General features: G+C 67.1%; 431 protein-coding genes, 5 tRNA genes, 2 pseudogenes and 2 riboswitches (2 of these 440 only partly in view). Of the genes and pseudogenes, 187 read left to right on the forward strand and 251 right to left on the reverse strand.

Annotation, left to right across the window (positions count from 1 at the left end; all coding sequences use genetic code 11):
- From ACSYHF_RS17865 to ACSYHF_RS17970, 22 genes are all read right to left on the reverse strand, one after another.
- Positions 1–1017, reverse strand: the start of a protein-coding gene (locus tag ACSYHF_RS17865) for a host specificity factor TipJ family phage tail protein (protein WP_447575871.1). Its footprint begins 3702 nt before the window's first position; 1017 of the gene's 4719 nt are visible here — the first part of the coding sequence; it begins with the start codon at positions 1015–1017; its stop codon lies off the left edge, out of view.
- Positions 1008–1400: a hypothetical protein gene (locus tag ACSYHF_RS17870; RefSeq protein ID WP_064239301.1), complete on the reverse strand. Its 393-nt coding sequence runs from the start codon at positions 1398–1400 to the stop codon at positions 1008–1010. The genes ACSYHF_RS17865 and ACSYHF_RS17870 overlap by 10 nt, the downstream gene beginning before the upstream one ends.
- On the reverse strand, positions 1400–1861 hold the full coding sequence (locus ACSYHF_RS17875) for a DUF1833 family protein (protein ID WP_180885077.1): 462 nt from the start codon (positions 1859–1861) through the stop codon (positions 1400–1402). The genes ACSYHF_RS17870 and ACSYHF_RS17875 overlap by 1 nt, the downstream gene beginning before the upstream one ends.
- Positions 1858–2214 carry a hypothetical protein gene (locus ACSYHF_RS17880; protein ID WP_064239303.1) on the reverse strand — a complete coding sequence of 119 codons (357 nt, stop codon included), beginning with the start codon at positions 2212–2214 and terminating at the stop codon, positions 1858–1860. The genes ACSYHF_RS17875 and ACSYHF_RS17880 overlap by 4 nt, the downstream gene beginning before the upstream one ends.
- Positions 2214–4985, reverse strand: coding sequence for a phage tail tape measure protein (locus ACSYHF_RS17885; protein ID WP_447575872.1), 2772 nt, complete (start codon positions 4983–4985; stop codon positions 2214–2216). The genes ACSYHF_RS17880 and ACSYHF_RS17885 overlap by 1 nt, the downstream gene beginning before the upstream one ends.
- Positions 4978–5172, reverse strand: coding sequence for a hypothetical protein (locus tag ACSYHF_RS17890; protein ID WP_447575873.1), 195 nt, complete (start codon positions 5170–5172; stop codon positions 4978–4980). The genes ACSYHF_RS17885 and ACSYHF_RS17890 overlap by 8 nt, the downstream gene beginning before the upstream one ends.
- Positions 5173–5213: 41 nt before the next feature.
- The gene (locus tag ACSYHF_RS17895) at positions 5214–5624 is read right to left on the reverse strand and encodes a hypothetical protein (RefSeq protein ID WP_447575874.1); all 411 of its coding nucleotides are present in this window, start codon (positions 5622–5624) and stop codon (positions 5214–5216) included.
- A gap of 3 nt (positions 5625–5627) precedes the next feature.
- Positions 5628–6383 (reverse strand): phage tail tube protein, encoded by a 756-nt coding sequence (locus ACSYHF_RS17900; RefSeq protein ID WP_087786502.1) that lies wholly within the window; start codon positions 6381–6383, stop codon positions 5628–5630.
- A gap of 36 nt (positions 6384–6419) precedes the next feature.
- Entirely contained in the window at positions 6420–6875 is a 456-nt protein-coding gene (locus ACSYHF_RS17905; RefSeq protein ID WP_447575875.1) for a hypothetical protein, read from the reverse strand.
- Positions 6868–7200 carry a head-tail joining protein gene (locus ACSYHF_RS17910; RefSeq protein WP_447575876.1) on the reverse strand — a complete coding sequence of 111 codons (333 nt, stop codon included), beginning with the start codon at positions 7198–7200 and terminating at the stop codon, positions 6868–6870. Before ACSYHF_RS17910 ends, ACSYHF_RS17905 begins: the two co-directional genes overlap by 8 nt.
- Entirely contained in the window at positions 7197–7955 is a 759-nt protein-coding gene (locus ACSYHF_RS17915) for a hypothetical protein (protein ID WP_447575877.1), read from the reverse strand. Before ACSYHF_RS17915 ends, ACSYHF_RS17910 begins: the two co-directional genes overlap by 4 nt.
- Positions 7956–7999: 44 nt before the next feature.
- Entirely contained in the window at positions 8000–9001 is a 1002-nt protein-coding gene (locus ACSYHF_RS17920) for a major capsid protein (protein ID WP_447575878.1), read from the reverse strand.
- 87 nt (positions 9002–9088) lie between these two features.
- Positions 9089–9778 carry a head decoration protein gene (locus tag ACSYHF_RS17925; RefSeq protein ID WP_447575879.1) on the reverse strand — a complete coding sequence of 230 codons (690 nt, stop codon included), beginning with the start codon at positions 9776–9778 and terminating at the stop codon, positions 9089–9091.
- Positions 9779–9780: 2 nt separating this feature from the next.
- Complete coding sequence (locus tag ACSYHF_RS17930; protein ID WP_447575880.1) at positions 9781–11202, reverse strand: S49 family peptidase; 1422 nt, start codon at positions 11200–11202, stop codon at positions 9781–9783.
- A complete protein-coding gene (locus tag ACSYHF_RS17935; RefSeq protein WP_447575881.1) occupies positions 11132–12613 on the reverse strand; it encodes a phage portal protein in 1482 nt (493 codons plus the stop codon). The genes ACSYHF_RS17930 and ACSYHF_RS17935 overlap by 71 nt, the downstream gene beginning before the upstream one ends.
- Positions 12606–12821, reverse strand: coding sequence for a phage head-tail joining protein (locus ACSYHF_RS17940; protein ID WP_447575882.1), 216 nt, complete (start codon positions 12819–12821; stop codon positions 12606–12608). Before ACSYHF_RS17940 ends, ACSYHF_RS17935 begins: the two co-directional genes overlap by 8 nt.
- Before the next feature lies 1 nt (position 12822).
- Positions 12823–14862, reverse strand: a complete 2040-nt coding sequence (locus ACSYHF_RS17945; protein WP_447575883.1) for a terminase gpA endonuclease subunit — start codon at positions 14860–14862, stop codon at positions 12823–12825.
- Positions 14863–14884: 22 nt separating this feature from the next.
- A complete protein-coding gene (locus tag ACSYHF_RS17950) occupies positions 14885–15325 on the reverse strand; it encodes a DUF1441 family protein (RefSeq protein ID WP_231352322.1) in 441 nt (146 codons plus the stop codon).
- Positions 15326–15581: 256 nt separating this feature from the next.
- On the reverse strand, positions 15582–15869 hold the full coding sequence (locus ACSYHF_RS17955) for a hypothetical protein (protein ID WP_447575884.1): 288 nt from the start codon (positions 15867–15869) through the stop codon (positions 15582–15584).
- Position 15870: 1 nt separating this feature from the next.
- Complete coding sequence (locus ACSYHF_RS17960; protein WP_447575885.1) at positions 15871–16353, reverse strand: hypothetical protein; 483 nt, start codon at positions 16351–16353, stop codon at positions 15871–15873.
- A complete protein-coding gene (locus ACSYHF_RS17965) occupies positions 16350–16793 on the reverse strand; it encodes a hypothetical protein (protein WP_223224762.1) in 444 nt (147 codons plus the stop codon). Before ACSYHF_RS17965 ends, ACSYHF_RS17960 begins: the two co-directional genes overlap by 4 nt.
- Positions 16794–16801: 8 nt before the next feature.
- Positions 16802–17290 (reverse strand): glycoside hydrolase family 24 protein, encoded by a 489-nt coding sequence (locus ACSYHF_RS17970; protein ID WP_447575886.1) that lies wholly within the window; start codon positions 17288–17290, stop codon positions 16802–16804.
- Positions 17291–18313: 1023 nt separating this feature from the next.
- On the opposite strand from ACSYHF_RS17970, the gene ACSYHF_RS17975 reads away from it, so the two are divergent.
- Positions 18314–18970, forward strand: a complete 657-nt coding sequence (locus tag ACSYHF_RS17975; RefSeq protein WP_447575887.1) for a hypothetical protein — start codon at positions 18314–18316, stop codon at positions 18968–18970.
- A 20-nt stretch (positions 18971–18990) separates the two neighbouring features.
- Here the strand turns inward: ACSYHF_RS17975 and ACSYHF_RS17980 are convergent, their stop codons facing one another.
- Positions 18991–19524 (reverse strand): hypothetical protein, encoded by a 534-nt coding sequence (locus tag ACSYHF_RS17980; RefSeq protein WP_447575888.1) that lies wholly within the window; start codon positions 19522–19524, stop codon positions 18991–18993.
- Positions 19525–19581: 57 nt separating this feature from the next.
- On the opposite strand from ACSYHF_RS17980, the gene ACSYHF_RS17985 reads away from it, so the two are divergent.
- Positions 19582–19779: a hypothetical protein gene (locus tag ACSYHF_RS17985; protein WP_447575889.1), complete on the forward strand. Its 198-nt coding sequence runs from the start codon at positions 19582–19584 to the stop codon at positions 19777–19779.
- Positions 19780–19930: 151 nt separating this feature from the next.
- Here ACSYHF_RS17985 and ACSYHF_RS17990 read toward each other — a convergent pair whose 3' ends face one another.
- The 12 genes from ACSYHF_RS17990 to ACSYHF_RS18045 form a co-directional block, all read right to left on the reverse strand.
- Positions 19931–21679 (reverse strand): SNF2-related protein, encoded by a 1749-nt coding sequence (locus tag ACSYHF_RS17990; RefSeq protein WP_447575890.1) that lies wholly within the window; start codon positions 21677–21679, stop codon positions 19931–19933.
- A complete protein-coding gene (locus ACSYHF_RS17995) occupies positions 21679–22110 on the reverse strand; it encodes a hypothetical protein (RefSeq protein WP_447575891.1) in 432 nt (143 codons plus the stop codon). Before ACSYHF_RS17995 ends, ACSYHF_RS17990 begins: the two co-directional genes overlap by 1 nt.
- Positions 22110–22352 carry a hypothetical protein gene (locus ACSYHF_RS18000; RefSeq protein WP_180890537.1) on the reverse strand — a complete coding sequence of 81 codons (243 nt, stop codon included), beginning with the start codon at positions 22350–22352 and terminating at the stop codon, positions 22110–22112. Before ACSYHF_RS18000 ends, ACSYHF_RS17995 begins: the two co-directional genes overlap by 1 nt.
- Positions 22345–23133, reverse strand: a complete 789-nt coding sequence (locus ACSYHF_RS18005) for a phage antirepressor KilAC domain-containing protein (RefSeq protein ID WP_447576446.1) — start codon at positions 23131–23133, stop codon at positions 22345–22347. Before ACSYHF_RS18005 ends, ACSYHF_RS18000 begins: the two co-directional genes overlap by 8 nt.
- 5 nt (positions 23134–23138) lie before the next feature.
- Entirely contained in the window at positions 23139–23651 is a 513-nt protein-coding gene (locus ACSYHF_RS18010; RefSeq protein WP_447575892.1) for a hypothetical protein, read from the reverse strand.
- Entirely contained in the window at positions 23651–24181 is a 531-nt protein-coding gene (locus tag ACSYHF_RS18015; RefSeq protein WP_447575893.1) for a hypothetical protein, read from the reverse strand. Before ACSYHF_RS18015 ends, ACSYHF_RS18010 begins: the two co-directional genes overlap by 1 nt.
- The gene (locus ACSYHF_RS18020; RefSeq protein WP_447575894.1) at positions 24168–24797 is read right to left on the reverse strand and encodes a hypothetical protein; all 630 of its coding nucleotides are present in this window, start codon (positions 24795–24797) and stop codon (positions 24168–24170) included. Before ACSYHF_RS18020 ends, ACSYHF_RS18015 begins: the two co-directional genes overlap by 14 nt.
- Positions 24745–25746: a YdaU family protein gene (locus ACSYHF_RS18025; protein WP_231352332.1), complete on the reverse strand. Its 1002-nt coding sequence runs from the start codon at positions 25744–25746 to the stop codon at positions 24745–24747. The genes ACSYHF_RS18020 and ACSYHF_RS18025 overlap by 53 nt, the downstream gene beginning before the upstream one ends.
- Entirely contained in the window at positions 25746–26036 is a 291-nt protein-coding gene (locus ACSYHF_RS18030; RefSeq protein WP_447575895.1) for a hypothetical protein, read from the reverse strand. Before ACSYHF_RS18030 ends, ACSYHF_RS18025 begins: the two co-directional genes overlap by 1 nt.
- A gap of 92 nt (positions 26037–26128) precedes the next feature.
- Complete coding sequence (locus ACSYHF_RS18035) at positions 26129–26455, reverse strand: hypothetical protein (RefSeq protein WP_197591096.1); 327 nt, start codon at positions 26453–26455, stop codon at positions 26129–26131.
- Entirely contained in the window at positions 26452–27054 is a 603-nt protein-coding gene (locus ACSYHF_RS18040) for a hypothetical protein (RefSeq protein ID WP_234413093.1), read from the reverse strand. Before ACSYHF_RS18040 ends, ACSYHF_RS18035 begins: the two co-directional genes overlap by 4 nt.
- A gap of 108 nt (positions 27055–27162) precedes the next feature.
- On the reverse strand, positions 27163–27435 hold the full coding sequence (locus ACSYHF_RS18045; protein WP_064239327.1) for a helix-turn-helix domain-containing protein: 273 nt from the start codon (positions 27433–27435) through the stop codon (positions 27163–27165).
- Positions 27436–27517: 82 nt separating this feature from the next.
- On the opposite strand from ACSYHF_RS18045, the gene ACSYHF_RS18050 reads away from it, so the two are divergent.
- The 18 genes from ACSYHF_RS18050 (at position 27518) to ACSYHF_RS18135 (ending at position 37371) form a co-directional block, all read left to right on the forward strand.
- Positions 27518–28051, forward strand: a complete 534-nt coding sequence (locus tag ACSYHF_RS18050) for a helix-turn-helix domain-containing protein (protein ID WP_080473171.1) — start codon at positions 27518–27520, stop codon at positions 28049–28051.
- Positions 27939–28343 (forward strand): hypothetical protein, encoded by a 405-nt coding sequence (locus ACSYHF_RS18055; protein ID WP_223224759.1) that lies wholly within the window; start codon positions 27939–27941, stop codon positions 28341–28343. Before ACSYHF_RS18050 ends, ACSYHF_RS18055 begins: the two co-directional genes overlap by 113 nt.
- Positions 28344–28355: 12 nt before the next feature.
- Positions 28356–28766 (forward strand): hypothetical protein, encoded by a 411-nt coding sequence (locus ACSYHF_RS18060; protein ID WP_197591095.1) that lies wholly within the window; start codon positions 28356–28358, stop codon positions 28764–28766.
- 123 nt (positions 28767–28889) lie between these two features.
- Positions 28890–29405, forward strand: coding sequence for a hypothetical protein (locus ACSYHF_RS18065; RefSeq protein ID WP_447575896.1), 516 nt, complete (start codon positions 28890–28892; stop codon positions 29403–29405).
- Positions 29402–29686 carry a winged helix-turn-helix domain-containing protein gene (locus ACSYHF_RS18070; RefSeq protein ID WP_447575897.1) on the forward strand — a complete coding sequence of 95 codons (285 nt, stop codon included), beginning with the start codon at positions 29402–29404 and terminating at the stop codon, positions 29684–29686. Before ACSYHF_RS18065 ends, ACSYHF_RS18070 begins: the two co-directional genes overlap by 4 nt.
- The gene (locus ACSYHF_RS18075) at positions 29683–29907 is read left to right on the forward strand and encodes a hypothetical protein (protein ID WP_447575898.1); all 225 of its coding nucleotides are present in this window, start codon (positions 29683–29685) and stop codon (positions 29905–29907) included. The genes ACSYHF_RS18070 and ACSYHF_RS18075 overlap by 4 nt, the downstream gene beginning before the upstream one ends.
- 190 nt (positions 29908–30097) lie before the next feature.
- The gene (locus ACSYHF_RS18080; RefSeq protein WP_049468170.1) at positions 30098–30343 is read left to right on the forward strand and encodes a hypothetical protein; all 246 of its coding nucleotides are present in this window, start codon (positions 30098–30100) and stop codon (positions 30341–30343) included.
- A gap of 19 nt (positions 30344–30362) precedes the next feature.
- Positions 30363–30569 (forward strand): hypothetical protein, encoded by a 207-nt coding sequence (locus ACSYHF_RS18085; protein WP_099498182.1) that lies wholly within the window; start codon positions 30363–30365, stop codon positions 30567–30569.
- Positions 30570–30578: 9 nt separating this feature from the next.
- The gene (locus tag ACSYHF_RS18090) at positions 30579–31031 is read left to right on the forward strand and encodes a hypothetical protein (RefSeq protein WP_447575899.1); all 453 of its coding nucleotides are present in this window, start codon (positions 30579–30581) and stop codon (positions 31029–31031) included.
- Complete coding sequence (locus tag ACSYHF_RS18095) at positions 31024–32103, forward strand: hypothetical protein (RefSeq protein ID WP_447575900.1); 1080 nt, start codon at positions 31024–31026, stop codon at positions 32101–32103. Before ACSYHF_RS18090 ends, ACSYHF_RS18095 begins: the two co-directional genes overlap by 8 nt.
- A gap of 252 nt (positions 32104–32355) precedes the next feature.
- Positions 32356–33303, forward strand: a complete 948-nt coding sequence (locus ACSYHF_RS18100) for a phosphoadenosine phosphosulfate reductase domain-containing protein (RefSeq protein ID WP_447575901.1) — start codon at positions 32356–32358, stop codon at positions 33301–33303.
- An 8-nt stretch (positions 33304–33311) separates the two neighbouring features.
- Positions 33312–33632 carry a hypothetical protein gene (locus tag ACSYHF_RS18105; RefSeq protein WP_447575902.1) on the forward strand — a complete coding sequence of 107 codons (321 nt, stop codon included), beginning with the start codon at positions 33312–33314 and terminating at the stop codon, positions 33630–33632.
- Entirely contained in the window at positions 33625–35640 is a 2016-nt protein-coding gene (locus ACSYHF_RS18110; RefSeq protein WP_447575903.1) for a DNA cytosine methyltransferase, read from the forward strand. The genes ACSYHF_RS18105 and ACSYHF_RS18110 overlap by 8 nt, the downstream gene beginning before the upstream one ends.
- The gene (locus ACSYHF_RS18115; RefSeq protein WP_447575904.1) at positions 35637–35831 is read left to right on the forward strand and encodes a hypothetical protein; all 195 of its coding nucleotides are present in this window, start codon (positions 35637–35639) and stop codon (positions 35829–35831) included. Before ACSYHF_RS18110 ends, ACSYHF_RS18115 begins: the two co-directional genes overlap by 4 nt.
- Entirely contained in the window at positions 35828–36154 is a 327-nt protein-coding gene (locus ACSYHF_RS18120) for a hypothetical protein (protein ID WP_241898948.1), read from the forward strand. Before ACSYHF_RS18115 ends, ACSYHF_RS18120 begins: the two co-directional genes overlap by 4 nt.
- Positions 36151–36723 carry a hypothetical protein gene (locus ACSYHF_RS18125; protein WP_447575905.1) on the forward strand — a complete coding sequence of 191 codons (573 nt, stop codon included), beginning with the start codon at positions 36151–36153 and terminating at the stop codon, positions 36721–36723. The genes ACSYHF_RS18120 and ACSYHF_RS18125 overlap by 4 nt, the downstream gene beginning before the upstream one ends.
- A complete protein-coding gene (locus ACSYHF_RS18130; protein WP_447575906.1) occupies positions 36720–37130 on the forward strand; it encodes a hypothetical protein in 411 nt (136 codons plus the stop codon). Before ACSYHF_RS18125 ends, ACSYHF_RS18130 begins: the two co-directional genes overlap by 4 nt.
- Positions 37117–37371: a helix-turn-helix transcriptional regulator gene (locus ACSYHF_RS18135; RefSeq protein WP_447575907.1), complete on the forward strand. Its 255-nt coding sequence runs from the start codon at positions 37117–37119 to the stop codon at positions 37369–37371. The genes ACSYHF_RS18130 and ACSYHF_RS18135 overlap by 14 nt, the downstream gene beginning before the upstream one ends.
- A 77-nt stretch (positions 37372–37448) precedes the next feature.
- On the opposite strand, the gene ACSYHF_RS18140 is transcribed toward ACSYHF_RS18135, so the two are convergent.
- The 4 genes from ACSYHF_RS18140 to dtd form a co-directional block, all read right to left on the reverse strand.
- Positions 37449–37524 (reverse strand) — tRNA-Ile (locus ACSYHF_RS18140).
- A gap of 40 nt (positions 37525–37564) precedes the next feature.
- Positions 37565–37876, reverse strand: a complete 312-nt coding sequence (locus tag ACSYHF_RS18145) for a hypothetical protein (protein ID WP_262221022.1) — start codon at positions 37874–37876, stop codon at positions 37565–37567.
- A gap of 265 nt (positions 37877–38141) precedes the next feature.
- Positions 38142–39995, reverse strand: coding sequence for an RNA polymerase sigma factor RpoD (gene rpoD, locus ACSYHF_RS18150; protein ID WP_005419586.1), 1854 nt, complete (start codon positions 39993–39995; stop codon positions 38142–38144).
- Between the two features lie 90 nt (positions 39996–40085).
- Entirely contained in the window at positions 40086–40526 is a 441-nt protein-coding gene (gene dtd, locus ACSYHF_RS18155) for a D-aminoacyl-tRNA deacylase (RefSeq protein WP_005419588.1), read from the reverse strand.
- A gap of 61 nt (positions 40527–40587) precedes the next feature.
- On the opposite strand from dtd, the gene ACSYHF_RS18160 reads away from it, so the two are divergent.
- The 4 genes from ACSYHF_RS18160 to ACSYHF_RS18175 all read left to right on the forward strand — a co-directional run bounded on the left by ACSYHF_RS18160 (position 40588) and on the right by ACSYHF_RS18175 (position 44840).
- Positions 40588–41508 carry a lauroyl acyltransferase gene (locus ACSYHF_RS18160; protein ID WP_053496997.1) on the forward strand — a complete coding sequence of 307 codons (921 nt, stop codon included), beginning with the start codon at positions 40588–40590 and terminating at the stop codon, positions 41506–41508.
- Between the two features lie 87 nt (positions 41509–41595).
- The gene (gene ribA / locus ACSYHF_RS18165) at positions 41596–42732 is read left to right on the forward strand and encodes a GTP cyclohydrolase II RibA (RefSeq protein WP_053496995.1); all 1137 of its coding nucleotides are present in this window, start codon (positions 41596–41598) and stop codon (positions 42730–42732) included.
- A 72-nt stretch (positions 42733–42804) separates the two neighbouring features.
- Positions 42805–43305 carry a PH domain-containing protein gene (locus tag ACSYHF_RS18170; protein ID WP_005419594.1) on the forward strand — a complete coding sequence of 167 codons (501 nt, stop codon included), beginning with the start codon at positions 42805–42807 and terminating at the stop codon, positions 43303–43305.
- Entirely contained in the window at positions 43302–44840 is a 1539-nt protein-coding gene (locus tag ACSYHF_RS18175; RefSeq protein WP_065186326.1) for a PH domain-containing protein, read from the forward strand. Before ACSYHF_RS18170 ends, ACSYHF_RS18175 begins: the two co-directional genes overlap by 4 nt.
- Positions 44841–44970: 130 nt before the next feature.
- Here ACSYHF_RS18175 and ACSYHF_RS18180 read toward each other — a convergent pair whose 3' ends face one another.
- The gene (locus tag ACSYHF_RS18180) at positions 44971–46029 is read right to left on the reverse strand and encodes a CDP-glycerol glycerophosphotransferase family protein (RefSeq protein WP_032954562.1); all 1059 of its coding nucleotides are present in this window, start codon (positions 46027–46029) and stop codon (positions 44971–44973) included.
- Here ACSYHF_RS18180 and ACSYHF_RS18185 point away from each other — a divergent pair.
- The gene (locus ACSYHF_RS18185; protein WP_375366815.1) at positions 46028–46834 is read left to right on the forward strand and encodes a glycosyltransferase family 2 protein; all 807 of its coding nucleotides are present in this window, start codon (positions 46028–46030) and stop codon (positions 46832–46834) included. The genes ACSYHF_RS18180 and ACSYHF_RS18185 overlap by 2 nt on opposite strands.
- 30 nt (positions 46835–46864) lie before the next feature.
- Here ACSYHF_RS18185 and ACSYHF_RS18190 read toward each other — a convergent pair whose 3' ends face one another.
- From ACSYHF_RS18190 to def, 5 genes are all read right to left on the reverse strand, one after another.
- The gene (locus tag ACSYHF_RS18190) at positions 46865–48121 is read right to left on the reverse strand and encodes an O-antigen ligase family protein (RefSeq protein ID WP_447575908.1); all 1257 of its coding nucleotides are present in this window, start codon (positions 48119–48121) and stop codon (positions 46865–46867) included.
- Positions 48122–48273: 152 nt separating this feature from the next.
- The gene (locus tag ACSYHF_RS18195; protein ID WP_414604139.1) at positions 48274–49983 is read right to left on the reverse strand and encodes an ArnT family glycosyltransferase; all 1710 of its coding nucleotides are present in this window, start codon (positions 49981–49983) and stop codon (positions 48274–48276) included.
- Between the two features lie 22 nt (positions 49984–50005).
- Positions 50006–51337 carry a 16S rRNA (cytosine(967)-C(5))-methyltransferase RsmB gene (gene rsmB / locus ACSYHF_RS18200; RefSeq protein ID WP_053496983.1) on the reverse strand — a complete coding sequence of 444 codons (1332 nt, stop codon included), beginning with the start codon at positions 51335–51337 and terminating at the stop codon, positions 50006–50008.
- A 3-nt stretch (positions 51338–51340) separates the two neighbouring features.
- Positions 51341–52264, reverse strand: coding sequence for a methionyl-tRNA formyltransferase (fmt, locus tag ACSYHF_RS18205; protein WP_005419618.1), 924 nt, complete (start codon positions 52262–52264; stop codon positions 51341–51343).
- Between the two features lie 120 nt (positions 52265–52384).
- The gene (def, locus tag ACSYHF_RS18210; protein ID WP_005419619.1) at positions 52385–52897 is read right to left on the reverse strand and encodes a peptide deformylase; all 513 of its coding nucleotides are present in this window, start codon (positions 52895–52897) and stop codon (positions 52385–52387) included.
- A 126-nt stretch (positions 52898–53023) separates the two neighbouring features.
- On the opposite strand from def, the gene ACSYHF_RS18215 reads away from it, so the two are divergent.
- From ACSYHF_RS18215 to ACSYHF_RS18255, 9 genes are all read left to right on the forward strand, one after another.
- Entirely contained in the window at positions 53024–54154 is a 1131-nt protein-coding gene (locus ACSYHF_RS18215; protein WP_072167258.1) for a LysM peptidoglycan-binding domain-containing protein, read from the forward strand.
- 110 nt (positions 54155–54264) lie between these two features.
- Positions 54265–55392, forward strand: coding sequence for a DNA-processing protein DprA (gene dprA, locus ACSYHF_RS18220; RefSeq protein ID WP_447575909.1), 1128 nt, complete (start codon positions 54265–54267; stop codon positions 55390–55392).
- Between the two features lie 43 nt (positions 55393–55435).
- Positions 55436–55909 (forward strand): DUF494 family protein, encoded by a 474-nt coding sequence (locus ACSYHF_RS18225; RefSeq protein WP_005419622.1) that lies wholly within the window; start codon positions 55436–55438, stop codon positions 55907–55909.
- 39 nt (positions 55910–55948) lie between these two features.
- Positions 55949–56707 (forward strand): pilin, encoded by a 759-nt coding sequence (locus ACSYHF_RS18230; RefSeq protein WP_053496977.1) that lies wholly within the window; start codon positions 55949–55951, stop codon positions 56705–56707.
- 49 nt (positions 56708–56756) lie between these two features.
- Entirely contained in the window at positions 56757–57686 is a 930-nt protein-coding gene (locus ACSYHF_RS18235) for an RDD family protein (RefSeq protein WP_005419625.1), read from the forward strand.
- Between the two features lie 193 nt (positions 57687–57879).
- On the forward strand, positions 57880–60363 hold the full coding sequence (locus ACSYHF_RS18240; protein WP_005419627.1) for a DNA topoisomerase I: 2484 nt from the start codon (positions 57880–57882) through the stop codon (positions 60361–60363).
- Between the two features lie 131 nt (positions 60364–60494).
- Complete coding sequence (locus tag ACSYHF_RS18245) at positions 60495–61085, forward strand: Sua5/YciO/YrdC/YwlC family protein (RefSeq protein ID WP_197598660.1); 591 nt, start codon at positions 60495–60497, stop codon at positions 61083–61085.
- Between the two features lie 43 nt (positions 61086–61128).
- A complete protein-coding gene (locus ACSYHF_RS18250; protein WP_065196854.1) occupies positions 61129–61818 on the forward strand; it encodes a hypothetical protein in 690 nt (229 codons plus the stop codon).
- Positions 61819–61852: 34 nt separating this feature from the next.
- Complete coding sequence (locus ACSYHF_RS18255) at positions 61853–62563, forward strand: hypothetical protein (protein WP_197598661.1); 711 nt, start codon at positions 61853–61855, stop codon at positions 62561–62563.
- A gap of 93 nt (positions 62564–62656) precedes the next feature.
- On the opposite strand, the gene ACSYHF_RS18260 is transcribed toward ACSYHF_RS18255, so the two are convergent.
- Positions 62657–63433, reverse strand: coding sequence for an SDR family oxidoreductase (locus tag ACSYHF_RS18260; RefSeq protein WP_005419635.1), 777 nt, complete (start codon positions 63431–63433; stop codon positions 62657–62659).
- A 111-nt stretch (positions 63434–63544) separates the two neighbouring features.
- Here ACSYHF_RS18260 and ACSYHF_RS18265 point away from each other — a divergent pair, with 111 nt between their 5' ends.
- Complete coding sequence (locus ACSYHF_RS18265) at positions 63545–63757, forward strand: hypothetical protein (protein WP_005419638.1); 213 nt, start codon at positions 63545–63547, stop codon at positions 63755–63757.
- Between the two features lie 125 nt (positions 63758–63882).
- On the opposite strand, the gene sppA is transcribed toward ACSYHF_RS18265, so the two are convergent.
- The 4 genes from sppA to ACSYHF_RS18285 all read right to left on the reverse strand — a co-directional run bounded on the left by sppA (position 63883) and on the right by ACSYHF_RS18285 (position 69070).
- Positions 63883–65805 (reverse strand): signal peptide peptidase SppA, encoded by a 1923-nt coding sequence (sppA, locus tag ACSYHF_RS18270; RefSeq protein ID WP_005419640.1) that lies wholly within the window; start codon positions 65803–65805, stop codon positions 63883–63885.
- A gap of 115 nt (positions 65806–65920) precedes the next feature.
- The gene (locus tag ACSYHF_RS18275; protein ID WP_005419642.1) at positions 65921–67285 is read right to left on the reverse strand and encodes an MATE family efflux transporter; all 1365 of its coding nucleotides are present in this window, start codon (positions 67283–67285) and stop codon (positions 65921–65923) included.
- A gap of 206 nt (positions 67286–67491) precedes the next feature.
- Positions 67492–68073 (reverse strand): DUF3106 domain-containing protein, encoded by a 582-nt coding sequence (locus ACSYHF_RS18280; protein ID WP_329845510.1) that lies wholly within the window; start codon positions 68071–68073, stop codon positions 67492–67494.
- Entirely contained in the window at positions 68066–69070 is a 1005-nt protein-coding gene (locus tag ACSYHF_RS18285; protein WP_447575910.1) for a hypothetical protein, read from the reverse strand. Before ACSYHF_RS18285 ends, ACSYHF_RS18280 begins: the two co-directional genes overlap by 8 nt.
- A 413-nt stretch (positions 69071–69483) precedes the next feature.
- Here ACSYHF_RS18285 and ACSYHF_RS18290 point away from each other — a divergent pair, with 413 nt between their 5' ends.
- Positions 69484–71661: a primosomal protein N' gene (locus ACSYHF_RS18290; protein WP_005419648.1), complete on the forward strand. Its 2178-nt coding sequence runs from the start codon at positions 69484–69486 to the stop codon at positions 71659–71661.
- 96 nt (positions 71662–71757) lie between these two features.
- Here the strand turns inward: ACSYHF_RS18290 and ACSYHF_RS18295 are convergent, their stop codons facing one another.
- Together ACSYHF_RS18295 and ACSYHF_RS18300 are read right to left on the reverse strand one after the other, a co-directional pair.
- The gene (locus ACSYHF_RS18295; protein ID WP_005419650.1) at positions 71758–72378 is read right to left on the reverse strand and encodes a glutathione S-transferase family protein; all 621 of its coding nucleotides are present in this window, start codon (positions 72376–72378) and stop codon (positions 71758–71760) included.
- A 111-nt stretch (positions 72379–72489) separates the two neighbouring features.
- The gene (locus tag ACSYHF_RS18300; RefSeq protein WP_005419652.1) at positions 72490–73269 is read right to left on the reverse strand and encodes an NYN domain-containing protein; all 780 of its coding nucleotides are present in this window, start codon (positions 73267–73269) and stop codon (positions 72490–72492) included.
- 123 nt (positions 73270–73392) lie between these two features.
- Between ACSYHF_RS18300 and ACSYHF_RS18305 the strand changes: the two genes are divergently transcribed.
- Positions 73393–74673, forward strand: coding sequence for an NAD(P)/FAD-dependent oxidoreductase (locus ACSYHF_RS18305; RefSeq protein WP_005419654.1), 1281 nt, complete (start codon positions 73393–73395; stop codon positions 74671–74673).
- Between the two features lie 80 nt (positions 74674–74753).
- On the opposite strand, the gene ACSYHF_RS18310 is transcribed toward ACSYHF_RS18305, so the two are convergent.
- The 3 genes from ACSYHF_RS18310 to ACSYHF_RS18320 all read right to left on the reverse strand — a co-directional run bounded on the left by ACSYHF_RS18310 (position 74754) and on the right by ACSYHF_RS18320 (position 75982).
- Positions 74754–75209, reverse strand: a complete 456-nt coding sequence (locus tag ACSYHF_RS18310; protein ID WP_111128769.1) for a hypothetical protein — start codon at positions 75207–75209, stop codon at positions 74754–74756.
- A 3-nt stretch (positions 75210–75212) separates the two neighbouring features.
- The gene (locus ACSYHF_RS18315; protein ID WP_032954574.1) at positions 75213–75644 is read right to left on the reverse strand and encodes a nuclear transport factor 2 family protein; all 432 of its coding nucleotides are present in this window, start codon (positions 75642–75644) and stop codon (positions 75213–75215) included.
- 71 nt (positions 75645–75715) lie between these two features.
- Positions 75716–75982 carry a GIY-YIG nuclease family protein gene (locus ACSYHF_RS18320; protein ID WP_005419660.1) on the reverse strand — a complete coding sequence of 89 codons (267 nt, stop codon included), beginning with the start codon at positions 75980–75982 and terminating at the stop codon, positions 75716–75718.
- A 40-nt stretch (positions 75983–76022) separates the two neighbouring features.
- Positions 76023–76112, forward strand: a riboswitch (glycine riboswitch).
- Between the two features lie 13 nt (positions 76113–76125).
- Positions 76126–76229: riboswitch (glycine riboswitch) on the forward strand.
- An 84-nt stretch (positions 76230–76313) separates the two neighbouring features.
- Here ACSYHF_RS18320 and ACSYHF_RS18325 point away from each other — a divergent pair.
- The gene (locus ACSYHF_RS18325) at positions 76314–76931 is read left to right on the forward strand and encodes a trimeric intracellular cation channel family protein (RefSeq protein WP_005419661.1); all 618 of its coding nucleotides are present in this window, start codon (positions 76314–76316) and stop codon (positions 76929–76931) included.
- A 28-nt stretch (positions 76932–76959) separates the two neighbouring features.
- Here ACSYHF_RS18325 and ACSYHF_RS18330 read toward each other — a convergent pair whose 3' ends face one another.
- Positions 76960–77829, reverse strand: coding sequence for a hypothetical protein (locus ACSYHF_RS18330; RefSeq protein ID WP_181357742.1), 870 nt, complete (start codon positions 77827–77829; stop codon positions 76960–76962).
- Positions 77830–77866: 37 nt separating this feature from the next.
- Between ACSYHF_RS18330 and ACSYHF_RS18335 the strand changes: the two genes are divergently transcribed.
- A complete protein-coding gene (locus tag ACSYHF_RS18335; protein ID WP_069139659.1) occupies positions 77867–78106 on the forward strand; it encodes a hypothetical protein in 240 nt (79 codons plus the stop codon).
- Between the two features lie 51 nt (positions 78107–78157).
- Here the strand turns inward: ACSYHF_RS18335 and ACSYHF_RS18340 are convergent, their stop codons facing one another.
- From ACSYHF_RS18340 to ACSYHF_RS18370, 7 genes are all read right to left on the reverse strand, one after another.
- On the reverse strand, positions 78158–79231 hold the full coding sequence (locus ACSYHF_RS18340) for a 3-deoxy-7-phosphoheptulonate synthase (RefSeq protein ID WP_065186318.1): 1074 nt from the start codon (positions 79229–79231) through the stop codon (positions 78158–78160).
- A gap of 295 nt (positions 79232–79526) precedes the next feature.
- On the reverse strand, positions 79527–79784 hold the full coding sequence (locus tag ACSYHF_RS18345; protein ID WP_005419663.1) for a hypothetical protein: 258 nt from the start codon (positions 79782–79784) through the stop codon (positions 79527–79529).
- A 90-nt stretch (positions 79785–79874) separates the two neighbouring features.
- A complete protein-coding gene (locus tag ACSYHF_RS18350) occupies positions 79875–80213 on the reverse strand; it encodes a DUF6616 family protein (RefSeq protein WP_005419664.1) in 339 nt (112 codons plus the stop codon).
- A gap of 47 nt (positions 80214–80260) precedes the next feature.
- Positions 80261–81001 (reverse strand): DNA alkylation repair protein, encoded by a 741-nt coding sequence (locus ACSYHF_RS18355; protein WP_329916136.1) that lies wholly within the window; start codon positions 80999–81001, stop codon positions 80261–80263.
- On the reverse strand, positions 80998–81498 hold the full coding sequence (locus ACSYHF_RS18360) for a MarR family winged helix-turn-helix transcriptional regulator (RefSeq protein WP_447575911.1): 501 nt from the start codon (positions 81496–81498) through the stop codon (positions 80998–81000). The genes ACSYHF_RS18355 and ACSYHF_RS18360 overlap by 4 nt, the downstream gene beginning before the upstream one ends.
- A gap of 71 nt (positions 81499–81569) precedes the next feature.
- Positions 81570–82868 carry a sensor histidine kinase gene (locus tag ACSYHF_RS18365; RefSeq protein ID WP_032954575.1) on the reverse strand — a complete coding sequence of 433 codons (1299 nt, stop codon included), beginning with the start codon at positions 82866–82868 and terminating at the stop codon, positions 81570–81572.
- A gap of 32 nt (positions 82869–82900) precedes the next feature.
- Positions 82901–83608, reverse strand: coding sequence for a response regulator (locus ACSYHF_RS18370; RefSeq protein WP_053496943.1), 708 nt, complete (start codon positions 83606–83608; stop codon positions 82901–82903).
- Between the two features lie 106 nt (positions 83609–83714).
- Between ACSYHF_RS18370 and ACSYHF_RS18375 the strand changes: the two genes are divergently transcribed.
- Both ACSYHF_RS18375 and ACSYHF_RS18380 read left to right on the forward strand, forming a co-directional pair.
- The gene (locus ACSYHF_RS18375) at positions 83715–84638 is read left to right on the forward strand and encodes an aspartyl protease family protein (protein ID WP_005419669.1); all 924 of its coding nucleotides are present in this window, start codon (positions 83715–83717) and stop codon (positions 84636–84638) included.
- A gap of 68 nt (positions 84639–84706) precedes the next feature.
- The gene (locus ACSYHF_RS18380; protein ID WP_329916134.1) at positions 84707–85867 is read left to right on the forward strand and encodes a serine hydrolase domain-containing protein; all 1161 of its coding nucleotides are present in this window, start codon (positions 84707–84709) and stop codon (positions 85865–85867) included.
- 69 nt (positions 85868–85936) lie between these two features.
- Here the strand turns inward: ACSYHF_RS18380 and ACSYHF_RS18385 are convergent, their stop codons facing one another.
- From ACSYHF_RS18385 to ACSYHF_RS18395, 3 genes are all read right to left on the reverse strand, one after another.
- A complete protein-coding gene (locus tag ACSYHF_RS18385; protein ID WP_053497029.1) occupies positions 85937–86548 on the reverse strand; it encodes a DUF6445 family protein in 612 nt (203 codons plus the stop codon).
- Positions 86549–86686: 138 nt separating this feature from the next.
- Positions 86687–88336: a chaperonin GroEL gene (gene groL, locus ACSYHF_RS18390; RefSeq protein ID WP_005411226.1), complete on the reverse strand. Its 1650-nt coding sequence runs from the start codon at positions 88334–88336 to the stop codon at positions 86687–86689.
- Positions 88337–88417: 81 nt separating this feature from the next.
- A complete protein-coding gene (locus tag ACSYHF_RS18395) occupies positions 88418–88705 on the reverse strand; it encodes a co-chaperone GroES (protein ID WP_005411227.1) in 288 nt (95 codons plus the stop codon).
- Between the two features lie 312 nt (positions 88706–89017).
- Between ACSYHF_RS18395 and ACSYHF_RS18400 the strand changes: the two genes are divergently transcribed.
- The 5 genes from ACSYHF_RS18400 (at position 89018) to ACSYHF_RS18420 (ending at position 97338) form a co-directional block, all read left to right on the forward strand.
- A complete protein-coding gene (locus ACSYHF_RS18400) occupies positions 89018–90808 on the forward strand; it encodes an endonuclease (protein ID WP_447575912.1) in 1791 nt (596 codons plus the stop codon).
- A 68-nt stretch (positions 90809–90876) separates the two neighbouring features.
- Positions 90877–91215, forward strand: a complete 339-nt coding sequence (cutA, locus tag ACSYHF_RS18405) for a divalent-cation tolerance protein CutA (RefSeq protein ID WP_005419675.1) — start codon at positions 90877–90879, stop codon at positions 91213–91215.
- Positions 91212–93593, forward strand: coding sequence for a protein-disulfide reductase DsbD domain-containing protein (locus tag ACSYHF_RS18410; protein ID WP_197598665.1), 2382 nt, complete (start codon positions 91212–91214; stop codon positions 93591–93593). Before cutA ends, ACSYHF_RS18410 begins: the two co-directional genes overlap by 4 nt.
- A complete protein-coding gene (locus ACSYHF_RS18415; RefSeq protein WP_447575913.1) occupies positions 93590–94153 on the forward strand; it encodes a TlpA family protein disulfide reductase in 564 nt (187 codons plus the stop codon). The genes ACSYHF_RS18410 and ACSYHF_RS18415 overlap by 4 nt, the downstream gene beginning before the upstream one ends.
- 662 nt (positions 94154–94815) lie before the next feature.
- Positions 94816–97338 (forward strand): PepSY domain-containing protein, encoded by a 2523-nt coding sequence (locus ACSYHF_RS18420; protein ID WP_447575914.1) that lies wholly within the window; start codon positions 94816–94818, stop codon positions 97336–97338.
- 92 nt (positions 97339–97430) lie between these two features.
- Here ACSYHF_RS18420 and ACSYHF_RS18425 read toward each other — a convergent pair whose 3' ends face one another.
- Entirely contained in the window at positions 97431–99971 is a 2541-nt protein-coding gene (locus ACSYHF_RS18425; RefSeq protein ID WP_447575915.1) for a methyl-accepting chemotaxis protein, read from the reverse strand.
- Between the two features lie 202 nt (positions 99972–100173).
- Here ACSYHF_RS18425 and ACSYHF_RS18430 point away from each other — a divergent pair, with 202 nt between their 5' ends.
- Together ACSYHF_RS18430 and ACSYHF_RS18435 are read left to right on the forward strand one after the other, a co-directional pair.
- A complete protein-coding gene (locus ACSYHF_RS18430; protein WP_171957591.1) occupies positions 100174–101013 on the forward strand; it encodes an arylamine N-acetyltransferase family protein in 840 nt (279 codons plus the stop codon).
- Positions 101014–101283: 270 nt separating this feature from the next.
- Positions 101284–102000, forward strand: coding sequence for an ABC transporter substrate-binding protein (locus tag ACSYHF_RS18435; protein WP_065178847.1), 717 nt, complete (start codon positions 101284–101286; stop codon positions 101998–102000).
- Here the strand turns inward: ACSYHF_RS18435 and ACSYHF_RS18440 are convergent.
- Entirely contained in the window at positions 101984–102895 is a 912-nt protein-coding gene (locus ACSYHF_RS18440) for a LysR substrate-binding domain-containing protein (RefSeq protein ID WP_095378189.1), read from the reverse strand. The genes ACSYHF_RS18435 and ACSYHF_RS18440 overlap by 17 nt on opposite strands.
- A 98-nt stretch (positions 102896–102993) precedes the next feature.
- On the opposite strand from ACSYHF_RS18440, the gene ACSYHF_RS18445 reads away from it, so the two are divergent.
- Positions 102994–103137: a hypothetical protein gene (locus ACSYHF_RS18445; protein WP_162911598.1), complete on the forward strand. Its 144-nt coding sequence runs from the start codon at positions 102994–102996 to the stop codon at positions 103135–103137.
- Positions 103138–103144: 7 nt separating this feature from the next.
- Here ACSYHF_RS18445 and ACSYHF_RS18450 read toward each other — a convergent pair whose 3' ends face one another.
- Positions 103145–103711 carry a GIY-YIG nuclease family protein gene (locus ACSYHF_RS18450; protein WP_005419685.1) on the reverse strand — a complete coding sequence of 189 codons (567 nt, stop codon included), beginning with the start codon at positions 103709–103711 and terminating at the stop codon, positions 103145–103147.
- Positions 103712–103844: 133 nt separating this feature from the next.
- Here ACSYHF_RS18450 and ACSYHF_RS18455 point away from each other — a divergent pair, with 133 nt between their 5' ends.
- Positions 103845–104627 carry a D-alanyl-D-alanine carboxypeptidase family protein gene (locus tag ACSYHF_RS18455; RefSeq protein WP_447575916.1) on the forward strand — a complete coding sequence of 261 codons (783 nt, stop codon included), beginning with the start codon at positions 103845–103847 and terminating at the stop codon, positions 104625–104627.
- Between the two features lie 13 nt (positions 104628–104640).
- Here ACSYHF_RS18455 and ACSYHF_RS18460 read toward each other — a convergent pair whose 3' ends face one another.
- Together ACSYHF_RS18460 and ACSYHF_RS18465 are read right to left on the reverse strand one after the other, a co-directional pair.
- Positions 104641–105234 (reverse strand): TetR/AcrR family transcriptional regulator, encoded by a 594-nt coding sequence (locus tag ACSYHF_RS18460; RefSeq protein ID WP_032954567.1) that lies wholly within the window; start codon positions 105232–105234, stop codon positions 104641–104643.
- Between the two features lie 16 nt (positions 105235–105250).
- The gene (locus ACSYHF_RS18465) at positions 105251–105847 is read right to left on the reverse strand and encodes an NAD(P)H-dependent oxidoreductase (protein ID WP_095378192.1); all 597 of its coding nucleotides are present in this window, start codon (positions 105845–105847) and stop codon (positions 105251–105253) included.
- Positions 105848–105972: 125 nt separating this feature from the next.
- Between ACSYHF_RS18465 and ACSYHF_RS18470 the strand changes: the two genes are divergently transcribed.
- Positions 105973–106506, forward strand: coding sequence for a hypothetical protein (locus tag ACSYHF_RS18470; RefSeq protein ID WP_447575917.1), 534 nt, complete (start codon positions 105973–105975; stop codon positions 106504–106506).
- Positions 106507–106539: 33 nt separating this feature from the next.
- Here the strand turns inward: ACSYHF_RS18470 and ACSYHF_RS18475 are convergent, their stop codons facing one another.
- A complete protein-coding gene (locus ACSYHF_RS18475) occupies positions 106540–107367 on the reverse strand; it encodes an isocitrate lyase/PEP mutase family protein (RefSeq protein ID WP_329887928.1) in 828 nt (275 codons plus the stop codon).
- Between the two features lie 165 nt (positions 107368–107532).
- Between ACSYHF_RS18475 and ACSYHF_RS18480 the strand changes: the two genes are divergently transcribed.
- From ACSYHF_RS18480 to accC, 4 genes are all read left to right on the forward strand, one after another.
- Positions 107533–108261, forward strand: coding sequence for a DOPA 4,5-dioxygenase family protein (locus tag ACSYHF_RS18480; RefSeq protein ID WP_447575918.1), 729 nt, complete (start codon positions 107533–107535; stop codon positions 108259–108261).
- Between the two features lie 351 nt (positions 108262–108612).
- Positions 108613–109056 carry a type II 3-dehydroquinate dehydratase gene (gene aroQ / locus ACSYHF_RS18485; protein ID WP_065186305.1) on the forward strand — a complete coding sequence of 148 codons (444 nt, stop codon included), beginning with the start codon at positions 108613–108615 and terminating at the stop codon, positions 109054–109056.
- A gap of 59 nt (positions 109057–109115) precedes the next feature.
- Positions 109116–109595 (forward strand): acetyl-CoA carboxylase biotin carboxyl carrier protein, encoded by a 480-nt coding sequence (gene accB / locus ACSYHF_RS18490; protein WP_019660824.1) that lies wholly within the window; start codon positions 109116–109118, stop codon positions 109593–109595.
- Between the two features lie 10 nt (positions 109596–109605).
- A complete protein-coding gene (gene accC / locus ACSYHF_RS18495; RefSeq protein WP_065178826.1) occupies positions 109606–110973 on the forward strand; it encodes an acetyl-CoA carboxylase biotin carboxylase subunit in 1368 nt (455 codons plus the stop codon).
- A gap of 133 nt (positions 110974–111106) precedes the next feature.
- Here the strand turns inward: accC and ACSYHF_RS18500 are convergent, their stop codons facing one another.
- Both ACSYHF_RS18500 and ACSYHF_RS18505 read right to left on the reverse strand, forming a co-directional pair.
- Positions 111107–111481, reverse strand: a complete 375-nt coding sequence (locus ACSYHF_RS18500) for a hypothetical protein (RefSeq protein WP_005419699.1) — start codon at positions 111479–111481, stop codon at positions 111107–111109.
- Positions 111478–112443: a hypothetical protein gene (locus ACSYHF_RS18505; protein ID WP_065178827.1), complete on the reverse strand. Its 966-nt coding sequence runs from the start codon at positions 112441–112443 to the stop codon at positions 111478–111480. The genes ACSYHF_RS18500 and ACSYHF_RS18505 overlap by 4 nt, the downstream gene beginning before the upstream one ends.
- 164 nt (positions 112444–112607) lie before the next feature.
- Between ACSYHF_RS18505 and prmA the strand changes: the two genes are divergently transcribed.
- From prmA to fis, 3 genes are all read left to right on the forward strand, one after another.
- Positions 112608–113528, forward strand: coding sequence for a 50S ribosomal protein L11 methyltransferase (prmA, locus tag ACSYHF_RS18510; protein WP_338167899.1), 921 nt, complete (start codon positions 112608–112610; stop codon positions 113526–113528).
- Between the two features lie 42 nt (positions 113529–113570).
- On the forward strand, positions 113571–114338 hold the full coding sequence (locus tag ACSYHF_RS18515; protein WP_338167893.1) for a DUF3426 domain-containing protein: 768 nt from the start codon (positions 113571–113573) through the stop codon (positions 114336–114338).
- A 115-nt stretch (positions 114339–114453) separates the two neighbouring features.
- Entirely contained in the window at positions 114454–114729 is a 276-nt protein-coding gene (fis, locus tag ACSYHF_RS18520; protein ID WP_005419706.1) for a DNA-binding transcriptional regulator Fis, read from the forward strand.
- Positions 114730–114913: 184 nt separating this feature from the next.
- On the opposite strand, the gene ACSYHF_RS18525 is transcribed toward fis, so the two are convergent.
- The 6 genes from ACSYHF_RS18525 to ACSYHF_RS18550 are packed head-to-tail and all read right to left on the reverse strand — an operon-like array spanning position 114914 to position 120714.
- On the reverse strand, positions 114914–115909 hold the full coding sequence (locus tag ACSYHF_RS18525; RefSeq protein ID WP_164230131.1) for a phosphatidate cytidylyltransferase: 996 nt from the start codon (positions 115907–115909) through the stop codon (positions 114914–114916).
- A complete protein-coding gene (locus ACSYHF_RS18530; protein ID WP_338167894.1) occupies positions 115906–116535 on the reverse strand; it encodes a lysophospholipid acyltransferase family protein in 630 nt (209 codons plus the stop codon). The genes ACSYHF_RS18525 and ACSYHF_RS18530 overlap by 4 nt, the downstream gene beginning before the upstream one ends.
- A 13-nt stretch (positions 116536–116548) precedes the next feature.
- Positions 116549–116986 carry a hypothetical protein gene (locus ACSYHF_RS18535; protein WP_111128645.1) on the reverse strand — a complete coding sequence of 146 codons (438 nt, stop codon included), beginning with the start codon at positions 116984–116986 and terminating at the stop codon, positions 116549–116551.
- The gene (locus ACSYHF_RS18540; RefSeq protein WP_338167895.1) at positions 116983–118311 is read right to left on the reverse strand and encodes a phosphatase PAP2/dual specificity phosphatase family protein; all 1329 of its coding nucleotides are present in this window, start codon (positions 118309–118311) and stop codon (positions 116983–116985) included. Before ACSYHF_RS18540 ends, ACSYHF_RS18535 begins: the two co-directional genes overlap by 4 nt.
- Positions 118311–120062: a bifunctional alpha/beta hydrolase/class I SAM-dependent methyltransferase gene (locus ACSYHF_RS18545; protein WP_338167896.1), complete on the reverse strand. Its 1752-nt coding sequence runs from the start codon at positions 120060–120062 to the stop codon at positions 118311–118313. The genes ACSYHF_RS18540 and ACSYHF_RS18545 overlap by 1 nt, the downstream gene beginning before the upstream one ends.
- Positions 120063–120096: 34 nt before the next feature.
- Positions 120097–120714 (reverse strand): CDP-alcohol phosphatidyltransferase family protein, encoded by a 618-nt coding sequence (locus ACSYHF_RS18550; protein ID WP_065178833.1) that lies wholly within the window; start codon positions 120712–120714, stop codon positions 120097–120099.
- A gap of 208 nt (positions 120715–120922) precedes the next feature.
- On the opposite strand from ACSYHF_RS18550, the gene purH reads away from it, so the two are divergent.
- Complete coding sequence (gene purH / locus ACSYHF_RS18555; RefSeq protein WP_134955851.1) at positions 120923–122506, forward strand: bifunctional phosphoribosylaminoimidazolecarboxamide formyltransferase/IMP cyclohydrolase; 1584 nt, start codon at positions 120923–120925, stop codon at positions 122504–122506.
- A gap of 61 nt (positions 122507–122567) precedes the next feature.
- Positions 122568–123851, forward strand: a complete 1284-nt coding sequence (gene purD, locus ACSYHF_RS18560) for a phosphoribosylamine--glycine ligase (RefSeq protein WP_197598671.1) — start codon at positions 122568–122570, stop codon at positions 123849–123851.
- Positions 123852–123985: 134 nt separating this feature from the next.
- Here the strand turns inward: purD and rpoH are convergent, their stop codons facing one another.
- The 6 genes from rpoH to rhlB all read right to left on the reverse strand — a co-directional run bounded on the left by rpoH (position 123986) and on the right by rhlB (position 130168).
- The gene (rpoH, locus tag ACSYHF_RS18565; protein WP_005411269.1) at positions 123986–124861 is read right to left on the reverse strand and encodes an RNA polymerase sigma factor RpoH; all 876 of its coding nucleotides are present in this window, start codon (positions 124859–124861) and stop codon (positions 123986–123988) included.
- A 278-nt stretch (positions 124862–125139) separates the two neighbouring features.
- Positions 125140–125853 carry a uracil-DNA glycosylase gene (gene ung / locus ACSYHF_RS18570; protein ID WP_005419723.1) on the reverse strand — a complete coding sequence of 238 codons (714 nt, stop codon included), beginning with the start codon at positions 125851–125853 and terminating at the stop codon, positions 125140–125142.
- Complete coding sequence (locus tag ACSYHF_RS18575; RefSeq protein ID WP_005411271.1) at positions 125850–126692, reverse strand: response regulator; 843 nt, start codon at positions 126690–126692, stop codon at positions 125850–125852. The genes ung and ACSYHF_RS18575 overlap by 4 nt, the downstream gene beginning before the upstream one ends.
- Before the next feature lie 7 nt (positions 126693–126699).
- A complete protein-coding gene (gene ftsX / locus ACSYHF_RS18580; protein WP_005419726.1) occupies positions 126700–127647 on the reverse strand; it encodes a permease-like cell division protein FtsX in 948 nt (315 codons plus the stop codon).
- A 3-nt stretch (positions 127648–127650) separates the two neighbouring features.
- Entirely contained in the window at positions 127651–128337 is a 687-nt protein-coding gene (ftsE, locus tag ACSYHF_RS18585) for a cell division ATP-binding protein FtsE (protein WP_005419728.1), read from the reverse strand.
- Between the two features lie 115 nt (positions 128338–128452).
- The gene (gene rhlB, locus ACSYHF_RS18590) at positions 128453–130168 is read right to left on the reverse strand and encodes an ATP-dependent RNA helicase RhlB (RefSeq protein ID WP_338168192.1); all 1716 of its coding nucleotides are present in this window, start codon (positions 130166–130168) and stop codon (positions 128453–128455) included.
- Between the two features lie 509 nt (positions 130169–130677).
- On the opposite strand from rhlB, the gene trxA reads away from it, so the two are divergent.
- The 3 genes from trxA to ACSYHF_RS18605 all read left to right on the forward strand — a co-directional run bounded on the left by trxA (position 130678) and on the right by ACSYHF_RS18605 (position 134768).
- Complete coding sequence (gene trxA, locus ACSYHF_RS18595) at positions 130678–131007, forward strand: thioredoxin (RefSeq protein ID WP_005411275.1); 330 nt, start codon at positions 130678–130680, stop codon at positions 131005–131007.
- A gap of 228 nt (positions 131008–131235) precedes the next feature.
- Complete coding sequence (rho, locus tag ACSYHF_RS18600) at positions 131236–132984, forward strand: transcription termination factor Rho (RefSeq protein ID WP_053498291.1); 1749 nt, start codon at positions 131236–131238, stop codon at positions 132982–132984.
- 209 nt (positions 132985–133193) lie between these two features.
- Complete coding sequence (locus ACSYHF_RS18605; protein ID WP_005419756.1) at positions 133194–134768, forward strand: sensor domain-containing diguanylate cyclase; 1575 nt, start codon at positions 133194–133196, stop codon at positions 134766–134768.
- A gap of 39 nt (positions 134769–134807) precedes the next feature.
- Here the strand turns inward: ACSYHF_RS18605 and ACSYHF_RS18610 are convergent, their stop codons facing one another.
- The 11 genes from ACSYHF_RS18610 to ACSYHF_RS18660 all read right to left on the reverse strand — a co-directional run bounded on the left by ACSYHF_RS18610 (position 134808) and on the right by ACSYHF_RS18660 (position 146489).
- The gene (locus ACSYHF_RS18610; protein WP_065196831.1) at positions 134808–135710 is read right to left on the reverse strand and encodes a TonB-dependent receptor; all 903 of its coding nucleotides are present in this window, start codon (positions 135708–135710) and stop codon (positions 134808–134810) included.
- 80 nt (positions 135711–135790) lie between these two features.
- Positions 135791–137521 (reverse strand): bifunctional isocitrate dehydrogenase kinase/phosphatase, encoded by a 1731-nt coding sequence (aceK, locus tag ACSYHF_RS18615; protein ID WP_338168193.1) that lies wholly within the window; start codon positions 137519–137521, stop codon positions 135791–135793.
- 146 nt (positions 137522–137667) lie between these two features.
- Positions 137668–138027 (reverse strand): hypothetical protein, encoded by a 360-nt coding sequence (locus tag ACSYHF_RS18620; RefSeq protein WP_005419760.1) that lies wholly within the window; start codon positions 138025–138027, stop codon positions 137668–137670.
- A gap of 53 nt (positions 138028–138080) precedes the next feature.
- Positions 138081–138497 carry a roadblock/LC7 domain-containing protein gene (locus ACSYHF_RS18625; protein ID WP_338167747.1) on the reverse strand — a complete coding sequence of 139 codons (417 nt, stop codon included), beginning with the start codon at positions 138495–138497 and terminating at the stop codon, positions 138081–138083.
- Positions 138490–139038 (reverse strand): GTP-binding protein, encoded by a 549-nt coding sequence (locus ACSYHF_RS18630; protein ID WP_111128664.1) that lies wholly within the window; start codon positions 139036–139038, stop codon positions 138490–138492. The genes ACSYHF_RS18625 and ACSYHF_RS18630 overlap by 8 nt, the downstream gene beginning before the upstream one ends.
- Complete coding sequence (locus ACSYHF_RS18635; RefSeq protein ID WP_447575919.1) at positions 139031–139996, reverse strand: hypothetical protein; 966 nt, start codon at positions 139994–139996, stop codon at positions 139031–139033. Before ACSYHF_RS18635 ends, ACSYHF_RS18630 begins: the two co-directional genes overlap by 8 nt.
- A gap of 308 nt (positions 139997–140304) precedes the next feature.
- Positions 140305–142527 (reverse strand): NADP-dependent isocitrate dehydrogenase, encoded by a 2223-nt coding sequence (locus ACSYHF_RS18640; protein ID WP_338167748.1) that lies wholly within the window; start codon positions 142525–142527, stop codon positions 140305–140307.
- 357 nt (positions 142528–142884) lie between these two features.
- Positions 142885–143397 (reverse strand): hypothetical protein, encoded by a 513-nt coding sequence (locus tag ACSYHF_RS18645; RefSeq protein ID WP_005419769.1) that lies wholly within the window; start codon positions 143395–143397, stop codon positions 142885–142887.
- Positions 143398–143440: 43 nt separating this feature from the next.
- On the reverse strand, positions 143441–143734 hold the full coding sequence (locus tag ACSYHF_RS18650; RefSeq protein ID WP_005419771.1) for a LysM peptidoglycan-binding domain-containing protein: 294 nt from the start codon (positions 143732–143734) through the stop codon (positions 143441–143443).
- Positions 143735–143859: 125 nt separating this feature from the next.
- Positions 143860–144678: an NADPH-dependent 7-cyano-7-deazaguanine reductase QueF gene (gene queF / locus ACSYHF_RS18655; protein WP_171956161.1), complete on the reverse strand. Its 819-nt coding sequence runs from the start codon at positions 144676–144678 to the stop codon at positions 143860–143862.
- Positions 144679–145169: 491 nt separating this feature from the next.
- Positions 145170–146489 (reverse strand): amidohydrolase, encoded by a 1320-nt coding sequence (locus tag ACSYHF_RS18660; protein WP_262220995.1) that lies wholly within the window; start codon positions 146487–146489, stop codon positions 145170–145172.
- A gap of 186 nt (positions 146490–146675) precedes the next feature.
- Here ACSYHF_RS18660 and ACSYHF_RS18665 point away from each other — a divergent pair, with 186 nt between their 5' ends.
- From ACSYHF_RS18665 to ACSYHF_RS18710, 10 genes are all read left to right on the forward strand, one after another.
- Positions 146676–147920, forward strand: coding sequence for an efflux RND transporter periplasmic adaptor subunit (locus tag ACSYHF_RS18665; protein WP_262220994.1), 1245 nt, complete (start codon positions 146676–146678; stop codon positions 147918–147920).
- A 74-nt stretch (positions 147921–147994) separates the two neighbouring features.
- The gene (locus tag ACSYHF_RS18670; RefSeq protein ID WP_334271149.1) at positions 147995–151228 is read left to right on the forward strand and encodes an efflux RND transporter permease subunit; all 3234 of its coding nucleotides are present in this window, start codon (positions 147995–147997) and stop codon (positions 151226–151228) included.
- Positions 151229–151259: 31 nt separating this feature from the next.
- A complete protein-coding gene (locus tag ACSYHF_RS18675) occupies positions 151260–154382 on the forward strand; it encodes an efflux RND transporter permease subunit (protein WP_447575920.1) in 3123 nt (1040 codons plus the stop codon).
- A 286-nt stretch (positions 154383–154668) separates the two neighbouring features.
- Positions 154669–156738 (forward strand): TonB-dependent siderophore receptor, encoded by a 2070-nt coding sequence (locus tag ACSYHF_RS18680; RefSeq protein ID WP_447575921.1) that lies wholly within the window; start codon positions 154669–154671, stop codon positions 156736–156738.
- A gap of 95 nt (positions 156739–156833) precedes the next feature.
- Positions 156834–159011: a YccS family putative transporter gene (gene yccS, locus ACSYHF_RS18685; protein WP_447575922.1), complete on the forward strand. Its 2178-nt coding sequence runs from the start codon at positions 156834–156836 to the stop codon at positions 159009–159011.
- A 141-nt stretch (positions 159012–159152) separates the two neighbouring features.
- The gene (locus ACSYHF_RS18690) at positions 159153–159947 is read left to right on the forward strand and encodes an SDR family NAD(P)-dependent oxidoreductase (protein WP_447575923.1); all 795 of its coding nucleotides are present in this window, start codon (positions 159153–159155) and stop codon (positions 159945–159947) included.
- Positions 159948–160045: 98 nt separating this feature from the next.
- The gene (locus tag ACSYHF_RS18695) at positions 160046–161935 is read left to right on the forward strand and encodes an MFS transporter (RefSeq protein ID WP_111177480.1); all 1890 of its coding nucleotides are present in this window, start codon (positions 160046–160048) and stop codon (positions 161933–161935) included.
- A gap of 229 nt (positions 161936–162164) precedes the next feature.
- Positions 162165–162452 carry a CD225/dispanin family protein gene (locus ACSYHF_RS18700; protein ID WP_005419784.1) on the forward strand — a complete coding sequence of 96 codons (288 nt, stop codon included), beginning with the start codon at positions 162165–162167 and terminating at the stop codon, positions 162450–162452.
- 34 nt (positions 162453–162486) lie between these two features.
- On the forward strand, positions 162487–162765 hold the full coding sequence (locus tag ACSYHF_RS18705; protein ID WP_005419785.1) for a CD225/dispanin family protein: 279 nt from the start codon (positions 162487–162489) through the stop codon (positions 162763–162765).
- 43 nt (positions 162766–162808) lie between these two features.
- Positions 162809–163234, forward strand: coding sequence for a DUF2752 domain-containing protein (locus tag ACSYHF_RS18710; RefSeq protein ID WP_005419786.1), 426 nt, complete (start codon positions 162809–162811; stop codon positions 163232–163234).
- A gap of 564 nt (positions 163235–163798) precedes the next feature.
- Here the strand turns inward: ACSYHF_RS18710 and ampE are convergent.
- The 5 genes from ampE to ACSYHF_RS18735 form a co-directional block, all read right to left on the reverse strand.
- Complete coding sequence (gene ampE / locus ACSYHF_RS18715) at positions 163799–164686, reverse strand: regulatory signaling modulator protein AmpE (RefSeq protein ID WP_005419787.1); 888 nt, start codon at positions 164684–164686, stop codon at positions 163799–163801.
- A gap of 146 nt (positions 164687–164832) precedes the next feature.
- A complete protein-coding gene (gene nudC / locus ACSYHF_RS18720; protein ID WP_005419788.1) occupies positions 164833–165738 on the reverse strand; it encodes an NAD(+) diphosphatase in 906 nt (301 codons plus the stop codon).
- A gap of 119 nt (positions 165739–165857) precedes the next feature.
- On the reverse strand, positions 165858–166250 hold the full coding sequence (erpA, locus tag ACSYHF_RS18725) for an iron-sulfur cluster insertion protein ErpA (RefSeq protein ID WP_005419789.1): 393 nt from the start codon (positions 166248–166250) through the stop codon (positions 165858–165860).
- A gap of 31 nt (positions 166251–166281) precedes the next feature.
- Positions 166282–166746 carry a bactofilin family protein gene (locus ACSYHF_RS18730; protein ID WP_005419790.1) on the reverse strand — a complete coding sequence of 155 codons (465 nt, stop codon included), beginning with the start codon at positions 166744–166746 and terminating at the stop codon, positions 166282–166284.
- Between the two features lie 4 nt (positions 166747–166750).
- Complete coding sequence (locus ACSYHF_RS18735) at positions 166751–167494, reverse strand: DUF6776 family protein (RefSeq protein WP_005419791.1); 744 nt, start codon at positions 167492–167494, stop codon at positions 166751–166753.
- Between the two features lie 179 nt (positions 167495–167673).
- Between ACSYHF_RS18735 and ACSYHF_RS18740 the strand changes: the two genes are divergently transcribed.
- Genes ACSYHF_RS18740 through ACSYHF_RS18750 form a run of 3 tightly spaced genes read left to right on the forward strand, consistent with a single transcriptional unit; the run spans position 167674 to position 172461 of the window.
- On the forward strand, positions 167674–168291 hold the full coding sequence (locus ACSYHF_RS18740) for a DUF4126 domain-containing protein (protein WP_053497674.1): 618 nt from the start codon (positions 167674–167676) through the stop codon (positions 168289–168291).
- A gap of 44 nt (positions 168292–168335) precedes the next feature.
- On the forward strand, positions 168336–170225 hold the full coding sequence (locus ACSYHF_RS18745) for an EAL domain-containing protein (protein WP_032954585.1): 1890 nt from the start codon (positions 168336–168338) through the stop codon (positions 170223–170225).
- A 1-nt stretch (position 170226) separates the two neighbouring features.
- Positions 170227–172461, forward strand: a complete 2235-nt coding sequence (locus ACSYHF_RS18750; protein WP_447575924.1) for an ATP-binding protein — start codon at positions 170227–170229, stop codon at positions 172459–172461.
- Position 172462: 1 nt separating this feature from the next.
- On the opposite strand, the gene bfr is transcribed toward ACSYHF_RS18750, so the two are convergent.
- The 3 genes from bfr to ACSYHF_RS18765 all read right to left on the reverse strand — a co-directional run bounded on the left by bfr (position 172463) and on the right by ACSYHF_RS18765 (position 174112).
- A complete protein-coding gene (gene bfr / locus ACSYHF_RS18755; RefSeq protein ID WP_005419804.1) occupies positions 172463–172933 on the reverse strand; it encodes a bacterioferritin in 471 nt (156 codons plus the stop codon).
- A gap of 142 nt (positions 172934–173075) precedes the next feature.
- Positions 173076–173285, reverse strand: coding sequence for a (2Fe-2S)-binding protein (locus tag ACSYHF_RS18760; RefSeq protein ID WP_065178881.1), 210 nt, complete (start codon positions 173283–173285; stop codon positions 173076–173078).
- Between the two features lie 203 nt (positions 173286–173488).
- Positions 173489–174112 carry an RNA pyrophosphohydrolase gene (locus ACSYHF_RS18765; RefSeq protein ID WP_005419809.1) on the reverse strand — a complete coding sequence of 208 codons (624 nt, stop codon included), beginning with the start codon at positions 174110–174112 and terminating at the stop codon, positions 173489–173491.
- Between the two features lie 121 nt (positions 174113–174233).
- Between ACSYHF_RS18765 and ACSYHF_RS18770 the strand changes: the two genes are divergently transcribed.
- Together ACSYHF_RS18770 and ACSYHF_RS18775 are read left to right on the forward strand one after the other, a co-directional pair.
- Positions 174234–174310, forward strand: a tRNA-Met gene (locus ACSYHF_RS18770).
- A gap of 55 nt (positions 174311–174365) precedes the next feature.
- Positions 174366–174440 (forward strand) — tRNA-Gln (locus ACSYHF_RS18775).
- A 304-nt stretch (positions 174441–174744) separates the two neighbouring features.
- On the opposite strand, the gene rpsI is transcribed toward ACSYHF_RS18775, so the two are convergent.
- Both rpsI and rplM read right to left on the reverse strand, forming a co-directional pair.
- Positions 174745–175137, reverse strand: coding sequence for a 30S ribosomal protein S9 (gene rpsI, locus ACSYHF_RS18780; RefSeq protein WP_005411311.1), 393 nt, complete (start codon positions 175135–175137; stop codon positions 174745–174747).
- A gap of 2 nt (positions 175138–175139) precedes the next feature.
- Positions 175140–175568 (reverse strand): 50S ribosomal protein L13, encoded by a 429-nt coding sequence (gene rplM, locus ACSYHF_RS18785; protein ID WP_005414692.1) that lies wholly within the window; start codon positions 175566–175568, stop codon positions 175140–175142.
- 196 nt (positions 175569–175764) lie between these two features.
- On the opposite strand from rplM, the gene coq7 reads away from it, so the two are divergent.
- Positions 175765–176409 (forward strand): 2-polyprenyl-3-methyl-6-methoxy-1,4-benzoquinone monooxygenase, encoded by a 645-nt coding sequence (gene coq7, locus ACSYHF_RS18790; protein ID WP_005419813.1) that lies wholly within the window; start codon positions 175765–175767, stop codon positions 176407–176409.
- An 83-nt stretch (positions 176410–176492) separates the two neighbouring features.
- Here coq7 and ACSYHF_RS18795 read toward each other — a convergent pair whose 3' ends face one another.
- Both ACSYHF_RS18795 and speD read right to left on the reverse strand, forming a co-directional pair.
- Positions 176493–176813, reverse strand: coding sequence for a DMT family transporter (locus ACSYHF_RS18795; RefSeq protein ID WP_134955738.1), 321 nt, complete (start codon positions 176811–176813; stop codon positions 176493–176495).
- A 168-nt stretch (positions 176814–176981) separates the two neighbouring features.
- Positions 176982–177776 carry an adenosylmethionine decarboxylase gene (gene speD / locus ACSYHF_RS18800; RefSeq protein WP_005411315.1) on the reverse strand — a complete coding sequence of 265 codons (795 nt, stop codon included), beginning with the start codon at positions 177774–177776 and terminating at the stop codon, positions 176982–176984.
- Between the two features lie 149 nt (positions 177777–177925).
- Between speD and crp the strand changes: the two genes are divergently transcribed.
- Together crp and ACSYHF_RS18810 are read left to right on the forward strand one after the other, a co-directional pair.
- Positions 177926–178615: a cAMP-activated global transcriptional regulator CRP gene (crp, locus tag ACSYHF_RS18805; protein WP_010482649.1), complete on the forward strand. Its 690-nt coding sequence runs from the start codon at positions 177926–177928 to the stop codon at positions 178613–178615.
- A 134-nt stretch (positions 178616–178749) separates the two neighbouring features.
- The gene (locus ACSYHF_RS18810) at positions 178750–179511 is read left to right on the forward strand and encodes a sulfite exporter TauE/SafE family protein (protein ID WP_134955739.1); all 762 of its coding nucleotides are present in this window, start codon (positions 178750–178752) and stop codon (positions 179509–179511) included.
- A gap of 141 nt (positions 179512–179652) precedes the next feature.
- Here ACSYHF_RS18810 and ACSYHF_RS18815 read toward each other — a convergent pair whose 3' ends face one another.
- The 10 genes from ACSYHF_RS18815 to ACSYHF_RS18860 form a co-directional block, all read right to left on the reverse strand.
- Positions 179653–180369, reverse strand: a complete 717-nt coding sequence (locus tag ACSYHF_RS18815) for a haloacid dehalogenase-like hydrolase (protein ID WP_005419826.1) — start codon at positions 180367–180369, stop codon at positions 179653–179655.
- On the reverse strand, positions 180366–181160 hold the full coding sequence (trpC, locus tag ACSYHF_RS18820) for an indole-3-glycerol phosphate synthase TrpC (RefSeq protein ID WP_005419828.1): 795 nt from the start codon (positions 181158–181160) through the stop codon (positions 180366–180368). Before trpC ends, ACSYHF_RS18815 begins: the two co-directional genes overlap by 4 nt.
- 74 nt (positions 181161–181234) lie before the next feature.
- Positions 181235–182266, reverse strand: coding sequence for an anthranilate phosphoribosyltransferase (trpD, locus tag ACSYHF_RS18825; protein ID WP_447575925.1), 1032 nt, complete (start codon positions 182264–182266; stop codon positions 181235–181237).
- Between the two features lie 16 nt (positions 182267–182282).
- Complete coding sequence (locus ACSYHF_RS18830) at positions 182283–182870, reverse strand: anthranilate synthase component II (protein ID WP_235649033.1); 588 nt, start codon at positions 182868–182870, stop codon at positions 182283–182285.
- 2 nt (positions 182871–182872) lie between these two features.
- Positions 182873–183652 (reverse strand): SIMPL domain-containing protein, encoded by a 780-nt coding sequence (locus ACSYHF_RS18835; RefSeq protein ID WP_053497688.1) that lies wholly within the window; start codon positions 183650–183652, stop codon positions 182873–182875.
- Between the two features lie 67 nt (positions 183653–183719).
- A complete protein-coding gene (gene trpE, locus ACSYHF_RS18840; RefSeq protein WP_065178876.1) occupies positions 183720–185195 on the reverse strand; it encodes an anthranilate synthase component I in 1476 nt (491 codons plus the stop codon).
- 200 nt (positions 185196–185395) lie between these two features.
- Complete coding sequence (gene yegS / locus ACSYHF_RS18845) at positions 185396–186331, reverse strand: lipid kinase YegS (RefSeq protein ID WP_111129234.1); 936 nt, start codon at positions 186329–186331, stop codon at positions 185396–185398.
- A gap of 234 nt (positions 186332–186565) precedes the next feature.
- Positions 186566–187048 (reverse strand): GNAT family N-acetyltransferase, encoded by a 483-nt coding sequence (locus ACSYHF_RS18850; protein ID WP_032954593.1) that lies wholly within the window; start codon positions 187046–187048, stop codon positions 186566–186568.
- A gap of 12 nt (positions 187049–187060) precedes the next feature.
- The gene (rpe, locus tag ACSYHF_RS18855; RefSeq protein WP_005419843.1) at positions 187061–187738 is read right to left on the reverse strand and encodes a ribulose-phosphate 3-epimerase; all 678 of its coding nucleotides are present in this window, start codon (positions 187736–187738) and stop codon (positions 187061–187063) included.
- Between the two features lie 30 nt (positions 187739–187768).
- A complete protein-coding gene (locus ACSYHF_RS18860) occupies positions 187769–188098 on the reverse strand; it encodes a J domain-containing protein (protein WP_005419845.1) in 330 nt (109 codons plus the stop codon).
- Between the two features lie 141 nt (positions 188099–188239).
- On the opposite strand from ACSYHF_RS18860, the gene ACSYHF_RS18865 reads away from it, so the two are divergent.
- The 8 genes from ACSYHF_RS18865 (at position 188240) to ACSYHF_RS18900 (ending at position 196042) form a co-directional block, all read left to right on the forward strand.
- Entirely contained in the window at positions 188240–189166 is a 927-nt protein-coding gene (locus ACSYHF_RS18865) for a phosphoribosylaminoimidazolesuccinocarboxamide synthase (protein ID WP_032954595.1), read from the forward strand.
- A 135-nt stretch (positions 189167–189301) separates the two neighbouring features.
- Positions 189302–189787 (forward strand): Mpo1 family 2-hydroxy fatty acid dioxygenase, encoded by a 486-nt coding sequence (locus tag ACSYHF_RS18870; RefSeq protein ID WP_053497697.1) that lies wholly within the window; start codon positions 189302–189304, stop codon positions 189785–189787.
- 332 nt (positions 189788–190119) lie between these two features.
- Entirely contained in the window at positions 190120–192948 is a 2829-nt protein-coding gene (locus ACSYHF_RS18875; RefSeq protein WP_053497699.1) for a monovalent cation/H+ antiporter subunit A, read from the forward strand.
- Entirely contained in the window at positions 192948–193340 is a 393-nt protein-coding gene (locus tag ACSYHF_RS18880) for a Na+/H+ antiporter subunit C (protein ID WP_005419863.1), read from the forward strand. Before ACSYHF_RS18875 ends, ACSYHF_RS18880 begins: the two co-directional genes overlap by 1 nt.
- A complete protein-coding gene (locus ACSYHF_RS18885; protein WP_095378393.1) occupies positions 193337–194872 on the forward strand; it encodes a monovalent cation/H+ antiporter subunit D in 1536 nt (511 codons plus the stop codon). Before ACSYHF_RS18880 ends, ACSYHF_RS18885 begins: the two co-directional genes overlap by 4 nt.
- Positions 194869–195375 (forward strand): Na+/H+ antiporter subunit E, encoded by a 507-nt coding sequence (locus ACSYHF_RS18890; RefSeq protein WP_005419867.1) that lies wholly within the window; start codon positions 194869–194871, stop codon positions 195373–195375. The genes ACSYHF_RS18885 and ACSYHF_RS18890 overlap by 4 nt, the downstream gene beginning before the upstream one ends.
- Complete coding sequence (locus tag ACSYHF_RS18895) at positions 195372–195656, forward strand: K+/H+ antiporter subunit F (RefSeq protein WP_005411334.1); 285 nt, start codon at positions 195372–195374, stop codon at positions 195654–195656. The genes ACSYHF_RS18890 and ACSYHF_RS18895 overlap by 4 nt, the downstream gene beginning before the upstream one ends.
- On the forward strand, positions 195653–196042 hold the full coding sequence (locus tag ACSYHF_RS18900) for a Na+/H+ antiporter subunit G (RefSeq protein WP_134955696.1): 390 nt from the start codon (positions 195653–195655) through the stop codon (positions 196040–196042). The genes ACSYHF_RS18895 and ACSYHF_RS18900 overlap by 4 nt, the downstream gene beginning before the upstream one ends.
- Before the next feature lie 135 nt (positions 196043–196177).
- Here the strand turns inward: ACSYHF_RS18900 and ACSYHF_RS18905 are convergent, their stop codons facing one another.
- Complete coding sequence (locus tag ACSYHF_RS18905; protein WP_065178872.1) at positions 196178–197143, reverse strand: sodium:calcium antiporter; 966 nt, start codon at positions 197141–197143, stop codon at positions 196178–196180.
- A gap of 72 nt (positions 197144–197215) precedes the next feature.
- The gene (locus ACSYHF_RS18910) at positions 197216–197872 is read right to left on the reverse strand and encodes a hypothetical protein (protein WP_197598691.1); all 657 of its coding nucleotides are present in this window, start codon (positions 197870–197872) and stop codon (positions 197216–197218) included.
- A 125-nt stretch (positions 197873–197997) separates the two neighbouring features.
- On the opposite strand from ACSYHF_RS18910, the gene ACSYHF_RS18915 reads away from it, so the two are divergent.
- A complete protein-coding gene (locus ACSYHF_RS18915) occupies positions 197998–198531 on the forward strand; it encodes a hypothetical protein (protein WP_065197057.1) in 534 nt (177 codons plus the stop codon).
- An 84-nt stretch (positions 198532–198615) separates the two neighbouring features.
- Here ACSYHF_RS18915 and hmgA read toward each other — a convergent pair whose 3' ends face one another.
- Positions 198616–199914, reverse strand: a complete 1299-nt coding sequence (hmgA, locus tag ACSYHF_RS18920; RefSeq protein WP_111129228.1) for a homogentisate 1,2-dioxygenase — start codon at positions 199912–199914, stop codon at positions 198616–198618.
- An 85-nt stretch (positions 199915–199999) separates the two neighbouring features.
- On the reverse strand, positions 200000–201112 hold the full coding sequence (gene hppD, locus ACSYHF_RS18925) for a 4-hydroxyphenylpyruvate dioxygenase (protein WP_181453257.1): 1113 nt from the start codon (positions 201110–201112) through the stop codon (positions 200000–200002).
- A 129-nt stretch (positions 201113–201241) separates the two neighbouring features.
- Here hppD and ACSYHF_RS18930 point away from each other — a divergent pair, with 129 nt between their 5' ends.
- Positions 201242–201733: a MarR family winged helix-turn-helix transcriptional regulator gene (locus ACSYHF_RS18930; protein WP_005419884.1), complete on the forward strand. Its 492-nt coding sequence runs from the start codon at positions 201242–201244 to the stop codon at positions 201731–201733.
- Between the two features lie 81 nt (positions 201734–201814).
- Here the strand turns inward: ACSYHF_RS18930 and ACSYHF_RS18935 are convergent, their stop codons facing one another.
- The 4 genes from ACSYHF_RS18935 to ACSYHF_RS18950 all read right to left on the reverse strand — a co-directional run bounded on the left by ACSYHF_RS18935 (position 201815) and on the right by ACSYHF_RS18950 (position 206368).
- Entirely contained in the window at positions 201815–202954 is a 1140-nt protein-coding gene (locus tag ACSYHF_RS18935) for a hypothetical protein (RefSeq protein WP_447575926.1), read from the reverse strand.
- Positions 202955–203186: 232 nt separating this feature from the next.
- The gene (locus tag ACSYHF_RS18940; protein ID WP_069138720.1) at positions 203187–203792 is read right to left on the reverse strand and encodes a thioredoxin family protein; all 606 of its coding nucleotides are present in this window, start codon (positions 203790–203792) and stop codon (positions 203187–203189) included.
- A 19-nt stretch (positions 203793–203811) separates the two neighbouring features.
- Positions 203812–205311 (reverse strand): peptide MFS transporter, encoded by a 1500-nt coding sequence (locus ACSYHF_RS18945; protein ID WP_005419890.1) that lies wholly within the window; start codon positions 205309–205311, stop codon positions 203812–203814.
- Between the two features lie 181 nt (positions 205312–205492).
- The gene (locus ACSYHF_RS18950) at positions 205493–206368 is read right to left on the reverse strand and encodes a tryptophan 2,3-dioxygenase (RefSeq protein ID WP_005419892.1); all 876 of its coding nucleotides are present in this window, start codon (positions 206366–206368) and stop codon (positions 205493–205495) included.
- A gap of 335 nt (positions 206369–206703) precedes the next feature.
- Between ACSYHF_RS18950 and pdhA the strand changes: the two genes are divergently transcribed.
- The 5 genes from pdhA (at position 206704) to ACSYHF_RS18975 (ending at position 211811) form a co-directional block, all read left to right on the forward strand.
- Positions 206704–207786, forward strand: coding sequence for a pyruvate dehydrogenase (acetyl-transferring) E1 component subunit alpha (gene pdhA / locus ACSYHF_RS18955; protein WP_134956059.1), 1083 nt, complete (start codon positions 206704–206706; stop codon positions 207784–207786).
- A complete protein-coding gene (locus tag ACSYHF_RS18960) occupies positions 207779–208846 on the forward strand; it encodes an alpha-ketoacid dehydrogenase subunit beta (RefSeq protein WP_005419896.1) in 1068 nt (355 codons plus the stop codon). Before pdhA ends, ACSYHF_RS18960 begins: the two co-directional genes overlap by 8 nt.
- A 1-nt stretch (position 208847) precedes the next feature.
- The gene (locus ACSYHF_RS18965) at positions 208848–209201 is read left to right on the forward strand and encodes an SH3 domain-containing protein (protein WP_005411349.1); all 354 of its coding nucleotides are present in this window, start codon (positions 208848–208850) and stop codon (positions 209199–209201) included.
- A complete protein-coding gene (locus tag ACSYHF_RS18970; RefSeq protein ID WP_138952243.1) occupies positions 209198–210592 on the forward strand; it encodes a dihydrolipoamide acetyltransferase family protein in 1395 nt (464 codons plus the stop codon). The genes ACSYHF_RS18965 and ACSYHF_RS18970 overlap by 4 nt, the downstream gene beginning before the upstream one ends.
- Positions 210593–210860: 268 nt before the next feature.
- Positions 210861–211811, forward strand: coding sequence for a hypothetical protein (locus ACSYHF_RS18975; RefSeq protein WP_111129222.1), 951 nt, complete (start codon positions 210861–210863; stop codon positions 211809–211811).
- Between the two features lie 36 nt (positions 211812–211847).
- On the opposite strand, the gene ACSYHF_RS18980 is transcribed toward ACSYHF_RS18975, so the two are convergent.
- A complete protein-coding gene (locus ACSYHF_RS18980) occupies positions 211848–212234 on the reverse strand; it encodes a VOC family protein (protein ID WP_111129220.1) in 387 nt (128 codons plus the stop codon).
- A gap of 339 nt (positions 212235–212573) precedes the next feature.
- Between ACSYHF_RS18980 and ACSYHF_RS18985 the strand changes: the two genes are divergently transcribed.
- Positions 212574–214046, forward strand: a complete 1473-nt coding sequence (locus tag ACSYHF_RS18985) for a S1 family peptidase (RefSeq protein ID WP_005419930.1) — start codon at positions 212574–212576, stop codon at positions 214044–214046.
- Positions 214047–214101: 55 nt separating this feature from the next.
- Here the strand turns inward: ACSYHF_RS18985 and ACSYHF_RS18990 are convergent, their stop codons facing one another.
- Together ACSYHF_RS18990 and ACSYHF_RS18995 are read right to left on the reverse strand one after the other, a co-directional pair.
- Positions 214102–214809, reverse strand: a complete 708-nt coding sequence (locus ACSYHF_RS18990; RefSeq protein ID WP_447575927.1) for a helix-turn-helix transcriptional regulator — start codon at positions 214807–214809, stop codon at positions 214102–214104.
- On the reverse strand, positions 214809–215444 hold the full coding sequence (locus tag ACSYHF_RS18995) for an NAD-dependent dehydratase (RefSeq protein WP_197598694.1): 636 nt from the start codon (positions 215442–215444) through the stop codon (positions 214809–214811). Before ACSYHF_RS18995 ends, ACSYHF_RS18990 begins: the two co-directional genes overlap by 1 nt.
- Positions 215445–215549: 105 nt before the next feature.
- On the opposite strand from ACSYHF_RS18995, the gene ACSYHF_RS19000 reads away from it, so the two are divergent.
- Positions 215550–217088, forward strand: a complete 1539-nt coding sequence (locus ACSYHF_RS19000; protein WP_447575928.1) for a diguanylate cyclase domain-containing protein — start codon at positions 215550–215552, stop codon at positions 217086–217088.
- A gap of 64 nt (positions 217089–217152) precedes the next feature.
- Here the strand turns inward: ACSYHF_RS19000 and ACSYHF_RS19005 are convergent, their stop codons facing one another.
- Complete coding sequence (locus tag ACSYHF_RS19005) at positions 217153–218079, reverse strand: DUF808 domain-containing protein (RefSeq protein WP_005419938.1); 927 nt, start codon at positions 218077–218079, stop codon at positions 217153–217155.
- A gap of 207 nt (positions 218080–218286) precedes the next feature.
- On the opposite strand from ACSYHF_RS19005, the pseudogene ACSYHF_RS19010 reads away from it, so the two are divergent.
- Both ACSYHF_RS19010 and ACSYHF_RS19015 read left to right on the forward strand, forming a co-directional pair.
- A pseudogene (locus ACSYHF_RS19010) lies at positions 218287–219933 on the forward strand (ABC1 kinase family protein); the annotation flags it as partial.
- Positions 219934–220177: 244 nt separating this feature from the next.
- On the forward strand, positions 220178–222283 hold the full coding sequence (locus ACSYHF_RS19015) for a phosphoglycerol transferase I (RefSeq protein ID WP_111129211.1): 2106 nt from the start codon (positions 220178–220180) through the stop codon (positions 222281–222283).
- 528 nt (positions 222284–222811) lie between these two features.
- On the opposite strand, the gene ACSYHF_RS19020 is transcribed toward ACSYHF_RS19015, so the two are convergent.
- Together ACSYHF_RS19020 and ACSYHF_RS19025 are read right to left on the reverse strand one after the other, a co-directional pair.
- The gene (locus tag ACSYHF_RS19020; protein WP_197598695.1) at positions 222812–225232 is read right to left on the reverse strand and encodes a DUF3772 domain-containing protein; all 2421 of its coding nucleotides are present in this window, start codon (positions 225230–225232) and stop codon (positions 222812–222814) included.
- A gap of 89 nt (positions 225233–225321) precedes the next feature.
- Entirely contained in the window at positions 225322–225570 is a 249-nt protein-coding gene (locus tag ACSYHF_RS19025; RefSeq protein WP_005419952.1) for a hypothetical protein, read from the reverse strand.
- A gap of 182 nt (positions 225571–225752) precedes the next feature.
- Here ACSYHF_RS19025 and ACSYHF_RS19030 point away from each other — a divergent pair, with 182 nt between their 5' ends.
- The 3 genes from ACSYHF_RS19030 (at position 225753) to ACSYHF_RS19040 (ending at position 228076) form a co-directional block, all read left to right on the forward strand.
- Positions 225753–226247, forward strand: coding sequence for a lipocalin family protein (locus ACSYHF_RS19030; RefSeq protein WP_005419954.1), 495 nt, complete (start codon positions 225753–225755; stop codon positions 226245–226247).
- A 12-nt stretch (positions 226248–226259) separates the two neighbouring features.
- Entirely contained in the window at positions 226260–227468 is a 1209-nt protein-coding gene (locus ACSYHF_RS19035) for an NAD(P)/FAD-dependent oxidoreductase (RefSeq protein ID WP_447575929.1), read from the forward strand.
- Between the two features lie 125 nt (positions 227469–227593).
- A complete protein-coding gene (locus tag ACSYHF_RS19040) occupies positions 227594–228076 on the forward strand; it encodes a hypothetical protein (protein WP_019661543.1) in 483 nt (160 codons plus the stop codon).
- A gap of 128 nt (positions 228077–228204) precedes the next feature.
- On the opposite strand, the gene ACSYHF_RS19045 is transcribed toward ACSYHF_RS19040, so the two are convergent.
- Positions 228205–228639, reverse strand: coding sequence for a PepSY domain-containing protein (locus tag ACSYHF_RS19045; protein ID WP_065178854.1), 435 nt, complete (start codon positions 228637–228639; stop codon positions 228205–228207).
- Between the two features lie 145 nt (positions 228640–228784).
- Here ACSYHF_RS19045 and ACSYHF_RS19050 point away from each other — a divergent pair, with 145 nt between their 5' ends.
- The 3 genes from ACSYHF_RS19050 to ACSYHF_RS19060 are packed head-to-tail and all read left to right on the forward strand — an operon-like array spanning position 228785 to position 231050.
- Positions 228785–229075 (forward strand): PepSY domain-containing protein, encoded by a 291-nt coding sequence (locus ACSYHF_RS19050; protein ID WP_053497441.1) that lies wholly within the window; start codon positions 228785–228787, stop codon positions 229073–229075.
- Positions 229075–229734, forward strand: coding sequence for a response regulator transcription factor (locus tag ACSYHF_RS19055; RefSeq protein WP_171957637.1), 660 nt, complete (start codon positions 229075–229077; stop codon positions 229732–229734). The genes ACSYHF_RS19050 and ACSYHF_RS19055 overlap by 1 nt, the downstream gene beginning before the upstream one ends.
- Positions 229731–231050 carry a sensor histidine kinase gene (locus tag ACSYHF_RS19060; protein ID WP_447575930.1) on the forward strand — a complete coding sequence of 440 codons (1320 nt, stop codon included), beginning with the start codon at positions 229731–229733 and terminating at the stop codon, positions 231048–231050. The genes ACSYHF_RS19055 and ACSYHF_RS19060 overlap by 4 nt, the downstream gene beginning before the upstream one ends.
- 162 nt (positions 231051–231212) lie before the next feature.
- Here ACSYHF_RS19060 and ACSYHF_RS19065 read toward each other — a convergent pair whose 3' ends face one another.
- Complete coding sequence (locus ACSYHF_RS19065; protein WP_134955264.1) at positions 231213–231533, reverse strand: DUF6122 family protein; 321 nt, start codon at positions 231531–231533, stop codon at positions 231213–231215.
- Positions 231534–231577: 44 nt separating this feature from the next.
- Positions 231578–233467, reverse strand: coding sequence for an arginine decarboxylase (speA, locus tag ACSYHF_RS19070; protein ID WP_061480252.1), 1890 nt, complete (start codon positions 233465–233467; stop codon positions 231578–231580).
- A 191-nt stretch (positions 233468–233658) separates the two neighbouring features.
- On the opposite strand from speA, the gene speE reads away from it, so the two are divergent.
- Positions 233659–234510, forward strand: a complete 852-nt coding sequence (gene speE, locus ACSYHF_RS19075; RefSeq protein WP_005419974.1) for a polyamine aminopropyltransferase — start codon at positions 233659–233661, stop codon at positions 234508–234510.
- 118 nt (positions 234511–234628) lie between these two features.
- Here the strand turns inward: speE and ACSYHF_RS19080 are convergent, their stop codons facing one another.
- A complete protein-coding gene (locus ACSYHF_RS19080; protein WP_032954620.1) occupies positions 234629–235534 on the reverse strand; it encodes an aspartyl/asparaginyl beta-hydroxylase domain-containing protein in 906 nt (301 codons plus the stop codon).
- Positions 235535–235970: 436 nt separating this feature from the next.
- Here ACSYHF_RS19080 and ACSYHF_RS19085 point away from each other — a divergent pair, with 436 nt between their 5' ends.
- Both ACSYHF_RS19085 and ACSYHF_RS19090 read left to right on the forward strand, forming a co-directional pair.
- Positions 235971–236630: an RIO1 family regulatory kinase/ATPase domain-containing protein gene (locus tag ACSYHF_RS19085; protein ID WP_005419978.1), complete on the forward strand. Its 660-nt coding sequence runs from the start codon at positions 235971–235973 to the stop codon at positions 236628–236630.
- A 240-nt stretch (positions 236631–236870) separates the two neighbouring features.
- Complete coding sequence (locus ACSYHF_RS19090) at positions 236871–237395, forward strand: hypothetical protein (protein ID WP_447575931.1); 525 nt, start codon at positions 236871–236873, stop codon at positions 237393–237395.
- 170 nt (positions 237396–237565) lie between these two features.
- On the opposite strand, the gene ACSYHF_RS19095 is transcribed toward ACSYHF_RS19090, so the two are convergent.
- Positions 237566–237904, reverse strand: a complete 339-nt coding sequence (locus ACSYHF_RS19095) for a P-II family nitrogen regulator (protein WP_005411374.1) — start codon at positions 237902–237904, stop codon at positions 237566–237568.
- A 153-nt stretch (positions 237905–238057) separates the two neighbouring features.
- Here ACSYHF_RS19095 and ubiK point away from each other — a divergent pair, with 153 nt between their 5' ends.
- Both ubiK and arr read left to right on the forward strand, forming a co-directional pair.
- Positions 238058–238309, forward strand: coding sequence for a ubiquinone biosynthesis accessory factor UbiK (gene ubiK / locus ACSYHF_RS19100; RefSeq protein WP_005419983.1), 252 nt, complete (start codon positions 238058–238060; stop codon positions 238307–238309).
- A gap of 128 nt (positions 238310–238437) precedes the next feature.
- On the forward strand, positions 238438–238872 hold the full coding sequence (gene arr, locus ACSYHF_RS19105) for an NAD(+)--rifampin ADP-ribosyltransferase (RefSeq protein ID WP_111129559.1): 435 nt from the start codon (positions 238438–238440) through the stop codon (positions 238870–238872).
- Here the strand turns inward: arr and ACSYHF_RS19110 are convergent.
- The 7 genes from ACSYHF_RS19110 to ACSYHF_RS19140 form a co-directional block, all read right to left on the reverse strand.
- On the reverse strand, positions 238865–239311 hold the full coding sequence (locus ACSYHF_RS19110; RefSeq protein ID WP_111129560.1) for a DUF4279 domain-containing protein: 447 nt from the start codon (positions 239309–239311) through the stop codon (positions 238865–238867). The two genes, arr and ACSYHF_RS19110, sit on opposite strands and share 8 nt — an antisense overlap.
- A 120-nt stretch (positions 239312–239431) precedes the next feature.
- A complete protein-coding gene (locus ACSYHF_RS19115) occupies positions 239432–239797 on the reverse strand; it encodes a hypothetical protein (RefSeq protein ID WP_049402756.1) in 366 nt (121 codons plus the stop codon).
- Positions 239798–239836: 39 nt separating this feature from the next.
- Positions 239837–240325 carry a hypothetical protein gene (locus ACSYHF_RS19120; RefSeq protein ID WP_080104356.1) on the reverse strand — a complete coding sequence of 163 codons (489 nt, stop codon included), beginning with the start codon at positions 240323–240325 and terminating at the stop codon, positions 239837–239839.
- Positions 240326–240603: 278 nt separating this feature from the next.
- Complete coding sequence (locus ACSYHF_RS19125) at positions 240604–241227, reverse strand: Fic family protein (protein WP_197598698.1); 624 nt, start codon at positions 241225–241227, stop codon at positions 240604–240606.
- Positions 241228–241665: 438 nt separating this feature from the next.
- Positions 241666–242277, reverse strand: coding sequence for a hypothetical protein (locus tag ACSYHF_RS19130; RefSeq protein ID WP_197598699.1), 612 nt, complete (start codon positions 242275–242277; stop codon positions 241666–241668).
- A gap of 268 nt (positions 242278–242545) precedes the next feature.
- Positions 242546–242875, reverse strand: coding sequence for a hypothetical protein (locus ACSYHF_RS19135; RefSeq protein WP_080053026.1), 330 nt, complete (start codon positions 242873–242875; stop codon positions 242546–242548).
- A gap of 96 nt (positions 242876–242971) precedes the next feature.
- Entirely contained in the window at positions 242972–243574 is a 603-nt protein-coding gene (locus ACSYHF_RS19140) for a DUF998 domain-containing protein (protein WP_088497372.1), read from the reverse strand.
- A gap of 646 nt (positions 243575–244220) precedes the next feature.
- On the opposite strand from ACSYHF_RS19140, the gene ACSYHF_RS19145 reads away from it, so the two are divergent.
- The 3 genes from ACSYHF_RS19145 to ACSYHF_RS19155 all read left to right on the forward strand — a co-directional run bounded on the left by ACSYHF_RS19145 (position 244221) and on the right by ACSYHF_RS19155 (position 247296).
- Positions 244221–244577 (forward strand): hypothetical protein, encoded by a 357-nt coding sequence (locus ACSYHF_RS19145; RefSeq protein WP_005419998.1) that lies wholly within the window; start codon positions 244221–244223, stop codon positions 244575–244577.
- A gap of 45 nt (positions 244578–244622) precedes the next feature.
- A complete protein-coding gene (locus tag ACSYHF_RS19150; protein ID WP_447575932.1) occupies positions 244623–245153 on the forward strand; it encodes a cold-shock protein in 531 nt (176 codons plus the stop codon).
- 643 nt (positions 245154–245796) lie between these two features.
- Positions 245797–247296 carry a YifB family Mg chelatase-like AAA ATPase gene (locus tag ACSYHF_RS19155; protein WP_329915439.1) on the forward strand — a complete coding sequence of 500 codons (1500 nt, stop codon included), beginning with the start codon at positions 245797–245799 and terminating at the stop codon, positions 247294–247296.
- 124 nt (positions 247297–247420) lie between these two features.
- Here the strand turns inward: ACSYHF_RS19155 and ACSYHF_RS19160 are convergent, their stop codons facing one another.
- The 4 genes from ACSYHF_RS19160 to yidA all read right to left on the reverse strand — a co-directional run bounded on the left by ACSYHF_RS19160 (position 247421) and on the right by yidA (position 251720).
- On the reverse strand, positions 247421–247807 hold the full coding sequence (locus ACSYHF_RS19160; RefSeq protein ID WP_197598702.1) for a hypothetical protein: 387 nt from the start codon (positions 247805–247807) through the stop codon (positions 247421–247423).
- Positions 247808–247985: 178 nt separating this feature from the next.
- Positions 247986–250304, reverse strand: a complete 2319-nt coding sequence (locus tag ACSYHF_RS19165) for a TonB-dependent receptor (RefSeq protein WP_447575933.1) — start codon at positions 250302–250304, stop codon at positions 247986–247988.
- 281 nt (positions 250305–250585) lie between these two features.
- A complete protein-coding gene (locus tag ACSYHF_RS19170) occupies positions 250586–250873 on the reverse strand; it encodes a colicin immunity domain-containing protein (RefSeq protein ID WP_065197195.1) in 288 nt (95 codons plus the stop codon).
- A 13-nt stretch (positions 250874–250886) separates the two neighbouring features.
- Positions 250887–251720: a sugar-phosphatase gene (yidA, locus tag ACSYHF_RS19175; RefSeq protein WP_088497378.1), complete on the reverse strand. Its 834-nt coding sequence runs from the start codon at positions 251718–251720 to the stop codon at positions 250887–250889.
- A gap of 149 nt (positions 251721–251869) precedes the next feature.
- Between yidA and ACSYHF_RS19180 the strand changes: the two genes are divergently transcribed.
- Positions 251870–252532, forward strand: a complete 663-nt coding sequence (locus tag ACSYHF_RS19180; RefSeq protein ID WP_049444347.1) for an exopolysaccharide biosynthesis protein — start codon at positions 251870–251872, stop codon at positions 252530–252532.
- Between the two features lie 87 nt (positions 252533–252619).
- On the opposite strand, the gene ACSYHF_RS19185 is transcribed toward ACSYHF_RS19180, so the two are convergent.
- The 3 genes from ACSYHF_RS19185 to ACSYHF_RS19195 form a co-directional block, all read right to left on the reverse strand.
- Complete coding sequence (locus tag ACSYHF_RS19185; RefSeq protein ID WP_447575934.1) at positions 252620–253930, reverse strand: PQQ-dependent sugar dehydrogenase; 1311 nt, start codon at positions 253928–253930, stop codon at positions 252620–252622.
- A complete protein-coding gene (locus tag ACSYHF_RS19190; RefSeq protein ID WP_111129571.1) occupies positions 253923–254363 on the reverse strand; it encodes a DUF2231 domain-containing protein in 441 nt (146 codons plus the stop codon). Before ACSYHF_RS19190 ends, ACSYHF_RS19185 begins: the two co-directional genes overlap by 8 nt.
- Positions 254364–254471: 108 nt before the next feature.
- Positions 254472–254882, reverse strand: a complete 411-nt coding sequence (locus tag ACSYHF_RS19195; protein WP_005420017.1) for a hypothetical protein — start codon at positions 254880–254882, stop codon at positions 254472–254474.
- Positions 254883–255133: 251 nt separating this feature from the next.
- Between ACSYHF_RS19195 and ACSYHF_RS19200 the strand changes: the two genes are divergently transcribed.
- Together ACSYHF_RS19200 and ACSYHF_RS19205 are read left to right on the forward strand one after the other, a co-directional pair.
- Positions 255134–256900 carry a S8 family serine peptidase gene (locus ACSYHF_RS19200; RefSeq protein WP_111129573.1) on the forward strand — a complete coding sequence of 589 codons (1767 nt, stop codon included), beginning with the start codon at positions 255134–255136 and terminating at the stop codon, positions 256898–256900.
- Positions 256900–257478, forward strand: a complete 579-nt coding sequence (locus ACSYHF_RS19205) for a DNA breaking-rejoining protein (RefSeq protein ID WP_447575935.1) — start codon at positions 256900–256902, stop codon at positions 257476–257478. The genes ACSYHF_RS19200 and ACSYHF_RS19205 overlap by 1 nt, the downstream gene beginning before the upstream one ends.
- Positions 257479–257622: 144 nt before the next feature.
- On the opposite strand, the gene ACSYHF_RS19210 is transcribed toward ACSYHF_RS19205, so the two are convergent.
- The 5 genes from ACSYHF_RS19210 to cyoA are packed head-to-tail and all read right to left on the reverse strand — an operon-like array spanning position 257623 to position 262168.
- The gene (locus ACSYHF_RS19210) at positions 257623–258303 is read right to left on the reverse strand and encodes an SCO family protein (protein ID WP_005420028.1); all 681 of its coding nucleotides are present in this window, start codon (positions 258301–258303) and stop codon (positions 257623–257625) included.
- A gap of 11 nt (positions 258304–258314) precedes the next feature.
- The gene (gene cyoD / locus ACSYHF_RS19215; protein ID WP_005420031.1) at positions 258315–258647 is read right to left on the reverse strand and encodes a cytochrome o ubiquinol oxidase subunit IV; all 333 of its coding nucleotides are present in this window, start codon (positions 258645–258647) and stop codon (positions 258315–258317) included.
- Position 258648: 1 nt separating this feature from the next.
- Entirely contained in the window at positions 258649–259284 is a 636-nt protein-coding gene (gene cyoC / locus ACSYHF_RS19220) for a cytochrome o ubiquinol oxidase subunit III (protein WP_005420033.1), read from the reverse strand.
- Entirely contained in the window at positions 259281–261257 is a 1977-nt protein-coding gene (gene cyoB / locus ACSYHF_RS19225; protein WP_065197203.1) for a cytochrome o ubiquinol oxidase subunit I, read from the reverse strand. The genes cyoC and cyoB overlap by 4 nt, the downstream gene beginning before the upstream one ends.
- A 5-nt stretch (positions 261258–261262) precedes the next feature.
- Positions 261263–262168, reverse strand: a complete 906-nt coding sequence (gene cyoA / locus ACSYHF_RS19230) for a ubiquinol oxidase subunit II (RefSeq protein WP_134735147.1) — start codon at positions 262166–262168, stop codon at positions 261263–261265.
- A gap of 183 nt (positions 262169–262351) precedes the next feature.
- On the opposite strand from cyoA, the gene ACSYHF_RS19235 reads away from it, so the two are divergent.
- From ACSYHF_RS19235 to ACSYHF_RS19250, 4 genes are read left to right on the forward strand one after another with little or no spacing between them, the layout of a single operon-like run.
- Positions 262352–263767, forward strand: a complete 1416-nt coding sequence (locus ACSYHF_RS19235; protein WP_447575936.1) for an aminotransferase-like domain-containing protein — start codon at positions 262352–262354, stop codon at positions 263765–263767.
- Between the two features lie 55 nt (positions 263768–263822).
- Positions 263823–264101 carry a hypothetical protein gene (locus ACSYHF_RS19240; RefSeq protein WP_005420041.1) on the forward strand — a complete coding sequence of 93 codons (279 nt, stop codon included), beginning with the start codon at positions 263823–263825 and terminating at the stop codon, positions 264099–264101.
- Complete coding sequence (locus ACSYHF_RS19245) at positions 264101–264700, forward strand: DUF6436 domain-containing protein (RefSeq protein WP_053497371.1); 600 nt, start codon at positions 264101–264103, stop codon at positions 264698–264700. Before ACSYHF_RS19240 ends, ACSYHF_RS19245 begins: the two co-directional genes overlap by 1 nt.
- 8 nt (positions 264701–264708) lie before the next feature.
- Positions 264709–266223 (forward strand): aminotransferase-like domain-containing protein, encoded by a 1515-nt coding sequence (locus tag ACSYHF_RS19250; protein WP_329845915.1) that lies wholly within the window; start codon positions 264709–264711, stop codon positions 266221–266223.
- A 70-nt stretch (positions 266224–266293) separates the two neighbouring features.
- Here ACSYHF_RS19250 and ACSYHF_RS19255 read toward each other — a convergent pair whose 3' ends face one another.
- Both ACSYHF_RS19255 and ACSYHF_RS19260 read right to left on the reverse strand, forming a co-directional pair.
- Positions 266294–267595, reverse strand: a complete 1302-nt coding sequence (locus tag ACSYHF_RS19255) for an aminotransferase class V-fold PLP-dependent enzyme (protein ID WP_447575937.1) — start codon at positions 267593–267595, stop codon at positions 266294–266296.
- Complete coding sequence (locus tag ACSYHF_RS19260; protein WP_447575938.1) at positions 267595–269997, reverse strand: TonB-dependent receptor plug domain-containing protein; 2403 nt, start codon at positions 269995–269997, stop codon at positions 267595–267597. Before ACSYHF_RS19260 ends, ACSYHF_RS19255 begins: the two co-directional genes overlap by 1 nt.
- Before the next feature lie 201 nt (positions 269998–270198).
- Between ACSYHF_RS19260 and ACSYHF_RS19265 the strand changes: the two genes are divergently transcribed.
- From ACSYHF_RS19265 to ACSYHF_RS19275, 3 genes are read left to right on the forward strand one after another with little or no spacing between them, the layout of a single operon-like run.
- Positions 270199–271026: an AraC family transcriptional regulator gene (locus ACSYHF_RS19265; protein ID WP_447575939.1), complete on the forward strand. Its 828-nt coding sequence runs from the start codon at positions 270199–270201 to the stop codon at positions 271024–271026.
- A 13-nt stretch (positions 271027–271039) separates the two neighbouring features.
- Entirely contained in the window at positions 271040–272119 is a 1080-nt protein-coding gene (locus tag ACSYHF_RS19270) for an alpha/beta hydrolase family protein (protein ID WP_447575940.1), read from the forward strand.
- 54 nt (positions 272120–272173) lie between these two features.
- Entirely contained in the window at positions 272174–272845 is a 672-nt protein-coding gene (locus ACSYHF_RS19275; RefSeq protein WP_262220859.1) for a VOC family protein, read from the forward strand.
- A gap of 1 nt (position 272846) precedes the next feature.
- Here ACSYHF_RS19275 and ACSYHF_RS19280 read toward each other — a convergent pair whose 3' ends face one another.
- The 4 genes from ACSYHF_RS19280 to ACSYHF_RS19295 form a co-directional block, all read right to left on the reverse strand.
- Entirely contained in the window at positions 272847–274259 is a 1413-nt protein-coding gene (locus ACSYHF_RS19280; RefSeq protein ID WP_447575941.1) for a TPM domain-containing protein, read from the reverse strand.
- A 139-nt stretch (positions 274260–274398) separates the two neighbouring features.
- Positions 274399–276123, reverse strand: a complete 1725-nt coding sequence (locus ACSYHF_RS19285; protein WP_447575942.1) for a peptidoglycan-binding protein — start codon at positions 276121–276123, stop codon at positions 274399–274401.
- A 122-nt stretch (positions 276124–276245) separates the two neighbouring features.
- Positions 276246–276818, reverse strand: coding sequence for a hypothetical protein (locus ACSYHF_RS19290; protein WP_240431560.1), 573 nt, complete (start codon positions 276816–276818; stop codon positions 276246–276248).
- A 52-nt stretch (positions 276819–276870) separates the two neighbouring features.
- Positions 276871–277395 carry a hypothetical protein gene (locus tag ACSYHF_RS19295; RefSeq protein WP_005420058.1) on the reverse strand — a complete coding sequence of 175 codons (525 nt, stop codon included), beginning with the start codon at positions 277393–277395 and terminating at the stop codon, positions 276871–276873.
- 205 nt (positions 277396–277600) lie between these two features.
- Here ACSYHF_RS19295 and ACSYHF_RS19300 point away from each other — a divergent pair, with 205 nt between their 5' ends.
- Positions 277601–278227, forward strand: coding sequence for a YiiX/YebB-like N1pC/P60 family cysteine hydrolase (locus tag ACSYHF_RS19300; protein ID WP_065186583.1), 627 nt, complete (start codon positions 277601–277603; stop codon positions 278225–278227).
- A gap of 54 nt (positions 278228–278281) precedes the next feature.
- On the opposite strand, the gene ACSYHF_RS19305 is transcribed toward ACSYHF_RS19300, so the two are convergent.
- The 3 genes from ACSYHF_RS19305 to ubiA all read right to left on the reverse strand — a co-directional run bounded on the left by ACSYHF_RS19305 (position 278282) and on the right by ubiA (position 281198).
- The gene (locus tag ACSYHF_RS19305; protein WP_005414774.1) at positions 278282–278446 is read right to left on the reverse strand and encodes a hypothetical protein; all 165 of its coding nucleotides are present in this window, start codon (positions 278444–278446) and stop codon (positions 278282–278284) included.
- Between the two features lie 272 nt (positions 278447–278718).
- The gene (locus ACSYHF_RS19310) at positions 278719–280143 is read right to left on the reverse strand and encodes a short-chain fatty acid transporter (protein WP_447575943.1); all 1425 of its coding nucleotides are present in this window, start codon (positions 280141–280143) and stop codon (positions 278719–278721) included.
- 161 nt (positions 280144–280304) lie between these two features.
- Entirely contained in the window at positions 280305–281198 is an 894-nt protein-coding gene (ubiA, locus tag ACSYHF_RS19315) for a 4-hydroxybenzoate octaprenyltransferase (protein WP_005411493.1), read from the reverse strand.
- Between the two features lie 149 nt (positions 281199–281347).
- On the opposite strand from ubiA, the gene ACSYHF_RS19320 reads away from it, so the two are divergent.
- Positions 281348–281424 (forward strand) — tRNA-Arg (locus ACSYHF_RS19320).
- A gap of 39 nt (positions 281425–281463) precedes the next feature.
- Here ACSYHF_RS19320 and ACSYHF_RS19325 read toward each other — a convergent pair.
- The 7 genes from ACSYHF_RS19325 to ACSYHF_RS19355 all read right to left on the reverse strand — a co-directional run bounded on the left by ACSYHF_RS19325 (position 281464) and on the right by ACSYHF_RS19355 (position 295985).
- Entirely contained in the window at positions 281464–281913 is a 450-nt protein-coding gene (locus tag ACSYHF_RS19325; RefSeq protein ID WP_111128146.1) for an adhesin, read from the reverse strand.
- Positions 281910–282344: a hypothetical protein gene (locus ACSYHF_RS19330; protein ID WP_005420072.1), complete on the reverse strand. Its 435-nt coding sequence runs from the start codon at positions 282342–282344 to the stop codon at positions 281910–281912. The genes ACSYHF_RS19325 and ACSYHF_RS19330 overlap by 4 nt, the downstream gene beginning before the upstream one ends.
- A gap of 302 nt (positions 282345–282646) precedes the next feature.
- Positions 282647–283066 (reverse strand): hypothetical protein, encoded by a 420-nt coding sequence (locus ACSYHF_RS19335; RefSeq protein ID WP_134955282.1) that lies wholly within the window; start codon positions 283064–283066, stop codon positions 282647–282649.
- 3 nt (positions 283067–283069) lie between these two features.
- Entirely contained in the window at positions 283070–287779 is a 4710-nt protein-coding gene (locus tag ACSYHF_RS19340) for an RHS repeat-associated core domain-containing protein (RefSeq protein WP_447575944.1), read from the reverse strand.
- A 315-nt stretch (positions 287780–288094) separates the two neighbouring features.
- Positions 288095–289450, reverse strand: a complete 1356-nt coding sequence (locus ACSYHF_RS19345; RefSeq protein ID WP_447575945.1) for a Gfo/Idh/MocA family protein — start codon at positions 289448–289450, stop codon at positions 288095–288097.
- 65 nt (positions 289451–289515) lie between these two features.
- Entirely contained in the window at positions 289516–292491 is a 2976-nt protein-coding gene (locus tag ACSYHF_RS19350; protein ID WP_447575946.1) for a TonB-dependent receptor domain-containing protein, read from the reverse strand.
- Positions 292492–292625: 134 nt separating this feature from the next.
- Positions 292626–295985, reverse strand: coding sequence for a TIM-barrel domain-containing protein (locus ACSYHF_RS19355; RefSeq protein WP_447575947.1), 3360 nt, complete (start codon positions 295983–295985; stop codon positions 292626–292628).
- Between the two features lie 322 nt (positions 295986–296307).
- Between ACSYHF_RS19355 and ACSYHF_RS19360 the strand changes: the two genes are divergently transcribed.
- The 6 genes from ACSYHF_RS19360 (at position 296308) to ACSYHF_RS19385 (ending at position 303637) form a co-directional block, all read left to right on the forward strand.
- Positions 296308–297462, forward strand: coding sequence for an SIS domain-containing protein (locus ACSYHF_RS19360; protein ID WP_329845921.1), 1155 nt, complete (start codon positions 296308–296310; stop codon positions 297460–297462).
- Positions 297455–298393, forward strand: coding sequence for an ROK family protein (locus ACSYHF_RS19365; RefSeq protein WP_061479038.1), 939 nt, complete (start codon positions 297455–297457; stop codon positions 298391–298393). Before ACSYHF_RS19360 ends, ACSYHF_RS19365 begins: the two co-directional genes overlap by 8 nt.
- A gap of 16 nt (positions 298394–298409) precedes the next feature.
- Positions 298410–299744 carry a D-tagatose-bisphosphate aldolase, class II, non-catalytic subunit gene (locus tag ACSYHF_RS19370; RefSeq protein ID WP_329845922.1) on the forward strand — a complete coding sequence of 445 codons (1335 nt, stop codon included), beginning with the start codon at positions 298410–298412 and terminating at the stop codon, positions 299742–299744.
- A gap of 33 nt (positions 299745–299777) precedes the next feature.
- Positions 299778–300554 carry a DeoR family transcriptional regulator gene (locus ACSYHF_RS19375; RefSeq protein ID WP_005420109.1) on the forward strand — a complete coding sequence of 259 codons (777 nt, stop codon included), beginning with the start codon at positions 299778–299780 and terminating at the stop codon, positions 300552–300554.
- Complete coding sequence (gene nagA, locus ACSYHF_RS19380) at positions 300551–301666, forward strand: N-acetylglucosamine-6-phosphate deacetylase (protein ID WP_095378214.1); 1116 nt, start codon at positions 300551–300553, stop codon at positions 301664–301666. Before ACSYHF_RS19375 ends, nagA begins: the two co-directional genes overlap by 4 nt.
- A 192-nt stretch (positions 301667–301858) precedes the next feature.
- The gene (locus ACSYHF_RS19385; RefSeq protein WP_329845923.1) at positions 301859–303637 is read left to right on the forward strand and encodes an MFS transporter; all 1779 of its coding nucleotides are present in this window, start codon (positions 301859–301861) and stop codon (positions 303635–303637) included.
- Positions 303638–303687: 50 nt separating this feature from the next.
- Here the strand turns inward: ACSYHF_RS19385 and ACSYHF_RS19390 are convergent, their stop codons facing one another.
- The 6 genes from ACSYHF_RS19390 to ACSYHF_RS19415 form a co-directional block, all read right to left on the reverse strand.
- Positions 303688–304116, reverse strand: a complete 429-nt coding sequence (locus tag ACSYHF_RS19390) for a SecDF P1 head subdomain-containing protein (RefSeq protein WP_138953555.1) — start codon at positions 304114–304116, stop codon at positions 303688–303690.
- 38 nt (positions 304117–304154) lie between these two features.
- Positions 304155–304706 (reverse strand): HdeD family acid-resistance protein, encoded by a 552-nt coding sequence (locus ACSYHF_RS19395; RefSeq protein ID WP_329845924.1) that lies wholly within the window; start codon positions 304704–304706, stop codon positions 304155–304157.
- A gap of 58 nt (positions 304707–304764) precedes the next feature.
- The gene (locus tag ACSYHF_RS19400; RefSeq protein ID WP_329845925.1) at positions 304765–305454 is read right to left on the reverse strand and encodes a ComF family protein; all 690 of its coding nucleotides are present in this window, start codon (positions 305452–305454) and stop codon (positions 304765–304767) included.
- Between the two features lie 89 nt (positions 305455–305543).
- Positions 305544–306713 carry an L-dopachrome tautomerase-related protein gene (locus ACSYHF_RS19405; RefSeq protein WP_329845926.1) on the reverse strand — a complete coding sequence of 390 codons (1170 nt, stop codon included), beginning with the start codon at positions 306711–306713 and terminating at the stop codon, positions 305544–305546.
- 145 nt (positions 306714–306858) lie between these two features.
- Positions 306859–308184 (reverse strand): chloride channel protein, encoded by a 1326-nt coding sequence (locus tag ACSYHF_RS19410; RefSeq protein WP_329845927.1) that lies wholly within the window; start codon positions 308182–308184, stop codon positions 306859–306861.
- A 368-nt stretch (positions 308185–308552) separates the two neighbouring features.
- Positions 308553–308861 (reverse strand): hypothetical protein, encoded by a 309-nt coding sequence (locus tag ACSYHF_RS19415; protein ID WP_005420123.1) that lies wholly within the window; start codon positions 308859–308861, stop codon positions 308553–308555.
- Positions 308862–309020: 159 nt separating this feature from the next.
- Here ACSYHF_RS19415 and bioB point away from each other — a divergent pair, with 159 nt between their 5' ends.
- From bioB to bioC, 5 genes are all read left to right on the forward strand, one after another.
- Positions 309021–310064 (forward strand): biotin synthase BioB, encoded by a 1044-nt coding sequence (gene bioB / locus ACSYHF_RS19420; protein WP_005420125.1) that lies wholly within the window; start codon positions 309021–309023, stop codon positions 310062–310064.
- A gap of 67 nt (positions 310065–310131) precedes the next feature.
- Positions 310132–311355: an 8-amino-7-oxononanoate synthase gene (gene bioF, locus ACSYHF_RS19425; protein WP_447575948.1), complete on the forward strand. Its 1224-nt coding sequence runs from the start codon at positions 310132–310134 to the stop codon at positions 311353–311355.
- A gap of 18 nt (positions 311356–311373) precedes the next feature.
- Entirely contained in the window at positions 311374–312153 is a 780-nt protein-coding gene (gene bioH / locus ACSYHF_RS19430; RefSeq protein WP_111129520.1) for a pimeloyl-ACP methyl ester esterase BioH, read from the forward strand.
- 29 nt (positions 312154–312182) lie between these two features.
- Positions 312183–312962, forward strand: a complete 780-nt coding sequence (locus ACSYHF_RS19435; RefSeq protein WP_111129522.1) for an SDR family oxidoreductase — start codon at positions 312183–312185, stop codon at positions 312960–312962.
- Between the two features lie 12 nt (positions 312963–312974).
- Positions 312975–313859, forward strand: a complete 885-nt coding sequence (gene bioC, locus ACSYHF_RS19440; RefSeq protein WP_005420131.1) for a malonyl-ACP O-methyltransferase BioC — start codon at positions 312975–312977, stop codon at positions 313857–313859.
- 222 nt (positions 313860–314081) lie between these two features.
- Here bioC and ACSYHF_RS19445 read toward each other — a convergent pair whose 3' ends face one another.
- Both ACSYHF_RS19445 and ACSYHF_RS19450 read right to left on the reverse strand, forming a co-directional pair.
- Positions 314082–314726, reverse strand: a complete 645-nt coding sequence (locus ACSYHF_RS19445) for a YdcF family protein (RefSeq protein ID WP_374083052.1) — start codon at positions 314724–314726, stop codon at positions 314082–314084.
- Complete coding sequence (locus tag ACSYHF_RS19450) at positions 314711–315673, reverse strand: pyridoxal-phosphate dependent enzyme (protein WP_447575949.1); 963 nt, start codon at positions 315671–315673, stop codon at positions 314711–314713. The genes ACSYHF_RS19445 and ACSYHF_RS19450 overlap by 16 nt, the downstream gene beginning before the upstream one ends.
- A gap of 160 nt (positions 315674–315833) precedes the next feature.
- Between ACSYHF_RS19450 and ACSYHF_RS19455 the strand changes: the two genes are divergently transcribed.
- Both ACSYHF_RS19455 and mnmG read left to right on the forward strand, forming a co-directional pair.
- Positions 315834–316325, forward strand: coding sequence for a hypothetical protein (locus ACSYHF_RS19455; protein ID WP_447575950.1), 492 nt, complete (start codon positions 315834–315836; stop codon positions 316323–316325).
- Positions 316326–316867: 542 nt separating this feature from the next.
- Positions 316868–318757, forward strand: coding sequence for a tRNA uridine-5-carboxymethylaminomethyl(34) synthesis enzyme MnmG (gene mnmG / locus ACSYHF_RS19460; RefSeq protein ID WP_005420137.1), 1890 nt, complete (start codon positions 316868–316870; stop codon positions 318755–318757).
- Between the two features lie 82 nt (positions 318758–318839).
- Here mnmG and smeC read toward each other — a convergent pair whose 3' ends face one another.
- From smeC to smeA, 3 genes are read right to left on the reverse strand one after another with little or no spacing between them, the layout of a single operon-like run.
- Positions 318840–320255 (reverse strand): multidrug efflux transporter outer membrane subunit SmeC, encoded by a 1416-nt coding sequence (smeC, locus tag ACSYHF_RS19465; RefSeq protein ID WP_447575951.1) that lies wholly within the window; start codon positions 320253–320255, stop codon positions 318840–318842.
- Positions 320252–323401, reverse strand: coding sequence for a multidrug efflux RND transporter permease subunit SmeB (smeB, locus tag ACSYHF_RS19470; protein WP_447575952.1), 3150 nt, complete (start codon positions 323399–323401; stop codon positions 320252–320254). Before smeB ends, smeC begins: the two co-directional genes overlap by 4 nt.
- Positions 323402–323413: 12 nt before the next feature.
- Positions 323414–324610, reverse strand: a complete 1197-nt coding sequence (gene smeA, locus ACSYHF_RS19475) for a multidrug efflux RND transporter periplasmic adaptor subunit SmeA (protein WP_069138792.1) — start codon at positions 324608–324610, stop codon at positions 323414–323416.
- A gap of 128 nt (positions 324611–324738) precedes the next feature.
- On the opposite strand from smeA, the gene baeS reads away from it, so the two are divergent.
- The 10 genes and pseudogenes from baeS to ACSYHF_RS19525 all read left to right on the forward strand — a co-directional run bounded on the left by baeS (position 324739) and on the right by ACSYHF_RS19525 (position 335345).
- On the forward strand, positions 324739–326130 hold the full coding sequence (gene baeS / locus ACSYHF_RS19480) for a sensor histidine kinase efflux regulator BaeS (protein ID WP_005420145.1): 1392 nt from the start codon (positions 324739–324741) through the stop codon (positions 326128–326130).
- On the forward strand, positions 326127–326816 hold the full coding sequence (locus ACSYHF_RS19485; protein ID WP_188238997.1) for a response regulator: 690 nt from the start codon (positions 326127–326129) through the stop codon (positions 326814–326816). Before baeS ends, ACSYHF_RS19485 begins: the two co-directional genes overlap by 4 nt.
- A 147-nt stretch (positions 326817–326963) precedes the next feature.
- Positions 326964–327783, forward strand: a pseudogene (locus ACSYHF_RS19490) (nucleotidyltransferase domain-containing protein).
- 164 nt (positions 327784–327947) lie between these two features.
- Positions 327948–328478 (forward strand): gamma carbonic anhydrase family protein, encoded by a 531-nt coding sequence (locus ACSYHF_RS19495; RefSeq protein WP_005420152.1) that lies wholly within the window; start codon positions 327948–327950, stop codon positions 328476–328478.
- A gap of 123 nt (positions 328479–328601) precedes the next feature.
- Positions 328602–329291, forward strand: coding sequence for an RDD family protein (locus ACSYHF_RS19500; protein ID WP_005420157.1), 690 nt, complete (start codon positions 328602–328604; stop codon positions 329289–329291).
- Complete coding sequence (locus ACSYHF_RS19505) at positions 329288–330280, forward strand: stage II sporulation protein M (RefSeq protein WP_262220829.1); 993 nt, start codon at positions 329288–329290, stop codon at positions 330278–330280. Before ACSYHF_RS19500 ends, ACSYHF_RS19505 begins: the two co-directional genes overlap by 4 nt.
- Entirely contained in the window at positions 330270–331886 is a 1617-nt protein-coding gene (locus tag ACSYHF_RS19510; protein ID WP_139727960.1) for a DUF4129 domain-containing protein, read from the forward strand. The genes ACSYHF_RS19505 and ACSYHF_RS19510 overlap by 11 nt, the downstream gene beginning before the upstream one ends.
- Positions 331883–333067 carry a DUF4350 domain-containing protein gene (locus ACSYHF_RS19515; protein ID WP_188238999.1) on the forward strand — a complete coding sequence of 395 codons (1185 nt, stop codon included), beginning with the start codon at positions 331883–331885 and terminating at the stop codon, positions 333065–333067. The genes ACSYHF_RS19510 and ACSYHF_RS19515 overlap by 4 nt, the downstream gene beginning before the upstream one ends.
- Positions 333064–334050, forward strand: a complete 987-nt coding sequence (locus tag ACSYHF_RS19520) for an AAA family ATPase (RefSeq protein ID WP_188239000.1) — start codon at positions 333064–333066, stop codon at positions 334048–334050. Before ACSYHF_RS19515 ends, ACSYHF_RS19520 begins: the two co-directional genes overlap by 4 nt.
- Positions 334047–335345 (forward strand): DUF58 domain-containing protein, encoded by a 1299-nt coding sequence (locus tag ACSYHF_RS19525; RefSeq protein WP_005420169.1) that lies wholly within the window; start codon positions 334047–334049, stop codon positions 335343–335345. Before ACSYHF_RS19520 ends, ACSYHF_RS19525 begins: the two co-directional genes overlap by 4 nt.
- Positions 335346–335430: 85 nt before the next feature.
- Here ACSYHF_RS19525 and ACSYHF_RS19530 read toward each other — a convergent pair whose 3' ends face one another.
- The 3 genes from ACSYHF_RS19530 to ACSYHF_RS19540 are packed head-to-tail and all read right to left on the reverse strand — an operon-like array spanning position 335431 to position 337836.
- Positions 335431–336078: a hypothetical protein gene (locus tag ACSYHF_RS19530; protein WP_069138797.1), complete on the reverse strand. Its 648-nt coding sequence runs from the start codon at positions 336076–336078 to the stop codon at positions 335431–335433.
- Entirely contained in the window at positions 336078–337256 is a 1179-nt protein-coding gene (locus tag ACSYHF_RS19535; protein ID WP_134955882.1) for a glutathionylspermidine synthase family protein, read from the reverse strand. The genes ACSYHF_RS19530 and ACSYHF_RS19535 overlap by 1 nt, the downstream gene beginning before the upstream one ends.
- Before the next feature lie 7 nt (positions 337257–337263).
- Complete coding sequence (locus ACSYHF_RS19540; RefSeq protein WP_005420172.1) at positions 337264–337836, reverse strand: DUF1190 domain-containing protein; 573 nt, start codon at positions 337834–337836, stop codon at positions 337264–337266.
- A gap of 408 nt (positions 337837–338244) precedes the next feature.
- On the opposite strand from ACSYHF_RS19540, the gene ilvD reads away from it, so the two are divergent.
- Entirely contained in the window at positions 338245–340083 is a 1839-nt protein-coding gene (gene ilvD / locus ACSYHF_RS19545; protein WP_065177877.1) for a dihydroxy-acid dehydratase, read from the forward strand.
- A 105-nt stretch (positions 340084–340188) separates the two neighbouring features.
- Here the strand turns inward: ilvD and dinG are convergent, their stop codons facing one another.
- The 3 genes from dinG to aroE form a co-directional block, all read right to left on the reverse strand.
- The gene (gene dinG / locus ACSYHF_RS19550) at positions 340189–342291 is read right to left on the reverse strand and encodes an ATP-dependent DNA helicase DinG (protein WP_053496799.1); all 2103 of its coding nucleotides are present in this window, start codon (positions 342289–342291) and stop codon (positions 340189–340191) included.
- A gap of 155 nt (positions 342292–342446) precedes the next feature.
- A complete protein-coding gene (locus ACSYHF_RS19555; RefSeq protein WP_005420176.1) occupies positions 342447–342800 on the reverse strand; it encodes a hypothetical protein in 354 nt (117 codons plus the stop codon).
- A 3-nt stretch (positions 342801–342803) separates the two neighbouring features.
- Positions 342804–343649 (reverse strand): shikimate dehydrogenase, encoded by an 846-nt coding sequence (gene aroE / locus ACSYHF_RS19560; protein ID WP_005420177.1) that lies wholly within the window; start codon positions 343647–343649, stop codon positions 342804–342806.
- 49 nt (positions 343650–343698) lie between these two features.
- Here aroE and ACSYHF_RS19565 point away from each other — a divergent pair, with 49 nt between their 5' ends.
- Positions 343699–344562 carry a TolB family protein gene (locus ACSYHF_RS19565; RefSeq protein ID WP_329915464.1) on the forward strand — a complete coding sequence of 288 codons (864 nt, stop codon included), beginning with the start codon at positions 343699–343701 and terminating at the stop codon, positions 344560–344562.
- Between the two features lie 82 nt (positions 344563–344644).
- Here the strand turns inward: ACSYHF_RS19565 and ACSYHF_RS19570 are convergent, their stop codons facing one another.
- From ACSYHF_RS19570 to ACSYHF_RS19585, 4 genes are all read right to left on the reverse strand, one after another.
- Positions 344645–344914 carry a hypothetical protein gene (locus ACSYHF_RS19570; protein WP_095378227.1) on the reverse strand — a complete coding sequence of 90 codons (270 nt, stop codon included), beginning with the start codon at positions 344912–344914 and terminating at the stop codon, positions 344645–344647.
- A gap of 32 nt (positions 344915–344946) precedes the next feature.
- Complete coding sequence (gene hemB / locus ACSYHF_RS19575) at positions 344947–345936, reverse strand: porphobilinogen synthase (RefSeq protein WP_005420181.1); 990 nt, start codon at positions 345934–345936, stop codon at positions 344947–344949.
- A gap of 19 nt (positions 345937–345955) precedes the next feature.
- Positions 345956–346873, reverse strand: coding sequence for a bestrophin family protein (locus tag ACSYHF_RS19580; RefSeq protein ID WP_069138806.1), 918 nt, complete (start codon positions 346871–346873; stop codon positions 345956–345958).
- Positions 346874–346996: 123 nt separating this feature from the next.
- Complete coding sequence (locus ACSYHF_RS19585) at positions 346997–347245, reverse strand: hypothetical protein (protein WP_005420185.1); 249 nt, start codon at positions 347243–347245, stop codon at positions 346997–346999.
- Between the two features lie 186 nt (positions 347246–347431).
- Between ACSYHF_RS19585 and ACSYHF_RS19590 the strand changes: the two genes are divergently transcribed.
- A complete protein-coding gene (locus tag ACSYHF_RS19590; protein ID WP_005420187.1) occupies positions 347432–347890 on the forward strand; it encodes a hypothetical protein in 459 nt (152 codons plus the stop codon).
- A gap of 90 nt (positions 347891–347980) precedes the next feature.
- Here ACSYHF_RS19590 and ACSYHF_RS19595 read toward each other — a convergent pair whose 3' ends face one another.
- The 4 genes from ACSYHF_RS19595 to ACSYHF_RS19610 form a co-directional block, all read right to left on the reverse strand.
- Positions 347981–349777 carry a DUF885 domain-containing protein gene (locus tag ACSYHF_RS19595; protein WP_005420189.1) on the reverse strand — a complete coding sequence of 599 codons (1797 nt, stop codon included), beginning with the start codon at positions 349775–349777 and terminating at the stop codon, positions 347981–347983.
- Between the two features lie 67 nt (positions 349778–349844).
- Positions 349845–350360, reverse strand: a complete 516-nt coding sequence (locus ACSYHF_RS19600; protein ID WP_262220825.1) for a cytochrome c oxidase assembly factor 1 family protein — start codon at positions 350358–350360, stop codon at positions 349845–349847.
- A gap of 25 nt (positions 350361–350385) precedes the next feature.
- On the reverse strand, positions 350386–352611 hold the full coding sequence (locus ACSYHF_RS19605; protein ID WP_065177872.1) for a S9 family peptidase: 2226 nt from the start codon (positions 352609–352611) through the stop codon (positions 350386–350388).
- Between the two features lie 160 nt (positions 352612–352771).
- Positions 352772–353461: a glutathione binding-like protein gene (locus ACSYHF_RS19610; protein ID WP_262220824.1), complete on the reverse strand. Its 690-nt coding sequence runs from the start codon at positions 353459–353461 to the stop codon at positions 352772–352774.
- 112 nt (positions 353462–353573) lie between these two features.
- Here ACSYHF_RS19610 and ACSYHF_RS19615 point away from each other — a divergent pair, with 112 nt between their 5' ends.
- Together ACSYHF_RS19615 and ACSYHF_RS19620 are read left to right on the forward strand one after the other, a co-directional pair.
- Entirely contained in the window at positions 353574–354194 is a 621-nt protein-coding gene (locus tag ACSYHF_RS19615) for a TIGR00645 family protein (RefSeq protein WP_005420197.1), read from the forward strand.
- Between the two features lie 200 nt (positions 354195–354394).
- Entirely contained in the window at positions 354395–355408 is a 1014-nt protein-coding gene (locus tag ACSYHF_RS19620; protein ID WP_061478999.1) for an energy transducer TonB, read from the forward strand.
- 82 nt (positions 355409–355490) lie between these two features.
- Here ACSYHF_RS19620 and ACSYHF_RS19625 read toward each other — a convergent pair whose 3' ends face one another.
- The gene (locus ACSYHF_RS19625; RefSeq protein ID WP_447575953.1) at positions 355491–355745 is read right to left on the reverse strand and encodes a hypothetical protein; all 255 of its coding nucleotides are present in this window, start codon (positions 355743–355745) and stop codon (positions 355491–355493) included.
- A gap of 78 nt (positions 355746–355823) precedes the next feature.
- Here ACSYHF_RS19625 and ACSYHF_RS19630 point away from each other — a divergent pair, with 78 nt between their 5' ends.
- Together ACSYHF_RS19630 and ACSYHF_RS19635 are read left to right on the forward strand one after the other, a co-directional pair.
- Positions 355824–356609, forward strand: coding sequence for an AraC family transcriptional regulator (locus tag ACSYHF_RS19630; RefSeq protein ID WP_134956260.1), 786 nt, complete (start codon positions 355824–355826; stop codon positions 356607–356609).
- 67 nt (positions 356610–356676) lie between these two features.
- On the forward strand, positions 356677–357105 hold the full coding sequence (locus ACSYHF_RS19635; protein WP_005420206.1) for a DUF7832 domain-containing protein: 429 nt from the start codon (positions 356677–356679) through the stop codon (positions 357103–357105).
- A 72-nt stretch (positions 357106–357177) separates the two neighbouring features.
- Here ACSYHF_RS19635 and ACSYHF_RS19640 read toward each other — a convergent pair whose 3' ends face one another.
- The 3 genes from ACSYHF_RS19640 to ACSYHF_RS19650 are packed head-to-tail and all read right to left on the reverse strand — an operon-like array spanning position 357178 to position 360628.
- Positions 357178–358362, reverse strand: a complete 1185-nt coding sequence (locus ACSYHF_RS19640; RefSeq protein WP_069138817.1) for an ABC transporter permease — start codon at positions 358360–358362, stop codon at positions 357178–357180.
- Entirely contained in the window at positions 358359–359105 is a 747-nt protein-coding gene (locus ACSYHF_RS19645; RefSeq protein WP_065177866.1) for an ABC transporter ATP-binding protein, read from the reverse strand. The genes ACSYHF_RS19640 and ACSYHF_RS19645 overlap by 4 nt, the downstream gene beginning before the upstream one ends.
- Entirely contained in the window at positions 359102–360628 is a 1527-nt protein-coding gene (locus ACSYHF_RS19650; RefSeq protein ID WP_053496784.1) for an alpha/beta hydrolase, read from the reverse strand. The genes ACSYHF_RS19645 and ACSYHF_RS19650 overlap by 4 nt, the downstream gene beginning before the upstream one ends.
- Positions 360629–360924: 296 nt before the next feature.
- Here ACSYHF_RS19650 and ACSYHF_RS19655 point away from each other — a divergent pair, with 296 nt between their 5' ends.
- The 4 genes from ACSYHF_RS19655 to ACSYHF_RS19670 all read left to right on the forward strand — a co-directional run bounded on the left by ACSYHF_RS19655 (position 360925) and on the right by ACSYHF_RS19670 (position 365490).
- Complete coding sequence (locus ACSYHF_RS19655; RefSeq protein ID WP_005420217.1) at positions 360925–361410, forward strand: DUF1203 domain-containing protein; 486 nt, start codon at positions 360925–360927, stop codon at positions 361408–361410.
- A gap of 233 nt (positions 361411–361643) precedes the next feature.
- On the forward strand, positions 361644–362813 hold the full coding sequence (locus ACSYHF_RS19660) for a lytic polysaccharide monooxygenase (RefSeq protein ID WP_111128517.1): 1170 nt from the start codon (positions 361644–361646) through the stop codon (positions 362811–362813).
- 175 nt (positions 362814–362988) lie between these two features.
- Positions 362989–364155, forward strand: coding sequence for a lytic polysaccharide monooxygenase (locus ACSYHF_RS19665; RefSeq protein WP_065177863.1), 1167 nt, complete (start codon positions 362989–362991; stop codon positions 364153–364155).
- 177 nt (positions 364156–364332) lie between these two features.
- Positions 364333–365490 carry a lytic polysaccharide monooxygenase gene (locus ACSYHF_RS19670; RefSeq protein ID WP_095378234.1) on the forward strand — a complete coding sequence of 386 codons (1158 nt, stop codon included), beginning with the start codon at positions 364333–364335 and terminating at the stop codon, positions 365488–365490.
- 115 nt (positions 365491–365605) lie between these two features.
- On the opposite strand, the gene ACSYHF_RS19675 is transcribed toward ACSYHF_RS19670, so the two are convergent.
- Positions 365606–366355 carry a ferredoxin--NADP reductase gene (locus tag ACSYHF_RS19675; RefSeq protein WP_072168039.1) on the reverse strand — a complete coding sequence of 250 codons (750 nt, stop codon included), beginning with the start codon at positions 366353–366355 and terminating at the stop codon, positions 365606–365608.
- 84 nt (positions 366356–366439) lie between these two features.
- Here ACSYHF_RS19675 and ACSYHF_RS19680 point away from each other — a divergent pair, with 84 nt between their 5' ends.
- The 4 genes from ACSYHF_RS19680 (at position 366440) to ACSYHF_RS19695 (ending at position 370175) form a co-directional block, all read left to right on the forward strand.
- Positions 366440–367408: an ABC transporter ATP-binding protein gene (locus ACSYHF_RS19680; RefSeq protein WP_111128519.1), complete on the forward strand. Its 969-nt coding sequence runs from the start codon at positions 366440–366442 to the stop codon at positions 367406–367408.
- Positions 367405–368196, forward strand: a complete 792-nt coding sequence (locus ACSYHF_RS19685; RefSeq protein ID WP_005420226.1) for an ABC transporter permease — start codon at positions 367405–367407, stop codon at positions 368194–368196. The genes ACSYHF_RS19680 and ACSYHF_RS19685 overlap by 4 nt, the downstream gene beginning before the upstream one ends.
- A 159-nt stretch (positions 368197–368355) precedes the next feature.
- Positions 368356–369294, forward strand: coding sequence for a 2-dehydropantoate 2-reductase (gene panE, locus ACSYHF_RS19690; RefSeq protein ID WP_111128521.1), 939 nt, complete (start codon positions 368356–368358; stop codon positions 369292–369294).
- Positions 369291–370175 carry an NAD-dependent epimerase/dehydratase family protein gene (locus ACSYHF_RS19695; RefSeq protein ID WP_095378236.1) on the forward strand — a complete coding sequence of 295 codons (885 nt, stop codon included), beginning with the start codon at positions 369291–369293 and terminating at the stop codon, positions 370173–370175. Before panE ends, ACSYHF_RS19695 begins: the two co-directional genes overlap by 4 nt.
- A gap of 56 nt (positions 370176–370231) precedes the next feature.
- Here the strand turns inward: ACSYHF_RS19695 and ACSYHF_RS19700 are convergent, their stop codons facing one another.
- On the reverse strand, positions 370232–371029 hold the full coding sequence (locus tag ACSYHF_RS19700; protein ID WP_111128584.1) for a TatD family hydrolase: 798 nt from the start codon (positions 371027–371029) through the stop codon (positions 370232–370234).
- A 67-nt stretch (positions 371030–371096) separates the two neighbouring features.
- Between ACSYHF_RS19700 and hrpB the strand changes: the two genes are divergently transcribed.
- Positions 371097–373601 (forward strand): ATP-dependent helicase HrpB, encoded by a 2505-nt coding sequence (gene hrpB / locus ACSYHF_RS19705; protein WP_262220819.1) that lies wholly within the window; start codon positions 371097–371099, stop codon positions 373599–373601.
- Between the two features lie 210 nt (positions 373602–373811).
- Positions 373812–374186 carry a hypothetical protein gene (locus tag ACSYHF_RS19710; RefSeq protein WP_005420251.1) on the forward strand — a complete coding sequence of 125 codons (375 nt, stop codon included), beginning with the start codon at positions 373812–373814 and terminating at the stop codon, positions 374184–374186.
- 90 nt (positions 374187–374276) lie between these two features.
- Here ACSYHF_RS19710 and ACSYHF_RS19715 read toward each other — a convergent pair whose 3' ends face one another.
- On the reverse strand, positions 374277–374816 hold the full coding sequence (locus tag ACSYHF_RS19715) for a pseudouridine synthase (protein ID WP_005420252.1): 540 nt from the start codon (positions 374814–374816) through the stop codon (positions 374277–374279).
- Positions 374817–375057: 241 nt separating this feature from the next.
- Positions 375058–375915, reverse strand: a complete 858-nt coding sequence (locus ACSYHF_RS19720; protein ID WP_447575954.1) for a class I SAM-dependent methyltransferase — start codon at positions 375913–375915, stop codon at positions 375058–375060.
- 169 nt (positions 375916–376084) lie between these two features.
- Between ACSYHF_RS19720 and ACSYHF_RS19725 the strand changes: the two genes are divergently transcribed.
- The 4 genes from ACSYHF_RS19725 (at position 376085) to ACSYHF_RS19740 (ending at position 380552) form a co-directional block, all read left to right on the forward strand.
- On the forward strand, positions 376085–377041 hold the full coding sequence (locus ACSYHF_RS19725; RefSeq protein WP_197598727.1) for an aldo/keto reductase: 957 nt from the start codon (positions 376085–376087) through the stop codon (positions 377039–377041).
- 682 nt (positions 377042–377723) lie between these two features.
- Positions 377724–377794, forward strand: a tRNA-Gln gene (locus tag ACSYHF_RS19730).
- Between the two features lie 356 nt (positions 377795–378150).
- The gene (locus ACSYHF_RS19735) at positions 378151–379275 is read left to right on the forward strand and encodes a slipin family protein (protein WP_111128529.1); all 1125 of its coding nucleotides are present in this window, start codon (positions 378151–378153) and stop codon (positions 379273–379275) included.
- A gap of 56 nt (positions 379276–379331) precedes the next feature.
- The gene (locus ACSYHF_RS19740; RefSeq protein ID WP_338167586.1) at positions 379332–380552 is read left to right on the forward strand and encodes an RtcB family protein; all 1221 of its coding nucleotides are present in this window, start codon (positions 379332–379334) and stop codon (positions 380550–380552) included.
- Positions 380553–380680: 128 nt separating this feature from the next.
- Here ACSYHF_RS19740 and ACSYHF_RS19745 read toward each other — a convergent pair whose 3' ends face one another.
- Together ACSYHF_RS19745 and ACSYHF_RS19750 are read right to left on the reverse strand one after the other, a co-directional pair.
- Positions 380681–381586: an NAD(P)/FAD-dependent oxidoreductase gene (locus ACSYHF_RS19745; protein WP_447575955.1), complete on the reverse strand. Its 906-nt coding sequence runs from the start codon at positions 381584–381586 to the stop codon at positions 380681–380683.
- Positions 381576–382031, reverse strand: coding sequence for an Rrf2 family transcriptional regulator (locus tag ACSYHF_RS19750; RefSeq protein ID WP_095378241.1), 456 nt, complete (start codon positions 382029–382031; stop codon positions 381576–381578). The genes ACSYHF_RS19745 and ACSYHF_RS19750 overlap by 11 nt, the downstream gene beginning before the upstream one ends.
- Before the next feature lie 183 nt (positions 382032–382214).
- Between ACSYHF_RS19750 and ACSYHF_RS19755 the strand changes: the two genes are divergently transcribed.
- The gene (locus tag ACSYHF_RS19755) at positions 382215–384335 is read left to right on the forward strand and encodes a methyl-accepting chemotaxis protein (RefSeq protein WP_447575956.1); all 2121 of its coding nucleotides are present in this window, start codon (positions 382215–382217) and stop codon (positions 384333–384335) included.
- Positions 384336–384580: 245 nt separating this feature from the next.
- The gene (gene dkgB / locus ACSYHF_RS19760; RefSeq protein ID WP_447575957.1) at positions 384581–385390 is read left to right on the forward strand and encodes a 2,5-didehydrogluconate reductase DkgB; all 810 of its coding nucleotides are present in this window, start codon (positions 384581–384583) and stop codon (positions 385388–385390) included.
- A gap of 115 nt (positions 385391–385505) precedes the next feature.
- Here the strand turns inward: dkgB and ACSYHF_RS19765 are convergent, their stop codons facing one another.
- Entirely contained in the window at positions 385506–386213 is a 708-nt protein-coding gene (locus tag ACSYHF_RS19765) for an alpha/beta fold hydrolase (protein ID WP_447575958.1), read from the reverse strand.
- Positions 386214–386352: 139 nt separating this feature from the next.
- Here ACSYHF_RS19765 and ACSYHF_RS19770 point away from each other — a divergent pair, with 139 nt between their 5' ends.
- Positions 386353–386733, forward strand: a complete 381-nt coding sequence (locus ACSYHF_RS19770) for a YbjQ family protein (RefSeq protein WP_005420270.1) — start codon at positions 386353–386355, stop codon at positions 386731–386733.
- Between the two features lie 55 nt (positions 386734–386788).
- Here ACSYHF_RS19770 and ACSYHF_RS19775 read toward each other — a convergent pair whose 3' ends face one another.
- Positions 386789–389515, reverse strand: a complete 2727-nt coding sequence (locus ACSYHF_RS19775; RefSeq protein WP_005420272.1) for a bifunctional acetate--CoA ligase family protein/GNAT family N-acetyltransferase — start codon at positions 389513–389515, stop codon at positions 386789–386791.
- A 149-nt stretch (positions 389516–389664) separates the two neighbouring features.
- Positions 389665–391035, reverse strand: coding sequence for a magnesium transporter (mgtE, locus tag ACSYHF_RS19780; RefSeq protein ID WP_447575959.1), 1371 nt, complete (start codon positions 391033–391035; stop codon positions 389665–389667).
- A gap of 343 nt (positions 391036–391378) precedes the next feature.
- On the opposite strand from mgtE, the gene ACSYHF_RS19785 reads away from it, so the two are divergent.
- Complete coding sequence (locus tag ACSYHF_RS19785; protein ID WP_447575960.1) at positions 391379–393157, forward strand: monovalent cation:proton antiporter-2 (CPA2) family protein; 1779 nt, start codon at positions 391379–391381, stop codon at positions 393155–393157.
- Positions 393158–393327: 170 nt separating this feature from the next.
- Here ACSYHF_RS19785 and ACSYHF_RS19790 read toward each other — a convergent pair whose 3' ends face one another.
- From ACSYHF_RS19790 to ACSYHF_RS19920, 27 genes are all read right to left on the reverse strand, one after another.
- Positions 393328–396666: an ankyrin repeat domain-containing protein gene (locus ACSYHF_RS19790; protein WP_005420279.1), complete on the reverse strand. Its 3339-nt coding sequence runs from the start codon at positions 396664–396666 to the stop codon at positions 393328–393330.
- Positions 396659–396919 (reverse strand): YcgL domain-containing protein, encoded by a 261-nt coding sequence (locus ACSYHF_RS19795; RefSeq protein ID WP_014648833.1) that lies wholly within the window; start codon positions 396917–396919, stop codon positions 396659–396661. The genes ACSYHF_RS19790 and ACSYHF_RS19795 overlap by 8 nt, the downstream gene beginning before the upstream one ends.
- 160 nt (positions 396920–397079) lie before the next feature.
- A complete protein-coding gene (locus tag ACSYHF_RS19800) occupies positions 397080–397520 on the reverse strand; it encodes a hypothetical protein (RefSeq protein WP_005420284.1) in 441 nt (146 codons plus the stop codon).
- Between the two features lie 59 nt (positions 397521–397579).
- Positions 397580–398818, reverse strand: a complete 1239-nt coding sequence (locus ACSYHF_RS19805; protein WP_134956204.1) for a beta-ketoacyl-ACP synthase — start codon at positions 398816–398818, stop codon at positions 397580–397582.
- Entirely contained in the window at positions 398818–399549 is a 732-nt protein-coding gene (locus ACSYHF_RS19810; RefSeq protein ID WP_049416034.1) for a 3-ketoacyl-ACP reductase FabG2, read from the reverse strand. Before ACSYHF_RS19810 ends, ACSYHF_RS19805 begins: the two co-directional genes overlap by 1 nt.
- Positions 399546–400001 (reverse strand): ApeP family dehydratase, encoded by a 456-nt coding sequence (locus ACSYHF_RS19815; protein WP_005420287.1) that lies wholly within the window; start codon positions 399999–400001, stop codon positions 399546–399548. The genes ACSYHF_RS19810 and ACSYHF_RS19815 overlap by 4 nt, the downstream gene beginning before the upstream one ends.
- A complete protein-coding gene (locus ACSYHF_RS19820; protein WP_005420288.1) occupies positions 399998–401182 on the reverse strand; it encodes a beta-ketoacyl-ACP synthase in 1185 nt (394 codons plus the stop codon). The genes ACSYHF_RS19815 and ACSYHF_RS19820 overlap by 4 nt, the downstream gene beginning before the upstream one ends.
- A complete protein-coding gene (locus tag ACSYHF_RS19825) occupies positions 401179–401736 on the reverse strand; it encodes a DUF3261 domain-containing protein (RefSeq protein ID WP_329916082.1) in 558 nt (185 codons plus the stop codon). The genes ACSYHF_RS19820 and ACSYHF_RS19825 overlap by 4 nt, the downstream gene beginning before the upstream one ends.
- Positions 401724–402974, reverse strand: coding sequence for an NAD(P)/FAD-dependent oxidoreductase (locus ACSYHF_RS19830; protein ID WP_005420291.1), 1251 nt, complete (start codon positions 402972–402974; stop codon positions 401724–401726). Before ACSYHF_RS19830 ends, ACSYHF_RS19825 begins: the two co-directional genes overlap by 13 nt.
- Positions 402975–403026: 52 nt before the next feature.
- Complete coding sequence (locus ACSYHF_RS19835) at positions 403027–405381, reverse strand: MMPL family transporter (RefSeq protein WP_329916081.1); 2355 nt, start codon at positions 405379–405381, stop codon at positions 403027–403029.
- A complete protein-coding gene (locus ACSYHF_RS19840) occupies positions 405374–405997 on the reverse strand; it encodes a LolA family protein (protein ID WP_170944939.1) in 624 nt (207 codons plus the stop codon). Before ACSYHF_RS19840 ends, ACSYHF_RS19835 begins: the two co-directional genes overlap by 8 nt.
- Before the next feature lie 2 nt (positions 405998–405999).
- On the reverse strand, positions 406000–406431 hold the full coding sequence (locus tag ACSYHF_RS19845; RefSeq protein WP_065196795.1) for an acyl-CoA thioesterase: 432 nt from the start codon (positions 406429–406431) through the stop codon (positions 406000–406002).
- Positions 406418–407968 carry an HAL/PAL/TAL family ammonia-lyase gene (locus ACSYHF_RS19850; protein ID WP_032954644.1) on the reverse strand — a complete coding sequence of 517 codons (1551 nt, stop codon included), beginning with the start codon at positions 407966–407968 and terminating at the stop codon, positions 406418–406420. The genes ACSYHF_RS19845 and ACSYHF_RS19850 overlap by 14 nt, the downstream gene beginning before the upstream one ends.
- Entirely contained in the window at positions 407958–408899 is a 942-nt protein-coding gene (locus ACSYHF_RS19855) for an LpxL/LpxP family acyltransferase (protein ID WP_065177839.1), read from the reverse strand. Before ACSYHF_RS19855 ends, ACSYHF_RS19850 begins: the two co-directional genes overlap by 11 nt.
- A gap of 1 nt (position 408900) precedes the next feature.
- A complete protein-coding gene (locus ACSYHF_RS19860) occupies positions 408901–409671 on the reverse strand; it encodes a glycosyltransferase family 2 protein (protein ID WP_065196793.1) in 771 nt (256 codons plus the stop codon).
- A complete protein-coding gene (locus tag ACSYHF_RS19865; protein ID WP_069138863.1) occupies positions 409661–411346 on the reverse strand; it encodes an AMP-binding protein in 1686 nt (561 codons plus the stop codon). Before ACSYHF_RS19865 ends, ACSYHF_RS19860 begins: the two co-directional genes overlap by 11 nt.
- Entirely contained in the window at positions 411339–411890 is a 552-nt protein-coding gene (locus ACSYHF_RS19870) for a COG4648 family protein (RefSeq protein WP_049416044.1), read from the reverse strand. The genes ACSYHF_RS19865 and ACSYHF_RS19870 overlap by 8 nt, the downstream gene beginning before the upstream one ends.
- Positions 411891–411912: 22 nt before the next feature.
- Positions 411913–412170 carry an acyl carrier protein gene (locus ACSYHF_RS19875; RefSeq protein WP_005420312.1) on the reverse strand — a complete coding sequence of 86 codons (258 nt, stop codon included), beginning with the start codon at positions 412168–412170 and terminating at the stop codon, positions 411913–411915.
- A gap of 17 nt (positions 412171–412187) precedes the next feature.
- Positions 412188–412445 carry a phosphopantetheine-binding protein gene (locus ACSYHF_RS19880; RefSeq protein ID WP_005411610.1) on the reverse strand — a complete coding sequence of 86 codons (258 nt, stop codon included), beginning with the start codon at positions 412443–412445 and terminating at the stop codon, positions 412188–412190.
- Positions 412432–413229 carry a lysophospholipid acyltransferase family protein gene (locus ACSYHF_RS19885; RefSeq protein ID WP_005420313.1) on the reverse strand — a complete coding sequence of 266 codons (798 nt, stop codon included), beginning with the start codon at positions 413227–413229 and terminating at the stop codon, positions 412432–412434. The genes ACSYHF_RS19880 and ACSYHF_RS19885 overlap by 14 nt, the downstream gene beginning before the upstream one ends.
- Complete coding sequence (locus ACSYHF_RS19890; RefSeq protein WP_005420315.1) at positions 413222–413965, reverse strand: beta-ketoacyl synthase chain length factor; 744 nt, start codon at positions 413963–413965, stop codon at positions 413222–413224. The genes ACSYHF_RS19885 and ACSYHF_RS19890 overlap by 8 nt, the downstream gene beginning before the upstream one ends.
- A 216-nt stretch (positions 413966–414181) precedes the next feature.
- Positions 414182–415195: a cytochrome d ubiquinol oxidase subunit II gene (gene cydB, locus ACSYHF_RS19895; protein ID WP_005420317.1), complete on the reverse strand. Its 1014-nt coding sequence runs from the start codon at positions 415193–415195 to the stop codon at positions 414182–414184.
- 1 nt (position 415196) lies between these two features.
- A complete protein-coding gene (locus ACSYHF_RS19900) occupies positions 415197–416594 on the reverse strand; it encodes a cytochrome ubiquinol oxidase subunit I (protein WP_065177834.1) in 1398 nt (465 codons plus the stop codon).
- A gap of 209 nt (positions 416595–416803) precedes the next feature.
- A complete protein-coding gene (locus ACSYHF_RS19905) occupies positions 416804–417019 on the reverse strand; it encodes a hypothetical protein (protein ID WP_065196790.1) in 216 nt (71 codons plus the stop codon).
- A complete protein-coding gene (locus ACSYHF_RS19910; RefSeq protein WP_005420322.1) occupies positions 417016–417660 on the reverse strand; it encodes an RNA polymerase sigma factor in 645 nt (214 codons plus the stop codon). The genes ACSYHF_RS19905 and ACSYHF_RS19910 overlap by 4 nt, the downstream gene beginning before the upstream one ends.
- A gap of 36 nt (positions 417661–417696) precedes the next feature.
- Positions 417697–418026, reverse strand: coding sequence for a hypothetical protein (locus ACSYHF_RS19915; protein ID WP_005414880.1), 330 nt, complete (start codon positions 418024–418026; stop codon positions 417697–417699).
- Positions 418027–418096: 70 nt separating this feature from the next.
- Positions 418097–418549: a hypothetical protein gene (locus ACSYHF_RS19920; RefSeq protein ID WP_262220811.1), complete on the reverse strand. Its 453-nt coding sequence runs from the start codon at positions 418547–418549 to the stop codon at positions 418097–418099.
- 161 nt (positions 418550–418710) lie between these two features.
- Here ACSYHF_RS19920 and ACSYHF_RS19925 point away from each other — a divergent pair, with 161 nt between their 5' ends.
- From ACSYHF_RS19925 to hemF, 5 genes are all read left to right on the forward strand, one after another.
- Positions 418711–421080 (forward strand): S9 family peptidase, encoded by a 2370-nt coding sequence (locus tag ACSYHF_RS19925; RefSeq protein ID WP_171957718.1) that lies wholly within the window; start codon positions 418711–418713, stop codon positions 421078–421080.
- On the forward strand, positions 421077–421496 hold the full coding sequence (locus ACSYHF_RS19930) for an NUDIX hydrolase (RefSeq protein WP_005420325.1): 420 nt from the start codon (positions 421077–421079) through the stop codon (positions 421494–421496). The genes ACSYHF_RS19925 and ACSYHF_RS19930 overlap by 4 nt, the downstream gene beginning before the upstream one ends.
- 30 nt (positions 421497–421526) lie before the next feature.
- Entirely contained in the window at positions 421527–422087 is a 561-nt protein-coding gene (locus ACSYHF_RS19935; protein ID WP_447575961.1) for a hypothetical protein, read from the forward strand.
- A 69-nt stretch (positions 422088–422156) separates the two neighbouring features.
- Positions 422157–423773, forward strand: a complete 1617-nt coding sequence (locus ACSYHF_RS19940) for a hypothetical protein (RefSeq protein WP_111128555.1) — start codon at positions 422157–422159, stop codon at positions 423771–423773.
- A gap of 54 nt (positions 423774–423827) precedes the next feature.
- On the forward strand, positions 423828–424724 hold the full coding sequence (gene hemF / locus ACSYHF_RS19945; RefSeq protein ID WP_069138869.1) for an oxygen-dependent coproporphyrinogen oxidase: 897 nt from the start codon (positions 423828–423830) through the stop codon (positions 424722–424724).
- Between the two features lie 36 nt (positions 424725–424760).
- Here the strand turns inward: hemF and ACSYHF_RS19950 are convergent, their stop codons facing one another.
- The gene (locus ACSYHF_RS19950; protein WP_053498330.1) at positions 424761–425240 is read right to left on the reverse strand and encodes a DUF421 domain-containing protein; all 480 of its coding nucleotides are present in this window, start codon (positions 425238–425240) and stop codon (positions 424761–424763) included.
- Between the two features lie 367 nt (positions 425241–425607).
- The gene (gene polA / locus ACSYHF_RS19955) at positions 425608–428382 is read right to left on the reverse strand and encodes a DNA polymerase I (protein WP_447575962.1); all 2775 of its coding nucleotides are present in this window, start codon (positions 428380–428382) and stop codon (positions 425608–425610) included.
- Between the two features lie 98 nt (positions 428383–428480).
- On the opposite strand from polA, the gene ACSYHF_RS19960 reads away from it, so the two are divergent.
- Positions 428481–428765, forward strand: coding sequence for a DUF2782 domain-containing protein (locus tag ACSYHF_RS19960; protein WP_005420332.1), 285 nt, complete (start codon positions 428481–428483; stop codon positions 428763–428765).
- 171 nt (positions 428766–428936) lie between these two features.
- Here the strand turns inward: ACSYHF_RS19960 and ACSYHF_RS19965 are convergent, their stop codons facing one another.
- The 3 genes from ACSYHF_RS19965 to ACSYHF_RS19975 all read right to left on the reverse strand — a co-directional run bounded on the left by ACSYHF_RS19965 (position 428937) and on the right by ACSYHF_RS19975 (position 430656).
- Entirely contained in the window at positions 428937–429383 is a 447-nt protein-coding gene (locus ACSYHF_RS19965; RefSeq protein WP_005420335.1) for a universal stress protein, read from the reverse strand.
- A gap of 174 nt (positions 429384–429557) precedes the next feature.
- Positions 429558–430112, reverse strand: coding sequence for a hypothetical protein (locus ACSYHF_RS19970; protein ID WP_262220809.1), 555 nt, complete (start codon positions 430110–430112; stop codon positions 429558–429560).
- Positions 430113–430329: 217 nt separating this feature from the next.
- The gene (locus ACSYHF_RS19975) at positions 430330–430656 is read right to left on the reverse strand and encodes a low molecular weight protein tyrosine phosphatase family protein (protein WP_197598738.1); all 327 of its coding nucleotides are present in this window, start codon (positions 430654–430656) and stop codon (positions 430330–430332) included.
- A 138-nt stretch (positions 430657–430794) separates the two neighbouring features.
- Between ACSYHF_RS19975 and ACSYHF_RS19980 the strand changes: the two genes are divergently transcribed.
- Positions 430795–431505 (forward strand): hypothetical protein, encoded by a 711-nt coding sequence (locus ACSYHF_RS19980; protein ID WP_242441380.1) that lies wholly within the window; start codon positions 430795–430797, stop codon positions 431503–431505.
- Positions 431506–431611: 106 nt separating this feature from the next.
- Here the strand turns inward: ACSYHF_RS19980 and uvrD are convergent, their stop codons facing one another.
- The 6 genes from uvrD to rpmB form a co-directional block, all read right to left on the reverse strand.
- Positions 431612–433804: a DNA helicase II gene (uvrD, locus tag ACSYHF_RS19985; protein WP_111128559.1), complete on the reverse strand. Its 2193-nt coding sequence runs from the start codon at positions 433802–433804 to the stop codon at positions 431612–431614.
- A 9-nt stretch (positions 433805–433813) separates the two neighbouring features.
- Positions 433814–435235: an FAD/NAD(P)-binding protein gene (locus ACSYHF_RS19990; RefSeq protein ID WP_262220808.1), complete on the reverse strand. Its 1422-nt coding sequence runs from the start codon at positions 435233–435235 to the stop codon at positions 433814–433816.
- A gap of 45 nt (positions 435236–435280) precedes the next feature.
- The gene (gene cls / locus ACSYHF_RS19995) at positions 435281–436699 is read right to left on the reverse strand and encodes a cardiolipin synthase (protein WP_262220873.1); all 1419 of its coding nucleotides are present in this window, start codon (positions 436697–436699) and stop codon (positions 435281–435283) included.
- 125 nt (positions 436700–436824) lie between these two features.
- Complete coding sequence (locus tag ACSYHF_RS20000; RefSeq protein WP_005420350.1) at positions 436825–437073, reverse strand: hypothetical protein; 249 nt, start codon at positions 437071–437073, stop codon at positions 436825–436827.
- A gap of 483 nt (positions 437074–437556) precedes the next feature.
- The gene (rpmG, locus tag ACSYHF_RS20005; RefSeq protein WP_169411268.1) at positions 437557–437724 is read right to left on the reverse strand and encodes a 50S ribosomal protein L33; all 168 of its coding nucleotides are present in this window, start codon (positions 437722–437724) and stop codon (positions 437557–437559) included.
- Positions 437725–437734: 10 nt separating this feature from the next.
- Positions 437735–437971, reverse strand: a complete 237-nt coding sequence (gene rpmB / locus ACSYHF_RS20010; protein WP_005411638.1) for a 50S ribosomal protein L28 — start codon at positions 437969–437971, stop codon at positions 437735–437737.
- A gap of 281 nt (positions 437972–438252) precedes the next feature.
- Here rpmB and ACSYHF_RS20015 point away from each other — a divergent pair, with 281 nt between their 5' ends.
- Positions 438253–439467: a nucleotide disphospho-sugar-binding domain-containing protein gene (locus ACSYHF_RS20015; protein WP_005420352.1), complete on the forward strand. Its 1215-nt coding sequence runs from the start codon at positions 438253–438255 to the stop codon at positions 439465–439467.
- Positions 439468–439480: 13 nt separating this feature from the next.
- On the opposite strand, the gene dnaQ is transcribed toward ACSYHF_RS20015, so the two are convergent.
- Positions 439481–439990: a DNA polymerase III subunit epsilon gene (gene dnaQ / locus ACSYHF_RS20020; RefSeq protein WP_005420353.1), complete on the reverse strand. Its 510-nt coding sequence runs from the start codon at positions 439988–439990 to the stop codon at positions 439481–439483.
- Positions 439991–440155: 165 nt separating this feature from the next.
- Positions 440156–441049 (reverse strand): LysR family transcriptional regulator, encoded by an 894-nt coding sequence (locus ACSYHF_RS20025; protein WP_095378552.1) that lies wholly within the window; start codon positions 441047–441049, stop codon positions 440156–440158.
- Between the two features lie 108 nt (positions 441050–441157).
- Here ACSYHF_RS20025 and ACSYHF_RS20030 point away from each other — a divergent pair, with 108 nt between their 5' ends.
- The 5 genes from ACSYHF_RS20030 to ACSYHF_RS20050 all read left to right on the forward strand — a co-directional run.
- Positions 441158–441547 carry a RidA family protein gene (locus ACSYHF_RS20030; protein WP_095378549.1) on the forward strand — a complete coding sequence of 130 codons (390 nt, stop codon included), beginning with the start codon at positions 441158–441160 and terminating at the stop codon, positions 441545–441547.
- Between the two features lie 167 nt (positions 441548–441714).
- Positions 441715–442053, forward strand: a complete 339-nt coding sequence (locus ACSYHF_RS20035) for a hypothetical protein (protein ID WP_053498807.1) — start codon at positions 441715–441717, stop codon at positions 442051–442053.
- 56 nt (positions 442054–442109) lie between these two features.
- On the forward strand, positions 442110–443363 hold the full coding sequence (locus tag ACSYHF_RS20040; RefSeq protein WP_065185918.1) for a TolC family protein: 1254 nt from the start codon (positions 442110–442112) through the stop codon (positions 443361–443363).
- Positions 443360–444565: an efflux RND transporter periplasmic adaptor subunit gene (locus ACSYHF_RS20045; RefSeq protein ID WP_171954839.1), complete on the forward strand. Its 1206-nt coding sequence runs from the start codon at positions 443360–443362 to the stop codon at positions 444563–444565. Before ACSYHF_RS20040 ends, ACSYHF_RS20045 begins: the two co-directional genes overlap by 4 nt.
- A 10-nt stretch (positions 444566–444575) precedes the next feature.
- Positions 444576–447217, forward strand: the 5' portion of a protein-coding gene (locus ACSYHF_RS20050) for an efflux RND transporter permease subunit (protein ID WP_447575963.1). The gene runs 568 nt beyond the window's last position; 2642 of the gene's 3210 nt are visible here — the first part of the coding sequence; it begins with the start codon at positions 444576–444578; its stop codon lies beyond the right edge, outside the window.

Raw genomic sequence — 447217 nt, forward strand, 5'->3', positions numbered from 1 at the left:
GTACTGCCCCTCCGGTACGTCTCGGGAGTAGCTGCGGCGCTGCTGCTTCTGCGACCGGCTGACGATCGAATAGGACCCGAAGAAGCTCCAGTTGGCGATGCCGACGGCGCGGTACTGGATCTCAATCGTCTCGCGGTTGTCCTTCGGCTTGCCCTTGCTGGTCGTGTCGAACAGCATGAAGTCCACGTCCACCTTCAGGCGGATCGTGTTCGGGCTGCTGGTGCGCTGCACCCACGGGCTGGCCTGGCCCTTCTCCGCCTCCAGCGCGCCGCCGTTGATCGTGTCGGCATTGCTGTAGAGCGGGATGTCCTCGCTGGGCATCTCGGAAAAGCCGTCGTGCCACACCGTGACGCCCTCGAAGGACGACAACAGCGCATCGCCGTTGTACAGGGCCTCCACGCGCCCCACATTGATGCCCGCCGTCAGGGTCATGGCAAGGTACTGGTCGTCGGCCTCATACCAGGTATAGGGGTTGCTGGCCACGTCCGGCGCGATGCGCAATGGCCCGCCCAGCAGCAGCGGCAGGGGCTGGTACGGGCGCGGCTGATTCCGGGCCGCGCCGATGGTGTACACCGGGCTGGCATCGCTGGCGCTGGGCTTGGGCCGCTTGGGCCCCAGCACTTTCTGGATCAGCAGCGCCCCTGCGGCGTAGATCGCGCCCTGCGCCAGGCCGGCGACGGCTGCGCTGTAGCCGGCGGCCACGATGGCTGTACCGACACCCATGGTGAAGACGGTCAGGGCGATCAGCGCAACGATCATCAGCGCGGTCTTCTTGACCACGCCTCGAACCTCGATCACCGTTCCGTCCTTCGGGCGCACGCGGTCCATGACCTCATGCGGCACGACCACCCCATTGATGCGCACCTCCCACAGGTCGCTGGAGTAGTCAGGCACCACGCGTGCCAGGAAGCCGCCCAGCCGCTCCCCCTCCTGCAACTGCGCCGCCAGGGTACGCTGGCCCTCCAGCGTCACCGGGTGCGGTGTGATGATCAGCGGAGCGTCCTTGATCAGGCCCATCTGTAGTAACCCTCAATCCTCAAGCCGAACTCCGGCAGGTCACGAACGCGGTGCAGCACGCTGCAGCCGTTCTTTTCGTTGGAATGCAGCACCCACCCCTCATGGGCCAGGTGGAAGTAGACGCCGGCGTGGCCGGCGCGCTTCTGCCCGTGCTCGACCATCAGCACCAGGTCACCGTCCGTCGGCACGGCCACCGCGGTCCCATACGGCCTCGACAGCTCGCCGATGGCGGCTTGGCCCACCACGCCTCTCGGGCGGCCGTTGGGGAGCTGAACGGCGCGCCCGAACAGTTGTCGTTGGACCAGCACCACGAAATCGGCGCAATCGCACGTGTGCTCGCAGTACGGCACGCCCACCAAGGCTTCTACGTCTGCCAGCCGCATCAGAAGATTCCCGGTAGCGTGAACGGGTTGGCGCGCAGGCGTACGGCCTGCTGCCGCATCAGGTAGTCGACACCGCATTGAGCGGTGGCGGTGGCGCCGGCCACCGACACGCTGATGATCGGCAGGTAGTAATCCCGCTCGTACAGGTTGGGGTCTGCGCGATCCGACACCATCAGCCGCGCCATCATCAGCTCGTTCGGCCCCAGCGCCTCTAGGTCCTCGGAGATGCCGCGCCCGACGTTATCCAGCACCAGCTGGGCACGCGGGGACTGACCGCGGGTGTCATCGGGCAATTTGAAGCCAAAGGGCACGCCCATGTAGGGAATGCCCTGGCTTACCCAGTCCTGGGTGTCGTTGACGATGCGCAGCGGACCCGGAAGCGACGGCGAGGTGATGGACAGGAACAGCAGCGTCCCACTGGTGTCGGTCATGCGCTGCTTACGTTCAGTGAAACTGCTCATCGCATGTACTCCACGACCACATCCATCCTGTAGTCCTCGGGCAGCTTTTCTTCGGGCACCAGGTCGCCGAGGGCACCGTTCTCGAAGCGCGCGGTGATGACTTCCCCCGTGTAGGGGTGCACAAGGGTGAACCACCCAATGCGCTTGATCTCGCCGAAGTACCAGGCATCGAAGGTGTTCACGTCCGCGATGCTGGCGAAGTAGAGCGTCATGGCCTGCTTGATCAGCACCTGGCTGTTCTCCAAGCGCTGCTTGGGCGCACCGCGTTCCATTTCGGTCCTCAGAACTGAGGGATCGAAGGTTCGTTTTTGCCCTTCGAACATGACACGTGCCACTGAAGGTAATGCTGTCATCACACCGAGTCCTTTAAGCCGAATCGGCTCCCCATTGCTGCATACGTTGATCCCTGACCACTGGCGACCTGGCCACCGATGTAGCTGTCGACCTGGCCCAGCAGAACCTCAATGTCGAAGCCGCCCTGACTGTTGCGAGACGCGCTGGCGGTGGTGCCCGCTGGCGCGTTCATCACGCGAACATTGATCGCGCCGGCGGCCATTCCGGAACCGACCGGAGTAGCCACAGCTCCGCCCGAGTCATAGCCCTTCAGCCCTTTGCGCATCGCCTCGACCACCTCAACGCCACCCGCGCGCGCCACATCCCTCTGCGACCAGACCACCTCGCCCTTATGGACCACCCCGGCCGGCTGATGAACACCACCGTCACCCGTGTATCCGCCGGTGGAGTAGCCGCCCCTCATGTTCTGGAACAGCTGGTTATTGATGCTGCTGGTGCCGGAGGTGACCGCCTGGTTGCCCGCAGCGGTGACACCGCCACCCCAGGCACTGGCGAACATGTTCACGATTCCCATTGCCGCCTGCCGCGCGGCGATGCGCGCCAGATCTGCCAGGACCGACTTGGTGAGGTCGGAGAAGCTCAGCTTCCCGGTCGTGGTGAACTTGACCCACGCGTCTTCGAAGCCACCGATGGCGCTTCCGACCACGTCGCCCATCTGCCGCGCGGCATTGCCGGCCTCCTGCTGGTAGTTCGCCCAGGCAGCGGTGGCGCCTGCCAGCCAGCTTCCCTCGGCCTGCTGCAGCTCGTCGTAGCCGTCTCGAATCATCTGCAGGCGATCGAGCGTCTTCGACAGCAGCTGCGCTCTCTCAGACTCGAATGTTTCCTGATCGATTTGCCCCGCGTTCAACTGCAGCTGGAGTTCTCGAAGCTTGTCCGCTTGGTCGGCGTAGGCGTCATTGATGCGCTGCTGGATCTCGTACTCACGATCACCCATCCCAACGCGCTGGGCCTGCGTTGAGAGCTGTCGCTGTAGTGCTTGATTGCTCGCGTCCAAGGCGTTTCCATACGCCGCGATAGCATTCAGGCGCGTTTTAACTGCGGCCGCTTCCTCTGTCGCCAGAACCTGCAGAGCGCCGGCCCCCTCGGTGCGGACCTTAGCGAGCCGTGCTTCTAGATCCCCGACCTGTCGGTTCACGCCGATGGCTTCTTTTCCCGTCACCGCCTGTCGCTGGAGGAAGGCAATCTGCCGCTCCAACGATTTCGCCTGCGCGTCAGTCCCCTTCTGAACGAGCTCCCGCATTCGACCGTAATACTCGCCCGCCGTGATTTCTCGCGCCGAGTACTGAGCACGCAGCATCTGGGTAGCGGCATTGATCTGCGCCTGCTCTGCCAGCAGATCGTCTTTGTAGCCCTGCAGTCCTGCCGCCCTCGAAGCCGATCCGCTGGATGCCTTCGGCTTCTCTGCATACTTCTTCTCGATAGCGGCGACGGCTGCGGCGCGGCGTTCCTCGATGGCACGAACCTCGTCCACGAGCCCGGCCGCTTCAGCTTTACGCCGGACGACCTCGGCCTGACCGTTGATCTGGGCAATTTCCCTCTTCTTCTTCTGCTCCTTCGTGGCCTGGGCCTCGATGATCGCGTCCTGCTGCTGCACGTAGTCCGCGCTGGCGTCCTGCGCAGCCTTTACTTCTGCATCCTTTCGCTCTTTGATCAGGTCGACGGCCAACGCCTTGATCTTCTCCGACCGGTCCTTGATCGACTTCTCCATCGCAGCCAGGGCAATGGGATTACGGGCCAACGGCAGGCCCCGCTGGGTGCCACTAGCCAGATTGTTCAGCTTCTCCAGTTCCTGCTGGTTTTCAGCCAAAAGTTGCTGCATTTGCGCTGCCGCCGGCCCGAGGCCCACGCTCGCCTGCATCGCCGACCACGCCTTCGTGGCCTCGACCCACAGGTCCTTGAATCCCCGGATCACCGGGTTCTGGCTGGCGCGGACCCGAGCGAGCGCCATGACGGTTTCATCCGCTGCTGCACGGGTGATCACAGTCACGGCGTCCTGATTCCGGCCCTGCTCCTGCAACGCCTTCACCTGCTCGTAGAGCGCCAGGGTCATGAAGTTGACCTGCTCGTTGAGCTTCTGCATTCCTTTGACCGGGTCTTCCGCCAGCTTCGCGTACATGGCGATGGTTTCATCGAGCGCCTGCCCGCTGATTTCCTTCATCGCCACGGCCGCATTGGCTACGTCCTGAAGGTTCTGCGCGGCAATCTTCCCGTTCGAGCCGACGGCCTGAGCCGCCTCGGCACCAACGCCGGCGGCAACCTGCAGCGCGTCGCTGGTCTTCTGAGCCATGGTGACGAGCGTCAGGGTCGTCGCGGCCGCCTCATTGCGCGACAGGGCAAGTGCCTTCGTGTAGGCCTGGGCCTGCTGCTCGGCGTCATACCAGGCGTAGACCACCAATCCGACAGCCGCCGCGGCCACGGTATACGGATTCACCATCCCCAGCAGCGCCGACGAGACCCCCTTCAATGCCGGCTCCACACCCCCGAAGCTGTCCTTGATCTGGCCACCCTGCTGCACCAGCACTGTGAAGAAGGGCATGCCGCCCTGCAGGCTGGTGAAGATGTCGGTGAACTGCGCCGGTAGCTGGCGCATCGCCTGCGCCGTCTGCCCTGCAGAGACCCCCAGCTCCGTGATGTTGTTCTTCGTCGGCAGCGGCCTGGCCGCCTCCGTGCGTACCTCGCGCAGCTGGCGAGTGAGCACGCCCAAGCCCTGCCGAATGTCGGCCAGGTCCGCGCTGATGCGGACGCGCAGATTTGCTGAAGGATCAGCCATCGTTCGATATTCCTTGTCGCTGCTGTGCCGGGGCCTGGCCGCTCAGAGCAGCCAGGTACATCTGCCAGTCGGCAGCCGGGGCGGCCATAGCCATGCGCGTGGCCACGGCGAATTCCGCGATGCGGTCGCGCTCAACCTGCGCAGCTGCGGCGGTGAAGGCTCGCAGCTGTGCCAGGGTGTAGGTCATCACCTCCGCGCGGGAGTGTCCGTGGGCGATGAGGTACTGGATCAGGTCGGCGAGGCCGTACTCTCTTCCGCCGGAAGCTTCGCCTGCAGCAGAAGCCGCCGCAGGCGGAGGGCGAAAAAATCCCTGTTGAGCCCGACAACCGCCTCCAGCAAGTCAGCGATCTCGTCCAGCGTTGCCCCCGCAACCCATCCCGCCTCGCGTCCGATTGCCACCCCCAAAGCCGCGGCGATCTCGTTGCTGTCCTGCTCGAGCAGGTCGAGCAGGATGGCACCGACGCCAGCACGATCGGCGCCCTCGACCACACCGGCCATCATCGCCACTCGGGCGATGATGGTGCGGCTGGCCGTGATGAACGGACCGATCTGTTCCAGGCGCAGGGGACCCACAACCACCTTCTCGCCGCGTACAAGAACCGTGCGCGTCGGCGGGGCGATCACGTCATCATCGGCCACGGCTTACTTCTCCTGCTGCCAGTAGAAGTAAGCCGACTTGTCGTTGCCCGTGGCCTTCGACGAGTCCTTGAGCAGCGCGCCGGGCACGCTTCCCGCGCCGAACTCATTGCCGATCAGGCCCATGCTCTCGATGACGCCGCCGGCCACCTTGTGCGCTACCAGGCGGACCAACTTGCCGCCGCGTGCCTCGTTGGCACCGTAGAACTGCATCTCGTAGAACTTCTGCGAGGTGACCGCAGCTTCAACGTGGCCCAGGTCCGCGTTCTTGTAGGTGACCTTGATGTTCGGGGTGCCGACCGCGGACGGTGCTGCAATCGCAGATCCTACCGGGATGAACAGCATGCCGCGCTCGAAACGATAGTCCTTCCCGGCCTCGTAGGCGGTGGTTCCGGTTGCTGGCTTCACGGCGGTCACCTCCGTGGCCAGGCGCGACAGTGGCGCGAAGCTGCCCGGCACGGCCAGCACTGGCTCATCGGTGACGGTACCCGCGGCGATGCTGCTGGCCTTGCCGCGAGTTGCCCGGGCGAAGTTCTCCGGGTTGAAGTCGTGGAACGTGTAATTGAGGTTGTAGCCGGTCACGCGATCGACACGGTTGGCCGTGCCGCCGCCGGGGTTCTGGTAGTCGGCCAGCTCGATGGTATTGGTCTGCGGCGCCACGGTATAGGCTGAGATATTGCCGATCTCCAAGAACGGATCAGCGGTGTTCCACTCACGGATCAGGACGATTCCTGCGCCCAGGTAGCTGTAGTCTTCGGCCATGATGGCTCTCCAGTTGGGTTGCCGCTGTGCGGCGGGTTATTTCTTGGGGATGTGGGTCTGGTAGGTGATCAGCACGCCGACCCAGCCGGCGCTGGCCTTCTCTGGCATCAGCGGTTCCATCCCGACGTACACCGGCACCTGGATGCCGTCGGGGAAGTTGCGGGCTACGCACCGGCTATCCATGGCCGCCTCGATATCGGTCACCAGGTCGTCCAGCGCCTGCTGGTATCCCTCGGTGTCGGTGGGAACCTTGGCGATGACGCTGACGGTGGTAAGCCGGTGCGTGTTGACTTTCGAGGGGCTCTCCGCCCGCTGCTGCTTCTCGATCACGGCCGTCAGCACAGTCTGCGTGTCCTGATCACCGGGCTTCGGCTCCAGTGTCCAACCGGCACCGGCATCGGTCAGGTAGCCGTTGTCGGTGCTGATCAGCTGCAGCGTCTTGCCCATCGCCTGCAGCAGCTGCTTCCGCGGGCCGGGGGCACGATCAGACATTGGCCACCTCCCACACCGCCGTCGATTCGTCGGCGTGGATCTTCTGGACCAGTTTGAGCCGGCGGCCAGTGCCCTCAATCCGCACCACACCGCCCGCGCGAGGGCTGATTTCGGCCAACTGGAGCGTCACCCGATCAACGATGGTCGCGATGGGCGCCACATCGTCGGGCGTGAACTGCTCCACGGCCTCGTCCAGCAGCACTGTGCACGGCACCTCAACCGTGCCGCCCGGTTCTTTGTAGTGGGCAGCATCGGCGACGCCGGCTGCGCGGAAGGCATCGAACGCGACTGCGTCGAAGGCCTGCATGAAGGCTTTCTGGTTCAAGGCAGGGGCCTCGCGGTTTCCATGGCCTTTTCCAGCTCGCGCTTCAGGAAGAACGGCATCAGCCGCTTCCAGGTGTCCTCGGCCATGCCGAAGATGTCGTAGCGCGGCGTGTAGGCGGCGGTGTTGGTGAAGATGAAGATGGATCGGACACCCGATCCGCGTCCGATTCGCTCATAGATGCCCGGGCGCAGCACGCCGCGGCGCTTGGTGATCACGAAGTACTCGCCATCACGGTTGTTGCCTTTGCCCCGTCGCCGCTTCCGGCTGACACTGGTCTCGTTCTGGTACCGGTCCCGCTGGGCGCCCAGCTGCGACAGGATCTTGGTCACCTGGCCGGCCGGAACGTTGCCGTACTGGTTTGCCTGAGCGCCCCGTCCCATCACCGCAAACTGCGTCGGCGACAGCAGGCCTCGGCTCTGCAGCAGCCGCTCGAAGCCCTTCCGGCGGCGCTGACCACCATCCACCTCGGCAAGCAGGTACTTCGCCGGCGGCGTGCCCTTGAAGGCCTCGTCCCGGACGTAGATTTCGGCGTACGGCTGGGCCTTGGTGGCCTTGCGGTACATCGCTGCGTTGACGGTCAGCGGCGTGGGCCGGTCAAACACCCGGGGCGCCTGGCGCTTCCAGCGCTCGCGGATCTGGTAGGCCACCTTGTTGGCGGCCTGCGATGCAGCGTAGGGCAGCTGGGAATGCTCCAGCGCGGTCAGCTGTCGCCCGAAGACGTTGTCGGGGTCGACCCCGATCCTGATCTGGGCCATACACCCTCCTGCCTGGCCCGCCGAGCGGGCCAGGCACTGTTGGCTTACTTCGCGCCGGCCTTCAGGCGGATCACCGCGTCCGGTCGGGTGTTGAGGTTGAGCGGGTTGGACTGGCTTTCCAGCTGGATGCCCTTGTTCATGCGCATCGGGGCGGTCTTGGTGTAGTACGGCAGGCCGATGCCGCGCACCGTTTCCAGGTAGTCCGCCGGCGCGAAGCGGGTCAGGAACATGTCCGGCACACCCAGCGGGAACGCGATCGCCTCGCCATCGGCCAGGGCCAGATCGCCGCCGGTATTGCCCTGCAGCTCTTCGAAGGTGATATCGCCGAACACGAAGCCCTTGCGGACGTCATCGCGCAGGGCGGCACCGTCCTGCCAGCGCTCGTAGGCCTTCTGCACCTCCGGGTGGTCGGTCAGGGCATCGAAGAAGCCGGCGCTGCAGAACACGTGGACGCCGGTGTACGGGATGCCACCCAGCTTGGCCTCGATCGCGCGCTTGATGGCGATGCACTTGGCGCGGACCTTGGTGTCATCCTTGTTCAGCTCCATGCCGACGACTACTTGCTTGACCCCAAACTCCTCGTAGAAGTCGATGATCACGGAGCCATCGGCATCGAGCAGCTTGCCCTGCAGCGCGCCCATGCGGTGGTACTCGATGGTGAAGTCCAGGTCGCGCTTGTGTACCACCTGGAGCGCATTGACCACGGCGGCAACATTGTTGCCTTCCGGATCGGTCGGGTCATAGACACCCAGCAGCTGGTCGGCCATGACGGTCGAGTTCTGCGGCAGGTGGGTGGTTTCCAGCAGCTTCACCTTGCCGCGCTCCAGGCCCTTGGGCTGGCCGGGCGCACCACGCGGAGCGTTCGGAACCAGCACAAGCTTGGTCCCGTTGCTGCCCACCTTGACGATGGTGGTGCCCACCAGGCCCTGTTCCTGGAACAGGCGCATATCGGCGAGGCGGGTGGAGATGCGCGGCAGGTTGTTGATGTAGGCGTTCAGGGCATCGAAGCTCAGCACGCCCAGCGCCAGGAGGGTCTGCAGATCCATGGTGTTGTCTCTCTTGAAAGGGGATACGAAAAGGCCCCGCCGAAGCGGGGCCAGGGGTCAACGGGTGAAGAGGGAGCTGCTCGGCGGTCAGCCGCCGGCAGCGGCTGCGATGGTGATGGTGTCGCTGATGGCTTCGCCCAGGTCGGTGGCCGTCACCTTGAGGGTGTAGTCGCCCGCGGCGCTCAGCGTCGCGGCATCCCAGGTGATGACGCCGCCCACTGCTGCCTTCGCGCCGCCGCCGGCCAGGTTTCCGGTGCCGCTGGCCTTGGCCAGAGTGGCGCTGACGGTGCTGCCGGTGACCAGGGCACCAAAGACGTCCTTGACGTGTACCACGATCGGGCCCAGCGCAACCCCGGCGGTGCCGGTCAGCGGTTCGGACGCGAACACCAGGTGATCGGCTGCGTTCGACGCGATCGGCTGCTGGGTCCAGCGGGTGATGATTCCCGACTCGGCCAGGCTCAGCGCGGCCAGCAACTTCTGATCGTCGGTAACGCTGTCAGCCCAGACCAGCTTTTCGCCAAAGACCTCTGCATCGCGTGCGATCGCTGCGCCCTTTACCGGCAGCTCGCCAGCGTTCGCACCGGTATCCACCGGGCCGTAGAGCACCTTCACTGCATCGGCACCGTTGGCGGCCACGGTATTGTCGGCCTTGAGCAGGGTGCCGGCGGACAGGATGCCCTGCCCGGCCGGCAGACGGATCAGTTCGCGGCTGCGCTCGCCGCCTGCTTCGGACAGCAGGAATTCGCCGGTGCGGGTGCCGGCCAGAGAGATTTCCATCGTCAGTTACCTCGGTTCTTGTAGATGTTGTTGGGGTTCAGCTGCGCCTTCATTTCGGCGGCTCGTTGATCGGCCATGGAGGCCGGGTGTGCGGTGACGACCTGAGTACTCCGGCCCTCTTCCGCCTTCATCGACAACAGCTGTGCACGCACCGTGTCGAGGTCGGTGTTCTTCTCTATGAAGCTGGCCGCGATCGTGTCATCGCCACGCAGTGCAGCCGCGCATGCATCCTGGACTGCGGTCGCGTACTCGATCGCGCTTGCCGCCTGCTCACCCTGCGGCATCGGGCGACGCAGCAAGGCCACAGCGAGCGCCGGCGGTAGATCGCTGGAAGCGACCGCGGCAGCCAGCGCGGCTGCCGGGTTCTCCAAGACGGCTGCCGGCGGCGCGAGTGCGGCCTCGGGCACCGGCGGCGTCGCCACTGCCTCCGGCTCGTCGTCCGGATCCGGGCCGCCCGGCGCGGGCGGCGGTGCCGCTTCGGCCGCGCCGAGGTGCGCGATCAGGTCGTGCCAGGTGCCGAGCCGGGTAGCAAAACCCACCGCCACAGCGGCCTGGCCGCGGTAGCAGGCCGCCTCGGTGGCGCGCACCGCTTCGGCTTCCATGTCGAGGTTGCGCGCGACGGTATCGACGAACAGCGTGTACATGTCCTCCAGATCCGCCATTGCCTCTGCGTGCGCTTCCTCGCTGAGGGGGAAGTTGGGGTTGAAGTCGACCTTGCGGGCACCTGCGAAAAGCGGGGTGACCTTCAGGCCGATCTGTGCGTTGTTGCCACTCCAGTCATGGTGGAAGCGGACCACGCCCACCGACCCGACGCCGCCGGTGCGGCTGACCCAGATCTCGTCGCACGCCGAAGCGAGGGCGAATCCGGCGGAGTACGCGTGGTCATCGACCAGTGCATACATCGGCTTCCTGCCACGCGCCTCGAAGATGTGGTCGACCAGGTCAAAGCAGCCGGACGCCATGCCGCCCGGCGTGTCCAGCCGCAGGATGATGGAGGTCACCGCATCATCGTTGAGCAGTTCATCGAAGAAGTCGCGCACCGCGGCGTAGCTCACCGGACCTGGGCCGCTGGCGCCGGGCATCGGCCGGTTGACCATTGCACCGGACAGGTTGATCACACCGATCAGTTTCTGGGCGACGCCCACCGGCTGCCCGTCGGCGCCGGACACTTCGAAGCGGTCGGCCTTCAGCGCGCTGTCGTCGCTGGTGACCTTCCCTTCAAGATAGCCGCCCACCAGTGCCTCGCCGATGGTCGGCTGCACCAGCAACGGCTGATTGAGGACCGCGGCCGCGAGCGAGGCCACCACAGGCGCACGGCTGCCACGACCCAGCATTCGGGCCAAGAGGCCAGGCTTACTCGTCATCGTCATTCCCTTCATCGTTGTTGGCGCCAGGGGCGCCGGGTTTGTCGTCCTGCCGGGCACCGGAGGCGTTCGTACGCCTCGGGTCGCTGTCGTAGCGAAGCCCGGCCGCGTCTGCGCGCTCGTTGTCCAGCGCCTGCTCAGCGTCGACCTGTTCGGGATCCTCGCCAGCGCCCAGCACCACCTTGCTGCGTGATTTGAAGCCCGCCCGCACAGCCTTGAGTTCGGACGTCACGTCCTGCACCGGGTGGCTCCACGGCCAACCCTCGGGCACCCACAGGGTTTCGGTCACGTCGTCGCGAAGGGCCGCATACCGTGGCACCTTCAACAGACCAGCCAGCACCGCCTGATCAATGAAGGCGTCGCGAACCTTCTGGCAGAACATGGGGATCATGTAGAGCCACTGGTCCTGCTCGATGACACGGCGGAACTCGTTGAGGATCAGGCGCAGCGCGCGGTCGGAGACGTTGCGCAGGTCGCCGGTGAGCACCTCGTAGGGCACGTCCTGGCTGGCGCAGATCGCCAGCAGGTGACCACGCAGGAACTCCGCATAGTCAGAGCCGGCACTGGGCGGATTGGCGAAGTCGATTTTCCGACCCGGTGGCAGCTCCTGCAGCGTGCCGGGTTCCAGGCCACCGATGGCCGCCCCATCGGCGTCCTCACCGGTGATCAGATCTCCGACGGCATCGCCCTCGTCGCCATCAACGCTGGCATCTGATGTGATGAAGCCTGCGAACAGGTTGGCCAGCGCCTGCCGTTCCAGCACAGCGTCATCGAGGCGGTCCAGGTTGAACATGCGCAGCAGAGCCGGAGCGGAGCGTGGTACGCCCCGCATCGCACCGGCGCGGCTCGGCCGGAAGAGGTGCAGCACCTGCTCCGCAGGCACACGCACCAACTCGTTGCCGTTGACTGTCTGCTGCAGATCCCCGGGATGTTCCCGGTACATCCAGTAGGCCACACGGCGCCCGACGCGATCGACCTCAATGCCTTGTCGAATCGCGTTTCCGTTGCTGGCCACGCCGTTGTAGTGCTGCGGGCACTGCTCCGATTCGATCAGCTGCACCTGCAGCGGCACCGGCAAGCCGTCCTCGGGCCGCCGGTAGCGGAGCCGGGCGAACACCTCTCCGGCTTCGTTCCACTCGCGCCAGGACAGCGCCTGCAGGCCCTCCCAGCCCAGCACGCCGTCTGCATCAGCGTACTTGCCCCAGCGGGTCCACAGCTTGGTGAGCTTCTTCTTGTGCTCCTTCGACCCCCAAACTGGCTTTGCCTGGATGCCCGTGGCGATGCCGTTGGATACGCTCTTGTTGAGCGCACTGACCATCCACGGGTCATTGCGGGCCAGATGCCGTGCCCGGGCCAGCAATGTGGACAGGCCCGTCAATGCGGCATTGGGCCCGAGCGAGGTCGGCCGGAAAGTGCGCAGGCGTCGGCCATTGCCGGCGGCGCGGTAAGGGCCTTCGGCGATATCAGACATTTCCGGTCCCCGACTGGTAGAGGCGCACGATGCGGCGACGCCGTGGCGCGCCTGCTGCTTGGCCAATCTCGTCCCGCATCTGCTTCAGCAGCCGCCGCATCGAGTCCAGGCTTTGGTAGGTCACAGTTCGGTCGGCGTAGCGGACGCTCAGGACGCCCGCCGAGATAGCTGCCTCCAGCTTCGCGACCTGTTCTTTGGTAAATGCCATATCAGCGTCCCAGGTACTTGCTTCGGATGACGCGGCGGGTTCGAGTGCGCGGCGTTGGCGCCGGCGCGACGTCGTCTGCCCTCACGTCTGGGTTGTCGTCCCACGGCGCGGCCCATGCCGGCGGCGCGGTCCAGTTGATGGCCGGAACCTTCAGCCACAGCGCCATGCCCTCGGCATAGCCGCACAGGTCGAAGGCTTCGTTGCGGCGCTTGGCCAAGTTTTCCCAGCCTCGGGCCGTCCTCGATTCGGCCGTCAGCTCCGCGTAGAACGTCTCGGGCAGCCAGTCGGGAAAGTGGTAGTAGCCCGGCCCGGGCTCGGCCCGCTTGATGTTGGCGTCCACCGTGTCCTTCAGTCGGTCCACGTTGAGCAGCAGCTGCGGCACATCGCCCTTCGACCCTGATTTGCGGTCCCGGCGCTTGCTGCTGTCCGGAAAGGTCTCCCGGAACAGCCCACCCTCGCGGCGCGCGTCGCCCTTGATCAGCCTGACCCTGGCGTGCAGCTTCCTGGCCTTGAGCGAACGCCAGAACTCCAGCGCGCGCACCGAGGTGCCCGACTTGCCGCCCCAGTCGATACCCACCGCATGCACCGGCATGCTGCGGCCGGTGGCATCGTCCAGCGGGTAGCGCCGGCTGATGACCTTTTCGACCAGGCGTTCCCAGTCTTCCAGGTACTTCGGAGGGTCCAGTGGCAGGAAGCCGCCCGAACCGTCCTCCCGCTTGGAGGTGCGCAGGGTGAAGGAATCAACCACCCAGCGCTCCAGTTGCCCGGATTCCCCGATGCCGAAGCCCAGCACCAGCACGACGAACCGGTTGGCCTGGACGTCGACCTCACCGAGCAGGAAACGCACGCCCGCCGGCACAGCACCCGCAGGCCAGACCTCGGCCCGCTCCTGCATCTCGTTCGGATCACTGGCAGAGCGCGCTGCCATCGGCACGTAGTTGATCGCGCCGTCGACGTTATGCGTCGTCTTCAGCGGCCGCTCTTCACCGGTGGTGGCGAACGTCCGCAGCGCCTGGAAGTAGCGCTCGATCAGCGATTCCCAGGACTGGTAGGCGGCTGCAACACCACCCAGCCAGTAGCTGGCGATGCGCGCTTCCGGCCTTTCACCGGTGACCGTTCCGTCGGCGTGCACGACCTGGCCCTCCGCAGCCCACACGCCGCTGCGGTTCATCCCGTCCTTCCACCGGTGCTGCAGGCCCACACCGCAGTGCGGACAGTGCAGCAGCGAGTAGTGCCGCGCCATCTTATGCACGTCGTCCAGCACGACCCGTTCGAGCAGTTCCTCCATCGGCGGTAACGCGAAGCCGTCATAGCCTGGCGCTGCCTGAAACCGCTCGCCGCACTCCGGGCATGGCCAGTACCAGCGTCGGCGGTCGCCGCGCGTGTACAGCGCAGCGATGCCGGCCGCCGGCGGGCCTTGGTGTGGGTGCAGAGGCTTCCACGCACCGTCGGCGTAGTCGGTTGCCGGGCTCGATTCGGCCACCACCATGCCGGCGGACATGTAGGTCTGCGTGCGCTTCAGGCCAAGGCCGAAGCACTCGTCGATAGTCAGGTCGCCGGTGTAGTTGTCCACGTCCGTCATCAGGACGTCGTGGATGTCCTTGCCCGACAGCACCGACACCGACGGCCAGCCCATGCGCAGCGACATTCCCGACCGGAAGAACTTCAGCAGGATGTTGTCGTCGTGGGCACGCGGGCTTAGCCGGGAGCGCAGCTCCGGGCTGGCGGCGATGCTGCGGGCGATACGGGTCTTGCTGTAGTCCTCGGCCGCATCCTTAGACATCTGCACAACCATGGCGTCGGCCGGGTTGCAGGTGATCAGGTAGGCCAAGCGCGCATCGATCAGCGAGATGGTCTTGCCAGACCGCGCCGGCCCTACGAACACCACCGCCTCGTAGTGGCGGCTACCGGTCGTGTCCAGCGGCTCGACCATGTAGGGCGTCGTGTCCGGATCCCAAGATCCGGCGGCGCCGGCGGCATTGGCCACCTGCAGCACGCGCGCTCCCTCGCTCACCCTAATGCGGCGCGGCGGCCGGATCATCTCGGCAACGCCTTGGCGCACGCTACGCGCTGTCGCGTACGTCGTCATCGGTGATGCCCTCGTACATGGATTGCCGGACGCGATCGCACTCGTCCTGCACCTTGACCACCTGCTCCGGCGTGAGCCCGGCCTTACGCTCGAGCACGTCAGGCAGCGTGTCGAAGAACTGCACGACCTTCTTCACCAGCTCGGCGTAGTCGGCCTCGACCTCTGCGGCCGGCACCAGCTGACCGATGGTCGACTCGACCTTCAGGCGCTCGTTCTCCGACTGGTAGTAGGCGCGGCGCTCCATCGGCGGCAGGTCGCGCGGATCGACCACGCCCTCCGCGCCGAACGCCGCGGCACCCGGGTTCACCAGCGCCGGTGCTGCATCGGCCAGACGATAGACGTCGTGCCCAGCGCGCTTGGTCAGCGGCGGGACGCCGGCCTCCTTCAGCCGCTTGCTGGCCGTTCGGCGGTCCATTCCGAACTCATCCGCCAGCCTGGCCACGGACCAGCCCTTGGTGAATTCGTGGATGTCGGCCATGTGCTACCCGATGCGCAACCTATTCAGCTATGAAAATTGGGTTTCTCCCGGGAAAACCCGCCACAACCGTGCCCTGTGGTGGAGCACCATAGAGGCCGAAAAACTGTCTTTGACCGGGGTCCGAATTCCCCCCGGTTGGTGTGGATAAGCCCCGGGGCCCCCGCCCGCCGTGAAACGCGCGCGTGAAACGGCGTCAGCCGCCGCCCGTGCCGTCCGCTGCCGGCTTCCCCTGTACCTGGTCGATGACGTCGAGCTGCGCCTCGTACTGCAGCAGGCAACGCTTTCGGCCGTTGCTCACTTCGAACACGGCCGAAGGCGCCGCCTCCTTCACCCACTTACAGCGCTTCCGCAGCTGGGCGTCGATCGGTACGTAGGTGGCCACCGGAACCGTGATGACGGCTGCCGGGGGCGGGTTCGGCTTGGTAGGTGCTGCCTGGCACGCGGCCAGAAGGGCAGCGGTAACAACCACGATGACGCGCATGTCAGTACCCCTTCAGTGCCGGGCAGGCGGAATCGAGCAGCTCCAGTGCTGCCTTGCAGGTGTCGGGCCGTTGCTCATAGCGACCGCGCCAGGTGGAAGCCTTCTTCTCGGAAGCCTCGACCTTTCCCGCCAAGGCCCGCAGTGCCTCAGCACTCTCGTCCCGGAGGGCTTGCAGCTTCTCGGCTTCCGCCCTCAGTGCGGCGGCGACCTCGGCCAGACGCTGATCGCGGCTGTCCACGTCGGCCTGCAGTCGAGCGGCATCGGCCTGCCAGTCCGCCCGGACCTTGATCACCTGGGCGCTGAGGTCGCGGATCTTCTGCTCCTTCTCCCAGGCAGTCAGCCCGGACACCATGCAGCCGAAGGCCAGCACCGCGCACACCAGCTTGACCTTGCTGCCGGGCTTGCTCAGCCACTGCAGCGCGTCGGCAGCGGCGCCTACGATCAGCGTCCACAGCGCGCGAAAGAAACGAATCAGTACGCTCATGGCTTATCGCCTCCGATGGCGCCTGTGGCTCGCTCCACCATGCGCACGTAACCCGGCAGCAGCCGGCGGATCAGGACGCCGGACAGGCCGGCCAGCGGCAGCTGCGGGGCGCCCGCCAGCGCCGGCCAGATGGACGCGGCAACGGCGATGACCCAAGCGGCCACGATCGCGTAGGCCACGACGGCCACAGCCAGGGCGGCCCAGCGCGCGGCGGTCTGCAGAAGACGATGACCGCGCCGGCGGCTGGCGTCAGCGGCCACCCGCTCCGCGTCCTTCTCCGGCAGCAGCAGGACACCGATCAGCGCTCCCGCCATGGCAACCAGCAGTACCGACTGCGGTACGCCGAGGATCACCCGTTCTGCCTCCCGCAGCGCGTCGGCTGTCGCCGGCGCCACAACAGCCGCGGTGAACGTCCCGACGATGGTTTTCAGTGTGCTCACGGGCTCAGTCACGGCACCACCGTCCCGCCGGCCTTGCGGTACACGGCCAACAGGTCGGCAATCTTGTGTTCGTGCTGGCCGTAACCAGCGCCCGGCAGGCTGGCCCAGATGTTGCTGACCGCCTTGATGGCTTCCCGGATCTTGCCCGCCTGGATCAGCGGCAGCGCGCGGCGCTCACGGATCTGCTGCAGCGCAATCAGATCCTGGCTCAATGGCGAAAAGTCCTTGAGGCCGAGCGTCTTCTTGTACGCGTCGTAGTAGCGGCGCAGCAGCTGGTACCGGCCGGCTGCGGTTGACTGGATCCTGAGCTTCGGCAGGTCCACCAGCACGCAAGGATGGTCGGCGTAGCCGCGAAACAAGCCACCACCGACCAGCACGTCGTAGCCGCGGTCGTTCGTGGGCTGCCTGCCGTTGTCCGTCCCTTCGGACCAGGCCAGCATGTCGAGAAAGGCCACGACGTTCACGCCGCCAGCCTGTTGGGGAGTGATCTGCGTCATTTCGGTTCCTGCACAGGTTCAGCCCCGCCGCGTAGGCGGAGCACGGTACACAGCCAGACCCGGTGCCTGGCTAGGTTGTATAGATGAGCTCGCTCCGCTGAGCGCCCACGCCGCCGCTAACGGTTCGGGCTGGGACACTGAGGCGAGTGAAGCGGTTGAACACTGCGCGCGCTCTCAGGTTAGCGGCAGGGCTTAAGCCAATGGGACGGGCCGAAACGCGCGAACTGCGGCGGTGCTTGGGTGCTTGCATGCGCCCCCATCTAGCAACCCGCCCAGAAACGACGAACCGCAGGTGACTGGACCTCCCGAGTCCAGGCCTGCGGCCGTTGAGTGGAACGGATCGGAATCTCGCCCACGGTATCGATTGCACACCAATCCTGGTTCCCGCTGCAACTGCGGTAAGGTTCCTTACCGCATTCGATCGAATGCGGTAAGTTTCGCGACGACTGCGGTAATGTTCCTGAACATCAGCCCAGTCCGCATCATGGTGTGTCACCCGCAGGCTATAACGAAATCTTAACAAAAACCTATCCGGATGGCTTAAAGTTCGCTCTCGCAGGGGGGCCATAACTTGAGCAAGAAGCACGGACCGTCTTCTCGGGAAGACTTGGTTAGGGAAAACGAACGACTGAAGGAACGTCTGAAGCAGATGCAGACGTCTAGGCTTAGCAGCAACCTGGCTGCAATCGCAAAGCAGCTAATCAAGTACGGCACTCTGTGTACAGGCGGATGGCTGTCGATCCGAGAGATAGCCGGCAAGACCACCATCCTGAACGCAGCGGTAGACCTTTGCGGCAGCTTGGGGGACGTCATTAAGGAACTTGCACCAGCTTGGTGGGTCCAAATAGTGACTCTCGCCGCATGGCCCGTCTTCATTCGTTCTAACAAGCGTCTGCGTAGAGTTATTGCCGGACATGTTCAAAGAGCATCTAGAACCACGAAGGAACGTGAGACTGAATTGGATCCGGACAGATCGAGCAGCAACCTTGGGCACGACGGAGAGACCCACGAGAGGGACAGAATATGATCACGTTAATTAGTTCAGCGTTCGTAATCGCGCTCATTCTCGCGATCTGGCACGTGATTTTTAACGTTTACCCTCATTCCGCTATCGCGCTAGCGCGCTACAACTTGTTCGAACTTCGAGATGAGCTGTTCGATATGGCCGCCGAAGGAAAGCTGGACTTCAAGAGTCCTGGCTACAGGGCATGTAGGCAGATGATTAATGGCTTCATTCGCTATGCTCACGACATGAGCCTTATGCAGATGTTCACGACGCAACTTGTCGCAAAGATAAGAGGTCAGAAGATCAGCACAAAGGAATGGGACGCAGCTTTCGAACGTTTGGCGCCTGATGAACGCAAACTGGTTGATTCGGTTATGCGTAAGGCTATGGTGCACATGGTCAGGTTGCTGATCACGAAGTCTGTGATCCTGAGTGGAATACTCACCTTGGTGCTGTCTATCGAGTACGCCTGCAAGAAGATTGCTCGTCTATCCGTTGCTTTGAGCACCGCGTTTAAGCGCAGCCCGGATCAGACGGTCAAGCTACCGGCAAGTGATGCAGTTATCCGTGAAGTGATGTCAAACTCCAGTGGGCGAAAGCTTAAGCTCGTGATGAAGAGAGAAGCCAAGCGTTACACCTCGCCAGGATTCGGCATGGAACTTTCTCCAGCCTAAAAGATCAACGAAAAAGGCCCCTAAGTGGGGCCTTTTTTTGTAGGTGCTCCAAACAGTCGTCCCTTGAACTCTTGCCGGCCATCCTCCAGAGCCTGACGTAGTGCTGCGGTCGCCAATGCGTGCACCCGCAAGTACGCCCCCTTGCGCATCTTGACTGCTTTCGCAGCTTCCTGCGCGGTGCCCTTCCGTTCGGGCCATACCAGATCGTTCACGGCATCCTGCATCACAAGGCGCATTCGCCAACGGTCTGCCGGCTCGTCCAGTCGAAGCGCGAGCTCGGCCCCATTTCGACGCTCCCACTGGATCTGTCGCATCACACGCCTAGCCAGCGCCCGCCCGAGCGAGGCTAAGGGCACGCCCTGCCCCCGTAGCGCAACCGCTACAGCTGCCTGCTTGGCAACCGGATCCCGCATCAGCCCGACGGCACCTGCGATGTCGGCGGACGTCAATGGCTGTATGGACGACCGGCCGTTCGATGGCTCGCGGAAACTGCCGCCGACGAGCATGCGTGCGATCAGCTCGAGCGGGTCACGCTGCAGGGTGGGTTCAGGCACCTGCACTCGGTCGCGCACCACCCTCGCTGCTGGTGGCGCCGGAGGCAGGTGGGGTTTGTGGCCCCATGCCTTTGCCGCCTGAGCTTCGGCATCTGCGCCGACGCACAGCTCACTCTGGGCGCTGCAGCTCGCGCAGACAACCTGCGCGGTGCGCCGGCTGCTGGCGCTGCCCCGCGCGCGCATGCGTACTTCGTCGCTGCCGCAGTTGCCGCACGGCGTCAGGGCGGCCGCGGGCGCTGGCGCGGCTACAGCTGACATCAGGCCACCTCGCAGTTGCTGACCCAGCGGGACCGGCCGTCCTGCCAGACCTCCCACAGGCTGCCGTCAACCTGGCACCTGATTGGGCCCTCCTTTCCTTCCAGGTACAGGTGGTGGCTTGCCTCGTCCAGGCTGAGGAATTTGGGAATCATCGCGAGGTCTCCATGTCTGTCACGTTCGTTGTTTCCAGGGCCACGCCCTGCTGTTGAAGGAACTGCTGGGCCAGCGCGCGCAACTGGTTCTCGCCTACGTCCAGGCGCTCCACCAGGTGTTCCCCGGGGCTGCGGACGCCTTCGATCTGTTCCCGCTTCACCCCGAGCACGTCCGACACGATCGGGTCGCTGCCGCTGTCGGAGAGCAGGAAGTACGCCATGACCGGCTCGGTCTGCCCGTCGCGGTGGACGCGGCCGATGCACTGCTCGTGGACACCTGGCGACCAGTCCAGTTCGCCGAACACCACGGTGCTGCATATGTGCTGCAGCCCGTCGATGCCCGCACCCGAGCGGAGGCTGATCAGCATCACCTGGCTATCGCCGCTGATGAATGCGTCTTTCGCTGCCTGCTTCTGGCTCGGCGACTCGCTGCCGGTGTACATGACCGGGTTGTACGCAGCCAGCTTCTCCTGCCAGATGCTATAGACCTCCCGGTGCCAGCCGAACAGCAGCACCTTCTGGCCGCTCTCCAGCAGCAACCTGACGAACTCGGCCACGTAGGGCGCCTTGGCCACGCCGGTCGCCTGCCGCAGCAGGCGGTCGAACTCGCCGGCGGCCTGCATCTTCTCGCCGCGGTACTGCTCGTTGGCCCGCAGGATGATCCGCGCCAACGCCGCAGCGTCGCCGGTGATGGCGTCCAGTGCTTTGGTGTCGGATTCCACCTCGTGCGGGATCTTCGACAGCGCCGGTAGCTCACGCCCCACTTCCTTGCGGGTGCGGCGCAGCATGATCCCCTGGCGCCGCAGGTACTGGCCGAACTGCTCTGCGTCCTGCAGCTTGGCCTTCTCCCCGGGCGCGGAGATGCACCATTCCCGGAGGAACTCGTCATAGGTGCCCAGGCAGCCCGGCAGCAGCGGGTCGACCACATGGAAGAACTCGCAGCCGTAGTTGTAGATCGGGGTGGCGGTCAGGCCCATGCGGAGCCGCGCACGGCTGGCCAGATGGCGGCAAGCGCTGTGGATGCTGCTGTCCGGGCTGCGCAGCTGCTGGCATTCCTCAAACACCACGTACTGTGCGATCTCCCCCAGCGTGTCTGCCCAGCCCCGGAGCTTGTGGTAGCTGACCAAGATCACGTCCGGCAGCGTGCCCCACAGATCCTTGATCCTCTGCTTCGGTTGGCGCACGAGCGGGTATGGCGAGCTCTTCCTGATGTGGTGCACGCGCAACTGCGGTGCAAATTCGGCCAACTTCTCCGGCCAGTGGTTCGGCAGCGCCGCCGGGTACACCACCACGGCCGGCAGGTTTCCCGGCGCGGCCATCGGGCAGATGCCGGTGACCGTCTTGCCGAGGCCAAGATCATCGGCCAGCAGCAGCCCGCCGCGGATGGACAGCTGCGCCCCCGCCACCCGCTGGTACTCCCGCGGCGGCTTGGCCAAGGTGAACTCTGGAATCTGAACGCGGCCGGCCAACAATTCGCCCAGGCTGCGCTCCATGTCCACGTGCTCGTCCGCCAGCTGCTGCAGCGCGCGCTGCGTGTCGGCATCCATCGACAGCGGGTATCGCTGGGTGAACCATTGCAGCTCCCGGCTGTTCTCCGGCGTGGCCGACAGGTCGATGTGGTCTGCGGCGTGCTGGCGCACACGGGGAAATACGCGCTTCATGCGCGCGCGCACCTGTGGCTCGCAGATCACCCGCCAGGTACTGCCGGCGGCGCTGTACAGAAGGGTTCCATAGGTCGTCTGCATTACAGTGCCTGCCTCTTCAGGCGAATGATGTTGAAGGGTTTCCCCTGCCAGGCCGGCCGGGCCACGAGCGGGCGTTCACCCCAGCGCTCGGTAGTGGCGAGCAGCACACCGCGCACCTGCGGCAGGCTGATGTAGCGCCCAACCTGCCGCAGGGCGTCGGCGAGCGAGCCCGCTACCTTCACCTCGATCACCAGGCCGTCGAGCCAGAAGTCTGCGCGGTTGCTGGCATCGAGCCGGTACTCGCGCACGTGGGCATGGCCGGCCTGGTCAAGGACGGTCGACAGAGCCTGGTGCAGCTGCACCTCAGAGCCGTAGCGATACCCGAAGCCCGCCAGCAGCCGACCAATGCCCTTCAGTTGCAGCTGCTCTTCCATGGCGGTACCCGGCTTGACCGGCGTCGCCTCCCGGCGCATGACGACTTCCCCGGCCATCAGCTCACCTCCGGCCGCTGCGCGGCCTCAATTGCTTGGCGCATGTCTCGGCGCGTCGCTTGGGCCAGACAGGCAAGGCGAGCCGCGCGGGTGAAGGCCTCGGCCAAAATCTGTTGGGCCTCATCCTTCAGGTTCCACACGACAAGGCATTCCGGATCATTGCTGCGCACGTCTCGATCCATTGCCGCAACTTCGGCCAGCGCATGCACTGCCCGGTCCGCAAGGCTCGGATGGTCAGCCATGGACCACCTCCGCAGCCAGCTGCAAACCGGTGGCCGCGTCGGCCTGAGCCCAGGTCATCTGCCCCCGGTCGATGCTCTCGGCCAGCCGTGACAGACCCTTCGCGGTCACCAGCACCTGCTCGTGTATGCGCTCCTGCTCACCGTCGGTGCGCTGGATGCACGCCTTGTGCACCAGCAAGCCCTGCTGCAGGCGGTTCTGGTACGCCAGCCAGTTCTTGCTGCCCGCGCGGCGGTAGATCCAGCCGTGCTCGGACAGCCAGGCGAACAGCTGGCGCGGCTGGACCTGCAGCATCTTGGCGGCGGTGCTGATGTTGAAGGCGCCGTCAGCCTGGGTCAGCCGCAGCAGCGCGCGGACCTGCGGCTCCTGGTACTGCACACGCGCCTCAAGGATCTCGGCCTTTTCGCTGTAAGACAGAAGCAGCGCGCGCAGCGTTGCCGGATCGGTCAGCGCCTGCATCGGGTCAGGTGCAGGCACCCCTGCCGCCAACGCGTCATAGGCGCGGATCACCTGCAGGCTGAAGCTGGGGCTGATCCACATGGCGTAGGCATAGACCAGCTCGCGCACCACGTAGCTGCCGCCGTAGCGGCCGGCCACCGAGTGCACCGGGTAAATCCGGGAATCACCGGAGTTGACCAGCTCGGCCACCAGTTCCTCGGTCTGCTTCAGTCGCTGCCAGTCGCTGGGCTGGTGGCGCTTCGCACCACCGGATGCCTGGTGCAGGTCGTTCAGGCAGAACCTCCCCACGTCGTCGCGGCGCACAGTGACCCCGCCAATCATCATTGTGTTCAAGAGAACACCTCCGTTTTCCAGCCGCCGCCTGGGGCGCGCTGGACTGCCAGGAATCGAAACGGGTACATCTCGGCGGCCACCTTCACCTTCACGCGGGCGTCTTCCTCCCAGAAGCCCTTCACCTCGTGGGCCTCCAGGTCACCAGCGGCCGTCATCACGAAGAAGTCGATGGTGAGGTGGGTCTTTTCGGCCAACTTCAGCTTCACCGACTCGAACCGGAACCATGCGATCTCGCCGGCGGCCAGCTGCAGCGCCAGATGCGCGGCATAGGCTTCTTCGGTCTTGTTCATCTCCCCGGGCACGTGCCGCGGCCTACCGCGTGCCACTTTGCCGGCGGCGTTTCCATTGCCAGAGGGCTGAACAGCAGACGGCGGGCGGTAGGCGCGCGGCGCGGCCGGTGCAGGCCCCGCTGCCGGCGCACTGGCCTGCACGAGGCGGCGCATGCCTTCCGGCATGTCCTGGACGGTTGCGTAGCGCAGGGAACGGCTGGATGTCTTCTTCGGCGGCATCAGGCAGATGCCTCCATAGCGCTCCACACGCGCATTGCTCGCTGCCGGAATGCGTCGAACTCCTGCCGGGCGCGTTGCTGCGCGGCCTGGTGCTCGCGGTCCATCTGCTCGAGCATGCAGTCAAATTCGACGTTAAGCAGTGCCATCAGCTGTTCCATGGACAACCCGCCGCGCGTGCGCTGCCCCGATGGTGGCGCGAACATTGGCATGGCCAACTGCTGCTGACCCGAGGGCGGCGCCGGCGCACGCTCTACGCGGCCGGCCTCAGTCGCAGCCCACGTCGCCACCGGCCGCCCATCGCGGCCGCTGTCGCGGTTCTCGCACCTGCGCACCAGGCCATCACCGTCCAGCTCTCGCAAAAGGCCGGCCACGGCGGCCGTGCTCAGCAGCATCACCTCGCGCGGCGCGCCTGACTCGAGCGCGGCGTTGCCCATCAGCTCCAAGGCCTCCGCTGCAGTGCTCTCGCCGTGGATGCCCAAGCAGAACAGCAGCAGCTGCCGCTGGTAGGCGCGGATTTCAGCCGGCTCCATGCGTGCCTCCGAAACCCAGATCCGCCGCGGCCTGCGCCATGGCGCTGCGGGCGGCGTCACGGTTGCGCACCACGTGCAGTTCTGGCTTGGGTGCAGGCAATGCAGCCATCGCCTCGGGCACGGCGCCGCCGTCCATGACGTGCTTCACCGCCCTCTCGTAGGCGCTGGCCAACATGCGCTGCTGCTGCGCGCCGCTCTCGGCCGTTGCGTAGGCGTGCAGGTCCAGATTCGATCGCACCAGCACGGTGAACCCGCTATGTGCCTGGCCGGGACGCATCTGGCCGTCGACCTCGGCCAACGACGGCACGCCCAGGCACATGGCTCGGAATTGCCCAGGGTTGGGCGGCCACTGCAGCGCACTGCGCAGGCAGTTGCCCATTCCGTCGGCGACCTGTCGCGGGGTGATTCCGATCAGCACCTGGAACCACAATTCACCGGCGGTGGTCAGGCTGCCCGCGTTGTTCACCGGGGCTGAGCCGTTCTCACGCACCCACTTCCCGGGAAACATGCCGGCCATCCGTTCCCACACCGTCCACAGCATGCTCACCGCGCGCTGGTCCGGCTCAGTGGTGGACGGGCTCGAACTCGACGTCGATGACATCGCCGCCCGTTCCACCAAAGCCGCCAACTCCCGCGCGCTGCTCGAATTGTCGCCGCTGCTCTGTGACCTGATCGGCAGAACCTGGCTGATGGCTTGCATTGGTGCCTCCGGTGGTATTGGGGATTGCGGGCATTGCGCCTGCCGCATGGCGGTTGCGGGCGGTCTTGATTGCCCAAGGGAACGGGTTCGTGACCGGTGGCGATCGCGCCAGCCCTTCAGCGACCGTGTGCCCCAGCGTCTCCGGCGTCACGCCCTCCTTCAGGGCGGCCAGCAGGTCGGGGTGGCTCGGGTTGGTGGAATGGCAACCGGCCTTGCGCATCAGCAGGCACGCACGCCCCGCGTCGGTCACGCCCCCCAGAGATCCTTGAGTGAGATGTGATGTATCTGGAGTAGTAATGGGGTCTGGGGTCTGGGTACCCGTGTTCACACCTGTGTTCACACCACCTGTCACACGTGACTCTGCGTGACATGTCACGCGTGACAACTGATCGAATGTCACGCGCTCGTCGCCCGTGACATGCGTGACATGGAGCGCCTTCAGCTGTGCCATCGTGACCATTCCTCCCGGCACGACGCCGACGGCGCGCAGGTCTTCGAACAGCATGGTTCTGCGTGCTCGGGTGCGTGCTTGGCGCTCGGTTTCATTGCTCTTTCGGGCATCGCGTCGACCTTGGCCCTCGGCAATACGGCCTTGCGCCTTGGCGATTTGTTCATCGCAGCGCTTGCTGTGCCGCAATCCGTCTTCTGCCACGGGGAAGTAGCGCTCGGCGACCTTCTTGACCGCAGCCTTGTCCGCCGCAGTGATTGCGCCGGCGATGATGTACAGCTCGGCCAGGCTCTCTGGCAGCGCCTGCTCTTCCGAGTAGTACGCCAGCATCAGCTTGAAGTAGACGCCGTGGTCGGTCAGGGACAGTCGGGTCGTGTCCTTGAGGTAGTCGCCCGGGAACATCTCGAAGTAGATCATCAGGGATCCCCGGCACCTTGCTTGCCGCGCGCCGCAGCACCGGAGCTGCCAATCCTGGTCAGCTCATGCTCGTTGGGCGGCAGCGTCTCCAGCCGGTATGTCTCACCCAGACTGTTGCGCCAGCGATACGCCGTGGCGCGGCTCACGCCGAAGTGCCGGACAATGGCCTCAACGGTTGGGAAATCGCTGAGCTCGACTGCCCAGCGCACGAACTCCATGACGATCCTGGTGGTGTTGTAGCCAGCAAGAGCGTGCTGCGGCGCGCTGCGCCGCGGCTTCTTTTCAGACATCGCGGTGGCTACCGGAGCTACGGCCGGCTCTCGCTCGGCCGGAGCGGCGCGGAGCGCAGGGCCACAGCGCAGACCGAGGGTCGGACTGATGTTCATCCTGTCGCCCCCGCATGACCCGATACGGGAACTTCACGCCCCATCGCGGTGCTCAGCTGCCGCAGGCTGGGAAGCCGCCGCCTGGCGGCCGCCGGATCGTTGAGGTCCTGCAGCGCTAGCTGCCAGCGATATGCCGTCGCGCGCGACAGGCCGAATTGCTTCTGGAGCACATCAACGCGCACCGGCTGCGGCTGCTCTTTGGCCCAGAGGACTACATCCACCATGGGCAGGAGCGGTACCACACTCTCGGGGATGCGACGGCCGGCACTGTCGAATTCGCTGACCACGGCGATTGCCCAGCTCACCATTGCACCGCCGCTCATCGCTGCGCACCCTGCACCGCTCGCGGCGCCAGATCCTGCAGGTGGCCCGACACGTAGCGCTTGGCCGTCACCAGTTCCGCCTCGAGCTGACCGATCTCGTCCAGCGCGCGGCGCAGCTCAGGTATGTCCTTCGGGCAGATGCGGCCGTCGGCCAGGACGTTGGTGATCGCTTCGAGCGTGTGACCGAACTCCACCGACAGGCGGGCCACAGCCAGCACGCCGGCATGCGGCTCCATCATCGGAATTCGGGCACCGAGAAAGCCATAGCGCTGGGCCAGCTCGCGCGAGCAGGCGTCGCGCCAGTGCGGCGGCAGCGCACGAACCCACGACTCTTCCAGGTCAACAGGCATCTTGACTGTGCCATTGCGGATGCGGGCAATGAGCTGGCCGTTGGACTTCAGCGCTTTTTCGGCGCTGTCGGCGTCTACACCGACATGGAAGTGCAGGATGCGCTCGGCTGGCGCTACGTCCGCCATGTACTGCTCGGCGATCGCCTGGGCAAGGCTGCTGTCGGTGTGGCCGCTGTTGCGGATGGCGTCGGTCGTGTGCCGGAACACCACCGCAGAGCGCGGCTCATGGTACTGAGGATCAGGCTTCATTTACGCACCTCGGGAGGCGATGCAAAGTGGTCGCCATGGACAGGACGACCGAAATTCATGGATTTGGTGGCTTGCGGATCGCAGCTCAGCGCTCAGGTGAGAACGCGATTACGCCGCGTCGACCGGCACGATCCGGTCAGCGTCTGGGTCGGTCTCCGAGCAGGGGAGTTCGCCGAAGATGTCAGGCCGCAATTCATGCCTCGAGACTTGGGTCATCGCCTCGATCGACAGGATGTGGTGCGCGGCAACCGGCCGACGGCCTGTGCGCCATTGCGAAACCAACGCGGGGTGAACCTTGAGCAGGCGCGCTAGTGCGCCCTGCCCTCCTACCGCGTCGATGGCCTTTTGGATCGGTACCACGGGGTGGTTGGGCTCGTTCATGCGCCAAACATAGCAGTGCTATTTACCCATGTAAATAGCATCGCTGTTCGTTTTCCTGAACACCTTCAAATAGCATCGCTATATGCCTAGGCCAGCCAACCCCAAGACCGCTGAAGGCCGCGCTATCGCGGAGGCCATCACCCGCGCCGGCCTGACCCAGGCGCTGGTTGCCGAGCGACTGGAGGTCACCCCCAGCTTCATTTCTCAGTTTTCGACTGGCTTGCGACCAGTGCCCTGGGACAAGGCAGAGGCTTTGGCCGATGTTCTCGGGCTACAGCCCCAGGAAGTAAGCGCTGAATACGCTCGTCTCATGGACAGTTTCGGCACGTCTCAGGTTGCGAGACTTAACGCCGATATCGTCGTGGCCGCCATCGCTGTGGTGCGCAAGGCTCTAGATCTGGCCACAGGCGAGACATTCGATGTCGAGCAATCGCCCGATCTGTTTGCCCAGGCGCTGCGCGTTGCACTTGCTGCGGATTTGAGGAAACAGGGGAAGCGTACAGATGGATCTCGATCAGGAGATGGACAAGCTGGCTCAGCTGATCGCGCTGCGCGCGCAGCGGAAGATGGGCGACAAGCCCAAGCTCACGGTGGTCGGAAGCGTAAAGCCGGCTGAGCTGCCGGCTACAGCACCTGATGGAGTCAGCAGGAAGATCACGCACTCGGCGGTCCGCATGGACGTCGTACTTCGTGAGTCCCACTGCCGAATGATCCGGCACTTTCAGAGACGTTGGGGCTCTCCCATGCAGCTCCTGATCGACCAGGCTTGTTTCGGTTACATGGGCATCGAACAGCTTCCGGATGATGACCTGATCCAGCTGCATAAGGACTTGGAGCGCGCCGAAGATTGCCTGCGGGACGGCGTCAGCTTTGAAGATGCCGGCTTACTCCGCAGCCGCTATGGTTAAGAGGCATGACCAATGAGGAAGTATTTTTCTGCCGCTGGGATCGTGGTGCTCGCCCTTTGTGGGTGCGTCAACGCAAGCAACCCTAGCAACGATCCTGCGCGCGCCGCGGCTGCCCGTGCTTCTGCATCGGCAGCCGAGGCTGCGACAAAAGCTCAAGAGGCCATCGACACGCTCAAGGGATCAACGGCCGAACTGTGCGAAGGCGAATCTACTGCTGCCGAGCGCATCATGAAGGCAAGGCAGATGGGCACACCGATGGCTACCGTCATGGCTACTGCAACGAAGTATGGTGAGCCGTACGTGGGCTTCGTCCACAAGGCCTATGACCTTCCTCGCTTGACCAGTGAGGCCGCCAAAGACGTGGTCACGGGGGAGTTTAGAGACGCTGCATACAGCGACTGCCTCAAGCGTTGGGAATTCTGATTTCTTAACGGATTCAGAAATTCATTGTGACAAACACGACCCGTAAACAGCATCGCTATTGTAAAGGTTAGATAGCAGCGCTATTGTTCCGTCATCGGCAGCCGCCGGAACGGAGACCTAGCAATGCCCCTGACCCTCAGCACCAAGCGCACCGCCCGCGTCGGCCTGGCCGCCCTGGCATGCTTCACTGCCCTGGGCGTGGTTGCCTGGGCCACCCCCACCGATGCACCCGCTGCGGCTACCGACGACGCGCCAGACGGCCTCGTGATCACCAGCCCCCGCATCTGCGCCGCCCTGGCTGTGTATGAACTGGCCGCCGGGGACGATTGGGCACTGCGTGCCACCGTCGCCAACACGACCCTCAACGCTTTCCGCGATGCAGACCGGGTGCCCGACTGCGCAGCCGGCGTCACTGCGGCGCTGACGCAGAACTTCGAGCCGGCGCGCTGGCAGCTTTCCCTCGACGCGGCAGATGCCGTCCTGAGCGGCTCCTATGAGATTTCCCCGGCGGCATGCGTCCGGGCCAATGCGGTTGTCCCCCTGTCGACCGCAGACGGCAAAGAGCCGAGCACCTCCCCGGTGCTGGCCCGGGCGCAGTGCGTCATGCACGAACTGGCCTTCGTGGAGGTGGCGCCGTGATCACCGGCCTCCTTACCGAACCGCGCGCCGCGATGATCGGCACACAGCGCCTGCCCCTGAGCCCCACCGAATCTAGGGTGCTGCAGCTGATCATCAACGCAGGTGACACCCCGATCAGCCGCTTCCAGATCGAGCGGGAGATCTACGGCGCCTTCGGCCGCAAGTCGAACACCGTCGAGGTGACCATCTGCCGCCTGCGCCAGAAGCTGGCCCAGCACGGCTACCGCATCAATGCCACCCGCAGCCGTGGCTACACGATCAGCCAGGCCGGTGCAGCATGATCGCCGCCATCACCTACCCCCTCGCACAGCGCGCGGCCGTCGCCGCCAAGGCAGCCGCTACGGCCGCCACTGGTATGGGCTTCGCACCGAACCTGGTCGCCGCAGCCGCTGACGTTGCCGCGCGCGCAGTGCTGGAGCGTCGCGCCAGTGCCGGCCGAGCCGTTGCCGACGTGCGCAGGAACCTTCGCCGCATGTTGCGGGCACAAGGCGGTGCCGCATGAGGGCGCCTGCGATCAAGCTCCCAGCACCCGATCTGACGTCGGACCAGCGCGCGGCCTTGGAGCGCGCGAAGCGCCCCCGCCGGCATCCCTACCGCGTGTACTGCACGCACCAGGCGAGCGCGCAGCGTCAGCGCGAGGCGGAAGAGCAGCGCCAGCGCGTCGCGCCGAACCTTCACAGGTTGGTGCGCTGATGGACGGCCTGCATCCGATCGGCGGCGGCCTGGACGCGGTGATCGTCAGCACGGCCACACCGACGCCCGAAGAGAGGCTGCAGCGCTATGCGGCGGCAGTTGCTGCCCACCCGTGCCGCTGGTTCTCGCTGCGCGTGCAGTTCGGCCAGATCCTGCAGCGCTCGCTCAAGAACGGCATCCAGGTGGGCTACGCAGCGTGGCAACGGCAGATGCCGGCTCTCTGGCCACGCACACAACTCCGCTGACGCTTCGCCGGCGGCATCCATGGACCTCCGCAACCAGCTCGACATCTTCGACCACGACCCAGCCCGCCTGGCCAAGGCCAACCGCGCCGCCGCCGAGCATGCACTGACCGATCCGTTCTTCTCCGCGAAGGTCCGACAGGACCGTCACGACTACTACATCGCCGAAGCCGAACGCCTTGAGCGCTTGGCAGCCATGGCCGAGAAGCCGGCCACCACCGCAGCCTGAGATCTCCCGATGAAACAGCCTCAGCCCAGCGACGCCAAATCTTCAACACCGATCCCCGATAGCGCGATTGAAGCGTTCCGCGCTGCCTACGCCATTCACGGTACCCAGAAGGGCTACGCCGAGGCCATCCGCGCCGGCCTCGCCGCCGCTGCGCCACTGATCAGCCATGACGCCCTGCTCTCGCTCGAGCAGGATGCGCAGGCCTACCTGGTGCGGCAGCTGGACATTGCCCTGAATGGTGAAGCCGCCGCAGCACGCGAGCCGGTGCTGGCTGATCTTCTGAGCCAGTGTCAGAACGAGGTTCGCCGCCGCAGCGGCCCAGTTTTGACCACGCTTCCGATCGGCGTGCAGCACCACCTACGGGAGGTGTTCAGGGATATGGCCGACCGCGCGCGCCTGCTGACCGACGCCGCCGTGCGTGAAGTTGTGCTGATGGGCGCTACGGAGGTGCGCTGTGGCTGACCGCCAAATGGCTACCACCCCGGCCGCCCAGCCCTCCCCGGGTGGTCAGGGGGATGCGCCGCCGTGCTGGTGGATTGACCACGGCACCTATGGGCTGATTACCCAGCGCCAGGACGAAGCGGATGCCGCTGTCAATGCTGGAAAGCGAGTGGTTTCCTATGCCGCCCGCCAGCCGGTAAGCGATCAGCACCCGGACGACCTGGCCGTGGATGCGTTTGCCGCAGCCATGAAGGCCAAGATGGCCGAAGCGCGCGCCAAGGGCCGTGGCGGTTGGGAGGATCCCACGCAGTGCAGCGCAGATGACCTGACCCGCATGCTGCGCGACCACGTGGAGAAGGGCGACCCGCGCGACGTAGCCAACTTCTGCATGATGCTGCACCAGCGCGGTGAGGCTATCGCCGCCTGCCAGGCGGTGGGGCGCAGCTTCCAGGCTGGCGTGGCCGAATGGATGGGCCAGTGCTTCCTGCCATCGCTCTACAGCAACATGACCGAGCGCGGCGACCGCCTGCTGGAGGAAGTGCTGGAGCTGCTGCAGGCCAACGGCTACGACAGCGCGCGCGTGCCCACCCTGGTCAACTACGTCTTCGGTCGCCCGGTCGGCGAGCCTGCGCAGGAAGTCGGCGGCGTCATGGTCACCTTGGCCGGCTACTGCTGGGTGGCGGGCCTGGACATGCACGCTGCAGGAGACGCGGAGCTGGCTCGCATCAACCAGCCCAAGGTAATGGCGAATATCCGTGCCAAGCAGGAGGCAAAGAACGCCCTGCACTTCGAGACGCCGCTGCCGGGTGATGCTGGCGCCGCCATTGAGGAATGGCCACGCGAGGGCGACCTGGTTCGATACGGTGATGGCTGTAGCTCGCTCGCTATCCGGCTTGGCCCGCACGCAGGCGGCTGGCATGGCTATCAGTGCTGCGGTGGCTACACCTTCTTTACCAAGGCATACAGACCCAGCCGTGCCGATATGGACACTTGGCTGGACTGCGCCAAGTACCGCGACGAGCGCACGAAGGAGGCAGACAACCGGGTCGCGCACGAAATGTACCTGCTCGACAGCCAGGCGGTGCAATCGTGAAGGCCGCTCTGCGCGATGCGTCGTTCTACGCCTGCCCGAGTGGTCACGGGCACAACCCGCGCCCGCCAAAGTGGCACGCCATCGTGGACCGCCCCGGCAACAAGTGGGGGGCAGACCGTGGTCCCGCTTGCGGTATCCCGTTCCACACCGAAGAGACGGAGGTGGACGCCGAGACCATCACTGTGCGTCAGCGGTGTCGGAAGCCGGGTTGCAAGGCCGCATTCGCTGCAATCGACAGCCAGGCGGTGGGCAATGGCTGAGCGCATACAGCACCTGGTGAATGTCTCCGGCGGCAAGGACAGCACGGCGGTGTACCTGCGTGCTATCGAGCTGGGCCGGCCCTTCCGCGCCGTGTTTGCCGACACCGGCAACGAGGATCAGCGCGTCTACGACTACGTTGCCGAGCTGGCGCACAAGACTGGCGGCCCCGAGGTCGAAACTGTCCGCGCGGACTTCACCCGGCAGCTGGCTCAGCATCGCGCTTACATTCTCGAACGCTGGCCCAGCGAAGGTATCCCTGATGAGATCGTTCGGCAGGCCGCTGCGCTGCATGAGCCCACAGGCAACCCGTTCCTGGATCTCTGCATCAGCAAGGGGCGCTTCCCTTCTCGGATGGCGCAGTTCTGCACCGAGGAACTGAAGACGATCCCGATCACCACCCAGGTGGTCGGGCCGATGCTGAAGGCTGGGCCGGTGCTGCAGTGGCTGGGCATCCGAGCGGAAGAATCCGCCAACCGCGCCAAGCAGCCGCGCTTCAATCGGCATGAATCCGGCTGCTACGTGTGGCGGCCAATCTTCGATTGGACGGTTCAGCAGGTATGGGACCAGCACCGTCGCCACGGCCTTGAGCCCAACCCGCTCTATGCCCTAGGCATGGGCCGCGTCGGCTGCATGCCCTGCATCAACTGCCGCAAGGGCGAGCTGCGGAACATCGCGGACCTGTTCCCCGATCACATTGAGCGCATCCGACAGTGGGAAGAAATCGTCGCCTCGGCCAACAAGCGCCGCAGCGCAACGTTCTTCCCGGCCGTCACCGACCCCACCGACGTGGAGCGCCCTGGCACCTACTCGCGGATCGACACGCTGGTCGAATGGAGCCGCACCAGCCGAGGCGGCCGCCAGTTTGATCTGTTCTTCCAAGCCCAGGCCGGCGGCGGCTGTACCTCTGACCTCGGCCTGTGCGAAAGGAGCGCTGCGTGACTCGTCCCATGGCTGCCCAGCTGCTCACCGCTGCAATGGTCCAAGCGGAGCCGATCCAATCAGCCTACTCCGATGGCCCCGTGTGGAATGCCTTCGGCCTGACCCGTGCCGCATACCTGGTCGTTCCTCGGCGAACGCTTCAGTCCATGCCACTGGAATGGCAGGAACGCTTCGTCGCCCTGATGGCCGAGGCGTACGAGCGCCTTCCCGACTGCGCCTTTCCCGAGTACAGCGTGCTGCGCAAGGAACACGGCCGATTCATCACTGACCCGCTCCGTGACTACCGCCACACCGGCCCCTTTGCTCCCAAGGAATCCTCCCATGGCTGACGGCTCCCACGCTTTCAACTTCCCCATGCCGCAGCGCTCCCGCCTGCGCCCCGGCGAGATCGTTGTGGATCTGTTCGCCGGCGGTGGCGGCGCCAGCGAGGGCCTCAAGCAGGCCCTCGGCATCGATCCCGCCCTGGCCTACAACCACGACGAGCTGGCCATCGGCATGCACGCCGCCAACCACCCCCTGACCCAGCACCACCGCGAGGATATCTGGCACGCAGACCCTCGCGTGGACGTGGCCGGCCGCCCTATCGGCTGGTTCCATGCCTCGCCCGACTGCACGCACTTCAGCCAGGCCAAGGGCGGCCAGCCGCGCAGCCGCAAGACCCGCGCATTGTCGTGGGTGGTGCTGAAGTGGGTTGGCCAGCTGCTGCGTGCTGATCGGCTTTACGGGACCAACACCGCGCCGCGCATCATCTCCATGGAGAACGTCTGGCAGATCCTGACCTGGGGCCCGCTGGTGGCAAAGCGCTGCAAGACCACCGGCCGCGTCATCAAGATGGACGGCACCGTTGCAGCGCGCGGCGAGCGCGTTCCGGTCGAAAACCAGCAGCTGGTGCCGGACAAGCGCCATAGCGGCCGCACCTGGCGGCAGTTCGTGGGCGCCCTGGGGGCGCTGGGCTACGCAGTCGAGTGGCGGAAGTTGGTGGCCAGCGACTACGGCGCCGGCACCAGCCGCGAACGCCTATTCCTGCTCGGCCGCCGCGACGGTCAGGCCATTGTGTGGCCAGAGCCGAGCCACGGCTCTGCTCCGGGCCAGAAGCCGCGCGTGACCGCCGCCGACTGCCTGGACTTCTCCATCCCCTGCCCGTCCATCTTCGGCCGCAAACGAGACCTGGCAGATGCGACCATGCGGCGGGTCGCGAAGGGCGTAATGCGCCATGTGCTGCAGTCCGCTGATCCGTTCCTCGTGCCGGTGCCGCCCACCTGCCGCGACAACAGCAGCGCCGCCGCTGCCTTCATCGCCGAGCACGCGAACAGCAGCCACGCCCTCGGCTCCATGCGCGCGAACGAACCGCTGCGTACGGTATGCGCCGGGGTGAAGGGGGGCCACTTCTCTGTCGTGTCTCCGACGCTTGTCCAGACGGGCTACGGCGAGCGCGAGGGCCAGGCCCCGCGTGCGCTGGACCTGCAGCAGCCGCTCGGCACGATTGTCGCGGGCGGTGTAAAGCACGCTGTGGCCGCGCCGCATCTGGTGAAGTTCCGCGGCGACAGCATCGGCACGGCGGCCACCGAGCCCGTGCCGACGATCACTTCTGGTGCTGGTGCCGCACGCCCGGCAGGCGCCGCGCATGCCCTCGGCGTGGCCGCTGCGTCACTGGTCACCCTGCGCAACAACATGGCGGGTGGCGATGCGTGCGAGCCGATAGCGACCATCGCTGCCCAAGGCAACCACCATGGGTTGGCGACCGCATTTCTGGAACAGGCCAACGGCGGGTTCTATGAGGGGGCCGGCAACGATGCTCGCGACCCGGTCAGCACCATTACTGCCAGCGGCAGCCAGCAGCGCCTGGTCGCTGCACACCTGACGGCGATGGCGCAGAACGTGGTGGGGAACGATCTGCGGGTGCCTCTTCCGACCGTGCTCGCCGGTGCTACGCGCTTCGCGGAAGTGGAATGCACCCTGAGCCCCGAACAGGAAGCAGGCGCCCTGCGCGTCGCCGCCTTCTTGGTGAAGTACTACGGCAGCGGCATCGCCGTGGGGCTCCATGACCCCGTGGACACGGTCACCACCAAGGACCGCCTGGCGCTGGTCACTGTGGTCATCAAGGGCACGCCCTACGTGATCGTGGATATCGGCCTGCGCATGCTCAAACCGCATGAGCTGTTCCGTGCGCAGGGCTTCCCGGTGACCTACATCATCGACCGCACCGCCGACGGCACCGTGCTGAAGACCACGGCCCAGGTGCGCATGTGCGGCAACAGCGTCAGTCCGCCACCCATGTTCGCGATCGCAGAGGCCAACCTTGACCGGGTGCCGGCCGACATGGCGGTGGCGGCATGATCGGCGCTGCCCTGGCCAAACACACAGCACGCGTGCTGCTGACCGAATGCCAGGCACGCCGGCACGGCCTTGGCTTCTGGTTCGCCTTCAACGCTGCACAGCGCGCGCGCATGCGCGCGGCCGCTCCCGCAGCATTGCCGGCAGCGCCGCGCGCACCGGCACTGCCGGCCCAACTGGAGCTGTTCGCATGAGCCCCGGCCGCAATGCTGCATCTATCCGCGCTGCTCTGCGCGGCGCCGCTCCCGCCCACGTCACCGCGCGGGACATGATCCGCCGTCACTGCCGGGAGCACGGCAAGCAGCTGGCATGCCTTGCGCCCGCCTGGGGCTGCCAGGTGTTCAGCGTTTGGCGCGCATTCGGCCGGACGTCCCGCCCCCTGCAGCCGCATCAGGTTGAGGGCGCGATCACAACGCTGCAGCTGGACGAGTTCGATGCGAACGAGCTACGGCTGCGTGCTGCTCGCGAAGCAGGGTGGCACATCGATCCCAAGATGCTGCTCGAGGGCGGAGCATGAGCGGCGATGCCTCGACCATCAGCACAGCACCGCCGCAGACTGCGAGTGACGCCGTGCGCGAGATGCGAGCAGCAGGCCGCGCCGGTCATGCGGTGCCGGCCGATCAGGTGAATCGATGGGCCACCACGCTGATGCGTCTGTTCGGCCAGCAGCGGGCCGTCAGGCTCGAGCAATGGGGCGGATCGTTCTGGTATCAGATCGATGAAAGGCAGTGGTACCGAGCCCTTGCAGCTGGCGAACAGGTCCGGGCTCTTTACACCCAGCCGCTGCTCCACGAGGTCCGCAGGGCCGGCAAAGATCGGGATCACATCTGGTCGGCGGATCGAACGCACTGCACCGTCTGTAACGACCCCTTCGATTGGGCCGATCCGTACTGCAACCCACCCAAGCCGCCGGTGCCGATCGCGCTGAAACCCCAGCCGTTCAATCCGTCCTGGGTTCTCCCGCTGCTAGACCGACTGGAGCGAGCGTTGAAGCGTGAAGGCAAGCGGGAAAGGGACGAGTGGGGTTTCAGGATTTCGCAGATGCGTAAGTCAATCGAAGAGCATACGAAGGAGAAATCACATTGACCGTTGAGCACATCAAGGCCGCCGCGGGCGAGCGGTCACCACTGATCCACCACCAGCGCGCGGCCATAGCGGTTGCAGCAGCGCTCGAAACCGCCCTGACCAGCACGCGCCCCGCCAGCGGCGGCGGCCGCGCATTGACCTTCACATTTGCCGGTGAGCCGCAGCTGCAGGCCGCGTGCGACGCCTGGCGCGCATATGCCCTCGCCACCATCGACACGCAGGCGCCGCTGGCGGAGACGGCGACCCAGCGGCTGACGGCCCAGATCGGCCTCGCCCTTTTCGATGACCCCACCATGGACCTGACACAGATCGCAAACCTTGTGTCCCTGGCGCGGTCGGATTCGCACACTGCGCTGCTGTTGGCGCCCACCACTGAAGTAGCGGAGGCCCGAGATGGGCGCAGCTGAGAACATCCCCGAAGTCCTGCTGAAGCTCGAGCAGGTCGAAGCCCAGACCGGGATGAAGAAGAGCTACATCTACCGCGAGATGGAGAAGGGCACTTTCCCGCCCAGGCACAAGGTCGGCGGCGGCACTCGCTGGTACCAGAGCGACATCCAGCGTTGGATCCGCGCACGCAGGAGCGCCCCGCAGTGGACGCCCGAGGATGCGGGGCGGCCAGCGGCCAACTGCGACAGCAGCAGAGCGTAAACGGTCACCGAGCGGTCACCGAGCGGTACTGGCTTGACGAAGAAGGCACTGCGGATGATCCTAAGTGCCTGATTCGATGGTGGGCCCATCAGGATTCGAACCTGAAACCAAGGGATTATGAGTCCCCTGCTCTAACCGTTGAGCTATAGGCCCTGCGCAGCGCCACAGTGTAGTGGAGGCCACGCTCGATCGGCTACCCGGCAGCAGCAAGAGCCTCAGCAACACGCCCCAACCGCTTCTCCGCCACGTCCGCAAACCACATCTGCCGCCGCAGATGTGCCTGGAACAGCGCCACCGTCCTTCTGGCCTCTTCCAGTGCCTTCTGGTTGCCGCCGTCAAAGCCCTCGACCAGTTCCGCACCAGACAGCGTCAGCAACGCATACGTCGTGCGGCGGGCAAACCCCAGCCGATCCTCACGCTCATCCTGCATCACCTCATCCCAATCAAGCAGCGACGAAAAATCAGTCTGCCGGGAATCAGACAGGTCGTGCTCCACATCATTCATGGCGTTACTCCGGATGCATGGCAAATCAGTGCCGCAGGCCGCATGTGATGTACGTGACCTGCTGCGCGCTTGCATCAGCGCCGATGGAGACCGGCCTGCCTACGCGATGTGTTGAGCATCTGCACGGTCAGCGTGCGGCCACCGCAGGAAGTAATCAAATGGCAGACGCGACATCGTCAGGATCCGAGCGGCATGGCCGGGAACGACCAAAGAAAAACCCCGCACCAGGCGGGGTTTCTCTCAACACTTCAACAGCCGCTGGAAATCAATCGATATCCAGGAAGCTGCGCAGCTGCTCCGAACGGCTCGGGTGACGCAGCTTGCGCAGGGCCTTCGCTTCGATCTGGCGGATGCGCTCGCGGGTCACGTCGAACTGCTTGCCGACCTCTTCCAGCGTGTGGTCGGTGTTCATGTCGATGCCGAAGCGCATGCGCAGCACCTTGGCTTCCCTCGGGGTGAGGCCGGCCAGCACGTCGCGAACGGTTTCGGACAAGTTGATGTTGGTGGTGTTCTCGATCGGGGACTCCACGTTGGTGTCCTCGATGAAGTCGCCCAGATGGGAATCCTCGTCGTCGCCGATCGGGGTTTCCATCGAGATCGGCTCCTTGGCGATCTTCATCACCTTGCGGATCTTGTCTTCCGGCATGTCCATTTCCTTGGCCAGCTCCTCCGGCGTAGCCTCGCGGCCGTACTGCTGGAGCATCTGGCGGGAAATGCGGTTCAACTTGTTGATCGTCTCGATCATGTGCACCGGGATACGGATGGTGCGCGCCTGGTCGGCGATCGAGCGGGTGATCGCCTGGCGGATCCACCAGGTGGCGTAGGTCGAGAACTTGTAGCCGCGGCGGTACTCGAACTTGTCCACGGCCTTCATCAGGCCGATGTTGCCTTCCTGGATCAGGTCGAGGAACTGCAGGCCACGGTTGGTGTACTTCTTGGCAATCGAGATCACCAGGCGCAGGTTGGCCTCGACCATTTCCTTCTTGGCCTTGCGCGCCTTGGCTTCACCGTAGGCCATGGCACGGCTGATTTCCTTCAGCTCTTCCAGGTCCAGCTGGGTCAGCTTCTCGATGTCGATCGTCGCCTGCTGTTCGGCGATGATCTGGTCCTTCACTTCGCGCAGGGCCGACGACCACTTCTGCTTGCGCTTCAGTGCGTCTTCCACCCACTCCAGGTTGGTCTGGTTGCCTTCCCAGGAACGGATGAAGTCCTTGCGCGGCATGCGCGCGGTGACGGTGGCCAGGTTCAGCACACGGCGCTCATGCGACTTGATGTCGGCCATGGTGTCGCGCAGCTGCTTGGTCAGCACGTCGGTCAGCGGCAGCGGCAGCTTCAGGGTGACGAACACCGCCGACATCTCTTCGCGCAGGCGCGGCAGGTTCTTCTTGTCGCCCTTGGTTGCGGCCTTCTTGAAAGCGTTGAAGGCATCGCTCAGTGCCTGCATGCGCGCGGCGACTTCCTCCGGATCCGGACCGGTCGGTGCGGCTTCTTCATCGCCACCGTCGACATCGTCGTCCTCGTCCTCGTCGCCTTCGGCGTCCGCATCGGCGCTGTCATCGGCAACGACCGCCGGCGGTGCCGGCTCTTCGTCGACCAGGTCGTTGAAGCCGACGATCACTTCGGCCAGGCGCTTCTTGCCTTCCTTGTGGGCTTCGTAGTCGTTCAGCAGCGACTCGACCGAAACCGGGAACTGGCCCAGGGCCGCCTGGACCTGCGAAAGGCCTTCCTCGATGCGCTTGGCGATGGCGATTTCGCCTTCGCGGGTCAGCAGCTCGACGGTGCCCATTTCGCGCATGTACATGCGCACCGGGTCGGTGGTACGGCCACCTTCGGTGTCGAGCGCGCTCAGCGCGGCGGCAGCTTCTTCAGCCGCGGTGTCATCGACTTCGCGGTTGCCGGTGTTGCCATCGTTGAGAAGCAGGGTTTCCACATCCGGCGCAACTTCATGGACATCGATGCCCATGCCGTTGATCATGCCGATGATGTCTTCGATCTGTTCCGGGTCGACCATGTCGTCCGGCAGATGGTCATTGACTTCGGCGTAGGTCAGGTAGCCCTGTTCCAGGCCCTTGCTGATCAGTTGCTTGATTTCGGATTGGGCAGGACGTTCGTTGGCCATGTAGTGCTCGCGCCACCGGCTAGGGAGAAATAGGGAACGTAGCATTATACCAGCCCGGGGCCCCGCCTGCCGGGCGGTGGTCCCGCAGGCTCAGGGCCTGAGAAGGAAGGTCACGGGACCGTCATTGACCAGGCTGACGACCATATGGGCACCAAATCGGCCCGTTTCCACCCCGGGCGCGTGATTTTCACGACAGATCTCGACAAATCGATTGAACCCGCGTTCAGCCTCGTCCGGCGGTGCGGCGGTCGTGAAACTGGGGCGCATGCCCGAACGGGTATCGGCGGCCAGGGTGAACTGGCTGACCAGCAGCAGGCCGCCGCCGGTGTCGCGCAGCGACCGGTTCATCTTCCCGGCCTCGTCGGCGAACACCCGGTAGCCCAGCAGGCGCTCGGCCATCCGTCGCAACTGGGCCTCGGTATCGCCCGGTTCCATGCCGACCAGGGCCAGCAGGCCGGGGCCGATCTGCCCCACCACTTCCTGGTCGACATGGACGGCGGCCTGGCTGACGCGCTGGATCAGGACGAGCATCGTGGGCTTCCAATGAACAGGGCCGGCCACGATAGCAGCGCCCTTGGCTAAACTGGCGCCGATGAATCCGCAACGCAAAGCCCGGCTGGTCTACCGCGCCACCACCCTGTTCGCCCGCCTGCCCTGGCCACTGTTGCGGGCGTTCGCGCATGCCCTGGCGTGGACGTGGGTCCGTCTCAACGCTCGCGAGAGCCGCGTCACCCGGCGCAACCTGGAACTGGCCTACCCGGAACTGGACGGTCCGGCGCGCGACCGCCTGCACCGCGAGCTGCTGCGCTCCACCGCCCTGCAGGCCATCGAGACGCTGCGGCTCTGGAGCCAGAGGCCGGCCGACAACCTGCGCCTGCACCTGAAGCAGCGCCACGGCGAATCCCTGTACGACGCGGCCCTGGCCAGCGGCAAGGGCGTGATCGTGGCCGCACCCCACTTCGGCAACTGGGAGCTGCTGAACCAGTGGCTGGCCTCGCGCGGGCACATCGCCATCGTCTACAAGCCACCGGAGGACGAGGCCAGCGACGCCTTCCTGCAGCTGGTGCGGGGCGGCCAGAACGTGCAGCAGGTACGCGCCGAGGGCCCCGCCGTGCGCCAGCTGTTCAAGGTGCTCAAGGACGGCGGTGCCACCGGCATCCTGCCCGACCAGCAACCCAAGGCCGGCGACGGCGTGTTCGTGCCGTTCTTCGGCGTGCAGGCACTGACCATGACCCTGGTCAACCGGCTGGCCGAGCGCACCGGCGCCACCGTGCTGTATGGCTGGTGCGAGCGCGTTGGGCCGGACATGGAATTCGCCCTGCACATCGAGCCGACCGACCCGGCCGTGGCCGACCCGGACCCGCAGGTGGCGGCCACCGCGCTCAACGCCGGCATCGAGCGCATCGCCCGCCGCGACCCGACGCAGTACCAATGGACCTACAAGCGCTATACGCTGCGGCCACCGGGCAGCGGCGAGGAAGACCCGTACGCGACCGAAGAGCATCCGCACTGACGGTCGCACCACGCGGGCCCGTCCGGCCCCTGCGACCGGCGGCCGCACCACGTTGAATACGACGCCGTCGCCCCCATAGAGACTGCGATGTCCGCCTCCCCCGGTCCTGCCATGCCTGCTGCCTCTTCCCTGTTCGGCGATCCCGCCGCGATCCGCTGCGAACGCGCGGTGGCCGAACTGCGTGCCGGTCGCCCGGTACTGCTCCACGATGGCCAGGGCCAGCGCCTGGCGGTGATTGCACTGGACAGCGCCACTGCCAGCAGCTTCGCCACGTTCGCCGGTGCCGCGCGCGAGCGCCACTACCTGTTCCTGACCGCCACCCGCGCCCGCGTGCTCGGCGTGGAAGCGCCGGAAGGCGCGCGCCTGCCGCTGGCCGGCATTGCCTTCGATACCCTGCCCTCGCTGGGTTACCTGCGCGAGCCCGGTCCGATGCCCGACGGCTGGGCAGCCGGCGACGCCTTCGATGCCGGCGCGGTGGAGCTGGCCCGCCTGGGCCTGCTGCTGCCGGCGATGGTCGCGGTGCGCCTGGACGTGGATGACCACACTTTCGACGGTGCCGCCGAGGTGGCCCTGTGCGACCTGGCCGAAGGCGCAGCACATGCGGCCCACGACTACGAACTGGTGGCGCGTTCGCCGGTACCGCTGCGCGACGTCGGCATGACCACCTTCGCGGTGTTCCGCGGCGGCGTGGCCCAGCGCGACCAGGTCGCGATCATCGTCGGCGAACCGGACCTGTCGTCGGTGGTACCGGTACGCGTGCACTCCTCGTGCCTGACCGGCGACCTGTTCGGCTCGCTCAAGTGCGACTGCGGCGACCAGCTGCGGCGCGGGCTGCGCAAGCTGAAGGAACTGGGCGGCGGCGTGCTGCTGTACCTGGACCAGGAAGGCCGCGGCACCGGTATCGCCGCCAAGATGCGCGCCTATGGCTACCAGCACGACGGCCTGGATACCATCGACGCCGATGCACAGCTGGGCTTCGGTGCCGACGAACGCCGCTACGGCAGTGCGGTGGCGATGCTGCATGGCCTGGGCATTTCGCGCGTAGCTCTGCTCAGCAACAACCCGACCAAGGCACAGCGCCTGCGCAATGCCGGCATCGAGGTGCTGGACTGCATTCCGGTCACCGGCGAGATCACCGCGGAAAACGAACACTACCTGCGCACCAAGGCCGATCGTGCTGGCCACCTGCTGGATGTCGATGCGCTGATCCAGGCTGCCCAGTAACGCAGCCGACCTGCTACCGTCTGCGCGGTGCGGCCACCGCCGCCGCTCGCCCTGCCACCTGACGGAGCCCGCGTGACCGACGTCGCCCCTATCGCCCCGACCACCGAAGCCTGGCAATCGCTGCCGCAACGTGCCGCCCGCCTGGCCGCACTGGAAGGCGCCTTCGGCGGACTGTTCGTACCGGGTCTGCCACTGGCCGCAGCTGCCTGGTTCTTCGATCTGCCCGGCGGCCTGTGGACTGCCGCCCTGGGGCTGCTGATCGGCATCCTCTTCGGCGCCTGGCTCGGCCGCCGGCGACTGACCCGCACCCGCTGGCGCCTGGATGACCAGGGCCTGGGCCTGCGCCGCGACCTGATGTGGCAGCTGGAAACCCGCATTCCCATATCGCGCGTACAACACCTGGACCTGCGCCGGGGCCCGTTGGAGCGCCGCGCCGGCCTGGCCACGCTGATCGTGCACACTGCCGGTACCCGCATGAGCGCGGTCACCGTCAACGGCCTGGATGAAGCCGACGCCGAGCGCCTGCGCGACACCCTCTCGCACCAGCTCGACCAGGACGCCGACGCCCTGTGAGCCTGCCGCCGCCCCTGCCCGCATCGCTGCCTGCCGGTGGCGAGGACCATCGCCTGCACCCGTGGTCGTGGCTGTTCGTACTGCTGATGCAGCTGCGTCACTACTTCCTGCCGCTGGTCGCGCTGCTGGTGTTCGGCCAGCGTGGCGAGCGCGACCCGATGTGGGCGCAGTTGATTCCACTGTCGGCGATCGCGGCACTGGTGCTGGTCTCGGTGCTGCAGTACCTCAGCTACCGCTACCGCATCGGCAGCGATGCCATCACCGTGCGCAGCGGGCTGCTGGCGCGCAACCGCCGCGAGATCCCGTTCGCCCGCATCCACAACGTGGAAGTGCGGCAGAACCCGCTGCACCGGCTGTTCGGTGTGGCCGAGCTGCGCCTGGAATCGGCCGGCGGCGTGCGGCCGGAAGCCGAGATGCGGGTACTGAGGCTGGACCAGGCGCTGGCGCTGGAACTGCTGGTGCGCCAGCGTGGGCAGGCACCGCAGCCCGCCGACATCGTCGCCACGCCCTCGATCACCGTGACCGACACCGAACAGGTGCTGCTGCGCCTGTCGAGCTGGGACGTGGTGCGCATGGGCCTGCTCTCCAACCGCGGATGGGCACTGGCGATCGCCGCCTTCGGCGTGCTGTTCCAGACCGTGCCGCGGCCGGTGATGGACGCGGCCATCCAGCGTGGTGGCAGGGAGGCCTTCGGCTACGCAAGCCACCTGCATCCCGGCGTGGCCGGCGCCTTCCTGCTGCTGGCCGCAGCCCTGCTGCTGGGCTGGCTGGCGCTGCGGGCGTTGTCGGTGGTGCTGACCCTGCTGCGCTATCACGGCTTCACTCTCAGCGAGCAGGATCGCCGGCTGACCGTCTCGGCTGGCCTGGTCAGCCGAACCCGCAGCAGTGTCGCGCGTCGCCGCATCCAGGCCTGGACGCTGCACGAAACCACCCTGCATCGCTGGTTCGGCCTGCGCCAGCTGCGCATCGACAGCGCCGCCGGCGGCCCTTCGCGGGACCAGGACCGCGCCCTGCGCGAGCTGGCACCGCTGGCCCCGGCAATGCGCTGCGAGCAGCTGGTGCAGCACCTGTTGCCTCAACTGCAGTGGCCGCCGGTGCAATGGCAGTCCATTCCGCAGCGTGGCTGGTGGCGGCTGTGCCTGGGCGCGCTGCTGCTGGTTCCCCTGCTGGCCGCCGCCGCGTGCTGGCGCTGGGGATCATGGGGCCTGATCGTGCTGGCCTGGTTGCCGCTGGCGCTGCTGGTGGCACATCGGCAGATGGCGCGCATGGGCTGGTATCTGGATGACCACTACGTCGCCGTGCGCGGCGGCTGGTGGAAGCGCTGGTGGCGCTGGGCCGAGCTGGACAAGGTGCAGAGCCTGCGCCTGCTGCGCTCGCCACTGGACAAGCTGTTGGGCACCAGCAGCCTGCAGCTGGATACCGCCGGCGCGCATGGTGATGTGGCGTTGATCCTGCACTACCTGCCGCAGGCGCAGGCGCAACAGGTGATGGATCAACTGGCGGCCGCGCTGGCGCGGCGCAAGCTGCGCTGGTAGGTAGTGCCGGCCGCTGGCCGGCAACCGCAGACATCCCAGAGGTTGCCGGCCAGCGGCCGGCACTACCGCGGCCTGGGGTCGCGCATCCACGCATGGCGTGGATCTACTTTGAGCCGAGCCCACGCTCGGCTTACTGCTGCGACGGCCCCCAATACCCCAGGTCCTTGCGGATCTGCAGGTCGCGCACCCAGCTCCCGAACGGCTTGCGCCGCAGCGCGCCCATCTCGCCGGACAGGAAATCCTCGGTGGCCGCAATCACGCGCTCGCTGGACAGGCCATCGCGGTACGGATGGATGGCATCGGCGTAGCGCACGATCTCCGCCTGCAGCGCGGCGTCGGGATGCAGCGCGCGCTGCAGCATCGCCGGCAGCTGCACCGGGTCGTCGAAGTCGATCATGTGCGGCTTGGGCACCCGGTTGCGGAAGGTCACCACCGGCTTGTGCTGGACGATGAACTCCGAAACGATCGAGGACGTATCGGACACCAGCACATCGGCGGCGCGCTGTGCGGCCATCACCTGCTCCGGCTCGATGAAGCGCGCATTGGCACCGGCCAGCGCGCGGTAGCGTTCGAACAATTCCGGTGGGCACTTCGGGTGCAGGGTCAGCAGCCAGTAGCGGTTGCCCTCGGCGATGTCGGCAGCAATCTGCGCATGCAGGTGCGGGGCTGCGCTCAGGCGTTCGGTGAAGGTCGAACCGAACAGGATCACCGGGCGTCCTCCAGCGGCGGCGCGCAGCGCGTCGCTCTCGCCACCATCGTCGCGGAACAGCGGATCCAGCTTCGGCCAGCCGGTCTCGGCCACCGCGAAGTGGCCCTGCAGGGCCGCGATCTCGCGGAACGGCCCGGTGGTGGCCGGCCCCTGCGTGCAGTACAGGTCGAACATGCCGCGCACCCGGAAGTGGCCGCGCGCACTGTCCCGCTTCTCCACGTTGAAGCCATGGAACAGCTGCACCTTGGCTCCCGAAAGGAAGGTCGGCACCCAGTTGGCGGCGCTGAACACCGCCCGCGGCCGCATTGCCAGCGCCTGCTTGAGGCCGATGTTGGGCACTCCCGGCAGCTGGCTGCCGGCCGCGCCGCCCTCGAACCAGGCTGCCACCTCCTGCCCGGAGGCGTGCAAGGCCTGCGCCAACGGGGCGAGAATAGGCAGCGCATAGCGCTCCGTCGCAAACAACAGGTACCCGGCCATCATGTCCTCCACGACCGCTCCCATCGAACGGCCTCGCATCTCGGCCTGCATTATCGCGTTCAACGAGGCCGGCCGCATCGGCGACTGCCTGGCCTCACTGGCCTTCTGCGATGAGATCGTCGTCGTGGACTCCTACTCCACCGATGCCACCGTGGCCATCGCCGAGGCCGCAGGCGCCCGCGTGCTGCAGCGCCCGTTCGACGGCTTCCGCAGCCAGAAGGCGTACTGCGTCGAGCAGGCCCGCCACGACTGGGTGCTGTGCCTGGACGCCGATGAGCGGATCAGCCCGGAACTGCGTGAGACCATCGAACAGGCCCGCGACGGTGGCTTCGCTGGCCATGCCGGCTATCGCTTCGCACGCCTGTCGGAGTACTTCGGCAAGTTCCTGCGCCATGGCAATGCCTACCCGGACCGGGTGATGCGCCTGTTCGACCGCCGCCGTGGCGGCTGGCGCGGCAAGCGCGAGATCCACGAGGCCGCCAGCGTCGATGGCAGTGTCGGTACCCTGCGCGGCGACCTGGTCCACTACCCCTACCGCTCCTTGCAGCAGCAGCTGGCCAAAACCGAGAAGTACGCGCGGATGATGGCCGAGCACGAGTTCGCGCGCGGTAAACGGGCCACGCTGGGCAAGCTGGTGCTGGCACCGGCCTGGCGGTTCTGGCGCGGCTTCGTGTTCCGTGGCGGCTTCCGCGACGGCTGGCATGGCCTGGTCTACGCCTATGTGCGCGCCAACTACGTGCGCCAGAAGACCATCATGCTGTGGATGCTGGGCAACGGCCAGGCCGTGGCCGACCCGCCGAACCCCTGATCGCCGGGCCCTGCCCGGCGCGCCGACGCCTCACGCCCCGGTGGCTGCCCGGTAGCGCGCGCCTTCGACGATCGACAGGCCGGTCAGCAGGCCGACCAGGGTCACGTAGAAGCTGGCGGTCATCTGGTGCGCGAACATCGACTGGGTCAGTCCGCACAACGCGTAGGTGATCACCAGCATGATGCCGGCTGCGGCCGGCCCACGGAAGGTTGACCGGCCACTACGGCGATGCAGGCGCACGAACAACCACAGCGGGATGCCATATACCGCCAGCAACAGCAGCAGGCCCGGTACGCCCTGGGTCGCTGCCCATTCGGCAACATCGTTGTGTGCATGCCCCAGGTGGCAACGCAACTCTTCCGGATTCTCCCGGCAGACCGGCACGCGCAGCATCGCGCTGTCGAAATGACCGATGCCAACACCCACCAGCGGGTGATCGAGGAAGGTCTCCCAAGCCACCTGCAGGCGTTCCACGCGGGCACCGGCGGAAGAATCACTGTCGCCCAGTTCCATCCGCTGCACGTCACTGTGCAGCTCGCTCAGGCGCACCTGGTGACGCAGCTCCGGCACCGACAGCACCAGGGTCGCGCCGATCGCCAGCATGCCGGCCAGCACCGACAGGCGCGCCGCACCGGTGCGCCAGCGCAGGCTCAGTGCCAGCACCACCAGCAGCGCCAGCAGGGCGGCGAACACGCCGCGGCTGCCGGTCAGCACGATGGTGCCGCAGCCGGCGGCCGTGCCGAGGATCACCAGCGACCAGCGCCGCGACGGGCGACAGAACACCAGCAGCACCATCAACACCATCACGATGTCGGCCAGCACGATGGCGTTGGTGAACAACTCTGCGCGCGGGGCGCCACCCAGCACCTGCCACAGCGACATCGCGAAGGTGGCGAGCAGGCCGGTCAATGATCCGTACCAGAGCCACCGCAGGTTGGGACGCAGCGCGCAGACCCAGAGCGCGATCCACGGGATCACCACGAATCGCGAGCGGTTGTCGACGTCACGCAGGCCCTGCTCGAACAACACCACCGACAGTACACCGAGCGCCAGCACCGCCAGCATCAGCCAGGCCAGCACTTTCACCGGCTGACCGGCCATGCCGCGCGCGCGCCACAGCAGCTCCGGCGCAAGCAGCGTGCTGAGCAGCAGCAGCAAGCCATACGGCAGCAGGTTGATCGGCACGGTCAGCACCAGTGCCGGCAGGCAGAACAGGCCCAGCTGGGCCAGCGCATGCGCGGCCCCATGGCGCCCACCGGCGGGAACGCCCAGCGGGTCGTCGGCCATGGGGTTCAGGTTGTCCGATGAAGCTGGCACGTCGGGAAGTATCACTGCAATCTGCGGGAAGAACGGGAAGGACCAACGGAGGCCGTCCCAGCCTGCTGTTTTACTGCCTTTGGGCCCGCTTGGGCAGACTGGACAAGCCGGAATCGTGGTGGCTAGTCATGTTCCTGCAAACGCCGTTCACGTTCGCGCTCCTCTGCAGTGACCACGCAGGGCACCTTCACCGCTGCTGCCGGCACCAGCCACCAGCGCCGCCGGTTGGCCACGCCGGCCAGTTCAGAACGGTTGCGGTCGACGCACGACAGCATCGCGTATTCGTGCACCAGCAACCAGCGGCGTCCGGGCGCCAGCCGCTGCCAGCGCGTGGCCGCAATCAGCTGCTCGTCCCAGTCCGTCTCGAAACCGAAGGTCGCTGCGGGGCGGTCGGCCAACAGCAGATGCTGCTCCTTCCAGGCCACCAGCCCCAATTCGGCATCCGGTCCCAGACGGTCACCAACCGTGCGCATCAGGCCGCGGGCGGAACTGGAATCGTTCAGCAGCGGATAGCCGACCAGGCTGTACAGCACCCAGACCATCGCCAGGGTCGACACCAGCGCCAGATGCCGGCGACGGCCGCAGGCCAGCAGGCTCAATCCGCCCCACACGCCCATCGCCAGGATCGTCCAGGCCAGTGCGTCGACGGCGCCGGGCGCCAACCCGCGGCTGTGGGTCAGGCGCAGCTCGAAGGCCGGCTCGCCCAGCACCGCCATCGCACCGGCCAGGGCCAGGCCCAGTGACAGCAGGCCGGTGAACACCCCCACCACGGCCTGCACATCGCGCCGCCTCAGCAATCCAGGCAACAGCGGCGCCAGCACCAGGCAGAACATCGGCAGTGCCGGCAGGATGTACACATCGCGCTTGCCGGCGGGAATCGAGAAGAACAGCACCACCATCAGCCACCAGGCCAGCGGCAGCAGGTAGCGCGGGTCGCGGCGGCGCAACCGGCGGCGCCACGCCGGAATCGCCCAGGGCAGGGCCAGGAACGCCGGGATCCACATCAGCGGCATCGTCGCCAGGAAGTACCAGGCGGGCTGGTGATGGTCCCAGGAATGGGCGTAGCGCCGCGCCGTCTGCTGGAACAGGATGTCGTCCATGTAGGCCAGGTACTCGTCCGAGCCGGTGGCAAAGCCGGCCAGCAGCATCGGCGCCAGCCACAACGACACCGCCAGCAGGAAGGCCAGCGGCGCCAGCCAGAAACGCGCGTCGCGCGCATGCAGTCCCACCCGTGGCCACTGCAACGCCGCGGCGATGGCCGCAGGCACGAGCATCAGCAGCGCCAGCATCCCCACGCCCTTGGTGATCACGCCGATGCCAGCAAAGAACCAGCCCAGCCACCACCAGCGCCAGCTTGGTCCCAGCAAAAGGTGGCGCAGCAGGCCGTAGTTGGCCAGGGTGATGAACAGCAGCAGCAGTGGGTCGATCTGCGCCTTCTTCGCCTGGAAGGTGAACTGCAGCGCGAACAGCAGCGCCCAGCCGGCGTACAGCCCCACCCGCCGCGTCCACAGGCGTCGCCCCAGGTCGACCACGCACCACAGCGTGCCCAGGGCCGCCAGCAGCGACGGCAGCAGGAAGGCCACGCGCCACTGCCCGACCAGGCTGTACAGCGTGGCCTGCCACCACATCAGCATCGGCGGCTTGTCCGAGTACAGCTCGGTGCCGCGATGCGGGAACAGCCACTGCCCGCTGTCGAACATCTGCTTGGCCACCAGCGCGAAGCGCGGTTCGTCCGACGGCCACGGATCACGAAGGCCCAGCCCGGCCCCCAGCACCAGCAGGGCCATCACCACGAACAACCACGTCTCGCGCGACGCGCGGGATTTCAGCATGGGACTCGGAACGTCAGCGGGGTCAGGCTGTTTTTAGCAGACGCGCGTAAAAGAAACCGTCAGCATCGTTGTCACCCGGCAGGCGCTGGCGCGCAATCCCCTCGCAATCGAGGCCGAATGTGTCATCCAGAGGCTGTGCCGCTGCGTCCGGATGCCACTTCAGGAAGGCTCGCACCTGATCGACGTTCTCGGCGCGCAGGATCGAACAGGTGGCGTACAGCAGCACGCCTCCCGGGCGCAGCATCGACCAGCAGGCCTCCAGCAGGCGGGCCTGCACGCCGACCAGCGCATCGATGTCCTCGGCGCGGCGGTGGAACATCACGTCCGGCTGGCGGCGGATCACGCCGGTGGCCGAGCACGGGGCATCCAGCAGGATGGCGTCGAACGGCGTGCCATCCCACCAGGCCCCGGGATCGCTGGCATCGGCCACCCGGGTCTGCGCGCCCTCACCCACACCGGTGCGGGTGTAGGTATCGCGGGCGCGCGCGAGTCGACGCGCATCGATATCGAGCGCCAGCAGGCGCAGACTGGGGTCACGTTCCAGCAGGTGCGCCGACTTGCCACCGGGTGCCGCACAGGCGTCCAGCACGCGGGCGCCGGTCGCGGGCGCCAGCGCGTCGGCTGCGCATTGCGCCGACAGGTCCTGTACCGACAGTGCACCGTCGGCAAAACCCGGCAGCTGGTTCACCGCAACGGGGGCCGCCAGGCGCAGTGCATCGGCGCAGAGCGCGCTGGGTTCGGCGGCAATGCCCGCCTCGGCCAGTGCCGCCAGTGCCTTGTCACGGCCGCCGTGCTGGCGGTTGGCACGCAGCCACAACGGTGCCGGTTGCAGGCTGGCGCTGAAGATCGCGTCGGCCTGTACCGGCCAATCGCGTTCCACCGCATCGGCCAGCCATTCCGGGAAGGCATCGCGCGCCGGCTGCTCCGGGAAACCCTCGCGTTGCGCGCGGCGCAGGATCGCATTGACCAGGCCGGCCTGGCGCTCACGGCCCAGCGCACGCGCGGCATCGACCGTGGCCGACAGCGCCGCATGCGCCGGCAGTTCCAGCACGTCCAGCTGGGCGAAGCCCACCATCAACAGGGTGCGCAGGTCGGCGTCGCGCGCCGACAGCGGCTTCTGCATCCACGACTGCAAGGCAGCGTCATAGGTACTGCGGCGACGCAGCACCGCAAAGCACAGCGCTTCCAGCAAGGCACGATCGCGGCTGTCGGCCAGCTTCGGCAGCGCCCAGGCCAGTTCGGCCTTCAATGAACGGCCACGGGTGAACACCTGTGCCAGCACACGCGCGGCCAGCATGCGCGTGGCCGCGCCCGGCGCCGCCTTGGCCACGGAGAAATCGTTCTGCTTCGACACCGCTTATGCTCCCACGCGCAGATCACGGCGGGCGTTGAGGTAGTCGGCGGCGGTGATCGCCTTGCCGCCTTCGCGCTGCAGCGTACGCAAGCGCAGTGCACCCTGGCCACAGGCGATGTCGATGCCATCGCGGCTGGCCGCCAGCACCGTGCCCGGCGCTTGGCTGTGGGCCTCATCCAGCGCCACCGCGCCATGGATGCGCACGCGTTCGCCAGCCAGCGTCGCTTCGGCGATCGGCCACGGATTGAAGGCACGCACGGTACGCGCCAGCACATCGGCGCCCTGCGCCCAGTCCAGACGGGCTTCGGCCTTGTCCAGCTTGTGCGCATAGGTCACGCCCTGCTCCGGCTGCGGCCGCGCGATCGGCTTGATGCCGGCCCGCAGCAGGCCCAGGCCGTCGGACAGGACCTGTGCACCCAGCTCGGCCAGCTTGTCATGCAGCTGGCCACCGGTATCGGTGGCAGCGATCGGCAGTTCCTGGTGCAGCAGCACCGGGCCGGTATCCAGGCCCGCTTCCATCTGCATCAGGCACACACCGGTCTTTGCGTCACCGGCCTGGATCGCGCGCTGGATCGGCGCAGCACCGCGCCAGCGTGGCAGCAGCGAGGCATGCACGTTCCAGCAGCCGTGGGTCGGGATCGCCAGTACCGCCTTGGGCAGGATCAGGCCGTAGGCCACCACCACCATCAGGTCCGGCTGCAGGTCGCGCAGCTGCTGCTGTGCAGCCTCGTCCTTCAGTGATTCGGGCTGGTAGACCGGAATGCCACGGGCCACGGCCTCGAGCTTGACCGGCGACGGTGCCAGGCCACGGCCACGCCCGGCCGGCCGGTCAGGCTGGGTATAGACGGCCACGACCTCGTGGTGGCGCGCCGCGGCGCGCAGCGACGACACCGCGAATTCCGGCGTACCGGCAAAGACAATCCTCATGGCTACCCCACTTGCAGGATGGATTCGTGCAGGAAAGAAAACGGCGCCGTCGGCCGGCGCCGTGCAGCCCGCGCGCGTCGCGCAGGCACGGGCCACCCGAAGGGCGGCCCGGATGGGCGATCACGCCACGTGCTTGCGCTGCTTGGCCAGCTTCTTGCGGACCATCTCGCGCTTGAGCGGCGACAGGTAGTCGATGAACAGCTTGCCGTCCAGGTGGTCCATCTCGTGCTGGATGCAGGTGGCCAGTACTTCACCCGCCTCCAGCTGCTGTTCCTGGCCGTTGCGGTCCAGGTACTTCACGGTGATGGTGTCGGCGCGGGTGACGTCGGCGAAGATGCCCGGGACCGACAGGCAGCCCTCCTGGTACACCCGGCCCCCGTCCCTGGCGACGATTTCCGGGTTGATGAACACATGCGGTTCATTCTTTTCTTCGCTGACATCGATGACCATGAAGCGCTTGTGCACGTCCACCTGGGTGGCCGCCAGGCCGATGCCCGGGGCGTCGTACATGGTCTGGAACATGTTGTCGATCAGTTCCTGGAAGGCCGGCGTGGTGACTTCGGCGGCGTCGATCAACGCAGCCTTGGTACGCAGGCGCGGATCGGGGAACTCGAGAATGGGGAGAAGGGCCATGGCTGTTTCCGGATAGGGGGCCGGCACGCCGGCATACGTCGCAGATTCTAGCTCCAACGCTTGCCTTGCGCCCCGGTTTCTGGACTATAGTGCGTGGACCTGTTGGGGAATCAGGGCTTCACACCTATGTTGCTTCGTTTTCGTACGGTCGTCGCCGCGGCGATGCTGACCGTGGCTGCCTATGCTACCGCCGTGGAAGTGAATGGCGGGCACCCGGACACCTATGTGGTCCGAAAAGGGGATACGTTGTGGGATATCGCCGCACGTTTCCTGCAGAAGCCTTGGCTGTGGCCGGAGATCTGGCAAGCCAATCCGCAGATCGCCAACCCGCACCTGATCTATCCAGGTGACGTGCTGAGCCTTGCCTACCTGGACCGGGTGACCGTGTCCCAGGCCGGCCCGCGCCAGGAGGCCCCGATCGACGCCATTCCGCTGGCCCAGGTCGAGCCGTTCCTGAAGCAGCTGAGCGTTGTCGACAGCATCAAGCAGCTGCCCTACGTGGTCGGCCTGGAGGACAGCCGCCTGCGCGTGTCCGGCGGTGACACCGTCTACGTGCGCCTGGCCGATGCCCAGGTGGGCCAGCGCTGGGCCGTGGTACGCCCGACCGTGCGGTACGCCCAGCCCAAGCCGACCGAAGACCTGACCGCCAATGGCGACGTGACCCCGGGCAGCGGCAACCTGTGGAAGGCCTACAACGCGCCCAACGCCCGCCGTGGCGTGCTCGGCTACGAGCTGGCCCAGGTCGCTACCGGCACCATCACCCAGATTGCCGGCGGCAAGGTCGAGGCCTCCACGCTGGTGCTGGACAAGAACGACGGCGGCCGCGAAGTGCGCGCCGGTGACCGCCTGGTGCCGGTCGAAGCCAAGCCGTACGACCTGCAGTTCATCCCTCATGTACCCGCTGCCGGTGTCGAGGGTGTGGACGTGCGCGTGCTGGCCGTCACCGACATGTTCAATGCCGGTGGCCCGCGCGACGTGATCGCGATCTCGGCCGGCCGTGCCCAGGGCGTGGACAACGGTACCGTGTTCTCGCTGTGGCGCCCGGGCCGCCATGTGGCGCACCGCATGAAGTACCCGGGCTCCTCGCGCATGGACGACTCGCTCAGCACCGGCGCGGGCCGGGTCTCGCTGCCGGACGAGTATGCCGCGCACGCGATGGTGTTCCGTACCTTCGACAACGTCAGCTACGCGCTGGTGATGCAGGGCGTGAAGCCGGTGCAGGTCGGTTACAATGCGCTGCACCCGGACGCAAAGTAACCGTTGCCGGGCGTGCCGGCCGCTGCCCGGCAGGCGTCTGCGGGAAAACCTGACGATCACATGCGAAGGCGCCCTAGGGCGCCTTTGTTGCGTGCGGCCGATAGTGGGGGATGACCACGCATGCATATGAGGCGCTGCTGCGCCTGTTGATGGCGGGAGGCGCACTGGCGCCACGACGGGCCCTGCTGCAGGCCGCGGGCGGTGCGCAAGCCGCCATCGCGCAAGGCCCGGCGAACTGGCGCGCGCACGGCTGCACGCCGGAGCAATGCGCCGCGCTGGAACGTCCCGACGCCCGGGCGTGTGCATCCGCCCTGCGCTGGCTGGAACAGGACAACCATCACCTGCTGCCCTGCACCGATCCGGCCTTTCCGCCCTCGTTGCTGGAGGTGCCCAACCCGCCGCTGGCGCTGTTCGTCGCCGGAGACCCCAGCCTGGCCTGGCGCCCGTCGGTGGCGCTGGTCGGCAGCCGTTCCCCCACCCCGGGCGGGCGCGCACTGGCCGCGCGTTTTGCCGGCTGTTTCGTCGAGGCGGGCCTGGCGGTGACCAGCGGCCTGGCCGCAGGCATCGATGCGGCTGCGCACCAGGCCACGCTCGAGGCCGGTGGCTGCACCGTGGCGGTGATCGGCACGGGCCCTGACCGCGCCTATCCGGACAGCCACGCCCAGCTGCAGGCGCGCATCGCCGCCGAGGGCGTGGTGCTCAGCGAGTACCTGCCGGGTACGGCGGCCCGCCCAGGTCACTTCCCCGCGCGCAACCGGCTGGTGGCCGGGCTGGCGCTGGCCACCGTGGTGGTCGAGGCCGCGCAGCGTTCGGGCGCGCTGATCACCGCGCGCCTGGCCGCCGAGGCAGGCCGCGAGGTCTGTGCCCTGCCCGGGTCGGTGCTCAACCCGCGCGCGGCGGGCTGCCACCGCCTGATCCGCGAGGGCGCGGCGCTGGTCGAGCGCCCCGAGGAGGTTCTGGAACTGCTCGCCCCCGCCCTTCGCCAGCAGCTGCCGGGCTTGCAATCGCGGCTGGTCACCCCCACTGAACAGGCACTGCCGGCCCTCCTGCCGGCGCGCTGGGCCGACGACCCTGACTACCAGTGCTTGTGGCGAGCCCTGGACCACAACCCAAGCGGTATGGATTCACTGATCACGCGCTGTGGATTGACGGCGCCCCAGGTGTCCTCCATGCTGCTGGCCATGGAACTGGCGGGAATCGTGGTGTGCGTACACGGCCGTTACTGTCGAACTCCCTAGTTTCTTCACCTCCACAGCGTCGCGCGACGCAGGCCGAGGGGCAATGAAAGAGAGCATCCTGGATGTACTGCTGTACCTGTTTGAACACTATTTCAGCGAAGATGCGGACCTGATCCGTGACCGCGATTCGCTGCAGAACGGCCTGATCCAGGCCGGTTTCAGCCCCACCGAGATCAACAAGGCGTTCGACTGGCTCGATGCCCTGGCCGCGCAGCGGCCGAGCGTGGCCCAGGCGCGGGTCGACGGCCCCGTGCGCATCTACCATGGCCCCGAGCTGGACAAGCTGGATGTGGAATGCCGCGGCTTCCTGCTGTACCTGGAACAGCACGGCATCCTCGACGCCGACCAGCGCGAGCTGGTGCTGGACCGGGCGATGGCCCTGGACCAGGACGAACTGGACCTGGACGACCTGAAATGGGTCGTGCTGATGGTGCTGTTCAACCAGCCCGGCTCCGAAGCGGCCTATGCCTGGATGGAGACGCAGATGTTCATGGACGAGCCAGAACCCCTTCACTGACCGTACACTTGGGGGCATAGCGCATTCAGGAGCGTCCCCGTGAGCGAGTGGTTCCATGCAGAAGGCAACCGGCAGCAAGGCCCGCTGCCGGCGGAACAGTTGGTCGAGTTGTTCCGAAACAACCAGATCTCCCTGGACACCCTGGTCTGGCGCGACGGCCTGCCGCAATGGCAGCCGTTGCGTACCGTGGTCGACGAGCTGGGCCTGATCGTGCCGGCACTGGACGTTGCTGCGCCGGCCCAGCAACCCGAGCCGGAACCGGAACCGGTGGCCCCCCCTCCGCCGCAGCCGCCTGTGCTGCCGCCGTCCACGCCCTATGCCACCCAAGCGGCAGCCGGGGTTCTGCCACCGCCGAAGAAGAAGCTCTCCGGTTGCGCCCTGACCGCGATCATCGGCGGCGGCCTGCTGCTGGTACTGGTACCGATCATGGCCATCCTCGCGGCGATCGCCCTGCCCGCATACAACGACTACACCGTGCGTGCCAGGATCGCGACCGCGGTCAATGCCCTGCAGCCGCTGAAACAGCAGGTGCAGCACTTCGCCGACGATGAAGGCCGCTGCCCCGGCGCCAACGATGCCGGTTTCCCGGCCCCGGGTGACTTCACCCAGGCCGGCCTGTCGGCGGTGAACATCGGCCGCTTCAACAACGGTCACTGTGGCATCGAAGCAACGCTGGCCGTGCCCGGCAAGAGCCTCGATGGCGACCTGCTGTGGCTGGAATATGATCGGGACAGCGGCCGCTGGGAATGCAGCGGTGAAAGCGACGACAAGTACCTGCCGACGTCGTGCCGCGGCTGAGCCACGCGCACGGCAGCACCTCCAAGGACGATCCAACAGGGAACATGCAATGACTGAGTGGTACTACGCCGTAGGACAGCAACGCCAGGGCCCGCTGTCGGTCCAGGAGATCCGCCAGCGCTTCCAGCGCGGCGAACTGAACCTGGACACCCTGGTCTGGCGCGAAGGCATGGCCCAGTGGGCTGCACTGCGCCAGGTGGTCGATGAACTGGGCCTGCAGACGCTGGCCGACGCCAGCACCGCCACTGCCAGTGGCGGCTTCGACCTGCGCAGCGACTACGCCGCCATCGACAACGGCACTGCGCCGCTGCCTGGCACGGGCGCGCTCAGCAGCTCGCCCTACAACGCCCCGGCCGCCGCCGCTGCCGGTGGCGCGCGGCCGGTGATCGGCGGCGAGGTGGTCTACGCCGGCTTCTGGAAGCGCGTCGCGGCCTACATGATCGACTACTTCGTGCTGGCCGTGCCGGGCGGCATCATCGGCGCCATCATCGGCGTGGTGCTTGGCGCCAGCATGGGCGCGGTGGGCAGTGGCGAAACCTCCATCGAAATCGTCGCGCAGCTGGCCAGCGCGCTGATCAACATGGCCATCGGCGTGGCCTACTACACCTGGTTCCATTCCTCGCAGGGCGGCGCCACGCTGGGCAAGATGGCGGTCGGCATCAAGGTCGTGCGCAGCAACGGTGACCGCCTGACCCGTGGCCGCGCCTTCGGTCGCTACTGGGCCATGCTGCTGAGCAGCTTCACCCTGGGGATCGGCTTCCTGATGGCCGCCTTCACCGAGCGCAAGCAGGGCCTGCACGACATGATCTGCGACACCCTGGTGGTCGACCGCTGGGCCTACACCGACCAGCCGCAGCTGCAGCGCCATGAGCTGGGTACGGTCACCATCGTGATCCTGGTACTGACCGGCCTGCTGACGGTCGCGGGCCTGGTGCTGCTGGTGGCTGCGGTCGGCTTCATCGCCAAGATGGCCTCATGAACGGCCATCCTCACGTCTGGCTGCTTGACAGGGGCTGGCCGGGCGTGATTCCTCTAATAAGGTGAAACCTGAACGCCCGGCACACTACCGGGCGTTCAGCGTATTGATTTGTCCGTGGCCGCTTCACTAATGCGGCCGTTTGCTCCACCCTAGCGGCCCCTTCCCTGCGGCTCGCCCCACAGACACTGCTGCCATGCCCAAGCACCTGCTCATCGTCGAATCGCCGGCCAAGGCCAAGACGATCAACAAATACCTCGGCAAGGACTACACCGTCCTGGCCTCGTATGGGCATGTGCGTGACCTGATTCCGAAGGAAGGCGCGGTCGACCCGGACAACGGGTTCGCCATGCACTACGACGTGATCGACAAGAACGAAAAGCATGTCGATGCGATCGCCAAGGCCGCCAAGGGCGCCGACGACATCCTGCTGGCAACCGACCCGGATCGCGAGGGTGAAGCGATCAGCTGGCATATCGCCGAGATCCTGAAGGAACGCGGGCTGGTCAAGGACAAGCCGATGCAGCGCGTGGTGTTCACCGAGATCACCCCGCGCGCCATCAAGGAAGCGATCAGCCAGCCGCGTGCGATCGCCAGCGACCTCGTCGACGCCCAGCAGGCCCGCCGCGCACTTGACTACCTGGTCGGCTTCAACCTGTCGCCGGTGCTGTGGCGCAAGGTGCAGCGCGGCCTGTCCGCCGGCCGCGTGCAGAGCCCGGCGCTGCGCATGATCGTCGAGCGCGAGGAAGAGATCGAAGCCTTCATCGCCCGCGAGTACTGGTCGATCGCTGCCGAGTGCGCGCACCCGTCCCAGCACTTCAATGCCAAGCTGGTCAAGCTGGACGGGCAGAAGTTCGAGCAGTTCACCGTCACCGATGGCGACACCGCTGAAGCGGCGCGCATGCGCATCCAGCAGGCCGCGCAGGGTTCGCTGCACGTCACCGACGTGGCCAGCAAGGAGCGCAAGCGCCGCCCGGCGCCGCCGTTCACCACCTCCACCCTGCAGCAGGAAGCCTCGCGCAAGCTCGGCTTCACCACCCGCAAGACCATGCAGGTGGCGCAGAAGCTGTATGAAGGCGTGGCCATCGGCGACGAAGGCACCGTCGGCCTGATTTCGTACATGCGTACCGACTCGGTGAACCTGTCGCAGGACGCGCTGGCGGAAATCCGCGACGTGATCGCCCGCGACTACGGCATCGCCTCGCTGCCGGACCAGCCCAACACCTACCAGACCAAGTCGAAGAACGCCCAGGAAGCGCACGAAGCCGTACGCCCGACCTCGGCCCTGCGCACCCCGTCGCAGGTCGCCCGGTTCCTTACCGACGACGAGCGGCGCCTGTACGAGCTGATCTGGAAGCGTGCGGTGGCCTGCCAGATGATCCCGGCCACGCTCAACACGGTCAGCGTCGACCTGTCGGCCGGCAGCGAACACGTGTTCCGCGCCAGCGGCACCACCGTGGTCGTGCCCGGCTTCCTGGCCGTGTACGAGGAAGGCAAGGACAACAAGAGCGCCGAGGACGAGGATGAGGGCCGCAAGCTGCCCGCGATGAAGCCGGGCGACCGCATCCCGCTGGAACGCATCCTGGCCGAACAGCATTTCACCCAGCCACCGCCGCGCTACACCGAAGCGGCGCTGGTGAAGGCGCTGGAAGAGTACGGCATCGGCCGTCCCTCGACCTACGCCTCGATCATCCAGACCCTGCTGTTCCGCAAGTATGTGGAAATGGAAGGCCGCAGCTTCCGCCCATCCGACGTGGGTCGCGCGGTGTCCAAGTTCCTGTCCAGCCACTTCACCCAGTACGTGGATTACGACTTCACCGCCAGGCTTGAGGACGAGCTCGATGCCGTCTCGCGCGGTGAGGAAGAATGGATCCCGCTGATGGCCCGTTTCTGGGAGCCGTTCAAGGAACTGGTCGAAGACAAGAAGGAATCGGTCGACCGCGCCGAGGCCAGTGGCGCGCGCGAGCTCGGCACCGACCCCAAGACCGGCAAGCCGGTCAGCGTGCGGCTGGGTCGCTTCGGGCCGTATGCCGCCATCGGCAGCACCGCCGAGGACGCCGAGGAAAAGCCGAAGTTCGCCTCATTGCGCCCCGGCCAGTCGATGCACACCATCTCGTTGGAAGACGCGCTGGAACTGTTCCTGATGCCGCGCGCACTGGGCGAGGACAATGGTGAGCCGGTCAGCGTCGGCATCGGCCGCTTCGGCCCGTTCGCCAAGCGCGGCAGCACCTACGCCTCGCTGAAGAAGGAAGACGACCCGTACACCATCGACCTGGCCCGCGCCGTATTCCTGATCGAAGAGAAGGAAGAGATCGCGCGCAACCGGATCATCAAGGAGTTCGAGGGCAGCGACATCCAGGTGCTGAACGGCCGCTTCGGCCCGTACATCAGCGATGGCAGGATGAACGGCAAGATCCCCAAGGATCGCGAGCCGTCATCGCTGACCCTGGCTGAAGTGCAGCAGTTGATGGAAGAAACCGGCAAGCCGGTGCGCAAGGGCTTCGGCGCCAAGAAGGCCGCTGCGAAGAAGGCACCGGCCAAGAAGGCTGCGGTGAAGAAGGAAGCAGCGCCGAAGAAGGCCGCGGCCAAGAAAGCGCCGGCCAAAAAGGCGGTGAAGAAAGCTGCCGCAAAGAAGGCACCGGCGAAGAAGGCCGTCAAGAAGACCGCCGCAAAGAAGTAGATCCACGCCATGCGCGGATGAGGGGCAGTGCCGGCCGCTGGCCGGCAACCCCTGGAAGCGTCGGATGCCGGCCAGCGGCCGGCACTACCGAGTGGGTGCGTTCCACCCCTTCTGCACGCAGCGGGGGGATAATGGAGGCCCACGCCGGGCCGGTCGCCGTCATGAAAGAACTCAACCTGAACTCTGCTGTCGCCACGCTCCGCGCCGGTGGCGTGATTGCCTATCCGACCGAGGCGGTCTGGGGCCTGGGCTGCGATCCGTCACATGAAGCCGCGGTGCACGCGGTGCTGCGGCTGAAGCAGCGCCCGATCGAAAAGGGCATGATCCTGGTCGCCGCCGAACTGTCGCAGCTGGAGGGCTGGGTCCGCCTGCAGGCATTGCCCGACGCCCGCCAGCGCGCGGTGCTGGCCAGCTGGCCGGGCGCCAACACCTGGATCCTGCCGGCCGGTCCGCACGCGCAGCCCTGGGTCACCGGCGAACACAGCGGTATCGCGGTGCGCATCAGCGCCCACCCGCTGGTCGCCGCCCTGTGCCGCGCCTGGGGTGGCCCGCTGGTCTCCACCAGCGCCAACCTGGCCGGTGAACCACCGGCCCGCAGCCGTGCCGAGCTCGATCCGCGCCTGCTGCGCCTGCTCGATGGCCTCCTCGATGGCGAGACCGGCGGCCTGGCCCAGCCAACCCCGATCCGCGACGCGCTCAGCGGCAACGTGCTGCGCTCCTGAGCGGACGATTGCACTGCCACGCACAATCACGCACCCTGCCGCCATGAACCTGCTGCGCACCGCCTTGGGCCTGTGCCTGCTGCTGCCATGGACCGCACCGGCCGCAGAGGACGTGCGCGTCTATCGCTGCGTCGCCAGCAATGGCGCCGTGGCCCTGCAGGACAGGCCCTGCAGCAGCGGCCGGCAGGAAGTGCGCGACCTGCAGCGCCCGCGCGACCCGACGCCACGGGTGGTGCGCAGCGATGCGACGCCCGCGCCTCCCGACGAGGTTCCGGTGATGCGCGATCGCGAAGTCCGCCACGTCTACATCCAGCCGCCACAGCCGTTGTACGAATGCGTGAGCGACGACGGTCGCCGCTATACCAGCGACAACAACGAGGGCAATCCGCGCTGGGTACCGTTGTGGACCAGCGTCTGGCTTCCGCACGGGCACCACGGCCCGGTCCATCCCGGCCCACGCCCGGCCTTCGGCACGCCGGTCGGCACCCCCATCGGTGAAGGAACCGGCTACCGGCCGCCCGCGGTGGGTGTCGGTGTGCAGGTTCCGGCCGGCAGCGTGCTGGTCCGCGACAGCTGCCATGCGCTGCCGCCGCAGGAAGTCTGCGCGCGCCTGCGCGACCGCCGCTGGGAACTGGACCGCCGCTACAACAGTGCGCTGCAGAGCGAGCGTACTGCCATCAGCAACGAACAGCGTGGCATCGACGCACGCCTGTCGCGGGACTGCGACCGCTGAGCGCAGCACCTGCCGTGGCATGTACGCTGTGCGCATGAAGAACCTGATCTGGCTGGCCCTGGGCCTGTTCGCCGGCAACGCAGTGGCCGACGACGGGGTGATCTACCGCTGCACCTCCAGCAACAGCGATGTGCCCACCCTGCAACGTACGCCCTGCCCTGCCGGCAGCAAGCAGCAGGTGGTGCGGATTCCGGCCGCTGCCAGTGCGCCGCCCACGCCGACCCCTGTGCCGTCGCCACCCGAACCGGCGGCGGCGGGTATGCCGCCGGCTTCCGCGCCCAGCCCCCGCCGCCCCGGCGAAGGACGCACGATCATGGAAGCCGGCATGGTCGAACGCGAAGGCGGCGATCTGATACTCGACAGTGCATCGCTGCCACGCCAGGCTGATGCCGCGCCGGACAGCAATGCGCCGCCGAAGCCGCCGCTGCCGCCCATCTTCCAGTGCACCGACAGCCAGGGCGGTGGCTACCTGCACGAATACGAAGCTGCCCCCGGCCGCTGCGAACTGATGACCGTGCAGGGCCTGGGCGGCGCCACACCGGTCAATGCTGCAGGCTGCGAAGTGGTGCGCGACCGCTGCGAGGAACTGCCGGAAGCGCAGCGCTGCAGCAGCTGGCAGCAACGCTTCCGCGACGCACGTGGCCGCGAGCGGTTCGCCTCGCCGGAGAACCGCGACAAGGCCCGCGGGGAACGCGAACGGTTGCAGGGCGTGCTGGAGGCCAGCAACTGCCCGGTACCGGGGTGACTGCCATGCGGTAGTTCCGGCCGCTGGCCGGCAACTGCAATCACCTGAAGATCCCGTGGTTGCCGGCCAGCGGCCGGCACTACCACCGCATGATCAGAAGCCGTAGCGCAGGAAACCGCCATCCACTGCGATGCATTCGCCGGTGACATAGCTGGCCGCCGGCAGGCACAGGAAGCCCACGGCTGCGGCCACTTCCTCCGGTTCACCGATGCGGCGCATCGGCGTGCGGTTGACCACTTCCTCGTAGTAGTCCGGGTCCGACAATGGACCGGACGTGCGCCGCGTGCGGATGTACCAGGGCGCCACCGCGTTGACCCGGATGCCATCCTCGGCCCACTCGACGGCCAGGTTGCGGGTCATCTGGTGCATCGCGGCCTTGGTCATGCCGTAGACCACGCCACTGCGCACGTGGGTCAGCCCGGACACGCTGCCGACATTGACGATCGACGACGACGCGTGCCGGGCCAGCAGCGGATGCGCGTAGCGCGACAGCTCGAAGGCCGAGAACAGGTTGGTCTCGAAGATCTTGCGCCACTCGTCCTCGGAATACTCCGTGGCTGCCTTGGTGACGTTGCCACCAGCGTTGTTGACCAGGATGTGCAGGCCATCACTGTGGTCTTCCACCCAGTCCAGGATCTGGCGGCGGTCCTCGTCATCGGAGACGTCCGCGGCCAGCGCATGCACCTGGTGCTGCGGATACACATCCAGCAGTTCGTCGCGCGCGGTCTCCAGCATGTCGATATCGCGGCCGACGATCATCAGATCGGCGCCGAGCCCCGCCAGTTCATGCGCGATGGCCAGGCCGATGCCGGCGCTGGCGCCGGTGATCAGGGCCGTCTGGCCGTCCAGGCGCCACCGTTGCTGGGTCATGTGTCCTCCGGGGCCGCGCCCACTGCATTTCGATGCCGCAAGGATACGCGCTCACGGCAGCGCGTTGCCGGAGATGCGACACTGCGCGAACGCCCACCGCGGAGTACCGCCATGCGCATCCTGATCCTGTTCTTGTCCCTGCTGGCCATCGTGCAGCTGGTTGCCTGCCAGCGTCCGCCGACGCCGAACCCGGAGAAGCCACCGGTACCCAAAGCGATGTCGCATGCGATGCAGGAGCCGCTGGACCGCGCCAAGGGCGCGCAGAAGGCCGTGGATGAAGCCGCCGCACGCGAGCGCAAGGCCGAGGCCGACGCGGCGCGATGACGAGTGGCCTATGGGGTCAGAGCCCTTTGCGAAGCCAAGGGATCAGACCCCATGAACGAGAACGCCCGGCCAAGGCCGGGCGTTTCGCTGTCCAGTAGTTCCACGCCCTGCGTGGATGGCTTCCGTCAGAACCCGCAGAAGCAGTAAGCAAGCGCCTTCACCGGTGCCCCGTTGCCCTTTTCGCGGGCCGCGTTCTCGACGAAGCGCAGCTGCGTGTCCACTTCCGGCATCGTGCGTGCCAGCATCATCCGCGCCATGCCCGAATCGGACAGCATCCAGGCACCGGCACGACTGCCAGCGAAACCGCTGACGAACTGCGCGAACGGCGTGGCTGCCTTCTCGATGTAGCGCACGCGATAGGCATCGGACTTGCCCAGCTTGGCGCGGCTGGCCGCATCGGCCACCGCATCCTTCAGGCCACCGAAGGCATCGACCAGGCCGCGTTCCTTGGCCTGTGCACCGCTCCACACGCGGCCGCGGGCCACCTCGTCCACGGCCTCGACCGGCTTCTTGCGCGCGTCGGCGACGCGACCGGTGAAGTCGGCGTAGCCTTTGTTGATCACCGACTGGATGACCTGTCCCACGGCCGGATCCATCGGGCGGGTGACATCGAATGCACCCGCAAAACGGGTGGTGCCGACACCGTCAGTGTGCACGCCGATCTTGTCCAGCGCGCGGCTGAAGTTCGGTACCATGCCGAAGATGCCGATCGAACCGGTGATGGTCGACGGATCGGCGTAGATGCGATCGGCATTCATGCTGATCCAGTAGCCACCGGAGGCAGCCAGGTCGCCCATCGACACCACCACCGGCTTGCCAGCGGCCTGCAGCGCCACCACTTCACGGCGGATCTGCTCGGAGGCGAACACCTCACCGCCGGGCGAATCGACGCGCAGCACCACGGCCTTCACGTTGTCGTCGTCGCGCGCGGCGCGCAACAGCGCTGAGGTCGACTCGCCGCCGATGCGGCCGGCCGGCAGGTCGCCACCGCTGATCTCGCCGGCAGCCACCACCACGGCCACCTGCGGACGCGAGTCCACCGGGTTGCGGCGGGCGTCGAGCAGGGCCAGGTAACGGCCGAAGTCGACGTTGCGGAAACCACCGTCGGCGTCTTCGTCGGCCACGCCGCGCTCGATCATCAGATCCTCGAATTCCTCGCGGGTCTTCAGCGCGGTCACCAGCTTCTGCTGCAGGGCGAACTTGGCCAGGTCACCACCGGCGGCGGCGATGCCTTCCGGCAGCGTGTCGATGCCGGCAGCCAGCTGCGCCGGATCCAGGCGGCGCGCCTTGGCGATGTCGCCCAGATAGCGCTGCCACACATCGTTCATCCAGAACAGGTCGGCTTCCTTGGAGGCCGGCGACGCGGCGTCGAGCACGTACGGTTCGGCCGCGGACTTGTACTCGCCCACCTTGAACAGGTGCACGTCCACGCCCAGCTTGTCCTGCAGGCCGGTGCGGAAGTACTGGCGGTAGCGGCCGAGGCCTTCGAGCACGACCGAACCCATCGGGTCCAGGTAGACCTCGTCGGCCTGCGCGGCCAGCAGGTACTGCGACTGGCCCATGCTCTCGCTGTAGGCCACCAGCTGCTTGCCGGAGGCACGCAGATCCTGCAGCGCGGCGGCCACTTCGCGCAGCGAAGCGAAGCCGGACGGCTGCAGCTTGTCCAGCTCCAGCACCACGCGCTCGATCTTCTTGTCGTCCTTGGCCGACTCGATCACCCGCAGCAGATCGCGCAGCTGGATCTCTTCGGCACCGTTGTCACCCACCGCCTTGGCGAGTGCGCGGCTGACCGGATCGGCACTGAACTGCTCGACCAGGCGGCCCTCCGGCGCGATCACCAGGGTGGTGCGGTCCTGCAGTGACTTGCTGGCACCGGCGCCCATGCCGGCGGCGATGACGAACATCACCAGCAGCAGGAACAGCAGGCCGAAGAACACCAGGTTGAGAATCAACCGGCGGGTGAAGTTCATGACGTCCCACAGCCCGATGAAGAAACTGGCGACGGGGTTGCGACGCGCCGGGGGCAGCGGGGGCACGGGTTGATTCATGGAACGCTCCGGATGGCTTCTTGCCGTGGTACCAGCATAGCCGGTGCCGCGTGATGCGGCATCGGACACAAGTCAGGGGATCGCCCGCCATGGGTCGGCATGGCGGGCAGAAAGATCAGGACAGCGCGGACTGCCCGATGCGCTGGCTGCTGCGGCGCAGGCGCCAGCCCATCAGGATGGCAGCGGCGGTCAGGCCGACGATCAGGCCGATCCACATGCCCTGCGGGCCCATGCCCAGCCCCAGGCCGAGCCCGGCGCCGAGCGGCATGCCCAGGCCCCAGTACGCGAACATGGCGATGAACATCGGCACGCGGGTGTCCTTGAGGCCGCGCAGCGCACCCGCCGACAGCACCTGGATGCCGTCCGGGAACTGGAAGGTGGCCGCGTACAGCAGCAGGGTCGAGGCCAGGCCGGCCACTGCCAGGTCGTTGGTGTACACACCGACGATGGCATCGTGGCCGAACAGCAGCACCGCCGCTGACAACGTCTGCGTGCCCATGATGATCGCGTAACCGGCCCACGCCGCACGCCGCACGCCGAAGCCGTCACCACGGCCGACCGCATGGCCGACGCGCACGGTGGTGGCCTCGGCCACGCCCATCGGGATCATGAAGCACAGCTGCGCGACGTTGATCGCGATCTGGTGTGCCGCCGCTTCATTGGCACCCAGGCGGCCGATCAGCAAGGCGGTGACGATGAACAGGCCGCCTTCCATCAGCACGGTGATGCCGATCGGCAGGCCGGTGCGCAGCAGCTCCCAGATCGCCTTCCAGCGCGGTCCCTCGAAGTGCGAGAACAGCTGCAGATGGGCGAAGCGCTTGGTCCGCCACAGATACAGGGCGAATGCGGTCGCCTGCAGCCACATCATCACCGCCGAAGCGATGCCGAGGCCCTCGGCCCCCAACTCCGGGAAGCCGAGCTTGCCATTGGCCAGCACGTAGCCCATCGGTGCCAGCACCAGCAGGCCACCGAAGCCGAGCAGCATGGTCGGCAGCGTCCAGTGCATGCCCTCGCTTAGATAACGCATGCAGAAGTACAGGGTCAGCGCCGGGCCACCCCAGCGCACCGCATGCAGGAACGCGGTCGCCCCGGGCACGATGTCCGGCGCGATGCCGAAGGCCGGCAGCAGCGGCGGCACCACGGTGAGGAAGGTGAACATGATCAGCCCCAGCCCCAGCGCCAGCCACAGTGCCTGGCGGAACAGCGGGCCGATCTCGCGCTCGCGGCCGGCGCCATGCAGCTGCGACACCGAGGCGGTGAGCGAGATCAGGGTGCCGATCGGAATCAGCATCGGCAGCCACAACAGCGCCGTACCGATGGTGACTGCGGCAAGGGTCGCCGTAGCGTGGTGGCCGGCAATCACGTTGTCGACGAAGGAGATCAGACCGGTGGACACATGGCCCAGCACGAGCGGCAGGGCGAGCAGACCGGTGGCGCCGACTTCCTTGCTGAAGCGCGGCGTGGAGGTTGCAGTAGACATAAGGTGCTTGACGCGAACTGCGGTTGCGCGCGAAGGGCACAGGCACCGGGTTGCGGGCGCCCATCTTACGCGGGCGGCGCCTGCATTCCCATGACATGGCGTGAATGCTGGGTTTCAGCCGCCCCAAGCAAAAAGGGGACGGAGGGGATTAAGTCGCATTCGGCACTGACTGGCCTGATACGACTTAATCCCCTCCGTCCCCTTTTCTACTGGCCGGCCTGGCGCTTTAGCCAGCTGTCGCGCTCGGCGGCGGGCACGGCGAGGAAGGCGCTGCGTACCGTGTCGCGTTCCTGCGGCGGCGTGCGCTGCGCGACCAGGGCCAGCTGGGCCAGCTGCGCCGGGTTGAGCTGGCGCAGCACGGCCAGCGCGGTCTCGCGTTGCTCCGGTGGCACGAATCCGAACAGTCCGTGCAGCTTGGGGAATTCCAGGCCCAGCTGCGGGCCCAGCCGCCATCCGGCGCGGAACGCCTGATCCTGCGCCTGGAATTGCTGCCGCATGCGCTGCTGTTGATCGGCCGGCAGCGAATTGAAGCGCGCAGCCGCCTGACGGATGCGCTCGCGCTCTGCTTCCGGCAATGCGCGCCAGGCGGCGTAGTCGGCACGGCGCTGTCGCTGCTGCTGCGCATCCAGCTGGACGAATTCGGCAGGTGCTGTTGCAGCGGCCGACGCCGGCGTGGCCGGCGAACTGCCCGGAACCGGTGGCGGCAACGGCACGCTCAACGGCTGCGGTGCGGCGGACAGCGACAGCGGCAGGGCCAGCAGCAGGCTGGCGAGCACGTACTTATTCATCGGCGGCAGCCGTTTCCAGCGTGGCACTGGCCGGCTCCGGCCGGCTCGGCTTGGCTTGCGATTCATCCACCGGCAGCGGGCCGCCCGCGGCAGTCCACGCGTACAGGTCGGCATCGGCGACCAGCGGGTAGTCGCGGTCTGCCAGCATCGCTGCGTCATCATTGGCTTGCGCCTGGCCCGCGTCCGGTGTGGCGTCCACCTTGCTCGGTGGCAGGGCTTCCACGGTCACCGGACCGGCTTCGCCCACTACGCCCTCCGGCAAGGGTGCATCGCTGCCGAACGAATGTCCCTGCAGGTGGCGCCACCCCAGCGCGGCGGCCAGCAGTACCGCCACCGTCACCAGCAGGATCAGCGGACCGCGCCAGCGCGGCCTGGCATTCGCGCGGCGGCGCTTGCCGTTGGCGGCCGCACGCTCGTCCCGCTGCGGTGCGCGCCAGCTGGAGGCCGGTGCTTCATTGAGGGCGGCGGGTGCGGCCGGCTGCTGGAGCTGCTGCAGGCGCGTGGCCGGCAGTTCACGGATACGCGCCTGCACCTGCTCGGCCAGCTGGCGCCAGGCTGCGGCGTCTGGCTGGCCATGGGCATCCCGCGGGCAGGCATCGGCCAGCAGGTGCTGGTATCCGGCCTCGTCCTGGTCGAGCACGCGCATGGCGATGCCCTCGTCCAGGCTGCCGCCCACCCGCAGCAGCAGCGCCAGTCGTGGAAGTGGCGGCATCGCGCCCAACGCGGCCAACGACGGCGCCCACTGCCCGCCCGCCGGCTCGCGCAGCGCCTGGCGCTGGCCCAGCAGGGTCCAGAAGCGGGTCGGCCATTGCGCCATCGGCAGGTCGCTGGCGACCGCTGCAAACGCGCGCATCACTGCCACCAGGGTCTGCTCGGCACGCGCGGCATCGCCGCACTGCAGTTCAGCCACCACCAGGGCGCGGCGTTCGACGCCACGCAGGAACGCCGACAGCGCGCCGGCCGCGGTCGAGGAAACAGGGGCGGGCACAGCCGTCATCGGTCACTCCAAAGGTCTGCCGGCATGATAGCGGCAGCCCATCGGCACCCGTAGGACTTGCGCCCACAGGCACTTCGTGCTGCAGGTTGTGCACAGCACCACGCTCCCCGCGCGGGAAATTGCGGCATGCCGCTGAATTCACTCTGTTTCAGCAATGTTTCACACTCAAGTTGTTGATTTTGAATGCCTTTCAAGTGTGGCGATTTTTTGACCAACCCAAGGGTGAGCTCGTCGCCATCGGCCTCCTGCGTTCCCGTCGACCGGTAACGCACAACGTTATCCACAGAACGTGTGGATAAGACTGAATCTCCAATGGACACCGATATTTAGGTGACATTTATGATTCAACGGTCGTCGCCCGGGCACGTCTGCCCCCTGCCATTCGCGCGTGCATGGCCCGTTACACTGGCCCGATGCTTTCACCCATTCCGACCCTGCAGGTCGCCCTGCCCGTCCCCCTGCCCCGCCTGTTCGACTACCTGTCGCCGGAGGGCGATGGCCCCACGGCCGCGGTCGGCTGCCGCCTGAAGGTGCCGTTCGGCAACCGCGAGCTGGTCGGCGTGGTGGCCGGCCACGGCCAGACCGACGACGGCCAGGGACTGCGCCAGGCGCTGGCCTGGTGCGACCGGCAGCCGCTGCTGCAGGGCGAACTCTGGCAGAGCCTGCAGTGGCTGGCGCGCTACACCCATGCGCCACTGGGCGAGGTGCTGAGCACCGCCCTGCCCGGCCCGCTGCGCCATGGCGAGGCCCTGCCCGACACCCACCACTGGGGTTGGCAGCTGACCACCGAAGGCCACGCCCAGCGCGAAAAGCTGCGCGCCGGAAGCCGTCCGCGGCAGCTGGCCGAGCTGCTGGCAGGAGCGATCGTGGATGAGGACGTGCTCGGCGAACGCATGGCCGACTGGCGCACCGCTGCACGCAGCCTGGCCAAGCGCGAGCTGGCCGAGCGCGTGGCGATGACGGTGGCACCGCAGCATGCGCAGCCGCTGCCCGGCCCCACGCTCAACCCGGACCAGGCCGGGGCGGTGGCTGCGATCAACGCTGCCGACGGCTTCCAGCCGTTCCTGCTGGACGGCGTGACCGGCAGCGGCAAGACCGAGGTCTACCTGCAGGCGATCATCCATTGCCTGGCGCAGGGCAGGCAGGCGCTGGTGCTGGTACCGGAAATCGGCCTGACCCCGCAGACCCTGGCACGTTTCCGCGGCCGCCTGGGCATCGCCGTGCACGCCTTGCATTCGGGGTTGAACGACAACGAGCGCGCGCGCGTCTGGGCGGCCGCCTCCCGAGGCGAAGCGCGGGTCATCGTCGGCACCCGCTCGGCGGTTTTCACGCCATTGCCGCAGGCCGGCCTGCTGATCGTCGACGAGGAACACGACGGCAGCTACAAGCAGCAGGACGGCATCCGTTACCACGCGCGCGATTTCGCTCTGGTGCGCGCCAAGGCGCTGGGCATTCCGGTGCTGCTCGGCAGCGCCACCCCTTCACTGGAAACGCTGCACAACGCCTACGCCGGGCGCTACACGCACCTGCGCCTGAAGCAGCGCGCCGGCGATGCGCGGCCACCGCGCGTGCGCATCCTCGATGTACGCAAGCGGCCGCTGCACGATGGCCTCTCGGCCGATGTGCTGGCCGGCATCGGCGAACACCTGCAGCGTGGCCAGCAGGTGCTGGTGTTCAAGAACCGCCGTGGCTACGCACCGGTGCTGCTGTGCCACGACTGCGGGTGGACCGCGCCTTGCCAGCGCTGCGATGCGCCGATGACCGTGCATGGCGGCGGCCGACGCCTGCAGTGCCACCACTGTGGCGCGCGCCAACCGGCGCCGTTGGCATGCCCGGCCTGCGGCAGCCTGGCGCTGCAGCCGCAGGGCATCGGCACCGAACGCCTGGAAGAACACCTCACCGCCGCCTTCGCCGATTTCCCGGTGGTGCGCATCGACCGTGGCACCACCTCACGCCGCGATGCGCTGGAGCAGCAGCTGGCGAAACTGGGCGACCAGCCCGGCATCCTGGTCGGCACGCAGATCCTGGCCAAGGGCCACGACCTGCCGAAGCTGACCCTGGTGGTGGTGGTCGGCATCGACGAAGGCCTGTTCTCCGCCGACTTCCGCGCCAGCGAGAAGCTGGCGCAGCAGCTGATCCAGGTGGCCGGTCGTGCAGGACGTGCGCGTGACCCCGGCGAGGTCTGGCTGCAGACCCATCACCCTGGTCACCCGCTGCTGGAAACCCTGGTGAGCGGTGGCTACCACCCGTTCGCGCAGGCCGAGTTGAACCAGCGGCAAGCCGCAGGGTTCCCCCCGTTCGCGCACCTGGCGCTGATGCGCGCCGAAGCGCAGCAGGTCGAGCACGCCAATGCGTTCCTGCTGGCTGCGCGGCAGTTGCTGGGCGAGCAGAACGTGGTGGAGGCGTACGGCCCGATGCCGGCGCCGATGCCGCGGCGCGCGGGCTACCAGCGCACACAGCTGCTGCTGTCGGCGCCGCAGCGGCCACCCTTGCATGGCGTGCTCGCGCAGCTGGTTCCGCAGCTGTATGCGCTGCCGGAAGCACGCAAGGTGCGCTGGTCGCTGGATGTGGATCCAACGGACCTGTATTGAGGGGTCAGAGCCCACCCGTCGGGTGGGATCCGACCCCGATGCCCAGGGGTCGGATCCCTTTTCGCAGAAAAGGGCTCTGACCCCGGACGCCTTCGCTTACGTCAGCGGCGACATCACGCCGCGCTGGTAGGCCGGGCGCTCACGCAGCCGCGCATACCAGTCAGCCAGATGCGGCAGCTCCGGTCGCTGGATCGGCAGCTCGTACCAGGCGTAGACCAGCGAGCCCAGCGGGATGTCGCCCATCGCGAACTTCTCGCCCGACAGCCACGGCTGCCTGGCCAGGGTAGCGTCGGCCATCGCCAGGTAGTCTCCGGCGCGCACGATGGCGGCATTGATCCGCGCTTCATCGCGGTCGGCCGGCGCGGTGCGCATGATGCCCCAGACCAGGTCGCTGTACAGCGGCGCCATCCGCGACGTGCTCCAGTCCATCCACTTCTCGGCCTGGGCGCGTTCCATCGGGTCCTCAGCGTACAGGGTGCCCAGTGCATAGCGGGCGCTCAGGTAGCGCACGATGGTGTTCGATTCCCACAGCGGCAAGCCGTGGTCTTCGATCACCGGCACCAGGCCGTTGGGATTCATCGCCTGGTACTCCGGCGTCTGCGTACCACCATGGCTGCCACCGACTTCGATGGATTCGTACGGCAGGCCGATTTCCTCGGCGCACCACAGTACCTTGCGGACGTTGCTGGAATTGCGGCGGCCCCAGATCTTCAACATGCGGGTTTTCCTTGCTGGCAATGCGAGCGGCAACGATACGCCTGATCGGGCGGAGATGTCCGTGCCGGATGCGGGATCTGGCATCCGGGCATTGCCGGCCAGCGGCAGGCACTACCTATTCTTTTTTGGCAGCGCGCGCACGTAGGACGACTTGCCATCCTTCTTCAGTTCGAACAGACCGATCGCCGCCAGCAGATCGCTGAGCTTGCCGTAGCCATAGTTGCGCGGATCGAACGAGGCCTGGTTGCCGATCTGGCTGCCGACCGGTCCGAGGTGCGACCAGCCATCCTCACCCTCGGCCGCGGACACCGCACGGCGCAGCATCTTCACCAGCCGGGTGTCACTGCGCATTTCCGCACCGCTCTTGCGCGGACGCGCATCGTCGTTGGTCACCGGCTCGTTCGAGGCCTGCTCGCTGGACGCCTGTTCGGCATCGGGCACGCTGGCATGGGTCTGGCCCAGTGCCTCCAGGTAGGTGAACTTCGAGCACGCATTGACGAATGGCTCGGGCGTCTTCTTCTCGCCGAAGCCATATACCTTCACGCCATCGGTCAGAAGGCGCATCACCATCGGGGTGAAGTCCGCATCGCTGGAAACGATGGCGAAGCCATCAAGGTTGCGCGCGTACAGCAGGTCCATGGCATCGATCACCATCGCCATGTCCGAAGCGTTCTTGCCCTTGCTGTAGGCGAACTGCTGGATCGGGCGGATCGCATACTCATGCAGCACCGCTTCCCACCCCTTCAGTCGCGGGCTCTTCCAGTTGCCGTAGGCACGGCGCACGTTGGCCACGCCGTAGCGGGCGACTTCCGCCAGGACCTCGTCGATCTTCGAGGCCGGCGCATTGTCGGCGTCGATCAACAGGGCGATGCGCTTTTCCGGTTCGCTCATGGGCTCCTCACGGGCCGTTGCCTGAACCCGAGTATCGCCGATCCGGGCAGGCGCTGACGTGACAGGTGGCCGCCGTGCGAAGATGCCAGGCGCTTCCCCCGATGCCCCCACTGGAGTGAGTCGATGAGTCGCGAGCGCGTTCCCCACCTGGTCGTTGTCGGCGGCGGTTTTGCCGGTCTCTGGGCCACCCGTGCCCTGGCCCGCGAGCGCATACGCATCACCCTGGTCGATCGCCGCAACCATCACCTGTTCCAGCCGCTGCTGTACCAGGTGGCCACCGCCGGCCTGTCCGCGCCGGATATCGCCGCACCGCTGCGCCACATCCTCGGCCACCAGCGCAATGTGGAAGTCCGCCTCGGCGAAGTGGTGGCCATCGACAAGCGGGCGCGGCAGATCCGCATGGCCGATGGCAGCACGCTGGATTACGACAGCCTGCTGCTGGCCACCGGCGCCACCCACGCCTACTTCGGCAACGATCAATGGGCCGATGATGCGCCCGGCCTGAAGACGCTGGACGATGCCATCGCGCTGCGCCGCAAGCTGCTGCTGGCGTTCGAACGCGCCGAGGCCGAACCGGACCCGGCGAAAAAGGCGGCGTGGCTGAGTTTCGCCATCGTCGGTGGTGGTCCCACCGGCGTCGAACTGGCCGGCACCCTGGCCGAGATCGCGCGCCACACGCTGCGCAACGAATTCCGCCACATCGACCCGGCCAGCGCCAGGGTGCGGCTGGTCGAGGCTGGGCCGCGCGTGCTGTCCTCGTTCCCGGATGTGCTTTCGCTGAAGGCGCGCCGCCAACTGGAAAAGCTGGGCGTGGAAGTGCTGACCGGTACCCCGGTGAGCGACATCGACAGCCAGGGCTTCAAGCTCGGCGAACAGTTCGTACCGGCGCGCACCGTGGTCTGGGCCGCCGGCGTAGCCGCTTCACCGCTGGCGCGCACGCTGGACGTGCCACTGGACCGCGCCGGACGCGTGCCGGTGCAACCGGACCTGACCCTGCCCGGTCACCCGGAGCTGTTCGTGGCCGGCGACCTGGCCGCACTGAGCCAGGCCGACGGCAAGCCGGTCCCCGGGGTGGCACCGGCCGCCAAGCAGATGGGCAAATACGTGGCCGAGGTGATCCGCGCGCGCCTGCACGGCAAGCCCGAGCCCGGCCCGTTCAAGTACGCCGACTACGGCAACCTGGCCACCATCGGCCGCATGGCCGCGATCGTGCACCTGGGCCGGCTGCAGCTTTCCGGCGTGCTGGCCTGGTGGTTCTGGCTGGCCGCGCACGTGTTCTTCCTGATCGGCTTCCGCAACCGCATCGTGGTGCTGCTGAACTGGGCGGTCGCGTACTGGAGCTACCAGCGCAGTGCGCGCATCATCTTCGGTGATGACCGCGACGACCGGCGGCCGAAGCGGTAGGGCTGCACGCAGCGGGGTCGGATCCCTTTCCGCAGGAAAGGACTCTGACCCGGTCAACACCCTCCACGCATGGCGTGGATCTACTGGTTCATCGGGCCACCGGGCACCCGCCGTTTCGACCAGGTCCGGCAGAAGTCCTCCTTCCTCGCGGTGTCGGCAATCTGCGCAGTACTCCAATGCCGGGTGATCCAGATCGTCAATGCGGTACTGCTGAGATGCCAGCGCGGCATGCCGCGCTGTGGTTGCCGCCACAGGTGGCGTCGGGCAATCCAGAAGGCCTCCCGCTCCACTTCCGGCACCTTCTTCTTCATCACGTCCTTGTCGAAGAACTGCGCGGCGAAACGCCAGGGATTCATCGGCTGGTATCCCGCGCGTGGTTCACTGCTGCACGCTGCCACACCACTGGGCGCGCGTTCGGCCGGCGTCGGCCGACCGCCTGCCAATGCCAGCCCGAGCAGGTACAGCAGGCCAGGCAGCAGCGCGATGCCGGCGACCAGCACGACGACGGAGATCCATGCTTTGCCGGCGGCACGCATCGCTCACTGTGCCTTCGGCTTTGGATACCACAACGCGTTGACGATGACCCAGCGCTGGTCGAAGCGCCCCATGTGGAAGTAATCGACGAACCACGGGGTCTCCAGCCGCACCGAGGCCGCGTTGCCGGTCACGTCCAGCACCGTGCAGCGACGATCCCATTGATCCTTCGGGGTCTTCAACGCGCCCTGCTTCGTCAGCGAGACCAGTTCTTCCTTCGACATCCGGCGCAGGCCCAGGCGTTCGTCGGGTGTATCGCCGAGCACAGCGCGCTTGGCCAGGTCCGGATGCAGGGAGCGGGCGACGCGCTGCGGGTCGGCCTCCAGCTGGCCATCGACGTAGTCGTGGCAGGTGGCTTCGATGGCCGCGATGGTGGCCGGGTCGGGGGCAGGGCTCGTTGCTGCGGAAAGAGCGAACAGCAGGGCGATCGTGGACATCCGGGTCTCCAGCTCTGGGCGCGGGGCGATCATCGCATGGGCCGGGTAGCCCATCCACGCGTGGCGTGGATCTACAGGACCGGCGCCTGCAGCCAGGCCAGCTTGCGTTCGCGGGGCTGCTGCTTGAGTTGCCACTCGGCGCGTGAGGCGGCGGCCCGGTCCGGGTATTCGCGCACGGCCAGCACTCGCAGCGGTGGCCGGGCCCGGGTGTAGCGCGCGCCCTTGCCGGCCTGGTGGGCGGCGAAACGCGCATCCACGTCGGTGCTGATGCCGGCGTAATAGCTGCCATCGCGGCATTCGAGCAGGTACAGGAACCAGGGGCGGAGGGACGGGGCCATGCCCGGATTATGCCGTGCTGCACTGCAGCGGATATACTGGCGGCCGAATGCAGGAGAGAGGCGCCGCGCTGGCGCCCGCCGAAGGCGCAGGCTCCCATGATCGCTCAGGCCGGTGGGCTGGAATCCCACCAACCATGCATTCGACTCGCCGAGCTGGAGAGAGGTCACCGGGCACGCCCGGGACGATCCGCCGAAGGGGCACGCGGCCCATGCCGCTGAACTCTCAGGCAAAAGGACAGCGGGAGCGGCACCGGTCATCGTCATCCCGTCATTGCGCAGGCAGTGGTGGCAGTTGCGCATGGCCGGCCCCACCGCGCCCGGAGCCTGTTCCATGCTGCTGTCCATCATCTACCTGGTTGCCATTTCCGCCGAAGCCATGACCGGCGCACTGTCTGCCGGCCGCCGCCGCATGGACCTGTTCGGTGTGGTCATGATCGCCTGTGTCACTGCCCTCGGTGGTGGATCACTGCGCGACATCCTGCTCGGCCACTATCCGCTGGGCTGGGTGAAGCATCCCGAGTACCTGGGGTTCACCGTATGCGCGGCGCTGATCGCCACCTGGGTGGCGCGCTGGATGCACCACTTCCGGCGCACCTTCCTGGTGCTCGATGGCCTGGGTCTGATCGCCTTCACCCTGATCGGCTGCTCGATCGCGCGCGAGGCCGGCCATGCGATGCCGATCGTGCTGATCGCCGGCATGCTGACCGGCGCGTTCGGCGGCGTGCTGCGCGACATCCTCTGCAACGAGGTGCCGCTGATCTTCCAGAAGGAGCTGTACGCGATCATCGCGCTGCTGACCGGCGCGGCGTATCTGTTGCTGCTGCACTGGGGCGTGGCCGACGCCACCGCGATCCTGTGCTGCCTGGGCGGCGGCTTCGCGCTGCGCCTGCTGGCGATCCACTATCGCTGGGAAATGCCGAAGTTCGTGTACCACGACGAAGTGCATTGAGGTTCGCACGGCGGGGCACGCGCCCGGCTCAATCGCGCAGCTTGGGACTCATGGGGCTCCTGCTCGCGATGATGCGCTGCCGGTAGGCCTCCGAAGGATAGAAGGTCCACGGGCTCTCACAGCCATCGCTGTCAGATTCGACCCGCTCAAGAAGCTCGGGATCTACCCATTCAGACAGGTAGTCAGGATCGGATCGTCTACTGAAATCCGGGCAGTGAACCGCCCCCTCAACGACGATTTCGTTCTGGACGGTGGAAAGGAACCTGGCGCGAAGATCAAGACCGACCTGCGTGTATGTGCCTATCTCGAGATACGTCTGCACGCTCATACTTCCGCCCACGGCCAGAACTCCGTCGTTGAGCGAGCACGCATGGAGATGCTCACATGCGAGATCGTCGCGCACAAAGACCCAACCGCCGCAGTCAAGATTACGGGCGCTGAGGTTACCCAGAACGATTACACACAACGTCTCGCCCAGGTCATTGAGCGCCAGCACGCCTTCGACGCTCAGATCTCCATCAACGATCAGGCAACTCGTTTCGACGTCCGAGTGCCAGTCTCCGATGAGGGATGCTGCGGGTACTATCCTGAACGATGATTCCCGCGCATCTTCACCAGGCTCTTCGTCGGTGGACGCGGCGATCATCGCTCGCGCTTTCAGCGTGGTGCGCAGAAGCGTCTGATCACCATTGCTGCGATGGATCTCGATTCTTTCATCGAGTTCAGCCAGCAGGCTCGCCGTCGCCACAGGAGACGATGGTTCGATCCAGTCCTCGATGACGGAGATCGCGTCATCGGCAATCCGGCCGCCTTTCAAGCGTAAGAGCGCCTTGGCAGCTTCACTGGAAGTCGACCGGCACGCTGAATCCAGAGAGCTGTCGTTCGGGAAAACATGCATTGGCGGGGTCCAACCAGACAAGGGCTGCAATCTTCGAATGAAGCTGCAGGAAGACTCCATGCAACTCTTCCGAAATCGTGTCGCCTGGTTTGCCAATATCCACGCATGGCGTGGATCTACTGTGGAATCCACGCATAGCGTGGATCTATCCATCAAGTCCAACGCGTTCGTCGGGATCCACACCACCCCGGCGATGTACCTGGCGCTGTCGCTCATGCGCAGCGCCAGGCGCATCGCCGGTGCAGATGGGCCGGTCTCCAACTCCGGCCGGCCCTGATCGCGGCCGCACCCCCGCAGGCGCTGGCCGCCATCCACACACGTGCCGCACTCAGGCGGCTTCAGACACCTTCACGTCGCGACGGGCGCGCACGGCCGCAGCCAGTCGCTCCAGCACCGTCACGGTGGTGTCCCAGTCGATGCAGCCATCGGTGATGCTCTGCCCGTAGACCAGCGGCTGGCCTTCCACCAGTTCCTGGCGGCCCCCGACCAGATGGCTCTCGATCATCACGCCCACGATGCGCTGTTCGCCGTCTTCCATCTGAGCGGCGATGTCGTCGATCACCTTCGGCTGGTTCTCGGGGTTCTTCAGGCTGTTGGCATGGCTGGCATCGATCATCAGGCGCGCCGGCAGCTTGGCCTTGGCCAGCACCTGGCAGGCCTCAGCCACGCTGCCAGCGTCGTAGTTCGGTTGCTTGCCACCGCGCAGGATCACATGGCAATCCGGGTTGCCGGTGGTCGACACGATGGCAGTGCCACCCTGCTTGGTGACCGACAGGAAATGATGCGGGTTGGATGCCGCACCCACCGCGTCGGCGGCGATCTTCACGTTGCCATCGGTGCCGTTCTTGAAGCCGACGGGGCACGACAGCCCCGAAGCCAGCTCGCGATGCACCTGGCTTTCGGTGGTGCGTGCGCCGATCGCGCCCCATGCCACCAGGTCGGCGATGTACTGCGGCGAGATCACATCGAGAAATTCAACACCGGCCGGCAGGCCGAGCTTGTTGATGTCGCGCAGGAGGCCACGGGCGATGCGCAGGCCCTTGTCGATCCTGAAGCTGCCGTCCAGGTCCGGGTCGTTGATCAGGCCCTTCCAGCCCACCGTGGTGCGCGGCTTCTCGAAGTACACGCGCATGACGATTTCCAGCTCGCCAGCCAGCGCGTCGCGCAGCGGCTTCAGGCGCTGGGCGTACTCGATGGCGGCCTTCGGGTCGTGGATCGAGCACGGGCCCACCACCACCGCCAGGCGGTCGTCACGGCCGTGCAGGATCTGGTGCAGGGCCGCGCGCGAGGCGCTGACGGTGTCGGAAGCTTCATCGTCACAGGGCAGCATCGCCAGCAGCTGGGCAGGCGGTGTCAGCGGTTCGATGGTGCGGATACGCAGGTCGTCGGTGTGCGGGGGCATTGCAGGAGATCTCCGGAACGTTGGGGGTCCCCAGCGTGGCGGCATGAAAAAAGCCGCCAGGTTCGCTGGCGGCTTTCGGGAATGCGTCTGAAGCTTTCTTCAGGGTGAGCGCAGTCCTTCCTCCGCCAGTGGCTTCGGAAAGTAATACCAGTAAAAGCGGGTAGCGGCTGCGTTCATGGGATCTATTGATAGCACAGCTTTTGCGCAGTGCAAAATGTTTCATCCGCAACTGGGGGCGCGGTTCAGTGATGCGCCTGACTGCGCAGCGCAGGCGGTGGCCGCTGTGCAACGTCGCTCATCTGCCATGCACTTCCACGTCCAGCAGCAGGCCTTCGTGGATGTCGGCCCAGCGCTCCAGCACGCGGTCCAGCTCCTGCCGGGCCTCGTCCAGCTGCTCGGGATTGAGCAGGGAACGGGTGGTGTAGAGATCGGACACCAGCCGGCGCAGTACCGCTTCCGGGATGGCCACCGAGGGCCCTTCCATCTGCGGCAGCTGCAGTGCCGGCGTATCGCCCTGCGGGCCGTACAGCGTTACCTGGAGCGTGCTCTGCATGATCAACTTGCCTGCGGATGGACATGGGCAATGTCCTGTTTACCGCGTCCGGGTGACAGGCGCATGTGCCATGCGCGTCCGGAGGCGCTGCTACAAGGCGGCCAGGTCGGCAAGGTGCTGCCCCATCCCATCGTCTGCGCCGACGGCATTGGTGGTGGCGAAGTACTGATGCCAACCGGTGGCGGCAATGCCTTCCAGCAGGGCGTCGGCGTCTTCCCGGCTCGCGCACCTCCATACAGCGTAGAACTGCTCGCTGCCACCGTGCGCTGCGCCCTCCGCGACACGACCCATCGCCACCGGTGCGATGCGAACCGGATCGAACTGCTGCATGCCTGCGCCGATGCGGGTGAAGAAGGCGGTGCGTTGGTCAGGCGGGAGAGCGGTCCAGGCCGGGGTGGCGGTGTAGAGCTCGATGAGGGTGTAGGACATGGAAGGTCTTCCTTGAGGTTGATGAGATTGCCGGCCGGCAGCCGGTACTACCGCAACGAGCGCAGGGCGCGTTTGCGGATGTAGGCATTGGCATCGCCAGGGTGCTGCTGTTGCCACCGCGCGCACAGCTCACGCAGCCACTGCGGTTGAGTCTTGCCGGCATCGTTGAGCCAGTTCCCGACCGAGTCCTGCACGTAGCGCGCCGGGTCGTTGGCCATTGCTTCCAGCATCGGCAATGCGAGTTCTGGATGCTGCTTGAACAGCACGATATGCGTGGACCACACGCCTCGTGGGCGCAGCGCTTCGCAGGCGAAGCGGCGCAGGTAAGGCGATGCTTCCTGCGCCCACACTTGCAGGTACTCAAGCGCCTGCAACGGTGCGGCAACGATGTCGCTGCGCAGCGCCAGCCATGCCCATTCGCGCACGCCGAAGTGCGGGTCGTCAGCCAGCGAACGCATCGCCCGCAGCTTGGCCGGCAGCGCCGCGCCGGCATCGCTGCCAATCAGGTAACAGGCCCAGCCACGCACGGTGTCTGATGCGTGTGCCTGCCAGCGCGAGGGATCACCCTGCCCGGCTTCGCGCAGCAACCGCGCCGCCAGCGCCATGCGCTGGGTGATGCCCTTGCCGGAGGCGTTGCGCATACGTTGCAGCGCTTCCTGCTCGAGCACAGGTGCCACCCCCTGTAGCAGTGCGGCGAAATCCACTGCCAGGCATTCGGCCAGATGCGTGGCAGCGGCATCACCGCTGTTGAGTGCACGCAGCCGTTCCGCGGGAATGGGCGTGCTCATGCGGAGGCTTCCCACCCGGTGTCCGTGTGCTGCCAGACCTTGCGCAGCAGCTGTGACAGCTGCTGCCGTTCATCAGCATCCAGGCCGTTGAACAGGCCGCTGATCCATTGTGTGTGCTGCTCGAACAGCGATTCGGCCAAACGCTTGCCCGGTGCGGTCAACACGATCTGCAGACGACGGCCATCCTCGCCATCGCTGCGACGCTGCAGCAGGCCTTCGCGCTGAAGGGCATCGAGCAGGCCGCTGATGGTGGCCCGGGTCACGCCAGCGCGCTCGGCCAGCGCGTGCGGCGCCAGTGCGCCGCCGGCCCCGTGCAGCAGGAACAGCACGATGAAGCGACCCTCGCTGAGCCCGTGCGGTGCCAACCGTGCAGCGCAGTCGCGATCGATCGACGAGGACAACGAGAGCAGCTGGAAGCACAGGCGCAGCTGCGCGATATTGGCGTGGCCGCGCCGCTGCGCCTCCTCCAGCAACGCCTGATGCTTGGCTTCGATCATCCTTTCCTCACAGCATGATTAGGCACCTAATCATATGGAGGAGTAGCGAGTGGAAGCAAATCGGAGTTGACTCAGGAAGTGCGTCCCAGCAGCAGCCGCGCGATCAGTCCCCCGCCCTCGCGGTGCAGCAGCTGGAGTTCGCCTGCGTGGCGCTTTGCCACGTTGGCAGCCACGGCCAGTCCAAGTCCGGCGCCCCCGGTGGCGCGGCTACGCGAGCCCTCGCTACGCTGGAACGGTTGCAGCAGGCGTGCGCGATCGATCTCGGCGATGCCAGGGCCGCGGTCCATCACGTCCAGCTGAACCCCGTCACCCGCCATGGCGACCCACAGCTCCACGGCACCCGCGTAGCGCTCGGCGTTGTCGATGAGATTGTCGACCGCGCGCCGGAGCAGCAGCGCATCGCCATGCCACGGCAACGTATCCGGGCCCTGAAGGGAAATATCGACCCCGCGCAGCAGCGCCGCCTGCACGCATTCCTCCAGCAGCGCTGAAAGATCCAGCATGCGCATCTGCAACGGCTGCAGCTCACCGCGTGCGTAGTCGAGCACCTGCTCGATCATCGTATCCATGCGCTCGATGTCCGCCACCATCCTGGCGGCCTGTGGAGCGGGAGCGAACTCCGCGCGCAGGCGCAGGCCGGTCAGGGGCGTGCGCAGGTCATGCGCCACGGCCGCCAGCATATGCGTCATGTCCCTTGCCTGGGCGCGCAGACGTTCGCGACCGGTGCTGATCGCTGTGGCCAGTACCTGCACTTCGCGTGGACCGTCATCAGGCAATGGCGTTTCAGCCTGCAGGTCGACCCGTGCGCTGGCTTCAGCCAGGCGTCGCAGCGGGCGCCCCAACCGGATCGCCGCCCACGCCGCCAGAGGTGCCAGCAGGATCGCACCGCCCAGCAGGGCGAGCATCACCTGGCGGCGCCAGGCCGCCAGGTCACTGTGGTCGCTGCCGACCACCCGCCATCGGCCATCGGCCTGCCGCATCCCCAGTTCGAATGGCGGCCACTGCATGGCGGTCAGCAACGCGGCCTGCGATTTCAGCACGCCAGCACGAGCGGAGGCGTCCAGTACCGCGCCACCCTCGATGACCTGCACATCGGGCGCCCTGCCCTGCCCCGTCCACACCAGGCGTACATTCCTGGCCGGCAGGTCCATCTGCACCGCCGCCAACTGGGTGAGCCAGTCACTGGCGCTGCCCCGGGGTGGCGCGTCCTGCGTCGACATATGCAATCCCAGTGGCGCCGGCGCCTGTTCCCCACGCAGCACCTGCATCGCATGGTCCAGCCGCATCGGTGGCGGCGCGGGCCGGGGCATCCACCCCACTACCGCAACGCTGACCAGGGTTGCCAGCAGCAGGCTGGCCAAGGCCAGCATCGCGATCCAGCGGGTGGTCGACCACCGGCTGCTCACAACACCCCTACCTCCGCGTTGAAGCGGTACCCTTCACCGCGCAGTGTCTGCACAAGGGCTTCAGCGCCGGACGCGGCCTGCCCGAGCTTGCGGCGCAGGCGGCTGATCGCAAGGTCGACGGCACGGTCCACGCTGTCACTGGCTTCTCCGCGACTCAACTGCAGCAGCTGCTCGCGCGCCAGCACCCGCCCGGGACGTTCAGCCAGTGCCAGCAGCAGGGAGAATTCACCGCGGCTCAGCGCCAGTTCGGCACCATCCGGCGCGAACAGGCGACGCTGGTCAGGCAGCAATCGCCAGCCATCAAACCGCAGCTCGCTGGCCACCTGTGCGCGCAGCTTGTCCTGCCTGCGCAGCAGCGCGCGTACCCGCGCCAACAGCTCGCGCGGGTCAAACGGCTTGGCCAGGTAGTCGTCCGCGCCCATCTCCAGGCCGATCACGCGATCCGGCGCCGCCCCCATCGCCGACAGCATCAGGATCGGGATCGCCCGCGCCTGCAGCCGGCGGCATACCGACAGGCCATCCTCACCAGGCATCATCCAGTCGAGGATGATCAGGTCAGGTCGTTCAACCTGCAGCAACACGTCCAGCGCTGTTGCATCCGCCGCCACACGCACCTGGTAGCCGTGCAGCAGCAGGTGGTCGGCGATGGCGTCACGAATGCTGGCATCGTCATCGACGACGATGACGCGGATGGGAGTGTTCATTGCCCCAGTATCCCGCACCTGTGTATCAGGACGGTATCAATGCCGATATCGCGGTGATACGCCGCTGCGCGCCAATGGTCGCCCACGATCACTGCGGAGTCTCCCCTTGCGCCTGTTCCTGCTGCCCCTGTTCGCCATCCCCTTGCCGGCGCTCGCCTCCGATGCCGCCGAGCACGTCCTGCCGATGTGGATGCAGGGCGGTCATCCGGCAGTGGCCGTCTCGCTGGACGGGCGTTCAGAGCCGCTGCGCTTCGTGGTCGACAGTGCCGCCGGGGCAACCCTGGTCGATGCACGCGTAGTGCGGCGCTACGGTTTGCAGGATGCGGAAGCGGCAGTGTCGCAGGCCCAGGGCGCGAGCGCGAAGGCGGCGCGGTTGCAGCGCATGCGCAGCACAGCGTGGCAGCTGGGCAGCTGGCAATTGAAGGCCAGCGGCATGCAGGTCGACCTGTCATCGCTGGCGAAGGGCGATGATCCGGCCATTGACGGCCTGATCGGCAACGACCTGACCGGGCGCTGGGACACCCGTTGGGACTTCGGCCGCAATCAACTGGCGCTGTGGACACCCGGCGGCTTGGACCTGGAAGGGCCGGGTTGCCAACCCAATGCGCTGCCCGGCCGCGATGACGGCCTGCGCCAGTTCGGCTTCATCACGCTTGCCTTGGGTACGCCCGGCGTGGACGCCATCGCCGTGGTCGACACTGGTGCCGCGCAGACCGTCCTCAACGCCGAAGCAGCCCGCGCACTGGGCCTGCGCACCGACGGCAGCGATGCTCGGGTGCGTGCACGTGAAGAGGGCACCGAGGGGCTGGGTGGCGGTGCACAGGCAACCTGGCTGTACACCCTGCCCGGCATGACCGGCGGCAACTGGCAGCACCCGCCGATGGAGGTCCGGATCAGCGAACTGCCGGTGTTCAGGGCGATCGGCCTGGAGGCGCGACCGGCCTTGATCCTCGGTGCCGACGCGATGCGCGGTGGCCAGGTGGACATCGGTGCGGGTGCCGCGCGGATCTGCCTGCGCCGACCCGGCTGACGTCCGGCGCATGACGGCGGGAGCTGGCAGGCGTAGCATCGCGCCACGTCCCGCCAGGAGTTCCACGCATGCGCCGTGCTGTCCTGCTGTTGCTGACGCTGCTGCCGCCGGCCGCGCTGGCCGCGCCGCCGCTACCCTCGCCCGCGCGCATCGATGCCGAAGCACAGCGGCTGATGCAGGCGGCGCATGCGCGCGGGATGGCGCTGGCGGTGATCGATGGCGGCAAGGTGGTACACGTGGCCGCCTACGGCGAACGCAACGCCGCAGGCGAGCCGCTGCGCACCGATACCGTGATGTACGCCGCCTCGCTGACCAAGATGGCGTTCGGCCACCTGGTCGCACAGCTTGCCCAGGACGCACGGATCGAGCTGGACGCCAGCATCGCCACGGCGCTGGACAAGCCGCTGCCGGACTACCCGCCGGAGCCGAAGAAGTACGCCGACTACAGCGTACTGGCCGATGATGCGCGCTGGCGCCAGCTCACTCCGCGCCTGCTGCTCAACCATTCCAGTGGCTTTGCCAACTTCGGGTTCCTGGAACCCGATGGCCGCCTGAAGTTCCACTTCGATCCGGGCAGTCGTTATGGGTATTCCGGCGAAGGGCTGATCCTGTTGCAGTTCGTGATCGAGCGTGGACGGCTTGGCCAGGACGTGGGTGCATTGATGCAGCGGCAGGTATTCGACCGCTTCGGCATGGTCCGCACCAGCATGATGTGGCGTGAGGATTTCGCCGCCAACCTGGCCGATGGCTGGACGGCGGAAGGCACGGCCGAGCCGCACGATGAACGCAGCCGCGTGCGTGCGGCCGGTTCGATGGATACCACCATCGCCGACATGGCGCGCTTCGCTGCCGGCTATGTCCGCGGCGATGGGCTGTCGCCTGCAATGCGCAGGGAACTGGTGCGGCCGCAGCTGCCGATCACCACCGCCAGCCAGTTCCCCACGTTGCAGCCGGAGCTGCCCGTGGCGCAGCAACGCAAGGATCTGGCCTCAGGCCTGGGCGTGGTGACGTTCCGCGGCCCGCAGGGCGCAGGCTTCTACAAGGGTGGCCACGACGATGCGGTCGGCAACACGCTGGTGTGCATCGAACGGTACAGACGCTGCGTGGTGATCCTGGGCAACGATGTACGGGCGGAAGCTGCGTTCCCGGCACTGGTGGCATTCGTACTGGGCGATACCGGCGTGCCGTGGCAGTGGGAGTATGGCGCGGCGAAGGTATTCGTCGAATGAGGGTGCGATGACGCCTGCATGGCGAACGCGGCCAGGGGGAGCATCCACGCCATGCGTGGATGGCACTCCTCAGCGCGCCTGCTCGAAGAACATCAGGTACACCAGCCGGCCATTCTCCGGTCGATCACCGAACGCTGGCCCGGCGGTGTGCCAGAACCAGGGCCGCAGCAGCACCAGCCGGTTGAAGCGCATCGGAATGCGCATGGTCATTTCCCACTGGCTGTCGTCGTTGCTGTCGCGCTCGATGATGTCGCGATGCATGTCGCCGCCGTTGGCGTAGCCCAATGCGGCCAGCTCCGCCGCGTCCAGGGCCATGCGCTCGGTGCCGGTACGGCGATGGCGGAAGAACTCGGTGCCGCCCTCGCAGTGCTCCGGTGCACTCAGGTAGAGAATGCCCGACCAGTGCGAGTGGTCGGCGTGTACCTTGGCGCGGCCGATGTCGCCGGCAAGGGTAAGGCGGAACTTGCCGTGCGACTGCAGCGGGTTGACCGGCCGCAGCGGTTCGTTGACCAGTCGCGAGACCGCGCCGGACAGGCCATCCAGCTCCAGCCGCTGCTGTGAATTGCGGCCGGGGAATGCGCCCTCCTGGACGGGATAGTCCAGGCCCAGTGCCGCCTGGCGCAACCCCTGCGCATCGGCGGGAGAAAGGAAGTCGTCAACGACGATGAACGAGGTAGGCATGGTCACCGAGCGTAGCGATGCACTGCGGCGACGGCAACCGGGCAACGAAAAACCCCGCCTTGCGGCGGGGTTCTTCTTTAACATCACATCGGGAAGGCGTGCCGACCGAGGCCGGCAACGACCGCCGGAGGCGTGGACTTAGAAGTCCATGCCGCCCATGCCGCCCATGCCACCCATGCCACCAGCGCCGCCCATGGCCGGCTCGTCCTTCTTCGGAGCTTCGGCAACCATGGCTTCGGTGGTGATCATCAGGCCGGCGATCGAGGCCGCGTTCTGCAGGGCCGAACGGGTCACCTTGGTCGGGTCCAGGATGCCGAACTGCAGCATGTCGCCGAACTCGCCGGTGGCCGCGTTGTAGCCGAAGCTGCCGGTGCCTTCCTTGACCTTGTTGATGATGACCGACGGCTCGTCGCCGGCGTTGGCCACGATCTCGCGCAGCGGGGCTTCCATCGCACGCAGGGCAATCTGGATGCCGTGGTTCTGGTCTTCGTTGGCACCCTTCAGGCCGGCCAGCGCGGTGATCGCGCGGACCAGGGCAACGCCGCCGCCCGGGACCACGCCTTCTTCAACGGCTGCACGGGTGGCGTGCAGGGCGTCGTCGACGCGATCCTTCTTTTCCTTCATTTCGATTTCGGTCGAGGCGCCGACCTTGATCACCGCAACGCCGCCGGCCAGCTTGGCCACGCGTTCCTGCAGCTTCTCGCGATCGTAATCCGAGGAGGTGTCCTGGATCTGGGTCTTGATCTGCGCCACGCGTGCATCAACGTTGGCCTTGTCGCCGACGCCGTCGATGATGGTGGTGTTCTCCTTGGAGACCTGCACCTTCTTGGCGCGGCCCAGGTCCTTGATGGTGGCCTTTTCCAGCGACAGGCCGACTTCTTCGGAGATCACGGTGCCGCCGGTCAGCACGGCCATGTCTTCCAGCATCGCCTTGCGACGGTCGCCGAAGCCCGGGGCCTTGACGGCCACGACCTTGACGATGCCACGGATGGTGTTGACCACCAGGGTCGCCAGCGCTTCGCCTTCAACTTCCTCGGCCACGATCAGCAGCGGCTTGCCGGCCTTGGCGACGCCTTCCAGCACCGGCAGCAGGTCACGGACGTTGGAGATCTTCTTGTCGTGCAGCAGGATGAACGGGTCATCCAGGTCAGCGGTCTGCGACTGCTGGTTGTTGATGAAGTACGGCGACAGGTAGCCGCGGTCGAACTGCATGCCCTTGACCACGTCCAGCTCGTTGTCCAGGCCCGAGCCTTCTTCAACGGTGATGACGCCTTCCTTGCCGACTTCCTTCATCGCGTCAGCAATGATCTGGCCGATCGACTCATCCGAGTTGGCCGAGATGGTACCGACCTGGGCAATCGCCTTGTCGTCGGCGGTCGGCTTGGAGATGTTCTTCAGCTCGGCGACGGCAGCCGAAACGGCCTTGTCGATACCGCGCTTGAGGTCCATCGGGTTCATGCCGGCGGCAACGGCCTTGGCGCCTTCGCGGATCAGGGCCTGGGCCAGCACGGTGGCGGTGGTGGTGCCGTCGCCGGCATCGTCGTTGGTGCGCGACGCAACTTCCTTCACCATCTGCGCGCCCATGTTCTCGAACTTGTCAGCCAGTTCGATTTCCTTGGCGACGGAGACGCCGTCCTTGGTGATGGTCGGGGCGCCGAAGCTCTTTTCCAGCACGACGTTGCGGCCCTTCGGGCCCAGGGTGGCCTTGACGGCATTGGCGAGAACATTGACGCCGCGCACCATGCGCGAACGGGCGTCTTCACCGAAACGAATATCCTTGGCAGCCATTGCATTTACCTCATTGGTAGCGCCGGACGATGCCCGGCGGCTGGGAGTTTGGGATCAGGTTGAAACAGGTCGCGCCGAGGCTCAGCCGATGACGGCGAGCACATCGTCTTCGCGCAGGACCTTGTATTCGACGCCTTCGCTCTTGTACGAGCTGCCGGCGTACTGGCCGTAGATGACCTTGTCGCCGACCTTCAGCGACGGCGCGCGCACGTTGCCGTTGTCCAGCGGCTTGCCCGGGCCGACGGCCACGACCTCACCCTTGGTGGACTTTTCCTTGGCCGAGTCGGGGATGACGATGCCACCGGCGGAGATTTCGTCGGCTTCGATCGGCTTGACCACAACGCGGTCGTGCAGCGGCTTGATGCTCATAGGAGACCTCTTAAGTGATTGATTGGTCTAAAAAAGTCCGGCGATGTTAGCACTCACCCCGGGCGAGTGCCAGAACCGCACGTGAAGAAACCCGACAACGTCGGGAGCAGGGCAGAGATGGAGCCCCGCCGTCCCCTTTCAAGGGCGGAATGAAAAAAATTTTTCCGCCCGCGCGCGTCGGCCAACGCGTCGGTCCTGGACAATTTCGGTGACAAGCGTCGCACTGTCAGATATCTGACGTTCATTTACGACAAAGTGTCACTGGATCGGCCTTAGGCTCGGTCAGGCATTCCCAATCACAAGGAGTAGTCGATGCGATTGCTGTCCCCGCTTGCCGCCGCCTGCCTGCTGGCGCTGGCCGCCGCGCCGGCCCAGGCCGAGGTCTTCATCAATGAACTGCACTACGACGACAGCACCGCCGCCGGTGACGTCGGCGAAGCGATCGAGGTCGTAGCCACTGCCGGTGAGGACCTGTCCGGCTACCGCCTGTACCTCTACAACGGCAGCAATCCGTCGGCCGCCACCGTCTATGCCAACACCCCGGTCCCGGCCGGCACCGCCGCCGGCTGCGGCAGCGCCAGTATCGCTGTGGTCAACTATCCGACCAACGGCCTCCAGAATGGTCCGAACGACGGCATCGCGCTGGTCGATGCCAGCGGCAAGGTGGTCCAGTTCCTCAGCTACGAGGGTGCCATCACCGCCTCCGGTGGCCCTGCTGCCGGCATGACCAGCCAGAACATCCCGGTGGCCGAAAGCAACAGCACCGCGCCGGGCACCTCGCTGCAGCTGACCGGCAGCGGCAGCCAGTACGCCCACTTCACCTGGGCCGAATCTGCCGGCCAGACGTTCGGCAGCTGCAACAACGGCCAGACCTTCAGCGGCGGTGGCACGCCAGGCCCCAACACGCCGCCGTCAGTCTCCACCACCACCCCGGCGCAGGGCAGCAGCACCTTCCCCGCTGCCGCCGACCTGGAAGTGGTGTTCAGCGAGACGGTGAACCTGGCCAGTGGCGCCTTCGCCCTGAGCTGCGGCACCTCCGGCAGCGTGCCGCTGACCTTCCCGGCCAACGGCCGCAGCGTGAAGCTGTCCACCAATACCGCGCTGGTGGCCGGTGAAGCCTGCCGCTTCGACATCCGCGCCGCGCGCATCACCGACCTGCAGGGCGCGCATCCGGCCGCCGACAGCCGCATCGCCTTCACCGTGGCCAGCACCGGCGGCAATCCGGACCCGGGCAACCCGGGCGTGCCGGCCGGCTACTACTCCAGGGTCAACACCAGCAGCCCCAGCCAGCTGCGCTGCTCGCTGCACGCCACCATCAAGGGCCACACCGCCTACCCGTACAGCGGCTCGGGCACCAGCACCTGGACCATCCTGGAAATCGCCGACGAGGATCCGAACAACCCGGACCGCATCCTCGATGCCTACCGCAACCGCAGCTACGCCAAGGTCAGTGATCGTGCGGGCACCGGCAGCGGCCTGACCTACAACCGCGAGCACACTTGGCCGAACTCGCTGGGCTTTGCCACCACCACGGGTGACAAGGGCCTGCCCTACGCGCCGTACACCGACACCCACATGCTGTACCTGACCGACGCGCAGTGGAACGCCGACCGTGGCAACAAGCCGTTCGCCAAGTGCGATGCCAGCTGCGGCGAGCGTGCCACCGAAGCCAACAATGGGCAGGGCGGCGGCAGCGGTGGCTACCCGGGCAATTCCAACTGGGTGCGCACGCCGGACGGCAACACCGGCACCTTCGAGGTGTGGGGCAAGCGCAAGGGCGACATGGCGCGTGCGGTGATGTACATGGCGATCCGCTATGAGGGTGGCAAGGATGCGGCCACCGGTCAGTCCGAGCCGGACCTGGAGCTGACCGACGACCGCAGCAAGATCGTCAAGACCAGCAGTTCGCCGGCCTACATGGGCCTGCTGTCGACGCTGATCGACTGGCACCTGTCCGATCCGCCGGATGATGCCGAGCGTGCCCGCAATGACGTGGTCTACAGCTTCCAGGGCAATCGCAACCCGTTCATCGATCACCCCGAGTGGGCCACCCCGGCCCTGTTCACCTCGGCCAAGCCAGCCACCTGCCAGCTGGCCAACTGACCGCGCAACGCTGCGGTCCACTGCCGCCGCCGGGCCCAGACCCGGCGGCGGCCCTATACTCGACGGTCATGCCGACCGTCGATCCCGTCCTGCTGCTGTTGACCACCTGCCCGGACCGGGCCAGTGCCGAGCGCATCGCGCACGCGCTGGTCGGCGAGCGCCTGGCCGCGTGCGTGACCCGCCTTGATGGCGCGCAGTCCACCTACCGCTGGCAGGGCGAGGTGACCACCGATGCCGAGCTGCAGCTGCTGGTAAAGACCACCGCGAGCCGCGTCGATGACGCAATCGCCCGGATCGTCGAACTGCATCCGTATGAACTCCCGGAGTGCATCGCGGTCGAAACCCGGGCCGGCCTGCCGGCATATCTGGACTGGATCCGGGCACAGACCCGGGAGGACACTGATTGAAGACTCTGTTTGCGCGTGGCGCTGCCTTGTGCGCCCTGTTGTGGCTCTCGCTGCCCGCCTTGGCCCTGGATGAGAAGGACCTGCTGCCGGTGGACCAGGCGTTCGCGCTGACCGCCACTGCCCCCGAACGGGGCCAGGTGCAACTGCAGTTCAAGATCGCACCGGGCTACTACCTGTATCGCCACCGCACCAGCGTCAAGGCGGATCCGGCCTTCAATGCCGGCACGCTGCAGATGCCCAAGGGTGACAGGCACCACGATGATTTCTTCGGCGAGGTCGAAACCTATCGCGAGCGCCTGCAGGCCACCCTGCCCGGCACGCCGACCGACGCTGCCGGCACCATCAGCCTGGAAGTCCGCTACCAGGGCTGCGCCGATGCCGGCGTCTGCTACCCGCCGCAGAAGCGCGTGGTGCAGGTCACCCTGCCGGGTGCCGGTGCGGCGGCTGCGGTGCCTGCCGCGCGTACCGGTGCCGCCAGTCCGTTCAACAACCCGCTGGCCGGTGCCGGCAACAGCGGTGGCCTGCGCCTGCCGGGCGCGGCCAACAACAGCCAGGCGCTGCCGCTGCCGTCGGAACAGGCGTTCGGCTTCGATGCCATCGCCAGCGACGGGAACACCCTGCTGCTGCGCTTCAGCCCGGCACCCGGCTACTATCTGTACCGCGACCGCACTTCGCTGAAGCTGGAAGGCAGCGCCGGCGTGCTCGCCGACAAGCCGCGCTGGCCGGCCGCGCAGTCGCATCGCGACGAGCACTTCGGCGATGTCTCGGTGTACTTCAACCAGGTGGAAGTGCCGCTGCCGCTGCGCCGCACTGTTACTGATGCGGTCGACAGCACCCTGGTGGTGACTTTCCAGGGCTGCCAGACCGATGGTATCTGCTACCCGCCGATGACCCGTCGGGTGAAGCTGTCGATTCCGGCCGGCAAGCTCAACGCCGGCGCCGGCCAGGCGCCAGTGCGCGAGGAAGCCGTCAATGCGCTGGGCGCTGCCGGTGCGCCGCGTGAATCCGCCAATGGCGTACCGCTGCGCCTGCTGCCGACCGTACCCAACGACGGCAACGCCGCTCCCGCCGCCAGCGGCAGTGAGGGCGCGCGCAATGAGTTCGCCGCCGATGCGCGCGATGGCAACGCCCTGCGCACGCGTCCGCCGGCGACCACCCCGAACCCGGACCGATCATTCGTCTGGGTGCTGCTGCTGGCGCTGGCCGGTGGCCTGGTACTGAACCTGATGCCCTGCGTGCTGCCGATCCTGTCGCTGAAGGTGCTGAGCCTGGCACAGAGTGGCGAGAGCCCCGAGCGCGCGCGCAGTCATGCCCTCTGGTACACGCTGGGCGTGCTGGTCGCGTTCGCGGGGATCGGCGCGCTGATGGTAGGCCTGCGTGCGATCGGCAACGCCGTCGGCATCGGCTTCCAGCTGCAGCACCCGGGCGTGGTGGCGGCGCTGGCCTACATCATGTTCGCGGTGGGCCTGAGCCTGTCCGGCGTATTCACCCTCGGCGGCGGCATCGGCAATCTTGGCCAGTCGCTGGCCAGCCGCAGCGGCCCGGCCGGTGACTTCTTCACCGGTGCGCTGGCCTGCGTGGTCGGCAGTGCCTGCGTCGGCCCGTTCATGGGCGGTGCGATCGCCTACGCCTTCATTGCCCCGCCGCTGAAGGCGATGACCGTGTTCCTGTTCCTTGGCCTGGGCCTGGCGCTGCCGTTCCTGCTGATCGGCTTCGTGCCAGCGCTGGCACGCCGCCTGCCCAAGCCCGGCCCGTGGATGGAAACGCTCAAGCACGTGCTGGCCTTCCCGATGTACGCCACTGCGCTGTGGCTGCTGTGGGTGCTGGGCAAGCAGCGCGGCGTGGACGGCATGGCGCTGGTGCTGGGTGGCCTGCTGCTGTTCGCGTTCGGCCTGTGGCTGTTTGAACGCAACCGCTGGACCGGCTCGCGTGCGGTGACCCTGCTCGGCGTGCTGCTGGCGATCGGTGCGCTGGTTCCGGCCTGGGGCGTGACCCAGCTTGCAGCGCCGGCGAGGGCAGCACAGGCCGCCAGCGACAACGTGGTCGAGTATTCGCCGCAGCTGCTGGACCGCCTGCGCGCCGACAACCGCGTGGTGTTCGTCAACATGACCGCCGACTGGTGCGTGAGCTGCAAGGCCAACGAACGTGCGGTGCTGTCACGGCCGGAGTTCAAGGAACTGCTCAAGCGCACCAATGCGGTGTACATGCGCGGTGACTACACCAATGTCGACCCGCAGATCACCACGTTCCTGGAAGAGCACAAGGCGGTTGGCGTTCCACTGTACGTGGTGTACGGCCCCGGCGCGCCGCCGACCGTGCTGCCGACCCTGCTGACCCAGGCGGTGGTCGAGGAAGCGCTGCTGCGCACCGCACGATGAAGTGGCAACGGCCAGCGCTGCTGTGGACAGCGGTGATGGCCGCCGGCCTCGGCCTGTGGGCCGGGCATCGTCTGTCACCCGGCACATCAGCACCTGCCGCGCCAGCAACGGCTTCCAGGGCGACGGCCGTGAAGCCCACGCTGCAGGTGGGCGATCAGTTGCCCGCGCTGACACTGCCGGACCTGGCGGGTCAGCCATTGGTCCTGCGCGATCACTTCGCCGGCCGGCCGCTGCTGATCAACGTCTGGGCCAGCTGGTGTGCGCCCTGCGTGGAAGAGATGCCCGAACTGGCGCGCTTCGCCGATGCCCAGGGCGACAACGGTGTGCAGCTGCTGGGCCTGGCGCTGGACACCACGGACGACGTGCGCGGTTTCCTGCAGCAGGTGCCGGTGGACTACCCGATCGTGATCGAGACACCGGGCCCGCGCGATGCCAGCGTGCAGCTGGGCAATACACAGGGGCTGCTGCCCTACAGCGTGCTGTTCGATGCGCAGGGGCGGCTGGTGAAGGCGAAGCTGGGGCCGTTTGCCCACGGCGAGATCGACGGCTGGGTGAAGTGAGGGTTCGGCAGGGCTGCGCCCTGCACCTGCCGAGGCCACCGCAACGGCCAGAGCCAAAGCGGATTTCCGTGGGATGGCGGGGCGGTGCGGCTGGGCAGGACACGCCGTAAACCCATCCATGGGGGCTCGATGGCGCCATCCATGGCGCCAACGGTCCTGCCCAGCCACACCGCCCCGCCTCCGACAGATTCCGGCGGCTGTTGGGTATGAATCTCCATCGAAATCAAACATTTCGAAAATTGAACGAAAAGCATCCACGCATGGCGTGGATCTACGGCAGGTCGCGAGAATCTGTCGAAGGCGGGGTGGGTCCGGTTGAGGAGACGCGAGCCGCATGGGCCCGAGGCATGCCTCGGGCGGGTTGGGCAGGACACCCAACCCCGGTCTTGCCGTGTGCGCAGGACAGCGCACACGAGCAGGCGGCGACCGAGCTACATGGACGTACTTGCAGCGTCCCTCTCAGCCGGACCCGCCCCGCCAACCCACGGAAAGCCAGCTTTTGAGGTTGACGTTGCTCCGGCTTGCAGCGGGTGCAGGGCTGCAAAGCCCTGCAACAAAACCCTCCTTGACCGTAGCCCGTCCGCCACGGAGAATTCCGCGACTAATTCTCATTTGCTGTTGCGCAGGATGCGGGCGGCAGCCTCCCGGGCCCCTCTCCTTCGATGTTCAAGAACGTCCTGTTCCAACTGCATTGGCTGCTGGGCATTACCGCCGGTGCCGTCCTGGCCGTGATGGGCCTCAGCGGCGCCGTGCTGTCCTTCGAGGACGAGCTGCTGCGCGCCGCCAATCCCGGCTTTGCCGAGATCGCCGAGCACCATGCCGACGGACAGCATCCCCTTGCACTCAGTGAACTGGTGCCGCTGCTCCAGGCCGGCAGCGAACGCCCCCTGCAACGCCTGCGTATCGATGCCACCGGACAGCGGCCGTCGGTCGCGCGCTTTGCCGGCGGCAAGGACCACTGGGTGTACTTCGACCCGTACAGCGGTGAGCGCTTCAGCGCCCTGCGCGGCCAGGCGTTCTTCGACTTCGTCGAGGACCTGCATCGCCACCTTGCCGCGGGCGAACGCGGCAAGTGGATCACCGGCAGCTGTGCCATCGCCCTGCTGTTCTTCACCCTGTCCGGCCTCTACCTGCGCTGGCCACGACGCTGGTGGCACTGGCGCAGCTGGCTGGCAGTGGAGTGGAAACGCAGCGGGCGCGGCTTCCTGTGGAGCCTGCACTCGGTAGTCGGCACCTGGGTGCTGCTGATCTACCTGATGAGTGCGCTGACCGGCCTGTGGTGGTCGTTCGACGGGTATCGCAGCGCGGCCAGCACGCTGCTGGGCGTCCCACCGGCGGCCAAGCACCAGGTTGCCACCGATGCATCGCTGGACCTGCACCGCATTGAAGCCACGCTGTACGCGCTGCCGGGCGTGCGCGCCGGCTTCATTGACCTGCGCCTGCCGGAGAAGCCCGGGCAGGCGCTGAACGTGCGGGTGATGGCCGGTGATCCGTCGCAGCGCGGCGGCCACCATGATCGTGCGCATGACCTGCTGCAGCTCGATCCGGCCAGCGGTGCGGTTCTCGATGCCCGCCCGTACGCACGCCAGGGCGCGGGCGGACAGCTGGCCACCAGCGTGTTCGCGCTGCATTCGGGCAGCTACTTCGGTGTACCCGGGCGCGTGGTGGTGATGCTCAGCAGCCTGGGCATGAGCCTGTTCTTCATCACCGGCTGGATGCTGTACCTGGACCGCCGCCGCAGCCAGCGTGCCGCGCGCGGGCTGCGCCAGGCGCTACCGATGCGGGCCAGCGACGCCGGCAACGCAGCGTGGCTGGTGGTGCATGCCAGCCAGAGCGGACTGGGCGAACAGCTGGCGTGGCGCGCGGCGGCCCAGCTGCAGGCGGCCGGCCATGCGGTGCAGGTGCTGCCGCTGGCGCGCATCGATGCCGCGCTCCTGCTGCGTGCATCGAGCGCGCTGTTCGTGCTGAGCACCTTCGGCGACGGCGAGCCGCCCGACGCCGCACGGCGCGCAGCGCGGCAGTTGCTTGCACAAGCGCTGGACCTTTCGGGCCTGCAGTTCGGCCTGCTCGCGCTGGGTGACCGCCAGTACCCGCACTACTGCGGCTTCGGCCGCCGGGTCGATGGCTGGTTGATCGGAAACGGCGCGCGTGCACTGTTCGAGCGCGTCGACGTCGATGCCGCCTCGGTCCCCGCGCTGCGCCGGTGGCAGCAGGAGCTGGGTGCGCTCACCGGCATCGTCACCGATGACAGCGTGCTGCCTGCGGCTACGCAGATGCATGAGTGGCGCCTGCTCGGTCGCGACCGCCTCAACCCTGGCAGCGTCGGCGGAGCGATCTGGCGTATCCGTCTTGCCGCACCGGCCGACGTGCAGTGGCAGGCGGGTGACATCCTGCACATCGCGCCCCGCCACAATGCGCAGCATGCCGGTGCCGTGTTGAAGGCGCATGGGCTGGATCCGCTGCAGCCCTTGCTGGTCGATGGCCATCCGCGCACGCTGCTGGCGCTGGCCAGCGAACGCGAGCTGCCCGAGGCCGATGCCGCGCTGGCAGTGCAGGATGCCTGCCTGTGGCTGGCCGGGCTGCCGCTGCTGCCCAGCCGCGAGTATTCGATCGCCTCCTGCACGGATGATGGCGTGGTGGAGCTGGTGGTGCGGCTGGTGCATGACGCCTCCGGTCGAGCCGGGCTGGGCTCGGGCTGGCTGTCGTTGCATGCGCCGATCGGTGCCTGCATCGTCGCCCGCGTGCATCGCAACCCCGGTTTCCATCGTGTCATTGGCGCGCCGATGGTGCTGATCGGCAACGGCACCGGCATCGCCGGCCTGCGCAGCCTGTTGCGCGAAGCCGCCCGTGCAGGCGAACACGGGCACTGGCTGTTGTTCGGCGAGCGCCAGCGTGCACACGATTTCCTGTTCGCCGACGAGATCGAAGCGTGGCAGGCCGATGGCCATCTCGCGCGGGTGGACCTGGCGTTCTCGCGCGATGGCGACGGCGGTTATGTGCAGGATCGCCTGCAGGCGGCCACCGGAACGCTGCGCGACTGGATGCGGCGCGGTGCGGTGATCCATGTCTGTGGGTCGTTGCAGGGCATGGCCGAAGGCGTGGACCGGGTGCTGCGAACGGCGCTGGGCGATGAAGCGGTGGAAATGCTGCTGGAAAACGGGCGCTACCGCCGCGACGTGTATTGATTCCTGCCGCCGAACGCTGGTGTGAGCCGAGCATGGGCTCGGCTCTACAGTGTTCCTGCAGCCGATGTAGCGCCGAGCCTACGCTCGGCTGACTAGGCCGCGGCGGCGCGCGCCTGCGGCATCGACTGCAACCGGAACGCGCCCACCGCGTCGGCCAGGGCACGCACCTGGACCTGCATCTGCGCCGTGGAGGCACCGGCCTCTTCCACCAGGCTGGCGTTGCGTTGGGTACTGGCTTCCATCTGCACGATGGTCTGGTTCACCTGTGCGATGCCGGCATGCTGGTCCTGCGACGCACTGCGGATACCCGCCAGCAGCTCGGCCAGCTGCTGCACGCTGCCGACGATCTCGCCCATCGTGGTGCCGGCCTGTTCGGCCTGCTGGTTGCCCTCTCCCACACGCGCCACCGAATCCTCGATCAGGCCCTTGATCTGCTTGGCCGCCTCTGCGCTGCGTTGTGCAAGCAGGCGCACTTCCGCGGCTACCACGGCGAAACTGCGGCCCTGCTCACCGGCACGCGCCGCTTCCACCGCCGCATTCAGCGCCAGGATGTTGGTCTGGAAGGCGATGCCGTCGATCAGCTGGGTAATGTCGCCGACCCGCCGCGATGCCTCGCTGATGCCCTGCATGGTCGCCACCACCTGGCTGACAGCCTCGCCGCCGCGCTGCGCCACCGCAGCCGCACCCTTGACCAGCGCGTCGGCACGGCCTGCGGCATCAGCATTGCGACCGACCGTATCGGTCAGTTCGTGCATGGAAGCGGCGGCCTCTTCCAGGTTGGCGGCCTGCTGCTCGGTGCGCTGAGACAGATCATGATGGCCGGCAACGATCTCGCCAACGCCGGTATCGAGACTGGAGGTGGCGTGCTGGATGCGGGTGACGATGCGGCCCAGCTGCGCGACCGTCGCGTTGGCATCATCGCGCATGCGCGCGAACACGCCCTGCAGCTCACCCTCCATGCGCACGCTGAGGTCACCACGGGCCAGCGCAGCCAGCAATGCCTGCAGGTCGCCGAGGTTGGTTTCAAACGTCGCCAGCAGGCGGTTGATGCTGGTCGACAACGTGCGCACGAAGCCCTGCTTGCCCTCCAGCGCGATGCGACCGTGCAGGTCGCCGTGTGCTGCAGCATCGACCAGGGCAGCGACCTCGGTTTCCAGCAGGGTCTCCAGCGCACGACTGCGCCATTCCACCGCTACGCCGAGGAATTGCCCTTCATCGATGACGGGGTTGGCAATCAGCTGGTAACGCGTGCCGGCATGGCCGATCTCGCGCTCTTCGCGCTGGCGCACGCCGGCCAGGCTGGCCAACGCCGGATGCAGGCGTACCGCGTCGCTGCCCACCAGCGCTTCGTTCCGCAGGTCAAGCAGCTGCAGCAATGCCGGGTTGGCGTAGGCGACCTGCCCTTCCGCATCGATCACCATCAAACCGGTCTGTGCACTGTCCAATGCCTGGCGCACCCGGGTGTTGCCGCGCGCCACGGCACGCTCGGTCTCGATACGCGCGCGCAGGCGCTGCTGCATGTCGACCAGGCGCTGCGCCAGCTGGCCGATCTCGTCGTTGGCGTTGTAGACGCGCAGGGTGGTGTCCAAGCGGTCGTCAGCGATGTCGCTGGCGAAGCGCAGGGTGTCCTGGATCGGCTGGCGCACCGCACGCAGCACCAGGACCAGGCTGGTGATCAGCACGCCGGCCACCAGCAGCAGGGTCAGTGCGAACAGCACGCTCATGGTGCGCGCGCCGGCCTGCTGGCGTGCCTGCGCCCCGGCCAGCGCCGCCACCTGTGCCTGCTGGAATGCGGCCAGCGCAGGCGCTACGCCCGCGGCGGTATCCAGCAGCGACTGCGCTTCCACATCCAGGCCGACGCGGGCCGCGGTATACCCCAGCAATGCGGCCTGATACGCATCCATCCCGGTGCGCAGGGTGACCTGCGCATCCGCGGGCAGGCCCGCCAGCGCGAGATCGAATGGCAGCTTTTCTTCGCTGGCGCGGTCGGCGTGGGTGGAATCACCGTCGAGCAGCAGCAGGGCCTCCTGCCGCCGCATCTTCTGCAGGGACAACGCCAGCGCATCCCGCTGCTGCGCATCCACCTGCCCCTGCAGCGTGTCTGCAGCCTGTTGCAGCTGCGCGGCGAGGCCGGCCTCACCACGGCCCATCTCGTCGACCCGTTCGAACAGGGCGGCAACACCCTGCGAGAACGCGTCTGCAGCTTCGGTCAGCGCCTGCAGGGCCTTGCGCCGGCCGGCATCCATCGGCATCGTGCGCAGGGCCTGCAGATCGTCCTGCAGCGCCTTTTGCGTGGCCAGCAGCTGCGCGCGGTCGGCATCATCGAAACTGCGTGCATACTGGATCTGCAGGCGGCGCGCTTCGGCCACCCGCGTGGCCAGGCGCGCGGCCAGATCACTGCCGCGCTGGTAGCTGGCCTGGCTGCGCGCAGCCTGCGTGCTGGCATGCCCGGTCCAGGCATAGACGGCTGCGATTGCGACCAGTCCCAGGCCACAGACCCACAAGGTCGCCTTGAGCTTGTTGGCTACGCTCAGCCGATGCGGTTGCAGCCACAGCAGCAGGCCGGAGGACGCCGGGCGCAGCGCCGCAAGCCGCGTGCGCAGGGACCGGAGGTGGGGGACAACGGCCGACATGACAGACTCCAGGCAGAAGGACGCACCTGTATCGGCCGGATTCAAGGCAACTTTAGAACTTTCGTCGTCCTGGCCCAGCGGTGACGGGCAGACGCGGCCTTTGTACCGGGTGCAGGCGACGCTGGCGTGACACGACCAGCGCCCTTGACCTCAACCCCGGTTGGGGGAGCACAGTGGACCTCCCCTCCCGCCCGGTGCCGCCATGACGACGCTCGATGTCCCCCGCTACCTGCAGCGCCTGCAGCTGGATGCCCCGCCACCGCTGACGCTGGCCGGCCTGACCCTGCTGCAGCAGCGCCACAACGCAGTGCTGCCGTTCGAGACCCTCAGCTGCCTGCTGCGCGATGCGGTACCGATCGACCTGGACAGCGTGCAGCGCAAGCTGCTCGACGACCGTCGTGGCGGCTACTGCTTCGAACTCAACGGCGGCCTGCTGGCGCTGCTGCAGGCGCTGGGCTTCGATGCACAGCCATTGAGCGCGCGCGTGCTGCTGGCTGCCCAGGACGGCGAACTGACCGCACGGACCCACCTGCTGCTGCGCGTGCAGGTGGACGGCGATGACTGGCTGGTGGATGCCGGTTTCGGCAGCCTGACCCCGACCGTGCCGCTGCGGCTGCATGATCCGCAGCCGCAGGCCACGCCGCACGAACGCTATCTGCTGCAGCGGCTGCCCGGCGAGGGGGATTTCGTGCTGTCCGCCGAATCCGGTGACGGCTGGCGGGCGATGTACCGTTTCGACCTGCACGTGCCGGCACCGATCGACAACGTGGTGGGCAACTGGTACGTGTGCACCCATCCCGACTCCAGCTTCCCTGGCCAGCTGCGCGCGTCGCTGACCGGGCCGGACTGGCGACGCACCATCGGCAGCGGCAACTACACCGAGTACCGCCCCGGCCAGGCACCGGACAAGCGTCCGCTGCACGATGTTGCCGACGTGCGCGACGTGCTGCAGCAAGGCTTCGGCATGCAGCTGCCGGACGACCCGCGGCTCGATCCGGCGATCAACGACTGGCTGCAGCGCTCACGCGCCGCGACCTTGTAGAGCCGAGCCCATGCTCGGCTGAGCTTGGGCGGCTGGGCCAACAGCAGCCGAGCGTGGACTCGGCCACGCGCCAGTTGCCCGCGTCGAACGGTCCGAAGCGCAGCTCAGCTCCCGCTCGCAGTGCACGCTCCAGGCTCACCTCCAAGTCCATGCCCACACCTGCGGCCTCGTCGGCAAACGGAAGGTAGGCCATCCTGCAGTCGTGCAGCATGACGCCCCTTGCAGGGCAGTGCTGGCATGCTGGGTGCCCCTTTCCTCGCGGAGTCCTGCATGTCCCTGGCCGATCACCAAAGTGCGCTGGCACCGCAGGGTTTCCTGCGCGTGGCGATCAACCTGGGCAACCCGGTGCTGGCGCAGGGCGATGCGCACTCACCGCGCGGACCGTCGGTGGAGCTGGCCACGACATTGGCGCAGCGCCTGGGTGTGCAGGCACGCTTCACCTGTCACGATGCCGCAGCCTCGGTGGTCGCTGCGGCAGGCGAAGACAGCTGGGATCTGGCCTTCCTGGCCATCGATCCGGCACGCGCCGACCGCATCGCCTTCAGTGCTCCGTACGTGGAGATCGAAGGCACCTATCTGGTGCGCGAGGACAGTCCCGCGCAGCAGGTGACCGACCTCGACCGCGAGGGGCTGCGCATCGCGGTGGGCCGCGGTGCAGCCTACGACCTGTTTCTCAGCCGCGAACTGCGCCACGCCACGATCGAACGGGCCGAGACGTCGGCGGCTGCGATCACCCTGTTCGATCTGCAGCGCCTGGATGCCGCCGCCGGCGTGCGCCAGCCGCTGCAAGCATGGGCGCGGGCGCATCCCGGCCACCGCGTGCTGGCCGACCGTTTCACCGCGATCCAGCAGGCGGTGGCGGCGCCGGCATCGCGCCCCGCCGACGCGCTGCAGGCGCTGTTCAAGGAAGTGCAGGCGATCAAGGCCGGCTCGCTGCTGGAGGAGGCGTTCGCGCGTGGCGGGCAGGCGGTCACGCTGGTGCGATGAGTGTAGCGTCCGCCATGTGCCGCACGTGTTCGGCAGCCTGCGCGTGCAGCCAGTCGCGGAAGGCAAGAAAGCCGCGGTGGCGGGCCGAACGCTGAGGGTAGACCAGCCAATGCGGCCAGGCGGTTTTCAGGCGCAGGTTGGACAGCGCAACCAGTTGGCCGGAATCCAGCAACAAGCGCGCCCGCGTCACCCGCCCCAGCGCCACGCCCACCCCGTCCAGCGCCGCACGGTGGTGTGCCTCCGAATCATCCAGCACCGCTACGAAGCGCGACGGCGGGGTCTGCCCGCTCAACGCGAACCAGGCCCCCCACGCACCATCGGGGTCCCCCAGCAGTGGCCACTGGTTCAGTGGCACCCGGTCGATCCCTCCCATGCGTTCGATCAGCGCCGGGCTCGCCATCGGCAGCAGCCACTCGTCGAACAGCGGCTCAATCACCAGGCCCGGCCACTGCCCGCTGCCCAGCCGCAGCGCGGCGTCGAACTGGCGCTGCCGCTCGAAATCAATCAGGCGCTCACTCGACTGCAGGTTGATCTCGATCTGTGGGTGCTCAGCCACGAAGTGACCCAAGCGCGGCACCAGCCACGCCGACGCCATCGACGGCACCGCACTGATCGTCAGCACGTGCTCGGCGCGGGCCGCATAGGGCTGGAAAGCTTCGTTGATCGCATCCAGATGCGGGCCGACCTGGTCGAGCAGGCGCTGCCCCTCCAGGGTGAGGGCGACGCCACGCGGTTGGCGGACCAGCAGTGGCTGCCCGAGCCGCTCTTCCAGCTGGCGCATCTGATGGCTGAGCGCACTGACGGTCAGATTCATCGACGCCGCTGCCCGTGACAGGTTGCCCAGCCGCGCGGCGGCCACGAATCCCTGCAGGGCATGAAGGGGCGGACGGGACATCAGGCTTGAATTCCTCTCAAGGCATGCTTGCGGAAATGTCGCTTTTTGCGCTTCCATGCTGCCCGTATCGTGCAATCCACTCAAGTGGAGGCACGCTCATGAACATCTTCGGCAGCCTGTTGTTCCTGCACGGCCATGTGGCCAACGCCGAGCTGGCACGCCAGCTGGCCAGCCCGTCCACCGCCTCCCCTGCGTGCGCGGCGCAACCGGCCGCGCCGGTTCAGCAGCCGAGGACCCGTTGAACGCGGCTCAACCTGTGTACCAGCGTTGGACGTATTCAGGCAGCCAGGGCATTGGATCGATATCCAGTGCCCGGCAACCGTCGAGCGTGTCACGCAGCACGCCCTCACCGGGGCCACCGGGAATCCGCAGGCCTTCTTCTTCCGGAAGCTGCACCACAGCCCAGTCGTGCAGCCGGTCCATGCGCAGGCGCAGCGCCGCCTGCAGCCATGCCTTCAGCGGGTAACAGCGATAGCCTTGTTCACCCAACGCAGCAATTGCCAGCGACAAGGCCTGGTTGGCACCACGTACCCATTCAGTACGCCCCCCAGCCTTGTGCTGGATCGTCATCGGTGCCGGTGCGCGGTGCGCCTTGAACGGCGAACGCAGCTGCAGCTCCAGATCACGTGCATCGCGCTCGCCCTCCGCTTCCACCAGCGCACCGGCATCGAGATCGAAGAACTCGAACCATCGCCGATGCAATGCGCTGATGCGTCCGAGCGGATCACGTGAAAAGCCGATCTTCGCGTAGTCCTCCCACGCACACGGGAAGACGTAGGTGAAGACACGACCGTCGATGCGGATATCCGATTGCATGTGCGCAGGCTGCCTCGACCTCAGCCCGGGCGCAACCGGGCGTTGCCGTGGACGCTGCAGCGCTCCGGCAGTGCGGCTTCGTGCAGCCGGCACGAACTATTCTTGCTGACCGTCGCTGCCATCTCCGCCCGCCATGCCGTCTGCTGCGCCCGCCCCCCTACCGATTTCGTCCATCACCCTGGAAGCGGCAACCTCCGCGGTGATCCACCAGCACAACGCTGAAGCCGCGCGGCAACCGGCATCGCTGACCAAGCTGATGACCGCCTACGCCGCCTATGCGTGCGTCGAAGAGAACGGACGCTCGTGGGACGACCCGGTCACCATCGCCGCCGACGATGTGCATGCCGTGGCCGATGATGAAACGCGCATGGGCCTGGTGCCCGGCGAGACAATCACCCTGGCGCGCCTGCTGGAAGGGTTGATGGTGGTGTCCGGCAATGACGCTGCATTGGCGATCGCGCGCCACCTGGACGGATCGCAGGCCGCATTCCTGGAACGCATGAACCGTCACGCACGCCAGCTCGGGCTGCGCAGCACCTGGTTTGCCAGCGTGTCCGGCATCACCACACCGCACCATGTCTCCAGCGCGCGCGACATGGCGGTGCTGGCCGCCCGCCTGTTGAACGACCATCCGCAGATCCTGGCGATCACCGCGCAGCGCGCGTTCGCCCATGGCAGCTTCAACCGCAGCAACCAGAACGCCCTGCTCGGCGAAGACGGCGTGGACGGCTTGAAGACCGGCTACACCCAGGCCGCAGGCTTCTGCCTGGCCGCCACCGCGTGCCGGCCAGTATCCGGGCGGGACCAGCCGGTACGGCTGATCACCGTGGTGCTGGGCTCTGCAAGCCGCGACGCGCGCGACGCACTGGTGCACGACCAGCTGGCCGCGGGATTCGCCGCCCTGGCCGGCGGCTGACCGCTCGTGCGGCTCAGCGCCGCTTGACCGTCGCCACGATCAGCCGCTGCAGCTCGGCCACGGCACCGGCCTTGTCCAGCGCGCCGGCAGCCACGCCCTCTGAAAGGGCTTCAGCCGCACCGAGAATGGCCCAGCGCCCCGCCAGCGACACCGTGCCGTCGGCGGCGAACGGACCCAGCCAGACCTGGCAGTTGTCGATGAAATCCTGCTGGTAGCGCCGTCGCACCTCATGCAGTTCCGGCGCCCCCACCAGCGCGGCGAGGATGCCTTGCACTTCACTGCCCTGGCTGAGGACGCAGTCGATGTAGCCGGAGGCGATGGCCGCCGCCCGATCGACCAGTTGCGCCCGGGCGCGGCCGATGCGCTCGTGGAAGACCACGGTCTGGCGTCCGTCATAGTCATCGTAGAGCGCCGCCAGCAAGCCATTGCGGGTCACGAAGTGATCGTAGGCCACAGGCTTGGTCACGCCCGCCGCCTCGGCCAGCCGCCCCAGCGTCAACGCTCCGGTACCTTCTCCGCGGACCAGTGCCCAGGCCACATCCAGCAACTGGCGGGTGCGTTGCTCCCGGGTCATTCGGCGGCGCGTGGGGGTGGCGTTGGCGGGCATCGGCGGAGCACGGCGATCAGCGCATTGGAACACCAATTTTACGGCCGATCGCCAGCGCGGTCTGCAGATGCGCGTCAGCGCCACCGGTATCGGCGTCCAGCAGCAGGTGGGACGACAGCACGCGTGCGCCGCAATAGTCGAAGATGCCCATGTCGATCTGCGTCCTCATTGCCGCGTCGTAGCCACGACGTTCGACCATGGCTGCGTCGGCGCCGCCCAAGCCGACCAGATGCACATTCAGGCGCTGCAGCTTCTTCACCAGCCTGCCCTGCGCATCCTGTGCGTAGGCCCAGTCGTTGGTGAACACACGGTCGATCCAGCCTTTCAGCAGCGCCGGGAACGACCACCAGTACAACGGGAACACCAGCACCAGCGTATCGGTGGCATCCAGCCGCGCGTGCTCGGCAGCGACATCGGCCGGTACCGCGCCGGTGCTGCGGAACAAGGCCTGGTCCTGCGGGTTGAAGCGCGGATCGAAGCCTTCGGCCATCAGGTCGGCATAGGCCACGGTGTTGCCGGTGTCGGCCGCGACAATGGCATCACCGATGCGACGCGCCATCGCGTGGGTCAGCGAACCGGGCTCAGGGTGGGCGATGACAATGAGGCTGTGCATGGGGATCTCCAGGAATCGATACCTACTAATGGTAAGTAGCGATTCCTGGGAAACCAGCGCCACCGGTGGGACGCTGTTTTCGCGTCCAACGTATAGTGCAACGATGCCCTGTGGGACATCCGGACATGGATCGACGCCTGCCCCTGACGATACTGACGCTGCTGCTGTCGCTGTTGCTGCCATCCGCCTTCGCGGGTGACCTCAGTCCCAGTGACGCGAAGGCCCTGCGCGAAGATGTGCGCGCCCTGATGACTGCCTACGCCCGCGGCGACGCGGACTTCCTCATCGAGCGCACGCATCCCAGCCTCAAGCGGCTGGCCGGCGGCGATGAGGCCTTCCAGGCGATCACCCGCGATGCGTTGAAGAAGCAGCACAGCGGCGGCGTGGTGGTCATCAGCGAAGACGTCGGTGTGCCGACCCGGACCTATGCGGCCGGGGAGGAAGAAGTCTGCTTCGTGCCACGCCAATCCCTGGTACGGGTGCGTGAAGCCCCGATGCGCAGCACCACGTTCATGGTGGCCGTGCGCCGCATTGGCGGTTCCGGGTGGACGTATCTGGACGGCACGGGGCTGCAGGACAATCCGCGCCTGCTTCGCCAACTGCTGCCAGCGCTGGAACCCGGCGTGATCCTGCCCAAGCGGGAGATCGAGGCGTTGTAGTCGCCGGCCCTTCCCGTCATGCAGGGCGCGGGGCTACTGGAACAACGCGTTCAAGGCAGCCCCGGACGCCGCCTGCTGCAGGCCATCGAAGCGTCCGTCCTGCACGATCGGCTGGGTCGCCTGCATCAGTCCAGCCCACGCGGCACGCGCCAGCGCACCGCCCAGGCTGACCCGGCGAACGCCAAGTGCGGCGATGTCCTGCAGGCTCAGTGCTGTGGGGCCAGCGACCAGCAGGTTCACCGGCTTGGAGCCCGCGGCGGCGACCACCGCACTGATCTGCTCGCGCGTACTGATGCCCGGTGCGTACAGCACATCGGCTCCGGCCTCGGCATAGGCACGCAGGCGCCGCAGGGTGTCCTGCAGATCCGGTGCGCCCACGAAGAAGTTCTCCGCTCGCCCGACCAGCAGCACGTCGCCGCCCGCGCGGTCGATGGCCGCACGCGCCGCGCGCAATCGCTCGACCGCCTGCTCGATGGGCCTCAGTGGTGCATCGGCCAGGCCGCTGGCGTCCTCGATCGACAACGCCGCAATGCCGGTATCGAGCGCTGCGGCCACCGCCTCCTCCACCGCCTGTGGCGTAGCGCCGAAACCATCACCGAAGTCGGCATTCAACGGCAACGGGGTCGCCGCCGCCATCAATCGCAGGTGCTCCAGCGTGGCCTGCAGCGATACCGCGCCGTCCGGCCGCCCCTCACTCCAGGCGCAGCCGGCACTGGTCGTGGCCAGGGCCTGGAAGCCCTGCCGTTGCAGATAGCGCGCACTGCCCACGTCCCACGGATTGGGCAGCACGAAGCATCCTGCTGCATGCAACTGGCGGAAGCTGGCGCGCTTGCGCAGGGTGTCGGCATCAGGCGAGGCCATGGCGGGCTCCGGGGCGGCAGACCTGCACCCTAGCCCGCCGTTCGGTCGCGCTCAAGGCGACGAAGGCAGCCGCGCATGAAGTGATGCCGGCTGCTTATTGGACGCCACCGGCAGCCCTGCCCGAGCGTGGACGCCTGCCCCCACAATGCCGCCACGGAGCCCCTCATGCACCCGGACCCGCAGCCCCTCATCGACGCGGGCGACGATGACGCCCACTGGGCCGACCTGCTCTCGCCCGCCCGCCGGCGCCTGATCGCGTCGGCCGGCCAGGCCGCCGGCGGCCTGGCCAGCGCGTCCACCGCCACCGCCGCCGCGCGCGTCGGCAGCGCCGTGAACACCACCGAACCCGGGCGACCTGGCTTCCGCGCCATCGTTCCGCCAGCGCCCAAGGGCCGCAGCCCCTGGGGCCAGGCCACGGCCAGCGAACCGACCCCGCGCCCGGCCAGCGTGCGCCCCGGCGAGGCCACGTTGCCCACCGCCCCGCGCGCCTACACCGACATCAAGAGCTACCACGCCCATATCTATTTCAACGAGGACAGCTTCGAGAAGGCAGCCCTGCTGCGGCGCTGGGCCGCCGAGCGCTTCCCGGTGGAGCTGGGCAACTGGAACCTGGAGCCGCGTGGCCCGCACGTCACGCCCTCTTTCTACTTCGGCTTCACCAACGACCTGCTGCCGGTGCTGGTGCCGTGGCTGCAGCTCAACAGCCTGGGGCTGACCATCCTGATCCACCCCAATACCGGCGACGGTCGCGCCGATCACCTGTATTACGCCTTGTGGGTGAACCGCGCGCAGCCGGTGAACGCCTACAACTGGCCGGCGCCACAACCGGGGGAACAGGAGCCGTTGGAGGAGGTATTCCCGAACGTGGTGCCGACGGTGCCGCTGGAAACCTGAGCGGATGTCCGATTGGGGCGCTGGGGGTGTGCAGCGCACCTTGGGCAGCCCCCTCGGTGGCTGCGTAGCTTGCTGCGCACCGCACTTCCTTCATCCACGCATGGCGTGGATCTACCGCATCATGGGCCGTTGCGGCATCGCCCCTCGCCCGGCCCTGCCGTGATCGTCGGCCTATGTGCTCGCATCCACCGCCTGCACGACGTTCAGCGCGCCTTGATCCGGCGTCCGCCATACAGCCACAGGCCCTCCGGCACGTTTCAAACATACGATTGAAACGCTGCAAACTTCGCCGAACTGGACAGCATCCACCGGTTCCGCCAGACTGCCGCCCTTTCCCGTCTTCCGGATCCCATGGCGAAGCTGCTGGTCCTGCACGGCCCCAACCTCAACCTGCTCGGCACCCGCGAGCCGGAGGTGTACGGCCACACCACGCTGGCCGACATCGACCAGGCCCTGGCCGCGCAGGCATCGGCTGCCGGGCACGCCGTGGAGAGCCTGCAGTCCAACGCCGAGCATGTGCTGGTCGACCGCGTGCAGGCTGCGCGCAACGACGGAACCGCTTTCATCCTGATCAACCCCGCCGCCTTCACCCACACCTCGGTGGCCCTGCGCGATGCGCTGGCAGCGGTGGCGGTGCCGTTCATCGAGATCCACCTGTCCAACCCGCATACCCGCGAACCCTTCCGCCAGCACAGCTACTTCAGTGACAAGGCGGTGGGCGTGGTGTGCGGCTTCGGTGCCGACAGCTACCGCTACGCGATGGACGCGGCGCTGCTGCGCGTATCCGCCACCTGATTGTCGACCCGGGCGCCCACGGCGCTCTCCTCACCTAGATAGAAACCAAAGAGGCCCTCATGGATCTGCGCAAAATCAAGAAGCTGATCGACCTGCTGGAAGAGTCGAACCTGGCTGAAATCGAAATCAAGGAAGGCGAAGAGTCGGTGCGCCTGTCGCGCGCTCCGGTCGCTGGTTATGCCGCACCGGTCGCTGCTCCGGTGTACGCCGCCCCGGCGGCGCCGGCGGCGCAGGCGATGCCGATGCAGTCGCCGACCGAAGCCTCCACCGGCGGCACCGCCAAGCCGGGCCCGGCGCTGCCGGAAGGCCACGTGCTGCGCTCGCCGATGGTCGGCACCTTCTATGCCTCGTCCGCCCCGGACAAGCCGGCCTTCGTCACCGTGGGCCAGCAGGTCAAGGAAGGCGAAACCCTGGCCATCATCGAAGCGATGAAGATGTTCAACCCGATCGAAGCCGACACGTCCGGCACCATCGTCGCCATCCTCGGCGAGAACGGCCAGCCGGTGGAGTTCGACCAGCCGCTGTTCGTGATCGGCTGAGGGGCGCGCCATGCTCGACAAAGTCGTCATCGCCAACCGAGGGGAGATCGCGCTGCGCATCCTGCGCGCGTGCCACACCCTCGGCATCCGCACGGTGGCCGTGCATTCCACGGTCGACCGCAACCTCAAGCACGTGGCCATGGCCGACGAGTCGGTCTGCATCGGTCCGGCGCCGTCGCCGCAGAGCTACCTCAACATCCCGGCACTGATCGCCGCTGCTGAAGTCACCGACGCCCAGGCCATCCACCCGGGCTACGGCTTCCTGTCGGAGAACGCCGACTTCGCCGAGCGCGTGGAAGAGTCGGGCTTCATCTTCATCGGCCCCAAGGCTGACACCATCCGCATGATGGGTGACAAGGTCGAAGCCATCCGCGCGATGAAGGCCGCCGGCGTGCCGTGCGTGCCCGGTTCGGGCGGCCCGCTGGGCGATGACATCGTCGCCAACACCAAGATCGCCCGTGAGATCGGTTATCCGGTCATCATCAAGGCGGCCGGCGGTGGCGGTGGCCGTGGCATGCGCGTCGTGCACGCCGAAGCCTCGCTGAAGACCTCGATCGAAACCACCAAGAGCGAGGCCAAGGCCGCGTTCGGCAATGGCGAGGTCTACATGGAGAAGTTCCTGGAGAACCCGCGCCACGTGGAGATCCAGGTGCTGGCCGACGGCCAGGGCAACGCCATCCACCTCGGCGAACGCGATTGCTCGATGCAGCGCCGCCACCAGAAGGTGGTGGAAGAAGCACCGGCACCGGGCATCACCGCCGAACAGCGCGAGCAGATCGGCAAGGTGTGCGTGGAAGCCTGCATCCGCATCGGTTATCGCGGCGCCGGCACCTTCGAGTTCCTGTACGAGGACGGCCGCTTCTACTTCATCGAAATGAACACCCGCATCCAGGTGGAGCATCCGGTCACCGAAATGGTCACCGGCATCGACCTGGTGGCCGAGCAGCTGAAGATCGCCGCTGGCCAGAAGCTGTCGATCAAGCAGAGCGACGTGGTGCTGACCGGCCATGCCATCGAATGCCGCATCAACGCCGAAGACGCTGAGACCTTCGTGCCGAGCCCGGGCACCATCACCGGCTTCCATCCGCCGGGGGGTCCCGGCGTGCGCGTGGATACCCATATCTACAGTGGCTATCGCGTGCCGTCCAACTACGACTCGATGATCGGCAAGCTGATCGTGCACGGCCCGGACCGCGAAACCGCCATCGCCCGCATGCGGGTGGCGCTGAGCGAGATGGTGGTCGATGGCATCAAGACCAACATCGCCCTGCAGCAGCGGATCATGCGCGACAAGGGCTTCCAGGCCGGTGGACAGAACATCCACTACCTGGAAAAGCGCCTTGCCGAGCGCAAGAACAAGCCGATCGCGCTGACCTGATCGTCAGCCGATGCTGGACAAGGAAAGGGCGGGGATATCCCCGCCCTTTTCTGTTTTCCTTCCGGCAGCGCCGAGCCGTTCCCGGCTTGCGGGCGAGTGCAGCCGAGCATGGCTCGGCTCTACTGATGCGGCCTCAGCGCGCGTCCGCCGCGGTCGCCGGAATCTGCGAATTGGCCAGCGGCCGCACGCCATTGGGCGAGGTCGGATCGACGATCACCATGGTCTCGGTCGAGCCATCCGGCCACACTACCTGGAAAGTGCTGCCAGCCGGCAGTGAAGCGAACGGCATGCCCGTCTGCGCGCGATAGACCGCAGCGACCTGGCTGGCGCCGGCGCGGCGCACGTCTTCCTGCGCCTTCACCGTGGTCAGTTCCACCTTCGACAGATGCCGGTACCGATCCTCGTAGGTATCGATCATCAGCAGGCCGACCGCACCGGCAGAGTAGGCCACGAACAGCGCCACCCAGAACCAGAACTTGGCCCCATGCAGGAATCGACGGTAATTCATCGCCCGTCCCTCTTTCCAATCAATCGCTTGATCCATTCCTTCATTTTCCCAGCACCTTGCCGCGATACCGCAGCGTCATACACGAAATCCCGGAAATCCTGCGCTCCATCCTGCGAACAGATCCCTCCGTTCGCACAAAAACTGTTGACCAGCACGCTGTCCGCTCCACACGGTAGACCGAGTTCGCAGGCCGCAAGCCGCCATGCAAGCTCACTGAGCTGTTCGCCCGCCACCAGGCCGTCGAGTGCGCTGTCACCGGCGGCACGCACGCCCATGCCCGGCGCGATCGCCATATAGGCCTCCGGGTCACGCGAAGTGCGCACGCGCTCGACCAGGTCGCGGCGGTACTCGGCACTGTCATGCAACGGCTCACCCTCGGCGAACAACGATGCTTCTGCGGCCAGGTTGCCCTGCGCGGCCGCCTTGCGGCGTTCGGCCAGCACCAGCGCAGCGCCCAGCTTGTCGCCCGGAACGAAGCCGCCACACCGCTGCGCCACGCGCTCGCGGGCCTCGATCATCGCCGGCGCCGCGGTCAGGCCCAACCCGCTCAACACGTTGTTGTCCAAGCGGTAGCCACCCGGATCGAGTGCGTACTGCGCGCAATAGTCGTACACGCGGCTGAGCATCCAGCGCGCTTCATGGTTACCTGTATCGGCCTGCACGCGCAGTCGCTGGGCGTAGGCGTACAGATCGCTGGCGTCTTCGATGTCGGCGCGGAGGTCCAGCGGCAGGCCCGACGGCAGCGTGTTGCCGCGCTCGACGGTGGCCAGCCGGCGCGCCAGGGCTTCCGGCACCACCGGCAACGCCGCTCCGCTGTCGCGGCTGGCCACGACGGTCGGCAGGTCCGGCGACGGTGATGCCACGCCCGCCGCATGGCCGCTGGCCCGGTACCCGGCCACGCCCAGCACGGCCACCGCCGGCAGCACGAGCAACCAGGTTTTCAGGGTCGGGGCGAAGGCCATCGGCGGCGGTGAGCGTTCACGGCGCACAGGAAAGTGACGAGTTTAGCAAGGCCCGGCAGGCCTGTCTGAACTGCCCCCGTTCATCTCAAGGTGGCATCTCACGCGATACGGAGACGCTCCGATGGTCTAGCATGGCCCCCTTTCCCGTGATTGCCCCCACCGCCATGCCGTTCCTGGAACTGACCCTGCGCTGCACCGAAGCCACCCAGCCCCGCTATGAAAATGCGCTGGAGGACGTCGGCGCACTGGCCGTGACCCTGCTCGATGCCGAAGCCGACACCAGCAACGAACAGGCCATCCTCGAACCCGGCGTGGGTGAAACGCCGCTGTGGGACACCCTGGTGCTGAGCGCACTGTTCCCCGCCGACAGCAATGCACTGTTGCTGCTGGCCGCGCTGGAATCGTTCGATCCGGAACTGGACTGGAGCAACGGCAGCTTCCGCGCCGTCGAGGATGAAGACTGGGAACGCGCCTGGCTGGACCAGTTCCAGCCGATGGATTTCGGCAGCCGTACCTGGATCGTGCCTTGGAACCATGAACTGCCGGACGCCGCGCAGGCCGCCGATGCCGCCGTGGTGCGGCTGGACCCGGGTCTGGCCTTCGGCTCGGGCACCCACCCGACCACCGCCCTGTGCCTGCGCTGGCTGGACCAGCTGGCCGTGGACGGCCAGTTGCAGGGCCAGCGCGTGCTCGACTTCGGCTGCGGCTCGGGCATCCTCGCCCTGGCCGCGCTGAAGCTGGGTGCCGCCCAAGCGGTCGGCGTGGACAACGATCCACAGGCGCTGGTCGCCACCGCCGACAATGCCGAGCGCAACGGCGAGCAGGCGCGCATGCACGTGTACCTGCCGCAGGACGAACCGGTCGCCACCTACCCGATCGTGGTCGCCAACATCCTTGCCTCGGCACTGGACGCGTTGGCCGAGCTGCTGGCCGCGCGCGTCGCTGCCGGCGGCCGCATCGCCCTGTCCGGCATCCTGCATGGCCAGGAAGGCGAACTGCTGCAGCGCTACGCCGCGTGGTTCGACGACCTGCATGCGACCCAGGATGGCGACTGGATGCGCATCACCGGCATACGCCGCGCCTGATCGTGATTGAATGACCGCTGGATCCGAGCCCGCACCCTGAGCATGTCCGAGCCGAACCCGCCGCGCCGACCGTTGGCCACCTTCCTGCGCCCCGCGTCGGAAGGCGAGGCTGCACCTGCGACCGATTCACGCACCCCCGACCCGGCGATGGATGACATCCCGCCAGCCCAAGCCCGCGCCCCCCTCGAAGCGGCGCTGCCACCGATGGCGGAAACGCTACAGTGCGATGACATCGTCAACCCCGACGAAGCGGCCGTGATCGAACCCGTCCTTGCCGCTCCGGCCCCGCAGGCCGTGGCCGGAGATGCACCCAGTTTCCTGGGCACCTCGCGGCCACGCGCACTGCCGACGCCACGCTGGCACTGGGGGCTGGTCGCCGGACTGGCACTGCTGCTGGTCCTGCAGAGCGTTCTGGCCGATCGTGCGCGACTGGCCGCCGACGCCGGCAACCGCGCCTGGCTGGGCGCACTGTGCGGCGTATTGCGCTGCAGCCTGCCGGCCTGGCATGAACCCACCGCGTTCACCATGACCAGCCGCGAGATCCGCCCCGTGCCGGGCCAGGCCGGCGTACTGCAGGTGCAGGCCAGCATCCGCAACGATGCGCGCTGGGCACAGGCCTGGCCGGATCTGCGCCTGTCGCTGTCCGATGCCGATGGCCGGGTGATCGGCAGCGGCGTGTTCGCACCGGCGCAGTACCTCGGCGAGAACCCCGGCGCGGCCGTGCTGGAACCTGGCCAGAGTGCACGCATTGCGTTCCGCGTGCAGGAACCCGCCGCATCCACCGTCGCATTCACCTTCGACTTCCTCTGAGCAGGATAGAGGCGACCAGCCGTGGCAGGTCGGGCACGCTCGCGCTAGACTGGCCGCCACCACCTCGTCCGGCCGCGCGCTCCGCGCGCACGGGCCAACCGAATCGGGAATCCCCTTGAACGCTGTCCTCTCTCGTCCTGACAACAGTCGTGGCGCTCCCCGGCCACCGCTGCGTGAACACGTCGCCCAGTCCGTGCGCCGCTACCTGCGTGACCTTGATGGCTGCGACGCGGACGATGTCTACGAGATCGTGCTGCGCGAGATGGAAATCCCGCTGTTCGTGGAAGTGCTCAACCACTGCGAAGGCAACCAGAGCCGCGCCGCGGCGATGCTGGGCATCCACCGCGCCACCCTGCGCAAGAAGCTGAAGGAATACGGCATCAGCGCGTAAGCGCGCGTGGGTCGTGCCGGCCGCTGGCCGGCAACCCCATGAACGATGGCAGGAAGTTGCAGTTGCCGGCCAGCGGCCGGCACTACCGGTGGATCCACGCCATGCGTGGATGGAAGCCCGGCAAAGTCAACCGCCCCCGCCCGTCAGTAGATCCACGCCATGCGTGGATGAAGGCCCGGTAGGATCACCCGCCCCCGCCCGCCTTCCAGTAATACCGCACTACATGGAAGAACACGGGCGCGGCGAAGCACACCGAATCCAGCCGGTCGAGCATGCCGCCATGGCCCTCGATCATGTGGCCCCAGTCCTTGATGCCACGGTCGCGCTTGATCGCCGACATCACCAGGCCGCCCCAGAACCCCATCAGGTTGATCAGCAGCGACAGGCCGAACGCCTGCAACGGCGTGAACGGGGTGATCCACCACAGTGCCGCACCCAGCGCACTGGCACTCAGCACGCCGCCCACGAAGCCCTCCACCGTCTTCGACGGCGACAGCTTCGGCGCGACCAGGTGCCTGCCCAGCAGCTTGCCCCAGATGTACTGCAGCACGTCCGAGGACTGCACCACGATCACCAGGAAGGCAAACAGCAGCACGTTGCGCGCCGGGTCATGCCCGGGCACATGCAGGTTGAGCAGCAGCGGCACATGCGAGATGCAGAACACGCAGATCATCAGCCCCCACTGCACCTTCGCGGTGCGCTCCAGGTAGTGCGTGGTATCACCACCGATGGTCGACAGGATCGGCAGGAACAGGAATGCATAGACCGGAATCAGCAGCGTGTACATGCCGTACCAGTCGATCCACACCAGGTAGTACTGCCACGGCAGCACGATGTAGAACGCGGCCAGCAGCGCGTAGTAGTCGCCCGAGCGGGTCGGTGCCAGAGTGATGAACTCGCGCAGCGCGAACAGCGAGATGATCGCAAACAGTACGATCACCCCCGCGCGACCAAAGAACAGCGCCAGCCCGACCACGATCGCCATCACCCACCAGGCGCGGATGCGCGACACCAGGTTGGCGATCACTGCACTGGGCTGCCCACGCTGCCGCCAGCGCAGGGTCTCGGCCACCAGCGTGGCCAGCACCAGCACCGCGCCGACGCCGGCAAACAGCAGGCCGGTCTGCTGGCCCACGCTGCGCGCGGCCAGGTCACCGGACACGTCCATCAGATAGCTCATCCGCGCCCTCCATTCGGCGCCAGGTCCAGCAGCGCCTGCCGGCTGCGGGCCAGGAATGCGGCCTTGTCCTCGTCGGCCTGCAGCCGCAGCGGCGTGCCGAACGTAGCCGTGCACAGCAGCGGCAGCGGCAGGAACCGGCCCTTCGGCATCACCCGCTTCAGGTTGTCGATCCACACCGGCACGAACTCCAGCTCCGGCCGTTGCCGCGCCAGGTGGTAGATGCCGCTCTTGAACGGCAGCAGCGGCTCATCGCCCACATTGCGCGTGCCTTCCGGGAACAGGATCAGCGAGCACTCTTCGTCCACCGCATCGCGCAGCACCTGCAACGGGTCCTGCTGGCGATGCCCGGCCTCACGCTCTACCAGTACACCGTTGAATACCGCATCGATCAGGTAGCGGCGCAGGCCGTCGCGCTGCCAGTATTCGGCGGCGGCCACCGGGCGTACCTGTCGCCGCAGCGCGGGCGGCATCGACGACCAGATCAGCACGAAGTCGCCATGGCTGGCGTGGTTGCCGTAGTACACGCGGCGCTCGCTGGACGGCGCACAGCCGATCCACAGCGCACGGGCGCCCGTCACCACGTGGATCGCGCCACTGCAGGCGCGTGCAATCAGTTCGGCGAACATCGGTCCCTCCCGTTCACGTCTGCGGCCACACTACGGCCAGTACCAGTAGTGCGGCCTGCACTGCCGTCAGCAGGTACTGGCGCAGCAGCAGCCGGCGCATGCCGGCCCAACGCACGTCCCAGCCGCGCAGCGGCGCATCGGCCGGTGTGCGGCGCAGGCCACTGTCCTGCAGCAGCTGGTCGGTACGGCGTGCAGCGGCTTCGCCTTCCAGGCCTTCATCGCGCAACAGCTGCAGCAGGCTCGCGTCCAGCCCGACCCGCCATGCATGGTAGGCCTGCATGAGCCCAGCGCCCACACTGAGCAGCAACAGCCCGGCGGCGATCATCGCCAACCCCGCTTCGATGCCCAGCAGCAGCAGCGCCACCAGCAGCAGCCCCAGCGACAGCAGCGCGGGCCAGCGTCCCTGGCGCAGCAGCAGTTGCATGGTCGCCAGATCGGGAACGGCACTCATGCGCGCACTCCAGCCGCTGCGGTGATGGCTTGCAGATGCTCCGGGCCCAGCACGATGCCGGGGCGTGCCGCACGCACGATGGCGACCGCCGCTCCGACTTCCGCGGCACGGCCCGTGCGCAGCAGCCACGTCGCCACGCTGGCGGCACTGCGTGAGTAACCCAATGCGCAGCACACCAGCAGCGGCCCCTGTACCCGCAGCCGTTCGATGGCCTCGGCCGCCTCGCGCAACTGGTGCGGCGTGGGCACCACCAGATCCAGCATCGGCACGCTGGCATACGCCGCGCCCGGCGCGCGGCAGGACAGCTCGGCGCAGGCATCGACCACGCCCACCAAAGGTGCCGGCAATACCGTGCAGGGAATCCGGCCCAGCCACACGCCGTCCAGCACCGGCACCGGCTGCGGCGCACGCCGTGTCCACAGCCGCGAGTTGACCCAGGCGGCGCCCAGGTACGGTGCCAGCAGCCAGCGTGCCGCCATGGTCAGGCGACCATCGGCGCGCTTCTGGAACACCGCCGTACCCGGCCCGGCATAGGCCAGCGCCACCAGCATCAGCGACACCACCGGCCACAGCAGCCACAACGCCGTACCCCGCAGCAGGACCACCGGCACCAGCAGCACAGCGGCCCCCAGCAGGTACAGCGCAGCCAATCGCCACCGCTTGGCATGCCGTGCGATGCGCCAGGCATGCAGCGGTGGCGTGCCCTGCTCCGGCCACAGCCACACGCACAGCCAGCCGGCCAGCAGGCCGGTCGGGATGTCGATGAAATGATGCTGGAACGTGGTCAGCACCGAGACACCGATCAGCAGCGCCCACACATGCAGTACCCAGCGCCAGGCACCGTGCAGGTACTGCGCGAACTTCACCCACAGCACGATCAGCAGCACGATGTGCAGCGATGGCGCCTGGTTGAACGGCTTGTCGAAACCCAGCAGCACATCGAACAGCCAGCCGAACACGCCGCCGATCTCCGGCCGCTCGAAACTGAAGCGCAGCGGCCACAGCAGGAAACAGGTCACCGCGATCAGCTGTGCACTGAACAGCCGCAATGCGTGCCGGTCCAGTTCGAGGCGCTGCCGGCACAGGAAGAACGAGACCGCGTAGAACAGGTCGATCGACCAGTACGGCACGATCGTCCATGGCACGAACGGAATCTGCGTTTCCCAGCCGAACGCCATCACCGGCAGTTCGGCGTGGCGGCCGGCCATCCAGTTGGCGAAGCCGTAGCTGGCAAAGAAGAACGGGCCCAGCAGGGCCAGCCACAGCAGCGCGCGCCGCCAAGGGCGCCCCGCCGTGGCAAGCGGAGTTGCAGCCAGCGTCGCCATCACGCGGTCCGGCGTGCCAGCGACACAGTGAAGATGCCGAAGTCATCGATGCGCTGCGCCACTTTCTCGAACCCGGCCAGGCGCACCAGTTCATCCATTTCCTGCTGGGTGCGGCGGCGCATCACCCAAGCAGCGCCACCACGATGACTGGTCAGCGCGCGGGCGATGAACTCCAGCTGCGGGTGCCAGGGCTGGCCGGTGTAGGCCAGGTAGCCACCCATCGGCACCGTTGCGGCGATGCCCTGCAGCGAGCGCAGCACGGCGTCGTTGTCGGGGAACAGTTCGTACAGGCCCGATACCACCGCCAGCGTCGGCGCCGGATCGACCTGCGCCAGCTGCACCGGATCGAACGCATCGCCCTGTTCGAAACGGGCGATGTCGGACGCACCGAGGCGCTCGATCAACGCCTGGCCTTGGGTCACGTTCAGACCGCTGAAGTCGCGCAGCACGATGCGCTCGGCGCGTTGCTCGCCCTGGCCCAGCGCTTCCAGTACATAACGGCCATGGCCAGCGGCCACGTCCAGCACGCGCACCGGCATGCCCTGCCCATGCAGGCGCTGGGCGGCATCGCGCAGCAGTTCCTGCAGGTGCCGACCGCGAATGCGGATGCCGCGCCAGCCGATCGCATCCAGGTAGTTGCGGTCGACCAGGCGACCCAACGGGCCCTTGCCGCGTGCTTCGTCGCGATAGATGTAGTCCAGCGTGCTGCCCGAATCGAAACCGGTCTGCAGGCCCAGTGCAATGCCTTCGGACAGTCTGCCGCCAAAGCGCAGGCCACCGCGCACCACGCGCCAGCGCAGGTCGGCCAGGCTGTTGCGCTCGGGCGGCCAGGCCAGGATTTCAGACTCCTCAAATGTCGGCCCATGGCGGTGCGCATCGCGCCGCGACAACTCGCGCAAAGGTTCGGCGAATCGCGCCTGGATGAAGCTGCGGATACGTGCCAGTGCCGGTGCCCGATCACGCTCGCCCAGCGTGTCGTGGAAGAAGCCCGGCAGATGCACGCGCTCCTTGATCGGGCTGGACAAGCGCTCGTAGAAGCGGTCCTGCGGGCCACGGTGCACGACGAAGTCCGAGCCGGACACCAGCAGCTGCACCGGCACGCTGATGGCCTGCGCATCGGCGACGATGCGATCGGCCGCCTCGTACAGGCCCAGCAGCACCCGCACCGAGATTGGCCGGGTGATCAGTGGATCGGTGCGGTAGCTTTCCACCCGCGCCGGATCGTGGGTCAACCATTGCGGCTTGACGTAGCTGTTGACGAAGAAGTTGCCGCGCAGCTTCTGCATCAAGGCCAGGCCCGGGCGTGCGAACGGCACGTACAGCTTCACCTTGAACGCCGGGGAGGCCATCACCAGCGCGCGCAGGCGTGGCGCGTAGTCGTGCACCCAGGTGGCGGCGACCACGGCACCCACGCTCTGCGCGATCACCACGATGTCTTCCACCGCGATCCCATGCTCGGCGCCGATGTGGGCGATGAAGCTGTCCAGGTCGCGCACCAGCGCCGGAAAGCCCGGTGCATCGCCACGCGCGCCCGGCGAACGGCCATTGCCGCGCGCATCCCAGGCGAAGAAGGCGGTGTCAGGCAGGTCCAGCTCATCGACCAGGTGGGTGACCCGGCCGGAGTGTTCATGGCCGCGGTGCAGCAGCACGATGGCCTTGGTGGCCGGCGCTGCGGTGGTGCCCGCCCAGTACCGGTAGAACAGCGGTACCTGGTCGAAGCTGTGGAATTCCCGTTCCTGCGCCTGACGCATGCAATCTCCTGATTGTCTTTTTCTATCTGCTTGATTAATTTGGCGAAACTGCGGTTTCCCGCAGTCCGCGACGGACCCGGTTGATCATCGTCAGCACGCACAGCACCGCCATGGCCGCGGCCACGCCCGTGACCGTCAACGCGCCAACCCACTCAAACGCCAGCAGCAGGCCCAGCGCACCGATCACGAAGGCGCGGTCGCTCTTGCCCATCGGGCCGTCATAGCGGCGGCTGGCGCCGACCATCAGCCCCAGCACGCCAGCGTATTCGCTCAGCGCCGCGGTCCAGGCCAGCAGCCACAGCGGCTCCGGGCGCACGCCCGGCACGCTGAGCAGGCTCAGGTACAGCGCCGCATCGGCGATCACATCGCACAATTCGTTCAGATAGGCACCCAGCCGCGACTGCTGGCCGAATTCGCGGGCCAGCATGCCGTCCACCGCGTTGAGCGCCATGCGCAGCAGCATCCACAGCGGCAGCAGCAGGTACAGCCATGGCTGAGCCGGCGCGCAGCACCAGACGGCGCCGGCCACCAGCAGCGAAACCACGGCAGCGGCCACGGTCACCGCATTGGCGGTGATCCCCATGCGGTACAGGCCGCGTACGGCCGGACGCAGGAGGTCCTGAAAACGTCCTTTCAATGCATAGATCGACACGATCCGAACCCGCTGATCCTTGGCAGTTCCCGCACAGCCTACCCGATTGGGGCAGCGTGCCCCATGGAATTGATTGCGGACCGCCCCCGACCAGACGGTGCTGAAGGCGGCCACAGGCCATCGGTGCGGGTTGATTGCCACCACCAGCGCCCGCCACCGGCCGCCACCGCCTACAATATCGGCCCCGCTCCGCTGCCGATTCTGTCCCATGACTGCTGATCTGTTGCCCGTCCGCCGGGCCCTCCTCTCCGTTTCCGACAAGACCGGTCTGGTCGAGCTGGCCACTGCGCTGGCGGCACGCGGCGTGGAGCTGCTGTCCACCGGCGGCACCGCCAAGGCGATCCGCGAGGCGGGCCTGGCAGTGAAGGACGTGGCCGAGGTCACCGGTTTCCCGGAAATGATGGACGGCCGGGTCAAGACCCTGCACCCGATGGTGCACGGCGGCCTGCTGGGCCGCTCCGGCCTGGATGACGCGGTGATGGCCGAGCACGGCATCGGCGCCATCGACCTGCTGGTGCTGAACCTGTACCCGTTCGAATCGGTCACCGCCAAGGCCGACTGCACCCTGGCCGACGCGGTCGAGAACATCGACATCGGCGGCCCGGCCATGCTGCGTTCGGCGGCCAAGAACTTCGCCCGCGTGGCAGTGGCCACCGACCCGTCGCAGTACCCCGAGCTGCTGGCCTCGCTGGAGGCCAACAACGGCCAGCTGACGGCTGCCACCCGCTTCGCGTTCTCGGTGGCCGCGTTCAACCGCGTCGCCCAGTACGATGCGGCGATCAGCAACTACCTGTCAGCGGTCACCGCCACCGACGCCGCCGTGCCGGCCCGTGCCGAATACCCGGCGCAGATGAACTCCACCTTCGTGAAGGTGATGGACCTGCGCTACGGCGAGAACCCGCACCAGAGCGGCGCGTTCTACCGCGACCTGTACCCGGTGCCGGGCACGCTGGCCACCTTCCAGCAGCTACAGGGCAAAGAGCTGAGCTACAACAACCTGGCCGATGCCGATGCGGCGTGGGAATGCGTGCGCCAGTTCGATGCGCCGGCCTGCGTCATCGTCAAGCACGCCAACCCGTGCGGCGTGGCCGTCGGCGCCGGCAACGGCGATGCCTACGAGCTGGCCTACGCCACCGACCCGACCAGCGCCTTCGGCGGCATCATCGCCTTCAACAAGCCGCTGGACGCCGCCACCGCCAAGGTGATCCTGGACCGCCAGTTCGTGGAAGTGCTGATTGCCCCGGACTACGAGCCGGCCGCGCTGGAATACGCGCAGAAGAAGGCCAACGTACGCGTGCTGCGCATCCCGCATGGCGACGGCCTGAACAACTTCGACAGCAAGCGCGTCGGCTCGGGCCTGCTGCTGCAGTCGTCGGACAACCGCGGCATGACCCGCGACGAGCTGAAGGTGGTCAGCAAGCTGGCGCCGACCGACAAGCAGTTCAGCGACCTGCTGTTTGCCTGGAAGGTGGCCAAGTTCGTGAAGTCCAACGCGATCGTCTATGCCAAGGACAACCGCACCATCGGTGTCGGCGCCGGCCAGATGAGCCGCGTGTACTCGGCCCGCATCGCCGGCATCAAGGCCGCCGACGCGAACCTGGTGGTCGAGGGTTCGGTGATGGCCTCCGATGCGTTCTTCCCGTTCCGCGACGGCATCGATGCCGCCGCTGCCGCCGGCATCAAGGCGGTCATCCAGCCGGGCGGTTCGATGCGCGATGCCGAAGTGATCGCCGCCGCCGACGAACATGGCCTGGCCATGGTGTTCACCGGCGTGCGCCACTTCCGCCACTGATCCGCATCACCAAGCCGGGCCCTGCCCGGCTTTTCTTTTCCGTATCCGAGAACCCTGTCCCATGAAGATCCTCGTCATCGGCTCCGGCGGCCGCGAACACGCCCTGGCATGGAAGCTGGCTCAGTCCTCCCGTGTCACCGACGTGATCGTGGCGCCCGGCAACGCCGGTACCGCCAGCGAAGACAAGTGCCGCAACGTGGCGGTGAAGGTGACCGATATCGACGGCCTGCTGGCGCTGGCCCAGGCCGAAGGCGTGGCGTTGACCGTGGTCGGCCCGGAAATACCGCTGGTGGCCGGCGTGGTCGACCGCTTCCGCGCCGCCGGCCTGCGCATCTTCGGGCCGACCGCCGCCGCCGCGCAGCTGGAAGGCAGCAAGGCCTACGCCAAGGACTTCCTGGCCCGCCACAACATCCCCACCGCGTTCTATGCCGTGCACACCGACGTGGACGCTGCCCTGGCCTACATCCGCGAGAAGGGCGCACCGATCGTGGTCAAGGCCGATGGCCTGGCCGCCGGCAAGGGCGTGATCGTCGCAATGACGTTGGCCGAAGCCGAAGACGCAGTGCGTGACATGCTCTCCGGCAACGCGTTCGGCGATGCCGGCGCCCGCGTGGTGATCGAGGAATTCCTCGATGGCGAGGAAGCCAGCTTCATTTCGATGGTGGACGGCGTGCATGCGCTGCCGATGGCCACCTCGCAGGACCACAAGCGCGTCGGCGACGGCGACACCGGCCCCAACACGGGTGGCATGGGCGCGTACTCGCCGGCCCCGGTGGTCACCCCGGAGGTGCATGCACGCGTGATGCGCGAAGTGGTGAACCCGACCGTGCAGGGCATGATCGCCGACGGCATCCCGTTCACCGGTTTCCTCTACGCCGGCCTGATGATCGATGCCAGCGGCGCGCCGAAGGTAATTGAATTCAACGTGCGCTTCGGCGATCCGGAAACCCAGCCGGTGATGCTGCGCCTGCAGTCGGACCTGGTCGAGCTGATGGAAGCGGCCATCGACGGCCGGCTGGAACAGGTGCAGGCGCACTGGGACCCGCGCCCGTCGCTGGGCGTAGTGATGGCCGCCCGGCCGTATCCGGAATCGCCGATCACCGGTGATGTGATTTCCGGCCTGGGCGACGTGCCGGCCAGCGCCAAGGTGTTCCATGCCGGTACGGCACTGGATGCGCAGGGCCAGGTGGTCAGTGCCGGTGGCCGCGTGCTGTGCGTGGCCGCACTGGGCGACAGCGTGCGCGACGCACAGGCCAATGCCTATGCCGGCGTGGCCAAGGTGACCTGGGCCAACGCGTTCCACCGCACCGACATCGGCTGGCGCGCGATCGCACGCGAGGGCTGAGGCCGCGCCGCAGCCACGCATGGCGTGGCTCTACTGACACTGGGTAGATCCACGCCATGCGTGGATGAGAACGCCACCGAAAAGAAAAGGCCCGGCAATGCCGGGCCTTTTCCTAGCTTCAACGCCATCCCGCCTTACGCGGTGAACAGCGCCTTCATCTTCTTCAGCGCGTTCGCCTCGACCTGGCGGATGCGCTCGGCCGACACGCCGTACTCGTCGGCCAGCTCCTGCAGCGTCACCTTGCTGTCGGCATCCAGCCAGCGACGACGGATGATGTCGCGCGAACGCGCATCCAGTTCGGCCAGGCCTTCGCGCAGCAGCTGCATCTGGTTGTCTTCGCTGTCCTCGCGCTCGTAGGCCATCGACGGGTCTTCGTCATCGGCAACCAGGAACGCAGCCGGCGACGGCGGGGCGTGCTCGTTGTCCTCGTCGGTCGGCGCATCGAAACCGATATCGCGACCGGACAGGCGCGACTCCATTTCCATGACCTCGCGCTCGGACACGTTCAGGTCCTTGGCCACCGCGCTGACTTCAGCCGCGTTCATCCAGCCCAGGCGCGTCTTCGACTTGCGCAGGTTGAAGAACAGCTTGCGCTGCGCCTTGGTGGTGGCGACCTTCACGATGCGCCAGTTCTTCAGGATGAACTCGTGCATTTCGGCACGGATCCAGTGCACGGCGAAGGAGACCAGGCGCACGCCCATGTCCGGGTCGAAGCGCTTGACCGCCTTCATCAGGCCGATGTTGCCTTCCTGGATCAGGTCGCCCAGCGCGAGGCCGTAGCCGTTGTAGCCGCGGGCCACGTGCACCACGAAGCGCAGGTGCGAATGCACCAGCTCGCGGGCGGCGTCCAGATCGTTGCCGTCGCGGAAGCGACGGGCCAGGTCCTGTTCGTCATCGACCGACAGCACCGGGATCTGGTGCACGGCACCGATGTAGGCGTCCAGCGAACCGAGCGCACTGGGAATCGGGAGATTGTTTGCCACAAGGGCAGTAGAGGTGTTCTGGCTCATAGGCACCCATCTTAGCAGTCCGGGATTTGGACTGCTAAAGGAGGAAAAAGTTCCAGCATCCTATTGATGCAACACTGGTCCCAAACAGAGCCCTACCGTAGCGCGATTTGATGACAGTGGCGAGCATGCTTTTCGGGATTCACAATCCCTTGGAATTCAAGCAATTACCTGGCAGAACCCGGCCGATTTCAGTCAAGCGGAGCTGAACGGGCCGTTCTGCAGACCCATTCAGGCCCGGAGACGTTGCCCGGTGTTCAGGCCCAGCAGCCCGACGGTGCTCAGAGCGCCGAACGCGGCGGCAGCGACCAGTCGATCGGGGCCTGGCCGCGGCGCTGCAGGTACTCGTTGGCCATCGAGAAATGCCGGCAGCCGAGGAAGCCACGATGGGCCGACAGCGGCGACGGGTGCGGCGACTTCAGCACGCGATGGCGACGGGTGTCGATGACCTTGCCCTTCTGCTGCGCATAGGCGCCCCACAGCATGAACACCAGGCCTTCGCGTTCGCGGTTGAGCACATCCACCACGTGATCGGTGAAGCCCTCCCAGCCACGTCCCTGGTGGGCACCAGCCTTGCCCTCTTCCACCGTCAGCACGGCATTGAGCAGCAGCACCCCACGTTGCGCCCACGGAATCAGGCAGCCGTGGTCCGGGCGCGGGATGCCGAGATCGCTCTCGATCTCCTTGTAGATGTTCAGCAGCGACGGCGGCACCGGCACGCCCGGCGGCACCGAGAAACTCAGGCCATGCGCCTGGCCGCGGCCGTGATACGGGTCCTGCCCGAGGATCACCACCTTCACCTGCTCGAACGGCGTGGCGTCGAACGCGGCGAAGATCTGCGGGCCGGGCGGGAACACCGCCGCGCCACTGGCCTTGCGCTGGCGCAGGAAGCTGGACAGCTCGCGCATCTGCGGCTGCAGCAGGTAATCGCCGACATGCTGCTTCCAGCTCGGTTCCAGCTGGATCGTCGGGGTGTCGGCTACTTCATCCATCATCGAATCAGGGGTCCATCGTTCAATCGGGCCAGGCGCAGCTGGAACAGCACCTTGGTGACCAGCAGCCGCTCTTCGATCGGCTTGAGCACCAGGTCATTGGCACCGGACTGCAGCAGCCCGGTCTGGTTGTGCGGGTTGCCGTCACCGGTCATCACCAGCACCGGCAGGCGGCGCTTGCCGTAACCGAAGTCCACGCGCACGCGCTGCACCACGTCGCGCCCGCTCAGTTCGCCCTTCAGGGTGACATCGGTCAGTACCAGGTCGATGCGGTGGCGGCTGCGGCCCAGCGACTCGGCAGTGAGCAGGGTGAATGCCTCTTCGGCGCTGACCACGTGCAGTACGTTCAGCTGCTGCCGCTCAAGCATGCGCTTGGTGGCCTCGGCCACCACGCGGCTGTCCTCGATGTAGAGGATGGTGGCGCCGGGGATGGTCTGCGGCTGCACATAGCCACGGATGAAGGTCGCCAGTGCCTCATGGCCCAGCGCCTTGTCGAAATAGTCGGTGACGTACTCGGTGAAGCGACGCTGCTCCAGGTGCTGCTGGGCATCGCCGGACACAACGATCACCGGCACATAGGCCTGGCCGGCGGCTTCGCGCACCATCCGCGCCAGCGCCAGGCCGTCGCCATCGCGCAGGGTCAGCGAGGTCGTCACCAGGTCCACCGGGCCTTGCGCCAGCGCCTGCTGCGCATCCTCGATGCTGTCGCAGCCGATCACCTCCACGCCCGGCAGGTCACGCTGCAGGACATCGGCGATCAGCTTGCGGACCAGCTTCGAACCATCGACCACCATCACCCGCGTCGCGGGCCCTTCAAGGTGCTTCAGCGCTTGCGGTTGCATGCCGGTCTCAGGTGTCGGTCGGGCGGGTCTGGCGGAGGAAGTGGCCGGTCACCAGCCAGGCGCCCAGCCAGCCCAGCAGCAGCGTGCCGACCAGGACCAGGCCGCCGTGCAGCAGGTCCAGGCCATGCAGCACGAACGGGCTGCCGTAGCTGCGCGAGAGTTCGGCCAGCGGCACGCGCAGGGCGGCACCGGCGGCGCCGATCAGGGCCAGCGCTACCGCGCCGGCGCCCAGACCGTACCACGCGCCCAGGTACAGGAACGGGCGGCGGATGAAGCCATCGCTCGCGCCGAGCAGCTGCAGCACGCCGATCTCTTCGCGACGGGCCTGGATGTCAAGGCGCACCGTGTTGCCGACCACCAGCGCGGCGCCCACGCCGAGCAGCACCGACAGCACCTGCACCAGCCGTGCACCGAACGCCAGCCAGGCGTCCAGGCGCTGGCGCCACAGCGCATCGTGCTGCACCAGGTCGGCCTCGGGCAGGCTTTCCAGCGCGCGTGCCAGGCGTGCGTCGTCCTTGCCCTGGCCCGGGGTGATCACCAGCAGCGAGGGCAACGGATTGTCGTTGAGCGCATCGATCGCCTCACCGAGGCCGGCATCGCGCAGTTCCTGCAGGCCCTGCTCGGGTGTGCGCACATTCACTTCGGCCACGTCATCGCGGTCGCGCAGCTGGCCGGCCAGGCGAAGCGCACCGGGACCATCGATGTTGCCCTTCAGGAACACGTTGATGTCGCGCGACTGCTGCACGCTGCCGGCGAACTGCTTGAGGTTGTCCAGCGCGATCGACAGCCCCAGCGGCAACGCCAGGGCCAGCGCCATGACCATCACGGTCAGCAGGGTCGCCCACGGCTTGCGGCAGGCGCGGCCCAGGCTGAACACCACGCTGTGCACGTGGTGCTGGAACCAGACGCCCACGCGCGACGGGGCGGCGGCTTCGCTGTTTTCGTTCTTCGCCATCGGTTACTCCGCCAGGTCCTGCGGCGAGATGTCATCCACCAGCCGGCCGTGGTCGAGGATCAATACGCGCTTGCGCATGCGGCGCAGCAGCGGCAGGTCGTGGCTGACCACCAGCACGCTGGTGCCGCGCGAGGGCAGCTCGGCGAACAGGGCCATGATCTCCGCTGCCAGGGTCGGGTCGAGATTGCCGGTCGGCTCATCGGCCACCAGCAGCTTGGGCTCGCCGACGATGGCACGGGCGATGCCGACGCGCTGCTGCTCGCCGGCCGACAACTGCGAGGGCAGTGCCTTCTCACGATGGCCCAGGCCCATGCGCTCGAGCACTGAACGCACGCGCTTGTTGATGTCGCCACGGCGGGTACCACGCAGGATCAGCGGCAGCGCCACGTTCTCGGCAATCGAGCGGTCCATCAGCAGGCGGTGGTCCTGGTAGACCGCCCCCACCGCGCGTCGGTGGCGCGGCACGTCGCCGCCGCGCACCTTCAGCAGGTTGCGCTCGTCGAACACCACCGCGCCACGGCTGGGCCGCTCGTCGAGGTGGATCAACTTGAGCAGCGTACTTTTGCCCGCACCGGAATGGCCGGTGACGAACAGCATCTCGCCCGGCGCGACCTCGAAGCTGACATCGGTCAGTGCCTCGTGGCCACCGGCGTACTGTTTGCTGACATTGTCGAAGCGCAGGACACTCATGCCCCGATTATGCAGGACCGGCGCGACGGCGTGGAGATGGTCACGGGATCGGTAGTGCCGGCCGCTGGCCGGCACGCCCATGAAGCCACCCGACCAACGGTCGGGTGCTACAGGATCAGTTGCCCGACAGCATCCGGCGGATCTTGCGGCCGATGCGGGTCAGGAACGAATCGCCGGTATCGGCGGCGGTACGCACCGGCTTGGCCACCACCTGCACCGGGGTCACCGGGCTCGCGCCGTTGCCGGCGTTGGCCTGCACGCCCTCGGCACCCTCGACCGGACGGCCATGGCGACGACGACGGCGCTTGCGCGGCTTGTGCTCACCATCCACGGCACCTTCCGGTGCGCCTTCGGCGCGCGGCGGGCGCGGGGCCTGGGCAGCGGCACCTTCAGCACCCGCGACCGGGGCGGCAGCGCCCTGCTCACCTTCCACGCGCGGCTTGCGCGGGCCGCGCGAACGGCGTTCGCCGCTGCGCTCGCCGTCACGGCCACCACGACCACCACCACTGCCGGAACGACCGCCACTGCGGCCACCACCCCGACGCTCTTCCTCGGCGGCGCGGGCTTCGCGCGCTTCACGGAAGATCTGGCCGACGCTTTCGTTGTCCTCGCCTTCCTCGCCTGCAGCCGGGGCCGGGCGTTCCGGGCGCGGCAGCGGGGTCAGCAGTTCCTTGGTGACCGGCTCGGAGGGAATCTTCTGCTCGATGTAGGCCTCGATGTCCGGCAGGCCCATCGCGTAGCGTTCGCAGGCGAAGCTGATCGCATCACCTTCTTCACCCAGGCGCGCGGTACGGCCGATGCGGTGCACGTAGTCTTCGGCATCGAACGGCAGGTCGTAGTTGTAGACGTACTTGATGCCATCGATGTGCAGGCCGCGCGCGGCGACGTCGGTGGCCACCAGGATTTCCAGCTGGCCCTTCTGGAAGCGGTTGAGCAGGCTTTCGCGCTTCTTCTGCGGCACATCGCCGGACAGCACGCCGACACGATAGCCGGCCTTCTCCAGCGAGCGGGCGACGCGCTCGACGAACACCTTGGTGTTGACGAACACCATGGTCCGCGCGCCTTCGCTGCGCGACAGCAGGCCCAGCAGCAGCGGGATCTTCTCGTCGTCGGCCGGGAAGTAGATGCGCTGGCGCACGCGGGCAGCGGTGATGGTCTCGGCTTCGACCACCAGCTTCTGCGGCTCGTTCATGTGCTCGTAGGCCAGCTCCAGCACGCGATGGCTGAGGGTGGCGCTGAACAGCAGGGTCTGGCGGATGGTGCGTTCCGGCATGCGGCGCAGCAGGAAGCGGATGTCCTTGATGAAGCCCAGATCGAACATGCGGTCGGCTTCGTCCAGCACGCAGATCTCGCAGGCATGCAGCGAAACCACCTTGTGCTGCTTGACGTAGTCGATCAGGCGGCCTGGGGTGGCGATGATCACGTCCACGCCCTGCTGCAGCAGCTCGCGCTGCTTGTCGTAATCCACGCCACCGTAGACCAGCGCGAAACGCAGGCCCAGGTCGGAACCGAACTTCACCGCATCCTTGTGGATCTGGATGGCCAGTTCGCGGGTCGGGGCGAGGATCAGGGCGCGGGGGTCTTCCGGCTTGCGGTCGGCCAGCGCCGGACGGGTCAGCAGGCGGTTCACGACAGCGACCAGGAAGGCCAGGGTCTTGCCGGTACCGGTCTGGGCCTGGCCGGCAACATCACCACCGGGCAGCGCGACCGGCAGGGTCAGCGCCTGGATCGGGGTGCAGCGGGTGAATCCGGCTCCTTCAAGGCCGGCCTGCAGGGCCGGATGCAGCTCGAAGGAGGAAAAGGTCAAATCGGTCAGCGGTTTGTCGCTCATGAGTCCGTCTTGGTATGGCCGCCGGCCCTTGGGGCGGCTGGCACTTCAGCGTCTAGGGGAACCGTCGCAAACTGCGGCCCCTGCGGCGGGTTGGCAGGCCGGGACCCCTCGGTCCGTGCGCCGCACAATGTCCCAGTTTAACGCACTCGGGCAGGCAAACCGGAATGCGGTGTCTCACGGCACCCGGAGACGCCACCTTCACCCAGCCACACTGGACTTGAACGGCCCGGTCTGGGGCGCTGGTGTCGCGCACTGCCAGCCCCATGTACAGGAGGACAGTGAAATCCGACACATACCGGGCATCGAAGCGATCACGATACGCTGGGTTCCAGACGGCGCCTGTCCCTGCCCCGCGATAGGGGTACACTGCCGGCCGTGAGCGTCCAGGCATCCCGCCGAACGCACCGCGGCAGTGCGCCGCGAGGCAACGACGAGGGTCGCGCCACCGGGCAAGGCCCAGTTCACCCACCTCCGGCATGGCCGGGTGCAATCCAAGACGAGAAACCAAGATGAGCGACAAGGTTGTACATGTCGGCGACGCCGACTTTGATAGCGCAGTACTGAATTCCAAGGAACCGGTGCTGGTCGATTTCTGGGCCGAGTGGTGTGGCCCCTGCAAGATGATCGCCCCGGCGCTGGACGAGCTGGCCGATGCCTACCAGGGCCGCGCCAAGATCGCCAAGGTCAACGTTGACCACAACCGTGCGCTGGCCGCGAAGTACCACGTGCGTTCGATTCCGTACCTGGTCGTGTTCAAGGATGGCGAAAAGGTCGGCGAGCAGATCGGTGCAGTGGGCAAGGCCCAGCTGGCCGGCCTGCTGGACAAGGCCCTGGCCTGATCCTGCCGGTCTCCGGCAGCCGCCGAGCGCGGCTGCCGGCGGGCGCACCACGCCCATGATGAATGCTGTTCCCGGCGACCCTTGCATGGCGCCGCAGGCCGATGATAGTGTCGGCATATCCGGCCGCGTTCGCGTGCCGCACCCTCTGGACGCAGTTTCTTCCAGACCCATTCCCAACGTTCGCCGCCCCAGCCGGGCGCTCGCACCGTCAAGCGAGGAATAACGCTCTTGTCCGATAACACTTCCGAAACCGGCAGCGCTGATGCGCCCGCCGAAAAGCGCGTGCGCAAGCCCCGCGTGAGCAAGGCCGCCGCCCCGGCAGCCGCAGAAACCAGCGCCGCTCCGGCGCAGCCGACCCTGCCGCTGGCCGCCGCGCCCGAAGCACCGGCGCCGGCCGCAGCACCTGCGCCGAGCGCGCCCGCCGCCGAGGCCCCTGCCAGCAGTGGCGGTGGCGAGGGTGGCGAGGGCCGCGAATCCGGCCAGCCGCGGCAGCAGAATCACCAGGGGGGTGGCCAGAACCAGGGCCAGAACCCGTACAACCAGAACGGCCAGCAGGGCCAGGGGCAAGGTCAGGGCAACCGACGCGACCGCTTCCGCAACCGCCGCGACCGTGACCGCAACAATCGCTTCCGCGACGACGGCATGTCCAATGACGGCGGCGAGCAGCAGCCGTTCGTGCCGCGCCCGCACGCCAACGTGCCCGAGGGCTTCCCGGTGTACTCGCTGAGCGACCTCAAGCGCATGCCGGCACAGAAGCTGCTGGAAATCGCCGAGCAGCTGCAGATCTCCGAAGGCGTGGCCCGTGCCCGCAAGCAGGACGTGATCTTCGCCCTGCTGAAGGTGCTGACCCGCCACGGTGACGGCGTCGCCGCCGATGGTGTGCTGGAAATCCTGCCGGATGGCTTCGGTTTCCTGCGCGCGGCCGAAGCCAGCTACCTGGCCGGCCCTGACGACACCTACATCTCGCCCAGCCAGATCCGCCGCTTCAACCTGCGCACCGGCGACCACATCTCCGGCCGCATCCGCTTCCCGAAGGACGGCGAGCGCTACTTCGCGCTGAACATCGTCGACACCATCAACGGCGAGCCGATCGAAGCGTCGAAGAACAAGGTGCTGTTCGAGAACCTGACCGCACTGTTCCCGCGCCGCCGCTTCACCCTTGAGCGTGGCAACGGTTCGTCGGAAGACATCACCGGCCGCATCCTCGATCTGATGGCGCCGCAGGGCAAGGGCCAGCGCTCGCTCATCGTGTCGCAGCCGAAGGCCGGCAAGACGATGATGATGCAGCAGGTCGCCACCGCCATTACCACCAACCATCCGGACGTGCACCTGATCGTGCTGCTGATCGACGAGCGCCCGGAAGAAGTGACCGAAATGCAGCGCACCGTGCGCGGCGAGGTCATCAGCTCGACCTTCGACGAGCCGGCCGCGCGCCACGTGCAGGTGGCCGAAATGGTCATCGAGCGCGCCAAGCGCCTGGTCGAACACAAGAAGGATGTGGTGATCCTGCTCGACTCGATCACCCGCCTGGCCCGCGCCTACAACAACGTGGTGCCGAGCTCGGGCAAGGTGCTGACCGGTGGTGTGGACGCCAACGCCCTGCACCGGCCGAAGCGCTTCTTCGGTGCCGCGCGCAACGTGGAAGAAGGCGGCAGCCTGACCATCATCGCCACCGCGCTGGTCGACACCGGCTCGAAGATGGACGAAGTGATCTACGAAGAGTTCAAGGGCACCGGCAACAGCGAAGTGCACCTGAGCCGTCGTATCGCTGAAAAGCGCGTGTTCCCGGCCATCGACATCAACCGTTCCGGTACCCGCCGCGAAGACCTGCTGATCGAACCGGAGCTGCTGCAGAAGATCTGGATCCTGCGCAAGCTGCTGCATCCGATGGATGAGATGGCCGCGATGGAATTCCTGCTGGACAAGATGAAGAACACCAAGTCCAACGACGAGTTCTTCGGTTCGATGAAGCGCTGATCCACGCTATTGCATTGAAGAGAACCTGCCGCCCGCTGCGGCAGGTTTTTTTTTGGCTGCAGGGCGACCTGTTTCACTTTGCCGCCGCTGACTTTTGGCGATAATTCGCCCCATACCCTGCCCGGCCCCAAGGGCGTGGCCACCGATTCCCGCTGTCGCCCCTTCCGGAGAACCGGTCGGGTCCAGCCTCCTGCCGGATCCGTCGACGCATGCGAACGCTGTCTCCCCGCCTCAACCTGGGCAAGCTGATCCTCGCCCTGGCCCTGCTCAGCGCCATCATCGCCCTGGCCAATACCCTGCTGGCCAGTTACCGCGTGCAGCGCGACCAACTGGTCGGCAACACCCTGGAAGCCAACCGCGTCTATGCCACCAAGCTGGCCGAGACCACCCAGAATTTCCTGCTGGCCGCGCAGCAGGAGCTGGCCTACGCCGCCACCCGGCTCGGCCAGAATGATCTCGATCCGGCACAGGCCCAGGATGAAGCCAGCCGACTGCAGCTGCAGACCAACAGCTTCAACTCCTCGCTGGTGGTCGACGCCGACGGCCTGGTGATCGCCACATCGCCGCAGACCCTGCAGCTGCAGGGCGAGATCCTTCACAGTGCCGGCAACAACGCCGCACTGGCCGCGCGCCAGCCGATGATCAGCGATCCCTACCAGTCGACCACCGGCAAGCTGCTGGTCTCGCTGTCGCACCCGATCTTCGATCGCCAGGGCCGCTATCGCGGCTACGTCAGCGGCACCCTCTACCTGCGCCAGCGCAGTGCGCTGCACACGCTGCTGGGCAAGCACTACTACCGCGACGGCTCGTACCTGTACGTGGTGGACCGCAATGGCCGCCTGCTGTACCACGCCGATGGCAAGCGGGTCGGCGACTACGTGGTCGGCAACCCGGCGGTGAAGGCAGTCGTGCGCGGTGAACGCGGTGCGCAGCAGGTCCGCAACAACCTGGGCGTGTCGATGCTGGCCGGCTATGCACCGGTGCCGGCCACCGGCTGGGGCATCATCGCCCAGCGGCCGACCGAGGCCACGCTGCAGCCATTGTCACGGTTGATGACCGCGGTGATCTGGAATGCGATCCCGCTCGGCCTGCTGTCACTGCTGGTCACCTGGTGGTTCGCCCGTCGCATCTCGATGCCGCTGTGGCAGCTGGCGCGAAACGTGCAGGGTGGCGAGGACACCGGCAACGCGATCAGCCACGTCAGCGGCATCCGCGCCTGGTACTTCGAGGTGGCCCAGCTCAAGCAGGCCGTGCTGCACAGCTTCAACGCGCTGCAGGACCGCATCGGCACGCTCAGCCGCGCCAACCGTACCGATCCGCTGACCGGCCTGCTCAATCGCCGCGGCCTGCAGCAGGCGCTGGATGCGCTGCAGGTGCAGGGCATTCCGTTCGCGATCCTGGCGCTGGACATCGATCGCTTCAAATCGATCAACGACAGCCATGGCCATGACGTCGGCGACGCGGCCATCGTCCATATCGCCGACCAGATGCGCCGCTACTCGCGCGACAGCGACATCCTCTGCCGTGCCGGCGGCGAGGAATTCCTGCTGCTGTTGCCGGGCATCAGCACCGACTCTGCGCGCCAGGCCGGCGAGCGCCTGCGCCAGCACATCGCCGATCATCCGTTCGAGCCGGTCGGCACCATCACCGTGTCACTGGGCGTGGCCCACTTCCCCAGCTTCCACGTCGATGCCGAGCAGGCACTGCGGCTGGCCGACAAGGCCCTGTACATGGCCAAGGAACAGGGCCGCAACCGGGTGGTGGTCTACCCGTACGCGGACTGAAAAGCGGCCGGCCTGGCCGACCGCTTCACCGCGCCGGGCTCAGCGCTGCGCCAACGGTGTCAGCAGGCGCAGGCCGCGCTGGGTGCCATCGACCATGTACACGCCCCCGGCAGGCAGCAGATCACTGCCCACCTGTTCGACGGCATCCGGCTTGCGCCACGGTGCGGCCTGGCGCGGGCCGGGGATGTAGGCACGCCAGCGGCCATAGCGCTCCGGCTGGGCATTGCCGTTGCTGCCGGTGTCGCTGTTCAGGGCGAAGTTCACCGGCACGCGTACGGTCCAGAAGTCGCGCGTGCTGTTCTCGCCGGTCGTGGGCGGGACGAAGGTCCACTTGCGCGCGCCGCTGATGCTGGCCTTGGCGAGCAGGTCGCGCATCTTGGCCAGGGTCCGCTCCGGCGCGACCACGGTCATGTTCACCTGTTCGGCAATGACGTCGGCCACGGTCCCGTCGCGGGCCACTTTGACCAGCAGCAGCACATCACCCTGCCCGCCACTGCGGAAGACATCCTCGGGGTAGCGCGGTGGCGGCATGTTCTTCCGGGTCACCGAATCGGTAGCCTTCGGGTCATACTCACTGAAGTCGACACTGGTCATGCTGACCTGGTAGCTGCCGTCGTCCTGCTGCTTGCCACGCAGGCGCACCCGCAGTGGTGCGTGGACCGCCACCGGCTTGCCATCGCGCAGCGTCGGCTCGAACTGCCATCCACGGATGGTGCCCTCCACGAACGATGCAATACCCGGTGCGAGCATCGCCTGCTGGTCCAGGACCAGCGCGCTGACCGAGCCGTCGGCCGCCACATCGATACTGCCCGACAGCGCCATGCTCATCTCGGCGGTGGCGCGCACGGCGCGCGCGTTCTGGGCGACGGCCTCGGATGGCAGCAGCGGGGCACCTGCGGAGAACGCCAGGGCCAGCGCAAGGAACAGGGGGGAACGCATCATTGCCGGATCCGTGGTGATGAAGTGAGCACCGAGCGTACCGCAGTCCTGACCGGACCGGCACGTGCTTCACGCCACGCCGTTCAGGCCAGGCGATGGGCCGCCGCGTAGGGCGGCGTATCCGGATAGTTCCCCTCGGCGAAGCGCGCCTGCAGGTCCTGCCACCACGCCGGATCGAACAGGTGCCGGTAGTGCTCCCTCACCGCCGCCAGTTCGCTGGCGGGCAGGCCCATGAACGGGCCGAAGCGCTCGGGAAACACGTCGCGTGGACCGACATGGAACCAGGGTTCATCGGCCATGGCTTCCTCCGGCGTACGCGGCTGCGGCCATGCGCGGAACACGCAGTCGCTGACCAGGCACAGCTCGTCGTAGTCGTAGAACACGGCCCGGCCATGCCGCGATACGCCGAAGTTCTTCGGCAGCATGTCGCCGGGGAAGATGTTGTTGCGCGCCATGTCGGTGATCGCCTGCGCATAGTCGAGTACCGCTGCGCGCACCGCCTCGCCCCCCTGCTCGCGCAGGTACAGATTCAATGGCCGGAAACGGCGCTGCACGTAGCACAGTGCGACTTCCACATGGTCGCCATCGACCCGCACGGTCTGCGCGCATTGCTGCAGCAACTCCTCCAGCAAGGCCGGTGCGAAGCGATCGCGCGGGAAGCGCAGGTGGCGATACGGCTGCGCATCGAGCAGGCGGCCGACACGGTCGAGGTTGAACACCAGCGCGTACTTCTCTTCCACCTGCCGCCGCGACATCGCCTTGGGCCAGGCGAAGCGGTCGCGGATCAGCTTGAACACCAGCGGATAGCTGGGCAGGGTGAACACCGCCATGACCATGCCCGGCGTGCCTTCGGCGGGCACCAGCCGCTCCTGCGGATGTTCGTTGAAGTGGCGGAAGAAGGTGCGGTAGCGCTCGGTCTTGCCTTGCTTGGCACGGCCCAGCACGGTGTAGATCTCATCGATGGGCTTGCCCGGCAGCAGGCTGCGCAGGAACACCACCGCATCGCCCACCGTGGCTAGGTCGGCCTGGAAATAGCTGCGAGACACGCCGAACAGATGGGCGACGTCGCGGCGCCGGGTCAGCACCGCGTCGGCACGCAGTCCACGCTCATCGTTGACCAGTGCGATCACGCAGGGTGAGAAGCGGTGCTCGCCGAACACGCGGCCCACCAGATAGGCGCGGCGCTCGCGATAGAACACGGTGTCGAGCAGCTCGATGCTGCGCACCGGCGTATCGCCCCAGTGGGCCAGATCGTCCTGCAGGCGCACGGCGATGGCCGCCGCGCAGCGCAGCTGGTGCGCATACGGAATGTCGAAGCGGTAATCGGCCAACACGCGCTGCAGGGCCCCCACCGGCCGCGTGGGTGAAACCGCGTAGGTATGCCGCGCAACCGGATGGGTGATCGCATCGGACGGCTCGACGTCAAAGGCGATGAACTCCAGCGCCGGGTCCACGCCACGGGTGGAGAACAAGCGCCGCGACAGCGTGTTGTAGAAGGTCTTGTACAGTTCGGCATCGATCAGCCCCCGCAGCAATGCGCTGTAGCGTGCATGCACCTGCAGCCACAATGCGCGCTCCCCGATTGCTTCGCCGGCAAGGCGCCGCAGTGCATCCATCTGTTCGGCTATGCACAGGTCGTACAGCGCGATGCGCTCGACTGCATCCTGGCGCGCAGCCGCCCAGTCGCGCTGCTCGAAACGCTGCCGCGCACGAGCGGTGATCGCCGCAAAGCGGGCGTGGTACTGCTCGAAGCCAGCGTGGATGGCGCCAGCGATGCGCGACGCCAGCTCGTCATCGATATCAGGCTCGGACATGCAGGACTCATCCGGGAGGACCGGCTTCACCATACGCTGGCGTGTGCAATGGCGTCGAGTGCGAAGGTAGTGCCGGCCGCTGGCCGGCAGCACCTGGACCGTCGATGGATCGATGCAGACGCCGGCCAGCGGCCGGCACTACCGGCTCAGATCGCCAGTTCGGCCTCCACGTCCTGCACCTTGCGTCTGGCCAGTGCAAGGTTGGACTTGGTCCGGTCCAGCACGATGTAGAAGAACAGTCCCTTCTTCTTCGCGACCGGTCGCATGATGTGGTACGCCTTGCCCAGCGAGATCAGGATATCCTCGATGCTGTCATTGAGGTTCAACGAGGCAGCGGTCTTCATCTTGGCCCGGATCACTTCGGTGTTGCCGGCGGCGGCCACCTCCATGTCCATGCCGGCACCGGCTTCGCCCAGCAGCATGCCGCTTTCGTAGTCGACCAGCGCCACTGCCTGCGCGCCGTCGATGCCCATCAGTGCGTTCAACGATTCATTCAATCCAGCCACGTCGCACCCCTTGTCGATGTTGGTTCGAGCCCCTCGTTCCCCTGCGGCCGGGCTCACGATCCGCCGAGTTCGGCCAGGATCGCCTGGCCACATTCCCTGCTCTGCCACAGCACCTGGCCGATCACGCTGCGCTGGTCGCAGGCCGCCATCAGCAGCAGCGGTGCACCTCCCTCGGCCTGGATCGCCAGCATCAGGACCTTCCCGCCCATCGCTTCCAGCATCAGCGTCTGCAGATCGCCCAGCAGCAGTTCGCGCCCCACCGCTGCGGCCAACGCCAGCATCGCGCTGGTCATCGCCGCCAGCCGTTCGCCGCGCCCTTCGGCACCGGCGCTGACCAGGGCAAAACCATCGACGCTGGCCAGCACCACCGTGCGGACGCCTTCCACCCGCTGCTGCAGGTCCTGCAGCAGCGGCTGCAGGCGCTCACGCTGGCCCGCATCGGGCAGTACCGCCATCTGCCCGTCACCCATACGCGGCCACCAATGCGTGCGCTTCCATTTCGCTCATCAGTACATCCATCAGCAGCAGTCCCTGTTCGCGGTCACGGGCATCGACGGCCAGCAACGGCAGCGGCTGGTCGTCGAGGCAGGCGTGCGTGGCCCAGTCATCCAGCGCCGCCTGTGGTGCCTGGTCCAGGTGGGTGACGGCCACGACCAGTGCCAGGGATGATGCGAACGGCTGCAGCACCTGCAGGTAGTCCTGCAGCTCGCTGGCAATGCCGGCGCGACGTGCGTCCAGCAGCAGCACCGCGCCCCGTGCACCCTGCAGCAGGATCGGCCACAGGAAATCGAAACGCTGCTGGCCGGGCGTTCCGTACAGACGCAGGCGTTCTCCGTTGGGCAGGCCGATGTCCGCATAGTCCAGCGCGACGGTGGTGGAGGCCTTGTCGGCCCCGAAACGATCACTGTTGGCCACATCAGTATCGATCACTGCGCCCGCAGCAATGCTGCGCACCAGCGTCGACTTTCCGCTGCCCATGCCGCCCAGCACCACCACCTTGTGCTCACGCATTGCGCTCACTCCCGCGCAGATGCCGCCACAGGCGGGCAAGCAATCCGTTGTCGGTGCGGGTGCCACCGGTCGCCATCATCGCCGCCGCGGGGGCGGCCTGCAGCTGCGCGTAGCCACACAGGTAGGCCGCGTGGATGAAATCGCGAACGGCCGCCGCCGGCAGCTCAAGCAGCATCGCGCATTCTTCAACCGTACAGGCGCGCTTGAGCAGCAACGAGCACAGGCGGAAACCATCGTGGTCGTGCCCCAGTACGCGGAAATCCGGCCAGCGCAGCAGCTTCACCGAAGCGCCGCGCAGGCGTTCGTCCAATGCCTGCCAGTGGCGGCTGCGTTGCGCCCATTGCCACAACAGCGGCCGCAGCGGCTGGCGTGGTCGCTCACCAGCCAGCGCCTGCAGGCGCGCTGGCGTCAGTGCATCCAGCTGCAGGCGTTCGAAAGCATCGGCCAGGCGCTCCACCAGCGCGCTCGCGGGTTCCTGCAACAGCACGGCCTGGTCGTGCTCCAGATCCATCAACAGCAAAGGTTCGCCCGCATCACTCAACAGTGCCTGGCCATGGCGCAGCGGCAACCGCTCGCGCAGCAGGCGGGTGATGGCGTGTGCGCCATCGGCCAGACGTATCAGTGCGGGTGCGGGCATGGCCAGGGGCTCCGGTGCCAACTGCATGCGACGCAGCGCGCGGCCGATGGCACCGTCGTCGAGCACATCCTGCTGTCCGTCGCCGTCGCGCAGTTGGCCGCCGTTGTCCTCTATCCAGCATTGCAGGCGCGGTCGTTGCTGGCGCATGCGCTGGGCCGTGTTACGCAGTGCCGGGGTATCGCGGATGACCAGCAGGTCGCAATCGTCCAGGTCCCGGCTGCGGCGGACCTGGCCGTCCGGCAGTGCCGACGCCAGGCGCAGCCGTTGCAGCAGGGCCTGCTCGCCCTGGATATCGGTTCCCACTACCAGCACGCGTGCCATCTGTGTTCCCCGAGCGACCACCTCCCCGGTGGTCTCGCGTCGCCAAGGCTAGGATATTGCCGACGAAGACCGTCGTGATCGACTGCTCAGATTGAAGGCGGTTGCACGCCCCCTTCTGTCGGTTCTGCGACAGCCATCGCGGGCAAGTTTCATGCCCCGTTGACGGCGGTCCGACAGCTGACGGATGTCACGGTTTCATCGCCTGGGGTCAGATCCCTTTTGCCATGCAAAAGGGATCTGACCCCGGAGCCAAAAAAGAAACCCGCGCCGAAGCGCGGGTTCCAGTGTCAACACCGAACGGCGCAGGATCAGCCGCGCAGCTGCTCCAGCGCGGCGTTGAAGGTCGCGCTCGGGCGCATCGCCTTGCTGGCCTTGGCCAGGTCCGGGCGGTAGTAGCCACCGATGTCCACGGCCTTGCCCTGCACCGCGATCAGCTCGTCGACGATCTTCTGCTCGTTGTCGGTCAGCGCCTTGGCCAGCGGGGCGAAGCGTGCCTTCAGCGCGGCATCCTCGTCCTGCGCGGCCAGCGCCTGCGCCCAGTACAGGGCGATGTAGAAGTGGCTGCCACGGTTGTCGATGCCACCCAGCTTGCGCGACGGCGACTTGTCGTTGTCCAGGAACTGGCCGTTGGCTTCGTCCAGCGCCTTGGCCAGCACGCGGGCGGCGGCGTTGTCATAGCGGTTGCCCAGGTGTTCCAGCGACGCGGCCAGGGCCAGGAACTCACCCAGCGAATCCCAGCGCAGGTAGTCCTCTTCGACGAACTGCTGCACGTGCTTCGGGGCCGAACCACCGGCGCCGGTCTCGAACAGGCCACCACCGGCCATCAGCGGCACGATCGACAGCATCTTGGCGCTGGTGCCCAGCTCCATGATCGGGAACAGATCGGTCAGGTAGTCGCGCAGCACGTTGCCGGTCACCGAGATGGTGTCCTCGCCCTTGCGGATGCGGTCCAGCGAGAACGCGGTGGCTTCCACCGGCGGCAGGATGCGGATGTCCAGGCCGTTGGTGTCGTGGTCCTTCAGATACTGCTCGACCTTGGCGATGACCTGCGCGTCGTGGGCGCGGGCGGCATCCAGCCAGAACACGGCCGGGGTGCTGCTCAGGCGGGCACGCTCGACGGCCAGCTTGACCCAGTCCTGGATCGGCGCGTCCTTGGTCTGGCACATGCGCCAGATGTCACCGGCTTCCACAGTGTGCTCGAACACCAGGTTGCCGGCGTCGTCGGTGACCTTGACCACGCCATCGGCAGCGATCTGGAAGGTCTTGTCGTGCGAGCCGTACTCTTCGGCCTTCTGTGCCATCAGGCCGACGTTGGGCACCGAGCCCATGGTGGCCGGGTCGAAGGCGCCGCGCGCCTTGCAGTCGTCGATGACGGCCTGGTACACGCCGGCATAGCAGCGGTCCGGAATGACCGCCTTGGTGTCCTGCAGCTTGCCTTCGGCGTTCCACATCTTGCCGGAGTCGCGGATCATCGCCGGCATCGAGGCGTCGACGATGACGTCGCTCGGCACGTGCAGGTTGGTGATGCCCTTGTCCGAGTTGACCATGGCCACGCCCGGGCGCTGTGCGTACTCGGCAGCCAGGTCGGCTTCGATCGCGGCACGGGTGGCTTCCGGCAGCGACGGCAGGCGCGCAGCCAGGTCACCAATGCCGTTGTTGGCGTCGAAACCGGCCTGCTTGAGCACGTCGGCATGCTTGGCCAGCACGTCCTTGTAGAACTCATTGACCGCCACGCCGAACATGATCGGGTCGGAGACCTTCATCATGGTCGCCTTCAGGTGCAGCGAGAACAGCACGCCCTGGGCCTTGGCATCGGCGATCTGCTCACCGAGGAACGCGGCCAGCGCCTTGCGGCTCATCACGGCAACGTCGACGATCTCGCCGGCCTTGACCGCGGTCTTTTCCTTCAGCACGACGGTGCTGCCGTCGTTGCCATGGAAGGTGATCTTCAGCGAACCGGCGTTGCCCAGGGTGGCCGACTTCTCGCTGCCGTAGAAATCACCGGCGGCCATGTGCGCGACGTGCGACTTCGAATCGGCCGACCAGGCGCCCATGCGGTGCGGGTGCTTGCGCGCGTAGTTCTTCACCGACAGCGGTGCACGGCGGTCGGAGTTGCCTTCGCGCAGCACCGGGTTCACCGCGCTGCCCTTGACCTTGTCGTAGCGCGCCTTGTAGTCGCGCTGCTGGTCGTCGGCCGGGGTTTCCGGGTAATCCGGCAGCGGGTAGCCCTGGTCCTGCAGTTCCTTGATGGCCGCCTTCAGCTGCGGCACCGAGGCGGAAATGTTCGGCAGCTTGATGATGTTGGCGTCCGGGGTGGTCGCCAGCTGGCCCAGCTCGGCCAGGTCGTCGCTGACCTTCTGCGCGTCGGACAGCAGTTCCGGGAACTGCGACAGGATGCGGCCGGACAGCGAGATGTCACGGGTTTCCACCACGATGCCGGCAGTGGCGGTGTAGGCGTCAACGATCGGCAGCAGCGACTGGGTGGCCAGGAACGGTGCTTCGTCGGTCAGCGTGTAGAGAATCTTGGACATGGGGGACTTGGACTCTGTAGCAATGCTCAGGGGAAGGCCGGCGCCAGCGCCGGGCCACGTGCAACCGTGTCGCGCGCGGGGCGGAGCCCCACGCTTTCCCCGTCGCCGTCAGGGTGGGCGCGCGGCGGGGAAACCCCTGCATTGTCGCGTTTTCAGCCGCGCGGGGCAAAGCCACGCCATACGCGACGGTACTGCATGCCGGCAACGCTGTGATCCATCCACGCCTGGATGAAGCCCGCCCACAGCATCAGTGGATCCACGCACTGCGTGGATGAAGCCGACCATCGCACAACAAAAAAGGACGCAGCCTCGCGGCTGCGTCCATCGTGAGCCCTGCCGGGAGAGAGTCGGCTGGACTTACTTGACCTCGAACTCCTGCGGCGTTCCGGCCGCCTTGCCATCGACGGTGACTTCGGCGCGGTACTTGCCGGCCGGCCAGCCCTTTGCATTCTTGAACGTGACGTTGGTGGTTTCGGCACCGCTGGTGTTCAGCGTGGCATTCTGTTCGCCGGCCACCTGGCCGTCCTGGTAGGTCAGCTTCGCGCCAACGGTGACGTTGTTGGCGGCGCCGTCGGTCTTGACCGAGACGATGATGTCGTCCTTCGGCGCGAACAAAGCCGCCGTCGCAACCGACTTGTCGGCGGCTGCGGTCTTGCCGACCGTGACCGACGAGACGCTGACGGCGGCGGCTTCGGCCATCGGCGGCGGCGCGCCGGTCATCGGGGCCGGTGCCGCCGGTTCGGCCGGAGCAGTCGCTGCCGGAGCGGCATTGTTGTCGGTCGACTCTTCTTTCTTCTTGCAACCGACCAGGGCGACGCTGCCCAGCAGGGCGGCGATCAGGGCGGTCTGGAGCGGGGTGGTCTTGATCATTCGGGGTTCCTCCCAGGGATTGTCGGACGGCGTTCTGGCCGGCTTACTTCGGCGGCAGTTTCAGGGTCTGGCCCGGGAAAATCTTGTCCGGGTCATCAAGCACATCGCGGTTGGCTTCGAAGATCTTCTTCCAGGCATTGGCGTCGCCCAGATGCTGCTTGGCGATCTTCGACAGCGAGTCACCCTTCTGCACGGTATAGGTGCCGCCGCTGACAACGTCCGCGGTGCTGTCCACCGAAGCGCTGACGCCGGAGAAGTCCGCCTTCGGCACCTGCTCGGCGGTACTGTCGACACTGCCACTGACGCCGGAGAAATCGGCTTTCTTCTCGGTACTCATCCACAACTCCCGTCTGCATGACTACGTGACTGGCACGGTGCCATGGCGGTTGTTAAATGGGGATGGTGCAGATGTGAAGCCGCCCCCCGGGGCGGCTGAACAATCGGGGGAGCCGGCACTACCGGTTACTGCCGCAGCTCGCGGTAGGTCGCAGCCGGGGCGGCGATGCCGGGACTGGCGCGCCAGGGATTGATATCCAGGCCACCACGGCGGGTATAGCGGGCCTCCACTTCCAGCCACTGCGGCTGGCAGCGCGAAGTCACCTCGCTGAAGATCCGCTCAACGCACTGCTCGTGGAACTCGGCGTGCTCGCGGTAGCTGACCAGATAGCGCAGCAGGCCAGCACGATCGATCTTCGGCCCGCGGTAACGCAGGCTGACCGTGGCCCAGTCCGGCTGGCCGGTGACCGGGCAGTTGGACTTCAGCAGCGACGAGACCAGGGTCTCTTCCACCACCTCACCCGCATCGGCGGCGAGGAAGTCCGCCTGCGGCGGGCCGTAGCAGTCGATCTCCAGTTCCAGCCCGTCGATGGACTCGCCGAGCGGCGTCTCGCGCAGGCCCGGCAGGCCGAACTCGACCTGGACCGGCGCACCGGCGCAATCCGACAGATCCGCCACGATGCGCGCGCGCAGTGCCTCGGCGCTGTCGATGCGGGTGCTGTTGAGGGAGTTGAGGTACAGCTTGAACGACTTCGATTCGATCAACTGCGGCGAGGTGCACGGCACCTGCACGGTGGCGACGGCCACCTGCGGCTTGCCGCGCGGATCGAGCCAGCTCAGCTCGAAGGCATGCCAGCGGTCGTGGCCGACGAACGGCAGCGCGGCGTCATCGAGGCCGATCTCGACGCGGGCACCGCTACGGGGGATCGGGAACAGCAGGCCGGGATCGTACTGCGACGGGTAACTGACCTCGCGACCGAGGCTGGAATCCTGTGGGGTGTTCATGGGACGCATTGTATCGCGCGGAGGGAGGGCCTTCGGCCTGGCCGGCCAACGGCGGAGCCCCTCCGTGGTGGGGTGTTGGGTCGTCGAAAGCCTGGATTCCCGGGAGTGGGCCGGGCGGATGGGGCTGGCGGGGACGCCGTGAATCCGTCCCTGGAGGCTTAGCCGCGCCATCCATGGCGCGGATACCCCGCCAGCCCCACCCGCCCGGCCCCCCGACACATTTCTGCCGCCGATCCACCACGGGAAAGATCAGAAAATCAAAATCCGATCCTTCGGACATTTTCGATGTCTGCCATCCACGCATGGCGTGGATCTACCGGCAAGCCACGGGATCGGGTCTGGAGGAAAGCCCCCTGAGTCAGGGGGCGGCCGCGAAGCGGCAGGGGTCTGGAAGCTGGTAAGGGGGGCCCACCGTTCGCGCAGCGAACTGTGGGAGCGACAGCGCGCATGCGATGTCGCGTACCCAGGGCTGCAAGCCCTGCCGGCAACCCTCACCCCGCCGGGGTGCCGGCACCGTGCAGGTAATCCAGGCTCACCTGCAGCAACGCCCTCAATCCCACATCCAGCGCCTTCTCATCCAGCAGGAACTTCGGCGAATGATTCGCCGGCGCCGTCGCCGGGTCGATGCCCACGCTGGTGGAGCCGACGAAGAAGAACATGCCCGGCACTTCCTTCGCGTACAGCGAGAAATCCTCCGCGCCCATCTGCAGCGGCGGCTCGTACACGTTGTCCTTGCCCACCACCGCCTGCAGGCTCGGCAGCATCTTCGCGGTCAGCGCCGGGTCGTTCACCGTGGCCGGGTTGCCCTCCGACTCGTAGATGTCGGTCACCGCCTTCGCACCGTGCGCGGCGGCCGCGTGCTCGGCCACGTTGCGCAGGTCGGCAAAGATCTGCTGGCGCATGCCTTCGTCAAAGGTGCGGATGGTGCCGACCATCTCCACTTCATCGGGAATGATGTTGTAGCGGATGCCGCCGTTGATCGCGCCGAAGGTCAGCACCGCCGGTTGCTTGGACAGGTTGGCGCGGCGGCTGACGATGGTCTGCGCGGTGCCGACCAGATCGGCGGTGGCGACGATCGGGTCAACACCGTTCCACGGTGCCGAGCCATGCGTCTGGCGACCGATCACCTTGATCCCGAAGCGATCCGAGGCGGCCATCAATGGGCCGCCGCGCACAGCGATCTGGCCGGCCTGCACGCTGGAGAACACATGCAGGCCGAACACGGCCTCCGGCTTGAAATCGGCGAACAGCCCTTCCTTCAGCATGAGTGCGGCACCGCCCTCTTCCGGCGGCGGCGCGCCTTCCTCGGCCGGCTGGAAGATCAGCATCACCTGGCCCGGCAGGTCCTTCTTCATTGATACCAGCGCTTCGGCCACGCCGAGCAGGGTGGCGGTATGCGCGTCGTGGCCACAGGCATGCATCACGCCCACGGTCTGCCCGCGGTACTGGTCGGTGGCCTTGGAGGCGAACGGCAGACCGGTCTGCTCGGTCACCGGCAACGCGTCCATGTCCGCGCGCAACGCGATCTTCGGGCCTGGCTTGCCGCCTTCGATGATCGCCACCACGCCGTGGTGGGCGATGCCGGTTTTCGGCTTCAGGCCCATCGCACGCAGGCGCTTGGCGACCTCGGCCGAGGTGCGCGCCTCGCGGTTGGACAGCTCCGGGTGCTGGTGGAAGTCACGACGCCATTCGACCACCTGGGCCTGCAGCCGCTGCGCGGCGGCGGTCACTTCGGGGCGTTGCCCGTCCTGGGCATGGGCAAGCGCCGGCAGGGCCAGCAGCAGGGCGGACAGCAGCAGCGAACGGCGCATCGCAATCTCCACAGCAAGAGGGTTCCAGCTGAATGTAGGGCAACACCGGCGCCACGGGAACCTCCGGTGCCGCATCCGGTCTTAGCGCCCGTCCCATCCGTCATGCAGGAAACGTGATGTGGCACAGGTATGCTTTGCGCATTGTCCCGGCGTCCCGTCCGGTCCAGCCCTCTCGGAGTCCTCGTAATGTCACGTGTTTGGAAGATCGTGCTGCTGGTCGTGGCGATCCTGGTGCTGGCCGTGGTCGGCCTGCGCGTCATTGGCGGGGGCAAGGACAAGGCTGGAAAACCTGCTGCGGGCGCGCGCCAGGGCGGCGAAGATCCGAATGCCGGTCCAGTGCCGGTGACCGTGGTGGAGGCCACGCGCCAGGACGTGCCGGTGTATGCCAGCGCGCTGGGTACGGTGACCGCGATGAACACCGTCACCGTCAGCCCGCAGGTCGGCGGCCAGCTGATGAGCCTGAATTTCCGTGAAGGCCAGGAAGTGAAGCAGGGTGATGTGCTGGCGGTGATCGACCCGCGCACCGCCCAGGCCAGCTACGACCAGGCCGCTGCAGCCAAGCGCCAGAACGAGGCCCTGCTGGCCACCGCGCGCTCCAACTACCAGCGCTCGAACGCGCCGGAGTATCGCCAGTACGTCGCCAAGACCGATCTGGATACACAGCGAAACCAAGTGGCACAGTACGAAAGCGCCGTGGCCGCCAACGAGGCCAGCATGCGCTCGGCGCAGGTGCAGCTGCAGTACACCCGGGTCACCGCGCCGATCTCAGGCATCGCCGGCATCCGTGCGGTCGACGCCGGCAACGTGGTCAGCGCCGGTACCGCGCTGGTCACGCTGACCCAGATCCATCCGATCCACGTGCTGTTCAACCTGCCCGAGCGCCAGCTCGGCGATGTGCGCCAGGCGCAGGCCGCCGGCACGGTACCGGTGGCGGCGCTGGACCGCGCCGATTCGCACGTGCTGTCCGGCGACGGCAAGCTCGATGTGGTCGACAACCTGATCAGTGCCGACAGCGGCACGTTCAAGGCGCGCGCCCTGTTCGACAACACCGACAACGGCCTGTGGCCGGGCCAGTTCGTCAACGTGCGCATGCAGCTGCGCACGATTGCCGGCGGCGTGGTGATCCCCACCCAGGCGGTACTGCGTGGCCCGGACGGCGAGTACGTCTATGTCGTGCAGGGCGACAACACGGTGAAGATGCAGACCGTGCGCAGCGGCGTGGAAGTGGGCGACAGCCAGGTGCAGATCGCCGAAGGCCTGAAGGGCGGCGAGCGGGTGGTCAGTGAAGGCCAGTTCCGCCTGAAGCCGGGCAGCAAGGTCACCGCACTGAAGCCGGGCGAGACCCCGGCCGCACCGACCGAGGCCGAACTGAAGGCAGCCGAGCAGAAGAACGCAGGCGGCGGTGGCCGTCGCGGTGGTGGCCCGCGCTGAGCGCAGGCCACGGTTCTCCCTCGCGCCGGCGGACCTGCCGGCGCCGACATTGAAGTGCCAGCAAGGATCAGTCCGTGGGCTTTTCGACGATCTTCATCCGCCGCCCGATCGCCACCTCGCTGTTGATGGCGGGCCTGTTGCTGCTGGGCATCCTCGGTTACCGCAAGCTGCCGGTGTCGGCGCTGCCGGAAATCGATGCGCCCAGCCTTGTGGTCACCACCCAGTACCCCGGTGCGAACGCCACCACCATGGCCTCGCTGGTCACCACCCCGCTGGAGCGCCAGTTCGGGCAGATTTCCGGGCTGGAGCTGATGACCTCCGACTCGTCGGCCGGGTTGTCGACGATCATCCTGCAGTTCTCGATGGACCGCGACATCGACATCGCCGCGCAGGACGTGCAGGCGGCGATCCGTCAAGCCACCCTGCCCTCATCGCTGCCCTACCAGCCGGTCTACAACCGGGTGAATCCGGCCGACGCGGCCATCGTCACCCTGAAGCTGACCTCTGACACGCGCCCGCTGCGCGACGTCAACAATTACGCCGATTCCATCCTGGCCCAGCGCCTGTCGCAGGTGCAGGGCGTGGGCCTGGTCTCGATCGCCGGCAATGTGCGCCCGGCCGTGCGCATCCAGGTCAATCCGGCGCAGCTGTCGAACATGGGGCTGACCCTGGAACAGCTGCGCAGCGCGCTGACCCAGGCCAACGTCAACGCGCCGAAGGGTTCGTTGAACGGCAAGACCCAGTCCTACAGCATCGGCACCAACGACCAGCTGGCCAGCGCCGCCGAGTACCGCGACACCATCATCAGCTACAAGAACGGCCGCCCGGTGCGGCTGTCGGACGTGGCCGAGGTGATCGATGGCGTGGAGAACGACCAGTTGGCCGCCTGGGCCGATGGCAAGCCGGCGGTGCTGCTGGAAGTGCGCCGCCAGCCGGGCGCCAACATCGTGCAGACCGTCGAGCGCATCCGCGCGATCCTGCCGCAGCTGCAGGGCGTGCTGCCGGCCGACGTGCACCTGGAAATCTTCAACGATCGCACCGAGACCATCCGCGCCTCGGTGCATGAGGTGCAGTTCACCCTGATCCTCACCATCGGCCTGGTGGTGGCGGTGATCTTCGTGTTCCTGCGCCGCCTGTGGGCCACGATCATCCCGTCGGTGGCAGTACCGCTCTCGCTGGCCGGTACCTTCGCGGTGATGGCCTTCGCCGGCATGTCGCTGGACAATCTCTCGCTGATGGCGCTGGTGGTGGCCACCGGCTTCGTGGTCGACGATGCGATCGTGATGATCGAGAACATCGTGCGCTACATCGAGCAGGGCAAGAGTGGCAAGGAAGCGGCCGAGATCGGCGCACGCCAGATCGGCTTCACCGTGCTGTCGCTGACGGTCTCGCTGGTGGCGGTGTTCCTGCCGCTGCTGCTGATGCCCGGCGTCACCGGCCGCCTGTTCCACGAGTTCGCGTGGGTGCTGAGCATCGCCGTGGTGCTGTCGATGCTGATCTCGCTGACGCTGACCCCGATGATGTGCGCCTACCTGCTCAAGCCCGATGCCCTGCCCGAGGGCGAGGACGCGCATGAGCGCGCGGCGGCGGCCGGCAAGCAGAACCTGTGGACGCGCACCGTCGGCCTCTACGAGCACAGCCTGGACTGGGTGCTTGGCCACCAGCGGCTGACCCTGGCCGTGGCCGGTGGCGCGCTGGTGCTGACCGTGCTGCTGTACGTGCTGATTCCCAAGGGCCTGCTGCCCGAACAGGACACCGGCCTGATCACCGGCGTGGTGCAGGCCGACCAGAACATCGCCTTCCCGCAGATGGAGCAGCGCACCAGGCAGGTGGCCGAAGCGCTGCGCCAGGATCCAGACGTGACCGGCGTGTCGGCCTTCATCGGCGCCGGCAGCATGAACCCCACCCTCAACCAGGGCCAGCTGTCGATCGTGCTGAAGGAGCGCAGCCAGCGCGATGGGCTGGAGGAGATCCTGCCGCGCCTGCAGAAGGCAGTGGCCGGCATTCCGGGCGTGGCGCTGTACCTGAAGCCGGTGCAGGACGTAACCCTCGATACCCGCGTGGCCGCCACCGAGTACCAGTACTCGCTGTCGGACGTGGATTCGGCGACGGTGGCGACCCAGGCCACGCGCCTGACCGAAGCGCTGCGCAAGCGCCCGGAACTGGCCGACGTCGACAACAACCTGTCCAACCAGGGCCGCGCCCTGGAGCTGAACATCGACCGCGACAAGGCCAGCGTGCTGGGCGTGCCGATGCAGACCATCGACGACACGCTCTACGATGCGTTCGGCCAGCGCCAGATTTCGACCATCTTCACCGAGCTCAACCAGTATCGCGTGGTGCTGGAAGTGGCACCGGAGTTCCGCACCAGCACAGCGCTGATGGAACAGCTGGCCGTCGCCTCCAACGGCGCCGGCGCATTGACCGGCACCAATGCCACCAGCTTCGGCCAGGTCACCTCCTCCAACTCGTCCACCGCCACCGGCATCGGCGCGCAGAACACCGGCATCACCGTCGGCGCCGGCAACATCATCCCGCTGTCGGCGCTGGCCGAAGGCAAGGTCAGCAGCGCCCCGCTGGTGGTCAGCCACCAGCAGCAGCTGCCGGCGGTGACCGTGTCGTTCAACGTGGCGCCGGGCTATTCGCTGTCCGAAGCGGTGCGAGCGATCCAGGAGACCAAGGACAGCCTGGACATGCCCACCCACCTGCATGCCGAGTTCATCGGCAAGGCCGCTGAATTCACCGGCAGCCAGACCGATGTGGTGTGGCTGCTGCTGGCCTCGCTGGTGGTGATCTACATCGTGCTGGGCGTGCTCTACGAGAGCTACATCCACCCGATCACGATCATCTCCACCCTGCCGCCGGCCGGTGTCGGCGCGCTGCTGGCGCTGATGCTGTGCGGGCTGAGCCTGTCGGTGGATGGCATCGTCGGCATCGTGCTGCTTATCGGCATCGTCAAGAAGAACGGCATCATGATGGTCGACTTCGCCATCGAAGCCCGCCGCGCCGGCGCCAACGCGCACGAGGCGATCCGCCGCGCCTGCCTGCTGCGCTTCCGCCCGATCATGATGACCACCGCCGCGGCCATGCTTGGCGCGCTGCCGCTGGCGCTGGGCACCGGCATCGGTTCGGAGCTGCGCCGCCCGCTGGGTATCGCCATCGTTGGCGGCCTGCTGCTGTCGCAGTTGGTGACCCTGTACACCACGCCGGTGATCTACCTGTACATGGAGCGCTTCTCCGAGTGGCTGGCGCGCCGCCGCGAACAGCGTGCGCTGCGCGACGGTTCGCTGCAGGAGCCGCAGGCATGATCCACGCCCCGCTGCCGTGGGGGGCCGCACGATGAACCTGTCCGGCCCCTTCATCCGCCGCCCGATCGGCACCGCACTGCTGGCCATCGGCTTGTTCATGGTCGGCCTGATCTGCTACCTGCGCCTGGGCGTATCGGCGCTGCCGAACATCGAGATCCCGGTGATCTTCGTGCATGCCAGCCAGTCCGGCGCCGACGCGGCGACCATGGCCTCGACGGTCACCGCGCCGCTGGAACGCCATCTCGGCCAGCTGCCGGGCATCGATCGCATGCGCTCGTCGAGCTCGGAAGGCAGCTCGCTGGTGTTCATGATCTTCCAGAGCGGCCACAACATCGATTCGGCGGCACTGGATGTACAAACGGCGATCAACTCGGCTCAGGCCGACCTGCCCTCGGGCATGGGCTCGCCGATGTACCAGAAGGCGAATCCGAACGACGACCCGGTGATCGCCATCGCGCTGACCTCGCAGACGCAGTCGGCCGACGAGCTCTACAACGTGGCCGACTCGCTGCTGGCGCAGCGCATCCGCCAGATCAGCGGCGTCGCCTCGGTCGACATCGCTGGCGCGTCGACGCCGGCGGTGCGCGTGGATGTCAACCTGCGCCTGATGAACGCGTTGGGCCTGACCGCCGATGACCTGCGCAACGCGGTGCGCGCGGCCAACGTAACCTCGCCCACCGGCTTCCTCAGCGATGGCAACACCACCACGGCGATCATCGCCAACGACTCGGTGGCACGCGCCGCCGACTTCGCCGACCTGGTGGTCAAGACCCAGGGCGACGGCCGGGTGATCCGCCTGAAGGACATCGCCAACGTCTACGACGGCCAGCAGGATGCCTACCAGGCGGCGTGGTTCGACCACAAGCCGGCGGTGGTGATGTACGTGTTCACCCGCGCCGGCGCCAACATCGTGGAGACCGTGGATCGGGTCAAGGCGCAGATCCCCACCCTGCGCGACTACCTGCAGCCGGGCACCACGATGACGCCGTACTTCGACCGTACGCCGACCATCCGTTCGTCGCTGCATGAAGTGCAGGTCACCCTGCTGATCAGCCTGGCGATGGTGGTGCTGACCATGGCGCTGTTCCTGCGCCGGCTGGCCCCCACCCTGATCGCGGCGGTGACCGTGCCGCTGTCGCTGGCCGGCGCCGCGCTGGTGATGTACGTGATGGGCTTCACCCTGAACAACCTGAGCCTGCTGGCGCTGGTGATCGCGATCGGCTTCGTGGTCGACGATGCGATCGTGGTGATCGAGAACATCATGCGCCACCTCGACGAAGGCATGCCGCGCATGCAGGCGGCGTTGACCGGTGCGCGCGAGATCGGCTTCACCATCGTCTCGATCACCGCCTCGCTGGTGGCGGTGTTCATCCCGCTGCTGTTCGCCAGTGGCATGATGGGCGCGTTCTTCCGCGAGTTCACCGTCACCCTGGTGGCGGCCATCGTGGTTTCGATGATCGTCTCGCTGACGTTGACCCCGGCGCTGTGCAGCCGCTTCCTCAGCGCGCACGACCACAGCGCGCCGCCGTCGCGTTTCGGCCGCTGGCTGGACGCCGGCCACGAGCGCATGCTGCGCATCTACACCGTATTCCTCGACTTCTCGCTGCGCCACGCGCTGCTGCTGTCGCTGACGCCGCTGATCCTGATCGGCGTCACCATCTTTCTGTTCGGCGCGGTGAAGAAGGGCGCGTTCCCGCCGCAGGACACGGGCCTGATCTGGGGCCGCGCCAACTCCAGTGCCACCGTGTCGTTCGAGGACATGGTCGCGCGCCAGCGCCGCATCACCGACATGCTGATGGCCGACCCGGCGGTGAAGACGGTGGGTGTACGCCTGGGCAGCGGCCGCCAGGGCTCCAGTGCACAGTTCAACATCGAGCTGAAATCTCGCAGTGACGGCCGCCGCGAAACCACCGCGCATGCGTTGGCGCGCCTCAGCGCCAAGGCCGATCGCTATCCCGACCTGCAGCTGCGCCTGCGCGCGATCCAGGACCTGCCCAGCAACGATGGCGGCGGTTCCAGCCAGGGCGTGCAGTACCGCATTTCGCTGCAGGGCAACGACCTGGCCGCACTGCAGGAATGGCTGCCCAAGCTGCAGGCGGAACTGAAGAAGAACCCGAAGCTGCGCGACGTCGGGACCGACGTGGACAATGCCGGCCTGCGCCAGAACATCCAGATCGACCGCGCAAAGGCCGCGCGCCTGGGCATCACAGTGGGCGCCATCGACGGCGCGCTGTATGGTGCGTTCGGCCAGCGCCAGATCTCCACCATCTATTCGGACATCAACCAGTACAGCGTGGTGGTCAATGCCCTGCCCTCGCAGACAGCCACCCCGGCGGCGCTGGATGAGGTGTACGTGCGTGCGCGCAACGGCGACATGGTGCCGATCACCGCGGTGGCCACGCAGATGCCTGGCCTGGCCCCATCGCAGATCACCCACGAGAACCAGTACACGACGATGGACCTCAGCTACAACCTGGCTCCCAACGTGAGCATGGGCGAGGCCAAGGCGATCATCGACGCGACCGTGGCCGGCATGCGCATGCCCGGCGACATCCGCCTGGCCGACGATGCGGGCTTCGGCTTCAACTCAGATCCCAGCGACATGCTGATCCTGGTGTTCGCCGCAATCCTGACCGTGTACCTGGTACTGGGCATGCTCTACGAGAGCCTGATCCACCCGGTCACCATCCTGTCCACGCTGCCGGCGGCGGGTGTCGGTGCGCTGCTGGCCCTGTTCGGCACCAACACCGAGCTGTCGGTGATCTCGATGATCGCGCTGGTGCTGCTGATCGGCATCGTCAAGAAGAACGCGATCATGATGATCGACTTCGCACTGGTGGCGCAGCGCGAGCATGGGCTGGCGCCGCGCGATGCCGCACGCGAGGCCAGCATCGTGCGCTTCCGCCCGATCATGATGACCACGATGGTCGCGATCCTGGCCGCAGTGCCGCTGGCGATCGGCCTGGGTGAAGGGTCCGAGCTGCGCCGCCCGCTGGGCATCGCGATGATCGGCGGCCTGCTGTTCTCGCAGAGCCTGACCCTGCTCAGTACGCCGGCACTGTACGTGATCTTCTCCTGCCTGGCCGAGCGCTGGCGCGCCCGTCGCGCGCGCAGGCGCGAAGCGAAGCTGCTCAAGCGCGCGCAGCGGGCGTAGTAGAGCCCATCCACGCATGGCGTGGATCTAGTTCTCGGTACTGCGAATCTGCTGGCCAGCGGCCGGCACTACCACCGGCGCGGAGGGTGGGTGCGGACCGTTGGTCCGCACGCCTCCCGGTTTGACGTGCTGTAACGAAAAGAGAACAATTCCCCTCCAGCCATGGTCCTGCGCCCCTTCGCGGCGCCCCGCTGCCCTCTCCGGCAAGCCTGCGTGATCCCAGCCATCAACCTTTCCCCCCATGCGGGCGGATGGCGCGTGGCCGTTCGCCGAGGATGACTGAACCATGCTCCTGCACCCACTCTGCCGCCCGGCCCTGCTTGCCGTTTCCCTGTCACTGGCCTGTGCCGCGCATGCCCAGTCCGTACCCGAGCGCACCAATCGGAACCGCAGTGCCACCGATCTGGATGCGGTGAAGGTCACCGCCGAACGCACCCACGCCGATACCGGCGCCCTTGGTGATCGCGTGCTGCGTGATACCCCGTTCGCGATCACCGCCGTGGGCCGCGAGCAGATCGAGCAGCGCCAAGTGGTCTCGCTGGGCGAAGCGTTCCTGCTCGACCCTTCGGTCAGCACCCAGGTCAGCGCCTATGCCAGTGGCTGGAGTTCGCCGATCCGCAACCGTGGCATCGACCTGAACTTCGACAGCTATCGCGTCAATGGCCTGCAGGTTTCCTCGTGGGGTACCGAGTGGCCGCTGGAAGTGATGGAACAGGTCGATCTGCTGAAAGGCCCGGGTGGATTCCTTTATGGTTTCGGTGCCCCCGGTGGCATCGTCAACTACATCACCAAGAAGCCGACCGATACGCCCACCTTCTCCGCCCAGCTGGGCTGGCGCGAGCAGGGCATCGTCAGTGCCGGGATGGACGTCGGCGGCCGCTTCGGCAACGCGCAGATGTTCGGTTATCGCTTCAATGCTTTCGAGGAAAAGGGTGAGACCTTCAATGGTGGCCACGTCGATCGCAAGGTGGGCGCACTGTCGCTGGACGCGCGCCTGAGCGACGCACTGATCTGGACCTTCGACGGCGTGTTCCAGTCACGCGACCTGCGCGAGGAATCGCCGCAGTACTACTTCCGCGGACTGACCTCGTTGCCGCGACCGATCGCCGGGAATACCGGCAACAGTGTCCCCGGCACCTACTACGACACTCGTTCCAGCCTGTTGTTGACCCGCTTGGACTGGCAGATCAACAGCGACTGGAGAACCAGCCTGAGTTACGGCGTCACCACCTCGTGGAATGACGTCAACAAGATCTTCGCCTACATCGATTCGCCCAATGGCGACTATGACGTCAACGTCTATGAACTGGGTGGCAAGAGCGAGTGGAGGCTGGCCCAGGCGATGCTGCAGGGCAGCTTCCGCACCGGTCCGCTGCAGCATCAGGTGGTGGCAGGCATCAGTCACCAGACCGGGCTGGGCTGGGACCGTCCCTACGAATGGAGCCTGATCGGCCGCGCCAACCTGTACCAGCGCCATGCCATCCGCCATGACGCCGTCGGTTCACGGGTGATGACCCGCGGCGACGAGACCGTGCAGCAGGCCGTGTTCGCAAGCGATACCGTCGATCTCGGCAGCGGCTGGTCGGTGCTGGCGGGCTGGCGCTACAACGATTACGAGACCAAGGGCCGCTACCACACCTATCCGGTCACACCGACCTATGCCGTGATGTTCAAGCCCAGCGAGGCGGTCACCCTCTACGCCAGCTACATCGAATCGCTGGAAGCGGGCAGCCGCGTAGGCAACAACTACGTCAACGCCGGTGATGTGCTCGACCCGACCCTCAGCAAGCAGTACGAGATCGGCGCGAAGGCCGAGGCCGCGCGCTGGAACGCGAACGTGGCGGCGTTCCGGCTGGAACGTGGCGCCAACATCGATGAACTCACACCGGCCGGCAAGCGCCTGGTGCAGGACGGCATCACGCTGTACGAAGGCATCGAGGCCAGTGCCGACCTGCACCTCAGCGATGTCCTCACGATTGGCGGAGGCGTCACCTGGCTGGACCCGACCTACGACAGGCTGTCCCCGGCCAGCGCTGCACAGGAGGGCAACCGTACCGCCGGTGCGGCGCGCTGGAGCGGGGTCGTGCACGCCACCTACCAGCTGCCGTGGGTGGATGGCCTGGAAACATACGCCGCGGTGCGCTACTACGGCGATGTCTGGTACGACGCCGACAACACCCTGAAGCTGCCCGATTACACGCTGGTCAATGCAGGCATCGGCTACCGCCTGCTCGCCTCCGGTCATCCGCTGACCGTGCGCGCCAGCGTCGAGAACCTGGCCAACCGGAAGTACTGGTCCAACGCCGGCACAGGCCTGCCACGCACGTTCGCTGTGAGCGTGCGGTTCGACATGTAGGGCCCGGCAGCACCGTGGGTGCGGACCGTTGGTCCGCACTCCATATTTCACGCGCAGCCCGCAATAATGGTGGAAGACCCTTCCACCGAGCCTGCATGTCCGCCCGCCAATCCCGCCTCAGCCGACTGTGGGCCCACGAAAAGGCCAGCTACGGCCTGCGCGTGTTCATCGCGCTGACCGCGGCCGTGGCCGTGTGCTGGCAGTTCGAGGCGCTGACCGCCCTGCCCGGCGTGTTCCTCGGCATCATCGCAAGCGCCATCGCAGAAACCGACGACAACTGGTGGGGCCGGACCAAGGCCGTGGTGTTGTCCCTGTTGTGCTTCTGCATTGCGGCGGCTTCGGTGATCTGGCTGTTCCCGTGGCCGTGGATCTTCATCGGCGCGCTGGCACTGTCCACCTTCGGCCTGACCCTGCTTGGCGCGCTCGGCGAGCGCTACGCATCCATTGCCCAGGCCACGGTGACGCTGGCGATCTACACGATGATCGGCTTGGAACAACATGGTGCCAGCGACCTGCACAGCGCACTGGAAGCGGTCAGCCATCTGCTGGCCGGTGCGGTCTGGTACGGGCTGTTGTCGATCCTGTGGGCCGCGTTGTTCGCCAACCGGCCGGTGCGCGAACGCGTGGCGCGGCTGTACCTTGAGCTGGGCCGCTACCTGCAGCTGAAGGCTGCGCTGTTCGAGCCGGTGCGCGAAGCCGACCTGCAACGTCGCCAGCTCGACCTGGCCGAACAGAACCGCCGTGTGGTGGGTGCACTGAACGAGGCCAAGACAGCGATCCTTGCCCGCTTCGGCCGCTCCGGCCGGCCCGGGGTGAACTCCGGCCTGTACCTGCGCCTGTACTACATGGCGCAGGATTTCCACGAGCGCGCCAGTTCCTCGCACTACCCGTATGGCGCGCTGGTGGACGCCTTCTTCCACAGCGATGTGCTTTACCGCTGCCAGCGCCTGCTCGACCTGCAGGGCCAGGCCTGTGCCCGCCTGGGCGAGGCGATCCGGCTGCGTCGTCCGTTCGTATACGGTGAAAGCAACCAGCAGGCCGGGCGCGACCTGGCAGACGCGCTGGCCTACCTGCGTGACCAGCAGCGCCCGCAGTGGCAGCGCCTGCTCGGCTCGCTGGACCTGCTGGTTCACAACCTGCGCAGCATCGAGCGCCGCCTGCTGGATGCCGAACGTTCCGAAGCCAGCCTGGACAACGTCGACACCCGCCTGCGCGACAGCAACCCACATACTCTGCGCGAGATGGGCGTGCGCGTCCGCCAGCAGTTCACGCCCGGCTCGGTGCTGTTCCGCCATGGCCTGCGCATGGCACTGGCGCTGATCGCCGGCTTTGCAGCGATCCGGCTGTTCAATGCACAGAACGGTTCATGGGTACTGCTGACGATCGTGTTCGTGTGCCGGCCCAACTTCGGTGCCACCCGCCAGCGCCTGGCACAGCGCATCGTCGGCACCGTCGCCGGACTGGTGCTGACCTGGGCACTGCTGCAGCTGTTCCCGCAGCTGCACGTGCAGTTGCTGATCGCCCTGCTCTCTGCGCTGCTGTTCTTCTTCACCCGCACCGACCGCTACCTGGTGGCATCAGCCGCGATCACCGTGATGGCACTGACCTGCTTCAACCTGATCGGCGATGGCTTCGTGCTGATCGTACCGCGCATGGTCGATACGCTGCTGGGCTGCGCGATCGCAGCAGCGGCAGCATTCCTGATCCTGCCTGACTGGCAGGGCCGGCAGCTGCATCTCGTCCTGGCACGCGTGCTGGACACTGCGGCTCGCTACCTGGATTCGGTGCTGGGCCAGTACCGCAGCGGCATGCGCGACGACCTGGCCTACCGCATCGCCCGCCGCGACATGCACAACGCCGACGCCGCGCTGTCCACCGCACTGTCGAACATGCTGCGCGAACCCGGCCACGTGCGCCGCAACCTGGATGCCGGCTTCCGCTTCCTGGCGCTATCCAACACGCTGCTGGGGCATCTGTCGGCGCTGGGTGCGCACCGCGACCAGGTGGACAGCTACGCAGGCGATCCACTGGCGCTGGCCGCGGGCGATCGCGTGCGCAAGGCACTTCAGGAGCTGGCGACGGCGCTGACCGCGCGGCAACCCGTCGCGGACGATGACAACGACGCCGACCGCGCGGTGGCCGCCGAGCTGGAGCAGATCGACGAGGCGATGCCACCGAAACTGCAGTTGATCCGTACCCAGATGGCGCTGGTACTGCGCATGCTGCCGAAGGTGCGTGCCGCGGCCAATGAGGCGGCGACCAACCTGACCTGATCCCTCATCGCTGATCGGGCATCCCATCCACGCATGGCGTGGATCTGCTGCGCCGCGTGCAACGGCGCGTTGCACCGGGCGATGCAGTTCGATCACGCCGCCACGCGGATACTGGGCAATCGCCCGCTCTGGATCATCACCATGAAAATCGAACTCAGTGGTCGCACAGCGCTGGTCACCGCCTCCACCGCCGGCATCGGCCTGGCCATCGCCCAAGGCCTGGCCAGCTCTGGTGCGCGGGTCATTGTCAATGGCCGCAGCACCAGCAGCGTCGAGCGCGCCCGCCAGCATCTGCTCGCGGCCGTGCCGGTAGCCGACGTATTGGGTGTCGCCGCCGACCTCTCCGATGCGGCCGGTGTCGATACGCTGCTGGCTGGGCTGCCGAGGGTCGACATCCTGGTCAACAACGCTGGCATCTTCGGCCCGCAGGACTTCTTCGAGACCGATGACGCCACCTGGGAGCGCTACTGGCAGACCAACGTGATGTCCGGCGTACGCCTGTCGCGTGCGCTGCTGCCAGCGATGGTCGATGCCGGCTGGGGCCGCGTGCTGTTCATCTCGTCCGAATCGGCGCGCAACATTCCGGCCGACATGATCCATTACGGGGTCAGCAAGACCGCGCAGCTGTCACTGTCACGCGGCCTGGCCAAGCGCGTGGCCGGCAGTGGCGTCACCGTCAACGCAGTGCTGCCTGGCCCGACCCTGTCCGATGGCTTCGCCGCGATGTTCGAGGATGAACGCCAGCGCAGCGGCAAGCCGCTGGAACAGATCGGCCGCGAGTTCGTGATGGCGCACCGGCCGTCTTCGGTGATCCAGCGCACCGCTACGGTCGAGGAAGTGGCCAACATGGTGGTGTACCTGGCCTCGCCACAGGCCTCGGCGACTTCCGGGGCAGCGCTGCGCGTGGACGGCGGCGTGGTCGACGATATCGTCTGAGGGTGCTGGCAGGTGTGCGGACCAGCGGTCCGCACCCACAGGTCCGCACCCACAGCGGATGGGCAGGAATGCTAGGCTGCGCCGGTCAAGGAGGCTCCATGTCCGGTCACAACCAATTCGCCCTGCTGCGCCAGCGCCGTTTCCTGCCGTTCTTCGTCGTACAGGCGCTCGGTGCGTTCAACGACAACGTGTACCGGCAGGCGATCATCAGCATGTTGCTGTTCATGGCCGTGCCGGAGGAAGAACTGGGGTTGTACGCCACCCTGGCACCGGCCATCTTCATCCTGCCGTATTTCCTGTTCTCGGCGCTGGCCGGGCAGATCGCCGACAAACTGGAAAAATCGCGGCTGATCGTGATCACCACCACCATGGAGATCGTGATCATGTCGCTGGCGGCCACCGGCTTCCTCACCCAGAGCCTGCCGGTGCTGCTGGTCGCGCTGTTCTGTACCGGCATGCAGTCCACCCTGTTCGGCCCGGTGAAGTATTCGGTGCTGCCGTCGGTGCTCAGGCCCGAGGAACTGACCGGCGGCAACGGCCTGGTCGAGATGGGCACTTCAATGTCGATTCTCTCCGGCATGATCGTTGGCGGCCTGGTGTTCACCGTGGCCGGCAGCCACGGTACGGTGGTGGCTGCGTGCGCGATCATCGCCCTGGCGATCTGCGGCAACATCGCCGCGCGCCTGATTCCCAGGGTCGATGCAGGCGACCCGACCCTGAAGATCAACTGGAACCCGTTGCCGGAATCGCTGGCGGTACTGCGCATGGCGCGCCAGCAGAAGGCCGTGCGCAACTCGATCCTGGGCGTGTCCTGGTTCTGGTTCGTTGGCACCGTGCTGACCTCGCAGCTACCGGCCTACGCGGTGACCAACCTGGGCGGCGAGCCGACCCTGTACATCTTTGCGCTGGCCCTTTTCTCGGTCGGCACCGGCGTCGGCTCGCTGCTGTGCGAGAAGCTGTCGGCACGCACGGTGGAAATCGGCCTGGTACCGCTGGGGGCGTTCGGCATGACCGCGTTCCTGCTCGACCTGTACTTCGCCCGCAGCGGCGAAGCGACGGTGCACGGACTGACCATCGCGCCGTTCCTGCAGCAGCCCGGCAGCATCCGCATCGTCATCGACCTGGTCGGCATCGGCCTGTTCACCGGCATCTTCGTGGTGCCACTGTTCGCACTGATCCAGAGCCGCACGCCGAAGGCGCAGATGTCGCGCGTGTTCGCCGCACTGAACATCCAGAACTCGGGCTTCATCGTCGCTGCGGCGTTGCTGTCGCTGGCCGCGCACACGCTGCTGCACTGGACCATTCCGCAGCAGTTCCTGGCGCTGGCCATCGCCAACGCGCTGGTGGCGATCTACATCTTCACCATCGTCCCTGAATTCCTGATGCGCTTCCTCAGCTGGCTGATGGTGCGCACCCTGTACCGGCTGCGCCCGCACGGCATCGAGGCCAACGTGCCCGACGAAGGCGCCGCGCTGCTGGTCTGCAACCACGTCAGCTACATGGACGCGCTGATCCTGTCGGCGACGATTCCGCGTCCGGTGCGCTTCGTCATGTACTACAGGATCTTCAACATCCCGGTAATGCGCTGGATCTTCCGGACCGCCAAGGCAATCCCGATCGCCGGTGCGCGCGAAGACCCGGCACTGATGCAGCGGGCGTTCGACGAGATCGACGCTGCGCTGGCCGAAGGCGAACTGGTCTGCATCTTCCCCGAGGGTGCGCTGACCCGCGACGGCGAGATGGCGCCGTTCAAGTCCGGCGTCGAGAAGATCCTCGAGCGGCGGCCGGTGCCGGTGGTGCCGATGGCGCTGCGCGGCATGTGGTCGAGCATGTGGAGTCGCCGCGACAGCCGCCTCGGCCGCATGCGGGTGCCGCGCCGTTTCCGCGCCACGGTCGAGGTGGTGGCGGCACCGGCCGTTGATGGCCACGCCACCCGCGCCCCGGTGCTGGAGGCGCAGGTGCGGGCCCTGCGTGGCGATCACGCCTGATCGGCCCGGCGGCCGTCGGTAGCGCTTCCAGGCGATAGCCCCAATCCCCGGAATGACGGCCTCTGTCTCATGACAGAGGCCCGTCAAATAGCGCCCAGTCAAGGGCCATACACGCCACCATCTGACTGTAAACGCATACATGCAGCGCAGGTTGAGGTAGATTACGCACCCACAGGGGGGAGGTTCGGCCAATGCACCAAGGCCGGCCACCAAGGAATGGAGTCTTGCTTTGAATCAACCGCCACCGCTCAGCCGCCCCGTCTACATCCCCAACCATCTGGTCTGGGCGATCCTGACGACGCTGTTCTGCTGCCTGCCGTTGGGCGTGGTGTCGATCGTCTATGCCTCCCAGGTCGATGGCCGCCGCGCGGCCGGCGACCTGCCGGGGGCCTACAGCGCGTCGCGCAAGGCGGGCTGGTGGGCGGTGGCTTCGGCCGTGGCCCTGCCGGTCCTGTTGCTGTTGTGGTTCGGGCTGTTCGGCGGCTTGGCCGTACTGGGCGCTCTTTCCGACCAATGATTCACCACCACCACCCATCAAGGAGCTTGAACCCATGAATACCGCCACTCCGCAGGTCCCGAACAATCTGGTCTGGGCCATCCTGAGCACCCTGTTCTGCTGCCTGCCGGCCGGCATCGTGTCGATCGTCTACGCCGCCCAGGTCAACGGCAAGCTGGCCGCTGGCGACATCGCCGGTGCCCAGGAATCCTCGGCCAAGGCCAAGAAGTGGGCCATCTGGTCGGCCATTGCCGCCGTCGTGGTCGGCGTGCTGTACGGCATCCTGATCGTCGCTCTCGGCGGCATGGGTGCGATGAGCAACAGCGGCTACTGATCCGCGTGGACGGATCCGGCGCCTGCGCCGGATCCGTTGCTGCATGTCCGCACTGCCCACCCGATCCCGACTGGCCCGCTGGGCACCGCTGCTGGCCGCCACCGGCCTGGCCGCCGGTGCCGCGCTGGTGCTGCGCAACGTCAATCCGTATGTCGCCGGCAATCCCTTGCCGAGCTGCCCGCTGTACGCGCTGACCGGCCTGTACTGCCCGGGCTGTGGCAGCACCCGCTGCCTGTATTCGCTGGTCCATTTCGACCTGCCCGGCGCGATGGCGATGAACCCGCTGCTGGTCATCAGCCTGCCCTTCCTGCTGCTGATGCTGCTGAACGTCGCCGGCATCCGTCCGCGCCTGCTGGACCCGCTGATGCGGGTGCTGGCCAATCCCACGTTCTGGCTCTGGGTACTGCCTGGGTATGCGCTGCTGCGTAACCTGCCGTGGGCACCGTTCACGGCGCTGGCACCGGTCTAGTTTCCAGCCAACGGCGCAGCCCCTCGTGGTGGGCGGCGTTTGTCGGTCATGGGATTGGCCGGGCGGGTGGACTGCGCAGGGGGCGCTGCAAGTACGTCCATGTAAGCTCGGTCGCCGCATCCATGCGGCTCACGCCCCTGCGCAGCCCACCCGCCCGGCCACGGACAGTTTCCGTGTGCGTCCACCACGGAAAAGAAAGAGAAGATCAAAAGCGGAAGCGGATCGCTTCGCTCTGCATCCACGCATGGCGTGGATCTACCGTGTCGACCAAGGTCGACACCTACCAACAGCCGCCGGAAACTGTCGGGGGTGGGGCGGTGTGGGGCCGCAGGACCGTTGGCGCCATGGATGGCGCCATCGAGCCCCCAGGGGTGAGGGCGCTTTGCTTGCGAAGCACTGCTTCGCAAGCGCCCGAACGCACAGCCGCCAGCGGCTGGGCCGGTTTGGGGGTTTACGGCGTGTCCTGCAGCCCCACACCGCCCCGCCCAACCCTCAGCAACCCAGAGCCGCTTTGGCTTTGGCGTTGGCCTCTGCAGGTGCAGGGCTGCAAGCCCTGCACAACAACTACGTCACCCAGCCTGCAATCACCAGCAACGCGAGGATCGCCAGCCACAGCAGCAGCATCCGCCACACCAGGCTCATCGCATCACGCAGGTCCGGCAGCCGCTGCCACACCGGCAACAGCCCCGCCTCGGTGTAATCGTGCGCGTCCTCGCGCAGCTCGGCGTTGACGCTGGCCCGCGCCACCGCGCCCAGGAACCCGATGGAGCCGGCCAGGCGTTCGCCATGGGCCTGGCGCCAGGCCTTCCACGCCGTATCGAAGTTGCCGACCAGCGCCATCGAGAACGCCATCAGCTGCGCTACCGGCCACTCGATCCAGCCCAGCAGGCGCTGCGCCAGCGCCAGCGGCTCCACCGGCACGCGTGCACGCATCGGGCTTTCCGCCATCAACGCCAGCAAGCGGTAGCCCAGCGCACCGGCCGGGCCCAGCAGCAGGAACCAGAACAGCACCGCGAACCAGCGACGCAGCGCATTGAGCACGGTCGCCTCGACCAGCGACGGCACGTCTTCGCGCAGGCTGCCACCGGCGGCCTGCAGGTTGCGCACGGCTGCCTGCCGCGTCGCGGCGTCGTCCGCATCAATGATCGCTTCGATATCACGATCCAGGTCGCGCGGCCCCCAGCACCAGGCCAGCACGGCCACACCCAGCAGCAGCGACGGCAGGCCGAACAGCACTCCGCGCAGCAGCCACGCCAGCAGCCCCATCAGCAGCAGCGGCGGCAGCAGCGCCAGCGCCACTCCAGCCGGTCCCTGCCAGGCCTTGCCACCACGCGCATCCAGCCAGCCCAGCCAGCGCCGGAAGCCGTCGAAACGGCGCATCGAGGCGGCAGCGGCCGGGGCAACGTGGCCCAGGGCCAGCGCCACCAGCACGGCGGCCAGAGTGGTGAACATGGCAGGTCTCCCTACGAAACAGAACGCTCGGCGCCGCTACCTTACCTGTCGCAGCGGTGCCCTCGCGGGTGAACCGGACTTTAACCCGGGCCGTGTTCAGGTGGCGGCAATACAGCTGCCACGATCGGCCCGGCCGAAACGCCGGCTCAGCCTCGCTGCTGGCGGTACCAGTGTTCGATCAGGCTCCGCGAAATCGAGATCGGTGGCGACAGGCGGATGCCATGGCCGTCGTCCTCCACATCGCGCGCCAACGCGGCGCCGACCTCGTCGGCACTGAACCAGCGCGCGTCTTCCAGCTCGCCATCCACGGTCGGCAGGTCGTCTTGCGCCTGTGCACGGAAGCCGACCATCAGCGCGCCGGGGAACGGCCACGGCTGCGAACCGAGGTACTGGCAGGCGGTCACCCGCACCTTGCTCTCCTCATGGACTTCGCGCACCACGGTCTGCTCGAAGGTCTCGCCAGGTTCGACGAAGCCGGCCAGCACCGAGTAACGGCGCGGGGCCCAGTTCGACTGTCGGCCCAGCAGCAGCCGGCCCTGGTTTTCCACGGCGACGATCACCGCCGGATCGACGCGCGGATAGTGTTCGGTGGAACACTGCGCGCAACGGCCGACGAAGCCGCCACGGGCAAACGCCACCGCGCCGCCGCATACGCCGCAGAAGCGGGTGCGCGAGTGCCAGTAGGACATGCCACGGGCATAGCTGAAAGCGGTGGCATCGGCCATCGGCCACAACAACGCAGCCTGGCGCAGATCCAGTCGGCGTGGCGCGCTCACGGTGACATTGGTGGCTTCGACCGAGAACCATGCCTGATCACCGCGAAGCCCCAGGAAAACTGCGGCGCCCGGGCCACCGCCGACGTCGGCGCCGGTCAGCGCCAGCGGCTGGTCGTCATCGCCGGTGAAGGCGCTGCCATCGTGATCGAGGACGAGGATGCGCGCGCCCGGCCACAGGCGCGCCAGTGCATCGGCATCTTCGCGCAGGGCATCGGCGCGCTCCAACGGTTCGCCAACGAAGGCAAAACCGGAAAGCGGCGAAGGAGTATTGGGCATCCGCCAAGCGTGCCGCCAATCGATGCAGGTGGCAAGCCGCAGGCTTTGCGGAAACCGCCTGTGGGTGTGGAGCTTGCTCCACACACCTTGTCGCGCGGGACACAGGCCCCGCGCCCTGCTTACATGCTGAAACTGCTGCCGCAGCCGCAGGTGGTCTTTGCGTTCGGGTTGCGGATCACGAACTGGGCACCCGTCAGGCTCTCGGTGTAATCCACCTCCGCGCCCATCAGGTACTGCAGGCTCAGCGGGTCGACCAGCAGGGTCACCCCGCTGGTCTGTACCGCCAGGTCATCCTCGGCACGGTTCTCGTCGAACTCGAACCCGTACTGGAAGCCCGAACAGCCGCCTCCCTCGATGTACACACGCAGGGCCAGGTCGGGGTTGCCCTCTTCCTGGATCAGGGATTTGACCTTGGCGGCCGCCGACTCGGTGAAGTTCAGCGGGCGCTCCAGCGATTGGTAATCGGGCGCGGCAACCGGGGTGGCGCCGGGCAGGGAGACTAGCGTGCTCATGCTGCCAGCATGGGGGTGCCGACGACGGCTTTCAAGCCATCGCCTCGGCCAGCTTGCGACGCGCGGCGGTATCGCCCTTGCCATCATGGGCGTCTTCGCCTTCCGGCGCCGGCAAGGCTGCGATCGGGGCGCTGGCATGGATCAGGCGGCCGTTCAGCTGCGCGCCCGCGTTCATCTCCACCACCTGGTAGTGGACGTTGCCATTGACCCGTGCGCTCGGGGTCAACTCGACCTTCTCGGTGGCGTGTACATCGCCGTCCAGGCGGCCGCTGATGACCACCACCTGGGCCCGGATCTCACCTTCGATCACGCCGTGCTCGGCAACCGTCAGGGTCGCACCACTGGCGCCTTCGGCGGCGATCACCTTGCCGTGGATGCGGCCTTCCACATACAGGCCACCACTGAATTCCACATCCCCGCGGATCACCACCTGGTTGCCGATCAGGGCATCCACCACCAGCTGGCCTTCACGGTTGGATTTGCTGCTTCCGAACATCTGCCTACTCCCCTTTGCTGGCCGGCGCACCGGCCTGTTTCCAGTCGAATACCTGGGTGGTACCCCCCGTACCACTCCCCAATGTCACCCGCACGCGTTGCGGGGTGAAGTCAGCCGGCAGCATCACGCTGCCGGTGAGCTGCTGGAAGTACCGGAACGAGTAGTCCTGTCCCGGCACCTTGCTGCGCTGGTGCAGATCATCCCAGCTGATCGTGGCCAGCTTGCCGTTCTTCACGCCTTCCACGGTGAAGCGCATCTGCCCCTGGCTGATGGCCCCGCGGTTGAGGTTCTGGGTCAGCACGGCGGTGTACTGCCAGGTGCCGGCCGCTTCCGGGCTGAACTCGATCGAATGGGTGTTCAGGCCCTTGCGCTGGCTGGTCGAGCCGACCAGCCGCTCATAGAAGGCAACATCGGCGCGCAGCCCGGCGATTTCCTCATCGCGCTCGGCCAACGAGGACTGCACCTCGGTATTGGCGGCACGGCTGATGCGGTCGGAGGCTTCCAGCGTGGCCTGCTTCTGGCGCAGCTCGGTCAGCTGTGCCTGCAGCGCCTCGGCACGCTTTTCGGCGGCCTGCAGGCGCTGGCCCTGGGCATCGCGCGGGGTGGCCATCCAGCAGCCGCCAAGCACCGCCAGCACCAGGCTGAGCAGCCAGATGCCGCCGATCACCAGCAGGCGGCGACGGTCGGCAGGCGGTTGCGGCGCGCCGGGCAGGCGGACCTGCACGCGCATGGGAGGACGGTTGGTCATGGGTGGTTTCCGGGGTATCGCAAGGGCGACACCGGTACGGCCCCTGTGGCAAACGACGGGCTAGTGTATGACAGGACGGGTGGGTTTCCTGCGCAGTGGCCGGCCACGGTCGGTGGCGTTCAGGCACGCCATCGTCGATAGTGTGGCCCCCTGCACAGTTCCGTCGCCGGAGCACCGCCATGACCGAAGCCCACCTGTTCGTGATCGGCATCCTGCTGGCCTGGCTGGCCGGTATCCGCGTCTACCTCACCGTGTTCGGTGTCGGCCTGGCCGGGCTGCTTGGCTGGGTCGACCTCCCCCCCGCCCTGCAGGCCACCGAATCCTGGTGGGTGCTGGGCACCTCGGCGGCGCTGGCGGTGGCCGAATTCTTCGCCGACAAGATCCCTGGCGTGGATTCGGTGTGGGACCTGGTGCAGACGCTCGCGCGCGTACCGGCCGGCGCATTCCTTGCGGCGGCCACGCTGTCGCCGGATGGCCAGCTGGGCACCGGTGCGCTCGCCGCCGGCGCCGGCGTCGCCCTGGCCAGCCATGGCCTGAAGGCCGGTACCCGCGCCCTGCTCAACACCTCGCCGGAACCGGCCAGCAACTGGGTCGCCTCTGCGGCCGAAGACACCGTCGTGATCGGTGGCCTGGCCCTCGCCCTGGCACACCCGTGGATCGCGCTGATCGTGGTACTGGCCTGCAGCCTGGCCGGTGCGCTGCTGGTGTGGCTGGTCTGGCGCGCCCTGTGGAAGGGCGTGCGCTGGCTGGCGCGCGGTGCATCGGCAGCACCGCCAGGGCACAGCGGTACCGGCTGAGCACCGGGCTTGTCGCATAATGGACGCGAACACCAGGAGCACCGATGGCCGCAAACGAATCCCCCGCGGGCGCCCGCCCGGGACGCGCTGAAACCCCTCCGGCCGACCATTGGCAACGCTGGGCCCCCGAGACGGCACCTCCGGCCGTGGACCCACCGATGGCGGCGACCCCATCCCCTGTCGCGGCCGATGCGTCCACGCCGGCCAACAGCGCGCCGCCGCCGCTGCCCGGCCCGATCGCACTGGCCGACGCCGGCAACAACGATCTGGCCCCGTCGCCATCGGACTCGCCCTACCGCGTGCTGATCGTTGAAGACGATCGGGCGCAGGCCCTGTTCGCGCAGAGCGTGCTGCACGGCGCCGGCATGCAGGCGATCGTCCACAACGATGCCGATGCCGCGCTGCAGGCCATCAAGGAGCATCGCCCCGACCTGATCCTGATGGATCTTCACCTTCCCGGCCTGGACGGCATGCGCCTGACCGCGCTGATCCGCCAGCAGCCCGGCCTGCAGCTGCTTCCGATCGTGTTCCTCAGCGGTGATCCGGATCCGGAGCGCCAGTTCGAAGTCCTCGACAGCGGCGCGGACGACTACCTGAGCAAACCGATCCGGCCCCGCCACCTGATCGCAGCGGTGGCCAACCGCATCCGCCGCGCACGAGCCCAGGCCGCGACCCTGCCCGGCGCCACCGGCGCACCGGCCACCAGCAATCCGGAAACCGGCCTGCCGACGCGCCACCACGTGCTGCAGCAGCTCAACACCGCACTCGCCCACCGCGATCAGGGCGGCGTGTTCTTCATCGAAGTGGCCAGCGCGCTGGGCCTGCGCGAACGCTATGGCTATGCCGCGTTTGAACGGCTGATGGTGCAGGCCGGGCAGCGCCTGGCCGAAGCCGGCCATCCGCACCTGCTGGCACGCCTGAACGACAACAGCTTCCTGCTGCTGGCCCGCAGCGCCGACGAGGACGCCCTTGAAAGCATCGCTGCCAGCCTGCGCGAGCAGCTGTCGGCACGTGCCTTCGTGATCCGCGACGACGAATCCGTGCACCTGCGCGGCGTAGTTGGCTATGCACCGCTGTCACCGGGCTTCGAGGATGCCAACAGTGCGTTGGAAGCCGTCGAGCGCACCACCCTGCAGGCGCGCCTGCTCAGCGCCGGGGTGGCCGGCCATGTGCACCGCCAGGCAGTCACCGAACAGGAACACCTGGCGCTGCTGGAAGGACAGCTGGAACTGGCCTATCAGCCGATCGTCGCTGTTGCCGGCGGCAACACCGCGCAGTACCAGTTGCTGTTGCGCCTTCGCCAGGCCGACGGCACCGTCCTGGCGGCCGGGCAGGTGATCCCGGCCGCGGAAGCCGCGGGCCGCATCGCCGATCTCGACCAGCAGGTGATGGACCACGCGCTGGGGCTGCTGGACCTGTACCGCCACGCGACGCAGCCACTGAACCTGTTCGTCTCGCAGTCGCTGCGCACCCTGCAGCGCGACGCCTTCGCCGACTGGCTGCTGGAATCACTGCAGCAGCGCGACCTGCCGGGCAGTGCACTGGTGATCGACGTGCGCCTGCCGGACGCACTGATCCACACCGTGCCGCTGCAGCAGTTCTGCCAGCGCATGGCCAGTGCCGGGGTGCGCTTCTGCCTGAGCCAGTTCGAACCCAGCGGCGAGGCCGATGCCCTGCTGAACCAGCTGCCGCTGTCGTTCGTGCGCATGGCTGCGCGCTTTTCCAGCAGCCACGCCAATCCGGCCACGCGCGAGGAGCTGCGCAAGGCGATCGATCAGGCCCATGCCGCCGGGCTGCAGATCATCGGCCAGCAGATCGAGGATCCGCAGGCTGCGGCGGCGATGTGGGTCGGCGGCGTCGACTACATCCAGGGCAACATGGTGCAGTCGGCCGGCAGCGACCTGAACTTCGACTTCCACAACGCGGTGCTCTGACGTGCCGCTGTGGGGCGTGCTGCTGGTTGCCCTCGCCGCGGCCACCATCGCGCTGATGGTGCTGGGCCTGCGGCTTCGCGCGCGCGACCGTGCGCTGGCGCAGCTGCAGCGCACGCACGGAGCGCTGGCCGCTGAACGGGACCAGCTACGCCATACCACTGAACGCCAGGGCCAGCTGGAACAACAGCTGCTGCAGGCCAAGCAGGCCGCCGAGGCGGCCGTGCTGGCCAAGGGCGAGTTCCTGGCCACGATGAGCCATGAGATCCGCACCCCGCTCAATGGCATCCTGCCGATGCTGGAGCTGATCGCACGCGGGCCACTGAGCGAGGACCAGCGGCAGATGCTGGCCACCGCCTCGGCCAGCTCGCAGCAGCTGCTGCGCATCGTCGACGACATCCTCGACTACTCCCGGCTGGAAGCACAGGCGCTGGAGCTGGAAATCACCAGCTTCAACCTGCGCGATCTGCTCGATGGCGTGGTGCAGCTGATGCAGCGCGCCGCCGACGCCAAGGGCCTGGCACTGGGCCTGCAGCTGGATCCATCGGTGCGCCTGCCGGTGCGCGGCGACCCGGTGCGCCTGCGCCAGGTGCTGAGCAACCTGCTGGCCAATGCGATCAAGTTCACCGCCCGCGGCCAGGTGCAGCTGCGCGTGCTGCGCCTGGGCGAAGGTGCCGCGCAGCACCAGCTGCGCTTCGAGATCATCGATACCGGCATCGGCATCGACGACGCGCTGCAGGCACGCCTGTTCCAGTCTTTCAGCCAGGCCGACGCATCCACCACGCGCATCTACGGCGGCACCGGCCTGGGCCTGGCCATCTGCAAGCGCATCATCGACCTGATGCATGGGCGTATTGGTGTGCAGTCCACGCCCGGCCAGGGTGCTACGTTCTGGTTCGAGATCCCGCTGCTGAAGGTTCCTGGCGACCTGCCGGCGATGACGCGCGCGCCGGCACCGCTGCTGCTGTTCAGTGCCGATGCATCGCTGCAGGCACGCATCGAGCGCATCGCTGCCCACCATGGACTGCAGGTGCAGGTGCTGGCGCAACTGGACAACGTGGTCGAGCGCCTGCGCGCTCCCGCGCGGCCCGGAAAACCGGCACCCGCCTGGCTGCTGGTCGATGCGCGCGCACGCCGCAACGGCGAGGCCACGCTGCAGCTCGCACTGGGGGAACGCGGCGACGACGATGCACTGCAGGTACTGTGGCTGCAGGAGGATGCGATTGCGCAACGCCCCCGCCAGCGCCAGCTGCCCTCCCACTTCGACGACGCCGCCCTGCATGCACTGCTGGCGGCACCGGTCGCCTCTGCCCGCCCCGCTGCGCTGCTGGCCAGCGCGGAACACGAGCAACCGGCTGCCACGCTGCCGCCGCTGCATCTGCGCGTGCTGGTGGTGGAGGACAATACGGTGAACAGGATGGTGGCCGAGCAGCTGCTGCGGGTGTTCCAGTGCGAGGTGCGCAACGCCGCCGATGGCGAACAGGCCCTGGCCGCCCTCCGCGAAGGCGGGCTGGACATCGTGCTGATGGATTGCCAGATGCCAGTGCTGGACGGCTACGCCGCCACGCGCCGCTGGCGCGCCGAAGAAGCGGAAACCGGGCATGCGCGATTGCCGATCATCGCGATGACCGCCAATGCGATGGCCGGCGACCGCGAGCGCTGCCTGCAGGCCGGCATGGACGATTACCTGTCCAAGCCGATCGCACGCGCCACGCTGCATGCGCTGCTGCAGCGCTGGGGTGGCGGTAAAGCTGCAGCATCTGCACGGCCTTCTGTAGAGCCGGGCCATGCCCGGCTGACGGCCAATTGCAGTCGCACGCCATTAGCCGAGCATGGCTCGGCTCTACCGAATCCGGAAAAGCAGGTGGCGCCAGCACCACAACCGGTGCTCGACCGCGATGTGCTGGATGAACTGCACGCGGTGATCGGCGATGCTGCCACCCAGATCGTCACGGTATTTCTTGAAGATGCGCCGGCGATGGTGCAGCAGTTGCAGCTGGCCGCGCGGAACAGCGATGAACCGCGCATGCAGGCCGTCGCGCACAGCCTGAAATCATCAAGCGCGAACGTGGGGGCGTTGTCGCTGTCGGCGATCGCGCAGCGGATCGAGCACGAGACCCGTAGTGGCAGCCTGCAGCGCCCCGCAGTGGCGGTAGCGCTGCTGGTTGCGGAATTCGCCCGGGCGCGCGTTGCACTGACGGGCTACCTGGCACAGCATCGCGCCGGCCAGGCCCGCTGATTCACTCTTCCAGCTTGCTCAGCAGGTACTTCGGCTCGCCGATACGCTCGATCAGGTCGAGCTGGGTTTCCAGCCAGTCGATGTGTTCTTCCTCCGAGTCGAGGATCTTCACGAACAGCTGGCGGCTGACATAGTCGCCAACCGAATCGGAATAGGCCACCGCCTCGCGCAGGGTGACCACGCCATCGCGTTCCAGCGACAGGTCGCACTGCAGGATTTCAGTCGGGTTCTCGCCGATGCGCAGCTTGCCCAGCGCCTGGAAGTTCGGCAGGCCTTCGAGGAACAGGATGCGGTCGGCGAGCATGTCGGCATGCTTCATCTCGTCGATCGATTCCTTGTACTCGTGTTCGGCCAGTTCCTTGATGCCCCAGTTCTTCAGCATCTTGGCGTGCAGGAAGTACTGGTTGATCGCGGTCAGCTCGTTGTAGAGGACCTTGTTGAGGAATTCGATGACCTTGGTGTCGCCCTTCATGGGGATGCTCCTGCACGCTGAAAACGCAGGCACTGTACCGCCTTGCGTGCGGTGGTGAAGGAACGCGAATCGTGCGCATTGGCCTGCGCGACTGCAGGTGAAGGACGCGAAAGCGCGGCGTCAACACGCCGCGAGGAAACGATCAGGCAACCTGGGCCAGGCCCAATACCGGCAGCGGCAGATCGTGCGTCGCGCGTGCCTTGGCCAGCAGGTCGCCGGCCATGTCCAGGCAGGAACCGCAGGTGGCACCGCAACCGGTCCGCATGGTCAGTTCGGCCACCGTGCTGACACCATGGTGGGCGGCTTCGCGGATCTGGTGGTCGGTGACTCCGTTGCAGATGCAGACGTACACAGGCGGGAACCGGGCTGGCAGGCCAGAAGCGGCCTGTTGCCTATTCCAATGGAAACGAGAATGGTTGTCAATCAGAGACCTGAACCATTCTCGATACCGTTCACAGTCGGATTGACCGGCCCGCCGGACAGCCCGGTCCTGCTGGAAACAGCCGGCGGGGACGCGTTGTGACGGATCGGCCCGCAGCCTGCGTGGGCTCCCATTCAAACCGCCCCGGACTCCCCCTTGGCCTTGCGCGGCCAGTAGCCGCCGCGCTTGGGCGTGCGCTTCCGGGGCCTGTCGTGGCCGGCCGCGTGGCCCGGCATCCAGGCCTCGGCGGCACTCTTGGGCATGGCGCTGACGCCCTGCCCGGCCACCCCACGCGCCAACGGCGCCAGGTGTCGCAGCGCGCGCGCATAGACGCCACGCTTGAACATCACTACGTGCTCCACCGGGTACCAGAAGTCCACCCACCGCCAGTGGTCGAACTCGGGCGAGTCGGTATGGTCCAGCTGCACATGCGATTCATCGCCGGTCAGGCGCAGCAGGAACCAGACCTGCTTCTGCCCGATGCAGACCTGCCGTTCATTGCGGCGGATGGCCCGCGCCGGCAGCTTGTAGCGCAGCCAGCCGGGCGTCGCCCCGAGCACTTCCACGTGCTCAGGCAGCAGGCCGGTCTCTTCCTGCAGTTCACGATACATGGCCTCGACAGGCGTCTCGTCGGTGTTCATGCCGCCCTGCGGGAACTGCCAGCCGTCCCGGCGCACGCGTCGTGCCCAGAACACCTGGCCGTCCTGCCGCATCAGCACGATGCCGACGTTCGGTCGATAGCCGTCCGGATCGATCACGATGCGGACTCCTAAGAAAATCTACTGGTCGGGACTATCCCATGCCCTCTGTCGGCCCACAAGCACGGCACAAAAGTGTTGACAGGGCCGATACACATCCGCAGAATAGCGGGCTCACCAAGGCTATGTAGCTCAGCCGGTTAGAGCACAGCACTCATAATGCTGGGGTCGGTGGTTCGAGTCCACCCATAGCCACCACATTGAAAATCAAGTTGTTTTTCAGTGTGAAAAGTGAGAAAATAGTTGCACGTTTTGCCCCGTCGCCAAGCGGTAAGGCACCTGACTCTGACTCAGGCATTCGGTGGTTCGAATCCATCCGGGGCAGCCAAACAAAAAAGAAAAAAGCCTGATCTTTCGATCAGGCTTTTTTCTTTTTTGTTTTGGTCGCGCATCCCCACCTTATCCCCGCGCCTGTCGGCGCGCCCCCTTGAACATCAAGGGGGCTCTCCTCCAGAGAGGGATCCGGGGTCGGATCCTTTTCCAAAGGAAAAGGCTCTGACCCCACCCCATCGCCGGCCACTGGCCGGCAACCTCGAAATGCACAGCCCCAGAACGACAAAAGCCCGGCCGAAGCCGGGCTTTTGCTTTCCCATCCAGCGGGCTCCCGAAGGAGCCCAACCAGGCGCGGTAGATCAGCGCTTGGAGAACTGGGTGGCGCGGCGGGCCTTGTGCAGACCAACCTTCTTACGCTCGACTTCACGGGCGTCACGGGTCATGAAGCCAGCCTTGCGCAGCTCGGACTTCAGGGTTTCGTCGTACTCGACCAGAGCACGGGCGATGCCCAGACGGATCGCACCGGCCTGGCCGGTGGTGCCGCCGCCAGCGGCGGTGACCAGGATGTCAAAGCTTTCGGTGTTCTTGGTCAGCTCGAGCGGCTGGCGCACGATCATGCGCGCGGTCTCACGACCAAAGAACTCGTCCAGCGGACGACCGTTGACGGTGATGTTGCCCGAACCCTTGCGCAGGAACACGCGAGCGGTGGAGGACTTGCGGCGGCCAGTGCCGTAGTTTTGAGTGATAGCCATGATTAGATATCCAGAACCTGCGGCTGCTGTGCGGCGTGCGGATGCTCAGTGCCGGCGTAGACCTTGAGCTTGCGGTACATCTGGCGACCCAGCGGGCCCTTCGGCAACATGCCCTTGACGGCGATCTCGATCACGCGCTCCGGGTGGCGCTCCAGCGCCTGGGCCAGGGACTCGGTCTTCAGGTTGCCGATGTAACCGGTGAAACGGTGATACATCTTGTCCTGCAGCTTCTTGCCGGTGACGGCAATCTTTTCTGCATTGATGACGACCAGGTAGTCGCCGGTATCAACGTGCGGGGTGTAGACCGGCTTGTGCTTGCCACGCAGACGGCGGGCCAGCTCGGTGGCGAGACGGCCCAGGGTCTTGCCCTCGGCGTCGACGAGGTACCAGTCGCGCTGGACGGTCTCGTTCTTGGCAGTGAAAGTGCTCATGAAGAACTCTATGTTAGGTCGGGCTCATTGCGGCGAACGGCTCGCCGGAACTCTGCCACGCGTTGTGAAAGGTGAAGCGTAAGAGGCGGGATTGTACGCAGGTCGAGCCCCCGGTGCAAGCCGGCCATGTCCCGGGTTGGCAGGGGGCCGGAGCCGGGGGAGAATCGAGGGGTCTTCCGTCCCACCGCGTACCGCCATGACCGTGCTCCGCCAGACCACACCGCTGGACCATCTGCTGACCGAAGCGCAGCGCGCCTTGGACACGGTGTTCGGCAACCCGCCGGCAGCCCGCCCCTACCCGGCCGCGGACACCAGCGAGCCGGGCATGGACAACGCTGAACGCCGCCACGCGGCCGGGCTGATGCGGATCAACCACGTCGGCGAAGTCTGCGCACAGGGCCTGTATTTCGGGCAGGCCGCCGTGGCCCGCGACCCTGCCACGCGTGAACACCTGCTGGAAGCGGCCCAGGAGGAGACCGACCACCTGGCGTGGTGTGCCACCCGGCTGGGCGAGCTGGACAGCCGCCCGAGCCTGTTCAACCCGCTGTGGTACGCCGGCAGCTACACCATCGGCACCCTGGCCGGGCTGCGCGGCGACGGCTGGAACCTCGGCTTCGTGGTCGAAACCGAGCGCCAGGTGGAAGCCCATCTGGACGAACACCTGGTCGATCTGCCGGCCGGCGACCTGCGCAGCCGTGCGGTCATCGAGGTGATGAAGGAAGACGAAGCCCGCCATGCGGAGCACGCCGAGCAGGCCGGCGCACGCCGCCTGCCGTTCCCGATCCCGGGCGTGATGGCGCTGGCCTCCAGGGTGATGAAGACCATCGCCTACCGCATCTGAAGGGTCGCCCGCACCAACGGTGCGGGCCTACCAGGAGGTGCGGGGGGCGACGGTGGGGGCCCGACCGTTGGTCGGGCCATCAATCAGTTGGGCGAGACCAGCTTCAAGCCGATCACGCCGGCCACGATCAGGCCCACGCAGGCCAGGCGGGCCGGCGACGCACTGTCATTGAACAGGTAGATGCCGAGCACAGCCACGCCCATGGCACCGATGCCGGTCCAGATCGCGTAGGCCGTACCGACCGGGATGCTCTTCATCGCCTGGCTCATCAGGTACAGGCTGATCAGGGCCGATACCACCGTGGCAACGGTGGGCAGGGGTTTGCTGAAGCCGTCGGAGTACTTCATTCCGAGGGCGAAACCGATCTCGAACAGGCCGGCCAGCAGCAGGTAGATCCAGGGCATGGGTGGGGGCTCCTTACCTTTTTTGAGAAAAACGAAACGGCCCGGTGTTTTCACACCGGGCCGTGGGTCGGTACATCACCGTGGAACTGTAACGCGTGCGGGGCACTGGTTCCACGGGGCGGGTCGTCCCGCCTGGGTGGCGATGCCTGCGGGCATCGCACATGGGGCTTACTCGGACAGGTTCCGGCCGTGGAACAGCTCTTCGATCTCGCGCTTGAGCAGCGCTTCGATCTTCATGCGTTCCTTGAACGACAGGTTCTTGGCCTTTTCCTCGAACAGGTACTGGTCCAGGTCGAAGTCCTTCAGGTGCATCTTCGTGTGGAAGATGTTCTCCTGGTAGACGTTGACGTCGAACATCTCGTAACGCGACTTGATGTTCTTGGCCAGGAAGTTCTGGATCGAGTTGATCTTGTGGTCGATGAAGTGCTTCTTGCCCTTCACATCGCGGGTGAAGCCACGGACGCGGTAGTCCATGATCACGATGTCCGACTCGAGGCTCTCGATCAGGTAGTTCAGGGCCTTCAGCGGGGAAATGACGCCACAGGTGGCCACGTCGATGTCCGCGCGGAACGTGGCGATACCTTCCTGCGGATGGGTTTCCGGGTAGGTATGGACCGTGATGTGGCTCTTGTCCATGTGCGCGACCACGGCGTCGGAGATCAGCTCCTTGCCGGCCAGCTTCTTGTCGATCACCGGTTCTTCGGAGATCAGGATGGTCACCGAGGCACCCTGCGGATCGTAGTCCTGGCGGGCCACGTTCAGGATGTTGGCGCCGATGATCTCGGCGACATCGGTCAAGATCTGAGTCAGCCTGTCGGCGTTGTACTCTTCATCGATGTATTCAATGTAACGCTGACGCTCCTCTTCGGTGCGCGCGTAACACACGTCATAGATGTTGAAGCTCAGCGCCTTGGTGAGGTTGTTGAAACCCTGCAGCCTCAGGCGAGGCAACGGCTTGACCACGGCGGTCGATTCCTGTGTAAGAAGGGAAAGGGGGAATTATGGGGCAAACTGCCCCCGGGGGGAACGTGAAGACGCAAGAGTTCTGGCACACTGTTTGCCCTTAACAATTGCGCTGGTTAAGCTCCGCTATCGACCCCGTGAATCCGTTCATGCGCAGAGGGAGCGCTCCTATCGTGTCAACCGTGCGCCTAGCTAGCAGTCCACTGGCCCTGGATATCGCCACAATCGATCGTTTCCTGGCGCACAGCCACAGGCGGCGATATCCCACCCGTACCGACGTCTTCCGGCCCGGAGACCCGGCGGGAACCCTGTATTACGTCATCAGCGGCTCGGTTTCGATCATGGCCGAGGAAGATGACGATCGCGAGCTTGTGCTGGGCTACTTCGGTGCCGGCGAGTTCGTCGGCGAGATGGGCCTGTTCGTCGAATCGGACCGCCGGGAGGTGATCCTGCGGACCCGTACCGCCTGCGAGCTGGCTGAAATCAGCTACGAGCGCCTGCATCAGCTGTTCCTCGGCCCGCTGTCGGCCGATGCCCCGCGCCTGCTGTACGCGCTGGGCCAGCAGATTTCCAAGCGCCTGCTCGACACCAGCCGCAAGGCCAGCCGCCTGGCATTCCTGGACGTGACCGACCGGATCGTGCGCACCCTGCACGACCTGGCGCAGGAACCGGAGGCGATGAGCCACCCGCAGGGCAGCCAACTGCGCGTATCGCGACAGGAACTGGCGCGACTGGTCGGCTGCTCGCGCGAAATGGCCGGCCGCGTGCTGAAGAAGCTGCAGACCGACGGCCTGCTGCATGCCCGCGGCAAGACCGTGGTGCTGTACGGCACCCGTTGATTGCAAGGCAACCCAAGGCTGCCGAGCCATCCTGTAGAGCCGAGCCGACGCTCGGCTGCTGTCCGTCGAAGGCAGCCGCGCATGGGTTCAGCTCTACACGGCCCCTGCGCGGCCTGCTGGGCTAGGCTCGGGGCATGGAACTGAGCAGCGAATTCTGGTGGTTCATCCTCATCGGCCTGGGCGCACAGCTGGTCGACGGCGCGCTGGGCATGGCGTTCGGCCTGGTGTCTTCGTCGGTGATGCTGAGCATGGGCCTGCCCCCGGCACAGGTCAGCGCCAGCATCCACACCGCTGAAGTGTTCACCACGGGCGCCTCGGGTGTGTCGCACCTCGCAGCCGGAAATGTCGATAAGCGCCTGTTCCTGCGCCTGGCCCTGCCTGGCGCGGTGGGCGGTGCCGTGGGCGCGTACGTGCTCACGCAGATCCCGGGCGAGATCATCCGGCCACTGATCTACCTGTACCTGCTGGTGCTGGCGATCATCATCCTCGCCCGCGCGGCCGGACGCTGGATGCCCAAGGGCGAGATCCGCCGGGTACCGGTGCTGGGCTTCTTCGCCGGCCTGCTCGACGCCAGCGGTGGCGGCGGCTGGGGGCCGATCGCCACGTCCACCCTGCTCGCCCGGGGTGGCCAGGCGCGCACCACCATCGGAACAGTCAACGCAGCCGAGTTCGTGGTCACGTTGACGGTGTCAGCGACCTTCCTGTTGTCGATGGGCGTGCAGCACCTGCAGATCGTTGCCGGCCTGCTGATCGGCGGCATGATGGCCGCTCCGGTGGCAGCAATCCTGGTCAAGCGGGTGAAGGAGCGCTGGGTGCTGGTGGCCGTGGGCGTGCTGGTACTGGGCATCAGCCTGTTCCAGATCGGGCATGCGGTGTACGGGTACCTGGGGCGCTGAGCGCTTGCCGGCCAGCGGCCGGCACTACCGGAACGGAGAAGGGTCGGCACAACCGCGACGGAGAAGGGTAGCGCCGGCCGCTGGCCGGCAGATCCGTCATCGTGCGATGGGGTCAGAACCCCCATGGGATCTGGCCCCGGGCTACGCCTTGTCGCCGCCGCGATCCACGCATCCCCAGTTGAGGATGCGGGTGCCGGCCGGCAGCACGCGGCGGAAGAACGCCACCCGCCCCGGCTTCGGGTTCACCACCACCGGCGCCTTGGCCGCCAGCAGCAGCGGCAGGTCGGCGGTGCTGTCGGAATAGGCGATATCGATGTCGCCATAGCCGCGCTCGCGCAGCATGCGCATCTTCTCTTCGTTGTGGCAGTGACGGGTGGGACCGACGCCGCCCAGCCGCGGGCCGACCTCGGTGCCGATCACCGGCACATCCTGATGGGCCACGAAGGCCAGGATCGCGCGGGCCAGCTCCGGCGGCGCGCCGGTGGCAACCACCACGCGATCGCCTTTGGCGCGGTGCGCGGCGAACACTTCCAGCGCCTGCGGCAGCAGCTTGGCGCGCATCTGCGCCTGGTTGCGCAGCACGTAGGCGTCGATCACCTTGTTGAAATCGCGCGCACGGTGCAGGCCGAAGCTGCCGATCCACACATAGACCGAGATGCCCGCGCGACGGGTCGGCAGCATCGCCACCATCGGCCCGGCGATCGGCGTGACCAGCAGCGCCGCCAGCATGCGCAGCGGGTTGCGCTTGATCAGCGAGGCGAACAGGTGGGTACCCGAATCGCCGTCGTAGAGGGTGTGGTCGAAGTCGAAGACCACCAGCGGCGCATCCTCGCGCGGCGTCGGATAGTGCGTTGTCATGTTGCGAAGAATAGCTGACGCAGGCCCTCGCCCGGCTCTTCCACGCGCATGAAGGCCTCGCCGACCAGGAAGGCATGGATGCCGGCGTCGCGCATCAGCGCCACGTCCTGCGGGCCGAGGATGCCGCTTTCGGTGACCAGCAGGCGGTCACGCGGCACCGCCTGCTGCATATCCAGCGTGGTCTGCAGCGACACCTCGAAGGTGCGCAGGTTGCGGTTGTTGATGCCGATCATCGGCGCCGGCACCTGCAGTGCGCGCTCCAGTTCGTCGATGTCGTGCACTTCCACCAGCACGTCCATGCCCAGCGACAGCGCCAGTTCCGACAGCGTGGCCAGCTGGGTGTCGTCCAGCGCGGCGACGATCAGCAGGATGCAGTCGGCGCCCAGCACGCGTGCCTCGTACACCTGGTAGGCGTCGATCACGAAGTCCTTGCGCAGCACCGGCAGCGTGCAGGCTTCACGGGCCTGCTGCAGGTAGGTATCGGCGCCCTGGAAGAAGTCCACGTCGGTCAGCACCGAAAGGCAGCTGGCACCACCGAACTCGTAGCTGACCGCGATGTCAGCCGGCCGGAAGTCGGGGCGGATGACGCCCTTGGACGGGCTGGCCTTCTTCACCTCGGCAATCACCGCCGGGTCGCCGTTGGCCACGGCCGCCTGCAACGCGCGCACGAAGCCACGTACCGGCGGGGCGCTGGCCACGGCGGCCTGCAGCTCCTCGAGCGGGCGCTGGGCGCGGCGCTGGGCTACTTCTTCGGCCTTGCGGGCCAGGATCGTCTGCAGGATGTCGCTCATCGTCTTCGATTCGGTGCGGGGGCGCTGAGGACCGCCATTATCGGCCATCGACGGGGTCAGGCTGAACCGCGCGCTCAGGCAACCAGCGCGCGGGTGGTCTCCACATACTGCTGCAGGCGCTGGCGGGCGCTGCCATTGGCGATGGCGGCACGGGCGCGGGCCAGGCCATCACCGATGTCGCTGGCCACGCCGGCCACGTACAGCGCGGCGCCGGCATTGAGCGCGACGATGTCCAGCGCCGGGCCGGGCTCGTTGTCCAGCACCGCGCGCAGCACCTGGATGGACTGCTCCGGGCTGTCCACGCGCAGGTTGCGGCTGGCCGACATGGCGATGCCGAAGTCCTCCGGGTGGATCTCGTACTCGCGCACCTTGCCGTCGCGCAACTCGCCCACCAGGGTGCCGGCGCCGAGCGAGATCTCATCCATGTTGTCGCGGCCCCAGACCACCATGGCGCGCTCGGTGCCCAGCTCGCGCAGCACGCGCGCCTGGATACCCACCAGATCAGGATGGAACACGCCCATCAGCACCGACGGCGCGCTGGCGGGGTTGGTCAGCGGACCAAGGATGTTGAAGATGGTGCGCACGCCCATCTCGCGGCGGACCGGCGCGACGACCTTCATCGACGGATGATGGATCGGCGCGAACATGAAGCCGATGCCGGTCTGCTCGATGGCAGCGGCCACCTGCGCTGGCTGCAGCTCGATGGCCGCGCCCAGTGCTTCCACCGCATCGGCGCTGCCGGACTTGGACGACACGCTGCGGTTGCCGTGCTTGGCCACGCGCGCACCGGCCGCAGCCGCCACGAACATCGCGCAGGTGGAGATGTTGAAGGTGTGCGAGCCATCGCCACCGGTGCCGACGATGTCGACCAGGTGGGTGCTGTCGGCCACCGGCACCGCCAGCGCGAATTCGCGCATGACCGTGGCGGCGGCGGCGATCTCGTCGATGGTTTCCTTCTTCACCCGCAGGCCGGTGAGGATGGCGGCGGTCATCATCGGCGACACGTCGCCGCGCATGATCTGCCGCATCAGGTCGACCATCTCGTCGAAGAAGATCTCGCGGTGCTCGATGGTGCGTTGCAGGGCTTCCTGGGGGGAGAAGCTCATGGGAATGCTCCTTGGATCAGGCCGCCGGGCGCTGCAGGAAATTGCGCAGCAGGGCGTGGCCGTGTTCGGTGAGGATGGATTCGGGGTGGAACTGCACGCCTTCCACCGGGAACTGGCGGTGGCGCAGGCCCATGATCTCTTCGATCGAGCCGTCCTCGTTCTCGGTCCAGGCGGTCACTTCCAGGCAGTCCGGCAGACTGTTCTTGTCCACCACCAGCGAGTGGTAGCGGGTGGCCTGGTAGCGGTCCGGCAGGCCGGCGAACACGCCCTTGCCTTCGTGGCGGATCGGCGAGGTCTTGCCATGCATGATGTTGCCGGCGCGGATCACGGTGCCGCCGTAGACCTGGCCGATGCCCTGGTGGCCCAGGCACACGCCGAGGATCGGCGTGGTCGGGCCCAGCCGCTGGACCAGCTCCAGCGACACGCCCGCTTCGTTGGGCGTGCACGGGCCGGGCGAGATGACGATTCGCTCGGGTTTCTGCGCGGCGATCTCGTCCACGCTCATCGCATCGTTGCGCACCACCTTCACCTCGGCGCCCAGCGTCTGCAGGTACTGCACGAGGTTGTAGGTGAAGCTGTCGTAGTTGTCGATCATCCACAACATGGTCAGGTTCCGTCGCTTATCAGGAAAATGGCGTACACGTTTTCGGTGTAGGTGATGGGGCCGGCTTCGACCGACTCGGGCAGGCGGGAGCCCGTGGTCTCGATGCTGTTCATCGGTGCCTCGGGCGCGGGCGGCGAAGGCGGCGTCACCAGATCCCCACTGCTCGGCCAACTGCCGGCCTGGATGCCATAAGCAAAGTTCGGCGCTACGTCGGAAATGCTGTACAGGCCGCGCAGCCGGGTGCCGTAGGCCTTGGCCAGGCCCTGCGCGGACTGGCGGGTCTGGGCTGCGGCCTCGCCCTTGAGTTCGCGCCGCAACGCCGCTTCGCCCGAGTAGGTCGGCGCCATGCTGCTGACCTGCACGTTCTCGTTGGCCTTCAACGCACCCAGCACGTCCTGCATCGCCTTCACGCTGGCGAAGCTGGCGCGCAGCTGGCGCGACACGCGGGTACCGATGAAGACCTGCCGGTTCTGCTCATAGCGCGTCGCCGGGCCGATCCGCAGGTTGTCCGCACGCACGCTGCCCTCCACCGCCTTGTGCTGCTTGAACAGCGCCAGCACGCGGGCCACGTTGCCCTGCACGCGGCGGCGCGCGGCGTCGGCATCCATGTCGGTCTCTTCGATGTTCAACTGCAGGCCGAAGCGGTCGGGCATCACAGTGCGGGTGCCCTGCCCCTTCACCAGCAGGTGCGGCTGCGAGGGGATGGTGTTGGCCTGCGCCCACGCAGACGGGGCCATCGTGGCCAGCAGCGACGACCACAGCAATGCGCTCAGCAGCTTCATGCGGTACTCCTTGTCTTGAATGGGAACAGCGGAAGATGCCGTGGCGCAGGCCACGGCACGGGGAAACTCACAGGCCCTTGGCGGCCTGGGCGACGGCGCGGAACAGCGCACGGCCCTTGTTCATCGTCTCGTCCCATTCCTTGTCCGGGTCCGAGTCGTAGACGATGCCGGCGCCGGCCTGCACGTACAGGCGGCCATCCTTGATGACCGCAGTGCGGATCGCGATCGCGGTATCGGCATCGCCGTGCCAGCCGATGTAGCCGATGCTGCCGGCGTAGACGTTGCGCTTGATCGGTTCCAGTTCGCGGATCACTTCCAGCGCGCGGATCTTTGGCGCGCCGCTGACCGTGCCGGCCGGGAACGTGGCGCGCAGCACGTCGGCATAGCTCAGGCCCGGCTGCAGTTGGCCGGTCACTTCGCTGACGATGTGCATGACATGGCTGTAGCGTTCGATCACGAACTGCTCGCCCACTTCCACGGTACCGGCCCTGGAGACGCGCCCGGCATCGTTGCGGCCGAGGTCGATCAGCATCAGGTGCTCGGCACGTTCCTTCGGATCGGCCAGCAGCTCGGCTTCCAGTGCCAGGTCCAGCTCGGGCGTGGCGCCACGCGGGCGGGTGCCGGCGATCGGGCGCACGGTCACTTCGCCATCCTGCAAACGCACCAGGATTTCCGGCGAGGAACCAACCACCTGCAGGTCGCCGACATCGAGGAAATACATGTACGGCGAGGGATTCAACGCGCGCAGCGCGCGGTACACATCCACCGGGCGCGCCTTGAACGGCACGCTCAGGCGCTGGCTGAGCACCACCTGGAAGATGTCACCGGCGCGGATGTATTCCTTGCTGCGCTGAACCGCATCGACGAAGCCTTCGCGGGTGAAGCCGGAGACGAAATCCGATTCGTCCAGCACGTCGCTGTTGAGCGGCGCCGGATAGCCGGCACCCGGCGCACGCAGCTTCGCAGTCAGGGCATCCAGTCGCGCCTGCGCCTGCTCGAAGGCACCGTCGACACGCGGGTCGGCGTGCACGATCAGGTACAGCCGGCCCTTGAGATTGTCGAATACCGCCAGCTCGTTGGAGTCCAGCAGCAGGATGTCCGGCGTGCCCAGCTCATCACGGCCAGCCGGCGGGGCCAGGCGCGGCTCGATGTAGCCGATGCATTCGAAGCCGAACCAGCCGACCAGGCCGCCGGTGAAGCCCGGCAGGCCTTCCAGCTTGGGCACCGAGTGGGCGCTGCGCAGCGCCTCGACTTCGGCGAAGGGATCGGCTACCTCGCGGGTGTCCACCACCTGGCCGTCTTCGCGCACGGTCAGCGTATGGCCGTGGAAGGCATACACGCGGCGCGCCGGCAGGCCGATGATCGAGTAACGACCAAAGCGCTCGCCGCCTTCGACGGATTCAAACAGGTAGGTATTGGGGCCGTCGGCGAGCTTCAGATAGACCGAAAGCGGCGTGTCCAGGTCGGACAGCACTTCGCGGACGACGGGAATGTGGGTGTGGCCTTCAGCGGCCTGCTGCTGAAACTGAGCGTGCGAGTTCAAGACGACTTTCCTTCCGGGACACAGCGTTATGGGGGCGGACGACGGCAACGGGCCACCATCGCCACCAACGGCGTGCGGAAGAAAGAGTATGCGGGGTCGTCAGGCTGGACACCCCTTGACTGTATCGCAGCTTGCGCGGCAGGGGAACCCTGGGAAACTGAACCACCGGACGCCCGCAGTGGCCACGGGGACCGATGACTCTACCCCTGCCCCTCCAGCAACGGGCATCCGGTCGGCAGATGCATCCGCACCCTGCCCGGCACGCACTCGACGCGAAAGCGACGGGCCTGCACCGGTTCGCCGTCCAGATTCAGGGTCAGCGCCTTGGGCGCATCGATCTGCAGCCACGACAGCCGCGCCCGTGTGGCCAGCTGTTCCAGTGCGGCCTGGGTACCGGACTTCAGCATCTGGCCGAGGGTGGCGGCGACCTCCCCTTCCAGTTCCGGAAGCACGGTCACATCCAGCAGTCCATCATCGATCAGTGCCTGCGGGCACAGCTGCTGGCCACCGCCGGCCTGCCGGCCATTGCCGATGCCGAGCGCGATGAAGTCACCTTCCCACGCGAAATCCGGGCCGGACAGCCGCGCGGCGATCGGCTCGATGCGGCCCAGCTTGGCGATGCCGGTGATCACGTAGGCCAGCCCACCGAGCATCTTCTTCAATCCGGCATCGGTCTCCACCGTCACCTGCGTACCGAAGCCACCGCTGGCGAGGTTGGCGCACCACCAGGGCGTGCCATCGGCATCCACGCGCAACAGGTCGATGGACCGTGCCGGCACCTGGCCGATCAGCGCGAGGGCATCGCCGGGCTCGGTGGGAATGCCTGCCGACGTGGCGAAGTCGTTGGCGGTCCCCATCGGAATCAACGCCAGCGAAGGCAGCGCTTCCGCCGGTTCCTCACGATGGGCCAGCGTCTCGGCCACCGCGCTGAGCGTGCCATCGCCACCGGCCGCCACGATCACGTCCACGCCATGATTGATGGCCTCGGCAACGTAGCGTTCGGCGTCACCGTCTTCCCAGGTCACCCGCACCTCCAGCTGCACGCCCTGCCCGCGCCAATGGCCCACGGCGTCGCGCAGTTCATCGTTGCCAGCCGATTTGCCGTTGAGGATCAGGCGCCAGCGCGGGGTGGTCATGCGGTACTTCCAGGTCAGGGCGGCACAGGCTAGCAATGCACTGTTTGCCCGCAGTGAATGTCACGCAGGTGTCATTCAGCTGCTGGAGAATGGAAGGCCATAGCAGGGACGACGGATGGAGGCAGGATCAGCCTCCCACGCATGCAGCGAGGCCACGCCAGTGATTGGCGTGGCTTTTTTTTGGGGGGCGGGTACCCAGGGAGTGCGAACCAAGGTTCGCACCCACCACACGCCTCACCCGTTGGCGAAATCGTGCAATGCCTGGCCCTGCAGCCGGTACACGGTCCACTCGTCCTGCGGTTTGGCGCCGGCGGCGGTGTAGAACTCGATGGCCGGAGTGTTCCAGTCCAGCACCGACCATTCGAAACGGCCGCAGCCTTCGGCCACGGCCTGGCGTGCGATGTACTTCAGCAGCGCCTTGCCGGCGCCCGCGCCACGCTTTTCCTGGCTGACATAGAGGTCTTCCAGGTAGATGCCCTTGCGGCCCAGCCAGGTGGAGTAGTTGTAGAAATACACCGCATAGCCGATCGCTTCACCACCGGCTTCGCAGATCAGTGCACGTGCAGTGGCATCGGGTCCGAACAGGCTTTCGGCGATGCCGATCTCATCGGTCTGCACCGAATGCTCGGCCTTCTCGTAGATGGCCAGCTCGCGGATGAAATGCAGGATCAGGCCAGCATCGGCCATGGTGGCCGGGCGGATGTTCAACACGGCCACCGTACTCATGGCTCAGCCCCGTGCCGCAGCGACGTTCGCGCGCATCTGCGCGATCACGTCCTGGTAGCTGGTCCTGGCGTTGAAGATGGCCGAGCCGGCGACGAAGGTATCGGCGCCGGCGGCAGCGATCTCACCGATGTTGTCGGCCTTCACGCCACCGTCGATCTCCAGGCGGATGTCCTTGCCGCTGGCATCGATCATCTTGCGCACCACGCGCAGCTTGTCCAGCGCCGAGGGGATGAAGGCCTGGCCGCCGAAGCCCGGGTTGACCGACATCAGCAGCACCAGGTCCAGGTCATCCAGCACCCAGTCGAGGATGTCCACCGGGGTGGCCGGATTGAGCACGATGCCCGGCTTGCAGCCCAGCGAGCGGATCAGCTGGATGGTGCGGTGCACGTGCCGGCTCGCCTCCGGGTGGAAGCTGATGTAGGTGGCACCGGCCTCGGCGAAGTCCGGGATGATGCGGTCCACCGGCTCGACCATCAGGTGCACGTCGATCGGCGCGGTGACGCCGTGCTTGCGCAGGGCCTGGCAGACCATCGGGCCGATGGTCAGGTTCGGCACGTAGTGGTTGTCCATCACGTCGAAGTGGACCCAGTCCGCACCGGCAGCGAGGACGTTGTCGACTTCCTCGCCGAGGCGGGCGAAGTTGGCGGACAGGATGGAGGGGGCGATGAGGCAGTGGGACATGGCCGGGCCTTGCAACGAGGGGAAAGTGGGTCAGCGCTTGCGCAGGGACTTGATGCGGTCGTAGGCGGCATTGATCCGCCGCGACTTCTGCTCGGCCTGCTGCTGCAGCTCGGGGGCGGCGCCGCCAAGCTTGTCGGGGTGGTACTGCGAGATCAGCTTGCGGTAGGCGCGTTCGATCTCGGCATCGGTGGCTTCGGAAGTCAGCCCCAGCTCCCGGTACGGGTTCTCCTTGTTCAGGCGGAACCAGTCCGAATCAAAGGCATGGCCGATCAGCAGGCCGACCACCGCGCCGAACAGCGGATTGGGCCGGAACAGCAGGGCGCCGGCGATGAATCCGAGCAGTTTTCCGTACCAGCGCATGGCGCTCCGGGGTCGACCGACGAAATGGACGCTCATTTTACGTCACAGCGGGCCCGGAGGGCTTTACACTAGGCCGCCCGCTGGTCAGCGGGCCCGCCGGGTCCGTTGGGCAGCCGTATCGACAACGCCCCAGGAGTGCCCGTGCCAACCACGCTGTTGCAATCCGATCTCCCCGGCCTGCCCTTGCGCCACCGCGGCAAGGTGCGTGATGTGTTCGATATCCCGCGCGAGCGGCTGCCCGCAGGGACCCCGCCGGGCGACTACCTGCTGATGGTGGCCACCGATCGCCTGTCGGCGTTCGACGTGGTCCTGCCCGACCCGATCCCGGGCAAGGGCGAGATGCTCTGCCAGGTCTCCAACTTCTGGTTCGCCAAGACTGCGCACCTGATGCCCAACCACCTGACCGGCATCGACGTGGCCAGCGTGCTGCCCGAAGGCGTGGACCCGGCACTGTACGCCAAGCGCGCGGTGGTCACCCGCAAGCTGAAGCCGGTGCCGGTGGAAGCGATCGCCCGCGGCTACCTGATCGGCAGCGGCTGGAAGGATTACCAGCGCACCGGCAAGGTCAGCGGCATCGACCTGCCCGATGGCCTGCGCCAGGCCGAACAGCTGCCCGAGCCGATCTTCACGCCCTCGACCAAGGCCGCGGTCGGCGACCATGACGAGAACATCGATTTCGACGCGATGGTGAAGCAGGTCGGTGCGGAACTGGCCGAGCGGGTGCGCGACGCCACCTTGCGCATCTACAAGTTCGCCGCCGATTACGCCCGCGAGCGCGGCATCATCCTGGCCGACACCAAGTTCGAGTTCGGTACCGACGCCGATGGCCGGCTGTACATCATGGACGAGATGCTGACGCCGGATTCCTCGCGTTACTGGCCGGCCGACGAGTACGAAGTGGGCACCAGCCCGCCGAGCTACGACAAGCAGTTCGTGCGCGATTACCTGGAGACGCTGGACTGGGGCAAGACCGCCCCGGGTCCGAACATCCCGGCCGACATCATCGAGCGCACCCGCGCCAAGTACGCTGAGGCGCTGCAGCGCCTGGCCGGGATCAGCGTCGACTGATCCGCCTGCGCCCCCGGCCGGAAAGGCTGGGGGCGCGTTCGGTAGTGCCGGCCGCTGGCCGGCAACGTCGACGAACACCTGCAGCCAGGCATGGCCTGGCTCTACTGACGGGCCCGGCGGGAGTATGCTGGCCGCATGCAGACATCCACCGAGCTTGCGCGGCCGATCGACCGCTATTTCGCCAGCTACTCCGACGACCACCGCAACGTGATCAACCAGCGCATCCACGTGGTGGCGGTGCCGGCGATCCTGTGGTCGGTGGTGGCCCTGCTGTGGTGCCTGCCGCCGCTGATCACCTGGTTCCAGTACGGCATCTGGTCGGCGTTCGCGATGTTCAGCGCCTGGTGCTTCTACAACAAGCTGTCGCGCCCCCTGGGCATCGGCATGCTCGTCCAGTTCTTCGTGTTCGGCTGCCTGTGCCGCCTGCTGGAGGCCGAGATCGGCCTGCATGCGCTGCGCTGGCTGGCGGTGGGCGTGTTCGTGGTGGCCTGGATCGCGCAGTTCATCGGCCACACGTTCGAGGGTCGCAAGCCCAGCTTCCTGACCGACCTGACCTACCTGCTGATCGGCCCGGCCTGGGTGATGGCCAAGTTCTATCGCAAGCTCGACTGGCGCTACTGATCGCGGGCGGCCGACAGCGGCCGTCGTTTCCTGAACGGGCGAATTCCATCACCCACACTCCACGGCGGCCCTGCCAGCCTGCGCCGGTGACCCGCTCCCCGCTTCCCGTCCGTTGACGGCAGCCCCTGTGCGACAGGGCCTGCGGTCTCCCTGCGTGGGCGTAGGGTGTCCCCCGAGAGCAACCCGGGAGGGACCGCAGGAACGTGATGTTGCGCCGCAGAAAAAATGAATCAGCGAACGTTACATGCAATTGATCGCTGTTCGATGGGTTTCGGCGACATTTCGCAGCCTGTTATTCTCCCTGACCTGCTCGTGAATCATGGATTCCCTGCATGCTCCCCAGCCTGCCCCTGCTGCTGGCCCTGCCGTTCCTGATGGCAGCGGCTGTTGCGGCCTTCCCCCGTAGTTCGCGCTCGACTGCTGCCTGGCTGGCGGCACTTGCGCCGTTGGGCGGGCTGGCCATCCTCGGCTGGCTGACCCCGGCAGTACTCGATGGCCAGGTGGTCCGCACCCTGGTCCCCTGGCTTCCACAGATCGGGCTGGACTTCACCCTGCGCCTGGACGGGCTGGCCTGGATGTTCGCCGGGCTGGTGCTCGGCATCGGCGCCCTGGTGGTGCTGTATGCGCGCTACTACCTGAGCCAGCAGGACAACGCGCACCGCTTCTACTGCTACCTGCTGCTGTTCATGGGCGCCATGCTGGGGATGGTGCTGTCGGGCAACCTGCTGTTGCTGATGATCTTCTGGGAAATGACCAGCATCAGCTCGTTCCTGCTGATCGGCTTCTGGTCGCACCGCCAGGACGCACGCGAAGGCGCGCGCATGGCGTTGGTGATCACCGGCGGCGGCGGCCTGGCCCTGCTCGGTGGCGTGCTGCTGATCGGCCGCATCGTCGGCAGCTTCGACCTGGATGTGGTGCTGGCCGCCGGCGAGCAGATCCGCGCCAGCACGCTGTACCCGTACGCCCTGTTCCTGGTGCTGGCCGGCATCTTCACCAAGAGCGCGCAGTTCCCGTTCCACTTCTGGCTGCCGCACGCGATGGCAGCGCCGACCCCGGTCTCGGCCTACCTGCACTCGGCCACCATGGTGAAGGCCGGCGTGTTCCTGCTGGCGCGGCTGCATCCGGCGCTGGCCGGCAGCGACCTGTTCTTCTATACGGTCAGCGGCATCGGCGCGCTGACCCTGCTGATCGGTGCCTGGAACGCGATCTTCCAGCACGACCTGAAAGGCCTGCTGGCGTACTCGACCATTTCCCACCTGGGCCTGATCACCCTGCTGTTCGGCCTGTCCACGCCGATGGCGGTGGTCGCCGGCGTGTTCCACATCCTCAACCACGCCACCTTCAAGGCCTCGCTGTTCATGGCCGCCGGCATCATCGATCACGAAACCGGCACCCGCGACATGCGCAAGCTGGGGGGGCTGCGCAGGCTGATGCCGTTCACCAGCGCGCTGGCGATCATCGCCTCGCTGGCGATGGCCGGGATTCCGCTGCTCAACGGCTTCCTGTCCAAGGAAATGCTGTTCGCCGAAGCGATTACGGCCGGCGGCCCGGGCATCATGCGCACGGCGGTGTCGATCGCGGCGTTGCTGGCAGGCGTGTTCGGCGTGGCGTACAGCCTGCGCTTCGTGCACGACACCTTCTTCGGCGCTGGCCCGCACGACCTGGACCGCGTGCCCCACGAGCCGCCGCGCTGGATGAAGGTGCCGGTGGAGCTGCTGGTGGTGATCTGTGTGGCGGTGGGCGTGGCACCGGCACTGACCGTCGCGCCGGTGCTGCACGCCGCTGCGGCCTCGATCCTCGGCACCGCCATGCCCGAATACAGCCTGGCGGTGTGGCACGGCTTCAACCTGCCGCTGGCGATGAGCGCGATCGGCGTGGTCGGTGGCGTGGCGCTGTACTTCGGCCTGCGCAGGCTGATCAACCTGCATGCCGTGACCAATGTCAGCACGGGCCGCAATGTGTTCCACGCCCAGCTGGACGCCGTGTCCGCGCTGGCGATGCGCCTGACCAATGGCATCGCCAATGGCAGCCTGCAGCGCATGCTGCTGGGCCTGGTGCTGGTGGCGATCGTGGTTGCCGCTGCGCCGTTCGTGGCCAACCCAGCCTCGCCGAACTGGACCGCGCCGCAGCCGATTCCGCTGCTGGGCTGGGCCCTGTGGCTGGTGATGATGGCCTGCGCGGTCGCCACCCTGCGCATCTACAAGCAGCGCCTGCTGGCGGTGCTGCTGGTCGGCGGCGTCGGCCTGATGGTGGCGCTGACCTTCGTGTTCCTGTCCGCGCCCGACCTGGCCCTCACCCAGCTGCTGGTGGAGATGGTGACGCTGGTGCTGATGCTGCTGGGCATGAACTACCTGCCTGCGCAGTCCGGCCCGGAGCGGCCGCGCTGGCGCAAGCGCCGCGATGCGGTGATCGCGATCATCGCCGGTGCCGGGCTTGGCGCGCTGGCCTATTCGGCGATGACCCTGCCGCCGAACACCATGGCCGGCGAGCTGCTCGCCCGCGCGTTGCCCGAGGCCTACGGCCAGAACGTGGTCAACGTGATCCTGGTCGACTTCCGCGGCTTCGATACCTTCGGCGAGATCACCGTGTTCGGCATCGCCGCGCTGGTGGTGCATGCGCTGCTGCGGCGTACGCGGATGGCACCGGAGCAGATCATGCCCGGCCCGCCGATCAAGCTGCCGGTGCCGGCCGACCTGGCGCAGATCATGTTCCCGCTGACCCTGACCGTGTCGATTTTCCTGTTCCTGCGCGGGCACAACGCACCGGGTGGCGGCTTCATCGCCGGCCTGGTGTTGGCAGTGCCGCTGCTGATCCAGTACGTGATCCAAGGCACTGCATCGGTGGAGTCGCGCTTCGGCTTCGACTACATCCGCTGCATCGGCATGGGCCTGCTGATCGCCCTGCTCAGCGGCAGCGCCTCGATGCTGTTCGGCGTGCCGTTCCTGACCAGCGGCCATCTCGACCTGCACCTGCCGCTGATCGGCGACGTACCGCTGGCCAGCGCAATCGGCTTCGACATCGGCGTCTATCTGGTGGTGTTCGGCGGCGCCATGCTGATGCTGTCGATGATGGGCACGATCAAGCCGTCGCGAACCCGCACCGCCCGCAAGGGTGAGATCGACCTGCAACGCCGCTCGGCACGCACCGGGGAGATGCACTGATGGAACTGGCCCTGGCTACCGCGATCGGCGTGCTGACCGCCATCGGCATCTACCTGCTGCTGCGTGCGCGCAGCTTCGATGTGATCCTCGGCATGACCTTCCTGTCCTACGCCACCAACCTGCTGATCTTCGCCGGCGGCCGCGTGGTGCTGGGCAAGGCGCCGGTGCTGCAGGAAGGCGTGGACAGCCACCTGGGCAACTACACCGACCCGCTGCCACAGGCGCTGGTGCTGACCGCGATCGTGATCGCCTTTGCGATGACCGCGGTGAGCATTGTGCTGGCCATGCGCAGCCGCAGCGACAACCACAGCGACCACGTGGATGCCCACGAGCCGGATGACGACCTGCAGGATGAGCGCGTGCCGCCGCGCCAGGGCGAGGACCGCGCATGAACCACCTGGTGATCCTGCCGATCCTGATTCCGCTGCTGGGTGCGGCGCTGTCGCTGTTCGTCGAACACCGCCGCTATGGCCCCAGGGTGCAGCGGGCGGTGGCCTGGACCGCGCTGTCGGCGCTGGCGCTGGCGGTCGGGTTGCTGTTTGCCACCACGGCCAGTGGTGAAATCAACGTCTACCTGCTTGGCGACTGGCCGTCGCGGCTGGGCATCGCGCTGGTGGCCGACCGGCTGTCGGCGTGGATGCTGCTGACCACCCTGCTGCTGGCCATTCCCTGCCTGCTGCACGCCTGCTCGGGCTGGGACCGCCGCGCGCCGCACTTCCATGCGCTGTTCCAGTTCCAGCTGGTCGGTCTCAACGGTGCGTTCCTGACTGGCGACATCTTCAACCTGTTCGTGTTCTTCGAAGTGATGCTGATCGCCTCCTACGGCCTGCTGCTCAGTGGTGGCCGCGGCCTCCGCATGCGCATCGGCCTGCACTACGTGGTGTTCAACGTCACCGCCTCGACCCTGTTCCTGGTCGCGCTGGGCCTGCTGTATGCCTCGCTGGGCTCATTGAACATGGCCGAGCTGTCGCAGCGCATCGCCGAGGTACCGCCGGCACAGCTGACCCTGGTGAAGGCGACGATGGGCCTGTTGCTGCTGGTGTTCTGCGCCAAGGCCGCGTTGATGCCGCTGTACCTGTGGCTGCCGGAAGCCTATTCGCGCGCGCCGGCCGCCGTGGCCGCACTGTTCGCGATCATGACCAAGGTCGGCCTGTACTCGGTGCTGCGCATCCAGATGCTGTGGTTCGGCGACGATGCCGGCGCGATGGCCGGCTATGGCCGCGACTGGTTGCTGTGGGCCGGCGTCGCGACGCTGGTGCTGGGCGGCCTCGGCGCGCTGGCCGCGACCCGCCTGCGCGTACTGATCTCCTACCTGGTGATCGTGTCGGCGGCTACGCTGTTCATCGCCTTCTCGGTGGGCACGCCACAGGTGCTCTCGGCTGGCCTGTACTACCTGCCACACAGCAGCTTCGTCGCTGCCGCGCTGTTCCTGGTTGCCGACCTGATCCGCCGCCGTCGCGGTGGCGCCAGCGACCGCAAGGAAGTGGTCGCGCCGATGCCAGGCAAGGAGACGCCCGCCGTGTTGTTCCTGATCGGCGCGGTGTCGGTGGCCGGCCTGCCGCCGCTGTCCGGCTTCCTGGCCAAGGCTGCGCTGCTGGCCGGCATGCCGGCGCAGTACACCGGCCCGGTCTGGACCGCCGTTCTGGTCAGCAGCCTGCTGGTGATCATGGGCCTGACCCGGGGGGGCATCCGCCTGTTCTGGCGCGTGCCACCGGTCGATCCGGAAGCGCCGGTACCGCGCAAGGCGCGGCTGCGCCGGGTCGAGCTGTACGCGGCCTGCATCCTGCTGGCCTACGGCATCGGCATGACCCTGGCCGCAGCACCGCTGATGCGCTACACCGACGCCACCGCCGCGCAGCTGCTGCACCCCAGCGAGTACGTGCAGCAGCTGCGTGCGACTGCACCGGAGATCCGCCAGCCATGACCGCCCAGCGCTCCCTGTTCCGTCGCCTGATTCCGTCGCCGATGCTGAGCATCATGGTGGTGGCGTTCTGGCTGCTGATGTCCGACAGCTTCACCCTTGGCCAGATCGTGCTGGGCCTGCTGCTGGGCGTGGTGGTGCCGCTGTTCGCCGCACGCCTGGACCGCGAGTTCGCCCGCATCGGCACCCTGCGCCCGTTGCCGAAACTGCTGTGCGTGACCCTGTGGGACATCCTGATGTCCAACATCCGTGTCGCCCTGCAGGTACTGGGGCCGGAGAAGAACATCCACCCCGGTTTCATCTGGCTGCCGCTGGACATTGCCAACATCCATGGCATCGCTGCGCTGACCAGCATGATCACGCTGACCCCGGGCACGGTCTCGGCCGCGCTCAGCGACGACCGCAAGTACCTGCTGGTGCACGTGCTGCACCTGGAGGACCCGCAGGACCTGATCGATACGATCAAGCGCCGTTACGAGGCGCCGTTGATGGAGATCTTCCCATGACCGGTTTTGAAGTCATCCAGACCACCCTGGTGGTGTGCATGCACGTGGTCGGCCTGGCGATGCTGCTGGCCACCTGGCGGCTGTTGCGCGGGCCGACCGTGCCCGACCGCATCCTCGCGCTGGACACGCTGTCGGTGACCGCGATCGCTGAGCTGATGCTGTTCGGCATGTACCTCAACTCGCCGATCTACTTCGAGGCGGCGCTGATCATCGCCATGCTCGGCTTCGGCAGCACCGTGGTGCTGAGCAAGTTCGTGCTGCGCCGGGACATCGTCGAATGATCACCGCGATCCAGATCGTCCTGTCGATCCTGCTGCTGTTCGGCTGCTTCTTCATCCTGGTCGGCGCACTGGGCCTGGTGAAGCTGTCCACCTTCTTCAAGCGCCTGCACGCACCGACCAAGGCCAGCACGCTGGGCGTGGGCTGCGTGCTGGTGTGCTCGGTGTGCTACCACATCTTCCTCGGCCAGGACCCGCAGCCACGCGAGCTGCTGATCACCGTGTTCCTGTTCATCACCGCACCGATCAGCGCGCACATGATGGCCAAGGCGGCGTTGTCGCTGCTGATGGAAACCCGCCCCAGCCTGCCGGGCAACGAGCCGGCCGCCGAGGAGCAGCTGCCGCCGCCGGAACCGGTGCGGGAAGAAGAGACCACGCAGAGCCGGTAAATCCGGTAGCGGCCGACCTTGGTCGGCGCATTGTTTGCGCGAGCGCCAACCAAGGTTGGCACCCACCGGGTGATCGGTGGTGGGTGCCGACCGTTGGTCGGCACGAAATCGACTGCATCCACGCATGGCGTGGATCTACAACGCCGGTGCGCCGACCAGCAGCAGCTCCAGCACGAACCAGCCTACGAACGCGACCAGCAGGATCCCGCCTTCGCCACGACTGATCTTCAGGTCGCCGCGCAGCATCGGGTACAGCACCAGCGCGAACGCCAACAGCGCAGGCAGTTCCAGGCGCACGAACGAGGCCGGCAAGGCCAACGGCTGCAACATCGCCATCGCGCCGATCACCAGCAGCAGGTTGACCACGCTGGAACCCAGCACGTGGCCGAGCACCATGTCGCCATGCCCGCGACGCGAGGCGGCAATGGCGGTGGCCACCTCGGGCAGTGCGGTGCCGATCGCCACCGGCAGCAGGCCGACCAGCAACGGCGTCCAGCCCAGTGCGGCACCGAAGTCGGCGGCAGCCCCCACCACCAGGCGCGCGCCCCAGTACAGGGTCAGTGCGGCGATCAACACGCGCAGCACGTTCAACGGCAGGCTGGTGCGGCTCAGCGCGGATTCGGCGATGGCGGCCTGCACCTCGGCGCTCTCGACGCGGCCGCGGCGCAGCAGCAGCACCTGCACGACGATGAAGCCCGCCACCAGCACGCCGCCTTCCCAGCGCACCAGGTGACCATCCAGGCCGAACAGGATCAGCAGCACGGCGGCCGCCAGCAGCGACCACCACAGCACCGCCTGCAGGCGCGCGCGCAGCAGCAGGGGGGCGGCGACGGCGGCCACCGCCAGGGTCAAGCCCAGATTGACGATGCTGCTGCCCACTGCATTGCCCAGTGCCAGCTCCGGTTGGCCGACCGCCAGCGCACGTGCGTTGACCGCCAGTTCCGGCAACGAGGTGGTCACCCCGAGCAGCAGCAGCCCGGCAGTGAACGGGCTGGCCCCGAAGCGCTGGGCCAGGCCAGAGACGGCCTTGACGATGGAGTCCCCGCCCAGTGCCAGCAGCAGCAGGCCGAGCAGGAACCAGGCAATGGCAATGGCGATCATCGAGCACTCCCCAGCAGTGGTGGCGCGATTCTACGCTTGGCCCAAGCGCATGGCTGGGCGATGGATCAAGGATCAGCCACAGCCTTCCGCATAGTCGACCTGCGGGGTCTGCCCGACCCGCCAGGCCCCCACCCGGCCATCGGCACCGAGCGCGAAGTCGATCACTGCCCCGCCCTCCTGCGCCGGCCGCACGCGCAGGTGCTGGGCCTTCTCGTCGTACTTGTCGGGACCGACGTCAGCGCGCTCGGGATACAGCACCTGCAGCTCGCCCAGGGTCATGCCGACCTTGCCGCCGCCCGGGGCGGTAATGGCGGCGCTGCGCACGTCGTAGCGCACCAGCTTGCGGCCTTCGATCATCAGGCGCGGATCTTCGGCATCCTGCGGGCGCAGGAAGTAGCAGCCGTCGCTGCTGTCGTCAGCCGGCAGCGGCTTGCCCGCCGCATCGGTGCCCAGACCCTGCAGCGGCGTACCGAAGCCGGCGCGCACGTCGGCGATGCCCGCCCCCAGCTTCGCACCCGCGAAGCCGTCCAGGCGGGCGGGACTGTCCTTGCGAAGGTCGTTCGCCGGGCGGGCCGCCAGATCAGGATCCGTCGACTGGGCGGGGCCGGTCGCCGAGGCGGTTTCCGCCGGAGTGTCGCTACCGCTGCCGGCCGCCCCCTGCTTGTCGGGGCCGCCACTGCAGGCGGCGAGCGAAAGGAGCAACAGACCAGCAATCGGGAGGTGCTTCATCGGTGCGGTTCCCTGGCACGAAGGTAGCTGCACGCTAGCGCAGCGCGCGTGCAGGCGCTGCATTGTCATCGCGGTTTCATCGCCCTCGTTCAGGCTCGGCATGCACCGACCTGGCTGTCCCTTCCATGCTACCGCGCAAGACCGAACTCGCCCGAACCGCGCTGCAGGCCCATCGCGCGCCGCTGGACATGCGCCAGCGCCGGTTGCTGATCCTGTGCGACGGCCAACGCAGCATCACCGACCTGACCGGTCTGCTCGGCCAGGATGCGCCCGCGATGGTCATCCAGCTGGTGCAGGCCGGCTACCTGAGCACCGGCACCGGTGCCGCAGCCCCGCCACCGCCGCCGGCAGCCACGGTAGAGCCGCAGCCCGCGACACCTGCCGCAGCTGCTGCCACAGCGGTCGAACGCCGCCGCTCGCTGGTGTCCGCGCGCATCTATGTGCTGGGCATCCTGGAAATGCAGCGCCACCCGCAGGCGGCGGCGCTGTTCCGCGACCTGCAGCAGGCACGCGCCGAAAGTGAAGTACTGCAGGTGCTGCACTCGGCGATGCGGGTGCTGCCCGGGCTGACTTCGGAAGGCTATTGCCAGCGTGTACGCCAACGCCTGCTGGAAGCGCTGCCGTTGGAGCACTGCGACGCGTTCGCCGAGGTGGCCTGAAGAACAAGGGGACGGAGGGGATTAAGTCGTTTCAAGCACACGTGTGCTGATTGCGGCTTAATCCCCTCCGTCCCCTTTTTCGGGTCAGCGGAAGTTGTTGCGCAGGCCGTTCCAGCACTGCTGGTAGTCGCCCTGGCGGTGGCCGGCGGCCAGCGCCTGTGCGGTCGGGCGGATCACCGCGCGGGTCTCGAACATGAAGGCCATCGTGTCCTTGATCACGTCCGCCTTGGACAGATCGGCATTGGACGCCTTGTCGAAGGTCGGCGCGTCCGGGCCGTGGCCGCTCATGCAGTTGTGCAGCGACGCGCCACCCGGCACGAAGCCTTCGGCCTTGGCATCGTAGGCGCCATGCACCAGGCCCATGAACTCGCTGGCGATGTTGCGGTGGAACCACGGCGGGCGGAAGGTGTTCTGCGCCACCAGCCAGCGCGGCGGGAAGATCGCGAAGTCCATGTTGCTGGTCCCCGGCGTGTCGCTGGGCGAATGCAGCACCAGGAAGATCGACGGATCCGGGTGGTCGTAGCTGATCGAACCGAGGGTGTTGAAGCGGCGCAGGTCGTAGCGGTACGGCGCGTAATTGCCGTGCCAGGCCACCACGTCCAGCGGCGAATGGTCGATCGGCGCACGCCACAGGCGGCCCTCGAACTTGGCGATCAGCTCGAAGTCACCGTCGATGTCCTCGAACGCTGCGTGCGGGGTCTCGAAGTCGCGCGGATTGGCCAGTCCGTTGGAACCGATCGGGCCCAGGTCGGGTAACTTCAGCAGCGCACCGTAGTTCTCGCAGATGTAGCCGCGACTGGGGCCGTCCGGCAGCTCGACGCGGAAGCGCACGCCGCGCGGAATCACTGCGATCTGCTGCGGCTCGATCTCGATCACGCCCAGCTCGGTCAGCAGGCGCAGTGCGCCCAGCTGCGGCACGATCAGCAGTTCACCGTCGGCGTCGTAGAAGTAGCGGCCGACCATGTCGCGGTTGGCAGCGTAAAGGTGGATGCCCACGCCGGCATGCGCGTCGGGCGAGCCGTTGCCACCCATCGTGTACAGGCCTTCGACAAAGTCGGTCGGCAGCTCCGGCAGCGGCAGCGGGCTCCAGCGCAGCTGGTTCGGTGAAGGCGGCTGTGCGCCGAAATCACACTGCAGCTGCGACTGCGCGAACGGAGTGAACTCGCCATGGGTCACCGCCGGGCGGATCCGGTATAGCCAGCTGCGGCGATTGCTGCCACGCGGCGCGGTGAAGGCGGTGCCGGTCAACTGTTCGGCGTACAGGCCGTGGGCCACCTTCTGCGGCGAGTTCTGCCCGACCGGCAGCGCGCCGGCGACGGCCTCGGTGGCGAATTCGTTGCCGAAGCCGGACTGGTAGCCGCGGGCGATGATGGCGGGGGACATGGGAACTCCAGAGATGGCCGGCCAGCGGCCGGCACTACCATTCGGACAGGCAATGTCAACCGGAAGCCGACATTGCCTGCAGACCTTACAGCACGCCGCGGCGGATCTGGTCGCGCTCGATGCTCTCGAACAGCGCGGTGAAGTTGCCTTCGCCGAAGCCCTCGTTGCCCTTGCGCTGGATGATCTCGAAGAAGATCGGGCCGATGCAGTTCTGGGTGAAGATCTGCAGCAGCTTGCGCTGGTGGGTTTCCGGATCGGCATCGATCAGGATCTTGTTCTTGGCCAGGCGCGGTACGTCTTCACCGTGGTTCGGCACGCGCTGGTCGATCACGTCGAAGTAGGTCTCCGGCGTGTCGAGGAAGTCCACGCCCTGCGCGCGCATCGCTTCAACGGTCTCATAGATGTTCTCGGTGAAGCAGGCGATATGCTGGATGCCCTCGCCCTTGTACGCGTCCAGGTACTCGTTGATCTGGCTCTTCGGGTCGGACGATTCGTTCAGCGGGATGCGCACGATGCCGTCCGGCGCGGTCATCGCCTTGGACACCAGGCCGGTCTTGAGGCCCTTGATGTCGAAGTAGCGGATCTCGCGGAAGTTGAACAGGCGCTCGTAGTAGTCCGACCACTGCTGCATGTTGCCGAAGTACAGGTTGTGGGTCAGGTGGTCGATGAAGGTCAGGCCGAAGCCCACCGGGTGCAGGTCGGCACCGGCGATCGGCTCGTAGTCGCCGTCGTAGACGCTGCCGGCCGCGCCGTAGCGGTCGACCAGGTACAGCATGCAGTCGCCGATGCCCTTGATGACCGGCGCGCTGACCGCCTTGCTGTCCGGCTTGAAGGCGATGGCTTCGGCGCCGTTGCCCAGCGCGGCCTGGTAGACCTCCTGGCCCGGCTTCTTGAAGCGGATGGCGAAGCCGCAGGCGCACGGACCGTGCTTTTCGGCGAAGTCGGCGGCGAACGAATCGGGGTCTTCATTGACCAGGAAGTTGACGTCGCCCTGGCGATAGACGGTAATCGGACGCTGCTTGTGCTTGAGCACCGCGCTGAAGCCCATCTTCCGGAAGTACTCGTGCAGCTCCTGGCCGCGGCCGGCCGGGGCGGCGAATTCGACGAACTCGAAACCGTCGATGCCCATCGGGTTCTCGAAGGTGGTGACCTGCATGCCGGGGTTGGGGTGCGAGGCGGTCGGGACTGCGGTATTCATGGCGTGGCTCCGAATCGGTACCGCATCGGTACAAACCAGGTGCGGGCAGGTAGGGACCCGGCGAGAATGCAGGGTCTGGACCTACCCCTTATAGTTACACTTGAAACCACCAGCAAGGTGCACCGCAACATGAGCCCCGATCCCGCCTCGACCCGCCTGCGTGCCTCGCACGTCCTGCTCGACCTGGAACAGTTCCTGCCGTATCGGCTGAGCGTGCTGTCAAACCGGGTCAGCGGCAACATCGCCAAGCTGTACGGCGATCGTTACGGTCTGGCGATCCCCGAGTGGCGGGTGATCACCATCCTGGCGCTGTACCCGGGCTCCTCGGCCAGCGAGGTCTCCGACCGCACGGCGATGGACAAGGTGGCGGTCAGCCGCGCCGTGGCCCGCCTGCTGGAGCGCGGCTTCATCAAGCGCGAGACGCATGGCGACGACCGCCGCCGCTCGGTACTGGCGCTGTCGGCCGCCGGTTTCGAGGTGTACGAGACCATCGCGCCGATGGTGATCGAGATCACCCGCAAGCTGATGTCGGTGCTGAGCGAGGAGGAAGAGCAGGTGCTGGAAAAGCTGATCCTGCGCCTGGCCGGCGAAGGCCTGGAGCGGATGGGCGAAGGGGTCTGAAAGAAAAAGGGGACGGAGGGGATTAAGTCGTAATGAGCACAGGTGTGCCTGAAACGACTTAATCCCCTCCGTCCCCTTTTTTCAGCTCAGGTGCTTGCGCCGTGCGTGGATCCACGGCACGGCCAGTGCTGCGATGGCGCCGCCGGCGAAGCCCAGCGAGGCGGCAACCGTGGCGGCTTCGACGGCCCCGGGCAGCGCCAGCGCCGCAGCCACCAGCAGCAGCGACGGCAGGCCGACGAAGGTGCCCAGGAAGAAATGCCAGCGCGGTGACCATGTATTGAGCTGCAGCAGGCTGACCGGTTGCCAGGCGTCGGACGCGGCATCCTCGGCGATCTTCGCCACTACCTTGCCCAGATCCACTTCCGGCAGCGCGCGCCCCGGGCGGACGGTCGCCAGCAGTTCGGCCACGGCCTCCACCGTTGGGAAGCTGGACGGCCACGCCACCGGGGCCGGCACGCCGTAAGCGGTCAGCAGCGGCACGCTCAGCCACGGCGCCACCAGCGGGCGCATGCGGCGGCGGCCATGCACGCACCAGATCTGCGGCTGTCCATGCGCGCTGACGTTGTACAGCGCCAGTTCGTTGGCGGGCGGATAACCCAGCATGGTCACCCGCGCCGCCAGACTGTCCTGGCCCATCGCACGCAGGAAGCCCGGGCGGCTGCGCCCTTCCTGCATCCACGCCAGGCCCAGCGCACCCACCAGGTACGCCTCCGCCACGTCCTTGCTGCCCGCAGTGGCGCGCTCATCACAGGCCAGGTACCACGCCAACGACTTCGGCTCGGCGACATCCTCCAGGCCCCATCGGCTGTCATCCCCCAGCACGTGCCGCACCGGCAGGCGGGCAGGCGCAGTTTCGCCACGCTCCCCGGTCTGCAGGAACGGCAGCACGCCCTGGATGAAGGTGGACAGCTCGATCGCGCGCGCGCCATGGCCCTGCCATTCCGGCGGCAGCAGCCCGGCCAGCTGGCCCTCGGCCGCCAGCGCATCAAGCCGCGCCTTCTGCTCGACCAGATTCTGCACCGCGCCCTTCAGCACCACGTTGTCGGGCAGCGCGATCTGCGGCAGGCGGTGGCGTGGTGGTGCCAGTTCGACGGTTTCCTCGCCGGTGCCGGCGTCGTCCAACAGGGTTTCCTGCGCCGGCAGGGTCACGCCTTCGCCTGCCCCACCCTCGGCCAGGTGGCTGGCAGGTTCGGGCAATCGTTCGGCGTGGTCGCTGTGCATGGGCGTTCCGGTAGGTTGCGTCGACGGGGCGTCGACTGAAGTCCTTGCCGGTAACGGCGTGCTCACGGTGAAGTTGAGACACGGATTCAGAGAGTGTGACGGGGCGCGCAGTAGATCCGCGCAAGGCGTGGATGCGACCCGATGTCAGTGCCGACCAACGGTCGGCACCCACCGGGGTAGGCGGCCAGCGGTCGGCCCCCACCACAGCTGCCGGCCAGCGGCCGGCACTACCCTACTCCGGTTTATCAGGTGCCCACTGCTTGAGGAACGCGCTCACCCGCGCAGGCTGGAAGGCTTCGCCCCTGCGCAGTTCGCCGGTGGCCTGCGAGACCAGCAGGCTGCCATCGGCGTCCAGTACCAGCAGGTGCGGGTAGTCGCGCTCCATCACCGGGAACTGGGCGAAGAAGGCGGTGTTGGGTTGTTCGTCGCTGGCGTTGACCTTCACCCACACGTAGTGGGCGTCGCGGAAGCGGCGCAGGTCGCCGTTGCCCTCGACCATTTCGTCCAGCGCCCGGCAGCGATCGCAGGCGGCGTTGCCGATCTCGAGCAGGATGCGCTTCTTGCCGCGCTGGGCTTCCACCTTGGCGGTGGCCAGGTCATCGGCGGGGTCGCGGGCCGGGTCGAACTGCGCGCCGAGCCCGGCGATGGCGGCAATGTCCGCCGCCACCGGGGTGTTGCCCGAGGCCACCGGTTCGCTGGGGTCAGCGACCGGTGGCTCGGTGGGCCGGGTATCCAGGGGCTGCGTGGGCTCGGCGGTGGCAGGCGGTTGCGGTTGGGAACAGGCGCCGATCAGCGCCGCACAGACCACCACCATTGCACCACCGAGCTTGCTGCGCATGCCTTCTACCCTCGCTTCATTACTTGACGCCGTGCATCAGCTTGTTGATCAGCGGGGCGATCAGGAACAGCACCACGCCGGAGCCGATCAGGGCCCAGAACCCGAAGGTATACCCCTTCAGGGCCGACTCGACCGTCATGCCGCCTTCACCACTGACCACACCAGCGAAGATGCCCGACAGGTTGTTGCCGATGCCGGTGGACAGGAACCAGCCGCCCATGCCGAAGCCGACCAGGCGCACCGGGGCCAGCTTGGTCACCATCGACAGGCCGATAGGCGACAGGCACAGCTCACCCACCGACTGGATGACGTAGACCATGAACAGGGTCCAGAACGGGATCTTGCCGTCCACCACCATCTGCGACAGGGCGAACATCAGCAGCGCGAAGGCGGCGCCGTTGAACAGCAGGCCCAGGCCGAACTTGCGCGGGATGGACGGATTGGCGCGGCCCATCGCCACCCAGATCCAGGCGATGACCGGGGCCAGGGTGATGATCGCCACCGAGTTGACCGACTGGAACCACGCGGTCGGGAAGGTCCAGCTGCCGAACTGGCGGTTGACGATGTTCTCGGCCAGGAAGGTGAACGAGCTGCCGGCCTGTTCGAAGAACATCCAGAACATCACGTTGAAGGCGAAGATGATCAGCATGGCGATCACGCGGTCGCGCTGCACCTTGCCTTCGCGGATGCCCTCGACCAGCAGCAGTACGGCCAGCGCGGTGAACATCGCGCCCAGGATCCAGGCCAGCGCGGTGGCGCCGGTGGCCAGCAGGAAGTACGCGACCGGGATGGCGACCACGGCACCGGCCAGCACCATGATGATGCGGCCGAAACCTTCCGCGCCGGCCGGCGGTGCGCCGATGCCCTTCAGGCCGGCACGACCGATGTAGAACCACACCAGCGAGATCAGCATGCCCACGCCCGAGGCGATGAACACGACCTTGTAGGACGGCATCGCATCGGTACCGAACACCTTGCGGGCCAGGTACTCGGTCAGCACCGGGGCGATCATCGCGCCGATGTTGATGCCCATGTAGAAGATGGTGAAGCCCGAATCGCGGCGCTCGTCCTTCAGGCCGTACAGCTTGCCGACCATGGTCGAGATGTTGGGCTTGAACAGACCGTTGCCGACGATGATCGTGGCCAGGCCGAGCTTGAAGATGTGCTCCTGCGGAAGCGAGATCATGAACAGGCCGGCGGCCATGATGATCGCGCCGGTCAGGATCGAGCGCTGGTAGCCCAGTACCCGGTCGGCCACGTAGCCGCCGAAGATGGCCGCGGCGTACACCAGGGCCAGGTAGGCGCCATAGATGCGGCTGGCGTCGCCTTCACCGGCAGCGCTGCCGTTGTAGAACTGGGCAACGATGTAGAGCACCAACGCCCAGCGGATGCCGTAGAACGCAAAGCGTTCCCAGAACTCGGTCATGAACAGCATCCACAACGGGCGCGGGTGGCCCAGCGTGGTCTTGAAGTCCGGCAGTGCCGGCTCTGGGGTGTTCGCAGTGGCGTTTACGCTCATGCGGATTTCCTGGTTCGGTGGATGACGAGCACGTCCGCTGTGCAGTTGGAGCAACGCGCGAGGATCACCGACTTCTGGCGTTCACGTCAAATACACGCCGTTTGAGGCAGGTGGCAGCCTGCTCCCTGAACTTGCATCTGAAACGATCCAGCCGCAGGCCGGGAACCAAGCTGAATGGGGATCAGCCCAGCGCTGCCGGGGGCGCGGCCTGCAGGCTGGTGCGCACCTGGAACAGCTCGGGGAAGAAGGTCAGTTCCAGCGCCTTGGCCAGGAAGCCCACGCCGGACGAACCGCCGGTGCCACGCTTGAAGCCGATCACCCGCATCACGGTGCGCATGTGTCGGAATCGCCACAGCTGGAAAGCCGTCTCCAGGTCCACCAGGTCCTCGCACAGCGCATACTCGCGCCAGTAGCGGTCGGTGTCCTGGTAGATGCGCTCGAAGACCGGCTGCAATGCGTCGTCGGCCACGTGTGGCTGGGTCCAGTCGTGGGCCTCGTAGACCGCCGGCACGGCATGGCCGAAGCGGGCCAGGTACTTCAGGAATTCCTCGTACAGGCTGGGCGCCTCCAGCACGGTGCGCAGCTGCGCCTGCCCGGCCGGGTCATGCTCGAACACCTGCAGCATCTGCGCGTTCTTGTTGCCCAGCAGGAACTCGATGTAGCGGTACTGCAGCGACTGGAAGCCCGACGACGGGCCCAGCACGTCGCGGAAGCCCATGTACTCGGACGGGGTCAGCGTTTCCAGCACCGACCATTGCTCGGTCAGCTGGCGCAGCACCTGCTTGCTGCGCGCCAGCACCTTGCGGCACTGCCAGACTTCATCGCGCTGCAGGAAGCCGATTGCGGCACGCAGCTCATGGCCCAGCAGCTTCAGCCACAGCTCCGAGGTCTGGTGCTGGATGATGAAGAGCATCTCGTCATGGTGCGGCGGGCTGGACAGCGGCTGCTGCGCGCTGAGCAGCTGGTCCAGCCGCAGGTAGCCGCCGTAGGTCAGGCGTCCCTGCAGGTCGGTGTGGATGCCGGCTTCGAGATCGCGTTGGTTGTTGTCGACGGACATGGGCGGGACCAGATCGGGGGCGGCAAGGGTAGCGCGTTGCCGCCGCGCTGGCAGCCGCCCGGTCCATACCGGGGCGTGCGGCTGGCCGTGGAGCATCGGCCGACCACCGGCCTGCGCGTGGAACCGTCCGCGCCGTTGTACCGGCAGTCAGCCAGAGGCGTATTCTGATGCTTTGCAGCAACGACTGAATACGTTGTTGTTATTGGCCCCCCACCCGCCGGCAGGGGTAAAACGGGGAATCTCCGTGTTGCGGCGCAGGAAGGCTATTCCGTACGCGTTCCTTAACATGGCGATTCATATCATTTGTAACTTCTCTGTCGAAGGTGCAGTACGCAATGACGGTTGCCGCTGAATTCAAGATCGAATACCTGCAGTACCTGGACACGGACGGCACGCTCGTCCGTGACGACCTGCCCGTGTCGCTGCGCGACCCCAAGGTCCTGGTACCGCTGTTCAAGCAGATGCTGTTCGTACGCACGTTCGACAGCAAATCCATCGCGCTGCAGCGCACCGGCAAGCTCGGCACGTATGCCGCCTGCCTGGGCCATGAAGCCGCGCACGTGGGTATCGGCGCGGCGATGCAGAAGGACGACGTGTTCGCGCCTTCGTACCGCGAGTATGGCGCGATGTTCATGCGTGGCGTGCGCCCGCACGACGTGCTGATGTACTGGGGCGGCGACGAACGCGGCAACGATTACGGCGGCAACGCGGCCAAGGACTTCCCGTTCTGCGTGCCGATTTCCACCCAGTGCCTGCATGCGGCAGGTGCCGCGCTGAAGTTCAAGCTCAACAAGGAACCGCAGATCGCCGTGGCCGTGTGCGGCGACGGTGGCAGCTCCAAGACCGACTTCTACGCGGCACTGAACTCGGCCGGCGCCTACAAGCTGCCGCTGATCCTGTGCATCGTCAACAACGGCTGGGCCATCTCGGTGCCGCGTTCGGCCCAGACCGGTGCCGAAACGCTGGCGCAGAAGGGCCTGGCGGGCGGCCTGCACTGCCTGCAGGTGGACGGCAACGACCTGATCGCGGTGCTGGCGGCAATGGAACAGGCGCGCGAACGTGCGCTGGCCGGCGACGGTGGCACCGTGCTGGAACTGATGACCTACCGCCTGTCCGACCACACCACCGCTGATGACGCGCGCCGCTACCGCGACGATGCCGAAGTGAAGGATGCCTGGCAGCGCGAGCCGATGCTGCGCCTGCGCAAGTACCTGATCAACGCCGGGGTGTGGAGCGAGGAAGAAGAAGCCGCCTGGACCGCCGAGTGCGGCGCGCGCGTGGACGAGGAAGTGAACCTGTACCTCAACACGCCGGTGCAGCCGGTCGAGGCGATGTTCGACTTCCTGTATGCCGATCCGCCGCCGGACCTGCTGGCCCAGCGTGCCCAGGCGATCGCCCTGGAGAAGCGCCATGGATGAGATCAAGAACGGCGCGCCCGGCGCGCACACCAACGCCGCCGACAGCGCTGCAGTCGCGCGCGGAGATGACAGCATGACCACCACCCCGATCACCCTCATTGAAGCCATCACCCAGGCGCTGGCCTGGGAGCTGGAACACGATCCGTCGGTGCTTGTGTTGGGCGAGGACGTGGGCGTCAACGGCGGCGTGTTCCGCGCCACTGCCGGCCTGCAGCAGCGCTTCGGCTCGGACCGCATCCTCGACACCCCGCTGGACGAAACCACCATCGCCGGCCTGACCATCGGCCTGGCCGCACAAGGCATGAAGCCGGTGGCCGAAGCCCAGTTCGATGGCTTCATGTACCCGATGGTCGACCATATCGTCTGCCACGCCGCACGCCTGCGTTACCGCACGCGCGGCCGCCTGCACTGCCCGATGGTGCTGCGCGTGCCGTGGGGCGGTGGCATCCGCGCGCCGGAACACCACAGCGAAGCCAACGAGGCGATCTTCACCAACGTGCCGGGCCTGCGCGTGGTGCTGCCGTCGTCGCCGCAGCGTGCCTACGGCCTGCTGCTGGCCGCGATCCGCGAGCCGGATCCGGTGATCTACATGGAGCCCAAGCGCATCTACCGCCAGTACAAGGAAGTGGTCGTCAACGACGGCGAAGCGTTGCCGCTGGACGTCTGCTTCGTGCTGCGCGACGGCACCGACGTGACCCTGGTGACCTGGGGCGCGCAGGTGAAGGAAGCCCTGGAAGCGGCCGACAAGCTGGCCGGGGAAGGCATCAGTGCCGAAGTCATCGACGTGGCCACGCTGCGCCCGCTGGACTTCGCCACCATCGCCGAATCGGTGGCCAAGACCGGCCGCTGCGTGATCGTGCAGGAGGCCCCGAAGACCGCGGGCTTCGGCGCCGAGATCGCCGCGCGCCTGGCCGAGGAATCGATCTACGACCTGCTGGCCCCGGTCGAGCGCGTCACTGGCTACGACACCCACATTCCGCTGTTCCGCCTGGAAATGAAGTACCTGCCGAGCGTTGAGCGGATCGTGGCGGCGGCCAAGCGCGCGGTGGCGGCCGGCTGACATGCGGGCCCGCCTTCTGGGGGCTTACCGCAGCCAGTATCCCAACCCGCTCCGGTTCCACACCGGCCAGATCGTCGAAGTAGGTGTACGTGACGAGGAATGGCCGGCGTTTGCCTGGGTACGCACCAACGATGGGCGCGCTGGATGGGCGCCCATCGCCTGGTTGCAGCTGCTGGACGAGGGTCGCGCCGAAGCCCTGTGCGACTACGACGCCCGCGAGCTGGATGTGGAAAGCGGCGAGATGGTGAAGCTTCATCACGAACACGGCGGGTGGTGGTGGTCCGAGCGCGCCAATGGCGCGACGGGTTGGCTGCCGGCCCGCGAACTGGAACTGCTGGAAGAGAACTGCAAATGAGCCAGACCAAGAACTTCAACCTGCCCGACCTGGGCGAAGGCCTGCCGGACGCGACCATCGTCGAGTGGTTCGTCAAGGAAGGCGATGTGATCAAGCTGGACGAGCCGCTGGTGTCGATGGAGACCGCCAAGGCCGTGGTGGAAGTGCCCTCGCCGTTCTCCGGCAAGGTGCTGAAGCTGTCCGGCGCTGCCGGCGACATCATCCCGACCGGTTCGGTGCTGGCCAGCTTCGAACTGGACCCGAACCTGCCGCAGCGCGCCGATGGCCAGGACACCGGCCACAGCCATGGTCACGCCGCACCGGCGGCGCCGGCTGCCGCACCGACCCCGCCGCCGCTGCCGGCTGCGGCCGCTCCGGTTGCCGCCGAGGACGCCAAGCCCGCCGCAGCCGAGCGCGATGACGCCGGTACCGTGGTCGGCGCGATGCAGAGCTCCAATGCCGTGCACGCCGAGCAGGCGCTGGCCGTCGGTGGCGTCAAGGCCGTGCCGGCCGTGCGTGCGATGGCGCGCAAGCTGGGCGTGGACCTGAGCCGCGTGGCCGCTACCGGCACCGATGGCGCGGTGACCATGGCCGACGTCAAGCAGGCCGCCGCCAACGGCACCGCCAAACTCGGCGCCGCCCCGGCACCGGTTGCCGCCGCGTATGCCGCGCCGGCCCCGGCGCAGGTACCTGCCCCGGTGCAGAGCGAAGCCCGCACTCCGCTGTCCGCCGCCGGCAAGCCGATGCGCACCCAGCCGCCGGGCGTGGTCGCCAAGGGCCAGCCGGAACCGCTGAAGGGCGTGCGCCGCAACATGGCCCGCGTCATGGCCGACGCGCACAGCAAGGTCGTGCCGACCACGCTGAACGACGACGCCGACATCCACGCCTGGCTGCCGGGCAACGACGTCACCGCCCGCCTGGTTCGCGCCATCGTCGTTGCCGCACAGAAGGTGCCGGCCATGAACGCCTGGTTCGACGGTGAAGCGCTGACCCGCACCCTGCACGCCCAGGTGGACATCGGCATCGCCGTGGACACCGACGACGGCCTGTTCGTGCCGGCCCTGCGCAATGCCGACATGCTCGATGCACGCGGCATCCGCGAAGGCGTCAATCGCCTGCGCGAGCAGGTGGAATCGCGTTCGATCGCCGCCTCGGAACTGAGCGGCTACACCATCTCGCTGTCCAACTTCGGCATGTTCGCCGGCCGCTACGCGACCCCGGTCGTGGTGCCGCCGTGCGTGGCCATCGTCGGTGCCGGCCGTGCCCGCCACCAGATGACCCCGGTGATGGGCGGCGTGGAAGCGCACAAGGTAATCCCGCTGTCGGTCACCTTCGACCACCGCGCGGCTACGGGTGGTGAAGCCGCCCGCTTCCTGCGCGCGATGATGGACGACCTGGCGCTGGCCAGCTGATCGGCCACCTGACCGGTAGGTGCCAACCGTTGGTTGGCACATGAACTGGAAAAACGCCGGGCACAGCCCGGCGTTTTTTTGTGCCCGCTCCGTCGCGCTCCATCCACGCATGGCGGGGATCTACTGGGCTATCCGACCGTCGGTTGAAAGCCCAACGGAGCATTTTGAGAATAGTTGCATGGATTCCCAAGAGCAGCTCAATAGCATTGAGCCTCTCTGCAGACGTCGAACTTCCGTGATTGAGACACCACCCACACTCGAAGAATTCATGAAGGCGGGCAATGATTTTTTCCGCGCCTCTCCATTCTTCCTACGGTTGACGAGGGATGAGGATCCGTCAGACACGAACTGGGTCCTTGGCATCATCTTCCTGCGCTGGCTCGCCCGAAATCACGCTTTCCTTGACGCATCGGTCGGCTCTACGGTGGCAGCCGCCCCCTCGCCAGCAGATGCCTTGGCATGCATCGAAGGCGCCTTCCAGGACGAAATCCCCGGCGCTGCGTTCGACCCGGAATTGCTGGAGTTCACCGTTCGCTACTTCTGCATGGCCGCTCCCTACTTTTCGGACTTCTTCTCGTTGTTCCCCGAAGACGCCATGCCTTCTCCGGACGCCATGTGGGACAAACAGGAGCAGGTGTACGCAATTATCGACGCCCGCCTGCGGTCATGGCGCAACGGCGAGCCAATCGTCCGCGCGGTCATCCCCAATGCTGATCAACAAGGACATGCCAAACCGGCTACGCCGCTGGATGCTGACGTCTGGATCTCAACGCTGGCAACGCTATCGGATGCTGCGGTCACTCACGAAGCTTGCTGTGCATACGCCGACCACTTCTACAGGGCTCTGACGAAACCAGCGTCAGTAGAAGTCATCCTGGCGGTCATGAGGGAGTTCCTTCGGAACCCGCCACATGATGCGTCGATCATGAGCTCAGCTGAGAACTTCCTGTCGGATATTCCGTTCTCCCGCTACATCAAAGCCTACTCCATCCTCGCGCCTGACCTCTTGGACGTCTCTTCAGATGCCGCGCTCAATCTCTTCAATTATCCAGGTTGTGAATTGACGCCACGTCAGGTCCGGCAGTTCATCAAGGAGCTCAGGCGGTGCAACCCCGAGCGCGATGTGGTCGGAGAACTGGCCCAGCTGGCCATTGCATGGAATTCGGAAGACGACGAGAAATTTTCAATCGTCATCGAAGCCGCACAGAAGCATGGCTAGGTCCAGGAGCCGGAACATACCGGCTCCCTCCCTGAATCAATCGCGCGCGACCAAGCCCTCGGCGCGGCCGTACACGCGCAGGCGGTGCCCATCCGGATCGGCACCGACGAAGGTGTGGCCGAACTCCAGCGTCACCGGCGCCTGCAGGATCTGCACGCCGAGTGCGCGCCACGCATCGTGCATCTGCTGCACAGCCTCCGGGTTGGCCACCACCATCGCCAGTTCCGCGGCGCCGGCCTGCGCGGACACCGGCGGCTGCACGTCATCGCGCTGCCACAGGCCGAGTGCGGCGCCATCGCCGAGCAGGAACAGGGCAAAGCCGGGCGACTGCTCGACCGGTGGTTTGCCGAGAATGCCGCTGTAGAACGTGGCGCTGGTGGCGACGTCGCGCACGTACTGCAGCAGGGTGCTGGGTATGAACATGGGGAACCTCCGTTGTTGGGAGCGTTCATGGTGGAACACGCCTGCTGACATACTCTGTCAGTAGATCAAGCGGATGAAATCGATCGGGTAGAGCCGATCGTCGTTCGAACATCTCGCGTATTTCGGGCACTTCCGCCATCGGATGGAAAAACAGGCGACCCGCTGTGATCTCGCGATATATCGCAAAGCCAAGTCATGATGGGAGCTGTCGTCGGCGATGAACCTTCGCTCGGACCAATCAAAGGGAGACGCAGTTACCAGTTGCAACAGACAGAAGTGATTTAGAGTCAAATGCAGATGGAACGCCACTTCACGTAATACACATGAAAAGGAAAGTTCATGACCACAATACGCAGTTATCTCCCGTTGTTGGCAGCCATCCTCACCGCCTCTCCCGCCCTTGCGGACGACGCCCCCAAGGATGTAGCAATACAGCACTACGCGGAAACCATGCACATAGGCACGTTCGAAGCCGCGCAACGAATGGATGCGGAACGGGCCGCAGGTAAACTCAGCGCACGGCTTCAGAGGGAGAAGCCGGAGACGTTCGCCGGCCTTTACATCGAGCACTCCCCTGAATTCAGGATCGTGGTGAGGTTCACCGGCGATGCCTCACGCCAACTTTCTGCTTACACCAAGGACCGCCTCTACGTCGCAGAAACCGCGCCACGTTCTCTCGAGCTTCTCCGCGCCACCCAAGAGGAGGTGTCCGATCAGCTCGTCAAGGCCGGCATTGAGTTTGCAGCCACGGTAAACACGAAGATCTCTATCGTAGAGGTATATGTACGTGATCCCGATGCCGTACGCGCCAGACTTTCCAAACTTCTCTCTGTCGCCGACTTCATCCACATAAAAGAGACCACAGGTTTCATAGAGCCAACAAACACCGTAGCGGGCGGGCGGCGACTGGAAGGCTACCAGCAGCAGCTCTGCACAGCCGGCTTCAACGTGGTCGAAACTGCAACTCGCGAACTAGGCTTGGCCACTGCCGGTCACTGTGACAATGACAATTATCAGCGCAATCCAACCGCTCGCATTCTGTTCAAGAGTGAACGCAACAAAGGATCTTACGACGTTCAGTGGGGTGCACAGCAGCGTGGCGGCGTCATCTTCTCCCAGTCGAACGAAATCATTGTCGATGGGGAAAAACTGACGATAACCGATGAGGCATCACTTGCCGACATGACACCAGGCACAACGGTCTGCAAGTTCGGCGTAACGACCGGTCGCACATGCGGATCCATCAAAGACGCAGAGTTCGCAGCCAACTGGAATGGGGAAGCCGGCACCTACGTCCAAGTCGTCAGCCTTGATGGAACCGTGATGAACAAAGGCGGCGATAGTGGTGGCCCCGTCTATGCCGGCAACTCGGCCTACGGCCTTGTTCATGGCAGGGGAAACGACGGCTCTCCTTGGGCGAATGACCTTTTCTTCATGCCCATAGAGAGGATGTCCACCCTGGGCGTGGCTACCTTGACGAAGCCATTTCAGCTGGACAGCGTTCCGAACGTGTCTGGAACAGGCGCCAGTGTTACTGCCACGATGAACTTCAGTGGGTATCCGAGGTTTCCGGTATATATCAACCTCGAGATCTTGACTTGTCCTGCCGGATGGATCTGCAGCGGTGGCCGCGCCAAAGTCGACAGGAACATCCCATCCCCCATCACCTTCACTTGGGGTTGTACACCAAGTAAACCTGGTGAACCTCAAGTTTCGAGAGTCAGGACATTCTTGGAAGATGCGTCGGGCCTCGTAACCCAGGCCATAGAGTCGACGATTACCTGTACCACCCCGGCCTCCCCCGGCACATAGCCCACCAGCTGTGTAAGCCCACCGCGTTGACGCACAGCGCCATTCCTCGATGTGGTTACGAGCTGTCCAACCAGTCCGGCGCGATGCCCTGGGCCTTCTGCCAGCGCCGCAGCAGGGTGGCGCGCGGCACGCGGTAGCAGTCCTCCAGCACACGCACCTGGCGGATGCGATCCAGCCGGAAATGGCGGAAATCCTCGCGGCGCTCGCACCACGCCGCCAGCATCGGCACCTCATCGAAGTAGCCCAGCGCGAACGGCCAGACGACGCGCGCGCTGCGCTGGCCGTGCGCATCCTCGTAAGCGAACTTCAGGCGCTGCTGCGATCCCACGGCTTCGCGCACGGCCTGCAGGCGTGCTGCCGGCACCTTGGCCGCAGCACGCGAAGGTCCCACGCGCAGGCCACTGTCACGCAATGCCTCGCGGCGTGCCGCAGGCAACACATGGGCGATACGCGCCAGGGCATCACGTGCGGCCTCGGCCAGCGCCGGCTCGGTGCGCGCGGCGACCCAGCGCAGGCCCAGCACCAGCGCGTCGATCTCGGCCGGTGGCAGGGTCATGGGAGGCAAGGTATCGCTGGGTGCCAGCTGGTAGCCGACGCCGGCCTCGCCACGCAGGTCGGCGCCCTGCTCGCGCAGGGTCTCGATATCGCGGTACAGCGTGCGCAGGCTGATGCCCAGCGCTTCGGCCAGCGCCTGCCCGGCCACCGGCCGTCGATGACGGCGCAGCAGCTGCAGCAGCTGGGTCAGGCGCAGCGCTCGCGACATCAGCCGACCAGCGTGCTCGATGCCACCACGTGCTCGCCCGGCTGCGGGGCCAACGCAGCCTCGACCAGCGCCCTGGCAATCTCGGTGGCCGGATTGATCCGCCACGCACGCGGCAACACCGGCCCCAAAGCACCCAGCACCGTCAGCGCCAGGCGTTCGCCGCGACGCACCTCGTTGCGCTCGCCCCCGATCAGCCCTGGGCGAACCAGGGTCAACGAGTGGAAGCCCAGCGCGCGCATATCGCGCTCCAGCTCACCCTTCACCCGGCTGTAGAAGATCGACGACTGTGGATTGGCGCCGGCTGCGGAGTTCAGCACAAAGGCCTGCGCACCCTGCGCCTGCGCCAGGCGGGCGAACGCCAGCGGATAGTCGTGGTCGATACGGTGGAAGGCCTCGCGGCTGCCGGCCTGGGCGATGGTGCTGCCCAGCGCGCAGATGACCGCGTCAACGCGCGCCCATTCTGGCGAAGTGGGCAACGCGTCGAATGCCAGCACCGGGTTCTCCAGCTTCCCGTGAGTCAACGCCAGGGGGCGGCGGGTCGGGGCAACCACGGCGCTGCAGCGCGGGTCGTCCAGCAGCCTGCGCAGGGTCAGCCCGCCGACCAGGCCGGTCGCCCCCAGCAACATCACGCGCATCACCACCTCCACTGCGGCATCCTGTCGCCCATCCTAGCCGTTCAAGCCGTCGGCGGCCGCGCCGATATGCTGGAACCAGTCCCTGCCAGCCCCAGGATTCGCTCCATGACGGACCAGCCCGACCACCGCCCAGCCCCCGGTACCGCCCTTGGGCCGCCGGCACGCGTGCGCGCGGTGGTGGACGATGGGCGGGGTGACCGCGTGGTGCTGCAGGGCGGCGGCGGCGTGGCGCTGCAGCAGCTGTTCGCCGGCGCCGACGCACCCGAGCCGCTGCTGGCGGCGTTCGCCAACGGCATGGCCACCCTGCCCGGCGAACTGGGTGACATGGGTGACCGCCTGCAATCGGCGCAGGCCAGTGCCGATTGGCCGCGCTACGGGCGCGCGATGCGGCAGTTGATCGACAAGTACATCCGCACCATCGAACAGCATTCGCCGGACGGCCAGCCGGAAAGCCTGCGCCTGTCCGAGCAGCTGCGGCTGCTGCTGGGCGGCGCGGTGGTGGCCCTGCTGCAGCACGACCCGGATCTGCGCGAACAAGCGCAGGCCCTGGCCACGCGCCTGCGCCAGTGGCAGCCGGGCACCGCGCTGGAACCCATCGAACAGGGCGTGCGCGAGCTCGGCCACCAGGTTGGCGTGCGCGCCGAGAGCTGGCAGGAGCAGCAGGCGCTGCTGCTGGAGCTGTTCGCCCTGTTGCTGGAGAACGTGAGCGAGCTGCTGGATGACCGCAGCTGGCTGCAAGGCCAGATCGCGGCGGTGCGCCAGCTGCTGGACGGGCCGCTGGAAGCTGAGGCGGTCGAGCGCACCCGCGCCGAACTGCGCGAAGTGATCTACAAGCAGGGACTGCTGCGCCAGGGCATCGACGATTCGAAGGCGGCGATGCGCGGGTTGATGGGCGAGTTCATCGAGCGCATGGATGGCATGGCCACCAGCACCGGTGAGTACCACGACCGCATCGGCAGCTACGCGCTGCAGCTGCGTGAGGCGCGCAGCATCGCCGACCTCAACCAGCTGCTGCAGGAGGTGATGCGCGACACCGGCAAGGTGCAGCAGCAGGCCGCGCAGGCCCGCGATCATCTGGCCAGCGCGCGGCAGGAAGTGGAACGCGCAGAGCAGCGCATTGCCGAGCTGGAGCAGGAACTGCGTGCTGCCGGTGACCTGGCGCGTATCGATCCGCTGACCCAGGCACTGAACCGCCGCGGCCTGGACGAACTGCTGCAGCGTGAGCTGGCGCGTGCCATGCGCAACAACTCGCCGCTGGGCGTGGCGGTGATCGACCTGGATGATTTCCACCTGACCAACGAGGCGCACGGTCACGCCGGTGGCGATGCTTTGCTGCAGCACCTGGTGGCCGTCTGCAAGCTGCTGCTGCGCGCCACCGACGGTATCGCACGGCTGGGCGGCGACGAGTTCGTGCTGGTGCTGCCGGAAACCCAGGGCGCCGACAGCATGGCCACCGTGCAGCGCCTGCAACGTTCACTGGCGCACCGCGTGCTGACCGTGCAGGACCGACGCGTGCCGGTACATTTCAGCGCCGGGCTGGCGCAGTGGCAGCCCGGCGACGATACCGAGACCCTGCTGCGGCGCGCCGATGACGCGCTGTATGCCGCCAAGCGGCAGGGCAAGAACCGGGTGCAGGCGGGGTGATCGTGGAATGGGGTCAGATCCCTTTCCAACGGGAAAAGGGATCTGACCCCGAGGGTCTACGGGCTTATTTACCGCGCAGCTTCTGCAACCCGGTCACCGCCGCCAGCACGATGGCGCCGGCGATGATGCCGACCACCATGTTGCCCACCGCGCTCACCAGCCAGCCCCACTGCCCTTCGCCGCCCAGCGCCTGCACCGCGTGGTGCAGGGCCGGCACGTTGTGCACCAGGATGCCGCCGCCGACCAGGAACATGGCGATGGTGCCGGCCACCGACAGGAACTTCATCAGCCACGGCGCCGACGCCACCAGGCCTCGACCGAAGGCGGCAATGGCACCGCCCTTGCGCGAAAGGTACAGCCCAACGTCATCGAGCTTGACGATGCCCGCCACCAGTCCGTAGACGAACACGGTCATCGCCAGCGCGACCACGCTCAGGGTGAGGATCTGGTTGGTGAACGACGCAGTGGCGACCACGCCCAGGGTGAGCACGATGATCTCGGCCGAAAGGATGAAGTCGGTGCGGATGGCGCCCTTCACCTTGTCCTTCTCCCACGCGACCATGTCCACCTGCGCGTCAGCCAGCGCCTTGCGGCGTTCGGCCTGGCGCTCGGCATCGTCGTCGGAGGAATGCAGGAAGCGGTGCGCCAGCTTCTCCACGCCTTCGAAGCACAGGAAGGCACCGCCGATCATCATCAGCGGCACGATCAGCGGCACGTTCCAGCCGCGGCTGCGCAGCCAGGCTTCCAACGCACTGATCGCCAGGGCCGCCGGCACCAGGATCACCTTGTTGACCAGCGAGCCCTTGGCCACCGCCCACACCACTGGCAGCTCGCGGTTGGCGTTGACCCCGGTCACCTGCTGCGCGTTCAGCGCCAGGTCGTCGCCCAGCACACCGGCGGTCTTCTTCGCGGCGACCTTGGTGAGCACCGAGACATCGTCGAGCAGGGAGGCGATATCGTCGAGCAGGGCGAACAGGCTGGCACCGGCCATGGGGCGTCCAAGAGAGGGAATGCGCCGATTCTGACCGATCCGCCGGTCTCTGCGATAGCCGCGGGGTTCACCGCATGCCCACCTTCCCCCGGCGACACTGCCGAATCCGGACATTGCCGGCCAGCGGCCGGCACTACCGTCCTTGCCGCATGGGAGTTCCGCTTGAGCAATCCGCCCACCGCCAATGGCAATCCCCCGCTGGTCAAAGGCATGAACCGGCGCAGCCAGATCCTGCGCCTGCTGATGCGCTACCGCCATTCGGGCGTGTTCTCCGGCATGAACCTGGACGCCGCCAGCAACCAGGCCGACGTGCCCGCCGATGGCAACCCGGAACAGTTCGTCAGTGACCTGGAGGCCCTGGGGCCGACCTTCGTCAAGCTGGGCCAGATGCTGTCCACCCGCCCGGACATGGTGCCGGTGGAGTTCGCCACCGCCCTGGAGCGCATGCAGGAGAAGGTGGCGCCGATCCCGGTAGAGCGCATCCACGCCATCATCGAGCAGGAGCTGGGGGTGGGGGTGAACAAGCTGTTTGCCTCGTTCGATCCCGAGCCGTTGGGTTGTGCGTCGATCGCGCAGGTACATCGCGCGGTGCTGCACGATGGCCGCCAGGTGGCAGTGAAAGTGCAGAAGCCCGAAGTGGCCGCGCAGCTGCGCTCGGACCTGGAAGCGCTGCGCAGCTTTGCGCTGGCCGCCGATCACCTGACCCAGGTGGGCCGCCGCGTGCGCCTGCGCGACTGGCTCAACGAGTTCGCAAAGACCCTGATGCAGGAGCTGGACTACCACGCCGAGGCCGAGAACCTGGCACGCTTCGGACGGCATCTGCGGCCCTTCCGCCGCCTGTGGGTACCGCAGCCGATCTGGGACTACAGCAGCCAGCGCGTGCTGACCATGGAGCTCGCCACCGGCGTGCGCGTGGATGCGATCTCTGGCGTGCGCCGCACCGAGCAGGACATGGATCCGCTGGCAGCGGCGCTGATCCGCGGCTATCTGGACCAGATCTTCGTGCATGGCGAGATCCATGCCGACCCGCACCCGGGCAACCTGCGGGTGATGCCCGATGGCCGGCTGGCGATCTTCGACCTGGGCATGGTCGCGCACATGCCGCCGCGCCTGCGCGAGCGGCTGCTGAAGATCCTGTTCGCCGCCGTCGATGGCCGCGGCGAAGAAGTGGCCGACGATCTGATCAGCATCAGCACGCGGCTGGAGGCCTTCGACGAAGAGCGCTACCTGCGCGAGACCGGCCAGCTGATCGCGCGCTACGCCGCCAGTGGCAGCTTCTCCGAAGGCCGCGTGGTGCTGGACATGGTGCGCATCGCCACCGCCTGCGGCCTGCGCACGCCGCCGGAACTGAGCCTGCTGGGCAAGGCCCTGCTCAACCTGGAAACCGTGTGCCGGCTGCTGGCACCGGAGCTGGACACGCGCCGCATCGTCGAGCGCCAGCTGCAGCACGTGATGCGCGCGCGCCTGAAGAAATCCCTGTCGGCGGCCAACATCGCCAGCGAGGCGATGGAGCTGCAGCAGCTGCTGCGCGATGGGCCGCGCAAGCTGTCGGACATCATGGCGCTGCTGGCCGAGAACCGCCTGCAGATGAAGGTGACCGGGCTGGAAGAATCGCGATTGATGGAGAACCTGCAGAAGATCGCCAACCGCGTGGCGGCCGGCATCATCAGCGCCGCGTTGATCATGGCTGCGGCAATGATGATGAAGATCGACACCGACTGGCACCTGTTCGGCTATCCCCTGATCGCACTGATACTGCTGTTGATCGGCGTGGTGCTGGGGCTGGGCATCGTTACCAGTGCATTGCTGTTCGATCGTCGCGCGCGGGCGCGCGAGGAACGCGGGCACCGCTGATGCATTGGCGAAAAGCCGCGTATTCATGCGGTTTTTAATGCAATCCAACGAAGCCTTTCACGCTCGTTTTACCTTCGCGGCGTGATTGCGCGCGCGTCATTCCAACAAACATTTCAGTCAGGTTCGTGCATGCACTATCGGGTCATCGGCCTGTCATGTGGATGTGCTTGCAGCAGCGCCGGTCGGATGGACACGCGTCGGTACGACGTCCATCACCACCACCCCGTCACTGCCGAAGCTGCCTATGCTCTGGATACTGCTGCTGTCGTTGTTGCTGCTGTGCTGGCTGTTCCTCGCGTCCGACAAGTGGGTGTGGTGGAAGGCCGGTGCATTCTCGCTGCTACTGCTGATGCTCAGCGCGTGGTGGCTGATCGACAAACTGTCCGGGGATGGGCTCAACGCCGCCACGCTTTATCACCTCGGCGCCGACATGGAAGGCGCTGGTGTCTCCGACTTCAAGGGCTACATCGCCGGCTTCATCGTGCTGGCGCTGGTCTCGCTGCTGCCGCTGTTTGCCACGCGGGTGAAGCGCTGGCGCCGGCCCGGCCACGGTGGTGCGCTGTTCGCCGGTTTCGCGACCGTGTGGGTGGCCACGATCCTGATCAGTCCGCTGGCCCGTGACGGCCAACGCCTCTACCAGCAGCTGCGCCCGGTCGATTTCGCCCGCATCGCCCCCGAGTACCAGGTGCCGACGCAGCCGTTGCAGCGCCCGCGCAACATCGTATGGATCTACGGCGAGAGCCTGGAACGCACCTATCTGGACGAGGCCGTGTTTCCCGGCCTGATGCCCAACCTCAACCGCCTGGCGTCCGAGTCGCTGGACGTGCGTGGCCTGGCCTCGGCCGAAGGCAGCGGTTGGACCATCGCCGGCCTGGTGTCGTCAATGTGTGGCGTGCCGCTGACCACCTCGCAGGGCGACGAGAACAGCATGGACCGCATGGGCAGTTTCCTGCCCAAGGCGGTGTGCCTGGGCGACTACCTGAAGCAGCAGGGCTACACCAACCATTACCTGGGCGGCGCCAACGGCCAGTTCGCCGGCAAGGGCCAGTTCCTGGCCAGCCATGGCTTTGACGAAGTGCATGACCTGGCATGGTTCAAGCAGCAGAAGAAGATCGGCCGCATCCACTACTCGGCCTGGGGCGTGCACGACGACGTGCTGCTGGACACCGCCTACCAGCGCTTCGAGCAGCTCTCACGCGCCGGTTCACCGTTCATGCTGACCACGCTGACCATGGACACCCACCACCCGGCGGGCCACCTGCCGGTGTCGTGCAAGGGCGAGCGCTACCGGAGCGGGTACGGCAACATCGGCCTGCTCAATGCACTCAAGTGCACCGACCGCCTGATCTCACAGCTGGTCGAGCGTATCCAGGCCAGCCCGTATGGGAAGGACACGCTGATCGTGATCGCCTCCGACCACCTGGCGATGCCCAACGACCTCAGCCACGTGCTGGCCAAGCAGAAGCGCGAGAACCTGCTGCTGTTCCTCGGCGACGGCATTGCCCCGCAGCAGCTCAGTGCCGACGCTGGCACCACCCTGGATTCCGGTGCGACCCTGCTCAGCCTGCTGGACCCGAACCTGAAGACGATGGGCTTTGGCCGCTCGCTGATCGACCCGCAGCGCGCGCCCAGTGCCAGCGTGGCCGCGCGGCGCGATGATGGCCGCGACTACCCGCAGTACCTGGCCTTCGCCCGTTCGCTGTGGCTGGGCCAGCCGACCCGCGAACTGAAGATCGATGGCGATGACCAGGTGGTCGTTGGCCTGCAGCACGTGCAGCCGCCGGTGCTGCTGGAGTACGACAAGGAGTGGGGCTTGAAGTCGGTGTACCTGGAAAACACCTCGCGCCAGTTCGATGATGCCAACCCGGACAACACCCTGGCCTACGTCGACCGTTGCACCGCGTTCGAGGACGGCTCGGCCGATGGTGACTGGTGCGCCCTGCTCGTCAACCGCGACAACGGCTTCAAGCTGTACCGCGACAACGACCTGCGCGGTGGCATCGCGGTGGATGCACCGCTGGATACGCTCCAGGGCCCGCGCCCGAGCGTGCGCCAGGCACACATGATCACCCAGAAGGGACGCCGTACGCGTGCCGGCCAATACATGCTGCAACTGGTGGCGAGCACGCGCCCGGACCGCGGTTTCTGGATCGAAGCGGTGTCCTCGCAGCGCAAGGTGGTACTGGCCCAGCAGTGGGTACAGCCCGATGCCAACGGCAAGATCAACGTGTCGTTCGGGTTGGATCACGAAGTGGACGATCTGGAGATCCGCGCGTGGTTGAACCACGCCGAGAAGCTGGCGGTGGATACGTTCGCACTGGTGCCCTCGCGCAGCCGACCGCGGGGGTAGGGCTATTTGCAGGGCTGCGCCCTGCACCCGCTACAAACCGGAGCAACGGCAACAGCGACAGCGTGCATTCCGTGGTTGGGCGGGGCGGTGTCGGAGTGCGGGGACGCCGTAAATCCGTCCCTGGAGGCTTGGCAGCCGCATCCATGCGGCTGACACCCCGCACTCCGACACCGCCCCACCTCTGACAGAGTCCTGCGGCTGTCGGTAGGTGTCGACCTTGGTCGACACTTTTGTCAGATATCGAAATCAATCTGGGGTCAGATCCGTTTTCCTCCGGAAAACGGATCTGACCCCAAAAGCAATTCCAAAAGATCGCGGAAAACTGGCGAAGGCGGGGTGGGTCCGGTTGCGGGAGTGTCCGCGGCATGGATGCCGCGGCCAAGCCCCCATGGACGGGTTTACGGCGTCTCCCGCAACCGGACCCACCCCGCCATCCCTCAGGAAGCCAGCTTTTGCTGTTGCTGTTGAAGTTGCCGGCCAGCGGCCGGCACTACCGCGGGTGCAGGGCGCAGCCCTGCAAAGAACCCCCTACTCCTGCGGATCGCGGATGATGTGGATGTCGGTCGGGGTCGACAGCGGAATGTTCCGCTCGGCCAGGATCTGCAACAGGCTGAAGTACAGGTCGCTGCGGGTGGCGTACACCTGCCGCGGGCTGGCCACGTAAGCGAAGCTGTTGATGGTGATCTGGCCACCGGCAATGCTGTCGATGTAGACCGTCGGTGCCGGCTGTTTCAGCACGTTGGTGTGCGCGGCGTACGCATCCAGCAGCGCCTGCCGCAGATTGCCGACATCCGTGCTGGGCGGCACCGCGAACTGGATCTGGATGCGGCCCTGGTTGTTGCCCATCGTCATGTTGCGCACGGTCTTGGTGACCAGCTCGGAGTTGGGCACGATCAACGTCGACTTGTCGCCCACCTGGATCTCGGTCGATCGCAGGCTGATGCGGCGGATGTCGCCCTCCTGGTCGCCCAGCTTCACCCAGTCGCCGATCTTCACCGGCCGCTCGGCCAGCAGGATCAGGCCGGAAACAAAGTTCTGGGTGATCACCTGCAGGCCGAAACCGATACCCACCGACAGCGCGCTGACCAGCAATGCCAGCTTGCTCAGCTGCAGGCCCATCGCCGACAGCGCCCAGATCACCGCGATGATGATGCCCACATAGCGGGCAACGGTACTCACCGAATTGCGCGCGCCCAGATCCAGCTCGGTCTTGGGCAGGTAGGTGTCGGTCAGCCAGCGCTGTACCAGCTGGGTAACGGCCAGGCCAGCCAGCAGCACCAGCACCGCCAGCACGATGCGCACCGGCTCCAGCTTGGTTCCGCCAATGTCGAATCCAGAGGTGAACAGCGAGGAGAAGCGGTCCACCACCGCGCCGATGTTGCCGAACGGTGCCACCAGCGCCAGCAGCGCGATCAGTACGACGATGGTGCGCAACGCCGCCGACAGCAGCACGCCCGCCTGTTCCAGCCGCGATACGCTCAGGCCGGTGCTGAGCAGGATGGTCTGGCCGACCTTGCTGTCGGCGTTGAGCATCCAGGTGCTCAGGTCATCGACGAACTTGAACAGCAGGGTTGCGGCCAGCACGACGATGCTGCCGCCGATCAGCTGCTGGTTCACGAACTTGGCGAAGTTTAGGTAGCCCAGCAACGTGGCAACGATGGCCGCCACCACCGCGATATTGCCCGCTACCCGGGCCAGCACCAGCCAGCTGCTGCGGCGCACGGGCGTGGTTGCCCCCACGCCATCGGCCTGTGCTTCCAGCTTGGCCTCGGCCTCGGCGGTCTGCCGGCGATGCAGGCGCGCCAGGGTCACCAGCATGGCCATGATCAGGCCGAGGTAAGTCAGGGCAATCAGGCCGTCCAACGCCACCGTGGTGACGTCGCTGGTGCGCGTAGCCTGGTCGAGGGCCACCAGCACCGTGCTCAGCCAGGCCAGCGCCGCCGCGCCCCAGGCATATTTGCGCAGCTTCAGCGCGGCGGTGTCGTCCAGGTTCAACAGCCGCCATGACGGGCGCTTGGGCACCAGCAGGCAGGCGCTGAGCGCGGCAATGAACGCCGCACGGAAGGTGGCGGTCTCCAGGCCGTCGGCCACGACCTGCAAGCGCGGCGCGATGGCATCGATCGCATCCAGCGCCGCCATCAGTACCACCACGGCATAACCGGGCAGCAGCGTGCCCACCAGCAGCAGCCACATCGCCAGGCCAGACCGGCGCAGTCGTCCATCAGGCGCGCGCTCGGACGCGGCGAACTGCCGCCCCAGCCTGCGCAGCCACAACCGCAGCGGGAACATCATCACCAGCGCGGCCAGCAGGCCCAGCAACGGCCTGCCCCAGCCATGGGTGCGGATGCCGGCCACCAGCGCGTCACGCCCCTGCTCGGCCAACGGCGCAACGCGCGCGATATCGATCGGCAGGCGCTCGGCCACCTTGCTCCACAACGCAGGCGACAGCGGCGAGGCGACCTTCTGGCCCAGTTCTTCCGTACGTTGTGCGGTGCGCTGCTGCTCGATGTCCGCCGCCAGCTGCTGTGCACGCACGGCACTGGCCTTGGCCTGCGCTACCGACGCGGCCAGGCCGTCGCGCTGCCTGGTTATGGCCCGTCGCTGCGCTGCCAGCTCCGGCGGCTCCGTGGTGCCCTCGGCAGGCGTCCCCAGCTGCGCCAGCTGCTCGTTGATGCGATCCAGCTGGGGCTGCAGTGCCTTTTCCAGTGCCTCGGCGTCACGCCGTGCCTGCGAGGCATTCTCGGACAGCATCGCCAGCGTCTCGGTGGCTTCCGCATCGCCACGTTTGCGCTCGACATCCTTCAACCGCGAATCGATGTCCGCCAGCTGTTGCTTGGGCGTGGGGTCCTCCTCCTGCGCCAGCACCGGCGCGGACAGCAGGAAGGCAGTGCACAGCAGCAGGGCCCACCAGGGCCCTCGTGCACGGATCGATCGCAGGAAAGAAGACACGCAGCCACACCGGTTCGCGCGGACCACCGCGCCTGCGCGCGACTATACGGCAGAGGCGGTAAAGGACGGATGGGGGACGCGCAGCAGTATCAGTACTTCAGGCGCAGCTCTTCCACGGTCGGCTGCTGCAGCGCGTACCAGTCCTGGAACTCTTCCTCGGTGATCTCATCGGGCGCATATACCGCCACCGGGTGCCACTCGTGGTCGGTCGGCAGTGGCTGGCGCGGGCCGGCCCGCAGGCTGTAGCTGACGCCCTCGTAGTCGACCAGATCATCGACCTGCGGCCACTGTTCGCGTGCGAACGCGGATTCACTCTTCAACAGGATCACCTGGTACATCGGCACCTCCACCTTGGTTGGATCAGGAAAACACGGCGCTGGCGGCAGGATACCGCCATGCCGGTGACAACAGGCACGTCGCAGCGGCGACGGATCGTTCTGGACACGGCCATCGCCCCGGCTTCACCCGCCCATGGCGAGCCCATCGGCATCGTGGAGGCCCGCCCCTGCCACGATGACCGATGACCGAGCACCCGCCGCTGAAGACCGTCGCCGACCTCAAGCTGCCGCGCTACCTGGGCACCTGGTACGAGATCGCGCGCCTACCGATGCGCCACGAGCCGGAAGGCTGCACCGATGTGTCGGCGCACTACACCCTGCTCGACAACGGCAATGTCGGCGTCACCAACCGCTGCCGCATGGACGGCGAGATCGAAGAGGCCACCGGCGAGGCCTGCGCCGTCGACAACGACAGCGCGCGCCTGGAGGTCAGTTTCCTGCCCAAGGGCCTGCGCTGGCTGCCGTTCGCCAAGGGCGACTATTGGGTGATCCAGGTCGCCCCGGACTACAGCGTCTCGCTGGTCGGCAGCCCGGATCGCAAGTACCTGTGGCTGCTGGCGCGCGAGCCACGCCTGGACGCGACCGTGCAGGACCATTATCTGGCCGCGGCCCGCCTGCAGGGCTTCGATCTGTCCGAACTGATCCAGACCCCGCATACCGGCCACCCCACCGCCTGAGCACGACCACGCATGGACCTGAAAAGTGGCTACCCCTGGTGGGCAGTGCGCAACGGACTGCTGCAGGCCTTTCCCCCGCTGGAGCAGGATCTGCGCTGCGACGTGCTGGTGGTCGGTGGCGGCATCACCGGTGCGCTGATCGCCGACGAACTGTCCGCCCACGGCCACGAGGTGGCGGTGATCGAGCAGCGCGACATCGGCTGGGGCAGCACGGCGGCCAGCACCGCGCTGTTGCAGTACGAGATCGATACCCATCTGCTGGAACTGGCCGAGCGCTATGGCAAGGATGCCGCCGCCCTGGCCTACCTTGCCTGTGCCGACGCGATTCCGGCACTGGCTGAAGTGGCACGCGGGCTGAAGGAGGTGGACTTCCGGCAGATGGACAGCCTGTACCTGGCCAGCCGGCGGCGCGACGTGCCGCGCCTGATGGCCGAAGGAGCTGCACGCCGCGATATTGGACTGGACGCGCGTTGGCTGGACCGCGAAGCCCTGCGCGAACGCTTCGACGTGGATGCCGGCGGCGCCCTGTTGACCCGCCAGGCGGCGCGGGTCGATCCCTACTGCCTCACCTACGGCCTGCTCAAACGAGTGCGCCGTCGCGGCGGCCATGTGCACGACCGCACCGTGCTGCACACGCTCAGGCCTGGCGCGCAGGGCGTAACCGCGATGACCGAGGCCGGCGCCACGGTCCGTGCCCGCCACGTGGTCCTGGCCATGGGCTACGCCAACCAGCGTTGGCTTGAACAGCGGGTCGCGCGCAACCGCAGCAGCTACGCCTTCATCACCGACCCGATCGATGCGGACACGCTGGGCCGGCTGCAGCGCACGATGGTGTGGGAGAGCGCACGCCCGTACCTGTACCTGCGCGCCACCGGCGACCGCCGCCTGCTGGTGGGTGGGCTGGACGACGCCATCGATATCCCGGCGCGGCGCGACCGGCGCGTGCAGCGCAAGGCCGAAAAGCTGATGGATCAGCTGCTGCACTGGTTCCCGCAGCTGGACCCGGTGCCCGCCTTTTCCTGGGCCGGCACCTTCGCCGAAACCGCCGACGGCCTGCCCTTCTTCGGCCCGCACGCGCAGTGGGGGCCGCGGGTCCATTTCGCCATGGCCTACGGCGGCAACGGCATCACTTATTCAATGATCGGCGCCCAACTGCTGCGCGCCCGGATCGAGCGGCGCAGGCATGCGCTGGAAGGGCTGTTCGGGTTCGGGCGGCTGTGACCTGCAGCCGGCAGTGGCCGGCTCTACCCCAGTCCGGCGCCGACAGGCATCATTCAAGCAACCCCTGCTAGCGTCGGCCTGTACCGCCGCGTGTTGCGTGGCCACCTGTCCGCTGGAGCGCCGTCATGATCCGCCCCCTGACCCTGCTGCTGTGCCTGGCCCTGCCGGGAACCGTGCTGGCCCAGTCCGCCGCCGGCGCCACCGCGCCGCAGGCTGCCGGCCTGGACCTGACGCTGCCGCAGGCGCCGATGCGCTATCTCAACGACCCGGCCCTGCAGCAGGACCCGCCCGGCACCTATTACGGTGACAAGAGCGGCCCGCGCGTGCACGACGACGCGAAGATCGCCGACGTCACCGACGACAAGGTCAAGGTGTCGGGCAGCTTCACCACCGGCATCGGCTATTCCAAGAACGGTGGCAACAGCCACTACAACGCGGCCACGCTGAACCTGAGCAAGAACTACACCACCGATGAGGGCAAGACCCACGGGGTCAACGTCAACATCCACGTGAGCGAAGGCAAGGGACCGGGCTTCTTCGGTCCGTATGGCGGCTATTACGGCCGCGGCCCGGGCTATTGGGACTACCCGCCGCCGTACGGCTGGTAAGCTCCGCGCCGGGCCCGGGCCGACCCAGGTCGGCCGCTACCGCTGCGTACGCTTGGTAGGTGTCGACCTTGGTCGACACGCTTTCTCCCCGTGAGCCGGCCAGCGGCCGGCACCTACCGGCACGCGAATCAATCCAGCCAGCCATCGCGCTCGCTGTGCAGGATGCGGCCGTCATAGCCGCTCAGGCGCACCTCTACCTTCTGGTTGCGGGCATTGCGGGCTTCCAGCGACCAGGTCGCACCATCGCGTTCCAGCGAATGGATCTCGCGCAGGCCATGCGACTGCGCCCGTGCCAGCACCTGCTCGGTAGTCAGCAGCGCGCGGCCGCTGTGCTCGTCGAAGATCTCGCCGGTCTTCGGGTCCACGTAGACCTCGCTGAAGCGGCCATCGGCGCGGCTCACGTCGGCCTCCCACAGGCCATCATCGCGTTCGATCTCGTGGATCTGGGTGTAGCCGGCCTTGCGCAGGGTCTGTTCAACCTGGGCCATGCCCAGCGGCGCGGCCTGTACGGCCGGCGCGACGGCAAGCAGGGCAACAGTGGCGAGGGTGAGCGACTTCAACATGGGGGTTCTCCTGTTCGTGGCCGGACCATCCCGGCAACGCCACGATGTATGGCCCGGTTAACAGCGCCTTAGCCGTGGCTGTTAGCCGGCTGTTAGTCATTCCCGGCACACTCGCGCCTGAACCCCTCATTCTTTCTGCACCCGCATGCTCGCCACCCTGCCCCTGCTGCTGGCCCTGGCCAACGCCCCGATCGCCGCCGCGCACGTACAGGACCCGGCGCAGCAGGTCGCGCGTCGCGCCGTGCAGCAGGGCCGCTACGTGCCGCTGGAAAGCGTGGTGCGCGATGCACTCAAGCGCTACCCCGGCCAGCTGCTGGAAGTGGAGCTGGACGACGGCGTCTACGAAGTGGAGATCCTGCGCGGCGACGGCGTGGTGGTGGAGCTGGACTATGATGCGCGCAGCGGAAAGCTGCTGAAGACGGAGCTCGACGACTGATGCGCATCCTGTTGGCCGAAGACGATGCCGCGCTGGCACAGCGCCTGGTGCCCCTGCTGGAACAGGCCGGTTATGTGGTGGCGGTGGTCGCTGACGGCCGCGAGGCCGAAGAAATTGGCCAGATCGAAGACCTGCAGGCCGCCATCGTCGACCTCGGCCTGCCCGGGCTGGATGGCCTGAGCGTGATCGAGCGCTGGCGCGGCAATGGCCGCAGCTTTCCGGTGCTGGTGCTGACCGCGCGCGGGCGCTGGCACGACAAGCTGGCTGGCTTCGATGCCGGTGCCGACGACTACCTGACCAAACCGTTCCAGGCCGACGAACTGGTGCTGCGGCTGCGCGCACTGATCCGCCGCAGCCATGGCCACGCCAGCCCGCGCCTGCACTGCGGCCCGCTGCAGCTGGACGTCAACGCCGGCCGCTTCGAGCTGGATGGGCAGGCGCTGGCCCTCAGCCCGCAGGAGTTCCGCCTGCTCAGCTACTTCATCCATCACAGCGGACAGGTGATCGGCCGCGACCGGCTGGGCGAGCAGGTGTTCGACGGTGGCCACGACCCAGACTCCAACGCACTGGACGTGCTGCTCGGACGCGTGCGCCGCAAGCTCGGCATCGACCTGATCCAGACCGTGCGCGGCCAGGGCTGGCGGCTGGCCGCGCCGTGAGCCGGCAACCATCGCTGCGACGGCGCCTGCTGCTGGCCGGCGGCGTCGGCCTGCTGCTGGTCTCGCTGCTGGCCAGCGCGCTGCTGGGCGAGCTGTTCAAGCGCAGTGCGCGTGACCGCCTCGACCACGAACTGCAGCAGGACATGCTGACCCTGCTGGCGCAGGCCGAAGTGGATGCGGACGGACAGCTGCGCCTGCGCCAGGAACCCAATGATGCGCGCTTCCAGCGCGTGTTCTCCGGTGCCTACTGGCAGATCGCAGGGGCCGATGGCCGCGTGTTGCTGCAGTCGCGCTCGCTGTGGGATGAAACCCTGCCGGCGCCGGTTGCCGGGCCGGCCACCCGCAACCTGGCCGGGCCGCTGCAGCAATCCCTGCGCGCACGCGTGCAGCAGGTGCGCCTGCCACGCGCCAGCGAACCGTTCGTAGCCGTGGTCGCCACCGATCGCAGCACACTGGATGCGGATGTCGCCGCGTTCCGCAACCGCACCGCCATCGCCCTGGGCGTACTGGTTGCGGCGTGGCTGGCGGTGCTGGCCAGCCAGGTGCACTTCGGCCTGCGCCCACTGCATCGCCTCGGTGCGCAGCTGGAACGGGTACGCCGCGGTGATGTGCAGCGCATCGACACGCAGGAGCTGGGCGCGGAGGTCGCACCGCTGGGGGAAGAACTCAATGCACTGCTGGACCACCAGCAACGCATGGTCGCGCGTGCGCGCACCAGTGCACAGGATCTGGCGCATGCGATGAAAACCCCGCTGAGCGTGCTGGCCACCGAAGCTGACGGCGACGGCGCGGACTGGCGGGCGACCTTGCGCGAGCAGAGTGCGCGCATGCAGGCCAGTGTCGACCGTTACCTGGCTGCAGGACTGGCCGCCGACCATCGCCAGCGCACCGACGTGGCGGCCGTCGCACAGGCGATGTGCCGGCTGATGGCACGCGTGCATGGCGAACGTGGCATCGCGTTCACGGCGGCGGGCATCGATCCGACGCTGCAGTTCGCCGGTGCCAGCGCGGATCTGGAGGAGATGCTGGGCAACCTGCTGGACAATGCCGGGCGCTGGGCGCAACAGCAGGTCACTGTCGAAGCGGAAACCAGCGAAGGGCAGCTACGCATCGAAGTGCGCGACGATGGCCCCGGCCTGGCCGCAGACGCGCTGGAACGGGTCACCCAGCGTGGCGTGCGGCTGGATGAGCGCGAAGGCAGCAGCGGGTTGGGACTGGCGATCGTGGGCGATATCGCCGCCAGCTATGGCGGGCGCCTGGCGCTGGAGAATGTGCAGCCGGGCCTGCGCGCGACGGTGTGGTTGCCGGTGGCGTGAAGCGACCAACCTGACGGTGGGTAGTGCCGGCCGCTGGCCGGCAACCACGTAGGCACCGGGAATTCCCTGCGGAAGCCGGCCAGTGGCTGGCTCTACCGAGCGTCAATCCGGCCGGTCGCCGTGCTCCCGTAGGTGTCGACCTTGGTCGACACGCAGCAAGCATCAACGGTGGTGCATCCACCAGCAATCAATTGCGTCCAGCATGATGTGGATGATCAGACCGATGCCGAACAACCGCGTTTTCTTCGGCACGCACAGCCCGGCATAGACCGCAATGGCCGGTGCGGTGTGCAGCGGATGGAAACCAATGCTGCAGCGGTTCGGTGCATAGATCGGGTCGGCCAGCAGATGGTCCAGGTCGATGATCCAGCCCAGCAGCATCAACAACCACGCCGAGGCGAAGCGCTTGCGCCAGAACAACCATGCCAGCAACGCTGGCACGGCGGCATGCAGGAACAGGTGGAAGATCGCGCGCGCGCTCATCGGGGCCGGTAGCGCCGGGCCTGTGCCCGGCATTCCCGTTTACCTCAGACCAACGGCTCGTCGGAGAGGTAGGTATAACCGGTCAGGCCGGCTTCCAGCGCGTCCGACAGTTCCTGCGCGCGTTCCGGCGACAGCTGCGCTGCAGCCACGCGCTGCGCATAGGTCGCCCGCAGTTCGTCCAGGCGGTAACCCACGTAATCCAGCATCACGTCGGTGGTGTCGCCGCGGCGCTGCTGGGTAATGGCATAGCCATCGGCATCGGCCAGCACTTCCACCGCGTCGGTATCGCCGAACAGGTTATGGATGTCGCCCAGGATTTCCTGGTACGCGCCGACCATGAAGAAGCCGATGCGGTAGCTCTCGCCCGGCTTCATCTTGTGCAGCGGCAGCGAGCTGTCCAGGCTCTCGTTCTCGACATAGGTTTCCACCATGCCGTCCGAGTCGCAGGTCATGTCGGCGATGATGCCGCGGCGGTCCGGGGTTTCATCCAGGCGCTCGATCGGCACGATCGGGAACACCTGGTCGATCGCCCACACGTCCGGGATCGATTCGAACACGCTGAAGTTGACGAAGTACTTGTCGACCAGGCGCTCGTTCAGTTCGTCCAGTACCGGGCGGTGGCTCTTCTCGTCATAGCTCAGGCGCGCACGCACGCCGTGGGCGATGGCGTAGAACAGATCGTCGATGCGCGCACGCTGCGGCAGGTCGATCTGGCCCAGCGCGTAACTGGCCAGGCCTTCGGCATGGAAATGCTGCGCTTCCTGGAACAGTTCCACCGCCGGGCGCACGTCCAGCTCGTCGTGGATTTCGCGCAGGTGGCGGATCGCTGCCGGCTCGTCATCGTGCTGGTCCGGCACGCGGCCTTCCTGCGCTTCTTCTACTTCCGACACATTGGCGATCAGTACCGCGTGGTGCGCGGTCATCGCGCGGCCGCACTCGGTGACGATGCGCGGCGGGGTCAGGCCGAACTCTTCGCAGGCATTGGCCAGCGGCTGCACGATGTTGCTGGCGTAGGAATGCAGGCCGTAGTTGATCGAGCAGAAGCTGCGCGAACGGGTGCCTTCATAGTCCACGCCCAGGCCACCGCCCACATCGACGTGGGTGATCTTCGCGCCCAGGCGCGACAGCTCCACGAAGTAGCGGGTGGCTTCGCGCATGCCGTTGGCGATGTCGCGCACGTTGGAGATCTGCGAGCCCATGTGGAAGTGCAGCAGGTTCAGGCAGTCGGCGTACTCGGTGTCACGCAGCGACTTCCACAGGTCCAGCAGCTGGCGCGGCGACAGGCCGAACTTGGCCTTGTCGCCACCGCTGTTCTGCCACTTGCCGGCGCCCAGCGAGGCCAGGCGCATGCGCACGCCCAGGCCCGGCTTCACGTCCAGCGCCTTGGACTCTTCCAGCACCAGCTTCAGCTCGGACGGCTTCTCGATGACGATGAAGGTCTGCAGGCCCAGCTTGCGGCCGATCAGGGCCAGGCGGATGTACTCGCGGTCCTTGTAGCCGTTGCAGACGATCAGCCCGCCCGGGCGCGACAGCGCCAGCACGGCCATCAGCTCGGGCTTGCTGCCCGCTTCCAGGCCGAAGCCCTCGCCGTGGTGGCTGGCCAGGGTGCCGGCCACGCCGCGGGTCTGGTTGACCTTGATCGGGTACACGGCGGTGTAGCCGCCGCTGTACTCCCAGTCCTGCTGGGCCTGGGCGAAGGCCGCCTGCAGCTTGCCCAGGCGCTGGCCGAGGATGTCCGGGAAGCGCACCAGCAGCGGCAGCTTGGCGCCCGCCGCGCGCGCCGCATCGACCACCTTGGGCAGCGACACCACCGGGCCGTCCGCCCCGGTCGGTCTCACCACCATGTGCCCGGCCTGATCCACGTCGAAGTAACCGTCCGCCCAATGCGGGATCGAGTAGGTCTTGCGGGCTTGGTCGAGGGACCAATCGGTCATTTCAGTCGGCCTTGTTGGCAATAAAAGGGGGGGCATGATAACGCCTATGTGCCCACAGGTTCGTTATCATGCGCGCCCGCGCCCGTGACAGGTTCCAACCTGAACGGGCCGATCCGTCCGGATGTGGCATCTGTGCCACGCGGCCCCGCCCGCCAGCCCGGCTCCACCCCTCCGAACAGGACTGTTTTCCAATGACTGACAGCAACAACTGGTACATCGAACACTTCGAGCGCACCGGCTCGGCCATCGGCTACCGCATCACCGGCAAGCTGGACGAGGTGCAGTCGCCGTTCCAGAAGATCGAGATCTTCCAGACCACCGACTGGGGCAACCTGATGACCATCGACGGGGCCATCATGCTGACCAGCAAGGACAACTTCTTCTACCACGAGATGATCAGCCACCCGGTGCTGTTCACCCACGCCGCGCCCAAGCGCGTGGTGATCATCGGTGGCGGCGACTGCGGCACCCTGCGCGAAGTGCTCAAGCACACCAGCGTTGAGAGCGTGACCCAGTGCGATATCGACGAGCAGGTCACCGTGATGGCGCGCAAGCACTTCCCGGAACTGTGCGACTCCAACGACGACGCCCGTGCCGAGCTGCTGTTCGACGACGGCGTGGCCTACATGGCCAACTGCCCGGCCGGCAGCGTGGACGTGGTGATCGTGGACTCGACCGACCCGGTCGGCCCGGGTGAAGGCCTGTTCAACAAGGCCTTCTACGAGAGCTGCTTCAAGGCCCTGAAGGATGACGGCATCCTGGTGCAGCAGTCCGAGTCGCCGCTGATGCAGCTGGAGCTGATCAACGAAATGCGCACCGAGATGGGCAAGGCCGGCTTCGGTTCGTTCAAGACCCTGCCGTTCCCGCAGCCGTGCTACCCCACCGGCTGGTGGAGCGTGACCATGGCGCGCAAGGGCGACAGCAGCTTCGACTTCCGCCAGGCCGACTCGGCCGCCAAGACCTTCAACACCCTGTACTACACCGCCGCGCTGCACACCGGCGTGCTGGTGACCCCGCCGTTCGTGCAGGCTGCACTGAAGTAAGGCGTGCCGACCAACGGTCGGCACCCACCAAGGCAAAAGAAAAACCCGCGCTGGCGACAGCGCGGTTTTTTTCATGTTCCGGTAGTGCCGGCCGCTGGCCGGCAACCTCATGTAACGATCAAAGCGCCCAGATACCGGCGATCACCGCCACCACCAGGCCCCACTTGATCAGCTGGTAGGCCACCACGCTGCGCTCGCGCAGTGCCTTGGCCTTCAGGCGCACCTTGTAGACGCTGCCGAATGCCTTGTTGACGCCACCGGTCGGGTCACCCGGCAGGTTCGGCGAGGCGCCGCCGGCCAGCAGCGTGGCCGCCACCGCGCGGTTGAACAGCCCCGGCAAGCCGAAGCGCAGCGGGCGGGCGATGTCGCAGAACAGGATCACGCGGTCCTGCTGCGTCTCGTTGTGTGCATGGTGGATGTAGGTCTCGTCGAACATCATCCACTCGCCGTCGCGCCAGCTCTTCTTGATGCCGTCCACTTCGATGTAGCAGGCATCGTCGTTGGGCGTGCTCAGACCCAGGTGCAGGCGCAGCGAGCCGGCGAACGGGTCGCGGTGCGGGCGCAGCTCACTGCCCGGCGGCAGCTGCGCGAACATCGCCGCACGCACATCCGGGATCGACTCGATCAGCGCCGTGGTCTTCGGGCACAGCGTCTTCGCCGACGGGTGCGACGGGCCGTACCACTTCAGGTAGAAGCGCTTCCAGCCACGACGGAAGAACGAATTGAAGCCGGCATCGTTGAACGTGCTGGAGGCGGCGATCTTCTGCGCGTCGCGCAGCGCCAGCGCCTCGTCGCGGATCATCTGCCAGTTCTGGCGCAGCGGCTCCAGCTGCGGGAACTCCTTGCCCGGGTCCAGGAACGGCGTGGTCGGCACCTTCGAGAACATGTACATGACCACGTTGATCGGGGCCATGAAACTGGAGTGGTCCAGCAGCTGGCGCGACCAGCGCGCGCGGACCTTGCCACGGAAGTGGATGTACAGCACGCAGGCTACGAACAGCGCTGCAATGACGATTTTGATGATCAAAGCACTTTCCTCCAGCCGCGGCCGGAACGGGAAACGGGGCGATGCACGGCCAGGCGGCCAGCACCGATGGGGAACGCGGCAGGGGACGGGGACGTGCCGGAGGGGGGCGGCCGCCGATGTCGCGGGTTAACAGCTTATGGTCGGCAGGCCGTGCGCCGGGGTCAAGTTGCCCGTGCGCCGCGTTCAGCCGGTTGTGGACGAGGCGCAGGGCTGAGCGCGCAAGCGGTTGATACTAAAGGCCAACTGGAATAAGTGAGACAGAATTGTCCGATTCTGCGCGACGAACTGTTCCAGCCACGGCCCCGACATTTCTCCGACAAATCGTGGAATAGCGAACTGGCGAGTACTAAAATTAACGAAAACTTAGTAACTCCCTGTAACACCGGTTCGCTTGACGCTTTGCGCCACCCACCGGGTCGTCCGAGACCCCGACATGCATCTTCCTGCCCTGCCCCCCTCCTCCTGCGGCGATGACGCCGCCTCCCCGCTGCTGCTCAAGCGCGGCGAACGTTTCCTGGCCCCCGACGTCTACCGCACCTGCCTGGACGGGCGCGAGGCGGTCATCAAGGACTACTCCCGCTACCGCGGCACTCCCGTTTCGCTGATCGCGCGACTGATGGTGCGCCGGGAAGCCCGCATGCTGCAGCGCCTCGGCGGCTGGAAGCATGCCCCCGCGCTGCTCGGCACCCTCGGTGGCCTGGCACTGGGCATGGAGTTCATCCCGGGCCAGACCCTGAGCACCGCGCAGGCCGTGGGCAATGAAGTGTTCGAGCAGCTGCAGCACGCGCTCAGCCGCCTGCACGCCGCCGGCATCACCCACAACGACCTGCATGGTACCAACGTGGTGGTCAGCGGCGGCGTGCCGGTGCTGCTGGATTTCACCTCGGCCTGGCGCGCCCCGCGCTGGCTGCGCCGCAATCCACTGAGCCGGCAGATGCGCCGCAGCGACATGAAGAACCTGCTGAAGATCCGCCAGCGCGTAACCGGCCAGGCTCCGAGTGCCGCGCAGGCTGCGCTGGTGGCCGACCCGGGCTGGGTGGCCGCGGTGCGGCAGGGCTGGAAGCGGTTCTACAAGTGGGCGAAGCGCCGGTAAGCGCTGTTCGCCCTGCATTGCTTGCGCGACTTCTGTTTGCCCCTGCATTTGCCCCGGGCCACACGCCCGATGTGCTCTGCGATACTCGTCGGCACGCCACTCGCAAGGACGCTGGGGATGCCGACACCTGAACACACCCACCTGCTGACTGCAGCCGCAAGATCCATACTGCGGCCCTTGGGCTGCGTGCAGAAAGGCCGTTCGCGCACTTGGCTTGACGACCAGGGCTGGTGGGTCGGGGTGGTCGAATTCCAGCCTTCGGCATGGGACAGGGGCAGCTATCTCAATGTCGGCGCCTGCTGGCTCTGGGAAGAAAAGGACTACCTGTCCTTCGATGAGGGCGGCCGCGTCGCCGGATTCGAGCGCTTCACCGATGCCGTGAGCTTTGCCTCGGTCGCGCAGGCACTGGCCAAGCAGGCCGCAGCCGAGGTACTGGCCCTGCGTGATCGCTTTCCCACCCCGGGGCACGTGCGTACATTAATGAGCCGTCACCCCAATCCGGGCATCCGCGAACACATCCATGCCGGCATCACCGCCGGGCTGGCGGGCGCTTACGACGAGGGTCGCAGGCACTTCGCACTGGCCGCTACGGAGACCCACCCAGCGCCATGGGTCGATGTGCTGAAGCAACGCTGTGCCGAACTCATGCCGCTGCTGCAACCTGATGGCGGCTTCGAGGCAGAGATCGCCGCCATCGTGACGCGCACCCGCCGTGCGCTCGGTCTGCCGGAGTGGCGGTCGTCACCCCTCATTCCGGCGGGCTGATCACACCGGGAGGGCTCTTCATCGCATACGGGTGTTCGCGCCGCCCGATCCCGGCTGTAGACTCGAGCTTGCTCGACTCAACAACAAAGGGGTCAAGCATCCCGTCGCCCAGACTGCGCAGCGGTCCAGCCCCCCCCCCCCGCGCTGCAGTCGGCCGCCCCCACCCCTACTTACAACGCGTCCGCGTCCAGTTCACCGGTACGAATACGCACCACGCTGCCCAGGTCGTACACGAACACCTTGCCGTCACCGATCTTGCCGGTGCCGGCGGCCTTCACGATGGCCTCAACCACCGCCTCCACCTGGTCATCGGTCACCGCCACTTCCAGCTTCACCTTCGGCAGGAAATCGACCACATACTCCGCGCCGCGGTACAGCTCGGTATGGCCCTTCTGGCGACCAAAGCCCTTCACTTCCGTCACCGTGATGCCGGTAACCCCACGCTCGGCCAGCGCTTCGCGCACGTCGTCGAGCTTGAACGGCTTGATCACCGCCATGACCATCTTCATCGTCTATCTCCTGTCTTCCGGCGTGGAGGATAGCGCCTGAACGCTGCCCGTGCGAAGCCGCTGCGGCCTGTCCGGGCAGTGGGTGCCAGCAGTATCCTTGTGCCCGAATGGCCTGCCCGCGCCGGATGCACGGCCCCCCCCACGGAGCACCTCATGATCGACCTGAATCAAATCGATGACCTCGCCCGTCGCCTCAGCGACCTGGTGCCGCCGGGCCTGCGCGAATCGCGCGAGGAACTGCAGGCCACCTTCAAGAGCGCACTGCAGGCCGGCCTGGCCAAGCTGGACCTGGTCACCCGCGAAGAGTTCGAAGTGCAGCGCGCCGTGCTGCTGAAGACCCGACAGAAGCTGGACGCACTGGAAACCGCCGTGCGCGAGCTGGAAGGGCGCGGCGCCGCAGAATGAAAAAAAAGGAGGCGCACCGCGCCTCCCGTTTACAGATTATTTCCCGGATGGGGCCTTGCAGCAAGGCCCACCGGGCGCCCTAGACTCGCCGGCCTGTCGATCCGGCAGGACACGCAGGGGCAGTGCCGATGGCGCAGGACACCGAATGGACACCCGTTTCGCATGACACCTGCGACCAGGTCGCCGGGCCGTTCTATCACGGCACCCGCGCTGATCTGGCGATGGGCGAGTTGCTGAGTGCGGGCTTCCGCTCCAACTATCGCGACAGTGTGGTGATGAACCACATCTACTTCACCACGATTGCCAAGGGCGCCGGGCTGGCTGCGGAGATGGCCCGGGGCGAAGGGCGACCGCGCGTGTATGTGGTAGAGCCGACTGGACCGTTTGAAGACGATCCGAATGTGACCAACAAGAAGTTTCCCGGGAACCCGACGCGGTCGTATCGGAGTGCGCAGCCGTTGCGGGTTGTGGGAGAGATTGTGGAGTGGGAGCTCTACGACGCGGAGTTCATTCGGCAGTTGAAGGCGTTTGTTGCTTCGGGGAGTGGGGAGATCATCAATTGATGGCCTGCTGGCGCTGGGCGTTGCGCACTTCTTCTTCGGCTTCATAGATGTCCAGCCCGAGCTCGATGCCGCGCTCACCCAAGGCGAGCAGCGCGCGAGGCGAAAGCGAGACACCACCGTTGCTGCTGCCCATGAAAAGACCGCAGAACAGATCAGGTCGGAAGCGTGCCAGAGACTGCCATACGGCGAGATCGCCGGTGAGCTGATCGAGGATCTCGAAGATCTGAGCGTCCAGATCTTCAGGCTCACGACGCTCCGCATCAAGTTGCCAGCTGCCAGTCCTGGCGATACGCACGGTGCCTGATTGGTTGCCTCTGAGTTCCTGGCCCTTGTGATGCGAAGCGGTCGGGGTCGCCCCGAGCAAGGCACTGACTTCTTCGGGCAGGAGGTCGTCCCCGAAGAATCGGAGGGTTACCAGGGAATGATCGAATGCGGCCATTGGAATCCAGTGCGTAGGCATCGTTGATGTCAGATTACGGCCGGAACCGGATGACAGCAGCTTCAGAATAGGCCGAAGCGCGGGAATCGGCATGCGCTCAAACGGAGAGCTGGCCGGACCCTACTTGAACATATCCAACAGGTCCTTGTCTTCATGCCGCTGCTCCCACGTGGAGAGAAAGCAAAAGCTGACCCCACTGCGCATGGCAACCCTCTGGAACGCCGCGAGCTCTTCCTTCGTGATCGGATACTCGACCGGATCAAAGTGCAGGAGCGCCCACGGCTTGAGGAGTGAGAACCCGAACGTGAGTTCCGAGAAGAGTTCCTTCAGCTTAGGCCGGATGGTGGAGAAGTCCCTGACCGGCCCCGCGCGATTGCCAAGGGCGTGGCACTGGCGGCGAATGGTTCTGTCACCACCGACCAAGCGGGCGATGAAGTGATCCTGGTGCACTTGAACGTAGAACAATTGCCGGCGAAATATCCTCATTCCCCGCATCGTCCCCCAAAAGCCCAGCCGTGCAATTCATCAAGCCCCATCCGGAAGCCGGACCTGCGCCGCGCATTCTGCCGCAACGGACCCAAGCGCTGCGCCCTTCATCCGTGAAAGTGCCGCAAGCGTACGTCGTTCATACGCCTCCGCGACGCCCGGATCTGGCTCTATGAAAGGCGATGTGCAGATATCTTCGACCTTGAATCCCCGTGCGATCAATGCCAAGACCCGCTCAGGCGCTTTGGGCAATGCATGGGCTACCGCGTAATTGATGGATAGCGAAGCGCCCGCATCTGAAAACGGCTTTAGCGCAGCCGCAACCTCAAGCCATGCTGGATCACCTGACTCGATGCCAGAGGTGACCTGCCCAAACTCCCGCTCGTGCTGCCACAGGTCCCAAAGCACCTTGCGCCCCCCTTCGTTGGCAATGCGATTGAGCACGGCCTGTGCCGAAGGGCGATCCGCCGCAACTGCAGCTGGACTGGCAAGCGCAAGCACGAGTAGGAGCGCTGTCATGTTTCCCATGGCACCTGACTCCCTGATGTATGGACCCTTGGATCCGGTCATACGACCTACCCACAAAGCAACATGTGGCGTGCTTTCCCCTGATACAGCGCGATCCTAGGGCGGCTGGGTTTGGCCATCAAGCCGGCGCATGGCCAGACTCAGGCATAGGATCAGAAGCCCCGACAAATCCACGTTCAAGACACCACGGGCATGTCCGCTACGGGTCGCTGGCAGATCACTGATCCACAGGAAATGCCCTGCGCGAGCCAATGTCTGCTTCCGGCCAGTAGCAGACGCTACTGGTCACGAACTCTGACGTACGCCTTCAAGACCCCTATTAGAGAAATGATGCGCTTTGCGGTTGTTGCCGCTTCGAAAGCATGTTTGATCTCAACATCGTACGGGCGGGGATGTATCGTCCAAGCTTCACTTAGTTCAATTTCATTTCGCTCAATAACACATGCGGCGAATATCAAACGTTGAACATGCCCGTTCCCATCAAGAAAGGGGTGAACCAGGCCAAAGATGTAAAACAGGATGGCTATCTCGCGCAATATCGTTGCAACGTCTGTGCCAGGACTGAGGCTGAATACTTTACCTGCCTGAACTGCAATCCGATCCAAATTACTCGCTACACCTTCTGGTGCAACAAACTCCTGGAATGTTCCGTCATCATCGCGAGTAACGCCACTACGACGATTCGCCAGAGTTGTACCATTTGTCCCGCGATAGGTGCCTGCGTACTCGGGGCACTGCAGCGGCGTCAACTTGGCATAGAGCCTTTCGTGAACTGTCCTAGGATCAGTGATGAACTCCAGTCGTTCTTGGGAGCTCGCTTCCAACAGCCCTTGCAGCTCCGCCGCACATCCAGCTTCCAACACTTCATCGTAATTCGCCATCTCGTGCGGGTCCCACTTCACGACTTCTATCATTCGATTATCACCAATCTAAGGCAGGCTATAGCAATGAATCAAAACAATAGCAGCTCATCTTCCCCAGTGTGGGGGGCGGATTGTGATCTCGAGAACATAGCCCCAAGACTGGGCTTCCTAGGTTCGAGCCACTTCCTCGCGATCAAAGATGCGCGTTCGCCAGTCCACCAATCCACTTTGTCCGCTTCAGGCCAGAAGCAGTCCTTCATCGCAGGCCCAGCCCGAACTGCCACCGGTGCGGTTGATACATGCTTCGCGCGGGTGGTAGTAGGCCCGTAAGGATCATTGACGAAAGTACAGCATGGCGTCCATTGCAATCGCAAAGCATCAACGTGCAGCACGCATGATCTCAAGACAACATGACCTGCGACAGTAGCCCGAGAGCCTAGGCCAAAGGCGTCATCCCCCAGGGCTAGCTTCGAAATGTTAGGCCCCAGCTAGGCGACCGAAGTATCCTTCTAGCATCTCGGCGGTTGAAGAATGTATTGCTTCGATGGCACCGACTGCTTCTTCGAACAACTGCTCCGGGATTTCCTCCTGGCTTCCAACAGCCACAACAATGGCACCCTCTTTTTGACCAGGACCGACGGCTGAGAAAATGTGGCTCTCCGACAGATGGACCCATCCAGAGAGTGTCTCGTAAACAGGCTCTACCCAATCAATCTCCGCTTTAAGCGAGTCTACTAGGTGACGGTCGGTTAGTGCAGTTCCGTTTCGATCTTTGAACTTGCGGAGGCTGTTGCCGCCAACAACGTGAAGTGCGAGATCGTCGATCGACTCCACGATTCGGTACGCATGTAGCCTGAGAAGTCCGTCAAGTTGAACGCGAAGAAGTGGAGCAAGTGTATGAATGTTGCGCTCATTGACTAGTGCCGGCATTGCTCGAAGCAGCCCCAGGTTCCTATTGAGAATTCCAAACATGACAAGATCCGCGGCATAAAGCGGCTTGCCTTCAGCTGAGCGAAGGTGACCGGAGAAGATCGCCAAGTAGCGCTTCGTAGCCTCCTCAACGATTTCTTCGATGCGCAAGGTGAGCATGTTCCGGGATTCGACGAGTGACATAAGCGGTACTGCGGAGCGAGTTCAGCCTGGATGACTATTGTACCTGCACTCTCTCACCGGGCGTCCGCTTCCGGCCAGGAGCGGACATCAATCGCAAGAGTCTTCCTTATCGCGGAACACAGGCGCGAGAGTCTGAGCTCCATCAGGCCGGCTAGATGCGCGATGCGCGATTCTCAAGCTCGACTCTTGCCACGCTACTGCAAGATGATTGCAGCTATTGGCCTTGGTCTACTCCAGCAATTCGTCACTCCCGCCTTTCCGCCTGGATATGGATAGACGAAACACCGGAAGCCAAGGAATGATTGGACCAAGCATCCAGCTCTTCTGCAATTGAGCCACTCAAGAGCCATCCGCGGCCGGTGTACTGAGCCGAAGCCAGGGCAAGAACCACAAATTCAGGCCACGATTGCGCGGCATGACGGGAGCAGGCACTCACCACGAAGCCGCCCTTGTGATATGGCTCGGCGTGGAGATTGCTGACTTCAAGACCTGCTTGCTCAAACATCCGCGCCGCGACCTTGAGAGCCGCCTGCTGCGTTGTGCAATTGGTGAACAAGCGCCAGTACAACTCCATGATTCCACAATCTTCCTGAAGGCTCTCTGGGCGCGGTTGCGCTACTTATAGCAGAAGGCGCGCGCCCCTTCCGCTCTTGCCACCAAGGTGCCAGCATCAATGCGCAGGCTCCGCCTTCAACGCGCTTGAACCCCTTCGCAGCAGATACAGTGCAACCAGGAACGGCCACAGCGAGTTGATCGACGAGAACAGGCGCTGTGTCAGCCCCCGGAAGCCTTCCGGATCCGCCCCCACCACGTTCAACCAGAGATAGACGATGCTCGCGATGCTCACCATAGCAGTCACGGCGTACGCCCTTCGGTTGGCAGACCACGCGCTCAGTTCGATGTGCGACATCGCCGGTGCAATGATGTTTGCGATACCGATGGCGTAGAAGCCATGCATCGGATGACCCATGGGCCAGAGCCCATTGGTCAGCATGGAAATGCCAAAAACTAACCAGCAGATTGCACCTACTGCAATCCGGCGACCGGACTCTCGCCATACCCCGATGGAGAACGCCACGAAGCCCATACCGGAGCCGATAGCCGCGATCCTGCCGCAGATGCTTGCAAGCGTTGGCGCCTGCAGCAACTCGCTGGCGTGCTGTGCAAGCGGGCTGTAGCCCGGCGCAAACACGGCGGCAACGCTGGTCCAGAACAGGAACCACGGAAGCGGGACCAGACCCGCGCAGAGAAGCAGTCGGCTGCGGCGTGACACGTGCAGTGGTCCTTGTTTGGCCTGCGCCAGTGCGTGGAATCCAGTTGAACGCTGCCGAACCCTCCTGCTGCGGGCAGGACGATCTTGAGTCACTGCAGCAGTAGCCAGATTGCGCGCGGCACTCGGTGGGTTCAATAGGAAGGAGGTCATTTAAACCATCTAGCGGGTCTCGCAGCGGTTAGGTTGCATGAGCGATCACGCATATCCGATGGGCGAGTGCTGTCGCATTTGCCGCTCCCTGCGTCTCTTACAGTAGGTTCTGACGACTCCGTCCCAGAAGTGCCGCTGCGCCAAGCACGCCAAGGCTCTCGCCGCTTTCCTCGCTATGCGACAATGCCAAAAACGTCTCGGGTTTTGGCGGCATTGACCCCTACCCGTTGGCATTCCGAACAACAGCAGGTAATCGTTACTGCGCCACCGTGCATCGGTGGTCGGGACTCGAAAACCCGGATTGCTAGACGTAAGTTTGCGCTTGCCAGCCGGCACCACCGCGCGTGGTGCCGGCTGGCAATCCGTCTGCCGGCTATGGCGGGCGGGGCGTGGGGGCCTCGTGCCCGCCGGCTTTGTCTAGCAACCGGTTTTCGAGCCACGCTCTGCCCGCCACCTTTATCGGTGGCGGCGTCCGCCTGCTTGCACGGAGCCCGCCATGACCACACCGCACTCCCCGCCCCCGCGCCCGATCCAGGAAGCGCCGTCACCCGCACCCGCGCTGGCCCCCAACAGCCTCATCGCCATCCTGCACGCCATCGGTGCGGGCGCTGCGGCCGACGGTCAGCCCTGGCCCGAGCGGCACCATCTACGCAGCCGGCAGATGCAGTTGTCCGACGCCGACTGCGCACTCACCGGCCAACGCATCGTGCAGGAGATCCTGCTGGCGGCCGAGCGCACGCGCCAGAACGGCGAGCCGGAGCAGTACGTGGGCGACCGGGTGATGGAGGGGCTGGTGATGGCCGATCTCGCGCTGACCGCCTTCATCCACGAGCGGATGCGACCCAAGGACTGAGCGCGCTTATGGCGCGGAGTTTTTTGCCTGTGTGCGGGGTGACGAATGAAGATGCACGGCCTTGCCGCTGCGTTGGTGTGCATCGCGGTGATCGGCGCGATGTGGGTGGAGTGGCCCGAGCCCACTGGCGATCAGGTGTGGGCCTACCAGAAGCTGCAGCCGGCCGATTACCGCCTGCTGCACAGTGATGCGCTCGGCTTCGTGAGCGCGAAAGCCCACGAGGGATTTGAACTGCACGCGCGCCATGCCAGCGCAACGTCCTTCGAGATCCGGTGCAAGGGCGTGCTGGTGATGGACGTGGAGAATGTGCCCTCGCGCGTACTGATCCGCATGCCTGCCGATGCACGCTGGCGGGCGCCGGATATCGAACGGCTGCGTGTCAGCTTCGAGCGTTGGCTGGATCTGCACCAGAGCCAGGGGCGATTGCTGGTGGAAAGCGCGGGGCCTTCGTGGGTTGAGGCGCGGTTTGGGCGCTTCAATGGGCTGGTGCTGGATGAGCAGCGGTGTCTGTCTGGGACCCCAGGCATCCGCCAGCCCGATCCCAGCAACGACTTCAGCGCTGACGTGGCTTCGTAGCCTGACGCCTATAGTGGCGCTGCATCTGCACAGCAATGGGCCGCCCGATGCTCGATCATCAAGGGCGGCGCCAACGTCAGGGGCGGTCTGTACTGATGGAAACCGAGCCGTCTTCCAGCAGGTGGACGTTTACATATGCGTCTGGCGGAGGTATCCGATCGATCGACGCCCCTGCGGGCAGAATGTCCCAACTGGTGATCGGGCCGCAGACTGTCCTATGCACCAATCGGCGGCTATCCAACCCTCGCTTGGCAAGCTCGGCCACAACTACTTCTGGAGGGTGGCGGTCAAAGCCCTTGTAGGCAGTGCACGTCTCTCCCGTCTGACCAATGGGATACGTTGAACTCTCCACCTCATCCCGGCACCCCGGCAGGCCCATGGCGAGCGAGAGGGCCATCAGTACTCGAATGCACTGCATTTCAGCTCGCTCCTTTCCTTGTACTGCCCTGTTGTACGCCTCTTCTGACGCAAGGCCTCCGAAACCGCCATCGCAGAGCCGCACTGCACAGAAACATCTGCCCTTGATCCGAATGCTGCACCCTTTGCAGGCAGAAGTACCCCGAGACGCATTGCCGGCAATCCCCGATAGTCCCACGCAGATTACCTGCCGCACCATCAAGCGTCTTTCTGTAGGAATCCACACATGAGCCTGGCGCTGGTCCATAGCCGTGCCCGCGCCGGGGTCGATGCCCCACTGGTGCGGGTGGAAGTGCACCTCTCTGGCGGCCTGCCTGCCACCCAGATTGTCGGACTGGCCGAGACCAGCGTCCGTGAGTCCCGTGAGCGCGTACGTGCGGCCCTTCTTTGCGCCCGCTTCGACTTTCCGCAGCGGCGCATCACCTTGAACCTCGCGCCCGCCGACCTGCCCAAGGAAGGCGGGCGTTACGACCTGGCCATCGCGCTGGGCATTCTGGCGGCCAGTGGCCAGGTCGATCCGCAGTCGCTGCTGCAGTACGAGTTCCTGGGCGAGCTGGGCCTGACCGGCGAGCTGAGGCCGGTGGCCGGCGCGCTGCCGGCGGCGATTGCAGCGGCTGACGCCGGGCGCATTCTGGTGGTGCCGCCGGGGAATGCCGCAGAAGCAGCATTGGCGGAGCACGCTGATGTGCGTGTGGCGCGGACGCTGCTGGAGTGCTGCGCCGGGTTGGGCAATCCGCGTCTATTGCCGTCCGTGGAGCGCGTGGACACGACACCGTTGCCACTGCCCGATCTGGCCGACGTGCGCGGGCAGGCGCACGCTCGGCGCGCGTTGGAGGTGGCTGCAGCGGGTGGTCACCATCTTCTGCTGATCGGTAGCCCTGGTTGCGGCAAGACACTGTTGGCCTCGCGCCTTCCCAGTTTGTTGCCGAATACAGAGGAGGATGAAGCGCTGCAGCTGGCCGCGATTGCCTCGGTGAGTGGCGAAGGGCTGGACCCAAGACGTTGGCGGCAGCGGCCCTTTAGAGCGCCCCATCACAGTGCGAGCGCGGCGGCGCTGGTGGGTGGCGGCAATCCACCCTGTCCCGGCGAGATCTCGCTGGCCCATCACGGCGTGCTGTTCCTGGATGAGCTTCCAGAGTGGAACCGCAGTGCGCTGGAAACCCTGCGTGAGCCGCTGGAGTCCGGCCACATCCGCATCGCCCGCGCGGCACGCAGCGTGCAGTATCCGGCGCGATTCCAGCTCGTGGCGGCGATGAATCCCTGCCCCTGCGGCTGGGCCGGTGACCGCAGCAACCGCTGCCTGTGCAGTGATGAGCGCATCAACCGCTACCGCGCACGCGTGTCCGGCCCGCTGCTGGACCGCATCGACCTGCATATCAGCGTGACGCGCATGGATGCCGTGGAGCTGCGGGAGAGCACGCCACTGGGTGAGCCCAGTGCTGCGGTGCGTGCACGGGTGGAAGCCGCCCATGCCCGGCAGCAGGCGCGCGGCGGCCTCAATGCGCATCTGCCACCGGCGCTGCTGCGGGCGTGCACGAAGCTGAGCGAGGCCGATCAGGACTTACTGGAGCAGGCAATTGAACGCCTGCAACTATCCGCACGTGCGATGCACCGGATTCTGCGCGTGGCGCGCACGATTGCCGATCTGGCGGGTTGCGAGGGTATCCAGACCGCGCACCTGGCTGAGGCGATCGGCTACCGGCAGTTGGACCGGGGAAAGCCTTAGAAATGCCGGTCGGGTTGGCTATTGGTAGAGTCGACCGTTGGTCGACTCTCGCGCGAAGCGCGGCCTTCTGAGAGGTAGATGCGAAGAGCGGTCGACTAACAGTCGACCCCACCAAGGGCAGGCATCAGGCTGCCGAATGCAACCGTCCCCGCTTCGCCAGCAACGCCACCCGACGGCTGACCAGCGCGTGCAGCTCCGCCAGCTCCGACGCCCGGCCAGCCGTCATGTTGTCGCCGAACAGCACCCGCGACAGCCCCGCCGCGTCGCTGTCGTGCGGGTGCTGCCACCGGTCCCGGTACACCTTCTGGCACACAAGCCAGGCCCGGCGCAGCCCACCGCCGGGCAGCGGGCGGACCACGCGTTCGTAGACGTGCCAGAACTGGTACTCGGCCTGCAGGTCGATCACAGGTGCCACGGACGGCGCCTGCCGGGGCCGTCCTGGGCCTCGGATGCCGAACAACCGGGTTGGCGGGGTCTGCTGTGCCATGCGCACAGGATGACCCAGCAACATTGTGGGAACCTTGCGTCGCCGCCAGAAAATCCCTGTTGATTGCGCAAGGCGGGCTTCAGGGCGGGCTTCGGGGTCAGAGCCCTTTGCCGTGCAAAGGGATCTGACCCCCGATCACGGGATGGCTGCGGGGTCGGATCCCTTTGCGCAGCAAAGGGCTCTGACCCCCGCCCTCGTCGCCTCAGAACGCCATCGAGGTACTGAACATCAGCTGCCGTGGCGCGCTGCGCTGCAGGGTCTGGTAATCCCCCGAGAACGACGAGCCGGCGATGGTGGCGGTGCCGATGTTGTGGCGGTTGAACAGGTTGCTCACGTCCAGCCGCAGCTCCAGGCCGGGCACGGCGCTGTCCGCACCGAAGCGGTAAGCGGCGTAGGTGTTGACCTGCCAGAAGGTCGGCACGCGGATGTCGTTCTCGTAGGTGAAGGGCTGGCGCAGGTAGGAGGTGCTGGTGGCACCAAAGCGCCAGTCACCGAAGTGGGCGGACAGGTCGCTGACCAGCGAGATCTGCGGGTAGCCCGGCTGGGCGTTGCCCTTGATCGGGTACACCGTGTCACCCACCACGAAATCGCTGTCGTAGTACGAACGGGCCACGGCCACGCCCTGGTAGAACTGCAGGTGGTCGGTCAGGTCGGCGGTGATGCCGAGGTCGGCACCGATCACGTGCATCTTCGGCATCAACCGCACGGTGTTGATCTGTGCGAACTGGGTGCCGATGGCAGCCGACAGCAGGCGGTTGCGGATGTCGTTGTAGAACACGTCGCCGGTGATCGTCAGCCGGTCGAAGCGATGCGATGCACCCACGGTGAGGTTCCAGTTCTTTTCCGGACGCAGGGTACCCGCTACGCGGTCGAACTCTTCCTGGTCGGTGATGGTCCACGCCGAGGCGGTGTAACCGATGTTGCCGCGCTGAGCGACGCGATAGCCGTTCATGGTATTGGCCAGGTCGATGAAGGCATCGGTGGATTCGGTCGGGCTCCAGAACAGCGAGACATGCGGCAGGAAGTTGCTCTTCGCGCGCAGCGTGCCGTTCACCGGCCGGTCCTTGGCATCGCCGAGGCCGCCGCCGCGGGTGCGGAAGTCCACGGCCTTGAAGCCGACACCCAGCTTCAGCGTGTCGTTCAGCACGATGTCGTCCTGCAGGTAGAACTGGCGCAAGCGGGTCACCCAGCTCGATGCGTTGTCGGTCTTGAACGCGGGGCCGTACACATCGAACGGGCCGGTGGCCTTCAATGGCGGGCCCTCGCCCAGCAGTGGCTGCTGGTACCACTCGGTCTTGGCGGCGGCCTTGCTCTTCTCCTGCCAGAAGCCGGCGGTGAAGGTGTGCGCGCCGGTCTCGAACTGCAGGTTGACCATGCCACCCAGCCGGTTGAGGCGTGGTGTCTGCACCTGTTCGGAGAACGGTGCGCCGTTGGGTGACGGTACGGTCGGGTCGGTCAGCGTAGCCTGGGTGTGGCTGTTGGCGTTGTACAGCTGCACGTTGCCACTCAGCGCCGGGGTGATCTGGAAGCGATGGTTGATCGATGACACGCGGTCGCGGGTGATCTGGCCGGTGTCGTACGGAATCAGTTCGGAAAGCTCGCCGCAAGTGTAGGCGCCGCAGGACTTGTCTGCATTCTCCGGCGAGGCCACGTACCACGCCCACGCATAATCGGGATAGAAGATGTCGGCCTTCCAGCCCAGTTTGCGGATCATGTCGAAGGAGATGTTGTTGTAGCCCCAGACCTTGGCCTTGCTGTCGGACAGGAACACGGTGACATCGCCCCAGGCGACGTCCTGCTGCAGCTTCAGGTCGCCGCGCAGGAAGTTCTGCGTGCCCTCGCCCTGGTACTTGTCGGCAGACACGCGCTGCAGGTCGACCAGTACTTTCGGGCCCTGCTCGCCGAGCTGGCCGCTCTGCCCGGATACGGTGGTGACCAACGTGCTGTTGCTGCCCACGCCCTGCTTCAAACGCAGGCTGGGCGTGTCCTGCAGGTCACGCAGGCGGTACTCCAGGCTGCCGCCGTTGACGCTGCTGGAGAACACGCTGACCGGTGCGCCACCGGGGCTGACCGTGATCGCGCCGATGCCATCGGGCACGCCCACGTTCACCACGCTGGTGCCGGTAAGCGAGAGGAAGCCGTTGTCGTTCAGCGGCACGCCCTCGAAGGTGATGCCCATTTCATTCATGCGGAAGCCGCGCACGAACAGGCTGGTGGCCGAGATATCCAGGCCCAGCCCGTCGGTGGCGGTGTAGCTGGCGCCCGGTACCTGCCTCAGCATCGCCAGGCCGTTGTTGCCGGTGACCATCGCGTCCAGGTCTTCGGCCTTGATGATGTAGCGGTTGGGGCCGACCACCTGGGTCGGTGCCACGGCCGCACCGCGCGGTGTGGCGATAACCTGCAGGGCATTGAGCGTGGTGGGCGTGTCGAGCGCGGTGGCGTGCGTTTCTGCGGCATGCGCTGGCGCGGTGATGGCGGCGATGATGGCCAGGGCGAGGCGCGTCGTGGGTGGGGTGTTCATGGGCAGATCCAGGTGCAGGGAGAGAGCGGCGCAGGCGCACGCCCAGCGCGTTGCAGCACCGGTGTCGGCGCCCTGGCTGGCGGTGCGATTGCGTTGAGAGGGTGACGGCGCGGTGCGCGCCGGTCAGCAGACGAAGACGATCATCTGCCGCAGGATTCGATGGCGTGATTTCGACGTGCGAAATTCTTGCATCGCACTGGCGCATCCGCCATTGCACCGTGGTACAGCGCAGATGGTGATGGGGATGTATGGGCTATACGCAGGTATACATCCAAGCCAGGCTAGCGAGCAGTCGTGGACTGCTTCCACTCATCGATCAGAGCCACAACGGCAGCATGCAGCTGGGCGGCATCAAGCTCATACGCATGGCGATCTACATCTTCGTCGCAATACATGTCAGCAGCACAGAAGATGCTGGACAGGCACGTTGAAAGCGCTACGTCATCCAAAGCCGGCAAGTCGAGATCCCGCTCGATCTTCCATAGCTCGATGTAGGACTCGGAGAAAACTTGCGCCGACAACCGCTCGTTGGCGAAGGACTGAGCAAACATCATCAAAGTCCAGCTCATGATGTGCGTCCGATCATTGCAGGACGAAGCGCTCAATGGCACGTGCCACGCCTTCGTCGGCATTGCTGGTGGTCCCGAACCGCGCGACCGCCTTCACTGCGTCGATGGCATTGCCCATCGCCACGCTGGTGCCGGCGTACTGCAGCATGGTCAGGTCGTTCTCCTGGTCGCCGATGGCCATCACGTTGGCACGGTCGATGCCCAGGTGCTCGGCCAGCTTCTGCAGGCTCGGTCCCTTGCCGGCGCGGTGGTCGAACACTTCCAGGAAGAACGGTGCACTCTTCAGTACCGCGAAGCGCTCGGTCAGTTCGCTGGGCAGGCGCGCGATGGCGGCATCCAGCACGTCCGGCGCGTCGATCATCATCAGCTTGATGAAGGACATCGATGGATCCATGTCCTCCACGCGGCGGTACGACAGCGGCATCCGCGAGAGATGCGAGTCGGCCACGGTGTAGTAGCTGATGTCCTGGTTGGGCGTGTACATGCGCCGGCTGTCCAGCGCCTGGAAGTGCACGCCCAGGTCGCGGGCGACCTGCTCGCAGAACAGGAAGTCGTCGAAGCTGAGCGGATACTCGACCACGGTTTCGCGCGTGCCGATGCGCTGCACCAGGCCGCCATTGCAGGCGATGCAGTAGTCGTCGTTGCCGTTGATGCCGAGCTCGTGCAGGTACGGCGCCAGGCCGGGGACCGGGCGGCCACTGGTCAGCACGATGTGCACGCCCAGTGCGCGCGCCTGCGCGATGGCCTGCCGAGCGCGTGCGGTGAGCTGGTGCGACGTGTCCAGCAGCGTGCCATCCATGTCGATGGCGACCAGTTCGATGGTCGATTGCCGGCGGCCCATGTCCATTGCGTTCAACTCGTGCGGGGCACGCCAGTTTACCCCCTCATGCCCGGTTCACCTCTTTGCCCACGTTGGCCGGGATACTGCGGGAGCCTGTGCGTCCCCCACCGCAGGACGGCCCCTTGACCGCCCTTCCCTGGAGAACCTTGCGACGCATGACCTACCGTGCCCCTGAAACCAATGACAGCGCGCCCCTGGCCCAGCAGATCGAGCAGATGATCGACGAGCTGCCCGGCGACCAGGTGAGCGTCGGCACCCTGCTCAGCGCGCTGGGCGATGAGGGCCTGCTGCTGATCGTGATCCTGCTCTCGGCCATCTTCATCATTCCGGTGTCGATTCCCGGGCTGAGTACGGTGTTTGGCGCCTCGATCCTGCTGATCGGCCTGAGCCGGGTGCGCAACCGCCCGCTGTGGGTGCCACAGAAGCTGGCCCGCCGCGAGATCGCCACCGACAAGCTGAAGGCCAACCTCGGCCGTGCGCTGAAATGGGTGCACCGCATGGAGCGGCTGTCGCGGCCGATGCGGCTGGCGGTGATGGTGCGCTCGAAGAAGATGATGCGCCTGAACAACCTGATGCTGGTGTTCGCGACCCTGCTGTTGATGGCGCCGGCCGGGCCGATACCCTTCAGCAACACGCTGCCGGCGCTGGCGCTGATGTCCTTCGCCATCGGTTTCATCCAGCGCGATGGCGCGGCGGTGGCGGCCGGTTATGGCTTCGTGGTGGCCACAGTGGTGTATTTCGGCGTGCTGCTGGGCGGCGTGGGGTTTGCTGCGGAATCGGTGTTCAGCGGGTTCCGCAGCAGTACTGCGGAGCTGTAGAGCCGAGCCCATGCTCGGCTGCTCTTCGACCTGTACGCGAAACCCCGCGCTGCGCGCGTAAGCCGAGCATGGCTCGGCTCTACAGAACTACCTGGCCGACACCCGCCACACCACGTCGCCCACGTCGTCGGCCACCAGCAGCGCGCCTTCGGCGTCCATGGCCATGCCCACCGGTGCGCCCATCAGGGTCTTCTCGTCCTTTGAGGCAAAGCCGCTCACCACGGTCTGCGGGCGCCCGGTCGGCTTGCCGTCCTTGAACGGTACGTAGACCACTTCGTAGCCGCTCAGCGGTGAACGGTCCCAGCTGCCGTGCTCGCCGATGAAGGCACCGCCGTGGTACTGCGCCGGCAGCGCCTGGCCGGTGTAGAACAGCAGGCCCAGCGGTGCCACGTGGGAGCCGATGGCGTAGTCCGGCACGATTGCCTTGGCCACCAGGTCCGGCCGCTGCGGCTGCACGCGCTCGTCCACGTGCTGCCCATAGTAGCTGTAGGGCCACCCGTAGAAGCCATCTTCCTTCACCGAGGTGAGGTAATCCGGCACCAGATCGGCACCGATCTCATCACGCTCGTTGGCCACGGCCCACAGCTGGCCAGTGCTCGGCTCCCAGTCCAGCCCGGTCGGGTTGCGGATGCCCGACGCAAAGATGCGGCTGCCACGGGTGGCTACGTCCACCTCCAGCACGACCGCGCGGCGGTATTCGACGGCCAGGCCATTTTCAGTAATGTTGCTGTTGGAGCCGACGCCCACGTACAGCTTGCTGCCATCGCGGCTGGCCAGCAGTTCCTTGGTCCAGTGGTGGTTGATGGTGCTGGGCAGGTCGGTGAACTCGCGGCCCTTGTCCGACATGCGGGTTTCGCCGGGCACGTAGTGGTACTGCATGATGTTGCCGGTGTTGGCCACGTACAGCGTGTCGCCGATCAGCTGGATGCCGAACGGCGAATGCAGGCCCTCGATGTAGACATGCTGGGTCCACGTGTTCGTTCCCGGCGTGCGGCGCAGCAGGGTGACCCGGTTCCCGCCCTTGCCGGCCTTGCCCGAGCGCGCTTTGACCTTGCCGGCAATCCACTGCTTGGGCGTGGTGACCGGTTCTTCGCCGGGGCCGTTGCCTTCCACCACCAGTACATCGCCATTGGGCAGGGTCAGCAGGCGCCGCGGATGCTGCAGGTTGGCGGCGATGCGCTCGATCTTCAGGCCCTCGGCCACCGTGGGGGTCTGCCCATCAGCCCAGCCGACGCCCTTGGGCACCTGCATCGGCGGCATCAGGAAGTTGGCCGGCTTGGGCAGCGGCGGCTGCGGGCCCGACTGGTCGGCGGGATGGTATTCAGCCTTGCCGGCGCAGGCCGACAGCATCACGGCCAGCGCCAGGGCGCCCACGGTGGGCAGGATGTGCTTAGCCATGACGACCTCCCTGCAGCACCGGCGGCTGCAGTGACAGCAGGATCAGGCCCAGGGCAATCAGGGCCACGGTCAACGCCGACAGGATCGCGCCCGGCACCGCAACGGCGTACGCGTCGCGGCTGTGCACGAAGGCGTTCCAGATGGCCAGCACCACCGCGACCAGGTTGAGGAAGAAGTCGATGCGGTCGATGCGGGTGGCGGTACCGTTGCGGCGCCAGACCGCGAAGAGGTTGATCAGGCGCGGCACGATGGCGATCAGCAGGCCGAAGGTGATCAGCCAGGCAGCGGCCTTGCCCCACATCACCTCGGCGCTGTTGAGATAGATCGCGTCGAAGATCAGTGCGCCGACGAAGAAGCCGAAAGGTATCGGGTTCAACAGGCTGAACAGCGTGGTGCCGAGGCCGCGATGGGCCTGGGCGAGCGGATTGACCATCATCGTGCTCCGTGCGGAAGGGTGCACGGGCTGTAGTAGCACAGCGCGATGTGAGGACGCGCGATGATGCCCCGGCGGGGCTGCCACACCCTCCGCGCAGGCACCGCGCTAAGTGGATTCGTCCTCGCGCACCTCGTGGAAGGGCAGCATCGTCTCGAAGCCGAATTCGTGTTCCATGCTGGTGCGGACCAGGCCGCCGATGGCGTAGCGGCTGGTGTTGGCATGCACGTCTATGCCACCGGGCCGCCACTCGGTGCGCAGATGCAGCGTCTCTGCGCGACGCATGACGATCCGTTCCTCCTGCAGCAGCGCGCGACGATGCTTCTTCATCAACAGGCGCAGCGGTTTCACCGTGGTGATGCCGAAGGCTGCCAGCTCGGGCAGCAACTCGGCAATATCGGCATCGTCGCCATAGTCGTGGCTGCGCGTATGCACGGACAGCACCACCTTGCGGATGGCGGCAACCGAGAGCGGAGTCTGGTCCGCGCGCGCACGGGCACGCTGGCGTGCGTTCTTCATGTGTGACTTCACTTGTATGTGATTACCCACGTTTCCCGTACCTCGAAGCAAGCGCGCGAAGATGGCGTGAAGGTATTCGCGTGACCTGTCATAACTTGACGTACTAAGCGTTTGTGACGCAATTGGCACATTCGCACATTGCGGGTGTGAAGAGGTAGGGGGTTCTTCGTTGTGTCGCGTTTGGCTCGTTGCGATGGGGCAGTTCCGCCCCGCCGTCCTGCCATGCCGATTCACAACAGAAGGATTCGTGTATGAAGCGACACACGCAACGCACCGCGCCACCGCGCTCCGCGCGCCTGGCTCTCGCCACTGCCTTGGCACTGGGCAGCCTGGCCGTCACCGCCCAGGCCCAACAGGCCGATCCACTGGCGGGGATACAGTGGCACCTGCTCAACACCGGGCAGACGGTCCCGGCTGACACACTGCCGGTGGCAGGCAACGACCTGAACGTGGATGGCCTGTTCCGCAATGGCATCCGTGGCCAGGGCGTCACCATCGCCATCGTCGACGACGGCCTGCAGATCGCGCACCCGGACCTGGCGGCCAACGTGGCCGCTGTAGCCGGCAAGAACTTCACCAATGGCTCGAACAACCCCACCCCGACCAATCCCGATGTCGACAACCACGGCACCATGGTCGGCGGTATCGCCGGTGCGGTGGGCGCCAACAACCTGGGCGTGCGCGGCGTAGCCCCGGCGGCGACGTTGAAGGGCTTCAACCCGATTTCGCGCTCGGCCCTGGGCAACCAGCAGAGCAACATTGAGTACGCCTGGTGGGACGGCGCGGAATCGGTCGACGTGCAGGTGTTCAACAACAGCTGGGGCGCCGGCCCGGGCAATCCGAACCTGCCGCTGGCGTACAGCGAAAACACGATTCGTTCGTACGAGCAGGCACTGTCGGGCACGCGCGGTGGCCGCGGCGGCATCTACGTGAAGTCGGCCGGCAACAACTTCAACAATGCCTCCATCAGCCAGACCCAGGATGTCTGCACCACCGACACCAAGAACCGCAACACCGGCTGCGTGCCGGCCGGCCGTGATCCGCGCAACAACCTGTTCAACGTGATCACCGTGGGCGCGGTGCGCGCCGATGGCGTGCGCTCGTCTTACTCCTCCACCGGCTCGGCCCTGTGGGTTTCGGCCTTTGGTGGTGAGTACGGCCTGCAGGCGCAGTACGCGCCCGGCCTGGTGGCACGCGCGTACGACCCGGCCATCGTCACCACCGACGTGACCGGGTGCGCGCAGGGCAGCAACAAGAACACCAACCGCCAGAACACCCTGGACAGCAACCTGTCGGCCATCGACAGCACCTGCAACTACACCGCCAAGATGAACGGCACCTCGGCGTCGGCGCCGATGGTATCGGGCGTGGCGGCACTGGTGCTGGAAGCCAATCCGAACCTGTCCTATCGCGATGTGAAGTACATCCTGGCCACCACCGCCACGCGCAACCACCCGAACCAGCCGGCGGTGACGCTGGCCGACGGGCGCACGCTGGTGCCGGGCTGGACGGTGAATGCCGCCGGCCGTGCCTACAGCAACTGGTATGGCTTCGGCGTGGTCAACGCTGCACGTGCAGTGCAGGTGGCCGAGAACTTCCAGTCGCTCGGTGCGCTGGTCGACAGCGGCTGGCGCACCACCACGCGTACCGTGGCCATCGGCAATACCTCGGCCGCCGCCGCACGCCTGACCTTCCAGTTGGCCAACGGCGCGCGCAACATCGAAAGCGTGCAGCTGGGATTCCGGGTCAACCACCGCAACACGCGCCAGCTGCAGTTCGTGCTGGTGTCGCCCAGCGGCACCCGCAGCGTGGTGCAACCGGCGTTCACCGCGATCGGTTCGGGCACGGGTGGCGCGCAGAGCAATTTCACCAGCTGGGACCTGCTGTCCAGCAATGCCTTCCTGGATGAGAATGCCAGCGGCACCTGGACGCTGGAAGTGACCGACATGGGGCAGGCCGCGACCGCAGCTTCGCGCGGCAACCTCGAATTCTTCAAGATCCGCGTTCTGGGGCACTGATGATGAAGACCACCATTCTGTTGAGCACGCTCGCCCTCGCGGCGATGACCTCCCCTGCCTGGGCACAGAGCTCGGGGCAGACTCCTCCGGCCAGGACCCTGTCGACCGTGGATGTGCAGGAACTGAAGGCGTCCGCTACCGGCCGCGCGTTCGATGTAGGCGGCACGCGTTTCCAGCTGTCCCCCTCGGCCACGGTGAAGCAGGCCAGCGGCGGCCAGTTCACGATCACCCCGCAGGCGGCGGCGACCACCAGCCCGCGTACCAGGCGTTCGCTGGATGGCGCAGCGGCGGCACCTGCTGATGCCGGTGCCGGCAAGTTCGCGGCGGCGGTCTCCCGTGACGGCGCGCCGGTGGTGGCGACGTCGCGGGTCAAGGTGTTCTTCACCGATGCAGCCTCGGCCCAGCGCGCAGCCGCCGCCACTGGCGGTACCGTGGTGAAGGTCTCCAAGGCTTCAGGCCAGGCCATCGTGGAGTACCCGTCGGTGAACGCGGCGCTGGATGCGACCACCAGGCTGCTGTCCACCGCCGGTATCCGCGCGACCGAGCCGGACGTGGTGCAGTGGGAAGAGACCAAGTAAGGCGTTGAGTGGTGCCCCTGGCCGGTTGGCTCTCCTGGCCGGCCGGGGGATTGATGTCAGGGTGTGCCGACCAACGGTCGGCACCCACCGGACTCATGCATCACGTGTCGACCAAGGTCGGCACCCACCGCGGTAGAGGTGGCGTCAGCGGGCGGCGAGTGTGCCGCTGTGCTTGAGGTGGCAGCTGGCCAGTGCGTCGTTGCCGGCGGCCGGGTGGCCGGGTTCGAGCAGCAGGCGCTGCACGTCGGAGAACAGCTTGTCCACCGGCATGCCGTACGGCGCGAACAGGCGCAGGCGGCCCTTGCGGTCGAACACGTAGCCACCGGCGATGTGGCTCATGGTGTAGGTCTCCGGCACCTGGCCGGGCTCTTTTTCGTAGAACGCCTTGAAGTCACTGGCCATCGCCGCCAGCTGTGCTTCGTTGCCGACCAGCGCGATTGCCTTGGGATCGAAGGCTTCCACATAGGTGCGCGCAACCTCCGGCGTATCACGCGCCGGGTCGACGCTGACGAACACCACCTGCAGCTGGTCGGCATCCCTGCCCATCAGGTGCTTGACCTGGCTCAGCTCGACCATGGTGGTCGGGCACACGTCCGGGCAGCTGGTGAAGCCGAAGAACAGATAGGTCACCTGGCCCTGCAGGTCCTTCGGGCCACGCACGGTGCCGTGGCTGTCGGGCATCGACCACTGTTGGCCAAGTTCTTCGCAGGCAATGTCCTTGGAATAGAAGTCCATGCGCGACTGCGCACTGCAGCCGGCCAGCAGGCCGAGCAGCAGGCCTGCGGCCAGCCGCAGGCCACGATGGGGGAACGTAATGCCTTTCACGGTTCGCAGGCTCAGTTGATCATCATGTGGTAGTGCATGCTCCAGATGATCCAGACCGACAGCGCGACGACGATGAACAGGATCACCAGGGTGAACACGAAGCTGGCCAGGTTCCACCCGCCTTCGGACTTGCGGTCCATGTGCAGGAAATAGACCAGCTGCACCAGGATCTGTGCCACCGCCAAGCCGACCAGCAGGAACAGCGTGAGCGGCCGCGACAGCACCGGGTTCATCACCAGCGCGAACGGCACCACGGTCAGCAGCGCGCACAGCACGAAACCGATCAGGTAGGACTTGGTGGAGCCGTGCGCATTGCCGGCGCGCGAGGTTTCGACGTGGGCCATGTCAGAAGGCTCCGATCAGGTAGACGAAGGTGAAGACGCAGATCCACACCAGGTCCAGGAAGTGCCAGAACAGGCTCAGGCACGAAACGCGGGTGATGTTGGTCGGGGTCAGGCCACGGCGGTAGACCTGGTGCATGACCACCGCCATCCAGATCAGGCCGCTGGCGACGTGCAGGCCGTGGGTGGCGACCAGCGCAAAGAACGCCGACAGGTAGGCACTGGTGCTCGGGCCTGCGCCTTCGTGGATCAGGTGCGAGAACTCGTAGATTTCCATGCCGATGAACGAGGCACCGAGCACGAAGGTCACGCCCAGCCAGCGCAGCACCGCCGACGCATCGTGGCGATGCATCGCCAGCACGGCCTGGCCGTAGGTGATGCTGGACACCAGCAGCAGGAAGGTCTCGGCCATCACGAACGGCAACGAGAACAGCTCCTTGCCGGTGGGGCCGCCGGCATAGGCGGTGCTGAGCACCGCATACGAGGCGAACAGCGAACCGAACAGCACCAGGTCGGACATGAGGTAGACCCACATGCCGAACACCTTCATGCCGCCCTGCTCGTGGCTGTGGTCGTGCTCGTGGTGGTCCTCGTGCGCCTGCGTGTCGCTGGCCAGCTCGGGGCGGGTCAACAGGTTCATGCGCGTACCTCCTTCAGCTTGGCAAGGTTGGCCGCTTCAGTGCGCGCCACCTCTTCGGAACTGACGTAGTAGTCCACGTCCTCGTCGTAGGACCGCACGATCAGGGTGACGATCATCGCGATGAAGCTGGCCGCGGCCATCCACCAGATGTGCCAGACCAGGGCGAAGCACAGCACCAGGATCCAGATGTTGAGGATCACCGGTACGCCGGTGTTCTTCGGCATGTGGATCGGTGCGTACTTCTTCGGCGGCGGCGGCAGGCCGCGCTTCTTCGCTTCATGGAAGGCGTCCAGCTCGTCGGCCTTGGGCACCACGGCGAAGTTGTAGAACGGCGGCGGCGACGGCGTGGCCCATTCCAGCGTGCGTGCGTTCCACGGGTCGCCGGTCAGGTCCAGGTTGCGCTTGCGGTCGCGCACACTCACGTAGATCTGCACCAGCATCAGGATGATGCCCGCGAACACGAACAGCGCCCCGATGAAGGCGGCGATCAGGTACGGCGTCCACGCCGGGTTGTCGTACTGGTTCATGCGGCGGGTCATGCCCATGAAGCCCAGCATGTACAGCGGCATGAAGGCCAGGTAGAAGCCGATCACCCAGCAGGCGAACGACCATTTGCCCAGGCGCTCGTTGAGGGTGAAGCCGAACACCTTCGGGAACCAGTAGGCGAAGCCGGCCAGGTAGCCGAACAGCGCACCACCGATGATGGTGTTGTGGAAGTGCGCGACCAGGAACAGGCTGTTGTGCAGCAGGAAGTCCGCGCCCGGAATGGCCAGCAGCACGCCGGTCATGCCACCGATGGTGAAGGTGACCAGGAAGGCAATGGTCCACAGCATCGGCACACTGAACTCAACGCGGCCACCGTACATGGTGAACAGCCAGGTAAAGATCTTCACGCCGGTGGGAATGGCGATGATCATCGTCATGATGCCGAAGAAGGCGTTGACGCTGGCACCGGAACCCATGGTGAAGAAGTGGTGCAACCAGACGATGAACGACAGGATTCCGATCGCCAGCGTTGCACCGACCATCGACTTGTAGCCGAACAGCTTCTTGCGCGCGAACGTGGCGGTGACTTCAGAGAAGATGCCGAACGCCGGCAGCACCAGGATGTACACCTCCGGATGGCCCCAGGCCCACACCAGGTTCACGTACATCATCGGGTTGCCACCCAGCGTGTTGGTGTAGAAGTTGAAGTCCAGGTAGCGGTCCAGGGTGAGCGCGCCCAGCGCGACGGTCAGGATCGGGAAGGCGGCGATGATGATCACGCTGGTGACCAGCACGGTCCAGGTGAACACCGGCATCTTCATCAGGGTCATGCCCGGCGCACGCATGCGCAGGATGGTGATGAACAGGTTGACGCCGGTCAGCAAGGTGCCGATCCCCGAAGCCTGCAACGCCCAGATGTAGTAGTCGACACCGACGCCTGGACTGAACTCGATGCCCGACAGCGGCGGATAGGCGACCCAGCCGGTCATGGCGAACTCGCCAACGCCGAGCGAGATCATCATCAGCGCGGCGCCGACCACGAAGATCCAGAAGCTGAAGGCGTTGAGGAACGGGAACGCCATGTCGCGTGCGCCGATCTGCAGCGGCACGATGATGTTCATCAGGCCAACCACGAACGGGGTGGCCACGAAGAAGATCATGATCACGCCGTGTGCGGTGAAGATCTGGTCGTAGTGCTCCGGTGGCAGGAAGCCGTCACTGCCCGGCCCGGCCGCGGCCAGCTGCGCGCGCATCATCAGCGCGTCGGCGAAGCCACGCACCAGCATGACCAGCGCCACCACCACGTACATGATGCCGATCTTCTTGTGGTCCACGGTGGTGAACCAGTCACGCCACAGCGGGCCCCACAGCTTGAAGTACGTCACTGCGCCAAGCAGCGCGAGGCCACCCAGCACCATCGCCACCAAGGTGACCACGACGATCGGCTCGTGCAGCGGCACGGCCTCCCACGTCAATTTACCCAACATGTTCGTTACTCCTGGGAAACCTGGGCACCGCCGGCAGCGCCCGCCGGGGTAGCCGCAGCGGTGTTCTCACCGACGCCGATGAACTGGTCGATGACCTTCTTGAACAGCAACGGTTCAACACTGGAGAAGTGCCGCACCGGTGCGTTCTTCGACGGCGCGGCCAGCGCCTTGAACTGTGCGAAGCTGAGCGCGTCCGGCGCGCTGCGCACCTCAGCTACCCAGCGATCGAATTCTTCGTTGCTGCTGGCGGTGGCGATGAACTTCATGTTCGAGAAGCCATGCCCGCTGTAGTTGCCGGACATGCCACGGAACTGGCCAGGCTCGTTGGCGATCAGGTGCAGCTGCGTGCGCATGCCCGCCATCGCGTAGATCTGCCCGCCCAGCTGCGGGATGAAGAAGGTATTCATCGTCGAGTTGGAAGTGATGTTGAACGCCAGCGGGCGGTTGGCCGGGAAGTTGAGCTGGTTGACCGTGGCGATGCCCAGGTCCGGGTATACGAACACCCACTTCCAGTCCGTGGCGATCACGTCCACGTGCAGCGGTTCACCGGCCACGTCCAGCGGCTTGTACGGGTCCAGTTCGTGGGTCGACTTCCACACGATCACTGCCAGGCCGGCAATGATCAGCAGCGGCACGCCCCAGACCACGATTTCCACCTTGGTGGAGTGCGACCAGTCCGGCGTGTATTTCGCTTGGGTGTTGCCGGCGCGGAAGCGCCAGGCGAATACGAAGGTCAGCACAATGGCCGGTATCACCACGATCAGCATCAGGCCGATGCAGATCAGGATCAGGTCGCGCTGGGCGAGCCCGACCATGCCCTTCGAATCCAGCAGCACCCAGTCACAGCCCGACAGGCCGACGCAGGCCAGGGCGACCAGCGCCAGGCGGATGCGGTTCCAGCAGATATTCATTGGAGGTCAACCCTGTTGAAGAAGCGCGCTTGACCGGCTCGCCTGCGCGCAGCGCCCGGGCGTGGAGCGGCTACACTGTGGGTACGAGGTTGCCTACAAGAAGGCGAACAACTCCAATCAAGCCCATACAAAATACATCATTGTATGGACTTGTGCACCTGCACGTATGGAAAAACCTGACCGATGACGCCACCTGCCGCCGGCCGCCGCCTGAAACACCCCAATCGCACCTGGGTTCGCCCCTTCCGCGAGGGCGCCGGCCCGCTGTACCTGCAGATTGCCCAGCAGGTGCGCGAGGCGGTGGATGACGGCGTGCTGCGCCCGGGCGACCGCCTGCCGCCGCAGCGCGACCTGGCCCAGCAGGTGGGCGTGGACCTGACCACGGTTACCCGGGCGTTCGCCGAGCTGCGCCAGGCCGGCCTGCTCGACGCGCAGGGCGCCGGCGGCACCTTCATCGCGCTGTCGGCAGGCAACCGCAGCACCTCGGTGGACCTGAGCATGAACATCCCGCCGCTGCTGGGCAGTGCGCCGTTCGCGCAGGGCATGGAGGCCGGTTTCCAGCACGTGGGCCAGCAGCTGGGCCAGGGCGAACTGATGAGCTACCACGTCGGCGCCGGTACCCGCGAGGACCGCGCCGCCGCGGTGCAGTGGCTGGCGCCGATGCTGGGCACGGTGGGCGCCGACCAGGTGGTGATCTGTCCCGGTGCGCAGACCGCGCTGTGTGCACTGATCCTGGCCTGCACCCAGCCGGGCGAGCTGATCGCCGCCGAGCAGCTGACCTACCCGGGCCTGCTGGCCGCCGCGCGCGTGCTGCAACGGGGTGTGGTGCCGGTGGCGATGGACGCCGAAGGCATGCTGCCCGATGCGCTGGAAGAAGCCTGCCAGCTGCGCCGCCCGCGCCTGCTGTACCTGGTACCGACCATCCAGAACCCGACCTCGGCAACGATGTCGGCACAACGCCGGCAGGCCCTGTTGGCGGTCGCCAAGCGCCACGCTCTGACCGTGATCGAAGACGATCCCTACTGGTTGCTGGCCGGGGACGCCGCACCGCCGCTGGCCGCCCACCGCGACGCTGGCTGCCCGGTGTATTACATCTCCACCCTGTCCAAGTGCCTGGCACCGGGCCTGCGCACCGCCTACCTGGTGGTGCCGGCCGGCGAACCGATGGAACCGGTGCTGGACGCCCTGCGTGCGATCGCGCTGATGCCGACCCAGTCGATGGTGGCGGTGGCCTCGCAGTGGATCCGCAGCGGCAAGGCCCAGGACATGGTGCAGCGCTTCCAGCAGGAGCTGCGCGAGCGCCAGGCGATTGCTGCGCAGTACTTGCCGTCCCGTGCCCAGGCCCATCCGGCCGGCCTGCATGTGTGGCTGCCGCTGCCGCCACGGCTGGACCAGTACCGGCTGATCCAGGCCGCGCAGGAACAGGGGCTGGGCATCGCCAGTTCCGACGCCTTCAGCGTGGAAGAACCGCCTCCGGGCAACGCGATCCGCCTGTCACTGGGCGGCGCGGTTGACCAGGGTGCGCTCGCCGGGGCGCTGGCCAAGCTGAATGAAATCCTGTCTGAAGCCCCCGAGGCCCGGCACAACGCCATCGTCTGAACCGGACGCATGGTGCCATATCCATACAAGATGATATTTTGTATGCAATGTATGGATGAAGGGACGTGCCTCGATGCGCGCGGAGAAACTGAAATTCCACCTGGTGATGGCCGGCTGCGGTGGCTTTGTGGTGCTGATGCTGGCCGCGCTGGCCTGGGTCTGCCTGCAGCCGCAGACCGTGGATGTGCAGGCCGCCGAACGCCACGCCATCGAGCAATGCGTGCAGCGCAGCGAGGATCCGTCGCGTAGCGAGATCCAGCGCCGGGCGCAGGCCGATTCCTGCCGCGAGATGCGCAAGCAGTACGTACACAAGTTCGGCGGGGACGCGTCCTGATGGGCGCAGCCGCGCCGCGTCGCCGCTGGTTGCTGCCGACGATGATCGCCCTCGCCTGCCTGTTCATGGCCGGCGTGGCGGCGGCGCTGTGGCAGTACTTCGGCTACAGCGCGCAGTCCACGTTCACCGAACAGGCCATCGTCTTCGACGACTCGCAGCTGCGCCTGCCGGCCGATCTGGCCGGTAATACCGGCCGCATCCGCGTGGTGCATTTCTGGGACCCGGCCTGCGGCGTGTGCAACCGCGAGACCGGTGCGCACCTGAGCTACCTGATCAGCATGTACCGCCGCGCCGGCATCGACTTCTACGCGATCCGTCGCCCTGGCACGCAGGGCGAACTGCCCGAGCCGCTGCGCAACAAGGTGATCAACCTGCCGACCATCGATGGCATCGAGCACATTCCGGCCAGCCCTGCCGTGGCGATCTGGGACCGGCAGGGCCATCTGGCCTACGCCGGGCCGTACAGCATCGGCATGGTCTGCAACTCGGCCAACAGTTTCGTCGAACCGCTGCTGGACAGACTGGTGCGCGGCGAATCCGTGCGCCCGAAAGGACTGCTTGCCGTGGGCTGTTACTGCCCGTGGCAGGCCAAGCGCTGAGGAGCGCAATGACATCACTGGCTCTGGGTGGCGTGGCCGCCGCAAACAACAACGGCGGTCACCTGTCCGAACCGACCGATGGTTATGGACAGGCTCCCGCCGTTGGAAGCAACGATACGCCCCGACATGCTCCGTACATGCCGCGACCGGATGTCGCAGCCCGCGAATGGGTGCAGGACGTGCTCGCGCACAACGGGCCGATCTACCTGCGCATCGTCAATTCGCTGGAACGCACGGTGCGTCGCGGTGGTCTTGCACCGGGGCAACGCCTGCCCTCGCAGCGCGCGTTGGCGCAGCAGCTCGGCGTCGACCTGACCACGGTAACGCGGGCATTCGATGAAGCGCGCAAGCGCGGCCTGATCGAGGCGCGCGGGCCACAAGGCAGTTTCATCGCACCACCCAAGGCCGGCTTCGACCAGGTGGTGGACCTGAGCATGAACGTGCCGCCGGTGCCCGATGCCGATGCGCTGGCCGAAACCCTGCGCCGCGGTGCCGCCGCCGTGCTTGCGCGCAGCAATGCGCCGAACCTGATGACCTACCACCTGGGCGGCGGCAACCCGACCGACCGCCACGCGGCAGCGCGCTGGCTGCAACCGATGCTGGGCGCGGTGGAGGATGCCAGCCTGTTGCTGACCGAAGGCGCGCAGGTGGCGCTTGCCGCGATCCTGGTCAGCCAGGGCCGCGACGGTGATGCGATCCTCTGCGATGCGCTGGTCTATCCGGGCCTGCTGCAGGCCGCAGCGGCGCTTGGCCGGCGGCTGTTGCCGGTGGACTGCGACGAACACGGCATGTGCCCCGATGCGCTGGCCCGGCTGGCACGCGAAAGCGGCGCGCGGTTGGTCTATCTCAACCCCACCTGCCAGAACCCGACCGCGCTGACCCTGCCGCTGCAGCGGCGCGAAGCGCTGGCGCGTGTTCTGGAGAGGGAAGGCCTGCTGGCGATCGAAGACGATCCTTACTGGCACCTCGCCGAGGATGCACCGACACCGCTGGCGGCGCTGGCACCGCGCCATGTGTTCTACGTGGCGACGCTGTCGAAGGTGATCAGCCCCGGCCTGCGCACTGCGTTCGTGCAGTGCCCAAGCGCTGCGCACGCCGAGTCGATGACGGCTGCATTGCGAGCGACGCGGTTGATGGGTCATCCGCTGGTCTCGGCGTTGGCCAGCCAGCTGCTGCTGGATGGTTCGGCGCAGTCACTGCTGGCCCAGGTGCGCACCGAGGCACGCGAGCGCATGCGCATGGCGCGCTACCTGCTGGCGCCATCGCTGCTGCAGCGCGCGGAAGGCCTGCATGCCTGGTGCCGGGTACCAGCGCCGTGGACCGACGCCACCCTGGTGCGTACCGCACAGCTGCAGGGGCTGGCCATCGCTCCTTCGTCGGCGTTCTGTCCGCCCGGGGTGCAGCATCAGCACGGCGTGCGGCTGTCGTTGGGGCTGGCGGCGGACCGACGGCAGCTGGAGAGCGCGTTGCGGCGGATTGACCGGTTGTTGTTGTCGGACGCGCTGCCGGCGATCGAGCGGTAGCCCTGGTAGTGCCGGCCGCTGGCCGGCAACGGCGTGCACGGATCATGAGGTTGCCGGCCAGCGGCCGGCACTACCCCAATGCCACCAGCGCCTGTACCAGCACATCCATCTGCGCTGGCCGGGTGAACACCGAGGGCGTCACCCGCACGCAGGCGCCGGAGTCCAACCCGTCACGATGCGTGGTGAACACGCGATGCTCGTCCAGCAGGCGCTTCTGAAGCGCGATGTTGTCAGCCACGCTGGTGCGCCCGCGCAGGCGGAAGCTGGCCAATGCGCTGGCCAGCGCCGGATCAGGCGACGACAGCACTTCGACATGCGCCATCTGCCGCGCAGGGACGGTCCAGCGCTCGCGCAGGTAGCGCAGGCGCGCCTGCTTGTTGGCCGCGCCGATGCGCTGGTGCAGCGCGATCGCTTCCGGCAGCGCCAGGTAAGCGGCGAAGTTGACCGTGCCGGTGTGCACACGGCTGCCCACGCGGCCATCGTCGGTCTCGCCCATGTACGGGTCCAGGTCCGCAACGCGGCCCTTGCGCACATACATCGCGCCGACGCCGACCGGCGCACCGATCCACTTGTGCAGGTTGATGCCAACGAAATCGGCCTTGAGCTGCGGCACCGCGTAGTCGATCTGGCCAAACCCGTGTGCGGCATCAACGATCACGTCGATGCCGCGTGCGCGCGCACGTTCGGCGATTTCGGCCACCGGCAGCACCAGTCCATGGCGATGGCTGACCTGGGTCAGCAGCACCAGTTTCAGGCGAGGCAGCCGCGCGAACGTGGCCTCGTAGGCCTGCAGGATCTGCGTATGGTCGGGCACTGCCGGCAGCGCGATGCGCTCGGCCTGCACGCCGCGGCGCTGCTGCAGCCAGCGCATCGCGCCGATCATGCTGTCGTAGTCGATATCGGCGTACAGCACCTGGTCGCCGGGCTGCAGGCGGTTGTAGCCGCCGATCAGCGCCAGCATCGCCTCGGTGGCACCGCGGGTCAGTGCGATCTCGTCGGCGCCCACGCCCAGCAGTTCGGCCACCTGCCGCTGCACCGCCATGTACTGCGCCGGGAACTCACGGCGGCCATACCAGGCATTGCCTCGGTTCACTTCCGCGGTGTGGCGCTGGTAGCTGGCCAGCGTCTGGCGGCCCATCGCGCCCCAGTAGCCGTTCTCCAGATGGTTCACTTCGTCGGTGACATCGAAGTGGCTGGCCACGGCGGCCCAGTAGTTTTCATCGCGGGCCAGCACGTCCGGCGCCACGGTCGTTGCGGGAATCTGCATGGACGCAGCGTAACGCGTGGCAGCCATGGCCGGCAGTGAAGAAAGTGCGGCTGCGGCCGGCAGCAAGGTGCCGGCACGCAACAGGGAGCGGCGGGCCGGGTCCATCAGAAGCTCAGCCGGTACTGTGCGTACAGGTTGGCGCCGTCGGTGTCGTACGGCGCGTTGCGCGAGTAGACCAGGCCGCGACTGGCCTGGAAGGTGGCTTCGTCCGGATAGCGGTCGAATACGTTGTCGGCACCCACACGCAGGCTGTGATGTTCGTTGATGCGATAGCCGACGGCCAGGTCGAGGAAGCTCATCGCGCCGAAGCGCTGGTAGATATCGCCCACTGCATTGCCGCTGGAATCGGTCCAGGCGCCGTAGTAGCGCATGCGTGCCATCAGCGACCAGGCGCCGATGTCCCAGCTTCCGGTCAGGCTGCCCTTGTGCTCGGGCAGGCGATCCTCGAACAGCACGCGCTGGGTCTCGTTGGTGGCCACCGAGGTGCTGCCGTTGTCCACGCGGGTGCGGTTGTAGTTGTAGGCCAGGGTCAGCGTCATGCGGCCTGCGCCGAGATCGCGCAGGTAGTTGCCGACCACGTCCACGCCGGTAGTGGTGGTATCGAAGTCGTTGGTGAAATAGTTCACCGAGGTATAGCCCAGCGGATTGGGCGTACCGGCCGGAATGGCGAAACTGGCCGACTGGCTGAAGCGGTCGCTGAGCTTGATCTGGTAGACATCCACCGAGCCGGACAGGCCCAGGTCGGTGCGCCAGGTCAGGCCCAGCGACGCGGTACGCGATTGTTCCGGCTTCAGCGGCCTGGCGCCGAGCAGCTGCGCCAGCGGATCGTTCGGCGACAGACGGCCACTGGTGAAGATCTGCAGCGTGCGCGTATCCAACCCCTGGGTGGTGCTGGTGGTATTGAGCTGCGCCGGCGTCGGCGCACGGAAGCCGCTGGACACGGTACCGCGCAGGGCTACGTCCGGGGTGATCGCGAAGCGCGCCGAGAGCTTGCCGTCCAGCGTGCTGCCGAAGCTGGAGAAGTCCTCGTAGCGGCCGGCTGCACCGATGCTCCAGCGCTCGCCCAGCGGTAGTTCCATGTCCACGTAGGCGGCCTTGCTGCGCTGGCTCCACTGCCCGGCCTGGCTGGCCGAGAAGCCGGGCGCGCCATTGGAATTGGCCTCCAGGCCCGCCGCAGCGCCCGGACCCACCGCGTACGAGGCCGGGTCGCCGGCACGCACCTGGTAGGTCTCCTGGCGGAACTCGCCACCGAAGGCGACGTTGACCGGCTGGGACAGCGCGGCCACGTCCCACTCGTAGTTGAAGTCTGCGTTGGCGTTCTTCTCGGTCTGGGTCAGGCGGCCAAGATCGAACGCGGTCGGGCTGGCCGGGCCGAGCGAGGCATTGATCGAGTTCTTCAAGCTGTAGTCGATGGCGTTGCGGCCATACGAGGCGCTGACATCCCAGCGCAGCTTGGGCGTGATCTCGCCGCGCAGGCCACCGACCAGCTGCAGGTCGTTCTGGACGTTGCCGTACTGCGGGCTGAAGCCGACCGGATACAGCGAGCGCAGGTTCCAGCCCGGGAAGATGGCGGTGGTGCGGTACGCACCGGTGGTAGTGTCCGGATTGCGCCAGTTGAAATCACTGACGCCATCGCTGTGGCTGTACAGGCCGAAGGCATAGAACTCCAGCGTCTCGCTGGCATTGGCCTTCACGTTGAAGCCGACGCGGCGGCTTTCCAGCTCCGGCTGGCCCCAGCGCTGCACCGGATTGGGCACGTCCAGTTCCGGATGTGCAGCCTGGAAGGCGATCGCGTCCGGGCGCTGGCGCGTGCGCGAGGTAGCGTCGGAGTTGGACGATTCGGCGAACAGCACCAGGCTGCCATAGTCGCCCAGCGACCAGCCGGTGCGCGCACTGAAGTCGCGCGAGGCACCGTCGCCCTGCGCGTACTGCGAATAGCCGGCGGTGATCTCGCTACCCGGGCCATCCTCGAGGATGATGTTGATGACACCGGCGATGGCGTCCGAGCCGTACTGCGCCGACGCACCATCACGCAGCACCTCGATGCGCTTGATCGCACTGGTGGGAATCTGTGCCAGATCAGCGGCCTGCGCACCGCGGTTGCCGAGCAGCGCGCTGCGATGGAAGCGGCGACCGTTGACCAGCACCAGGGTCTGGTCCGGCGACAGGCCACGCAGCGTGGCCGGACGCACGAACACCTGGCCGTCCGCCATCGGCAGGCGCTGCACCACGAACGATGGCACCAGCTGCGCCAGCACGTCCTTCAGGTCGGTGGATTCAACGGACCTGATGTCTTCCTTGCTGAACACATCCACCGGCGCCAGCGTTTCGAACTGGGTGCGGTTGGACGCGCGCGTACCGGTGACCAGCATCGCGTCGAGCTGGGTGGGCGCGGCGCGGCTGCCGCCGGCGGCATCTACCGCATCGGCCTCCGCTGCGATCGCGCCTCCTGCGCTGGCCATGCAAAGGGCAAGGAGGATGGAACGCGAAAGCTTCGAACGATGCACGGCAGGGCTCCGGGAGGACGCGACAGGGCCAGCACCTGTGCACACACAACAGGCCTGGACAAGGCGCGCAGTCTCGGCGCGATGTGTGAAGGAGGCATGACGTCACTGCGACAGCTTGAGTCCGCACAGGCGCAAGAACTGCTAAACGCCGCGCCTGCCGATCCGCTACTGTGCCCAGCATTGGATTCAAGGAACGGCAGGATGAGCGCGACAGGCAAGGCGTTGTGGTACATCGAAACCCACGCGGACCGGCCACTGGCGCTGGCCGACATTGCCGCTGCGGCGGGCCTGTCGCCATTCCATCTGTCGCGCCTGTTCCAGGCCCGCACCGGCACCTCGGTGGTGCGCTACCTGCGCGGGCGCCGCCTGAGCGCTGCCGCGCAGCAGTTGGCCAACGGCGCCGGCGACATCCTGCAGGTGGCGCTGGGTGCCGGCTATACCACCCATGCCGCCTTCACGCGTGTCTTCAGCGAACAGTTCGGACAGACGCCGGAGCGCGTACGCGAACAGGGCACCGATGGGCTGGCGCTGGTGCAGGCGATCCGCATGGACGAGGCCCCGTCCGCCTGCATTGAAGCCCCCCGCCTGCTCGAGACGCCCGCGTTCCAGGTGGCCGGCATCGGCGTGCGGCATACCCGCGACAGTGGCGGCGCGATTCCCGGCCAGTGGGCGCAACTCAACCGCGAATGGCCGATGCCGGCGCCGATCAGCTTCGGCGTGTGCTGCAACAGTGATGACAAGGGTGGCTTCGATTACATCGCGGCACTGCCGGCAAGCACGGTGCCGAGCGTGCCTGCGCACTGGCAACGCGTGGACATCCCGGCGCGCCGCTACCTGGTGGCCTGGCACAGCGGGCACATCTCGGCCATCCGCTCGACCTGGTTCTGGTTGCTGGATCATTATCTTCCTGCTTCCAACCTGAGCCTCGCCGATGCGCCGGATCTGGAGCGCTACGACGCCCGGTTCGACGAGCACACCGGCCAGGGCGGCGTGGAAATCTGGCTGCCCGTCGACGACCGTCCCCACTGACAAGGAGTTGAAGATGCACATGACCGCTGCTGTGCTGGGAGCGATGCTGATGGCGTTCACAAGCACCGGCGCCGCTCGCGAAAGCGGGGTGGCCGGCGAGCGCCACGGCACAACGACGCTGGCCAGCGCCGCCGTGCGCGACGCAGAGCGCCGCGACGCCTTGCGCTACACGGTCTGGTATCCGGCACCTGCAGGCAGCCGGGAGACCGTGCTGACCATCGGTCCACCCGACGCGCCGCTGTTCGAGGTCGGCCGGTCGTCCAAGGATGCGCCGGTCGCCGGTGATCGCCTGCCGACCTTGCTGCTCTCCCATGGCAACGGCGGCAGCGCGCGCATGATGGGTTGGCTGGGCACGGCGCTGGCGCGGGCCGGATATCTGGTGATTGCGGTGGATCATCCAGGCAACAACGGCGTTGACAGCATGACCCTGCCCGGCAGCGTACTGACCTGGCTGCGCGCCGATGACCTGCGTGCCGCACTGGCGGCTGTGCAGGCCGATCCGGTGCTGGGCCCGCATGTCGATCCTGAGCGCCTGGGGGTCGCCGGATTCTCGGCCGGCGGCTACACCGCACTGGTGGCGGCCGGTGCGCGACCGGACCTGCAGCGACTGCTGGCCTTCTGCACGGCGCATCCGGATGACGGCGTCTGCCGGCCCCAGCAGGAAGCGGCCACGCACACGATGGAGGCGCGTGTTGCCGCTGCGGCGTCGCCCGAGCTGTCGCCGTGGATGTCCCACGCCAACGACGCGCGCGCCATTCCCGGCGTGCGCGCGGTGTTCCTGCTGGCACCGGCAATCGTGCAGGCCTTTGCGCCCGAGCAGCTCTCCTCGCTGGAACAGCCCGTGTCGATCGTACTGGGCGAGGCTGACACGGTTGCGCCACCGCAGAGCAATGGCGAGGCTGCGCGTGCGGTGATTGCGGGCGCTGCACTGCAGGCGCTGCCCGGTGTCGGCCATTACGATTTCCTCGCCGCATGCACCCCGACCGGACAGCGGCGGCTGCAGGACCTGTGCAGGACGTCGGTGCCGAAGGCGCAGACCCACGCGCAGGCAGTGGACGCAGCAATACGATTCTTCAACCATTCACTGCGCTAGTGGCCGCCGGGCAGGCCCCAGCGTTACAGTGAGCGCGTCCATGGAGAATCGGTCATGCGCCTGCTTCACCTCACCCTGCCGGTGTCCGACGTCGCCACCGTCGCCGCGTATTTCCACGATGTGCTGCAGCAGCGCGTGGTCGGCAACCATGTGCACATCGGCTGGAGCACGATCGAACTGCAGGCGGCGGGTGATCACCCCATCGGTGGCGTGCACCTGGCCTTCAACGTACCGGACAACCGCTTCAGCGAGGCGATGGCCTGGTTGCGCGAACGTACCCCGCTGCAACGTAATCCTGAGGGCCTGGATTACTTTGCGCTGGAGAGCAGCTGGCAGTCGCAGTCGGTGTACTTCACCGGTCCCGACGGCCTGATCCTCGAGTTGATCGGCCGGCGCCGTCTGCCAGTCAGCACGCGCGCAGGCGCTTTCCATGGCAGCGAGCTGACCTGCCTGAGCGAGGTTGGCCTGCCCAGCCACGATGTCGATGCGGTGCGCGAACAGTGCAGCCAGCGCTTCGGCCTGCAGCCGATCAGCCCGCCTTCGCCGCAGTTCGCACCGGTGGGCGACGACGAGGGCCTGCTGATCATCGTCGCCGCCGACCGTCGTTGGTTCCCCGAGCAGAAAGACCTGCCCAATGCGCAGGGCGTGCAGCTGCAGATGGGTGATGTGAGCGGCAGCGGCGAGCTGCGCGATGCGGCGCTGGGCTGGCGGGTGTGGGCGGCCTGAGCTACCAGCTGCCCGAAGCGCCGCCGCCGCCGCTGCGACCACCGCCACCGGACCAGCCGCCGGAACTGCTCGAGGACGAACTCGACGACGAGGTGCTGGACGAGGAACGGTAGCCTTGGGACGACCTTTGTCCGCTGCGTGCTTTTTCGCCGGGCAGCAGGGTGAACACCCAGATGAAGTACAGGAACAGCGTGCTTGCGCAGGACACGATCGTCGCCAACACGCGTGCGTTCTCGTCGCTGGCCTGGTCGATGGCCAGCAGCGCGCCCAGCGCATAGCCGCCGGTCAACAGCACCAGCACCACCAGGCGCACGGCGAAGCTGTTGCGGTTCTTCCGCCAGCGCGCGCGGCCGGCCTGCACCAGGAAGAACACCAGCATGGCGGCAATGGCGACCGCCAGGTTCAGCAACGTGTGCAGGGCAAGGCTGGGCGGCAACTGACCACGGACCAGCATCACCATGAAGAAACCGATACTGACGGCCAACATGCCGGACAGCACGATGCGCACACCACGGCTGCGACGCCAGCACCACCCCAGCAGCGCCGCCACCGGTACGGCCGGTAACAGCACGAAGAACAGCGCAGGCAGCACATGCCGCGGCAGCAGCAGCGTCGCCGAAACCAACCCAGCGGCCATCACTGCCGTTACCAGCAACGGTCTGCCCCAGGCAGGCAATGTCGGCCAATTCGGCCTGGGCATTGCCGCATTGGCTGCCAGTGCCTTGCGCCGCCGCTCACGGCGCTTACCGCTGAACTCGGCCTCGGTCCTGGTGGCCAGCAGGCGTGGCGGTGATCGCCACAGACCGGCCAGGAACCCCACCAGCAACGTCAGGGCAACGACCGAATCCCCTGTACGCCAATCCGCTGGCAACAGGTTGCGTGCGGATGAATCCTGCTCGGGCGGCAGCGGCTCGCCATCGATCAGCGCCACCAGCACCCTGCTGCCGTCCAGCACGCCCTGGTCCAGGTCTCCTTCGCGCAGGCGCGGCACGATCGCCTTGTCGATGATGCGCGCGGCATAGGCATCGGGAATGGTGCCTTCCAGGCCATAGCCGGTCTGGATGCGTACGCGCCTGTCCTGCACCGCCACCAGCAGCAACACCCCGTCATCGACACCGGCGCGGCCCAGCTGCCACTGGTCGAAGACACGCTGTGCATAGGCTTCGATGCCGTCATCGCCAACACTGGGCACCACCAGCACCTGCAGTTGCGCGCCTTTGCGTGCCTGCAGCTGCAATGCCTGCTCGCGCAGCGTGGCGCGGGTGCTGGCGGACAGTGCGTTGGCGGTGTCCACCACCGGGTCGTCCAGTGCCGGAATCGGGGCCGCCGCCAGCACTGGCAGCGGCAGCAGGCAGAGCAGCAGTGCCAGCCCTACCCACTGCCATGCGTTGCGCCACGGCAGCACCCGGCTCATGTGGACGCCGTGCCTTGCAATGGCGGTGCTGTGCATCATGCGAAACGGCATCCGTGTATGTCCTTGCCCCATGAACGGAAAAGCCGGCCGGATTACCCCGGCCGGCCTCCTTTACCACACACTTCTTCACACGCAGCGGTCAACGGCCCATGGCCACCCGCTGCTGCTCGTCCTGCACGTGTTGCTGCGAAGGCTCATGCTTGGCCAGCATTGCAGCGCTGGTCTCCTGCAGGCTCGGTGCCGCCTGGGTCATGTCCACCGCAGTACGGAAGCCGGGAACGGTGCCCACGACGAAGGCCTTGCCATCCTGCACGGTGACGCCCTGCAGCTTTTCCGGCGAATCGATGCCGGCGGCCTTGGCCTGGGCGGTCACATGCGCGCTCATCTCGTTGGAGATCATGCCCGGCATGTGGCCACGGATCGCATTGTGCAGCGGCGTATCCGGATGCGCCTTGTCGCCCAGCTGCGGCCCCTTCGGCGCCGCCTCGGCATGGCTGCGGCCTTCGGCCAGCTTGCCCAGCGTCGCCGGACCCGCCACGCCGTCGGCGGAGAGCCCGTGCTGCTTCTGGTAGGCGATCAGTGCGTCCCTGGTATTGGCACCGAACTTGCCGTCCTCGCTCAGCGGATTGCCTTGGCCGTCGCGCACGCCCAGGCGGTTGAGTTCCTTCTGCAGCGCAGTCACTTCCTCGCCCTTGGCCCCCTGGCGCAGCACACCGTTGTGGTCGGCGTCATGCGAATGGCCACCCTTGCCGGTTTCCTTCAGCTTGCCGTGGTCCCAGAAGTCCTGCGGGCTGATCAGCTTACCGTGCGGATCCTTCAACTGGTAATGCACGTGCTGGGCATACTGACCCGCACCGCCCGGGCCACGGCCGCCCATGGTACCGATCGGCTCACCCGCCTTGATCGGCTGGCCTTCCTTCACCTGGGTCGACTGCAGGTGCAGGATCTCGTGCGAGTTGCCCTGTGCATCCCTGATCTTCACCGTACCGTAGTCGCCACCGACGAACGTCACCGTTCCGGAGATCGGCGCGTTGACGGTCGGGTGCTGCAGATTACGGCCGTGCTGGCCGCCGACATAGTTGAAGTCGGTGCCACCGTGCGGCTTGTGCGCGCGGTGTTCGCCGAACTCACCGGTAATGTGCGGCTTGACCCCGTTCTGCGGGGGCAGCATCACCTGCATCGTCTGCTCGAAGTTGCGGGTCTGGCCTTCGGCATGCGCCGCTGCCGGCTTGGCCTGCGCGTGCGTGGCCGCAGCTACGGCGGGGGCCGCGTGGCTGCCCTGGGACTGGCCGTGGGTCAGTCCCAGACGCTGCTCCACGAACCGCTCGTACTTGTCCACGTACGGCATCACCTTCCTTTCAGACAGGGTGAGGCCGCCGTAATCGCGGGTCGGGCCGTCGTGATGGTACTTGTAGATGTACTCCTCACCCTGGCCGCGCTTGTGCGCCAGCGTGCGGTTATCGATGTAATGGTCAACCAGTGCATCGGACTGTGCGCCGACGTCGAAGCGGTTGCGGTTGTTGAGGTGGTAGTGGTTGCCGGTCTTGTCGATGAACTGGCCCAGGCCCGAGGCCGAGGTGGTGCCAGCGGCGGCATCGGGGTTGAAACCCGATTCAACGCGGGCGATGGCCAGTACGTGCGCCGTTTCGCGTGGGGTCAGTCCCTTCTCGCGCGCCGACTCGATGATCGTGTCGATCACCCGTGACTGTACTTCCGGGGGCGCATCGCCCCACCGGCGGGAGTTGCCATGCAGGCGGCCGTCGCTCTGGTCGATCGGCTCGCGGTAGTGGCTCCACGATTTGATGCGGTCACTGCTGTAGGCCGCCCCGCGGGGCTGGACCATGTCCTGGTAGATGTCTGCCATGTCTGTGCTATCCATTCTATGAAAAAGGGAATTTCCTTAAGGGGTACTGCTCCTGGTACTTCTGGTACTGCGGTACTGCAGTGCTGCGTTCACAGCGCGCGTGCGACGTCCTGCCGCTGCGCTCAGTCTTCGATGTAGTTCACCTCCGGGTGCTTGATGCCGAGCGAGTCGATCAACTTCTCGTACTCGTCGTTGTTGGGCTCCTGCTCCTCGCCTTCCGCGCCGCGCAGCGGCGGTGTGCTGTGGGTCAACTGGCGGCCACTGGCGTCGTACAGGTAGTACCACTCGCAGAAGCTGCAGCCGAACGGCAGTTCACCGTACTGCACGACGAAGTACGGCGTACCGCTGCGGTCCTGCACGCAGGCCAGGCCAACGGCGGTATAGCCGTCCATCTCCTTGGGCGCAGCAATGGCCTGGCGTGCGCCGTCCTTTTCGATTTCCAGCGTGGTCAGCCGGGAAGCGTCCGTGTCTTGGGTGGGCTGGGCCGCCAGGTGCAGGCGGGTGCCTTGGCAATCGATATGCATGCCGGTCTCGTCGCGCGTAAGAGAGGTGGGATGGTCCGCAACGGCAGCCGCAGGCGCGGCCGGCGTCGCTGCCGGGTCAGTGGAAGCAGGGGCCGCCGGTGCAGCCGCGTCAGGGCCGCTGCAGGCAGCAAGCATCAGGGCCAGTACGGGGGCAACGGGAGACAGACGCATGCGGGGCTCCTTGGGTGAATCACACGACCGCTCGCAGGCGGTCGCTCAGGGATCAGATCGATTCGTCCTCACGCTTGACCAGTTGCCAGCACGGCTTCTGGGCAAAGGTGTAGATCTGCTGGTCACTGGTATCGGGAGTGCGCATCTGCACCTGTACCTGGCCATCGGGCAGGCGGGTGACCTGCATCTCGCGGCCCTGGCGCTGCAGCGTGGCCGGGTCCGGCATCACCGGCCATTCGACCTTGGCAAGCGGCACCTTCTCCTCCACCTTGCGTGGCTCCGGCTCGGCTTCGCTGTCGATGTGGCTGTCCAGCAGCGGATCGGCAGTGGACGTTTCCTGCAGCGCGATCTCGTTGCCGAAATGCTTGAGGAAGTCGTCGAAGACCGGATGGGGGCAGCTGGCAGAAGCCTCTGCCGGGGCCGCGGCAACCGGCGTGGCCGGCGTCGTGGCGGTGGCCGTGCTGGTCGGAGCCGGTACGGCGGCGTCAGCGGGGGCTGCCTGGGGCGCAGGCTTGCAGCCGGACAGCGCAAGCCCCAGGGCAAGCGCAAGCAGGGCAACGGGGCGGAGCTGGTTCACGGGATCCTCCTGATTCCGGGCGGTCGCGCGCGGTTCCGGCGCGGTAGGGAGGCAAGGATAGCCATGCCTCGGTCAATTCAGTTTCAACATCCGCTGTCAGGAATATCCCGACATGCCGAATTGTGACTAATATCACACTAATACTGAAATCAACGTCATCGCAGCAGCCGTTAGACTACGCCGCACACGCTTCGACCCTGGCCCCATGCGCGCATTCCTGCTTGCCCTCTCCCTGCTGCTGCCAACGCTGTGGCCTGGTGGTGCGGCCGCGCTGGAGGTCCGGGAAGGCGATCTGCTGTTCGTCACCGCCGGCCATGCCGGCCTGAGCGCGGCCATCGACGATGCCACCGGCAAGCAGGGCGCACCCAGCTTCGATCACGTGGCCCTGGTCGCTGCGGCGCCAGACGGCTGGGAGGTACTGCATGCGGATGAGAAAGGCTCGCGCCGGCAGACGCTGGATCAGTTCCGCGAGGACGCCCGAGGCAAGCAGCGGCAGGTCGTGGTCTATCGGCTGCGCGCATCGCAGCAGGCTGCCATCAAGGATGCGATCGCGACCGCACGCATGATGCTGGGCAAGCCCTACAACACGTCGTATGTGTTGAATGAGGACAGCTACTACTGTTCGGATTTCATCGAACGTGCGTTCCGTGCGCACCATGTGTTCGCACTGCAGCCGATGAACTTCCGCAACCCGAAGACCGGGCAGATCGCACGACACTGGGTCGATCTCTACCGCGCCATGGGCATGGAGGTGCCGCAGGATCAGCCGGGCACCAACCCGAACGACATGTCAGCAGCGCCGGTGCTGCAACGCATTGGCGTGCTGGAATAAGCGAAGCCCCGCACGGGGCGGGGCTTCGCGCATCACAGGAAGTGGGTACCGAAGTCACTCCTCCTCGTCCTGCCCACCCTGTTGCTGGTTGCGCTGGTTGCGCTGCTGCTGTTCCTGCTGCTGTTGCTGCTGCTGGTCGCGGCCACGCCCCTGCTGCTGATCCTGCTGGTTCTGCTGGCCCTGCTGCTTCTGGTTCGGGTTCTGGTTCTGCTGTGCCATGTCCGATCTCCAAAGCCACACGCGGAATGCGGTGGACGGGACCATCGTCTGCAGCGAAGAGTTAATCGCGCGTTGGTGGGCGGCTACATTGGTGTGTACGCGCGTGAATGAACGGGCAAAGCCCCTTGCGGCACAAGCCGATGAAGGATTCATATGGGTTCGGCATGTGCTCATGCCGTCAGCGCGACTGCGCGCATTCATGGCGTGCTCTGCTGGAAACACGCGCTGAACGGAGCTGGCGTCCTGCTCGCGCACGGACGCCAGCCCTGCACTCACGGCATCACCGGCGGCACATACGCCAGGGTCATGCCCAGCAGCCACAACAGGCCCAGCACCAGCGGGATGTGCACCAGCAACTGGATGAAGGTGAAGCCCACGATGTCGCGTGCCTTCAGCCCCAGCACGCCCAGCAATGGCAGCATCCAGAACGGGTTGATCAGGTTCGGCAGCGCTTCGGCCGCGTTGTAGACCTGCACTGCCCAGCCCAGGTGCGCCTTCAGCTCGTTGGCGGCCTGCATCACGTACGGCGCCTCGATGATCCACTTGCCGCCACCGGACGGCACGAAGAAGCCCAGCACCGCCGAGTAGATGCCCATCACCAGCGCGAAGCTATCGGTGCTGGCCACGTGCACGAACAGGCTCGACAGCCGGTGCGCCAGGGTCTGCCCGTCACCACCGGCGGCGTGGGTGAGGATCATCGCGATACCGCCGTACAGCGGGAACTGGATCAGCACGCCGGTGGTGCTCGGCACCGCCTTGGCCACCGCGTTGAGGAAGCTGCGCGGGCGCCAGTGCAGCAGCAGGCCCAGCGAAATGAAAAGGAAGTTGTAGGTGTTGAGGTTGGCGATGGCAGTGAGCACCGGCTTGTTGGCGAACTCGTTGAACAGCCAGCCGAACGCCAGCAGCGAGAGCAGCACGGTCAGCAGCGGGCTGTATTCCAGCCATTCGCCCGGGCGCGTGCGTCGCTGCAGCGGTTCCGGCTCGGCCTGCGCAGCGCCGGGAAATTCCTCGGCAGTACGCGCACTGCCGGCCGCAGGCGCGGTCAGCCAGGCGATCAGCAGCGAGACAAGGATCAGCACTGCGGTCAGGGCGATCGACTGCCACAGAAAGATGGTTTCGGTGAACGGCAATACGCCGGTGATCTCCACCAGGCCCGGCGGCATGCTGGCCGGGTTGGCCTGCAACTGTGCGGCCGACGAGCTCAGCCCCATCGCCCACACTGCGCCCAGGCCGAGATAGGCCGACGCACCGGCGGCGCGGTAGTCCATGCGCAGTTCGGTGCGACGGGCCAGCGCGCGGACCAGCAGGCCACCGAACACCAGCGAGAAGCCCCAGCTGAGCAGCGAGGCGAGCATGCTGACCAGGCCCACGTACACCACCGCACCGCGACCGGTGCGCGGCACCCGGGCCAGGAAATCGATGAAGCGTGCGACCACCGGCGCGGTCGCCACGGCGTAGCCGCCGATGACCACGAAGGCCATCTGCATGGTGAAGGGGATCAGGCTCCAGAAGCCGTCACCAAAGGCGCTGGCGGTGGCCTGAGGGGTCGAACCGAAGCCCATCGCGGCCAGCGCGACAATGACCACGCCCAGCACCGCGAACACATACGCATCGGGGAACCACTTTTCCGCCCAGGCGGCCGAGCGCAGCGCTGCGCGCGCCATCCAGCCGTCCTGTACTGCTGCCGTCGAGGCCATCGCCTACCCTCCCAGGTTCGATGGACCGATTCTGGGCGGTGGGGTGTGGGCTGTCTGCCACCTATTGGTCGTAGGTGGCGGTAGTGCCGGCCGCTGGCCGGCAAACTCGGGATCGCGCACGGGTGCAGCCGGCCAGCGGCCGGCTCTACCAACCCCTGGGGTCAACGCAGCGCCAGGTCCACGGCGATACCGGCAAACAGCGCGGCGCCGACCCAGTTGTTGTGCAGGAACGCCTTGAAACATGGGCCGCGCTCGCGGTTGCGGCAGATCCAGAATTCGTACACCACCAGCGCGGTGGCCACGGCCACGCCGGCCAGGTAGTAGCCACCCAGCCCGCCGCGCACGCCAACCAGCGCCATGGTGGCCAGGAACAGCGCGTACAGCACGCCCTGGATGACCAGATCGAGATCACCGAACAGGATCGCGGTGGAGTGCGAGCCCATCTTCAGGTCGTCCTCGCGGTCGACCATGGCATACCAGGTGTCGTAGGCGGTGGACCACAGGATGTTGCCGGCATACAGCAGCCAGCCCAGCATCGGCACCTCGCCCTGCACGGCGGCGAACGCCATCGGGATGCCCCAGCCGAACGACATGCCCAGGTAGACCTGCGGCAGATGGGTGTAGCGCTTCAGGTACGGATAGCTGGCGGCCAGGAACACGCCGATGAAGCTCAGGCCGATGGTCAGCCCGTTCAGGGTCAGCACCAGGCCGAAGGCCACCAGCATCAGTACGGCGAACAGCGCCAGCGCGGCGCGACCGCTGATCGCGCCGGTGGCCAGCGGCCGCGCCTTGGTGCGCTCCACATGCGGGTCGAGCCAGCGGTCAGCGTAGTCGTTGATGACGCAACCGGCCGAGCGGGTCAGCCACACGCCGGCGGTGAACACGAACAGCGTCCACAGCGGCGGCAGGCCGCCGGCAGCCAGCCATAACGCCCACCACGTGGGCCACAGCAGCAGCAACGTGCCGATCGGGCGATCAGCGCGCATCAGACTCCAGTAATGCCGCCAACGCGGCGTCGCCGGCGACTGCGGCGAAGTGAGGGGGGTATCAGCCATGGCGATAGGATACTCCTGCCCCTCTGGCAGGGCTTTGCCGGTGGGGGGAGATTTGTTCGACGAAACTGGATAGAATGCCGGTCCCGCACCGCCTCATGGCGCTGCGATGCCCGCCCCGGCACTGGCCGACGGCGCGGCGGTTCTACAACGCGCCCGTAGCTCAGCCGGATAGAGTAGTGGCTTCCGAAGCCATTGGTCGGGGGTTCGAATCCCTCCGGGCGCGCCATTTTTCCTTCGTTGCCTGGCCGGCGCGCCGCCAGAAATGTCAGGGAATGAACGTTGCCGAGCGATGCTCGCAACCGGCAGCGTCCTGTACCACGATGGAGTAATTCGCGCCCGCGCTGGATGCGCCGGCCAGGAACAGGCCATCACCATCGAACAGAACGCTCTGCTGTTCATCCTGCCCGATCGACAGCCCGATCGCTCCCGGTGTGATTTCCTCAAGGATCACGTTGTAAGGCCGCCAGGCATCCTCGCCTGTGCGCCTCATCTCTGCGCGAGCGGTCCTTGGGTTCAACCTGCGTCTCTCATCCACCCACAGCTGAAGCGGCTGATCAGCATTGTGGGTGACCTGGAAGCGCCCGTAGGTCAGTCCGTCGACGCTCTCGGTGCCGACGTAGGTGAAATGGGCCGGCGGACACTTCGTGGTGCGGTTCGGATGCGCCGCACAGGATGTCAGTGCAACCACGAGGCAAAAGGCGTTCAGGTGCTTCATGGCTTCGAGGCCTGACGTGGGTGGTTGTCGCGGCGGTGTTCGGCAGTGAGGGCAACCAGCACTACGCCCCAGAGCGGCGTGAGCAGCACGACGCTCATCACCGTCAGCGAAACCGGTACCTGCCAGAGCAGCGATGGGCTGAATCCGCTGAATCTATAGGCTTCCAGTACAAGCACCACGACCTGGGCCAGAAGGCCCGCGAGCAGCCCCAAGCCAGCCCCCTTGGCAAGCCGCCTGATCGTAAGGCGGCCCGCGGCGGGAACCCGTGCGCAGATTCCCAGCAACAAAAGGCTGACGGCATACAGCCAGAAGAAAACCTGATGTGAGTCGAAGGCGTAAAGCGCCCTGCCCACAAAGTGCAGGAACAGCCAGAGTGCTCCACACGACACCGCGTAGGCCAGCCCGTACCGAAGAATCTGCCTGGCTTTCATCTTGTACCTCTCCGAGGGCGTGCAGCCCGATCGCGTTCTTTTGTGGAGGAGTGCGGGAGCTCATGCACCTTGCCTCCCGCTTGGCACCCTACTCGCGCAAGGCATCGCGCAGCGCTCGAGAGTACCTGCCTGCCTCCAGCGTTCGCAGCTGGGCCAGTGGAATCCGATACCTCCTGAACAATGCGACCAGTTCCCAGACGTCCTCCTCCAGTACCGCATCTGGATCCAGGGATAGATAGATGACATCCCCTCTGCCGACCACATTCCCGATGCAGCCGATTCGACCGCGCACCCGAGGCGCTCTACGTCTCGTCGCCCGAAGGCGGGTAAATTTCCACCGCCAAACCGAGGCCCAAAGTTGTGACTCTGGTGAGAACTGCACGATCCAGTTCAAATCCGCCAAGTCCGCCCACAAAGATGCTGATATAGAATTCTGCCCTCCCTCCCGTATCTGTGATGTGGCCAATGAACTCACGCTTGTTTATCAGAAAATCGCACCAACGGGAGATCTCCTCATCCAACTCGACATTCACCTTCCTCGCGAGAGGAATAGATAGATAGGTAAATTCATAGAGCTGCTGATCCTCACCCTGCCGAGCTGGTCTAGGCTCGCCTGCACTGCGGGCAAAGCGGGACTCCAAACCAATTTCCTCCCTAATGGATTCAGCAGAAACAGAGGGATGGAAAAACCTAAGTGAAATATTCACCAAAAGACCACTCACGCATCACCTCCCAAAACCATAATCACTAATATTCCCCTCTATTCTACCTTTGCCGTCCTGCGTCCCAACCCAAATATCGCCATTTGGGGCTATACCAGTCCAGTGCGTCGGGCTAGCAGCGGAACCTTCCTTAATGGTTTCAACGGCACCATGATCAAGCCCGAAGGATTTTTTGGCCGTGTCTATAGGGAGTGTTCCTACTGGACAGTTCGTAGGCTTGGATCGCGCACCGTCCTTTTTCTTGCTGAAGTAGAGGTTGGCGAGAGCATCCACGATTACTGGCAAACTTACCGTCGCACCAATGAAAGCATCGATTGGCGAGTGGATCGGACTCATATCAATGTATGGCGCAGGAGCTTGCCCTTCCCCATAGCCCGGGAGGTCAGGATTCCACTGCTGGTAACCACTTCCAGGCCGATACGCTGGAGGTGGCAATCGCATAGCCCGAGCTGCACCGGACTGTAAGCCAAGACGATCCAAAGCAGACGCAGGGTTCCCACTCACATATGAATAAGTACTGATGCCTCCAACCAAACCAATCGGATCACTCTGCGAGTACCGCCCCACCATTGGTTCATACTCACGCTGGTAGTTGTAGAACAACCCACTCGCATCCGTGGCCTGCTGGCCCGGGAAGCGCAGCGCAAGCCCAAACGCCACACCATCGCCATCCGGGTCAGCCCTCGGAATCTGGTTGCCGAACACTTCGCTCTTGTTGCTCCACTCCCAGATCGAGACATTCCGTACCGGATCGATCACCACGCGCGGCGTGCCCAGATGATCTGGTTGGACGTAGGCAAGTTCCGGCACGCCGGTGCCCGGCACGTTGATCAGCGCCACCGGGTAGTTGTCCAGCCAGATGGCCTGCTGTTGCGCCTGGCCCGTGGCCGAGTAGTTCCCCAGCCACTGCCCAGCTTCGTCGTACAACGTGATCTGTGCTGCGCCACCAGCCGGGGTACGCAGCACGCGCTCGCCGCGATGATTGTAGGCGTAGCTTTCCAGTACGGAATTGCCCTGCTTCACCGCGTTCATGCGGTTGGCATCGTTATAGATGAACGTCTTGCTGCCGATGCTGGTGGTATTCCCCGCTGCGTCATGGTTGCGCGCTTCGCCGTCCACGGCGGTCAGCCGGTGGCTGGTTGCGGGATAGGTGTAGCTGGCGGTGCCTGCCGAGGTGGTCAGCGCGGTGCGATTGCCGGTGGCGTCGTAGGCATAGGTTTCAATCGGCGTGCCTGTCGTCCCGTCCTGGGTCTGGGTCAGGCGACCCAGCGCGTCGTAGGCGTACTTGGCCAGCACCGACGAGCCTGCGCCGTTCTTCAGCTCGGTGATCGAACCGACGGGATCGTAGCCATAGCCCAGCGACAGGCCGCCTGCAGCCGGGTCATGCACCGCCTGAGGGCGATAATCCAGGTCTAACGGACGCTGCAGCTGGCGGCCGTTGCCGTAGGCCCAACCGGTCGCCGGGCCGAAAGCCGCGTAGGTCACGTTGTTCACCACGATCTGGCGGGCTTGGCCGGGCCGGGTCAGGCCGATCTGGCTGATGCGCCCCTGAGTATCGCGCACGTAGTCGGCGACGCTGCCATCGGGATACGTCAATGCCGTCAGGCGACCCGACTTGCTGTACGCATAGCGCAGCGTACTGGCAACGCCGTTGACGGTCTGCACCTTGCGGGTGACCTGGCCGAAGCGGTCATGGCAGTACTGGGTGCTGCCATTGGCATGCAGCACCTGCCTCAGCCGTCCCTTGGCGAAGCGCTCGTCGGCAGCACAGGCGGCCGGCGCCACGTCATAGCTGTAGCCCACGTCCAGATTGGGGTCCGGATAGGCGATACCGATCAGGCGGTTGAGTGCATCGTAGTGATAGGTGGCGGTGACGCCACGCGCATCGGTAGCCGTCTTGCGATTGCCGGCGGCGTCCACGGTGAAGCTGCTGGCGCCACTGTCCGGGCTGACTTGCCCGGTCAGATCACCGAAACCGTTATAGGCATAAGTGGTGTGCAGACCTTTCGGGTCGGTGACCTGGGTGACCTGATCCAGCGCGTTGTACTGGCTGCGGATCTCCGCCGCCACGCCGCCGACGTCCTGCAGAGTCTGCGCCAGGCGGTTCAGCGGGTCGTACTGCTGGCTGGTCACGCGCTGCAGGGCGTCGGTGATCGTCTGCGGGTTGCCGTTGGCATCGTAGGCAAAGCCGGTGGCGTGGTTGCCCGCATCCTTCAGCGCGGTCAGCTGGCCAAGCGTGTTGAACGTCCGCGCCAGAGTACGGCGCAGGGTGCCGCCTGCATCCAGCGTGTCTTCCTTGAGGCGGTTGCCGGCGTTGTCCAGCGCATAGTGAATGGTGTTGCCCGCACTGTCCGCGATGTCCGTCAGCCGCTGGGCGGCGTCATAGACATAGGTAACGCTGCTGCCGTCAGGCTCGGTGATCTGTTGCACCTGGCCGGTCGGCCAGTAGCTGATCTGGGTCACCCGGTCCTCGGCTGTGGTGGCACCGCGCACGGTGACCGAGGTCGGCCAGCCGCGCGCATGGTAAGTGTAATCGGTGACCACGCCGTTGGCATCCTTGACCGACAACGGCCGCCCGAACGCGTCGTAGGCCAAGGTCTCGACCGTCTGGCCCAGCGCATTGGTCACGCTGCGCAGGTCGCCCTTGCGATAACTGCAGGCACCATTGGCCGCGCATCCCGCGTCGTCCGCGGTGTAGTAGGCATAGGTGGAGACATCCGCCACATCACTGCGTGGGCCATCCACGCTACGCAGCAGTCCCACCAGCGGGCACTCCGGCCCTTCGGCCTCACAGTAGGTCTGCGTGGTGATGCGGGTATCACCGGTCACCCTGTCGCGCACGGTGATGGTGGTTGGCTGGAGGCGCACATTGCGTGCGACGCGGACCTCACGGTTACCGACGGTCTGCTGCACCAGCCGATTGCTGTCCATGGCCACGCGCGTTTCGCTGATGCGCTGGTCCGGAGTACCGGCCGCTTCGGTGGTGGTGGTCACACTGACAGCACCTGCGACAGCGTCGCTGGCCTCCGCATAGGCGTAGTTGGTAACAACGCCACGGCGATCGGTCACCGACTGAAGCCGACGCCGGAAATCGGTGCCCTCAGGCAGATAGGTGCGACTGATGCTGCCGTTGCTCTCGGTGATGCCATTGACCTTGCGCGGAAGGCCGCTGGTACCGCTGGCGGTCAAGGCGTAGGTGCTCTGCTTGCCCAGTGCGTCGGTGACGATGGTGGTGCCTGCCGGGGTGTACTCCAGGCGCACGCCATCAATGCCCACGTCGGCTTGGCTGCAATCGCCGGAATGGCGGCTGCAGGTGACTCGCCCTTGCGTGTCATAGCCGTACCAGCTGTAGCGCTGGTTGTCTTCGGCGGTCACGCCGGTTAGGTAGCCCGGGAAGCGGGCGTCCTCATAGTGATACGTACGGCTGGCACCGTCGGCATAGGTCGCGGTGATCAGTTCCCCGGCCGGAGAATAGGCGTAGCTCACCACAGGCTGGCCGGCGATCACCAGGGCCGAGATCAGTGAATCGTCGCCCGGCGCGAGGTACTGGACATCCACGCGCCGACCGGTTGAATGGGTGATGCTGAGCAGGCGGCCGCGGCTGTCGTGTGCATAGGTCAGCGAAGTACCGTCTTCGAAATCACGGCGCTGCATCAAGCCATCAGCATCAAAATAAATGCGCTCTCCGGCACGTGAAAGTTGCCAGTTGGTGCCCTGCTGGACCGCGCGATCGCCGCTTCCGTCCATGGCTTCGTAGCTTGCCCCCACTTTCTGGAATGCGATCTGCCCGCCATCGGCGCCGATCAGCCCAACTTTCAGTTCGGAGCTGGGAGGGAAGGTGGAATCGTCTACGCCTGCGGTAAGCCGCAGATTGTGGGAATGGGTCCAGCCCGTACCCAACGCGCCGCCCGCCGTGCTCGTCAGGGAGTGATAGTGGCGTTGGAAGCTCACCCATCCAAGGTTGAAATCCGGCTCAGGCTGGGATTTATCGCCAGTGGTCGGATCACACGGGTTACCAACAGGACACTGCTGCGGCGGCAGCGGCCCGCTTGTGTAGGAGAGCATGGGCGACATGTGCGGCTCGTCCTGCTGGACCAGAGAGCACATCTGCAGGGCCTCATTCCACGTCAGGGACGGTCGATTCGGACAAAGCGCCGTTCTGGCCCGGCGCACATGCTCCCACCCCACTATCGACGAGCATTCTTGAGTGCTCTGATGATAGAAGTTCAAGGTGTAATGGAAATTCTTCTCCTCGTTGGTGACGCTACCGTCGTCGCCCCTGCCAAGTCCAAGGAGCTCCACCCAAGGATCCTCCGTGAGTGAAGTCGCCGGGCACTGCGGGTCGCTGACGCGGGTAGCGAGGATCACGCTACGAATCTGATCTTCGGATGAGTACTCCTGCCCTGAGTGGATGTAGACCCAGTCGGTAGTAACGATCTTCTCGGGTCTCACCCGGTAATCGTAGATGACCTTCTTTCCAAGGACGCGTTGGCGTTTGACATGCCAATTGAAGGGTTTGTCCTTTTCGTACTGGGAAAAGAGCGACTTGATGTCCTTCTGCACCGCCGCTTCGGTAGCTCGCGGCTGGCCCATCGACAGGTAGCTCTCCCATTTCTTCTGCACCTCCTGCGCCTGCGCAGCCCAAGGAGCCAAGCTCCCCAGCGCGATCATCGCCAGTGCGGCACACGAAATGGTCTTCAGTCGTTCCAACATCCCTGTTCTCCTTCCTGGACAAACACAGCACCGGCAGGAACGAGAACGTGGGGCGGTTGCCTCACCACGTCATGCTTCGGATCGTCCCTGGTCCGGAATGCGGTCTGACCGCATGGGGGACGTTATCTCCGATGTCGTTTACACATTCAAGTCAGAAACTGTGGAGTGGGTCGGATTTCAGAGTTTTCTGATAAAGCGAGCGGCCGACCGAACAAGCAGCCGAGCGTGGGCTCGGCTCTACAAGGCGAATGCCTCCAGAAACAGAAACGCCGGGCATCGCCCGGCATTTCCGTCACAGCATGGAAGGGATGAATCTCAGTATTTACCGTCGAACGCGAAGATCGGCTTGCGCGTCTTCCACGCACCAGCAGTAAAGTCCGGGAACTCCAGCGTCTGGAAACCGTTGGCGATCGACTGCTCGCTCAACGGGGTGATCGCACTCCAGGTCACCGCGTCGTAGATGTCGATCGGCATCGGTGCCTTGGCTTTGAGCGCTTCAACAAATGCATGGATGACGAACCAGTCCATGCCGCCGTGGCCGGCGCTGGCGGCGGTGTCGGCATTCTGTTTCCACAGCGGGTGCTCGTACGCGTCCTGGTACTTCTTGAACTCTTCCCACTGGTGCGGCGGGCTGCGGCCTTCGATGTGGATCGAATGGTTCACGTCCATCCACAGGCCCTTGGTGCCCTGCACACGGAAGCCCATTGAATACGGGCGCGGCAGCGAGGTGTCGTGCTGCAGCAGGATGGTCTCGCCGTTCTCGCAAGCCAGCGTGGTGGTGACGATATCGCCCAGCTTGAACTTCACCTGGGTGCTGGGGTGGGTGGTGCCACCACTCTTGGCCACGGTGTATTCGTGCAGGCCGCGTGCCTTGGTCGCGAAGGCGTTGATGTGGGTGAAGCGGTTACCACGGTTGATGCCGGTATACATCGCGCAAGGGCCGATACCGTGGCTGGGATACAGCTCGCCGTTGCGCTGCACCGAATGCTCGGTGCGCCAGCGTGCTTCGCTCCAGCCCTTGGGACCGAACTCCACGCCGCTGTCGTACGGCTGGTTGGGATCGCCGGAATTGAACTTCACGCCACGCAGGTCGTGCTGGTAACCGGCCTGCAGATGCACCAGTTCGCCGAACAGGCCCTGGCGCACCATCTGCAACGCGGCCATCACGTCGCGGCGATAGCAGACGTTCTCCAGCAGCATGTACGGGGTGCCGGTGCTGAGCTGGGTCTTCAGCACGTTCCAGTGGTCCTGCAGGGTGATGCCGGCCACCACTTCACAGCCGACGGCCACGCCGGCCTGCATCGCGGCTATCGCCATCGGTGCGTGGTACTCCCACGGCGTGGCGATGATCACGCCATCGATGCCCTTCTGTTCCAGCAGGCGCTTCCACGCGTTGGTATCACGATCCTGGCCATAGGTCTTCGGCGCGGGCTTGCCGGCCTTCGCCACCATCTCTGTGGCACGGCCCAGCATGATCGGCTCGATGTCGCACAGGGCAACCACTTCGACGTCGTCGCGACGCACCAGCTCCTTCAGCAGCACCAGCCCGCGCATGCCGGTACCGATCATGGCCAGGCGCACCTTGCGCCCGCGTGCCCATGCCGGGGTCTGTGGCAGCAGGCTGCTGGCGGCAACAGCGGCACTGGCCGCGATGAATTCCCTACGCTTCATGACAGACATCTCTCCTCTTGGCAGCGTGCCGGCCGCAGCCGGCACGCCAGGTCACGCAAACGGAATTACTTGAACCGGTAGCCGATGGTCACACTGTAACCACGGCCGAAGATGGTTGCGTAGTCACTGGAGTCACCCAGGAAGCTGTTCGGATCGTAGAACGGCAGGCGGTTGAACAGGTTCTTGACCGTGAAGCTCAGGTTCCACGCATCATCCGGGCGCCAGGTGACGCTCATGTTGGCGGTCCACCACGACGGTGCACCATCGCACTTGCTCTTCTGCAGGGCCAGGTAGCCGCCGGTGCAGGTTTCCTTGTTGTTGCTCTCTTCGTCGATCTGGTCGGTAGCCCACTTGGTGCCACCCACGTAGTTGACGAACATGCTGGTGGTCACCTGCTTGTAGGTCCAGTCTGCATTGAGCGTGGCACGCAGGCGCGGGTTGTTGTAGTAGCCCACCACGTCGCCGTAGTACCAGCCGTTCTCCGCGTCCATATAGAAGCGGTTGCGGTTGGCGATGGTGGCGGCCAGGCCGATGTTCAGGCTGCCCCAGTCGCCCAGCGAGAAGCGGCTGCGCGCGTCGATGTCGAAGCCGTCGATCAGCGTCTTGCCGCGGTTCTTGTACTGGCCGACCACGCTGGCCACGTTGCCGGCGGAGTAGCCCGGCAGGGTGGCCGGGCAGCTCACGCCGCTGGCCGGATCGGCGCACATTGCCGCCAGCTGCGCCAGGTTGGCACGGTCGCTGTCGGTGATCGGCGAGCGCGACATCGAGATGATGTCTTCCATGCGGCGATAGTCCGGCGCGACGATTTCGTTGTCACGGTAGATGAACCAGTAGTCGGCCGACACCGACAGCCAGGTTGCCGGCTCGTAGACGAAGCCGAGGGTGGCGATCTTGGCCTTTTCCGGCTTCAGGTCCTTGTTCGGCTGGGTCATGCGCGCCACGGTGCGGCTGCAGTCGACGTTCAGCAGGGTCTTGCCGAGGTCGACGTCACCCGGCCGCTGCGACTTCAGCAGCAGGTTGGCGATGGCGTTGGTCTCGCCGCAGCGCAGTTCGTCACGGAAGCCACCGAGCTGTGCGAATACGCCGCCGTTGCCGGACTCGGCCAGGCTCGGTGCGCGGAAGCCGGTGGAATAGGTGCCGCGCAACATCAGCTGATCGAACGCCTGGTACTTGAAGCCGATCTTCGGCGCGATGTTGGCGCTGAAGTTCGGGTACTTGTCCACGCGCACCGCCGCATCCAGTTCCAGCTTGTCGGTGATCGGTGCCACGGTCTCGGCAAACAGCGCGTAGGTGTTGCGCTTGCCGTCGAACCACGAGCCGCCCTGCTGGGTGATCAGGCCATTGGCCGCATCGGCATTGCCCGGGGTGTAGAAGGTCTCACGGCTGGCGTTGAAGCCGAACGCGGCGCGCATCTCGCCTGCCGGCAGCTGGAACAGCGGTCCTTCGATCTTGCCGTCCAGGGTATGCAGGCGGGTCCACGACTGGATGTCGAAGGTCGGGAACGCTTCACGGATCAACGCGGCGTTGGCTTCGCTGATCTCGCCGAACTTGTACGCCGGGTGGTCGGAGATGATCACCCGACCGGTACCAGGATCGATCGTGTACGGCCCGAACGCCTTCTCGAAGCCCTTGGTGTTGACGTTGATCGTCTGGTAGGTGGTGGAGTGGGTACCGGCGCTGGCGAAGGCGGTTTCCCAGTTCCAGTCGCCCCGGTTGCCACGCGCACCGGCCAGCACGCGGTAGCTCTTGTCGGTATTGCGCTGGCCGAAGTAGTTCGGGCCGGCATCCTGCAGCAGGTAGTTCAGGCCGACCACGCCGCCCATCATGGCCTTTAACTGCGGGCTGGCGTGGTTGTACTCGTTGTTCGGGCCCAGGAACGGGTACAGGAACTGGTTGACGGTGTTGCCGGTGTTGCGCGAGAACCAGCTGGTCGGGTTGCCAGTCGTGGTGCCATAGGTGCGCGGCGTGCCGCCGTTGGCGCGCAGGTCGATGTCGGTGTAGGTCGCCTCGGCGAAGATCTCGGTGTTGTCACCGACCAGGAAGGTGCCGTTGAGGTAGGCGGTGTTGCGCTCGGACTTGGCGCCGGCATCGATCTCGTTGTTCATCCAGGTTTCCCAGACGCAACGCGGGCCAGCCGCTTCACTGGTCAACACGTTCTTGCAGCCCGGCGCAGCTTCCTGCACGCGGCGGCCGGTGACCGGATCGAAGGCGAAGTAGGTGCCCGGGTTGAACTCGCCCGGCCTGCTGCCCACGCCCAGGCGCAGGTTGTTGAGGTAGTTCGGGTTGTTGACGTAGTACTGGTCCGGACGCTTGTCGTAGAAATCGCTCAGCGGAATCGCGTCGCGACGGTACATGTTGACCGCGCCATAGATATTGAAGCGGTTCTCGGCCAGGTCACCGAAGCCGGCGGTGATGCTGGCCTGGCGCTCACCGTAGGAATCGATGCGCGAGGAGGTGTCGTTGGTGAAGCTGATCTCGGCACCCTGGAAGTTGCGCTTGGTGATCACGTTGATCACGCCGGCCACCGCGTCGGTACCGTACACCGCCGAGGCGCCGTCGGTCAGTACTTCCATGCGCTCGATGGCCGCCGCCGGGATCGCATCGATGTTGACGAACTGGGTCTGGAACCCGGCCGGTGCGCCGTAGTACGACAGGCGGCGACCGTTCAGCAGCACCAGTGTGCCCTGTGCGCCCAACCCGCGCAGGTTGGCCTGCGAGGCACCATCGGAACCGGTGAACAGCGAGCGCGCATCCTGCTGCGCGGGGCGCGCGGCCGGCAGGTTGTCGAGCACCTGCAGCAGCGTGCGCGCACCCATGTTCTGGATGTCCTGCTTGCTGATCACCTGCACCGGCGAGGCGGTTTCAACGTCGGTGCGACGAATGTTGGAGCCGGTGACCTCGATACGGGCGAGGTCGGTGGCGTTGTCCTTGCTCTCCTGGGCGAAGGCAGGAGCAGCAAGCGAGAACAGCGCGCCGGCAATGGCCAGCGTCAGCGGAGCGATCGGGCGGCAGGGGGGGCGGTGGTGGCGGGCGGGCAACATCGGGGTTCTCTCCTGGCAGGGGTGCGGCGCAACTGAGTGAGCGCGTGGGCGTTCGGCGGGCAAAACGCTCCCGGGCCACGGCCATGAGGGCCGTAGTCGGGATGGGGCGGGGGAGGAGCGGTGTTACGTGGGGGTCATGGGGCGACGATGCTGGCGGAGTCGCCCTCCTGGCCGATCAGTACGGCGTTGGCCCAGTTGGCACAGACCTGGGCGGGTTGGCTGCCCTGCGCACCCAGCGTGCGCAGGCTCAGGGTGGAAAGGCCACGGATGTCCAGCTCCGGCTTGACCACGCCGGGCGCCTTCACCAGGCCGCTGTCGTACAGCAGGCGGTTGTCGCCCCATACCTGGAACTGCAGGCCGCCGGCGTTGCGGCAGGCGTCGTCGATGCCGAGGTCGGCACGCAGCAGGTGCCAGCCGCCCTGCAGGCGCAGGTCGATGCGGCTGTTGGCGCCGACTCCCAGGCCACGGCGGAACTGCAGGCCGTTCATGCGCATGCCGGCGTCGCCACGGAAGGACTGGTCGGTACGCAGCTGGCTGGCCAGCGCGGCCGGCACCGGCAGCTCGGAGAGATAGCGCTGCCGGGCCGGTCGCTCCGGTTCCTGGTGTTCGAGGATGTGGAAGGTGGACAGTGCGATCGGGCCGACGTCGCGCGGCTGCAGTGCATCGAACGCGCGGGCGCTGCCCTGGGCGGCGGTCACCATCGGGTCGGTGCTGCTGGCGCTGTCGCCTTCGGGGTTCTGCACGCTCAGTACGCGGAAGCGCAGCAGGCGGCCGGCATGGGCCGGGAAGTCGATGCGTTGCACGCCTTCCTTCAGCTGCAGGCGGCCACGGGCGATCGGCTCGCCCCACTCGCCATTGCTGTCGCCCAGGTACACCTCGTAATCGCGCACCTGGCCGTGCTTCCAGTTCTTGTCGTTGCGCGGCGCGATGTCGATGCCATCGATCATCCTGCGCTCGCCGAAGCCGATCACCCACTCGTGCGCGCCAGTGCGCACGGCCTGGTTGCGCACGCTGCGGAACCAGGTGTTGGGATCGTCATCGAAGGCGTTCTCCAGCGCATGGCCGGGCTCCTCGGCCGGGCGGTTGACCACCAGCAGGCTGTCTGCGGGCAGTTCGCGGCCGAGTACCGGCGCGGCCGGATAGGCATCGTCGGCGGCCGCAGTGGCCGCCGCGAAGTCCAGCTGCAGCTGCAGCGGCTGGCGGATGTCCTGGACAGCGGTACGCACGTGCAGCGTGCCACGGCGCTCCTTGGCATCGAAGTACCAGCCTTCAGCCGCACCGTTGAACGCCGCCGCATCGGCCAGCGCTGGCAACGCGCGGCCACCGGCCTGCACTGCACGTGGCGCCTGCCGGCTGAGCACGCGCAGGCCATAACGACGCTGCGCCAGCTGGCCGTTGTACTGGCCCTGCACCGCATCGATCTGCACCTGCACCGGGCCACTGCCCAGTGCAGGCGCCTGCACGCGGATTACCTGCGTGCTCGACTCACCCTGCTGGTAACGGCGCGTGTTGCCATCGTCTTCGTACAACGTGTACTGCGAGTCGCCCTGCGGGTACAGGTCGAAGGTCACTTCATCGAGCGGCTTTTCGCCGTCGAACAGCATCGACGGGTACATCGGCAGGATCGCACCGGCGCGCACGAACACTGGCAGCGTGGCCAGGTCCACCTGGCGGTCCAGCTGGCGGCCGTCGGCACCGGCCTGCACGCGGCGGCCGTCCCAGTAGTCGATCCAGCCGCCGGCCGGCAGGTGAATGTCGCGGCGCCAGCCACGGCTGGCGGCCTGGCTGCGGTACACCGGCGCCACCAGCAGGTCGCGGCCGAGCAGGAACTGGTACTTGTAGGTCTCATCCTGTGCATGCGGGTCGTGCGGGTAGTCCCACATCAGCCCCCGCACCGGCGGTGCGCCGGTCTGCGCGGCCTCGTGCACCAGCCCGTACATGTACGGGGTCAGGCGCATCTTCAACTTCAGGTAATCGCGGTTGATGCTGCGGTACGGCTCGTCGTACCACCACGGGTGCTTGCGCGCGTTCGACGACCAGCCGCTCATGCCCATCAGCACCGGGGTGAACGCCTTCCACTGCAGGTCGCGGGTGAAGGTCTCGGCGCTGCCGCCGAAGATTGCATCAACGTCGCCACTGGCGTAGGCCATGCCGGACAGGCCCGAACCGACCAGGGTCGGCACGTGCCAGCGGATGTAATCCCAGCTGCTGCTCTGGTCGCCGGTCCACGCTACGGCGTAGCGCTGGATACCGGCCCAGCCCATCACCGTCCACAGGAACGGGCGCGAATCGGAGTTGTCGAGGATGCCGTTGAACGCCTGGCGGTTGGCATCCATCGCGAACTGGTAGCCCTTGCCGGTCCAGGCCACGTCCAGCTTCTGCACGCGGCTGCCGGCCTTGCCGACTTCCCAGGCGATCTTGTCGACGCCGTTCTCGGTCCACAGGCCGGTGCGGAAGCCGTAGCCGGCGAGCCCCTTCACCGTTTCCGGCAACTGCTTGTAGCCGCAGCCGTAGCCATCATTGGGCAGGATCCAGCCACCGGGCATGTCGTGGGCGCGGTACTGCTTGGCCACGCTGTCGATCACATCCGGCGTGGTGCCGGTCGGGCCGTCGCTCCAGCCTTCGGGCACGGTGCCGGGCTTCTTGCTGTTGTCGCCGTCGTTGTAGCAGTCGGCATCGCCATAGGACAGCGCCCAGCGCGCCACCATGTTCGGGCGGCCGGTCAGCTGGGTGTAACGCTCGATCAGCTTGGGCAGGTCCGCGCCGACGAAGTAGTAGGCATCGAAGCGGTCTTCGCGATGCAGCAGCGTGGCCTGGTCGGGCTGGCGCAGGTCGTAGCTGCCATCGCTCCAGGTATTGCGCAGCATGCCCCAGCCACGGCTGCTCAGCAGCATGGGTGCCGGGCTGGGGCGGTCGCCCTCTTCCCAGCCGCCGGAATAGGACACCTCCAGCTCGCGGCCCTTGAACTGATAGCGGCCGTTCTGCTGGCCGCCACCGAAGTAGCCCTCATCGGCCTGCGAGGACAGCACCTGCACGCTCTGCGTGGCCTCCAGGTCCAGCGGCTGCAGTTCCTGCCACAGCGCGGTGGGCTGGCCGTTGTCCAGGCGTTCCAGGCGCAGGCGCAGCGGTTGCCGCTGCACATGCAGGACCAGTGCGTCGGTACGCACGCGGATTTCCTGCGCGTCTTCTTCCAGCTGCGCCTGCACGTTCGCCTTGGGCTGCGGCAGCACGATCGGTGCGGCCTTGTCGCCGGCCCCGGTCAACGTGCCGTTGCGGCCGGCCTGCACGCGGATGATGTCGGTCGCCGGCAGTTCAATGCGGATGCGCGCTCCCTTGTCGGTCTGCAGGTCCCAGCCCTGCACGCCATCGCGGCTGGCGCTGGCGCTGACCGACCGCAGGTTGCCGACCGGCTCGGCCCGGGCCGTCATGGACGCCAGCATCAAGGCCGGCATCAGGGCCAGCATCAGCGGCGAGCGACGTACGCAGTTTTCCACGCGGACTCCCAACCCGTTCACCGGGCGTTTCGAAAGCGACTGGGCCGACTCTAGGGCAGCGATTCGAAAGATGTCAACAAATTGAAAGGAAAAAGGAAGATATATTCCATTGAAACGAAAGTTGTTGCGTCGCAATACTTTGTGTAAGCGCTTGCAGGTGCCTGTTAAGCATTGTGCGATACGGCATCCGGCCCGTTCTTTCGCTTCCCCGAGCACTCCCTGGCGGGAAAAGCCACCACGCCATTTTCTTTCTTTTTACTTTCGCTATTTGACATTTCGAAAGAAAACGCAGATGGTGCGCTGGCCCAACTGGAACCTCCGAATGGACGTCACCCTGCTTTCCGATGTGTCCGCCTGGCAGCGCCTGGGCGGAGCCGATACCGCTACCGAAATCGCCCAGCAGCCCGCGCTGTGGGAAGCCCTCGCCCAGGACCTGTCGCGTGCCCGCGACCGCCTGCAGGCCTTTCTTGGCAACAGCCTCAACGATCCCAACCAGCGCGTGCTGTTCACCGGCGCCGGCAGTTCGGGCTTCATCGCCGAAATGGTGGCCGACGCGATCAACGCGCAGTGGCCAGCCGATGTGCGCGTGGTGCACACCACCAGCCTGCTGACCCACCCGGCGCTGTACCTGCAGCGTGACCGACCGACCCTGCTGGTGTCGTTCGGCCGCAGTGGCTCCAGCCCGGAAAGCGTGGCAGCGGTGGAGCGCGTGCGCAGCGACGTGGACGACGCGCGCTTCCTCGATATCACCTGCAACGCCGATGGCGAACTGGCCCGCCGTGGCGCCGGCCGTGCCGATACCTGCACCGTGCTGATGCCCTCGGCAAGCTGCGATCGTGCCTTCGCCATGACCAGCAGCCTGACCTGCATGCTGCTGGCGGCACTGACGGTGTTCGATCGCTCGCCGTGGGATGCGCGCGTGGCGCGCCTGAAGCAGATCGCCGCGCTGGCCCGCGAAGGGCAGGCGCAGTGGGACGCACCAGTGGCAACGCTTGCGCAGCGCCCGTTCAACCGCGTGATCTACCTTGGCAGCGGGCCGCTGGAAGCGCTGGCCCGCGAGTGTGCACTGAAGGTGCTGGAGCTGACCGCTGGCCGCGTTCTGGCGCTGGCCAACACGCCGCTGGGCTTCCGCCATGGCCCCAAGTCGACGCTGGATGGCAACACCGTGGTGGTAGTGCTGCGCAGCGTGCAGCCGCTCGCGCGCCGCTACGAGCAGGACCTGCTGGAAGAACTGCGCCGCGATGGCGTGGCCGGGCAGGTGCTGGCGATCGGTCCACATTCGGACATCGGCGCCGATGACGATTACACCCTCACCGTACCGGCGCTGGACGATCCGTGGCTGGCACCGGTGTGGCTGGGCTTCGCGCAGCTGTTCGCGCTGCAGCGCTCGGCCGCGCTGGGACTGACCCCGGACAACCCGTTCCCGGACGGCACCGTCAACCGCGTCGTCAAGGGCGTCACCATCCACCATGGCTGAGCTGATCGCCCACGCCTGCTATGGCATCGACATCGGCGGCACCAAGATCGAGCTGGTGGCGTGCGATGCGGCGATGCAGGTCACCTGGCGCCGCCGCGTGGCCACGCCGCAGGGCGACTACGATGGTTTCCTGCAGGCCGTGGTGACGCTGGTGGCCGAGGCCGACGCCGCGCTGGGCCGGAATGATGCGGCCATCGGCATTGCCCTGCCCGGCGTGCGTGACCGCCGCAGTGGCCGCCAGCTCAGCGCGAACGTGCCCGCACTGACCGGTCAATGCGTGGCGCAGGATCTGCAGGCGCGGCTGCAACGCTCGCTGCATTTCGGCAACGATCTGCAGTGCTTTGCCCTGTCGGAAGCGCACGGCGGCGCCGCCGACGGCTACCCCAGCATGTTCGGCGCCATCCTCGGCACCGGTGCCGGCGGTGGCTTCTGCCTGCAGGGCCGGCTGCTGTCCGGCTTCAACGGTCTGGCCGGCGAATGGGGCCACTGGAGCGTGCCCGGCCATCTGCTGCAGCGCCATGGCCTGCCGCTGCTGGACTGCGGCTGCGGCCTGCAGGGCTGCGTGGAGCGCTATGTGTCCGGCAGCGGATTGGCCATGATCGAACGCCACCTTGGAGGCAGCGCCGTCGATGCCAGTGCGGTGATCACGCTGGCCGAAGCCGGCGATGCCCGCGCGCGCAAGGCGCTGGACATCCATCGTGATCTGCTCGGCCACAGCCTGGCCGCGCTGGTGCTGGCGCTGGACCCGCACGTGATCGTGCTCGGCGGCGGACTCTCGCAGTACGCGCCGCTGTACCAGCAGCTGCCGGCCGCCATCGCCACCCATCTGTTCAATGGCGTGCAGGTCCCGCCGATCGTGCCGCCACGGTTCGGCGATGCCGGTGGCGCGCGTGGCGCTGCCCTGCTCGCCTGCCAACCCTCGTTTTCCTGATCTCCGGAGCCTGACCATGTCCCCGTTGCAGACCCTGCTTGCTTCCCACCGCGCCGGCGCCAACGTCGGCCTGTACAGCGTCTGCTGCAGCAACGAGCAGGTGCTGCGCGCGGCCATGCACGTCGCCCTGGCGCATGGCACCGTGCTGCTGATCGAGGCCACCTCCAACCAGGTCGACCAGTTCGGCGGCTACACCGGCATGACCCCGCCGCAGTACCGCGACTACGTGGGTACGCTGGCCGATGAAGAAGGCTTCCCGCGCGAGCGGCTGGTCCTGGGCGGCGACCACCTCGGCCCGAATGCCTGGCAGAAGCGCCCGGCGGCCGAAGCGATGACCCACGCGCGCGTGCTGATCGAGGCCTACGTCGCCGCCGGTTTCCACAAGATCCATCTGGATTGCAGCATGTCCTGCGCCGATGATCCGGTGCCGCTGCCCGATGCCATCGTCGCCGCGCGCTCGGCCGAGCTGGCCGAAATCGCCGAGCGCACCGCCGCCGAACATGGCCTGCCGCCGCCGGTCTACGTGATCGGTACCGAAGTGCCGATTCCCGGAGGCGAAGCCTCGCTGGCCGAGGGCCTGCAGGTGACCACGCCGGCCGCCGCCGCGCAGACCCTGGCCATCCACCGGCAGGCCTTCGATACCTCGCAGCTGCGCGATGCGTGGCAGCGTGTGATCGCGATGGTGGTGCAGCCGGGCGTGGACTTCGACCACAGCAGCGTGCACGAGTACGACGCCGCGGCTGCCAGTACGCTGGCCGATTTCCTCGAACAGCAGCCACGCATCGTGTTCGAAGCGCACTCCACCGACTACCAGCGCGAGAGCGGCCTGCACGCGCTGGTGCGCGACCACTTCGCCATCCTCAAGGTCGGGCCCGCGGCCACCTTCGCCTACCGCGAAGCGCTGTTCGCGCTGGCCGCGATCGAGGCCGAACTGCTGCCGGCGGCACAGTGCTCGCGCCTGCCGCAGGTGCTGGACGAGGTGATGGTGGCGCAGCCGAAGTACTGGCAGTCCTACTACCAGGGCGATGACGCCGCGCTGCGCCTGCTGCGCAGCTACTCCTTCAGCGACCGCTGCCGTTACTACTGGGGCGAGCCCGCGCTGGTGCAGGCGGTGCAGACCCTGTTCGCCAACCTGGAACAGCACGCGCCGCCACTGGTGCTGCTCAGCCAGTACCTGCCGGAGCAGTACCGCGCCGTGCGTGAGGGCACGCTGGCCAACACCCCCACCGCGCTGGTGCAGCACCGCATCGGCCTGTGCCTGGGCGAGTACGCGCGCGCCTGCAGCGCCAACCAGGCCGGAACCCGCACGCAGAACGCAGGTTCGGCTGCCGCAGTTGCTGCGAACGGCTAATCTCTACCTTTCCCCGCGAAACCGAGAATGGCCATGCGCAACACCCGCTCCCGCCGGCAACAGATCCTGCAGCTGCTGATCGAGCACGGCTCGGTGCAGGTGGCCGATCTGGTCGAGCGTTTCGGCGTGTCGGCGGTGACCATCCGTGCCGACCTGACCCACTTCGAGTCGCAGGGGCTGGCCAACCGCACCCACGGCGGCGCCACCCTGGTGCGCACGCCGCCGCAGGAACAGGACATCCATGAGAAGGACGCGCTGAACCTGCCGTTGAAGGAATCGATCGGTGCGCGCGCTGCGCGCCTGGTGCAGCCGGGCGACAACATCATCATCGATTCCGGCTCGACCACGATGACGCTGGCCCGCCACCTGCGCGCGCATCGCGACGTGACGGTGATGACCAATGGCCTGAACATCGCCTGGGAACTGGCCAATGCCGCAGGCATCACCGTGCTGCTGACCGGTGGCCTGCTGCGCCAGCAGTCGCTGTCGCTGCAGGGCAGCCAGGCCGAGGCCAGCCTCAACTCGTACAGCTTCGACACCCTGTTCCTTGGCGTGGATGGCCTGGACCTGCAGTTCGGCCTGACCACCCACGACGAGGCCGAAGCCCGCCTCAACCACCGCATGGTCGAGCGCGCGCGCCGCATCGTGGTGCTGACCGACGCCTCCAAGTTCGGCCGTGTCAGCCTGCACCGCATCGCCCGCCTCGACCAGATCCACGCCATCATCACCGACGCCGGCATCGACGAGGCAACCCGCGAAGGGCTGCAGCGGCTGGGTATCGAAGTGATCATTGCCGAGCCTCCCGCATGACCGACATCCGTTCCCTGCATGGCCGCATCCTCACCCCGCTGGGCTGGCGGCGTGGCCAGGTACACTTCGATTCACACGTGCGCCAGCTGCAGGTGGATGACCACAGTGGTGCTGACGACCTGCAGCTGCCGGTCATCCTGCCCGGCTTCATCGACCTGCATGTGCACGGCGCGGCCGGGGTGGACCTGATGCAGGGCGGCGACGTGGCGCGCACCATCGCGCGCACCCATCTGCGCTTCGGTACCACCACGCTGCTGGCAACCACCATGACCGCCGGCCTGGATGAGATCGAGCACGCGCTGCAGGGCGTGGCTGCGACGATGGCGGCGCCCGATGCCGACGCCGCCAGCATCGTCGGCGTGCATCTGGAAGGACCGTTCATCAGCCCGCAGCGGCTCGGTGCACAGCCCAACCGTACGATCGAGGCGACGCTGGCGCTGGTGCAGCAACTGCACGCACTGGCGCCGATCCGGGTGATGACGCTGGCACCGGAAATCGGCGATCACACCGCACTGATTCCCGCGCTTTCGGCGATGGGCATCCGCGTGCAGCTCGGCCACAGCGCCGGCACCTACGAGGAAGGCGTAGCCGCGCTGCAGGCCGGCGCCTCCGGCTTCACCCATCTGTTCAATGGCATGACCGGTGTCGACCATTACCGACCCGGCATCGCCGCAGCGGCGCTGGCGCATGCACAGTACGCCGAGATCATTCCCGACCTGCAGCACATCCATCCCGGCGTGATCCGCCTGGCCGCGCGCGCGATCCCGCGCCTGTATGCGGTGACCGACGCGACGGCCGCCACCGGCATGCCCGACGGCGAGTACGCGCTGGGCGAGCAGCGCGTGCACAAGTGCGGCGGCTGCGTGCGCCTGGCGACCGGTTCACTGGCCGGCAGCGCGCTGACCATGGACCAGGCGCTGCGCAACCTGGTGCGCGTCGGCCTGGAGCTGGCCGACGCCTCGCAACGTGTTTCCACCTTCCCGGCCGACTATCTGGGCCTGGGCGATCGCGGCCGCATTGCGCCCGACGCCCGCGCCGACCTGGTGGTACTGGACACCGAACTGCGCCTGCGGCAGGTGGTCATTGGTGGGCGCGTGATCGATCTGACCTGACGCAAGCGATGCGGCCCGGATGCCGCGCGGGCTCCCTGTAGAGCCGAGCCATGCTCGGCTCACCGCACGAAGCGCGGCATGGGGAACCTCGATATCGGAACGGAAAGCAGCCGAGCATGGCTCGGCTCTACAGAATGCACTCTGCGACGAACCGCCGCCTGGCCTGGCCCGGCGCTACCACAGGAACTGCCGATGACTGCAAGCACCGCTCCGCGCTGGCCCGTACGTTACCTGCTCTTCATCGGCGGCCTCGGTGGACTGCTGTACGGCATCGACATCGGCATCATCGCCGGCGCCTTGCCCTATCTTGAAGCCACCGCCAGCCACGCCTGGCAGCTCAGCAGCCAGCAGCTCGGCTTCGTGGTGGCCGCGGTACTGCTGGGCAGCGTGCTGTCCTCGCTGTTCGCCGGCATGATCGCCGACCTGATCGGCCGCCGCGGCGCGATGCTGCTGGCCGGCCTGCTGTTCACCGCCTCGATTCCGATCATGGCACTGGCCTCCGGTTACACGCCGCTGCTGCTGGGCCGCCTGCTGCAGGGCATCAGTGGCGGTTTGATCGGTGTAGTGATTCCGCTGTACCTGGCTGAAGTGCTCAGCCCCGAGCGACGCGGGCGCGGCGCGGCGATGTTCCAGCTGCTGCTGACCATCGGCCTGGTGCTGGCCGCGCTGATCGGGCTGTACCACGCACATGCGGTGGATGCCGCCGCCGAGACCGTGCGCTCGCTGCCGCTGGCACAGCAGGCGCAGGAGCTGTTCACGGTGAAGGACCACGCCTGGCGCACCATCTTCTGGACCTGCCTGGCGCCGGGCCTGCTGTTCTGCGCCGGCATCTTCTGGCTGTCCGAATCACCACGCTGGCTGGTGCGCCGGGGCCGCATCGATGAAGCCCGCCGCAGCCTGCAGCGCGTACTGCCCGCTGCCGATGTGGAGCCCACCCTTGCGCAGATCCAGGCGCCGGAATCGAGCAGCAGCGACAGCAAGCGCGACCCGCTGCTCAGCCGCCGCTACGTGGTGCCGTTCCTGCTCGCCTGCGTGGTGCTGGCCTGCACCCAGGCCACCGGCATCAACTCGGTGCTGGCCTACGCGGTGAACATCCTCAACCAGGCCGGCCTGTCCGGTTCAGTGGCCAACGGCGCCGACGTGGCGATCAAGCTGCTCAATGCGGTGATGACCGTGGTCGCGTTGCTGCTGGTCGACCGCAAGGGCCGCAAGTTCCTGCTGATGCTCGGCAGCGGTGGTATCTGCGTGGCCCTGCTGGCAGCGGCCACGCTGTTCTTCCAGGCCGAGCGCGGTCGCGCTGATGTGCAGCCGCAGTTGCAGGCGGCGGTCAACGGCGATGGCCTGCAGCTGGTGCTGGATGAAGCCCAGTGGCAGCGCCTCGGTGCTGGCATCGACAGCGAGGGCCGGCCGCTGCAGCTGACCGTGTCGTACGCCTACGGCGACTTCACCAATGTGCGCGCCGTGCGCAGCGACAACCTGATTGATCGCGAACTGCGTATCGACCGCACCGGCACCGTACAGCCAGACAGCGTGATCGGCGCATTCTTCCGCAAGTTGCATCTGAACCCGTTCGCCGACCCCGCCAGTGCCGCGCAGGCGCCGCTGCGCGTCGAACAGGCCCGCATCGGCCCGGTGCCGCCGCCTGCACATGGCTGGTCGGTGGCCGCCTGCATCCTGGTATTCGTCGCGTTCTTCGCGGTCGGCCCCGGCGTGTGCGTGTGGCTGGCACTGTCGGAACTGATGCCGAACCGCATCCGCTCCAACGGCATGAGCATCGCACTGCTGATCAACCAGTTCGTGTCGACCACCATCGCCGCCATCTTCCTGCCCACGGTGGGCCACTACGGCTACGCCAGCATGTTCGTGTTCTGGGCGGCCTGCACCTTCGTATTTTTCCTGGTAGCCGCATTCTGGCTGCCGGAGACCAAGGGCAAGTCACTGGAGGAGATCGAGGCACGGTTCGCACGGTAGCGGTCGACCTTGGTCGACCTCCGCGTAGCGCGGGGATGTTGGCGCGCCCGTCACTGACCGGTGATGTGCTTCGCCAACGCCTGCGCCTCGGCGATGCTCGGCAGCCCGCTCAGCATCATCGACTCCCCGAACGGGCCCTGCACCGTCGCCACCATCAACACGCGGCCATCCACGCTGATCGCCGCTCGCTGGCCCACCAGTGCTTCGGTGCCATCGTGGATGCGCTGGTGCGCTTCGTGTCGAAAGCGGATCTGCAGGCCAGGTTGCTTGTCCTGATCCAGCACGTAGCGCACATCGGCAATGTCGGCGCTGCCGGCGATCGGTGGCTCGTGCAGGGCCAGGGTTTCGCCCTGCCACTGCGCCTGCCTGCCCTTGCCGTCCGCATCGACCGCGCTCAGGCGTACATCCACACCCGCGCGCGGTACGTGTCCCTCGACCGCCTGCACCGCGGGCGTGGCACCTGGCGTGCATCCGGCCATGGCCAGTGCCGCGCCCAGCAACAACGCAAGCGCCGTTCTCACTTCAGCTTCCGCAGCTTGAACGCCACCAGCACCTGCAGCAGGCCGTACAGCAGGCTGCCAATGCCGATCCACAGCGTGGTCACCGCCACGCCCGCGTACGGGTTGGCCGCGAACAGCAGGCCCAGCACCACCGCCAGCACGCCGCTGAGAATCAGCAGCCACTCACCCTGGATCTGCTTGCGCACGCGGATCGCGAATACGATGCGATAGATGCCTGCCACCAGCAGCCACGCCGCCAGGAACAGCACCAGCACGCTGGCCGTGGCCAGCGGATTGATGACCGCCAGGATGCCGAAACCCATCGAGGCGATGGCATACAGTGCCAGCCAGCCACGCGACGCGCCGCTGCCGCCGCTGACCAGTGCGAACAGGCTGATGACGCCTTCAACGATGGCCATCACGCCCAGCGTCCACGCCAATGCCATGGCGGCGGACAGCGGCCAGCCGATGGCGATGATGCCGAAGCCCAGCGCAACCAGCCCATACAGCAGCAGGATCCACCAGCTGCGACCCACCGCCGACAACAAGGGAGACAAGGGGGAATTCATGGCTACTCCTTCAGTCCAGTACCGGCCTCATCCTAGCCCCCGGCGATGAAGAGAGCGATCACGGCACGCGCGCGCAGACCCACACGCGCACTTCTTCTGCGCCTGTGCAGCGCAGTGTCTCGGCGATTTCCACCACCGTGCTGCCGGTAGTCATCACGTCGTCGACCACGGTCAGGCGCGTGGGCACCGGCCCATCGACATCGAACGCATCGAACAGGTTTTCCCTGCGTTGCTCGGCCGTTCGTTCGGACTGCGGTGCGGTATGCCGCCGCCGGTACAGCCCATGCCAGACCGGCAACGGCAGCAGCCGGCACAGCTCGGCGGCCTGGTTGTAGCCGCGTTGGCGCAGGCGGCGGCGGTGCAGGGGTACCGGCGCCAGTGGTGGGCATGACCAGGCGGGCGGTGCCCGCTGCATCAACTGCGCCAGCAGGCGGCCAGCCGCCAGGTCCTGATGGAACTTGTAGCGCACCAACAGTTGGTCCACTGGCGGCAGGTACAACAGGCTGGCATGGGTGGCCGTCTGCGGTGGCGCTTCCTCGCGGCAGCTGCCGCAGACGATCAGGGCGGCGTCCGGCAGCGGCAGCGCGCAACGCAGGCAGGCGCGGCCGGCCCAGGGTAGTTCGGTGAGGCAGGCGCGGCATAGGTCAAGGCCATCATGGCCTGGGTCGTCACAGACCAGGCAGCGCAATGGCAGCAGCAGGCGAAGCACGGCCTGCAGGCTCCAGGCGGCGGGGGTAAAGGCAGGCATACGTTGCAGCGTGAGCACCTCGATGGCGCGATGCCATCGGCTGTGTTCCCAGTGGGCCGTAGGAACTTTCACCGCTCTACCGGATCACTTCATCTCGTGGGCGCCGGCGCGGCATCCACCCGCGTGCGGTACACCATGTACGGCGCCTGCCGCCGATCAACGCCGCCATTGAATCCGGCTTGGCGGTGCAGCTGGTTGGCGGTGAAGTACAGATAGCCGTCCGGCCCCATCGACAACGTATCCGGCCACAGGATGCGCGGGTCGTGAACCACGGTCGTCCATCGCCCCTGCGCGTCGCGGGCATGGATCGCGTTGTGCTCGTAGTCGCTGGCATACAACCGCCCGTTGGCGTCCATCTCCATGCCATCGGAGGCGCCCTTGTCGCCGTGGTCGACCACCGCGGCCGCCAGTTCCGCTTCACTCACCTTCGGATCGCGCAGCAGCGCGGTCGGCACGCTGTACAGATGACGGCTGGACAAGGGCGTGTAGAACAGCGTGGCGCCATCGGGCGACAGGGCGATGCCATCGGCGGCCACGGTGAACGGCTGCGTCGAACCATCCGCGTTTCGCAGCCGCATCTGCTGCCCTTCCACGATCGGTACGAAGGTCGGGTCGGCTGACGTGGACACATGCCCGATCAGGCGCTTGGTGGCGCTACCGGTAGCGAGGTCGATCACGATGATGCCGCCGATACCGCTCAGCGACGAGTCGGTCACGTAGGCCACGCCCTCGCGGCCGACCCGGAAGTCGAAGCGCACATCGTTGACGTAGGTGCGCGCGTCGATGACGTTGGCCGGGAACACCAGTGTCCTGGCCACGGTATTGGTAGCCAGATCGATCGCCACCAGCTTGGCGCCACCGGCCTGCGGTGCGGAGAATGCGGGCGCTGCAGTGTCCAACACCCACAGCCGGCCCTGGCCATCGGCCACCACGCTCTGCACGCTGATGAAGTGTGCAGCCGGGTCGGCTCCGTCCGCGCTGTTGATGCGCGCATCCGGATAGGGTACGGCGCGGCCGTCGCGCCATTCGGCCACGCTGCAGCTCACGTCATCGCCCCAGCGCGGGAAGTTGACGAAGATGCGCCCGGTTTCAGATACCGCCACGCTGGTGGGCATGGCACCCTCGAAACGCGCCACCGGTTCGAGGGTACCGATGCTGCGCTCGCTGGGCAGCATGGGCGCGCCGGACATCGCCAGCGCGGGGGAACTGGCCAGGGCCAGGACGGCAGCCGCCAGGCTGCGGATACGACAGTTGATCATGTTGCTCTCGATGCGGGTCCGGGTGCAGCCCCGGCGTGGACGCATCTTCTGCGGCGCACGCGGCATCGGGTAGACGGTGCAGCGCGGAATCAGCTTCACTACAGGAGTGAAGATTCGAGATGATTGGTCCTGTTGATCAAGGCAATCAGTGAGGCCTGTCAGCTGGCTCTGCTTTCGGCACCATCAACAGCTCCGCCAACCCACGGTAGATCGGCACGCGGCACACCAGCCCGGACACGCCGCGCGCGATCAGCACCGTGGCCAGGATCGGCAGGAGCAGATCACCACTGTCGGTCAGCTCCAGCGAGATCACCGCCGAGGTCAGCGGGGCCTGGGTGACGCCGGTCAGGTAGGCACACATGCCCAGCAGCACGAACGCACGCGGATCCACGCCCGGCATCAACATCGCCAGGTTATGCCCAAGACCGGCACCGACCGCCAGCGCCGGCGAGAACAGGCCGCCGGGGATGCCCGCCACGTAGGACGCCAGATTCGCCAGCAGCTTCATCAGACCGAACTCGTGGCCCACCATCGCCTGCCCCTGCACCAGGCTGCGCGCCTGTTCGTAGCCGGTGCCGAATGCGCCTTCTCCGAACGCCAGGGCCAGCAGCACCACCACCAGCCCGCAGCCTGCGGCCAGCAACACGGGATGCCGCTGCCGCAGTTGCCCGAGCCAACGGGGGCGGCCCGCCGCACTGGCCAACACCGCGCGCGCGAACAATCCGCCCAGCAATCCGGCCACTGCGCCGCACAGCAGGATCGCCAGCCAGCCCTGGCCGAGCGGCAGGCGCGCACTCACATGGCCGAAGTAGGTGTAGTTGCCGAGCAGGCCCAGCGAGACCACGCCACCGACGATCACTGCGGTCAGCAGGGTGCCGGAGAAGCGATGCTCGAAGCGGCCGCTGAGCTCCTCGATGGCGAAGACGATGCCGGCCAGCGGTGTGTTGAACGCCGCCGCGATGCCGGCCGCGCCCCCGGCCAGCAGGAAGTGCGAGAGTTCGCGCGGGTCCTTGAAGCCGAACCAGCGGCCGAACAGGTACATCAGGCTCGCGCCCACATGCACGGTCGGGCCCTCGCGACCAACGGACGCGCCACCGAGCAGGGACAGCGAGGTCAGCAGCAGCTTGCCCGCCGAGACCGCGGGCGACAGGTTGGTCTTGCGGAAGGACTCGTCCGGCCTGTCCAGTGCGGCAATGACCTGCGGAATGCCACTGCCGCGGGTGGGTTTGAGCGCACCCGCGGTCAGCCAGGCCAGCAACGCGAAGATGCCGGGCGTGAGCAGCAGGGCCCACCACGGCGAGTGCGCGGTGATGCGCTGGAACAGATGGAAGGCCGCGTCGCTGGCCTTGGCAAACAGGATGGCCACCAGCGCTACGGCCACAGCACCGCCCCAGAGCGCGGCACGGCGGCGCCAGGCCTCGCTTAGGACCAGCGCGGTGATGCGGCCGCGGCGGCGATTGAGATCGGTCATGCAGGACAGTCTGGATGCGGCGGGTGCGAGCGGACAGCGGCTACTGTGGCCGAAGGCCTTGCAGGATGCGGTGAAATGCCTGGACACGGGCCGTCCCGACAACCTGCCCAATGCGCACACCGCCAGACGGGCAGGCGCTCCCGCCACCGGCGCTTTTTCACCCCGCGCTTCCAGTACACCGCGCGCAACCCGTTCGCGCACACGCTGGGCGTAGAAGACATCGGCAATGCCGGGGTGGCGCTGCGGGTCCAGCGACATCGCGTTCCCCACGATGCAGGCGATGTTCGGAACTGTCCATCGCAGTGGAAACGCAGTTGCGCATCGATCCGGGCGATGCCTCCATCGGTCAGCGCGGCGGTGCTTTGCCGCTACTGGTCGGTGAGAGGGACATCGCTGTCAGGACCTTCGTCCGTATCACGCAGGCAACCGTTTATCGCCAACAAGCGAACCAAGACATAGTGACCGAATGCTTCAAGTTCCTCCTTCGGCAGCATCGCCGGATCGAGCTCCCCCGCCGCGTAGTCCTTGAAGGTTACGAAGGTGTGATTCTTCCACTGCCCCGGCGCATCGGCCTGACGCAGATCATCCAGCACCACGCGCAGGCCGCCGTCAGGAAGTGCGGCCAGGCTGCACAGCACCGCGTCGCGGCGGATCGGATAGGACTGGTAGCTGTTCATGGCATGTACTCGCGCGTCCGTATGCAGCAATGAACTTACACCGTAGCGCCCATTCATGGCGGCCGCTCAATGTAAACTTTTCTATATAGAATCTGGTTGACAGCACTCACCCACCCACCCACACTGCCGCCCTCGCTCCACTCGTACCCAAGGTCCGCCATGGCTGCTGCCATCCGCCACGACTGGCAACACGACGAACTGCAGGCCCTGTTCGACCTGCCGTTGCCCGAGCTGCTGTTCCGCGCCGCGGCGGTCCACCGTGAGCACTTCGACCCGGCGCAGGTGCAGGTCTCCACGCTGCTGTCGGTGAAGACCGGAGGCTGCCCGGAAGACTGCGCGTACTGCCCTCAGGCGCAGCGCTACAGCACCGGGGTGAACGCGCAGAAGCTGATGGACACCGATGCGGTGCTGGCCAAGGCCCGCCAGGCCAAGGCCGCCGGTGCGTCGCGTTTCTGCATGGGTGCCGCGTGGCGATCACCGAAGGACCGCGACATCCCGAAGGTAGCGGCGATGATCGCCGGGGTGAAGGCGCTGGGCCTGGAGACCTGCGCCACGCTGGGCATGCTCAGTGGCGAACAGGCACGCGCGCTGAAGGACGCCGGCCTGGACTACTACAACCACAACCTCGACACCGCACCGGACTACTACGATTCGATCATCCACACGCGCCAGTACCAGGACCGCCTGGACACGCTGGAGCACGTGCGCGAGGCCGGCCTGAAGACCTGCTGCGGCGGCATTGTCGGCATGGGCGAGACGCGCGCGCAGCGCGTTGGCCTGCTGCTGGCGCTGGCCACGCTGCCGGCGCATCCCGATTCGGTGCCGATCAACAGGCTGGTGCAGGTGGCGGGCACCCCGCTGCATGGCAGTGCCGAGCTGGACCCGTTCGAGTTCGTGCGCATGATCGCGGTGGCACGCATCGCCATGCCGCGCTCGATGGTGCGGCTGTCGGCCGGGCGCGAAGCCATGAGTGACGAACTGCAGGCGCTGTGCTTCCTGGCCGGTGCCAATTCGATCTTCTACGGCGACAAGCTGCTGACCACCGGCAACCCGGAGAGTGAGCGCGACCTGGCCCTGTTTGCCCGGCTGGGACTGCAACCGATGGCGGTGCAGGTGGATGCCGAGGGCCACGATCACGGCGGTACAGTGCACGCCGACATCAGCGCCGATGCGCCCGGCTGCGGCTGCGCTCACGCGGCCTGAGACGGGGTACAAGCAGGCGTCGCGGCAACGCGCTACCCTAGCCGCCCCGTCGCCGCATTCAGCCGCCATGGCCCGCCCCGACCTGACCGCCCGCCTCCACGCCCAGCGCGCCCTGCGCGATGCCCAAGGCCGTCGCCGCACGCGGCGCACGGTCAACCGTCGTGATGGCGTCCGCCTGGAAGTGGACGGCCAGTGGCTGACCGGCTTCTGCAGCAATGATTACCTGGGCCTGGCCCAGCAGTTCAGCGTGGTCAACGCGCTGCAGGATGCCGCTGCACGCGAAGGCGCCGGCGCCGGTGCATCGCATCTGGTCTGCGGCCACCACGCCCTGCATGACGCGCTGGAGCGCGAAGTGGCGGAGTGGCTGGGCTACCCGCGCGCGCTGCTGTTCGGTAGTGGCTTCGCCGCCAACCTGGCCGTGCAGCAGGCACTGCTGAGCGAAGAGAGTGATGTCTGCGTGCAGGACAAGCTCAACCACGCCAGCCTCTTGGATGCGACGCGGCTGGCCGGTGCGCGCCTGCGCCGTTATCCGCACCTTGATGCCGAAGGCGCGATGCGCCAGCTCAAGCACGCGCCCGACGGCGCGGCGATGCTGGCCACCGATGGTGTCTTCAGCATGGATGGCGACATCGCACCGCTGCGTGCATTGTCGCTTGTGGCACGCCTGCAGCAAGCCCTGTTCTATGTGGACGATGCGCACGGCGTAGGCGTGGTCGGTGACGGCCGTGGTGCCGTGGCCGCCGCCGGGCTGGGCGTGGACGATGTGCCGCTGCAGCTGGTCACGCTGGGCAAGGCACTGGGCGGTTCCGGCGCGCTGGTGCTGGGCCGCGACGATCTGGTCGAGCACCTGGCTGGAACCGCACGCCCCTACATCTACACCACGGCGATGCCGCCACCGCTGGCCGCCGCTGCACTGGAAGCGGTGCGCCTGGCACGCCGTGACAACTGGCGCCGCTCGAAACTGACCGACCTGATCGCGCTGTTCCGCAGCGAGGCACGCCGCCATGGCCTGGACCTGATGGCTTCGGAAACGCCGATCCAGCCGCTGCTGTGTGGTGACGATCACCGCGCCGTGGCGATGTCCAAGGCACTGGAGCAGGCTGGTTGGCTGGTCGGCGCGATCCGTCCGCCCACGGTGCCCGAAGGCAAGGCGCGCCTGCGTGTGACCCTGTCCGCCCTGCACACGCCGGAACAGGTGCGTGGCCTGGTGGCCGCGATCGCCAGCGCGCGCGATCGCGTGGATCTGGCGGTACGTGACGCCGCGCCACCGCCATTGCCTGTCTTTGCCTGAGCCTGCTGTCGTTTTCCCATGCATATCGACGTCACCGGCCAGGGGCCGGACCTGGTACTGATCCATGGCTGGGCCCTGCAGGGCGGTGTGTTCGCACCGTTGGTGCAGCGCCTGGCCGACCGGTTCACCCTGCATTTGGTTGATCTGCCGGGCCATGGCCACAGCCGCGAAGACACCACGCCGTTGCGCCTGCCGTTCGTGGTGAACGCCATTGCCGCGGCCACGCCGCCGGCGGTGTGGTGCGGCTGGTCACTGGGCGGCCTGTTCGCACTGCACGCCACCGCAACGCTTCCGAAAGTGCGCGGGCTGGCGATGATCGCGGCCACGCCGCGCTTCGTGCGCGGCCACGACTGGCCGCATGCGGTGGAGCCGGCGGTGTTCGAGCAGTTCGGGCGCGAGCTGGCGACCGATTTCGGTGGCACCCTGGAACGCTTCCTGGCGCTGGATGTGATGGGCTCGGCGCACGCCCGCGAGGAGCTGCGCACGCTGCGCCAACGCCTGGTTGAGCGCGGCGCGCCCACCGAACGGGCCCTGCTGGAAGGCCTGCGCCTGCTGGAAAGCACCGACCTGCGCGGCGCATTGCCAACACTGGGTAAACCCAGCCTGTGGATCGCCGGCCAGCGCGACCGGCTGGTGTCTCCGGCGGCGATGCAGGCCGCTGCGGCATTGGCCCCGGGTGCGCAGGCGCTGACCATCGCCCATGGCGGCCACGCGCCCTTCCTCGGCCATGCCGACGAGGTGGCCAGCGCCCTGCAACACTTCGTTGCCGGCCTGTCACCGGCCGATGGCGGACAATGAGCGCCTTCCTCATTCCACGGGATTGACGCATGGATCTAGGTATCAACGGCCGCTGGGCACTGGTCTGCGGCGCAAGCAAGGGCTTGGGCCTGGGCTGCGCGCGTGCGCTGGTGCGCGAGGGCGTCAACGTGGTGATCGTGGCCCGTGGCGAGGCTGCACTGCAGGTCGCTGCCGAAGAGCTGCGTGCACTGCCCGGTGCCGCTGAGGTGCGCGCGGTCGCCGCCGACATCACCACCGACGCCGGTCGTGCCGCGGCGCTGGCCGCGTGCCCGCAGGTGGACATCCTGGTCACCAATGCCGGTGGCCCGCCGCCAGGCGACTTCCGCACTTTCGAGCGCGACGACTGGATCGCCGCGCTCGACGCCAACATGCTGGCGCCGATCGCGCTGATCCGCGCCACCGTGGACGCGATGATTGCGCGTGGCTTCGGCCGCATCGTCAACATCACCTCGTCGGCGGTGAAAGCGCCGATCGACATCCTGGCGCTGTCCAACGGTGCACGCAGCGGCCTGACCGGTTTCGTCGCCGGCCTGTCGCGCCGCACCGTCGCGCACAACGTCACGATCAACAACCTGCTGCCCGGCCAGTTCGACACCGACCGCCTGCGCGCCAACTTCGCCCACACTGCGGGCAAGGACGGCGATGCCGGCGAAGTGGCCGAACGCCGCCGCCAGCAGATTCCCGCTGGCCGCTTCGGCACAGCGGACGAGTTCGGCGCCGCCTGCGCCTTCCTGTGCAGCGCACACACCGGTTACCTCACCGGGCAGAACCTGCTGATCGACGGCGGCGCATACCCCGGTACGTTCTAAGAGACTTTCGCAATGCCGTCCCACTTCGATGCCCGCCATGTCCGCCGCGCATTCGCGCGTGCCGCCACCAGTTACGACGCTGCCGCCGCCCTGCAGCGCGAGGTGCAGTCGCGGCTGATCGAATCGTTGGACTACCTGGAGGCACGCAAGCCCGAGGTGGTGCTGGACATCGGCGCGGGTACCGGCCACGCCAGCGCGTTGATGAAGAAGCGTTGGCCGAAGGCGCAGGTGATCGCGCTGGATGTGGCACTGCCGATGCTGGACCAGGCCAAGCGCCAGGCCGGCTGGTGGAAGCCGTTCCAACGCCTGTGCGGCGACGCCGCCGCGCTGCCGCTGGCCGACAACAGCGTGGACGTGATCTTCAGCAACCTGTGCCTGCAGTGGGTGGACGACCTGCCGGCGGTGTTCGCAGGCTTCCGTCGCGTGCTCAAGCCCGGTGGCCTGCTGCTGTGTTCCACCTTCGGCCCGGAAACCCTGATCGAACTCAACGAGGCCTTCGCGGCCGCCGATGACCGCCCGCACGTGAGCCGCTTCGCGCAGATCGCCCAGTTCGGCGATGCGCTGATGATGGCCGGCTTCCGCGACCCGGTGCTGGACCGCGATCTGTTCACCCTGACCTACGACGACCTGCCCTCGTTGATGCGCGAGCTGCGCGCGATGGGCGCGACCAATGCGCGGGTGGATCGCCGCCACACGCTGACCGGGCGTGGCCGTTTCGCTGCGGCGGCAGCGGCGTATGAACCGATGCGGCGCGCCGACGGCAAGCTGCCCAGCAGCTGGGAAGTGATCTATGCCCATGCCTGGGCACCGGACCCGGGCGCACCGATCCGCGAAGGCGGGCATGACGTGGCCTCAGTGCCGGTTTCGGCGATTCCGATCCGGCGCAAGCAGACCTGATCGTCTGGTAGTGCCGGCCGCTGGCCGGCAACCTCACGATTCCATGGTGGGCATCTGCCGGCCAGCGGCCGGCACTACCAAATGCGACGCCATACGCGAATCGCTCTGGTGGGTGCCGACCTTGGTCGGCACAGTGCCGGCAACCTCACGATTCCATGGTGGGCGTCTGCCGGCCAGCAGCCGGCACTACCGCATGGCACCCGCCCAAATCAGGTTTCCGCCTCAGGTGTTGGCCGGCGAACTCAGCGGCGGCCGCACCAGGTCGCGGTGGAAGAAATAGATTTCCTGCACCAGGAAGCGCCAGCTGGTGTGGAAGCTGCGGAAGCGCGTGCTGGGCGTGGACGAGGCCAGTGCATCGATGCCCAGCGCCCTGCTCAGGCGCAGCGCGCGCGCCATGTGCAGCGGATCGCTGACGATGATCACCCGGTGCAGGTTGCGCTGGTCCATCAGCCGCTTGGCTTCCACCAGGTTCTGCACGGTGTTGCGCGAGGCAGTCTCGATCAGGATCGCATCGTCCGGCACGCCGTGCTTGAGCGCATAGCGCCGCGCCACCTGTGACTCGGAAAAGCGCGCGCCGGTACCACCATAGCCGCCGGTGAAGATCAGCAGCGGCGCGAACTGGGCCTCATAGAGATCCAGCCCATGACGGATGCGTTCTTCGAATACCGGCGACGGCTTGGCGTCATAGGCCGCCGCACCGAGCACGATGATGGCGTCGGCCTTGGCCGCCTGGTCACGCTCGCCGACCCAGACGATCCAGGCAGTCACGCCCAGCAGCCAGATCACCAGCAGGACAAACAACCGCCACAGCCAGCCCAGCAGGCCAGTGCGATGCCGGTGCCGGTCGCGGCTCACGGCGCGCCCCAGCGCAGTGCGGGCAGGTCGACGTTGCCGCCGGACAGCACCAGGCCCACGCGCAGGCCGGCAAAACGCTGAGGCTGCGCCAGCACCGCGGCGAGCACGGTCGCCGATGACGGCTCGACCACCTGCTTGAGGACCTCCCACAGCAAGCGCATCGCCGCCATCGTCGCCGCGTCATCGACCACGATCACCTCGGCGTTGGCCGCGCGCAGCAGCTCGAAGTTGGGCGCGCCGATCAGGGTGCGCAGACCGTCGCAGATCGTGTCCGGGGTGAACGGCCCCTGGCGCTCGCCAGCGGCCAACGAGCGAGCGGTGTCGTCCGCGCCGGCCGGCTCGGCCAGCACCAGCCGGGTCTGCGGGCTGGCGAGCTGCAGGGCCCGCGCGGTACCGCTGGCCAGGCCACCGCCGCCCACCGGCACCACCAGCACGTCGAACGGGCCGTCGCTGTGCAGCAGCTCCAGTGCTGCGGTGCCCTGCCCGGCCATCACCGCCGGGTCCGCATAGGGATGGACCAGGGTCGCGCCGGTATCAGCCTGTACTTTGGCGCAGGTGGCCTCTCGGTCAGCGACGGTCGGCGGGCAGCGCCAGAGCGTGGCGCCATGGCGGGCGATGTTGGCCAGCTTGGCCGCCACTGCACCTTCGGGCACCACCACGTGGCAGGGAATGCCACGGGTGCGCGCGGCCAGGGCCAGGGCGGCGCCGTGGTTGCCGGAGGAATGGGTGACCACGCCGGCGCTGGCGCGATCGGCATCCAGCGACCACACCGCATTGCACGCGCCGCGGAACTTGAATGCGCCGCCGCGCTGCAGATGCTCGGCCTTGAACGCCAGCTGCGCGCCGGCCAGCGCATCGAGCGTGCGCGAGCGCAGCACCGGGGTCACGCTGGCGTGCGGCGCGATCCGCGCAGCGGCAGCCAGGACATCATCGGCACGGGGCAACAGTGAATCGCTCATGACGCAAGATTAACGTATGGCTCCCTGCTGGCGACCCCGGCACAGGTCATGCAAGCATGGCAGCCTTCACCTCCATTCATCCTGGACAGTGAAGTTAAGGGCCGATTCAACGCCTGCGCATGAAGCTCACTGTACAACCCGTCCTCTGGGGGGACCCACCATGAAAACGCGCCTGATGCTTGCCGGTGGCCTGATGCTGGCCCTGACCGGCTGCACCACCTACGACTATGTCGGCGGTGGCCGCAGCGGCAGCTACTACCACGGTGCGCCGTCGGTGGAGTACCGCTACCCCGCCGGCTATCCCTACAGCTACGGCTACCCGTACTACGGCGGCTATGGCGGCTACTACGGCGGCTATGGCAATCCGTATTACTCGCGCCCGATCTACCGCCCGCCGCACAACCACCGCCCGCCACCGCGCCCACCCGGCAACGGCGGCGAGAACCGCCCGCCACCGCCGTCGCGGCCGTCGTACAACGGCGGTTCGCCGTGGCGGAACATGGACTCGATGCGCCGGCCGCCGCAATCGAACATCCAGCCCTCTGCGCCTCCGCCGCCGGCCCGTCCGGCTCCGGCGCCGAGTGCGCCAAGAATGAACGGTTCCCCCTGGCGCAACATGGATCGTGGGACGCAGCGCACAGTTGAGCGCTGAACCGTCTTGCATTTCACACGGTCCAAGCCGCACTCTACGGGGCCAGTGACGGTCCGCGTCACAAAGTGACAAAAACGACACGGGCCGCCGCAAAAATCTCTACGTCGATATCCGACAGGAACATCTGGATCCCCCCTGTTCCGGCCCTGTCGGATGTCGGCACCTCTGAAAGCAGACGGCCCCGCAGTGCGGGGCCGTTTGTTTTGCGGGGTCGTCAACCGGCGGCCGCAGCTTCCGTAGATCCACGCCATGCGTGGATGGCGGCCTCCCGATAGCGCCAAAAAACAGGGCCGGGCAGTCCCCCGACTGCCGGCCCCCTGCTCCCCCACCGTGCGCCTGTACCGGCCCCTGTTCCAATTCCGGTCACGGGCGCCTGCGGCGCCAGCCACGGTGGGTGCTATTGGGTTATCTGCAAAAATCCTGCCAACTTTAGGGCTGATTTCGACGGGAGCCGGCCGGCGCCGACGTCGCGGCCCCGAATGGCGCTAAAATCGCCACCCCGGTGCCGCCCCGGCCGCGCCCGCCCCCAGCTGAACAGCCCCATGAACCCGTCCTTCCATCGTTACGACGTCATCGTCATCGGCGGTGGCCACGCCGGCACCGAAGCCGCGCTGGCCGCGGCCCGTACCGGCGTGCGCACCCTGCTGCTGACCCACAACATCGAAACAGTGGGCGCGATGAGCTGCAACCCGGCCATCGGCGGCATCGGCAAGGGCCACCTGGTCAAGGAAATCGACGCCCTGGGCGGTGCGATGGCGCATGCCGCCGACCGCGCCGGCATCCAGTGGCGCACGCTCAACGCCTCCAAGGGCCCGGCCGTGCGCGCGACCCGCTGCCAGGCCGACCGCAACCTGTATCGCATGGCGATCCGCGCCATCGTCGAAGGCCAGGCCAACCTGACCGTGTTCCAGGCCGCCGTCGATGACCTGGTCATTGAAGGCGACGCCGTGCGCGGGGTCATGACCCAGACCGGCCTGCGCTTCGACGCCGGTGCCGTGGTGCTGACCGCCGGCACCTTCCTGGCCGGCAAGATCCATGTCGGCCCGACCCAGTACGCCGCCGGCCGCATGGGCGACCCGCCGGCCACCACGCTGGCGGCGCGCCTGCGCGAGCGTCCTTTCCAGGTGGACCGCCTGAAGACCGGCACGCCGCCGCGCATCGATGGCCGCTCGCTGGACTACAGCGTGATGGACGAGCAGCCGGGCGATTCGCCGCGGCCGGTGATGTCCTTCCTCGGCTCGGTGGACGAGCATCCGCAGCAGGTCAGCTGCTGGATCACCCACACCACCGAGCAGACCCACCAGATCATCCGCGACGCGCTGCACCGCTCGCCGCTGTACAGCGGCCAGATCGAAGGCATCGGCCCGCGCTACTGCCCGTCCATCGAGGACAAGGTGGTGCGCTTCGCCGAAAAGGCCAGCCACCAGATCTTCGTCGAACCGGAAGGCCTGGGCATCGTCGAGATCTACCCCAACGGCATTTCCACCTCGCTGCCCTTCGACGTGCAGCTGGAGATGGTGCGCAGCATCCGTGGCTTCGAGAACGCGCACATCACCCGCCCCGGCTACGCCATCGAGTACGACTTCTTCGATCCGCGCGGGCTGAAGGCGTCGCTGGAAACCAAGCTGGTCAACGGCCTGTTCTTCGCCGGCCAGATCAACGGCACCACCGGCTATGAGGAGGCCGCCGCGCAGGGCCTGCTGGCCGGCCTCAACGCCGCACGCCAGGTGCGTGGGCTGGACGGTTGGTGCCCGCGCCGCGACGAGGCGTACCTGGGCGTGCTGGTGGATGACCTGATCACCCACGGCACCAACGAGCCGTACCGCATGTTCACCAGCCGCGCCGAGTACCGGCTGCAGCTGCGCGAGGACAATGCGGACCAGCGCCTGACCCCGACCGGCCGCGAGATGGGCCTGGTGGATGATCGTCGCTGGGGTGCGTTCGAGACCAAGCAGGCCGCTGTTGCTGCCGAGCGCGCACGCCTGGGCGCGCTGTGGGCAACCCCGGCCAATGCGCTGGGCCGCGAAGTGCAGGACACGCTGGGCGTGGCGGTCAGCCGCGAGACCAACGTGCTGGACCTGATCAAGCGCCCCGAGCTGGATTACGCGCAGCTGATGCAGGTGCCATCGCTGGGGCCGGCCGTGGCCGACGCCAAGGTGGCCGAGCAGGTGGAGATCGGCGTGAAGTACGCCGGCTACCTGGACCGCCAGCGCGAGGAGATCGAGCGCCAGCAGCGGCATGAGGCCACGCCGATCGCCGAGGCGTTCGACTATGCGACCGTGCGCGGGCTGTCGGCCGAAGCACTGCAGAAGCTGGAGCGGGTGCGCCCGCAGACCATCGGCCAGGCGCAGCGTATTCCGGGCATGACCCCGGCAGCGATCTCACTGCTGCTGGTGCACCTGGAGCGCGCGCGCCGCGGCCGCGTGGCGTAACGCGGGACCGTCCGCTTCTGGTGGGTACCGGCCAAGGTCGGCACGCACCGGAGCGGAAGACGCACCCACATTGGCGAACGCGCTAGCGTGCGTCGGCCCCGCCGCCCAGCACCTTGAACAACGTCACCCGGTTGCCCGCCTCCTGCTGCTGCAGCGCGATCAGGTCCTGCTGCGCGGCAAACAGGCTGCGTTGCGCATCCAGTGCTTGCAGATAGCCGTCCAGCCCGGTGCGGTAACGCGCATCGGCCAGCGTGTAGCTGCGCTGGTTGGCGGCCACCCGCGCGCGCTGTGCGTCCATCTGCACGGTCAAGTGATCGCGCGTGGCCAGCGCATCGGCTACTTCACTGAAGGCCTGCTGGATCGCTTTCTCGTACTGCGCAATGCCGATGTCCTTGCCGATCTTCGAGGCATCCAGCGAGGCCTTCAGCGCACCGGCGTGGAAGATCGGCGCGGTGATGCTGGGCGCGAACGACCAGCCACGGGTGCCGGCCGAGAACAGCGTCGACAACGCGGTGGAGCTGTGGCCGTAATTGGCGGTCAATGTCAGCGTCGGGAAGAATGCAGCGCGCGCGGCACCGATATCGGCATTGGCCGCCTGTAGTGCGTGTTCGGCGGACAACACGTCCGGGCGCTGCAGCAGCACGCTGGACGGCAGGTTGGCCGGCAGCGGCGCCAGTGCCACGCTGCCATCCAGCGCCTGCGCGGTTGGCAGCAAGGCCGGATCCAGCGGCGCCCCTACCAGCAACTGCAATGCATCGCGATCCTGCGCCTGCTGCGTCTGCAGCTTGGCGAGCGCACCGCGCGCGGCTTCGACGCTGGTCTGTACCTGCGACAGGTCCAGGCCCGAGGCCAGGCCTTGGGCGTGGCGGGCCTCGGTGCGCTGCAGGGTCTGCTGCTGGCTGTCCAGGGTCTGCCGGGTGAACGCCAGTGACTGCTCGTCCGCTGCCAACGCCAGCCACGCCGTGGCCACTTCGGCCACCAGGCTGGTGCGCGCGGCGCGCTGGTTCTCGGCGCTGGCCAGCCAGTTCTGCAGGGCCTCGTTCTTCAGGCTGCGGATGCGTCCGAACAGATCCAGTTCCCAACTGCTGATACCCACCTGCACGGCATCAGATTCGGTTACCTGGGTGGCACCGGTCTCGCTGTTGGCATCACTTACCCGCGAGCGGGTGACACTGCCGCTGGCATCCACCGACGGCAGCAGCGCCGCGCGCTGGATGCGGTACTGCGCGCGTTCCTTCTCCACCTGCAGCATGGCCACGCGCAGGTCGCGGTTGTTCTGCAGCGCCAGCGCGATCACCTGCTGCAGGTGCGGCTCGAGGAAGACTTCGCGCCAGGCTGGCACCGCCAGTGCTGGCTCGGCCTCGGCCGTGGCGGCATTGCCGAATTGTGCCGGCACCGGCGCCTCGGGCCTCTGGTAATGCGGCGCCATGCTCACGCAGCCACCCAGCACGGTGGTCATCGTTGCGGCCGCAATGGCGCGCAGCAGCGTCGGCTTCATGGGCTTGCCTCCGGGGCAGTGGCTTCGGCAGGCGCGCGGCCCGGGAACAGGCGGCGCACGAGCAGGTAGAACAACGGCACGAAGAACATGCCCAGCACCATCGAGGCGACCGTGCCGCCGGCCACGCCGGTACCCAGCGAGCGGCGCGCGGCCGAGCCGGCGCCGGTGGCGAACACCAGCGGCAGCACACCCATCAGGAACGCCAGCGAGGTCATCACGATCGGCCGCAGGCGCAGATAGACGGCCTGCAGGATCGCCTCGCGGGTGCTCCTGCCCTGCTGTTCAAGGATGCGCGCGAACTCGACGATCAGGATGCCGTTCTTGGCCGCCAGGCCAATCGTGGTCAGCAGGCCGACCTGGAAGTACACGTCGTTGTTGAGGCCACGCAGGTTCATCAACAGCACGGCGCCGAACACGCCCACCGGCACCGCCAGCATCACCGCGAACGGCACCGCCCAGCTTTCATACAGCGCGGCCAGGCACAGGAACACGAACAGCAGCGAGATGGCGTACAGCATCGGCGCCTGGTTGCCCGACAGCTGTTCCTGGTAGGCCATGTCCGACCAGGCATGGCTGAAGCCTTCCGGCAGCGCGTCGGCCAGGCGCGCGATCTCGGCCATCGCCTCGCCGGAACTGACGCCCGGCGCGGGCTGGCCGGTGATCTCCATCGCAGACACGCCGTTGTAGCGCTGCAGCGCGGCCGGCGCGCTGGTCCAGTGCGCGCTGACCAGCGACGACAGCGGCACCATCTGGCCGGCCTGGTTGCGCACGCTCCAGCGCTCGATGTCCTGCGGCTGCATGCGCGCTTCGGCGGTGCCCTGGATGAACACCTTCTTGATGCGGCCCTTGTAGATGAAGTTGTTGACGAAGTCGCCGCCCAAGGCCGCATTCAAGGTGTCATTGATGTCCTGCGGATTCACGCCCATGGCCTGCGCCTTGGCGTCATCCACCTTCACCGCATACACCGGCGCGTCTTCCAGGCTGGCGTAGCGCACGTTGACCAGCTTCGGATCCCTGGCGGCCTCCTTCAGCAGCGTGTTGCGCGCGGCCACGGCGGCGGCATGGCCGGCGCCGCCTTCGTCCTGCAGTTCCAGGGTGAAACCGCCCGCATCGCCCAGGCCCAGGATGGCCGGTGGCGAGGTGATGAACACCTGCGCATCGGGCACGCTGGCCATGGCCGCGGTCAACCGTGCGGCAATGGTGTCGGCGTCATCCTTGCGGTCATCCCAGTCCTTCAGGCGGATGAAGGCCTGGCCGACGTTCTGGCCGCTGCCGGTGACACTGAAACCGGCGGTGGCCTGGATCGACAGCACGCCGTCGTCCTTCACCGCGGCGGCACTCAGGCGATCCATCACCGCGCGGGTCTGCTCCAGGGTGGCACCGGCCGGCAGCTTCACCAGCGCGTTGAGCATGCCCTGGTCCTCGTCGGGCAGGAACGCGCCCGGCAGGTGCCACAGCAGCAGGCCGGTGGCCACGCTCAGCACCAGGTAGAACCCCACGCCCAGCGTGCGCCGGCCAAGGAAGCCATCCACCCGGCGACGCAGGCCGTTGGAGGTGCGCTCGAAACGGTGGTTGAACCAGATGAAGCACTTGCCCAGCAGGCTCGGCTCACCGCCGTGGTCGCCATGCGGATGGCCGCCCTTGGGAATCTGGTGCAGGATGCTGCCGCACAGGGCCGGGGTGATGGTCATCGCCACCAGCACCGACAGGATCATCGCAGCGGCAATCGTCACCGAGAACTGGCGATAGATCACGCCGGTGACACCGCTGAAGAACGCCATCGGCAGGAACACGGCGGTCAGCACCAGCACGATGCCCACCAGCGCGCCGGTGATCTGGCCCATCGCCTTCAGCGTGGCCGGCTTCGGCGCCAGCCCTTCGAAGGTCATCACCCGCTCCACGTTCTCCACCACCACGATGGCATCGTCCACCAGCAGGCCGATGGCCAGCACCAGTGCGAACATGGTCAGGGTATTGATCGAATAGCCAAATGCCGCCAGCACGCCGAAGGTGCCCAGCAGCACCACCGGCACCGCGATGGTCGGGATCAGGGTGGCGCGCCAGTTCTGCAGGAACAGGTACATCACCAGCACCACCAGGATGATCGCCTCGATCAGGGTGATCACCACTTCCTTCAGCGAGATGGTCACGAACGGCGTGGTGGTGAACGCCACGTGGTAGGTGTAGTCGTGCGGCCAGTACTTCTGCAACTGCTGCAGGCGGGTCTCGATGGCCTTGGACACGGCGATGGCATTGGCGCCGGCGTTGAGCTCGATGCCCAGCGACGCCGACGGCTTGCCGTTGAAGGTGCTGATGCTGTCGTAGCTCTCCGGCCCCAGGCCGATCGTCGCCACGTCGCCCAGGTGCACTACGCTGCCGTTGGCATCGGCCTTCAGCACCACCCGCGCGAACTGTTCGGGCGTGTGCAGGCGGCTGCGCGCGGTGACCGTGGCGTCCAGCTGCTGGCCCTTCAGTGCCGGCTGGCCACCCAGCTCACCGGCCGAGACGTCGGTGTTCTGCGCCTGCAGTGCGGTCTCGATGTCCGACGGCATCAGCGCGTACTGGCGCATCTTCTCCGGGTCCAGCCAGATGCGCATGGCGTATTCCTGGCCGATCGGCTGGATGTTGCCGACACCACTGACGCGGCTGATCTGGTCGTCGATGCGCGCTTCCATGAAGTTGGCGACATCGAAGTTGTCCATGCTGCCGTCTTCGCTGGTGAACGACAGCACCTCGAAGATCGAACCACTGGACTTGGTGATGGTCAGGCCGTTCTGCTGCACCGCCTGCGGCAGCGTCGCCATCGCCGCCTGCAGCTGGTTCTGTACCTGCACCTGCGCGGTGTCCGGATTGGTGCCGGTGGCAAACACCAGGTTGACCTGCGCCGAGCCATCGGAGGCGCTGGTGGAGGTCATGTACATCAGGTGGTCCAGGCTCTGCTGGGACTGCTCGATGACCTGGGTGACCGCGTTTTCCACGGTCTGCGACGAGGCGCCGGTGTAGGTGGCGCGGATGGTGATGGTGGGTGGGGCGATCTGCGGGTAGCGGTCCACCGGCAGGATCAGGATCGCGAGCAGGCCGAGCAGGCTGACCGCGATGGCGATCACCCAGGCGAAGATCGGCCGGTCGATGAAGAAACGAACCATGCGCGGCAGGCCTCAGTGCGACGTTTCGTCGGTGTTGCCGGTCGGGTCGATCGCCGGCATTGCGGCCAGCTGCGCGGTGGTGGCCGCCACCGCCTGCACCTGCTGGCCAAGCGCTACCGCGCTGCCGTTGCTGACGATCACCCGATCGCCAGCCTTCAGCCCCTGCGTGATCTGCCACTGGTTGCCCACTACCTGGCCGGTGCTGACCCGGCGCTCGACCACGCGGTCCTTTGCGTCGAGCAGGCGCAGCAGCGGCTCGCCACGTTCATTGCGCAGCACCGCCTTCTGCGGCACCAGCAGGGCGCGCGCATCGGTGGCCATCGGCAGCACCGCCCTCAGGTACATGCCCGGCAGCAGCAGGCCCTCCGGGTTCGGAATGACCGCGCGCAGCACCACGTTGCCGGTGCCCGGGTCGACTGCGCTGCCGACAAACTCCAGGGTGCCTTCATGCGCGTACGTGCTGCCGTCCTCCAGCAGCACCTTCACCTGTGCCTTGCCGTCGATGGCTTTCACCCGGCCGGCATCGAGCTGCTTGCGCAGCGCCAGCATCTGCGTGCTGGACTGGGTGACATCCAGATAGACCGGGTCCAACCGCTGGATGGTTGCCAGCGCCGCGTCCTGGCCGGCGGCGACCAGCGCGCCAGCGGTGACGCTGGACGTGCCGATGCGGCCATCGATCGGTGCAGTGACCCGGGTGTAGTCGAGGTTGATGCGGGCCGCCTGCAGCGCAGCGCGCGCGGCGATCACATTGGCCTGGGCCTGCTTCAGTGCCGAGGTGGCATCGTCGGCGTCCTGCTTGCTGGCCGCATCCATGCCCAGCAGCGTGCGGGTGCGCTCGGCCTTCGGCTGCGCCGACAACACGGTGGCCTCGGCCTGCGCCAGCTGGCCACGCGCGGTATCGAAGGCGGCCTGGTACGGCGCCGGATCGATCTGGTAAAGCAGCTGGCCGGCCTTGACCTGCTGGCCTTCGGTGAACAACCGCTGGCGGATCAGCCCAGCGACCTGCGGGCGCACCTCGGACACCTCGAACGGTACGGCGCGACCGGGCAGGGTCTGTTGCAGGGCCAGCGGCTGCACGCTGGCAGTGATGACGCCCACTTCAGGGGTGGCCGGGGCCTCGGGCCTGCCCGCCGAGCAGGCCGCCAGGGCCAGCAGCAGGGGCAGCAACAGCGGAAGGGGGGAGCGGGACAGCGGGCGCAGGAGTGACATGGGGGGCGTGGGGGCCTTGCGTTGACCCGTGCACGCTGCCGTGGAACTGTGCAGAGAATATGGAGATTGTGCGACCGGCTCAGCGGGCGCTTGCTTTCGGCGCCGCATGCGCCGCTAATGGCCCCGCGATGGCGAAGATTCGACTCAAATTCGGCCTGACCGCGAAGACCTTCCTCGCGATCTTCACCGCCTGCCTGCTGGTGCTGGCAGTGAACGGTATTGCCAGCCGCGTGGCGTTCCAGACCGGCTTCCTGGACTACCTCAATGACCAGGGCGACCTGCGCATGCAGCGCGTGATGCCGCACCTGCAGCGCGAGTACAGTGCGCACGGCGGCTGGGAGCACCTGCGCGGCGACAGTGACCGCTGGGCGCGGCTGCTGCGCCCGGATCTGGCCCATGGGCACGAGGGGCCCGTGCCACCGCTGTCCGACCAGACCGGCGTTCCCTCTCGCCTGGGCCTGTTCGATGCACAGCATCGGTTCGTAGCCGGCAACCCGGACGCCACCAGCGACGACGAGCCGCACGCCGTGCAGGTGGACGGGCACACGGTCGGCTGGCTGGGCATGGTGCCGTTCCAGACCGTCATCGCCACCAACGACCTGAACTTCTACAACACCCAGATGCGTGCGTGGTGGGTGATCGGCATCGCGCTGCTGCTGGTGACGGTGCTGCTGGCCTGGCTGGTATCGCGCGCGCTGCGCCAGCGCCTTGCCAAACTGGCGGCGGCCACCCACCGGCTCGCCGCTGGCGACTACGCCACCCGCATCGAGCGCACCAGCGACGACGAGCTGGATGCACTGGTCAACGACTTCAACCGGATGGCGCAGGCGCTGGACGACACCGAGCGCAACCGCCGTGCCTTCATCGCCGATATCTCGCACGAACTGCGCACGCCGCTGGCGGTGGTTCGTGCCGAACTGGAAGCCATCGAGGACGGCATCCGCCCGCTGGACCGCGCCAACCTCGGTGCCCTGCAGGGCGAGATCCGCCAACTGGGCAAGTTGATCGACGACCTGCACGACCTGTCGATGACCCAGTCCGGCGGCCTGGCCTACCGCTTCGCACCGCTGGACCTGGCGGCGCTGCTGCGCAGCGAGCTCAATGGCATGCGCGTGCGCTTCTCCACGGCGGGGCTGGCACTGGAGGAGAACCTGCCCGCCACACCGCTGCAGGTATCCGGTGACGAACGACGCCTGCAGCAGGTGCTGGCCAATCTGCTGGAAAACGCATTGCGCTACACCCACGCCGGGGGCCGCGTACGTGTGCAGGCAGCGCGCGTGCCTGCCGGTGTGCAGCTGACCGTGGAAGACACCGCGCCAGGCGTGCCGGCGGACAAATGCGCGCTGCTGTTCGAGCGCTTCTACCGGGTGGAGAGCTCGCGCAACCGGGCCAGCGGCGGCAGCGGGCTGGGCCTGGCCATCAGCCACAACATCATCCTCGCCCACCACGGCCTCATCCACGCCGAGCCATCGCCGCTGGGCGGGCTGCGCGTGGTCATTACCCTGCCGGAGCCTGCATGAGCCTGTCCACCGCCGCGTCCTCGAAGATCCTGATCGTCGAGGATGAGCCACGCCTGGCCTCGGTGCTGCGCGACTACCTGGCCGCCGCCGGCATGACCAGCGAATGGGTGGACGATGGCGGCCAGGTGATCGACGCATTCGCGCGCTACCAGCCCGACCTGGTGCTGCTGGATCTGATGCTGCCACAGCGCGATGGCGTGGACCTGTGCCGCGAACTGCGCGCCAGCAGCGATGTACCGGTGATCATGGTCACCGCACGGGTGGAAGAGATCGACCGCCTGCTGGGCCTGGACATCGGTGCCGACGACTACATCTGCAAGCCGTTCAGTCCGCGCGAAGTGGTCGCACGGGTGATGGCGGTGCTGCGCCGCTACCGCCCGGACCCCGTTGCGCGTGCCAACAGCGGGCTGCATATCGACGAACCGGCAGCCCGCGCTACCTGGAACGGCAAGGGCCTGGACCTGACCCCGGTCGAATACCGCCTGCTGCGCACGCTGCTGGCCACGCCGGGCCGGATCTGGGCGCGCGACGAGCTGCTCGACCGCCTCTATCTGGACCACCGCGTGGTGGTCGACCGCACCGTCGACAGCCACGTGCGCAACCTGCGCCGCAAGCTGGCTGACGCCGGCATGGAAGGCGAACCGATCCGTTCGGTGTATGGCATGGGCTACAGCTACGAGCCGTGATCGCGTTCGCCGGGCTTGGCCCGGCGCTACCCCGTCATGCCTCGTCGACGAACGTCACCCTCTGGTAGCGCCGGGCCATGCCCGGCGAGCGCAGCGATGCAGACCTGCGCTACAGTCGAGAGCGCTCGACATTAAGAACACAACTGCATGGACGACATCCACCCGATCGCGCCGGACAAGCGCGCCGCCATTCTTTCCAGCCTCGCCGACATCGAACAGCGCCACAATGTGCGTGTGCTGCTGGCCTGCGAATCCGGCAGCCGTGGCTGGGGCTTCTCTTCGCCGGACAGCGACTACGATGCACGCTTCATCTACGTGCATCGCCAGCCGTGGTATCTCAGCGTCAACGAGAGCACCGGTCCCGGCGAAGCGCAGCGCGATGTGATCGAGCTGCCGATCGACGATGAGCTCGACGTCAGCGGCTGGGACCTGCGCAAGGCACTGCGGCTGGTCTCAAAATCCAATCCGACACTGATCGAATGGCTGCGTTCGCCGATCGTGTACCGGCAGGATGACGCTGCGGTGGCACTGCTGTGGGAAGCGGCCCAACGCTTCTACTCACCCTTGGGCAGCTGGTGGCACTACATGAGCATGGCCAGGACCACACAGCCGCCACCTGGGTGAGCCCACCATCAGCACCAAGAAGTACCTGTATGTGCTGCGCGCCCTGCTTGCCTGCCAGTGGATCGAGAGCGAGCCCACGCCGCCGCCGATGGCCTTCGAGGATCTGCTGGACCGGTTGCTGCCGGACGGCCCGGTGCGCCACGCCATCGACGCATTGCTGGTGGTCAAGCGCGCCAGCGCCGAGGTCAGCGCTCGTCCGCGCATCGCGCTCATCAGCGAGTACATTGACCATGCGATGGCCGTTCGCGCGGCGCAGGCCCCGCAGCTGCCGGCCGGACAGGGCGACAGCGCCTGGATGGACGTGCTGTTCCGGCGGATGCTGGCCGAGCACGCGCCGTCCTGAGCGGTTGCACCCGTTTCTGGTAGCTGACGACCTTGGTCGGCACCGAGATCACCATCCACGCATGGCGTGGATCTACTGTGTATCCGCGCGGCCCCAGGGCGGTACCTTCCCCAGCGGACGCACGCGTATCATCGTCGCGAACGCCCTGATTTCCGGAGACACCGATGAACCCGCTGCGCCCCTTCCGCGACAAGATGCCCATCCTCGGCGAGCGCGTGTACATCGACCCGGCCTGCACCGTCATCGGTGACGTGGAGCTGGCCGAGGACGTATCAGTGTGGCCCGGCACGGTCATCCGCGGTGATGTCAATTACGTGCGCATCGGGGCGCGCACCAATGTGCAGGACGGCACGATCATCCACGTCAGCCACCACAGCCCCTACAACAAGGCCGGCTACCCGACCCTGATCGGCGAAGGCGTGACCGTCGGCCACGGCTGCATCATCCATGCCTGCACGATCGGCGACTACAGCCTGATCGGCATGGGCGCCTGCATCCTCGACGGTGCGCGCGTCGAGCGCCATGGCTTCGTCGGCGCCGGTGCGGTGGTCGGCCCGGGCAAGGTGGTTGGCGAAGGCGAGCTGTGGGTGGGCAATCCGGCCCGCCCGGCGCGCACGCTGAGCGACAAGGAGATCGAGTCGCTGCACTACTCGGCCGACCACTACGTGCGGCTGAAGGACGAATACCTGGGCTGAGCAGCCAACGCCGCCATGCGGCTCTGCTAAAGTCTGGGCCCGACCAGGACCTGTCGAGACCCCCATGCCTGTGGCTGCCTGCCGGAGAGGACTCCGGCGCCCACAACGAAGGCCATCGCACTGATGGCCGCACCGATGCTCGATACCTACCGCGAGGTGGTGACGCCGGAGGGTGTGCCGCTGCAGCTGCCGGCAGCCGGCCCGGTGCCACGGGCGATGGCGTGGCTGGTGGATCTGGGCGTGCGCATCGCGGTACTGGTGGTGATGTCGATTCCACTGGCACTGCTGGATTCGTTCGGCTCCGGGCTCGGCCTGGTGCTGATGTTCCTGGTGTACTGGGCCTACCCGATCGTCTGCGAAGCGCTGTGGGGCCGTACCCTCGGCAAGCGCGCGCTGGGCCTGCGCGTGCTTGCGCGCGATGGCGCGCCGGTAGGCTGGATGCCTGCCATCACCCGCAACCTGCTGCGCACCGTGGACATGCTGCCGTTCGGCTATGCACTGGGCCTGATCAGCAGCCTGTTCGATCCCCATGGCCGTCGCCTGGGCGATCTGGTGGCCGGCACCGTGGTGGTGCATGCGCCCGTGCTGTACCTGCCGCCTCCGCCCACCATCGACAGCGTGCTGGCCCCGCCGCAGCCGCTGCGACCGGAAGAGCAGGCCGCGCTGATGGCCTTCGCCGAGCGCGCGCCACGGCTGTCGGCGGCCCGCCAGCAGGAACTGGCCGGCATCGCCGAACCGCTGACCGGCACCCACGGCCAGGTCGGCGTACTGCGCTTGTATGCCATGGCCAACTGGCTGTTGGGGCGACGATGAAGCAGGAGCAGTTCGTCGCCCGCTACCAGCAGGAATGGCAGGACCTGGAACACTGGCTGCTGCTGCGTGCTGGTGCTGCGCGCCGCACGCGGCGCAAGGCCAGCGCGCTGGCAGTGGACGACGCCGCCTTCCCGCAGCGCTACCGGCGCCTGTGCCAGCAGCTGGCACTGGCCCGCGAGCGCGGCTACAGCCCGCAGCTGGTGCAGCGCCTGCAGCAGTTGATGCAGCAGGGCCACAGCGTGCTGTACCGCACGCCGCCGACGCGCTGGCGCGGTGCACTTGAATTCCTGGTGGCCGACTTCCCGCTGCTGGTGCGCAGCCAGGCGCGCAGCATGTGGGTGGCACTGGCGATGTTCGCGCTGCCGGCGGTGGCCTGCTTCGTGCTGGCGCAGCTCTACCCGGACCTGATCCACATGGTGATGGACAACCGCCAGATCGCCGAGATGGAGCGCATGTACGATCCAGCGGCCGAGCGCCTCGGGCGTGACAGCGGCACGGACTGGATGATGTTCGGCCACTACATCCTGAACAACATCAGCATCGCCCTGCGTACCTTCGCCAGTGGTCTGCTGGCCGGCCTGGGCACGCTGCTGGTGCTGCTGTTCAACGGCGTGATCATCGGTTCGGTGGCCGGCCACCTGCAGCACATCGGCCATGGCGATCCGTTCTGGCGCTTCGTCGCGGGCCATGGTGCGTTCGAGCTGACCGCGATAGTGATCGCCGGCGGTGCCGGCCTGCAGCTGGGCATGAAACTGCTGGCCCCCGGCCGGCGCAGCCGCCTGGATGCGCTGGTCGAAGGCGGCCGCATCGGGGCCCGGCTGTGCCTGGGCGTGGCGTTCATGCTGCTGGTGGCCGCGTTCATCGAAGCGTTCTGGTCGTCGATTGCCGAAGTGCCGGCGTGGGGCAAGTTCAGCCTGGCCGGCGTGCTGTGGGCCGGCGTGCTGCTGTGGCTGTGGCGCGGCGGGCGCGGAGGCGGCAATGCGCATTGACCGCCTGGACGTGGCGCTGCGCGCGCGCAGTGGCTGGGAAGCAATGGAGCTGGGCAGCGCCCTGTCGCGCCGCCACGCGCGTGCGGTATGGGGCAGCTGGCTGCTGGCCAGTGCACCGTTGTTCGTGATCTTCAACGCGCTGGGCTGGTGGCTGGATGCGTTCGGCTGGGCCTGGCTGGCGATGTGGTGGTGCAAGCCACTGTTCGAGCGAGCGCCACTGTACGTCCTGTCGCGCGGCATCTTCGGTGAGCCGGTGGGCGCGCTGGCAGCGCTGCGCGCGCAGCGCAGCTGGGGCAATGCGGGCTTCTGGGGCTACCTGGGCTGGCGCCGCTTCAGCGTGCTGCGCAGCCTGTGCCTGCCGGTGAACCTGCTGGAAGGCAACGCGCCGGCCCAGCGCGGTGCACGCCGCCGCGCCGTGGCGGCCGGTGCCGCGGGCGCCGCCGTCGTGCTGACCGTGGCCTGCATGGCCTTTGAAGGGGTGCTGGTGTCCGGTGCGATCGGCGCGGTGTTCATGTTCATGCCACTGGAGCTGATGTCCGAATCATGGCGTGCCGCATGGGACATGATCGGCCAGGACACGCCTGCCTGGGCGCAACTGGGCTTCAACCTGGCGTGCTGGCTGGCATCGGTGCTGATCGGACCGTTCTATGTCGGCGCCGGCTTCGGCCTGTACTTGAACCGGCGTACGCAGATGGAAGCGTGGGACGTGGAGATCGCGCTGCGCCGCCTGCGCGAGCGGCTGCTGCCGGCAGCATCGACGCTGGCGCTGCTGCTGTGCCTTGCCCTGCCGCTGGCCTTCGCGCCAGTGCATGCGCAGGACGCGCAGACGGTCGCTGGGCAGGCCGGCGATGCCGAAGGGGACGAGGACAGCGCAGAAGAACCCGCCACTGCGGCCAACGACCCGGCCAATACGCCGGCGATGATCTTCGGTGCGGCGCCGGTGGACACCGCCGGTTTCCGCCAGGCGGTGAACCGCGCCTATGAAGATCCGCTGCAGCGCCCGACCCGCCAGGTCACGCGCTGGAAGCCGATCGAACAGGCCGAGGAAAAAAAGAAGGAAGACAAGGCGCTGCAGAGCGACGGCAGCAGCAAGGGCGAGCGCAGCAACCGCAAGGCCGGCATTGCCTGGCTGGCGCGCCTGGCCGAGTGGGGCCTGTGGGCCCTGCTGGGCGTCCTGCTGCTGGTGCTGCTGCTGACCGCACGGCTGTGGCTGCCGTGGCTGCGCGGCAGTGGCCGGCGCAAGGCCGACGCTGTACCGCAGGTGGTGGAGGAACAGGTGGAGCTGCCGGTCGTGCTGCCGCCGGACGTGGCCACCCAGGCCGGCCTGCTGTGGGACCAGGGCCGGCCGCGTCAGGCGCTGGCCCTGCTGTACCGCGCCAGCGTGCGCACGGTGGGCGAGCGCAGCGGCATCGCGCTTCCGCCCGGTGCCACCGAAGCGCAATGCCTTCGCGCCTCGCGGCGCATGCCCGATGCCACCGACCGTGACCTGTTCGCGCGCATCGTGCGCATGTGGCAGTACGCCGCCTACGGTGGCCGCCTGCCCAGCCGCGCCGATTTCGATGCACTGGCCGACACTCTGCGCCAGCAGTACCGGTGGCTGGCATGAGCCCGCGCCTGTTCTGGTCGCTGTTGCTGGGCGGGCTGGTGCTGCTCGGCGTACCGCTGACGATCCTCTACCTGCGCACGCATGAGCGGGTGACCGAGACCGTGCAGCTGCCGCCGCAGGGCGAAGCTGGCTACAACCCGCTGTACGTGCTTGGACAGGCCCTGCGTGCCGATGGCATCGACGTGCACTCGCGGCCGCGGCTGGACCTGCAGCAGATGGCGCTGGGTCCGCGCGACACGGTGGTGCTGCTGCAGGACAGCAGCGAACTGCCGGCACCGGTGGCCAGGGCCCTGCTGGCCTGGGTCGATGGTGGTGGCCATCTGCTGGTGCGCACGCCGCCACCCGCAGAGGACGACGCCAGCAGTACGCAGGGACCGCTGCTGGACCAGCTGGGCGTGGACAGCCTGTACCAGCAGAGCGACTGCCAGCCGTTCCACGTCATCGACGATCCCAGCCATGTGGAGTTCTGCGGTGGTCGTCGCTTCACGCTGGGCTTTGCCGCCCGTACACACACCGAACGGCGTTGGGGCAACGAGCGCAACCTGGTGTTCGCGCGACTGCGCCACGGGCAGGGCAAGGTGAGCGTGCTGGCCGACATGGAGTTCATGCGCGGCGAGGTGGATTCGCCGGCAGCACGCCTGGCGTCGGCTGCGGGCAAGGCCAGCGACGGCCTGCACGATCTCTCGCACCGCGACCTGACCCGCTATCTGCTCGATCCGAACTACGGCAAGGGCACTTTCTGGCTGGTCTACGCCAGCCGCCCGCCGTCGCTGTGGGCGCGCCTGTTCTACCAGGGCTGGCCGGTGTGGGCGCCGCTGCTGCTGGCCCTGCTGGGCTGGCTGTGGGGCCGTTCGCAACGCTTCGGCAGCCGCCTGCCGTCGCCGGTGCTGGAACGCCGCTCGCTGCTGGAACACGTGCGTGCCAGCGGCGAGCTGCTGCTGCGCTTCGGCCAAGGCGCGCGCCTGTATGACGCCGTGCTCGCCCTGTTCCTGCATCGCCTGCGCCTGCGCGCACCGGTGGCCGCCGCACTGGACGGCGCGCCGCGCGAACAGGCCATCGCCGAACTGCTGTCCTGGCCGCAAGGCCGCGTTGCCAGCGCGCTCACGCCCCCTCCGCCGCACGATTCCTCCGCCCTGCGCGAGCGCATCCGCTTGCTGCTCCAGATGAGATCCCTGCTATGACCGAAGTCCCCGAGCTGCCGGCGGCCGCCAACGCCCGCCTGATCGAACGCGTCGATGCCATCCGCGATGCCGTCGGCCACGCCTTCATTGGCCAGGCCGATGTACTGGACCAGATCCTGGTGGCGCTGCTGGCCGGTGGCCACGTGCTGATCGAGGGCGTGCCCGGGCTGGGCAAGACCCTGCTGGTGCGCGCACTGGCACAGGCCCTGGAACTGGATTACGGCCGCGTGCAGTTCACCCCCGACCTGATGCCCAGCGACGTCAGTGGCCATGCGGTGTACGACCCGAAGAGCGAGAGCTTCAAGATCCGCCGTGGCCCGGTGTTCACCCACCTGCTGTTGGCCGACGAGATCAACCGTGCGCCCGCCAAGACCCAGTCGGCACTGCTGGAAGTGATGCAGGAAGGCCAGGTGACCATCGAAGGCAAGGCGTTCACCCTGGCGCCGCCGTTCATGGCGCTGGCCACGCAGAACCCGCTGGAGCAGGAAGGCACCTACCCGCTGCCGGAGGCACAGCTCGACCGCTTCCTGCTGAAGGTGCTGATCGACTACCCGCAGCTGGAGGACGAGAAGCGCATGGTGACCGCGATCACCAGTGGCCGCGCCGCCAGCGATTTCGACCTGAGCCAGGTGCCACGCGTACTCGGTGCCGGCGAACTGCTGGAACTGCAGCGCGCCACCGCGGCGATCACCGTCGATGACGAAGTGATCGACTACGCAGTACGCATCGTCGCGGCGACCCGGCAGTGGCCGGGCATCGCGGTCGGCGCCGGCCCACGCGGCAGCATCGCGCTGGTGCGTGCCTCGCGTGCGCAGGCGGTGCTGGCCGGCCGCGACTTCGTCACGCCGGACGACGTGCGCGACATTGCTCGCCCGGCACTGCGCCACCGCATTGCACTGGCCCCGGAGCTGCAGATCGAAGGCCAGGACGCCGACGACGTGCTGGGCGCACTGCTGGCCAAGGTGGAAGCACCGCGCCGATGAGGCCTGCCCCGCTGCTGCTGGCGCTGCTGCTGGCCTGGGCCGCCCTGGGCGGCCTGGTGCTGGGCGGGTTGCTGCCGCGCTGGAGCTGGGCGCTGGCCGCCGTAGCCATCGCGCTGCCTGCGCTGTTCGACCTGTGGCGCCAGTCGCAGCGCCCGTCGCCGCAGGTACAGCGCGAACTGCCCGAAGCGCTGGCGCTGGGCGTGCGCCGCGAGGCGGCGCTGCGGCTGCAGGCCGAGCAATCGATGACGGTGCAGGTGTTCGACCTGGTCCCCGGCGGCTGGCCGCTGGAATCGCTGCCACAGCGCGTGCGCCTGCGGGCCAGTAGCGCCTCCACGCTGCACTACCACCTGCAGCCGCTGCAGCGTGGGCACTTCCGCTTCGAAGGCGTGCACCTGCGCATGCGCTCGCCGTGGCGGCTGTGGTGGCAGCAACGCACGCTGCCGCCCGCACTGGACGTGCGGGTCTATCCGAATTTCGTGCCGCTCACGCGCTTTGCGTTGTTCAGTGCCGACCAGGCCTCGCGGCTGGTCGGTGCACACGTGAAGCGCCGCCGTGGTGAAGGCACCGACTTCCACCAGATGCGCGAGTACCGCGTCGGCGACAGCCTGCGCCAGCTGGACTGGAAGGCCACCGCGCGTGCGCGCAAGCTGATCTCGCGCGAGTACCAGGACGAGAAGAACCAGCAGTTGCTGCTGATGCTCGACAGTGGCCGGCGCATGCTGGCCAGCGAAGGCGGTCTCTCGCACTTCGACCATGCCTTGAATGCCTCGCTGGTGGTGGCCTACCTGGCGCTGCGCCAGGGCGATGCCGCCGGCCTGTTCGCTGCCGGTGGCGAACGCCGCTGGGTCGCGCCGCAGCGCGGCATGGGCACGGTCGAGCACCTGCTGCGCGCCAGCTACGACCTGCAGCCACGCGCGGTGGCCACCGATTACCTGGCCGCTGCCACCGAGGTGTCGCTGCGCCAGCGCCGGCGAGCACTGGTGATGCTGGTCAGCAACGTGCGCGACGAGGACATCGAAGACCTGCTGGCGGCGGTGCGCCTGCTGCAACGGCGCCACCTGGTGTGCGTGGCCAGCCTGCGCGAGCGCGAGCTGGACGGCGTACTGGAGGGGGACGTGCAGACGCTGGAGGACGCCACCCAGGCCGGTGCCGCGGCGCTGTACCTGCAGCAGCGCGCGAAGGCGCACGAAGCGCTGCGCAGCGAGAAGGTGATGGTGCTGGACGTCACCGCCGACGCCCTGCCGGGCGCGCTGGTGGAGCGCTACCTGGCGGTGAAGCGCGAAGGGTTGCTTTGAGCCGAGCGTGGGCTCGGCTCTACACGAATCGGGTTGTCTGTAGCGCCGAGCCCATGCTCGGCTGCCGGCCAGCGGCCGGCACTACCTACCCCTGCAGCAAGCGACGCTGCAACCGCTCCACCGCACGCTGCAGCAGCGCCCGGTTGCGGGCCAGCTTCATCCACTGCGGCAGGCGCGAGAACATGGATCGATGATGGCCGCGGCCCTCGCGCAGCGTCGCGCCCGCGTATTCGTGCAGTGCCTGCAGATGTTCGGCGTTGTAGGCCCACAGCAGGCCCGCGCGGGTCGATTCGACCAGGCGCAGCGGCAGACCGAAATGCGGATCGGCAGGCTCGGCGTCACGCAGGGGACGCGTCAACACCGTGACCTCGGTGCTGCGATCGCACTGTGCGCATCGGGCGGGGAAGGATGCAGGCGCGGGGATGCCGGCGGGAATCGGCCGACACACATGCAGCCACTGATGCCCGCAGAATCCACAGGGCTGGCGGCCCAGAATGCGGACCGCACCCACCCAGTCGCCGCTGTCCAATGCAGCGCTGCAAGCGGTGCAGCGGAAACGCGCGGTCCATCGATAGGGTTCCCAGCGGGCGATCACCCAACCGGGGGCATCGCAGCGGTGGCAACGCACCGCGACGCGGTCCGCGAAGGCCTGCAGGCTGCGCCCGTCATCGAAATGCCGGCCCGGCGCGGGCGTGGCACGCCCATGCCGGCCAGGCCAACGCCGCACCGTCATCAGACGTAGATCCGCGTCGGCGCCTCGTCGACGATCGCGTGCGGCAGGAACCGCGCACTGTCGCGGGTGATCGCGCTGTCGTCCTCGCGGATGCCGATGCCGCAGGCGTGGTCACCCACCACCCAGCTGCCGATCAGCGGGTAGCCACCTTCGAAGCGGGTCAGCGGATGGGCGCGCTGGATGATCGCCGGGCCGTCGTAGGGACCGTCGCTGCGCTGGGTGCTGCCATCGGCCAGGTGCATCTCGATGTTGGCACCTTCGCGCGAGAACAGCGGCTTGCGCACCCAGCCCGGGGCCAGCGTGCTGCCGTCATCGAAGTGCGCCTCCAGCAGGTTCGGATGGCCTACGTTGCGCTGCCACAGCAACGGCAGGATGCCCTTGTTGCTCAGCACTGCCTTCCACGCCGGTTCCAGCAACTGCACGCCCGAACCGGGCAGCGCGCGGCCGAACTCTTCGGCCATCAGGTCTTCCAGCGGGTACAGCTTGAACAGCGTGCCGATCACCGAATCATCCAGCGCGGTGAAGCGGCCGTCCTCGGACAGGCCGATGTCCTCGATCGCGATGGCCTGGCCATGCAGGCCGGCCTGCGACGCGCAGTCGCGCAGGTACTCGACCGTGCCACGGTCTTCTTCCGAGCTTCCCACCGCGCTGAAGTACAGCGGCGGCGGCAGCTGCGTGGCCAGTTCGCCGAAGCGCTCGACCAGTGCCTCATGGATCGCATTGAACTGGTCGGCATGCTGCGGCAGGCGGCCGGCGTTGCGCTGGTCTTCCAGCCACTGCCACTGGAAGAAGCTGGCCTCGAACAGCGAGGTCGGCGTGTCGTAGTTCAGCTCGTACAGCTTGGCCGGACCGGTGCCGTCGTAGGCCAGGTCCAGGCGGCCGTAAAGGTGCGGCTGGCGCTGGCGCCAGCTGTCGGCGATCCAGTCGCGGTAATGCGACGGAATCGCCAGCTGGTCCATCAACCGCTCGCTGCCGATGACATCACCGACCAGATCCAGCGCCATCTGGTGCAGCTCGGCACTGGGGTCTTCGATGTCCTGTTCGATCTGGCGCAGGGTGAACGCGTAGTACGCGCTTTCATCCCAGTAGGGCTGGCCATCGATGGTATGGAAACGGAAACCCGCTTCCTCCGCGCGTGCCCGCCACTGGGCACGCGCGGCAATCCGGATGCGCTGCATGGGTCGATCAGCCGCCGTAGCTGCCGCTGGTGCTGCGGCGTGCGCTGGTGTTGCCGAAGCCACCACGGCTGGCAGTGACCGCACGGTTCGGTTCGCTGGTGACCGGTGCCAGACCGGCCTTGCCGGCGCCGATGCCGCTGGCGGTGTTCAGGCCACCGGTGCCGCCCGGTGCCGGGCGCGCCCAGCCAGCGTTCTTGTCCTGGTATGCCGGTGCCGACGCCGGCGCCTGCGGGGCGAGGCCGCCGCGGTTGCTCAGCATCTGCGACATGAAGAAACCCATCATCATCGGGCCGATGAACGAGGTGCCGGCCGAGGTGTGCTGCTGCACGCACTGCTCCGGCTTGTAATCCTTCTCGCAGGCTTCCTTGCTGGCGTACTTCGGCGCCGCATCGGCGGCCTGCTTCTGCGCTTCGGCAAAGGCATTGCGGCACGACGACGGATCACCGGTGGCCTCGGTGCAGGCCTCGACCGAGGTGTACAGGCCTTCCTGCACCTTCACCTCCGGCTCCTTCTGGCAGGCGGTGAACAGCAGCGGCGCAGCGCTCATCAGCAGCAGCGCGGTGGTGCGTGAACGTTTCATGGCCTCATGCCCTGTATACGGATCAATGCCCCAATGATGCCAAATCCGGGCCAGCAACCGGAATCGGCAAAGTGGGAAAGATGAACGGCCTTTCATTTTCGTCGGCATTGGGGTCAGAGCCCATCGCGCTGCGATGGGATCCGACCCCGGGCGGCACACCGCACTGGTAGGTGCCAACCTTGGTTGGCACACGCCCCGCGGCGCCGCGCTATGCCCGGCGCGCGCAGCCAAGTCTCCGGCGAGAAGCCCCCTTGTTGTTCAAGGGGGCGCGCCGCAGGCGCGGGGATAAGGGGAAATGCGCGGACCACCAAGCCGCTGCAAGCGGTGAAGGTGGTTGCAGCAGCAACCGAAAAAATTGGCCATGATCGGCTGACCCCCACGTCGTACGGCCCGCCCGTTCCGCCAGCCATGCCCGAATACCGTTCCCGCACCTCCACCGCCGGCCGCAACATGGCCGGCGCCCGCGCCCTGTGGCGTGCCACCGGCATGAAAGACGGCGACTTCCACAAGCCGATCATTGCCATCGCCAACTCCTTCACCCAGTTCGTGCCCGGCCACGTGCACCTGAAGGACCTCGGCCAGCTGGTCGCACGCGAAATCGAACAGGTCGGTGGCGTCGCCAAGGAATTCAACACCATCGCCGTGGACGACGGCATCGCGATGGGCCACGACGGGATGCTGTATTCGCTGCCCAGCCGCGAGATCATCGCCGACGCCGTGGAGTACATGGTCAACGCGCACTGCGCCGACGCGCTGGTGTGCATCAGCAACTGCGACAAGATCACCCCCGGCATGCTGATGGCTGCGCTGCGCCTGGACATCCCGGTGGTGTTCGTCTCCGGCGGGCCGATGGAAGCGGGCAAGACAAAGCTGTCCGAGCACAAGCTGGACCTGGTCGACGCGATGGTGGTGGCCGCCGATGACAGCGCCTCCGACGAGAAGGTCGCGGCCTTTGAACGCAGCGCCTGCCCCACCTGCGGCTCCTGCTCGGGCATGTTCACCGCCAACTCGATGAACTGCCTGACCGAAGCGCTGGGCCTGTCGCTGCCCGGCAACGGCACTACGCTGGCCACCCATGCCGACCGCGAGGCGCTGTTCCGTCGCGCCGGCCGCCTGATCGTCGAGCTCTGCCATCGCTGGTACGGCGGCGAAGACCCGAGCGCGCTGCCGCGCGGGATCGCCACCCAGGCCGCGTTCGCCAACGCGATGACCCTGGACATCGCCATGGGCGGCTCCACCAACACCATCCTGCATCTGCTGGCCGCAGCGCAGGAAGCGGAGGTCGACTTCGACCTGACCCACATCGACGCGCTGTCGCGACGCGTCCCGCAGCTGTGCAAGGTGGCGCCGAACACACCGAAGTACCACATCGAGGACGTGCACCGCGCCGGCGGCGTGTTCGGCATCCTCGGTGAACTGGATCGCGCCGGCCTGCTCGATACCACAGTGCCGACCGTGCACAGCGCCAGCCTGGCCGAAGCGCTGGAACGCTGGGACGTGGTGCGCAGCGACAACGACACCCTGCATACCTTCTTCAAGGCCGGCCCGGCCGGCATCCCCACCCAGGAGGCCTTCAGCCAGGCCACGCGCTGGCCCGCGCTGGACCTGGACCGCGCCGAGGGCTGCATCCGCTCGCTGCAACATGCGTATTCGCTGGAAGGTGGCCTGGCTGTGCTGCGCGGCAATCTGGCCGTCGATGGCTGCGTGGTGAAAACCGCCGGCGTGGATGAATCGATCCATGTGTTCGAAGGCCCCGCACGCGTCTACGAAAGCCAGGACGCCGCCGTCGCCGGCATCCTCGCCGACGAGGTGCAGCCGGGCGAGGTGGTGGTGATCCGCTACGAAGGGCCGAAGGGCGGCCCGGGCATGCAGGAGATGCTGTACCCGACCAGCTACCTGAAGTCGAAGGGACTGGGCAAGCAGTGCGCGCTGCTCACCGATGGCCGCTTCTCCGGTGGCACCTCGGGGTTGTCGATCGGCCACGTTTCGCCGGAAGCGGCCAGTGGCGGCGCGATCGGGCTTGTGGAAGACGGTGACCGCATCCGCATCGACATCCCGGCCCGCCGCATCGACCTGTTGCTGGATGAGGCCACGCTGGTCCAGCGCCGCAGCGAGGCCGATGCACGCGGCTGGAAACCGCGTGCGCCGCGCCCGCGCAAGGTCACCAGCGCGTTGAAGGCCTACGCCCTGCTCGCCACCAGTGCCGACAAGGGCGCCGTACGCAACACCGCCCTGCTCGGCGATTGATGCCGATCCGGTAGTGCCGGCCGCTGGCCGGCATCTTAAAAAAAGGGACGGAGGGGATTAAGTCGTTTGAGGCACAAACGACTTAATCCCCTCCGTCCCCTTTTTTCAGCCGATCACGCGCTTGAACGGCGGCAGCGCGTCGATGATGCGCTTGCCGTAGCGGCGGGTCAGCAGCCGCGAATCGAGGATGATCACGCGGCCGGTGTCGGTGGAGGTGCGGATCAGGCGACCGGCGAACTGGGTCAACGTGCGCAGCGCGTGCGGAATGGCGATCAGGTTGAACGCATTGAGCCCGCGGCCCTCGAACCATTCGCTGAGGGTGGCAGTCTGCGGATCGGTCGGCACCGCGAACGGCACCTGGGTGATCACCACCGTGGTGCACGCTTCACCGGGCAGGTCGAGGCCTTCACCGAACGAGTTCAGGCCGAACAGCACCGAACCCTCACCCGCTTCGACGCGGCGCAGGTGTTCTTCGATCAGCCGGGTCTTGGACATCTCGCCCTGTACCAGCACCTGCTTGCGCCGCGCGGCCGGCATCAGCCCGGCCACCTTTTCCATCTTCCAGCGCGAGGTGAACAGCACCATCGAGCCCTTGGCCCAATCCAGCTCGGTGTCGAGGTAGCGCGCCACCTCGCGGGGATGGCCTTCGCGGTCGTCGGGGGTGACCGGGAACCTGGGCACGATCAGCTCGGCCTGGTTGGGCAGGTCGAACGGCGACGACAGCGAGACCATCTCGGCCTCTTCCGGAATGCCGTTGTCGATCGCCAGCGACTGGAAATCGCCACCGCCGGTCAGCGTCGCCGAGGTCATCACCACCGAGTCCACCTCATCCCACAGCAGCTTGCGCAGCACGTGCGCGGCCGATACCGGCGAGCCGTGCAGCACCAGGTCGCCGTCGCGGGTGGCGGTGACCCAGCGCGCCATCGGCGGCGCGCCGTCCTTGTCCTCGCGGCGCCAGGCCTGCCACAGGTTGTACTGTTGCTCGATCATTTCCAGCGCCATGCCCAGGTTGCGCTGCAGGCGCTCGCGCGCGGCGTCGTCCGGCTTGCCCTTGGCCACCTGCGCGGTAGCGGCATGCGCCCAGTTGTAGAGGCTGCGGGTCTCGTCGGCCAGTGCCTCGATCGGCTCGCGCCAGGCCTCCGGCAAACGGCCGTTGGCCGCGCGCCACATCGGCTCCTCGTCCGCTGGCGCCGGCATCCACACCCGCTCGATGTGATCGCGGAACGCGCGCAGCTGCTTGGCGACGTTGCTGGCGACCTCGATCGCTTCGTTCGGCAGCAGGTTGCCGAGGCGGTCCTTGTCGACCGCGCGGTAGGCACCGGCAATCAGGATCTGCAGGCGCCCGGTGCGCTTGGCCATTTCATCCAGCGCCAGGCTGGCCGCGCCCTGGTCGATCGCCACGTTGCCGATGTGATGGCCTTCGTCCAGCACCAGCAGCATGTCCGACGGCGGCGCGATCAACGGCTGGCCGTTGTCGCTGTCGCCGATCGACAGCGCCGACAGCAGCAGCGCGTGGTTGGTGACCACGATCTGCGCATCGCGCACGGTGTTGCGTGAACGCAGCACCGCGCACTGCGCCGAATACGCACAACGGCGCCCGGCGCAGCCCGAGGCCGGCGTGGTGATGCGGCTGCGCAGGCCGGGACTGATGGTCTCCGGCGCATTGTCGATATCGCCGTCCCAGCTGCCGCCGGTGAAGGCATCGGTCAGGCGCTTGGCGATGTCCATCTCGATCGGCGCCAGCGGCCGGTCGAACAGTGGTGCATCATCCTCGAACATGCCGCCCTGCGAGCCCTCGCCCTGTGCTTCGGCGGCGTTACGCGTGCACAGGTAGCGGGTACGGCCCTTGGCCAGCGCCACGGTTGCTTCCAGGCCGGTGGCCTTGAGGAAATTCGGGATATCGCGCTCGACCAGCTGCGACTGCAGCGCCACGGTGCCGGTGCTGATCACCAGCTTCTTCTTGCTGGCCAGCGCAATCGGTACGCCCGCAGTGAGGTAACCCAGGCTCTTGCCGACGCCGGTCGGCGCCTCGACCACGCCAACGCCGCCGCTCTTCGACAGCGCGCGTGACACCACGCCGATCATCTGGCTCTGCGAGCGGCGGGTGGAGAAGCCGGGAGTATTGGCCTGCAGCGTCGTGTACGCCTTGCGGATCGCGTCCTTCAAGGGGTCATCGAGCGTGCGCGGAGCGGCGACGGTTTCGGTCACGCCGGGAATTACCGTGGCTGGATCGGGCCGGTCATTGTCGCATGGCCGGCCATGTCCGCCGCCGCTGGCTGCCTGAACGGGGCAGCGGCGACGCCCGGCGGCTGGATGAACACGCCGGACGCTGCTGGCGACGGCCCTGGGCCGTCACCGCGGTGTCACTGCACCGCGTTGCCGCGCAGCCGCAGCAGGCGCACCAGCGCCCACACCAGCAGCACCACGCCGATGGCCTCGACCATTGCCAGCGCGAAATGCAGCACGCCGAGGATGGCGCTCAGGCTCGACACGGCACTGAAATCACCACTGCGGACCATCCACATCGGCAGGATGCCCGCCGCCATCCCACCGAGGCTGGTCAACAGCAACAGCAGCAGGCCGACCAGGGCGCCGGTGCGGGTCGCATCGCGCGGCGCACCGACCACCCAGACCAGGCCGACGCACAGCGCGATCAGCACCGGCAGGCGCACACCGACCATGCTCAGCACGGTCACCATCAAGGTCGTGCCGTCCATCGATCAGTCCTCGCCGGCCAACACAGCCGGGCCCTGGCGCAGCGCCTGGTAGACCTCGTCGGTCTGCGGGCGTACGCCGTGCCACTGCAGGAAGCTCTCTGCGGCCTGTTCGACCAGCATGCCCAGGCCATCCACGGTGTTGCGGCAGTTCGCCGCGCGTGCCCATGCCAGGAAGGCGATCGCCGCCTCGCCATAGTTCAGGTCGACGGCGGTGGTCATCGAGTTGACCAGCGACAGCGGCAGCTTGAACTCGACATCGCGGTCGCGGCCCGCCGAGGTGGCGTTGACGATCAGTTCAAAGTCGCCCAGGTCGCGCAGGTCCTCCCAGTAGCGGCTGATCGCGCGGCCCGGTTCGCCCATGGCATCGATCAGCTCGTCGGCACGTTCCGGCGTGCGGTTGACCACCACCAGTTCGGTGATGCCGGCATCGAGCAGCGCCGGGGCGACGCTGCGCGCCGAGCCACCGGCACCGATCATCAGCACGCGACGGCCGCGCAGGTCCAGGCCGTGGCGGTCGGTCAGGTCGCGCACCAGGCCGATGCCATCGGTGGTGTCGCCGTGCCAACGGTCGCCCTTGCGCAGCAGCGTGTTGACCGATCCGGCGCGGCGCGCCCGTGCGGTCAGCGTGGTGCACACCGAGAACGCGGTTTCCTTGTGCGGCAGGGTGACATTGGCACCGACACCGCCCTCGGCAGCGAAGGCCTCCAGGCCGGCCAGGAACGCCTCCGGGGCCAGGTCGATCGCGCGATAGTCGATGGCGATGCCTTCCTGGCGACCGAACGACGCATGGATCTGCGGCGACTTCGAATGGGCGACGGGGTGTCCGAAGACGGCGTAACGGTCGGTCATGGAATCCTCAAGCTGGCTAGACTGATGCTCTGTTCGTGCATGGAACCGGATGATGCGCATCACCCCGCCCCTGCTGGTGCTTGCCGCCAGTCTACTCTCTGCCCCCGTGGCGATGGCGTTGAACGAGTACGGCATCGAAGGCATGGGCGTGGTCTCGACCCGCGCCGACGAGGGTCGCGCCACGATCAGCGCCGATGGCCAGCGCATCGTTTTCGCCCGCCGCGGCGAAGCCGGCTGGGGCCTGTGGGAGGCACGCGTGGTCGACGGTCGTTGGCAGCAGGCACAGGCACTGCCGGTCGGCGTGGCCGGTGAAGCCCGCGATCCCTACTTCAGCCGTGATGGCCGCTGGCTGCTGTTCGCGGCCGGCCGCGAGGGCGCGCTGGCGCTGTACCGCGCTGCGCTGGCCACCGATGGCCGGCTGGTCCCAGCGCAGCCGCTGGGCGGTGACGGCGGGCGCCGGGAAGAGCGCGGACCGGCCCTGAGCGCGGATGGCAAGCAGCTGTTGTTTGCCCGCCAGCAGGGCCATGGCGCCGGCTGGGACCTGTTCGTAGCGACGCTGGATGCGCAGGGCCTGCGTGGCCCGGCCACCGCACTGAGCGCGCTGAACAGCGCCGACGACGAGACCGACGGCGACTGGCTGGGCCATGACGGCGCCGTGGTGTTCAGCCGCGGCCACGGCAGTACCGCGCAGGTCTGGAGCAGCGGCTGTGCGTGGAGCGGTGTGGCGCTGCAGCCGCTGGGACTATCGTTCAACCAGGCCGGCGGCTGGACCGGCACGCCGGTGATCGACAACGCCAGGCCCGGCGAGATGATGGTGGCCAGCAGCGCGGCAAAGGCGCCGCGCGCCGGTGGCGTGGACGTGTACCGGTTGGCGGTGCCCAGGGTGGCGGCGGTGGCCGGGTGCGTGCGGTAGATCCACGCCATGCGTGGATGGCGCCCGCGAAGGGGTCAGAGCCCTTTCCTGCGGAAAGGGATCCGACCCCGGGGATTGCCCGTCAGCGCGACAGCACCTTGGCGCGCAACTGCTCGTACTCCATCTCGCTCAGCTGGCCGTTGTCCTTGCGCTGGTTCAACGCAGCCAGCTCGGCCTGCACGCTGTCCGGCAGGGCCTGCTCACGGGCTACGTGGCGGGCGGCGGAAAGCTGCTCCGGCGGGCGCTTGCCCGCCCGCCAGGCGGCGATGAAGACAGCGACGATGATGGCACCGAACACCAGGACACCGGTGCCCCAGATCAGCCATTGCATCCATCCCAGTTCGGGTCCCATCGCGCAGTCCTCCGTCTATCGTGGCGCTATTGTCAGCGCTCGCGCAGCCATCGCGCCACCTGCGGCGCGAAATAGGTCAGCACGCCATCGGCACCGGCCCGCTTGAAGCCCAGCAGCGACTCCAGCACGCAGGCACGCTCGTCCAGCCAGCCGTTGGCGAAGGCGGCCTTCATCATCGCGTACTCGCCACTGACCTGGTAGGCGAAGGTCGGCACGCCGAACGTGTCCTTCACCCTGCGCACCAGGTCCAGGTACGGCATGCCCGGCTTGACCATCACCATGTCGGCGCCCTCTTCCAGGTCCAGCGCGATCTCGCGCAGAGCCTCGTCGCCGTTGGCCGGGTCCATCTGGTAGGTCTTCTTGTCGGCCTTGCCGAGGCTGGCCGCGCTGCCCACCGCATCACGGAACGGGCCGTAGAACGCCGAGGCGTACTTGGCCGAGTAGGCCATGATGCGCACGTTGATGTGGTTGTCGGCATCCAGCGCACGGCGGATCGCGCCAATGCGGCCGTCCATCATGTCCGACGGCGAGACGATGTCCACACCGGCCTCGGCGTGCGACACCGACTGCTTGACCAGCGCTTCGACCGTGATGTCGTTCAGCACATAGCCCTTGTCGTCGATGATGCCGTCCTGGCCGTGGGTGGTGTACGGGTCCAGCGCCACGTCGGTCATCACGCCCAGTTCCGGGAAGCGCGACTTCAGCGCGCGGATCGCACGCTGCGCCAGGCCGTCCTCGGCCCACGCCGCCGACGCGTCCAGCGACTTCAGCGACGGGTCGATCACCGGGAACAGGTCGATCACCGGAATGCCCAGTTCCAGCGCTTCTTCGGCCACCTTCAGCAGCTCTTCGATCGACAGCCGCTCCACGCCCGGCATCGACGGCACTGCGGTGCGGCCCGCCAGTTCGTGCACGAACACCGGGTAGATCAGGTCGTCGGTGGTCAGCGTGTTCTCGCGCATCAGGCGGCGCGAGAACTCGTCGTGGCGCATGCGGCGCGGGCGGTAAAGCGGATGGGACATGGCAGGCTCCGAGGAGTGGCTATTGCAACAGGTAACCCTGCGGCAGCAGGGGTTCGGGCAAGGGGCGTTCGCCGAGCGCGTCGAGCTGGTCGATCTCGATCGTGCGCACCAGCGCGTCCAGCGGCAGGTCGTTCGGCTCCAAGCCGAACGGGTCTTCCATTTCTTCGCCCAGCTGGTCCAGGCCGAAGAAGGCATAGGCCAGCACCGCCGACAGCACCGGCGTGCCCCAGCCCAGCGAACTGGCCAGGCCGAACGGCAGCAGCACGCAGAACATCCACGCGCAGCGATGCAGCAGCAGGGTGTAGGCGAACGGCAGCGGCGTGGTGAGGATGCGCTCGCAGCCGGCCTGGATCGACGACATCGCGTGCAGGCGCTCCTCCAGCTGGGTGTAGAGAATCGGATCGAGCTCGCCGGCGCGCAGCGCCTGGGCCAGCTCGGCAGCGATCATCGACAGCAATGCATCCGGCACGTTCTCGCGCTGGCCCAGCTGCTCGCGTTGCGGCTTGTCCAGCCATGGCAAGGCAGCCAGGGCCACGATGCGTCCACGCAGGCGCGCGGCCAGCGCATGGGCGAACGCGGTGGTGAGGTACGCGATGCGGCGACGGCGGCCGCCGTCATCGGCCAGCAGCAGGTGCACCTGGCGGGCCAGCGAACGTGATTCGTAGACCAGCTGGCCCCACAGCTTGCGGCCTTCCCACCAGCGGTCATAGCAGGCGCTGTTGCGGAAGCTGAGGAAGATCGACAGGACCAGGCCGAGCAGGGTGAACGGCGTGACCGACACGCGTTCGATGCCGGTCGGCGGGGCCAGTTCCACCACGGCCGCCACGGCAATGGACAGGATCAGGATGGCCAGCACCTTCGGCGCGATCGCTTTGACGATCGAGCCGCGCAGGATGTACAGCAGTTGCCAGCCGTGGGGACGGGGTCGGATGATCATCGGGCAGCCGCGCCAGGCGCGGAATCACAGGCACGCGGGGGGCTCGCGCAGCCGCTCATTGTACGCCCCTGCCCGGCCAGCAGCCGTGTATCTGCGACGCCCGGTCGCACCGGGTGCCGGGATTCAGATCACGCCGCCGCCCAGGCCCAGGCGCAGGATGCCGACCACCACCACGATGCCGTTCAGCACCAGCCCGGCCCAGGCCCGACCGCGCTTGGTCGGGTGGGTAAACAGGATGCCCAGCGCGGCGATCACCGCGCCGACGGCGGCGAACGGGATCAGGAACCAGTTGCCCCAGCCAAGCAGCGGAATCAGCGCCAGGATCATCCACAACAGCGCAAGTACGCCCCACAACAGACTGATCACGCCCATTCCGCTCTCCCGCAGTTGGTTCCTGTCTGTCCACCATAGTCGTTCACGCGGTCGCCGCCTACTGCCGTTGGCGGGGCTGTCACCCGACGCGTGCTAGCGTGCTGCCGTGGGTGCCCGGGCCCGGGTGTTGGCGCCGATTCAGAGTGGCCCACCGAAGATCGCAACCAGTCCTACAGGGGTCGTGCCATGAACATCCGTTGGGCCGCGCTGGCGGCCATCCTGCTGGTCGCCGCCGGTTGTGCCAGCACCTCCAAGGTCATGCTGGGGCGCGCCCGCGCGCCGATCGATCCGGCACTGGTGCAGATCTATTCCACGCCACCGGCCGGCTCGCAGGAAATCGCGCAGCTGGAATCGGCATCTGCCGTGGGCTTCGGCACGCAGGGCCAGACCGATGCCGCGGTGGCACGCCTGAAGCGTGAAGCGGCGGCACTGGGCGCCAATGGCGTGGTGCTGATGGGCGTGGGCAGCAGCGGCTCACCGGTGGGCATGTCGGTGGGTGCCGGCACCTTCGGCTCGCATGTGGGGGGTGGCGTCGGCATCGGTATTCCGACCACGCAGAAGCGCGCCGCCGGCGTGGCGATCTGGGTACCCAATCCGGAACCGCCGGCACGGTTGCCGACCCAGGTGATCACGCCGCAGCGGTGATGCAGTAGATCCACGCCATGCGTGGATGGACATTGACGCACGGGGTCAGAGCCCTTTCCTGCGGAAAGGGATCCGACCCCGGCGCGGGCATCACTTGTACTTCGGCACGAACACCTTGTTCACCGCATCGGCCAGCTGGTCCGGCGGCAGCAGGCCCTGGTCGAGCAGGAAGTTGTTGAACGCCAGGCGGTCGAACTTCGCGCCCAGTGCCAGCTCGGTCTGCATGCGCAGTTCGAGGATGCGGGTGTAGCCATAGAAGTAGCTGCCCGCCTGGCCCGGCATGCGCACCATGTAACGGTCCAGTTCCTGGGTGGCCATCGCCTTGGACAGGCCGACCTGCTCCATCAGCACACGTTCGCCGTTGGCGCGGTCGGTCAGGCCGAGGTTGAGCATCGGGTCAAGCATTGCGCGTGCGGCCCGCAGCAGGCGGAACTGCAGGGCGATCATCTGCCCGTCCAGCGGCTCGTACGGCACCATCTCGGCCTCGGCATACAGCGCCCAGCCTTCAACATTCACCGAATTGAACGCGAACATGGTGCGTGCCAGCGAGACACCACGCTCGACCATCGCGGTGAACTGCAGCTCGTGGCCGGGGCGGCCTTCATGCGCGCTCAGCGTCCATGCCGCCGCACCGAAGTTGAAATCGTCGTATTGTGCGCCCGGGCCCGCCGCCGGGTTGCCCAGCGGCAGCACGAAGGTGCCCTGCTGCCCGGTGTTGTTGACCAGCGGCGCCGGCAGGAAATGCGGGGCCGGGCTGGCCGCGCTCTCGGCGGCCGAACCCAGGCGCATCTGCATGGCGCGCTTGGGCACGTCGACGATGGCATGCTCGCGGATCAGCGGATCGATCGCATCGATCACCTTGCGGTAGTGCCCTTCCAGATGGTCGTCGGCGATCTTGTCGGCCTTCAGCGCGCGGATCACCGCCACCGGGTCACTCGGGTCGGCCACCTTCAGACCCTTGTCCTTCACCACCAGCGGCGCCAGCTGCTGCATCGCCGAGCGGGTTTCCATGAACTCCAGCTGCGCGCGCTGCATCAGCAGCTTCGGATCGATATCGATACCGACCTGCTTGAGCTGGTAGGCGTACAGCGGCGCCGGCAGGCGCGCATCGGTGCGTGCCTTCGGCAGCACGTCCTTGCGGGTCCAGGCGGCGTAGTCCTTCATCTGCCCGGCCAGGGCCTTCATCGCCTCATCGGCGCCGGCGATCTGGTACTTCTTCAGCAGCGACTCGATGCCGGTGATGTACGTCTCGACATTGTCCAGCGATTGCTGCACTTCGATCTTCGTCGGCTGCAGCAGGCTGCCGTCCTTCAAGCGCTCTTCGTAACGCTGGCGGGCCAGCGTGGTGAACGCGGTGCCACCCGGCTGCAGCCCGGCGTAGGCCTTGAGGCGGTCGATCGCCTTGGCCCGGCGCTCGGCCGGCACCTGGTCGGACAGCAGCAGGTTGAGGCCGCTGAAGATGGTCTGCGGCGCGTCACTCCATGGCAGCAGGTACTTCTCGTTGAGCTCGCTGCCTTCGATGTTCTGGTTGGCGGCGTGGATCATGATCTCCAGGTCCTGGCGGACGTTGGGATCCTGCTCGGTGGCCAGCTTGGCTTTCAGTTCATCGCGGGCCTTGGCCATCGCGGCGCGGTAGCGCTTGCCATTGTCCGCACCGAGGTCGGCCACCTTGTCGTCATAGCCGGGCACGCCGAAGAAGCCGGTTTCTTCCGGCTGGAACGGGCCCTGCGCATCAAGCAGGATCTGCGCCAGTGCGTTGCTGCGGGCCACCCAGGCCGGGCTGGCCGGAGTAGCGGCCTTGGCGGCGGGTGCCGCCAGCGCCGGCGGTGCGGACATCAGCGGGGCGGCAGTCAGGGCCAGGGCAACGGCCAACGCGATCGGCTTCATGGTGCACTCCAGGACAGGGTTGCCCGCACCCTACGCGCTCAGCGCTGTGGCGACAATCGGCCGGAGGTCACAACGCCGCGGCCAGCGGGCATTCGCCGCGTTCGCGGCAGGCCTGCAGCTCGCATTCCTGCGCGGCCTCGTCATCATCCAGCGCGGTCAGGTCGAACGTCTGCTTGTTCTCGCCCAGCACATACATCACCGGATAGTCCCAGACGTCGTCGCTGCGGGTGCCCTTCACGAACAGCCGGCCGCGCGCGCGCGGGCCTTCCAGGGCCACGGTCAGGCCGACGTCACGCTGGCCGTTGATCGCGGTCTGCATGCTGCCCAGCGGCATCGACTCGGCACGCAGCGGCTCGCCGAAGGCTTCCACCAGTTCGATGCTGCATCCAGCGCGGCGCATCGCCTCGCGCATCGGCGGGCTCTCGCGTGCCGCCTCGCTCCAGCGCAGCACGCTCCAGGCCACCACGCCACCGGCACCGGCCAACACCAGCAGCACGGCCAGCGGCATCGCCCAGCGCCAGTGACGGGACCACCAGCCGGCAGGCTTCGCGCCATGGGTGGGAATCGGCGGCGGCAGTGTCATCGGCGGGCTCCTTCCCGTTTGTGCATCAGGGCTTCAGGCAGCGTCCCAGGAAGGCTTCGGCCACACGGTAGCGATGCAGGGCATCGGCGCCGGACAGGCCATGCTTGGCACCCGGATAGGTCATCAGCTCGAACGGCTGGCCGCGCTTCTGCAGCGCGCTCATCAGGCTGGTCGAGTTGGTGAACAGCACGTTGTCATCGGCCATGCCGTGAATCAGCAGCAACGGCGAACGCAGGCCTTCGATATGGGTCAGCACGCGCGCTTCGCGGTACCCCGCTTCGTTGCGCGCCGGCAGGTCCATGTAGCGTTCGGTGTAGTGGCTGTCATACAGGCCCCAATCGGTGACCGGTGCGCCGGCCACGCCACAGGCGTACTGGTTCGATGCCTTGGCCAGCAGCATCAGAGTCATGTAACCGCCGTTGGACCAGCCCTGCACGCCGATGCGCGCCGGGTCCACCCACGGCTGCTGCTTCAGCCAGGCCACGCCGCGCAGCTGGTCGGTCACTTCCACCGTGCCCTGCTTCCCGTACAGCGCACCACCGAAGTCGCGGCCACGGCGCGGAGTGCCGCGGTTGTCCAGCGAGAACACCACGTAGCCCTGCTGGGCCAGGTACTGGTTGAACAGATGGTCGCCGCGGCCGGGCCAGCTGTCGGTGACGGTCTGGCTGGCCGGGCCGCCGTAGACGTACACCGCCACCGGGTAGCGCTTGGACGGATCGAAGCCGGCCGGCTTGATCAGGCTGTAGTTCAACGGGGTCTTGCCGTCGGCAGCCATCAACGTGCCGAACTCGACCGGGCGCTGCGCATCGCGGTAGCGCGCATACGGGTGCTTGGGATCGGTCAGGTCGTTCTCGACCAGCGTGGCGATCTTCTCGCCGTTGGCGCGGAACAGTTCGATCTGCGGCGGCGTGGTGCTGTTGGACCAGCTGTCCACGTAGACGCTGGCATTGCGGGCGAAGCTGGCGCTGTGCATGCCCGGCGCCTTCGACAGGCGCTGCGGCTCACCGCCCTGCAGCGACACCGCGTAGATCTGGCTTTCGCGCGAGGTCTCGATGCCAGCACGGAAGTAGGCCTTGCCGGCCTTCTCATCGACCGCCAGCAGTTCGTCCACCGGCCAGTTGCCATGGGTCAGCGCAGTGGCCTTGCCCTTGTCATCGATGCGGTACAGGTGCTGGAAGCCGGTGCGCTCGGACGACCACAGCACGCTGCCATCTTCAAGGAAGCGCAGGCTGTTGTGCAGCGGCACCCAGGTCGGGCTGGTCTCGTGGGCGAGCACGCGCTGGCGGTTGGAGTCGAGCGCCACTTCGACCAGGTCCAGCTGCTTCTGGTCACGCGACTGGCGCTGGAAACTCAGGTGCTGCGCATCGCGCCAATCGACGCGGGCCAGGTAGATGTCCTGTTCCTTGCCCAGGTCGATCCAGCGCGGCTGCGCATCGGCGGCCGGTGCGATCACGCCCAGCTGCACGCGCACGTTGGCGTCGCCGGCGGCCGGGTAACGCTGTTCGATCACGTCGGTGCGGTCGGCATAGACCTCGTAGCGCTTCTGCACCGGCACCGGCGCCTCGTCGATGCGGGCGAAGGCGATGGCCGAATCATCCGGCGCCCACCAGTAACCGGTGTGGCGATCCATTTCCTCATCGGCGACGAACTCGGCCACGCCGTTGCCGATGGTGGTGCTGCCGTCGCGGGTCAGCTGCAGCTGCTTGCCACTGGCCAGGTCGATCACCCACAGGTTGCGGCCACGGATGAAGCTGACGAAGCCGCCTTGGGGCGACAGCTTGGCGTCGGTGGCGAAGCCTTCACCGTGGGTCAGCTGGCGCACGGCCGCCTGGCCATGCTGCTTGAGGTCGTACAGGTAGAGTTCGCCGCCCAACGGGAACAGCAGGCGCTGCGCGTCCGGCGACCACTGGTAATCGACGATGCCGGTCATCGCGGCGATGCGCTGGCGCTCGCGTCGGGCCTTTTCCTCATCGCTGAGGGTCTCGGTGCCGGGCAGCACGACCTTGGAATCAACCAGCAGGCGGGTCTGGCCGCTGCCGATGTCGTAGGTCCACAGGTCCAGCTGGTTGCGGTCGCTGTCCTTGCCGCGCAGGAAGCTGACCTGCGAACCGTCCGGCGCCACCTTGGGCTTCATCAGGGTCGGGCCGGACAACGGCAGGGGGCCGGTGATGGCTTCCAGGGTCAGCTTTTCGGCGTGGGCGGCGGTACTGGTGGCGAGCATGAGGGCAAGCGAAGCGAACAGGTGGCGCATGGAGGATCCCGGCAAACGGCAGGTCCGCCTCCACGCGGGGCGCGGGACGGTCGTCCCCCATCCTAACCAAGCCCGTGCGGGAAGGCAGCATGACCTTCTGCCCATAAGCAGTGCGGACGAGTGCCGACCAACGGTCGGCACCCACCTTCAGATGCCGGGGTCAGCGCTGGCCGAACAGATGCTTGCGCTCTTCGTCGCTGAGCGGCTTGCCGGCGTTCGGGTTCACCTGCTGGCGCAGCGCATAGGCGCGCTGGGTGGCCGGGCGCGCGGCGATGGTCTCGTGCCAGCGCTTGAGGTTCGGGAACGCGGCGAAGTCCACCGGCAGCTTGTCGTAGGCGCCGATCCACGGGTAGCTGGCCATGTCGGCGATGGTGTACGCGTCGCCGGCCAGGAAGGCCTGCTGGGCCAGGCGCTTGTCCATCACCCCGTGCAGGCGGCGCACTTCGTTGTCATAGCGCTCGATCGCATACGGGATCTTTTCCGGGGCATACACATTGAAATGCCCCATCTGGCCGCTCATCGGGCCCAGGCCCGCCATCTGCCAGAACAGCCATTCCAGGGTGGTGACGCGGCCGCGCGGGTCGCTGGGCAGGAAGCGGCCGGTCTTCTCGGCCAGGTACAGCAGGATCGCGCCGGACTCGAACACGCTCTGCGGGGCGCCGCCATCGACTGGGGCGTGGTCGACGATGGCCGGCATCTTGTTGTTGGGCGAAATGGCGAGGAATTCCGGCTTGAACTGGTCGCCCGAGCCGATGTTGACCGGGTGGATGCGGTACTCCAGGCCGGTTTCCTCCAACAGCAGGGTCACTTTATGGCCGTTCGGGGTGGGCCAGTAATACAGGTCGATCATGGCGTCGGCTCGGGGTGCGGAAAGGAACCTGAAGTCTAGTGCGTGAGTTGGGTTGGCACCGTCATGGCGGGCCGGTAACCTCGCCTCTCCCCCGAAACGCAGCATCCCCCGCATGAGTGCAAACCGCCCGCCGCTCTCCCCGTTGTCCACGCTGATCTTCGCCTCGCGCTGGCTGCAGCTGCCGCTGTACCTGGGCCTGATCGTGGCGCAGTGCGTCTACGTGTTCCTGTTCGGCAAGGAACTGTGGCACCTGATCTCGCATTCCGCCTCGATGGGTGAACAGCAGATCATGCTGATCGTGCTGGGCCTGATCGACGTGGTGATGATCTCCAACCTGCTGGTGATGGTGATCGTCGGCGGCTATGAGACCTTCGTCTCGCGCCTGCGCCTGGAAGGCCACCCGGACCAGCCGGAATGGCTGAGCCACGTCAATGCCAGCGTGCTGAAAGTGAAGCTGGCGATGGCGATCATCGGCATCTCCTCGATCCACCTGCTGAAGACCTTCATCGCCAGTGGCGCACTGAATGGCATCCCGCTGTGCACGCCGGAGCAGATGAGCGTGGCCGCCGCCAACATCGGTGTCGCCCGCTGCTCGATGCTGACTCAGGAAGGCGTGCTGTGGCAGACCATCATCCACTGCGTGTTCATCCTGTCGGCGATCGGCATCGCCTGGACCGACAAGCTGATGTCCAACGGCCACAGCAAGTCGCACGACAAGGCGCACGACCACTGATGTCGGCGCCGGCAACGGCACGGCCGCCGTTGCCCATCCCGGCCACTGCTCTTGTACGCGGCGGCGGCCGGGATGCTAGATTGCACCCTCGCCGTTGCCGGCGGTGGCGTCGGGAAACGTCACCCTGCCGCGCCCGGACCGCAGGTCCCGGCCATGCATATCAATGATTTACGTCACGTCGTCTTCTAGAGGGGAGCAGGATGTCGCACGTCTCAACGATCACCGCCGCGCGCCGGTGGCTGCCGGTTGCCCTGGCACTGGCACTGGCTGCCTGCTCGGGCAAGGAGGAAACCGCCGCACCGGCCCCGGCCGCCGCACCCACCGCCGCTGCACCGGCCGCACCGGTGGTCGCCGCCAAGGTGCAGTCGATGGGCACCGAGCAGCTGCGTGAGTCGGCCAGCCAGGCCCTGCGCGAGAACCGCATGTACGCGCCGGCTGGCGACAACGCCATCGAGTACTACCTCGCCCTGCGCGACAAGACGCCGGACGACGCCTCGGTGAAGAGCGCGCTGACCGACCTGCTGCCCTACACCCTGATCGCCGCCGAACAGCACCTGGGCCGCGAGGACTACACCGAAGCGCAGCGCCTGGTGGCACTGATCGAGAAGGTGGACGCCTCTGCGCCGGCGTTGCCGCGCCTGAAGGACGGCCTGGCCAAGGGCGTGCAGAACGCGGCCAAGCGCACCGAGGCCGAAGCCGAGAAGGCGAAGAAGGACGCCGAGGACCGCAGCAAGCAGCAGACCGAACAGCAGCGCCTGGCCGAGCAGCGTGCCAAGGAAGCCGACGCAGCCAAGCAGATCGCTGCCCAGCAGGACGCCGCCCGCCGCGACAACGAGCGCCAGGAAGCCGAGCGCCAGGCTGCGGCCCGCCGCGAAGCCGAGCAGAAGCAGCAGCAGGCTGCCGCCCAGCAGGCCAGCGCCGCACGCCAGGCCGCAGCTCCGGCGGCCGCTGCGGCGCCGAACCTGCGCCCGGTCAGCACCCCGGCGCCGCGCTATCCGTCCGAGGCGCTGCGCGCAGGCACCTCCGGCGAAGTGCTGGTGGAAATCACCGTCGGCACCGACGGTTCGGTGACCAACGCCCGTGTGCTGCGCGCAACGCCATCGCGCGTCTTCGATCGCGAGGCCATGAACGCGGTCAAGCGTTGGCGCTTCGAGCCGGTCAGCGCACCGGTCACCACCCGCCGCACCCTGGTGTTCGCCCCGGGCGGCAGCTGACCGCGAAAAGGGGACGGAGGGGATTAAGTCGTTTCCGCCCCGCAATGACCACACGGCCCGGCATGTCCGGGCCGTGTTCGTTTCAGGCGAGGCTGTCGATCAGGCGCTGCAGTGCCGGATCACGCGCGGCCAACACCTGGAACAGGCCCAGCGCATGCAGGCCCGGCAGCAGCGCACGCAGGTCGGCTTCGGCGGTGGCGCGGGTGGCGTCATCGCCGGCGGGGGCCTGCCAGTCACGGACGCTGGCGAGGAAGGCGCCGACGCTGCCCTTGCGCACGGTGAGGCCGTTCACCTGCACCTCGTTCTGATGGTCGGGAAGGATGTCGTGTGGCTGCATGGGTGATGCTCCGGTGGGATCGGAAACCCAGTGTGCCGCCCAGCCAGCGGCACTTCTGCCGTATAACTGCCATTGGATATGGCAGATCAGACATCACCCATGTTGATTGACCCCGCTTTGGCGAACGCCGAAGGCGGTCCACTCGTCCTGGCCTCGCAGCTGCGGGTGCCCGGACGGCGCCGCACCGCGCGCCACCAGCACGTGCGCGGCCAAGTGCTGGGTGCCCACCACGGCCTGCTGCGGATCGAGGCCGGCGATCTGCACTGGTTGCTGCCGGCGGGGCACGTTGCCTGGATACCGCCCTTGCTGCCCCACGCCCTGGTAGGGGCAGAGGCATTCGATGGCTGGAGCCTGTACTTCAACGCCGAAGCCTGTCTGGAGCTGCCCGCCGTGCCGCGCATTTTCCAGCCGAACGTGCTGTTGCAGGCGGCGATGATGCGCGCACTGAGTTGGCCACATCAGGCGCTGGACGCCGCGCAGGCACGCCTGGCCGGCGTGATCACCGATGAGATCGCCGCCAGCACGCCTTTGCCGCTTGCCTTGCCACAACCGCAGGATCGACGGTTGCGGCGGATCGCGGCGGCGCTGGCACGGTCGCCGGACGACCTTCGCAGCGTCGAAGCGTGGGCAGCCGCCAACGGACTGTCCAGCCGCAGCCTCGCCCGCCGGTGGCAGGCCGAAACAGGCATGACCCTGGGCCATTGGCGGCAACGCCTGCGCGTGTTGCTGTCGCTGCCACGCCTGCTGGCCGGCGAGCCGGTGATCAGCGTTGCGCTGTCGATGGGCTACGACACCCCGAGCGCGTTCATCACCGTGTTCAAGCGCGAGATGGGGGTGACGCCTGCGCGGTATTCCAGCGGCTGACGCATTCGACGCTCCCGCTGTCTACCCTCGCGACCTAAGCTATTTTCTAGAATCAGGAGGAGAACAGATGAAGTACGACGACGCCAGCTGGCATTCCGGGGGTGACTTCCCTTCGGATCTTCCGGCTGAGGCCGGCGCCACTCACATCGGCATGTACCTGGCATGGCTGCTGCTACAGGGCATGGCAAGCGAAGAGCTCGCCGAGGACGCAGAAGAAGACCTGCAGGCGCTGCGGGAACGTAGAACGACGCCGGGCCTGTTCCTGCTTCAATGCAGCGACGGCAAATTCGTCGATGACCTGGTCAGTGATGAAGCCAACACGTTCACTGCTTCGTACTACGACCTCGAGAATGGCCAGTATCTCGAAGACTATGAGGAACAGTTGGGGGCCGAGGTCCTTTCGCTGTACCACGTCGCCGATACCTGGGAAAACTTCGACCGACTGGCACCGGTGATCGCCCAGCGCTTCGCCGCTTGGCAGGCAACGCGAACCTGAGAACAACGAGGCCCGGAATGACCGGGCCTCGTTCCCCATCCGCCAGGCATGGCCTGGCGCTACCAGCTGCAGTCAGCCAGAGATGGCCAGGCGCTCGTTGTGATAGCGGCGCACGGCGGCGAACCACAGCACGGCGGCGAGGCCGAGGCTGGCGCCGAGGTAGATCGCCCAGACCGCCGGGGTGATGATCTCGTGGCGGATCACCTTCAGCAGCATCTGGTTCTGCGACAGGAACGGCACGGCGTACTGCCACAGCTCGCTCTTCAGCGGATAGGCTACCAGTGCATAGCCAGGCAGCATCGGCAGCAGCATCAGCCAGGTCATGTGGCTTTGCGCTTCCTTCATGCTCTTGGCTGCGGCCGACAGGAAGGTCAGAAGCGAGGTGCCGATCAGCAGCATCGGCAGCATCACCAGCAACATCTGCAGCATCGAGCCGACGTTCATGTTGAACTGGCGGCCGATGTTGCCGGGTGCGATCTGCGCGCTCACCTTGAACGCGACCAGGGTCAGCAGCAGCGACACGAAACCGACCACGCAGGCGGCGGCGATCTTGCCGCTGACGATCGCGCTGCGCGAGCCCGGCGTGGCCAGCAGGGGTTCCAGCGACTGCCGCTCGCGCTCGCCGGCGGTGGCGTCCATCACCAGGTAGGCGCCCCCGATGAACGAGGTCAGCGTCAGCAATACCGGCAGCAGCATCGACAGGATCATGCCGCGCTTGGCCTCGGCACTGGCCAGGTCCTGGCGCGCCACGTCCAGCGGGCGTGCCACCTGTGCGTCGATGCCACGCGCCATCAGGCGCAGTGCACCGACCTGGCCGTTGTAGGTGGCCAGCGCCGCCTCCAGGCGCGCACTGGGTACTTCAGCCGCGCGACGCGTGCTGTCCTTGATCACCTCCACCAGCGCCGGCTTGCCCTCGGCCCAGTCCTTGCCGAAGTCATCGCTGATGCGCAGCGCCACATCGATGTCCTGGGTGCGGATGGCCTCGGCCAGGTCCTTCGGTGCCGGTGCGGCATTGAGGCCCTGTGCGGCGAGGAAGCGCACCAGGTTCGGCGCGTTCCCGGCGCCGATGGTCGGGATCTGCAACGGCTCTTCGATCTGGGTGCGTACCCGGCTCTCGGCCAGCTTGCCCATGCCCAGCAGCAGCACCGGGTACAGCAGCGGCCCGAACAGCAGGGTCAGCAGCAGCGTGCGGCGGTCACGCGACAGGTCGCGCAGTTCCTTGCGCATCACCGTCATCAGGGTCGACATCATGCTCATGCGTGCAGGCCCTCTTCGCTGCCGATCAGTTTCACGAACGCGTCCTCAAGATTGGCTTCGCCGGCCTGCGCACGCAGCTCGTCGGCGCTGCCGGCAGCCATCACCGTGCCCTTGGCGATGATCACGATGTGGTCACACAACGCGCCCACCTCCTGCATGATGTGGCTGGACAGGATCACGCAGCGCCCCTCTTCGCGCAGGCCCAGCAGGAAGCGGCGCAGCGCGCGCGTGGTCATCACATCCAGGCCGTTGGTCGGTTCGTCGAGGATGACGTTGCGCGGGTCGTGCACCAGCGCGCGGGCAATCGCGGTCTTGGTGCGCTGGCCCTGCGAGAAACCATCGGTCTGCCGGTCGAGGATGTCACCCATGTCCAGCGCGTGCGACAGCACCTCGATGCGTTCGCGGATGCGCTCGGCCGACAGGCCATGCAGTTCGCCGAAGTAGGCGATGTTCTCGCGCGCGGTCAGGCGCTTGTAGACGCCACGCGCATCGGGCAGCACGCCAAGGTGGCGACGTACCTCCACCGGATTGCGCGCCGCATCGATGCCGTCGACAGTGATGCTGCCCTGGTCGGGCGTCATCAGTGTGTACAGCATGCGCATGGTGGTGGTCTTGCCGGCACCGTTGGGGCCGAGCAGGCCGGTGATCAGCCCATCCCCGGCGCGGAAGCCGACGTTGGCGACCGCCTGGATGCGGCCCGTGCGGGTATCGAAGGCCTTGTGCAGGTTGTCGGCGACGATCATGGTTCCCATCCATTGAACGAGGTGAACGCCGGCACGTAGCTCAGCGTATCCAGGCAGCCGGCATCCAGCGCCTTGGCATCGGTCTTGTCGATGAACTGGCCGAGCAGCCGCGGCATGCAGCCGGCGGTCAACGTGCCATGGCCCTGGCCACGGGCGACCAGCGCACGGCCGTTGGGCAGGCCCTTGAGCACCTGTGCGGCGTAACGCGGCGGCGTCACCGGGTCCAGCTCACCAGACAGCAGCAGTGCCGGCACGTCGCTGCGCAGCGGCACGGCATCGGTTGCCGGCGCCGGACGGTGCGGCCACACCGGGCAGGCCGCGAAGAACGCACTGGCCACTTCGTTGCCGAACAGCCGCTCGGGATCCTCGGCCGGCGCGTGGTAGCGCGGCGCATCCTCGCTGCAGATCACCGACCACTGCATGCCGCGGTTGATCTGGAAATCCATGCTGCGGTTCGCGCCGCGCGCCAGCGATGCCAATGGGGCATAGCGCCCGTGTGCGGCTTCATCCAGCACCAGTGGCAGCAGCGAGGAATACTGCGGCACGTAGGAGAAGGCGAAGGCAAGGCCGACCACGCTGTCCGGGGTCAGGACATCCTGCCGGGGTGCGTTGGTGCCCGGGTCGCGATACTCGACCGAGACCGGTGCACGGCGCAGGGTGTCGACCACGCTGCGCAGCTGCGCGCGGGTATCGGTCGGGAAACGCTTGCTGCACGCAGCATCCTTGCGGCACTGCGCCGACTGCAGGGCGATCGCATCCTCGAAGGTGGTCGCGAAGTCGCCACCGACCACCAGCTCGTTCGGTACCACGCCATCGATGACGATGCTGCGGGTGTGCTGCGGATAGGCCCCGGCATAGCGCTGGGCCACGCGGGTACCGTAGGAGCCGCCAACCAGGTTGAGCTGGTCCACACCGAGCGCCGCACGCACCGCATCCAGATCGGCGATCGCCTCGGTGGTGGTGTAGAAGCGCGCATCGGCACGCCCCTGCAGCGATGCGGCGCAGCGCTGGGCGTAATCGCGCAGCGATGCCTCGGAAGGCGCGGCATCCTCGTCCACCTGCAGCGGCTTGCCGTCCGCGCCCAGGCAGCTGAGCGGGTTGGAGCCGCCGGTGCCGCGCTGGTCGATCAGGAACACGTCGCGCTGCTTGCGCACCTGGCGCAGTGCAGTATCGACGATGACCGCCACCTCGCTGGCCGCTTGGCCGGGGCCGCCGGCCAGGAAGAACACCGGGTCGGGCTGGCTGGCGCCGCTGCTGCCCGATTCCAGCCAGGCGACACGCAGGCCGATCCGGCGACCGTCAGGCTGGGCCCGGTCCTCCGGCACCTGCAGGGTGGCGCACTGCGCCTCCACGTTGGCGCTGGCACCTTCGGTGGACAGTGTGCAGGGCTGGAAGTCGATCGTGCCGAAGCGGCGGCTGGGTGCATCGCTGGCGCTTCCGGCGTCGGCCGGCGTCGGCTGGCTGCACCCGGCAAGCATCAGGCTGGCCAGCATCCCGGCCAGCGCGAGGTGGTGTCTTTGCATCGTGCTCGTTTCCCCTGGAGGACGTTCCTGTCGACCACGACGGGCTGCCGCGGAAGATGTGACCCAACTTACACGGGCAGCGCGCCGACGGCGATGGGCAATGACGAATCCGCAGCCAACGGCGCGCAGACCAGGCGGTCCCGCCTCTCGGCCTTGGCCGGCACAGGGCGGCATCGGCGGCGGCCCGCAGCGCCCCATGGGCCAGTGCACCGGCCCGGCGGCAATGCGGGGTCTGAAAACGGCGAGCACGGCCGCCGGCGCACGCGCAGAATCCGCCGCAGACCCAGGAGACGCTCATGCACACGTGGTACCTCGGTGGCATCGACCATCGCCCCTTCCTGCACCTGTTCGAGATGAGTGACAGCGCGCTCGCCGCGCTCGGCATCCAGCGTCGCTGGGCCGGCGCCAACGGCGGCCATCCCTGCCGGATCAGCCTGAGCGATCCCGCGCCTGGCAGCGAGCTGCTCCTGCTGTCCCACGTCCACCTGCCGCTGCATTCACCGTATCGCGCCGCCGGCCCGATCTTCGTGCAGCGCGGCGTGACCCGTTGCGTCCTGCCGCCAGGCGAGGTGCCCCCGTATGTGCAGCGCCGGATGATATCGATGCGTGCCTATGACCACGCCGCGCTGATGTGCGGTGCCCAGGTCTGTGCGGGCACCGAGGTGGCCGACCACCTGGATGCACTGTTTGCCGACCCGTCGGTGGCGTTCGTCCAGCTGCACAACGCGGCGCATGGCTGTTTCTCGTGCCAGGCAGATCGGGTGGGTACCGTGACTGCGTAGCGTGATCCCCATGACGTGATCGATGCCACGCCGGTCACGTGACGTCCAGCGCATCCGTTCAGCCCTGCGTGAAGCCTGCGGGAAGGGCTTCACATGCGCAGTCACGGATCGGCACTGCGATGGTTCCGTCGCCTGCATCGCGACTCGATACTCGCCGTGGTGCCGCCGGAAGTCCACTGCGCAGCGCAGCGCCTGCGGTCACCGTTCCCTTTCGACGACCACAAGGATGCGCCATGTCATTCCGATCCACACCGCTGCTGCTGGCTACCTCGTTCGTGGCTGCGGGCCTGTCCCTGGCCGGCAACGCGTTCGCCCACGGCACCATGACCACGCCGGTCAGCCGCGTCTACGCCTGTTTCCAGGGCAACCCCGAGAACCCGACCAACCCGGCCTGTGCCGCCGCCAAGGCCATCGGCGGTTCGCAGGCGTTCTACGACTGGAACGGCATCAACCAGGCCAATGCCAACGGCAACCACCAGGCCGTGGTGCCCGACGGCAAGCTGTGCAGCGGCAACAACCCGACCTTCCGCGGCCTGGACGTGAACCGCAGTGACTGGCAGACCACGCCGATCCAGCCCGATGCCAATGGCAGGTTCACCTTCGTGTTCAAGGCGACCGCACCGCACGCCACCCGTGACTGGCGCTTCTTCGTCACCCGCGAAGGCTGGCAGCCGGGCAGCCCGCTGCGCTGGGCCGACCTGCAGGAGTTCTGCACCCTGGGCAATACACCGCTGTCGGCCGATGGCACCTACAAGCTGCAATGCACATTGCCGCAGCGCAGCGGCCAGCATGTGATCTACAACACCTGGCAGCGCTCGGATTCGACCGAGGCGTTCTATACCTGCATGGATGTGCGCTTCCAGGGCGGCGGCGGAACGGCACCGGCAACACAGTGGCAGGATGCCGGCCCGGTCACCGCGCGCGGCGAGCTGCCGGTCGGCACCACGTTGGCGCTGCGCGTGTTCAATGCCAACGGCAATGATGTCGAACGCGTGGAAGCCACGCTGGCCAGCGGCCAGACTGCCGCCGCACAGTGGCCGCTGGTGCTGGCACGCAAGGTCAATGCCAGTGCGCAGCACGCACGCGTGGGCGTGCTCAGCAACGGCGTGATCACGCCGGCGGCCTCGGCCACCGACAACCGGGTGTACCTGAAGGACGGCAACCGCTTCCAGCTCGACACCCGGGTGCCCGACGCGGGCACGCCGTCGCCGGGCGGTGATTTCGACCACGTGTACCCCGCAGGCATTGGCAGCTACGTCCCCGGCCAGACCGTGGTAAAGGGCACCGACGGCAAGCTGTACGCCTGCCGCCCGTTCCCGGAAGGGGCGTGGTGCAACGTCAATGCCGAGGCATATCGCCCCGGTATGGGCAGTGCATGGCGCGATGCTTGGGTGCCCTACTGACCCGTTGTAGAAGGCGGTGCGCATCGCGCCGCCTTCTGCCTGAGCCGCAGTGCTTTGAGCAGCGTGCTGCAGATCAGGCACGACAGCCACTGAAATCAAACTTGTCCGATATTGCCGGCCTGTCTGCATGTGAAGACTTCATGGGGTTTCCCATACCTCGCAAAGGAGTCTCTGCATGCACCTGTCCCATCGGGCAGTCCTCGCACTGTCCGTCGTTGCCGGCCTGGCCCTGTCCGGCAGCGCCTTCGCCCACGGCACCATGACCAAGCCGCTCAGCCGCGTGAAGCAGTGCCACGAGGGCAATCCGGAAAACCCGACCAACCCGGCCTGCGCCGCCGCCAAGGCAATTGGCGGCGCGCAGCCGTTCTACGACTGGAGCGCGATTGCGCACGGCAATGCCAATGGCAACCATCGTGAACTGGTGCGCGACGGCGAGCTGTGCAGTGCCAGCATTCCCAAGTACCGCGGCCTCGACCTGAACCGCACGGACTGGCCGACCACGCCGATCCGCGCCGACGCGCGTGGCCGCTACACCTTCGAATTCTATGCCCCGGCCCCGCATGCCACCCGCGAGTGGAAGTTCTATGTCACCCGTGAGGGCTGGCAGCCGGGCAGCCCGCTGCGCTGGGCCGACCTGCAGGAGTTCTGCACCCTGGGCAACGTGCCGGTGGATGGCAAGACCTACAAGCTGGATTGCCCGCTGCCCAAGCGCAGTGGCCAGCACATCATCTACAACACCTGGCAGCGTTCGGATTCGGGTGAAGCGTTCTACACCTGCATGGACGTGCGATTCGAAGGCGGCAATGGCGTGATTCCGCCGCCGCAGTGGCAGGATGCCGGCCCGGTCACCGCCCGCGGTGCGCTGGAGGCAGGCACCACGCTGACCCTGCGCGTGTTCAATGCCAACGGCAACGATCTGGAGCGCCCGGAAATCACCCTGGCTGCTGGCCAGACCGCTCCGGCACAGTGGCCGATGGCGCTGGCCCGCAAGGTCAACGGCAGTGCCCAGCACGCCCGCGTCGGCGTGATGAAGAACGGCGTGATCACGCCGGTGGCGTCCGCCACCGAGAACCGCGTCTACCTGAAGCCAGGCAACCGCTTTGAACTGGAAACCCAGATTCCGGGCCCGGTTGATCCGGTCGATCCGCCGGGTGGCGATTTCGACTTCGTGTATCCGGCCGGCCTCGGCAGCTACAAGCCTGGCGAGACCGTGGTGAAGGGCACCGACGGCAAGCTGTACGCCTGCCGTCCGTTCCCGGAAGGTGCGTGGTGCAACATCAACGCCGATGCCTATCGCCCGGGCACCGGCTTTGCCTGGCGTGATGCCTGGATCGCGTACTGAACTCGACGGGGGTGGCACTTCGGTGCCACCCCTCCTGCATGACGCTTCTTGCGATGGCGGTCGCATGGAAAAAGGCGATGGGTTCCCAGCCTCGTTTTTTTAGGAACCGTTGAATGGAGGACGCTCTATGCTGCGTGGAAACTCGGCGGGTCTTCCACGCGTCAAAGGACGTCATCGATGCAAGCCCACCTACTTGCAGCAGTTGCTGCCTCCCTGTGCGCAGCTCTCTTCGCCTCACAGGAGGCCCAGGCCCACGGCACCCTTTCCAAGCCGATCAGCCGCATCTACGCCTGCCGTCAGGCCAACCCCGAGAATCCGACCAATGCGGCCTGTGCGGCAGCCAAGGCCATCGGTGGCGCGCAGCCCTTCTACGACTGGGCCGGCATCAACCAGGCCGAGGCTGACGGCAACCATCGCCAGGTCGTGCCTGATGGCGAACTGTGCAGCGGCGGCAATGCAAAGTACCGCGGCATGAACCTCAATCGCACGGACTGGTCGACCAGCCCGATCCGCGCCGATGCCCGCGGTCGCTACACCTTTGAGTACCTCGCATCGGCTCCGCACAAGACCCGAGACTGGGTCTTCTATGTAACCCGCGAAGGTTGGCAACCGGGCAGCCCGCTGCGTTGGGACGATCTGGAGCAGTTCTGCTCGCTGGGTCACGTGGACGAGGATGCCAACGGCATCTACCGACTCGATTGCCCACTGCCCAAGCGTACTGGCCAGCACATCATCTACAACACCTGGCAACGCTCGGATTCGAAGGAAGCGTTCTATACCTGTGCCGACGTACGTTTCGAAGGCGGTGACATCATTCCGCCACCAGAGTGGGAGGACGCTGGGGCCATCACCGCGCGGGGTGACCTGGAGACCGGTACCACCCTGACCCTGCGCGTGTTCAACGCCAACGGCAATGACCTGGAAAGCCCGAAGATCACCCTCGCCACCGGGCAGACCTCCGCCACGCAATGGCCGCTGGCGCTGGCCCACCAGGTCAACGCTTCTGCCCAGCATGCCCGGGTGGGCGTGCTGAAGAACGGAATCATCACTCCCATCGCCTCGGCCACCGAGAACCGCGTCTACCTGAAGCCGGGCCATCGCTTCCAGCTCGACACGCAGCTGCCGGATCCGGTCGATCCGCCACCGGGCGACTATGACTTCGTGTATCCGGACGGTATCGGCAGCTACACGCCGGGCGAAACCGTGGTCAAGGGCGCCGACGGCAAATTCTACGCCTGCCGCCCGTTCCCGGAGGGCGCGTGGTGCAACGTCAATGCCGAACCCTACCGCCCGGGCACCGGCTCTGCCTGGCGTGACGCCTGGATCGCGTACTGAGGCCGGGCACCGGGGGCGGCGTGGTGCCGCCTCCGGTTTGCGGGGGGGTGCCGGCCAGCGGCCGGCACTACCGGGGTTCATGGGGTTGCCGGCCAACGGCCGGCACCACCCGGGCCTACTTGCTGCTGACGTACTTCTCGCGGCGGATCTGCGGGTTGCCCAGGCCGGCGGCCTTCAGCAGCTCGGCGCAGGCATCGACCATGTCCGGGTTGCCGCACAGGTAGGCGATGTCGGTGGCCGGGTCCGGCGTGAAGCCGGCCAGCGCCTGCTGCACGTAGCCGTGCTGTACGTCCGGGTGCGGATCAGCCGGGAGTTCACGCGACAGGCACGGAACATAGCGGAAGTTCGCGTGCTTTTCGGCGAAGCTGTAGAAATCTTCGCTGTACAGCAGCTCGCCCGGGCTGCGCGCGCCCTGCAGCAGCACGATCTGCACGCCGCGTTCGGCCATGGCCTTCTCCAGCAGCGGCAGCATGGAGCGGTACGGGGTAACACCGGTACCGGTGGCGATCAGCAGGTAACGGGCGTTGTGGTCACCGGGATTCAGGCAGAACCGGCCATAGGGGCCGGACGCACTGATCTGGCTGCCCTGCTCCAGCGCCTCGAACAGGGCCGTGGCGGCGCCACCGGGCACGAAACTGACCGCGATGTCCACCGCCTCGCCCGGGCCCAGCGCATGGTCGTGGATGGTCGCCAGCGAGTAGCTGCGCTTGGTTTCGGTGCCGTCGGCGTAGCTGAAATGGACCTGGATGAACTGGCCGGGCTGGAAATCCAGCGGCTGCCCATCGTCACGCACGAACTGGTAGTGGCCGACGGTCGGGGCCAGCATGCGGCAGCCGACCAGCTTGAGGGGGAATTGAACAGGCACGACTTTTCGGGACAGTGTGTAGCCGGGGCAAGCCCTCGGGGTCTTCTATAATAGCCCCTCCCCGCCCCTCTCCAGCGCCAGCCCATGGGCGCGAAGGCTTCGAGCTTGGCATTCCAGAACGATACGGCGCCCGCCCTGCGCGTGCGCGACCTGCGCAAGACCTATGACAACGGCACCCAGGCCCTGAAGGGCGTTTCCCTGGAAGTGGCCCCGGGCGACTTCTTCGCCCTGCTCGGCCCCAACGGGGCGGGCAAGTCGACCCTGATCGGCATCATCAGCTCCCTGGTCAACCTCAGCGAGGGCCAGGTGGAGGTGTTCGGCAGCGACCTGGTGCGCAACCGCAGCGCCACCATGCGCCTGATCGGGCTGGTGCCGCAGGAGATCAATTTCAACCTGTTCGAAAAGCCCTTCGACATCCTGGTGAACTACGCCGGGTTCTACGGCGTGCCGCGCGAGGAAGCCGAGCAGCGCGCCGAGGAAGAGCTGAAGCGCGCGCACCTGTGGGAAAAGGCGCAGGTGATGAGCCGCACGCTGTCCGGCGGCATGAAGCGCCGGCTGATGATCGCCCGCGCGATGATGACCCGCCCGCGCCTGCTGATCCTGGATGAGCCGACCGCCGGCGTGGACATCGAGATCCGCCGCGACATGTGGCGCGTGCTGAAGGAGATCAACGCTGCCGGCACCACGATCATCCTCACCACGCACTACCTGGAAGAAGCCGAGTACCTGTGCCGCCACCTGGCGATCATCAACCATGGCCAGATCGTCGAGCAGGGGCCGATGCGCACCCTGCTGGCCAAGCTGGACGTGGAAGGCTTCCTGCTGGACATCGACGGTGACCTGCCGGCGCAGCTGCCGGTGATCGAGGGCACGACGCTGACCGCGCCGGACCCGCACACGCTGGACATCGACATGCCACGCGCGATGGACCTCAACCGCGTGTTCGCTACGCTGAACGAGTCCGGCATCCGCGTGCGTTCGATGCGTACCAAGAGCAACCGCCTGGAGGAGCTGTTCGTGCGCCTCACCGGCAACATGGAGAAGCCTGCATGAGCACCACCGAGCTGACCGACGGCCAGCGCAACCGCATCGCGCTGATGACCATCGTGCGCCGCGAAGTCGCCCGCATCATGCGCATCTGGGGCCAGACCCTGGTGCCGCCGGCGATCACCATGACCCTGTACTTCCTGATCTTCGGCAACCTGATCGGGTCGCGCGTGGGTGACATGGGCGGCTACACCTACATGCAGTTCATCGTGCCGGGCCTGGTGATGATGAGCGTGATCCAGAACAGCTACGGCAACATCAGTTCCTCGTTCTTCGGTGCCAAGTTCGGCCGCCACGTCGAAGAACTGCTGGTCAGCCCGATGCCGAACTGGGTGATCCTGTGGGGCTACGTGGCCGGTGCCGTGCTGCGCGGCCTGATGGTCGGCGTGATCGTGCTGATCATCGCGATGTTCTTCACCCCGGTGCGAATCCCGCATCCGATCGTGATGCTGACCACGGTGATCCTCGGCGCGACGATCTTCTCGCTGGCCGGATTCATCAATGCGGTGTATGCGAAGAAGTTCGATGACGTGGCGATCGTGCCGACCTTCATCCTGACCCCGCTGACCTACCTGGGTGGCGTGTTCTATTCGGTGAAGCTGCTGCCGGGCTGGGCCGAAGCGGCCACGCACGCGAACCCGATCTTCTACATGGTCAACGCGTTCCGCTATGGCCTGCTGGGTAGCAGCGATGTGCCGCTGCCGGTGGCCTACGGCCTGATGATCGGTTTCGTGGTGGTGCTGACGGCGCTGGCCCTGTGGCTGCTGCGCCGTGGCGTGGGTATGCGCAGCTGAGACCTGCGTGGTAGTGCCGGCCGCTGGCCGGCAACACCAGATCCACGCCATGCGTGGATGCAGCAGTCTGTAGAGCCGAGCCTATGCTCGGCTCTTTTTTGCCTGCAATCTCCGGCACAATCGCAGTACTGATTCCCCCCAGAAAACGGTGAACGTGCAATGCGCATCCTGATCCTCGGCGCCGGCGGTACCGGCGGTTACTTCGGTGGCCGCCTGGCCCAGGCCGGCGTGGACGTGACCTTCCTCGTGCGCCCCGCGCGCGCCGCGCAGCTGGACCATGATGGCCTGGTCATCCGCAGCCCACTGGGTGATGCGCGTTTCCCGGTTCAGCACGTCACTGCTGATGCACTGCCCGCACTGGCCGCGCAGAAGCCCTTCGACCTGGTCATCCTCAGCTGCAAGGCCTACGACCTGGACAGTTCGATCGATGCCATCGCCCCGGCAGTCGGCGCGAACACCACCGTGCTGCCGATCCTCAACGGCCTGCACCACTACAACGCACTGGATCTGCGCTTTGGCCGCGACGCCGTGCTCGGCGGCCTGTGCTTCATCAGCGCCACCAAGGCGCCCGATGGCGCGGTGCTGCATCTGGGCAAGCCGGCCAAGCTCACCTTCGGCGAGCGCGACGGCGGCGCGATCTCCGCGCGCGTGCGCGCCTTCGCTGCGGTCTGCGCGAAGGCCAACCTTGATCACCTGGCCAGCGAGCGCATCGGCCAGGAACAGTGGATCAAGTACACCTTCCTGACCGCGCTGGCCGCAGCCACCTGCCTGCTGCGTGCGGATATCGGCACCATCGTCGCCACCGATGATGGCGAGGCGATCGTACGTGGCCTTTACGACGAGTGCCTGGCCGTCGCCGAAGCCGCCGGTGAACCGGTTCCGGAGGCAGCGAAGGACACTGCGCGCGGCACGCTGACCCAGGCCGGCTCGGCGTTGAAGGCCTCGATGCTGCGTGATCTGGAGGCCGGCCAGCAGGTGGAGGCCGAACAGATTGTTGGCGACATGCTGGTGCGTGCGCGCAGGGCTGATCAGGAAGCCCTGCTGCTGCAGGTTGCCTACAGCAGCCTGCAGGCCTACCAGGCACTGCGGGTCGCGTGAGTCCCGCCTTGCAGGCCAGCCCATTGCCCGCGCGGGTACTGATTCTCGGGCTGGGCTGGAGCGGACGCGTGCTGGCCGCGCAGCTGCAGGCGCACGGCGTAGGCGTGGCCGGCACGGTGCGCGATCCCTCGTTCGCGCCGGACGATGGCCTGCCACGGCATCAGCTGCACGCCGACACGCCACCGTCGCCTGCCCTGCTCGATGAGATCGCGCAGGCCGATGCCGTGCTGTGCAGCGTGCCGCCCGACGCGGAGGGCGACCCGGCACTGCGCCTGCTGCTGCCCGCGCTGCAGGCCAGCCCGGCATTGCGCTGGGTCGGCTATCTGTCGTCGACCTCGGTGTATGCCGACCGCGCCGGCGGTTGGATCGACGAGCGCAGCGCGGCCGACGCCACTGAAGCGGCTGGTGTGCAGCGCCTGCTCGCGGAAGCACAGTGGCGTGCACTGGCCGGACAACGCAGCATCGCCTCGGCGGTGTTCCGCCTGCCCGGCCTGTACGGGCCGGGTCGCAATGCGCTGGTGCAGTTGGCGCAGGGGCGTGCGCGCCACGTGGTTCGCCCGGGCCAGGTGTTCAACCGACTGCACGTGGATGACCTGGCAACCGTCATCATCGCCGCAATGCGGCGCCCGGCCCGGCAGGGTCTCTACCTGCCCAGCGACGACGAGCCTGCACCGCCGCAGGATGTGCTGGCCTTCGCCGCGAAGCTGGGCGGGTTTGCGCTGCCGCCCGCCGTGGCCTGGGATGACCCGGCACTGAGCCCGACGCTGCGGCGCTTCTACGAGAGCAACAAGCGCATCGACAGCCGTGGCACGCGTGAAGCATTGGGCTGGGAGCCGAGGTTCCCCAGCTACCGTGAGGGCCTGCGCGACCTGCTCCGGTAGTGCCGGCCGCTGGCCGGCAATCAAGATGTGCTGCCGGCCAGCGGCCGGCACTACCATCAACCCGCGTCGGGCAGGCGGAAGAACGCGCGGGCGGCCGCCGTGGCATTGGCCGCGGTCACCGCAACGTCCTCGCCACGGTCACGTGCCAGCTCTTCCACGATGTGCGACAAGAACATCGGCTCGTTGCGCCGGTCCTTCGGCATCGGCTTCAACGTGCGCGGCAGCAGGTACGGCGCGTCGGTCTCGATCATCAGGCGGTTGGCCGGGATGCTCTTCACCAGTTCGCGCAGGTGCGCGCCACGGCGTTCGTCGCACAGCCAACCGGTGATCCCGATGTACCAATCCTGGTCCAGGTAATCGAACAGCTCATCGCGTTCGCCGGTGAAGCAATGCACCACCGCCGGGCCGATGCGGCCTTCGAAGTTCTTCATCTGTGCCATGAAGTCGGCATGCGCATCACGCTGGTGCAGGAACAGCGGCTTGCCGTTTTCCGCGGCCAGCTGCAGCTGGCGCTCGAAAGCACGGTGCTGCGCCGGGCGCGGCGAGAAGTCACGGAAGTAGTCCAGCCCGCACTCCCCCACCGCCACCACTTCCGGATGCGCGTGCAGCGCGCGCATCTCGGCATCGCATTCCTCGGTGTATTCCACCGCGTGGTGCGGGTGCACGCCGGCGGTGGCGTACAGGAAGCCGGGGTGCTGCTGGGCCAGCTGCAACGCCAACGGCGAGTGCTCGCGGCTGGCGCCGGTGATGACCATCTGCACCACGCCGGCCTGGCGCGCGCGGTCCAGCACGGCATCGCGGTCGCGGTCGAAGGAGTCGTGGGTCAGGTTGGCGCCGATATCGATCAGGTGCATGGTCATCGCGGGGGAAAAGTGCCCGCGCATTGTACCTGCGCCCGCCGTGCCCCCTTATCCTTTGCCCATGAACGCCTCGCTCTTCCCGATTTCCCCGCTGCTGCCGCAGATCCAGCAACACCTGGCCGCGCAGCAGCGACTGGTGCTGGAGGCCCCGCCCGGTGCCGGCAAGACCACCCAGGTGCCACTGGCACTGCTCGACGCACCGTGGCTGCAGGGCCGCAAGATCATCCTGCTGGAACCACGGCGGGTCGCCGCCCGCAGCGCCGCGCTGTTCATGGCGCGGCAGCTGGGCGAGGAGGTCGGTGGCACGGTCGGCTACCGCATCCGCTTCGAAAACAAGGTTTCGGCGCGCACGCGCATCGAGGTCGTCACCGAAGGCATCCTGACCCGCATGCTGCAGGACGACCCGATGCTGGAAGAGGTCGGTGCGATCCTGTTCGACGAATTCCACGAGCGCCATCTCAGCGGCGACCTCGGCCTGGCGCTGGCGCTGGATGTGCAGGCGCAGCTGCGCGATGACCTGCGCCTGGTGGTGATGTCGGCCACGCTGGACGGCGAGCGGCTGGCACGTTTTCTCGATGCGCCGCGGCTGAGCAGCGAGGGCCGCAGCTACCCGGTGGCGATCAGCCACTTCCCGGCGCGCCGCGATGAGGCGCTGGAACTGCAGGTGCGCCGCGCGGTGCAGCAGGCCCTGGCCGAGCACCCCGGTGACCTGCTGGTGTTCCTGCCCGGCCAGCGCGAGATCGCGCGGGTGCAGGCGGGCCTGCAGGAATCGCTCAATGGCGATGTCGAGGTCCTGGCGCTGCACGGTGAACTGCCCGTGGAACAACAGGCGCGCGTACTTCAGGTGGCCAGCGATGGCCGCCGGCGCGTGGTGCTGGCGACCAACGTCGCCGAGTCGTCGGTGACGTTGCCCGGCGTGCGCGTGGTGATCGACAGCGGCCAGGCACGCGAACCGCGCTACGACCCCAACAGTGGTTTCACCCGGCTGGACGTGGTGGCCATCGCGCAGGCATCGGCCGACCAGCGCGCGGGCCGCGCCGGCCGCGTCGCCGAGGGCGTGGCCTGGCGGCTGTGGCCACAGTCGCAGCGGCTGGAACCGCAGCGCCGCGCCGAAATCGACCAGGTGGAACTGGCCGGACTGGCACTGGAACTGGCGGCCTGGGGCAGCAGCGATCTGCGCTTCCTCGATCCGCCCCCGGCGGGTCCGATGGGCGCGGCGCGCGAACTGCTGCAGCGGCTCGGCGCCCTGTCCAGCAGTGGCGCGATCACCGAACTGGGCCGGCGTGTGCTGGCGCTGGGCACGCATCCACGGATGGCGGCGATGCTGCTGGCAGCGCCCGATGCCCGCGCCCAGGCGCTGGCTGCCGACCTGGCCGCGCTGCTGGAGGCGCGCGACCCGTTGCGCCAGGGCGGCGACGCCCTGGCGGCCCGCTGGCGCGCACTGGCCGCGTTCCGCAATGGCCGCACACCGGGCGATGCCAACCGCAGCGGGCTGGCCGCGATCGATGCCGCCGCCAAGCAGTGGCGTCGCCGCCTGCGCTGCGAAGCCACGCCGCCGGCCAGCATCGAGGCCCATGAGCTGGGCGACCTGCTCGCTCATGCCTTTCCCGATCGAATTGGCTTCCAGCATCCCAGCGATCCTCTGCGCTACCTGCTGGCCAATGGCCGCAGCGCGCGCCTGCACGAGCTGAGCGACCTGCGCGGTGAGCCGTGGCTGGTGGCCAGCGAACTGCGCTTCGAGGCGCGCGATGCACTGCTGCTGCGTGCCGCGCCGGTGGACGAGGATCGGCTGCGCAAGGCGTGGCCGGATCGCTTCGTCACCGAAGACGTAGTGCGCTGGGACAGCGAGCGACGCGCCCTGGTGGCACTGCGCGAGACCCGTTTCGACCGCATCGTGCTGGACAGCCGCTCGGCCGGGCGGGTCGATCCGCAGCACGCCGCGCAGGCACTGACCGGCGCGGTGGCTGAACTCGGTCTGCAGGCGCTGCCGTGGACCGAGGGCCTGCGCCAGTGGCAGGCGCGCGTCGAGTCACTGCGGCGCTGGATGCCGGAGCTGGACCTGCCCGACTGCAGCGACGCGGCCCTGCTGGCCAACCTCACGCAGTGGCTGCAACCCGCGTTCGCCGGCAAGAGCCGCCTGGACGCGCTGGATGAGGCCAGTTTCGGCGAGGCACTGAAGTCGCCGCTGGAATGGTCACAACGGCAGCTGGTCGAGCGCAATGCGCCGACCCGCATCACCGTGCCGTCCGGGCTGGAGCGGCCGATCACCTACGCGTTGAACAGCGAGAGTGGTGATCCGCTGCCGCCGGTGCTGGCGGTGAAACTGCAGGAACTGTTCGGCCTGGCCGACACGCCGCGCATCGCCGATGGCCGCGTGCCGCTGACCCTGCACCTGCTCTCCCCCGGCGGCCGCCCGCTGCAGGTCACCCAGGACCTGCGCAACTTCTGGGAAAACACCTACGCCGAAGTGAAAAAGGAAATGAAGGGCCGTTACCCGCGCCATCCATGGCCGGATGATCCGTGGACAGCCACGGCCACGCACCGGGCAAAGCCGCGCGGAACCTGAGGGCGGGGGCGGATCCCATTGCATCGCAATGGGCTCTGACCCCATACACCGCGCCGGGGTCAGAGCCCTTTCCCAAAAGAAAGGGATCCGCCCCACCCTGCCTGATCCTGAATGGCTGCGGTAGAGTCACGCCACGTGCGTCCCCGGCTGACATACCGTTTACGGGCAACGCGCGACACTGGACTTCGACCCGAGGCAAAGGACCCCCGCATGAGCAAGCTGACCGTAATCACCGACCGCGCCCTGGAGCGCGCCCTGGAGCTGGCCCACACCGCCGGCGATGGCCTGAAGAGCGCCGGTGGCAGCCTGCGCAATGCGGACTGGATCAAGACCGGCGCCGCCATCGGCGCAGTGAAGACCGGCGGCAAGGCCGCGACCAAGTTCGTGCGCCGCAATCCGGCCGTGGCCGTGGCCGCTGCTGCGGTGGGTGTTGGCCTGCTCGGCTATGCGCTGTACCGCAAGCAGCAGAAGAAGAAGGCCGCCAATGGCCACGTGGTGAATGGGCAGGCGCAGCGCATCAGCGCGCGTGACCGCCGCAACGACACCGTCGTGGACGAGCACAGCGATATCGGCAGCGACGCGTGAGTGTGACCGACCGGGTCAGAGCCCTTCCTGCGGAAGGGATCTGACCCCGAGCCAGGGCCGGATGCCGCGAGGTATCCGGCCCTTTCTGTTTCAACCGATCTGCCGCCACTGCCCGGGCTGCAGGTCCTCCAGCCGGTACGGTCCCATCGACACCCGCACCAGTCGCAACGTCGGCAGGTTCACCGCTGCAGTCATCCGCCGCACCTGGCGGTTGCGGCCCTCGCGGATCGTGATCGCCAGCCAGCTGTCCGGCACGGTCTTGCGGAAACGTACCGGCGGATCGCGCGTCCACAGCGTCGGCGCCGGGTCGAGGCGCTCGATCTTCGCCGGCAGGGTCGGTCCATCGTTGAGCACAACGCCATCGCGCAGCTGTTGCAGCTGCTCGTCACCGGGCGTGCCTTCCACCTGCACCCAGTAGGTCTTGTCGGCCTTGTGCCTGGGGTCGGTGAGCTTGTGCGCCAGCGTGCCGTTGTCGGTCAGCAGCAGCAGGCCCTCGCTGTCATGGTCCAGGCGGCCGGCGGCATACACGCGCGGCGGCAGGCCGAACCCGGCCAGGGTCGGCCGCGGCGGCACGCTGCGGTCGGTGAACTGGCAGAGCACGTTGAAGGGCTTGTTGAAGGCGATCAGCATTGCAGGCATGGCGGGCGGCGGGTAAGGCATTGTCCCACGCCTCGCGCCAGGCGACTGTAGAACCGGAGGCAGCGGCAGGAGCCGCTGCCAACGTCGCGTGCGACGGTCCGAAGGGTGCCGGTCAGGACGGCCGGCATTGCCCACGCTCGGCTGCTGTTGTGCTCCGTCGCGCCGCGCGCGATGAGCCGAGCATCGGCTCGGCTCTACGGGGCACTCCGCGCTGGCGCTACGGCGTGCCGGCTTACGGCTTGATGAAGCGCAGGGTCATGCGGTCGCTTTCACCGATCGCCTGGTACTTCGCATCATCGGCCTTGTCGTGCTGGTTGGTCGGCGGCAGCGTCCACACGCCATTGGGGTGGTCCTTGGTGTCGCGCGGGTTGGCGTTGACCTCGCTGCGCGCGTCCAGCTTGAAGCCGGCGGCCTCGGCCATTGCGATCACCTGCTGCTGGCCGACATAGCCGGTGTCATCGTCGTCGGCCACGTCGGCCTTGGCGCGATGCTCGACCACACCCAGCACGCCACCCGGCTTGAGCACGTTGAAGAAGCCCTGGAACATGCCCTGCGCCTGGCCGGCCTTGCGCCAGTTGTGCACGTTGCGGAAGGTCAGCACCACGTCGGCTGAGTTGGCCGGGCCGAACACCGGCTTGGCCGGATCGTAGGCGACCACGGCGGTCCTGCCGAACTGCGCGGGTGCACCGGCGTACTTCTTTTCCAGGCTGTCGCGGCTGCGCTGCTGGTAGTCGCGGCCGCGCCCCTCGGGCACCGCCATCGGATCGACCACGGCAGCCACATAGTGGCCCTTGTCATGCAGCAGCGGCGCCAGGATCTCCGAGTACCAGCCGTTGCCGGGGGTGATCTCGATGACGGTCTTTTCCGGTGCCACCTTGAAGAACGACAGCGTCTGTGCCGGATGGCGGAAGCCATCGCGCTTGACGTTGTTGGCATCGCGGGTGGGCGCCTTTACCGCCGCATCGATGGCCGGCAAGACCTGGATCTTCGCCGGTGCCACCGTGGCCGGTGCGGCGAACGCAGGAACAGCAGCAAGCAGGGCCGAAGCAAGCAGCAGGCGGCAACCACGCAGGGACGAAGCAGGCATCATCGGGACGACTCCAGCGGAAGATGCGGCGAGACTAGCAGTCGCAGCGTCCCAGGTGTTCACAAAACGTTAGCGGCGAGCGCGTCGCGGAACACTGTTTTGTGGTCGTCGCCGCAGCACGGTCACACATCGCGTTCTATTCTGGAACACTTCCCCCAAGGAGTCCGTGCCCATGACGGCAACCCGCGAACTGGGCCGTTCCGGCCTGCATGTACGTCCGCTCGCCTTCGGTGGCAACGTGTTCGGCTGGAGCGCCGATGAGAAGGCCAGCTTCGCCCTGCTCGACGCCTTCGTCGATGCCGGCTTCAACCTGGTCGACACCGCCGACGTTTACTCGGCCTGGGTGCCGGGCAATGTCGGCGGCGAATCGGAGACGCTGATCGGCAAGTGGTTTGCCCGCAGCGGCAAGCGCGACAAGGTGGTGCTGGCAACCAAGGTGGCCAAGTGGGCCGAACGCCCCGGCCTGACCCCGGACAACATCAATGCGGCGGTCGAGGATTCGCTGCGCCGGCTGCAGACCGACGTGATCGATCTGTACCAGGCCCACGAGGATGACGAGTCGACGCCGCTGGAAGCCACGCTGGCCACGTTCGGCCGCCTGATCGAGGCCGGCAAGGTGCGTGCGATCGGTGCTTCCAACTACAGCGCCACGCGCCTGGCCGATGCGCTGAAGGTGTCCACCGACTACAAGTTGCCGCGTTACGAAACCCTGCAGCCGGAGTACAACCTGTACGACCGCGCCGGCTACGAAAAGGAACTGGAACCGCTGGTGCAGCGCGAGCAGATCGGCGTGATCGGCTACTACGCGCTGGCCAGTGGCTTCCTCAGCGGCAAGTACCGCACGCCGGCCGATGCGGCCAAGAGTCCGGCACGTGGCGAGACGGTAGTGAAGCGCTATCTGAACCCGCGCGGCCTGCGCATCCTGCAAGCGCTGGATGACGTAGCCAGCAAACACAGCGCCAGCGCCGCGCAGATCGCACTGGCCTGGCAGATCGCGCGGCCGTCGATCACCGCGCCGATCGTCAGCGCCACCAGCGTCGAACAGCTGCACGACCTGCTGGCCGCAGCGAACGTATCGCTGAGCGTGCAGGATGTCGCGCAGCTGGATGCCGCCAGCGCCGAATCATGAGACCCGGTTGTGCCGGCCGCTGGCCGGCATGACACAGTCAGGTAGTGCCGGTCGCTGGCCGGCATCGCGCGGTAAAGAAGGAAATAATTCAACAAAATGGTTGCGCGCGACTAAATCGTGGTTTATCGTGCGCACCTCGTTTCAACACCCACTGGAAACTTCCCTTGAACGCGCATTCCGTCGCCATCGCCAAACTGCTGCCATGCCTGCGCATGGACCGGCCGGCGTGTGCGTTCGGCAAGGAAGACCAGCTGACAACGGCCTGATGCCCGCCCTGCGGAGATCGGCCACCCCGATCTCCGAGGCCTGACGACGCCCTCGGAACGCAAGTCCCGGGGGCGTTTTCGTTTGCGTCGGCACAAGGACCCGCGATGCCAGAACTGCACCCCGCGCGGCGACCCGCCGCTCACTGATCCAGGTTTTTCTGCCGTGCCGGAGGATTTTCTCCGCGTGCATGGCAACGCCTGGACATTATCTGCATCGCAACCAAACATTATCGCTCGCCGATAATGTCGGTGGCCTGCACCCTCGACTACCAACGGTCCCGTTTCAACTACGGGCTGGTGCGCGCGGCGTTGCCGTGGCGTATGCCGGAGGTCGCGGACATGCCATCGCCTGGATCGCCTGCTGGAGGCAGGCGCCGGTTCGCCGGCACGCGGTTCGATTCCGCGCGGTTCACCACTGGATAGCTCAGTCGGGTAGAGCAACGGATCCTGATTCCGTCTGTCGTGGGTTCGACTCCCACTCCAACCACATGACCTGTCACGTCATGACTTGAAGCAACACCCGGGGCGCAAGCCCCAGCGGCCATCGTCGCCGTCCACGGTCACTGCCCTCGGGCGGGGCGTGGAAGGCAACGGACCGCACGCCGGGCCTCGGCCCGCCGTCACTGCCAGCCACGTTCCGCCCCGGTGCTGCCTGCCGGGAACGACGATGGCAGCACTGCCGGTGCACCGAAGGCTCCGCGCGCGGACCGTCCGCCGATGGCCGCCCTCTTCCGCTGCCTGCACGTGGTGTGCAGGCGGCCTCGCCACGACCTGATCGACCCGGGTCATGGCGATTCATCTGCAACGGGTCGAACCACCAGAGCCATACAAGGAGAGACTCCCATGTTCTGGACCATCAAGGTCGTGATCGGCGACGGCGAGCGCGGCCTGGTGTATCGCAACCGTCGTTTCCAGCAGATCCTGCTGCCGGGCGTGCACCGCCTGTCGCCGTTCGGCGGCCGCCCGCACGTGGACATCCACACTGCATCGAAGGGCACGGCCTACACCGGCAGCGACCAGGACAGCCTGATCGAGGCACTGGGCGCGCGGTTGGACACGCACTTCGTGCTGGCCAACGTCGGCGCCAGCGAGGTCGGCCTGTTGCTGCGCAACGGCCGCATCGATGAAGTGCTGCCGCCGGGCAGCCACCGCCTGTACTGGCGCGGTTCTGTCGACACCCAGGTGCGCGTGATGGCACTGGGTGACGAGCCGCGCGTCCCGGCGGACGTGCAGCAGCGGCTGGGCCAGCTGGGCGTGCTGCCGCGTGTGGCGGTGATCAGCACCGTGCCGAGCGAGTCGGTGGGCCTGCTGTTCATCGATGGCACGCTGCGGCAGACCCTGGACGCCGGCCTGCACGCGTTCTGGAACTTCAACGGCAACGTGTCGGTGGAGCGTGTGGAGCTGCGTGCGCGTTCGCTGGACGTATCCGGCCAGGAGCTGCTCAGCCGCGACAAGGTGACCCTGCGGGTGAACCTGGCCGCGACCGTGCAGGTGGTCGACCCGGTGCGCGCACACCGCTCGCTCAGCAATGCTGATGAGTTCATCTATCGTCAGCTGCAGTTCGGCCTGCGCCAGGCGATTGCCGCGCGCAGCCTGGACGAGCTGCTGGGTGACAAGGCGGCACTGGACGGTGAGATCGCCGCCCATGTGCAGGCCGCGATCGAGGGCCACGGTGTACGTCTGCTTGGCGTGGGCATCAAGGACGTGATCCTGCCGGGCGAGATGAAGGAGATTCTCAACGGCGTGGTGCTGGCCGAGAAGCAGGCCCAGGCCAGCGTGATCCGCCGCCGCGAGGAGGCCAATGCCACCCGTTCGCAGCTCAACACCGCAAAGCTGATCGAGGACAACCCGGTGTTGATGCGCCTGAAGGAGCTGGAGGCGCTGGAGAAGGTCACCGAGAAGATCGACAAGCTCACCGTGTTCGGCGGCCTGGACGGCGTGCTGAAGCAGCTGGTGACGATCAGGTAGGGGCTCGCGGTGGCGCAGGGACGCGCCGCCGGCCCATCAAGGACATACACGAAGACATGGACACTCAATACAATTATCAATGGCTGCATGCCGAGGGCAGCACGCCGATCAAGGGCTGGGTCAACGGCGTGCCACTGGAGGCGCAGGCGCATGAGCAGCTGCGCAACATCGCCGCGATCCCGTTCGTCGGGCCGTGGGTGGCGGTGATGCCGGACGTGCACCTGGGCAAGGGCGCGACCGTCGGCTCGGTGATCCCGACCCGCGGTGCAATCATCCCGGCGGCGGTCGGCGTCGACATCGGCTGCGGCATGGCGGCCGTGCGCACCACGCTGCGCGCCAACGACCTGCCCGATGACCTGCGGCAGCTGCGCAACAGCATCGAGCGCAGCATCCCGGTCGGCAACGGGCGCGGCGGCGAGCATCAGCGCATGCCCGACAGCATCCACACCCGGCTGGTGCAGTCCGGGCTGGCCGCCGGCCTGGAGAAGATCAAGGACAGGCACCGCAGGATCCGCACCGACAAGCTCGACCGCCAGCTCGGTACGCTGGGTGGCGGCAACCACTTCATCGAACTGTGCCTGGACGAGACGGATACGGTGTGGGTGATGCTGCACAGCGGGTCGCGCGGTACCGGCAACCTGATCGGTACCTACTTCATCGAGAAGGCGCGCGAGGAACTGGCCCGGCGCGTGCTGGGCTTCCACCTGCCGGACAAGGACCTGGCGTTCTTCATGGAAGGCGAGCCGCTTTTCGATGACTACGTCGAAGCCGTGTCGTGGGCACAGGACTACGCCCGGCAGAACCGCGAGGCGATGATGTCGCGCGTGCTGGCCGAGATGCGCCACCGGTTGCCGAAGTTCCAGCTGGCGGCGATGGCAGTGAACTGCCACCACAACTACGTGCAGAAGGAAACGCACCACGGACAGGAGCTGCTGGTGACGCGCAAGGGGGCCGTCAGTGCCCGCGAGGGTGAGCTGGGCATCATTCCCGGCAGCATGGGCACGCGCAGTTACATCGTGCGTGGCAAGGGCAACGCGGACAGCTTCCACAGCTGCAGCCACGGTGCCGGCCGGGTGATGAGCCGTGGCGCCGCGCGCCAGCAGATCACGCTGGCCCAGCATCGCGAGGCCACCGCGCATGTGGAATGCCGCAAGGACAGCGGCGTGCTGGACGAGTCACCGGCCGCGTACAAGTCGATCGACGATGTGATGGCCGCGCAGCTGGACCTGGTCGACGTGGTGCACACGCTGCGCCAGGTGTTGTGCGTGAAGGGGTAATGGAGCGGTGCCGGCCAAGGCCGGCACCCACCGCGCATCAATCATGCTCGACCGCGCTGCAGTCGAGCCACGCCATGCGTGGATGGAACGGCGCCGACCAAGGTCGGCATCTACCGGAACACGCGCTTTCAGCTCGGCATGCTGTCCTCGGCCACCAGCGCGTGGTGCACGCCGATACCTGCCCGCACGCCCTCGGCAGCGGCCAACGTGATGTTGCCGACCGTGGTCGCATCGCCTGCGGCATACACGTTCGGCACCGAGGTCTGCTTCATCGCATCGACCTCGATCAGCACGCCCAACGGGCTCTCGGCCAGCACGCAGCCGAGCTGCTGCACCAGCGGCGTGGCCATCGCCTGGGTGGCCGGCACGAACAGCGCACGCTGGGCGATGCGGCGGCCATCGGCCAGCTCCACTTCCAGCCAGGTCGGCTGGTCGCCCTGCACGCCCAGCACCGGCGACGTCTCGATCCGCACGCCACGCTGCTGCATGGCAGCCCGTTCCTCATCGGTGATCGGCAGGCCCTGGCTGAAGAAGGTGACATTGCCCCAGTCGGCAAAGAGCGGCGCCTTGCTGGCGGACATCGGATGCCCACCAAGCAGCCCGATGGCGCCACCGCCCACTTCGTAACCGTGGCAATAGGGGCAGTGCAGCACGGTGCTGCCCCAGCGCTCGGCCAGCCCGGGCAGCTCCGGCAGCTGGTCGGCGATACCGCTTGCCAGCAGCAGCTTGCGCGCGGCGAGCACCTGCCCATCGGCGGTTCGCACTTCCACACCCTCTGCGCCGGCGGTGGCCTGCACTGCCTCGGCATGCACCCAGCGCACGCTGGGGTAGTCCAGCAGCTGCTGGCGCGCGGCCTTCAGCAGCTCGGCACCGCTGATGCCATCCAGCCCCAGCACCCCGTGCGAATGGCTGGCGAAACGATTGCGCGGCAAACCGGCGTCGATGACGGTGACCGGGCGGCGGGCACGGGCCAGGATCAGGCCCGCAGCAATGCCGGCATAACTGCCGCCGACGATGAGCACATCAGGATTCATGGTGACCTTCCAGGGAGCGGTGATGGGCGAGGTGGCGGGCGAAGTCGGCGCCGAGCTTGTCCAGTGTGGTCGCCCGCAGGCGCTGTTCGAGCAGGCGCTGTGCTTCGCGTGCACCCTCCAGCAAAGCGCTGTTGACCAGCTGCTGGATCGGGCAGCCGCCGCCGGAATCGCGGGCGCCGACCTGCACCAGCGGTGGTGCGCCCACGGCCAGATAGATGTCATGCAGGGTGATCGCTGCAGCATCACGGGCCAGGTGGCTGCCACCGCCATGGCCACGGGCGCTGCGAACCAGGCCCGCCCTGTGCAGCTGCGCCAGCAGGCGGCGGATCACCACCGGATGGGTCGGCAGGCAGGACGCCAGCTGCTCGGAGGTGCGCGGGCCATCCTGGCCGACCAGGTGCGCCATCACGTGCAGAGCGTCAGAGAGCGGGTTCGCGGATTTCATGTAACTACATTAGTTACATTTATATCCCCTGTCCAGGGTCCACATTTGTTCCATACGGACACATTTGTCCTATGAAACAGTTCCTTCACATCACTAAACGAAACGCTAATGTGCTTTACGTCGCACTTCAGCGGGAGCTTGGCGGGTCGATACCGCAATGCCCCTTCCCGAGAGTGCTTCCCCATGAATGCGTCTGTCCGTGCTCCGCGCCTGCAGTCCAAGCTGCTCGGCGCGGTGTCTGTTGGCTTGGCCGTGGTCCTGCTGTGCGCGCTGGCCGGCCTGGCCTCCGCCTGGTTCAAGTTGTCCACCGAGGTTCCGCCCGAAGTCACGCACAGCCGCGACGCCGAACGCCTGCAGCGTGAGTTCCGCGGCCAGGTGCAGGAATGGAAGAACGTGCTGCTCCGCGGCCACGACGACGCGTTGCGTCAGCGCCACCTGGACGCTTTCGACAACGAAGGCCGCCTGGTCGAACGGCTGGCCAAGGGCCTGGTGACCAGCCCGGACGCGCGCACGCGTGAACTGGCGCAGGCGTTCGTTGGCCTGCACGCGCAGCTGCAGCAGGACTATCACGCGGCGCTGCAGGCATTTGCCGCGGCCGGCTACGATCCGGCCGCCGGCGACAACCTGGTGCGCGGCAAGGATCGCGCGGTGGCGACCGCTCTGGATGCACTGAGCGCGCATGCCACGCAGGTGGCCGAAGCGGCGCTGGCGGCACGTGCGCAGCAGGCGCGGCAGACCCTGCTGCTGTGCGCGTCACTGACGGTGCTGGCCGCGGTGCTGTTGCTGATCGGCCTGGCCTGGTGGCTGCGGCGCGCCGTGGTGCAGCCGGTACTGGCGGTGGAAGCCGCTGCACGCGCAGTGGCTGCCGGCGATCTGCAGCACGTGGTGCAGGTGCGCAGCCGCGACGAGATCGGACGCCTCGCCCAGGCGATGCAGGCGTTGCAGTCCACGCTGCGCGGCGTGCTGGATGCGCAGGCCGCGATGGCCCAGGCGCACGAGGCCGGCACCATCAGCCATCGCATGGACGCCGCTGCCTTCCCCGGCGCGTTCGGCACCATGGTGGCCGACTGCAACACGCTGGTCGACGCACACATCCGGGTGAAGATGCGCGCGATCTCGATCATGGGCCGCTACGCCGTCGGCGACCTCAGCCAGGACATGGAACGCCTGCCCGGCGAGAAGGCAGTGATCACCGAAGCGCTGGATGCGGTCAAGCACAACCTCGGTGCGATCAACGGCGAAATCCGCCGCCTGGCCGAAGCGGCGGCCGCCGGTGACTTCAGCCAGCGCGGCGACAGTGCGCGCTTCGAGCATGATTTCCATGCGATGGTCGAGGGCCTCAACCGCCTGATGCAGACTACCGAGCTGAACCTGGGCGAGGTCTCCAGCATGCTGCGTGCCATCGCCGGCGGCCGCCTCGGCGCGCGCATGCACGGCGATTTCCAGGGCGTGTTCGCGCGCATCGCCGGCGATGCCAACACCACTGCCGCGCAGCTGGCAACCATCGTCACCGACATCAAGCATGCCTCCGGCAACATCCATACCGCTGCCGCAGAGATTGCCGCCGGCAACAATGATCTGTCGCGCCGCACCGAACAGCAGGCCGCCAATCTGGAAGAGACCGCGGCATCCATGGAAGAGCTGACCTCCACCGTGCGCCAGAATGCCGAGCACGCGCGCCAGGCCAACCAACTGGCGATCGGTGCACAGAGTGTCGCCTCACACGGTGGCAGCGTGGTCGGGCAGGTGGTGGCGACCATGGGTGCGATCGAAACGTCGTCGCGGCAGATCGCCGAGATCATCAGCGTGATCGATGGCATCGCCTTCCAGACCAACATCCTGGCGCTGAACGCTGCGGTGGAAGCGGCACGCGCCGGTGAGCAGGGCCGCGGATTCGCGGTTGTCGCCAGCGAAGTGCGCACCCTGGCGCAGCGCTCTGCGGCGGCGGCAAAGGAGATCAAATCGCTGATCGAGGCGTCGGTGGAACAGGTCGGTGAGGGTGCGCAGCGCGTGCGCGAGGCCGGTGACACCATGGCCGAGATCGTCGCCTCGGTGCAGCGCGTGACCGACATCATGGCCGAGATCTTCGCGGCGTCGCAGGAGCAGAGCGCAGGCATCGAACAGGTCAGCCAGACGGTGATCCAGATGGACGGCACCACCCAGCAGAACGCCGCGCTGGTGGAAGAAGCCAGCGCCGCGGCGCGCAGCCTGGAACAGCAGGCGAACCGGTTGATCGATGCGGTGGATGTGTTCGACCTGTCGGCCACGGCGACAGCGAAGGACGCGTTGGCGCGCGCGGCCTGAGTGATCCGGTTGCCGGCCAGCGGCCGGCACTACCGTGGAGCGCTGACAGGGGGAGTGCCGGCCGCTGGCCGGCAGCGTCCAACGCTGCATGGGTGGCGGCATGAACAGTGCGGACCAACGGTCCGCACCCACCACCACCTGCCGTCGTACACGTCGGTGCAATGCACCGTTGCCGGCATGCACACGGGCGCTGGCCTACCCTTTCGTGGATATTCCCGTCTCCCTCCCCCCTGCTGGAGCCCCTCATGACAGTCCCCGCCTTCGGTCTTGGCACCTTCCGCCTGAAAGACCAGACCGTGATCGACTCCGTGCGCAACGCGCTGGATGCCGGCTACCGCGCCATCGATACCGCGCAGATCTACGGCAACGAAGCCGAAGTCGGCCAGGCCATCGCCGATTCCGGCGTGCCGCGCGATGAGATCTACCTGACCACCAAGGTCTGGATCACCGCGTTCAAGCGCGAAGCGCTGCTGGCCAGCCTGCGTACCAGCCTGGAAAAGCTGCGCACCGACCATGTCGACCTGACACTGATCCACTGGCCATCGCCGAACGGCAAGGTCGACGTGCCGATGGAGGAGTACCTGACCGCACTGGCCGAGGCCAAGGCACAGGGCCTGACGAAGGAGATCGGCATCTCCAACTTCACCATCGCGCAGACCCGCAAGGCGATCGGCATCCTGGGTGCCGGCGCCATCGCCACCAACCAGATCGAGATCCACCCGTACCTGCAGAACCGCCTGCTGGTGAAATTCCTGCAGGACAACGGCATCCACATCACCGCCTACATGAGCCTGGCCTATGGCGAGGTAATCAAGGACCCGGTGATCCAGGCCATTGCCGGCCGCCACCAGGCCACGCCGGCGCAGATCGCGCTGGCCTGGGCGCTGCAGCAGGGCTTCTCGGTCATTCCGTCCTCGACCAGGCGCGAGAACCTGGCCAGCAACCTGGAGGCAGCAGCGATCCGCCTGACCGACGAAGACATGGCACAGATCGCCAAGCTCGACCGCGGCCATCGCCTGGCCAACCCGGAAGGCATCGCCCCAGCCTGGGATTGATTCCAACGACGGCGCGCAACCGCTCTGGTAGACGCCGACCCTGGTCGGCGCAGACGTCTGACCGATCGATGAAACACCGTGCCGACCAAGGTCGGCACCTACCGGAACGCGGGGATCATCCCCTGCCCTGCAACAACCACCCACGCATCGCCGCATTGACCTCGTCCGGTTTTTCCATCGGTGCCAGGTGCCCGCAATCGGGCACCACCACCAGCTGCGAGTGCGGCACCATCGCGTGCATTTCCTCGCTCACCGCGAGTGGCGTAATGCGGTCGTTCGCGCCGCACACGATCAGCAGCGGATCACGGTAACCGGCCAGCACATCATGACCATCACGGCGTTCCAGCGCGCTCTGGCGCAGGAACACCTCCGCGCCCAGGCGGGTGGTCATGTCGCGCACGCGCTGCACCAGCACGTAGTCGTCCAGCCGCGAGGCATCGATGTAGCTGCGCATCAGCACATCGCCGAAGCCGTGGAACTTCCCCGGCAGGCGCACGCTGGCGCGCTGGCTGCGCCGCTGCTCGGCCCGCTCCGGTGAGTCGGCGTGGATCGAGGTATCGATCAGCGCCAGCTGCAGCACCCGCTCCGGCGTAATGCGCAGGATCTGCTGGGCCACGAAGCCGCCCAGCGAGAACCCGGCCAGCGCAAAGCGCTCCGGTGCCTGCGCCAGCACGTCTTCGGCCACCGCCTGCAGGGTCTCACCACCGGTCTGGTCGCCCACGGTGCAGTCGGCGATATCGGCCAGGTCGGCCAGCTGCGCGCGCCACAGCTCGGCATCGTTGAGCAGGCCGGGCAGCAGCAACAGGGGGATACGGTCGGTCATGGGGATATTGTCGCGCCAGCACGGTGACGGAACCATGCCGCAACGGGCGATTGCGTTGTAGAGTCGCGCCATGCTCGACTGCAGTACAGCCCGTCGAGCATGGCTCGACTCTACAGAAGGCAGCGACACGGACGCGACCATGGCAGACCCCTACAACAGCGGCACCCCCACCCCACCCGCGCTGCGCTTCGACGATGCGCTGGTCACCACCGCCTTCGAGCTGCCCGGCCATCGCGTCGTGCGCAACCTCGGCGTGGTGCGCGGCATCACCGTGCGCTCGCGTTCGATCGTCGGCAACTTCCTGGGCGGTATCCAGACGCTCTTCGGTGGCAACATCACCATCTACACCGAGCTGTGCGAACAGGCTCGCGAGGAAACCTACCGCGACATGGTCAAGCACGCGCGGCAGCTGGGTGCCAACGCGATCATCGGCATGCGTTACGACGCCACCGATGTGATGACCGGGCTGACCGAAGTGCTGTGCTATGGCACGGCGGTGGTGGTAGAGCCGGTGCGGTGATGCAGCCGCCAAGCGTACGCACAAGCAGCCGAGCGTAGGCTCGGCTCTACAGGAATTACGCCACCGGCGGCACGTCGGGCACCTCGACCTGCTGCACCGGCAAGGTCACCATCATCACCGTCGGGTCGTCCGGGTCCAGCCTGGTCTTGAATCCCAGGCTCTGGCACATCGCCAGCATGGTGCTGTTTTCGCGCAGCACCTGGCCTTCGACCACGTCCAGGCCCAGCCACTTCGCATACTCGATCATGATCGCCATCAGCCGCCAGCCGATGCCGTGGCCCTTCAGGTCCGAGCGGATCAGGATGCCGTACTCGCCACGGTGGTAATCGGCATCGGCGTGCAGGCGCACTGCGCCCAGCATCTCGCCGCTGCGCGGTTCGATCGCTACCAGCGCGATCGAGCGCGCGTAGTCGAGCTGGGTCAGGCGCGCGATGAATTCGTGGCTGAAGTGCTTCACCGACTGGAAGAAGCGCAGGCGCAGGTCTTCGTCGCTGACGCGGGCGAAGAACGCGCGGAACAGCGCATCGTCTTCCGGTCGCACCGGGCGGACGAACGCGCGGCCGCCATCGGACAGTTCGATGGTGCGCTCCCACTCCTTCGGGTACGGGAACACCGAGAAGCGCGGATGCCCGCGGCCCTTGTGCAGGATGCGCGACGGTGCCACTGCCACGCGCGCGTCGAGGGCGAGGATGCCCTTGCCGTCGACCAGCAGCGGGTTGATGTCCAGCGTACGCACTTCGGGAATGTCGGCGGCCAGCTGTGCCAGCTTGACCAGTGCCAGCGCCAGTGCGCGCTCGTCGGCGGCGGGCACATCGCCGTAGGCCTTGAGGATGCGCGAAGCGCGGGTCTGGCCGATCAGCTCGTGGGCCAGGCGCAGGTCCAACGGCGGCAGGGCCAGCGCCTTGTCGTTGATCACTTCGACGGCGGTTCCGCCACGTCCGACCACGATCACCGGGCCGAACGTCGCGTCATCGGCGATGCCGACAATCAGTTCGCGCGCCTTCGGGCGGACGATGGTCGGCTGTACCAGCAGGCCATCGATGCGCGCATCCGGCCGCAGCTGGCGCGCACGCGACAGGATCGCGTTGGCCGCGCTCTGCACCGCCGGCAGCGTGGACAGATTCAGGCGCACGCCGTCCACTTCGGACTTGTGCGGAATGTCCGGCGACAGGATCTTCAGCGCTACGGACGCACCGCGTTCCAGCAGTGGCTGCGCCAGGTCCATCGCCTCATGCGCATCGCGCGCATGCATCACCGGCGCGGACGGGATGCCGTAGGCCTTGAGCAGCTCGTGCGTGGCCAGCGGGTCCAGCCACTGCTGGCCGTTGGCCAGCGCGGCATCGACCAGTGCGCGCGCGGTGGCCGTGTCGACGCTGAAGTCCTGCGGCAGGCTGGGCGGCGTTTCCATCAACGCGTTCTGTGCCTCGCGGTAGCGCACCAGGTGCTGGAAGCCCCGTACTGCTTCGGCCTCGGTCGGATAGGTCGGCACTCGTGCTGCGTTGAGCGTGGCGGTGGCCTGGTCGTCGTTGCCCAGCCACACCGCGAATACCGGCTTGTCGCGGTGATGGCGCGGGCGCAGGCCGAGCGTGCGGGTGAGGGCCTGCGCCGCGTCGGCGGACGAGGTAAACGCGGTTGGCACGTTGACCACCATCACCGCATCGTTCTCGTTGTCGGCCAGCAGTGCTTCGATGGCCGACGCATAGCGGTCACCATCGGCGTCGACCACGATGTCCACCGGATTGCTGCGCGACCAGCCCTGCGGCAGCACCGCATCGAGCTTCTCCACCGTGCTGTCGGAAAGGGTGGCCAGCGTGCCACGCAGCGCGATCAGTTGGTCCACGGCCAGGCGGCCGACACCGCCGCCATTGCTGAGAATGGCCAGGCGGCGACCGGGAAAGGTGCCCAGCCGCCCCAGCGATTCGGCAGCAGTGAACAGTTCGTCCAGCGCACCCACGCGCAGCAGGCCGGCACGATTGAAGGCCGCACCATACACATCATCGGCACGCGCCAGGGCCTGCACATGGGTATCGCGGCTGCCCGGCTGCACGCGCTCGGCGCGACCGGACTTCACCACCACCACCGGCTTGGCGCGGGCGGCGGCACGCGCGGCCGACATGAACTTGCGCGCGTCCTTGATCTGCTCGACATACAGCAGGATGGCGCGGGTGCGGTAGTCCGTGGCGAAGTAGTCGAGCAGGTCGCCGAAGTCGACGTCCATCGTGTCGCCCAGCGAAACCACGGCGGAGAAGCCCACCGAGCGCGCCACGCCCCACTCCACCAGCGCGGCGGCAATGGCCGAGGATTCGGAGATCAGCGCGAGGTCGCCGGCCTGCGGGAAGTGCGCGGCGATGCTGGCATTGAGTCGCGCGTGCGGCGCGATGACGCCCAGGCAATGCGGCCCGAGGATGCGCAGGCCATGCTTGCGCGCCACCGCCTCTACCTGTGCGGACAACGAACCCGGGCCTTCGCCCAGGTGCGCGGTGAGGATGATCGCCGCCTGCACGCCACGCTCTGCAGCTGTACGCACCACCTGCGGCACGATCGCCGCCGGCGCGGTGATCACCACCAGGTCGGGCACCCAGTCCAGGTCCTTCAAGCGCTTGACCGTGCGGATGCCGTCGATCTCGGCGTGCCGCGGGTTGATCCACGCCACCTTGCCGGGGAAGCCGGTGCCGCGCAGGTTGCGCATCACTGCGCGGCCGGCCGAACGCTCACGCGGGCTGCCGCCGATCACCGCGACCGACTGCGGACGGAATACGGACTGCAGGTGGTAGGTACTCATGCGCCTACGGTACCCAAATTCCGTGGCGATGGGGTCGGAGGAAGGGTCGGATCCCTTTTCGCAGGAAAGGGCTCCGACCCCTGCTGCGGATATCCGGGGTCAGAGCCCTTCGCTGCGCGAAGGGATCCGACCCCGGCGTGCACGTTTTGTTACAGCAGCGTGCCGTGCAGGATCAGCGCGGCGATGCTGAAATAGATCACCAGGCCGGTCACATCCACCAGGGTGGCCACGAACGGGGCCGAGGCGCTGGCCGGGTCGAAGCCGAGGCGCTTCAGGACGAAGGGCAGCATCGAGCCGGACAGCGAACCAAAGGTGACGATGCCGACCAGCGCGGCGCCGATGGTGATCGCCAGCAGGATCCAGTGCTCGCCGTAGTCATGCAGGCCACCCAGCTGCCAGATCACGATGCGCACGATCGCCAGGCAGCCGAGGATGGCACCCAGCACCATGCCGGTCGGGATCTCGCGGATGGCCACCTTCCACCAGTCGCGCAGGCGCAGTTCGCGCAGCGCCAGGCTGCGGATCAGCAGCGAGGTGGCCTGCGAGCCGGAATTTCCGCCCGAACTCATGATCAACGGGATGAACAGGGTCAGCACCACTGCGCGCGCCAGTTCGTCCTCGTAGTGCTGCATCGCACTGGCCGTCAGCATCTCGCCCAGGAACAGCACGCTCAGCCAGCCGGCACGCTTGCGCAGCATCTCGAAGAAGCCGATCTGCATGTACGGCTTGTCCAAGGCTTCCATGCCGCCGAACTTGTGCGCGTCCTCGGTGGATTCCTCGATCAGCGCGTCGAGCACGTCGTCCACGGTGACGATGCCCAGCATCTGCTGCTGCGCATCGACCACCGGGATCGCCAGCAGGTCGTGGCGGCGGATCAGCCGCGCGACTTCCTCCTGGTCCATCAGTGCATCCACTGTCACCGGCGGATTGACCTGGGCCACGTCCAGGATCGACTCCTCCGGCAGGCCGGTGATCAGCCGGCGCATGGTCACCACCTGCTGCAGCTGCTGGCTGGCCGGGTCCAGCACGTAGATCGCGTACACCGTTTCACGCGTGCGCTCGACCTGGCGGATGTGCTGCAGGGTCTGCGCCACGGTCCAGCTGGCGGGCACCGCCACGTATTCGGTGGTCATCAGCGCGCCGGCGGTGTTCGGCGGGTAGCTCAGCAGCTTCTGGATGACCTGGCGGGCGTCGCTGCCCAGCAGCGGGATCAGCCGTGCGCGCTCTTCCTCATCCAGCTCGTGGACGATGTCGGTGGCGCGGTCATCGGCCATCAGCCCCAGCAGGGCGGCGGCGCGGGCCGGTGGCAGCGCGGCCACCAGCTCGCCGCTGCGCTGCAGCTCGGGTGCTTCCAGCATTTTCACTGCACGCGGCAACGGCAGCGCGGCCAGCGTTTCCGCGGCGCGGGCCAGTTCCAATGTGTTGAGGAATTCCACCGCATCGGCGGTGTTGTAGTTCGCCAGCGGTGCGGCCAATGCGGCGGCATCGGCCACCGGGCGCAGCAATTGCTTCTGGTTCATCGGTTTTGCCTTGTGGGGGTGCGACCTCGCGCAACGCCAACGCAGGCAAACCGTCCCGATGTCAGGCGGTGGCCATCGCTGGCGTCGAACGAGGTCGACTTCTACTGTCGCTGGACATGGGTTGGGGACTCCGGAATGCGCGTGCCGGCGGTGCGCCGCCAGCGGCGGGCAGTCTGGACCCGCGGGCCATGCAGGTCAACCCGGCATCCCTGCGCCGGGCGCCTGCCGGCCGGTTGTTCTCGTGCATACACCAACCGGCGCGCATAATGGCCGGGTGGCGCTCGCCACGCTTTCCCCACCCGAACGGACGCACTGCGGGCTTCCCCGATGACCAGGTATTCCCATGCATAGCGGCGGTCTGGAACTGGCCCTGGTGCTGCTGCTGGCGGCGGTCATTGCCGTGCCGGTGTTCAAGAAGTTCGGCTTCGGCGCGGTGCTGGGCTACCTGGCGGCCGGCGTGGTGCTGGGCCCGGACGGGCTGGGCTTCGTGCAGGACGCCGACCGCATCCTCGGCGCGGCCGAGATCGGCGTGGTGATGCTGCTGTTCGTGATCGGCCTGGAGCTGTCGCCGGCACGCCTGAAGGTGATGCGGCGCTCGGTGTTCGGCGCGGGCGCGGCGCAGGTGGCGATGTCCGGGCTGGTGCTGGGCGGCCTGCTGCTGCTCGACCACTTCCAGTGGAAGAGTGCGCTGGTGGTCGGTGTTGCGCTGGCGCTGTCATCCACCGCGGTAGGCCTGCAGCTGCTGTCCGAGCACAAGGCGATCAACAGCGACCATGGCCGGCTGGGTTTTGCCATCCTGCTGTTCCAGGACCTGATCGCGATCCCGCTGCTGGCGGCCATCCCGCTGCTGGGCGGAGCGAAGAACGAGACCCTGCGCTGGGAAGACGCCGCCGTGGCCCTCGGCGCGCTGGCCGTGGTGATCCTGTGCGGGCGACCGGTGCTGCGCAAGGTGTTCAGCATCATCGCGCGCACCCGCAGCCCGGAAGTGTTCACCGCCACCGCCCTGCTGGTGGTGCTGGGCACTGCCTGGTTCATGCAGGAAGCGGGCCTCAGCCCCAGCCTGGGCGCGTTCCTGGCCGGGGTGCTGCTGTCCGATTCGGAATTCCGGCATGAACTGGAAGCGCAGATCGAGCCGTTCAAGGGCCTGCTGCTGGGCCTGTTCTTCATTGCCGTGGGCATGGGCATCGACCTTGACCGCATTGCCGCCGAGCCGTGGCTGATCGCGGCCGGCGTCGCGATCCTGCTGGTGGTCAAATTCAGCCTGCTGTACGTGATCGGCCGCATCGCCCGGCTCAGCCGGCGGCAGTCGCTGCTGCTGGGCAGCGTGCTGTGGCTGGGGGGCGAGTTCGCCTTCGTGGTGTTCAACGAAGCGCAGCGCGCGCACCTGCTGGGCAATGCCAACCACGACCGGCTGGTGGCCATCGTCGGCCTGTCGATGGCGATCACGCCGCTGCTGATGATCGTGCTGCTCAAGCTGCTCGGCCAGGAGAAGACCACACCGCGCGAGGCGGCCGAGGCCGACAAGGTGGCACCGGACAACCGGCCCAAGGTGCTGATCGCCGGCATGGGGCGTTTCGGCCAGGTGATCGCGCGCCTGCTGACCGCGCAGAAGGTGCCGTTCGTTGCGCTGGAGGCGAACCCGGACACCGTGGCCGACCTGCGCCGCTTCGGCAACCAGCTCTACTACGGCGATCCGACCCGGCCGGAGATGCTGCGCGCCGCCGGCGGCGAGCACATCGATGTGTTCGTGATCACCGTGGACGACCCGGAGACCAACCTGCGCGCCGTGCGCATGGTGCGCCGGCTGTACCCGGACGCGAAAGTGCTGGCGCGCGCGCGCAATCGCCAGCATGCGTGGCGCCTGATGGACATGTCGGCCGAGCCGTTCCGCGAAGTGTTTGGCACCAGCCTGGAGATGAGCGGCCGCGTGCTGACCGCATTGGGCGTGGCGCCGGACGTGGCCGAACGCCATGTGCAGCGCTTCCGTGAGCATGATGAGCAGCTGCTGCGTGACCAGTACCTGGTGTACGACGACGAGGCCGCGGTGATCCAGACCTCGCGTGATGCGCGCAACGACCTGATGCACCTGTTCGAAGCCGACGCGGAAAGGGACGGCGAGTAGGTGTGCCGGCCAACGGATTGCGGTAGTGCCGGCCGCTGGCCGGCAATCCCTTGATCCCGGAGGTGTCATGAGGTTGCCGGCCAGCGGCCGGCACTACCCACTGCGGATTCTGGCAGCGCGGTGTTGGGGTCAGAGCCCTTTCCGTTGGAGAGGGATCCGACCCCGGCCTTTCAGCCGTTGTCGCGCAGGAACCGCGCCATCGAGGAAACGCCCGGCACGCGCGGCTCGAACTCGCCGGCCACGTCGATGAAGCCACGCATCACCGCGATCTCGCGCGGGCTGCGGTTGAGGCTGTCGCGCGCTTCAGGATCGGCACCGGCGCGCAGCAGGCGCTGCACCAGCAGCGGCAGGCCATGCAGCGCGGCCAGATGCAGCGGGCCGAAGCCACGCGGGTCGCGTACGTCCAGGCTTACGTCCTCGTCCAGCAGGCGCTCCACTGCGGCCATCACCACCTGCTCGTCGCAGGCGGTACCCGGCTCGGCGCGCGCGCCCAGCAGCAGCAGCAGCGGCGTGACAGAACCAGCGGCGGCCTGGTCCGGTTCGGCACCGGCCAGCAGCAGGGTGTCGAGCAGCGCCAGCAGGCGCGAGCGGTCGCGGGCACTGAAACCGTACAGCGCGGCACAGTGCAGCGGACCCAGCTGCTGCGCGTCACCGGCATGCACGTCGGCACCCGCCGTGAGCAGGCGCGCGACGATGTCCGGAAGGCCCAGCGCGGAGGCCAGCATCAGCACCGTCACGCCACCCGGCAGGCGGTGTTCCAGCTTGGCGCCAGCGTCGAGCAGGGCCGAAACGATGTCCACCTGGCGCATGCTGACCGCCGCCGACAGCGGCGTCGCGCCACTGGCCGCCGCGTGCTGCGGATCGGCGCCGCGCGCCAGCAGCAGGTCGGTTACCGCCAGGTGGCCGCCACCGGCAGCACGCAGCAGCGCGGTGCAGCCCTGTGCGTCGACGGCGTCGACGGCGAAGCCCAGATCGATCAGGCGGCGCACGGCATCGACGTCACCGGCCATTGCGGCGGCCGGCAGATCGGCCTCGCGCAGGGTGCGGCGCGGCAACGGCCACACCCGCCAATCGAGCCAGTCGGCCAGATCGCGGCGACCGATCGACAGCGCCACGCCCAGCGGTGTCTGGCCGTCGGCGGCACGTGCTTCCGGCGAGGCACCATGCTGCACCAGCAGCTTAAGCGCGCCTTCGCGGGCCAATGCGGTGGCCAGGTGCAGTGCGGTCATGCCGTGGCTGTCGCGTGCTTCGCGATCAACGCCGGCCTTGAGCAGGGCCTGCTGCAGCCGCAGCCACCCCAGGCGCACCGCCAGCGACAGCGGCGGATCGCCCGCCGGCGAGGCGGCGAACGGATCGGCGCCACGCTCAAGCAGTTCCAGTGCCAGCTGTTCCAGGCCACGCGCGGCCTGGTCGTGCTGTGCGCAGGCAGCAAGGAAGCGCGCCAGGCCACCGCGGCCGGCCGGCGACAGGCCACGCTGCAGCATCACCTGCAACGCCGGCACCGCATCGATGCCGCGCGACAACAGCGCGAACATCGGCGTGTCGGAGCAGGCATCACGCACATAGGGATCGGCGCCGTGGCCCAGCAGCCAGTCCACCGCACGCGGTTCCAGCGCCAACTCCGGATCGAGCAGCAGCCCGCCCAGTTCCTCCGGTTGGCACAGCCTGGCCAGCGCCGCCATGCCGTCGGTGTTGCCGAAGCCCAGGGCCTCGCGCAGCAGGGTCAGCGGCGGACGGTCCGGCAGCAGGCCGCTGGCACTGGCTGCTTCGCCACGATCGGCCAGGCCATCACTGACCGCGGCCGGCAACGGATAGGACGGGTCCAGCAGGGCTACGATCGCCCAGCGGCCGGCCTCGGCGGCGTAGTCCACCGCACGGCGGCCGACCGGATCGGTGGCATCGGCCGCGATGCCCAGTTCGACCAGGCGCTTGATCAGCAGCGGCGAGACATCCTCGGCCATCGCCGCCAGCTGCACCGCATTGCGGCCTTCGCCGTCCACCGCGACCAGGTCCGGCTTGTGCGGCAGCAGGTGCTCGATCACGGCGGCGCGACCGGCACGGGCCGCTTCCAGCCACGGCGTACGCCCCAGTGCATCGCGCGCCTCCAGATTGGCGCCCGCGCCGAGCAGCACGCCGATGATCTCGACATGGCCGGCCAGGGCCGCCTCATGCAACGCACTGCGGCGCTGGCGATCGCGGGCGTCGGCCCGTGCCTTGTGCTTGAGCAGCAGCTGCACGCCCGCCGGATCGTCATCCTCGGTGGCGGCGGCGGCCAGCAGCACCGGGGTGCCATCGGCCGGTTCGCAGCGTGCACCGCGTTCGAGCAGGAAGCGGGCCAGACGCCAGTTGCCCACCTGGCAGGCCACCGCCAGCGGCGACCAGCCATCACGGTTCAGCGCATCGACTTCGGCAGCGGCATCGCGCAGCAGCGCGGCCACCCCCGGGTCGGAACTGCGTGCGGCATGGTGCAACGGGGTGTTGCCATCACTGTCGGTGGCACGCGAGTCGGCGCCGTTGGCGAGCAGGGTCATCACCGCTTCGGGGCGGCCATGCCAGCTGTCGCGGGTCGCCGCCAGCAGCGGGGTCATGCCCCGGTGCGGCGCATTCACATCGACGCCGCGGGCAATCAGTTCGCGCAGCAGGCGCAGGTCCGGCAGCACCGCGGCCAGCACCGCCAGGCTGCGCTGGTCACGCCAGTTCGGGTCCGGCAGCGCATACGGATCGGCACCGGCCTGCAGCAGCTGCAGGCCCCGGTCGATGCGGCCCTGGCGGGCGGCTTCATACAGCGCCGGTGTCAGTTCCTGCGGCGCCATCGCCTCCAGCGGCAGGGCGTCGGCCGCCGCTGCGAACATCGGTTCGGGTTCAGCGCTGGACGCCACCAACGGGCTGGAGCGCAACGACACCAGCGGCGCAGGCGCGACCCGCTGCAGCAGCAGGTGCAGCACCGGCGACAGCAGTACGACCGCCAGCGCGGCGGGCCAGCGCGCGCTTTCCGGCAACAGGCCCGGCCAGGCCGGCAGCACCACCAGCGCGGCCAGCGCAATGACCAGCGCGGCCACGCCGAGGCCACGCCAAGCAGTCAGGTCGCGCCCCGCCAGCGCCTGCCAGTGCTGGGCCAGGCTGCCATCCAGGCGTTCGACATCGTTCCACAATGGCCAGGTGCGCCAGGCCGCCAGCAGGCCGGCACTGACCAGTACGCTCAGGCCAAGCACTGCCGCCAGGCTGCCGCTGTCACGCAGCGCTGCGAGCGGCCAGGCCAGCAGCAGCGCCAGCAACAGCGGGGCGGCTGCCCACAATGCCAGCAGCGCCGGCAGGTCCTGGCGTGCGACCACCTTCAGCGGCAGCAGCGCGCGGCTGCGGCGCCACCACGATATCGCCAACGCGAACGCGGGCTGCGCCAGTGCGGCAAGGACCGCACCCGGAACGCCGCCCACGGCGGCGCCCAGCGCCAGCACCGCGCCCGCGGCGAAGGCAATTGACAGAATGCGCGGACGGGAGGCGTCAGTCATAGTGGCGCGGCATCAGGCTGGCCACCGACGGCGGCACCTGCAGGTAGAACCCGCGCTCGCTCATTTCGCTGCGGACCTTTTCCGGGTCAGCCTGCGCCAGGCGGCGCTGGGCATCCAGGGCCACCTCCAGCACGAAGGCGAGCGTCCCCAGCGAGGTGAGCAGCGGCGCGGGCAGCGCGCTGAAATCATCGCGTCGGGGAACGTAGACGTAGGTGTCCGGCTTGAGTTGGCTTTTATAGACGTAGGCGTGCATGTCCGCGGGACGATAACCCGGGAAGAGCCATGATTGTGTCGGAAAGCCGACACCGGGGAAAGCCGTCAGCCGACGATGGCGGCGCGATCGGCGGTGTTTCGCCTGCGGGGTTCAGCAATGTGGCGGCGACGTTCAGGCTGCGCCGCCGCCACACGGGCGCTTACTTGACCTTGGCGTAAGTGCCCTTCAGCGCGACACCCGCGAGGATGGCACCGGCGTAGCACTCGTAGTTGGTGCTGCTCTTGAACTCGTTCTTCTTGTAATAGCTGACGATGTCGACCACGGCGTTGGCGCCGCGCGACTTGGCACCGTCCTGCAGCGCGCGCAGTGCCGACAGCGCAACCCAGCGGCAGGCCTCGGCATCGCTCTTGTTGGCGGCGTTGGTCTTCTTGTTGGTCACGTCTTCGCCCAGGCGCTGCTGCACGCTGACCGGCTGGCCGGCCAGATAGAAACGCACGCTGCCGTCGATGCCGGCGTCCTTGGCGGCCTGCGAATTGACCAGTTCCTGCAGGGACTGTTCGACACGCGTGTCGCGGGCGGAAGCGGTGGAAGTCAGGGCCAGCAGCGCGGTAGCCGTGGCGATCATGAGAGTGCGGCGCATCGGAACATCTCCTTGTCGAGGGTGCGGGGGTAACGGGAACGGTGTGTTGGCGCAGTGGATCACTCGCTCCAGCGGCGGAACACCAGCGAGGTGTTGATGCCGCCGAAGGCGAAGTTGTTGCTCATCACGTACTCGGCCTGCAGTTCGCGGCCCTGCCCGGTGATGAAGTCGAGCTGGCCACAGCGCGGGTCGACCGCGGCCAGGTTCAGGGTGGGCGCGAACCAGCCGGCACGCATCATCTGGATGCTCACCCAGGCCTCGAACGCGCCACAGGCACCCAGCATGTGGCCGACGTAGCTCTTCAGCGAGCTGATCGGCACGCGGCTGCCGAACACCTGTGCGGTGGCCTGGGTCTCGGCGATGTCGCCGTGGTCGGTGGCGGTGCCATGGGCGTTGACGTAGTCGATCTGCGCCGCGTCCAGGCCGGCGTCCTCCAATGCCAGGCGCATGGCCTGGGCCATGGTGTCGGCGCTGGGCTGGGTGACGTGCTGGCCATCGCTGTTGGTGCCGTAGCCGACCACCTCGGCAAGGATGGTGGCGCCGCGCGCCTGCGCGTGTTCCAGGTCTTCCAGGATCAGCGTGCAGGCGCCCTCGCCCAGCACCAGGCCATCGCGGACGGCATCGAACGGGCGAGGCGTGGTCTGCGGCGCGTCGTTGCGCACGCTGGTGGCGAACAGCGTGTCGAACACCGCTGCAGCGGTGGCATCGAGCTGCTCGGCACCGCCGGCCACCATCACCGTCTGCTTGCCGCTGCGGATGGCTTCATAGGCCGCGCCCACACCCTGGCTGCCTGACGTGCAGGCGCTGGAGGTGGTGTACACGCGCCCGGACAGGCCGAAGAACACGCCGATGTTGACCGGCGCGGTGTGGCTCATCATCTTCAGATAGGTCGTGGCGCTGATGCCATCGGTGGTGAATTCGTTGAGCATGCGCCCGAATTCGCCGGTGGCCTCGTGGCTGCCGGACGAGGAGCCATAGGCCACGCCGGTACGGCCACTGCGCAGCACCGGATGCTCATTCAGGCCGGCCTCGCGCAGCGCCACCTCGGTGGCGCGCACCGACATGATCGCGACCTTGCCCATCGAGCGGGTGGTCTTGCGGTTGTAGTTCGGCGGCAGCTCGAAGTCCTGCGCCGGCGCGGCCAGCTTGGTGTTCAGCCCGGCATAGACATCCCACTCGGGCATCGCACGCACCGCGTTGCGGCAGCTGCGCAGGTGCGCTTCGATGGTCGGCCAGTCGTGGCCGAGTGGACTGATGGCAGCGGCGCCGGTAACCACCACGCGACGATCGGCGGCCATCAGAGCATGCCTCCGTTCACCGAGATCACCTGGCGGGTGATGTAGCCGGCCGGTTCGGACAGCAGGAACGCCACGGTAGCCGCCACTTCGTCCGGGCGGCCAACGCGGCCGGCGGGAATCAGCTTGAGCGCGTGTTCAACCACTTCGTCGTTGAGCATTTCGGTCTCGATCAGGCCCGGGGCCACGCAGTTGACGGTGATCTGGCGGCTGGCCAGTTCCAGCGCCAGGGCCTTGGTGGCGCCGATGATGCCGGCCTTGGCGGCACTGTAGTTGACCTGCCCGCGGTTGCCGGCCAGTCCGGAGACCGACGACAGGGTGACGATGCGGCCCGGCTTGCGCCGCCGCACCATCGGCATGATCAGCGGATGCAGCACGTTGTAGAAGCCATCCAGGTTGGTGTGGATGACCTGGTCCCAATCGTCCGCTGACAGCGCCGGGAAGGCGCCATCGCGGGCGATGCCGGCATTGCAGACCACGCCGTAGTAAGCGCCGTGCGCTTCGACATCGGCCTCCAGAGCGGCCCGCGCAGACGCGCGGTCGGCCACGTCGAACACCAGCACGCGGGCCTGCTGGCCCAGTGCCTGGATCTCGGCGACCACCGCCTGCGCTTCATCCACGCGGCTGCGGCAATGCACCACCACGTCGAAGCCATCGCGCGCGATGCGCAGCGCGATGGCCCGGCCGATGCCCCGGCTGGCGCCGGTCACCAGCACGCTTCGATTCCCTGTCATGCCTGTCCACTCTCCAGATAGGCCATCGCGTCGGCCGGTTCGAACACCGACACGTTGGCTGTCGCCCATTCTTCCTCGCCTGCCAGGATGCGGCAGGCGAACATCCCCAATCCATTGTCACCCAACAGCTCGCAGCGCGCCTGTACGCGCAGCCGCGAACCGCTGGGGAAGCTACTGCGCGCGCTGCTGTAGCGGCGGCTGCCGAGCAGGAAGCCCAGCTGCGGTGGCCTGCCGGCCGCACGCGCTCGGCAACCGGCCCAGGCCGCGATGGCCTGCGCCATGTACTCGATGCCGACCCATGCCGGCACCTGGTCATCCTCGACGAACAGGCCGGCCTCGGGCACCACCAGTTCGGCCTCGATGGCGTCCTGGTCCCACTGCGTGATGCGCTCCAGCAGGCACATGTCCTGGCGGTGCGGCACCACGTCTTCGATCGCGTACAGCGTGTTCATCGACGCTCCAGTGCCAGCACGGCATTGCTGCCGCCGAAGGCGAACGAATTGCTCAGCACCCGCCGTGGCGGCTGCGCAAGGCGCGTGCCCGGTGCGACCAGCGGCAGCACCGGCAGTGCCGGGTCGGCCACGCCGTCCCACCAGTGCGGCGGCAGCAGCTGCTGCGGGTTCTCGGCCAGCACGATCCAGCACAGCGCCGCCTCGATGGCACCCGAGGCACCCAGCGTATGGCCGGTCAACGGCTTGGTCGAACTGGCCGGCACGTGGCTGCCGAGCACCTGCGACACGGCCAGGCTTTCCATCGCATCGTTGTGGCCGGTCGCGGTCCCATGCAGGTTCACATAGTCCACTTCGCCGGCGGCCCAGCCAGCACGCTGCAGCGCCTGCTGCAGGGCGTCGATGGCGCCCAGGCCCTGCGGGTCCGGGGCGGACATGTGGTGGGCGTCGGCCGACTCGCCCCACCCCGCCAGGCATACCGGGCCGGGTTCGCGGGTGAGCAGGAACAGCGCGGCGCCTTCGCCGATGTTGATACCAGTACGATGCTGCGAGAACGGATTGCAACGTTGGGCCGAGACCGATTCCAGCGCGCTGAAGCCGGCCACGGTGAAGCGGCACAGCGAATCGGCGCCACCGGCGATCACCGCATCGACGATGCCGGCACGCAGCATGCGTGCGGCCGACATCAGCGCCTTGGCACTGGACGAGCAGGCAGTGGACAGGGTCCATGCCGGCCCCTGTGCGCCACTGCGCTGGCGCACGAACTGCGCGGCGGTGCCCATTTCCTGCTGGGCGTAATCAAAGCCCTGCGGCCACTGGCCCTGTTCGGCATGGCTGCGCAATGCCTGCTCGGATTCACCAATGCCCGAGGTGCTGGTGCCCAGCACCACCGCTACGCGCTCGGCGCCATGGCGGGCGATCGCCGCGGCCACTGCCGGCGCGATCTGAGCCAATGCCACGTCCAGCAGGGCATTGTTGCGCCCGCGCAGGGCCACCGGCAGGTCATCCAGCGCCGGCAGCGGCGTGCGTACTTCCCCCAGCGCCAGGGTGCGCCCCGGCAACAGGCTCTCGTTGTCGCTGAGCCCGCCCGGCGCGTCGGCGAACAGTGCCGACGTCACTTCGGCGCGGCCAGCGCCGAGTGCACAGACCACACCCAGGTCGTTCAGGTAGATTGGTGCGCTCATCGGTCCGGCCCGGCCATGTCGATCGATTCGATGCGCAGCGCATAGCCTTCGGCGCGGTTGTCCAGCTGCACGCTGCCATCGTCCAGCCGCTGCAGGTGCAGCCACACGGTGCCCTCACGCGACAGGCTGCGCTGATGGCCATCATCACTGACCTGCCAGCCCGCCGGCAGCACGGCGGCAATGGCCGCAGTCGGCCACAGCGCGAACTGCAGGTCATCCAGCACGCGCTCGGCGCGCACCTGCGGTGGCAGCCATGGCGCGCGCTGCTGGGTCAGCTGCTGGCCGTCCCATTGCAGGCGCACGCCGGTCTGGCCCATCGCCTGCACGGCCAGCTGCACCCGCTGGGCGTCGGCTTCCAGCAGCGCGTCGAGATCGCGCTCATGCGTGCCGAAGCGGAAATGCAGCTGCTGCTGCAGCGCCAGCGGCGCCGGCAGGCTGGCCGGCGCCAGGCGCAGCGGCGGCAGTTCCACCTGCGGTTTCGGCATGCGGCCGGCACAGGCGGCCAGCAGCAGGCACAGCAGCAGCACCGCAGTACGGGCAATCACGCGCCGCACAGCTGCTCCAGCACGCGCATGCGGCGGCCGCTGTCGTCGGCCACGTAAGGGTTGTTGGTGTCCCAGGCGTAGCCGGCCAGGATGGAGCTGATCATGTCGCGCACTTCGGGCTGCTGTTGCGGGTGGTAGATGATCTTCTGGAAACCGCCCTCGTACCAGCTTTCGACGAAGCGCCGGAAGGTCTTCACGCCGGCACGCAGCGGGATCGAGAACTCGGCCTCCCAGTCCACGGCCTGGCCGGCATAGCGGCGCTTGAGGCATTCACTGGCCAGCTGCGCGGACTTGAAGGCAATGGTCACGCCGGAGGAGAACACCGGATCGAGGAACTCGCCGGCGTTGCCCAGCAACGCGTAGCCGGGCCCCCACAGCGAACTGACGTTGGCCGAATAGCCGGTGATGCGGCGCACCGGCAGCACCGCCCATTCGGCGTTGGCCAGCAGCCCGGTCAGGTTGGGGTCCTCGCCGACGATAGCCTGCAGCTTCTGCAGGTCGTCACCCTCGTAGCGCTCGAAGAACGACGGCTCGGCGACCACGCCCAGCGAACAGCAGCCGTTGGAGAACGGAATCGTCCAGTACCAGACGTCGATGTGCTCGGGGTGGGTGGTGATCAGGATCTTGTTGCGGTCGAAGTCCGCTTCGGCCGGAATGTTGTCGCGCACGTGGCAGAAGATCGCGCCGCGCACCGGGAAGTTGGACGGCGACTCCAGCTGCAGCAACCGCGGCAGCAGCCGCGCGAAACCGGAGGCATCGAGGATGAAATCGGCCTCGATGCGGTATTCACTGCCGTCCGGGCGGCGCACCGTCACCGCCGGTTGCTCGCCCGGCTCGACCGCAAGCACTTCGTCGCCGAAGCGCAGCGTGGTGCCCATGCGCTCGGCACCGCGTGCCAGCACGTTGTCGAAGTCGGCGCGCTGCACCTGGTAGGTGGTGCCCCAACCCGGCGAGAACTTCTTCCTGAAGTCGAATGCAGTGCGCGCTTCGCCGTGCACGAAGGCGGCACCGTTCTTGTACTGGAAGCCCGCCTCGACCACATCCTGCAGCAGGCCGGCCGCCTCGATGTACTCCATGCTCTGCGGCAGCAGGCTTTCGCCGATGGAGAAGCGTGGGAACTGCTGGCGTTCCAGCATCAGCACCTGGCGGCCCTGCTGGCGCAGCATCGCCGCAGCCACCGAACCGGCCGGGCCCGCGCCGATGATCAGGATTTCAGTACGTTCGACAGCATCCACAGCAGTGTTCATCGGTGCGTCCTTGTTGCTCGATCAAGTGGAAAGAAGGAAGTCGGAAACAGGTTCAGGCCGGCGGCAGATCGTGCGGCGGCGGACGGAACAGCGGCGAGATCAGCCAGACCAGGCCGATGCCGAACAGCAGGGTCAGGCCGAACGCGCGCAACGCTGGGGTCTGCGACAGGCCCAGCAGGCCGAACGACAGCCAGGTGCTGGCCGCGCCCACGCACACGGCCAGCCAGGCACTGGCGTCGCCGCGGTGCTCGATCAGGAAAATGCCGTAGTCGATGCCCATGCCCAGCAACAGCATCAGTGCCAGCACGTTGAACAGCTGCAGTGGCTGGCCGAACAGGCCCAGCAGGCCCAGGGTCAGCGCACCGGCAATCAGGGTCGGCGCGAACACGCGCCAGGCCTGGCGGCGATAGCGCAGCCACAGCGCGCCGAACACCAGCACGATGCCGACCAGCAGCAGCCCGCCCATCAGCTTGCGGTAGTGGCCCAGCAGCTGCGAGAAGTCGGCGGTGCGGTCCACCCAGCGCACACCCGGCAGGCCTTCGGCCGCCCCGCGCAGGGTGGCCAGCGCATCGGCGCGCGACAGGTCATCGACCATCACCACGCTGATCATCTGCCCGCCGACCTCGCCCACCCACAGGTGGCGGAACGGCTGCGAGGCCGGCGAGGCCAGGAACGCCTCCGCGGTCAGCGGCGTAGCGGCGAAATCCGGGCGCGGCAGCGGTTCGCCGACCGCCTCGGACACCGCGTCCAGCACGCCCGGTTCCACCTTGGCGGTCAGCGCGGCATCGGCCTGCTGGCGCGACGGCGACGGCAGCCAGTCGCTGATCGCACGGTAGCCACCAATGCGCTTGTCGTTGGCCAGTACACGCAGGCGTTCGGTCAGCGCTTCTTCGCGCTGCAGCAGCTGTGCGGCGTCACTGCCCTGCACCAGGTAGAACTGCGCCGGGCTGGGCATGCCCAGCAGCTGGCTCAGGCGGATCTGCTGGGCCATCAACGCCGGCGGCGAGGACTGCAGGCTGCGCAGGTCGTCGTTGCTGTTCAGGCGGGCAATGCCGATGGCAGACAGCGCCAGCGTGATCACCACGAACACCGTCACCGGCCGGCGGCCATGCAACCGCGGGAAGCGCTCCAGCGTGTTGCCCAGCCACTGCGAGAAACGGGTCTGGCGGATCTCACCGCCATCCAGCCACGGGAACCAGAAAATCACCGTAAGGAAGGCGGCGGCCAGGCCGACCACCGAGAACAATGCCATCTGGCGCAGGCCCGGGAACGGGGCCAGGCCCAGTGCCAGGTAGGCCAGCGCGCTGGTCAGCAGGGCCAGCCACAGGCCGGGCAGCAGGTGCCGCAGCAGCTTCCAGCGACGATCAGCCGGTTCGGCCTGGCGCGAAGCGAACCAATGGATGCCGTAGTCCTCGGCCACGCCCACCAGCGACGCGCCGAACACCAGGGTGAGCACGTGCACCTTTCCGAACACCAGTACGGTCACCGCCAGCGCCACGCCGCAGCCGATCAGCAACGACGCGGCGACCAGCAGGATCGGCCGCAGCGAACGGAACGCCAGCCACACAAGCAGCAGCACTGCGGCCAGCGAGCCCCAGCCGATCGTGTTGATCTCCTGGTTGGCCTGCACCGCCGCCGCTTCGGCGTGCAGCGGCACACCCGCATGCAGGATTTCCAGCTCGGGCACCGCCGCCCTGGCGGCCAGCCCGGCACGTTCCAGCAGGCCGTCGAGATGGCGCTCGCCGTCAAGCTGGAACGCCGACCCCGGCGTATCGAACTGCAGTACGGCCCAATGCCTGCCCTCGGCTTCGAGCAGGCCATCATCGCCCAGCCGCAACCCCGACCCCTGCGCCTGCTGCTGCCACCATTGCGGCCACAGCGAGAGCGGGTCTTGCCGCCAATCGGTCAGGCGCGGTGCGCCCATCGGACCGTACAGCGCAGCCAACGCCTGCTCGGCCAACGCGCCCGGCTCGCTGCCCTGCAGCTGCTCGCGCTGGGCCGGGGTCAGCAGGCGGTCGCGGTACGGCGCGTAGAACGCGCGCGCCTCGTCGAACCAGCCTTCGATCGAACCACTGGGCACCAGCAACGCGCTGTCGGCATCCGCCGCCATCGCCGCAGCGAACGCCGCCTGTGCGCGCTTGGCGGCGGCGCCATCCTTGCTGCCCAGCAGCACCACCACCTGGCGCGAGCTGCCGTCGGCGATGCGCCGGGTGACGTCACTCAACAGGCGGTCATGCGCGTCCTGCGGCAGCAGGGCGAGGATGTCGGTGTCGATCCGCGACTGCTGGCTCCACAGGCGCCATTGCTGCGCACCCAACACCAGCAGGAGCACCAGCCAGGCGATGCCCAGCCAGTGCCACCAGCGCCGCAACCGGTCCGGCCCGTTCGATGCTGCCCCCTCACTCAAAGCGGCGTGCCTCGTCGGCGGTGAGCGTGGCCGGCGCTTCGCTCAGTGCACTGAACTGGATCTGCGTGCGGTCCTTGTTGGCCTCGACGATCTCGACCTGGCGCACGTAGCGGTCACCTTGCAGGGTCAGCGACTGGAACGCCTTGGCCAGCATCGCCGACTTCGGCGTCAGTCGCAGCCGCCAGCCCTGCCCTTCACGGCTGGCCGCCACGTTGAACTGGCCGGACAGCGCCTGCACGTCGCCACTCATCAGCGCGAACATGATCGCGTTCACCGAACGCATCGCCGGCTGCTGCCGTGCATCGAGCTCGACACGAGTGCTGCCATCGCGCTGGCGGCTGAGGATGCGGTCGGCGGTGACCACCACTTCGGAGGGGAACGGCTTGAGCGTGGTCCAGATCACGCCATGCTGGCGCGCGACCACGAACTGGCCCTGCGAGCGCAGCGGGTTCTTGAAGCCGCTGACCTGCTTTTCCTGGCTGAACTGGCCACGCAGCACGTCCGGCCGCGCCACCGCCTGGGTGATCGCATCGATGGCGGGGTCGGCGGCCTGCACCTGCGGTGCGGCAATGAACATCAGCGCGCACAGCAGCACGCTGGAAAGACGGGCAAGCATGTTCACGGCGCAGGCACTCCCAGGCGTTCCCACAGTACCGGCGGGCACTGGTACAGCATTTCCTTGCTGGCCGCGTCCACCGCGACCTGGATGGTCATCGCGCGGGTCAGCACCTGGCCGCTTTCCGCATCAAGGATCTCGTACTCGATCTTCAGCCGGTTCTCCCATTCCACGATGCGCGCAACCACGCGCAGCGCCTGGTTGAACAGCAGCGGGCGCACGTACTTCACCCGCGCATCGACCACCGGCCACAGGTAGCCCGATTCGAGCATCTGCGGGTAGTCGTAGTCATAGCGCCCGAGCAGCGCGCAGCGCGCGATCTCGAAGTACTTGAAGTAGTTGCCATGCCAGACCACGTTCATCGGATCGCAGTCATGGAAGGCGGGGGTCAGCGCAACCTCGCCGACCCGTTCGATGGCCTCATTCACCGGCATACAGCTCCCAACGTTGCGCGCGGATCTCCACCAGCAGTTCCCGCAGTTCGCGATCCAGCGCGCGGTCTTCTTCAACCAGGGCGATGCGCTGCCCCAGGTCGGCGTACATGTCGGCCAGACTGCCATGCAGCTGCGCGTTCAGGCCAACCCGTTCGCGCAGCGCCAGGCCCTGGCGGGCGGCGATCAGCATCGCGGCCACCACCTGTTCAGTCAGCTCGATCACGCGCAGGCAGTCGCGCGCGGCGATGGTGCCCATGCTGACCTTGTCCTGGTTGTGGCACTCGGTGGAGCGCGAAAACACGCTGGCCGGCAGGGTCTGCTTCAGCGCTTCGGCCGTCCAGGCCGACACGCTGATCTGCAGCGCCTTCAGGCCGTGGTTGATGGCCGCGCGCGGGCCCGTGGCCGCCGACAGGTTGGCCGGCAGGCCATGGTTGTAGCGGGCATCGACCACCAGCGCCAACTGGCGGTCGAGCAGATCGGCCACGTTGGCTACGGTGTTCTTCAGGGTGTCCATCGCCAGCGCGATGTGGCCGCCGTAGAAGTGGCCGCCATGCAGGATGCGCTCGCCATCGGCATCGATCAGCGGATTGTCGTTGGCGCTGTTCAGTTCGGTTTCGATCAGCTGGCGCAGGAACGGCAGGCTGTCCTCCAGCACGCCGATCACGTGCGGCGCGCAGCGCAGCGAGTAGCGGTCCTGCAGGCGCTGTTCATTGCGCGGCGGACGCTCGCTGTGCAGGTCGCTGCGCAGACGCGCGGCGATGCGGCCCTGGCCCGGATGCGGCTTGGCCGCGAACAGGGTTTCGTCGAAGTGGTGCGCGTTGCCGTCGCTGGCCAGCACGTTGAACGCGGTCAGGCGCGTGGCCATGCGCGCCAGGTAGTCGGCGCGCTGCCAGGCCAGGCAGGCCAGGCCGGTCATCACCGCTGTGCCGTTCATGATCGCCAGGCCTTCCTTCGGCCGCAGCTTCAGCGGGGTCATGCCGATCTTCGCCAGCACCTCGGCCGCCGGCTGCACGCGGCCATCGTGCAGCACCTCGCGCTCGCCACACAGCACCGCAGCCACGTACGACAGCGGGGTCAGGTCGCCGCTGGCACCGACCGAGCCTTCGGCCGGAATCATCGGCAGCACATCGTGCTGCAGCAGCGTGGCCAGGCCTTCCAGCAGCGGCACGCTGACACCGGACATGCCGCGCACCAGCGATGCCAGGCGCGCGGCCAGCACCGCACGGGTCTCGACCGGGTCCAGGTAGCGGCCCAGGCCGCAGCCATGGTAGGTGTACAGGTGGTGCGGCAGTTCAGCCACCAGCGCCGGCGGGATGTTCACCGTGCACGAATCGCCATAGCCGGTGGTCACACCGTAGATCACGCCATCCTCGCGCAGCAGGCGGTCAAGGAAGTCGGCACCGCGCTGGATGTGTGCGCGGAACGCCGGCGCGTCGCTCAGTGCGGCCTCGCACTGGCGCTGGGCCAGGGCAACCACGTCTTCGATGGTCAACGGTGCATCGCCAAAGCGGCACACGGGTACGGCGTCAGTCGTCATGCGGAGCCTGATCCCAGAAGGGGAAGAAATTGAACCAGTCCAACGGGGACTGGATGACCTGGAGTTCCAGCCAGCGCGCGAAGCGCTGTGCCTGTTCGGCAAGTGCCGCGTCGCGCGAGCCACGCGGCAGCACGATGCGTTCGGCGAATTGTTCAAATGCCACGCGATAGCCCTCGCCCTGGTGCAGGCAGGCCATGGTGTAGACCGGGCAGCCCAGCGCCGCGGCCAGCACATAGGCGCCGATCGGGAATGGCGCGCGATGGCCGAGGAAATCGGCGGTGACGCTGCGGCCGCCCTGCACCGGCGTGCGGTCGCCGACGATGGCGACGAAGCCACCGGCCGCCACGCGCTCGGCCAGCATCACCGCGGTGGCCGGCCCCATTTCGGTCACCTGCACCAGCTCCACCGCCGCCAGCGGGTCCAGCCGCTGCAGCAGGCGGTTGAAGCGCTGCGCATGCGCCGTATGCACCAGCACGGTGATGCGGAACCCCGGCACCTGTTCGGCCAGCACCTGGCACAGTTCCAGGCAGCCGATGTGCGCGGTGAGGATCAGACCGCCTTCGCGGCGCGCGATCTTCTGCAGCACCAGGTCGCGGTGCAGGTGAATACGGTTGGCCGGGTAGCGCCCGCCCAGGCCGAGGATCTTGTCCAGCATCGTGTCGGCGAAGGCGAAGAAGTGGCACAGGCTGTCGCGCCGGGTCGGCGCGCGGCCGAGCACACCGCTGTATGCCTGCAGCCGCTGCAGGTACTGCATCGAGGCCTGTCGCCCCACACGGTTGCCCAGCCAATGGCAGGCCACCACCGGCCACGCGCACAGGCGGAATGGCCAGCGCCCGAACCAGCGGTGCACCCAGCACAGGAACAGCACGCCGGCCACCGACGTCGATTCGCCGATATCGGCCCAGTGCGGGGCATCCTGCGCGGTCGCCATCTCAGCGCTGCCCCTGCAGGCGGCGCCACAGCAGCCGCGGTGCGCGCCAGAGCATGCCGAAGAACAGGCGGGTGTGCATGCGGCTGATGCGCACGTTGTCGCGCCACACATCGAAGTGCGACACGCCATCGGCGGGATAGGTCACGCGCGTGGCCAGGTGCTCAACCGGCAGCTGGCGCCAGTACAGGCGCACCATCACTTCAGTATCGAAATCCATGCGCCGGCCGATGGTCTCTTCACCGATCAGGCGCAGCACCGGTGGCAGTGGATACACCCGGAAGCCGCACATGGTGTCGCGCAGGTGCAGCGACAGCGTGTTGATCCAGACCCAGACGTGGGTGGCGTAGCGGCCATACAGGCGTGCCTTGGGAACACTGGCGTCGTAGGCCGGAATGCCGCAGATCACCGCGTCGGGATGCACACGCGCGGCCTCGATGAAGCGTGGCAGGTCAGCGGTATCGTGCTGGCCGTCTGCGTCGATCTGCAGCACGTGGCTGTAGCCACGCGCGCCGGCTTCAGCAAAACCGGCCAGCATCGCCCCACCCTTGCCCTGGTTGGCGTCCAGGCGCAGCAGGTCAACGCCCTGGCGCTGTGCCAGCGTGCGCAGCACCGCCGCGCACGCCTCATGCGAACCATCGTCGACCAACAGGCAAGGCAGGCCAGCGGCCTGCACACCGTCGACCACCGCCACGATGGCGTGCTCGTGGTCGTAGACGGGAATCACCACCAGTGGCGCAAACGCGGCACCGGCAACGGCCGGGTCAGTCCGCATCGGCGAACACCACCCTGCCGCTGGCATGTACACCGTGGCTGGAGGTATAGCGGAAGGCCAGCACGTTGCGTGCGGCATCCCAGTCCAGCTGCAGGGTCAACTCATCGCCGGGGCGGGCCACGTGCTGGAACTTCACCGCGTCCATGCGCAGGAACGCGCGCGGCATCGCAAATGCCTGGCGGCCGAAACGCATCGCCCAGTCCAACTGCGCCACACCGGGCAGGATCGCCGCCTGCGGGAAGTGGCCCTGGAACGGCCGCAGCGCCGGGTCGAGGGTCATGCGCAGCGTGGCGCTGGCGGCGTCGCGGCGGTCCCAGACCGGCACCGGCATCAGTGGCTGGAACAGCGCCGCCAATGCCGCCTGGGTCACCTTGCCCTGCGCGTTGATCGGCAACGCCTGCACCAGGCGCCAACGGCGCGGCCGGGTCACCGCGTCATGCGCATGCGCCAGGCGCGCGCCCAGGCGTTGGCCCAGCGCACGGCGCGCGGCGTCGCCGCCCTCCAGCAGCGCCGGATCGGCCGGAACCACCACGGCGGCCAGCTGCTCGCGCTGCCCGGGCAGCACCAGCACGCGCACGTCATCCACTTCGGCGTCTTCGCGCAGCGCGCGTTCCAGCGCATCCAGCGAGACGCGGCGCTCTTCGATCTTGACGATGCGGTCGGCGCGGCCCAGCAGCCGGAAACGGCCATCGGCCAGGGCTTCCACGCGGTCCTGGGTGCGCCACCAGCCGGGGGTTTCCAGATGCGCCGAGGCCACCGCCAGGCAGCCGTCGTCGATCCGCCACTGCACACCCGGCAGCGGCTGCCACGGCGGCAGGTCGGTGTCCCAGCGGCGCCAGGCGATACCGCCGGTCTCGCTGCTGCCATAGACCTCGGTCGGGGCCACGCCCAACCACTGCCGCACGTGTCGCGCCGCGTCCTCCGGCAGCGGGCCACCGGAGGAGAACACCGCGCGCAGGCGGCCATGCAGGCTGGCCCAGTCGAGCTGCTCGGGCAGGCGCTTGAGATGGGCCGGCGTCGCCACCAGCACCGTGTCGGTACCGGCCAGCGCACCCACCAGGTCTTCGTGGAAGAACCGACGCGGATGGATCAGGCGGCCGGCGGCCAGCGGCCACAGCACGCGGAACAGCAGCCCGTAGATGTGCTGGTGGGACACCGTGCCGTGCACCTGCGCGCCATCCAGCTGCGCACCGAACGCGGCCTGCAGCGCTTCCACCTCGCGCGCCAGCTGGTCCAGGCGCTTGCCGATCGCACTGGGCTGGCCGGTGCTGCCGGAGGTGAACACGCACAGCTCGCAGGCGCGCTCGTCCAGCGCCTGCAGTTCGTCGTCCAGTGTGGCGTCCAGCGCCGCCAGCGGGCGGTAGTCGGCCGGTACGTCGCCCGCGAAACCGCTCACCTGCGGCTGCAGCGCCTGCAGCGTGGCCGGCAGGTTGTCAGCGGCCAGGAACACCCGCTTGCCGGCATGCCAGGCGCCGAACAGCGCCGCAGCGAAGGCCACGGCGTCATCGAAATACAGGGCCCAGTCGCGGCCTTCAGCCGCCGCAAAGGCGGCGCGCCAGCCCCGTACGCGCTGGCGGAAGCAGGCGTGGTCAACCATGTCTCCGTCGCACAGGCCGACGCTGCGCTGCGGCCGCGCCTCCAGCAGCAGCCGGTCCAGGGCAATCCACTCAGCCATGCGCGTGCGCCGCCTTCACCCGCCGCCGCACCAGCCACTCACCTGCGAACAACACGCCCATCATCACGTACGCCAACAATCCGTTGTAGAGCATCCAGGCCCGGTCCGACGCGTACAGCGCGGTCAGCAGGGCCAGGCTGCCGTTGAGAACGAAGAAGCCGCACCACACCTGGGTGACGCGGCGGGTATAGGCCACCGCGAACGGGGGCAGGTCCGGCTCCTGCAGCCGCGCCAGGCGCTCCACCAACGGCGGCCCGAAGCGCAGGCTGGTGCCGAACACCGCCAGCATCACCGCATTGACCAGCGCCGGGTACAGCTTCAGCGGCAGGGCCTGGTTGAGCACGGTGGCCAGCACCGCCAGCAGGCCGGTGCCGGCGGCGGCGGCCCACCACAACGGCTGGCGCGTGCTCAGCGCACGCAGCAGGGCCAGGGTGAACAGCAGCAGCGACAGCCAGCGCGGCTCGAAGCGGCCCATCGCCAGGTACACCAGCAGCGGGTAGGCAAGCGAAATCGCTGCCACCACGACGGTACGTGCGCGAGCCATGGCGAAGCCGCCGGCGCTGCGGTCAGGCGGCTGCCTGGTCCGGCAGCAGTCCATACACGACATCAACGATGTCCTGCACGGTGCGCACGGCCTTGAACGCTTCCGGCTGCAGGTTGCGGCCGAGCAGTGGCTTGAGCTGCACGATCAGGTCGACCGCATCGATGCTGTCGATGTCCAGGTCGTCGTAGAGCCGGGCCTCGGGGGTGATCCGGGCGGTTTCAATCTCGAAGCTGTCGGTCAGGATGCTGACGATGCGTTCGAACAGTTCATTCTTGGTCATGGCTATTCCTGGCGCCGTTACGACTGGCGGGCGGCGACGAACTCGCCGAGCGCGCGCACGCTGGAGAAATGGCGACGGGTTTCTTCCGAATCGGCCGAGAGGCTGACACCGTACTTCTTCTGCAGCGCCAGGCCCAGCTCCAGCGCGTCGATCGAATCCAGGCCGAGGCCCTCGACGAACAGCGGCGCGGTCGGATCGATGTCCTCCGGCGTGATGTCCTCCAGCGAAAGGGAGGAAATGATCAATTCCTTGATCTCGTGCTCAAGTGCTTGCACGGGGCGGATCTCCAGACAGGTCGAAATAACGAGAAAGGTGCTCGGTGACGCGGCGGGCTGCCAAGGCATCCCCCCTTGGCGAGTCGTCATCGGCCAGGAAGGGCGCGATCGGGATATCTTCGCCGATCTGCAGCCGAACGTGAAAGCGACGTGAGGGGACACGATACCACTTCTGTCCCTTGGTCAACGTGGGCGGGGTGCAGGTGATCCGCACCGGGGTGATGTCCAGCCGGCCACGGACGGCGATGTTGGCGGCCCCGCGCTGCAGCCGCGGCGGCTGGCCCGGCACGCTGCGGGTGCCTTCGGGGAAGATCACCAGGGTGCCGCCGGCGTGCACCGCCGCCACGCAGTCATCGACCAGGCCAGCGCCATCGTCATTGGAGATGTAGCCGGCCGCTCGCACCGGACCGCGCATGAACGGGTTGCAGGCCACAGCCCGTTTCACCACGCAATCGGCGTTGGGCAGCAGCGAGATCAGGCAGACCACGTCGATCAGGGTCGGGTGATTGGCCAGCACCAGCAAACCGTCGCGCTGCAGGCGTTCACCGCCCTCGATCTGGTAGGTCATCACCCCCAGCGCGCGCATCAGGCGCAGATGGCTGGCAAAGGCAACCTGAACCACGCGGCGGGCCCGACGGCGACGGACCACCGGGTCGCGCATCAGCAGCAGCACCGGCATCACCAGCACGCCCAGCAGCAGGCCGCCCATGCCGAATGCGGCAAAGCTCAGGCCGGTGCCGAGCACCCGCCAGGCATGATCGAGACGGCGCAGCGCCTCAGCCACGGCGCCCCCAGCGCCAGCGCTGGCCCTGGGCCACGTGCTCAAGCGCCGGCGCACCGGACAGCAGGAAGCGGTGCAGGTCCAGCGCGTGCGGCAGCGCGCCCGGGGCGGTGGCAGGGGCCTCCGGCGCCGCCTCCCACTGCAGGGAGAGGGTCGGCTGGCCCGGCATCGGCGCCGTCAAACGCCAACACCAGGCAAAGAACGGGTCGGGTTCGTCGGCGAACGTCGAGTAAATCTCGGGAAGGCGCGACTCATACACCACGACCCGCACCTCGCCGGCGCCATCGGCGAGCAGACCGGCCGCTTCCAGGCAGGCGGTCTCGACCGTGGCCTGGCCGGCGGCCAGCGCCAGGTAGTTGCCACGGTGGCCGCGCGCGATCGAGTACAACGCCGCGATCGCGTTGTGCACCGACAGGCCGAACCCCGTCGGTGACAAGGGCTGATCACTGGCCAGCGCCCCCAGCAGCTCCATCGAACGGGCCACGTCGCCGTGGCGGCTGGCGAACACCAGCGGGACCTGGTTGTCCGCCCCCTGCCCATCCTCGCACCAGCAGGCAGCCTGGATCGCCATCCGGCCCAGCCGCTCGATGCGGCGGCGCTGCATTGCCGGGATCTCGGCCAGCGCCGGCGTGTCTTCGCCAACCGGCGGATACGGCGCATCGGCCCAGCCCAGCCACTGGCTACGCTCGCTCAGGCCGGGCGCCCAGGCAGCCCAGTCGACGATGGAGAATTCGATCATTTAGCGAAGGTGCTTCAACGGGAGAACGATAGGCACGAGCCATTACGGCGACGCGCGGCGGCCCCCCAGTCCTGCAGCCGTGCGTCCGTCCAGGACGTCGCCGGCTGCCCCCCTGGCTGCCGGAAAGGAGCGCACGCTAGCACGTCCTGCACGGGGTGTGCAGGTTTCACATTCCCCAACACGGGAGCCGGCACCGGCGGCCCCCGCTTCAATCGATCAGTGGTAACCGGTATCGGCGTGCACCTTGCCGCGGAACACCCGGTACGACCACGCCGTGTAGCCGAGGATGACCGGCAGCAGAATGACCAGCCCGACCAGGGTGAAGCCCAGCGAGGAGGCCGGCGCGGCGGCCTGCCACAGGGTCATCGACGGTGGCAGCAGGTAGGGCCACATCCCCAGCACCAGGCCGAGGAAGCCGAGTACGAACAGGGCCAGGCTGAGCAGGAACGGCGGCAGGTCACGGCGCGGGTGGGTGGCACTGCGCCACAGCGCAGCGGCTACCGCCAGGGTCAACAGCGGCACCGGCGACAGCCACCAGAAGTTGCCGTCGCTGAACCAGCGCGCCATCAACCGCGAATCGAGGAACGGCAGCCAGCTGCTGACCAGGCCCATCGCCGCGATCACCGCCACCACCAGCGGCCGGGTCATCTGCCGCGCCAGCGCCTGCACGCGCCCGTCGGTCTTCAGGATCAGCCAGGTGCTGCCCAGCAGCGCATAGCCGGCCACCAGCGCGGCACCGGTCAGCATCGCGAACGGGCTGAACCAGGCGAACGGCCCGCCCTGATAGACACCGTCCACCAGCGGGATGCCCTGCACCAGGGTGCCCAGGATCACGCCCTGGGCGAACGTCGCCAGCAGCGAACCGAGGCCGAACGCCACGCTCCACAGCCGGCGTGACCGATGTGCCTTGAAGCGGAATTCAAAGGCCACGCCACGGAACACCAGCGCCACCACCAGCACCAGCACCGGCAGGTACAGCGCCGACAACAGCACCGCATAGGCCCTGGGGAAGGCCGCCAGCAGGCCGGCACCACCCAGCACCAGCCAGGTCTCGTTGCCGTCCCAGATCGGCGCGGCGGTGTTCATCATCAGGTCCAGCTGCTCCTCGTCCTCGGCGAAGGGGGCGAGGATGCCGATGCCAAGCACGAAGCCGTCCAGCACCACGTACATCAGCACGCCGAAGCCGATCACCGCGAACCACGCCACCGGCAGCCAGGTCATCAGGTCCATGTCAGCGCTCCTCCAGCGGTTCGTCGGCTGCCGACAGCGGGCGCGCCGGGGTGTGGCTGCCGTGGTCCAGCGACGGCCCTTCGGCGTAGGGCTGCGGTCCGTGGCGCAGGATCTTCACCAGGTACCAGATGCCCCAGCCGAACACGAAGGCATAGCCAACCACGTAGACACCCAGCGACAGCGCGGTCATCCACGCGCTCTGCGGGCCGACCGCATCGGCGGTGCGCAGCAGGCCATACACCACCCATGGCTGGCGCCCCATCTCGGTGACGAACCACCCCGACAGCAGCGCGATGAAGCCGCTGGGCAGCATCCAGTTCCAGCCGCGCAACAGCCATGGCGAATCGAGCAGCTTGTTGCGCCACAGCTGGAAGGCCGACACCCAGGCCAGCAGCAGCATCAGCGTGCCCAGCCCGACCATGATGCGGAAGGCAAAGAACACCGGCGTCACCGGCGGCCGCTCGCTGGCCGGTACCGCGGTCAGCGGGTCGAAGGTGCCGTCCAGGCTGTGGGTCAGGATCACGCTGCCCAGCTTCGGGATGGCCACTTCGAAATCGTTGCGCTCCTCCTTCTCGTTGGGCAGCGCGAACACCACCAGCGGTACACCCTCGCCTTCCCGGGTCTCATGCCAATGCGCTTCCACCGCCGCGATCTTCATCGGCTGGTGCTTGAGCGTGTTCAGGCCATGCATGTCGCCGACGAAGATCTGCACCGGCACGGTCAGCGCGGCGAATGCCACAGCGGCGATCAGCATGCGCCGGCCCGCTTCCACGTGCGTGCCCCTGCGCAGGTACCACGCACCCACGCCACCAATCACGAAACAGGTGGTGATGAACGAGCCCAGCGCCATGTGCGCGAGGCGGTAGGGGAACGAGGGATTGAACACCACCTGCCACCAGTCCACCGGATGCACGATGCCGTTGACCATCTCGTAGCCGGCCGGCGTGTGCAGCCAGCTGTTGGACGACAGGATCCAGAACGTGGAGAACAGCGTGCCCAGCGCAACCATGCAGGTGGACAGGAAATGCAGGCGCGGCGAGACCCGGCCCCAGCCGAACATCATCACGCCGAGGAAGCTGGCTTCCAGGAAGAACGCGGTCAGCACCTCGTAGGTCAGCAGCGGGCCGATGACCGTGCCGGCCACCTCGCTCAGCCGCGGCCAGTTGGTACCGAACTGGAAGGCCATGACGATGCCGCTGACCACGCCCATGCCGAACGACACCGCGAAGATCTTCTGCCAGAAGAAGTACAGCTCGCGCCACACGGGCAGCCTCGTGCGCAGCCAGCGCCACTCGATAAAGGCCAGCCAGCTGGCCGTACCGATGGTGAAGGCGGGGAACAGCACGTGGAAACTGATGACGAATCCGAACTGGATCCGGGACAACAACAACGCGTCCAAGGGACGCCTCCTGCCTGCGACCGGTGGGATACCGGACCACTTTAGGAGGATTTCGTTAAGACGGGATGCGACCGGGTGACGCGCTGCTTCACTTTGTCGCAGGGGTCAACCGTTCTGGTAGCTGCCAACCCTGGTTGGCACACACGCCCAAACGCCGACCCAGGTCGGCCTCTACCCACCGCGATTGGAGCGGCCCCTTGGCGGGTGCCTCAGTGCCAGAAATACCAGGCCGCCGCAGCCAGCAGGGCGCCAAACAACAGCACCTGCACCACCACATAACCCACGCCATCGTCGCGCGACTCAGCGGCAATGCGCTTCTGCAGCGCCTCGCTCACATCCGGCGTGTCTTCCTGCTGCGCCTGCTCACGCAACGCCTGTGCCAGCGCGCGCGCTTCCGCATCGCGAGGGTCGGTCGGTGGGTTCACAGCAGCTCTCCGGCGGTGGCATGCCGCGTCAGTTCCTGCTTCAGGGTCTGGCGCGCGCGGTGCAGGTGGCTCTTGATGGTACCGCGCGCCAGCCCGGTCACCTGTTCGATCTCGGCCAGATCGAAATCCTCCAGGTAATGCAGGCCGACGATCAGGCGCTGCGGCGGACTCAGCCGTTCCAGTGCCGCGCTGAGCTGGCGCCCGGCCTGCAGCGCCTCGCTCAACTCGGCGGGCCCGGGGCCTTCATCGCCGATGCCCAGTTCCTCCGGCGCCTCCACCGCCACCATCCACTGCGCCTCCAGTCGCCGCCGGCGCAGGTGCTGCAACGCCGTGGTGTAGGCCACCCTTGAGACCCAGGTGCGCAGCGAGGATTCAAAGCGGAACCGGTGCAGCTGGCGGAATACCGCCAGGAAGGTTTCCTGCAGCAGGTCGGCCACCTGGTCGCGGTCGCCGACCATCCGCCCGATCAGATGCGCGCAGGTACGTTGATGGGCCTGCACCAGCTGCGCGAACGCCGGTTGCGAGCCGTCGATGATGGCGATGACCAGGGCGCGGTCGTCGCCCGCGTCCAGCGAGGGCTCCACGCGGACATCGCGGCGGCGTCCCCGCCATGCAGCCAATGCTCCGCCCAGCAGGCTCATGCGCGGGGCGCCCCCTGTGCCCGTGGCATGCCTGCCTCAGCCCTTGCGCGCGGCAGGCCGGGTGAAGTGCCAGGCCAGCAGCTGGCCGAGGCCGGCACTGCCGACCAGCGCGGCAGCGGCACCAAAGGTCAGGTCGCGGGCCCCGATGGCTTCCAGCAGGGCCATGGCCAAGGCCAGGCAGACCAGGCTGATGCCCCAGCGCAGCGCGCCCTGGCGGCGGCGCTCTTCTTCCAGCACGGCCAGCGAGCGGATCACTTCCTCCGGTACGTGCGGGGCCACCAGCTTGCTGCGCGCGCGGGCATCGGCAATGGCGTGGATCGCGTAGGCGATGCAGATGAAGAGGGTGATCGGGATCAGTTCCTGCATGGTCGGGCTCCTGTTCGGTGGATGATGCGGGTTCAGGAGAATGGATGCGCGACCACGGCAACCGGTTGCACTAGCTGTCCACCGACGTTTCGCTGGCGCCGGTCGTGTCCGCCGGGTCGGGGAAATAGGTCTCCACCTGGAAATCCAGCTGCAGGTCCGCCATCAGCCGCAGCAACTGCGGATCCAGCTCGAAACCCGCCCATGCCGTCTTTCCAAAGATGCCAACACGCAGGCCGATCCCGGCCCCCTCCTGCAGCAGTTCCCTGATCACGTCGGCGCGTGCCCGCAGGAGATCGATCAACGCCGGCCAGGCATCCATCAGCCAACCGTCCTTTCCCCTCTGCAGTACGAACACCACGCGGGTCGCCGCATGAACCCGGATCAAGGTACCGTCGCGATCCCGATATCCGGTCCCGACATCACGGGAAAACGCCGGTTCCAGATCCAGCCGGGCGGCAATTCCGGCGCCGGCCTCTGTCGGGTGCTGCACGCCCAGAGAGATCCTGTAGTCGTAGCGGTACATATCGGTTCCATCCGAACGGAATGACCATCATGCCGCACACGCCGTCGCAGCAACCCGGGCGGTGCCGTTTTGCCGATTCCGCTGCCATGACCTGTGGCCCCTGCCCCCGGCCCGGACGGCTGCTACCCTTGCCCGGTTTCCTCTTCTGGTGCCGTCCGCCCATGTCCCGAGTGCTGCCCCTGTCCCTCCTGCTGTCGGCCGTGCTGGCCGCACCGGCCGCGCATGCCGCGCCGACGCCGATCACCATCGAACAGGCCATGGCCGACCCGGACTGGATCGGTCCGCCGGTCGAGAAGGCCTGGTGGTCGTGGAACAGCCAGCAGGTGGAATACCAGCTCAAGCGCAACGGCAGCCCGGTGCGCGACACCTTCCGCCAGCCGGTGGCCGGCGGCGTGGCCGCGCAGGTGGCCGATGACCAGCGCGGTACCCTGGACGTCGCCGATCCGGTCTACGACCGCAGCCGCAGCCGCAGCGCCTTCGTGCGCAATGGCGATGTGTTCGTGCGCGACCTGCGCAGTGGCGCGCTGACCCAGCTGACCCGCAGCAACGAGCGCGCGGGCAATGTGAACTTCGCGGCCGACAACGGCGTGATCTGGCGCGTCGGCCAGAACTGGTTCCACTGGACCGCCGCCAGCGGCGTGCAGCAGGTGGCCAGCCTGAAGGCCGAGAAGGACCCGCGCACGCCGCCGAAGGCCGACGTGCTCCGCGACCAGCAGCTGCGCACGCTGGAAACCCTGCGCCGCGACCGCGAGCAGCGCGAGGCATTGAAGGACCAGGACCAGCGCTGGCGCCAGGCGGATCCGACCCGCGCACCGGGCCCGGTCTACCTGGGCGCCGACGTCGAGATCGGTGACAGCGTGCTGTCGCCGGACCTGACCCACCTGATCGTGGTGACCAAGCCGAAGGACTTCGACGACGGCCGCACCAGCAAGATGCCGCTGTACGTGACCGAGTCGGGCTACGAGGAAACCGAGGACACCCGCACCCGCGTCGGCCGCAACGGCTTCGAGCCACACACCCTGTGGTACGTGGACGTGCGCACCGGCAAGGCCGAGAAAGTCTCGCTGTCCGGCCTGCCGGGCATCAGCACCGACCCGCTGGCCGAACTGCGCCGCAAGGCCGGCAAGGATGCACTGAAGGGCGAGCGCAGCGTGCAGGTGATGAGCGACTTCATGGGCGGCGGCATCCGCTGGAGCGCCGACGGCCAGCAGGCCGCGGTGATGCTGCGTGCCAACGACAACAAGGACCGCTGGATCATCAGCGTCAACGCCGCCGACGGCCGCGTTCAGAACCGCCACCGCCTGACCGACAACGCCTGGATCAACTGGGGCTTCAACGATTTCGGCTGGATGGCCGATGGCCGCACGCTGTGGCTGTTGTCCGAGGAATCGGGCTTCTCGCACCTGTACACCCAGGCCGGCACCGCCAAGCCGCAGGCGCTGACCAGCGGCAAGTGGGAAACCTCGGCACCGGTGCCGTCGGCCGATGGCAAGGGCTTCTACTTCCTGTGCAACCAGCAGGCGCCGCATGATTACGAAGTCTGCGCGGTCGACACCGGCAACCGCCAGGTGCGCGAGCTGACCAGCCTCAACGGGGTGGAAGACTTCTCGCTGTCGCCGGACGGCCAGCAGCTGCTGGTGCGTTACTCCGGCGCCTACCTGCCGCCGCAGTTGGCGGTGCTGCCCAGTGCCGGTGGCCAGGCGCGCGTGCTGACCGACACCCGCACCGCCGACTACAAGGCACGCCAGTGGATCCAGCCAAAGCTGGTGGCAGTGCCGTCCAAGCATGGTGCCGGCGTGGTCTGGGCCAAGTACTACGAACCGGAGAACAAGGAACCGGGCCGCAAGTACCCGATCGTGATGTTCGTGCACGGCGCCGGCTACCTGCAGAACGTGCACCAGCGCTACCCGGCCTATTTCCGCGAGCAGATGTTCCACAACCTGCTGGTGCAGAAGGGCTACATCGTGCTGGACATGGACTACCGCGGCAGCGAGGGCTACGGCCGCGACTGGCGCACGGCCATCTACCGCAACATGGGCCACCCGGAACTGGAAGACTACAAGGACGGCCTGGACTGGCTGGTCAACACCCAGCAGGGTGACCGCGACCACGCCGGCATCTACGGCGGTTCCTATGGCGGCTTCATGACCTTCATGGCGCTGTTCCGTGCGCCGGGCACCTTCAAGGCCGGCGCCGCGCTGCGCCCGGTGGTGGACTGGCACAACTACAACCACGGCTACACCAGCAACATCCTCAACACCCCGGACATCGACCCGGAGGCGTACCGCGTGTCCTCGCCGATCGAGTACGCGCAGAACCTGCAGGACAACCTGCTGATCGCCCACGGCATGATGGATGACAACGTGTTCTTCCAGGACTCGGTGAACCTCACCCAGCGCCTGATCGAACTGCACAAGGACAACTGGTCGATCGCCCCGTACCCGCTGGAACGCCACGGCTATGTGCGTGCCGATTCCTGGCTGGACCAGTACAAGCGCATCCTCAAGCTGTTCGAGCAGAACCTGAAGTGAGCAATGCCGCAGCCACGATCCGGATCGTGGCTGCGGTCATCCTGGATGACCGCGGCCGGGCGCTGGTGGTGCGCAAGCAGGGTGCGCGCCGCTTCATCCAGCCCGGTGGCAAGCCCGAACCCGGCGAGGCGCCCCTGCAGGCGCTGGCCCGCGAGCTGGACGAGGAACTGGGCGTGCAGCTGCGCGCCGATGCCGCCATCGCGCTGGGCACGTTCGAGGACTGGGCTGTGAACGAGCCCGGCCACCGCGTGCAGGCACAGGCGTGGTGGGTGCAGGTGGACGGTGCGCCGCAGGCGCGCGCCGAAATTGCCGAACTGGCCTGGGTGCCGCTGCAACCGCCGCATGGCCTGCCCTTGGCACCCTTGAGCGAACACCATATCCTGCCGGCCGTCGCCACCCGGGCGACGGCCCGCTGAGCAGGCGGGCGCCGACTGCAAGGACATCGGATGTCAATGTCGATCCCGTCGATCCCCTCGCCGCTTTCCCCGGCGTATCACGCCTGGGTGCGCCCGGTCGCACAGGCTTCGTTCTGGCTGTCACTGCTGCTGACGATCTACTTCGTGCTGCAGGGACTGGTGCTGTGGCCGCTGCAGAACCTCAGGCTGTGGCGCCTGGTGGAAAGCGAAGTGCAGCAACAGCAGCTGCACAGCCTGGTCTGGCTGCTGGCGCACCCGGTGGCCGCGTCAATGGTCCTCGCGCTGTTGTGCCTGGCCTCGACCGTGTCCAGCTGGGGCCTGCTGCGTGAACGTCGCTGGGGCCTGTGGAGCTTCGTGGTACTGCTGCTGCTGAGTGCCCTGACCAACTTCGCAGCCGCCTGGTGGCTGGACCTGTTCATGGGCGACTTCATTCCGCTGCTGGCCGATGACCCGGCCCTGCTGCAGGAGCTGCAGCTGAAACGCTGGCTGATCACGCTGACCGTGGTCGGCATGTCGTTCGTGCTTCTCGGCCTGCAGGGCTGGCTGGCCTGGCGACTGCTGCGCCCCGACGTGCGCGCGCGCTTCCACTGAGTTCTGCCGGGCGTGGGCCAGGGCCTCCGGCAGCACCCGGCGTTTGCCTTTGATCGTCAAGGAGATGACATGCTCTCACGCGCACCGTACCGCCACTGGCTGGCCTGGGCGTTGCTGCTGGCCACGCCGGTGGCCGCGGCACAGTCACCGCAATGCGGCCTGTTCGAGGCCGAGGAAGGCAGCAGCACGCTGCGTGTCAGCTCATCCAACCGCGGCGAGCAGAAGCACTTCGGCAGCGCACCGACGCCGGTCGCGTTCCAGCAGATCGACGGAAAGCTGCAGCTGGTGAACCTGGAGTACGGCCTGCCCAGCGTGCTGCAAGTGCGCGATCGGGGCCGCACGGTCGAGGTGGATGGCACGGTCTACACCCTGCAGGCCCCCGCACAATGCGCCGCAGCCGCCACCCCGGCTGAAGGCAGCTGCCTGGCCGATGCGGCGGCGTGCCTGGACAACCGTCGCGAAGCGACCCCGACCGTGCTGGCAGCGGCTTGCCGGGAGGGCGTGCCCGGCATGTGCCTGCAGTTGGCCGATCGCTGGCATGACGAGGCCAGGGCGCCGGCCACGCCGGATGAGGCGCAGCAACAGGCCATCCTCGATACCGCACTGGCCGGCATCGAACTGCCTGTGCCGTGCCGGAATGGCGGCTTCAGCAACGAGACACCGGCCTGTGCAGCGGCGCTGGAAGCGGATCCGGCGCTGCAGGAGCAGATCGTCAAGGCCGCGATGGGTGCGGCGATGGTCGAAGCGGTGAGCTCCGTGCTGTCACCCTCCACGCCGGTGGTGGTGCCGGCCGCGCAGCGCCAGCAGCTGTTGCAGTTGTGCCAGCAGGTCGGCCATGGCGGCTTCTGCAGCCGCGTGGCCGAGCTCTCGTGGGAATCCGGCGACCCCTTGCAGGCGGTGCAGGCACTGGCCACAGCGTGCGCGCCCGGCAAGGACAGCGCCGCCTGTGAGCGCCTGCCTGCGTTGCGGGCGCTGGGCGCCTCGTTGCGGCCGCAGCCGGCTACGGCGCTGCCCTGCGGTACCTTCCGCGCCGCAGGTGGCCTGATGGATACGCTGGACTTCGGCGATGCAGGACGGGTCGGCATCGGCTGGGACAGCCAGCTGCGTGCCCGTGTCGAAGAGGGCGACATCCGCATCCGCCACGACAAAGGCGGCGACTTCGTGCTGCGGCCGTTGCCCGGGGGCCAGCTGCTGGGCCTGGACACGTGGACACGCTTCCAGGTGTTCGTGCCGACCGGCGAGGGCGCGAGCACCTGCAGCCCGCCGAAACACTACACGGTGCTGCCGCTGCCGCAGGACTGCCCACTGGCGCTGGCCAACGAGGACGGCGCCGACGCCTGCTGTGCGCAGGGCAAGCTGCAGGGCTGCAACATACTCGGCAACCGGCTGGCGCTGTCCGGGCACTGGCTGCAGGCCGCAGAGCACTACACCACGGTCTGCCGCGCCGGCGTCCGCGAAGGGTGCGAGAACCTGGTCACCGCGCAGGGCAATGGGGCGGACGTGGATGCACGCGCCATCCTGGGGCAACTGTGCGAGGCCGACCGCAGCGGCCTGCATGTGGCCTGCGATGTGCTCGGAACCCAGAACTGGGAGCTGATCATGCTGGGCGGTGCCCTGCAGAAGGCGGTTGATGAAGCGGCCGTGGACGACGCTCCGGCGCCGCGCACTACCAACCGCAAGCGCTGAGCCTGCCAGGGCCTGTCCGCGGCGTTGGCCGGGCCCTGCGGTAAAGTACGCGCCATGAACGAATTCGAGCGCGTTCGCGCCTACCTCACCGAGCTGCAGGACCGCATCTGTGCGGCGATCGAGGCCGTCGATGGCCGGGCCCGCTTCCAGGAAGACCTGTGGCAGCGTGCCGAGGGCGGTGGCGGGCGTACCCGCGTGCTGCGCGACGGTGCGGTGTTCGAGCAGGCCGGCATCGGCTTCTCCGACGTGGCTGGCAGCCGCCTGCCACCGTCAGCCTCGGCCAACCGCCCGGAACTGGCGGGCGCCTCCTGGCGCGCCACCGGCGTGTCGCTGGTGTTCCACCCGCTCAACCCGTACGTGCCGACCACCCATGCCAACGTGCGCTTCTTCCAGGCGCAGCGCGACGGCGAAGTGGTGGCCAGCTGGTTCGGCGGCGGCTTCGACCTGACCCCGTTCTACCCGTTCGACGAGGACGTGCAGCATTGGCACCGGGTCGCACGCGACCTGTGCACGCCGTTCGGCGAAGAACGCTATGCCGCGCACAAGCGCTGGTGCGACGAATACTTCTTCCTGCGCCACCGCAATGAAACGCGCGGCGTCGGCGGCCTGTTCTTCGATGACCTGCACGGCGACTTCGAGCGCGATTTCGCTTATCTGCGTGCGGTCGGCGATGGCTTCCTCGATGCGTACCTGCCGATCGTGCAGCAGCGCAAGGACGCCCTCTACGGCGAGCGCGAACGCGAGTTCCAGCTGTACCGCCGCGGCCGCTACGTGGAATTCAACCTGGTCTACGACCGCGGTACCCTGTTCGGGCTGCAGAGCGGTGGCCGCAGCGAAAGCATCCTGATGAGCCTGCCACCGCGGGTGCGCTGGGAATACGGCTTCTCGCCCGAACCGGGCAGCCCCGAATCGCGCCTGGCCGACTATCTGGTGCCGCGCGACTGGCTCTGAGGGGTGCCGTCGCGCGGGGCGTGGGCTCGGCGCTGGTCAGCTGCCCTTCCGCGCGATGATGGTGATGTGCCCGGTGGTCTCCAGCAGGGCAATCTGCACGTCTTCAATCTGCAGCCCGCCCTGCTGGCGCAGCGCGGCATCGAAGTCGGCGCGGCTGATCAGCTCGCGGCGAAGTACCGCCTCGAACAGGCGACCATCGCGCGCGATTACGGTGGGCTCTCCTTCGATCAACCGCTCCATCCGCCGGTTCCGGGTGGTCAGCCAGCCCACCCCGTAGTTCAGCAGGATCAGGGTCGCCGCCAGCAGCAGGCCGCCGCCCAGCGAGGTGTCAGCGCCCAGCAGCGCGTTCTGCACCGCGTTGCCCAGCAGCACGATCAGCAGCACGTCGAAGGGCGTGATCTGCCCCAGGGCCCGCTTGCCGCCCAGCCGGACCATGCCCAGCACCACGACATACACCACCACCGCGCGCAGGATGAATTCCCACCACGGCATGGCCAGGGCGAACAGGTCGGGCATGGTCTTCACCTGCGGAACGGTGGCCCAGCCTAGCACCTGGGGTCAGATCCCTTTGCCCGACGGGCAAAGGGATCTGACCCCATCCGAGGTTCCGTTGGCGCAAATAAAAAGCCCCGCTGACCAGGGGGAGGTCAACGGGGCCGGGGAACGGGCACTTGGGGAGGAGTCCCCGTTCCGAGATCTGCTCCAGGGGATGGGAGAGATCCACAACAGGCATTGCGCCTGTCGGGAGTTATAGAAGCACTCCGAACACTAACGGTTCGTGAAGGGGCCCCATTTAATGAATTTCAATCGGGGCAACATTCATGGTCGAGTCAGAAACCCCCGACTCATGAACACATTCACGTCGTTTTCGGCCTGAATTCCGTCAGTGCGCCTCATCCCAGTTGCTGCCGACGCCGGTATCGACCACCAGCGGCACTCGCAGTTTGGCCGCTTGCGACATGCGCTCCACCACCTGCAAACGCAGGTCTTCAACGAAACTGCTTTCGGTTTCGAAGACCAGTTCATCGTGTACCTGCAGGATCATCCGCGCTGGTGCCCCGCTGTCGCGCAGCCACTGGTCCACATCCACCATCGCGCGCTTGATGATGTCGGCGGCGGTGCCCTGCATCGGCGCGTTGATCGCGGCGCGCTCGGCACCGGCACGCAGGCCCTGGTTGCGGGCGTGGATGTCGTTCAGGTACAGGCGGCGGCCGAACAGGGTTTCCACGTAGCCCTGGTCACGGGCCTGCTGGCGCATCCGCTCCATGAAGTCGCGCACGCCCGGATAGCGGCTGAAGTACAGCGCCACGTAGTCCTGTGCCTGGCCACGGTCGATGCCCAGATTGCGGGCCAGGCCGAAGGCGCTCATGCCGTACATCAGGCCGAAGTTGATCGCCTTGGCGGCGCGGCGCTCGTTCGGGGTCACCTCCTCCAGCGTGCGCCCGAACACCTCGGCGGCGGTGGCGCGGTGCACGTCGGCGCCCTGCTCGAAGGCGCGCACCAGGCCCGGATCCTCGGACAGGTGGGCCATGATCCGCAGCTCGATCTGCGAATAGTCGGCGGCCAGCAGCTGGAAGCCCTCCGGCGCCACGAACGCGCGGCGGATGCGGCGGCCGTCCTCGGTGCGGATCGGGATGTTCTGCAGGTTCGGGTCCGATGAGGACAGGCGGCCGGTGGCGGCACCGGACTGGTGGTAACTGGTATGCACCCGGCCGGTGTCCGGGTTGACCATCTCCGGCAGCTTGTCGGTGTAGGTGCTGCGCAGCTTGGCCAACCCGCGGTAGTCGAGGATCACCCGTGGCAGCTCGTGCTGGTCGGCAATTGCCTCCAGTGCCTCTTCATTGGTGCTGGGCTGGCCCTTCGGGGTCTTCACCACCGCCGGCAGCTTCAGCTCGTCGAACAGCACCGCCTGCAGCTGCTTGGGCGAATCCAGGTTGAAGCTGCGGCCGGCCAGCTCGGTGGCCTTCTGCTGCGCGGCCAGCATGCGCGAGGACAGGTCCTGGCTCTGGCGGCGCAGTTCGTCGGTGTCGATCCGCACGCCGTTGGCTTCAATGCTGGTCAGCACCGGCACCAGCGGCATCTCGATGTCGCGGTACACGCTGTCCAGCGCCGGCTCGGCCAGCAGCTGCGGCTGCAGCGCGCGATGGAGGCGCAGGGTAATGTCGGCGTCCTCGGCCGCATAGCGGCTGGCTTCGTCGATGCCCACCTGCGAGAACGGAATCTGCTTGGCGCCCTTGCCGGCCACGTCCTCGAACTTGAGGGTGGTGTAGCCCAGGTAACGCAGGGCCAGCGAATCCATGTCGTGGCGGGTGGCGGTGGAGTTGAGCACGAAGCTCTCGAGCATGGTGTCGTCGTGGTAGCCCTGCACCTCCACGCCGTGGCGGCGCAGCACATGCAGGTCGTACTTGCCATGCTGGCCCAGCTTCTTCTTCGCCGGGTCCTGCAGCACCGGGCGCAGCGCATCCAGCACCTGCTGCATCGGCAGCTGGGCCGGCGCGCCGGGGTAATCGTGGCCGACCGGAATGTAGGCCGCCCTGCCCGGCTCGACCGCCAGGCTGATGCCGACCAGGCGCGCGCGCATCGCATCCAGTGCGTCGGTCTCGGTGTCGAAGCTGATCAGCTCGGCCTGCTGCAGGCGTTCGATCCAGGCCTGCAGCTGCCCGCTGGTCAGCACGGTCTCGTATTCACCCGGCGCGGACAGTGCCGGATCCAGCGTGCCGGCGGCGGGCGCCTCGACGCTGCCACGCGCGAAGCCGGCCGCAGTGCCGCGCAAGCTCGGGGTCGCCTCGCTGGCGGCCACCGGTGCCGGCACAGGCGCGCCCAGCTCCTTCAGCGCCTGGGTGAAACCATAGCGCGTATACAGCTCGGTCAGCGCCGGCACATCCTGCTCGCGCAGCGCCAGCGTGGTCGGGCTGGCCTCCAGTTCCACATCGGTGCGGATCGTCACCAACTCGCGGTTCAGCGGCAGGCGTTCCAGCGCAGCGCGCAGGTTCTCGCCGATCTTGCCCTTCATGGTCGGCGCGGCCGCCATCACCCCGTCCAGGTGCTGGTACTCGGCCAGCCACTTGGCAGCGGTCTTCGGCCCGCACTTCTCCACGCCCGGCACGTTGTCGACCGCGTCGCCCATCAGCGCCAGCAGGTCGATGATCTGATCGGCGCGCACGCCGAACTTGTCCATCACCGCCGCGTCGGAATCCATGCGGCTGCCGGTCATGGTGTTGACCAGTTCGATGCCCGGCCGCACCAGCTGGGCAAAGTCCTTGTCACCGGTGGAAATGGTCACCTTCAGGTCCTGCGCCAGGCCCTGCAGCGCAAGCGTGCCGATCACATCGTCGGCTTCCACGCCGGGGATGCGCAGGATGCTGATGCCCAGCGCTTCGACGATGCGGCACATCGGCTCGACCTGGCTGCGCAGTTCATCGGGCATCGGCGGGCGGTTGGCCTTGTACTGGTCGTACAGGTCATCACGGAAGGTCTTGCCGGGCGCATCGACCACGAACGCGACGTAGGCCGGGCGCTCCTTCAGCGTCGAACGCAGCATGTTGACCACGCCGAACAGCGCGCCGGTGGGTTCACCCTGTGCATTGGACAGGGGCGGCAGCGCGTGGAACGCGCGGTACAGGTAACTGGACCCGTCGATCAGGACTAATCTGCTCATGCGCCGATTCTACGCGCCCGTGCCTGCACCGCGGCGACACGGCGCGCACACCGCGATGGGGCATAATCAGGGCTCTTTCCAGGCAAAGGCCCCCGCCGATGAAGACCCTGATGCTGGCTTCCCTGCTCCTGCTCGCTGGCTGCGCCAGCATGGGTGGCGCGGGTGCTCCCCCGGTGGACGTCAAGGGCGCGGATGTGTCCAGGCGCACCATGGACAACGGTGACACCATCGAGGAATACCGTGTGTCCGGCCAGCTGCGCATGGTCAAGGTGACCCCGTCGCGCGGTGCCCCGTTCTACATGTATGACAAGAACGGCGACGGCCGCATGGACAACGACAAGGACGGTGTCTCGCCGGTCTACTGGAAGCTGTACAGCTGGTGAGGTGACCGGGGTTGTGACCGGGGTCGGATCCCTTTCCACAGGAAAGGGCTCTGACCCCCTCGAAGCCATCGGCACGGCCGCCGATCCCCCCACAAAAAAACAACGCCGGCGCGCATCCTGCGCACCGGCGTCGGGTCCCTCCCCGGGAACGCTTGAATCTGCGGGTATGGATCAGCGGATGACCAGTACCGGCAGCGTGCTGCGTGCCAGCACCTCGGCAGTCTGGCTGCCCAGCAGCACGCGGGTCACGCCACGGCGGCCGTGCGAGGTCATCACGATCAGGTCGCTGTTGCGCTCGGCCGCCGTCTCGATGATGCCGTCGGCCGCGTAGCGGTCCAGCACGTGCACCGGGTTGGCCGTGATGCCCTGCTCGGCGGCCTTGGCCAGCGCCGGCTGCAGCACCTTCTGCGCGCCCTCCTCGCGGTCGGCCTTGTATTCCGGGCTGTTCATGTAGCCCACGCTCCAGCCCATGGCGTCGTACATGCCGACGGCCCACGGCTCGGAGACAGTCACGATATCGACCTCGGCGTTGAGGTCCTTGGCCAGCTCCAGGCCCTTGGCCAGGCCCTTGTCGGCCAGCTCGGACCCGTCGGTGGCAATCAGGATGCGCTTGTACATGGTGGGGCTCCGTGGCGGTCTGCCAGATGGGAACGCCACCATTGCACACCGGATGTGCAGGCCGCGCCTTGAGCAGGATCAATCCGGCGCCGTGGAGCGGCCCGTGCGCGCCACCCGCTTGCCCGCCCCCCTTCTGTAGAGCCGAGCCCATGCTCGGCTCCACAACAATGTCGCTCAGGCGATCTGCACCACGCGTGCGTTCTGGCACAGCGGATAACTGGACACGAATTCGGCAATCGCATCACGCATCGCCTCGAACGATTGGCCGTACATGTACAGCGCGGTCTCGCTCGGGCCCTGCCACCAGCTGCAGATCTCGCCAAGGCCATCAATGCGCTCGGACAGCTGCTCGAACACGTGGTTGGAATCGCACTGTTCGTAGACCTCGTCCGGCAGGTTCAGGCCATCCAGGTAGATGCCCAGGCCCTCGGTCACGCCGAAGCTGCGATCGGCTTCACCCGCGCCCTGGATCTTCGAGCCCTTCGGTGCACCCAGCTGCTCCAGCAGGTCGATCAGCTTGGGCACCCCGGCCACGTCGACCAGTGCCACTTCGATATCGCCGTATTCGACCTCGCCGTCGTCGGACATCGCGGTGCCGCCACCGGTGATCTCGCCGACATTGGCCGCCTGCAGCAGCGCATCGAGCGGATCTTCGAACAGCTCGTGGCGATGTTCGGGCTGCAGCCGGGCATTCAAGGTCACGGTGACGTGCAGCGCGGGTTCGGTCATGGGGGCGTTCCTGGAAGAAGTGCCGCCTATTGTAGAGCCGAAGGTAGCGGCAGGAGCCGCTGCCAACGTCGCTTGCGACGGCCTGAAGGGTGCCGGTCAGGACGACCGGCATAGCTTGCTCGACTGCCCTTTGCGCACCCCTGTAGAGCCGAGCCCATGCTCGGCTGTTCTTCCAGCCAGAAGCAGCCGAGCGTGGGCTCGGCTCTACAACAGCCCGTCAGCGCAGGAACGGCGCCACCTTGCGCTTGAGCAGCTCGACCAGCACCGGGTCCATGTAGTCGTAGTCGTCGGGAATATCCAGGCAGATCACCCGCTTGCCGTTCAACCAGGCCTTGTAGCGGCTGGACAACCGGTTGCGATGCGCCTTCTCCATCACGAACACCAGGTCGGCCCACTGCAGCAGCTCGGGGCTGAGCACCTCCTCGGCGTCGGCCAGCAGCCCGGCCGAGGCGGTCTCGATGCCCGGCCAATCGGCAAATACCCGCTCGGCGGTGGGGCTGCGCAGGCGGTTCTGGCTGCAGAGGAAGAGCACGTTGCGGGTCATGGCCGCAGCCTAATCGGGGTCGGATCCCTTTTCCAACGGAAAAGGGCTCTGACCCCAACAGGGTGCTTTCAGACAAGTTGCATGGTCGGATGACCGTTCAAGGGGCCACCATGTGCTTTTGCCACCGTCCAGATGCCCATGATCACCAAGGATGACCTGTTAACGTCGTTCGGAGAGGTGGTCGAAGTCCACGGCTGCTACTTCAGCAAGTACGTAGTCGCGACGTACGTACTCTACTGCTGCGTGAGGAACGCCAAGGGACATGACCTCGCGATCGCGTCCAAGAATGTCGATGATCCGGAATTCGCCGCCAGCGTTGTACTGAACGCACCGCACCATCTTTCACATGATGGGCCAACGATCTTCGAGATTCCTTCCAACGCCTATGGGTTCACTCATGCGATGGCGGTTCCCAGCACCTATCACGGACTTCTGAATCGGATCGAGAAGCGCACGGGGCTGTTCCTATGCCTGCCGATCTTCCGGTGTGAGTTCAACGGCAACGAATCAGCAGAGGACTTCAAGTGGTCCACACATCACATCGTTGACGTCAACAACTGGCATAGGACCAGGCAGCCGAAGATAAGCGTGTACCTCGACAATCCTCGCACTGGCGGCGGAACGGACAAGGACGGCGCCATCGTGAGCCTGGAGACGTTAATGGCCGAGATCGACAACCTCAACGGAGTGAGCAGCGGCTTCATCGAGATCACCAACTATCGCAATGAGGTGATCGAGGTGTTGTCGCCGGAGGAAGGTCACTACGTATTGATCCGCAACCGCCAGGACGAAGAAGCGATGGACCGAGCGCGGTTGGTGGCAGCCGTAGAGACGTTCACCACCGGCTGACGACCGACCGCGTTTGTAGAGCCGAGCCCAAGCTCGGCTGGGTTTTCCCGGTACAAGCAGCCGAGCATAGGCTCGGCTCTACAGGTATCCCGTTCCTCGACGGTGATCAGATCACCGTCAGGTTGGCGTAGGCCATCACCAGCCACTTGCTGCCGGCGTCGGCAAACTCGACCTGCACGCGGGCGTGGGCGCCGTTGCCTTCGTAGTCGGTCACCATGCCTTCGCCGAACTTGGGATGGGTGACCAGTGCGCCGAGCTTGATCGGTGGCAACTCGATGGAGGCATGGCCCATCACCCGGCTGCTGCCCAGCGAGGCCGGACGCGAGACCTGCACCTTCGGGCGCACTTCGTGCAGCAGCTCGCGCGGAATCTCGCGCAGGAAGCGCGATGGCAGGCTGTAGTTGTCCTGGCCGTGGATGCGGCGCGATTCGGCATAGCTCAGCACCAGTTTCTGGCGCGCGCGGGTAATGCCCACGTAGGCCAGCCGACGCTCTTCTTCCAGACGCCCACTTTCCTCCAGCGAACGTGCGCTGGGGAACAGGCCTTCCTCCAGGCCGGCCAGGAACACCAGCGGGAATTCCAGGCCCTTGGCCGAGTGCAGGGTCATCAGCTGCACGCCGTCCTCGCCCGCCTGCGCCTGGCCTTCACCGGCCTCCAGCGCGGCGTAAGCCAGGAACGCGACCAGCTCGTCCATGTCCTCGCCCACTTCCTCGATGTCGTCGGCGCGGCGCACGAAGCGCGAAGCGACCGAGACCAGTTCGTCGAGGTTGTCGGTGCGCGATTCCGAATCCAGCGAATTGCGGCTTTCCTTGCTCCAGTGCTCGCGCAGCTGCGAGCGGGCCAGCACGTGGTCCACGCGCTCGGCCAGGGTCATGTGCACGGTCTGCGCCTGCAGCTCGTTGACCAGCCCCAGGAAGCCGGCCAGTGCATTGCGCGCGCGTGCGGCCAGCGCGTTGCCCTGGGTGACCAGCATCGTTGCTTCCCACAGCGAGATGCCCTGGGCGCGCGCCTCGCGGCGCACTTCGTCCAGCGTGCGGTCGCCGATGCCCCGGGTAGGCGTGTTGACCGCGCGCTCGAAGGCGGCGTCATCGTTGCGGTTGGACAGCAGGCGCAGGTAAGCCAGCGCGTCCTTGATTTCGGCACGTTCGAAGAAGCGCATGCCGCCGTACACGCGATAGGGCACCTGTTCGCTCAGCAGCGCCTCTTCAAGCGCGCGCGACTGTGCGTTGCTGCGGTAGAGCACGGCCACTTCGGTGTAGCTGCCACCGTCGCGCACCCACTGGCGGGCACGCTCGACGATGTAGCGCGCCTCGTCCATCTCGTTGTACGCCGCATACAGGTCGATCGGCTCGCCGTCGCCGCTGTCGGTCCACAGCTGCTTGCCGATGCGGTCCGGGTTGTGCGCGATCACCGCGTTGGCGGCGCCGAGGATGTTGGCGGTGGAGCGGTAGTTCTGCTCCAGGCGGATGGTCTGCGCGCCCGGGAAATCGCGCAGGAAGCCCTGCACGTTCTCGACCTTGGCGCCGCGCCAGCCGTAGATGGCCTGGTCATCGTCGCCGACCACGAACACGTGGCCGGAATCGCCGGCCAGCACGCGCACGAAGGCGTACTGGATGGCGTTGGTGTCCTGGAACTCGTCCACCAGGATTTCGCGGAAGCGCGCGCGGTAATGCGCCAGCAGGGCCGGGTTGTCGCGCAGCAGTTCATGCGCGCGCAGCAGCAGCTCGGCGAAGTCGACCAGGCCGGCGCGGTCGCAGCGTGCCTGGTATTCGATGTAGGCCTGGCGCATGGTTTCCAGCCACGCGTCGTGCGGTTCGGGCTGGATGTGCTGCGGGCGGCGGCCCTCGTCCTTCTGCGCGTTGATCCACCACGCGATCTGCTTGGGCGGGTACTTGCCGTCGTCCAGCTCCAGCGCCTGCACCACGCGCTTGACCAGCCGCAGCTGGTCGTCCGAATCCATCACCTGGAAGCCTTCGGGCAGCTTGGCGTCCTGCCAGTGCAGGCGCAGCAGGCGGTTGGCCAGGCCGTGGAAGGTACCGATCCACATGCCACGGCTGCCATGAGGCAGCTGGGCGTCGATGCGGTGGCGCATTTCGCCGGCCGCCTTGTTGGTGAAGGTCACCGCGAAAATGCCGTGGGTCGGCACGCCATCGACTTCATGCAGCCAGGCGATGCGGTGGGTGAGTACGCGGGTCTTGCCGGAACCGGCACCGGCCAGCACCAGGTGGTGGCCGGGGGGAGCGGAGACGGCTTCGCGCTGGGCCGGGTTCAGGCCATCAAGCAGGTGGGAGACATCCATGCCTCCATTTTACGGCATCGCCGTCGCGGCTCCTGCGACCACCTGGCTGGCCAGTGCCTGCGCCTGCTGGCGCAGTTCAGGCACCGCCAGGCTTTCCCACAGGCTGCCGATGCGCAGGCTGCCGAGCACGCCCAGCCGTGCCTGCGGCTGGCCACCGGCAGCACGCAGGCGGTCGCCCGGCACCGTGCTGTCCAGGCCCAGCCCATGCGGGCCGGGGCGTGCCAGGCCCTCGGCCTGCAGCTGCTGCAGCAACGGATTGCGCAGCGCACTGGCGCGGGTTTCCACGCCGGTGGCGTTGACCACGCCGCCGATCGTCCAGTGCTGTTCATTGCCGTTGGCATCGCGACCCGACAGCCGCAGGGCATCGCCTTCGCGGCCGACGCGTTGCAGGCGGGACCGGTGAATGCGCAGTTGGCCGCTTTCGATCAGCGCCTGCAGCTGTGCGTCGACCTCTTCGGCGATGCGGTGGCGATGCACGTCCCAGTAGCGCACCACATGGCGCAGGAAGCGGCGCTGGTCGGCCGCGTCGAGGCTGCACCACAGCGCCTGTCCATGCGGACGGATGCGGTCCATCACGCCCTGCCACGGCAGCCCGTCGGCCTGCGCCTGGCGAGCGAACCCGCGCAACGCGCGCAGGCGCTGGCGCAGGTTCATCTGCAGCAGCGTGGCCGGGTCGAACGTGGGCAGGCCGCCATGCGCATGCGGTAGCGGCAGCAGGCCATGGCGCGAGATCACGTGCAGCGGGCCGGTGTGGCCGGCGGCGACCAGCGCCAGCACGGTGTCGGCCATGCTCAGGCCGGAGCCGACGATAGCCACGGCCTGCTCACCGGCCAGGGTACGCACGCCGTCGTAGTCCCAGGCCTCGATCACATCATCGGCGGGCAGTGCCTCGGCACCGGCGACCGGCAGCGGCCGCATGCTGTTGCCGGTGGCGAGCACCGCCTGCACGGCGTGCAGCGTCTGGGCATCGCCAAGTGTCAGCCGGTAGCCATGGTCATCCGGCTGCAGGCCCAGCACCGGCTGCGCGATCACCTGCAGCTGCGCCGGGCTGGCCGCAGCGGCCTCCTGCAGGCGCTGCTGCAGGTAGGCCGCAAAGTAGTGGCGGCATACGTAACGCTCGCCCAGCACCTCGCGCGCCTCGCCCGGGTAGGCGTTGGCGGCCATCAGGTAGTCGAGGAAATCGCCGGGCTGGTCGGCAAACGCACTCATCTTCGCCGCCGGCACGTTCAGCAGGTGCTCCGGCCACGGCGTGGCATAGGCGATGCCCTGGGCCAGCTGCGAAGCCGGTTCGAGAATGGCCAACGCCAGTGGCGCCTTGGCTTGGCGCAGTACCTGGATCGCCACCAGCACCCCGGCCGCACCACCACCGATGATTGCCAGGTCCAGTTCGCCATTACGCGGTGAATCAGTCATGCGCCGATTGTAGGCCATCGGCGATGACGGGCCGGGTTGCCGAAGCGGGCGATTGCCGCCGCCTCACATCAACGCATCGGCCAGCCGTGCAATCCCTTCGCGGCTGCGCCGCCACGTGGGGCGGCTGCGCCACTGCTGCAGGTCCAGCTGCCGCGACTCGCGCAGGTAGCCATCCTCGATCGCGCACAGCTGCTGCACCAGCGCGCGGTCGTAGCAGACCAGGCCGATTTCGGCATTCAGCGCGAATGAGCGGATGTCCATGTTGATCGAGCCGAGCACGGCGATGTCCTCGTCCACGCTCATGTGCTTGGCGTGCAGGAACTGCGGCTCGTACAGCGCGATGCGCACGCCACAGCGCAGCAGCTCGTCGTAGTACGCCTCCTGCGCCCACGAGGTCAGCCGCTGGTTGTTGCTGGCCGAGAGGATCAGCTGCACCTGCACGCCGGACAAGGCCGCAATGCGCAAGGCGCTCAGCGTGGCTTCGTCGGGCACGAAATACGGGGTGACCATCACCAGCCGGCGCCGCGCCAGGTGGATCAGCGCCGCCACTGCATCGCGTGCGTTGCTGTAGGGATAGGCGGGACCGCTGGGCAGCAGCTGGGTGGCGATGTCGTCGCTGCACTCGGGCACATCGGCGATCACGTCCAGGCGCTGGCCGGTTTCCATGTACCAGTCGCTGGCGAACACCGCTTCCAGATGCGCCACGGCCGGGCCACGCACGCGCGCCACCAGCTCGCGGTTCGGGTGGCCGGGCACGAACTGCGGACCGGCCAGGTTCTGCGAACCGACATAGGCCACTTCGTTGTCGATCACCGCTATCTTGCGGTGATTGCGCAGGTCCATGCGCCCGCTGCGGCGCCAGCGCAGGCCACCGGGCAGCATCGCGCGCACTTCGATGTCGCGCGCTTCCAGGCGCTTGCGATAGGCGCGCAGGCCGCGCTTGGCGCCTACTGCGTCGAGCAGCACGCGGCATTGCACGCCACGTGCAGCCGCACGCTGCAGCGCCTCGACGATCGCCTCGCCCACCGCGTCGTCGAACATCAGGTAGTACAGCAGGTGCACGCGGTCTTCGGCCTGGTCGATGTCGGTGATCAGCGTGTGCAGCGATTCGTCGTAGTCGGTCAGCAGATCGACCGCATTGCCGTGCACCGGCATGAAGTCGCCCTGGCGCTGCACCAGCGGCACGATCTCGGCGCTTGCGGTATCCGGCTGCGGGGTCCAGCGCAGGCGGTGCTGCAGCGCCTGTTCCTCGCGGATGACCTGCGAGGCCTCGGCCTGGCGGCGGATGCGTTCGCGTGACAGCCACGGGTGGCCAAACAGCAGATACAGCGGCAGGCCCAGCAGCGGCACGAAGCCGACCAGCAGCAGCCAGCTGCGCGCCGCACCCGGCGTGGTGCGGGTGGGAATCCAGCACAGCGCGACCAGCCGGATCAGCCAGTCGATCAGCAGCAGGTAGGAACCCAGCAACCACTCGAACAGCATCGTGTCGCCCGTCGGGAGGTGATGGGCCATTCTGCCCAGCGGCCTTTGTAGAGTCGAGCCATGCTCGACTGCCTTTCGTTCCGACCGCAGAGCAGCCGAGCGTGGGCTCGGCTCTACAGAATGGCTCAGTGCCGCACCGGCACCTCGCACAGCTGGCGTACCGAATCGGCATGGCGGCGGCCGTTGAGCGCCATGCAGGCAATGGCCTGTGCGGCCCGCTCCAGCTGTGCCTCTGGAAGCGGCGACGGTGCGCCGTTGGCCAGTGCCAGGTGGTGATCGCACAGCAGCAGCGCCATGCCCTCGATGCCTTGCAACATGCGCTGCAGGCGCAGCCAGCCCAGTTCCAGGTCCTGGCGGTGTGATGGGGTGTTCATGCAACCTCCTTCAACGGATCTGGCCACCGTGAAGGTGGCGGACGATGCGTGGTTGCAATACCGGGAAGCAATCAATCAGCAAACGAACCGGCGGGCGCAAGGCCCCCTCGCACCGTCCGCCATAGAGGCGGATAGGTCACCAACCGTCGCCGGAGGGATCTCCGGCGACGGCGGGCGAGTCTACTGATTGATTGACTTCACGGGATTGCAAGCCCGACCGCTGCAACTGCAGCGGCTTGCCATCTTGGGCACGGCCACGCCTGTGATTCCAATTGATTTGGAGCGCACGAAGAGCCGGAACCGGTATACACAATCACTTATCGCATTCGGCCCATCATTCCGCGCAGGGCGTCATTGGCGACAGCGTGCGCAGGGAGTGCGGCAGTGCCGACCAGGGTCGGCACCCACCAGGGGGAAGTGCCAGACATGAAAAAACCCGCCACAAGGGCGGGTTTCTTCGCGGGGATCAGCAATCCGTGCGGATTACTTGATCTTGCCTTCCTTGTACAGGACGTGCTTGCGCACGACCGGATCGTACTTCAGGAATTCCATCTTCCCCGGGGTGTTCTTCTTGTTCTTGTCCGTGGTGTAGAAGTGGCCGGTACCGGCCGAGGAAATCATACGGACCTTATCGCGCTTGCCTGCCATGATGCTTTACTCCTCAGACCTTTTCGCCGCGCGCACGCAGCTCAGCCAGAACGGAATCAATGCCGTTCTTGTCGATGGTGCGCAGTGCATGCGCGGAAACACGAAGCTTGACCCAGCGGTTCTCGCTGGCCACCCAGAAACGGCGCTCGTGCAGATTCGGCAGGAAACGACGACGGGTCTTGTTGTTGGCGTGCGAGACGTTGTTACCCGTCTGCACTCGCTTGCCGGAAACCTGGCATACGCGGGACATTGCGCACCTCGATAGTAGTAGTTGTCAGCCCGTAGCCCGGGAGACGGCGGCCTCGATGGTTGCCCACCACACGTCAAGAGAATCAAAGGGTTACGCTGGCGTTGGGCGGCCGGGGACGTGCTCCCGGGGACGCCGCCCGGTAGAAAACCGGACACAGCGAGCCGCGCATTATGCACCGGTTCAAGCACTTGCGCAAGTTACCCACAGGCGGGGACTGAACCGGCAGGGCCGGGGGCACTCCGCCAACCGGCATACTGGCCCGGACCACTGCGGAGCTTGCCATGCGGCTGCTGGCCCTGACCTACGGAACCGAAGGCGACACACGTCCCCTGGCCATGCTCTGCCATGGGCTGATCGGCGCAGGCCACGCGGTGACACTGCTGGCCGATGGCGGCACCCTGGGCAGCGCGCAGGCACTGGATGTGCCCCACGCGGCCCTTGAAGGTGACATCCATGACGACGTGGTCGCACTGGTCTCGCGTGGCAACGGCGTTGCCGCCGCCAGTACCGGCCTGGCACGGATGGCGCTGCAGCATGTCAGCGGCTGGATGCGCCAGGCCGATGCCGCCGCCGAAGGCTGCGATGCGATTCTGACCGGTGGCCTGGCGGCCTTCGTCGGCATGAGCGTGGGCGAACGCCGCAGGATTCCCGTCATCGGCAGCGGCATGATTCCGCTGACCCCGACGCGCGCCTTCCGCTCCCCGTTCCTGCCGCCCGGACGCTCGCCGGGCTGGTTGAACCGGGCCAGCTACGGGTGGGTCAACGGCCTGATCTGGCGCCAGTTCCGCCGGCCCATCAACGCGGCACGCCAGCAGTTGGGGCAATCGCCGCGCCGCGCGCTGTGGTCCGGCCTGCCGATGCTCTATGGCATCTCACCGCAGCTGCTGCCGCCACCGGCGGACTGGCCGGCCGACCACATCGTCTGTGGCCAATGGCGGCTTCCTGATGCGCCCTGGGCGCCCCCGGCCGATCTGCGGGCCTTCCTTGATGCCGGCCCGCCGCCGGTCTACCTGGGCTTCGGCAGCATGACCGGCTTTGATCGCGAACGCGTGCTGCCGGCCTTGCTGCAGGCGCTGGCGCCACGCCGGGTACTGCTGTTTCCTGGCTGGGTGGGACTGCCTGCGATGCGCTTGCCCGATTCGGTCTTCGTACTGGGGCCGACCCCACACGAAGCGCTGTTCCCGCGTTGCGCACTCGCCATCCACCACGGTGGCAGCGGCACCACGCATTCGGCCTGCCGGGCCGGCATTCCCTCGCTGGTGATGCCGTTCGCTGCGGATCAGTTCTTCTGGGCCGATCGCCTGTGTCGGTTGGGCGTGGCACCGGCACCGTTGTCACCGAAGCGACTGGATGCAGCAACGCTGGCAGCAGCCATCACCTTCGCAGAAGCCGACGCAGTACGCGCGCGCGCGGCGGCCCTGGGCGTGGCGATGAGCGATGAAGACGGGGTGGCCTGTGGCGTGGCGATGATCGAGCGCTGGTTACGGCCGATGTAACAGCGGGCAAGCCTCAGCGCAGGTGCGGAATCACCTGGGCCAGCAGATGGGCATCCTTTAGCGCACCGTGCAGGCCCCGGTTGCCGGGGATGCGCAGGCGCTGCAGCACATCGTCCAACTTGTTGCCCTGGCCGGGCCAGCGCCCGCGCGCCAGCTTCAGGCTGCAGGTGATGCGGCAGTGCTGGGCCAGCGTGCCGGGAATGCCGGCCAGGCGCAGCTCGTTGTCCAGGAAGCCCACGTCGAAGGTGGCGTTGTGCGCGACCATCTCGCTGCCGCGCAGGAAGTCCAGCAGTTCGGCGGCCTTGCTGGAGAACAGCGGTTTGCCCACCAGCATCGCATCGCTGATGCCATGCACGCGCTGTGCGCCCCAGTCCACCTTGCGCTGCGGCTGCAGGTAGGTGTGGAACTGGCGGCCGCTGAGCTGGCCGTCGATCAGTTCGACGGCACCGATTTCGATCACGCGGTGCCCCAGGCGGTGGGAGATGCCGGTGGTTTCGGTGTCCAGTGCGACGATGCGATTCATGCGTGGCGATGGTTCCTGTTGCGTGCCGCGATGATTTTCGCATGCCTGCAGCAGGAAGCCCTCCCTGTAGCCGAACCCGTGCTCGGCTCACGCGCGAAGCGCGGGCCTTGAGCGTTGGAGCGAGAAGCAGCCGAGCGTGGGCTCGGCTCTACAGGTGCGTGTGCATCACCCCAACGCTTCCACCACCCAATCGATGAACACCCGCAGCCGCTGGCTCATGTGCCGGTTCGGCGGGAACATCACATGCATCGGCATGGGTGGAAGCCGCCAGTCCTGCAGCAGCGGCAGCAATTCGCCGCGCGCCACGTGCGGCGCGGCCATGTAGCTGGGCAGCGCGACCACGCCCAGCCCCGCCAGCGCCGCCGCCAGATAGGCGTTGCCGTCGTCGAAACCGACCGTGTAGCGGCCCTGCACCTCGATGCGCTCATCGCCACGTTGCGCGCTGAACACGCGTGCGCGACCACTGCGCGGGCTGAGGAAGCCGACCATGTGGTGGTCCGGCCCTTCCAGCGCGCGCGGGTCGGTCGGCACGCCGAAACGCTTCACATAGCCGGGGCTGGCGTGGAAACCGATCGGCAGCGCCCCCAGCGGCCGCGCCACCAGTGCCGGGTCGGCCGGGGTGCCGCCGCGGATCACGCAGTCGACGTTGTCGGCGATGACGTCGACCTCGCGGTCACTGACGCCGATATCCAGCTGGATCTCCGGGTAGCGCGCCTGGAAATCCGGCAGCGCCGGTACCAGCCGCAGCCGCGCGTAAGGCCCCGGCACATCCACCCGCAGGCGGCCGCGCGGCTGGCTGGCTGCGTCACCCAGCCCGCCCTCCACCTCTTCCAGCTCGGCCAGCAGGCGGGCGATGCGCGGGTAGTAGGCCGCACCGTCGGCGGTGACGCTGACCCGGCGCGTGGTGCGGTTGAGCAGGCGCAGCCGCAGGTGTGCCTCCAGCTGCTGCACCAGCTGGGTGACCGTGGTGCGGCTGATCTGCAGGGTCTGCGCGGCGCGGGTGAAGCTGCCGGTTTCCACCACGCGGGCAAAGGCCCGCATCGCCTCGAAACGGTCCATGGCGGGCCATGATTGTTTGGAATTGGCAATCAATCTAGGCCGATCATCGCGGTTTATCCAGACACCGCTGGCGGGGAGGATGGCGTCCTCTCCCACGGGATCTTCCCCATGTCACAGCGTGATGTCGTTTTCCCCGCCGGCCGCCAAGCGCTGTACGAGCGCAACCGCTACTCGCCAGCGATCCGATCCAACGGTTTCCTGTTCGTCTCCGGCCAGGTCGGCAGCCGCGAGGACGGCTCGCCCGAGCCGGACTTCGAAATGCAAGTGCGCCGCGCCTTCGAGAATCTCAATGCGGTGTTGGCTGCCGCAGGCTGCACGTTCGATGACGTGATCGACGTGACCGTGTTCCTGGTCGATCCGGAGAAGAACTTCGAGAAGGCCTGGGCGATCGTGTCCGAGTACTGGGGCGAGGCGCCGCACCCGACCCTGACCGGTATCGGTGTGACCTGGCTGTATGGGTTCCAGTTCGAGATCAAGGTGATCGCGAAGCTGCCGTGATACGGGTAGTGCCGGCCGCTGGCCGGCAACGCGGTGGGGTCAGAGCCCTTTCCGGAGGAAAGGGATCCGACCCCGCGCCCGGTCCACCTGAACGGGAGATTCCGACGAATTCCCGAGGCGGCCATTGATATTGTATCCGGCGAAAACCGCTTGCTAGCCTCCCTTCCATGCGCCGGATCACCCGCCAACTGCGTACGTACCTGATGATGCTGCTGATGGCGGCGTTCGTGGTCGTGCCGGTGGCCGACGTGCTGGCCTGCGCGGTCGAACCGCACGACACCACTGCGGTGCACGTGGAAAGCAACGCCAACGATGCCGAGGGTGACAGTGACAGCAAGCACGCCGGTGCCTGCAGCCACAACCACTGCCACCACTCCAACCTGAGCCTGCCGGCCAGCACCCTCGCCGCCTTCGGTGCGCCGCTGCCGGCGCGCTGGATGAATGCCGGCGACGCAGCGACCTATGCGGTCGCCCAGGATGAATTGACGCGTCCCCCCCGGGCGTGAGTTGAGCGCGTCCCGCGATTGCGGGCTCCCGTTTCACTCACAACCGGAATCCCCCTATGTCGATCCTGACACCTCGGTCGCTGCGTGCGGCCGGGCGGGTCGTCGCCGTGTTGCTGGGCCTGGCCCCGGCGGCATCGGTGATGGCGCAAGCCGCCCCTTCCTACGACACCCTGCTTGAACGCCTGGACCAGCTGCCCGGCACCCGCGTCGGTGCGGCGCTGGCCGAGGCCGCCGACGCGCGCGCCGACCAGGCCCGCGCACTGCCCAACCCTTCCCTGTCCTGGTCGGCCGAGAACGCCTGGGGCACCGGCTCCTATGGCGGCATGGGCAAGGCCGACAGCGTGCTTACCCTGTCCCAGCCATTGGAGGTCTGGGGCCAGCGCGGCGCGCGCGTCCGTGCGGCCCGCGCCGAGGCACAGGCGGCCAACCTGCGTGGCACGCAGAGCCGCAGCGATGTGGCCAGCCAGCTGGCGGTGGTCTACGCACAGGCGGAAAGTGCACTGCGCCGCTACACCCTGGCCGAAGAGGCACTGAGCCTCACCCGCGATGACGCCAACGCCGTCAACGCGATGGTCAAGCAGGGCCGCGAACCGCAACTGCGCGCGGTGCAGGCGCAGAGCGAAGTGGCCAACGCCAACGCCGCGCTGGATGAAGCGCAGGCCTTCCGCGATGCCGCGCTGGCCCGCCTGGCCGGTGCTGCACTGCTGGATGCGCCGGTGCAGTCGATCGGCGACAGCCTGCTCGACCGTGCGCCGCCGCTGCCACGTGGCGCCACCGATACCGCACTGGCGGTGCGCATCGCTGAAGCCGAAGCCGATGCGGCGGGCAAACTGGTCGAGGTGGAGCGCAAGCGCGCCCTGCCCGACCTCAGCGTCACCGCCGCGCAGACCCGCTTCCGAGAGGGCGGCGAGCGTGCCTACAACCTCGGGCTCAGCCTCAGCATCCCGCTGTTTGACCGCAACCGCGGTGGCATCCGCGCCGCCAATGCCGACCAGCGCGCGGCCGAAGCGCGCCTGGACCAGCAGCGCCGCGACAGCGAGGCGGCACGCCTCTCCGCCGTGGCCGGTTTGAAGGCCGCCGGCAGCCGAACCCGCGCCGCCGATGAAAGCGTGGTCGCCGCCGAAGAGGCGTATCGCCTGGCCCGCATCGGCTTCGACGCCGGACGCATCTCGCAGCTGGAACTGCGCAGCACGCGCAGCGCTCTTATCGCCGCCCGCGCCGCCGCCGTGGATGCGCGCCTGTCGCGCGTCGGCGCGGAAATCGATCTTGCCCGCCTTGAAGGGCGCGCACCCTTTGTGGAGGCCCCATGACTCTCTCCCGTACTTTTCCGCTGATCGGCGGCATGCTGCTGACTGTGCTGCTGGCCGGCTGCGCCGGCAACGCGCAGACACCTGCCAATGAAGACCCCGCTGCGACCAAGGCCGGCACCGACGACAGCCATGGCCACGCGCCCGGCAGCAAGGAAGCCAAAGCCGAATCCGCGAAGACGCCGGCAGACACCGATGAAGGCGTGGTACCGCTGACCCCTGAGCAGATCAAGGCGTCCGGTATCGAAGTGGTTGCCGTCGGTCGCGGCGGTGGCGGTTCCACCCGCCTCGCCGGTCGGGTGGAACCCTCGGTCGGTGCCCGTGCCTCGGTGGCCTCGACCGTGACCGGCCGCGTCGAGCGCGTACTGGTCGCGCCGGGCACGGCGGTGAAACAGAACCAGGCGCTGGCCATCGTGGTCAGTGGCGAGGCAGCGGTGTTCCGCGCCAATGCGCTGGCCGCATCCGCCGAAGCCGAGGCCGCACGCCTGGCCTATGGCCGCGACAAGGCCCTGGTCGACCAGGGCGTGGTCGCCCGCCAGGAGCTGGAAGCCTCGCGTGCGCGTTCGCTGGCGGCACAGGCCCAGGCCGCTGCCGCACAGGCACAGGCCGCCGCCAATGGTGCGCCCGATGCCAGTGGACGCGTGCGCATCACCAGCCCGGTGGCCGGCATCGTCGGCAACGTGCAGGTCACGCCGGGCGGTGTGGTCGCCGCCGGCAGTGCGGTGGCCGACGTCGCCGACCCGTCGATGAACGAGCTGGTGTTCACCGCACCGCCAGCGCTGGCGGCGCAGGTCATGCCCGGCATGACGCTGGAAGTGAGCGTGCCGGGTGGCAGCTTCACCGCTACCGTCACCGGTTCGGCCGCCGATGTACGGCAGCAGGGCGGCGTCGCAGTGATCCGCGCCACGCCGGTGGATGCGTCGCTGCCGCCAGCCGGTTCGCCGGTATCGGCCGTGGTGGTCACCGAAGGCCAGGACGGCTCGCTCAGCGTGCCCGCCGATGCAGTGCAGAACGTTGATGGCAGCAGCGCGGTGTTCGTCGCCGTCGAAGGTGGCTTCAAGGCGCAGCCGGTACTGGCCGGGCGCCGTGCCGGTGACCGCATCGAGATCCTCGGTGGCCTGAGCGGCAACGAGCGCATCGTCGGTGCCAACGCCTTCCTGCTCAAGGCCGAGCTGGCCAAGGGCGAAGCCGAGCACGGCCACTGAGGAGGCGATCATGTTCAAGCTGATCATTGAAACAGCGGTGCGCCACCGCTGGCTGGTGGTGTTCATGGCGGCGCTGATCGCCGCCGTGGGCCTGTTCCAGCTGGGCAAGCTGCCGATCGACGCCGTGCCGGACATCACCAACCGCCAGGTGCAGATCAACACGGTGGCCCCGGCGCTGACCCCGGAGCAGATCGAACGGCAGGTGACCTATCCGCTGGAAACCGCGCTGGCCGGCATTCCCGGCCTGACCACCACGCGTTCGCTGTCGCGCAATGGCTTCTCGCAGGTCACCGCGATCTTCACCGATGCCACCGACATCTACTTCGCCCGCCAGCAGGTGGCCGAACGCATGCGCGAGGCATCGGAAGACCTGCCCGATGGTGCATCGCCGATGCTGTCGCCGGTCACCACCGGCCTTGGCGAGGTGCTGATGTGGACGGTGGACTTCACCGCGTTCAATCCGGCCAGGCTGGCCAAGCCCGGTGAAGCCGGCTGGCAGGCCGGCGAGGTCTACCGCACGCCGGAAGGCAACCTGCTGCGCACGCCGGAAGAGCGCGCGACCTACCTGCGCACCGTGCAGGACTGGATCATCGCGCCGCAGATGCGCTCCAGCCCGGGGCTGGCCGGTGTCGATACGGTCGGCGGCTACGTCAAGGAATACGGCGTGCATCCGGACAGCGCCAAACTGGCCGCGCATGGCCTCGGCCTGGCCGACCTGGTCACTGCCCTGCAGCGTTCCAACGTGCAGGCCGGCGCCGGCTTCGTGCAGCGTGCCGGCGAAGGCCTGGTGGTGCGTGCCGATGGCCTGGCGCTGACCACCGAGGATCTTGCCCAGGCGCCGGTGGCCACCCGCAATGGCGTGGTGGTACGCGTGGCCGATGTGGCCACCGTGGAACTGAGCCGCGCGCCGCGCCTGGGTGCAGCCAGCCGCAACGGCCACGAGGCTGTGCTGGGCACCGCGCTGATGATTGCCGGTGGCAACAGCCGCACGGTGGCGCAGGCCGCGGCCGCGCGTCTGGAACAGGTGAACACCTCGCTGCCGGCCGACATCGTGGCCGCACCGGTGCTGGACCGCAGTGTGCTGGTCAATTCCACCATCAAGACCGTGGCCCGGAACCTCACCGAGGGCGCGCTGCTGGTGGTGGTGGTGCTGTTCCTGCTGCTGGGCAACCTGCGCGCGGCCACCATCACCGCGCTGGTGATTCCGCTGTCGTTCCTGTTCGCGGTGATCGGCATGAACCGCTTCGGCATCAGCGGCAACCTGATGAGCCTGGGTGCACTGGACTTCGGCATCCTGGTGGACGGTGCGGTGATCGTGGTCGAGTCGACGCTGCTGATGCTGGGCCAGCGCCGCGCCGAACTGGGCCGGGCGCTGACCGCGATGGAACGGCTGCGCGTGGCCGCCGATTCCGCGCTGAAGATGGCGCGCCCGGCGGCGTTCGGCCAGCTGATCATCCTGCTGGTGTTCGCGCCGATCCTCACCCTGGAAGGTGTGGAGGGCAAGACGTTCCACCCGATGGCGGCGACCTTCATGCTGGCCCTGGTCGGTGCCTTCCTGTTCTCCTTCACCTTCGTGCCGGCGATGACGGCGCTGCTGGTGCGCGAGCCGAAGCCGAAGGACGCAGATGCACATGCGGACGACGGCGAGCACGAGACCAGGCTGATACGCGTGCTGCGCGCGCGCATCGAGCCGGTGATCCGCAAGGCCGTGGCGCATCCGCGCACGGTAGTGGCCAGTGCGGTGATGATGGTGGTGGTGGGCATCGGCTCGTTCTCGATGCTGGGCCGCGAGTTCATGCCGACGCTGGACGAAGGCAACGTGGCGATGCAGGCGTTGCGCGTGCCGTCGACGTCGCTGGAGCAGTCACTGGCCATGCAACTGGCGTTGGAAAAGGTGATTGCCAAGCAGCCGGAAGTGGAGACCGTGTTCTCGCGTACCGGTACCGCCGAGGCGGCGATCGATCCGATGCCGACCAACATCTCCGACAGCGTGATCGTGCTGAAGCCACGCAAGGACTGGCCCGATCCGAAGTTGGCCAAGGACGCGCTGGTGGCCCGTTTCGAAAAGCTGGCCGGGCAGCAGCTGGGCAACAGTTTCGAGTTCAGCCAGCCGATCGAGCTGCGCTTCAACGAGCTGATTTCCGGCGTGCGTACCGACCTGGCCGTAATGATCTTCGGCGATGACTTCAGCCAGCTGCAGAAGGTGGCCGACCAGGTGGCGCTGAAGCTGCGTGCGGTGGGTGGCGCGGCCGACGTGCGGGTGGAACAGATCTCCGGCCTGCCCACGCTGAAGGTGGCGATCGATCATGTGGCGGCGGCGCAGTATGGGCTGACTGCGGCGGATGTGAGTGATGCACTGTCCACCGGCATCGGCGGTACTGCGGCGGGCAAGATCTTCGAAGGCGACCGCCGCTTCAACGTGGTGGTGCGCCTGGACGATGCCGCGCGCAACGATCCGGACCAGCTGGCATCGCTGCCGATCGCCACGCCATCGGGGCTGGTGATTCCGTTGTCGTCGGTGGCGCGCATTACCGTGAGCGAAGGGCCGAACCAGATCAGCCGCAACAACGGCAGCCGCCGCGTGGTGGTGCAGGCCAACGTGCGTGGCCGCGACCTGGGCGGCTTCGTCGGCGAAGCGCAGGCCGCGGTAGC

The organism is Stenotrophomonas maltophilia group sp. P373, assembly GCF_053295075.1.

What these genes read in the sequence shown, in the direction of transcription:
- ACSYHF_RS19035 (WP_447575929.1), top strand. Translation starts at nt 226,260, where the DNA reads ATGGACCTGAAAAGTGGCTACCCCTGGTGGGCAGTGCGCAACGGACTG.
- ACSYHF_RS19170 (WP_065197195.1), bottom strand. Translation starts at nt 250,873, where the DNA reads ATGAGCTGGACTTTGATGATGTTTGCTCAGTCCTTCGCCAACGAGCGG.
- ACSYHF_RS18710 (WP_005419786.1), top strand. Translation starts at nt 162,809, where the DNA reads ATGTCCGCACTGCCCACCCGATCCCGACTGGCCCGCTGGGCACCGCTG.
- ACSYHF_RS19400 (WP_329845925.1), bottom strand. Translation starts at nt 305,454, where the DNA reads ATGCCTGCCTTTACCCCCGCCGCCTGGAGCCTGCAGGCCGTGCTTCGC.
- ACSYHF_RS18345 (WP_005419663.1), bottom strand. Translation starts at nt 79,784, where the DNA reads ATGCAGAGCACGCTCCAGGTAACGCTGTACGGCCCGCAGGGCGATACG.
- speA (WP_061480252.1), bottom strand. Translation starts at nt 233,467, where the DNA reads ATGACCGATTGGTCCCTCGACCAAGCCCGCAAGACCTACTCGATCCCG.
- ACSYHF_RS19940 (WP_111128555.1), top strand. Translation starts at nt 422,157, where the DNA reads ATGCTCTCACGCGCACCGTACCGCCACTGGCTGGCCTGGGCGTTGCTG.
- ACSYHF_RS18795 (WP_134955738.1), bottom strand. Translation starts at nt 176,813, where the DNA reads ATGCCCTGGATCTACCTGCTGCTGGCCGGCCTGTTCGAGATCGGTTTC.
- ACSYHF_RS18540 (WP_338167895.1), bottom strand. Translation starts at nt 118,311, where the DNA reads ATGGCGACGCTGGCTGCAACTCCGCTTGCCACGGCGGGGCGCCCTTGG.
- ACSYHF_RS19630 (WP_134956260.1), top strand. Translation starts at nt 355,824, where the DNA reads ATGGCAGATCAGACATCACCCATGTTGATTGACCCCGCTTTGGCGAAC.
- ACSYHF_RS19620 (WP_061478999.1), top strand. Translation starts at nt 354,395, where the DNA reads ATGTCGCACGTCTCAACGATCACCGCCGCGCGCCGGTGGCTGCCGGTT.
- ACSYHF_RS19785 (WP_447575960.1), top strand. Translation starts at nt 391,379, where the DNA reads ATGCATAGCGGCGGTCTGGAACTGGCCCTGGTGCTGCTGCTGGCGGCG.
- ACSYHF_RS19580 (WP_069138806.1), bottom strand. Translation starts at nt 346,873, where the DNA reads ATGATCATCCGACCCCGTCCCCACGGCTGGCAACTGCTGTACATCCTG.
- ACSYHF_RS19500 (WP_005420157.1), top strand. Translation starts at nt 328,602, where the DNA reads ATGGCCGCACCGATGCTCGATACCTACCGCGAGGTGGTGACGCCGGAG.
- ACSYHF_RS19055 (WP_171957637.1), top strand. Translation starts at nt 229,075, where the DNA reads ATGCGCATCCTGTTGGCCGAAGACGATGCCGCGCTGGCACAGCGCCTG.
- coq7 (WP_005419813.1), top strand. Translation starts at nt 175,765, where the DNA reads ATGACCGTGCTCCGCCAGACCACACCGCTGGACCATCTGCTGACCGAA.
- ACSYHF_RS19815 (WP_005420287.1), bottom strand. Translation starts at nt 400,001, where the DNA reads ATGAACACGCTGTACGCGATCGAAGACGTGGTGCCGCACCGCCAGGAC.
- ACSYHF_RS19245 (WP_053497371.1), top strand. Translation starts at nt 264,101, where the DNA reads ATGGGCGCAGCCGCGCCGCGTCGCCGCTGGTTGCTGCCGACGATGATC.
- ACSYHF_RS17905 (WP_447575875.1), bottom strand. Translation starts at nt 6,875, where the DNA reads ATGTCTGATCGTGCCCCCGGCCCGCGGAAGCAGCTGCTGCAGGCGATG.
- ACSYHF_RS19000 (WP_447575928.1), top strand. Translation starts at nt 215,550, where the DNA reads ATGACGGACCAGCCCGACCACCGCCCAGCCCCCGGTACCGCCCTTGGG.
- ACSYHF_RS18815 (WP_005419826.1), bottom strand. Translation starts at nt 180,369, where the DNA reads ATGACAACGCACTATCCGACGCCGCGCGAGGATGCGCCGCTGGTGGTC.
- ACSYHF_RS18475 (WP_329887928.1), bottom strand. Translation starts at nt 107,367, where the DNA reads ATGGCCTCGCCTGATGCCGACACCCTGCGCAAGCGCGCCAGCTTCCGC.
- hppD (WP_181453257.1), bottom strand. Translation starts at nt 201,112, where the DNA reads ATGAATACCGCAGTCCCGACCGCCTCGCACCCCAACCCCGGCATGCAG.
- polA (WP_447575962.1), bottom strand. Translation starts at nt 428,382, where the DNA reads ATGAGCAGATTAGTCCTGATCGACGGGTCCAGTTACCTGTACCGCGCG.
- ACSYHF_RS18245 (WP_197598660.1), top strand. Translation starts at nt 60,495, where the DNA reads ATGGAGGCCCACGCCGGGCCGGTCGCCGTCATGAAAGAACTCAACCTG.
- ACSYHF_RS18290 (WP_005419648.1), top strand. Translation starts at nt 69,484, where the DNA reads ATGCTTTCACCCATTCCGACCCTGCAGGTCGCCCTGCCCGTCCCCCTG.
- ACSYHF_RS19915 (WP_005414880.1), bottom strand. Translation starts at nt 418,026, where the DNA reads ATGCAGGAACTGATCCCGATCACCCTCTTCATCTGCATCGCCTACGCG.
- ACSYHF_RS18015 (WP_447575893.1), bottom strand. Translation starts at nt 24,181, where the DNA reads ATGGAGCCGGCTGAAATCCGCGCCTACCAGCGGCAGCTGCTGCTGTTC.
- rpoH (WP_005411269.1), bottom strand. Translation starts at nt 124,861, where the DNA reads ATGAGCCAGAACACCTCTACTGCCCTTGTGGCAAACAATCTCCCGATT.
- ACSYHF_RS18105 (WP_447575902.1), top strand. Translation starts at nt 33,312, where the DNA reads ATGGCTGCCCAGCTGCTCACCGCTGCAATGGTCCAAGCGGAGCCGATC.
- ftsE (WP_005419728.1), bottom strand. Translation starts at nt 128,337, where the DNA reads ATGAGTGTCCTGCGCTTCGACAATGTCAGCAAACAGTACGCCGGTGGC.
- ACSYHF_RS18335 (WP_069139659.1), top strand. Translation starts at nt 77,867, where the DNA reads ATGAAGCTGCAGGAAGACTCCATGCAACTCTTCCGAAATCGTGTCGCC.
- ACSYHF_RS19820 (WP_005420288.1), bottom strand. Translation starts at nt 401,182, where the DNA reads ATGAGCGCACCAATCTACCTGAACGACCTGGGTGTGGTCTGTGCACTC.
- ACSYHF_RS19485 (WP_188238997.1), top strand. Translation starts at nt 326,127, where the DNA reads ATGAGCCTGTCCACCGCCGCGTCCTCGAAGATCCTGATCGTCGAGGAT.
- cyoA (WP_134735147.1), bottom strand. Translation starts at nt 262,168, where the DNA reads ATGAATATCTGCTGGAACCGCATCCGCCTGGCGCTGGTCGCCCTGGCC.
- ACSYHF_RS19340 (WP_447575944.1), bottom strand. Translation starts at nt 287,779, where the DNA reads ATGTTGGAACGACTGAAGACCATTTCGTGTGCCGCACTGGCGATGATC.
- bioF (WP_447575948.1), top strand. Translation starts at nt 310,132, where the DNA reads ATGGCCCGCCCCGACCTGACCGCCCGCCTCCACGCCCAGCGCGCCCTG.
- ACSYHF_RS18225 (WP_005419622.1), top strand. Translation starts at nt 55,436, where the DNA reads ATGAAAGAGAGCATCCTGGATGTACTGCTGTACCTGTTTGAACACTAT.
- ACSYHF_RS19775 (WP_005420272.1), bottom strand. Translation starts at nt 389,515, where the DNA reads ATGAGTACCTACCACCTGCAGTCCGTATTCCGTCCGCAGTCGGTCGCG.
- ACSYHF_RS18180 (WP_032954562.1), bottom strand. Translation starts at nt 46,029, where the DNA reads ATGATGGCCGGGTACCTGTTGTTTGCGACGGAGCGCTATGCGCTGCCT.
- ACSYHF_RS19685 (WP_005420226.1), top strand. Translation starts at nt 367,405, where the DNA reads ATGAGCACCACCGAGCTGACCGACGGCCAGCGCAACCGCATCGCGCTG.
- ACSYHF_RS18735 (WP_005419791.1), bottom strand. Translation starts at nt 167,494, where the DNA reads ATGACCAACCGTCCTCCCATGCGCGTGCAGGTCCGCCTGCCCGGCGCG.
- ACSYHF_RS18340 (WP_065186318.1), bottom strand. Translation starts at nt 79,231, where the DNA reads ATGCCCCCGCACACCGACGACCTGCGTATCCGCACCATCGAACCGCTG.
- ACSYHF_RS19115 (WP_049402756.1), bottom strand. Translation starts at nt 239,797, where the DNA reads ATGAGGATATTTCGCCGGCAATTGTTCTACGTTCAAGTGCACCAGGAT.
- ACSYHF_RS17880 (WP_064239303.1), bottom strand. Translation starts at nt 2,214, where the DNA reads ATGACAGCATTACCTTCAGTGGCACGTGTCATGTTCGAAGGGCAAAAA.
- ACSYHF_RS19980 (WP_242441380.1), top strand. Translation starts at nt 430,795, where the DNA reads ATGATCACCAAGGATGACCTGTTAACGTCGTTCGGAGAGGTGGTCGAA.
- ACSYHF_RS18610 (WP_065196831.1), bottom strand. Translation starts at nt 135,710, where the DNA reads ATGATGCGTTCCCCCCTGTTCCTTGCGCTGGCCCTGGCGTTCTCCGCA.
- ftsX (WP_005419726.1), bottom strand. Translation starts at nt 127,647, where the DNA reads ATGGCGAAGAACGAAAACAGCGAAGCCGCCGCCCCGTCGCGCGTGGGC.
- speE (WP_005419974.1), top strand. Translation starts at nt 233,659, where the DNA reads ATGACTGACAGCAACAACTGGTACATCGAACACTTCGAGCGCACCGGC.
- aroE (WP_005420177.1), bottom strand. Translation starts at nt 343,649, where the DNA reads ATGACCGACCGTTACGCCGTCTTCGGACACCCCGTCGCCCATTCGAAG.
- ACSYHF_RS19810 (WP_049416034.1), bottom strand. Translation starts at nt 399,549, where the DNA reads ATGACAGGGAATCGAAGCGTGCTGGTGACCGGCGCCAGCCGGGGCATC.
- ACSYHF_RS18665 (WP_262220994.1), top strand. Translation starts at nt 146,676, where the DNA reads ATGTCACGTGTTTGGAAGATCGTGCTGCTGGTCGTGGCGATCCTGGTG.
- ACSYHF_RS18965 (WP_005411349.1), top strand. Translation starts at nt 208,848, where the DNA reads ATGCGGGCCCGCCTTCTGGGGGCTTACCGCAGCCAGTATCCCAACCCG.
- ACSYHF_RS18330 (WP_181357742.1), bottom strand. Translation starts at nt 77,829, where the DNA reads ATGCATGTTTTCCCGAACGACAGCTCTCTGGATTCAGCGTGCCGGTCG.
- ACSYHF_RS19795 (WP_014648833.1), bottom strand. Translation starts at nt 396,919, where the DNA reads ATGCACGCCTACGTCTATAAAAGCCAACTCAAGCCGGACACCTACGTC.
- dprA (WP_447575909.1), top strand. Translation starts at nt 54,265, where the DNA reads ATGACCACGCATGCATATGAGGCGCTGCTGCGCCTGTTGATGGCGGGA.
- ACSYHF_RS18995 (WP_197598694.1), bottom strand. Translation starts at nt 215,444, where the DNA reads ATGCGCGTGATGTTGCTGGGGGCGACCGGCCTGGTCGGCGGGCTGACC.
- ACSYHF_RS19155 (WP_329915439.1), top strand. Translation starts at nt 245,797, where the DNA reads ATGAGCCTGGCGCTGGTCCATAGCCGTGCCCGCGCCGGGGTCGATGCC.
- aceK (WP_338168193.1), bottom strand. Translation starts at nt 137,521, where the DNA reads ATGTCCGAGCCTGATATCGATGACGAGCTGGCGTCGCGCATCGCTGGC.
- ACSYHF_RS18080 (WP_049468170.1), top strand. Translation starts at nt 30,098, where the DNA reads ATGGACGGCCTGCATCCGATCGGCGGCGGCCTGGACGCGGTGATCGTC.
- ACSYHF_RS19910 (WP_005420322.1), bottom strand. Translation starts at nt 417,660, where the DNA reads ATGAGCCTGCTGGGCGGAGCATTGGCTGCATGGCGGGGACGCCGCCGC.
- ACSYHF_RS18640 (WP_338167748.1), bottom strand. Translation starts at nt 142,527, where the DNA reads ATGTCCAAGATTCTCTACACGCTGACCGACGAAGCACCGTTCCTGGCC.
- ACSYHF_RS19960 (WP_005420332.1), top strand. Translation starts at nt 428,481, where the DNA reads ATGAAGACCCTGATGCTGGCTTCCCTGCTCCTGCTCGCTGGCTGCGCC.
- ACSYHF_RS20040 (WP_065185918.1), top strand. Translation starts at nt 442,110, where the DNA reads ATGTCGATCCTGACACCTCGGTCGCTGCGTGCGGCCGGGCGGGTCGTC.
- ACSYHF_RS19540 (WP_005420172.1), bottom strand. Translation starts at nt 337,836, where the DNA reads ATGAAACGTTCACGCACCACCGCGCTGCTGCTGATGAGCGCTGCGCCG.
- ACSYHF_RS18930 (WP_005419884.1), top strand. Translation starts at nt 201,242, where the DNA reads ATGAGCCCCGATCCCGCCTCGACCCGCCTGCGTGCCTCGCACGTCCTG.
- bioC (WP_005420131.1), top strand. Translation starts at nt 312,975, where the DNA reads ATGCCGTCCCACTTCGATGCCCGCCATGTCCGCCGCGCATTCGCGCGT.
- ACSYHF_RS19800 (WP_005420284.1), bottom strand. Translation starts at nt 397,520, where the DNA reads ATGCGCCGCACTCTCATGATCGCCACGGCTACCGCGCTGCTGGCCCTG.
- rplM (WP_005414692.1), bottom strand. Translation starts at nt 175,568, where the DNA reads ATGAGCACTTTCACTGCCAAGAACGAGACCGTCCAGCGCGACTGGTAC.
- hrpB (WP_262220819.1), top strand. Translation starts at nt 371,097, where the DNA reads ATGAACGCCTCGCTCTTCCCGATTTCCCCGCTGCTGCCGCAGATCCAG.
- dtd (WP_005419588.1), bottom strand. Translation starts at nt 40,526, where the DNA reads ATGCTCGTCCTGATCCAGCGCGTCAGCCAGGCCGCCGTCCATGTCGAC.
- ACSYHF_RS18890 (WP_005419867.1), top strand. Translation starts at nt 194,869, where the DNA reads ATGACCGCCCAGCGCTCCCTGTTCCGTCGCCTGATTCCGTCGCCGATG.
- ACSYHF_RS19855 (WP_065177839.1), bottom strand. Translation starts at nt 408,899, where the DNA reads ATGGCGACCGCGCAGGATGCCCCGCACTGGGCCGATATCGGCGAATCG.
- ACSYHF_RS17970 (WP_447575886.1), bottom strand. Translation starts at nt 17,290, where the DNA reads ATGACGCAGATCACTCCCCAACAGGCTGGCGGCGTGAACGTCGTGGCC.
- ACSYHF_RS19700 (WP_111128584.1), bottom strand. Translation starts at nt 371,029, where the DNA reads ATGCACCTGATCGATATCGGCGCCAACCTGACCCACGACTCCTTCGAC.
- ACSYHF_RS18160 (WP_053496997.1), top strand. Translation starts at nt 40,588, where the DNA reads ATGAATCCGCAACGCAAAGCCCGGCTGGTCTACCGCGCCACCACCCTG.
- ACSYHF_RS19865 (WP_069138863.1), bottom strand. Translation starts at nt 411,346, where the DNA reads ATGGCTGAGTGGATTGCCCTGGACCGGCTGCTGCTGGAGGCGCGGCCG.
- ACSYHF_RS19510 (WP_139727960.1), top strand. Translation starts at nt 330,270, where the DNA reads ATGCGCATTGACCGCCTGGACGTGGCGCTGCGCGCGCGCAGTGGCTGG.
- ACSYHF_RS18265 (WP_005419638.1), top strand. Translation starts at nt 63,545, where the DNA reads ATGCGCATCCTGATCCTGTTCTTGTCCCTGCTGGCCATCGTGCAGCTG.
- ACSYHF_RS18450 (WP_005419685.1), bottom strand. Translation starts at nt 103,711, where the DNA reads ATGCAATCGGATATCCGCATCGACGGTCGTGTCTTCACCTACGTCTTC.
- ACSYHF_RS19720 (WP_447575954.1), bottom strand. Translation starts at nt 375,915, where the DNA reads ATGATGCCTGCTTCGTCCCTGCGTGGTTGCCGCCTGCTGCTTGCTTCG.
- ACSYHF_RS19660 (WP_111128517.1), top strand. Translation starts at nt 361,644, where the DNA reads ATGTCATTCCGATCCACACCGCTGCTGCTGGCTACCTCGTTCGTGGCT.
- ACSYHF_RS19160 (WP_197598702.1), bottom strand. Translation starts at nt 247,807, where the DNA reads ATGTTGCTGGGTCATCCTGTGCGCATGGCACAGCAGACCCCGCCAACC.
- ACSYHF_RS18425 (WP_447575915.1), bottom strand. Translation starts at nt 99,971, where the DNA reads ATGTCGGCCGTTGTCCCCCACCTCCGGTCCCTGCGCACGCGGCTTGCG.
- dnaQ (WP_005420353.1), bottom strand. Translation starts at nt 439,990, where the DNA reads ATGAATCGCATCGTCGCACTGGACACCGAAACCACCGGCATCTCCCAC.
- ACSYHF_RS19990 (WP_262220808.1), bottom strand. Translation starts at nt 435,235, where the DNA reads ATGGCCTACAATCGGCGCATGACTGATTCACCGCGTAATGGCGAACTG.
- ACSYHF_RS18895 (WP_005411334.1), top strand. Translation starts at nt 195,372, where the DNA reads ATGACCGGTTTTGAAGTCATCCAGACCACCCTGGTGGTGTGCATGCAC.
- ACSYHF_RS19610 (WP_262220824.1), bottom strand. Translation starts at nt 353,461, where the DNA reads ATGATCGACCTGTATTACTGGCCCACCCCGAACGGCCATAAAGTGACC.
- pdhA (WP_134956059.1), top strand. Translation starts at nt 206,704, where the DNA reads ATGACGGTTGCCGCTGAATTCAAGATCGAATACCTGCAGTACCTGGAC.
- ACSYHF_RS18275 (WP_005419642.1), bottom strand. Translation starts at nt 67,285, where the DNA reads ATGTCTACTGCAACCTCCACGCCGCGCTTCAGCAAGGAAGTCGGCGCC.
- ACSYHF_RS20025 (WP_095378552.1), bottom strand. Translation starts at nt 441,049, where the DNA reads ATGGACCGTTTCGAGGCGATGCGGGCCTTTGCCCGCGTGGTGGAAACC.
- ACSYHF_RS19950 (WP_053498330.1), bottom strand. Translation starts at nt 425,240, where the DNA reads ATGCCCGACCTGTTCGCCCTGGCCATGCCGTGGTGGGAATTCATCCTG.
- cyoC (WP_005420033.1), bottom strand. Translation starts at nt 259,284, where the DNA reads ATGAACCTGTTGACCCGCCCCGAGCTGGCCAGCGACACGCAGGCGCAC.
- ACSYHF_RS18835 (WP_053497688.1), bottom strand. Translation starts at nt 183,652, where the DNA reads ATGAAGCTGCTGAGCGCATTGCTGTGGTCGTCGCTGCTGGCCACGATG.
- ACSYHF_RS17890 (WP_447575873.1), bottom strand. Translation starts at nt 5,172, where the DNA reads ATGACCTACACCCTGGCACAGCTGCGAGCCTTCACCGCCGCAGCTGCG.
- ACSYHF_RS19535 (WP_134955882.1), bottom strand. Translation starts at nt 337,256, where the DNA reads ATGCAGCGCATCCGGATTGCCGCGCGTGCCCAGTGGCGGGCACGCGCG.
- purD (WP_197598671.1), top strand. Translation starts at nt 122,568, where the DNA reads ATGAAGATCCTCGTCATCGGCTCCGGCGGCCGCGAACACGCCCTGGCA.
- ACSYHF_RS17960 (WP_447575885.1), bottom strand. Translation starts at nt 16,353, where the DNA reads ATGAGCGTACTGATTCGTTTCTTTCGCGCGCTGTGGACGCTGATCGTA.
- yegS (WP_111129234.1), bottom strand. Translation starts at nt 186,331, where the DNA reads ATGACCACCCCGCGCTGGCGCCTGATCCTCAACGGCAAATCGGCTGGC.
- sppA (WP_005419640.1), bottom strand. Translation starts at nt 65,805, where the DNA reads ATGAATCAACCCGTGCCCCCGCTGCCCCCGGCGCGTCGCAACCCCGTC.
- ACSYHF_RS18680 (WP_447575921.1), top strand. Translation starts at nt 154,669, where the DNA reads ATGCTCCTGCACCCACTCTGCCGCCCGGCCCTGCTTGCCGTTTCCCTG.
- groL (WP_005411226.1), bottom strand. Translation starts at nt 88,336, where the DNA reads ATGGCTGCCAAGGATATTCGTTTCGGTGAAGACGCCCGTTCGCGCATG.
- ACSYHF_RS19525 (WP_005420169.1), top strand. Translation starts at nt 334,047, where the DNA reads ATGAGGCCTGCCCCGCTGCTGCTGGCGCTGCTGCTGGCCTGGGCCGCC.
- smeB (WP_447575952.1), bottom strand. Translation starts at nt 323,401, where the DNA reads ATGGTTCGTTTCTTCATCGACCGGCCGATCTTCGCCTGGGTGATCGCC.
- mgtE (WP_447575959.1), bottom strand. Translation starts at nt 391,035, where the DNA reads ATGAACCAGAAGCAATTGCTGCGCCCGGTGGCCGATGCCGCCGCATTG.
- ACSYHF_RS18910 (WP_197598691.1), bottom strand. Translation starts at nt 197,872, where the DNA reads ATGAAGCACCTCCCGATTGCTGGTCTGTTGCTCCTTTCGCTCGCCGCC.
- ACSYHF_RS18740 (WP_053497674.1), top strand. Translation starts at nt 167,674, where the DNA reads ATGACCGAAGCCCACCTGTTCGTGATCGGCATCCTGCTGGCCTGGCTG.
- rhlB (WP_338168192.1), bottom strand. Translation starts at nt 130,168, where the DNA reads ATGAGCGACAAACCGCTGACCGATTTGACCTTTTCCTCCTTCGAGCTG.
- ACSYHF_RS19205 (WP_447575935.1), top strand. Translation starts at nt 256,900, where the DNA reads ATGATGAAGACCACCATTCTGTTGAGCACGCTCGCCCTCGCGGCGATG.
- ACSYHF_RS18325 (WP_005419661.1), top strand. Translation starts at nt 76,314, where the DNA reads ATGCTGCTGTCCATCATCTACCTGGTTGCCATTTCCGCCGAAGCCATG.
- ACSYHF_RS19710 (WP_005420251.1), top strand. Translation starts at nt 373,812, where the DNA reads ATGAGCAAGCTGACCGTAATCACCGACCGCGCCCTGGAGCGCGCCCTG.
- ACSYHF_RS18505 (WP_065178827.1), bottom strand. Translation starts at nt 112,443, where the DNA reads ATGGCCTTCGCCCCGACCCTGAAAACCTGGTTGCTCGTGCTGCCGGCG.
- ACSYHF_RS19345 (WP_447575945.1), bottom strand. Translation starts at nt 289,450, where the DNA reads ATGAAGCGTAGGGAATTCATCGCGGCCAGTGCCGCTGTTGCCGCCAGC.
- ACSYHF_RS18635 (WP_447575919.1), bottom strand. Translation starts at nt 139,996, where the DNA reads ATGGCACGCGTGCTGGTAGTGGGAACCGATATCCAGGGCGAGCAGGCC.
- ACSYHF_RS18440 (WP_095378189.1), bottom strand. Translation starts at nt 102,895, where the DNA reads ATGTCCCGTCCGCCCCTTCATGCCCTGCAGGGATTCGTGGCCGCCGCG.
- ACSYHF_RS18005 (WP_447576446.1), bottom strand. Translation starts at nt 23,133, where the DNA reads ATGATGATTGGCGGGGTCACTGTGCGCCGCGACGACGTGGGGAGGTTC.
- ACSYHF_RS18445 (WP_162911598.1), top strand. Translation starts at nt 102,994, where the DNA reads ATGAACATCTTCGGCAGCCTGTTGTTCCTGCACGGCCATGTGGCCAAC.
- ACSYHF_RS18480 (WP_447575918.1), top strand. Translation starts at nt 107,533, where the DNA reads ATGCACCCGGACCCGCAGCCCCTCATCGACGCGGGCGACGATGACGCC.
- trxA (WP_005411275.1), top strand. Translation starts at nt 130,678, where the DNA reads ATGAGCGACAAGGTTGTACATGTCGGCGACGCCGACTTTGATAGCGCA.
- ilvD (WP_065177877.1), top strand. Translation starts at nt 338,245, where the DNA reads ATGCCCGAATACCGTTCCCGCACCTCCACCGCCGGCCGCAACATGGCC.
- hemB (WP_005420181.1), bottom strand. Translation starts at nt 345,936, where the DNA reads ATGTCCCATCCGCTTTACCGCCCGCGCCGCATGCGCCACGACGAGTTC.
- ACSYHF_RS18625 (WP_338167747.1), bottom strand. Translation starts at nt 138,497, where the DNA reads ATGGGTGACGGGCAGATGGCGGTACTGCCCGATGCGGGCCAGCGTGAG.
- ACSYHF_RS18025 (WP_231352332.1), bottom strand. Translation starts at nt 25,746, where the DNA reads ATGATCTACTTCGAGATGTTCCCGGGCGACTACCTCAAGGACACGACC.
- ACSYHF_RS19385 (WP_329845923.1), top strand. Translation starts at nt 301,859, where the DNA reads ATGACTGCAAGCACCGCTCCGCGCTGGCCCGTACGTTACCTGCTCTTC.
- ACSYHF_RS18525 (WP_164230131.1), bottom strand. Translation starts at nt 115,909, where the DNA reads ATGAGCTATCTGATGGACGTGTCCGGTGACCTGGCCGCGCGCAGCGTG.
- ACSYHF_RS17945 (WP_447575883.1), bottom strand. Translation starts at nt 14,862, where the DNA reads ATGATCCGGCCGCCGCGCCGCATTAGGGTGAGCGAGGGAGCGCGCGTG.
- ACSYHF_RS20030 (WP_095378549.1), top strand. Translation starts at nt 441,158, where the DNA reads ATGTCACAGCGTGATGTCGTTTTCCCCGCCGGCCGCCAAGCGCTGTAC.
- ACSYHF_RS19970 (WP_262220809.1), bottom strand. Translation starts at nt 430,112, where the DNA reads ATGACCGAACCCGCGCTGCACGTCACCGTGACCTTGAATGCCCGGCTG.
- ACSYHF_RS18195 (WP_414604139.1), bottom strand. Translation starts at nt 49,983, where the DNA reads ATGCTGAAATCCCGCGCGTCGCGCGAGACGTGGTTGTTCGTGGTGATG.
- ACSYHF_RS17990 (WP_447575890.1), bottom strand. Translation starts at nt 21,679, where the DNA reads ATGCAGACGACCTATGGAACCCTTCTGTACAGCGCCGCCGGCAGTACC.
- ACSYHF_RS17955 (WP_447575884.1), bottom strand. Translation starts at nt 15,869, where the DNA reads ATGCGCGTCATCGTGGTTGTTACCGCTGCCCTTCTGGCCGCGTGCCAG.
- ACSYHF_RS20045 (WP_171954839.1), top strand. Translation starts at nt 443,360, where the DNA reads ATGACTCTCTCCCGTACTTTTCCGCTGATCGGCGGCATGCTGCTGACT.
- ribA (WP_053496995.1), top strand. Translation starts at nt 41,596, where the DNA reads ATGTCCGCCTCCCCCGGTCCTGCCATGCCTGCTGCCTCTTCCCTGTTC.
- ACSYHF_RS18690 (WP_447575923.1), top strand. Translation starts at nt 159,153, where the DNA reads ATGAAAATCGAACTCAGTGGTCGCACAGCGCTGGTCACCGCCTCCACC.
- ACSYHF_RS19650 (WP_053496784.1), bottom strand. Translation starts at nt 360,628, where the DNA reads ATGCAAAGACACCACCTCGCGCTGGCCGGGATGCTGGCCAGCCTGATG.
- ACSYHF_RS18985 (WP_005419930.1), top strand. Translation starts at nt 212,574, where the DNA reads ATGACCACAATACGCAGTTATCTCCCGTTGTTGGCAGCCATCCTCACC.
- ACSYHF_RS19920 (WP_262220811.1), bottom strand. Translation starts at nt 418,549, where the DNA reads ATGTACCGCTACGACTACAGGATCTCTCTGGGCGTGCAGCACCCGACA.
- ACSYHF_RS19725 (WP_197598727.1), top strand. Translation starts at nt 376,085, where the DNA reads ATGACGGCAACCCGCGAACTGGGCCGTTCCGGCCTGCATGTACGTCCG.
- ACSYHF_RS19285 (WP_447575942.1), bottom strand. Translation starts at nt 276,123, where the DNA reads ATGGCAGACATCTACCAGGACATGGTCCAGCCCCGCGGGGCGGCCTAC.
- ACSYHF_RS19790 (WP_005420279.1), bottom strand. Translation starts at nt 396,666, where the DNA reads ATGACTGACGCCTCCCGTCCGCGCATTCTGTCAATTGCCTTCGCCGCG.
- ACSYHF_RS19595 (WP_005420189.1), bottom strand. Translation starts at nt 349,777, where the DNA reads ATGAAGCCGATCGCGTTGGCCGTTGCCCTGGCCCTGACTGCCGCCCCG.
- ACSYHF_RS18660 (WP_262220995.1), bottom strand. Translation starts at nt 146,489, where the DNA reads ATGCGCCGTTCGCTGCTGCTGTCCGCCCTGCTGCTGGCCCTGCCGGCG.
- ACSYHF_RS18980 (WP_111129220.1), bottom strand. Translation starts at nt 212,234, where the DNA reads ATGTTCATACCCAGCACCCTGCTGCAGTACGTGCGCGACGTCGCCACC.
- ACSYHF_RS18075 (WP_447575898.1), top strand. Translation starts at nt 29,683, where the DNA reads ATGATCGCCGCCATCACCTACCCCCTCGCACAGCGCGCGGCCGTCGCC.
- ACSYHF_RS19765 (WP_447575958.1), bottom strand. Translation starts at nt 386,213, where the DNA reads ATGACCGACCGTATCCCCCTGTTGCTGCTGCCCGGCCTGCTCAACGAT.
- ACSYHF_RS19770 (WP_005420270.1), top strand. Translation starts at nt 386,353, where the DNA reads ATGGCAGACCCCTACAACAGCGGCACCCCCACCCCACCCGCGCTGCGC.
- cydB (WP_005420317.1), bottom strand. Translation starts at nt 415,195, where the DNA reads ATGGACCTGATGACCTGGCTGCCGGTGGCGTGGTTCGCGGTGATCGGC.
- ACSYHF_RS19310 (WP_447575943.1), bottom strand. Translation starts at nt 280,143, where the DNA reads ATGGCCTCGACGGCAGCAGTACAGGACGGCTGGATGGCGCGCGCAGCG.
- ACSYHF_RS19305 (WP_005414774.1), bottom strand. Translation starts at nt 278,446, where the DNA reads ATGGCACAGCAGAACCAGAACCCGAACCAGAAGCAGCAGGGCCAGCAG.
- ACSYHF_RS18055 (WP_223224759.1), top strand. Translation starts at nt 27,939, where the DNA reads ATGGATCTCGATCAGGAGATGGACAAGCTGGCTCAGCTGATCGCGCTG.
- ACSYHF_RS18240 (WP_005419627.1), top strand. Translation starts at nt 57,880, where the DNA reads ATGCCCAAGCACCTGCTCATCGTCGAATCGCCGGCCAAGGCCAAGACG.
- bfr (WP_005419804.1), bottom strand. Translation starts at nt 172,933, where the DNA reads ATGAAGGGCGACACCAAGGTCATCGAATTCCTCAACAAGGTCCTCTAC.
- ACSYHF_RS19450 (WP_447575949.1), bottom strand. Translation starts at nt 315,673, where the DNA reads ATGAGCGATTCACTGTTGCCCCGTGCCGATGATGTCCTGGCTGCCGCT.
- ACSYHF_RS19255 (WP_447575937.1), bottom strand. Translation starts at nt 267,595, where the DNA reads ATGGACCCGGCCCGCCGCTCCCTGTTGCGTGCCGGCACCTTGCTGCCG.
- ACSYHF_RS18870 (WP_053497697.1), top strand. Translation starts at nt 189,302, where the DNA reads ATGCAGACATCCACCGAGCTTGCGCGGCCGATCGACCGCTATTTCGCC.
- trpC (WP_005419828.1), bottom strand. Translation starts at nt 181,160, where the DNA reads ATGAGCGACATCCTGCAGACGATCCTGGCCCGCAAGGCCGAAGAAGTA.
- ACSYHF_RS17995 (WP_447575891.1), bottom strand. Translation starts at nt 22,110, where the DNA reads ATGGCCGGGGAAGTCGTCATGCGCCGGGAGGCGACGCCGGTCAAGCCG.
- ACSYHF_RS18645 (WP_005419769.1), bottom strand. Translation starts at nt 143,397, where the DNA reads ATGATCAAGACCACCCCGCTCCAGACCGCCCTGATCGCCGCCCTGCTG.
- ACSYHF_RS18430 (WP_171957591.1), top strand. Translation starts at nt 100,174, where the DNA reads ATGACGACGCTCGATGTCCCCCGCTACCTGCAGCGCCTGCAGCTGGAT.
- ACSYHF_RS19190 (WP_111129571.1), bottom strand. Translation starts at nt 254,363, where the DNA reads ATGGTCAATCCGCTCGCCCAGGCCCATCGCGGCCTCGGCACCACGCTG.
- ACSYHF_RS17870 (WP_064239301.1), bottom strand. Translation starts at nt 1,400, where the DNA reads ATGCGGCTGGCAGACGTAGAAGCCTTGGTGGGCGTGCCGTACTGCGAG.
- ACSYHF_RS19325 (WP_111128146.1), bottom strand. Translation starts at nt 281,913, where the DNA reads ATGAAGCACCTGAACGCCTTTTGCCTCGTGGTTGCACTGACATCCTGT.
- ACSYHF_RS19635 (WP_005420206.1), top strand. Translation starts at nt 356,677, where the DNA reads ATGAAGTACGACGACGCCAGCTGGCATTCCGGGGGTGACTTCCCTTCG.
- ACSYHF_RS18260 (WP_005419635.1), bottom strand. Translation starts at nt 63,433, where the DNA reads ATGACCCAGCAACGGTGGCGCCTGGACGGCCAGACGGCCCTGATCACC.
- ACSYHF_RS19890 (WP_005420315.1), bottom strand. Translation starts at nt 413,965, where the DNA reads ATGATCGAATTCTCCATCGTCGACTGGGCTGCCTGGGCGCCCGGCCTG.
- ACSYHF_RS18905 (WP_065178872.1), bottom strand. Translation starts at nt 197,143, where the DNA reads ATGATCGCCATTGCCATTGCCTGGTTCCTGCTCGGCCTGCTGCTGCTG.
- ACSYHF_RS17885 (WP_447575872.1), bottom strand. Translation starts at nt 4,985, where the DNA reads ATGGCTGATCCTTCAGCAAATCTGCGCGTCCGCATCAGCGCGGACCTG.
- ACSYHF_RS19830 (WP_005420291.1), bottom strand. Translation starts at nt 402,974, where the DNA reads ATGAACACTGCTGTGGATGCTGTCGAACGTACTGAAATCCTGATCATC.
- ACSYHF_RS18310 (WP_111128769.1), bottom strand. Translation starts at nt 75,209, where the DNA reads ATGCGTGCCGCCGGCAAAGCATGGATCTCCGTCGTCGTGCTGGTCGCC.
- ACSYHF_RS19025 (WP_005419952.1), bottom strand. Translation starts at nt 225,570, where the DNA reads ATGTACCAGGTGATCCTGTTGAAGAGTGAATCCGCGTTCGCACGCGAA.
- ACSYHF_RS19965 (WP_005420335.1), bottom strand. Translation starts at nt 429,383, where the DNA reads ATGTACAAGCGCATCCTGATTGCCACCGACGGGTCCGAGCTGGCCGAC.
- accB (WP_019660824.1), top strand. Translation starts at nt 109,116, where the DNA reads ATGGATCTGCGCAAAATCAAGAAGCTGATCGACCTGCTGGAAGAGTCG.
- ACSYHF_RS18575 (WP_005411271.1), bottom strand. Translation starts at nt 126,692, where the DNA reads ATGCAACCGCAAGCGCTGAAGCACCTTGAAGGGCCCGCGACGCGGGTG.
- ACSYHF_RS19165 (WP_447575933.1), bottom strand. Translation starts at nt 250,304, where the DNA reads ATGAACACCCCACCCACGACGCGCCTCGCCCTGGCCATCATCGCCGCC.
- ACSYHF_RS19615 (WP_005420197.1), top strand. Translation starts at nt 353,574, where the DNA reads ATGAGTGCAAACCGCCCGCCGCTCTCCCCGTTGTCCACGCTGATCTTC.
- ACSYHF_RS19845 (WP_065196795.1), bottom strand. Translation starts at nt 406,431, where the DNA reads ATGCCGGTGAATGAGGCCATCGAACGGGTCGGCGAGGTTGCGCTGACC.
- ACSYHF_RS19405 (WP_329845926.1), bottom strand. Translation starts at nt 306,713, where the DNA reads ATGATCAACTGTCGTATCCGCAGCCTGGCGGCTGCCGTCCTGGCCCTG.
- ampE (WP_005419787.1), bottom strand. Translation starts at nt 164,686, where the DNA reads ATGTTCACCACTCTGGCCGCCGTGCTGGTGGCGCTGGCCCTGGGCCAC.
- bioB (WP_005420125.1), top strand. Translation starts at nt 309,021, where the DNA reads ATGGCTGCTGCCATCCGCCACGACTGGCAACACGACGAACTGCAGGCC.
- ACSYHF_RS19850 (WP_032954644.1), bottom strand. Translation starts at nt 407,968, where the DNA reads ATGACGACTGACGCCGTACCCGTGTGCCGCTTTGGCGATGCACCGTTG.
- ACSYHF_RS18235 (WP_005419625.1), top strand. Translation starts at nt 56,757, where the DNA reads ATGACTGAGTGGTACTACGCCGTAGGACAGCAACGCCAGGGCCCGCTG.
- ACSYHF_RS18650 (WP_005419771.1), bottom strand. Translation starts at nt 143,734, where the DNA reads ATGAGTACCGAGAAGAAAGCCGATTTCTCCGGCGTCAGTGGCAGTGTC.
- ACSYHF_RS18125 (WP_447575905.1), top strand. Translation starts at nt 36,151, where the DNA reads ATGAGCGGCGATGCCTCGACCATCAGCACAGCACCGCCGCAGACTGCG.
- ACSYHF_RS18730 (WP_005419790.1), bottom strand. Translation starts at nt 166,746, where the DNA reads ATGTTCGGAAGCAGCAAATCCAACCGTGAAGGCCAGCTGGTGGTGGAT.
- ACSYHF_RS19085 (WP_005419978.1), top strand. Translation starts at nt 235,971, where the DNA reads ATGCATCTTCCTGCCCTGCCCCCCTCCTCCTGCGGCGATGACGCCGCC.
- ACSYHF_RS18365 (WP_032954575.1), bottom strand. Translation starts at nt 82,868, where the DNA reads ATGCTGGCCTTGGCCAGCCTGCTGCTGGCAACCCTGGTCAGCGTTGCG.
- ACSYHF_RS18875 (WP_053497699.1), top strand. Translation starts at nt 190,120, where the DNA reads ATGCTCCCCAGCCTGCCCCTGCTGCTGGCCCTGCCGTTCCTGATGGCA.
- ACSYHF_RS19300 (WP_065186583.1), top strand. Translation starts at nt 277,601, where the DNA reads ATGCGCGCATTCCTGCTTGCCCTCTCCCTGCTGCTGCCAACGCTGTGG.
- ACSYHF_RS19715 (WP_005420252.1), bottom strand. Translation starts at nt 374,816, where the DNA reads ATGCTGATCGCCTTCAACAAGCCCTTCAACGTGCTCTGCCAGTTCACC.
- ACSYHF_RS19290 (WP_240431560.1), bottom strand. Translation starts at nt 276,818, where the DNA reads ATGCGTCTGTCTCCCGTTGCCCCCGTACTGGCCCTGATGCTTGCTGCC.
- ACSYHF_RS19275 (WP_262220859.1), top strand. Translation starts at nt 272,174, where the DNA reads ATGCGCCTGCTTCACCTCACCCTGCCGGTGTCCGACGTCGCCACCGTC.
- ACSYHF_RS18630 (WP_111128664.1), bottom strand. Translation starts at nt 139,038, where the DNA reads ATGCGTGAGCACAAGGTGGTGGTGCTGGGCGGCATGGGCAGCGGAAAG.
- rpe (WP_005419843.1), bottom strand. Translation starts at nt 187,738, where the DNA reads ATGTCCCACTGCCTCATCGCCCCCTCCATCCTGTCCGCCAACTTCGCC.
- ACSYHF_RS18280 (WP_329845510.1), bottom strand. Translation starts at nt 68,073, where the DNA reads ATGAATAAGTACGTGCTCGCCAGCCTGCTGCTGGCCCTGCCGCTGTCG.
- ACSYHF_RS18960 (WP_005419896.1), top strand. Translation starts at nt 207,779, where the DNA reads ATGGATGAGATCAAGAACGGCGCGCCCGGCGCGCACACCAACGCCGCC.
- ACSYHF_RS19570 (WP_095378227.1), bottom strand. Translation starts at nt 344,914, where the DNA reads ATGGGACCCGAACTGGGATGGATGCAATGGCTGATCTGGGGCACCGGT.
- ACSYHF_RS18465 (WP_095378192.1), bottom strand. Translation starts at nt 105,847, where the DNA reads ATGCACAGCCTCATTGTCATCGCCCACCCTGAGCCCGGTTCGCTGACC.
- ACSYHF_RS17900 (WP_087786502.1), bottom strand. Translation starts at nt 6,383, where the DNA reads ATGGCCGAAGACTACAGCTACCTGGGCGCAGGAATCGTCCTGATCCGT.
- ACSYHF_RS19530 (WP_069138797.1), bottom strand. Translation starts at nt 336,078, where the DNA reads ATGACGGTGCGGCGTTGGCCTGGCCGGCATGGGCGTGCCACGCCCGCG.
- ACSYHF_RS18185 (WP_375366815.1), top strand. Translation starts at nt 46,028, where the DNA reads ATGTCCTCCACGACCGCTCCCATCGAACGGCCTCGCATCTCGGCCTGC.
- ACSYHF_RS19065 (WP_134955264.1), bottom strand. Translation starts at nt 231,533, where the DNA reads ATGAGCGCGCGCGCGATCTTCCACCTGTTCCTGCATGCCGCCGTGCCA.
- ACSYHF_RS19235 (WP_447575936.1), top strand. Translation starts at nt 262,352, where the DNA reads ATGACGCCACCTGCCGCCGGCCGCCGCCTGAAACACCCCAATCGCACC.
- ACSYHF_RS17920 (WP_447575878.1), bottom strand. Translation starts at nt 9,001, where the DNA reads ATGGATCTGCAGACCCTCCTGGCGCTGGGCGTGCTGAGCTTCGATGCC.
- ACSYHF_RS18810 (WP_134955739.1), top strand. Translation starts at nt 178,750, where the DNA reads ATGGAACTGAGCAGCGAATTCTGGTGGTTCATCCTCATCGGCCTGGGC.
- ACSYHF_RS18970 (WP_138952243.1), top strand. Translation starts at nt 209,198, where the DNA reads ATGAGCCAGACCAAGAACTTCAACCTGCCCGACCTGGGCGAAGGCCTG.
- ACSYHF_RS18100 (WP_447575901.1), top strand. Translation starts at nt 32,356, where the DNA reads ATGGCTGAGCGCATACAGCACCTGGTGAATGTCTCCGGCGGCAAGGAC.
- mnmG (WP_005420137.1), top strand. Translation starts at nt 316,868, where the DNA reads ATGAACCCGTCCTTCCATCGTTACGACGTCATCGTCATCGGCGGTGGC.
- ACSYHF_RS17875 (WP_180885077.1), bottom strand. Translation starts at nt 1,861, where the DNA reads ATGAGCAGTTTCACTGAACGTAAGCAGCGCATGACCGACACCAGTGGG.
- ACSYHF_RS18250 (WP_065196854.1), top strand. Translation starts at nt 61,129, where the DNA reads ATGAACCTGCTGCGCACCGCCTTGGGCCTGTGCCTGCTGCTGCCATGG.
- ACSYHF_RS18460 (WP_032954567.1), bottom strand. Translation starts at nt 105,234, where the DNA reads ATGCCCGCCAACGCCACCCCCACGCGCCGCCGAATGACCCGGGAGCAA.
- ACSYHF_RS19145 (WP_005419998.1), top strand. Translation starts at nt 244,221, where the DNA reads ATGACCACACCGCACTCCCCGCCCCCGCGCCCGATCCAGGAAGCGCCG.
- rpmB (WP_005411638.1), bottom strand. Translation starts at nt 437,971, where the DNA reads ATGTCCCGCGTATGCCAGGTTTCCGGCAAGCGAGTGCAGACGGGTAAC.
- ACSYHF_RS19250 (WP_329845915.1), top strand. Translation starts at nt 264,709, where the DNA reads ATGACATCACTGGCTCTGGGTGGCGTGGCCGCCGCAAACAACAACGGC.
- ACSYHF_RS19040 (WP_019661543.1), top strand. Translation starts at nt 227,594, where the DNA reads ATGATCCGCCCCCTGACCCTGCTGCTGTGCCTGGCCCTGCCGGGAACC.
- ACSYHF_RS19875 (WP_005420312.1), bottom strand. Translation starts at nt 412,170, where the DNA reads ATGACCAAGAATGAACTGTTCGAACGCATCGTCAGCATCCTGACCGAC.
- ACSYHF_RS18110 (WP_447575903.1), top strand. Translation starts at nt 33,625, where the DNA reads ATGGCTGACGGCTCCCACGCTTTCAACTTCCCCATGCCGCAGCGCTCC.
- ACSYHF_RS20000 (WP_005420350.1), bottom strand. Translation starts at nt 437,073, where the DNA reads ATGAACACCCCATCACACCGCCAGGACCTGGAACTGGGCTGGCTGCGC.
- cutA (WP_005419675.1), top strand. Translation starts at nt 90,877, where the DNA reads ATGCCGACCGTCGATCCCGTCCTGCTGCTGTTGACCACCTGCCCGGAC.
- aroQ (WP_065186305.1), top strand. Translation starts at nt 108,613, where the DNA reads ATGGCGAAGCTGCTGGTCCTGCACGGCCCCAACCTCAACCTGCTCGGC.
- dkgB (WP_447575957.1), top strand. Translation starts at nt 384,581, where the DNA reads ATGACAGTCCCCGCCTTCGGTCTTGGCACCTTCCGCCTGAAAGACCAG.
- ACSYHF_RS19095 (WP_005411374.1), bottom strand. Translation starts at nt 237,904, where the DNA reads ATGAAGATGGTCATGGCGGTGATCAAGCCGTTCAAGCTCGACGACGTG.
- ACSYHF_RS17975 (WP_447575887.1), top strand. Translation starts at nt 18,314, where the DNA reads ATGATCACGTTAATTAGTTCAGCGTTCGTAATCGCGCTCATTCTCGCG.
- ACSYHF_RS19375 (WP_005420109.1), top strand. Translation starts at nt 299,778, where the DNA reads ATGCGCAACACCCGCTCCCGCCGGCAACAGATCCTGCAGCTGCTGATC.
- ACSYHF_RS18035 (WP_197591096.1), bottom strand. Translation starts at nt 26,455, where the DNA reads ATGAGCGGCGGTGCAATGGTGAGCTGGGCAATCGCCGTGGTCAGCGAA.
- ACSYHF_RS18915 (WP_065197057.1), top strand. Translation starts at nt 197,998, where the DNA reads ATGCTACCGCGCAAGACCGAACTCGCCCGAACCGCGCTGCAGGCCCAT.
- crp (WP_010482649.1), top strand. Translation starts at nt 177,926, where the DNA reads ATGCGCAGAGGGAGCGCTCCTATCGTGTCAACCGTGCGCCTAGCTAGC.
- cls (WP_262220873.1), bottom strand. Translation starts at nt 436,699, where the DNA reads ATGCTGTTCGAGTGGTTGCTGGGTTCCTACCTGCTGCTGATCGACTGG.
- hmgA (WP_111129228.1), bottom strand. Translation starts at nt 199,914, where the DNA reads ATGTCCCCCGCCATCATCGCCCGCGGCTACCAGTCCGGCTTCGGCAAC.
- ACSYHF_RS19520 (WP_188239000.1), top strand. Translation starts at nt 333,064, where the DNA reads ATGACCGAAGTCCCCGAGCTGCCGGCGGCCGCCAACGCCCGCCTGATC.
- ACSYHF_RS19925 (WP_171957718.1), top strand. Translation starts at nt 418,711, where the DNA reads ATGTCCCGAGTGCTGCCCCTGTCCCTCCTGCTGTCGGCCGTGCTGGCC.
- ACSYHF_RS19755 (WP_447575956.1), top strand. Translation starts at nt 382,215, where the DNA reads ATGAATGCGTCTGTCCGTGCTCCGCGCCTGCAGTCCAAGCTGCTCGGC.
- ubiA (WP_005411493.1), bottom strand. Translation starts at nt 281,198, where the DNA reads ATGGCTGATACCCCCCTCACTTCGCCGCAGTCGCCGGCGACGCCGCGT.
- cyoB (WP_065197203.1), bottom strand. Translation starts at nt 261,257, where the DNA reads ATGTTGGGTAAATTGACGTGGGAGGCCGTGCCGCTGCACGAGCCGATC.
- ACSYHF_RS19135 (WP_080053026.1), bottom strand. Translation starts at nt 242,875, where the DNA reads ATGGAGTTGTACTGGCGCTTGTTCACCAATTGCACAACGCAGCAGGCG.
- ACSYHF_RS18830 (WP_235649033.1), bottom strand. Translation starts at nt 182,870, where the DNA reads ATGTTGTGGATGATCGACAACTACGACAGCTTCACCTACAACCTCGTG.
- ACSYHF_RS18675 (WP_447575920.1), top strand. Translation starts at nt 151,260, where the DNA reads ATGAACCTGTCCGGCCCCTTCATCCGCCGCCCGATCGGCACCGCACTG.
- bioH (WP_111129520.1), top strand. Translation starts at nt 311,374, where the DNA reads ATGCATATCGACGTCACCGGCCAGGGGCCGGACCTGGTACTGATCCAT.
- ACSYHF_RS19605 (WP_065177872.1), bottom strand. Translation starts at nt 352,611, where the DNA reads ATGCGCCACCTGTTCGCTTCGCTTGCCCTCATGCTCGCCACCAGTACC.
- ACSYHF_RS18935 (WP_447575926.1), bottom strand. Translation starts at nt 202,954, where the DNA reads ATGCACAGCGACCACGCCGAACGATTGCCCGAACCTGCCAGCCACCTG.
- baeS (WP_005420145.1), top strand. Translation starts at nt 324,739, where the DNA reads ATGGCGAAGATTCGACTCAAATTCGGCCTGACCGCGAAGACCTTCCTC.
- ACSYHF_RS19680 (WP_111128519.1), top strand. Translation starts at nt 366,440, where the DNA reads ATGGGCGCGAAGGCTTCGAGCTTGGCATTCCAGAACGATACGGCGCCC.
- ACSYHF_RS18395 (WP_005411227.1), bottom strand. Translation starts at nt 88,705, where the DNA reads ATGAGCATCAAGCCGCTGCACGACCGCGTTGTGGTCAAGCCGATCGAA.
- ACSYHF_RS19015 (WP_111129211.1), top strand. Translation starts at nt 220,178, where the DNA reads ATGCTCTGGATACTGCTGCTGTCGTTGTTGCTGCTGTGCTGGCTGTTC.
- ACSYHF_RS19740 (WP_338167586.1), top strand. Translation starts at nt 379,332, where the DNA reads ATGGACACTCAATACAATTATCAATGGCTGCATGCCGAGGGCAGCACG.
- ACSYHF_RS19590 (WP_005420187.1), top strand. Translation starts at nt 347,432, where the DNA reads ATGAACATCCGTTGGGCCGCGCTGGCGGCCATCCTGCTGGTCGCCGCC.
- ACSYHF_RS19655 (WP_005420217.1), top strand. Translation starts at nt 360,925, where the DNA reads ATGCACACGTGGTACCTCGGTGGCATCGACCATCGCCCCTTCCTGCAC.
- ACSYHF_RS18000 (WP_180890537.1), bottom strand. Translation starts at nt 22,352, where the DNA reads ATGGCTGACCATCCGAGCCTTGCGGACCGGGCAGTGCATGCGCTGGCC.
- ACSYHF_RS19185 (WP_447575934.1), bottom strand. Translation starts at nt 253,930, where the DNA reads ATGGCTAAGCACATCCTGCCCACCGTGGGCGCCCTGGCGCTGGCCGTG.
- ACSYHF_RS18420 (WP_447575914.1), top strand. Translation starts at nt 94,816, where the DNA reads ATGTTCAAGAACGTCCTGTTCCAACTGCATTGGCTGCTGGGCATTACC.
- ACSYHF_RS18360 (WP_447575911.1), bottom strand. Translation starts at nt 81,498, where the DNA reads ATGATCGAAGCCAAGCATCAGGCGTTGCTGGAGGAGGCGCAGCGGCGC.
- ACSYHF_RS18500 (WP_005419699.1), bottom strand. Translation starts at nt 111,481, where the DNA reads ATGAATTACCGTCGATTCCTGCATGGGGCCAAGTTCTGGTTCTGGGTG.
- ACSYHF_RS18515 (WP_338167893.1), top strand. Translation starts at nt 113,571, where the DNA reads ATGTCCGAGCCGAACCCGCCGCGCCGACCGTTGGCCACCTTCCTGCGC.
- ACSYHF_RS18940 (WP_069138720.1), bottom strand. Translation starts at nt 203,792, where the DNA reads ATGCGCAGCAAGCTCGGTGGTGCAATGGTGGTGGTCTGTGCGGCGCTG.
- ACSYHF_RS19840 (WP_170944939.1), bottom strand. Translation starts at nt 405,997, where the DNA reads ATGCTTGCCCGTCTTTCCAGCGTGCTGCTGTGCGCGCTGATGTTCATT.
- ACSYHF_RS18435 (WP_065178847.1), top strand. Translation starts at nt 101,284, where the DNA reads ATGTCCCTGGCCGATCACCAAAGTGCGCTGGCACCGCAGGGTTTCCTG.
- ACSYHF_RS19455 (WP_447575950.1), top strand. Translation starts at nt 315,834, where the DNA reads ATGAAAACGCGCCTGATGCTTGCCGGTGGCCTGATGCTGGCCCTGACC.
- ACSYHF_RS19200 (WP_111129573.1), top strand. Translation starts at nt 255,134, where the DNA reads ATGAAGCGACACACGCAACGCACCGCGCCACCGCGCTCCGCGCGCCTG.
- ACSYHF_RS18355 (WP_329916136.1), bottom strand. Translation starts at nt 81,001, where the DNA reads ATGAGCACGCCCATTCCCGCGGAACGGCTGCGTGCACTCAACAGCGGT.
- ACSYHF_RS18030 (WP_447575895.1), bottom strand. Translation starts at nt 26,036, where the DNA reads ATGTCTGAAAAGAAGCCGCGGCGCAGCGCGCCGCAGCACGCTCTTGCT.
- ACSYHF_RS18705 (WP_005419785.1), top strand. Translation starts at nt 162,487, where the DNA reads ATGAATACCGCCACTCCGCAGGTCCCGAACAATCTGGTCTGGGCCATC.
- ACSYHF_RS19735 (WP_111128529.1), top strand. Translation starts at nt 378,151, where the DNA reads ATGTTCTGGACCATCAAGGTCGTGATCGGCGACGGCGAGCGCGGCCTG.
- ACSYHF_RS19645 (WP_065177866.1), bottom strand. Translation starts at nt 359,105, where the DNA reads ATGATCGTCGCCGACAACCTGCACAAGGCCTTCGATACCCGCACGGGC.
- ACSYHF_RS19265 (WP_447575939.1), top strand. Translation starts at nt 270,199, where the DNA reads ATGAGCGCGACAGGCAAGGCGTTGTGGTACATCGAAACCCACGCGGAC.
- ACSYHF_RS19745 (WP_447575955.1), bottom strand. Translation starts at nt 381,586, where the DNA reads ATGAATCCTGATGTGCTCATCGTCGGCGGCAGTTATGCCGGCATTGCT.
- ACSYHF_RS18090 (WP_447575899.1), top strand. Translation starts at nt 30,579, where the DNA reads ATGAAACAGCCTCAGCCCAGCGACGCCAAATCTTCAACACCGATCCCC.
- arr (WP_111129559.1), top strand. Translation starts at nt 238,438, where the DNA reads ATGGCGCAGGACACCGAATGGACACCCGTTTCGCATGACACCTGCGAC.
- ACSYHF_RS18950 (WP_005419892.1), bottom strand. Translation starts at nt 206,368, where the DNA reads ATGTCCGTCGACAACAACCAACGCGATCTCGAAGCCGGCATCCACACC.
- ACSYHF_RS20015 (WP_005420352.1), top strand. Translation starts at nt 438,253, where the DNA reads ATGCGGCTGCTGGCCCTGACCTACGGAACCGAAGGCGACACACGTCCC.
- ACSYHF_RS19390 (WP_138953555.1), bottom strand. Translation starts at nt 304,116, where the DNA reads ATGGCCGGATGCACGCCAGGTGCCACGCCCGCGGTGCAGGCGGTCGAG.
- ACSYHF_RS18115 (WP_447575904.1), top strand. Translation starts at nt 35,637, where the DNA reads ATGATCGGCGCTGCCCTGGCCAAACACACAGCACGCGTGCTGCTGACC.
- ACSYHF_RS19640 (WP_069138817.1), bottom strand. Translation starts at nt 358,362, where the DNA reads ATGAGCATGATGTCGACCCTGATGACGGTGATGCGCAAGGAACTGCGC.
- erpA (WP_005419789.1), bottom strand. Translation starts at nt 166,250, where the DNA reads ATGAGCACGCTAGTCTCCCTGCCCGGCGCCACCCCGGTTGCCGCGCCC.
- accC (WP_065178826.1), top strand. Translation starts at nt 109,606, where the DNA reads ATGCTCGACAAAGTCGTCATCGCCAACCGAGGGGAGATCGCGCTGCGC.
- ACSYHF_RS19975 (WP_197598738.1), bottom strand. Translation starts at nt 430,656, where the DNA reads ATGACCCGCAACGTGCTCTTCCTCTGCAGCCAGAACCGCCTGCGCAGC.
- purH (WP_134955851.1), top strand. Translation starts at nt 120,923, where the DNA reads ATGACTGCTGATCTGTTGCCCGTCCGCCGGGCCCTCCTCTCCGTTTCC.
- ACSYHF_RS19195 (WP_005420017.1), bottom strand. Translation starts at nt 254,882, where the DNA reads ATGAAGAACGCACGCCAGCGTGCCCGTGCGCGCGCGGACCAGACTCCG.
- ACSYHF_RS19410 (WP_329845927.1), bottom strand. Translation starts at nt 308,184, where the DNA reads ATGACCGATCTCAATCGCCGCCGCGGCCGCATCACCGCGCTGGTCCTA.
- panE (WP_111128521.1), top strand. Translation starts at nt 368,356, where the DNA reads ATGCGCATCCTGATCCTCGGCGCCGGCGGTACCGGCGGTTACTTCGGT.
- ACSYHF_RS18315 (WP_032954574.1), bottom strand. Translation starts at nt 75,644, where the DNA reads ATGTCCACGATCGCCCTGCTGTTCGCTCTTTCCGCAGCAACGAGCCCT.
- cyoD (WP_005420031.1), bottom strand. Translation starts at nt 258,647, where the DNA reads ATGGCCCACGTCGAAACCTCGCGCGCCGGCAATGCGCACGGCTCCACC.
- prmA (WP_338167899.1), top strand. Translation starts at nt 112,608, where the DNA reads ATGCCGTTCCTGGAACTGACCCTGCGCTGCACCGAAGCCACCCAGCCC.
- ACSYHF_RS20035 (WP_053498807.1), top strand. Translation starts at nt 441,715, where the DNA reads ATGCGCCGGATCACCCGCCAACTGCGTACGTACCTGATGATGCTGCTG.
- ACSYHF_RS18255 (WP_197598661.1), top strand. Translation starts at nt 61,853, where the DNA reads ATGAAGAACCTGATCTGGCTGGCCCTGGGCCTGTTCGCCGGCAACGCA.
- ACSYHF_RS19280 (WP_447575941.1), bottom strand. Translation starts at nt 274,259, where the DNA reads ATGAGCCGGGTGCTGCCGTGGCGCAACGCATGGCAGTGGGTAGGGCTG.
- ACSYHF_RS19240 (WP_005420041.1), top strand. Translation starts at nt 263,823, where the DNA reads ATGAAGGGACGTGCCTCGATGCGCGCGGAGAAACTGAAATTCCACCTG.
- ACSYHF_RS19515 (WP_188238999.1), top strand. Translation starts at nt 331,883, where the DNA reads ATGAGCCCGCGCCTGTTCTGGTCGCTGTTGCTGGGCGGGCTGGTGCTG.
- uvrD (WP_111128559.1), bottom strand. Translation starts at nt 433,804, where the DNA reads ATGGATGTCTCCCACCTGCTTGATGGCCTGAACCCGGCCCAGCGCGAA.
- ACSYHF_RS18860 (WP_005419845.1), bottom strand. Translation starts at nt 188,098, where the DNA reads ATGCGCTGGTACGGAAAACTGCTCGGATTCATCGCCGGCGCCCTGCTG.
- ACSYHF_RS17950 (WP_231352322.1), bottom strand. Translation starts at nt 15,325, where the DNA reads ATGGACCGCCGAACGGCCAGCAAGCGGCTGAAGGAGGCCGGCGTCCCG.
- ACSYHF_RS17925 (WP_447575879.1), bottom strand. Translation starts at nt 9,778, where the DNA reads ATGGAAATCTCTCTGGCCGGCACCCGCACCGGCGAATTCCTGCTGTCC.
- ACSYHF_RS19495 (WP_005420152.1), top strand. Translation starts at nt 327,948, where the DNA reads ATGAACCCGCTGCGCCCCTTCCGCGACAAGATGCCCATCCTCGGCGAG.
- smeC (WP_447575951.1), bottom strand. Translation starts at nt 320,255, where the DNA reads ATGAAGCCGACGCTGCTGCGCGCCATTGCGGCCGCAACGATGACCACC.
- yidA (WP_088497378.1), bottom strand. Translation starts at nt 251,720, where the DNA reads ATGGACATGGGCCGCCGGCAATCGACCATCGAACTGGTCGCCATCGAC.
- ACSYHF_RS19050 (WP_053497441.1), top strand. Translation starts at nt 228,785, where the DNA reads ATGCTCGCCACCCTGCCCCTGCTGCTGGCCCTGGCCAACGCCCCGATC.
- ACSYHF_RS19625 (WP_447575953.1), bottom strand. Translation starts at nt 355,745, where the DNA reads ATGCAGCCACACGACATCCTTCCCGACCATCAGAACGAGGTGCAGGTG.
- ACSYHF_RS19600 (WP_262220825.1), bottom strand. Translation starts at nt 350,360, where the DNA reads ATGACACTGCCGCCGCCGATTCCCACCCATGGCGCGAAGCCTGCCGGC.
- ACSYHF_RS18085 (WP_099498182.1), top strand. Translation starts at nt 30,363, where the DNA reads ATGGACCTCCGCAACCAGCTCGACATCTTCGACCACGACCCAGCCCGC.
- ACSYHF_RS18295 (WP_005419650.1), bottom strand. Translation starts at nt 72,378, where the DNA reads ATGTTGAAGATCTGGGGCCGCCGCAATTCCAGCAACGTCCGCAAGGTA.
- ACSYHF_RS18305 (WP_005419654.1), top strand. Translation starts at nt 73,393, where the DNA reads ATGAGTCGCGAGCGCGTTCCCCACCTGGTCGTTGTCGGCGGCGGTTTT.
- ACSYHF_RS18190 (WP_447575908.1), bottom strand. Translation starts at nt 48,121, where the DNA reads ATGGCCGACGACCCGCTGGGCGTTCCCGCCGGTGGGCGCCATGGGGCC.
- ACSYHF_RS18455 (WP_447575916.1), top strand. Translation starts at nt 103,845, where the DNA reads ATGCCGTCTGCTGCGCCCGCCCCCCTACCGATTTCGTCCATCACCCTG.
- ACSYHF_RS19005 (WP_005419938.1), bottom strand. Translation starts at nt 218,079, where the DNA reads ATGGCCGGTGCCAGCCTGTTCGCCCTGCTCGACGATATCGCCTCCCTG.
- ACSYHF_RS18400 (WP_447575912.1), top strand. Translation starts at nt 89,018, where the DNA reads ATGCGATTGCTGTCCCCGCTTGCCGCCGCCTGCCTGCTGGCGCTGGCC.
- ACSYHF_RS18470 (WP_447575917.1), top strand. Translation starts at nt 105,973, where the DNA reads ATGGATCGACGCCTGCCCCTGACGATACTGACGCTGCTGCTGTCGCTG.
- ACSYHF_RS19045 (WP_065178854.1), bottom strand. Translation starts at nt 228,639, where the DNA reads ATGTTGAAGTCGCTCACCCTCGCCACTGTTGCCCTGCTTGCCGTCGCG.
- ACSYHF_RS19360 (WP_329845921.1), top strand. Translation starts at nt 296,308, where the DNA reads ATGGACGTCACCCTGCTTTCCGATGTGTCCGCCTGGCAGCGCCTGGGC.
- ACSYHF_RS18975 (WP_111129222.1), top strand. Translation starts at nt 210,861, where the DNA reads ATGAAGGCGGGCAATGATTTTTTCCGCGCCTCTCCATTCTTCCTACGG.
- ACSYHF_RS19860 (WP_065196793.1), bottom strand. Translation starts at nt 409,671, where the DNA reads ATGCGGACTGACCCGGCCGTTGCCGGTGCCGCGTTTGCGCCACTGGTG.
- yccS (WP_447575922.1), top strand. Translation starts at nt 156,834, where the DNA reads ATGTCCGCCCGCCAATCCCGCCTCAGCCGACTGTGGGCCCACGAAAAG.
- ACSYHF_RS18300 (WP_005419652.1), bottom strand. Translation starts at nt 73,269, where the DNA reads ATGAGCGAACCGGAAAAGCGCATCGCCCTGTTGATCGACGCCGACAAT.
- ACSYHF_RS19150 (WP_447575932.1), top strand. Translation starts at nt 244,623, where the DNA reads ATGAAGATGCACGGCCTTGCCGCTGCGTTGGTGTGCATCGCGGTGATC.
- ACSYHF_RS19670 (WP_095378234.1), top strand. Translation starts at nt 364,333, where the DNA reads ATGCAAGCCCACCTACTTGCAGCAGTTGCTGCCTCCCTGTGCGCAGCT.
- trpD (WP_447575925.1), bottom strand. Translation starts at nt 182,266, where the DNA reads ATGAGCTTCTCCCCCCAGGAAGCCCTGCAACGCACCATCGAGCACCGC.
- ACSYHF_RS18370 (WP_053496943.1), bottom strand. Translation starts at nt 83,608, where the DNA reads ATGAACACTCCCATCCGCGTCATCGTCGTCGATGACGATGCCAGCATT.
- ACSYHF_RS18530 (WP_338167894.1), bottom strand. Translation starts at nt 116,535, where the DNA reads ATGTTCGCCGAACTGATTGCACGCGCCTGCAGTGGCGCGATCCACGTG.
- ACSYHF_RS18900 (WP_134955696.1), top strand. Translation starts at nt 195,653, where the DNA reads ATGATCACCGCGATCCAGATCGTCCTGTCGATCCTGCTGCTGTTCGGC.
- ACSYHF_RS18990 (WP_447575927.1), bottom strand. Translation starts at nt 214,809, where the DNA reads ATGTCGCGAGCGCTGCGCCTGACCCAGCTGCTGCAGCTGCTGCGCCGT.
- ACSYHF_RS19330 (WP_005420072.1), bottom strand. Translation starts at nt 282,344, where the DNA reads ATGAAAGCCAGGCAGATTCTTCGGTACGGGCTGGCCTACGCGGTGTCG.
- ACSYHF_RS18050 (WP_080473171.1), top strand. Translation starts at nt 27,518, where the DNA reads ATGCCTAGGCCAGCCAACCCCAAGACCGCTGAAGGCCGCGCTATCGCG.
- ACSYHF_RS18135 (WP_447575907.1), top strand. Translation starts at nt 37,117, where the DNA reads ATGGGCGCAGCTGAGAACATCCCCGAAGTCCTGCTGAAGCTCGAGCAG.
- ACSYHF_RS18885 (WP_095378393.1), top strand. Translation starts at nt 193,337, where the DNA reads ATGAACCACCTGGTGATCCTGCCGATCCTGATTCCGCTGCTGGGTGCG.
- ACSYHF_RS18385 (WP_053497029.1), bottom strand. Translation starts at nt 86,548, where the DNA reads ATGCCTACCTCGTTCATCGTCGTTGACGACTTCCTTTCTCCCGCCGAT.
- ACSYHF_RS19415 (WP_005420123.1), bottom strand. Translation starts at nt 308,861, where the DNA reads ATGAACAGCTACCAGTCCTATCCGATCCGCCGCGACGCGGTGCTGTGC.
- ACSYHF_RS19365 (WP_061479038.1), top strand. Translation starts at nt 297,455, where the DNA reads ATGGCTGAGCTGATCGCCCACGCCTGCTATGGCATCGACATCGGCGGC.
- ACSYHF_RS18120 (WP_241898948.1), top strand. Translation starts at nt 35,828, where the DNA reads ATGAGCCCCGGCCGCAATGCTGCATCTATCCGCGCTGCTCTGCGCGGC.
- def (WP_005419619.1), bottom strand. Translation starts at nt 52,897, where the DNA reads ATGGCCCTTCTCCCCATTCTCGAGTTCCCCGATCCGCGCCTGCGTACC.
- ACSYHF_RS19030 (WP_005419954.1), top strand. Translation starts at nt 225,753, where the DNA reads ATGACCGAGCACCCGCCGCTGAAGACCGTCGCCGACCTCAAGCTGCCG.
- ACSYHF_RS18545 (WP_338167896.1), bottom strand. Translation starts at nt 120,062, where the DNA reads ATGCGTCAGGCGCAGGAACGGGAATTCCACAGCTTCGACCAGGTACCG.
- ACSYHF_RS18695 (WP_111177480.1), top strand. Translation starts at nt 160,046, where the DNA reads ATGTCCGGTCACAACCAATTCGCCCTGCTGCGCCAGCGCCGTTTCCTG.
- ACSYHF_RS19665 (WP_065177863.1), top strand. Translation starts at nt 362,989, where the DNA reads ATGCACCTGTCCCATCGGGCAGTCCTCGCACTGTCCGTCGTTGCCGGC.
- ACSYHF_RS18320 (WP_005419660.1), bottom strand. Translation starts at nt 75,982, where the DNA reads ATGGCCCCGTCCCTCCGCCCCTGGTTCCTGTACCTGCTCGAATGCCGC.
- ACSYHF_RS18065 (WP_447575896.1), top strand. Translation starts at nt 28,890, where the DNA reads ATGCCCCTGACCCTCAGCACCAAGCGCACCGCCCGCGTCGGCCTGGCC.
- ubiK (WP_005419983.1), top strand. Translation starts at nt 238,058, where the DNA reads ATGATCGACCTGAATCAAATCGATGACCTCGCCCGTCGCCTCAGCGAC.
- ACSYHF_RS19270 (WP_447575940.1), top strand. Translation starts at nt 271,040, where the DNA reads ATGCACATGACCGCTGCTGTGCTGGGAGCGATGCTGATGGCGTTCACA.
- rpoD (WP_005419586.1), bottom strand. Translation starts at nt 39,995, where the DNA reads ATGGCCAACGAACGTCCTGCCCAATCCGAAATCAAGCAACTGATCAGC.
- ACSYHF_RS19120 (WP_080104356.1), bottom strand. Translation starts at nt 240,325, where the DNA reads ATGGGAAACATGACAGCGCTCCTACTCGTGCTTGCGCTTGCCAGTCCA.
- ACSYHF_RS19555 (WP_005420176.1), bottom strand. Translation starts at nt 342,800, where the DNA reads ATGGACGGCACGACCTTGATGGTGACCGTGCTGAGCATGGTCGGTGTG.
- nudC (WP_005419788.1), bottom strand. Translation starts at nt 165,738, where the DNA reads ATGCCCAATACTCCTTCGCCGCTTTCCGGTTTTGCCTTCGTTGGCGAA.
- ACSYHF_RS19870 (WP_049416044.1), bottom strand. Translation starts at nt 411,890, where the DNA reads ATGGCTCGCGCACGTACCGTCGTGGTGGCAGCGATTTCGCTTGCCTAC.
- ACSYHF_RS18285 (WP_447575910.1), bottom strand. Translation starts at nt 69,070, where the DNA reads ATGACGGCTGTGCCCGCCCCTGTTTCCTCGACCGCGGCCGGCGCGCTG.
- ACSYHF_RS18880 (WP_005419863.1), top strand. Translation starts at nt 192,948, where the DNA reads ATGGAACTGGCCCTGGCTACCGCGATCGGCGTGCTGACCGCCATCGGC.
- hemF (WP_069138869.1), top strand. Translation starts at nt 423,828, where the DNA reads ATGAACGAATTCGAGCGCGTTCGCGCCTACCTCACCGAGCTGCAGGAC.
- ACSYHF_RS18380 (WP_329916134.1), top strand. Translation starts at nt 84,707, where the DNA reads ATGCGCCGTGCTGTCCTGCTGTTGCTGACGCTGCTGCCGCCGGCCGCG.
- ACSYHF_RS19505 (WP_262220829.1), top strand. Translation starts at nt 329,288, where the DNA reads ATGAAGCAGGAGCAGTTCGTCGCCCGCTACCAGCAGGAATGGCAGGAC.
- nagA (WP_095378214.1), top strand. Translation starts at nt 300,551, where the DNA reads ATGACCGACATCCGTTCCCTGCATGGCCGCATCCTCACCCCGCTGGGC.
- smeA (WP_069138792.1), bottom strand. Translation starts at nt 324,610, where the DNA reads ATGTCACTCCTGCGCCCGCTGTCCCGCTCCCCCCTTCCGCTGTTGCTG.
- ACSYHF_RS17915 (WP_447575877.1), bottom strand. Translation starts at nt 7,955, where the DNA reads ATGGCCCAGATCAGGATCGGGGTCGACCCCGACAACGTCTTCGGGCGA.
- ACSYHF_RS19350 (WP_447575946.1), bottom strand. Translation starts at nt 292,491, where the DNA reads ATGTTGCCCGCCCGCCACCACCGCCCCCCCTGCCGCCCGATCGCTCCG.
- ACSYHF_RS18415 (WP_447575913.1), top strand. Translation starts at nt 93,590, where the DNA reads ATGAAGTGGCAACGGCCAGCGCTGCTGTGGACAGCGGTGATGGCCGCC.
- ACSYHF_RS18040 (WP_234413093.1), bottom strand. Translation starts at nt 27,054, where the DNA reads ATGAAGCCTGATCCTCAGTACCATGAGCCGCGCTCTGCGGTGGTGTTC.
- ACSYHF_RS19180 (WP_049444347.1), top strand. Translation starts at nt 251,870, where the DNA reads ATGACCTACCGTGCCCCTGAAACCAATGACAGCGCGCCCCTGGCCCAG.
- ACSYHF_RS19750 (WP_095378241.1), bottom strand. Translation starts at nt 382,031, where the DNA reads ATGAAATCCGCGAACCCGCTCTCTGACGCTCTGCACGTGATGGCGCAC.
- ACSYHF_RS18045 (WP_064239327.1), bottom strand. Translation starts at nt 27,435, where the DNA reads ATGAACGAGCCCAACCACCCCGTGGTACCGATCCAAAAGGCCATCGAC.
- ACSYHF_RS18145 (WP_262221022.1), bottom strand. Translation starts at nt 37,876, where the DNA reads ATGAATGATGTGGAGCACGACCTGTCTGATTCCCGGCAGACTGATTTT.
- ACSYHF_RS19395 (WP_329845924.1), bottom strand. Translation starts at nt 304,706, where the DNA reads ATGAATTCCCCCTTGTCTCCCTTGTTGTCGGCGGTGGGTCGCAGCTGG.
- ACSYHF_RS18215 (WP_072167258.1), top strand. Translation starts at nt 53,024, where the DNA reads ATGTTGCTTCGTTTTCGTACGGTCGTCGCCGCGGCGATGCTGACCGTG.
- rpsI (WP_005411311.1), bottom strand. Translation starts at nt 175,137, where the DNA reads ATGGCTATCACTCAAAACTACGGCACTGGCCGCCGCAAGTCCTCCACC.
- ACSYHF_RS19935 (WP_447575961.1), top strand. Translation starts at nt 421,527, where the DNA reads ATGTCAATGTCGATCCCGTCGATCCCCTCGCCGCTTTCCCCGGCGTAT.
- ung (WP_005419723.1), bottom strand. Translation starts at nt 125,853, where the DNA reads ATGATGGATGAAGTAGCCGACACCCCGACGATCCAGCTGGAACCGAGC.
- ACSYHF_RS18060 (WP_197591095.1), top strand. Translation starts at nt 28,356, where the DNA reads ATGAGGAAGTATTTTTCTGCCGCTGGGATCGTGGTGCTCGCCCTTTGT.
- ACSYHF_RS18535 (WP_111128645.1), bottom strand. Translation starts at nt 116,986, where the DNA reads ATGAGTGCCGTTCCCGATCTGGCGACCATGCAACTGCTGCTGCGCCAG.
- queF (WP_171956161.1), bottom strand. Translation starts at nt 144,678, where the DNA reads ATGAACACCCCACAGGATTCCAGCCTCGGTCGCGAGGTCAGTTACCCG.
- ACSYHF_RS18350 (WP_005419664.1), bottom strand. Translation starts at nt 80,213, where the DNA reads ATGTCCTACACCCTCATCGAGCTCTACACCGCCACCCCGGCCTGGACC.
- ACSYHF_RS18945 (WP_005419890.1), bottom strand. Translation starts at nt 205,311, where the DNA reads ATGAGCGTAAACGCCACTGCGAACACCCCAGAGCCGGCACTGCCGGAC.
- ACSYHF_RS18010 (WP_447575892.1), bottom strand. Translation starts at nt 23,651, where the DNA reads ATGCCGCCGAAGAAGACATCCAGCCGTTCCCTGCGCTACGCAACCGTC.
- ACSYHF_RS19110 (WP_111129560.1), bottom strand. Translation starts at nt 239,311, where the DNA reads ATGGCCGCATTCGATCATTCCCTGGTAACCCTCCGATTCTTCGGGGAC.
- ACSYHF_RS18605 (WP_005419756.1), top strand. Translation starts at nt 133,194, where the DNA reads ATGCGAACGCTGTCTCCCCGCCTCAACCTGGGCAAGCTGATCCTCGCC.
- ACSYHF_RS19805 (WP_134956204.1), bottom strand. Translation starts at nt 398,818, where the DNA reads ATGGCCGCCGATCGTCGCGTGGTGGTTACCGGCGCCGCTGCCATCAGT.
- ACSYHF_RS19435 (WP_111129522.1), top strand. Translation starts at nt 312,183, where the DNA reads ATGGATCTAGGTATCAACGGCCGCTGGGCACTGGTCTGCGGCGCAAGC.
- ACSYHF_RS19585 (WP_005420185.1), bottom strand. Translation starts at nt 347,245, where the DNA reads ATGGGCGTGATCAGTCTGTTGTGGGGCGTACTTGCGCTGTTGTGGATG.
- ACSYHF_RS19565 (WP_329915464.1), top strand. Translation starts at nt 343,699, where the DNA reads ATGATGCGCATCACCCCGCCCCTGCTGGTGCTTGCCGCCAGTCTACTC.
- ACSYHF_RS17935 (WP_447575881.1), bottom strand. Translation starts at nt 12,613, where the DNA reads ATGTCTGATATCGCCGAAGGCCCTTACCGCGCCGCCGGCAATGGCCGA.
- ACSYHF_RS19130 (WP_197598699.1), bottom strand. Translation starts at nt 242,277, where the DNA reads ATGCTCACCTTGCGCATCGAAGAAATCGTTGAGGAGGCTACGAAGCGC.
- fmt (WP_005419618.1), bottom strand. Translation starts at nt 52,264, where the DNA reads ATGAGGATTGTCTTTGCCGGTACGCCGGAATTCGCGGTGTCGTCGCTG.
- ACSYHF_RS18745 (WP_032954585.1), top strand. Translation starts at nt 168,336, where the DNA reads ATGGCCGCAAACGAATCCCCCGCGGGCGCCCGCCCGGGACGCGCTGAA.
- ACSYHF_RS19370 (WP_329845922.1), top strand. Translation starts at nt 298,410, where the DNA reads ATGTCCCCGTTGCAGACCCTGCTTGCTTCCCACCGCGCCGGCGCCAAC.
- ACSYHF_RS17940 (WP_447575882.1), bottom strand. Translation starts at nt 12,821, where the DNA reads ATGGCATTTACCAAAGAACAGGTCGCGAAGCTGGAGGCAGCTATCTCG.